This window comes from Ignatzschineria larvae DSM 13226 (assembly GCF_038500265.1).
GTDB classification, from domain to species: Bacteria; Pseudomonadota; Gammaproteobacteria; order Cardiobacteriales; family Wohlfahrtiimonadaceae; genus Ignatzschineria; species Ignatzschineria larvae.
In genome coordinates this window covers 1,525,001-1,857,500 of record NZ_CP150637.1, presented here as the reverse complement: position 1 = coordinate 1,857,500, position 332,500 = coordinate 1,525,001, and the positions used below count along the sequence as shown (strand labels likewise).

Sequence of the window (332,500 nt, the reverse complement as noted above, 5' to 3'; positions counted from 1 at the left end):
TATAATGGGTCAACGACTTACATTCTGTGGCAAGCTTAACCGAATAGGGTAGGCGTAGGGAAACCGAGTCTTAATAGGGCGAATAGTCGCAGGGTGTAGACCCGAAACCAGGCGATCTACCCATGGCCAGGCTGAAAGTTAGGTAACACTGACTGGAGGGCCGAACCCACATCTGTTGCAATAGATGGGGATGAGCTGTGGGTCGGAGTGAAAGGCTAATCAAGCTTGGAGATAGCTGGTTCTCCCCGAAAGCTATTTAGGTAGCGCCTCATGTAATTTACTTCCGGGGGTAGAGCACTGTTTCGGCTAGGGGGTCATCCCGACTTACCAACCCGATGCAAACTCCGAATACCGGAAAGTATTATCATGGGAGACACACAGTGGGTGCTAACATCCATTGTGGAGAGGGAAACAACCCAGACCGCCAGCTAAGGTCCCCAAATTATCGCTCAGTGGTAAACGATGTGGGAAGGCATAGACAGCTAGGATGTTGGCTTAGAAGCAGCCATCATTTAAAGAAAGCGTAATAGCTCACTAGTCGAGTCGGCCTGCGCGGAAGATTTAGCGGGGCTCAAGCGATATACCGAAGCTGCGGATGTGTATTTTAAAATATATGTGGTAGGGGAGCGTTCTGTAAGCCTGTGAAGATGGACTCGTAAGAGCCGTTGGAGGTATCAGAAGTGCGAATGTTGACATAAGTAACGTTAATGCGAGTGAAAGACTCGCACGCCGAAAGACCAAGGTTTCCTGTTCAACGTTAATCGGAGCAGGGTGAGTCGGCCCCTAAGACGAGGCAGAGATGCGTAGTCGATGGGAATCAGGTTAATATTCCTGAACTCTCGTATCATGCGATGGAGGGACGGAGAAAGCTAGACCAGCTGGTGATTGGTATGCCAGTGTAAGCAGGTAGGTAGAGATCTTAGGCAAATCCGGGATCTTAATACTGAGACGTGAATGCGAGGAGCTTACGAGCTCCGGAGTGGTTGATGCTATGCTTCCAAGAAAAGCTTCTAAGCAATAGTGATATGAGAACCGTACCCCAAACCGACACTGGTGGTTGGGATGAGAATTCTAAGGCGCTTGAGAGAACTCGGGTGAAGGAACTCGGCAAAATCGTACCGTAACTTCGGGAGAAGGTACACCTTCCTAGGTGAATGCTTTACGCAGTAAGCTCTGGAAGGTCGCAGTGAAAAGCTGGCTGCAACTGTTTATCAAAAACACAGGACTCTGCAAACACGAAAGTGGACGTATAGGGTCTGACGCCTGCCCGGTGCTGGAAGGTTAATTGATGGGGTTAGCGTAAGCGAAGCTCTTGATCGAAGCCCCAGTAAACGGCGGCCGTAACTATAACGGTCCTAAGGTAGCGAAATTCCTTGTCGGGTAAGTTCCGACCTGCACGAATGGCGCAATGACGGCCAGGCTGTCTCCACCCGAGACTCAGTGAAATTGAAATCGCCGTGAAGATGCGGTGTACCCGCGGCAAGACGGAAAGACCCCGTGAACCTTTACTATAGCTTTACAGTGGATTTTGAATCTTTTTGTGCAGGATAGGTGGGAGGCTTTGAAGCAGCGACGCTAGTTGTTGTGGAGCCATCCTTGAAATACCACCCTGAAAGATTTGGACTTCTAACTTAGGCCCATGATCTGGGCTAAGGACATTGTATGGTGGGTAGTTTGACTGGGGCGGTCTCCTCCGAAAGAGTAACGGAGGAGTACGAAGGTACCCTCAGCCCGGTCGGAAATCGGGCTTATGAGTGCAAAAGCAAAAGGGTGCTTGACTGCGAGACAGACACGTCGAGCAGGTACGAAAGTAGGTTTTAGTGATCCGGTGGTTCTGTATGGAAAGGCCATCGCTCAACGGATAAAAGGTACTCCGGGGATAACAGGCTGATTCCGCCCAAGAGTTCATATCGACGGCGGAGTTTGGCACCTCGATGTCGACTCATCACATCCTGGGGCTGTAGTCGGTCCCAAGGGTATGGCTGTTCGCCATTTAAAGTGGTACGCGAGTTGGGTTCAGAACGTCGTGAGACAGTTCGGTCCCTATCTGCCGTGGGCGTTGGAAATTTGAGAGGAGCTGCTTCTAGTACGAGAGGACCGAAGTGGACGTATCTCTGGTGTTCCGGTTGTCATGCCAATGGCATAGCCGGGTAGCTACATACGGACGGGATAACCGCTGAAAGCATCTAAGCGGGAAGCCTTCCTCAAGATAAGATTTCCCTAGGGGTTTAACCCCTCTGAAGGTCCGTCGAAGACTACGACGTTGATAGGTTGGGTGTGTAAGTGCAGTAATGCATTGAGCTTACCAATACTAATTGACCGTGAGGCTTGACCATATAATAGGTCTTAGACAATTTGTCTTACAATGAGACATGAACGTTTCCAAAGTTAAAACGAAGAATACAGTCTACTTGCTGTTACTAACCAACTAATCAAATTTATTCGTGAGTGGAGTATTTAATACTTCAAACACAAACCAGTTTTCCTGGAGACAATAGCGCTATGGAACCACCTGATCCCGTCCCGAACTCAGAAGTGAAACGTAGCAGCGCCGATGGTAGTGTGGGAGTTCCCATGTGAGAGTAGGTCATTTCCAGGGCTTAATACAGAAACCCCTAGTTCAGTGAACTGGGGGTTTTTCTTTTGGGATAATTCATGCTCTATTTGTATCTAGGGTTTTCTAAATCAAGATGACAATAATCGGTGTTGTGATTGCCGAAAGAATGGTAGTTAAGATAATACTTGAGGCAACAGCATCCTCAATCACTTGAAATTTTAAAGCCATTAGATAGACATTCATCCCTGTGGCAATTGAACCTAATATGACAACGGCTTTTGTCTCAAAGGCTGGAAGCCCCAATAGTACAGCACCGCCCCAAATAAAGAGAGGGTGTAGAATTAACTTGAAGATTGTAATATTAATACTGACCTTAAGATTCGTTCCAAGTTTATATCTTGCAAGTCCCATTCCTAAGACTAAAAGTGAAAGTGGAGCCACCATATTAGAGAACATTGTAATTGTTTTATCGATAAAGCTTGGAATGGGAATATGGAGAAAGCTTGTTAGTAAGCCTAACATAATCCCGATAATGATAGGGTTTTTGAGAACGCCTTGTAAGGTGTGAATGATACCCTTAACAGAGAATGAACCATGCTCTGCCCATTCAATGGCAAATGAGACCAAGCTCCAAAGTAGTAATGCATTAAAGCTAATAATTAAGGCAGAGACAGCAATTGCACTATCCCCCATAAAGAGCATAATAATGGGGATTCCGATCATCACATTGTTAGAAAAGATACCACCAATCCCAAAAACAGAGGCTTCTTGTGCCGAGAGTTTTAGAATCTTTCGGCTATAGATTTGTGCCACAAAAAAGAGAACAAAAGAGGCACCAAAATAGGCGATAATTAACCTCGGATCCATTGCTTTCTGTTGATGAAATTGACTCATTACCCCAAAGAGCATTACGGGAATGGCAAGGTTGAAGAGAAAACGAGTGAGCCCTTCAGTCAATGTGTGAGACCATTTAAATCCTCGAATGAGTAGATAGCCTGTACCAATTAAGATGAAAAAGGGAAGTAGTGCATAGATTTGTTGAATAAAGGCTTGGAGGAACGAGAGCATTTGAATGAGACCTCAGAAGGGGAAGATGATAGCAATAGGGGATTATCTACGATTTATGATTCTATATCACTCTAACAATTTTCGGCATAAAGTACAAAAGTTCCCAATCAGCTGTTAGTTAGGTAAAATATTGATCTCTATTTGAAATATCTCATTTCTAGAGAGGTAATTATCTTGTTTCGTTATAAGAATCTGCATTACAATCCTGATAAAGCCCATCATCGTCCCTATGGTTTTGAAAATAATCCCCCGACAAGATTAAATCAATGGGCGGTATTGCAATGGCTATGGCAACGCCGGAAGGCGAATTTACCAAAAGCGCCCAAAGATGGCTATGCGCAATTTTATAATAAGTGGTGTTTGCCTTTAACGCTACCGAGTGTGGATCATAATTACGTTACTTGGCTTGGGCATGCTTCTATCTATCTGCATACGCCCGATTATGGTTTGCTAATAGATCCGGTTTTTTCAGAGCGAGCATCACCATTTTCTTTTCTCGATCCTAAACGGAAAGTAGTCATCAACTGGTCTATTTCTGAATTACCTAATTTAGATTATGTGTTAATTTCCCATAATCATTACGATCATCTCGATTTATCAACGATCCGAGAAATATTGCTTCATTTCCCCTTGGTCACTTTCATTGTGCCATTAGGGTTAGAGCGTTGGTTTTATAAAAGAGGAATCACTCGCATTATTGCGTTAGATTGGTTTACCCAATATGAGGCATCATCCCATCATATTGTGGATTTAACGGATAATCAAAATAGTGATAATCCAGAACAGGAAGAACACAATAGGGTAGATCAAGATAAGAGAGAGAATAATGATCATTTGGTTGATGATAGTACCTCCTTAAAAATAACGGCGGTTCCGGCACAACATTGGAGTAAGCGTGGATTTGGGGATCGTAATCGTTCTCTTTGGTGTGGATATATATTGCAGTTTGCAGGAAAGACCATCTATTTTAGTGGAGATAGTGGTTATGGCTCACAATTATTAGAGATTAAGGATTATTTCCCCGATATCGACCTTGGCTTTTTACCTATTGGTGCTTATTTACCTCGGGATTTAATGGCACCACAACATATGAATCCACAGGAATCTGTACGATTACATCAAGCGTTAAAGATTCGTTATTCCGTGGGAATTCATTGGGGGGTTTTTGAGTTAACGGATGAATCGCTCGATGATCCTATTGAAGTATTAAAACGGAGTTTAGAAGAGGCTGAATTACCGCTCAATGTATTTGAGACACTCAAAATTAATCAGACGATTTTATTAGAATGAAATTACATAAGCTGTAATGAAAAGTCGGCTCTCTAATCGCCGGCATTATTGAAGAATAGAGAATGCCGGCGATTATTTTATTGGCTAGCATATAATGGAATAATATCGCTAAATAGCTGTAGATATAAGATCTTTAAATTAACCGCGAGGTATCGTAATCAAAGGCAAAGAAGGAGTCTGAGCCGTCTGTATCTAACATTGCCCGGAGTGCTTTACCGACTTTCACATGCTCAGGGTGAATCAGATAAGCATCGCGCTCTTCTACCGTATCAAATTCCATATAAAAGGCATAATCAAAGCCTTTATAGCGCTCATTTGAACCATTATATCGGCCATAATCGTAAGATTTCATGGCCGGTAAAATTGATTGCAGATTTCCTATTTTTGTAAAAATAGCCTCGATATCGGAGAGTGCTGTATTAGGTTTGAAGCGAACAAAAACAATATGTTTAATCATAAAAACCTCTATATTAATAGTAAAAAATCGTGATTGAATCGTTGTATTGGTGATTGAAAAATATACCGCAAAAATAGCCTCACTGAAAACAATAAAAGTAAAGTAACTGCTGCTGGTAAGGTGAAATAGAGAATATCAATAGTTCATATGTAGATATTGGTTAATAACAAGAATAATGTTTCCGATTGAGTAGGGCTATTTTATTTTAAATTCAATCTGTTAAGTTTTGCTTAAGCTTCACGTTTTATATTATGCTGAATCAGTAAAAACAGTACCAATGATATTCTAGTGAGATCGGAATATTTTAAAATATGAGGGATCTAACAAGTAGATCTTGTTTTAATTCTGCTTTTACTGACCGTTAAAATGAATTTAGGATAACGACAAGGAGTCTATCATGCGTAAAGTTCTATTATTTTCAGTGTTAATTTTGACTACATCAGTTGCATCTGCACAATTTGTCGGTCCTGCTGCAAGTGGCAGTGTTGTACCTCAAGGTGTTGTTACGGCAAAAGCAGCGCAAGAATTGAGAGATGATACCAAAGTCACTTTAGAGGGTTCGATCGTTGAAGCTTTAGGTAATGAGCATTACCTTTTTAGAGATGCATCGGGAGAAATAAATATAGAGATCGATGATGACGATTGGTATGGCCTACGAGTGACTCCAGAGGATACAATTATTATAAAAGGTGAAGTCGATCGGCATCATTTTAAACCAACAAGCATTGATGTAGATTATATTATTCTTAAAAAATAGTAATTGAGTATATGAATAATTTTTAGGAGAAGCGGCAAGTAACTTACCTGCTGCCTCTCTTTTTATTTTAATAAATAGAAAGAGTATTTTTAATAGTTAATTGTTGTTATATATTGTTAAAATACAGCGTTGCATAGTATATTATGTTGAGTTAATTTGACTAACATAACAGTGGAAACGTATATGAAAAAACTATTTATTACTTTATTATTACCTGTTGTTGTTGCATCCTGTGCTTCACAACAAAAAGTTGTACCTATGCCATTAGAAAACTACACAGATGCAGCTCTATTAGAAGCTGCTTTCAGGGAGTGCTATAGTAAGGGCTATCTATCTGATTCTATAGTTCAAAGTAATTTATCAGATCTGTACGCACATTTAAATTTATGGAGTTTTGATAAAGCCGAGATGCGTAAGGCATATACAAAAGTAGGGGATTCTTTTGTCAATAGGATTAATACCGGTGACTGTCAATCTCTTGCTGCTTATTCACCGCAAATCATTTCACAAATTGGAAATGTTAATATGGGGAATCAGCAAATGCCGCTATTCTCAAAACCATATGTTTCTGATAGAAATCCAAATGATATGAGCTTACAAATGACTTGTTATAATATGGAGGGTGAAATAGTGAGCTGTTATTAATCGTATCTCACTCTATTATATTAATTTGAATGGGTAATAGAAAAGAGTGATTATGAAATGTAGTGGCTATTTGTGTAATGGCGAGGGCAATAATGCCCTCTTTTTGTATAAAAATATAATACTAGATAGTTTTTATCAGATTAATAATTATTGACTCTCCAAGTGGAGACAAGGCCATTTTCTAAAGTTACTTTCACTTCATAACTACGACCATTGAGCGGATTGAAATAGAGATTTTCAATTGTTTTGGTCGCTTTCACGGTCGTATTCTCTTTATCGGGTTCCCCTAGAGATGCAATCAATTGAGCTTTAGTTTCGCCAATCCAGAGATGCTTAAATAATATTTTAGCCACTGTATCTACAGAAGGATATTGTGCATATAGTGCCTCTAATTCATCATTGATATCAGCATGACACTGTAGGGCATCGGTTTTAATTCTTTCCGTCACTTTTTTCAGATGCTGTGGTTTTGCCCATAGCTGATGATAGAGGGTAAGAAGTATGATCGCCCCAATTAAGGCCATCCCCGGAGTGATAATATTATTTGTGGATGCAAGCACCGAGAGAAATAGCGCAATAATGATGTAAATCGTTATGCGTAAACCGGAGAGTTTTAAAGGTGGAATATCACCATGATAATGATTCTGCATCAGATAACTCGCAATCTCCTCAAGAGAATTGAAATCGATGGGGAGTGTATTAATATTTAAGCGATAGGAATTGCTTGATTTTCCATTTGTCGCTGCTCTTATTTGACGGGTTGATTTAGATGCATGAGATAACAGGTTTGTTTGATAATAGAGCCCCGTGCCGGGCAGTGAGAGGCGAGTATGCCCTTTGGTATTAATGGTTGCACCAGGAATGCCGGCAGAGATACTCGAGATCCCTTTTGAACCAATATTAATATAGAGCCCTTTGGCTAGTTTAATTCTTTTTCTAAAACGTAAACCCATTTGCTAACCCCTATGGATGCTTTAATACAAAAATATTGTCCTATTTGAAATAGTATTCTCATTTTGTAAGGAAATGAGCCGATATTATTTCCATTGCATTTGTATTTCGTATTAAAGGTTAGTTAAATAAAATTCACATCCTTGTGATTAGAAAGATTAAAAATAGATAAATTTTTGATAAAAATTACCAATAAATGTCAGTAATCATTGAGTGTATAATAGCAAATTAGAGATTAAGTACGATAGTTTTTGTGCTTTTTAAAAGTAGCGTTCGAGCTAATTAATATCTATTGTGGACGTTAATCGGCGCTATCTTCATTAATAGATAGGAGTATCTTATGAAAAAATTAACCTCTTTGGCGCTGTTATTACTCATTGCGGGCTGCTCAACAAATCATTTTCAATACATTCCTGAAACTGATGTAACCCCTATTACACAAGCAGAGCGTATTCCACTTCATCTAGGAGAAGTCGATGTTGAAATTGCTAAAGCTGAGCCTGTAGACCACTTCTTTTTCAATGTGGAGGGAAAAGGGAACTATGAGCCTGTTTTTAAAAAAGCCTTTGCCGAAGCACTGCAAGAGAGCTTAGATGAATCCACATTGTTTGGTGGCACAAAAGAGAGTGCGATCTTAAAAGCAACTGTGCTTCAATTTAGCCAGTTAAGTGTGGGTTTACAATTTCCGACAACTTTGGTGGTTCGTTATCAATTAGTGGATGAGAAGAGTGGTAAGGTTCTATTTGATCAAGAGATCACTTCAACTGAGAAAGTGCCGGTCACAACTGCTTATTTAGGAACGACTCGCGCAGTGGATGCACGAAATTTAGCTGTTCAACAAAATATTACTCAATTACTCAATGCGTTGAAAGTTGCACGTATCCATTAGATTTGTTATTCAAGTTAATGAATTAAGTTGATTAGTCAGGTTATTGGTTTAAGAAAAAGGGTTTTTAAATAGCTATTGCGGAATATTTAAAAAAATATAAAACCGTACTAAACAATAGTGGCATGATGCCGGATAGAACGATTTTCTGACTTATTACAACCGATGTGCCGGCATTTCAATAAGCTTATTTTGAACCGATCTCATTATAAAAGTGATGATAGTTAGAATCTAAAAATCAAGGCCACGCTATGTGGCCTTTGTATTGTTCATAGAACTCATAGTATGAGTTTATTTAATGGAATTTATCGATTCTATCTCTTTTATTGCGTAATCAGTTTGGGAGCTAAGCCTTCTTGAGCCATAAAAGGGGTCAATGATTGCGCAAAGCCTAAATGATTTACCCAGAGAATATCGCCAGTTTTGATTGATTGGAGTAGCCAACATTGTGTGCGTTCCCATTGTGGCAGTTCTGCTTCTTGTAGCAGTTTTTTTAAGGTTTGACTTTTATGGCGGCCAATAGGATGAAAACGCTCACCGCCAGCTCTTGGAATTAGACGACAAGGGTTTTGTTGCCAAAATTCAGCTGCCGGTGCATTAGGTGCAGGGATCAGTGCAAAGTCTTTGACGATAGGAGATTTTAGCAGGCGTAAATAGAGCTTCTCTTGATAGTAGTAAATACCATATTCCCCAAGTTTAAAGAGGCTTTGATGTGTGGGGGATTGTTCGATAAAAGTGCGGAAAAATTCCTGTAATTGCTTGGCTGAAAATGAGATATTCCAAGTGCGAATCCAAATTTGTAACAGATTCTTCTGCCGGCGAGGAGAGAGTTTCAGAAGTGCCGGTAATGACAATTGTGATAAATCCTGATGATCCCCCACCATTTTTAAATCTTCTTCAGCGATTTCCACTAAGAGATCATCCGCTTCTTGCATAAACTGTGAGACTTGATAAAAGGCGCTCTCATATTGAGGGAATCGTCCGTCAATAGAAGGGAAGATCTCATTACGAATAATATTACGTTCCATCTCTTCAGTCTCATGATTGCTATAATCCTCCATCCAAGGAATGCGTAGATCAATGGCAGTGCGATAGAGCGTCATTTTGGAGATAGAGAGGAAAGGGCGAAATAGTTTGATCTCATATTCGCCAAATTGAACGGTGTTAAAATCCCGCATAGCGCCTAATCCACGAACGCCGGCGCTACGTAAGAGCCGTTGCATTACGGTTTCTGCTTGATCTGAGCGATGATGACCAACGCAAAGTAGGGAATTTTCCTGCATAGTTTCGCCAAATTTACGGTAGCGCATCTCTCTTCCGGCTGCTTCTAATCCTCGAGGATCATGGTCAGGGAAATGGGCTTCATAATGGACATGGGTAAAGCCATATTGCTCAGAACGCCTGCGAGCAAAGAGCGCCCATAGGTGAGAGTAATTATCATGCCAATTATGATTCACATGAATAGTATAGATAGGTGGAAGCTCGGCTTTAAAGCTGTAGAGCCAATGGAGTAAGGTGTTAGAATCAACACCGGCACTTAAAGCAACATAGAGTGCTGATTTTGTTTGTAAAATAGAAGCATAACGTTGAAATATCTCATGATACCAACGGGGAAGAGTAGGGTTATTGGTCATATTTATTTGAAATTTATACAATGCATGAATAGATACTTAATGCGTAATAGAGCCGATCATACAGTATAGTAAGATCGGTTCAAAATAAGCTTATTGAAATGCCGGCGCATCGGTTGTAATAAGTCAGAAAATCGTTCTATCCGGCATCTTGCAAGTGTTGTTTAGCACGGTTTGATGTTTTTTTAAAATCCCACAATAGCTGTTTAAAGAAATATTTTTCTTAAACCAAATTTACTATAAAATCTGATTTTAAGGTTTTAGGGGGGAAGTAGCCTAATTTTCTGATCATTATAGTTCGCTATTGATATTAAGATGCAGTCGAATGGTATCGCCATACTCTTTATCAAAGCCATGCGCTAGATCGAGTTTTACGGTTCCAATTGGGGAGTACCAACGAACACCGGCACCAGCACCATATTTGAGCTCTAGTTTACTATTATAAGCATCACCGGCATCTACAAAGGCCACCACAGAGAGACTTGGGATAATTTTATGCTCATATTCAATACTACCTACGATTAATTTCTTTCCGCCGTAAATATCGCCGTTATAGCCCTTATCACCGATTCCATCATATTTATAACCGCGTACGGAGTTATCCCCACCGGCATAGAAGCGAAGGCTAGGGGGCAGGCGTGGCATATCGCGATCTCGGATTTTGGTATAGCCTGTCGCACCGCGAAGAATAAAGCGATTATTCTCCCCCAAAGGAACAAAGGCGGTAGCGCCTAATTTAGCTTGGAGGAAAGTGGTTGTTGAGAGTACTTTACCGGAGGCTCCCCGTAATTGGCCATCGATAATCAGGCCAAATTGATCGAAAGGAATAACCGGCGCTGTCTTCCATTCACCATAAATGGTTGGGACAAGATAGCGACTGTTTTGTTTACTACCATCAAAATCTCGGAATTTATCATATTGATAGTGTAGAGAATAACCATACTTATACTGTTCACGAATACGCTCTTTAGAGACCCCGACCATATAAGTGGTGTAATCCTTAGTTGAGGTATCTTCATAGTCATACTTAGCGAAGATATTATATTGATCTTTGAGCGGGTCAGTACCGGGAATTTGGTAGTTGATGAGCGCATCTCGCTTTTTCTGTGCCAATAGGAAGCTGGTGACTAAACGATGACCATAGGGATTAACATAGTGCCAGGTCATACCGCCCATAGTTTTAAGGCCGATATCAGAAGAGTAACCAAGACCGAGCGTTAAGGTGCGCTGTTTTCTAAGACGAAGATAGATATCGAGCGGGACATCTTTATCTTGAGCATTGATTTTAGGAACAATCACCGCATCCTCAAAGTAGTTGGACTCATTGAAGCTTGATTGTAATTTCACCAGTTTTTGATCGCTATAATCATTGCTTTCTTTCATCCCGATGAGAAATCGTTCAAGAAAAGCATTATCAAAATACTCTTGATGAAAGGTGGTATTACCGAATACGTAGCGCTCACCTAAAGTCATCTCAAGATCGATATACGCTTTATAATCATCGAGATTGACTAAAATTTGATGCTCAGGATAATAGGCATCAAAGTAACCCAATTCAGAGGCTTTTTGTGAGAGTTTGCTTTTGGTTGATTCATACTGGGTATGATTGAGCGGTGCGCCGACTTTCATCTTAGTTGATGTTAAGATAGAGTCAAAAGCCTGATATTCACTCATTGCCTCTTTCGTAGGACGCGTTTTGATCGCATCTAAGTCCGTAATGCCGAGATTAAGTTCACCAATGGGAATGCGTTCATTCGGCGTGACTTGATAGACTACTTTGACCGTATTGCCTTCATACAGTAAGTTGCCTTTCACATCTGCGCGATAGTAACCATAAGGTTGCAGCGCATCGATAATCTCTTTTGCCCCCTCCTCATAGAGCCATTGAATCCGCAGATCGGAAGGCGCCTCTTTCCCATTGAGCTGATAGAGCTCAGTGGCATTTTGAGCATTTTCTAAAGCCTTTTTATTGGTAATTCCTTCTATAGCAACGGAAAGCTGACGTTCTGCGAAGCTAAATTGCGCAGGAATTAACAGAAACAAGGTCGTTAGAAAATAGCTAATCTTTCTCATAAAATGGCACCGTCCTAGGTATAGTAACGGAGAAGATCCTCTGTTATTGGTTAGATAGTTCTCTATTTTAATGCATTCCCCTATAAGTGCAAAGATTCCCGTTGAATTAGAATGGAAATATTATAATCAGCGAATGGTCATAACTGGCAAAAAAATACCTAAATAGTCTCTTTTCAATCGTAGAGAAATCTATTTAGGTATTGTTATATTATTCTATTGTTAGATTCAATCTAGCATTATTGACCAATAATGCTGTTGAATTTTATTGTTGAATTTTATTCTGCAAGTTTAAATGCTTCATGCAGTGTACGTACGGCAAGCTCATGATATTTGCTTTCGATAACCACTGAAACTTTGATTTCAGAGGTCGAGATCATTTTGATATTGATTTTTTCATCCGCCAGGGCTTTAAACATTAAGCTTGCAACGCCGGCATGAGAGCGCATTCCTAAACCGACAAGTGATACTTTCACAATATCTTTATCGCCGAGTACTTTACGAGCACCCATTTCATTTGCAGATGCTTCAGTGATTTCTAAGGCTTTATCAAAGTCGATCTCATTTACGGTAAAGGTAAAATCAGTGGTGCCATCTTGAGAGATATTTTGCACAATCATATCTACTTCGATATTCGCATTACTAATTTGTTCTAAAATATTAAAGGCAATCCCTGGTTGATCAGGAACACCTAATACCGTAATTTTAGCTTCATTCTTACTTGTGGCAACACCAGAGATAATGGCTGCTTCCATATCAATATCCTTTTCTGTAGTTATAAGCGTTCCCTCATTATTATCGATGAGTGAAGAGAGAACACGAATGGGAACACGATTTTTTGCGGCAAGCTCAACTGAGCGAATTTGTAATACTTTAGAACCTAAACTTGAGAGTTCTAACATCTCTTCAAAGGCAATTTTATCCAATTTACGCGCTTTAGGCTCTATGCGAGGATCTGTAGTATAAACACCATCTACATCGGTAAAGATTTGGCATTCTGAAGCATTTAAGCGTGCGGCAAGGGCTACTGCTGTCGTATCAGACCCACCTCGACCTAGAGTCGTAACTGAGCCATCTTCCGTTACGCCTTGGAAGCCTGCGACAACGACCACATAACCTGCCGCAAGATCATCTTCCATATCAGTAGTATCGATATTTTTAATTCTCGCTTTAGTATGCGCGTGATCGGTAATAATGCGTGCTTGATCGCCGTTATAAGATTTTGCTTTAATGCCCATCGCTTCTAAAGCGATACAGAGAAGAGAGATACTGACTTGCTCCCCCGTTGATACAAGCGCATCCATCTCCCGAGGGTTAGGGCGTTTAGTAATGGCATTGGCAAGACCAATGAGACGATCGGTTTCTCCAGACATTGCCGAGAGAACGACGACCATTTGGTGTCCTTCATTATGATATTTTTGAATACGGCGCGCGACATTCTGAATACGTTCAATGGTCGCAACAGAACTTCCTCCATATTTTTGTACTAACAGCGTCATTATTTTATCCTGCCTTATTTGATGATAAGTACGATTTTTCTTAGATTCGATCGCGATTGAATTTTTCACGACCGTCTTATAAATATTACAAGAAAGCACTAGAAAATCTAGTGCTTTTTTCACTTTTACTCACATCTTTCTGTGATGCTTTTGATGCAATATTATGCGGTTTTTACATTACAGGAAAATGAGATTTAATAGGATGTACACCGGTACAAGAACAATGATCGCAATGAACATATAGCCGAAGAAAGAGGGCATTTTTATGCCTTCTTGTTCTGCCATCGATTTAACCATAAAGTTTGGTGCGTTACCGATGTAGGTTAATGGTCCTGTAAAGACAGTACCCATTGAGATCGCTAGTAATGTTGCTTTCATTCCATCACTCATTAAGTATTGTGCTCCGGTCATACCTTCAGGGGCTTGTGCACCTGCCATTTTGAAGAAGACAAGATAGGTCGGTGCATTATCTAAGAAGGCAGAGAGTGCAGCCGTCACCCAGAAGTAGACGACGTTAATGGGTTGACCATCGGCGGTATGGGTAATATCTAAAACTGCGCCGAATGCCCCCTTACTACCCGCTTCTAAGATCGTAATCACCGGCACAATGGTGAGGAAGATACCGGCAAAGAGTTTCGCTACTTCAATAATCGGCTCCCAATTGAAGTTATTCGCTTCACGAATCTCTTTAGAGGTAATGAGCAGAGAGATAATTGTTAAGACAATAAAGAAGAGATCTCGAAGTACATTTTCAATATGAACATCTACCCCAAAAACATCCCAGGAGATGCCGGGAATCCAAACACCGGAGAGAATAATGCCAAATAGAACGCCGAGAATAATAAAGAAGTTCTGTTTGCCTAAGATCACAATCGTGGTGCTTTCTGTCGGTTTTGCAATCTGCTCTTTTCTGAAGAAATAGAGATCAATAAAGTAAAACACTGTCAGCAGAATCACTGAGAAGATAAGCACAGGCAGGAACATATGCTCAAGCGTCCAGAAGAAATCAACACCATTTAAGAAACCTAAGAAAAGTGGTGGATCGCCAAGGGGGGTTAAACCGCCACCGATATTGGCCACTAAGAAGATAAAGAAGATCGGAATATGCATCCGATGTTTACGGTTACGATTAGCCATTAAGATAGGGCGAATCAGTAACATCGCCGCACCAGTGGTTCCCATGACAGAAGCAAGCAGTGTACCGACAGCGAGAATGGAGACATTAAATTTAGGGCTTGCGACTAGATTGCCGGAAATATGAATACCGCCGGAAGCTGCAAAGAGCACCAATAGTAGGAGAATAAATGGAATATACTCTTCAATCAGTGCATGTGCGAAGATATTCACAGAGACACCGGTTCCATAGATGATAATCAGGGGAATAAAGAAGAGGAGCGTCCAGCCTGCCGTAATTTTACCGAAATGATGCTCCCATGTTATGGGTGCAAATAGGGGGAAAACAGCAATCGAGAGGATAATACCGATAAACGGAATAGACCATAGTGGGGAGAGAGTTGCACCATCGAAGAGAGAGACTTCGCTAGCAAGTGCTCCGCTAGGCAAGAGACCTAGGCTAAGCAACAAAAGAAGGGTATAACGCATGATACCTCCAACATTTATTCTGCGCATTGAGAGGGATGATATTGTAACGATGACCATTTATGACTGATTTGAAATAATCATATAGAGAGATTAACTGACTGAAAGTATCGTTCATTGATCTATATCTTGTGACAGACAATTAAATACATTAATCGCTAACAATATCGCTTTTTTCTAAAAAATTTTCTAAAAAACCCAATATCCTATTGCCGTTGACTTCTGATTAATCATTGGGAAATCGCTCGATTTTGTCGGGGATTTCAGCTGATTAATCGAGGAATAAAATACTGTGGGTAACAGATTGATTCCCGCAATAGATCAGAATTGCTCGATTTATATTGATAATATTTTGGACAACTCGATTATGTTAAAAATCTCATTTGTGAGAAATTTGCCAAGTAGACAAATAGGCATTGGCTATTTAGATTATGTCAATAAAACAGCGAATAGGGACTTTAATGGATAAAGTATCGTGCTATCCTATGTGACACATAATTAAATAATTTACGATACCATAAAACATGAAAAAAATTCAAAAAATCGCCTTAATACTTGGTAATAGAGAGAGTCAAGAGATTCAGGAAGCAGTCACTTACACCAAAGAGATTATTGCTTCTCATCAACTTGAATGTTTTGAAGTCGATAATTTTGGTTATCGTGGTAATTTGGTCTACCCTGAACCGATTATGCGGGCGATTTCAGAAACGGATCTCATTATCGTGTTTGGTGGGGATGGGACGTTTTTAGGTATTGCTCGTAAAGTTCATCAATTTAATATTCCAATTCTAGGGGTGAACTTAGGTCGATTAGGGTTTTTAACGGATCTAGACCAACAGAGTTTAAGCGAACATCTATCTGAGATATTAGTCGGTGATGTGCAATTTGAAGAACGTTTTTTACTCAAAGCGTCGATTGATGGCGATTTCCGCTCTTTTGCAATGAATGATGTGGTCATTCATAAGACAGAGTTATCGCGCCTTATCGAGATCGATGTCTATGTAGATCAGCAATATCTCTCTACTTATCGCTCTGATGGTTTAATTCTAGCAACACCGACGGGCTCAACTGCTTATTCACTCTCAACGGGTGGTCCGATTATCTATCCGACATTACCGGCGATTGTACTCTCGCCGATCTGCCCTCATACCTTTAGTCATCGACCGCTAGTGATTCCATCGAATAGTCGAATTGATGTGGTGATTAGTGATCGAGAGCAGAATCCTGTGAATATTACGTGTGATGGACAGGAGCTCTTCACACTCTCTTCTGGTGAGACCTTGACGATTGAGCCTTCAGATCATCTTTTGACCTTATTACATTCGAAAGATTATCATTACTTCTCAATTTTAAAAGAGAAGCTGAATTGGGGAAATCAACCAAATGTTCGGCGTTAAGTTGAAATTGAGTCTACAAATAAGATTTACCTAAAAGCATTGTCTAAAAAGCATTGTCTAAAAATGTTATTTAAAAAAGATTTTTTAATGGAATCTATCGTTATTGCCCTATTTTCACAGGGTAGATATGATATTTGAAAGTATATTAAAAGCTGTTAAAGAGAAAAAAAGATTGCAAATATTTTTTTGATCACTAGAATGTACTCGTTTGTTTAGATGACAGTGATCAGAAAGACTGATCTCAGAAATTTATCAGGAGAGACAATGGTACGAGTAACACAATTTATAATGCGAACTTCAGCGATGACTGAAATGATTCGCAATTGTAATTCTGTGACTGCTATTACTACTGTTTTCCCATTAACTGCATTAAAAACCTCCGTTATTTAGGAGGTTTTTTTTTGCGCGAATGATTTTGCAGTAAGGATAAAAAACCTTCGCTGAAGATCGATATTACCGAATAGTATTCATAATAAGGAGAACCGCATGAGCACATTAGTAGAGAAAGAACACCGTATTTACACCGATACCCGCAGTTTAAAAGCGTATTTATTGAAAAGTATCCGTGAAAATGGGGGGTGGGTGAATGCGCACATGCATGGTGACCGGGCTTTTACCATTGATTATGAAGGATTTGAAGTCTATCAAACGCAAACTTTAATTGAGAAATGGGATACGTTAGATCGCATCAAAAAGAATATGACGGAAGAAGATTATTATCGTCAATTTTCAATGGGAATTGAGCGAATGATCGAACAGGGCGTCTCTGCTGTGGGAAGCTTTATCGATGTTGACCCCATCTGTGAAGAGCGGGCTATTAATGCGGCACTCAAAGCGCGCGAGATCTACAAGAAAGATATTACGATCAAATTTGTGAATCAGACATTAAAAGGGGTGATTGATAAAGAAGCGCGTTATTGGTTTGATAAGGGCGCTGAAAAAGTAGATATTATTGGTGGACTTCCACGTCGTGATCTACGGGATCATGGTGAAGGTATGGATGCTGTTCATATGGATGTTTTACTTCAAACAGCGAAATCACAAGGCAAAATGGTACATGTTCATGTGGATCAATTTAATTCAAAAGATGAGAAAGAGACAGAGCTTGTTGCCGATAAAACCATTGAACATGGGATGGAAGGGCGCGTTGTCGCGATTCATAGTATTTCAATTACAGCGCATGATGAAGCTTATCGCCAAATGCTCTATAACAAAATGCGCCAAGCACAAATGATGGTAATTGCCTGCCCATTTGCTTGGATTGATAGCCCACGCCGAGAAGATCATGGACCTACTCGTAATGCCATTACGCCGGCGGATGAACTCACTAAAGCTGGTATTCCTGTGGCTGTAGGAACCGATAATATTGCCGATTATATGTTGCCATTTAGTGATGGCGATATGTGGGAAGAGCTTAAGTTATTGATCACGGGTTGCCGTTATACCGACTTAGAAGCGGCCATCAATATCGCAACGAAAAATGGTCGAATGGTATTAGGCTTAGAGCCTTATGTCCCTGTGAAATAAAACAGTAGCGAGCAGATTGAAGATCTCAATATGTTTATATATCTATTCATAGTATTGAGATCTAAAGAACAATAAGGAGGAAGGGACGGAGATCCTAACAAAGCGACTCGAAAGAGTCGCTTTATTTTTTTAGGTTAATTAATTTTAGACTGATGGATAGCCAGATACTTTTTGATTCGTGCTTATTTTAAACTACTACTAATCCGCTGAATAAAAGCGATTGTTTCAGCTTCGATGAGTGGTGCATCATTATCTAAGGTGGCTACGTGATAGCTTTCTGTAAGGGATAATAGGGTTTTATCTTCGCTTGAAATAGTATTGAAAATCTCTTGAGAGTTTTCAATAGGTACAACATGGTCGATGGTTGAAGAGCAGATTAAAGCAGGTACTGTAATTTTGGAAAGATTGCTCCTAACTTCCTGCATTAATATCAGGATATCCCCCATAGATTTGACGGGTGTCTTAGGATAGGCTAATTCAGAGATGCCTGTTTTTTTGATATCAGAGCCAATCCCCTCAATAAACGCCGTATCGCTATGTTGTAGTTGCGAGAAAGTCTCTGTTAATGCCGGCATATCAATCGCTGCATTAATAGGGACAATACCTGCAATGGATGGATGATTTTCTGCTAAATAGAGTGTTAAAGTGCCACCCATAGAGAGGCCTACTACAAATTGATGAACTGTTTTTGTTTTGAGTTCTGTGAGTGCTTCTGTGACATCTCGAATCCAATCTTGATAAGAAGCGGTTGCCATATCTTCAGGTGAAGTGCCATGCCCGGTTAATCGTGGCCCTAAAACGGTAAAACCAGTTTTCGCCAGAGCTTCGCCAAGTGGCCGCATACTTTGAGTTGAACCGGTAAATCCATGAATGACTAATACACCAATATCGTTGCCGGAGAAGAAGAAGGGTTCAGCACCAGGTAAAATTTGAGTCATGATAATCTCCTTATGAATGATTGAAGAGTAATATCTTTCTGCTAGATATTACTAGTATGGATTGATTACATATAGATCAATTGAAAGAGTGGAGCTTCCACTATAGCGCATTATTTGAGATCTATAAAAATAGCATACGAATCATTGATAAAAACCAATGTTCAGTATGCTATATGTGTAATGATTTGATTTGATCTGATTTAATTTGAAGCTGATATTTGAAATTAGTATGTAAAACTAATTTTTAAGTTTATTTTACAACTTATTCGGATCTAGAATCTGATGTTGCTGGCACATTGCGGTAAGCGTATTTCGAAGCAAGCAAGCAATAGTCATAGGACCCACACCGCCGGGAACTGGGGTGATAAACTCGGCGTTTTCTTTAGCAGTTGCAAATTCTACATCGCCGACAAGTTTGGTTTTACCATCGACTTCAATGCGGTTAATACCTACATCAATCACCGTTGCTCCCTTTTTAATCCAATCGCCTTTGACGAGCTCAGGTACGCCGACTGCGGCCACGACAATATCCGCTTCTCGGCAGAGGCTTGCGACATCTTTAGTACGGGAATGAGCTACGGTTACAGTACAATTTTGACTGAGCAAAAGCTGCATCATTGGTTTACCTACAATATTAGAGCGTCCTACAATCACAGCGTGTTTGCCGGAGAGGTCTTTGCCTAATTTATCTTGTAACAAGAGGAGCGAGCCTAATGGTGTACAAGGAATGAGTGAGGGTTTACCGATTGAGAGAAGTCCGATATTAATGGGATGAAAGCCATCGACATCTTTTTGTGGATCGATTGCATAAAGTACCTCTTCTTCATTGAGGCCTTTAGGGAGCGGTAATTGCACCAAGATTCCGTGAATGGTTGCATCATTATTAAGCGTCTGAATGAGCTCAAGTAACTCAGCTTGTGAAGTCGTTGCCGGTAAACGGAAAGTCTCTGACTTAAAGCCGCATTCAATAGCAAATTTCTCTTTGTTACGGACATAGACTTGACTTGCAGGATCTTCGCCGACAAGCACAACCGCAAGACCAGGGCGAATATGGTGCTCTTTTTCAATATCGACAACTTGTGATGCGATAGTTTTACGTAGATTTTCGGCAAAAGCTTTGCCATCAATTAATTGACTCATTACAAATTTCCTTACTCAATGGTAGATTGTACTATGTAGTTCAAGAGTGATGCTGAGACCAATAGTGACTACTGCGAATCAAGATTCGAATAATCAGATCGGTTCTCGATGATGTTAGGGGAATGGATACACAATAATGATTTAAATACATAACAATGATTTAATTTTAAGAGCGATTATGATTTTTCTCTCTCATTTTTGACTCTTATTTTTGATATCTATTCTCTATTCTCGGTTTAACGCTATGTTATGCGGTAATTTCGCGATGTTTGACGATCACATTCTCTTCTTTTTCGAGGGCATCGAATAATTTTTGAGAAAGATAAACGGAGCGATGCTTACCGCCGGTACAACCAATGGCCACCGTCAGATAGGAGCGGGTTCCTTCTTTAAAAGAGGGGAGCCATTTGGTAATAAAGTTGAGAATATCTTGATAGAAATCTTGGATATCTTGCATCTCGGCAAAATACTCGATTACCGGCGCTTCAAGGCCTGTATACTCCCTCAGTTCCGGCACCCAATGAGGATTTGTAAGCATTCTAGCATCAAAGACAAAATCGGCATCTAAGGGAATTCCATTTCGAAAGCCAAATGAGACGATCTGAATCGCAAGAGTGGATTTATGACTTTCCAGTAAGCGCGCCTTTAGAAGGGCTCTTAATTCGTGAACATTGAGAAAAGTGGTATCAATGGTCACATCCGCACGAGATCGAAGCGGGGAGAGGAGTTCCCGTTCTTTATTAATCGCTTCAAGCAAGGAGACTTTTGAGGAGGTTAAAGGATGACGCCGGCGAGTATGGCTATAACGCTTAATCAATGTATCATCATTGGTTTCAAGGAAGAGAATTTGCGGACTTAATGCGGTAAATGCTTCGATTTCATCGAAAATGGATTCTGATTCAGCGAGATCTTCGGGGAAGCTTCGGGCATCTACGCCAATAGCGAGTTTTTGATGCCGATCTTTATGTTGAAATTCTTGTAAAAATTGAGGAATAAAGGTGAGTGGAAGATTATCAATACAGAAGAAACCCTCATCTTCTAATGTTTGTAGTGCGATCGATTTACCTGAACCTGATAGGCCACTAATAATGATCATTTTTTGCATCATAGCGCAAGACTCCTGCTAGTAGGATTGTGTAAATAGACAAATGAAAGGGATCTTGGAATTGAGCTTCACATTATGCCATTCTCTAAGCCTTTCTGATACATTTATCCTATAACAGGTTGAAAAATATCCTTAATGATTACAATTTTATGTTGTATTTATTTTTGCAGACAAGTTTTTACAGTAAAGCTTTTACGGTGAAGGTGTCGTGTATTTATTGACTAGCTGATTTTGTTTTGATCTGTTTTTTTGGGGCTCACTTGATAGGGTTTATATTTACTGAGAAGTGCCGGGGCGATAAAAAAGAGTGTGATGACAATGTCGATAGGAAAGGTTAAAAATTCTAACAGGGTAGCTCGAAAGGGCTGCTTTTTTTATTACTCTAATGATATCAATTAATTATTTTTCATTAGTAACGATGAAAAAATATAAGTATTAGATATAAATTTATTAGATGTAAATTACTTATGAAAATAAATTTATTAAACGTAAATTAAAACTTATGTTTTTTTGTAAGTTTATTGAAAGAAAACAACAGAAAAAGTAAAATATGTAAAATATTTGTTTTTTATTGAGGGTAAGTGCCTTATGAATAGAATTTATAGTGTGGTATGGAATTATTTTAAAGAGGATTATGTTGTCGCATCTGAATTAGCTTCCCGAAAACGCGTTAAATCTAAGATTAGTAAAATGGCTATTATGGCATTTACATTCATTTCTCTTTTAGGATTTCCTGTGCTTTCTCAGGAAGTCGTAACGGATCATGAAAACATTCTCGATAAGGATCAATTGCTAGATCCTATTCCCATGTTACCGAAAAACTCTATTGATCAAGTTGTAAGTGATAACTCTGAAGAAAAGCAAGATTGGGAAGAGGAAGAAATGCTTAAAAAAGCGAGGCTGGTAGATAATCAGCCTAGTATTTTGTTGCGTAATGATATGAGAGCAAATCTATTGCCTGATGATGAGCAAATTAGGATAGGAAAAGATGCGAACACAGTAGGAGCATACGCTATAGCTATTGGTGCCAGTGCGCAAGTTAAGGCTCAGGGGGGGAATAGCTATTGGGAAAGGTGCGAATGCTTCAGTGGGTGCTCTCGCTCAGGGATGGGAGGCTTATGCGAATAATTATTCTGTAGCTATAGGAGATAATACGAAGGTAGAGAGTACACATGCTACAGCTTTAGGTGATCATTCAAAAATTGCAGAAACTGCCGAAAATGCAATTATTCTAGGTTCTTATTCAACAATTAATAAAGGCGCCCAACATGCAGTTATTGTAGGTGATCATTCGGAAATTGCAGAAACGGCATCAGGGGCAATAGCTCTAGGATATAACGCAAAGATAATCAATGGTGATAAAGATCAGACTATAAAATCAACAGATAGTATAGCGATCGGGAGAAATACAACAGTGACTCACCGGAATTCTGTTGCTATAGGAACTACTGCGAAAGTCAGTGGTAGAACGGCTGTTGCAATAGGTTATGAGGCAAAAGCTTTGACTGATGATACTCTTGCATTGGGCTGGGAGGCAGAGGCGGGTAGCGGTGATGATAGAACAAAAAATAGTGGATCGATTGCGCTGGGTAGTCAATCTAAGTCTTTAGCGTTAGGATCTGTTGCATTGGGTAATAAATCTAAGTCTACAGCGTCAGGATCTGTTGCGATAGGTGCTAACGCCATAGCAGATGTAGAGAACACCGTATCATTTGGTAATGATACGCTCCAACGTAAATTAGTGAATGTCGCAGATGGTTCGGTCAAAAAGGATTCTAAAGAAGCAGTCACAGGTGGTCAATTATATGTGCTTGGTACAGGTGTTGCTACAGTTTTAGGTGGCGGTGCTAAGTTTGAAAATGGTCAGTTAACAGGCGTTGATTTCTCAGGTGCTTTCGGTAAGGATAAAGGCACTATTAAAGATGTTAATGCTGGCTTTGCACACGTTAAAGGTGAATTTGATAGCACTAATAAAAATGTGACAGATATTGCAAAGGCTTTGGGTGGTTTAGAAGCCGATGGAGCTTGGAAGTTAGAGCTTGGTAAAGACGGAAGTAAAACAACAGTCTCTAATGTTAAAGAGGCCTTTGATAATATTGATGGTCGAGTAGATAAAAATACGACAGATATTGCCGGAATACAAAAACAAGTGGGTGAAGGAACTTTAGGTTTAGTGCAATTATCAACAGATAAGCAATCCTTAGTAATTGCCCCAGAAGCGGATAGTGCTGAAATTTTCAATATTGCTAAAGCAGATGAAGGTCGCAAACTTACAGGTTTAGCGAATGGAACTATTGGGAAAGGCTCTAAAGATGCAATAACGGGCGATCAACTTTACAATGCAAATAGTAATGTAGCTACCGCTTTAGGTGGCGATGCTAAGCTTGATGGAAATGGCCAATTAAGTGGCGTTGATTTCTCTGGTGCTTTGGGCGCTGAAAAAGGCACTATTAAAGATGTTAATGCTGGCTTTGCACACGTTAAAGGTGAATTTGATAGCACTAATAAAAATGTGACAGATATTGCAAAGGCTTTGGGTGGTTTAGAAGCCGATGGAGCTTGGAAGTTAGAGCTTGGTAAAGACGGAAGTAAAACAACAGTCTCTAATGTTAAAGAGGCCTTTGATAATATTGATGGTCGAGTAGATAAAAATACGACAGATATTGCCGGAATACAAAAACAAGTGGGTGAAGGAACTTTAGGTTTAGTGCAATTATCAACAGATAAGCAATCCTTAGTAATTGCCCCAGAAGCGGATAGTGCTGAAATTTTCAATATTGCTAAAGCAGATGAAGGTCGCAAACTTACAGGTTTAGCGAATGGAACTATTGGGAAAGGCTCTAAAGATGCAATAACGGGCGATCAACTTTACAATGCAAATAGTAATGTAGCTACCGCTTTAGGTGGCGATGCTAAGCTTGATGGAAATGGCCAATTAAGTGGCGTTGATTTCTCTGGTGCTTTGGGCGCTGAAAAAGGCACTATTAAAGATGTTAATGCTGGCTTTGCACACGTTAAAGGTGAATTTGATAGCACTAATAAAAATGTGACAGATATTGCAAAGGCTTTGGGTGGTTTAGAAGCCGATGGAGCTTGGAAGTTAGAGCTTGGTAAAGACGGAAGTAAAACAACAGTCTCTAATGTTAAAGAGGCCTTTGATAATATTGATGGTCGAGTAGATAAAAATACGACAGATATTGCCGGAATACAAAAACAAGTGGGTGAAGGAACTTTAGGTTTAGTGCAATTATCAACAGATAAGCAATCCTTAGTAATTGCCCCAGAAGCGGATAGTGCTGAAATTTTCAATATTGCTAAAGCAGATGAAGGTCGCAAACTTACAGGTTTAGCGAATGGAACTATTGGGAAAGGCTCTAAAGATGCAATAACGGGCGATCAACTTTACAATGCAAATAGTAATGTAGCTACCGTTTTAGGTGGCGATGCTAAGCTTGATGGAAATGGCCAATTAAGTGGCGTTGATTTCTCTGGTGCTTTGGGCGCTGAAAAAGGCACTATTAAAGATGTTAATGCTGGCTTTGCACACGTTAAAGGTGAATTTGATAGCACTAATAAAAATGTGACAGATATTGCAAAGGCTTTGGGTGGTTTAGAAGCCGATGGAGCTTGGAAGTTAGAGCTTGGTAAAGACGGAAGTAAAACAACAGTCTCTAATGTTAAAGAGGCCTTTGATAATATTGATGGTCGAGTAGATAAAAATACGACAGATATTGCCGGAATACAAAAACAAGTGGGTGAAGGAACTTTAGGTTTAGTGCAATTATCAACAGATAAGCAATCCTTAGTAATTGCCCCAGAAGCGGATAGTGCTGAAATTTTCAATATTGCTAAAGCAGATGAAGGTCGCAAACTTACAGGTTTAGCGAATGGAACTATTGGGAAAGGCTCTAAAGATGCAATAACGGGCGATCAACTTTACAATGCAAATAGTAATGTAGCTACCGTTTTAGGTGGCGATGCTAAGCTTGATGGAAATGGCCAATTAAGTGGCGTTGATTTCTCTGGTGCTTTGGGCGCTGAAAAAGGCACTATTAAAGATGTTAATGCTGGCTTTGCACACGTTAAAGGTGAATTTGATAGCACTAATAAAAATGTGACAGATATTGCAAAGGCTTTGGGCGGTTTAGAAACCAATGGAACTTGGGAGTTAAAGCTTGGTAAAGAAGGAAGTAAAGCAACAGTCACTGATGTTAAAGCAGCTTTTGAAAATATAGATGGTCGAGTGGTTTCAAATAGTGAAAGTATCGAGAATATCGAGAATAAAGTATCTGCGGGCACCTTAGGATTGGTACAGCTTGCGAAGAGTAAAGTAGAGACAGAAGATGGCGAATCGCAAGAAGTTACTACCTTAGTCATTGATAATATGGCAGCTAAAGAAGCTGACGTATTTAATATTGCAAATGGTAAAGAAGGTCGTACACTCACCGGTTTAGCGAATGGAAAGATTTCAGAACAATCTTTAGATGCTATTAATGGTTCACAGCTTTACAGTGCAAACCAAAATGTGGCAAAAATGCTTGGAGGAAAAGCAACCTTCAAAGAGGGTCAATTAATCGGCGTTGACTTCTCGGGAGCGTTTACATATACGAATGCGCAACAAAGAAGTGCTAATAAAATCACGACCGTTTATGATGGATTGGCGCATTTAGATGAAAGTATTGGAAAATTAAATAGCGATGTTAACACTAAACTTGGTGATCTAGATGGAAGAGTATCTTCATTAGAAAAAGGTCAATCTGGTATTATTTTAGCACCTGGCGCTACGGGTAAGGGAGATGAAGTATCTCAGAATATGGTCTCTAATACCCCTCCTATCACAGAAGTAGTTGAGCCGAATGCACCGATTGAATCAACTCCGCCTACTTTAGGTAACACTCAAAATAGAGGTCAAATTACGATTAATGGTGGAATTGCTGGTAAGGCTGATTTAAATATCGCACAAGATAATGGGCAAGGGGATGGCCGTAAATTGACCGGTGTTGCTGAGGGTAAGATAGAAACAGGTTCTAGTGATGCTATCAATGGTAATCAGCTTTATGATGCCAATACTTCGATTGCAAACATGATTGGTGGTGGAGCGATATTTGATCCTAATACAGGCCAGTTCACTTACAGAGACAATCAATTCCAGGTTAATGGGAGTCGTTATGATGATATTGCTTCGGCAATAGAAGCAATTGACCAAAGCCAGCTTTTTAAGATGGAGGGAGAAAAAATCGTTGTAAATGGTGCAACGGGAGCAACAACAGTTGATTTTACAAATGGTAAAACCGCTAGGAATGTAACGGGGATTGCTGATGGTGAAATTAGTGCGACCTCCAAAGATGCAATTAATGGTAGTCAATTATATGTTGTGAAAGAAGATATTAAAAATATCAATTACACACTCAATCATTACAATACCCGTATGAATACGATTGAGAAGAAAGTACAGGAGAACCGCAAGGTAGCTAGTGCTGGTATTGCGGGTGCGATGGCTATGAGTTCGATCCCCTATATTGAATATTCAAAGTATTCATTTGGAATGGGGATTGGATATTATGATGGGGAAAGTGCGATATCTATGGGTATTCAAGGTAAGATTAATAATCATGCACGTTATAGATTGCAAATGTCCTATGATACGCAAAATAAAGTTGGCTTAGGTGCGGGTGTAGCTTTCGAGTTATAATAATTATAGTGAAAAAAAGGATTTAAATTAATAGTTACTTTTAATATATAACTTAATACTTCACAAGAGAAGATTAAGGATGATCATTAAAAAAGCCTAGTAAGTATTGAATCTTGCTAGGCTCTATTTTTGCTATTAACAAACCTACCGAAAGAATTTTATCTATGATCTTATTTTACAACTTATTCGGATCTGTAATCTGATATTGTTGACACGTTGCGATAAGCATATTACGTAATAGACAGGCAATGGTCATAGTATAATCCTCCCATTTTTAATTCAATCACCGTTGACAAGTTCTAGTACGATGATTGCGACAACGACAATATTCGCTTTTTGGTAGATGTCACATCTTATTTTCGTGTTGCTGGTTTTTTTGATGCTTAGAACTCACTTGATAGAATTTAAGTTTACTGAGAAGTGCCGAGGCGATAAAAAAGAGTGCGATAGCAATGCCGATAGGGACTTGGTAATCGGTAAAAAGATATTTGAGTGGCCCCCGAAAGTGAATCGAGGGTAGCAAAAAGATTAAGACTGCTAGGGTAATTGCACCAAAGCCAAGATGGAAAACAGGCGGAATTGCGAGCCAAGTGCCGGCAATACCATCGTAATCATAATTAGATGAAGGATAGAGATGATCGGGTGCTTTGCTTTTTGAGGATTGAGGCATTTTGTTTTCTCTAACGTTATATAGTAGATGACATATAGTAGAAGATTCTGCATTAATGTACGGCAGAATCCTCTATGATTCAAGGAGATAAATCTTTACAAAATAGATGAGTTTTATCCGATGTATCTTTTCTTACCTTTTTTGTTATTCTTTCTTTTTTTCACCCATATTGGTCATACTGGCGATCAGCTCTACTTGCTGTAACAGTGGATCTGCATATTGCATCGTAAAGAGCAGAGCAATAATAAATACTTGAATGCCGGCATTAGGGAAGAGGCGTTTAAAGGCTTCTGATTGTCCGGCGATTTCAAAGAACGTTTTAAAGCTCTCTTGGGCTTCTTCCGTAAAATCTTCTAACCATTGATTCTGACTCATTAGGGTGATGAACTGTTCGGGATTCCACTGTTCAATAGGTTGTAGTGAGTCGAGATTGAGGGGGTAAGGGTAATTGAGATCTTGGGAGAGGATCTTTGTGATCACCTCGTGCATCTCTTTTTGTGAGAAGAATGGATCACGACTCTCTAATTGGTAGAGGAAAGGGATCGGTGCTTTCATTCCAATCTGGTAACCTCGAATCAGGTGATTGAGTTTTTCCTGTGCTTCTTCCTTGCTAAGAGAAACGCCTTTCAGTGCCGCTAATTGCCCTTTATGTTTACTATAGAGCCATAAGGTGCCTGGGGAATCCTCTGCTTTGGTGGCGTGGAGGAAGAGATTCAAAATGGCGGTTTTAATAGAGCGCTTATAATTGAGCGATGCCACATCCCACATAATGAGATCCCCACAGGGTGCTGCAAGGGGGAGTTTCGCAGTGAGTAACAGGTTTTGGTAACGATACCGCTTTTGGCTAAATTGCCCATAAGGGTAGCCCTTTTCGCGTAAGTGAATGGCAAGATGGCTAGCAAATTGGCTCTGCATCTGCCAAGTGAGTTTACCAAAGGCAAATTTCGGTAATTCCCCCTTGAGGCGAAATTGTTGATAGAGTCCCTCAATCGCTTGATGATCAGCAAGGGAGAGTTTGACCTCATTCTCTTTTGACGCGCCGATCTTATCTGACGCTGTAATTGATACTGAATTTTTCGTCTCTTCTTTTATCTCTTCTTCAAGATCCTCTTCCTGATTCTGCTCAATATGGATTAATCCTTGCGCTAAGAGTTGATCAAAAATAGGATCATCTGCTGAAGTCAGTAGTTTCTCTAAGATATTATCCGTTAAAGTCTGCTGTAATTGATACTCATCTAATCCTTTCACAATGGTAAAAAGCTCATCATCTTCAATCAGCATCTCTTGAGAGCGATAAGGATTCATATTGAGATGCATTCGGGCAAAATATTGCGTAGGATCTTGATAGAACTGTATTAAGTGAGTAAGTGAGAGCTGTTGCAATGGCTCATCTTGTTGCGGTTCAGTACTATAATGTTCAACAAGTGTTTCATACGTGTAAGGTGCGTAGAAATGCTCCGTTGGATTATGCAATATCCACTCATTTTGGAAGCTTTGAATCGGGCTACTAGGATTAAAGAGCGATGCATTATAAGAGGCCATTGGGTGATGATAGGTAATAACCTCGGAAGGCTTTCCCCCTGATTCTGTTTGAGCCATTTGATCGATATAGCGAAGCAGTTCATCGATTAAGAGAGAAGGACGCAAGATACTATTATCCCGAATAGAGCGACCCACAAAGCTCAAGTAGAGATAACGCTGTGCCGAGAGAAGTGCTTCTAAGAAGAGATAGCGGTCGTCAGTATTGCGGGTGCGATCGCCACGCATCGGTAAATATTGCATCAGATCGAAGTTATGATAGATCGTAGATTGCGGGAAATCACTCTGATTCATCCCAATCATTCCAATCATCTTAAAAGGAATGGTTCGCATCGGAATAAAGGAGCAGAAGGTGATTTTCCCCTGAATAAAGTTTTGTTCCGGCTTCTCTTCAAGGAGTTTTTGCTCTAGCAATGCTGTTAAGGCGCGAAGTGGCAATATCGCATTAAAATCAATCGCTAACGCACCATCGATCAATTCTTGCCAAATTTGTTGAGTGTAATGGAGTTTATCGCGATTTTCACTGCTATCTTCAAAGAATCGTTGCCAAATGATCGGTAATATGGTGAGCCACTCTGTGAGAGGGCGCTCGGTAGCGAGTTCTTCTTTGGTCTGAATCAGTAAATCGACAAAATAGCAGAGTCGACCTAAGATTTGAGCATTGCTTCCCTCAATATAGGGATAAGGTAGTAAACAAGGGATAGATTGCTCTCCCGATTCATAATCGAGGGTAAGGCGATCGGTACTATAGCCTAATAGCATCCGCTCTAATCCCCAGCGCCAGGTATTGATATCCCAATCAATTTGGGCATTATAGGCTGTTTGTAATTCATCTGTGAGATGAGCGCCATCAATCGCCTGTTTAATATTGCTATCATTGACCCAATAATGAATGAGTGAAAGATCCTGCTCTTCAAAATGGAATTTCGCCATCATTTCAGGCATTTGTAACAGTAATAAAAGATCGCTTGCTTTAAAGGCGCTGTCAGGCAGAGAGAGAAGTGAGAGCAGTGTTGTGAAGATCGTATCACTCTCTTTAAGACTAATATCGGAGATGGCATAAGGGAGTGATCGCTCAGCAGGGGCGCTACCGAATATTGCCTCGATAAAAGGCGCGTATTGTTCAATATCCGGTGTCATAATCACAATATCTTCCGGCGCTAGATCAGGATCATTTTCTAATAGATGAAGAATCTGATTATAGAGCGCTTCCACTTCACGCATCGGGCTATAAGTAACGTGTAGGGAGAGTGAATGATCATCATTTGCAATAGGATATTTCTCACTTTCGCGGGCAGGCCGTAGATGAAATATCTCCGCTTGAATATGTGATAAGAGAGAGGTCACTTCAGGCTCAGAAAAAGCTTCCATTGTCGTAAGATTGAGCTTCCCCTCATATTGTTGCAAAAGATGAAGGTGATCTCGCCCCACTTTTCCAAGGGATGCTAAGAGAGGATTGCCGTAGCTACTTTGCCAATATTCATTGATTTCAGCTTGAATCTCTTCAAGGCGCATCTCTCGATCAAAAGATGCGCGTAAAGAGGGGGAAATCGGATCGATCTGACTTTTACGATTTTCGTAGAAGTTTATATAATCAACTTGCGGTAACCCCATCTGTTTCGTGAGATCTCCCCAATAATATTGGGAAGGATTGTTAAAGAAGAGATGAATGTCCATCACTTGAGAGAATTGGGCGATTAAATCTAAAAAGAGGGGTGGCAGTGAATTAAGTCCGATAATAAAGATTCGCTTAGGGAGTTTGGCAATAATCTTGGGATCTTGTAGTTTTTCCTCAATTAGCGGCGCAATTAATCCAAAATGGAGCGGTCGACCAAGGGCATTATAGAGTTTTTGAAATAGTGCCGATTGCCAACGCTCTAATGTTTCCGGGAGCTGTTGCTCAAAATAGGTGGGCGCTGGTTGCCCATCCGCCCACGCATTGATCCATTGACTACGATAGACAATATATTTATCAAAAATCGTCGCTAAAGTCTCCGCTAAATGCATTACGGCAAGTAGGGGATTGGGCGATTGATGGCTATTTTCTAGCTGATGGCTCTTTTGATACTTTTCAAGATAGGTATAGAGCGGTGCAAAGAGTTCTCTCTCGTTATCACTATCAGATTGTCGCAGTTCATCAATAATTTTCACTAATGGCCAAAAGAGCTGATCTTTGGAGAGTCTTTCAATCGGAGTCTTTTGCCGCTCTTCAGTTTCAAAGATCATCTCTATGAGATTCATCAACATCTTTGAGGGAAGTAGAAATTCCGCTTGGGTTAAAATGCCGAGTTGTTCTGAGAGTCTAATCTGCATCCAACGTGCCATCCCAAAGTTTTGTACAAGAAAATACTCTTTGTCAAAAGGGGTAGGTTGAGGATCAATTTGTGTAAGATAACCGGCAATATGTTGCAGTGTATCAAGGTGATTTGCGTAGTAGAGATTAAAACTCATAGAGACAATATTCCTCAAATTTGGCTATCAATATCCCATCCATTGGAGATTGCAGGCTGTTAGATCAATGCTAGAAATACTTTTAATATTGAAAGAGATGAAGATATTTATCTTTTAGATCAAGTGGATCTTTATGAAAAATAGTCATTCAAAACTGAATATTATTTGCTACATTAGTATAACAAAGTTCAATCAATCAGGTTTCCTCTTGATATATTATGAGTTGCGCGTCATAGAATCCGTATGAGAGCGCAAAGCGTTGCGCCATCCTTTACCCAAGGCTTTTGGAAAACGTTACATTGGAAAATGTCACACAGAAAGAATGTCACATTGAAGAACATCACAATACAATAACAGTATAAAGTGCAAAACGAATGGGCAACACGGCTCATAAACGACTAGATAAAGATCAGTGATAAAAGTCGTGTCATCGTTTTGACCCATAAAATAGTTTAATAGGAGTAGTAAGGGATTATGGCAGATTTAGAGAGTTTATTTGCAAAACGCGTTCAAGGTTCACAGAGCTCGATTGTGCGGGATCTGTTGCAGTATAGCAAAATGCCTAATATTGTCTCATTAGCAGGCGGTATTCCTGCGGCGGATATGTTTGATATGGAAGGGATTAATGCAGCGCTTAATGAGGTAATTGCTTCAGGCTCTGTCAATGCCTATCAATATAGCACCACAGATGGTGAAGAAGTTCTACGGGAAGAGATCGTGCGGATGATTGCCGATCGTAATATCGTGGCAACGCCGGATGAAGTTGTGGTCACAAGTGGCTCACAACAAGGGTTAGATCTGATTGCGCGCACCTTTTTAGAAGAAGGTGATACGATTTTAGTAGAACGTCCTACCTATTTAGCGGCGATTCAAGGTTTTAAAATGACCGGCGCGACAGTGGAAGATATTGCCGGAGGCGCTGATGGTATCGATGTTGATGCATTAGAAGCCCGTTTAAAAAAAGGCCCTGTTAAAGCGCTCTATATTGTCCCCACATTTGCGAATCCTACCGGTTCAACACTCTCTACCGAGAAGCGTCAGCGTATTTTAGCCTTAGCGGTTAAATATCATTTTGTGATTTTTGAAGATGATCCTTATGGCGAGATTCGTTTTACAGACTCAAAAGTCAAACCGATCTACTCACTTGCGAAGAGCGATGAGGAGAAAGCCCATATTATCTATCTCTCTTCATTCTCTAAAGTCTTAGTGCCGGGATTACGTTTAGGGTTTATTGTGACGAATAAAGCCATTCGTAATAAGATCGTACTCTGTAAGCAAGCGGTTGATCTTCATACGCCGGTATTATCACAACTGATTGTCGCTAATTACCTAAAAAGTGGCCGCTTACAACCCCGTATTAAAGCCATTTCTAAAGCGTATCAAGCGCGCTGTCAGATGCTCATTGATTCATTGCGTAAGCACTTAGGCGATCGAATTACGTTTGCAGAGCCTACCGGCGGAATGTTCCTGTGGGCACGTCTTCCAAAGGGCGTTGATGCGACAAAACTTCTTCAATATGCGATTGAGGAAGAGGTCGTCTTTGTACCCGGCGCTGCATTCTATGTAGGAGCGCCTGAAGTTGAGACATTGCGTCTCTCCTTTGCGACAATTACGGATCAAATTGCCGATGAAGCAGGGCGACGTTTAGCGGCGGCATTAGATCGTTATCAGGTAGAAGAAGCTTCATAATCGTGAGAAGAGGATGATAATACTCAATTTTTAGCATCGATCCAATCAAATATTAGAGCGACCTTTGAGTGATTTTGAAGGTCGCTTTTTAATTGCTATTATCTACTTAATACTTAATTTTATGTATAATAGTGCGTTATGAATAGTGATCAATATAAAACCATTACTGCCTTAAGCGAAGATGAATTTGTTATTTCTCGTAGTCGCTTCATTACCTTTGCTGTGCCGGTTACTACGGAAGCAGAGATCGATACTATTTTGACTGATTATCGTAAGCGTTATAATGATTCTCGGCATCTCTGCTATGCCTATGTGCTCGGTGATCGCTACGAGTTATACCGGGCTAATGATGATGGAGAACCCTCCGGCAGTGCCGGAAGACCTATTTTAGGGCAGATCCGTTCCTTTGAGTTGACGAATGTTTTGGTAATGGTTGTCCGCTATTTTGGTGGGATTAAGCTCGGTACCGGCGGTTTAGTGTCGGCTTATCAAGAAGGTGCGCGCAATGCGCTCTCTAAGGCGAAGATCGTGACTCGTACAATTGGTTTACCTGTCTCCTTTACCTTTGATTATCCGGCGACGAATGATGTGAATCACGTGATTAATGACTTAAATGCCAAAAAAATTGCCGAGGAGTATGGTGTCAATTGCCAAATGACCTTACAGGTGCGGGCCAATGATTACCCTGAGTTATTAGCGCGTCTTGCTAAAGTCGACACGCTCTTTATTACCGAGCAGGTAGAACTATAGACTGATATAGCATATTGAAAGAGATCGTTGATGTAGATTTAAGATAACGCTTTCAAACTCATTTGCGAAAGGCATTTTAAAAGTACACCAAACCGTACTCAATAATACTTGCAAGATGCCAGATAGAACCGCGCCCTTACTTCTGACAGTTGATGCGCCGGCATATCAATACGCTTATTCTGAACTGATCTGACTATACACATTATCTTAAGTTGTGCATCAATCATTAACTTACACGGAAATCCACTAAAATCGGATTATGATCTGAGGCATCAGTTTTAATCACTTCGCTTTTTTGTAAATGTAATCCACGATAGAAGAGAAAATCGAGGGGTGAATTGAAGACAGATTTTCGATGATCTTCGTGAAAGTTTACAGAACGAAGCCCCATTCTACGCGTGAAGAGATAGAGTAGGTGTAAGCGCTTACGGCTCCAGGTATTGAAGTCCCCGGCAAAGATCACAGGCCCATTATGATTGATGACGTGATCTGCAATTGATTGAATCTGCGCGCGATAGATTTTAACGCCGAGGCTAAAGTTTACCGAATGAACATTGACGACCATTAATAGGCGCTTATCGTGTAGCGGATAGATGGTAATCAGTGCCGATTTTGCAAGGCGAAGAAAAGGCTCCGTGGTTCTAAAGGGGCGAGAGTAGACAGGGTAGCTAGCGGCTAAGGTCATCACACCATAAGACTCTTTACTAAAACTAATCGCCGGAACCTGATCGCCGACTAGAAAATGCGCTCGAGAGAACTGAATGAGTTCATCAGAAGCTTTGGCTTCCTGCAGTAGAATGAGATCACGATTGCGGCCATATTCCTGCAAAATGGTATGCCAATTAAGCTTTTGCTGTTTGTAGATATTCCATACCATAACGCTGAGTCGATTATCCCGAGCAAGCGGATAGAATCGATCAAGGCGCGTTTCGCCATGCAGTGTTTCGCGCTCTTTTTGGCCTTTGATAAAACGAAATAGATGATCTTTTTTCATAATAGTTGTCAATGGTTGTGGATGGATCAATCAAGCTACCATTTTACCTTAATTGAATGAAAATTTTAGGTTATTTCAGTCTATTTTGCCTTTTTAAACAGATTATTTCTTATTATTAAATAATAATATTATTGGGGTTTAATCGTAGGGGCGCCACTTATCATCTTGTAGGAGTGTCTCCATATCAGGGAGTGCTAAGAAGGCATCGGGGAAGAGGTAATCTCCTTGATAACCCGGAATAGAGAGGAATTGCCATTCGAGTTCTGGCAGAGGATAGAGTGTTTGAAGTGCTTGTTCGAGAAACGTTGTACAGTAGAGATTTGATTCTTCTCGATTTTTAAGGATATAGGGTTGGCCTAGTTGTGCTTTGAGAAGCTTTGCAAATTGTAATTTGGCCTCATCGCTCAAAAAATTGGGGCGTATAATTTGGTATTGTTTCGTAATTGATGGGGAGAGAAATCGAGTAATCGGGGTAGATTGCACTTGATTGGGATAATAGGGATCTTCGTTGGTGGTTGCGTGAGTGATGATAATGTCAGGTGTGATATCGGTAATCACCGCAATATGGCTATAATTCCCACCACTGACCCATTCTATCAGGCGGCTCTCCTTGCCATAGGCGGAGCGAAGAATAATATCTCCTACTTGAAGCTCACTCATTTGAGGATGATCCCAAAGATCACGGCTTTTAGATTGTCGCCAAAAATGAAACTCTAATAGATAGCTTAAGATCAAAAAGAGTGTCAGAAGCAGAAGTAGACTCAAGATAGTGATACGAAGCGGGGTAGGTTTCATTGCTATGACTAAAGGTGAGGGGCTAGAAAAAAAGTATAGTAAATTTGGTTTAAGAAAAATGGATTTTAAACAGCTATTGTAGGGTTTTAAAAGAAGATAAAAACTGACTCACCAACATTTGCAGGATGCCGGATAGAACAGCTTCCTTGTCTCGATCAGCCGATGCGCCAGAATTTTAACAAGCTTTTTTTGAACCGATCTTACTATAAAGATAAAAGCAAAGATAAAATAGAAAATATAAAAGGGAAAGTTGGAAGCATAAAAAATGCTGTGATCGGAATCACAGCATCTCTTTCTATTTCAATGAATATCGTTCAGTCATTATTCAGAATGATATAGTACTGATTGATTATTTAAGGTTCACTTTCCATTTACCATCTTGTTTGATGAGATCTAAAGCATTCCCTTCACCATCATTTGTTTCACCATTACCATAAACAACGGTCATAGTAACAGCAGCTTGAGTTTTATCTTCATTGTAAGTAACGTTATCAATTTTAACCTCTTTCACGCCACCTTTAGCATCGGTATCTTCTTTGGCCATTTGTGTAAACATAGCTAATTTACCCATTACCATTGATTTTTCTTGAGGATCCATTTTGTCGCTATCAGGGACATAGATAATATCGAGTAATTTATCGCTATCGCCTTTCCCTTCGAAGAAGACTTTCACAAATTCTTTAGTCGCTGCTTCAGGAGAATCAGAGCTGTTAGAACACGCTACAGCAACAAAAGCAAAAATACAGAGGGTAAAAAAGAGTTTTAATTGTTTCATGGTATATAGAACCTTATCATTTTGGGGTTAAGAGATAATGCGATTATTGCATAAACTTTTTTAACTTACAAATGTATAATTTTGGTTTTTTATTTTAATATTAGGGGGTTAAATTGATGATTCTTTTGCTTAGGAAATAATTATTATCGGCTATTAAAGTCACATATTAAAGAACGTCAGATATTAAAGTTAGATATTATAAAGTCAGTGATTAAATGGGTAATGAATAATCGGCAATAGAAAAGCCTAGTCTTGAAGCACTTTCAGTATTGTACTTTCAAAAACTAGGCTTTTAATCTTAATCTCTCTCGATCTTAAGAGAAGTTCATTGAATAAGTGATAGGCAATTTAAAACTATTTGGAGATGATCATTTTAATGTTGCCTAGGTAAACTGCATCAGTTATACGTTATTTATGGGTGCATTATTGGCTGATACATTACTTATCCGTTGATGACTTACTCATTATTTGTCGTAATGTTTACCTTTTACAGGATAACCATAGATCGAACCATCTTTGATCTTGATATCTTTATCCCAAGGTAATTTATATTTACCATTAGCAAGATCGTGGATATAAGTTAGTTCTGTTTCGTGGTCGCCACCTGGGTCACCCACATAGGCACGGTTACCAAGGTTATAGATATTGTTCTCTAAGCCCCACGTTCTGCGAGCACCATCTGCAAGCACAGGGTAGATTTCACCGGTTACAATCTCACCGGGTGAACGGGTTCCTTGTTGTAATACGGTTCCATCAAAGTTACAGATTTGGCCTTCACCGAAGTAGTAGAAAGTACCATCATAACCAGCACAGTTGACAGATACGGTGTACATAAGGTTATGCCACGCATTTGAACGGTTGGTTAAGATCCATTGATCTTGTACTTGCGTGCTATAGCCAGAGATACGGATAAAGACGTTTGCACCTTTGTAAGCCGCTTCACGAGCTACTTCAGGAATCATTCCGTCATGACAGATACAAACTGCTAATTTACTACCGCCAGGGCCTTCACATACCGGCATACCTAGATCTCCTGGTGACCAAGGCTCGATCGGAGTCCATGGGAAGAGTTTACGGTATTTAAGGATAATTTCCCCTTCAGGATTAATGATAATCGCAGTATCAAAAGGGTTTTTGGTAGGATCAGGATTACGCTCAATAATAGAGAATACTCCATAAACCCCAGCCTCTTTACAAGCTTGTGCGTAGATATCAGTCTCTTTGCCAGGGACATCGATTAAGAATTCTTCAGTGAGCCATTTTTCAGTATTCAACCCTTGCGTACTATATTCAGGGAAGATAATGAGCTCTAAGCCAGGATATCCTGCTTTTGTATGGTGGATAATACGTACGATATTGTCGATCTGTTTGTCGATATCTGCACGGCTATTCACAACAGGTACAGGATATTGTACTGCTGCAACGAGGAAACCTAATTCTGGTTTAGTCATACTTCCGATTGAACCCATAACATCACTCCTTACTAAAAAGTTTTTTGATATTAAATTCCGCGACTAAAATATTTAAATCGCATTATTAATATAATACAGATAATAAATAATTAAAAGAAATATTTTTAAATAAATTGATAAGTATTTAAGTTTTTGTAAATTGCGCTGTGTTAAATTCTAGAATTTCGATCTATGGAATAACAGATCAAAAATAACAGATAGAAGTAGGGTATTGGAGAGGCATTGATCAATGATTGAGAGACGATCGGCTCAGTTCCGCTCGGTTCAGCTCTTTGATGCTTCTTTTATCCTATTTTTCCTTTGTAGGTCTCTTATTTCTTCATTAATATTTTTAATGAGATATTTGAGAAGGAGAAAAGATAGAGAAGAGAAGATCATAAGGTCGTGCTATCTGAGTTATGACTCATTGATATATAAGAATAAAATAGATAAAGCTATAACTTATAAATTAATATAAGTCTTAAATAGCTATGAGTTAACTTTATTTAAATTATTTGATAATAAATTATCATAATCTAGGTCAAATTTTTTAAACCTTATCTGTGCTATATTCATCAACGTAGTAAGACGAACCTCAATAAAGAGATCGGATATGAAAATAGATAGCGGTTGTAATTTATTGTTACCAAAAGAGATGGCTCAAGTCGCTGATGATATTTATTGTTATAAAGCGGGTAAATCTTTTAAGGAAACATTGTTATCGGCTTTTATGGCGGGAATATTTATCTCTATTGCCGTAGTCTTTTACATTACAGTTACGACCGGCACGAGCTTAGTGCCCATCGGTTGGGCGAAGTTAATTGGGGGAATCTGTTTCTCATTAGGATTAATGTTGGTGGTTGTTTGTGGTGCGGATCTCTTTACTTCAGCAGTATTAACAATTATCCCGAAAGCTACAGGAAGAATTAGTTGGCAGCGGATGCTCCGGTATTGGGGGTATGTTTATCTGGGTAATTTTATCGGTGCACTCTTTTTTGTCGGATTGATCTGGTATTCAGGGCAATATAAGGTTGCCGAGGGCGCGTGGGGGCTTAATTTATTACAGTTTGCCGAGCATAAAGTAGAACACAGTTTTGTAGAAGCAATCTGTTTAGGGATTTTAGCAAACTTGATGGTCTGTTTAGCTGTATGGATGAGTTATGCCGGCAAAACGTTAATGGATAAATTATTTGCGCTCATTCTACCGATAGCGATGTTTGTAGCGAGTGGTTTTGAACATAGTATCGCGAATATGTTTTTAATCCCGCTCGGTATCATTATTAAAAAATGGGCGCCACCATCATTTTGGGCACAAGTGGGCTCATCGCCGGAGGCATTCCCGCATTTAAATAGTACGGAATTTTTGTTCAATAATTTATTACCGGTCACGATAGGTAACATTATCGGTGGCGCGGTGTTAGTGGGGCTTATCTATTGGCTGATCTATCTTAAACAACGTTAGATTCCAATATAAGAATCGGCATTAACGGGGAGGTTTCTATTATGATTCAAGGATATCCAGTTAGATATCGCTATTGTCATAATCACAATAGAGAGAGTCGAGAGCTATGTGAAAGCGTAGTATGTGCGTTGATCACTTTTAATAATGCTTATAAATTAGAAGGAATTCATCCACCCTCTATAGCTGTTATGCAATAAGTGTCGCCTATTCACACTAACATAGGCGCTTAAGAGTCCTACTAAACTGATTGCTCATTAGATTATACCGATTACTATTAGGTAGTGTTAGATTCTCTGTTTAGGGAATGGTAATGAGAGTGTAATCCTAAAAAGGCCTTCCAAAGTGGAATCGCACTTTAAAGCAATCAGCTCTCACAAATAACGCTCTTGGTTAATTTTAACTCAAAACTTTTAAATTCAACTATTTTTGATACAGCTAGGTTGAATTGTATCTTTGTTGCCGTTATTTAAGTGAACAGTGTCGAAAACGCTTGGTTAGTAGGGACTTTGAATCTTATTTTTATCGCATTAATTTTTGGAGATACCATTATGTGTGCCAATCAAGTTAGCTCTATTGCTATAAGCCCCACTGATACCTCAATTGAAACTCGAACGGAACAATCTACCACGAAAGCAAAGTCAAAATTAGCTTGGCGCCGCTCAGATACTGTCTGGATGCTCGGCCTATATGGTACGGCTATTGGTGCCGGTGTTCTCTTCTTACCGATTAATGCCGGTATTAGTGGCTTGATTCCACTCTTAATTATGTTAGTTTTAGCTTTTCCAATGACTTTCTATGCCCATCGAGGTCTTTGCCGCTTTGTCTTATCTGGCAAAAATCCCGGCGAAGATATTACAGAAGTGGTGGAAGAGCATTTCGGTAAGCGAGCCGGCAAATTGATAACGCTTCTCTATTTCTTCGCGATCTATCCCATTCTGCTCGTATATAGCGTTGCGATTACTAATACTGTGGAGAGCTTTATTGTCAATCAGCTACACATGTCTGCGCCACCGCGTATCATTCTATCTTTGGTATTAATTGTTGGTATTATGGGAATTGTACGATTTGGTGAGCAAGCGATTGTGAAAGCGATGAGTGTATTAGTCTTCCCATTTGTGGCTGTTTTGATGCTATTAGCGCTCTATCTGATTCCACAGTGGAATGGTGCTATTTTAGAGACGCTCTCATTTAGTAAGGCTAATGCTGTTAGTTATGCCAATTTAGGACAAGGATTATGGGTGACCTTATGGTTAGCGATTCCCGTGATGGTCTTCTCTTTTAACCATTCTCCGATTATCTCAGCCTTTGCGGTTGCCAAACGGGAAGAGTATGGTGAAAATGCCGAGCAGAAATGTTCTAAAATATTAGCCTTTGCCCATATTATGATGGTGATTACAGTGATGTTCTTCGTCTTTAGCTGTGTCTTTAGCCTTTCACCTGAAAATTTAGCAGAAGCAAAAGAACAAAATATCAGTATCTTATCTTACTTAGCAAACCATTTTGAAGCACCCGTCATTGCGTATATTGCACCCTTTATTGCCTTTGTTGCGATTACCAAATCATTCTTAGGCCATTATTTAGGGGCAAGAGAGGGCTTCAATGGACTTGTGATTAAGCGCTTACGGGATAAAGGTAAAACGATTGATAAAAATCGTTTGAACAAAATTACAGCAGCCTTTATGTTGATTACCACTTGGATTGTCGCCACATTAAATCCTAGTATTTTGGGGATGATTGAAACATTAGGTGGCCCTATTATTGCAATGCTTCTTTTCTTGATGCCGATGTATGCAATTCGTAAAGTACCTGCAATGAAGAAATATCAAGGGGCTATGAGTAATGTCTTTGTTGTCATCATGGGATTAATTGCAATTTCAGCGGTATTCTACGGTATTATTAACTCCCTCATTAGTTGATAGCGCTCACTGTTGAGGAAAGCAATTTTAATGACAATAGTATGGTTACTTTGTCAAAGTAGAGTAGCCATACTTTAAAGGTAAAAGATAAAAGATTAATCTACAATCTAGTACAGCACTAGCTTATAATCCTCTCCTTGATTTGTAGAAATACCTATTGGTAATAACCAAAACTAACGAATAATGAGTATTTTAACCATTAAAATATATTAATAGATAGTATTTATTAATAGATAGTATCTATTGATAGATAATATCCCTTAAATAATCAACAAGATAAATATGTTTGAGCTTAATATAGGCGTGATTGAGTGGTAAACAATTCCAGTAAAGAGATGCTACTCTTGATTTAATACTTATAATGAAGCGTTATATATGAAGGATTTCTCTCACGGGACTTAGTGATTAGCTTGTTGCACTTTTAAATTAGGAAAGTGAATTATGATTAGTGTATTTGAAATTTTCAAAATTGGTATTGGCCCCTCAAGTTCTCATACTGTCGGTCCTATGAAAGCCGGTAAATCCTTTGTGGATCAGTTGCAGTCTGAGGGGCTGATTGACTCTGTTTCTCGGATTGTAGTGGATGTATATGGTTCACTCTCTTTAACTGGAAAAGGGCATGCGACCGATAGCGCCATTATTATGGGATTAGCAGGAAATCTTCCGGATACTGTTGATATTGATAATATCGCGCCTTTTGTGGAAAAAGTTGCGCAAACAGGGCATTTAATGATCGCCGATGGCATCAAAGAGGTGGATTTCCCTCTAGAGAGTAGTATGAATTTCCATCGACACAATCTCCCACTACATGAAAATGGCATGACGATTACTGCCTTAAATGGTGATCAGATCCTGTTGAGAAAGACTTACTACTCTATTGGTGGTGGTTTTATTGTGGATGAAGAACACTTTGGTGAAGAGGAAACATCGACTATTCAAGTACCTTATCCTTATCAATATGCCGCAGATCTCTGTCGTTACTGTGATGAAACAGGATTATCGCTCTCATCTCTTGTGATGAGAAATGAGCTAGCGCTTCGAAGCCGGGAAGAGATTATGGCGCATTTTGCTGATGTTTGGCAGGTGATGAAAGATGGGATTGCTCGAGGTTCGACGACTGAGGGCTTATTACCTGGGCCTCTTCGCGTACCCCGCCGAGCGCCGGCACTTCGGAATATGTTACTTGCAGAGGGTAAACACAATACCGACCCGATGGCAGTTGTTGATTGGGTGAATATGTTTGCCTTAGCAGTGAATGAGGAGAATGCCGCCGGTGGACGGGTGGTCACAGCGCCGACTAATGGTGCTTGTGGAATTATTCCTGCGGTTCTCTCTTATTATGATCGCTTTATTCATCCTGTGGATGAGAATGCTTATAGCCGTTTCTTTTTAGTGGCCGGCGTGATTGGAACACTCTATAAGATGAATGCTTCAATTTCAGGGGCTGAAGTAGGTTGCCAAGGGGAAGTCGGTGTGGCCTGTTCGATGGCAGCCGGTGCTTTAACTGAATTGCTCGGGGGGACACCGAAACAGGTCTGTAATGCCGCTGAGATTGCAATGGAGCATAATCTAGGATTGACTTGTGACCCTGTTGCTGGGCAAGTACAAGTGCCTTGTATTGAGCGCAATGCGATTGCAGCGGTAAAAGCAATTAATGCTTCTCGGATGTCAATGCGCCGTTCAAGTGATCCTAGGGTCTGCTTAGATAAAGTGATCGAGACAATGTATGAAACAGGGAAAGATATTAATGCGAAATACCGGGAAACCTCTCAAGGAGGATTAGCGATTAAACTCGCGCCTTGTGATTAATAAGACTACTAATATTGAAAAAGCTTTAAGGATAATATAGTAAGATCGGTTTAAAATAAGCTTATTGAAATGCCGGCGCATCAGTTGTAACAAGTAAGAAAGCTGTTCTATCCGGCATCTTGCAAGTGTTGTTTAGTACGGTTTTATGTTTTCTTAAACCAAATTTACTATATTGAGATTAGTAGTCAATAATTAGAGATATTATAAAATCAAAGAACCCCATTCTAAGGACTATGAAAGTCTCAGAATGGGATTTTTATTGGTTTGATCATTTCGCTGTTATACGGAGTGGCTGTATGATAACCCTATTAGCCATTAATCCATCATACTAATATTTTTAGTCTCTTTGACAAAGTAGACGGCTAAGAAACTGATGACCGCAACAATTGCAACGTAGAAACCCACATAGTAGATGCCGCGATCAAATCCCATCAGATAGGTGATGATGAAAGGCGGTAATGATCCACCTAAGATACCGCCTAAGTTGTAGGTCATCGAAGCGCCGGTATAGCGGATATTGGTTGGGAAAATTTCAGGTAGAAACGCGCCCATTGGTGCAAAGTTCAGCCCCATGGCAAAAAGACCAAAAGAGAGATAGAGCAAGGTTAAGCCTGTATGATCACTTAAAATTGCGCTTCCAAAGAGTGTTCCGGCAATGATAATAATTAAATAGCTAATTAACAGGATTGGTTTACGGCCATATCTATCCGATAACATTGCCGAAATCGGTGAAGCTAGAGCCATAAAGAGAATGGCAACAGAGAGCATTAATAGATACTCGGTTCTTGAATAGAGCCCGTGAGTCGTTGCATATTGCAGTGAGAAGACGGTAATCATGAAGAAAAGCGTATAACAGGCAACCATGCTGATAGAGCCGAGTGCTAACATTTTAAGATGTTTGGTACACATTTCTACAAAAGGAACACGCACAGTATTTTGTTGTTTTTCAATTTTTTGGAAAGCCGGGCTTTCAATAATGCTGATTCGAACATATAAACCGATAATGACAAGCACTGAACTTAAAATAAAGGGAATACGCCAGCCCCAAGCATTCACGCTATCAGGACTTAAGGTTTGTTCAATGACAATGAAGATTGCACAAGAAGCGATAAAGCCAATCGGTGGACCTAATTGTGGGAACATGCCAAAGAGTGCGCGTTTACCTTTCGGTGCATTCTCGGTCGCTAACAGTGCAGCACCGCCCCATTCACCACCAAGGCCTAATCCTTGGCCAAAACGTAAGAGACAGAGTAGAACGGGCGCCATAAAGCCTATAGAGTGATAGGTTGGAAGAAAGCCTATTAAAGTGGTACTAATTCCCATAATGAGTAGTGAGGAGACAAGTGTCGCTTTACGTCCAATTCTATCTCCGAAATGACCAAAAAGTGCTGAACCTACAGGACGTGCAACAAAGGCTACGCCAAAGGTAAGAAACGCAAGGAGCGATTGCGCTTCAGGACTAGAAGATGGGAAGAATAAGGGACCGATAAAGAGCGCTGTCGCTAAGCCAAAGATATAGAAATCATAGAACTCAACAGCAGTACCAATAAAGCTCGCAAAAGCAACACGGGTATAGGAATTCTTTTCCTGCACATTTTGCGCAGGCGTAGCTTGCGAGTCAGATGCAGATGATGCACCTGCAGACTTTGTTTGCATTTGTGATGACATGGGAAACACCTTTTGTGTAAGTCATTAGTATTATAATTATTAATTGATTCAATGACCTATTGGTGTTTAAAGGCGGGGTGGTGCTTTAGACGATCGAACCTTGTGGGTTATAAACCAATAGTGTATTAGATATATCACATCTCTTTTTATAAAAAAAGGACTAACGATTCACAAAACTTATGATGCTTATTCATAAAGGTGAATTTAAAGAGAAAATGCATTTTGAGCAGATGTCGATAGCTACGAGAGAAGCGTTAAAATATTTTCTAAGTAGAGAGCTTTCGTATATTGTAGTAAAGTATGTAAATATTAGTATATGATTAGTCTGTAATTAGTATATGTAAATTGATGGTGTAAATATTGAAATCAATATCGCAACATTAAGGTTAAGTAGAATGGCGTTAGAAATTAATGAAACATTGCAATATAGAGAGGGTAATATGATGAAATATCCATTGAAAAAAACAGGTTTAAAAGCAGCGATATTATTACTAGCTGTGGGTATTGTAGCGGCTTGTGCAGTAACGCCAGCAGAGAAATCGGCCGAAGCAAAAGCACGCGCTGAACAGATGCTTCAAACGCAGGTGAGCCTTGCTTCGCAATGTAGCCCGCAAGCTGCAAGCCTAATGCAAGAGATGCCTCAGGCGAATAGCCTATCTCCTGCAGAGAAGAAAGTTTTTGAAGCGAAATATCTCAGTGCAGTGAATAATCCTGTATTCCAAGCCTGTTATAAGATGGCGTGGGAAGATTATCGAGAAGAGAATGCAATGCAAGCTGAACAGATGGCTGCTTGGGAAGAGGCAGATAATGCTGCCTGGGATAATGGATTCTTCTTTAGTGGCCCATTTGGTTGGTACTATTAATTCGTTTATAGATGAATTTTACCTATATGAAAATAGGGTAATACGCAAAGTCATATAGGGATAAAAAAGAAGCGCAAGTTTATTAGAGCTTGCGCTTTTTCATTTGTCTTCTCTACTTGCAGTTCGAGCTTTTACTAGAAATTGTACTCAGACATTTTATTGCGAAAATTGGGCGCTTTGAAGTAGTAAAAGCGGATCAATCGAAGGATTCTCACTTTCAGAAGTAATAGCAATAATGACCACTTTTCCATCAGAATAGCGCTTTAGACGTTGCCAAGTATGAAGCTCTGCATTATTTAAGCGATAAAAGAGCTCATCTTTATCGGGATTAACCGCTGTAATCTCCATCTTAACTGTATCCGGCGTTTGCGATAATAGTTGCTTTGCATACGCTTCGAGTGAAAGTGTTTGTTCGGTTTCAGTGAGATGACCGCCGGTTACCATTGCTGTAATCCCATATCTTTGCGAATATTGCGCTAGAAGAGTACCCTCAGGGGCAAGCGTTGAGTCGATATTTTTATAACTATTATCAAGATTGAGTGTCACGAGTCCTTGTTTAGAGATGACCTCTTCTTCAGATAATGGTTTAAAACGATCATATATTAAGAATATGACGATTACAGCGATAATAGCGATTAGGGAGGCTTTCTTATTACTCACAGTTTGAACTCTCTCTTTATGGTGTCTGTTATAAATAATGAATCATCGTAGATTATAAATGGCGATTGTAACACTTTATTTTGGTAATAGATGATGGATGAAATAGAATCTATTTAAGGTTGCTGTAGTATCGCTTGGCATTCGATTGGTAAAACTTTAGGTGCTTTAGGGCTTGCCGGAGCTTTGGGCTTAGGAGGTGCAGTTGTCCACTTTATCTGATCATTGACCCAATTGGTAAGAGAGCTATCACAACCAGAGCCTTTAGGAATAGGCGCTTGGGCGATACATCCGGCGGAATCTTTCGGGCATTTTAAACGAATATGAAAATGGGAATCATGGCCATACCAAGGGCGAAGTTTACCAAGCCAACTTTGATCTTTTTCTGTAGCACAGAGATGGGCCTTGATAACAGGGTTCACAAAGATACGCTCTGTTTCAGGATATTGACTTGCGGTAAATAGAATTTCTCGATAGAAAGGGCGCCAATGTTGATTGATTTTTCCTGTTGCCGGATTGACAACTGACGGTGTTTGTAAAGATTCTTGGAGATTTTTAGGTAGATGATCTGTACGTTCCTCAAACCAAATATCCATATCAAGCCCTGTTTGATGACTCGCATGACCAAAGTTCGCAGGGCCACCACGAGGTTGAGAGATATCCCCAAAGATGAGAACCTTCCCCCGTTGGCTTGCCCAGAGATCAAGATGATTGATGAAGGTGGCCATTGCCGGCATCCCATAATGACGATTGCGGCTTGGGCGAACTTGCTCATAGCCACTGCTTTTAGTCGGAATATCAATACCACCTGAAAAACAGCCATTGGCATAGCTACCATAAATTTCACTAGGACCAATGGTTGGATGTTTTACGGTATGCCAATCTGCTGCTAATATGAGTGGTGAGATCGATAGTGTTAAAAGTGTAAAGAGAGAGGTTGCAAAGAATCGTTTCATAGATAGTTCTCATCAAATCGTCAGGAAAAATAGCAATAAAAAAGCCTAGATCATTGATCTAGGCTATCTTATTAATGGCGGAATGGACGGGATTCGAACCCGCGACCCCCTGCGTGACAGGCAGGTATTCTAACCAGCTGAACTACCACTCCGAGATTAGAATTACTACTCTAAATAGCTTTACCTGATAAAATTGAATTTAATTTCATCTATCAGATAACTGATAAAAATGGCGGAATGGACGGGATTCGAACCCGCGACCCCCTGCGTGACAGGCAGGTATTCTAACCAGCTGAACTACCACTCCGAGATTTCTTTTCGTTGTTGCCAACTAAGGAATGCTATTATACGAAAAATTTAGAGCTTGTCATCTTTATTTTTCAATTTGTGTAATAAACAATCAAAATTTGATTTTGACTCAGAATGCTATTTTCAGTACCTATTGATTTGTAGGAACTATTTCAGTAATCATCAATTGTAAAACATGTTACACTGAATATCAGTCATGAATTTACATTTAAGAGGCAATTTATGAATTTACACAGAATTATTTTGGCGGGTATCGGGTTATTTTCGACAACAGTGGTATTGGCCGCTCCTTCTACCACGATTCCTAACCTAGAGATTGCGCCTCTATCTGAATCACAATCTATACAGGTGGTGTTAGATCTAGAGGATAACCGCTTTTCAGTTACGGGTGGTTGTAATACGATGGTTGGGCAAGTCTATGTCACGGATCACGGTACTTTCCTTGTGAAGCAGGAGCATAATGGTGCAGGTCTTGCTTCAACAATGATGGCTTGCCCCTCAGATCTACAGAAATTAGATGATCGCATCTCTAAATTTATTGTGGGTAACCCTAAAGTCGTGCGTAACGGCGAGGATCTTTATCTTGTAGGGACTATTGATGGTGATAAATCATCCGCTTATCTTCCGATTGAGTTAGATAAAGGTGCTTATCAAGATATTGTTGCTAAACCCTATGAACAAGTGTTCTATTACGTTTCAAGCGAACAGGTTCCTTGCGAGGATAATAGCCAAGAGCAGTGTTTACAAATTCGTCAGGATAAGGTCTCTGAATGGCAGCCTTATGAAGGAAAAATTGAGGGATTTGTTCCAATTGATGGTTATGAATATCGTCTTCGATTGAAAGAGTATCAGAATGAAGATGGTTCCGTAAAACATCAACTCGATATGGTCGTTGAACAAGAAAAAGTTGGGCATAATCAATAGTTCAATCTATAGTTCAAATTATACTAGACCATAAAAAAGCAGTTCAATTGAACTGCTTTTTTGATGCTGTTTTGTCAATAGTCTCATTCAAATAGCCTTGTTTCTATTTGATTCTGCTTGACGAGAGGACTAGAGCCAACCCTTACGCTTGAATAGTAAGTAAGGTGCAATTCCCGAGAGAATCATTGCAGCGATAGAGATAGGGTAACTGATTGTATAGTTGAGTTCAGGCATTGGAAAGTTCATTCCGTAGATACTCGCGATTAATGTCGGCGGTAAGAAGACAACAGAAGCAATGGAGAAGATTTTAATAATTCGGCTCTGCTCAAGAGAGATTTTACCAGTTGCGGCATCAAGTAAGAAGTTCACTTTATCAAATAGGAACGTAGTATGGCCTGTAAGGGACTCTAAGTCCTGAAGAATTTCTCGGACATCATTTTTCTGCTCTTCTGTTAGGACTTGTGTGCGCATCAAAAATGAGAATGAACGACGCGTATCCATCAGTGAAAGTCTTGCTTTACCATTCATATCTTCTTGCATTGCGATATTTTGAAGCACTTCTTCCATTGTTGGCTTTTTATCAGAGTCATCATCTTGTGATTCTAGTCGTTGTCGTTTTTTCCCCTTTTTAGTCTGTGCTTCTTCGGTTTCTTCTTCCATAGCAAGTACATAAGGACTGGTATTTTCTAGTTCGGCATAGATACGCTCTAAAACATCGGCGACATGTTCAATCGCGGTTTCATGTAATCCTATAAGAATATTCATCACATCAACTTTGCCATCTGTAAGCTCTAATTGTACTTGGCGCGCCCGCAAACGATAGAGACGAAATGCCGAGAGATCCTCGTCGTGAATAGTGAATAGGCGATTGTTATAGATTGAGAATGCGACTGTGATATTCTTTGCACTAGATTCAAAGTCGTTCAGAAAAAAACTATGAATATGTAGGCCATCTTCATCTTCATAAAAGCGAGCAGAGGCTTCTAAATCATTAATTTCTGCTTTTTCAGGGAGATCTAATTTGAAATGGTTTTCCACTAAAAGACGCTCATTTTCAGTGGGATCTACAAGATCAATCCAGATCATTTCATCTGTAAAGTCTTCTGCGCATTGAACGGAAATCTGTTTGAGACGATTATCTTTGAGTGTAAATCCTGAAATCATTTTAAATAGTTCCTCACTTGTTGAAATTGAAATGAATAAAATGGAGTGCCTTAAAGATAAGCTATTGTAATGAAAAATCCTAATTTATCTCATTTTAATGAGAGGTTTAGATTTCCTCTTGTGTTTATTTTTTAATCAGAAACTTGTATTCAATTAGGATGAACTCCATATATCAGGCAAGTTATTCAGCGGCAGTATGAAGCTGATTTGAATTTTATGCTTGCAATTTTTTGAAAATATTATATAAGGCATGCAAAGATTTTAATTATTTGCACCTGCAATAAGGAGACAAATCATATGTCGAATGATTATGATGATGATTTATTAGATGATGAAGATATCATTGAAGAAGATGTGCCTGATGTAACTGATGTCAAGGGCAGCAAATCTCAGGCATGGAGAAGTATTGAGGCAATTAGAGAGGAACGCGCATTACAGAAAAAACTTGCCAAAGAGTTTGATCTAGATAGTTTTGATGATCTTATTCTTGATGATGAGCTTGATGGGGATTTGTAATAAAATCCTATTAACATTGTTTATGGAACTGTTTTTCAAGAAGATAATTATTTAATTATGCTCCAACAATGTTATATGAGGCTATTTATTCTAATTAGAATCTTGTTGGGTTCATTTGAATAATAAGTGCTTGAGTAAGAATATAACTATAGAAACACATGGAGTATACGCATAATGTAGCTATTGAGTTAGCGAGCAGTTGTGGCAGAGAAGCTAACGATCTATCAGAAATAAAAAACATTCGAATATAATTTAACAATTCATTTAAATCGATAAGCTTGTTTAATAATAAAGCTATTGAGAGAAAAATCATAAATAACATTGATTAGATTTATTGAGTTACAGATAGGACATTGCTTGAGCTTTTTCCTATTTAAAACCGGTTAGATGGACAATTTCATTGTATAATAACGAAAAATTATTCAATAGAGAGGGGTAGAAGATGAGTAAAGAACAGATGGTGGATACAGAAGCACAAAATGTTGCAGATGAAATGCTTGAAGCTGAAGTTGAACTAGCAGAAGAGACAATTGAAGAGACTGTGTCTGAGCTTGAAGCTATTAAAGCAGAGAAAGAGAAACTTTATGATCAATATGTAAGAGCTGTTGCTAAGTCTCAGAATATTGCCCGTCGTGCGGAGATCGATGTCGCTAATGCACATAAATATGCGCTTGATAAATTTGTAAAAGATCTATTACCGATCATTGATGCAATGGAGCTTGAAATGAAAGCTGTCGATGAAAATTCATCTGAAGAGCTAAAACGTTTTAGAGAAGGCTCTCAATTGATGTATAAGATGCTACTTGGCGCATGTGAGAAGTATGGTGTGAAACAGCTTAATCCTGAAGGAGAAAAATTAAACCCTGAATTACATCAAGCGATTTCGATCATTCCCCACGAAGGCTTTGAAACAAATCAAATCATTACTGTAGCGCAGCATGGTTATCTGTTAAATGACCGCCTCATTAGACCTGCACAAGTCATTGTCGCAAAATAAAATCCGTTTCTTTGATTTGGTACACTAGCAAAAGATAACGAGTTGATTTATCATTGTCGGGTATTAGATCATATTAAATAATAAAATTGACTTGTATTTTCTAGGAGCAGATCGTGCAAAAACAGTCAGATAAATTCTCATTTTCGTTGCTAACCATTCTCGCAACACTTGCTTTACTAGTAATCTTAATTGTACTAGTGACCTCATTTGTCAAATTGATCGATCGGAGTATTGGTGGAACACCATATGAGAATAAAGATCTAGTGGCTGAAAGATTAAAACCTTATGGTCGTGTGAATACAGGAAATTTAGTGGCCGATGGCCCTAAGGTAAAAGCACCTCAAGAGATCTATGTATCACTTTGCGCTAGTTGTCATGATACAGGATTAAATGATGCGCCTCATATGGGTGATAATGCTGCATGGTCTGTTCGTTTTCAAGAGCGAGGTTTAGACGGTTTACACAATAGCGCGCTTCATGGGCGTAACTTGATGCCGGCTAAAGGTGGGGATCCACGATTGTCAGATGAAGAAGTGATCCATACTGTTGATTTCATTCTTGCAAATAGCGGTATTGAAGTTGCGGCAAGTGACCCAGCGGAAGATATTGTGGCAGAAGAAGCGCCGGCAACAGCAGAAGTTGGTGAAACAGAAGCCGCTACTGAAGAGAAAGTCGATGCTGCGATTGTCGAGCAAGCGGCGGTTGAACAAGAAGCCATTGAGAAAGCGGTAACAGATGAAACAAAAGTAGATGCTACTCAAGTTGAAGCTCCTAAATCAGAGGCGGTAGAAGCAGTTAAAACAGTAGCAAATGATGCTCAACCAGCCGGTGAGAGTGCTACTGAAGAAGTAAAATCAGTGATTGAAAAGGTCACAAAACCAGTAGCAGATCATAATGATGCTACCGAGAAAACAGAGTAAACTTCTATAGGTAAATATGGTGGGAGTTTAGCTCATCCCCATAATGCACTTATTAGAACTTAAGCGTATAAGAGAAAACGGGTATGAGATAGTAGATCACATACCCGTTATTATTTTTTGTCGTAGTCTTACAGAGGAGAGAAGAGATGCGTTTTTTACATACAATGGTTCGCGTAACGGATTTAGAGAAATCATTAAAGTTTTTCACAGAAGTCTTAGGGCTTAAAGAGACTCGCCGTAAAGAGTATCCACAGTGGGAATGCACTTTAGTCTACTTAGCGGCTGAAGGACAAGATGTTGAAGTTGAGTTAACTTATAATTGGGATTCTGACGAAAAATATGGCATTGGCCGAGCATTCGGGCATCTAGCTTTTGAAGTGGACGATATCTACGAAGTTTGCCAACGCGCGGTGGATGCGGGTATTGAGATCAACGTTCCTCCAAGAGATGGCTGGATGGCTTTCTTTAGATCCCCTGATGATATCTCTATTGAGTTATTACAAAAAGGGGAGCCTAAAGCACCACAAGCACCTTGGAAAGACATGGAGAATGTCGGTTGGTGGTAATGTAATCCTAAGATAGTTCATAGTTCACGTTGCAACTGTGAACTATGGTGGGCTATGAACTGTAATAAGAATAATAAGTAAAGGATAAATTAGATGAAAAAATTCCCCATGACAAAAGTGGGTGCAGAAGCACTACGTCGTGAATTAGACGATTTGAAACAAGTACAAAGACCTCGTGTGATCGAAGCTATTGCAACAGCTCGCGAACACGGGGATTTGAAAGAAAATGCAGAATATCATGCAGCAAGAGAAGAGCAGAGTTTTATCGAAGGTCGTATTGCCGATTATGAGGCGCGCTTAGCAAATGCTCAGGTGATTGATATTTCTGAAATTCCGAATACGGGAAAGGTGATTTTTGGCGTAACAGTCACACTTTTTGATGTGAATGAAGATAAAGAAGTAACTTATCAGATTGTTGGCGAGCATGAAGCGGATGTGAAACAGAATAAGTTATCGGTTGTTTCCCCTATTGCACGGGCGCTCATTGGTAAATCTGTCGATGATGAAGTCACTATTCAAACACCCGGTGGTGATCGTCTATATGAAATCATTAGTGTCGAGCACATCTAATATCTAATATCTAATATATTTTATTCCTAATAAAGGCTGATAACAGAGGAAAACTTATGCAAGCATTAACAGCAAATCCGGTGGCAAAGTGGATTATTATTCTAATTTTACTATTAGGGGCTGTTTTCTTTCATGAGTTCCTCGTTCCAGCATTAGGGGCGATGATTATTACGTTTGTGACTTGGCGTCCCTATACCGATTTAGTCCGCTTTTGCCGAGGAAGCACCTTACTTGCGGCTTCTATTGCAACGACTTTAACGGTTTTAGTAATTATTATTCCATTTTTATTTTTATTACATTATCTCTATGGTGAGATGATGCTTTTTCGGACTTGGTTGATCGAAGCCAATACTTATGGCGTTGCGACACCGGTTTGGTTACTCAATTTGCCCTATGGCGATGAACTTGGAAAATATTGGGTAGAGTATTTAGGGACACCTAATGGGGTAAATCTTTTTTTCACCGAGATTGGCCTTGCGAATTTAAGCTATGTTGCAGCTGTTACGAAATCAGTGACAAAAAGTTTTAGTGCTTTAGGGTTTACGTTGCTCTTTATGATGATTATTCTCTTTTTCTGTTATAAAGATGGTCGAAGAATCAGTAGGCAATTAGATAAAGTGGGAGAACGTGTATTCCCGGGGCGTTGGAAACGGATTTCTCGTATTGTCCCTACACTTGTGAGTTCTACGGTTTCAGGAATGGTGATTATTGCCATCGGTGAAGGGATTGTATTTGGTTTCGTCTACTACTTTGTCGGGGCACCAATGCCAATAACCCTCGGTATCATTACCGGTATTTTTGCTTTGATTCCAGGCGGCGCACCGATGTCTATGTCCTTAGTGTCGCTCTATTTAGTGGGAAATCACCAATTAACTCAAGGGATTATTCTATTTTGTTGGGGGACGGTTCAGCTCTTTGTCGTTGATAAAACGATTCGTCCTCGTTTAGTGGGCGGTGCTGTTAAACTGCCTTTTTTACCAACCATTTTAGGGTTAGTCGGTGGCGTTAAAACGATGGGGATTATCGGGCTCTTTATCGGGCCTGTGATTATGGCGCTTTTAGTCGCTATTTGGCGTGAATGGGTTCATGAAGATAATCCACGACAGCTTGATGCAGAGCTAAAAGCTGAAATGTCAAAAAATAAACATAATTGAAGTTCTTGTAATTAGTCGACAATCATATATTAATCATTTGGGAATCCCTCAAGTTGAGGGATTTTTCTTAGAATTGAATATATAGTGGCGATGTTCAGTGCATTTTGATTAAATTCAGTTTCATCACTACAGAGGTGGGCTTATTTTCAATTTAAAATAATTAAGATAACCTTAAGATTCAATTGGTCTACTATCCTATTGATAAAAATAATATTTATTAAGATGGAAATATGAATTGAATCGGCTTGATACTTCAGAAGGAATAGAATGAATAGAAATTTTACAAAAAGATGGGGGCTATTGTGTCTTATAATATTGCTATCGCCGTTAACAGTATTTGCCAAAGTGACGGATGTCGAGCTTGCTGAGGTGGTGCTGCAGGATAAATTTGAAGAGATCTATGCTGTGGGAATTCTCTATCCTTATCAAGAAGTGATTGTCCGACCTGAAGCGTCCGGATGTATCGTAGAGATTGCCTTTAAAGAGGGCGAAGAGGTGAAAGCGGGGGATCTTCTCATTGCCTTAGACTCCAGTATCGAAGCCGCAGAGTTACAAGAGAGCAGTGCAAAGCGGGTGTTAGCTAAGCAAAATCTCGATCGAATGCTTGCCGCAAAAGGTGGGTCAACTGCTCAGGCGCGTGATGTTGCGCAGGCTGAATATGCCCAAGCAGTGGCAAATGAAGCGATTGCTAAGGCTAAATATGAGCGCCGTTTTATTCATGCTCCTTTTGCCGGAACAATGGGATTGAAGAAAGTAGAACTAGGTGATTATGTACAATCAGGGGCTGACCTTGTTCGGCTACTGAATATCGATCAATTACGACTAGAGTTTAATATCCCCGAGCGTGTTGCTCACGTCGCCGAGCGGGGGCAAAATGTCACTTTTACGGTGGATAATTTTCCCAATAAGCTCTTTACCGCAGAAGTCTATGCTGTAAGCCCTGAAATTGAGCAGAAAGGCCGATCCCTATCTGTATTAGCGAAATTTCATAATGAAGATCAGACGCTGATTGCCGGTTCATTTGCGCGTTTAAATCTCTTAATTCCCCTCAATTATCAAGTGATTATTATCCCGGAAGAATCAATTTTTGCTTCGGAAGGGGCACAATTTGTCTATCGAGCAGTCAAAAATGAGAATGGCGATGGCTTTATAGCTGAGTTAACGCCGGTGGAGATAGGGCAGAGAAGTACCTTTAATGTGGAAATATTATCGGGATTAAATCCGGATGATATCGTTGTGAAAGCAGGACAAGTACGTATTAAAGATCAGAGTGAAATTCAAGACGCAACGGGTACCCTTCTTCCTGAAAAACTACGTAGTAAAACGAATCAAGATAATACACAAGATCAAGCGCCCGAGATTCAAAATAATAACAGAGTAGAAAATAACGTAGGAAATAGAGTCGGCGATACGGCAGATCAGGAGTCATAATGAAATTATCTGAAGTCTCGATTAAACGACCGGTCTTTGCGATCGTCATTAATATTATTTTGATTCTCTTGGGGCTGATCGGTTTAGATCGGATGTCGATACGGGAATATCCTGATATTGATGTACCGATTATTAGTATTCGTACAAGTTATCAAGGGGCAAGTCCTGAGATTATTGAGACGCAAGTGACTAAAGTGATTGAAGATGCGGTGACGAGTATTGATGGCATCGATTATATCGCGTCCGATTCTCGGCGCGGTTCCTCTTCGATCAACATTACTTTTAATCCTAATAAAAATATAGAAGAAGCGGCCAATGATGTACGTGATCGGGTTGCGCGGGCGAAGCGTTCGCTGCCTGATGAGGTGGATGATCCGATTATTCAAAAGAGTGATTCTGATGCCGACCCTGTGGTGATTCTAGCGCTATCAAGTGATCAATATAGTGCCATTGAGCTCACTAAGATGATCGAGACCATTGTCCAACCTCAAATCGAATTACTCGATGGCGTGGCGAATGTGACGCTTTGGGGCGGACGAGAACCGGTGATGCGAATCTGGATTGATCCACAGAAAATGGCGATCTTAGATGTGACAGTGAATGATGTGGAATCGGCGCTTCGAGCGCAAAATGTGGAGATTCCCGCGGGAACTATTAAGAGTTCAACGCAAGAGTTCTCCATTGTGGCGAGAACTGATCTCAATCAAGTGGAAGAGTTTCGCAATATTATCATCAAAGTGGCAGATAATGATGTCACTGAAAATCGTCCAATCGTCCGTCTAAGTGATGTTGCCTTGGTGGAATTAGGGGGCGTAGAGGAGAGTTCTCGTCCTCGATTAAATGGTAAGCCCGGCGTAGGGGTTGCCGTCATTAAGCAATCGGTTGCCAATCCGTTAACGCTCTCTGCTGATATTCGCGCACTATTGCCGGCATTACAAGAATCGTTGCCTGATGATGTTCAGATCGCGGTAACTTCTGATTCCTCGGTCTTTATCAATAAATCTTTAGGGTCAGTGTATAGCACTATTATCGAGGCGCTCATTTTTGTGGGCGTCATTATCTTTATTTTCCTAAGAAATTGGCGCGCAACTTTAATTCCAATGGTCACGGTGCCCATTTCCCTCGTGGGAACGCTCTTTGTGATGTATCTCTTAGGCTACTCGATCAATACACTGACGCTTTTAGCTTTCGTTTTGGCAATTGGGCTTGTGGTGGATGATGCGATCGTGATGTTAGAGAATATTCATCGACATATTGAAGAGGGATTAAGCCCGATTAAAGCGGCATTTATTGGTTCTAAGGAGATCGGTTTTGCCATCATTGCGATGACTATTACGCTAGCAGCTGTTTTCTTGCCTTTGACCTTTACCCAAGGGCGAATCGGGAAGCTCTTTGTGGAGTTTGCCGTCACCTTGTCGGTTACTGTACTTATTTCAGGCTTTACTGCCTTAACGCTCTCGCCGATGATGTGTTCTCGATTACTCTTGAGTCATCGAGCAGAAAAGGATTCTGAGACAAAGCCACGAAAATGGAGCATTACCCGTTTATTTCATCGGATATCTGACGGTATCGAGTGGTGTTTGAATAAATTGACAGAAGGATATGGCCGATTACTACATTGGCTAGTGAAAGCCCGTTACTTTGTATTGCTCTTTATGGTGGTTATTTTTGCCGGCGCAGGTTGGTTTTATACGAAATTACCGCAAGAACTATCGCCGACAGAGGATCGAGGAATGATTCGAGTGATGGCGATTACACCGGAAGGGGCAACGGTTGACTTTACCGATCGTTATTTTACTGAGGTGGAGGATCATCTATTAGATAATTTAGATGAAGGCACAACTGTTTATGCGATTTCGGGAATCTCAATGGGGGCTATCGGTTTTGTGACACTTCCTGATTGGGATGATCGTGATGAATCGCAAATGGAGATTACTTCTCGTTTAAATAAAGGGTTACAGGATATCGCTTTAGGGCTGCGGGTATTTGCAAGTAATCCACAATCACTCGGACAGCGAGGAGATTCCAAAGATGTACAGATTGTGATTCGTTCCAATGATTCCTTTGAGAAGCTCGATGGTCAGGTTACCGAAATTATGGAAAAAATGCGGGAGAATCCGCTCTTAATTTCGCCAGATAATGATTTACGAATGAATACACCACAGTTGGAGGTTTCTGTCGATCGGGAGAAATTAGCGCTCTTAGGTATTGATGTTTCTGTGGTCGGGCGTACTTTAGAAACTGCGCTCGGTGGGCGAAATGTCACTCGTTATAAAGAGGGTGCAGAGCAATATGATGTAATGGTGCAAGTGGATCCACAAAAACGAAGTCAACCGAAAGATCTCGAAGGGATCTATGTACGATCGCAGTATGGGGAAATGGTGCCACTTTCAAACTTTGTGACGGTGGAAGAGACGATTGCGCCGCAGAATTTACGGCATTTTAATAAGCTCCGTTCGGCCACTATTTCAGCCAACTTAGAGTCAGGCGTTTCCCAAGGGGAAGGGATTGCCATTGTTGAGAATATTATTCGGGAGGTGATTCCGGAGGCGATGCTCGATTATCAAGGTTCATCCCGGGAATTTATCGCCTCAGGTGCTTCAATGGTCTTGATCTTTATGATGGCGCTACTCTTTATCTATCTAGTATTAGCGGTTCAATTTGAATCTTGGATTGATCCTTTTATTATTCTCTTTAGTGTACCATTAGCTGGTTTTGGGGCGTTAGGTGCTCTTTATTTAGTCGGCGGGACAATCAATATCTATAGTCAGATCGGTTTGGTGACACTGGTAGGATTGATTACTAAACACGGGATATTAATTGTTGAATTTGCGAATCAGATTCGGGAAGAGGGCGTGTCTAAAGTGGAAGCGGTGATTCGCTCGGCGACTTTACGGTTACGACCCATTCTGATGACAACCGGTGCAATGGTACTGGATTCTATTCCGCTTGCGCTTGCAATTGGTGCAGGTGCAGAATCTCGACAAGCGATTGGTTGGGTAATTGTCGGTGGAATGAGTGTCGGAACATTCTTCACTTTACTTGTGGTGCCAATTGTCTATCTCTTTATCGGCGGACGTAAGCGTCGATCAAATCCTGAGTTACAAAATTCAGCAACTGATCATAATGAGGTAGCAGTGTAATTATTATGCTTTTGTTCTCTGATTCTCTGATTCTCTGATTCTCTGATTCTCTGATTCTCTGAGTTTCTGCCACGATTTTCAGTAGGATATTGGTCGGGGGAGTCGGTAATGATCCGGAATAATTAAAAATATTGGGAAATACTCGGAAATAATGAGAAAGAATAGGGAAGCATTGCTCGGATGCTTCCCTTTTTGTATGAAGATTTCTGGTCGATAAAATCGGGCAGGATCAGGTACAATACGTTACTACTGAGTATAGGTATGAGAAAAGATAATGAAGATAGTATCGTTGGGTGAGCAACCTTATTTATCGGTATATGAAGCAATGAAACAATTTACCGAAACAAGAGATGAGAAGAGTGAAGATCAATTATGGGTGGTCACTCATCCGCCGGTTTATACTCAAGGGCAAAATGGGAAACCGGAACATATCCTCAATCCCGGCAATATTCCGATTGTTCAAGTCGATCGTGGTGGGCAGGTGACCTATCATGGGCCAGGGCAGATTGTGATCTATACTTTGATTAATTTCAAAGCAAGACAATGTGGCGTGCGCTCGTTGGTGCGTGCTTTAGAGCAGGCGGTCATCGCTACTTTGGCCGATTACGGAGTTAAGGGAAATGGGGATGTGAATGCGCCGGGCGTCTATGTTGCCGGGAAAAAGATTGCGGCACTTGGGCTTCGGATTCGTAAAGGCTCGGTCTATCATGGCTTGAGTTTGAATGTCGATATGGATTTAACCCCCTTTTCCGGCATTAACCCTTGTGGTTATCAAGGATTAGAAGTGACTCAATTGGCTGATTGGGTTGATCATCCATTAGAGATAAAAGCAGTGACGGAAACATTATTACAACATTTAACCTACTCTCTTGCATCGGCGCAGTTAAGTGTTGCTTTTAAAAGTGCCTAATGAAGCAGGTGAGATTTATGACTATTATTGATCGATAGATCTGACAAGCTATTGATTAAAAAAGAGTGCGTGATAGGCTAGAGAATTAGTCATAGTTAGGATGACATTCAGGCTGAATAGATTAAGGGTGAATAGTGATGCAAGCAAGAATGTTTGAGATGCAGGCTCATACGATAGGGGAAGAGATGAGGGCAAAACAATGGGGGTAGCACAACAGGAGAAACGCTCGGCAGTTCAGGCTGAAGGTTGGCAGCGAGCAGTACAAATCACCTTGCCGGTCGCAATGGGGTATGCACCCGCAGGAATGGCCTTTGGTGTTTTAGCGAGTGCTGCAGGGATTCCTTGGTGGATTTCAGTTGTAATCTCGATCGTGGTCTTTTCAGGGGCGGCACAATATGCGGCAATTCCCTTAGTGGCAAGTGGTGCCGGGATCTTTAATCTTAATCTCAATACCTTTGTGATTAATTTACGCCATATTTTCTATGCACTTCCCTTAGTGGATATTTTGCCGGCGAATCGATGGAAGCGAGCTTATTGCTTATTTTGTTTAACAGATGAATGTTTCTCGGTGATGAGTGGTTTATCAAAAGCAGAACAGCAACGATATTTTCTACAAGTAGCTTTTCTCGTACACGCCTATTGGGTGGTTGCGACCATTGTCGGTATTATTGCTGGGGAGCAGTTGGCGAATCTCATCCCTCATTTAGAATTTGCATTACCGGTGCTCTTTGTCATTCTCTGGTATGAGCAGATGCGCGTTAAAAATATTTGGTGGCCAACACTGATTGCATTAGGTTGCTATCTCTTGAGTTTATGGCTCTTTCCACAATATGTCTTAATTTTGGCACTACTCTTATCTGTGGGGGTTATTATGATTCGGGGGGCACTTTTACGTCATTTAAGCAAGGAGCAGATCAATGGGTAATATGAGCTTAATAGCGCTGCTGATTGCGATTCTATTGATGGGGCTGATAACCTTTTTACTTCGTGCATTCCCGACCTTTGTCCCTAAAAAGGTGTTAGATTCTTATCTGTTACGATATCTCAATTATGCGCTGCCACTGAGTGTGATGGCGATTTTGATTATTCATAGTATGGAGATTGATTTTGCGGCGATTAATGGGGCACTATTGTTGGCAAAAGTGGGGGCTTTAGCATTTGTTCTAGGGAGTTATATTCGTTGGCGAAATGTCTTTTTAAGCGTGATTATCGGAGTTGTGGCCTTAAATGGTTTGATTTATCTTATTGAATGGCTTGTACAATAGCCTAAAAGATCGTTAAAATAGCAGACCGTTTTGTGTCAGGATGGATCTACTTTATCGATTATTTTTCATTTAATTCAAAATCAATAATTTAGGGTAATTAGAACGAGAGCACTATTCAGACACAATTTTAATCTTAATGGACAGCGCAAATGTGCAGTACACATAGACTATAAGAACAGAAAGATGACAATTGCAACTAGGTGGCTATGGGTCACAATTTTTTGGTTTGTTTTAATGACATTAATGCTTTTTCTGCCGGATGCGACAGAAAATCTACCAACACCGCTGCTTTTCCCGCAAAGTGATAAAGTTGTTCACTTTGCTATTTTTGCAATTCTAGCAGGGTTACAGTACCACACGCTTAATCAATATCGACAAAAGCTGCAAACGCGACAATTGATCGTGATATTTCTAGCCTTTTTTAATATTCTCTTTGCCGCATCGAGTGAAATTATTCAAGAACACTGGGTCGATGGCCGTAGTGGTGATGTTTGGGATGTGGTTGCTGATGTGATAGGACTAATTGCCGGAATGGGGATCGCTAAATTAATCGCCCTTTCAAGTCGTCGAGGCACTATGGAATGATAGCCATTCTTTCGATTGATCAAAAATGGGCAACACCCTTACAAGTAGGTGCACAATATCAAATTCATTCCTGTTTTACGCATGCACTGAATCTGATCGATCAAGAGGGGCAATTTGCTACATTTTTATCTGCCGGTTTCCCGGATGGCCCTCATACACTGCGAGTAAATAGACTTCCAAAGGCAACCTTAGAAGCATTACAAAAAGCAGAAATCCCTCTGCAATATCAAGAGATCGATGGCAAAGGGGCATTTATAGCGCCGGGATTATCTTTTAGCTTTAACGATGCCACAACTTATTGGGAGAGTGAGCTTCCGGTCTTAGATTGGAAATCACAATCGCAAAGGGATATTAAACAATCTTTAGATGCGAGTTTGCAATTGGCACAATCCCTATTACCGGCTAGAGCGTTTGATGATCGGGTGATGCAATATATTTACGAGACACTCAATTTGCAAAGTCGTGCGCTTATTGAAGCCATTGCGCATAATAATGCGCCGGAAGTTGCGCAGTTAGCTACGAAGCAGATTGGGCTTGGAATGGGACTAACACCTTCAGGGGATGATTTCTTAGTGGGGATGATGCTCATTCTATGGCTCAATCCTACACGTTATCAATCTCTTTTAGCACAGCTTCAAGTAACAATTGAGGATAGCCGTACGCATACCAATGAAATTAGTTGGTGGATGCTCAATTATGCTGTTTCAGGACGATTTAATGGTTGGTTACAAGAATATGCTAAGGCATTAGTGAGTTCAGATTTAAGCGCACAACGTACTGTATTAACCCAAATTCTGACGATCGGTTCAAGCTCGGGGTCGGATATGGTAATGGGAATTGTGGCGGGGCTACAAGTATTATTGAAAGATAATGCAATCCAAGATAGAAAATAACGCAAAAATAGTACAATCACGATCATTAAGAATGAGTAACGAGCAAAAATAAGGGAGCGTTACGGCTATTTTGGAGGATGTATTCTAAAAAGGCTCTATTTATTAAATCAAAAATTAATGCAATCAATCGGGTTATTTAAAAATATTTTACTGATTGATTTTATTATTGATTTTCATCATAAAGCTGACTTTTTCGATCACAAAAAAATAATTCTTAGGGTACACTGTGGTAGTCTTTATTGAATAATTAAACGACTAAATGAGGAATCAGTTATGGAAAAAAATACGATGAAAGAGAAGCCAGTGATGGTATTAGCAATTGGTGGGAATGCATTAATTCCGGATAATAATCATCTTGATATGCAATCACAGCGGGATATTGCGGCAAAGTTAGCGAAGAATATCGTAGATTTAAGCGAAGAGGGCTGGCGCGTTGTACTCACTCATGGCAATGGGCCTCATGTAGGCATTCATCAGAGCCAAGGGGAAGCAGCCAAAGATAAATTGCCCCAATATCCTCTAGATCATTATGTATCAGCAACACAAGGTGAGATCGGTTATCTCTTGCAGTCTGCAATTTATAACGAATTAATGCAGCGTAAGATCAATCAACAAGTAGCGACGCTGATTACTCAAGTGGTAGTCGATCCGAAAGACCAGGCATTTACTCATCCCGATAAACCGGTCGGTGTTTTCTTGAGTGAAGCGGAAGCAAAACAGTATGAGAAAGAGCTTGGTTGGAGCGTGGTAGAAGATTCAGGTCGTGGTTGGCGCCGAGTGGTTGCTTCTCCAAAGCCTAAGCAAATTTTAGAGCTTAAAATGATTGAGGAACTTATCGGTAATGATGTATTGGTTATCTCTTGCGGAGGTGGCGGGATCCCTGTCATGATCGATGATAAAGGGCAGTTACAAGGGGTTGAAGCAGTGATTGATAAAGATCGTGCCTCATCGCTTTTAGCTTCAGCATTAAAAGCAGATGTCTATCTTATTCCTACAGGCGTTGAAAAAGTCGCGATTAACTTTGGTAAACCTAACCAAGAGTGGTTATCAGAGATGACGGTAGCAGAAGCGAAAGCTTATATGGAAGAGGGTCAATTCCCGGCAGGTAGTATGTTGCCGAAAGTGGAATCACTATTAGATTACCTTAAAGAGAACCCTAAGGGTGCCGGTATTGTGACGACCCTTGATGCAATGGCTGATGCCCTTCGTGGCAAAACAGGGACTCGTATTGTGGTGTAAGTTGTCTAAAGTATTGACATCATAACTCTTCAAAAGTGAAAGAAAAAATCAGAATAATCAGAAAAATAAAAAAAAGAGAGATGGATATGAACTGCACCCCAAAAGTTGGACACGACTTTTGGGGTGTTTTTATATGGCTAAGTATTCTTTAGATTTCAAATTAAAAGTAATATCATTTTATTTAAACGGCTATGGTTATAGATCAACTGCAAACCATTTTGGCATACTTCATTCAGCAGTTAGAAAATGGGTTAAACTCTATCAATATCATGGCATTAAAGGGATTGAACCTCGGCATTCAAAGTTAAAATACACCGCAGAATTCAAATATCATGTTTTAATTTACATGAAGACTCACAATCTCTCTCAGCAAGAGGTCGCTGCATATTTTAATATTCCTACGCAAAGTTCTATATTAGAATGGCAAACTCTCTTCAAACAAGGTGGTTTTGAAGCGCTTAAGCCCCGTAAGAAAGGTCGACCTAATAAAATGAAACGCCCCCAAAAGCCTGACAATAGAACCGAACAAGAAAAATTGATTGATCAGCTTCAAGAAGAGCTTATTTATCTTCGTGCGGAGAATGATATCTTAAAAAAGTTTCAAGAGATGGACGAGAAGGAAGAACGGCAAAGGCAAAAGTCAAAATAATTGAAGAGCTTAAAGACAAGTATCCTTTGGTTTTATTACTAAATTTGATCGATATTCCAAGAAGTAGTTACTACTATCATCGCCTATTACTTCAAAAAACAGATCCAGAGAGCGAGCTTAAATCTCGGATTCTAGCCGTATTTCATGAAAATAAAGGTTGTTATGGATACCGTCGTATTACGGCAGTTTTGCGCAGAGAATTTGTCATTAACCACAAAAAAGTTCAAAGAATAATGCAACAGTTGAATCTTAAGTCATTGGTTCGACCCAAAAAATATCGCTCTTACAAAGGCCAAGTAGGACGAATTGCTAAAAATCTATTAAAGCGCCAATTTACAGCATCTCAACCTAATCAAAAGTGGGTAACTGATGTTACCGAGTTTAAAGTTAATGGGGAGAAACTTTATTTATCACCGATTTTAGACCTCTTGAGTTCCAATTTCTAACGCAACAGTTAATGTTTCGTCATCTGAGTAGCTTCATATTCCTTGTGAAATAGTTCTGTAATAACTTCGATAGGCGATCTAAAATTAAAGCGTTTTCGAGGTCGACTATTGAGTGATAGCGCTATTTCATCAAGCTCTTCCTGACTATGAATAGAAAGATCTGTCCCTTTGGGCAAGTATTGTCGTATCAAACCATTGATATTCTCATTACTCCCTCTTTGCCAGGGGCTATGGGGATCACAAAAGTAGATAGCAACTCCCGTATTTTGCGTGATCTGAGCATGATAAGCCATTTCTTTCCCTCGATCATAGGTCATTGTTCGTGCAAATGTTAAAGGTACTCGATTGAGTGCTGCGCTAAACCCTATAACGGCAGAGGTTGCGGTTGCATCTTCCATTTTGATTAACATAACATAACCACTAGTGCGCTCAACTAATGTGCCGACAGCTGAAGCGTTGCCTTTTCCTTTGATCAAATCACCTTCCCAATGTCCAGGTGTTAAACGATCTTCAACTTCTGGAGGACGTAAGTGAATACTTACTAAATCAGGAATTTGCCCTCTTCTATCCACAGTTCCTTTTCGGGGTTTTCGTGTGGTACGTCCTTGCCTTAAACATTGGAGTAATTCTTTTTTTAATTGGCCAACGGGTAAAGCATACAAGGCATTGTAGATTGTTTCTTGGCAAACATAGTAACTAGAATTAGCCATCTTTTTAAGTACCCCGGATATTTGTTCAGGAGATAATTTAGCACGTAAACACTGTTCCACAAAACCAAATAAGACCGTTCCTGGCGTTAGTTTTTCATCAGGGGCGCATCTCTTTCTAGCTTGTAAATAGGCGTACTGTGCCTTTGTTGCAGCATAGTGATCTTTATCCTCAACTCTTTTTAACTCTCTGGAAATTGTCGAAGGCGATCGGTTTAGCTCTTTAGCAATGGTTCGAATACTTTTATTAAGTTGTATACCAACTTCAATATTGATCCGTTCATTAAGTGATAATCTTGAATAGTTCATGGCAACATTTTACTCCTTAAGTAAGTGTTGCGCTAGGAATTGGATTCCGCCCCTGTATAATCAAGAGATTATTAGTTACGAAATATCTAAAAGACCAAAGTACGATCTTGTTAAATTGATGTTAGAAAAAGCTTTAAAACGCTTCGTCACCAGCAAGAAAGGTAGGAAAAAATTAATCCTTCACTCAGATCAAGGCTGGCAATATCAAATGAGTCATTACCAACAAAATCTGAAAGATCATAATATCAAGCAAAGCATGTCTCGTAAGGGAAATTGCTACGATAACGCAGTTATGGAAAATTTTTTCGGAATACTAAAATCAGAATGCTTTTATACTCAACAATTTAAATCAGTTGATCAACTTGAAGATGAACTTCATAAATATATTGATTATTACAATCACAAACGCATTAAACTTAAACTAAAAGGACTAAGCCCGATTGAATATCGAACTCAGTCCTTATCATTATAATTTTAAAACCGTCTAACTTTATGGGGTCACTTCAGATAAATCTCTCTTTTTTATGGTCGATTGTTTTAGTCGCTTATCGGTTAATAGGTAAGGTAAAGGATTCAATAACTTTGATGACTTCGGAAACTTCTGGGTTTTGTCCTTTTCCTCCTAAATTGCGAGCATAGGGATTTTGCTGCGTGGGAATCACGCCGGCATAGTGGGAGTCACTACCGAGGAACAGACCGATAATGGGCCGATCTTGAGTATTAGCAAGGTGGGCAAAGCCGGTATCGACTGCAATAATAAGAGATGCTTTTGAGAGAATGAATCCCGCTTCTTGAAGGGAGACTCTTGGCATAACAATCGCTTCAGGTACTTGCTCGGCAATACGTTCGGCGCGGGCTTTTTCCCGCTCATTCCCCCAAAAGAGAATGGAGATTAACCCTCGACGTATTAAGTATTGACCTACTTCGATCCATTTTGTTTCTGGCCACTCTTTATTCTCGGCGCTAGTCCCATGAATCAGCGCGACAAAAGGGCGGTCAGGTGTTAAAGGGGAGCGTTCATTCCAATGATCAATCCCAAAATCTGCTAACGGTTCTGGTGTATAATTAAATATTTGCGCTAGGAGCTGTCGATTACGTTCAATTGCAGTGAGGCCTTTTTGTACTGAAAAGCCATGTTGGTAAAATCGTGCGGCAAATGGATCTCGGATCGATTCTTTTGTGTAGCTATAAGTGGGAATGGTGCCTTTTTGTGCCGCCATTTTTGTGATCATTGCACTTTTAAAAAGCCCTTGGCAATCAACGATTAAATCCCATTTTTCAGCTTGAAGCGCTGTTTTGAATCGGCCAAAATCTTGCCAGGTTTCCCGTTTGAATAGATTTTTCTTCCAGCGGCGACTGCCAAAGATAATTAGATCTCGTGTCATCGGGTGCATACGCGCGATATCGGCAAATGATTCCTCAACCACCCAAGTGAGATGATATTCATTAGGACGATGGCGAGATAGATCGGTTAATGCAGGAAAGGTATGTATTAGATCCCCCATAGAGGAGGTTTTAATGAGCAATAATTTTTTCATGTAGTAAGGATCTATCGACTATTGATTGAAGTGGTCATGAGGCAGATATTTGTTATTCTTATGCCTGTTAATCAGGTTCTATAAGCGATAAATATCTGTATAAAATAAAATACGTTATAGGATAGCAAGATAATGATCAGAAATCTTCTTCGTTATCAAACTGAATGAGGGGTAATGGGAAGATCGATGTTTTTTAGTAGCTTTTGTGCAATTGGGTCGTTTTGTTCAAAGAGATCGATAATCTCTTGCACAATTTTCCCTTTAAGTTCTGTATTCCAAGCGAGCATCATTTTAGAGGGCACTCGATGATTAGGAATTTTAATCTCAACTAGTTCCCCTGAATCTAAGTAGGGTTGGCAAATTGTACGAGGGAGAAAACCGATACCTAAACCTTGGAGATGGCATGCTAACTTTGTGCGCATATTGGGTACTTTGATCTCTTTTTGCCCTTTCAATAACCACGCGGTACGCTTTTGTAAATTACGAGCTGTATCTTCGGTATTAATTGCAGGATACTGTCGTAATAGAGCTTCTGTTGCAGTTTTATCCCCTATCTCTTCTAAGATTGGATGATCTTTGGCGACAATAAAAGCCCATGAGATCGCCCCTAAATCCATCATTTCGTAGTGACTAGTCAAGGCTTCTTCGCCGGGAGCCCCGATGGCAAGATGATAATTATCATAAATCAGACTATCCCAAACACCCATAAAGATCTGCCGAGAGATCGTGATTTTAGTCTGGGGAAATCGCTGATTAAGATGAACTAGGAGCTCTGTGACCGCTTCTACATTATAAAGAAGATTATTGATCGTGATATTCACGCTAGGCTCAATCCCATCATTAATCTGTTGTAGTTCTTTAGTAATCCCATCGAGCCAGATCAGCCACTGTTTACATTGTTCTAATAGATGCTCGCCGGCAGCAGTTAATTCAACGGTTCTTGTGGTTCGGTGAAAGAGCTGTGCGCCTACATTCTCTTCGAGCATTTTGATACGATAGCTAATCGTTGCTGAGGTTTTATGTAAATTGTGAGCGGCTTTAGAGAAACTCTTCATTTCAGCGACTTGTACAAAAGAACGCATTGTTTCTAAATCAAGCATAAAAGAATCCTTTCAGGTGATATTCCCATTATTATTCATCTTAAACAATGTTATTAAGATATCACAATAGCGTGCAAAAAGGCGTTAGAAAATAGAAGGAAGCCAATAAGTATCACGCTTATTGGCTTCTGTATTATTGGATAGTCTCTTAAATATGTGTTATCCAATATGCCCACTATTTGGGGATTGATATTTTAGTCTATAGTCATGGATTATTCATGATACATTTTATCAAATGCAATCAATGCTTTCTCAAAGCATTCAAGCGGTGCGCGTACAGTCCCTGCACCGACTTGACCCACGCCGGGATCTTTATGAGCAATACCGGTATTGATCACAGGTGTGATTCCTGTCTCTACGACTAAGCGCATATCTAGCCCAATTAAGGCGCCTTGGAAATCCCAAGTAGGAATCTGTAGACCCATATTGTGATCTACATAGATTTCACTCATCTCTTCAGAAGTTTCAACGGCTGCATCAAAACCACCTGCACCGACAAATCGAGTTACACCAGGTGCGGCAATCATTGCACAACCACCTACACCGTAGGTCTCAGTAATCGCACTATCACCGATATCAGGGTTTGCATCATCTTGGGTATAGCCGGTAAAGAAGAGACCTTGTGGCATATTTACAGGTGCTTCAAACCATTGATCCCCTAGACCGCTGACACGAATTCCGAAATTACGACCATTACGGGTCATAGCGGTAACAATTGTCCCTGCTTTAATTTGTGCGCCGGCATCCATTGCCGCTTTACAGTAAGCCATACAGACATTTAAGAAGAATTGGTCAGTGATACTTAAGAAGTTAATCGCTTTCGTCAACTCTTCTTTTGGACGATCAAGACCTGCGATAACAGGTGCAAGCGTTCTGACTAAAAGGGCAGAGGTTGCAATATTACGTTGATGGAACTCATCGCCCATCGTAATTCCTTGCGCCATATGTGCGGTGATATCAAGACCTTCATCCATAGATTCTAAGGCTTCATTGAGAATAGGGCCAAAGGAATCACGCATCCAGCGATGACGGGCTTGCACTTCTTCCCCAAAGGCACCAAAGCGCATCACTTTACCGATCCCTTCATTGATGTTGCAATAGGCATAGTTACCGTGAATTTTATTGAATACTTTAAGCATTGGCATATTCGCAGAAGTAATACCCCCCATAGGGCCGACTGCATCAACCGTATGGCAAGGAATAAATTCCACCTCTCCTGCATCAAGAATCTTACGGGCACTTGCTTCATCTGTTGCCCAGCCTTCAAAGATCGCCGCTCCAATACAAGCTCCTTGTGCCGGTCCTGTCATCTCTTCCCATTTGATAGGAGGACCTGCATGGAGGAGTTTTTTGCCGGTTGCTAAAGTAGGTACTGCTTCTTTTGCAGGAATAACCCCAACCCAACGAGGGCGAGCTTCACGAATGCGTTCAACAACAGCTTTGTTCGCTTCATCAATGGTTGCAAAATTTGTCATAATATAGTCCTCTTATTTCAAACGTTTAAGAATGTTTTCTAATTGCTGATTGCCACCTGCAATCGGAGCCCACTGAAACTGTACAACAGGAATGCCGGCCGATTGAAGATCTTCTGAGAAGCTTCGTAATCCCGCATTAATAACCTTAACGCCTTCTAACAGTGGATAAGGTTTGAGATCAGTTTTAGCTTGACGTGGCGTGATAAGCGCAAAGGCAAGGGAGGCTGCTTCAGGAAGATTATTCACAACAGCGATCCCTGCTTCTTTCAGAAGTTCGATCTCTTTATCGCGACCTTGAGGATCTTGATTCGTTCCTGTGACTGTTGCGATAAAGTTAATCGGTGCTTGTCGTTTTTCCCGTAATTTTTTAATTGCGCTGGTGACGGATTCAGCTGGCGCAGGGCCTGCACCATAACCGATCACCACATCAAGGAGTACAACGCCTACTTCTGGGCGGTTCGCTAATTTAAGAATCTCTTCTTGTCGAGAAGTGGGGTCAATCATAGGATGTGGGCGACCTACTGTGTAGAAGTCATCCCCAAGGTCAATAATTTTATGCCCATTAGCATCTAACATTGTACCTTTCTCATGTTTAGAATCGATCTCGGCATTCATCCCTTCAGCTAAAATAAGGGCAATCTCTGCAGCGAGTGTTCCCCCCGTATAAAGACCTAAGATTTTACTCTCTGGAACCGGTGTCATGATTTCATAATCTTTCTCTACTTCTGATAACTCTGCCGCTAAACGGGCTGCTTTATCAATGGTATTAATGAGGTGAACATTACCATCGCGAGGTTGATCAATTTTACTACCTAAGAAGAGTGCCACGACCGGTTTCGCGATTGATTTCATACGTTGGATGATCTTTTGACGTACTTCTTCAGCGGGCGGTTTAGAGACAAAGGCAATGACCTTGGTATTTTCATCATTCTCTAACATATCAAGTGCAGTCATCGCACTCACACCGCCGACATCTACCGATAAGTCTCGTCCCCCAAGACCAATTGCATGGGTAATACCTTGTCCCGCTAAAGCGATCTGTGAGCAGAGCTCTTGAATCCCCGTTCCCGATGCACCCACCACGCCGATATTTCCTTCAGGAATCACATTGGCAAAAGCAAGGGGAGCGCCGGCAATCATCGAGGTACCGCAATCTGGTCCCATAACAATAAGCCCTTTATCTGCCGCTTGTTTTTTAAGACGAATCTCATCTTGCAGTGACATATTATCGGAGAAGATCATCACATTAAGATCTTTTTCGATCGCTGATTCTGTTAAATCTGCAGCATATTCACCGGCGATAGAAACTAGCATTGTGTTACTATCAGGCATTCTTTCAAGTGCTGAAGCAAGTCGGCGCGCTTTCGGAATGCGCTTACCACTCCCCCCTTGATTTTTGGCAAGATTAGCAAGTTCTTCCTCTAATGCTTCAATCACCATTTCAACAATTGAGTGATCTGTTGTTTCTGCTTTAATCGCGATACAGATATCGTTAGGCGTCGCTTCTTCAAATTCTGGGCTCCAAAAGCCTGTGGCTTTTAAGAGATCTTTGTTGGCAGGCGTTCCCATCATGACGGAAATTTCTTCCACTTCAGGATGTTCACTCAGCTTGCGAGAGATAATCATCAAGCTAACTGAATCCTGAAAGCTGCCTTTCTTGATATAAGAGTGGATCATAGTTTCGTACCTCATTTAAATGTACTGAGATTTGTGTGTGCTTGTATGTCACATTTCAAAAAGTAACACCATTATCCTTTAAAAATGATGATATATGTCATAAAAAAATGGCTGTTTAAAATTTTCAGGGAATAGGGATAGATTGCGATAGTTTTTTTGATGAGTTGGCTCAAATATACGATATTTAGAATATTTTGGGTAATCAGAACTGATTTACAAGACTTTTCTTTTAATGTAGAAAATAGGTGTGTAAGTCAAATTTTCACAAACTTTTATGGGATAGGATAAGATCAGTTACAACTCAATCGCTTTGTAGGAGCCTACTATGAACAGCAATTCACAAAAAACACCGGCAAATAGTCGCTATTGGATCACCACAATTATCATCTTCTTTTTAGGATGGGTTTTTATTTATGCAGGCCGTGCAGTTTTTAGCCCTGTGATGCAAGAGGTTGGTCGATCTTTTAGTATTGACCAAGCGGCCATCGGCGGTATTATGAGTCTCTTCTATTTTGCATATACGGCACTACAGATTCCTTCAGGTATGATGGGCGATAAAGTTGGCCGTAAGCGTATCCTCGTCACAGGTTTCTTCTTATATTCGGTATTTATGGCGGCGGTGAGTTTTGCACCTAATTATTCTGTTTTTATCATCTTCTGGATGTTAGCAGGGGCGGCACAAGGGACTTTCTATGGTCCACAATATGCGCTCTCATCAGAAGCAATTCCGAAAAAATGGGTAGCGGTAGGTAGTGCGATTATCGGCAGTGGGATGTCTTTTGGTATCGCATTAGGTTATAACTTATCCAGTATTATGACGACTCGTTTTGAAACTACTTGGCAGCAACCTTTCTTAGTGATGGCTGTACCGGTATTTGTATTGGCCATTGCGATGTTAATTTTCATCAGAGAGCGCGCACCAGGTCTTGATGAGCAAGAACAAGAAGCAAAAGCACAAGCGGCGGCAAGTGGGGATACAGGAAATTCAGGTTTCTCTGCACTCTTTAAAAATCGCAACCTTGTTATGGCCTATATTGCGATCTTCTGTTCAATTTATGGCTTCTTCGTCATTATCACGTGGTTACCGACTTACCTTGTACAGCAACGTGATATGGATCCTGTGTATGCAGCAAATATTGCCTCTATCGTGCCTTGGATTTCGATTATCGGAACAATCTTCTTTAGCTTCCTATCTGATAAATTAGGTAAACGTAAACCGATTGTGCTCTTTATGTTGCCATTATCACTGATCTCAATCTTCGGTATCGTGGCTTCAGAATCAACCGCTGTTCTAATTATCGTATTAGTACTCTATGGTTTTATCGGTAAAATTAGCTTGAACCCAGTATTATTGGCGCTTTGTGCGGATAATGCACCACGTGCATCTTTAAGTACCGCTTTTGGTCTCTATAACTTCTTCGGTATGAGTGCTTCGATTGCTGCACCTTGGTTAACAGGTTTTATCGCAGACCAAACAGGTAACTTAAATATGAGTTTCTACTTCGCAGCAGCGATCACCATTATCGGGATTATTGCAATGCTCTTTGTAGACGAAAGCAAAAGCCCAAATCGGGTTGCTAAATAATTAGTATAGAAGCATCTATCAATAATATTGAATCATTAAATAATTTGATAATTTAATGGATGAAATCTAGATCAAACCTAGATAGACATAGAGTGAGCCCTAGTATGAAAAATCATGCTAGGGTTTTTTCATTGTCACTATTATCAACACTATTATTGGGCTGGAAACAATATTTTGCATATTGAAAATGATCATTTAGGCCGGGGAGACGTTATAAAAAGTCGTTATAAAAAGTTATTAAATGATCATGCTCATTTAAATGAAAAATTTAAGTAGTGTGATAAAGCTAATTTAAATCAAGCCAGTGGAGGATGTTAATCCCTTATATTGCAAGTAGGATTAGATGAAAGGATCAGGTGAAAGGCGCAATCATTTTCGTTAGCATCCACTATTGCCAAGATTGATCCGATTTAATCAGGTGTTGCATTCCAATATAGAGGGTAAGCGTATGAAACTGACAAAAACAGCATTACATCAGTTAATGAGTCAAAAACTTCACCGAGCAGGATTATCTCAGGAACACGCAGATATCGTTGCGGATATCTTAGTACATGCGGATGCACGAGGTATCCATTCCCATGGGGCAGTACGCGTAGAGTATTATTCAGAACGTATTAGCAAAGGGGGAACGAATTGCACCCCTCACTTTCGTTTTGAAGCTACGGGGCCTTGTAGTGGGATTTTTCATGCAGACAATGGTGCAGGGCATGTTGCCGCAAAATTGGCAATGGAGGAGGCTATTCAATTAGCGAAAGAAAATGGTGTTGCAGTTGTTGGCATTCGGCAGATGGGACATAGCGGTGCGCTCTCTTATTTTGTGGAGATGGCGGCCAATGCCGGTATGATAGGGCTTTCTGTATGTCAATCCGACCCGATGGCAGTGCCATTTAATGGTGCCGAAGTCTATTATGGGACCAATCCATTAGCATTCGCAGCACCGGGAGAAGCCGGTAAAAATATAATCTTTGATATGGCGACCACAGTACAAGCCTGGGGGAAAGTATTAGATGCGCGTTCTCGTAATGCTGCGATTCCAGATAATTGGGCAGTGGATAGCACTGGTAATCCCACAACTGATCCACACGCAGTACATGGGTTATTACCGATTGCGGGGCCTAAAGGCTATGGTTTAATGATGATGATTGATGTGTTATCGGGTATTTTATTGGGTTTACCTTTTGGTAAACATGTCTCTTCTATGTACCATGATCTCTCTGAGGGTCGTAATTTAGGGCAATTACATATTGTGATTAATCCTGACTTCTTTGCTGGTGGCGAAGCTGTTCGCCGAGGTATTACCCAGATGATGCAAGAGTTGAACCAAATTAAACCTGCAGCGGGCGCTGAGCGAGTTTTCTACCCCGGTGAAAATACAGAGATTGCCCAGCGTGAAAGTGAGGAGAATGGGATCGAAGTGGTGGATGAAATCTATCAATATCTTATTTCAGACCAACTTTATATCAACTCTTATGATCATAAAGATCCTTTTGCAAGCTAATGTGAATGGGCAGGCTATGGGGGAAGAGATATAGATGAGGATCTAAAGAGGCTAGATACAGAATTGACATAGCCGCGTCATAGATCTTCAATGAGAAGCGGTTAAAAAGATGGTATTAAAAAGAAGAATGTCTATTAAATCTATTGGGCGATATTTTTCTGAAATATCATCTTTAAAAACCCTAAAACACCTGCTACATTGAGTGATGATCCTAAAATTGATGATGAGATAGCTGATCAAGCATAGATCATAGTGAAATCATCAGAATATCCGCTCTTTGAATGGAGTGGATATTTCTGTAACTGCTACTATTGGTTGATATAATTGATTGAAATTGAAGATAATAGTAACGAACACAATAGAGTGATCTATAGATCCCTCTATATATGGAGCGATGAGATGATTAAGGTAGGAATTATTGGGGTAACCGGTTATGCCGGGCAGCAACTATTATGGTTATTAGAGCAACATCCAGAGGTAGAGATTCGCTTACTCTCTTCTCGCTCTTATGCTGATATGCAGATTCAAACTGTCTATCCCAATTTTGAAGGTCGATTAGATCATACCTTAATTAAAGATGAAGACTTTATTGCACGATTAGAAGAGATTGACCTACTCTTTATGGCATTGCCCCATGGCTTATCGCAAGGCTTTGCCCACAGCGCTTATGAAAAAGGGGTGAAAGTCATCGATCTTGGCGCAGATTTTCGATTTGAAGATTTAGATACCTATGAAAAATGGTACAAAGTGCCCCATAAAGCACCGAATCTGATGCCCTATACCGCATATGGGATGCCGGAGTTGCACCGGGAATTAATCGCCCAGAGCCATATTGTCGCTTCGCCGGGCTGCTTTCCCACAACGGCGATCTTAGGGGTTGCACCGCTTATCGCCGGTCAATGGGTAGAAACAGATCTGATTGTCGATTCTAAATCAGGGACAACTGGCGCAGGTCGGGATGCAAAGACATCCTCACTCTTTTGTGAAGTGAATGAGAATTTTAAAGCGTATGGTGTGATGAGTCATCGGCATACACCGGAGATGGAAAAAGAGCTCGAAAAGCTGACCGATGAGAATGTGGATGTTCTTTTTACACCGCATCTTTTACCGGTTAATCGAGGTATTCTCTCGACGATCTACGCTGCCGTAAAAGCAGATATGGCATTGACAGAAGCGAAAGCGTATGAGATCTATCGGGCATTTTACCGAGATGAACCCTTTATTCGTATCCGGAAATCATTGCCGGAACTCAATGCGGTCAGAGGTACTAATTTTTGTGATATTGCCATTCGCGTAGATGAAACTCGGCGGAAAGTGATCGTGGTTTCGGCGATCGATAATTTGATTAAAGGCGCGGCAGGTCAAGCTGTGCAGAGTATGAATATTCTCTTTAAATTCCCGGAAACATTGGGATTAAATATGCTTTCGATGTATATTTAAAACACAATTTGAAAGAAAGGCGATAGCAGTAAGGATCGCCTTTTTGCTGTGCGTGTTATAGTACAATTAATATTAAGAATTGGGCGAATGGCCAAATTTTATTGACTCTCAATTAGGAGAAGAAACACAATGATTACAGTTTTGAAAGACGGGACGATTACATCAACACCGGGATTTCAAGCGGCAGGGATGACGGCCGGTATTAAAGAGAGTGGCAAGAAAGATCTTGCTTTTATCTGGAGTGAGGAGCCGGCGGTAGCTTCTGTAGCGCTCACACAAAATCAATTTCGTGCCGCACCGGTTGAGTTATGTGCTGGCTTTGCAAAGAAGACGCATCATCGCGGGCTCATTATCAATAGTGGTAATGCCAATGCTTGTACGGGTGAAGTGGGTGCCGCGAATGCTCTTGAGATGTGCGAAATAATTGCCCGAGAGATGAATGTGGAAACAGAGGAGATCTTTGTTGCTTCAACGGGCGTGATCGGACAACAACTACCGATGGATATTATTCGCAAAGGGCTTCGTGAGATCCCTAAGCATCTTAGTCGTGAAGGCGGGAATGAGGCTGCCGAGGCGATTATGACAACCGATCTGACTTCAAAACAATTTGCTGTCTATTTTGAGTTAGGCGGTGAAATTGTCACTATTGCTGGGATGGCAAAAGGTTCAGGGATGATTCATCCGAATATGGCGACTATGATCGGCGTATTAACAACAGATGCGAATATTACTAAAGAGATGTTAGATAAAGCTTTTTTAGCGAGCGTCAATACCTCTTACAATATGATCTCTGTAGATGGCGATACGAGTACGAATGATTCTGCTTTTATTTTTGCAAATGGTAAAGCCAATAATCCCTTAATCGAAACCAATGATGAAGCGTATATCAAGTTTAAACGCGCGCTTGATATGGTCAATCAAACACTTGCGAAAATGATTGCAAGAGATGGTGAGGGGGCGACAAAGCTCATTGAAGTACGAGTAGAACATGCGCGTTCTTTGGCGGATGCACAACGAGTTGCAAAATCTGTAGTCACTTCTAGCTTAGTCAAAACAGCAATTTTCGGCGAAGATGCGAACTGGGGTCGGATTATTTGTGCTATTGGTAATGCAGAAGCGGAGTTTGAGCCAGAAAAGGTACAAATTTATATTGCCTATAATGATCAAAATGTACAGATCGTTGAAAATGGTTCTGGGACCGCATTTGATGAAGTAAAACTCAATGAGATCTTAAAGCAAGATACCATTACAATACTCATTGATTTGATGAATGGTGGCAGTGTCGCGACCGCTTGGGGCTGTGATCTATCGTATGATTATGTGAAGATTAATGCCGATTATCGAACCTAATCATCATAAGATTTATTCATAAAACTTCATAAAAGAGATGGGCAAAGGGATTTGTCGGTCTCTTCTTTTTAAAATTCCATACTAGCTGCTTAAAAGCTATGTTTCTTAAACCAAATTTACTAAAAAACAATAATAAAGATCAATAGGATCAAATCACTAAAAGGATGGATAGACATGATTACTAATCACGAGAAGGCGCATATTCTAGTAGAAGCGCTCCCTTTTATTCGTAAATATGCTGATAAAACCGTTGTCATTAAATATGGCGGTGCAGCGATGGTCGATCGAGCGATTCGCGATGAGTTTATGAAAGATATTGCTTTGATGAAATATGTGGGGATTCATCCGATCATTATTCATGGGGGGGGGCCTGAAATTAATGAGATGCTGAAGAGAGTCCAGAAAGAGACGGAATTTATTGAAGGCAATCGTGTGAGTGATGCTGAAACCGTCGAGATTGCCGAAATGGTTCTCTCTGCCAAAATTAATAAGAGCATTGTTGCTGATCTGAATAAACTCGGTGCAAAGGCAGTGGGGTTAAGCGGAAAAGATGGCGGCTTAATTGCGGCACAAAAGAAATATATTGAAAAAGATGGTGAGAAGATCGATATCGGTTTTGTTGGAGAGATTACCAAAATTAATCGAGAGCTGATCGACCTTTTAGCGAAAGAGCACTATATCCCAGTAATTTCTTCCATTGGTATTGGGGAAGCGGGTGAAACTTATAATATCAATGCTGATTATGTTGCCGGGGAAGTTGCCGCTGCCGTCGGTGCGCACCGTTTGATTTTTTTAACGGATGTAGATGGTGTTTATCAAGATTTCAATGATAAGAACTCTTTGATTGCCGAGATGAGTGTTGCAACAGCGCAATCGTATATCGATAGTGGCATTATTAATGGGGGGATGATTCCAAAAGTGAATACTTGTCTTGAAGCGATTGATCGAGGTGTTGATCACGTTATTATTCTCAATGGTCAAATTCGTCATTCGATTCTACTTGAGTTATTTACAGAAGAGGGCTGCGGTACAATGATCTATCGTGATCAGCCTCAATAGTCGCACTCATTATTGAAATTGATTATTTATAGTAATATCGGTTCAAAAGAAACTTATTAAAATGCCGGTGTATCGGCTGATCGAGGCAAGGAAGCTGTTCTATCTGGCATCTTGCAAGTGTTGGTGAACCAGGTTTTAGCTTTTTTAAAACCCCACAATAGCTGTTTAAAAGCCATTTCTTAAACCAAATTTACTATAAATCAATTATTTAAGTTGATTGTTTAAAAATTTTATTGAAGTATTTTATTGAAGTATTTTATTTAAAAAACTGATCATTAGATACCACTATCAAAACTAGAGGAAGGAGAGGCGCGATGTTGCTCAATGTTTATAACCGATTTCCGGTGAATTTTGTGAAAGGAAAAGGCTTGATCTTAACGGATGATCAAGGGAAAGAGTATTTAGATTTTGTGTCCGGAATTGCAGTCAATGCACTAGGGCATGCGCATCCTAAAATGGTAGAAACCATTCAAAAACAAGCAGAAACATTGCTACACATTTCAAATCTCTACTATAACGAAGCACAAAATAAGGCTGCCGAAAAGCTCTTATCGGCAACGGGTTATGAGCGTGTCTTTTTCTGCAACAGCGGGGCAGAAGCGAATGAATTAGCCCTGAAAATTGCCCGTAAATATGGCAAGCAGATCAGTGCAACTAAAAACAGTATTGTCTATATGAAAGATTCGTTTCATGGACGAACAACCGGTACTTTAGCGGTTACAGGGCAAGAGAAGTATCAGAAAGATTATCGGCCTTTGATTCCCAATACTGTAGAGATTCCATTTAATGATGTTAAAGCACTGACCGAGGTTATGAATGAGAATGTCTGCGCCATTATTCTTGAGCCGATTCAAGGGGAAGGGGGATTGACCAGTGTAACGCCGGCATTTATCAGCGCCATTCAGACGCTTTCGCAAAAATATCAATCCTTGGTGATTTTTGATGAGATTCAATGTGGCTTAGGTCGTACGGGAAGTGTACTCTATTCTGATCAATTGCCTTTAAAAGCGGATATTGTAACATTAGCAAAAGCGCTTGGAGGCGGTGTTCCCATTGGGGCTTGTATCACAAAAGGGCTTGCCAATGATGTATTAGTACCTGGTGATCATGGCTCAACTTATGGCGGGAATCCTTTTGTTTGTAGTGTCGCTAATACGGTTTTAACGGAGATCACAACACCGGAATTTTTAGCGAATGTTCAAGCGATGGGAGAATATGCCCGTGAGCAGCTCTCAGCTTTACAGCAAGAATTTCCACTCATTGAAGAACTTCGCGGAGAAGGATTATTATTAGGTTTTAAATTAGAAGATTCAGTCACTGCCGGCGATTTTGTGAAAGCCGCTTTAGCGAAGCAGTTGTTACTCGTTTCTGCTGGTAGCAATGTAGTGCGTTATTTCCCGGCTCTGATTGTTACAAAAGCAGAAATTGATCAATCGATAGCGATTCTAAAAAAGGTACTCGCTGAATTATCGTCATAGTGAAAGAGTTATATTCTCGGGGATTCCCCGATATTAAGAATGATTAAGACCATTTACCTCTTCACCGAGGAAAATGGTCTTGTTTTTTATAACCGTGAATTGGTAATTATAGTAAGGTCGAATGATGGTTGTTTGTTAATTGCTTGTCATATTTGTCCCTTATACTCACAAAAGATCGATAAGATCCACCTTACAACAGATTAATGACAACATTAATAGCCGTCTTGATACGCATTTGATAGCGTTATTTGCTCGGCTGTCAAAAGGGATTTGAGTATATGAAGATAAAAAAATGGGTTGCAGCGACTGTTATGGGGGCTTCACTTCTCTCAACAAACGCATTGGCACAGACAGAGATTCAGTGGTGGCATTCAATGGATGGCGCATTAACTGAATGGGTGAATGATCTTGCGAAAGGCTTTAATGAGTCACAATCAGATTATAAAGTGGTTCCCGTTTACAAAGGTGGGTATGAGCAATCAATGACTGCCGGCGTTGCCGCTTTTAGAGCTGGGGAAGCGCCCGATATTTTGCAAGTCTATGAAGTGGGAACCGCTTCGATGATCTATGCAAAAGGGGTGACTAAATCTGTCACAGAGATTATGCGCGATAATAATATCCACTTTGATCTCAATGATTATATTCCTGCGGTTGCAAGTTACTATACTGCGCCTAATGGCGAGCTTTTATCACTTCCTTTTAATAGCTCAACAACAGTAATGTATTACAACAAAGATGCTTTCAAAAAAGCGGGATTAGATGCAGATCATCCTCCGAAAACGTGGACAGAAGTTCGCTCTGCAGCGGAACAGTTAAAAGCCGCGGGCTATAGTTGCCCAATGACTACAGAATGGATGGGTTGGACACAGTTAGAGAGCTTCTCAGCGTGGCATAATGAACCTTATGCCTCTAAGAATAATGGCTTTGATGGGTTAGATGCTGAGTTACTGATTAACAAACCTTTGCAATTACGCCATTTTAATAATCTTGCAGATATGGCTAAAGAGGGTTTATTTGTCTATAAAGGCCGCGCTAGTGAAGCGGGACCGGCGTTTAGATCTGGCGAATGTGCGATGACTTTCGGTTCATCTGCGAGTTATGGCGGATTAAAACGGGATGCGCAATTTGAATTTGGGGAAACAACGTTGCCTTACTATGAAGATGTTGCCGGCGCCCCGCAAAATACTGTGATTGGTGGCGCAAGTCTTTGGGTGATGAGCGGGAAACCGGACGATCATTATAAAGGGGTGGCGAAATTCTTTGAATATATCTCGCAGCCTGATGTACAAGCGGCAAGCCATATGCGTACCGGTTATCTGCCTGTCACGAAAGCCGCTTTTGAGATCACAGAGAAGAGTGGTTTTTATGAGCAAAATCCCGGTGCAGAAGTCCCGGTTGAGCAGATGATTCGTAAAGCAACCAATAATACGCGTGGTATTCGTTTAGGGAATATGTTACAGATTCGGGCGATTGTCGATGAAGAGACAGAGCAGATCTGGACAGGTAAAAAAACACCTGAACAGGCACTTAATACCATTGTAGAACGTGGTAATGAATTATTACGCCGCTTTGAGCGCGTCAATAATCGTTAAGACAACAGAAAAGGGCGGGGCGGTTTTGGAAGGGGCTGCTTCGCTTTTTTATTGTCTTGCATTTATGCCGCAAGATTCGCCGAAAGATTCGATGCCGACAATATGAAGAGCATTATTCAGCGCATTATTAAGAGAATGTTAATACTATTATGAAACTCTATTTTAAACATTACCGCTGGTTGCCTTGGTTTTTGATGCTGCCGCAATTAGCGATTATTTTAATCTTCTTCTATTGGCCGGCCGTTCAAGCAATGGTGCAGAGCTTTCAGTTAGAGGATATGTTTGGCCTCTCTAAAGAGTGGGTCGGTTTTGAAAACTTTGCAGTGCTCTTTGGCAATCCGATCTATTTAGAAGCAATCTATACGACGCTCTATTTCTCATTTTGGGTGACGCTATTAGGTTTGATGATTGCACTCTTTTTAGCATTTTTTATGCAGAAGATCGCGCGTTTTATTACCTTTTATCGTACAGCTTTGATCCTACCTTACGCCGTATCGCCGATTGTGGTGGGCGTATTATGGACCTTTATGTTTGCGCCCTCTTTCGGATTAGTGAGTTATGCTCTGGCAAAAGTGGGTATTACTTGGAATCATCAGCTCAATGCCGATCAAGCAATGTGGCTTGTGATTATCGCCTCTATTTGGAAACAGATCTCTTATAATTTCCTCTTCTTTTATGCTGGATTACAAGCGATTCCTAAATCGTTAACGGAAGCTGCTGCCATAGATGGTGCCGGTCCTTGGCGCCGATTCTTTACCATTGAATTTCCTCTCTTATGGCCGACGACCTTTTTCCTTTGTGTGATTAATATCGTCTATGTTTTTTTCGATACGTTCGCGATTATCGATGGTTTAACGCAGGGAGGCCCTGGGAATGCCACTTCAACTTTAGTCTATCGAATCTATTTCGATGGCTTTAAGAGTATGAATTACGGCAGTTCTGCGGCGCAATCGGTGGTATTGATGGGCTTTGTTCTAATATTAACGATTATTCAATTTCGATATATCGATCGTAAGGGGAATGGCAAATGATTGAGAATCGTTTAGGATTACGCATTTTTGCGCATATGATGATTATTCTTGCAGTGTTGTTAGTCTGCTTTCCGATCTATCTTGCAATTATCGCGTCCACTCAGAGCGCTTCAGAAGTGGTGAATGTCCCGCTTTCGCTATTGCCGGGCGATCAGATGCTTGAAAATTATAAAATTGCCCTTTTTGGCAAAGATGAAACGGTGGCTTATTCCGCTGCGAGAATGTTGTGGGTTTCCCTAGTGATGACACTCATTATTGCGGTGGGGAAAATTGCGATCTCATTAACCTCAGCCTTTGCCATTGTCTATTTTCGCTTTCCTTGTCGAATGCTCATTTTTTGGATTATCTTTATTACCTTAATGCTTCCGGTTGAGGTTCGAATTATCCCGACATTTGATGTGGTCGCCAATCTGCATATGCTCAACAGCTACGCCGGATTAACAATTCCGCTCATTGCTTCGGCTACCGCGACATTTCTCTTCCGGCAATTTTTTAGTACGGTGCCGGATGAGTTATTGGAAGCTGCGCGCGTAGATGGTGCCGGTGCAATGCGCTTCTTTAAAGATGTTTTATTGCCGCTCTCTATTCCCACCGTTGCAGCCCTCTTTGTGATCCAATTTATCTATGGTTGGAATCAATATCTCTGGCCTCTTTTGATGATCACAAGGGAAGAGATGTTCCCGATCTCTGTGGGGTTACGGCAGATGATGGGAAGCGGCGATAGTTTAGTGGATTGGAATATTGTGATGGCAACGGTGGTACTGATGTTAATCCCGCCGATGATCGTTATTCTTGCGATGCAACGGTGGCTTGTGAAAGGGCTCATTGATAGTGAAAAGTAGGTTTACGATTAATGATAAGTCGTTAAGCCGTTGACCATTGGCAATAAGATGGAAGCGATCAACTGACAGCATCGAGAATAACAAATCTGAGAATAACGAATCTGAGAAGAATGAATCTGCAGATTGAATAAAAGGATAAAAAGAGTATGGCAAATGTAGTATTAAAGGGCATTACCAAACATTATGGAACACAGCGTAAACCGGGAAATTTGATTCTAAAAGGGATCGATATTGCAATTGAAGAGGGGGAGTTTATCGTTGTAGTCGGCCCCTCAGGTTGCGGTAAATCAACATTATTGCGGGTCATTGCCGGCTTAGAGGCGTCTTCTAGTGGACAGATTATGATTGGCGACCGAGATGTCACGATGTTAGAGCCAGCACAGCGGGATATTGCGATGGTTTTTCAAAACTATGCGCTCTATCCTCATATGACCGTCCGCGAGAATATGGCGTATGGGGTAAAACTTGCGAAAATGCCCAAAGATGAGATTGATCGGCGTATTCGAGAAACTGCTAAAATGCTCGATATTGAGATGCATCTTGATAAGAAACCGAATGCGCTCTCCGGCGGACAACGGCAACGGGTTGCGATGGGGCGAGCCATTGTCCGTAAGCCAAAGCTCTTCCTCTTTGATGAGCCACTCTCAAATCTCGATGCTAAACTACGCACTTCCACTCGATTAGAGATTCGCCGGCGACATAATGAGATTGGTATTACTTCACTCTATGTCACTCACGATCAAACAGAAGCGATGACCTTAGCGGATCGAATGATTATTTTGAATGGTGGGAATATTGAGCAATTTGGGACTCCCCAAGAGATTTTCCACGAACCGGCTTCCACTTTTGTCGCCAATTTTATGGGATCGCCGGCGATGAATCTGCTTCCGGTGGAGATTACGGATGCCGGGCTCTATTTTCAAGGGCAGTTATTACCCGGCATTATCGTGCCGGAAGCGCTACGAGCTACAGGAAAAAGATCGTGGATTGTCGGGATTCGACCTGAGCATATTATCTTGCGCTCACAAGAGGCGACGGATACAAGCCATAGAATGCCAACGATTCCCACAACATTAACCCTAGCAGAAACATTAGGCTCAGAAATTCTACTCTATTGCGATCTCTTAGGAACAATGCTAACGGTGAAGCAATCGCATAATATTGAGAATATCGGTCGTTTTCAGTTAGGAGAGCGACTTGAATTAGAGTTCCCACAACAATCGCTCTATTGGTTTGATGCAGATACACAAAAGCGGGTTGTATTATAAGATCAGGCTATAAAGGTGAATTATAAAGATAGATTATAAGGGCGGATAATGGCAATGGTAAATGCTAGTGATCGCTCTTTTGAGCTTAGATTTTCAAGTTCTCAAAATTCTCAAAGTCCTTAAAGTTTTTTTTAAGCTCTTGTGATGCTGAAAATAATATTTAAATCAAAATATTAATAATATATTCACAAGTATTTTGGTGTTATCAAATATTATTTGATAATAAATAATCTGCAATATATTATCATTTAGATATTATTGAGAGTAGCAGTTCAACTTATGTGAATACCACTAAGAGTGACAGAAAAAGTCACTGATAATGTGGCTATGAACCTAGGATTATAAAAAAGATCTGTAAATTGAGTGATCAGGTAATAACGACATTAATAACAACATTAATAACGATATTCAAAATAACGATATAAAGGCTAATTATGAGAGCAGAAACAGGGATTGTTATGAGTAATGAGATAATAGAGAGCTATCCGACAGTAATTGCACATCGTGGTGCTGGCAAGGAAGCACCGGAGAATACATTAGCGGCTTTTCGTTTAGGCGCTTCTTATGGTTTTACGATGTTTGAATGTGATGCGAAATTATCGCAAGATGATATCCTCTTTTTACTGCACGATTCAACGCTAGAGCGCACGACTAATGGCCAAGGGGAAGCGAAAAAACTGACTTGGAATGCACTCTCACAGCTTGATGCCGGCAGTTGGCATTCCCCTGAATATACAGGCGAACCGGTACCTCGTTTGGGCGCATTAGTGGATTATATTGTCGCTAATCAATATCGGTTAAATATTGAGATTAAGCCGAATCCTGGCGAAGCTTATGAGACAGGTAAAGCGGTTGCCACATTGTTGCAAGATCTGATCTTATCTCGCCTGGATAGCTGTTTAGATCTACTCTTTGATGAGCCTTTAGAAGCGCTATTTGATCGGCTCTACGATGATCTTGTGGAGAATCCAACGACTTCTTGTGTGAAACGACAATTTTTGCTCTCTTCTTTTGAACCTGATGCGCTCAAAGGTGCTAAAGAGATTGCACCGACTCTGCCGAGAGCGTTACTGCTTGATGAAGATCAGACCGATATCGAGACAGTGATCGCGCAGTTACAAGCCTTAGAATGCCAAGGCGTGGTGGCTTACTATCCGCTTGTGACCGAAGCATTTATGCAACGTTGTCGGGAGATTGATTGTTTTGTAATGGTCTATACGGTGAATGATCCCAATGAAGCGAAGCGCTTATTAGAACTCGGTGTAACTAGTGTGATTACCGATAATATGAGTTTTGTCGATCTCTTTTAGCGTATTGCCGGTGATTGAACAGTAGAAAATATAGAAAGGCTTGCGAATCACAAGCCTTTTTGTCGTGATGGTCATCAGAGAGATGACATCAGGTTTGAATCTATTTCCCTGAATCTTTCTCTGCACATTTCTTACAAGTATTGATCCCTAATACCGGATAGAGTGGGCAGTAACGGAAGATCCCTGTTAATAGTGGGACAAGTCCGATTAATCCCCAAAGTGATTTAGGGCCGATAAACACTAAACTTAAGAGAATGAGGCCGATAATAATACGGATGATTGAATCAGTAGAACCGATATTCTTTTGCATAATAAAATCCTTATAGAAAGTGATTGTAATAACGATCATCAGATAAATAATGTCTATTAGTCAATTGATTTGAAAGTTATTTTAAGTGTTATTTTGAATGCCGTTTTAAATCTTGTTTTAAAGTTTGTTTTAAAGCTAGGTTAAGGGGGATTAAACTTATATATTTTATAATATATAAAATTATATAGTTTAATGCCATAGTATGAGGAGTTGATAAAAGTGTCAAGTAGTACTATTGAGCGTGGCGGGAATTATTTGGAAATAACAATATATTATGTGAAAGAGTGGTAAAATTAGGGCGTTATTACAATTTGATTCTGAATTTTGAATTTTGAATTTTGAATCTCACGAGAAATTATCTGCAAAGATTTTCCTATTGTGATTAGATCATCAAAAATCTGTAACATAGTATGAATTGATATGAATGATAGGACGAGGGATTATGTATCCATTTTTTGATTATTGGCTTAAACAGGAAGCTCTACTACAGCATTTGATGGGCGAAACTATTGCGCTTCTTCTAGGTGCCTTTTTTGTCAGTCTTATTGCCGGCTCTCTACTGGGGTTATTACTTGCAGGATTGCGTCGTGGGCAGGGCCCGATTATGCGTCTTATTGCCGGTGTTTTACGCTTTGCAGTAACGTTATTGGGGGATTATCCCTTTATTATTCTCTTCTTATTGATGATTACTCTCAGTTATTACGGCAATATATTACCTTTTGAGCAGATGTTGCAACTTTTACTGATGGGATGGGGCGCGTTGCGTTTTGCGTATTTTATGCTACAAAATCTCATTGACCGAGCAGAAGAGGAAGGCTTTGCCATACAATTTATTCGCAGTGCTCGGCAGTTAGCTATTTCCCTTATTAGCGCAGTGGCTATCGCCGGTTTTATCGGAAGAGTAGGGATTGGTCAATTACTTTATGAGGGCTTTTATCAAGAAGATTTTATGAACTTCAGTACAGGCGCGTTGCTCTTTGCGATACTCATTGTCGCAGTGGAGTTGATCTTCGGTATTGTGCTCTTTAAAGCTCGGCAAAGCTTGCGCCGTCAACGACAAGAAATAAGACAACATCTAAAACAACAATTTGCGAAAGCGAATACTTTGGAAACTTCAGATTATGCGCAAGCGTTTGATGATGAATTACGTGAAGAAGCAGAAGCGGTATTAGCGCAAGCACCTGAACCGATTGCCGAAAAAGCGAATCATCATATCGCACCCCAGACATCAACAAGTGCTGCCAATCGTAAAGGCACCCAATCGCCACAATCAGCCAAAGATGATCCATTTTCCGGCCTGATTCAGTAGTATTTGTCTTATTTATAGATTTGCAAAAAAGACGAGGAAAATCGGCGCTAATAGATTGGTAATAAACCCAAAGCTAATGGCAATGGGCACCACTTGTGGCCCGCCGGCGCGCTGAATAACCGGTAGTACAAAATCTAAAGATGTTGCACCCCCAGAACCCACGGCGGTCAGTGGGAAACGCGCCATTAGTAGCGGAATTATCATAAAGGCAAAAAATTCTCGAAAAAGATCATTAAAGAAGGCGATAGAGCCCATAATAGGGCCATGTGCATCTTGGAGAATAATGGTCGAAAGTGAGTACCAGCCAAAGCCGGAACTAATAGCGAGTCCTTGGACTACCGGCATCTTTAGAATGAGAGCGGCAATGATTCCCCCTAAAAAGGAGGAGATAATGAAAAAGAAGCTCAAGATTAACCCATAGCGATTAAAGAGCACCGCTTTGAGTTTGATACCACTTGCGCGGAGTTGTAGACCGACACAAGCAAGGAGAATCACAATGGCGATTTCCGCAATATGTTCCGGTACTTTGACATATTGATTAGCGAGCAATCCTACAATTAATCCTAGAATAATGGTGCCGATTAATTTAAAAGAGCCCCAAAGTGAGTGCCAAGTAGAACCTTGCGGTGGACGATCCTCTTTGATTTTAAAAGGAAGCAGCTTATCGAGATAGAGAAGCGTTACCATATTTAGGCCTAAAATGGCGATGATAAAAACCGCAGTTTTACCAAATATCGATTGCAATTGATTCCAAAGATCAGGAATCAGAGAGAGATTCAGCCCCATAATAAAGAGTACAAGATAGATCAACGCAATCAGTGCTTGATCGACAAATCGAATCAAACGTCTATTTTTAAGTGGAATGGCAAAGCCAAGAAAGAGCGGGAGCAGAACCCAAAGGAGCGTTTGTAACATATCTTTTGCTATATCCATTCAAAATCAGAGAGCCGAATAGAGAGGATAGCAGTGATGAGCTTAAAGTAAAATAGTTAAGTGAAATATTGCAGCGGAAAATAATGGAAATCTCTATTGAGCCATAATTGAGGAAATAGAACGAATAGAACGAGTAGAACAATTTGTATATTAATCAACAAATGATCGGGATTATCATAGTAATGATAGTTATTGTGCGCCTTTTTATGATAAAATGCCCTCTTTTCTTCTCTTGTCAAAATAAGGGTGATTAAATATGGCAGGTCATAGTAAATGGGCAAATATCCAGCATCGTAAAGGTGCGCAGGATAAAAAACGTGGGAAAATATTCACCAAATTAATTCGTGAGATTACGATTGCTGTGCGAGCAACCGGCAACGGCGATCCTGACGCAAACCCTCGCTTACGCTTAGCGGTTGATAAAGCGTATGGCGCTAATATGCCAAAAGATACTATTGAGAGAGCGATTAATCGTGGTCTTGGTATCTCAGATGGCCCCCCTGATGAAGAGATTCGTTATGAAGGTTATGGTGCCGGTGGTGTTGCCGTAATGGTAGATTGCCTTTCGAATAACCGTAACCGGACTGCCGGCGAAGTGCGTCACGCATTTACTAAATATGGCGGTAATTTAGGGACAGATGGTTCTGTGGCATTCCAATTTAGAGAATTAGGCGTTTTATCATATCCTGCGGGTTCTGATGAAGATGGTATTACAGAAGCGGCGATTATGGCCGGTGCTGAAGATGTCGTCGTAGATGACGATGGTTCTATCGAAGTATTAACCACGCCACAAAGCTATGCAGAAGTGCATAATGCAATGGTTGAAGCAGGTTTTGAGCCTGAAGATTCTGAAGTGACACAATATGCGGATAACAATGTCGCAATTGATGCTGAAGCCGCTGAGAAAGTGATGGCGATGGTAGAAGCATTAGAGAATCTTGATGATGTACAGAAAGTCTACTCTAACGCTGATATCTCAGATGAGATCTTAGCGGAAATCTTCAAGTAATCCTGTAATTGAGAATTATCGATGATTATTTTAGGGATTGACCCAGGCTCACGTATTACGGGCTATGGTGTCATCGATATTAGCGGCCGGAAGCCACGTTATGTGGACTCCGGCTGTATTCGTATGGATACGAAAGCCCCTATGTCGGTGCGTTTATTAACGATTTTTCAAGGTGTTGATCAACTCATTGCGCTCTATCGGCCTCAAGTACTCTCGATTGAAGAAGTTTTTATGCATAAAAACCCCCAATCAGCCCTGAAGCTAGGACAAGCACGTGGTGTTGCCATCTGTGCGGCTGCGATGGCCGAGCTTGAAGTAGTAGAATATGCGGCCACGCGGATTAAGCAGACGATTGTAGGGCAAGGGCATGCTGAGAAAGCACAAGTGCAACATATGGTGCAGAGTCTATTGAAACTCAATCGTAAACCCCAAGCAGATGCGGCTGATGCGTTAGCCGCTGCACTCACACACGCATTTCACCGAAGAATGGAAGGATTATTATGATTGGACGATTAACAGGTATCTTGGCAGAGAAGCGCTTACCCAACCAAGCTTTAGTGGATGTTAATGGTGTTGGCTATGAAGTAGAATTGCCGATGAGTAGCTTTGCGCAATTGCCACAAGAGGGCGAGAAGGTACAGCTCACGATTCACCACGTAGTTCGGGAAGATGCAAGTTTATTATATGGCTTTTCAAGCCCTAAAGAACGAGAAGCTTTTCGGCTTCTGATTAAAGTTTCCGGCATTGGTCCTAAAAGCGCGATATTGATCCTCTCCGGTCTATCGGCTGAAGAGCTCTACCGAGTCATTAATCGTGATGATTTAGCAAGTTTAACGAAAGTGCCTGGTGTGGGTAAGAAAACAGCAGAGCGTCTCATTATCGAGTTACGAGATAAAGTGAAAAATCTCGCCCCTGCAGCAGGATTTGATGATCTTCTAGGGGGCACTGAGCCTATTACGGCTGATCCTCAAGTGATTACGGATGATGCGATTGAAGCCTTAGTGAGCTTAGGCTATAACCAAACTGAAGCGAAAAAACGCGTGATGAAAGTCGCTAAACCTGGATTAACACTGGAGATGATTATTCCATTGGCACTCAAATTATAAATAACATTGCATCAATGCTTGATGAGATATTATTTCTTCTTGTGGTAGTTTAGAAATCTATAGATGAATCATGCTGTAGTGCTTCACAAAGGAAATCGATGAATACTCTCATACGTTTAGGGAGATAGCCTTGATGGTGGTAAACAGCGTGGATCTCCTGATTTTTATTGATAAGGCCTTGAGGTTGAATTTCTAGTAATCGACCTTGCTGTATATCATCTATGACTAAAAATGAAGAAAGATAGGCAATTCCTGCGCCTGCTATGGCAAAGGATCTTACTGTTTCTCCACTTGAAGCTCTTATTTTAGGCATACTTAAAAAATGACATTCTAATTGTTGGTCGAGATAGGGCCAACAATTTAACTGTTCAAATTCGGAAAAGCCAATAGTCTGGTGTCGGGTGAGATCTTCTATTTTTTGAGGTATCCCTTGCCTAGCTAAATAGTCAGGGCTTGCAACAAGTAGGGAGCGTGTAGTTGTGAGATATTTAGCATGTAAACTTGAATCTTTTAGCGATCCAATGCGGATAGCAATGTCTATATTATGACTCAACAGATCAATAATATGTTCATTATTGGTAAGTTCAATTTCAATATTGGGATGTTTTTCTAAAAACTGTATAACGATAGGCGTTAAGACATGCAAGACAAATGGAGTTGCAGAGTCAATTCTAATGACGCCATTAATATCTTGATCGATCTTCGATAAACTATCTTCCGCTTCTTGTAATTTGTTAATAATTTCTCTTGCATAACGGAGAAATACATTACCATTATGCGTTAATTTTAGTTTTCGCGTGGTTCTTTCAATAAGCGTTAGGTTGAGTTTTTTTTCTAACCTTTTAAGTGCTCGGCTAATAGAAGATGGGGTCTGTTGCAATTGTTCGGCAGCTTGATAGATTGTCCCTTGTTGCGCAATTGTACTAAAAATAATTAATTCTTCGATAGTAGTTTTCATAATATTTAATTTCATTACTCTAGATTTTTCCTAATCTAGATATTATTGCATTCTTTACAATAATCTATTGCTCAATTGTGACTTTATCTGACATAAAAAAGTCTATAAAATTGCTCTGTTATTACATGTATCAAAAAACAACAAAAAATAACAATCATTTCAAGTTCCTAATATTTATAGGAACTACTTATTTTTCATGTCGAATACCTCCTTTAGTTTCTTAAGGATCACATTTTATAGAAGGGGGATGGAGTCTTTATGCAAGTCGAATCAATTCATTCAAAATCATCATCTGCTGAATCAGTTCCTTTAGCTTCTAATGGTAGACAAATTAACAGCTACCTTATTTTATTAACGCTTGCGATAGGCGCATTTGCAATCGGAGTAACGGAATTCTCTCCAATGGGATTTTTACCTCAGATTGCGGAGGGTATCTCTGTTTCTATACCTAAGGCTGGGTTATTGATTTCAGGGTATGCATTAGGGGTGATGGTCGGTGCGCCTATCATGACATTGTGGCTTGGCCGGTTTTCTAGGCGTTTATCATTGATTTTATTGATGATTATTTTTACGGGAGGGAATGTTTTAGCTTCAATTGCACCTAATTATACTGTTTTAATGATTGCACGAGTAATTACAAGTTTTAATCATGGCGCTTTTTTTGGAATAGGTTCAGTAGTGGCTGCAAGTGTGGTACCGAAGCATAAACAAGCAAGCGCAATTGCTATGATGTTTATGGGACTGACCATTGCCAATATTTTCGGTGTGCCATTTGCCACTTGGCTTGGTCAGAATATTGGTTGGGAGCGTTCCTTTATGGCTATTTCAATCTTAGGTATTGTGACGATCGTGGCACTTTTTAGCTTTATTCCAAAAGGAATGCAAGGCAATAGAGTAGATGTTAAATCTGAAGTGCGGGAGATGACCCAATTATCAGTTATTTTAGCGTTACTCACAACCGTGATGAGTGCTGGTGCAATGTTTACTCTCTATACCTATATAGCCCCTGTATTACAGGAAATGATCGATGCTCAAACAAATAGTATCACACTTGCTTTAGTGATTATCGGTATTGGTTTTTCACTTGGGAACTGGTTAGCAGGGAAGATTGCCGATCTTGCTTTGATTAGAGGATTATTTCTATTCTTAGTTGTTCTTACGATTTTAATGCTATTGATTCCTACTATTGGGCATCATTCAATAATAATATTTATACTTCTTTTTCTTTGGGGAATAGCGAGTTTCGGTGTTGTTCCTTTTTTACAAGTTATCGTGATGAATGCAGCGCAAAAGGCACCAGCATTAGCTTCCTCTATTAATATTGGGGCATTTAATTTAGGAAATGCCTTAGGCGCTGCTTTAGGAGGTCTAGTGATTGAGTTAGAGTTTTCGTATCAAGATGTCTCTTTTGCTGGTGCAGGGTTAGCAGTTATTTCTATTTTTCTTCTGCTAACGCAATTTGGTAGAAAATTGATCTTAAAATAGGGGATGTGAAGTATTTACAATATACTCAACCATTTTCTGATTGGCTTCAGGAAAGGTGAGCGATGAGAGCGCTTCTTTTGAGAACCAGGTTACTTGTTGGGACTCTGCTCCGATAGGTTCGCCGGTAAATCGGGTAATATCGTAGATCATGAAATCAATAGATTTATGTGGATAATTATAACGAAATTGAAGGGCAAGGGAGAGCTCTGTGACTTCAATTGCAAGCTCTTCCTTTAATTCTCGAATAATTGCTGTTTGATCAGCCTCATCTTGCTCGACTTTCCCGCCGGGGAATTCCCAAAGGCCGGCAAATTCCTGAGTGGATTTTCGGCGACTGAGAAGAATTTGACTGCGATCTTGATTCCAGATGATACCGGCGACCACACGAATATCAGCAGGCTTTTGAGAGATTGTATTAGATTGATTCATAATTGATTGGCTGTTGATTCAATATCTTTTGGTGAATAAGAATAATGGCATGACTAATCTAATGCGCCTAAAAGAGAGAGGCGAATCATATTCAGTAAGTTAATGACTGAGAAACTGACGGTATCATGTTCATTAAAATGCGGAATAACCATTGTTTTCTCTAATAGCGTTTCCCCTTGTTGGCAGAGTAGCGTTAATGTCATATTGTTATGACTATGTGCTTCACCATGCACTGTAGCGACAATATCAGCCTTACTAAGTGATTGGATATAGGCTAATTTCTCTTTATAGCGTTCAATAGAGAGTGCTTGATGCCGACTCTCGATCCAAGCACCTCGGAAATAATGTTCTGTTGCACTCTTCTCATTTAAGCGCATCGAGATCATCCCCTCACTAAAGGATTCAAAGAGCGCAAGTGTTAAACTTTTAGATTCAAGTAACTCTGCAACGGCTTCTTCCATGCTCGCTTTTCCCTCGCCAAAGCAGAGGTTCCCTAAGATTTTCTGTGCGCGTTGTGCAAAGGGTTTAATGAGAGCCATTGCATTCTCTTCTGAATCTGCTTTTGCAGAAAAACGTACCTGGATACCCTCAATACCGGAAGCTAAGAAAGAGAGTTTAGGGTTAGGCAGATGATCAAGCTCATCATTAATATCGGCTAACAGCGCCGAGATATCGGATTCCCCTTTCCCCCAACAGCGAAGCGTACGAGTATAGACTCGTTCAATTTTAGGCAGTAATTGGGAGAGATAGGGAAGAATTGAGTCGCGCATCATCACTTTCATTTCTGACGGAACACCCGGCATTAAGAAGATATGCTTTTCGCCGATTTGTAGATGAACGCCAGGTGCTGTGCCAGGAAAGGCTGCTAAAATATGCGCACCCTCCGGATAGTATGCTTGACGTAGATTATTATCAGACATCTCTCGATTACGCTTGCGGAATTTATCGCGAATCATCTCGGCGAGTGCTTCATCATAGATTAAAGGGCGCTGAACCGCTTCGGCAAGGGCTTCTTTCGTAATATCATCTTGTGTCGGTCCAAGGCCACCTGTACAGAGAATGACATCAGCACGTTCTAATGCACGGCTAAAAGTGCTCGCCATATTATGAAGATTGTCGCCTACAGTGGTTTTAAAATGACAATCAATACCGATTTCACTCAGTCGACGTGCAATCCAAGGGCCATTGGTATCAATGGATTGTCCTAAGAGCATCTCTGAACCACTGACAATAATCTCTGCTTTCATTTACGATCCCCTAATCAGAATATTGTTAATTAAGGTATTATTCTACCGCAACTCACTGGGCAATGTTGACAATTCATCTAAGGAGTATTCTGAATAGGGGAAGCCATCTTAATCTACTGTCTTCTTTACACGACTGTTTTTGATTGATGGGCTTTAATGTAGGCGATCTTTTGGGCTCTTGTGAGCCTTTTGAAAGCATACTCTTGTTGCATTGCTGCCTGTTTCGTTGCAAAAATTTCGTAGTAATAGAGGCGCACCGGCCGGCGGGCAGGGACCTTGGTATATTTTGCCCCTTTGCCGGCATTATGGGTCGCAATACGTTGCTCTAATTGAGGAGTATAACCGGTATAGAGACTCTGATCATTGCACTCTAATACATAGAAATAGTGCCGCTGCGGATAGGTGGTTTTCATCTTAACATGATGCTACTCTAAAGCGCTTGATGGCGATACTCATTACTTTGACGCAGAATTTCTACTATTTGTGCCCGGAGATTATTCTCATCATAGCGTTGACGCAATGGAACATGGAGAATCGGTATCTGTGCTTGGTACATCGCTTCATCGACAAAAGCATCCCGTACTTTACGGTGGTGAGCCTCGTGAGTACTATCATCAAGTTCAATAATGAGTAGCGGGGCTGTTGTCAGTGGATTGACCAGCACAAAGTCCACATGTTTGGCAGAGATCTTACTAAAAGCCCCTTGATAGTCGCTTTTAGCAAGTCCTGGGCGTACTTTTAAAATATCGGCGATGCGCACTTTTCCAAAGATTTTAACAGGTACACCATGAAGCGCTGTCTCTAAACTTGAGAGAAAGAGCTGTTCTGCCGGGGTAAAAAGTGCCGGTGCCGCCTTATACCAAGAGATTGGTGTTGGGCGATCAATAATAGTAGGCTCTTTCGGTGCCCATTTGCGTTTAAAGTAGATAATAATACCAGTAACAATAATAGCTATAAAGAGTAACTTAAGGAACATTGCTCGTCACCTCAGTGGATGTTGTTGTGCAGTTAAGATAATCCATTAAACGATATGGCTCTTCCTTAAGTGTATGATAGATAATGGCATTGCTTAAGACATTTTTTACATAGCCTCGTGTCTCATAAAAGGGAATCGTCTCAATCCAGAGTGCCATATCGATCTCTTGATCGTTATCGGGAAGCCATTTCTTAACATTGTGAGGCCCGGCATTATAGCTTGCGAGCATATAAGGGATACATTGACCGACACTATTTTGTAAGGTTTTAAGGTAGGTAATGCCATAACGGATATTGGCATCTGGATCATAAAGTGAACTACGTTCCTCTTCATTGAGAGTCGAAGACATCTTTTCTGCTGTAGGAATCAGTAGTTGCATTAAACCATAAGCACTCGCTGGCGATTTAGCCTTTTCATGAAAGAGACTCTCTTGACGAATTAATCCTAAAACGATGGGTTCTGTAATAAAGTTATCGTTATATTTTTCGATAATTTCAGTATAAGCCACCGGATAGCGGTAAGGTAATCCTCCCTCAACTCGAGCTCTTGCCGCAGCTTGTAGCCCTAAATTGTAAAATCCGGCATCAAAGGCAGCAACACTTCCTGCCGCTTGTTCTGTTTTATTGCTATTACGAAGTGCTTCTTGCCATTTTACACGACTAAAATACTCTTCATTGACTTTCGCAAGTAGTAAGGCCATTGAGAAACGATTATTCAATGGAATCACTTGCGGTTTCATCTTCTCAGCGGCGATTGCTTGAATGGTTTCATATTTATGATGAAGCTCATCAGCTGCTAGAAAACCGTAGAATGAGGGTTCATTTTGGATCTGTTCATAATGGTATTTTGCTTGTTCATGATCGCCAACAGCATCATAGCTACGGGCTAACCAATATTGCCAAACATCCTCTTTTTGAGCCTCAGGTGAGAGGTTTGAGAGAAGGGCAAGCGCAATAGGATAATTTCCCTCTTTCGCCGCTAAGCGAAATCCCCATTGTAGTACTTGATCATCTCGTTCATCACTTGGAATTTCAAGGATCTTATCGAGCGGTGCTACCACATCGCTTCGTCCTGCTTGGAATACGGCGATACGATTACGAAGGGTAATATAATCTTCTTTTGAAAGGAGATTATGTGCATGGGCAAATTCTAGCCCTTTTTCTGCTTGCAGCGAATTTTGATTTGACCATTTTTGTAGTACTTTTGCATAGAGATTCTTTGCATCAGGATAGAATATATCGGTTGTTATAAGTAGACTAGGAGACTCCATTAGATTGCTGAAATACTCAAAATAAGCTTGTTTTTCCGTAGGAAGAGAGTCGAGGAGTTCCCTTGCTTTAGTAATTCGGCCAGCTTGTAGTAGATTGATGATTTTGGTCTCAATAAGGCTTTGATCCTGATTTTTCTCGAGCCAAAACTTCTCGACAACAGCACATCCTGAAGGGAGTTGTAATTGTGCAACCCACTCTTGTTCAAACTCATTAAGATCTAAAATCGATTGTTGTAATTGCGCATTATAGAGATAGCAACGAAGCGCTAAGGTATTGGCAAATTGGGCATTATCGAGGATAAATTGCGAGTGTTTTTTGCGCTCTTGATCTTTGAAAAGTACTAGTTTAAGCGTGTTGGCAAAGGGCTCATCGGCATAACGATCGGCAAAATCTAATACTTCCTGTGGGTCGCTATCATCGATCCGCTCTTGGTAGTAGTAAAACTCAAGATAGGGGAGGAGCGTTGATTCGCTTAGCTTGTCCCGATAGAGTTGGTATTGATCCCAATCTTTTTTGATAATGGCTTTTTTACCGGCAATAAACCATTGATCTTCACTCTCTTCAAGAGCAAAGCTCATCGTCGGTGTGCTTAACAGTAGCAGAAGCATCACTGATTTGGTAAATAAAGGGATTTTTCTAAACAGAGGAATCATATATATCTCGTCTCTTTACAAATGGTGTAAAAGGGAATGAAGGTTCTATTATCCTTTAAATGGGCCGAATTTTAAACAAATAATCGTAACTAGCTGATTATATTATAGTACAAGAGATCGTTAAAATGGGGATTTTCAGAGAAATTGAGTCAGATCGGTAACGTGAAAAAATGAAAAAACCAAGAAATGTCAAAAAATTTATAGAAGTTATAAAGGCGTTTTTTCTATGGCTTGGTCTTCATAAGCTGATAGGGTTAACTTACTAAGGGCGATGAATTGTTAATCTCAGTAGTAATGCTATTAGCGCACATAAGGCTATCGATTAGTATAAGCTTGAATCAATCAACGTTTCATGAGATTCAGCGGATTGATTCAAGCGAGGGATAAGACGCTTAGATCTACTCTACAGTGCCGAAAATCTTATCGCCGGCATCGCCAAGACCAGGAAGAATATAAGCATCTTCATTGAGCCCTTGATCGACAGAAGCAGTATAGATATCCACATCAGGGTGCTTCTCATGGAGTTTCGCAATCCCCTCAGGTGCGGCGACTAAAAAGAGGGCTTTGATATGTTTACAACCCGCCTTTTTAAGTAGATCGATGGTTGCAATGGCTGTGCCGCCGGTGGCAAGCATAGGGTCAATAATAAGCGCTGTTCGATCTTCCATATGAGTTGTGAGCTTCTGATAGTAAGCACGAGGCTCTAATGTCTCATGATCACGCTCAAATCCGACAACGGAAACACGAGCACCAGGAATAAGCTCTAAAACACCTTGCTGCATGCCGATACCCGCACGAAGAATAGGAACGATCGTAATCTTTTTCCCTTTAATCTGTTCAACTTCAACATCACCGGCCCAGCCTTGAATGGTGCGTTTTTCAGTTTCTAAATCTTTAGTTGCTTCATACGCCAATAATTGCGCTATTTCAGACGCAAGCTCTCTAAAATCTTTAGTAGAGATCTCTGCTTTACGCATCTTGCCGATCTTATGGACGACAAGAGGATGTTTAATTTCAAATACTTGTTTCATGGTTGACTCCTTACCACTAATGACTGACCGATATCTTTATAATAGATGTTTGAGGCTATTATAGCGAGGTATTGATGTGATGTGTTATCGATTCTCATGCAATTTGTTGCGCAAATTATCGTAGCACTTTGAAATATGATCGCTATTTGCTCAGGGATATAACAAAAGACCCATTTTGCAATGGGTCTTTTGAGGATCTTTTAAAATGTGATATTTGTGATATTCAATGAAACAATTACGAATATCGACTATCACAAGTTCTTATTACAGATTCTTATTGTTGATTTTCAATCGCTTCGTTCATCATCTGCTTGAGCTCATTGCGCTCTGCTAATTCTAAAACGATATCGCATCCGCCGACTAATTCGCCACCGATGTAGATTTGTGGGAATGTAGGCCATTCTGCATATTTAGGTAAACATTCAAAAATAGCAGGATCATCCATCACATTTACGAATGAGAAAGGAAGACCTGTGTCTGCTAATGCTTGTGCTGCACGGCTTGAAAAACCACACATCGGGAATTGTGGACTACCTTTCATATAGATCACCACAGGATTTTCTGTAACTTGGCGATGGATTTTGTCAAGTGTTGCTTGTTCTGTCATTGTTATGTACTCCTAGTTAAAATACGAAGTTATTTTAGCAGTTATTGATAAAAGGTGCAGATTATCGCCGAAGTTTGATCGAGATCGTGATACCGCGTAATCTTTTGTGACACAGAACTTAATAGGGGCGATTCTGACAATATTCAAGTCATCCAGAAATATGAATTGATTAAGGTACGAATTGATTAAGGTACGAATTGATTAAGTACGAATTTCGCCATGCCCTAAGACGATATATTTTTGAGAGGTTAATCCCTCTAATCCCACAGGACCTCGCACATGAATCTTATCGGTTGAGATTCCAATCTCGGCACCAAGACCAAATTCAAAACCATCACAGAAGCGGGAAGATGCATTGATCATGACACAAGCAGAATCTACGGCTCTCAGGAAATAGGTGGCTTTGCTGTAATTTTCTGTCAAAATCACATCGGTATGATGAGAGCCATAATGATTAATATGAGCGATCGCCTCTTCCATCGATTTCACAACTTTAATGGAGATAATCGGCGCTAAATATTCTGTATGCCAATCCTCTTCTGTGGCGATAATCGCCGGAATATTATGCTCTTTGAGGAGTGTTAGGGCTCGATCACAAGCGCGTACTTCAACGCCTTTCTCGACCAGAATGGTCGCCATCTCCGGCAGAAAAGGCTTGAGGATCTTCTCATGAATCAGAAGTGTCTCTAGAGTGTTACAAGGTGCATATCGCTGTGTTTTAGCATTATCGACTACACGCCAAGCTTTCTCTAAATCAGCTTCATTATCGACATAAGTATGGCAAATGCCATCAAGATGTTTGATCACCGGCACAGTGGCTTTGGCATTAATTCGCTCAACAAGGGATTTTCCGCCTCGAGGAATGATCACATCGATATATTGATTAGAGGTAATCATAAGATCTACGATTGCCCGATCAGTAGTATTGATGACTTGTACTGCCTCTGCCGGCAATCCCACTTTTTCAAGCGCTTTAGCGAGTAGAGTCGCTAAATATTGATTAGTATGAAAGGCTTCAGAACCACCGCGTAAAATCGCCGCATTACCAGATTTCAAGCAAAGGGCCGCTGCATCGATCGTGACATTAGGGCGAGACTCATAAATAATGCCAATGACACCTAATGGTACTCGCATTTTCCCTACTTGAATGCCGGAAGGGCGCACTTTAATATCGGTCATTTCACCGACAGGATCGGGGAGCGCAATCATCTCTTTGACACCCTCCGCCATCGCTTCAATGCGGTTAGTCGTCAATTGCAGTCGATCGATAAATGCCGCATCAAGTTGGGCTACTTTGGCAGCTGCAATATCTTGCAGATTCGCCGCTTCAATTTCAGCACTATGGCTGATAATCTCATCATAGAGTGCTTGGAGCAGGGCATTTTTCTGCCCAGAATTAGCAAGGAGTAGTTTTTCAGCAGCACTGCGCGCCTTTTGACCGAGTTTGTTCCAGTAATCTATCATCGACATAAGTACTTCCTTTATTAAGATGTAATAGAATTGTAGTATGATATAAAATTGCTAAATAACAAATAGTTACACAAGCGTCTTATCGCCGGCATGATAGCTTGAGCGTACCATAGGGCCGATATGGGCAAGCTTAAAGCCTAGCTTATACGCCGTATCTTCATACATCTTAAATGTCTCAGGTGTCACGTAACGCTCGACGGCAAGATGCCCTCCGGACGGTTGGAGGTATTGTCCGATGGTGATCATCTCAATATCGTGTGCTCGCATCATCTCCATCACTTCGATCATCTCTTCATCACTTTCACCAACACCAACCATGAGCCCAGATTTTGTGGGGACTTCCGGGTTACGAGCTTTGAATTTTTTGAGCAGTTCAAGCGAATGCATATAATCTGCACCGGGGCGAACTTGCTTATAGAGTCTTGGTACCGTTTCCATGTTGTGATTAAGAACATCTGGCGGTGTTTCCGTTAAGATATCGATCGCGATATCCATACGTCCGCGGAAATCGGGTACTAGAATCTCAATTTTGGTCTTTGGCGAAACTGTCCGAATCTCCCGAATACAATCGGCAAAGTGCCCGGCGCCACCATCACGCAGATCATCCCGATCCACAGAGGTAATGACAACATAATCTAAATTGACGAGTTTCACTGATTGCGCGAGGCGTTTCGGCTCTTCGCTATCAAGTGGATTAGGACGACCATGAGCCACATCACAAAATGGGCAGCGGCGAGTACAGATATCGCCCATAATCATAAAGGTGGCAGTACCTTGATTGAAACACTCACCAATATTCGGGCAAGCCGCTTCTTCGCAAACCGAGTGCAGTTTATGCTCCCGTAATATAGAGGTAATTTCATCAAAGCGCTTTCCTGATGGTATCTTCGCCCGAATCCATTTAGGTTTCGGTATCCGCTCCTCTTTCGGTACAGAGATTACTTTAATAGGGATTCGCGCAGTTTTATCTGCACCACGAAGTTTTTCCCCTTGTGCTAATCGGCCTTGTTTTTGTTCAGTTGTCGTTGTTGTCATTTTACTTAAGTCCTACCTATTATCAATTGTCAAACAGTATAACAGGGAACGATTGATTGTTAAGCCACTAACCTCTCTAATCAATTTGAATTTTTGTAACATAATGAGTTTACGATATAATTTCTCTATAATCCTTGCCTTAATCTCTATCCCTTGTCATCATGATCATCATGAGAAAGGATAAAATTTTTGTGTTATACAATATTTTTATTTAGGTGTTTTTATCCAAGAGATTTTATTCAAGATATTTAGTTTAATATCTCTATTTATCTGCAATGTATTACTAAAGGAGCGACGATGCAAAATCCTCGGAAAAAGCAGCGAATCCCTAAAAATCCTAAGCGCCCTGAACGGATCTGTTGGGGCTGTGATCGCTTGTGCGCCGCCGATAAGATGATGTGTGGTAATGGAAGCGAACGTTCACAGCATCCCTGTGAGCTCTTCGGCGAAGATTGGTATGAATCTTTAACGCCAGAAGAGCTTGAGTATATTGAGCTGGTGTAATAATAGGTAATAATCGAAACTCTAAGATCTTTAACATTCTCCCTAGAATTTCTGCTTAGTGAACTGACGAATAATGTGGAAAATGATATAGTGAATATTGTTTGTAATTTAGTAGTTAGCTCATATAGCGAGTATTTGATTTACAACATGGATTTGCAATATGATCTACCCAATAGGATATTGCATTTATTGAATATCATTCGTTATAGTAGGCATTCACTATGATTTCTCATCAATTTTTAATTTTATTCGATTAGGACACTTTTGTATGGACATCAAACAATATATCGCTCGCATTCAAGACTTTCCAGCTGAAGGCGTTGATTTTAAGGATGTAACCCCACTTTTGAATAATGTGGAGGCCTTTAAATATGTGATTGAAAAAATGAGTGAATTTGTACAATCATGCGATGCCGATGTGATTGTCGCCCCTGAGGCTCGCGGGTTTATCTTCGCCGCACCTGTTGCTTTTAATACCAGTAAACGCCTTGTCTTAGTCCGTAAACCTGGCAAGCTCCCACGAGAAGCGCACAAAGTCGCTTACTCTTTAGAATATGGTAATAATTATCAAGAGATGCATAAAGGTGATGTTCACGAAGGGGATAAAGTCGTTATTCTCGATGATGTACTTGCAACCGGTGGCACGATTCAAGCCATTATCGAAATGGTGGGTAAGGAGAATGCCACTATTACTGGCATCTGTTTCTTAGCAGATCTTCTCTATCTTCATGGCCCGAATGTACTAGAAGGGCACAATGTCTACTCATTATTGAGTTATGAGAGTTAATTAGGGAATGTAGAGATTCTTAAGAGGAAAGAGCGTTTAAGTAAAGCGCTCTTTTTTATATTACTCTTCGAATCTATCATTCCACAATCACCGGTATTTCATCAGTAATTACAATCTCTTCAGAGCTCATCTGTGTGCGATAGGCGCGTACTTCAACGCCTTTTTCTATCGCAAGGCGTAATGCTTTGCCGTAGGCGGAATCGATTTCATCGGCGGGGCGAACGGCTTCAATATCGCTTAAATTAACGCAGAAGATCAATACGGTGCGTGTTCCCGCTTCGGCGAGGGCTATGAGTTCCCGGAGATGTTTAGTGCCACGTGTTGTGACGGCATCAGGGAATGCGGCGATCTTGTTCTCTTCAAATCCGAGTGTAACACTCTTGACCTCGATATAGGTTTGCGTTGCATCTTCGTGGGTTAAACAGAGATCAATTCGAGAGTTTTCAGCACCATATTTCACTTCTCGTTGGAGTTTCACATAGGGTTTACCAAGATCAATAATGCCGGCTTCAAGGGCTTCTTCTACCAGCGTATTCGCATAATGGGTATTGACATTCGCAATACGATTAAAAGGCGTCGTGGCAATGACCCAAGTTCCTTTGGTCTTACGATCGGGATCGCTGGAAGGTAAGTACCAAGCAGGGCTATTAGGGAGTAGACAATTCATCATCGAGCCGGTATTAGGGCAATGAATCGTGATTATCTCTCCATTGTCTGTCTCTATATCCACCAAAAATCGGCGATAACGTTTGAGAAAAGTCGCTTTCACTAAAGGGGGATTAAATTTCATCTTGGGCGCTCCATCTTCTATTTCTCATGCTCTATCTTACCTAGGTTTTCTTTTTCCCAAGTTCTTTCTCTATCAATTATTGACCATAACCGATGGTAAATCGTAAGTTATGATAAAAGTTGCGTTTTAATTCTGTAAGTATCGTCTCTTGCGGTAAAATGCGGAACTCTTCTAGTTGCAAAATACCGGCACTATCCGGGCTGTGATATTTGAAGATAAGCTGTAATCCATTATCATCCCGATACGGAGTGAGCTGCGCAAATAGTTGGGCTAAATCCTGCGGTGAAATAGGCTTATGATTTTCGATCATCAGATATTTTGCATGACGTTGACGCATCGATTCTAGAGAGTGAAGCGCCGTTGCCCGTAGCGTCATGGCATTGTTGAAGGAATCCCAATTGTAACCTCCTTGAATAAAGAGGATCGTATCATTCTCAATAGGCGCTTCGAAACTTTGAATCATCTCTTCAAAGAGACGAATTTCAGCCCGCGAACGTCCATCATCGAGCACAACAAAATAGAGCTTATTGCCAGCTTTACTGATGCGCGTATAGAAAGCTGTCACTAAACCACCAATCATGACACTATCATCGACAGCCCTTGAGTGATATTGCGGTTCCGGCATCTCCTTGAGTTTCGTCAAAGAGGTTGTAGTCATCGCTTCAATCTCTTGGCGATATTGATCTACAGGATGTGCGGTAAAGAAGAAACCTAATACCGATTTTTCATCATGGAGCAGCTCATTATCGCTCATCGGAATTGCAGGTTGTAAGCTGTATTGGGGCTCCTCCGCCGGCATATCATCAAATAGCCCGAAGATATCCCCTTGACCTGAAGATTCATTTTTACGATGTTGATCGGCAAGACGAATCGCTTCCGGCATGGTTGCTAATAACTGCGCACGATAAGCCGCCCGATCACTCACAGTTTTTAGATTAGGCTCTAAACAATCTAATGCGCCGGCGCGTATGAGAATTTCGATAGCGCGTTTGGATGTTTTAGAGAGATCCACTCGGCGACAGAAATCAAATAGATCACGATATGGACCATTCTCTTCCCGTTCTTCGATTAGTTGTAGCGCGGCTGCTTTCCCATATCCTTTGAGCGCGCCTAAACCATAGATAATTGCACCGGCTTGATTGACGGTAAATTGATAGCTCGATTCATTCACACTTGGGCGAATAATCGGAATCTTCATCTCTTTCACTTCATCAATAATGATGATGATCTTTTCAGTATGATCGAGATCCGCCGAGAGTACTGCCGCCATAAATTCAGCAGGATAATGTTCTTTGAGATAAGCCGTTTGATAAGAGAGTAGGGCATAAGCCGCCGAGTGCGATTTGTTAAAGCCGTAACCTGCGAATTTTTCCATCAGATCAAAGAGACGACCGGCTTTTTCTGCATCAAACCCTAAAGTCTCTGCACCGGCCATAAAGAGTGAGCGCTGTTTCTCCATCTCTTCCGGGAGCTTTTTCCCCATCGCTCGGCGCAGTAAGTCCGCACCGCCTAAGCTATAATTCCCGATAATTTGGGAGATCTGCATCACCTGCTCTTGGTAGACAATAACCCCATAAGTGGGTTTGAGTACCGGCTCAAGCTCAGGAAATGGGTAGATCACCTCTTCTCGACCATGTTTACGATTGATAAAGTCCTCCACCATCCCTGATTCTAGTGGCCCTGGGCGAAAGAGGGCTACTAAGGCGATGATATCTTCAAAGTTATCCGGCTGTAACCGGCGAAGAAGATCCTTCATCCCCCTTGATTCTAGCTGGAAAACCGATGTGGTTTGGCAAGCTTTGAGGAGTTGAAAAGTGGCTTTATCATCAAGAGGCATTGTGTGAAGATCCACTTTAATACCCCGATTATACTCAATATTTTTGAGTGCCCAATCGATAATGGTGAGCGTACGTAAGCCTAAGAAGTCAAATTTCACAAGGCCGGCCGCTTCAATATCATCTTTATCATATTGTGTGACGAGCGCCGCTGATCCTTCCTCACAATAGAGTGGGGAAAAGTCGGTTAATTTAGTCGGTGCAATCACAACGCCGCCGGCGTGGCGACCCACTGATTTGGATAATCCCTCGAGCTGTTTAGCGAAATCGATCAGGATTTTAACCTCTTCATCCTCTTTATAGAGATCAAAGAGTTCCGGCTCTTGCATCAATGCTTTTTCGAGGGTAATGCCGAGATCCATCGGGATCAGTTTGGCGATACGATCGACAAAACCATAAGGATGCCCCAACGCGCGCCCTACATCTCGAATCACCGCTTTAGCCGCCATTGTCCCATGGGTTGCAATCTGTGAGACCGCTTCCCGTCCATATTTATGGGCAACATACTCAATCACACGATCTCGGCCTTCCATACAGAAGTCAACGTCGAAGTCCGGCATTGAGACCCGTTCAGGATTCAAAAAGCGTTCAAAGAGAAGATCATAAGGTAGCGGATCAAGATCGGTGATTTTAAGTGCCCAAGCCACAAGGGAACCTGCCCCTGATCCACGTCCTGGACCTACAGGAATCGCATTATCTTTTGCCCATTGAATAAAGTCGGCAACGATCAGGAAGTAACCCGGGAAGCCCATATTATTGATGACATTTAACTCTGTATCGAGTCGCTCCCAATAGTGCTGATTCTCCTCTGTTTTCGCACCGATACGCTCTTCTAATCCTTGGTAAGATTCCGCGCGAAAAAACTCTTCAATAGTCATCCCCTCAGGAATGGGGAATGCCGGGAGTTGCGGTTTATTAAGAATGAGCTCAACCGTACAACGTTTCGCCAGTTCCGCACTATTGATCATCGCTTCGGGAATATCATGAAATAATGCTTCCATCTCGGCAATGGAGCGCAGATATTGTTGCGGTGAGTAGTTTTTCGGGCGATTCGGATCGAGCATGGTATGCCCTGATTGAATACAAGTGCGGATCTCATGCGCATCAAAATCGCTCTCCTGCATAAAGCGCACATCATTAATGGCAATCACCGGCAGTTGCAGTGATTCTGCAATCGGTAATACTTCTGTAATAAAGCGCTCATCATTCTCTTGCCCGAGACGTTTAAGCCCAATATAGAGGCGATCAGGAAGAAAAGCGGAGAAATGTTGTTTCAGTAGCGCAGTAGCACTTTCGGTACCTTGATTGAGTAGCGCTCTGCCTACCGGACTCTCTTTGGCGACAATGACAATCAGCCCGTCAGCGTATTCCTGCAGTTTCTCATAAGTAATATGCGGTACACCGCGAATCTGATGACTACGATAACCATAGCTTAAAAGCTCCGCAAGATTGAGATAGCCCGTATAATTTTGCGCAATAATGGTGATTTTACCGAGATCATCATTCCCCTCTGCTAAGAGACAATCGGAGCCAAAGATCGGTTTAATCCCCGATTGCATCGCTGTTTTATAGAACTTAATAGCCCCAAACTCATTGCCAAGATCGGTGAGTGCCACCGCGGTCATTCCCATCTCTTTAAGTGCACTAAAGAGCGGTTTGATGCGGATAATACCATCCACAAGGGAGAATTCAGTATGAAGATTAAAGTGTGTAAATGTCATAAGTTATACAGTTTCTTAGTGCAGATATTCTCTAAAAGATGACTCAAAGATAACTCAAAGACCATGTTGCTCTATGATCTAGATGATCTGTTTAATATAGATCTATTTTGGTCTATCTCATTGGTCTATCTCAGTTTAATCGATTTAAAGTTTGTGCTGTTTAAGTTTGTTGATATTGAGTAGGTAGAGGCTCATAAAAAATGTAGATGATCGTACTGATACATTTTGAATGCTATTTCTAATATTCGCTAATCTGACATTCATCAAGTTCCTTCAATCGAAGTTAGTCAAAACCTTTGACCTACGGATAGTATCTCTCGTAATCCTATGTCGTATAGAAAACAATAGGAAGCAATAATACCATAAACAGCAATTGAATAAATTGCAGCCTGTTCATTGTAGAATGATTTTGATCTGGAGATTCTAAAACTAGATATTTTGTGATTTAATGTTGCATTCAAAGAAAAAGATGATTAAATTATGTTGCTATTTGTTTGGAGCCCCCGATAGATAGCTTCAGATAAGTTAATAAATGAAATAGATAGTTAAATGATAGGGATATATAGATACTCTAGCATTTCATAAGAGATTTAATCGGATTCACCATCTTTGTTTTTGAACGTGATAGGAAATTACTTTAGTGCAGAATTTTTATAGCTACTGGCAAGAGTTTACAGATAACTCACAGAAGATTCTTCTGCTACAGGGGCCTGTGGGTCCTTTTTTCCTTAATCTCAAACACTATTTGACCGTAAAATGTGGGAAAAGGGTCTTCAAAATTAATTTTAATGGCGGAGATGATTATTACTATCCTGTAGCCGAAGATGCGCTTAATTATCGAGGGACTGTAGCACAATTTGAACATTTTCTATCGGAGTTTATTGAAAAGGAGCAGATTGATGCAGTCGTCTGTTTCGGTGATAACCGTATCTATCATAGGATCGCACGGGATTATTGCATGACGGTAGGTTGTAGTTTTTGGGCTTTCGAAGAGGGCTATTTACGACCTCATTATATTACTTTTGAGAAATGGGGCGTTAATTATAGTAGTCAAATTGCGCGGGATGCAACTATGTATGATGCGACCTCTTCAGACTTTGTTTTAGCCGGAAAATTGAATTTTAAGCGCTATCAACCCCGCCCTGTTGCTTCTGGATTTTGGAAGCGAGCTGGTTTTGCAAGTCGTTACTATTTTGAGCTTTGGAGACAAGAAAAAGCCTTTCCTGCTTATCAGCATCATCGAGAAAAGCGATTATATATTTATGCAAGTGCTTGGTTAAAAGCGGGATTCTCTAGTTTTATACATGGTTTTAAAGATCGAAAAATAGAGCGGCAAATAGTCAATAAAACGCTCGCACCATTTTTTATCTTCCCCTTACAAGTACATAATGACAGTCAAATACGGCAACATGGACGAGGGAAGTCAGTATCACAGCATCTACGCTCCGTGATCAATTCTTTTGCCGAGTTTGCACCACAAAACACCCATTTAGTGATCAAGCACCATCCTATGGATAAGGGGTTTAGCGATTATAGCTGTTTTATTAAAAAGCTAGCGAAAAAAAGAGGTGTTTATGAACGGGTGCATTATGTCTTTGATGTGCCGATGCCGATATTTTTGCGCAAAGCGAAAGGGATGGTTGTGGTGAATAGTACAACGGGAATCTCCGCATTGATTCATAGCCTACCGGTCAAGGTCATTGGAGATGCACACTACGATATCCCCGGGCTTACAAGCCGGCAATCGCTCGCCCAATTTTGGCAGAATCCAGAATCACCCAATCATGAGAAGGTCGAATATTATTTACACTATCTCCGAGCAATGACTCAATTGAATGGCAGTTTCTACCATAGAACACTCACGATTGCAGAATTTAACACAATATAAAATGTTATATCGTGTTTTTAGCTCGTGTCACATGTGTTATCTAAAATTATTTAACATTAAGGTTACTTTTTTTACAAAAAAAGCGGTAGAATGCTCAATTTAAAATTGTATTTATAGCTGTTTTTTCTTGTTGAGTTATTGTTGGCTATTAAATGTATATGATATTAAATGGGTTTTACCTTGATTAATTATTTTTAACTTTTTAAGTTTTTTGTGAAAATATTTTATTTGAACGAGAATTTTACAGGTCTAGATGTTTTATATTGGTTGAATAAGTTGTTGAATGAATTAAAAGAGAGATATGAAACGATTTTTGATAAAAATTTTTCAAAAGAAGTTATTGGTCGGCATGGTCATTATCCCATTTGCTATCGTCTTGCTGTATCTTCTCTTTTTTGCGACAAATCGTTATGTCAGTAGTGCTCAAGTCGTTGTTCGGCAGCAAGATAGCGGGCAGCAAGGGGCTATTCCTGGTTTAGCTCTGTTAATGGGAGCTGTAGATCCTGTCTCTCGAGAAGATACGCTGTATTTGAAAGAGTATATCGTTTCCCATTCAATGTTGGCGATCTTAGAAGAGAAGTTAGATTGGACCTCTCACTATTCTGGAAAGTGGTATGACCCGCTATTTGACCTTTCAAAAAATTCAGCGCAAGAGGATAGAGTCAAGTTTTATCAAAAAATGGTGCGCACCAATTACAATGAGACAACAGGACTGTTGACAATTGAGGTTGAGGCATTTGAGCCTTCCTATGCCGAGTCCATATTGCAGGAGATATTAGTAGAGAGCGAAATATTTGTGAATAATATTACACGCTCTATGGCAGATGAAAAACTCGCCTTTTCTCAAAGAGAGCTTATTACTGCAACTGAACGCTATGAAGAGATGCGCGCTAAAATGGTCTCATTTCAAAACCAACATCAAATCTTAAGCGCTGAAGTTGCTGTTGAATCTGTCAGTCAAATTATTGCTACTTTAGAGGCCTCTATTGCTACAGAACAAGCTAAATTAAATGGATTAAAGAGTCGCTTAGCAACGAATGCGCCACAAATTAAATCTCAAGAAAATAAAATCAATGCGTTAATTGCACAATTAGAAGCAGAACAACGCCGGGCCACTGCAGGTGAGTTCGATACTGCTGAGGTGCTTAATACCGTTACATCGGAATATCGACGATTACAGGTCGATGTTTTAGTTGCGGAAGAGCTCTATAAAGCAAGTTTGGCGGTAGTAGAAAATGCAAAATTAGAGACGATTCGTAATATTAGAAGCTTAATTGCAGTCGTTACCCCGAATCTACCGGAAGAAGCAGCTTATCCGCGCAGAATATATAACCTAATTACAACCTTGATCGTACTCCTCCTACTATATGGTGTGAGTTGTTTTGTGATCGCATCTATTAAAGATCATCGTGAATAGTGAAGACAACCACTAAGCACATTTATAATGAGGAAAATTAACAATGATTCGACCTTTAACTTTCGAATATCACGCTCAGATCAAAAAAGTATTGCAAATCTCATTATTGCTAATACCTTTTGTTGTAGTGGGGTGCTCTGGTACATTTTCTGCCGCAGGGCCTAGAGCAGGTGCGATTATTAACCATTCGAATAAATCTGTAGAGGGGGCACCTATCCTTGAAGGTGGGTATCAATTTGTAGAGTTGAAACCGACAACGGTTACCGCATTTATGCGCCCTAAAACAACACAACTTAAAAGTACTGTAAGTAAGCCTGTTATTCCAGAATTAAGATTAACGGCAGGCGATGTCATTCGAGTCATGATTTCAGATAGTGCCGAAGATGGTGCATTATTTGCACCGCTTGCAACAGGAGGAACCGTCTTTGAAAAGGTCCGCCTCAATAGCCAAGGAATAATCTCTCTTCCTTATGTGGGAATGGTGAACCTCAAAGGTCTAACCGTGATGCAAGCGGAGGCGAAAGTACGAGATCAATTAAAACGTTATGTATCTGATCCTCAAGTATTTATCAATATCACTGGTGATCTCGGGGGTTCTATTTTGGTGGCGGGCGATGTCAATAAGCCAGGACGTTACTCTACTTTAGAAGGACCTTTAACGTTACTAGATGCGGTTAATCTCGCGGGTGGTCCTAAGTTAGAACCATATCTAGTTGATGTGGTTGTAAGAAATGGCCAACAAGTCCATCGTTACAATTATGAGGATCTTTTAAATGGAATGAATCATCCGATCGCTGCGAATACCGAGGTCGTTGTTGAACGAGCGAGAAAACGTTTTACCGCGATGGGAGCCGTACAGAATCCCGGCTTGCATGACCTTCCTTCAAAAAGCCCAACATTACTCGATGTACTAGGGACTATTGGTGGGCTTAATGAGCAGAAAGCCAATGCAACCGGCATCTTTATCTTTAGACTATCAGATGGCATGACCTTTGATCCTAAGACCAATGTGATTACCGCTAAAGAGAAGCCAATAGTCTTCCAATTAAACATGAAAGACCCAACTGCACTATTTGTTGCGCAGCAATTTCTGGTTCAACCAGAGGATGCGATCTATGTGACGAATGCAGCAACATATGAATTTCAAAAGCTTATTTCACCTATTATCCAAGTGTTAGTCTTGGGTAATGCGGTGAGTAAGTAGCGCTATTGCACTAAGTGACAGAATATGAGCACGGTCAATAAACGATCCCCTTTCCATATAATGCAAGATGTTATTTTTGCATTGGTATTGCGTGAGTATTTAACCCGCTTTGGTAGTCGAAGAATGGGTGCTTTTTGGATGCTCTTTGAACCGATCGCACATATTGGCGTTATGATGTTTATCTTTACAATGATTAGAGCGCGCTCTGTGCCTGGAATGGATTACCCCATGTTCTTTTTGACAGGGTTAATCCCTTTCTTTCTGATGCGCGATATCATCTTTAAGTTGATGGACGCCATCGGAGCTAATCAGGCGCTTTTTGCTTATCCTAACATCAAAATTTTTGATACATATGTCGCTCGAGTGTTAGTAGAGATCTCTATCTCTTGCGTTATTTATGGGATTTTTATCTTTATCTTCGGGTTTTGGATTGGGTATAACGTGCTAGTTGCTTACCCATTATCATGGCTCTACTCACTTTTAGTCGCGATTTTATTCTCTTTCGGCTTAGGCATAATTCTCTCCGTAGTAACCGTTGTAATGCCTAACCTGAAGAGCTTTATTCGGCTCTTATTCCTGCCGATCTATCTAATATCTGGCGTGATATTTCCATTGTGGATTATCCCCGAACGCTATCTTTCTTGGGTACTGTGGAATCCTTTCGCTCATTTTATTAGTAACATTCGGGAGTCAGTCTTTGAAAACTATCCCATGATTCCAGGTGTTAGTCAGATCTATCCATTGATTTGTACCATTTTTGTACTCTTTATCGGCCTAGGGCTCTACCGTATCCGTCGGCAGAGATTATTAATAAAATGATCAAAATTGAGAATATTACTAAATCTTACCTGCATCATAAAGCCGGGCGGAAGTATATCTTCAAAGAGCTCTCTTTTACGATTCCTGATGGGAAAAATGTGGCCATTATTGGAAAAAATGGGGCAGGTAAATCCACGTTAATGAATCTATTAGCAAAGGTAGATTCACCAGATAGTGGAAGAATTATCAGCGATAAAACGATCTCCTGGCCCGTTGGATTAAGTGGTGGCTTTCAAGGTTCGCTGTCAGGGCGAGAGAATACCAAGTTTATTGCGCGTACTCAAGGGTTTAGAGGGGAGGAATTGCAAGAAAAAGTTCGTTACGTCGAGGAGTTTGCCGAGATTGGTGACTATTTTGATCTCCCCACTAAGACCTACTCCTCCGGAATGCGCGGGCGCGTCGCCTTTGGTTTGAGTTTAGCCTTTGAGTTTGATTACTACATCATCGATGAGGCAATGTCTGTCGGTGATGCCCACTTTAAGAAGAAGGCGAGCCAAGCCTTTAAAGACAAAATCGGTAAGGCAAATATCATCTTAGTCACCCATGGAATGACACAAGTAAGAACTATGTGTGACCTTGTCATTATCTTAGATGATGGCAAAGCCGAGATATATGAGGATGTAGAGGAAGGGATTAAGGTTTATCAAAGTTTGTAATATTTCAATTTTATAACAGGTGGCTTAAGTGCCGCTTTTGCAGAGGTTTTTTTTAGTCTTATGGTAAATAGCTTACAAATTGTAATGGATGCGGTTACAGATCAAATCGGTATTTTAAAAAAATGGCAAGAGAAGCTAGTGGATAACCACAATATTGATCAGGCTATTGATCTGATTCTTGCATGTGAAGGACGGACTATTATCTCTGGCGTTGGTAAGTCTGGCTTAATTGGTAAAAAAATTGTTGCAACTTTTGCTTCTACTGGTACACCGAGTTTTTTTCTGCATCCTACCGAAGCCTTCCATGGTGATTTAGGGATGATTAAACCTTCCGATCTTCTTATTTTGATCTCTTATAGCGGTGAAACGGATGAGGTCAATAAGCTTATTCCTAGCCTTAAAAGTTTTGGCAATAAAATTATCGGTATCACCGGAAAAGCAGACTCTACATTAGCAGAGTATAGCGATGTCTTTTTAGATATCGGTGTTGAGCGGGAGATCTGTCCTAATAATTTAGCACCAACATCTTCAACATTGATTACCCTTGCATTAGGTGATGCGCTTGCAGTTGCGTTGATGGAGCAACGTGATTTTAGAGCGGAAGATTTTGCCCGCTTTCATCCCGGCGGTAGCTTGGGGCGTAAGCTTTTAAGTCGTGTTGCTGATTATATGGTTACAGATAATCTCCCTTTTGTCGCAGAAGATGCCAAACTTTCTGAATGTCTTTTAACCATGACAGATTCAAAAAGCGGTATCGCCTTTGTTGGAACTCCCAATAATTTAGTGGGAGTTATAACAGATGGCGATATTCGCCGTGCTTTGGTGAGTAATGATATGAGCATGAGTGTTACTGCGAAAGAGATTATGACAACAACCCCTCAGACAACAGTGGCAGAGACCTACCTGGTTGAAGCTGAAGAGCAGCTAAAACAGAATAAAATCCGTTCTCTTGTCGTTATGGATGGTGAGAGCGTTATCGGTCTATTTGAACAACCCACATCTTAGGAGTAGGTAATGACAGTAGTAAAAGTCGGTGAGATAGAAGTGAGTAATGATGCCCCCTTTACCCTTTTTGGTGGGATTAATGTTTTAGAAGATCTCGATAGCACACTTCGTGCTTGTGAACATTATGTAAAAGTGACAGATGAGCTAAATATTCCTTACGTCTTTAAAGCCTCTTTTGATAAAGCGAATAGATCCTCCATTCATTCCTATCGCGGCGTGGGACTAGATGAAGGAATGAAAATTTTTAAAAAGCTTAAAGAAGAGTTTAATGTACCGATTATTACAGATGTTCATGAACCTTATCAGGCAGAGATAGTGGCAGAGTATGTTGATGTATTACAACTCCCTGCTTTTTTAGCAAGACAGACAGACCTTGTTGTTGCGATGGCTAAAACAGGGCGAGCAATCAATGTAAAAAAACCACAATTCTTAAGCCCATCACAAATGGTCAATATTGTCGACAAGTTTAATGAGGCAGGGAATAATCAGGTAATTCTCTGTGAGCGTGGTAGTTGCTTTGGTTACGATAACTTGATCGTTGATATGTTAGGCTTTGGTGTTATGAAAAAGGTGAGTAATAATGCTCCTATCATTTTTGATGTCACCCATTCACTCCAACAGCGCAACCCCGGCGATAAAGCCTCCGGCGGTAGAAGAGAACAGATTGTAGATTTAGCTTTAGCAGGAATAGCGACAAGAATTGCAGGCCTGTTTTTAGAGGCGCATGAAGATCCAGATAGAGCAAAATGTGATGGGCCTAGCGCTTTACCTTTAAGTTTATTGAAAGATTTTTTAGTGCAATTATCTTTGGTTGATACTACTGTAAAAAGTTTTACGGCTATCAAAATAGAGTCATAGAAAGAAAAGGATAGAGAAGATGAATATTTTATTTTATTTGGAACCAGGTATTGAACATGGAAATCCATTTTTTAGATATGCGACTCTAAGAAACTCACTAGTCCCTCAAGCTAAAAGTTTAAAAGATCATACTATAACTTTATTGACAAGTGAGCATTTGGCCGAAAAAGCAGTTATTGATCGATATGCTGAGCATTTTGATAGGGTTGTTGGAGTGAATTCTTTAGATTTAAATTTTGGGGAGTGCACTTATAGTCGATTGATGAAATATCAAAACAACGATATGTCTGTAGAAGACAAACAAGGCTTAAAAAAGTTATTTGAAGAAGCTTTGGGGGAAGACTATCAACCCGATTTAATAATAATATGGGAGAGTCCCTCATATTTTTTTAAAGAATTATATCCTAATAGTAAAGTTTTACATCAAACTCCAGGTTTTTTTTCACGAGCCCCATATCCTGGAATGATATTGTTTAATAGTAAGTTATTAAACGATGATAAGAGTTTCTATTTAGAAAAGATAGGCACTATTAAAAATGAAGAACTTAATGGATTAGATGATTATCGCAATGATATGAAAGAGTTTTTAAAGGAAATATCACCTTTAACTCACCAAATATCGGTATTACGTAATAAATTTGAACGTATTGTACTCTTCCCCTTACAGATTGATAACTATTTTATGATTAATAGCTGTTTAGAAAAGGGAATTACTCAGTTTGATTTATTAATTGAAGTCTTGAAAAATACGCCAGAGAATATTTGTATATTGGTTACAAATTATGTCTCAAAAGATATTCAAAGTAGTGTCCTCAGTAAAGAAAGCATCGCCCTTTTAAGAAAAAACTATCCTAATTTTATTTATTTGGAGGAATGTGATTCTATTCCCTCAGTGTCACAATTTATAGTTCCATTTATTGATGGTGTTATAACAATCTCATCATCTGTTGGGTATCAAGCGGCTTTTTATCAAAAGAATTTATACTTGCTAGGTGGAAGAAATCAACTAACGATTTTTTCATCTAATAATACCTTATTGGGTTTTTTTAATGATATCAGTAAAGATAAAATTAATAATAAAGATAAGGAGATTTTGGTTAACTTAAAAAATAAAAATTTACCTACAGCTTTAATAGATAAGGATTTTTATTCTGATTGGTTAACAGCATATGTTAAAGATGAGAGTATTTCACCTTGGTTAGAAAATAACATATTTGAGGTATTATCCTTTTATAATAGAAAAGATGCTTTGTTAAAAGATTTGAGTTTGTACAAAAATGCGACTAAAAATGTCACAAATGATTTTTGCAATGAATTAAACGAGATAATCAAAAGGTATGATGTTATCTCTTTTGATATATTTGACACCCTTTTATATCGACCTTTTAAGTCACCCTCAGACTTATTTAAGTTTATTGAGCCGGAAGTACATGAAATACTTTCTGATAATACAATTGATTTTTATCATTTGAGAAGAAGTTCAGAATCTATTGCTTTTACAAAAGCAGTAGAAGGGGGGAGAGGCGAAATAACTATCGATGAAATATATAATCAACTAGCTTCTCGATTAGACATCAGTGATGAATTGAAAAAGAAGTTATTAAATTTAGAGTTAGAAACTGAGTTTAGGTTTTTATATCCTAGAAAAAGTGCATTAGCAGCATTTAAAGAGTCTGTTGCTAGTGGAAAGACTGTTATCTTAATATCAGACATGTATTTGTCAAAAACCTTCTTAGAAAAGGTTTTGAATAAAAATGGATATAAAGGATATAAAAAATTATATGTTTCGTCAGAGTGTGGAGTCAAAAAGCATAGTGGTAAGCTGTTTGATTATGTTCTACAAGATTTAAAAGTACCAGCTAAAGATATTCTTCATATAGGCGATAATCCAATTGGTGATATTAAGCAAGCGAAAGCAAGAGGACTAGCTACTTTTCATTTAGAAAAAGCTATTGATTTGTTTGGGCATAATAGTGCTTATATCCGTCCTTGGAAAAGAGATGAAACTAACCATTCATTAGACTGGCGTATTATTTTATCAATTTGGGCTCAAAAAGTTCATGATAACCCTAAAAAGATTTATCGTAGAGGGACTGTGTTTAACGGTAGCACTTGGGAGTTAGGTTATATGGGGCTTGGGATCTTACTGCTAGGATATTCCAAATGGCTAATTGAGAATTCAATAAGAGATGGGATAGATGTACTCTATTTTTTAGCCAGAGATGGCAAAATAATGAAGCAAGCTTATGACTTATTAACACCATTATATCCGGATGCCCCTAAGTCTGTTTATATGCTTTGTTCGCGTAGATCAATTAATTTGTCTAAAGTAAAGAATTATTCAGATATTCTAGACCTTCTATATGTTGATTTTGCCCATAATGTTACTTTAGGTCATCTTCTAGAGAATAGATTTGGATTGAATTATGAAGATATCGATGAAGAATACTTGCGAGAGCAAGGTTTAAGTTGGCGTACTAAATTAACTAAAGAAGATCTGCCTCGGTTGAGAAATTTAATGGGGCATTTAGAGCATAAAGTTTTAGATGTAGCGAGAGTGGAAAGAGAAGCTTATTTAGAATATCTCGCTAATATAGGGTTACTAGACTCAGATAAAAATATAGCTGTGGTAGATATTGGATATGCAGGAACGATGCAACAGTCATTGTACCAATTAACTAATATTAAAATCTCAGGATATTACTTAATTACTTTTAGAAAAGCACTGGAGAGATTAAAGAATAATGGATTGAAATCTTCAGCATATTTAGCAGAATTCATTGATAGGCATGATACTTACCATCCTTTTTGTCGGTTTGTTCCGCTATATGAAACACTATTTAGTAGCACAGATAGTAGTTTTATTAAAATGGTTAAAAATTGGGATGGTGAGTTGGTGCCAGTTTATATACCTCCCACTTCTTTAGAAGATAAACGTAAAAAGTTTGTATCTGAAGTGCATGAGGGAGCCTTAGAGTTTTTGACAGATGTTGTTTCAATTATGAATCACGAATTATTAAAAATGGATGTTGAGCAAAATAAAACTTTGCGATTGCTAGATCAATTGTTTCATGATCCACATCCTAGAGATGCGAAACTGTTTCTAGGGATTACTTTTGAAGACGCATATGGCGGAAATATGGAAAGAAGTATCTTATCTGAAAAAGTAACTATAGATGGCACAGGAGTGTGGAGAAAGGGTGTTCAGGTATTGACCGAGCATAATAAAAATAGTAGAGAAACAATAAAATTTGAAGATAAAACTTCAAAAAGCTACGCAGGTTTAATACATCCAATGCATCTGAATAGAAAAGTTACTCAAAAATGGATTTATTACTTAATTACAAATTTTGTTACTGAAAATAAAAAGCGAAAATTCCTCAAAAATCCACAACTGTTCTTCCATGACTCGAAATCTACGTTTATAAGAATTTTGGGAAAAAAATATTTAAAAGATTAAGTAGTAAGAGGGAAATACTATGAAGGTAACAGAAGAGGGGAGTAATAATACTATTACTGATTTATCTAATACAGATCATTCAGTTAGAGTTATTATCAGAGGATCTAATAATAATATAACTATTTATGAAAGTTGCAATATTAGAAATATGTTAATAGATATATCAGGGGATAATAATACACTTGTTATTAATCGCAGATGTTCTTTAAGAGGTAGTATTTATATTAGGCACGGAAGTAAAGTCACTATAGGAAAATGTACTTCTTTTGTTCAGGCACTGTTATTCGCACTTGAGAAGTGTCATTTATCTATCGGAGAGTACTGCATGTTTTCTTCTCGAGTATACATACGTACAAGTGATGAACATCCTATTTTTGACTTGAAAAATGATGAGAGAATAAATCCGGCTAAAGATGTAATTATCGGAAATAAGGTCTGGATTGGGGACAACGTTACTATCAATAAAGGTGTTAAAGTTAATGATGGTAATATTATAGGTGCTTGTAGTGTTGTTCTTAAGTCTTTAAAAGAAGTTAATAGTATATATGCAGGTACTCCAGCAAGACTAATTAGAACGAATGTATCATGGGATAGGTACTTATAAAGTGTAGCTTAAAAGGAGTTGTTGATATGCTTGATCAAAATGAAATACAAGATTTAATAGAGTGCAGTCATGGACATTTAAAATTAATCACTACAACTGAAGGCAGTAAGAAACTAATTGTTGTTTTTGGACCTAAGGGACATTTTAATAATTTATTTTTCTTAGAGAAACAGCTTGTTGAGTTAGATGAAAATGTTTTATTTTTTAATTCTGAAAAAGATAATTGGTTTGTTGAATCACAAAGTTTTTTGGATGATGAGAGTGTAATAAGATCGGCCCAAAAGCTAGAAGAATTAATTAGAAGCTTGAGTTCCAATTTCTAACGCAACAGTTAATGTTTCGTCATCTGAGTAGCTTCATATTCCTTGTGAAATAGTTCTGTAATAACTTCGATAGGCGATCTAAAATTAAAGCGTTTTCGAGGTCGACTATTGAGTGATAGCGCTATTTCATCAAGCTCTTCCTGACTATGAATAGAAAGATCTGTCCCTTTGGGCAAGTATTGTCGTATCAAACCATTGATATTCTCATTACTCCCTCTTTGCCAGGGGCTATGGGGATCACAAAAGTAGATAGCAACTCCCGTATTTTGCGTGATCTGAGCATGATAAGCCATTTCTTTCCCTCGATCATAGGTCATTGTTCGTGCAAATGTTAAAGGTACTCGATTGAGTGCTGCGCTAAACCCTATAACGGCAGAGGTTGCGGTTGCATCTTCCATTTTGATTAACATAACATAACCACTAGTGCGCTCAACTAATGTGCCGACAGCTGAAGCGTTGCCTTTTCCTTTGATCAAATCACCTTCCCAATGTCCAGGTGTTAAACGATCTTCAACTTCTGGAGGACGTAAGTGAATACTTACTAAATCAGGAATTTGCCCTCTTCTATCCACAGTTCCTTTTCGGGGTTTTCGTGTGGTACGTCCTTGCCTTAAACATTGGAGTAATTCTTTTTTTAATTGGCCAACGGGTAAAGCATACAAGGCATTGTAGATTGTTTCTTGGCAAACATAGTAACTAGAATTAGCCATCTTTTTAAGTACCCCGGATATTTGTTCAGGAGATAATTTAGCACGTAAACACTGTTCCACAAAACCAAATAAGACCGTTCCTGGCGTTAGTTTTTCATCAGGGGCGCATCTCTTTCTAGCTTGTAAATAGGCGTACTGTGCCTTTGTTGCAGCATAGTGATCTTTATCCTCAACTCTTTTTAACTCTCTGGAAATTGTCGAAGGCGATCGGTTTAGCTCTTTAGCAATGGTTCGAATACTTTTATTAAGTTGTATACCAACTTCAATATTGATCCGTTCATTAAGTGATAATCTTGAATAGTTCATGGCAACATTTTACTCCTTAAGTAAGTGTTGCGCTAGGAATTGGATTCCGCCAAGTATATGCACATTATATGGTTTAAAGGAAATAGTTATTTTAGGTTATTCTATGGGGGCTTATGGAGCTATTATTTATAGTTCAATTATGACCTTTGATATCCCTCAAAGGATACTTCTTTTCGGACCTAAAGTTAACTTATATTCTAGAAGAGTTAAGAAGGTATACGAAGTTCTTAGTAATAATAAATACAAAGAGTTGTATGATATAGCAGATTGTATATCTGAGTTACCAGACCTTAAATATAAATCATTTATATTTGTTTATGGGGAACAGGATTTGCTAGATGCTGAAAGCATTATGTTTTATCAAAACTTATTTCAGAAAAAAGGTAATATTAATTATAAAATATTTTCTGTTTTGAATTCGGGTCACGAATTGTTCCGATCGTTTAAATTAGTGGGGTTACCGAAAGTTTTACGTCTTATCTTTAATGGGTCTTTTCCTGATGAAATAAAGCAAGGAAGTATGCACAAAAAGCTTGTATTGAGTGACTTGGCTAAACTTAGAAAACTACAAGGAAAAGATAGGATAAATAGGGGCTGTTGAACATTCATAACTTCAGCCAAATATAGGCACAAGCTAAAGCAACGTTGTTTTCATAATGTTGTTTTAGCTTGTCATATCTTGTTGCTATACTTCTAAAATGTTTCAGCCTTGCAAATGCATTCTCCACTAAATGCCGAGTTTTATAAATATGCCAGTCCATATGATTATTATTCGTAAGAGTATTCCTCTTTTTAGGAATAATAGCTTTAGCTCCTTGATTTATAATATCTTCTCTAAAACTCTCAGAATCATAACCTTTATCTGCACTAACGTAATCTGTCGTATTTAAATGAACCCTGCTAAGTAGCTCTGGAGCGACCTTGATATCGTGGGTCGTTCCATCTGTTACGATAAATTCACAGGGATTACCGCAAGCATCTACGATCATATGAATTTTTGAACTATTTCCACCAACACTTTTAGATATTGCTTGAGGATTATCTGCGGTTGCTCCTGTGCTATGCTGGTGAGCTCTAATGTGAGTTGCATCTATAAACAGCCATTCATAGTCAACATCTTGTGATAGTTTTTTAAATAATTTCAAGAGCTTGTTATTTTTAGACCAACGACTAAAAGTTTTAAAAATAGTATTAGGTCGCCCAAATTGCTCAGGAATATCCCTCCAAGGAACACCTGTTCTCATTCTAAATAGAATACCCTCAACGATATTTCTTAAATTTGGTTTGTCATAGATATTCAAATCTAGGAGAATAGGCTTCAGTTTCAGCCATAGTTTATCTGTAAGCATGGTTCGAGACATAGCGAGAGGTAGGTTTTTTTTGACGATAATATTCTACCGCTCGCTTTTTTTATTTTGAACTGCAATGTTCAACAGCCCCTAATCTTTCTCTATTAGTAGAGAAATATCCAGATTTCTTTCAAGCTTATTATGAAATTGGTCACTATTATTACTTAAAAGAAAATACAGAAAAATCCCTAAAATACTTATTGCTAGCATTTAATATTTTTGATATTGATTATAAGGTTAATGATTTATTATTTAAAATATATATGAGGATCGATAAATATGCAGATGCTATTGTCCACGCTGGATATCGTTTGAAAAGTAAAGAGTTACTAGCAAATAGAGGAAATAAAAAAGCAGATATCTTTTTAAAGAGTATACTTGAAGATATAGATCGCCCTGTGTTAAATTGTAATCCTCCCCTTTTTAGGGCTATTTAAAAGTAGAAGGTTTCTCTTTTATTTCGTAAGCCGTAAGCTTACGAAATAAAAGAGAGCCAGGACGTACATTAAGTATAATGCAGAGGTACCCGGGTGTATTGTTGAATATATTAGCTGCAACTACTTGTTTTAGCAATAGTTATAAGTTGATAGAGCTATATTTTAAGATGAGTTTAGGGATGTTTGTATGAGCTTATAATGGGTTCGTTTTTAGAACTATCGCCGGCACGCTCATCCTCTATCCTACCTATCTCAATATTAATACCGGCAAAATTACAAATGCCACCATCACATTACAAGCGCTAGTGACCGAACGCAATCGACAGAAAACAACCAAACTCAAAACTACCTATTGGGGCAGAAGGTGGCAACAGTTGAAAGGCTTGGTAGGGGGGATGATTAGTAGATGAAAGGGCGATAGAGCAAGCTGCAATATAGATCTTAACAATTCGCAATTTTTTGACTTTTACCACAAATAACAATATGTCTTTTTAAATTTATATATAATTAAACTTATTTTATTAAGCTTATATTTTTAGCTTATTATAAAAACCATTTCCTAGGTACATTCAATCTTTGATAGATATGTTGTCTAGCAGTTGAGATTAGGGTCTATAGATGCAACGAATTATTATGGATTTAGATGATACAATCAGTATGACGGAAGCAGGTAGTTATCGAGAAGCAGAGCCTATTATGCCGGTGATTGAGAAGCTACGAGCCTTAAACCAGCAGGGCTTTGAGATTGTGATTAATACCAGCCGCAATATGCGAACCTTTGAGGGCAATGTCGGGAAGATTAATGCCAATACCTTACCGATTATTATCGAATGGCTCAATCAACATGAAGTGCCTTATGATGAGATCTATACCGGCAAGCCTTGGTGCGGTTTGGAAGGATTTTATGTAGATGATAAGGCGATTCGTCCAGCGGAGTTTGTATCGTTATCATTAGAAGAGATCTATGCTCGGCTTAAGCGAGATAAGCTCGTTGAATCAAAGGAGTCATAAATGATTGTTATTCCGATGGCGGGCTTGAGTTCCCGTTTTTTTCGTGCAGGTTATACATTACCGAAATATCAATTGCCCCTTGGGAATGAAACGGTTTTTACTTGGGCGGTGCGCTCATTTGCGCGTTATTTTACTGCCGATTGTTTTGTCTTTATCTATCGAGATATTTACGATACCAAGGCTTTTATTGAAGCAGAAGTACTCCGATTAGGGATTCAAGATTATCGGTTAGTAGCATTATCTGAAGAGACATTAGGGCAGGCAGATACGGTCTATCGAGGGATTCAAGGTTTAGCGGATGAACCCTTATTTATCTTTAATATTGATTCAAAGCTTGAGAATTTTGAGAAGCCAAGCTGGTATCTTGAGTGTGATGGCTATCTTGAAGTCTTTAAAGGGGAGGGAGATCATTGGTCCTTTGCAGTGCCGGGAGAGAGCAACCGCGTGATTCGAACCACAGAGAAAGAGCGCGTGTCGGAGCTCTGTAGCAATGGCCTCTACTATTTTCGATCGTCACAGCAGTTTAACGAGTTGGTGGAATCGGCGATTCAAGATCAAGATTTAGTCAATAATGAGCTCTATATTGCGCCGCTTTATAATCGTATGATTGCAAATGGGACGGATATTCGTTATCAATTAGTGGGGTTAGATCAGATCAATTTTTGTGGCGTGCCGGCAGAATATGAAGCGATGTGCGCGTCCGTTTCCGAGAAGCAACCATCGGGAGAAATATCATGATTATTATCACTTCATCAGCCTATCTCTCGGCAGAATTCCAGGTGGAGCTAGGGGCGATTCCCCCGACATTTCTGCCCTTAGGCAATAAGAAGTTATTAGAGCATCAAGTGATGACATTAAGGCAATATTACGATGATCAGATTACTCTGACATTGCCGGAATCTTTTGAAATAACTGAGATTTTACAAAAGCAGATTGATCGGTTAGAGATTGAAGTGATTCAAGTGCCGGATCAGTTCTCTCTGAGTGAAGCGATTCTCTATACGCTCAACGTCTCAGCAACAGAGGATGACAAGCCGGTTCGTATTCTCTACGGCGATACCTATATTGCTGATTTCTCCTTTGCAGAAGTAAGCGATGATCTGATTGCCATTGCGAAGGTGAAGAACTCTTATAATTGGGAATATGTTGATACGATTTTGCATCAGGATAATTTGGTTTGGTGTGGTTATTTTAGCTTTAGTCATAAATCACTGCTGCTCAAAAGTTTGGCTCTAGTGCGGGATCACTTTAATGAGGCAGTGAAGTATTATACTAAGAATCAGATTGTCTCTTTCGGTTTTACGGAAACATGGCAAGATTTGGGGCATATTAATACTTATTTCGCCGCTAGGGCAAATCTGACCACGCAACGGGCATTTAATACATTATTAATTAACAGCGGTATTGTGACAAAGTCCGGGGAGCCAGCCCGCAAAATTGAAGCAGAAGCACGATGGTTCGAGGAGCTTCCTAATCATCTGCGGATTTTTACACCGCTATATCTTGGGGAATGTACTCTTAAGGGGCGATTGGGTTATTCCTTAGAATATCTCTCCTCAATGCCGTTGAATGAGCTCTTTGTACATGGACAAAATCAGGTGCAAGATTGGCAGGTTATTTTTGATGAAACCAGAAGATGGTTTGCGCTATCGAGTACGGAAAGTAAGGCGGTGTCGGCTGAGATTGTGAAGGATTATCAACGGTTAATCATCGATAAAACGGATGAGCGGATTGCGCAATTTGCCAAAGAGAGCGGTATTTCCTTAGATCTTCCTACCTATTATGCCGGCAAGAAACTGCCCTCTATACGGGAGATTTGCCGGGAGATGATCGAGGCGACTTTGAAGTTACCTAGTCGATTGGGTATTTTGCATGGGGATCTCTGCTTTAGCAATATGCTCTTTGATTCAAGAGGGCTACGTTTAAAACTGATTGATCCACGAGGATTAGATAGCGCCGGGAATTTTACGATCTATGGAGATCTTAAATATGATTATGCCAAGCTGACACACTCGGTAATTGGGCTCTATGATTTTATTATCTCCGGAGATTTTCTAATTGAGAATGCCGGGACATCAGAGGTTGTATTGCACTTTGACATCAATGAACGCATTATCGATATTCAGGCGCTCTTCGCGAAGACCGCTTTCCTCGAGGGCGTAACATTACAAGATATCTTGCCGGGTGTCATACTTCTCTTCTTCTCAATGCTCCCTCTTCATAATGATCGACCAGATCGGCAGGAAGCGATGTTGTTGAATGGGCTTAGATTGTATGTTGTTTATTTGATGTAAGAAAGGAAACTAACTTTATGAGTATAATATGTGAGGAAGGTAGTAATGTTACAATCTCTGTAACAAATGATCTGATTGATTTTTTTGAAGAGAATCGTATTTATTGCCATGAGCAAAAAAATAATGCGCCTAGAAGATGGAAAGTTGGAGATAGATTATTTACATTAAAAAACATAGAGCTAGAACCATATATCTGTTACCGATCTGGTCATCATCTATTTTCATTGGGTGCATTTTCTTATAGTAGTTCTGTATTCCCTCTAAATGTTCAAATTGGTCGTTACTGTTCAATAGCTTATAATGTTCGGGTGATGGGATGGCAACATCCTGTTTCTGCTGTAACAACGAATGTTTTGACCTGTGTACCATCGATAAGGTGGGTTAAAATAGCGCATGAGGATTTTGGGGTTGATAATTTCGCTTATGTACCAACTCCGCAGAAAGGTTCCATTAATATTGGGCATGATGTGTGGATTGGACAAGATGTTTTATTATCTCAAGGTATCAATATAGGAACGGGCGCTATTATTGCTGCTGGCGCTGTAGTGACTAAAGATGTTGAACCATATTCAATAGTCGGGGGAAATAAGGCTCAATTAATTAGGTATAGATTTCCTGAAGAGATACGATTGCAACTATTGGCTAGTAAGTGGTGGGAATATAGTTTCAAAGATTTACAACGACTTGATTTTTCAAATCCAATTGCATTTATCCAAAAATTTGAAAGGATACAAAAGGATTTAGAAGTATGGGATCCAAGTTTGATAAATGTTTATAGGTATTTAAAGAATAATTCATAATGTTATTCGTTGGTGAGTCGTAATGATCGGAAACATGATCTTAAGCGAAGAAATGCTATACTCTCAATATTTAATATTATTTTATAATTGATAATTATTTCACTTACAATAAAGATTAGATATAGGTAAAGGATAGATAGGAAACCTCATGATCAAAAAAGCAATATTGCCTGTTGCAGGCTTAGGTACCCGATTTTTACCGGCGAGTAAGGCGATCCCAAAAGAGATGGTCACAGTGGTGGATCGGCCTGTGATTGAATATGTGGTGAAAGAGGCGGTGAGTGCCGGGATTGAGGAGATTATCCTTGTGACGCATAGTTCTAAGGCGAGTATTGAGAACTATTTTGATCACAATTTTGAATTAGAGACGATTCTCAAAGAGAAGGGGAAATACGATATCCTTGCGGAGATTGAGGCGATTATTCCTGAACATGTGCGGATTGTTAGTGTTCGCCAAGGGCAACCCTTAGGGCTTGGTCATGCGGTACTCTGTGCGAAATCCTTGATTCAAGAAGATGAGGCGTTTGCGGTATTACTGCCGGATGTTTTAGTCTATAACGAAGTAGGGCAACATGACCTGAAAGCGATGATCGATCAATATGGGAAGACTAATGCTGCACAGATTATGGTAGAAGCGGTGCCGAATCACTTGGTGGATCAATATGGGATTGTCGCGGTGGCAACAGATCCTGAAAGCGGGCAATCAGTGCCGATGCAAGGGATTGTGGAGAAACCGGCAGTAGATCAAGCGCCATCAAATCTCTCGGTGATTGGGCGCTATATTCTGCCCGGAGAGATTATGTCGCTCCTGGAAAAAACACCAAAAGGGGCGGGAAATGAGATTCAGCTCACTGATGCGATTGCGATGTTACAGCAAAATCAGCCGATTGAGGCTTACCGAATGCATGGGCAAACATTTGATTGTGGGAGTAAATTAGGTTATCTCGAAGCCGTTTTGCATTATGGATCGATTCACCCGACATTAGGGGAATCTTTCCGGGCGATGATCAAGGCGATGCAGTAGAGTAGTTATTCCATACAGAGTTCGATAATGTGGTAGATTAACGAGATTAATTACATAATAATCGCACAATAGGAACAGAGTTTAAATATGAAGATTGCAGTGGTGGGTGCAACACTCCAAGCAGGTGTTTTAACCGCATTATTATCCAAATATGGGAATCGTTTAACGCTCTTTTTTGATCAAGAGACCGCACATTTTTTCTCGGATCTACAGGACCTCCATCTACGTTTAGCGTTAGAGGAGTTAGCGATTCAAGAGACCTTTCAAGTGGTGGATTCTTTTCGGGATCTGCCTGAGGATATTGAGTGTTATCTGCTCTGCTATGACACCTTAGAGATGGAGAAAGCGGAAGCTTTTTTACTCAATTTAGCGAACGCGCGAGAGATGACAAACGCCTCAGCTCAGCTCCTACTGATTAACGGTTCAACCTTTGGCCTCTATGGGACTAAGCGATTACAACAGCTCTTGCCACAAGCGCAGTGGGCATATCTACCGGATATTATTCAAGAGGGAAATGCGATTCAGAGTTTTACAGGGCAGGAGCGACTGATTATCGGCGTTGAAACGCCAGAAGCATTGCGACTTCTCAAAGAGCTTTTTCGCCCCTTTTTCCCACACGAGAGTCAATGGCTTGTGATGCCGATTTTAGATGCCGAGTTAACCAAGCTCAGCATATCGGGGATGTTAGCGACTCGAATTAGCTATATGAATGATCTTGCGAATGTGGCAGAGACGATCGGCGTGGATATTAGTAATATCAAACAAGGATTAGCGGCGGATCGGCGGATTGGCGGTGCCTATCTATCGCCGGGAGCGGGATTTGGGGGTGAAAACTTCTCAAGTGATATCTTAATGCTCTCTAAAGAGGTGGAGCAACGGGGTGTGAAGAGTCGGCTCTTAGAGCAGGTATGGGAGATTAATGAGGATCAGAAAGAGGTCCTCTTCCGGAAGTTCTGGCGCTATTATGGAACGCAACTCCACGCTAAAACGGTGGCCATTTGGGGCGCCTCATTTAAGGAAGAAACTGCAAGTACTTACAATTCCCCCATTCATAAGATGCTTAAAGCGCTTAATGCCGAAGGGGTGAAAATCCGTCTCTTTGACCCTATGGCGATGGCTGAGGTGAAGGCTCTATATCCTGATATAGCGATCTATTATGCGAAGGATCAATATGATGCGCTGCAAGGTGCGGATGCGCTCTTTATATTGACCGCGTGGAAATCATTCTATGCGCCTGATTATCAAAAAATGAAACAACGGATGCAACATCCTTATATTTTAGATGGACGTAATATCTATGATCCCGAGTTTATGCGTGCAGAAGGCTTTATCTATGAAGGAGTAGGGCGATGAAAGAGTCTGTAGCAAAATCTTTGGCAGCAAAACCATTGACAATGAAAGGTTGCCCTCTAACACAAAATAGCTATTTTGAGTCTCTGCAACAATCCGCAGCGCGATTTGAGACGACTCATCTAACGCAGCTCTTTTTGAAATATCCGAATCGTTTTCATCAATTGAGTTTTCGTTTAGAAGAGCTCTTGGTGGACTTTAGTAAGCAGCGATTAGACTCCTCGATTGTGGCGCAATTACAGGATTTAGCCATTGCCGCCGGGTTGCCTGAAGCGATTCAAACACTCTTTTCTGAAACGAAGATCAATCAGAGCGAGGGACGGGTGGCGATGCATTGGGCGCTGAGAACGCCGGAGCAAAAACTGCTGACAATGGGGATTGATCAAAGTATTGCTCGGGGGATTCATCAAGAGTTAGAGAAGATGTATGCGCTGGTGGAGAAGATTCACCAAGGGCAATATCGGGGGGCTACCGGAGAAGTGATCACTGATGTGGTGAATATCGGCGTTGGGGGATCAGATCTTGGGCCCTTGATGGCAAGCTATGCACTCTCTGATTTTAAAGTGGCCACAGAGAAACCGCTTCGCATCCACTTTGTATCGACGATGGATGGCAGTCAATTATCCGAATTACTGCATCGACTTCGCCCGGAAACCACGCTCTTTATTATCTCTTCTAAATCCTTTGGAACCATTGATACGCTTAAAAATGCCGAGACAGTGAGGCACTGGTTAGATCGTCATTTAGGGTTATCGGAAGCGGTATTGCATAATCATTTTATCGGCGTTTCGACTAATGTGCCGGCAATGACACAATGGGGCATTGCACCGGATCGACAGCTTTTACTCTGGGATTGGGTTGGCGGACGCTATTCCCTCTGGTCTTGTATTGGTTTACCGATTGCCTTGACCATTGGGGTAACGGAGTTTAAAAACTTCTTAGCTGGTGCGCATCTGATAGATGAACATTTTCAACAAGCGGCATTAGCGGAAAACCTACCGGCATTATTGGCACTTATTGGGATTTGGAATAGTAATTTTCTTGATATTCAGACTCATGCGGTATTGCCTTATGATGGCCGCTTGAAATATTTCGCCAGTTACTTGCAACAGCTGGAGATGGAATCGAACGGGAAAGATATCACCCGAGAATCCACCCGAGTAGACTATACCACTTGTCCGATTATCTGGGGCGAAGTGGGGCCAAATGCACAGCACGCATTTTATCAATTACTCCATCAAGGTACTCAGGCGGTGAGCGCCGATTTTATTGCACCGATTCATCGATATAGTGATGCCCAGTTTACCTATAGTGAGAGTGCTGAAGCACTGCTTGAGCAGCACGATTTGGCGCTTGCCAACTGCTTTGCGCAATCTCGATTATTAGCTTTTGGTAATGATGCCCTACAAGAGGATGCGACAGAATTACCGCTCTATAAACAGTACCAAGGTAATCAGCCGAGTACCACGTTACTCATAGAGCGATTAACGCCGAAGACGCTTGGGATGTTGATCGCTCTTTATGAACATAAGGTCTTTGTGCAGTCGGTGATTTGGGAGATTAACCCCTTTGATCAATGGGGGGTTGAGAAAGGAAAAGAGATTGCAAATCAATTGATTCCGATGATAAAGGGTAATCAAGAATCTCTCAATATGGTAGACTCATCCACAAGAGGTTTGATTCAAAGCTTAACAATAGCGAGGAATAATCAATGAAAATTTTAGTAACGGGCGGTGCGGGATATATCGGTTCTCATACCTGTATTGAGCTCTTAAATGCAGGGTTTGAGGTGGTGGTTTTTGATAATCTCTCAAATAGTTCATTAGAATCGCTTCGTAGAGTGGAAGCATTAACCCATAAAACCTTGACCTTTATCGAAGGGGATATTCGAGATGGGGTGGCATTAGATGCGGTGTTTAACGCGCATGAGATTCGTGCGGTGATTCACTTTGCCGGGCTTAAGGCGGTGGGAGAGAGTCAAGAGAAGCCGCTTATCTACTTTGATAATAATATCGCCGGCTCAGTCTCCTTAATGGAGGCGATGGCACGGGCAGAGTGCTTTACTATGATCTTTAGTTCCTCGGCGACGGTTTATGATGAGGCCAATATATCGCCCTTGACAGAAGAGATGCCCACTGGAATGCCGTCAAATAATTATGGCTATACTAAGTTGATCGTAGAGCAGTTACTGCAAAAAGCTTCAAAAGCAGATCCACGCTGGTCGATTGCGCTTTTGCGTTATTTTAATCCTGTGGGTGCGCACCCAAGTGGGCAAATAGGGGAAGATCCGCAAGGTATTCCGAATAACCTGATGCCTTTTATGACACAAGTCGCGGTGGGAATGCGAGAGAAACTCTATATCTTCGGGGATGATTATCCTACAGAAGATGGAACCGGCGTTCGGGATTATATCCATGTGGTCGATCTTGCGAGGGCCCATCTATCTGCTTTACAGAATCGTTTAGAAGAGACAGGATGCCGAGCTTGGAATATCGGGACGGGGAATGGGACTTCTGTGTTAGAGATGAAAAATACCTTTGAAGCGGTCAATCAGGTGACGATCCCCTTTGAGATCACCGATCGCAGAAGTGGTGATGTGGCAATCTCCTATGCTGACAACCGCCGCGCCATTGTAGAGCTTGGTTGGAAGCCACAATTTGCCTTAAAAGAGATGCTAGAAGATAGCTGGCGCTGGCAGAAGTTGAACCCGAAAGGGTATCGGGAAGAATAATCCTACTGAATCGAGCTAGCTTATAATGAATTTGATATAGGTTATTAGCTAAATTAAATGTAACCCACTTTTTTGATCAGAAAATTTTGATTAAAAATAGTGGGTTATTTATTACAATGAGAATTAATTAAAGTGGTATAAAAAGTTAATGAATATCATTAGACTATTGACCGATATAGGCTCATGATGAGCTGGCCTGAAATTTAAATAGAGGATTTTCATGATTATAGCTTTCTCGAAAGGCTTAAAGCGTAAGCAGTTACTGCTAGAAACAGTCATAGGCGATTCTGATCAAGATATTGTCGTTGGCTGGGGGAATAAACCAAATACAGCGAGGGCAAGGGCTTATGCGAGCAAACATCATCTTCCTTTTATCACTTTAGAAGATGGTTTCTTGCGTTCTATGGGGCTAGGTGTCTCCGGCGATGAACCCCTCTCTTTGGTAGTAGATGATCTCGGAATCTATTATGATGCAAGTAAGACTTCAAGACTTGAACAGCTCATCATAGATCATCAAGCGCTACAACCTTATTTAGAAGAAGGGGCTCGGGCATTAGCGCTGATTCGAGAACACCATTTAACGAAATATAATTACTTACCTGTAGGTTGGCCAGAGGCGCTGTCACTTGATACAAGTAAGTCTCAGCTATTGATTATTGATCAAACCTTTGGGGATATGTCATTGCAATATGGGGGAGTGACACCGAATACTTTTATTGAGATGTTAGCGCAGGCTAAAAAGGAACACCCCGAGAGCCATATTTGGATTAAAATCCATCCTGATGTATTAGCAGGGAAACGGGCAGGGCATTTCACTGATTTGATGCCTCAGTTGCAGCAAGATCCTCAAATTACACTTTTAACCGAGGATATCCATCCTCATTCATTGCTTGAAAAGATGGATCAGATCTATGTTGCAACTTCGCAAATGGGATTTGAGGCATTGATGCTCGGCAAAAAGGTGACGACTTTCGGGGTGCCTTGGTATGCCGGATGGGGGTTAACGGAAGATCGACATCCTAATGTTTTAGAGGAAGACTTTCAATCTCGGAGGTCAGAGCGGTCATTATTAGCGCTTTTTACAGCGAGTTATTTACAATATTGTCGTTATCTGAATCCTTATACCGGCAAGCGTGGGACGATTTTTGATGTGATTGACTATTTAGTGATGATGAAACGGCGAGAAGCGCTTATTGCCGGGGAAATTTGGTGTGTGGGGCTCTCATTGTGGAAACGGCAAATTATCCGTCCTTTTATTCAAGGGTATAATAATCAATTACGTTTTTTTCGGACGCCGAAACAGCTACAAAAGGCTTATCAATCTTTGCCCATAGAGGCAAGAAAGCCAAATGTTCGTCTTTTACTATGGGGGAAAAAATTCCCTGAATTAGCGGAGTGGGCAAATAGAGTACAATTATCCATTCTTCGTATGGAAGATGGTTTCATTCGCTCGGTCGGATTGGGATCTAATCTTGTACCGCCTCGCTCCTTGGTATTAGATGATCTTGGAATCTATTTTGATGCAAGTACCCCCTCTCGTTTAGAGCAAATTTTAGCAGAATCTCTATTTGACCCATCACTATTACAGGAAGCTGAGCAGTTACAGGCAGCACTAATTGCCAATAAGATGGGGAAATATAATGTAGGTCGGCAGGATTGTAGGCTTCCAAATGTGGTAGGTAAACCGATTCTTTTAGTGCCAGGGCAAGTAGAAGATGATGCTTCAATACAGACAGGCACTCGGGATATCAAGACGAACTTAGGATTATTAACGGAGGTTCGCCGGCAAAATCCACACGCTTATATTGTCTATAAACCGCATCCTGATGTCGTGAGTGGTAATAGAGTAGGGACCATTGCCGAGGATGAAGCGCTGCGTTATGCTGATACTATTATGGATGAAGTTGATATTATTTCTCTGATAGAACAGAGTGATGAGCTTCATACTATGACATCGCTTTCAGGATTTGAGGCGCTACTCAGAGGTAAAGAAGTCAGTTGCTACGGCGTACCATTTTATGCAGGATGGGGATTGACAGAAGATCGGTACACTTTAGAGAATCGTCGGGGGCGGGCTTTAACATTATCCGAGTTAATAGCAGGGACATTGATTCTCTATCCAACCTACCTTGATCTTAAAACAGGAAAGATTACCAATGCATTGAGTGCATTACAAGCATTAACGGTGGAGAGAGAGGCAGTGAAACAAGGCAATACGATTCACTCTAATTGGCCTAAACGTAAGTGGCAACAGCTCAAAGGATTGATTCAAACTCTAAGATGGTAGAGGGGTTATTGTATTAATGTACAAGTTCATTAATCTTTTATTATATTTCACTATAAATTATTGATGATTGTTATTCCGATAATAAAAGGTGATCAAAAATCACTCAATATGGTAGACTCATCCACAAGGGGGTTGATTCAAAGCTTAACAACAGTGAGGGATAATCAATGAAAATTTTAGTAACGGTGCTGGCAGAAGTTGAATCCAAAAGGGTATCGCAATGTAGTCAATTGAAAGACTATTTAAATGACGATAGAGAACTACAGATAGCTATTGATAATAAGATAAGTAAGTTTAAATAAATATGATAAGCACTCAACAGCAGATACAGCAACAATATAAGTCCGATATTCAGGAGATGAAATCTTGGTTATCTATTTTAACTACACCTGAAAAATATCGTAAAGGGGTGCAATATTATAAAGATGGGCGAGTGCTTGAGTTTGAGATGACTAAGCAGCCCCGGAAAGTCTCTGTTGTTATCGCTGGAAGTGGGAAGCATTACTATCAAGTTAAAATTGATCTAGAGCGTTTAACGGGGCGGTGCGATTGCCCTAGCGATCACCCTCAACAAAAGTGTAAGCATGTTATTGCTACGATCTATGCTTTAGCAGATGATGATTATCAACCGAATAAGAAATTATTGCTGGCTTATAAACATGCAACAGAAGAAGATGCTCTATTTGAGGATATGCAGTTAAAGAGCATGGGGAGACAAAATAGATCTGCATCTGCTAAAAATCATGCATTGAAACGGCAATTAGCAGAGCTAGTGAGATCAAAAGAATCCACTAAGTTGAAGTATCCAAAGTATTTGGAAAAGTTCTTCAAAGAAGCAACAGATGCAGAGAAGTTAGCACTCTTAACGTATTTATTAGATACCGAAAAAGTGACACATAGTGCAACCAAATTGTGGCTAGAATCGCAAACATGGGATATGAAATCAGTGATTGCATTTGTGAATAAACAGAAAAAAGGATTTGCCCGCGATTTCTATGGAGAGAAAAGTGAACAGTTGACCCAGGAGATTGACACTTTTTTTGCGAACGTCATTCATCATATAGAGAGGAATGTGAATGGTATTGTAGAAAAGTGCAAATTATGGTTACAGATATTACAGCTGATCTATGATGAGTTGATTTATGAAGGACATAATTCTGTAGAAATTGAAGATCTTTATGAGGTCTTTGCGCTTTCTATGGTTACGGCGCTAGAAACTGATCCACTTGAGATTAAGCCTATCATTGAAATGGCACTCAATCGAGATGCTAATCAAGCAATTTGGCGGGCTTTAGTGAGTTGGGGACAAGAACAAGCGCGTCTGTTAGTTCTAGAGCGGATAGAGTTCAGTAATACTCGGATAATAGAGGGGGTTGAGGATAATACATATCTTCAGCTATCCACTTTAGCGCTTATTGTTATGAGACCAGATCTCACGATGGATGATCCATTTTTTTATCCGGTGATTGCAGAATGTGACTTAATATCAGAGAAGAAGCGGACGTATTATTATAAGCTCTATTACAATCGTACGGGGCAAATGGAGAAGTATTTACAATATTGCGATTCTATTTCGGGAGATCGTATAGATCGGTATGAGTTTCTTTATCTGCTAGAGAGTAAGCAGTGGGAGAAAGTACAATTAATATTAGATCGAGTTTTGTCAGATAGAGATTATGCGATTAATAGTCGATCGGTATTGACACTTCAAGAGGCGGCATCTTTACAACAAGATTTGATTGAAGATTATCATCCTGTCAAAACTGCAAAAGATAGAGAACTTAAAAAGCAATCATTACTCACACTTTATGAGCTTGTAACACAACACCAAAATATGAGTGAAGCTGATAAAGCTGCGTTTTTTTGGGAATCAGGACAATATTTACAATTGTTAGGTTATTTTAAGTGGTTTAGAACGCAAAGTTTATTGCAGAATAACTACACTTTTAAAAGTGGACAGCACAAAGAGCCCCTCGTTTTTTATCTTCGCGCCTTATCAGCAACACGTCAAACGCCTGAGATACAGTTATTATTTAAATCCCTATTAATGATAGAACAAGATTATTTAAGAGAGTGTCGTAGTAATAATTATGAGTTTACATTCGAAGTGGTGGTGGCCTGTCACAAGGTAGGATTGATTCAAGAAGTACAAGATTTTGTTCACTATTGTACAGAGCATTACACACGACGTAAAAAACTCATTGAAGAGTTACAAAAGTTTATTAAATAGATTTTTCCTTAGAGTTGATATGTAGAGCATACTTATAGGCGTTAATTCATTTATAAAGATGCAGGAATTGGCAAAATTAGTGCATCAAATACGGGGTACAGAGAGTTTTGATTGGTCTTAATTATCATCTATCTCTATTTTGTATAGTAACATCGGTTCAAAATAAGCATTATTGAAATGCTGGCGCATCAGCTGATCGAGGCAAGGACGATGTTCTATCCGGCATCCTGCAAATGTTGTTTAGTACGGTTTTACCTTCTTTTAAACCCCCATAGTAGCTGTTTAAAAAACATCTTTCTTAAACCAAATTTACTATAAAACCATTTTTCTTAAACCAAATTTGAGACATCAAAAAGGACACTCAAAATCCAATGAGTGTCCTTTTTTAGAGCTTAAAATAACCTTTGTAATCTGAGTGGCAGATAAGCGAGAGATGAGCTTTAGATTACCCTGTAATCAGTTGACTCACTTCTGCGATATACTCTGCCATTGGTTTAGGGTTTTTCCGTTGATCGGTTTCGATATTGAGGCGCAGTAGAGGTTCTGTATTTGAGCTTCTGACATTGACGCGCCAATCGCCGAAATCAAGGCTGATACCATCGGTAGTATCAAGCTTAGGGTTTTGTGGCCGATAATGTTGTAGGATTTTTTCAATGGTCGCCTTGCTATCTTTAACTGTGAAGTTGATCTCACCACTACAAGGGAATTGAGCGATCATCGCTTCCACGAGCTCTGAGAGCGGTTGGCCTGTTTTTGAAAGCAATTCAACAAGTAAGAGCCAAGGAATCATACCACTATCGCAATAAGCAAAATCGCGGAAATAGTGATGAGCACTCATCTCCCCACCATAAATGGCATTTTCTTGACGCATTACTTCTTTGATATAGGCATGCCCTGATTTTGACTGTACAGGTGTGCCACCCATATTTTCCACAATATCAATGGTATTCCAGACAAGACGTGGTTCGTAAACAATCTTTTCATTCGGGCTTTGTGAGAGAAAAGCTTGGGCTAAAAGACCGATAATATAGTAGCCATCGATAAATTGCCCTTTCTCATCAAAGAGAAAACAGCGGTCAAAATCGCCATCCCAAGCGATCCCTATGTCGGCTTGATGAGCAAGAACTGCATCTCGTGTTACGGCCCGATTCTCTACAAGTAGAGGGTTAGGAATCCCATTAGGGAAGGTGCCATCGGGTTCGTGATGGATTTTAATCAGCTCTAACGGAATATTGAGGGCTTTAAATTGCGCTTCTAAAGCATCGATTACATGACCTGCTGCACCATTACCGGCATTAACGACTAATTTCAGTGGGCGAATGACTTTCGGATCGATATAGGTAAGAAGATGCGCAACATATTCAGGGAGAATATCGTATTGTTTAACAGCACCTTTGTGTGTGCTCTCGGTGAATTGATCGGCAACCACTAAATCATGAATGGCCTGTAAGCCACTAGCCATACCAATGGGGCGGGCATTTTCATGAACCAGTTTCATACCGTTATAATCAATCGGATTATGACTTGCAGTAATTTCAATGCCGCCACCAACATCTAAATTAGCCGCTGCAAAGTAGATCTCTTCAGTGCCGGTTAGCCCAAGGTCTAGTACATCAACGCCGGCATCAGTTAATCCCTTAATGAGTGCTTGTTTTAATGTTTCGCTTGAAAGCCGAATATCAGCGCCTACAGCAATCGTTTTCGGTTGATAGATCTCTGCATAAGCACGTCCTACTTTATAGGCGAGTTCTTCGGTGATCTCTTCTCCGAGTTTTCCTCGAATATCATAGGCTTTAAATGCGGTAAGTTGAGTCATATTGTTTTCCTTGAGTTGTTCTATTGTGAATCTATAAGGCATCTTTATGTCGAATGTTACGAATTTTATCAAATTGAAGCGCATAAGTCCTTTAGGCAATATCTCTTTTTTCCTAATTATTTATGATAGTGATTTTATAGTCGCTTTATAACGATATTTAAGGGTTAAGATCATCGAAAATTTCGAAAATAAATGTGAAAAAATCAGCTTTTTATTTTGTTCAAAAAGAACGATTCTCATTTATGGTATGAGTTTAATGGTATGAAACTTCTATTGTTTTTATAAAAATAATTTGTTTAAAAAAAGGTTTATATTTTCTTGCTCTATTAATTTGACTAAAGTCATCTTTTGATTGATAAAGGCAGTGTACTATGTGTCGACATATTCGATATATTTGAATAAAACCTATAGGGAATGTAGTGATGCCACGTTTCAATAATGGTATTGCAAGAGGTTAGGGTATGTTTCATAACTCATTGAGCCATAATTATGATTTTATTGCTAACTAGAAATATTGAAAATTATGGGTTTTAAAAGCTAATTATTAATATCAAAAATAAAAACTAAGATAAAAAACAAGATAAAAATTAAAAGAAGAGGTTACAAAAAGCTTGCAAGCAAGAGATTTAAAAATCCAAAGCAAATTTAAAGCAAGTTTAAAGTGAGAGTTTGACGGGAATTGAATAAGTTATTGTGTACTTTTAGAAGGAAAAATTATGAAGAAAATCATTAGCTGGCTAATCGCTATCTGCGTGATAGGATTTATCGCCGTCTATGCGGGCGCTGCATTAGTAGTGAAATCCCGTAAAGCCCCGGAACCTGATAATGCGACCGCCATTACATACAATGATGAACTGATCGCGCGTGGTGAATATATTGCCCGCCTTTCAGATTGTGCAGCTTGCCATACAGTGCCGGGTGAAGCTGAATATAGCGGTGGTCTTGCGATGCAAACACCTTTCGGGGCAATCTACTCAACGAATATTACGCCGGATGCGGAAACAGGGATCGGTAACTATTCGCTCACAGAATTTATTAATGCGGTAAAACATGGGGTTCGTAAAGATGATTCGCCACTCTATCCGGCGATGCCTTATACCTCGTACACCATTATGCCGGATGAAGATATGGAAGCGCTCTATGCCTACTTTATGGAAGCAGTGCCGGCAGTGAAGAAAGCAAATGCACCGACCACATTCCCATGGATTGTGAGTATGCGTTGGCCGGTGGCTTATTGGCAATTACTCTTCTCTCCGATTCGGGATTTTGAACCTAATCCTGCATTGAGTGATATTGAAAATCATGGGGCTTATATTGTCGAAGGACCTGGGCATTGTGGTGCTTGCCATACGCCGCGTGGTCTTGCTTATGAAGAGAAAGCATTATCGAACAATTCAAATCTCTATCTCTCAGGAGCTGTGATTGATGGTTGGCGTGCAAAAAGCTTACGTGGCGAAGTGCAAGGCTTGAAATTATGGGATGAAGCTGAGATTGTGGAGTTCTTAAAAACAGGTCGTACGGATAAAGTGATTGCCTTTGGTGCAATGGCCGATGTAGTACAACATAGCTCGCAATATTGGAGTGATCAGGATCTTAATGCAACGGCGGCTTACTTAAAGCAACTCTCGCCGGCACCTAATAAGATGTTAGAGTTACCAAAGAAAGAGGATACAACAACCGATCTACTGCTCTCAGGTGAATATAGTGATCCTGGTGCCATTCTCTATGTTGAACATTGCTATGCATGCCATCGAGCCGATGGTGATGGTGTTCCTCGGATATTTCCAGCCCTGAATCTCAATAGTGCGGTATTAGCCAATAACGCTCATTCAGTGATTCAAGTCACCTTAGAAGGGGGCAAAATGCCAGATACACCGGCAGATCGTATGGCATTTACGATGCCGGCATTTAATCATCTAAGTGATGATGAGGTGGCTACGATTATCAACTTTATTCGTAATAGCTGGAATAACACAGCGCCGGAAGTTAAGCCAGAAGAGGTGGCTGAGATTCGTGAATTCTTACGCAATAAAGCGCCAAATATCACTTTAAACTAGGGAGATTATCAATATGCGTAAAAATGTGATGAAAAACGGCACCACTTTAACGAAGCGTGCAAAAGCAACATTCACTCGGGTGAAGGGTTTTAAACGTTCATTATTATTATCGCTTTTAACAGGGGTGATGATGATAGGCGCTCAAGCGATGGCAGTGAACTTAGCAGAAGCTGATCCTGAGCGCTTTGCAATGGTGGATCAAGAGGGTCATGATCTTGGTTGGTATACAGTACCCTCTGATCTTGAGATCTTAAAAGAACCGAATGCGAAAGAGATTATGTATGGGAAATTACTGCTAAATGAAACTAAGCGAATGTTACCTGAAAATACTGGCGCAACGATGAACTGTAATAGTTGTCATATTGCTGAAGGAAAGGCGAATTATGGTGCGCCATACCTTACAACTTCCCATCAATATCCGAAGGTGATGCCACGTTCTGGCAAAATGGTAGATTTAGTCGGTCGTATCAATGGCTGCTTCCAACGTTCGATGAATGGTAAGCCGCTGAATCCTGAGTCAAGAGAGATGCAAGCGATGATCGCTTATATGGATTGGCTCAGTCAATCGCAACCTAAAGGTGCGAAAGTGGATGTCGTGAATGCCGGACCTATCGAAGAGTTAACGCCAAATCCTGAAAATGGCCGCCTTGTTTATGAGCAACATTGTGCAACCTGTCATGGTGATCAAGGGGAAGGGCTTAAGGATAAACGAGGAAATTTGATCTTCCCACCACTTTGGGGGCCTGAATCTTTCAATATCGGTGCCGGTATGGCGAGAACTTATAAAGCAGCTAGCTTTGTGAAATACAATATGCCAATGGCGGTACAGAAAGAGGGCGCTTGGGGACAAGGTCATGTATTAACCGACCAAGAAGCGGTAGATGTCTCTGAGTATTTTACCCACTTACCAAGACCTGATTTCCCAGGTAAAGTCAACGACTGGCCGAATGGTAAAAAGCCAAAAGATGCGCGCTATTAATTGTGAAGTTTAATTATATAACTCTATGATATAGTGAAATTATATAGTTCAATCATAAAACTTCATTCATAAAAGTTCATGAATGAATAATCGATCTAAGATCCTCAATACACTACCTTGAGGATCTTTTTTATAAGTAGCATAAAATATAGTAATATCGGTTCAAAATAAGCTTATCCAAATGCCGGCGCATCAGCTGATCTAGGCGAGGAGGCTGTTCTATCCGGCATCTTGAAGTGTTGTTGAGTACGGTTTGATCTTCTTTTAAAACCCCACACTAGCTACTTAAAAACTACTTTTCTTAAACCAAATTCACTATATAAGTAGGATAAAAAATCCTCGGTGATCATCATGGGTTGTTTATCATGAAAATCACGGAGGATTGAACTCTTATGATAAGGGGGCAGGCCTTAATTGTTTGGATGGATCGGGGATCTTCCCAAAATAAGGGCTTCTGCAAGATCTAACTCATAGAGTAGATTCGCATAGAGTTCGGCACTCAAACGATTTTTAGATTTTAACTCAAAGAGTTTCCTGCGCTCGGCACGAACAGCAGCAAGGCGCATATGTACCTCAATAGCATCAGTCTCTTTGGTTTTTTCGATCATATGATTGACTTGCTCAATTTCACTGATTACGTGATTCATAATTTGAGAGATAAAGAGTGTGGCCTCTTCATTGAGCTCTTCTTCACTCTTTTCAGTATTTTCCGATACGATATCGGTCTCTTGCTTCTGATCTTCTTTGGCTTTAGCCGCGATTTGTTGCTCTTTCATCGCTTTATTAAGTAAGGTTTCGGCAGTAGATTTCACTGCATCAATTGCCGCTGTTGCGATTTCAGAACGAATCTCTTGTTCCTCTTTATTATTTTCAACTTCTACATGGACATCATTGGCTGATTTTTTCTTCCGTAATAAAATAGGAAGCACTAAAGCCGCAGTGACAAGAGAGAGGATAATAATCCCTGCTGATAAGAAGATCACTTGATAACGAGCGGGGAAAGGTACGTCGGGATTGGTAGAGATTAGTAGCGGAATAGAGAGTGCCGCTGATAAGGTGACAGTTCCTCGAACACCCGAGAAGGTCAGAATGAGTAGCTCTTTAAAAGTCATTGAAGCAAATGACATTGGCTTTTTGAAAGGCGTATAAGGACTTAATAGACGCAGTAATGCGACCCATAAAAAGCGTAGTAACAGAAGTGCAAGATAGATAAGAACAATATCGCCTAAGAGCGTGGTAAAGGTGGTTGAAGGGTCAACAAGGGCATCGGAATAAGCATTTTCAAAGATCCCGGGGATCTGTAAGCCAAGCATCAAGAAAACCGCACCATTCAGTAGATACTCAAGTAATCCCCAGACATTATTGGCACGAATACGCGTTTGAACAGGCGTATTTTGCATGAGTTTAGAATAACCTAAGGTCATACCGGCTGCAACCGCTGAGAGAATCCCTGAGAACTCTAATAATTCGGCAATAGCATAAGAACCGAAAGGGAGAAGCATGATGAGAATCATTTGCGATCCCATCTCATCATTTTGTAATCGGCTTAAGAAGAGAATAAATTGCACATAGAGCCAGGTAAAAGCGATCCCGATTAAAATACCGCCTACTGCCATTTTAAGGAAAGTGAGGCTGAGCATTGCATAATCATGCGCCGTTGAGAGCGCAGTAATACCAAGCGCTACGGCGATGGCAAATTTGAGTGACACCAGAGCAGAGGCATCATTCATCAGCGCTTCCCCTTCAAGCACCTGCATTAACCGATGAGAAAGACGACCTTTACCGACGATACTTGAGAGTGCAACGGCATCCGTTGGCGAAAGAATTGCAGCTAAGGCAAACGCTACAGGCAGCGACATCTCCGGCATAAAGAAGTAGATTACATAACCTAAACCCACAACGGTTACAAAGACTAAGACGAGTGCTAAGCTAACGATCTCCCGACCTGAATGAAAAAATTCCCGTAGCGGCATCTTCCGTCCATCTTCAAAGAGTAATGGCGGAATAAAGAGGAGCATAAAGAGCTCAGGGTCAAAGGTGACATGAAAGCCGTTATTTGGCCATGAAACTACCGCCCCTAAGATGATCTGAATGAAAGGGAGAGGGAGATTAAATGGGAGAATTTTATAGATAGAGCTCGAGAGCGCTATTAATAAGATAATCACAAAGATCGTAATGAAAATACTCATAGTCGATTAATTATATTTCTTCTTTAAGTGGTAAGAATGTATGAATTTCCATAGTGATGTTACGCACCGAGGATTACAAGTTTTTGCACAATATAATTTTAATAGATAAAAATGCCGTATTGACTCATGATTCTTATGTCATTGTTGTATTATCAAAATGATAACGTGCATAAAGGCGCTGTTAGTATATCACGTTTATTTTCAACGATTGTGTTAGTCACGATTCACTATTAAAAATAGAGGGCAAGAGACGTACAATCAGCTGCTCTATTTAGTGATATTTGTTATGGTGTTACGATAGTGCGCTGATACTTTCAAGATTCTTCTTAGAGGATTAATGGCTTATTGAACTGAGGATAATCATTTCATAGGTCAGTGATTAAACTGGCTTTGGGATATTGTTGTAGAAGATCGCTATAAGCACCTAGATTAACGGCATGCGTGTAACCATGTTGCGCTAACATAAAGGCGGCGATACCTGAGCGTGCGCCGGCCGCGCAATAGAGTCCGATCGGTGTCTCTTTATCATCGACATAATCTCTGATCTCATCAATAATATTTTGATATTCAATTAAAATGGCGCCATCAAGATGGCCTTGGGCATATTCATGTGGTGTACGAACATCGATTATGAGCATGTATTCTCCTTTCGCATATTTATGCGTTATAAAAATAGAAATTAAAAGCAAAGTATAACGGATATTGTAGGGATTGTTTTATGATTCTACGGATGAACCCTCATAATATAGTATATGTTTTATTTTCAAATAGTTGTTGCGTTACTTTTTGAAAATTAACAAAAAATATAAATTGAAAGGACGCTGATAGAGTGTTTTATTGTTATTTAAAATATTGTAAAGTCTACCGAAGGCATGAGTATATCGTGCTATTACATAGAAACTCAGATAAACCAGTGATCTATTGATCAATGACTATCAGAAATAGCTTAAAATTTAATAAGGGGAAAACGGTATGACGCATAAAAAAGATGATTTAAAAAAACGTTTAACAGAGATGCAATATTATGTCACTCAGGAAAATGGGACAGAGCCACCTTTCAAGAATGAATATGATCAACATTTTGAAGAGGGGATTTATGTGGATATCGTTTCAGGGGAAGCACTATTCTCTTCTAAAGACAAATTTGATGCCGGCTGTGGTTGGCCTGCTTTTGCGAAACCCCTCAAAGAAGAAGAGATTATTGAGAACGAGGATTTCTCTTATGGTTATCATCGAACCGAGGTTCGGAGTCAAACCGCAGACTCCCACTTAGGGCATGTTTTTGAAGATGGTCCTCAGGAACTCGGTGGGTTGCGCTATTGTATTAACTCGGCAGCATTACGCTTTATTCCAAAAGATCAATTGGCAGAAGAAGGATATGAGGCTTATATCGCATTATTTGAGCCGTTAGAATCTTAAATAGTACAGGATTAGAGAGTCAAAATGTATAGAATGTGACTTAGTGAAGACGCATTTATGGTATGTGACTATTTATATAGTATTAATGTGATATCTATTGTAGATATTATTAGAAACAGAGCTTGGTTCATAAGAAGTGGTTGATTGTTACAAATTACTTTTAAATAGATTATTTTTATATATAATGATGGATGGATTTATATTGAGCAATATGAGGGTTCATCTTTAGGGAAGAGAAATGAAAAAGTTGGATATCGAAGAGATGCAAAAGGGTGCATGGGAGGCAACGCAATTTTTAAAGCGTTTTGGTAATGAAGATCGGCTACTGCTACTTTGTCATTTAAGCAAAGGGGAGTATACCGTATCGATGCTAGAAGAGATTACCGGCATTCAACAACCGACACTTTCTCAGCAATTAGGCGTCTTACGAGCAGATAATCTTGTTAAAACCCGTCGAGATGGTAAGTGGATCTACTATTCAGTGGAAGATCCTAAAGTACTCATATTACTTGAGGTTATTTATCGATTATTTTGTCCTAGGGAGTAGTATTTATTTATGTCACTGTTTTCATAACCCGCTCTGATTGGCGGGCTTTTTATTGGGTTCGCTGCGGCGCTCTTTCTGCTTGGCCTTGGGCGTATTATGGGGGTGAGCGGTATTGCGACTAACCTATTAAGTCGCCGAGGAATAACAGACTGGCGCGTGCTCTTTATGATTGGTTTACTACTGTCACCTTCAATCTATTATCTGATTTTTGGCGCATTACCTGAAGTTGAAGTGACCTCCTCATTACCACTTTTAATCGGCGGTGGGCTTCTAGTCGGCGTAGGATCAGCAATGGGTTCAGGCTGCACGAGTGGCCATAGTGTTTGCGGTATTGCGCGTTTAGCACCAGGGTCATTAGTGATTACAGTGATCTTTATGGTTGCCGGCGGTGTCTCTGTGTTTGTCTTAAAACATTTGATGGGGGGTTAAGATGCGTCTATTAATCGCTTTTGTATCAGGGCTTCTCTTTGGTCTAGGATTACTCTATTCAGGAATGGCGAACCCCGCGGTAGTACAAGGTTTCTTAGATCCTTTCGGGGATTGGAATCCTGCGCTTTTATGGGTAATGGTGGGTGCTTTAGCGGTATCTACTATAGGTGTAGTCATTGCCCGTCGCCTAAAGCGAACATTGACCGGTGATCCTCTAAATTTCCCGATGAATAGTAAAATCAACCGAGATCTGATTGTTGGCGGCTTAATCTTCGGTGTCGGTTGGGGATTAGTGGGAATTTGCCCAGGCCCCGCCTTTGTTCTGTTAGGTCGCGGATTATGGGAAGGTGTGATCTTTGTGATTGCGATGCTAGTGGGAATGAAGTTGGTCAATTTTTTTAAGCGTTAGTACTTTGTTTAATTCATTTCTTGATAAACTGTCGTGTAAGTATATTCTTCCTAGGGCTGACATAGATAAGCTAGTTTAAATTACCTTTAACCCTTGATTTGAACTGGCTTAGTTGCTCTTTATAATTAGGAATATTAAATTTTCACCAAAATTCCTTTAAAAATAGCTCAAAATTCTCTTTAGGAATACCGTTAAATTTTCTCATATATCGTTTGGCTTGATTTCAGAAATTCTCAATACCATTAATATGATTATGTGATTTTGCAAACCGTTTATTATGATTAATTCGATAATGTTTAAACTCACTCACATCGAGCACATTATAACTTTTAAAAGAATCCGAATACACGATATGATCAGGAATTACCTTTCCCTCAATAATCGGAATAAGTGTCTCTGATTTAGCATTAGGAATAACTTTTGTGTAAACCTTTTCCCTATTCTCTAACAGTCCAAATACGGGGATTTTACCTGTTGATCCTTGCCCTCTTTTTCCTTTGCGAATCCCACCAAAATAAGATTTATCAACTTCAATTTTTCCATCAAATAACTTCGCTTCAAATTGTTTGTGATAAGCAAATATTAAGAGGTGTAAACGATGATAATAATAAATCGCTATATTACGATTAACACCGACAATTTCAGCAACACATCGAGCAGTAGTTCCTGCGATGAAATGCTCCATTAATTTAGTCTGTTTTTGTTGGCTTAGTCTACTTTTTCTCATAACATAAATAATACCTTAAAAGGTGTTATCTATGTCAGTCCCTAGTTCTATTTATACTATAGTCATTCCGGTTTAAGAAAAGTCCCAATCATTATAGGATGAAGGTTCTTACAAGCTAGCAAATATTTTCACTTAATAATTTAAAACCAATTTCACTATAATTTAATCCGTTTTTATTCTAGATAATAGCTTAGACAGCATTATCTAGGGCAGTTATGATTTTTATTATCAAAATACAATATATTCTCAAAAGCTCCCTCGAGAAAGCATCTAGAGGATTTTAAATCACTATCTGTTTATTATCTCATCAGTATGAATTTTCTAATAGCTTATTCAGAAATTACATGGATGTATTCTCCTTATATGGGCTATAGAGCATCAATATTATGTATATGTTGTAGTTAAAGGCTGAATCGATGATTCTGTTTAGTGAAATATTTTATATATTTATGGAAGTATTTTTTCTGGAAATGCTAGATAATGGCAGAAGGTTTATAAAAAATGTTTATTTACGTTAATTTACGTGATTGTAAAACCGTCATGCATAATAATTTGATATTATTTTTAGTAATTAAACAATGTAGTGCCTTTTTGTGTTGAAAACACTCTGTTGTGTCATTTGGTTTGAACTGAATTTCATTAAGCTTGTAACCCGATGAATGTAGTTCCTTTAAGAAAATGGATTTTGAGAAAATATATGAAAATTAATTCGTCTAGTTTTAATACTGTCTTGAAAAATGGTCTGTGTCGAAGAACATCATTTTTTAGTCTGTCTAGGGCTAAGAGTATATTCTATGTGTTATTAATGTTATTTTTTGTATTGTTTGCATCAGTTTCCTATGCTCAGGTTACTCCAATTCAGCCGCATAACAATCTCTATTCGTGTGAAAAGCTCTATGGTGGGGCAGAAAATAATGGTTTATATGAGATACATATAGACCCATTGACGAAGAAAATAACGGGTTATACTCGGCTAGCTACATCGAATCCAGCTCGAATGATGAGCACGATCGCTTTAGGGGCAGAAGGAGGCCGAAGTTCAGGTAAGCCTTTGTCTATGTGGGGATGGAATTGGGATAATAATAGAAATCCCCAAACATTCTATCAACAAGTGTCTGGAGAATCTAATATAACCGAACATATAGTTAGCTGGGCCTCAAATCGTTATCGAGATGGTGGTGAAATGAATCAGCTTACTGGAGAAATATACTTTACAGGAGCTACATCTAGTCGAATCGGTTACGAAGGTCAAACTGGCTTTGATTATAGCCAGGTTATTAGTATTTGGAATCCTGTTACGGGTGCTACAGCTTGGAATACAGGTTGGAAAATGTTAAACGAAGATCTTCGAGGTTGGTATACAGGAACCGATAACGCGATTGATGCTGAGGGTAATATGTATATTATTGCTCGGAACGGAAATAATGCCAAGTTAGTGAAAGTTGAAATCCCAAGAGACGCTAGTGGTTCACCACTCACTCAGGATTATTTTTATTCTGTTATCACGGATTTTGGAAATGTCGGTTATGCTAATAATATTTTTGGAATGGGCTTTTTTAATGGTCTTCTCTATGTGACTTATGATGGTAATCGGCTATATACTTTTAATACGTTAACAGGGGAGGTTATTTATCAGGGGAGCGCGCCAATTAATTTTTTTGATCTTGCGAGTTGCCAAGTCGCACCCGTCATTAGGGGGCGGGTATATAAGGATGAAGAAGGCTTAGGGAATATAACAGATTCAATGCAAGGCTTATCTGATATTGCTGTTGAGATTTGGCGAGGGGATGAATATGTTGGTGAAACACGCACTGACTCTAATGGCCAATACTCCTTTCTTGTTGACTCTACAAAAGGTTCTGAATTTAATATCGTAATTTCAAAGCCTGAAATAGATGGGGTCCCTGCGGTTCAAACTTGGGCAGGAAGTAATAATCCCGTGAAGAACCCTGTTGATCCTTTTTGTATGAATGCGGAAGGTGTTTCTTCGGCGCGAATGGGGGATGGGTTCTGTAGAGGGAATAATTTGAATTATAGTGAGGCTCTCAAAATAGGTGTAGAAAAGGCTTATATTCGAACTCGTGTTATAATGAATAGTGATGAAGAGGTTGCTTATGCTAATTTTGCATTAACGGCTGTTAAAAATAATTCTACAAGTGGAACATCACCTGTTTATCATATCGCACCTGGTGTTAACGGTAGCGGAGAACTCGATGATAATCTGAATTTCTTACGATTGGGCGACAAGGTATTTCTCAATGGGCAAAACCCAGATGGGGTTGAATATAAAAACATTGATGGTGATTACGTTCCTTTAGCCAATGATGAGGAAGCTTCTGTATTTCTAGTGGGAAATACTTATGACTTGAGAGTGAAAGTGTCTGGTGCTCAGAAAGCATTAGGGCATCTTGGCGGTTGGATCAATTGGGGAAACTCAGGTTCTTTAACAGGATACCCAACTGCATTTGATATTGGTCAAAATATATCAAGCGATGGCTATTATAACTTTAAGTACACCGTGCCAGCAGGCAGCGTCAATATTTTAAATAAAACATCGGCTCGATTTAGGGTTAGTACGCGTGATGGTTTAACTGCAACTTCTCAAGCAGCAGCGCTCGATGGTCAAGCTTGGGCGATTGATGGGGAAGTCGAAGATTATAATGAATTATATTTAGCAAGTGGTGCGATCTATCTACGCACCAAATCTTTGGGAGGTACAGATACTTTCCATTACAAATTATCGAACATTTCAACTATTACGCCTTCTGTATCTGAGTCGAGTATCACTACGATACAAGAAGATCAAGCTGTACGAGATAAAGCGATTCATGTGTATGAAAGGGTTGGGCAAGATATTGTTATCACACAAACGAGCGAATCAAACCCAAGTTGGAATTTAATAGAGGCGGAATGTACGATAGATAATCGTCCTATTGATGTTACTCTAACTAATGGCTCATTAACGGTGAGCGGTACATCGGTTATAGAAGGGAAAGCGATCATTTGTACATTGACAAATTCGCTTGGTCCTCGTTTGGGGTTCACCAAAGAAGTAGGCAATCGTTATAAAGCGGAAGATCAGTTTACGATTCAAATTAAAGATGGAGAGACTGTCGCTCATTCAGCAACTACGGTGGGCACAGAAACTTCGGCAGAAATTAAACCATTGACTTTAGAGAGTGGTAAAACTTACATATTAACAGAAGTAATGGCGGGCAATGATCAAGTTCGTTTAAATCGTTATGATGCTACGATCAGCTGTACGAATAGTGCTAAATCAAGTAAAACAGTACTTCCATCAGGGGGTGGGAAGTCGTTTTCGATCACGCCTACAAATGGCGACAATATCAGTTGTAGTATTACTAATACAACCGTTGTTCCTGCGCCAGATAAATCAACAATAGTAGCGGAGCCACCAAGTATTGAAGCCAATGGTTCAAGCACATCAACCATTACAGTACAAGTTGTGGATTCAAATGGTAAGCCAATTTTAGCAGGCGGCGATACGGTAGAAATTTACTTTACAAATGAATCTGATCATAAAGGATTTTTCGTTGGTCAAGAGCCAACAGTGTCGAGAGTTGTGGCGACAGATAATAATGATGGGACTCATTCCATCGAAGTTGCATCAAATCAGACATGGAGTGAAGAATCATTTAGTTATACTGTAAATGGTGAAGCTGGTAATGGTAATGCATTAGTAAGTTATACGGCAGGAGCTGTATCAATAGAAAGTAGTGTTATTGAAGTTGCACCAGAACAAATTACGGCAAATGGCGAAGATTTTGCAACAATAACCGTTACACTACGCGATGCAAATAATAACCAATTGGCGAATTCTATTAAAGGAGATAGCACTCAATATGATGTTTCTATCCACTTTGTAGATGATGCTAATAAAATTGGTTCTATTACAGAATTTAAAGATAATGAAGATGGTACTTTCACTGCTAAAGTGAGCTCAACAGTGATTGGTAGCGAAGCTATTACATTTACGGTAGATGCAGCAACCTCTTCTCAATCAAAGCCGATTACATATGTAGCTGCTGAAGCTTCATTAACTAATTCGAAAATTGAAGCGAATCCAGAGAAAATTACAGCAGATGGCAAAGAGAAAGCGATATTAAAAGTAACGCTATACGATGCCGAAAATAATATTATTACCAATGGTCTTAATCCGACAACAGAGGAACCCTATGTTGTTGAAATTCATTTTGTAAAAACAGATGGTACTATTGGTACATTGACAGCTACAAACAAAAATGATGATGGTAGCTATACTGCTGAAGTAAGTTCAGAAAAAGCAGGTTCAGATGAGTTTGACTTTACATTAGATGGCGAGCAACACGCAGGTCCTGTATCTGTAACTTATATTGCGGGTACTGCAAATAAAGATGCATCAACAATTGCTATTGAGCCGAAATCAATTACCGCGGATGGTGCTGATACAGCAACGATTACTGTAACGTTGTTTGATGCAAATAATAATCAATTAACAACTGGTTCTGATCTTGAAGGGAATCCTTATACTGTAGAAATTTTCTCAACAGAGGCTGCAGGTAGTACGAAAGGGGATTTAGCAGAGTCAGTTACAAATAATAATGATGGAACATTTACGATTACATTAACTTCTAAAGTGAAAGGGAATGAGACCTTTGGCTTTAGCTTGAATAGTGAACGTTCTAGTAAAACTGATAATATTACTTATACGCCAGGTAGCGTTGATTTGAGTCAATCGACTATTGTTGCAGTGCCAAATGAAGTTGTAGCTGATGGGGATGATTTCTCAATTATTACGGTACAACTGAAAGATGCGCAAGGTAATAACTTGAATTCTAATATTGGAACCGTTTCAATCACAGGTTTAGTATTGCCAGTTCAAGCCGGTGAGAAAGTGGCTGCGACTTATATTGATGAAGGTCGTTATGAGCTTAAAGTAACTTCTGTAAGAGCAGGCTTGAATAACGACATTAACTTTGAAGTGACTGTTGATGGTTCAGCACAAGCAGGTCAAGGAGAGAAAGCGAGTATCGACTTTATCCCAGGCCCTGTGGATCTTAATCAATCAACCATCACCGCAAATCCAACAGCGATTGTTGCGAATGGTGAAGAAATTTCAACAATTACTGTACAGTTAAAAGATTCACAAGGTAACAACCTTCGTGCAAGTAATGGTACAGTCACATTGATCTTCAATGATGGTGCGGGTACTCAAGGTACTGTAACAGATGTTGTCGATAATCAAGATGGTACTTATACAGCGACAATTAAATCAACAGTTGCGAATGTAACGGATAAAGTGAATTTTGCACTTGACGGGGCAGCTGCGTCTGCAACGCCTGCGCATATTCAATATAATCCAGGTGAAGTGAGCCTTGAAACCTCTACAATCACAGCAAATCCAAAAACAATTGAAGCCAATGGTACAGCTGAATCAACAGTAACAGTCCAATTAAAAGATAGTCATGGTAATGACATTAAAACACCGTTGAGTAATGGCGTGATTACATTGACAACCAATGGTGCTGTTGTGGGTACAGTTGCAAATAATGGGCAATTAAGCTACAGCGGTGATGGTAAGTATATTGTAACGGTTACATCTGATACTACAGGTAGTGATACCTTTGGATATAACATTAGTAACGTAGGGGATGGTGTTAACACTGAGACGATTACTTATCGTACAGGTGGAATTAGCTTAACAGAATCAACACTTGATGTAGCGCCTATTCAAATTGTAGCGGATGGTACAGATGCAGCGATTGTTTCAGTTCAGTTACTTGATGCAAATAAAAATAAACCAGAAGAGATGCCAGGTGTTGTATACCTTACAGGATTAGAGAAAGGTAAGACGGCAGATGGTTCACTTCAAATGACCCATGTTGGGAATGGTTTATATCAGATTACAGTGACCTCAATAGTCGCCGGAGTTGATCATTTAGGCTATGAGTTTGGTGAAACAGAAGATTCACGTGCAGCAGGTAGTGCGAAGAAAGATTTAACTTATGTTGCAGGTGAGGTGAGTCTTGTTGAGTCTACGATTGTCATCAATCCAAGCTCAATTACAGCAAATGGACAAGCGAGAGCAAATGTTACAGTTCAATTGCGCGATGCAAATCAAAATCTTATTACAGACAATAAAGGGTCTGTGACGTTAGTGGGTCTTGAAATCGGTAATCTCTTAAATGCGGAGAATAATGCATTAACGTTCCAAGGCGGAAGTTATACCGGTATCATTACTTCAACGAAGACGGGAACTGAAAATGTGGGCTTTACCCTTGAGGGTGTTGCAGGTAATAGTGAAAAAACGGCACCCATTACTTATGTGCCGGGTAATGTGAGTAACTCATTATCAGAAATCTCAGCAGATCCATTATCGATTGTTGCAGATGATGAAGAATTCACAACTATTACTATTCAGTTAAAAGATGGTCAAGGTAATAACCTTGATAGTGAGATCGCTGGAACTATTGCGCTTACAGGTGTAGTTAGTGGGCATATAGCAGAAGCGATTCATTATGTTGGTGAAGGCGCTTATCAAGCGACAGTGAAATCACAAAAAGCGGGTGTTGATAATATTGGATTTACAATTAACAACAACCCAGGTCAAAACGGAACAACAATTGCCGTGACTTATACTGCAGGCGATGCTGATCTGTCGAAATCAACATTAACAGCAAATCCTGTAGAGATTGTGGCGAATGGTACAACGACTTCTACGTTGACTGTTCAGCTTTATGATGCCTTTGGTAATAAGATTACTGAAGCGCGGGATAATGTGGTAGTTATCTCTATAAAAGAAGGATCAACTACAGAAGCGACATTAACAGAGACAGTAAAAGGAACGAATGGTACTTATACTGCACGTGTAAGCTCAAATAAATCTGGCGTAGATCATTTTGACTTCTCTTTAGATGGTGTTCAAGCGAACATTACAGATGTAGCCGTGACCTATACAGCTGGCTCAGCAGTAGCTGCAAACTCTGTGATTACGGCAGATCCGAAAGAGATTTTAGCAGATGGAACAGTCACATCTACCTTAACGGTACAGTTACGAGATGCAAATAATAATGATTTAACAGCAAGTGCCGGGGATATTGTTCGTATTGTCAGTGAGAGCAATCCAGTATTAGGTGTTATTTCTGCAATTACAGATAACAATGATGGAACCTATAGCGCGACAGTAACTTCGATAAAAGCTGGAGTTGAGAGTTTTGGGTTTACAGTATCAGGAGCGAAATCGACTTCAACGGATTCAGTGACCTATCTGCCTGGTGCAGCTTCTGCGACAACATCAGAAATAGCAGTACAACCAGCCGTTATCACAGCAGATGGAGAAACGCCTTCGACTGTGACAGTAACGTTACGTGATATTAATGGTAATAAATTAATTAGTAATGGTAATGGTGCAGCGGTTGTCTTAAAAGGTGTGCTTATAGCAACAGAAGGAAACATTACTTTAACCTATGATGGCGGAGAGACTGGGACTTTCTCAGGAACGCTTACGTCTACAACAGAAGGTGCTGATACAATTGGTTTCACCTTAAATGGAACAGAAGCAACAGGTTCGAAAGCGACAGCGGTATTAACTTATCGTTCAGGTGGGTATGATTTAAATACCTCGACAATTACCTTGAGTAAGCCTGAAATTACAGCAGATATGAACGATTCTTCGGTAGTAACAATTACTATTGTGGATAAGAATGGTAATGCGGTAAGCGATGATCTTACTATCGCATTAACAGGCTTAGATAATGGACAGTTAGTCTCAGCATTAGTAAAAGAAGGGAATGTTTATACTGGTACGATTATCTCAAATAAAACAGGTGAAGATAATATCGGATTTACGATTGATGGTTCTGCTGCAACGGGCAAAGAGACCCTCAAATATGTTGCGGGAGATTATGATTTCTCAAAATCAACGATTAGCGTAAACCCAACATCTATTGTAGCGAATGATGTACAAACAGCGCTTGTCACAGTGCAATTGCGAGATAAATATGATAATAATTTAGATCGTGCGCTTGAGGAGACTGTATCTCTTGTAGCAGACTCATTAGTTTTTGGTAAATCAGCAGAAGCGAGTGAAAGTTTAAACTTCGCTTATATGGGTAATGGTCGTTATGAGTTACGAGTGAAGTCAATTAATAGTGGAACAGACCAGTTAAATTATCAGGTAGGTACAAGTATAAATAGTGGTGCTAAAGCAGCCTTAACTTATACTGCAGGGCCTATTAGTCTAGACAAAACTACGATTGTAGCTGATCCTGATTCGATTGTTGCAGATGGTACAGAGCAAAGTACAATTACCGTGCAATTTAAAGATGCATTTGATAATGACATCACTACTAATGTGGGAACCGTGAGTCTAAATGGCTTCAGAGCGGGTGCTGGCTTAGTGGGTTCTATGCAGTATGCAGGTGCTGGTAAATATATTGGTAAAGTGGCATCGACTAAAACGGGAACAGATCATATAGGCTTTACTATCGATGGTGTTGGTTCTGGTGATCAAACTGCAGAATTGACATATACAGCAGGTGAAGTGGATATAGATCAGTCTACAATTAGTGCTCAACCTAATACAATTGATGCAGATGGTGTGGCGACTTCTTTAATTGTCGTGCAGCTTCGAGATGCAAAGGGAAATATTGTTCCAACAGATAATGGCTTAGTTGTTCTCGTTGGTTTAGATCTAGGTGAAGTTGCTGCAGATATGACGTTTATTGGGAATGGGCGTTATGAGGGTCGAGTGAAATCGACGACGTCAGGGACTGATACTTTGAGCTTTACTTTAGCGGGAGGCGATCGATCTAAATCTCAAACGACAGTAACTTATAAGCCAGGTAAATATGATTTAAGTACGTCCGAGATTAGTGTTAACCCTGCTTCAATTGAAGCGAATGGTAATGCAATATCAACCGTTACAGTTCAGTTGAAAGATAAATTTGGTAATGACACTGAAGATGGTGCTGCTGTTAATGTGGTTTTAACTGGGTTAAATATCGGTAAGATCGATAATCCACAATTAACTTTCAAAGGTAATGGTCTTTATACAGGGGTTATTACTTCAATAGTTGCGGGAAGTGAGACATTAAGTTTCACAGTTGATAATGACGCTCCATCTGCCGATAATCCGAAAGGTAAAGCGACAATTACTTATACAGCTGGCTCAGCGGATCCGTCTATTTCAACGATTACAGCAACTCCTCGTCGTATTTTGGCGGATGGAACGGCTATTTCAACCATTACGGTACAGTTGAAAGATTCAAACGGCAATAATCTTGCGGACAATATTGATCCGACAACTAAACAGCCTTATACCGTGGATCTCTCATTTGTAGGTGAGCATGTAGGGGTTATGAATCCTGTATCGGGAGAGATGACTCATATAGGCAATGGTGCATTCACTTTGACGGTGAGTTCAAAAGTGGCGGGTACGGATAAATTCACTTTTGCTGTGAATAGTGTGACGCCGGACAATAAATTGACTAATGTAACTTACTATTCAGGGGAACCTGATGCGGGTAAATCTACAATTGTCGCTTCAAAGCCAACTATTACAGCGGATGGTGTTGAAGAATCGATCTTAACAGTGACCTTAATGGATGCGGAAGGCAATATTGTAGATCCAAGTAAATACCCTGAGGCTATTAAAGCTACAGTTGTAATCTCTCCGCAAGAAGTGACGGAAGGTGTAAGTGTAAGTGCTGTTACTCCTGTAGGTGATGGTACATATACAGCGACTGTGAGATCTACTGTTGCGAAAACAGATACATTTGAGTTTACGTTTGATGGAGCGAAAGGTACTGATACTGCATCGGTTGAATATGTAGCAGGTGCGGTAGATGGTAGTCATTCATCGATTACTATTACTCCAGATAAAATCTTAGCAAATGGTGTGGAAACCGCTGAAGTTACAATTATTCTCCGTGATGCAAATGAGAATATTATTACTAGTAACGTGGGGTCTGTGAATTTAACAGGTCTTGTGATAGGAAGTGCAGCGCAATCTCAAAATCTTGTAATGGGAGAGGATGGAAGTTATAAAACGACTATTAGTTCTATTCTTCCTGGAAAAGAGGATGTTGGTTTTGAAGTTGTAGGGTCAACAGGAACAACTCCTTCAGTAACACCGGCACCAATTGAATATACACTCGAGAATGCGGTTTTTGATGATGGTAAATCTACAATTGTAACCAATCCAAAATCAATTACAGCTGACGGTAGTGATAAATCAATTGTGACAGTAACATTGAAGCATGAAGGGACAGATACGCCACTTTCAGGTTTAGGTATCAATGAATTAACTCTTGTTAGTAAGAAAGAGGGGCAAGCTGATCTTATTGGTGATGTGACTCCGAAGGGTGAAACAGGTGAAGGTACAGGTATCTATACATTCGAAGTAACTTCATTGTTATTAGGTGATGATCTCTTTGCATTTGCTTTAAATGGTACGACTTCAACGAAGACAGATGTAGTTGAATATACTACTGGTGGGGATATCTTTGATCCTGAGCAATCAAGTATTGCGATCGATAAAACAGAGATCGTTGCAGATGGTGAAGAGTTTGCGACAATTACTGTAACGCTTAAATATGAATCAGGTGCTCCAGTTATTGGTGCGACAACGCTTACATTGATTCCATTTAACGATGGTGAGACTTTAATCGGTCAAATCGATAATAATAACCAGGCTAAAGATAATGGTGATGGCACATATACATTTACCGTTCGATCTGAAAGTGTTGTTGGTAAGGATACGTTTGGTTATAGAACATCTAGTACGACGGGAACTAATAGCGTTGATTTAACGTACACCACAGGTGGCGATGCGTTTGATCCAACAAGATCAACGATTGTGATTCGTTCAGAAATGACACCTGAGAATGGTGAAACAGCGGATATTCTTGCAGATGGTATCGATGCAGCGACCGTGACAGTAACACTTAAATATAAGTCAGGTGTTCCTATGACGGGTGCAGAAAGCCTTGTATTAAATGGTGTTGATAACGGTACAGTGTCGCCAGTGAAAGATAATCAAGATGGTACGTATACTTTCACGGTGGTATCAGCGAATAATAAAGTAGCGACCGACACGATTGGCTTTGAAACAACAAGTACGAAAGGCTCAGATACTGTTACGTTGAACTATACAACTGGTGGCGATATCTTTGATCCAACAAGATCAACGATTGTGATTCGTTCAGAAATGACACCTGAGAATGGTGATACAGCGGATATTCTTGCAGATGGTATCGATGCAGCGACCGTGACAGTAACACTTAAATATGAGTCAGGTGCACCAGTGATTGGTGCGGAAAGCCTCGTATTAAATGGTGTTGATAACGGCACAGTCTCGCCAGTGAAAGATAATCAAGATGGTACGTATACTTTCACGGTGGTATCAGCGAATAATAAAGTAGCGACCGACACGATTGGCTTTGAAACAACAAGTACGAAAGGCTCAGATACTGTTACGTTGAACTATACAACTGGTGGCGATATCTTTGATCCAACAAGATCAACGATTGTGATTCGTTCAGAAATGACACCTGAGAATGGTGATACAGCGGATATTCTTGCAGATGGTATCGATGCAGCGACCGTGACAGTAACACTTAAATATGAGTCAGGTGCACCAGTGATTGGTGCGGAAAGCCTCGTATTAAATGGTGTTGATAACGGCACAGTCTCGCCTGTGAAAGATAATCAAGATGGTACGTATACTTTCACGGTGGTATCAGCGAATAATAAAGTAGCGACCGATACGATTGGCTTTGAAACAACAAGTACGAAAGGCTCAGATACTGTTACGTTGAACTATACAACGGGTGGCGATATCTTTGATCCAACAAGATCAACGATTGTGATTCGTTCAGAAATGACACCTGAGAATGGTGAAACAGCGGATATTCTTGCAGATGGTATCGATGCAGCGACCGTGACAGTAACACTTAAATATGAGTCAGGTGCGCCAGTGATTGGTGCGGAAAGTCTTGTATTAAATGGTGTTGATAACGGTACAGTCTCGCCTATGAAAGATAATCAAGATGGTACGTATACTTTCACGGTGGTATCAGCGAATAATAAAGTAGCGACCGACACGATTGGCTTTGAAACAACAAGTACGAAAGGCTCAGATACTGTTACGTTGAACTATACAACGGGTGGCGATATCTTTGATCCAACAAGATCAACGATTGTGATTCGTTCAGAAATGACACCTGAGAATGGTGAAACAGCGGATATTCTTGCAGATGGTATCGATGCAGCGACCGTGACAGTAACACTTAAATATGAGTCAGGTGCGCCAGTGATTGGTGCGGAAAGTCTTGTATTAAATGGTGTTGATAACGGTACAGTCTCGCCTATGAAAGATAATCAAGATGGTACGTATACTTTCACGGTGGTATCAGCGAATAATAAAGTAGCGACCGATACGATTGGCTTTGAAACAACAAGTACGAAAGGTTCAGATACTGTTACGTTGAACTATACAACGGGTGGCGATATCTTTGATCCAACAAGATCAACGATTGTGATTCGTTCAGAAATGACACCTGAGAATGGTGAAACAGCGGATATTCTTGCAGATGGTACGGATGCAGCGACCGTGACAGTAACGTTGAAATATGAGTCAGGTGCACCAGTGATTGGGGCGGAAAGTCTCGTATTAAATGGTGTTGATAACGGTACAGTCTCGCCTGTGAAAGATAATCAAGATGGTACGTATACTTTCACAGTGGTATCAGCGAATAATAAAGTAGCGACCGATACGATTGGCTTTGAAACAACAAGTACGAAAGGCTCAGATACTGTTACGTTGAACTATACAACGGGTGGCGATATCTTTGATCCAACAAGATCAACGATTGTGATTCGTTCAGAAATGACACCTGAGAATGGTGAAACAGCGGATATTCTTGCAGATGGTATCGATGTAGCGACCGTGACAGTAACACTTAAATATGAGTCAGGTGCGCCAGTGATTGGTGCGGAAAGTCTCGTATTAAATGGTGTTGATAACGGTACAGTCTCGCCTGTGAAAGATAATCAAGATGGTACTTATACGTTCACAGTAGTCTCAAAAGAGAACAAAGTTGCGACTGATACCATTGGCTTTAGAACTGATGGAACAGTGGGTGCCGATACTGTTACATTGAACTATACAACGGGTGGCGATATCTTTGATCCAACAAGATCAACGATTGTGATTCGTTCAGAAATGACACCTGAGAATGGTGAAACAGCGGATATTCTTGCAGATGGTATCGATGCAGCGACCGTGACAGTAACACTTAAATATGAGTCAGGTGCGCCAGTGATTGGTGCGGAAAGTCTTGTATTAAATGGTGTTGATAACGGTACAGTCTCGCCTATGAAAGATAATCAAGATGGTACGTATACTTTCACGGTGGTATCAGCGAATAATAAAGTAGCGACCGACACGATTGGCTTTGAAACAACAAGTACGAAAGGCTCAGATACTGTTACGTTGAACTATACAACGGGTGGCGATATCTTTGATCCAACAAGATCAACGATTGTGATTCGTTCAGAAATGACACCTGAGAATGGTGAAACAGCGGATATTCTTGCAGATGGTATCGATGCAGCGACCGTGACAGTAACACTTAAATATGAGTCAGGTGCGCCAGTGATTGGTGCGGAAAGTCTTGTATTAAATGGTGTTGATAACGGTACAGTCTCGCCTATGAAAGATAATCAAGATGGTACGTATACTTTCACGGTGGTATCAGCGAATAATAAAGTAGCGACCGACACGATTGGCTTTGAAACAACAAGTACGAAAGGCTCAGATACTGTTACGTTGAACTATACAACGGGTGGCGATATCTTTGATCCAACAAGATCAACGATTGTGATTCGTTCAGAAATGACACCTGAGAATGGTGAAACAGCGGATATTCTTGCAGATGGTATCGATGCAGCGACCGTGACAGTAACACTTAAATATGAGTCAGGTGCGCCAGTGATTGGTGCGGAAAGTCTTGTATTAAATGGTGTTGATAACGGTACAGTCTCGCCTATGAAAGATAATCAAGATGGTACGTATACTTTCACGGTGGTATCAGCGAATAATAAAGTAGCGACCGATACGATTGGCTTTGAAACAACAAGTACGAAAGGTTCAGATACTGTTACGTTGAACTATACAACGGGTGGCGATATCTTTGATCCAACAAGATCAACGATTGTGATTCGTTCAGAAATGACACCTGAGAATGGTGAAACAGCGGATATTCTTGCAGATGGTACGGATGCAGCGACCGTGACAGTAACGTTGAAATATGAGTCAGGTGCGCCAGTGATTGGTGCGGAAAGTCTTGTATTAAATGGTGTTGATAACGGTACAGTCTCGCCTATGAAAGATAATCAAGATGGTACGTATACTTTCACGGTGGTATCAGCAAATAATAAAGTAGCGACCGATACGATTGGCTTTGAAACAACAAGTACGAAAGGCTCAGATACTGTTACGTTGAACTATACAACGGGTGGCGATATCTTTGATCCAACAAGATCAACGATTGTGATTCGTTCAGAAATGACACCTGAGAATGGTGAAACAGCGGATATTCTTGCAGATGGTATCGATGCAGCGACCGTGACAGTAACACTTAAATATGAGTCAGGTGCGCCAGTGATTGGTGCGGAAAGTCTTGTATTAAATGGTGTTGATAACGGTACAGTCTCGCCTATGAAAGATAATCAAGATGGTACGTATACTTTCACGGTGGTATCAGCGAATAATAAAGTAGCGACCGATACGATTGGCTTTGAAACAACAAGTACGAAAGGCTCAGATACTGTTACGTTGAACTATACAACCGGTGGCGATATCTTTGATCCGACACAATCAACGATTGTGATCCGTTCAGAAATGACACCTGAGAATGGTGAAACAGCGGATATTCTTGCAGATGGTACGGATGCAGCGACTATCACAGTAATGCTTAAATATGAGTCAGGCAAACCAGTAATTGGTGTAACAAGTCTTGTATTAAATGGCGTTGATAACGGTACGGCATCGACCGCAACTGGTAATGGTGATGGAAGTTATACCTTCACAGTAGTTGCGAAAGGTAGTGCCGTAGCAAATCTTAAAGATACAATCGGCTTTGAGACAACAAGCACGAAAGGTACCGATACTGTGACGTTGAACTATACGGCAGGTAACGGTAACTTTGACCCTAATAGATCATCGATTGTTGTAAGCCCAACAGAGATTAATGCAGATGGAACATCAACAGCAGATGTAACAGTCGTGTTACGCTATGCAAATGGTGCGCCATTAGTGGGTTACAACGGATTAGAGCTTGTCTCTAAATCAGGTGGCTACTTAGTGGGTGATGCAAATGTTGTAGGCCCAGCGTCTATTGATAATGAAGATGGTACCTATGTATTCACAGTCACTTCGAAAGAGGGCGTGGTTGGTACCGATATCTTTGGTTACAAAACAGAAGCACGTGAAAGCACCAATACAGCGAGCTTAACATATGTGGCAGGATCGGCATCAGCAGAGCATAGTGAATTAACTATTAATGGTGATGTTAAACCAGTCACAATTAAAGCCGACGGTGAAGAGCGTGCAACAGTTGTTGTGACATTGAAAGATGAAGCAGGCAATCCGATCACTACAGGTGTAGATGCAAATGGTAATGATTATGTTGTGACCTTAACGGGTGTGACAACAGGTAATTCAACGCCTGCAGCACGCATGACTAATAACGGTGACGGTACATTCACAGCCTATATTAACTCAACAAAAGCATCTGAAACTGCGGATACGATTGGTTTTGAGATTAATAGTGCAGTGGGTGGTAATACAGTTGACTTAAGCTATGTAGCAGGCGATGTCGAGCTTACTAATACCTTGATTGTTGCAAATCCTGCGGCGATTAGTGTTAGTGATGGTGGTGTTCAGTCAACGATCACAGCGACGTTACGAGATAAGTTTAATAATGTCATAGTGGCCACTGAAGATTTAGGAGCTACGATTGTAGTTTCTCAAGATGGTGCCGGTGATGCAAGAAGCTTAAGTGCTAGCGCGATTGATGAAAGTGGCAATATTGTTGCAACGGTTTCATCGACCAAAGCGGCAACTGATAGCTTTACTGTTGAAATTGCAGGTAAAAAAGCGACTGTGGAAGCACAAGTACGTTATACCCCAGGCGCAGCAAGTGCAGCACATTCAACGATTGAAGCGCAGCCGATTGAAATCTTAGCGGATGGTACAAGTAAATCGCGTGTTACTGTTCAGTTAAAAGATCAATTTGGTAATAACTTAACAACGCAAGGCGGTAGCGCAACCACTGTTCAATTAACGAATGTGTTAGTGGCAGATGGAGTGTTAGCGACAAGTGGTAAAGTGACAGCAAGCTATATTGCGAACGGTCAGTTTGTAGTTGATATTACGTCAACAAAAGCAGGCTCAGACACAATTGGTTTTGAAGTAAATGGTGAAGTAGGTGGTTTAGAATCAGATAAACCTACGGCGACTATTACTTATACAACCGGTAATGTTGACCTTAACCAATCAAGCTTCGTAGCGGCACCAGCGACAATCGTTGTGAGTGAAGGTGATAATCAATCGACATTAACAATTACATTGAAAGATGTGAATGGTAATGTGATTCCTGCAAGCGATGCTTACGCAGTAACAGTAGGTACCGTGGATGCAGCGATTGCAGATAAGATCAGTGCGGTATCGATTGATGAATCAACAGGCACTTATAAAGTAACAGTAAGCTCAACGAAAGTAGGCACAGATACGTTCTACTACGCCGTTGATGGTTCAGCGAGTCCAAACCTTGTAACAGTCACTTATACTGCCGGTGCGATTGATTTAACACAATCAACCATTACAGCGGTTCCAAGTGAAATTGCGATCAATAAAGCCGAAGCGATTGCTGAGCAAGAAGCATCAATCGTGACTGTTGAGTTGAAAGATCAATTTGGTAATACGGTGACAGGACGTGCTGAAGTTGCGTTAGAAGGATTAACGCACGGTACAATCCGTAGCCAACGTTTCAATACAGTAACAGGCCTCTATACTTTTGATGTAATCAGCAAAGATTACACAGAAGGAACCGATACAGTGACATTTACTGTAAATGGTGAAGCTGCGACTGGTAAAGAAGCGACAATTACCTATAAAGATTTTGCAAAAGGAGTGGTGAATCTTGCTAAATCGACAATTGTAGCTGATCCAGAAGTTATTACAGCAGATGGTACAACCACTTCAACCTTGACGGTAACGTTGAGAGACTATGAAGGTACAGCTGTTGAGAATGCGGAAGGTACTGTTGTAATCACAGTTGAAGGTCAAGCAATCGGTACATTAGTAGCGGGTGATACAGGCTATACAGCAACAGTGAGCTCAACGAAAGTGGGTACAGATAGATTTGGCTTCACTTATGAGGGTGCGAAAGCAGCGGATACAGCAGTTGTAGAATATACAATGGGTGAGTTTGATCCTTCGCAATCAACATTAGTCGTTGCGCCAAGTTCAATTACAGCGAATGGTCGTGAAGTAGCCACAGCGATTGTGACGTTGAAAGATGCAAACGGTAATGTGTTAACAAGTGACATGTCACCAGTTGAGATGACGTTTGTAGGCGATCAAATCGGTACAGTGAATAGTGGCAATAGCACAACATTCACATACTTAGGAGAAGGTCGTTATACTGCATCGTTAACTTCAACGGTAACAGGTACTGATACAATTGGTTACACAGTAGGTGCTGATGCAGTCGCCGGCGAGGCAACAAGCGATGTGCGTTATGTTGCAGGTCCAGTAAGCTATGAGAAATCAGAGATTACTGTAAACCCAGCGGCAATTGCAGCAGATGGTACAACTGAAGCCACTGTCACTGTTCAATTGAAAGATGCCTTTGGTAATAACATTACAGCAGATCGTGGAACTGTGACCTTAACGGGTATTACATTAGGTGCTGCGAGTGGTGTAACGTTTGATAACGGTGTTTATACAGCGACAGTAACCTCAACGAAAGTAGGTCAAGATAGTATTGGCTTTGCATTGAATGGTGTAACAGCTAATGATACGGCGGTGCTTGAATATACAGCGGGTGATGTTGACTTAACGAAATCAACGTTAGAAGCAACACCACAAACAGATATTCCAGCTAATGGTTCAGCAAGCTCATTCGTGACCGTGACATTGAGAGATGCGCAAGGTAACGTTGTAGCAGGTAACCAAGGTGTTGTAGTCTTGACCGGTATTAGTGATAAAGATGGTAAAGCGATTACATTAACTTATAACGATACAAATTCACGTTATGAAGGTACGGTATCGTCAATCATCGCAGACACTTATACTGTGGGCTTTACGTTAGATGGAGAAGCAGGTACTGATACGAAAGACATTACGTTTATCGCATCAGGTGCAAGTCTCTTGACATCATCAATTACTGCGGATCCAAAAGAGATTAATGTTAGCCGTGGCGATATTACCTCGACTATTACGGTTCACTTAGTGGATGCGTCGGGTAATGTCATCGAGGAGAGTATTGGTGATGTCGTTGTGATTCGTGCGCAAGGAGCACATGTTGGAACATTAAGTACAACCACCGATAATGGTAATGGTACTTATAGTGCAACTGTTTCTTCAACGAAATCAGGTACAGATACCTTTACCTTCACAATCTTAGGTGAAAGCAGCGCGAAGAGCACGACAGTCACTTATCATGCGCTTGATGTGGCAGATCCAAAACAATCGACTATTGGTACGATCAATGTATCGCCTGCCATCATTAAAGCAGATGGTACAGCGAAAGCGGATGTTGTGATTACCTTAAGAGATGAGTTTGGTAATAATCTTGAGAAATCACCAAGCAACGTAGGCGATATCGTATTAGCAGGTCTTGAGCATGGTACAGTTGCAGATGGTGGTCTAGTCGATAATGGTAACGGTACGTTAAGTACGTCGATCACTTCAACTGTTGAAGGGGATGATACAGTTTCATTCACGATTGCAGGTGAACCATCAGCGTCGAATGCATCAGTCTCTTATCGCAACGCAGGTCTTGATCTTGCAGGTTCAAGCTTTATAGTAGAACCAAATGCAATTGATGCAGATGGTGAAGCAGCAGCAACGGTAACGGTGACGCTTGTTGATATGGAAGGTAATCCATATACAGCCGATACAGTGGTGACTTTAACAGGCCTTAACTTAGGTACACTTCATATTAATGGTGGTGTTTCTAATACAGGTATCTTAGAAGGTAGTAATCCATTGATTCGTGCGGTAGGTGGTATCTATACAGGTACAATCACCTCAACGAAAGCCGGTACGGATACTTTAAGCTTCACTGTGGATAGTTTACAAAGTGGTCAAACACAAACGATTACCTATAACAAAGTGAAAAACCTTGATTTAGGTAACTCTGATGTGACCTTGAACCCTGAGAAACCAACGGCAGGAGATCAAGTTGTTGTTACAGTAAATCCGAAAGATGAGGATGGTAACCCAATTGAGCTAGAAGATGGCGAAACCATTTGGGTGACAGATCCAGTCACAGGTAATCCTGTTGAAGCAACCGGTCCAAATGCAGATGGTAGCTATACTGCAGTGGTGAATGTTCCAGAAACAGCAGGGACAGATAATCCAGCTCTTGAGATCACATCGAAAGATCCGGAAGGAAACCCAAGTGGTTCTACGAACAAGCCATATGAAGTTGTCCCAGGTCCATTAGATCTTGCAAAATCAACGATTGATGCAACAAGTCCTGTGAAAGCAGATGGTACAGAAACATCCGTTGTCACAATTCAGTTGAAAGATCAATTTGGAAATGCCTTAACAAGCCCAATTGCGAATGCGATTAACCTCACAGGTTTAGGCAATGCAACGGTTGTGAAGTCTCCTGTCTATGCTGGAAATGGTCGTTACACAGCTGAAATTAGTTCACAAGTTGCAAAAGTAGAGACTATTAGTTTTGCAGTGAGTAACGTCGGTCAAGCAGAAGCTACAGCAACGGTTGAGTTCACCTTAGGTGCAGTGAGTGTTACTGAAAGTACGATCGAAGTATTAACAAACCCAGTGGTTGCAGATGGTGTTGCGACAACAGAGGTGAAAGTGACACTTCGTGATAATGAGGGCAATATCATTAGTACGAACACAGAAGAAGTTGTGATCGTCATTAATGGTACAGCGCTTGGTGCAATTGGTGATACAACGCCTAATGGAGATGGTACTTATAGTGCAACGGTTACTTCACCGGCGAATATTACTGTGGAAAATCGTGCTGATGAGGTGAGCTTCACATTTGCGGGTGAGTTAAGTGCAAATATTGCAACCGTGAACTATATTGCAGGCCCAATCGTACTTGAAAACAGTGAGTACGTGGTGAGCGTTGACAATAGTAGCTGGAGCAATGAAGCGACTATTAAGGCTAACGGCAGTGATGTTATCTACGTCAAAGTGGTTCTTAAGGATCAAAATGGCAACGTTGTCATGGCGAATAATGGTCAAGTGATGTTACCGGGCTTAAGTTTTGGTAAAGCAAGTTCACAATTACTCGCGTTCAATGCAACCACAGGTGAGTACAGTACAACTGTGAGCTCAACGAAAGTTGGATCTGATGCGAATGTCGGCATCCTCTACAATGGTTCATTAATTCCGAATAAAGCGGTGACAATGAACTATACGGCAGGTGAAATCAGCCAAGATAACTCAACAATTGAGGTTGATAAGCCACGTATTACCGCAGATGGTGAAGATACAGCGACTATTACGGTGACATTACGTGATGCGCAAAATAACCTTGTGGTAAGTAGTAGTGATGTTGTGACCTTGTTACAAACAGGTGCAGAGCTAGGAGCGGTGAATCCTGAAAGTTTAGAAATTACAGGCACGACTGATGGGAAATATGTCTTTACTGTGACTTCTGGCAAACCAGGAACAGATCACTTCAACTTTGCATTCAATGGCACAAACAGCACGCAAAGTGGTGTGGACGTAACTTACTCAAATGACGGTGGTAACTTTGACCCTAATAGATCATCGATTGTTGTAAGCCCAACGCAAATCAATGCAGATGGAACATCAACAGCAGATGTAACAGTCGTGTTACGCTATGCAAATGGTGCGCCATTAGTGGGTTACAACGGATTAGAGCTTGTCTCTAAATCAGGTGGCTACTTAGTGGGTGATGAGAATGTTGTAGGTCCTAAATCGATTGATAATGAAGATGGTACCTATGTATTCACAGTCACTTCGAAAGAGGGCGTAGTTGGTACCGATATCTTTGGTTACAAAACAGAAGCACGTGAAAGCACCAATACAGCGAGCTTAACATATGTGGCAGGATCGGCATCAGCAGAGCATAGTGAATTAACTATTAATGGTGATGTTAAACCAGTCACAATTAAAGCCGACGGTGAAGAGCGTGCAACAGTTGTTGTGACATTGAAAGATGAAGCAGGCAATCCGATCACTACAGGTGTAGATGCAAATGGTAATGATTATGTTGTGACCTTAACGGGTGTGACAACAGGTAATTCAACGCCTGCAGCACGCATGACTAATAACGGTGACGGTACATTCACAGCCTATATTAACTCAACAAAAGCATCTGAAACTGCGGATACGATTGGTTTTGAGATTAATAGTGCAGTGGGTGGTAATACAGTTGACTTAAGCTATGTAGCAGGCGATGTCGAGCTTACTAATACCTTGATTGTTGCAAATCCTGCGGCGATTAGTGTTAGTGATGGTGGTGTTCAGTCAACGATCACAGCGACGTTACGAGATAAGTTTAATAATGTCATAGTGGCCACTGAAGATTTAGGAGCTACGATTGTAGTTTCTCAAGATGGTGCCGGTGATGCAAGAAGCTTAAGTGCTAGCGCGATTGATGAAAGTGGCAATATTGTTGCAACGGTTTCATCGACCAAAGCGGCAACTGATAGCTTTACTGTTGAAATTGCAGGTAAAAAAGCGACTGTGGAAGCACAAGTACGTTATACCCCAGGCGCAGCAAGTGCAGCACATTCAACGATTGAAGCGCAGCCGATTGAAATCTTAGCGGATGGTACAAGTAAATCGCGTGTTACTGTTCAGTTAAAAGATCAATTTGGTAATAACTTAACAACGCAAGGCGGTAGCGCAACCACTGTTCAATTAACGAATGTGTTAGTGGCAGATGGAGTGTTAGCGACAAGTGGTAAAGTGACAGCAAGCTATATTGCGAACGGTCAGTTTGTAGTTGATATTACGTCAACAAAAGCAGGCTCAGACACAATTGGTTTTGAAGTAAATGGTGAAGTAGGTGGTTTAGAATCAGATAAACCTACGGCGACTATTACTTATACAACCGGTAATGTTGACCTTAACCAATCAAGCTTCGTAGCGGCACCAGCGACAATCGTTGTGAGTGAAGGTGATAATCAATCGACATTAACAATTACATTGAAAGATGTGAATGGTAATGTGATTCCTGCAAGCGATGCTTACGCAGTAACAGTAGGTACCGTGGATGCAGCGATTGCAGATAAGATCAGTGCGGTATCGATTGATGAATCAACAGGCACTTATAAAGTAACAGTAAGCTCAACGAAAGTAGGCACAGATACGTTCTACTACGCCGTTGATGGTTCAGCGAGTCCAAACCTTGTAACAGTCACTTATACTGCCGGTGCGATTGATTTAACACAATCAACCATTACAGCGGTTCCAAGTGAAATTGCGATCAATAAAGCCGAAGCGATTGCTGAGCAAGAAGCATCAATCGTGACTGTTGAGTTGAAAGATCAATTTGGTAATACGGTGACAGGACGTGCTGAAGTTGCGTTAGAAGGATTAACGCACGGTACAATCCGTAGCCAACGTTTCAATACAGTAACAGGCCTCTATACTTTTGATGTAATCAGCAAAGATTACACAGAAGGAACCGATACAGTGACATTTACTGTAAATGGTGAAGCTGCGACTGGTAAAGAAGCGACAATTACCTATAAAGATTTTGCAAAAGGAGTGGTGAATCTTGCTAAATCGACAATTGTAGCTGATCCAGAAGTTATTACAGCAGATGGTACAACCACTTCAACCTTGACGGTAACGTTGAGAGACTATGAAGGTACAGCTGTTGAGAATGCGGAAGGTACTGTTGTAATCACAGTTGAAGGTCAAGCAATCGGTACATTAGTAGCGGGTGATACAGGCTATACAGCAACAGTGAGCTCAACGAAAGTGGGTACAGATAGATTTGGCTTCACTTATGAGGGTGCGAAAGCAGCGGATACAGCAGTTGTAGAATATACAATGGGTGAGTTTGATCCTTCGCAATCAACATTAGTCGTTGCGCCAAGTTCAATTACAGCGAATGGTCGTGAAGTAGCCACAGCGATTGTGACGTTGAAAGATGCAAACGGTAATGTGTTAACAAGTGACATGTCACCAGTTGAGATGACGTTTGTAGGCGATCAAATCGGTACAGTGAATAGTGGCAATAGCACAACATTCACATACTTAGGAGAAGGTCGTTATACTGCATCGTTAACTTCAACGGTAACAGGTACTGATACAATTGGTTACACAGTAGGTGCTGATGCAGTCGCCGGCGAGGCAACAAGCGATGTGCGTTATGTTGCAGGTCCAGTAAGCTATGAGAAATCAGAGATTACTGTAAACCCAGCGGCAATTGCAGCAGATGGTACAACTGAAGCCACTGTCACTGTTCAATTGAAAGATGCCTTTGGTAATAACATTACAGCAGATCGTGGAACTGTGACCTTAACGGGTATTACATTAGGTGCTGCGAGTGGTGTAACGTTTGATAACGGTGTTTATACAGCGACAGTAACCTCAACGAAAGTAGGTCAAGATAGTATTGGCTTTGCATTGAATGGTGTAACAGCTAATGATACGGCGGTGCTTGAATATACAGCGGGTGATGTTGACTTAACGAAATCAACGTTAGAAGCAACACCACAAACAGATATTCCAGCTAATGGTTCAGCAAGCTCATTCGTGACCGTGACATTGAGAGATGCGCAAGGTAACGTTGTAGCAGGTAACCAAGGTGTTGTAGTCTTGACCGGTATTAGTGATAAAGATGGTAAAGCGATTACATTAACTTATAACGATACAAATTCACGTTATGAAGGTACGGTATCGTCAATCATCGCAGACACTTATACTGTGGGCTTTACGTTAGATGGAGAAGCAGGTACTGATACGAAAGACATTACGTTTATCGCATCAGGTGCAAGTCTCTTGACATCATCAATTACTGCGGATCCAAAAGAGATTAATGTTAGCCGTGGAGATATTACCTCGACTATTACGGTTCACTTAGTGGATGCGTCGGGTAATGTCATCGAGGAGAGTATTGGTGATGTCGTTGTGATTCGTGCGCAAGGAGCACATGTTGGAACATTAAGTACAACCACCGATAATGGTAATGGTACTTATAGTGCAACCGTTTCTTCAACGAAATCAGGTACAGATACCTTTACCTTCACAATCTTAGGTGAAAGCAGCGCGAAGAGCACGACAGTCACTTATCATGCGCTTGATGTTGCAGATCCAAAACAATCGACTATTGGTACGATCAATGTATCGCCTGCCATCATTAAAGCAGATGGTACAGCGAAAGCGGATGTTGTGATTACCTTAAGAGATGAGTTTGGTAATAATCTTGAGAAATCACCAAGCAACGTAGGTGATATCGTATTAGCAGGTCTTGAGCATGGTACAGTTGCAGATGGTGGTCTAGTCGATAATGGTAACGGTACGTTAAGTACGTCGATCACTTCAACTGTTGAAGGGGATGATACAGTTTCATTCACGATTGCAGGTGAACCATCAGCGTCGAATGCATCAGTCTCTTATCGCAACGCAGGCCTTGATCTTGCAGGTTCAAGCTTTGAAATCAAACCAAATGCAATTGATGCAGATGGTGAAGCAGCAGCAACGGTAACGGTGACGCTTGTTGATATGGAAGGTAATCCATATACAGCCGATACAGTGGTGACTTTAACAGGCCTTAACTTAGGTACACTTCATATTAATGGTGGTGTTTCTAATACAGGTATCTTAGAAGGTAGTAATCCATTGATTCGTGCGGCAGGTGGTATCTATACAGGTACAATCACCTCAACGAAAGCCGGTACGGATACTTTAAGCTTCACTGTGGATAGTTTACAAAGTGGTCAAACACAAACGATTACCTATAACAAAGTGAAAAACCTTGATTTAGGTAACTCTGATGTGACCTTGAACCCTGAGAAACCAACGGCAGGAGATCAAGTTGTTGTTACAGTAAATCCGAGAGATGAGGATGGTAACCCAATTGAGCTAGAAGATGGCGAAACCATTTGGGTGACAGATCCAGTCACAGGTAATCCTGTTGAAGCAACCGGTCCAAATGCAGATGGTAGCTATACTGCAGTGGTGAATGTTCCAGAAACAGCAGGGACAGATAATCCAGCTCTTGAGATCACATCGAAAGATCCGGAAGGAAACCCAAGTGGTTCTACGAACAAGCCATATGAAGTTGTCCCAGGTCCATTAGATCTTGCAAAATCAACGATTGATGCAACAAGTCCTGTGAAAGCAGATGGTACAGAAACATCCGTTGTCACAATTCAGTTGAAAGATCAATTTGGAAATGCCTTAACAAGCCCAATTGCGAATGCGATTAACCTCACAGGTTTAGGCAATGCAACGGTTGTGAAGTCTCCTGTCTATGCTGGAAATGGTCGTTACACAGCTGAAATTAGTTCACAAGTTGCAAAAGTAGAAACTATTAGTTTTGCAGTGAGTAACGTCGGTCAAGCAGCGGCTACAGCAACGGTTGAGTTCACATTAGGTGATGTTAGTATTACCGAAAGTACGATCGAAGTATTAACAAACCCAGTGGTTGCAGATGGTGTTGCGACAACAGAGGTGAAAGTGACACTTCGTGATAATGAGGGCAATATCATTAGTACGAACACAGAAGAAGTTGTGATCGTCATTAATGGTACAGCGCTTGGTGCAATTGGTGATACAACGCCTAATGGAGATGGTACTTATAGTGCAACGGTTACTTCACCAGCGAATATTACTGTGGAAAATCGTGCTGATGAGGTGAGCTTCACATTTGCGGGTGAGTTAAGTGCAAATATTGCAACCGTGAACTATATTGCAGGCCCAATCGTACTTGAAAACAGTGAGTACGTAGTGAGCGTTGACAATAGTAGCTGGAGCAATGAAGCGACTATTAAGGCTAACGGCAGTGATGTTATCTACGTCAAAGTGGTTCTTAAGGATCAAAATGGCAACGTTGTCATGGCGAATAATGGTCAAGTGATGTTACCGGGCTTAAGTTTTGGTAAAGCAAGTTCACAATTACTCGCGTTCAATGCAACTACAGGTGAGTACAGTACAACTGTGAGCTCAACGAAAGTTGGATCTGATGCGAATGTCGGCATCCTCTACAATGGTTCATTAATCCCGAATAAAGCGGTGACAATGAACTATACGGCAGGTGAAATCAGCCAAGATAACTCAACAATTGAGGTTGATAAGCCACGTATTACCGCAGATGGTGAAGATACAGCGACTATTACGGTGACATTACGTGATGCGCAAAATAACCCTGTGGTAAATAGTAGTGATGTTGTGACCTTGTTACAAACAGGTTCAAAACTAGGAGCGGTGAATCCTGAAAGTTTAGAAATTACAGGCACGACTGATGGAAAATATGTCTTTACTGTGACTTCTACTACAACGGGAACAGATTACTTCAACTTTGCATTCAATGGTACAAACAGCACGCAAAGTAATGTAAGTATCACTTATATTCCTGGTGCATTAGACCTTGGTAACTCAGATGTCACAATTGAGCCAAATCCACCAGTAGCAGGCGGTGATGTAGTAATCAGTGTTGTACCAAAAGATGAGAATGGAAACGTTGCAAATCCAGGTCCAGGAACTGAAATCACGGTCACAATGCCAGATGGTAAGGAGACGACAATTGTTGACAATGGTGATGGTACGTACACGTTGCCAAATGGAGAAACTAAGCCTAAGAACCCAGATGGCGGCTATGACATTCCCACGAAAGCGCCAACAGAATCAGGTAAAGGTGAGATTACTATTAATGGTAAAAAACCAGATGGTTCTGATGCAGGTGAGAAAGTTGTAGAAGTTGAAACGGTTCCGGGCGGTGTAGATCTTGGTAACTCAGATGTCACAATTAAGCCAAATCCACCAGTAGCAGGCGGTGATGTAGTAGTCAGTGTTGTACCAAAAGATGAGAACGGAAACGTTACAAATCCAGGCGCAGGAACTGAAATTACAGTCACAATGCCAGATGGTAAGGAGACGACAGTTACTGATAATGGTGATGGTACTTATACAGTAAAAGATCCAGAAGGTAATGTGACAGGGCCATTCAATAAGAACCCAGATGGCGGCTATGACGTTCCCACTAAAGCACCAACAGAATCAGGTAAAGGTGAGATTACTATTAATGGTAAAAACCCAGATGGTTCTGATGCAGGTGAGAAAGTTGTAGAAGTTGAAACGGTTCCAGGCGGTGTAGATCTAGGTAACTCAGATGTCACAATTAAGCCAAATCCACCAGTAGCAGGCGGTGATGTAGTAATCAGTGTTGTACCAAAAGATGAGAACGGAAACGTTGCAAATCCAGGTGCAGGAACTGAAATTACAGTCACAATGCCAGATGGTAAGGAGACGACAGTTACTGATAATGGTGATGGTACTTATACAGTAAAAGATCCAGACGGTAATGTGACAGGGCCATTCAATAAGAACCCAGATGGCGGTTATGACGTCCCAACTAAAGCTCCAACAGAATCAGGAAAAGGCCAAATTACTGTAACAGGTAAAAACCCAGATGGTTCTGATGCAGGTGAGAAAGTTGTAGAAGTTGAAACTGTCCCTGGAGGCTTAGATCTTGGTAACTCTGATGTCACGATTAACCCTGAAAATCCTGTAGAGGGTGAAGAGGTAATAGTGAGCGTAGTACCAAAAGATGAGAATGGTAACTTAGTGAACCCTGAAGCAGGTACAACTATTACGGTAGTGATGCCGGGAGGTGAGGAAACAGTTGTCACAGATAATGGAGATGGTACCTTCACTGTGAAATCACCTGATGGCACTGTAACAGGACCGTTGAATAAGAATCCTGATGGTGGATATGACATTCCAACAAAAGCGCCATATCAAGCAGGTAAAGGTGAAGTTGTTGTGAAAGGTAAAAATCCAGACGGAACAGCGGCGGGTGAGAAAGTTGTCACTATTGAGATTCAACCGGGCAATGTGTGGTTAAAAGTAAGCTTAACTTCTTCCGTGAGTACGGTGAAAGTAGGTGATGTTGTGATGATCCAAGCGAGAATCGCAAATGTTGAAGATACAAATGTAACAAACTTCAATCTTTTGAATACATTGCCAGTAGGATTTAGTTATGTGGCTGATTCAGCGAAAGTCTCTAATGGTAGTCCAATGGGTGTGTCGGGTAATTCTCCGATTGATCTTACGAACCTATCGATTAGTACGGCTAATACCGATAGTGATCCATTAGTGATTAACTTTGTGATTCGTGCAGGGGCTGGAATTAAATCAGGCACAAATACGATCTATAGTGAAGCCTTTATGACGGAAAATACGAAGTTGAGTCGAGCAGCCTTGACAACTGCAGCTACAGTCACAGCAATCTCTAACAAAGCATCGTTAGTGTTGACTGTTGAAGATAGCGACCCACTCTTTGATGATAGCTTAATCATCGGTACTGTTTACCATGACCGTAATGGTAATGGAATGCAAGATCCTGGTGAGCCAGGTATCCCTGGAGCGCGGATTGCAAGTGCTGAAGGATTGATTATTACAACTGACCAATTCGGACGTTATCACTTGACAGACATCAAAGGTGGAAAATGGGAGCGCGGACGTAACTTCATCCTGAAAGTAGATGTTTCATCTCTACCTGAGGGCGTAACGTTTGTAACACCGAATCCGCTTGTAAGACGAATAACTCCAGGATTGCCAACACGATTTGACTTCGCGTTGCAGTTACCAGAGGAGTCAATCTTAGAGGTCAGTGAAGCGATGTTTGTGAAAGGAAAAGCTCAGATTAAAGCTGAATATGAGCGGTATATCCCGCAAATGGTTCAGTTGATTGAAGAGAATGAGATTCGCGAAGTCACGATTACTGCCGAGGCACTTGGAGCGTTGTCAGAAAAACGTGAAGAGTATTTACAGAAACTATTAAATGACAGGCTAACCAATGAGAATCAGATTATTGTTGGAAGTGAGTCTCAAGAAGTGGAGGGCAAATAAATGAAAACGCGTATGAAACTTCTTGACTTAAGACTCCTTATGATCCTAGCGGGCTTTGCAACTCCAGTAGTTGCAACGTCCCAAATCAGAGCAGAGGGAACTGCGTATCCTGACAGTGTATTAGGATGTGAGGGATCAGTTGTTTGTGCAGCTGATGGTGGTGAAATGCTCTTTAATGTGAAACGTCAACCGACAAAGGCAATAGGAGATAAAATTATCTCCTTGCCAAATAACGGGATGATTTGGCTGACGGAGAATCCGAATATGGGGAGCGCTGAGCTCTCTGTATCGGCACCGAGTTATGTACCATTTTATAATGGTCAAATTACAAAGCCGGTGGAATTCCATGTTCGCTCTAACTATTCTGCTTTTGTCTCTAAATACGAGATCTTGTTATTTAGAGGTAATGATGTAGATTTAGTAGCACCAATAGCGGTTATACCGGTAGATGTGAAAGCGATTACCTCTGTCAATTGGAATGGGGAATTACCATCAAATTATCAGTTTAGGTTGAATGACAATATCCGTTATATTGTACGTGCTTATGATAATGAAGGGCATTTTGATGAAACTTATTCAAAAGAGATTCGTCTTGTAACGCCGGAAGAGGATGAGCGTGGCAATGTAGAGATTCGTGATTCTATCTCTCGCCTTGAGGGGCAGTTTTTATCTCAAGATGAGGCTCTGACGGAGTCATTGATTGATGATGTTGTGGGCTCCAATGATCTTTACCGACAAAACATCCCTTTTGTTGGGGCACGGGTGAGAATCCAAGGAAGTAATGTGCCTGAAGGGAGTGTTTATATTAATGGAGAATCGTATCCTGTAGACCGTGATCGAAAATTTGAAGCAGATTTCCTTGTGCCTCTAGGTCAGCAACAGTTTGATGTTGAGGTTGCAAATACGAATGGCCGTAAAATCAATCGCACTTTAGAGACTGATATCACAGGAGATTCCTTCTTCATGGTGGGGATTGCGGATGTGACGCTTTATCAACGCAATGTGAGTGGTCCAGGTCAGGATGCCATAAAAGTTGATGCTGATGGTAATCCACAGAGCTCTGATATTTTGGCAGATGGCCGTTTAGCTTTCTATCTGAAGAGTCGATTGAAGGGTCGTTATACCATTACGGCTCATGCAGATACGAAGGAAAAGGAGATTAAGCACCTTTTTAGTGGCTTTGGTCGAGCTTATCCGGAAGATGTCTTTAGGGCATTAGATCCTGATCTTTATTATCCTACTTATGGTGATGACTCAAGTGTTTATCGTGATGTGGATACTATGGGGCGCTTCTATGCACGGGTAGATTGGGATAAAAACCAAGCACTTTGGGGAAATTACAACACGGGAATTACGGGCACAGAGTTTGGGACTTACTCTCGTTCACTTTACGGTGGGGCGGTTGATCTTCGGACAAATGCCAATACAATTTATGGTGATACAAAGGGAACGTTGCGTGTTTTTGGTTCTCAAGCACAATCGATGCCTGGACATAGTGAATTTTTAGGTACAGGGGGAAGCCTCTACTATTTACGCCATACTCGCGTATTACCGGGATCAGATAAAGTACAAGTCAAAGTGATTGACCCTACAACGGGATTAACGCAAGCTCTAATCTCGCTTGAACGAGGTGTTGATTATGAGTTTGATGCAACGCAAGGGCGTCTAATTTTATCACGTCCGTTATTACAAATTGTGGGGCAATATAATCCAAGTATTATTTCGGAAGGTCCTCTTCGAGGTTATGAACAATATCTTTTAGTTGATTATGAGTACGTTCCTACGGGGTTTGATCCGAAGGATATAACGAGAGGTGGTCGAGGCCAATATTGGTTAAATGACCATTTAGCCGTTGGTGTGACTTATGTGGATGAGCGTCAAGGAGGGCAGAGTTCTTACGAATTACAGGGCTTTGATACAATTTTAAAAGCAGGTAACGGAACCTATTTGCGAGCCGAATACACCCATACTAGAAATCAAGGTGTCCCAAGCTATCTTTCGAATGATGGTGGTTTATCCTTCAATCAGGTAGGAGAGCTATCTGCAGATGGGCCTAATAAAGGAGAAGCTTATGCTGTGGAGGGTCGTGTTAATCTTCGTGAACAAGGTGTTACGGAGCGAGATGTACAGACTGGAGCATGGTATAAGAAGACGAAAAAAGGCTTCTCAAATGGTTATAGTAGTAATTTAGGTGGCGTAGAGGAGTATGGTGCCGAAGTTTCAGCAGAAATTACAGATAATCTGATCGCTTATATACGTCATAGTGTTGCTAAAAGAGAGAGCACAGGATCAGCTAGTGATAATGAATATACCCAATCTCAAATCTCACTAGAGCAACGTTTTGAAAATAACTCGACGTTAACTGGAGAAGTGAAGCAAGTAACGACAAAAGTGGGAGAAGAGAAAGCCACAGGTCGTTTAGCTGCGGTACGTTACAGTTGGTTTGCAACACCTAACTTAGAGTTGTATACAACAGGGCAGTTGACAATAGATGATGACAATAAGAAATATGAGAAGAATAACTCTGTAACAGCAGGCTTCCGTTATTTTTATGGTGATAATTCATCGGTGAATTTAGAAGGTACAACAGGTACTCGTGGGCATAGTATCTTAGCTGGTGTTGAGCATAAATTGAGTAGCGATCATACAGTTTATGCCAATTACACCTTTGCGAATTCAAAATCTGACTATGATTCAGTATTTGATAATAATCAAAATGGTTTGACCGTAGGTCAGCGCTGGCGTTTAACAGATCGTTTAAATATTTTCAATGAAGTGCAGAGCCTTAAATCAGGTAATGAACGAGGGATTGCAAATACAATAGGGGCTGATTATACCTTAGGTGATGGTTGGAGTACGAATGTGACTTTCCAGCAATCGAGATTAAAGCGGCAGATGATTGAAGACGCCGATGACATCACAAAACGAAATGCCGTTAGTGCGAGTATCTCTAAGACAAATGAAATTATAGAGCTGAGTTCAAAATTAGAATATCGTCGAGATAAAGGTTCTGAGACAACAAGAAAACAGTGGTTAACGACGAATCGAATCTCTTATAAATTTGATGATAGTCTGAGATTTCAAGGGAAATTCAATTACTCTAAATCATATGATACTTTAGATAGTAGCAAAGATACACGTTTTATCGATAGTGCGATAGGATTTGCATATCGTCCATGGGATAATAATAAGTGGGCAGTTTTTGGTCGTTATAATTATTTTGTGAATGATGCGAATGTTGCACAAGTTGGCTCAGGCAGTGGTTATGATACGAATTATTATGGGATGGATTATGACCAAAAATCTCATATCTTCTCGTTAGAAGGGGTATATAAACATAATGCAGAGTGGGAGTTTGGTGCAAAAGTTGCTTATCGTAAAGGTGAAACCCGCTATCATTATCTGAATAATACATGGTTTGATAGTTCAGCACTTTTTGCCGCAGCACAAGTACGTTATGATTTAGTGAAGAAGTGGCACGTATTAGCAGAATATCGTATGTTAAAAGTGAAGGATGGGGGAACGAAGAGCGGTTTCTTGATCGGAATAGATAAGGATATTACTGAAAATTTCCGTATCGGTTTTGGTTATAACTTTACTGACTTCAGTGATGACTTAACACGACAAGATTATCGCTTTAAAGGATTCTATCTTAACTTTGTAGGTTACTACTAATTAGACTGAGTACTTAGTCGCAATATAGTAAAAATAGTCACTGTTGAAATAGTGGCTATTTTTTTATGCCATGAATAAATATAGAATAGTAAGATCGATTCAAAATAAGTTTATTCAAATGCCGGCGCCTCGGTGGATAGAGGCGAGGACGCTGTTCTATCCGGCATCTTGCAAGTGTTATTTAGTACGGTTTTATCTTCTTTTAAAATCCCACATGGGTACTTAAAAACCATTTTTCTGATATCAAATTTACTCTACAAAAAAGAGAAGGGGATGCAGCCATAAACTGTATCCCCCTTTTTCAATCATTCATGTTGTATACCGATATTAATTAATCGGACTAATCGGATTAATCCTATCGACAGTTATTGACTTCTAGCCAATTCAATAATTAACTATTCTTTTTATTAAACAACTCAAGTGAGTTTAAGATCTCTTGCTCAGCTGCTTTTTTATCGCCGTAACCTGCAAGTTTAACCCATTTGCCTTTCTCTAAACCTTTGTAGTTTTGGAAGAAGAATTCGATTTGTTGTACGAGTAATTTAGGAAGATCATCGAGTTCCTGAATATCTTCATACATTGGGCAGAGTTTGTTCACAGGCACTGCGATTAATTTAGCATCACCGCCGGATTCATCCGTCATATTGAGTACGCCTAAAGGACGGCAACGAACCACAGAACCATGGATTAATGGGAATGGCGTAACGACTAAGACATCTAATGGATCACCATCATCACAAAGTGTGTGAGGAATAAAACCATAGTTTGCAGGGTAACGCATATTCGTACCGACAAAGCGGTCAACCCAGATCACATCTGTATCGTGATCAACTTCATATTTAACAGGATCAGATTCAGCTGGAATCTCGATTACACAGTTAAAATCTTCGGTGATTTTTGCTAAATCATTAGCCGCAGGAACTTTCTCAAAACTCATATTGATACCTCAATGATTTGTTATGGTTAAATTTGTTATGGTTAATTATTTATGTCGCTTGTGAAATGATATTCACGAAATTCACACATATGGACTAATTATACAGATTTTCAACGTAAATCGTATTTAAACTGCAAAAAGTAGGCAATTTTGGTAGGATTAAAGGATTATTATCAAGGGGGATAGAGATGGAATTGACGTGGATAAAAGGGGAAGAAGCGCCCACTTTTCAAGATGCGCTTTCAGTTCGTGATGCAGTATTTACACAAGAGCAAGGTTTTGCAGCAGAGATTGATCATGATGCGCTCGATAAAGAATCTTGGCAATTAGTGCTCTATCAGCCCTCAACAGTGACGGACTGTAGTGAAACTGTGTCGATTGAGCCTGGTAAATCGGTTCCTGTTGGTACATTACGTTTTTTCCTCAATGAAGAGGGGGATTATCAGATCGGAAGAGTTGCGATCCTCAAAGCGTTTCGCGGGCAAAACCTTGGAGCATTGATGCTTAGGGAAGCACTCAAAAAATGCGCCGCTTTAGCACTCAGTCATCGAGTCATTTTACATTCTCAAACACATGCAAAGGGCTTTTATGAGCGATATGGCTTTGTGGCAGAGGGGGAAGAATTTTTAGAAGATGGTGAGCCTCATATTACGATGACGCGTAGCTTACTGTTAGGCAAAATTCCGGCAGAGACGCTCGCTCAAGCGGATAAAGTACTCTTCATTGCGCATTTAGCGATTGGTGATTTTACCTATTTACAAAATGGTTTTCGGGCATTTAAAGCAGCTTATCCTCATATTGCGATTGATCTCTTTGTCGAAGATGTCCGCTGTACAAGAGATAGCGCTAAATGGCCAGCGCTCAAACAATACTCACTCTACGATTGGTTAGAAGCCTCGCCTCTTTTCCGCAAGATTTATCGGGACAATTATTCTCCGGATCTTCGTTTAGAATCAATCTTAGAAGCAAAGCGGGAAGAATATCCGATTGTGATCTCTATTGAGACCTTAACCTCATTAGGCGGTGCAGCGCTTGCGCGAGATATTGCCGGACAATCAGGGTTTTCAATGGCGATGGCACTGCATTATAAATGGTATCAGTGGGGGAAAAAGTCGTCTGAAAAAGCGGTAGATGCAACGATTGAAGTGGTTAAGCCTTATCAAGGAGTGCGTCATCATATTAGTGAAGATTACGCATATTGGTTTGCACAAATGGCCGGCATTATTCTCTTTGATGATGAACGTTATCCCTATGTCGAGATTCCTGCGCAATGGCAAGATTATGCAAAAGAGAGATTACAATCGTGGGGGCATCAAACAGGGCAGAAGATTGTTTTTATCAATCATATTGCTAAAAATCCCCGCCGCTCTTGGCTGCTGACCCAAGTTTCTGAACTCATTGTCATGATGCAACAACTGCCGAAGTGGCAAGACGCGCTCTTTATTATTAATGGTGTGCCGGAGATTTTTGCTGAGATTGAAACCATGATTCAAGCAGCGAATCTGCAAAATGTGGTTCCTTTTAGTGCTCGAGATAATTTCTTTGAATTGCCGGCGATGCTTGCTGAGAGTGATCTGATTATTTCAGTAGAGACTGCGGTGATGCATTTAGCAAATGCCGTGCATGTACCGGTAATTGCTTTGATGCGACTTAAAACACCGGAGTGGGCACCGCTCAATCCTGACTTAACGACAATTATCTTCAATGAGAAACGCTCGGATGTGATCAGTGATATTCCCCCAAGTCGGGTTATTGAGGCATTATCTAAAGCGTAGGCATCAGTATAGGTTGATATGAGTGAAGAACAATTGAGTGAAGAACAATTTCATCAAATGGCGCTTGATAAGCTAGAAACAGGGACGATAGCACCTAATCGATCTCAAACGCATTATACACGGGCAATATTATTGTTACCGGGAGCTGTGGATTTTGAGGCTATTGAGCGAGATTTTCCGCAATTTTTTAGAGATAAAGGTGACATTCTACAGATCGCAGTGGATAAAGGGATTGATAAAGCGGATCAGTTAAAAGGCGTTGATTATTGGCTTGGTGATTTTGATTCGAGTATTCACTTACAAATTGATTCTTCAAAATATTCGGCGAAGATTCCTTATCCTGCTGATAAAAATGAGACAGATACGGAGCTAGCGCTGTCACTCGCAATAGCGTGCGGTGTATCGGAAGTGCTCTTGATTGGTGGTATTGGTGGACGAATTGATCATCAGATGGCGCTCCTTTTCTATCCATTTCAATATCCATCGCTACAGTTTTACCATAGCGATGGTCGGCAATCATTCTACTATCTACAACCTAACAAGTGTTATCACATTCCGGCAAAAGCGGGGAGTCTTGTGAGTGTGATCGCTTTGACCGATCTAAGCGGATTGACGCTGACCAATGTTCAGTGGCCTTTAACAGATTATGATCTACCGCTAGGAAGAGGATTGACCTACTCAAATCGTGCAATAACATCAACGATTGAACCGGCTATAACCGCCGAAATTAGTGACGGTAATGCTTGGCTCTATCTCTCTATTCCCGAACAAGATGATTCACTATAGAGTATGAGTGATATTATAGTCAGATCGGTTCAAAATAAGCTGATTTAAATGCCGGCGCATCGACTGTAAAAAAACAAGGAAGCAGTTCTATCCGGCATATTGCAAGTGTTGTTTAGTGCGGTTTTGTGTTCTTTTAAAATCCCGCAATAGTTGTTTAAAAACCATTTTTCTTAAACCCAATTTACTATACGTGATAATGGGTGAGAATGGCTATTAATAGAATAGATGCAATAAAAATAAGCAGTTTAAGGTGGGAGATCAGCTACTCAAAATAGGCCAAAACTGCTAGGCTATGAATAATTTGAAAATTACAAAATTTGGATAAAAAGAGGGAAGAAGAATCTATGTGGCAGATCTATTATAACGGTGATTGTTCTAAGGCAAGAGCAGCGAAAGCTTTGTTAGACGAGAAAGGTATTGAGTATCAGCTGATCAACTATCTTGAAATACCTTTAACTGCAGAGATGATTCAGCAAGTCCTTGCGCAATTAGGTGTCGGAATTGATGGCATTATCCGCACCAAAGAGGAAGCCTTTAAGAAAATAGCGCTTGAGTGGTTCACTTGGTCTGAAGCGGAGAAGATGGCTTATCTTCTAGCAAACCCTATTATTATCGAGCGCCCAATCGTCATCTATCAAGATCGAGCAGTGATTGCGCGCCCTGATGTGACACCTATTGAATCATTACTCACTGATGCCAAAATTGCTTCAGCTTAAAGCGAATGATAGAAGTAATCACAAAGCGTAATCATCAAGGGAATGATAATAGGGACACAGAAAATTAAGTGGTTAGAATAATTGAGAGTGATTTACAATAAAGTCTCTGTTGAAAGTTGTTTTCGAAAGTTGTTTTCTTCTGATCTTCTTTTTATTGTAAGATAGATTTTGATAGGAAATGAAGAGAGAAATTGAGAGTAGTCGCTGATTTCTTTCAGAAAAATGGAATCATTAAAATGAGTTAATAAGAAGTTCGAGTGTCATTTTATATTGAGTATTAGGCAGCTTTGATCAATAAGGAGTAGAGCAATGTCATTACAGTTGGAGAAAGGACGCACCATTGGACGATTTTTAATTGCAGTTGGCGCATTATTTGCGGGGCTTGCAGTTGTTTTAGGCGCATTTGGCGCACACGGATTAGCGAATAGCCTAAGTGCAAGAGAATTAGCCGTTTGGCAAACAGGGGTACAGTATCAGATGTTTCATTCTGTAGCGCTTATAGGCGTTGGGATTTTACTTTGGATTTGGCAAACACGCCGGACGCTCTTTTATGCAGGCTATGCGTTTTTAGTGGGGATATTACTCTTTTCAGGTAGTCTCTACGCTATTGCATTCTTTAAATTAACAAATGTTGGTATTATCACGCCCATAGGTGGGTTATTTTTTATTGTAGGTTGGATCTTGCTGTTGTGGTCGGCAGTGACAACCCCTATTTGTACTGAGTAAAGGACAGCATTTTATGAGTATTCATTCTGTTTTATCCATTTCCCCATTAGATGGTCGTTATGCAAGTCGTGTTAAGGCATTAAGTGGTGAAGTCAGTGAGTATGGCTTAATTCACTATCGGGTGATGGTTGAAATCAAGTGGTTAATCAAGTTAGCAGAAGAGCCTCATTTTAAAGAGATTCCCTCTTTTGATGAGAAAGCGAAGCAATTCCTCATTTCGCTCTATGAAAATTTCTCTCCTGAAGATGCGATGGCAGTGAAAGAGATCGAGAAATCGACCAATCACGATGTGAAAGCAGTGGAATATTGGATCAAAAATCAGGTAAAAAATCATGAAGCGTTAGCGGCTTCTTCTGAATTTACGCACTTTACTTGCACCTCTGAAGATATCAATAATCTCTCTTATGGCTTAATGTTCAAGAGTAGCATTAATGATGTGGTTATCCCGCAGTTAGAAGATGTTATTGGCTCAATGCGCGAAATGGCACATGAGTTCGCTTCAATTCCAATGCTCTCTAGAACGCACGGTCAACCAGCAACGCCTACAACGCTCGGTAAAGAGATTGCTAATGTGATTTACCGTTTAGAGCGTCAAGTAAGACAGCTCAAAAACCAAGAGTATTTAGGAAAAATCAATGGCGCAGTGGGGAACTACAATGCCCATTTAGTGGTTTATCCCGAGTTCAATTGGCCGGTATTTGCAGAAGATTTTATTGAAAATGATTTAGGATTAACCTTTACACCATACTCAACACAGATTGAATGCCACGATTATATTGCAGAATTTGCCCATACCATGAGTCGCATTAATACGATTTTAATCGATTGGTCGCGTGATGTATGGAACTATATTAGTCATAACTTCTTTAGACAGAGAACGATTGCCGGCGAAGTAGGCTCTTCTACAATGCCTCATAAAGTCAATCCTATCGATTTTGAGAATGCCGAGGGTAACTTTGGGATTGCAAATGCGCTCTTTAGCCATTTTGCAGAGAAACTACCCATCTCAAGAATGCAGCGGGATTTGAGTGATTCTACAGTACTTCGCAGTATTGGTTCTGCCTTTGGTTATACGCTTATTGGATTTAGCAGCCTCTTAAAAGGTCATGGTAAATTAGAAGTGAATGCTGAGAATCTATTAGCGGATTTAAATGCCAATGTGGAAGTATTAGGGGAAGCCGTACAAACCTTAATGCGCCGAGATGGCATTGCAAATCCTTATGAGAAGCTCAAAGAATTTACGCGCGGTAAACGGATTAATCTCGATGAAATGCGTGCCTTTATCGATACATTAGAGCTCGCGGAATCTGAAAAAGCGGCATTAAAAGCCTTAGAACCGGCGAGCTATGTCGGATTAGCCGAACAATTAGCAAAAGCGATCTAACTATTAGATCTAGCTGATAGATTGATTAGAGCATAATCTCCAAGAGCTAACGTTGAATGTTACGAGGCAACTCTTGGAGATTTTCTTATATTCCTAATCAGAAGTAGAAGAGTTAGAAGAAGTGAATATAAGAGATCATTTAAACAGACGTATTTTGATCCAACATTACTATAATAGATGTAGATAGCGATAGCCGTCGGAGAACGGACTAAAGGAGAAAGAGATGTGGGGGATTTTTGCAGAAGGGATACTGCTATCTGCAGGGTTAATTATCGCCATTGGTGCGCAAAATGCCTATGTATTGCGGCAAGGTGTAGAAGGGAATCATCCTTTCTGGGTAGCAACAGTCTGTTTTCTATGTGACTTTGTCCTAATGTCTTTAGGTGTATTAGGTGTTGGGACTTTTCTGGCAGAGAATATCTGGATTCAACAAATTTTGGCAGGCATCGGCGCACTCTATATCCTCTTTTTCGCCTATCAAGCATTTCGGTCTGCACTTAATCCTGAAGGATTACGAGCAATCCCGTATATAGGAAGACCCTCTCGAATGAAAGTTATTGCCGGTGCGTTGGCAATTACATTACTCAATCCTCACGTCTATCTAGATACAATTGTGATTTTGGGAGGATTTGCTTCAACACTACAGTATGAGGAGAAATTGATTTTTCTGATTGGTGCCTTGATTGCTTCATTTGTCTGGTTTTATAGTTTGAGTTTTGGCGCGAGCCGGTTAGCGCCGGTATTGAGTAAGCCTTTGACGTGGCGAATTTTGAATTGCTTGATTGCCTTGATGATGCTCTATATTGCTTATCAATTAGGCCTGTTTATCTGGAATGCGTCTTCTTAATATCGCGGAATAACGACTATTAGGAGATATAAAAATCCCGTTGTATGAGTTTTATCTCATTGCAACGGGATTGATTGTGATCGATTTTGGTTTAAAACGGATCTTTGGGGATGTATAGTAATATCGGTTCTAAATAAGCTTATTTAAATGCCGGCGCATCAGCTGTAAAAAGCGAGGGAGCCATTCTATCCGGCATCTTGCAAGTGTTGTTTAGCACGGTTTTATGTTCTTTTAAAACCTCACAATAGCTGTTTAAAAACCATTTTTCTTAACCCATTTTTTCTTAAACTAAATTTATTATATAAGAATCTTAATGGCTAGAGACATATTTCAAGCCCACAACGCCGATAATAATCGCCACTAAACTTAAAATACGTTTAATATTTTTCGACTCATTAAAGAGTACAATATTCAGAATTACAGCGCCGGCCGTACCAATGCCGGTAAATACCGTATAAGCGATGCTCATCGGCAGATAGTGAAATGAGTAGTAGAGTAGGGCGAAAGAGGCGAAAATCCCGCCGTAATAGAAGAGCCCATTGATGAGGCTACGTCTTTGACTATAGACGCTTAATCCAAATACACCGAACATCTCGGCAACGGCCGCTAGTGCAACAAATGACCAACCAATAAAAGCAACTGAAAGTCCCATATTAAATTCTCCTCTCGTTATGTTGTTGCTGATCTTCTTGTTTTGTTAAATGATCGTTATCTTCTTCTAACTTGGTATTGACATCAAAGATATTGAGCCCAATCACACCGATCAGGATAATCCCCATAAAGAAGAGCATCTCCCCGGTAATTGCTTCCTCAAAGAGGAAATAATCCATTAATACGGTGCCGACTGTTCCGCTCGCGGCGAAGATGGCATAGACCGTTCCAGTCGGCAGCCCTTCACACGCTTTAGCTAAGAAGTTGAGATCAAGAAGAATGAAGATCCCGATAATAATCCAATGCCACCAACTACTTGCAACATTGAAACCATAGAGCCAAATCAGCTCAAAAATAGACGTTAGAGCAACATAGATCCACGCTTTGTTCATAATAAAACCTATTATTCAAATTTAACTTGAATGAAATTAACGTTAATGTTCACGTTTAAATAATGTATGTAATACCAAGGTTGTCTCGATACATACTGTTCCGTGATATTCATGATATCTAATGGAGCATTATTGAACGTGGTATTAAAGTTTGATGTATTACTACCAACATTGTTCTAATTTGATAGTAATTGGGATTGGAAAATGCCCTATCCCAGAAGAACACTCATTTTTAATCAGTTGAATTGAATAGTAGATACCATTGAAGGGACATTGAGTTTTGTATCAATATCAATACGATTTATTTACTGATTAAGAGAGTGTTGATGAGGTCAGTGATCTTGATCACTGATAAAAACTAGTCGAAGATTGTAGCACCGCACCGGTAGCACAAGAGGCAGAATCGGGCGATAAAGAGGGAGGAGTGGTTGTACTTCTGTTGGCTACAAAGAGACATAGATAAAATCAGGTTGTTAATAATAGATAATATTTTATTGAGTACGCTTTTTTTGTCAACTCTTTTATCGTTGAAATATCAGAAAGAGGGCTGTTTTAAAAAATATTTGTGGGAGAGTATGAGTTTTTAAAGTTCAAAATAGATTAAAAAAGCGTAGTAAAAAACATCGGAACCGCATTTAGAAAACGGTTTAAAAACGGTTTGATAATCATTTAAAAATAGCTTTAATTAATCGTATGATTACAGTGTAATCTCCTCAATATTATCCGGAATTTCCCCTGATTCGATTAACTGCGAGACCCCTTTTTTAACCACATAATTCATCATCAAAAGGAGTAGAAAAATCAGTACAATCGCCCCGATGACCTTGAGTAATCGCCGGAGGATTGAAGGTGACTTTGCCTGCGATGTTGTATCTTGTTGGTTTTGGTCAAAATTAGGCATTTGGCTTATTCCTATGCGCTATCTATGATTACTATGATTAATCTAAAGTTTTCACTGTTTCAATGGGTTTAGAAGAGAGCGAAGCACCAAGGGATGCGAGAATAATCGCAATAATGCCGATAATCTGAACGACAGAGAGCACCTCGCTTAAGATAATAAAGCCAAAGATAGCGGCGAGTGCGGGTTCTAAGCTCGTTAAAGTCCCAAAGGTTTTCGCCGGCATTCGTGTGAGCGCCATCATCTCAAGGGCATAAGGCAGTGCCGAGGTCAGTACGGCCACGGTAATGGCTAAGGGAAGATGTTCTGGGGCGAATATTCCGATGCCGCCGGCCGCAATTCCAACAGGGACATAGATCAGTGCGGCAATTGTCGCTCCAATACCGACAGTAGCAGTTCCGTAATAATTGCCGGCTTTCTGCCCAAAGATAATATAGAGCGCCCAACAAGCACCGGCACTTAAAGCATAGATGACCCCTTTAAGATTAATATCCTCATTGCTGCCATCAAGGGGAATGAGTGCTAAAAGCCCTAGAACCACAAGCCCAATCCAAAGAAAGTCAATTTTCCGGCGAGAGCCAAAGAGTGCAACGGCTAAAGGGCCTGTAAACTCAAGCCCGACAGCAATTCCGAGCGGAATCGTTTTAATCGCTTGATAGAAGAGAAAATTCATCGTACCGAGGGCAATCCCATAAAATAGTAGATAGCGCCGGTAACCCACTTGAAGTTTGCGTTTCCAAGGTTTAAAGATAATCAATAGGATAATAGCACTAAAACCTAAACGATAAGCAGTAACAGCCTCAACGCCGACGATCGGGAAGAGTTGCTTTGCAATTGTTGCACCCCCTTGAATAGAGATCATCGCCGCGAAGAGATAGATCAAAGGAAGTAACATACCTCGTTGAGAGTGTACCATCATATTATTATATCCATATATATTGTAATGCTATAGCTTGCTATTGTGTAGTAGTGCTAAATGAACTTTAATGCCCGTACTCTAATGTAGGCGATTGAATCTACCATAAATGTGACTGATTATAACATAATGTTATATATTTTTTTAGGCACGATCCGTTGTAGAACCGGTTTCAATTCGGATGATTTTCTTTGATTTATGAGGAATGAGCGTCAAAGCCATTGCGGCAAAGATCAGAATAATTCCAATCCACTGTTCAAGTGACGGCATAAAACCGGTAATAAAAATATCCATCATAATAGCGACTAAGGGGTCTAAAAATACTAATAGTGCAATGAGTTGTGTTGATAATGTGCGGATTGAATCAAAGAAGAGATAGAAGACAATGCCGGTATGGACAAAGCCTGTAATAAAAATAAAGAGCCAATTTTGCCAAGTGAGATTTTCAAAGTAGGTAAGATTGGCAAAAGGGAGGAGTAACAGTGTACCAATAGCCACTTGAATAGTGGTGATCGCATAGGAACTGGTATATTTAAATCCTTTCCCTGTAAGTGTTAAGAGTGCATAAAAGAGCGCCGATAAGAGCCCATAGATCAGACCTTTAGAGAGTAATTCGGCAAATGCGTGAATTTGATTAATTTCAGCAATCGCTAAAGTTCCTACAAAACAGCCGATAATGGCCATAAAGGCAATGAGGGTTAAGCGTTCGCGATAGATGAAAGCGCCGAGAATCATCACAATGACAGGGGCAAGATGATAGATTGAGATCGCAATTGTGACACCGGATTCCTCAATCGCTTTAAAGAAATAGAGCCAATTGAGCACTAGAAAAATAGCACAGATCGCAATCCGAATCATTTCGGGGCGATACCAAGTTTCCCGGCGCAGTTGCCCTGATTGCCACCAGAAAAATCCAAGGAAAAGCGTCGCACAAAGGCAGCGGATAAAGACCAGTTCTAATGCCGGCACACTACTTCGTTGAGAGAAGAAGCCGACAGAGCCAAAGAGAATCATCGCCAAAGAAAATTTAATCACCGCCGGGCGATTATTGAGCGGAAGAGTGGAGGTTAAGGTTGTCATAGGGGGTATTAAGCTCGGTAGGTATGTTATTATTGCTGATTATTCGTTGATGATGGGAACTGGACGATGATTAAGTGTAAATTGTTTAATTTGAAAATTGCTTCATTGATAAAAGTAAACCTCTTAACTTAACGGCTTTTCTTTTAAAATAGAAGTAGTAATACCATAAAATTATCGCGTAGAATTTGTGACGACGGTTTCTGCATTATTTTTTAGAAGTAGCTTATTCTATGTAGCCTTTATTTACCCAATATAAAATACTCTATATATAGTAAATTTGGTTTAAGAAAAATGGTTTTTAGCTGTGTCAGTATCGGATTTTCAAAAGAATATAAAACCTTATTAAACAACACTTGCAAGATGCCGGATAGAACAGCTTCCTTATTTCTTACGACCGATGCGCCGGCATTTGAATAAGCTTATTTTGAACCGATCTTACTATAAAATAATTTTATTATAGTGCTATTTTGGAGATGAATACTTCTTTTGAAAGAGGTCAATCATCCTTATTTTTGTTCTTGTTTAGATGTTCGTTTAGAGATATTCGTTTAGATTTTTAGAAGAGAGGTTTTTCTATGACTCCGATCCCATTGCTTGATGATGATACGTTATGCGCACGATTGATTGCTACTTTAGCGGATGCTTTTCCGGATTTAATGATTCAAGGCGGTGCAGATGAGCCATTTTATGAGGCGGCCAAAGAGGAGCAAAAAGCGATTCTCTACTTTAGAAGTAATTATCCTCGAAGCTTGTTACACGAGCTTTCGCATTATTGTTTAGCCGGGAATCGCCGTAGAATGCTTGATGATTTTGGCTATTGGTATTTCCCTTGTGGTCGTACAGAAGAGGAGCAGATCCTCTTTGAAAAGGTCGAAGCGCGTCCGCAAGGTTTAGAGAAAGCTTTTTGTGAGGCCATAGGACTCAAGTTCTCCCCAAGCTTAGATGATTTTTCGGGCCGTCCTGCTTCCGAGCGTTTTTTAAGTAATCTTGAGTCAGCATATCAAGAGATGATGACGAATCCACCACCGACAGCAAAAAGGGCGTTAATCGCACTGAGATCTTTGTTTCGCTCTAAATTAGAAAAACATTGAGGAGAAAACGAATGAAACAAAGAGATCAAGAGATGATGAAAATACTTGTTCTATCCGATTCTCACGGAGATGGGGATTCGGTACTGAAAATTGTTAAAAAGCATTACAATGAGATTGAGGGGCTTATTTTTCTCGGCGATGGTGCTGAAGAGATTGTTGAGTTAAGCTATATCTATCCTGATTTACCGATCTATGCGGTAACCGGGAATAATGATCGGATTCAACGAGGTGGACGAGTTTCATTTCCGTTAGAACAAGTGATCGAAATTGCCGGTAGACGAATCTATCTTACTCATGGGCATATTGCGGATTATCGGAATGTCGCCGAAGCGGTTATAAATCGTGCTAGGTCTGAAGGCGCTTCGATTGCGCTACATGGTCATCTGCATATACCAAATCAAATCGATGCCGATGATGTAACGCTGTTAAGTCCCGGCAGTATTCGTTATCCTCGCGGGGGTAGTGAACCTAGTTATATGTTGATCTCTTTTGCAAATATGCAATTGAATGTTCAAAAATGTGAGGTTGCATTGCACTCTTGATAATCCATTACGTGGTTAGATAATTTGATTAGATAACTCGATTCCTTACAACCTTGATCTTTCGTTGTTACCTAGTAAAAACATAAATTACAAGTAATTTATTTTAGAAAATTTTCATAGAAACAAAAGTTGTCGAAAGCGGTTATAGTTGCTATCTTTTCCGATTTTCAAGTTCTGAATCGAATATTCCTTGCGCTTACTTTGGTGGGGGAAGAGTGGTATAGTAAACAGACCTAAATAAGGTTGAGATTCTCTCATCACTTTTTAATAAAATTGTAGAATGAACGCACAATTTCCATTTCTTGTTCTAAACGGGGGCGGGAATTTTTTGTTTTTTTAGTGATTAGAAAATCTTAATAAGTGATTAGGGTTAATATTTTCATATTGTTAATAAATAATAGGTGCGGGTGTTGAAATGATTAATTACGTAGTAAAGAGCAATGGCGAGCGAGAAAAGTTTGATGCCGAAAAATTGAATAAATGGGCAGAGTTTGCTGCTCATTATGAGGTTGATTGGAGTCCTATTACTCTTGAAGCTTATCGGAAATGTTACGATGGCTGCACTACGTTAGAATTACATAAAGCGATGATCGATGCCTGCGTGGAACGGGAAGATCATCAACACCTTAAAATGGCAGGCCGTCTTTTAATTGGGACAATCTATAAAGAAGCTTTTGGCGGTTTTAGACAAATTCCAAGTTTACCTGAATTTTATGATCGTATGGTCGCTCTAAAACATTGGGAAGCGATGGATTATAATCGCGAAGAGCTTGAAGAGCTTGAAGCAATTATCGATCATAATATTGATATTAACTACAATTACACGACATTACGTCAGATGAAAGATCGCTATCTTATTAGCAATCGTGTAACGGGCCTTTGTCTTGAATCACCACAATTTATGTTTATGGGCATGGCGATGCAAAATATGCAAAACCAACCTCGTGAACGCCGGATGGAAGATATTGCTAAGCTCTATCGCTATCTTAATGAATTGAAGATCAATACGCCGACACCAATGCTGATTAATATGCGTACCCCCCATAAAGGCTATGCTTCGTGTTGCGTTTATACAACCGATGATAATGTGAAAAGTCTCTCAGTGGGTGACCATATTGCGTATATGATGACTTGTGCATCAGCGGGTATTGGTTCACATCTTTTAACACGCTCAAAAGGGGATCCGGTTAAAGAAGGACGTGTTGTGCATCAAGGTAAATTACCTTATTACCGGATGATTCAATCAGCGGTACATGCTAATATGCAGGCATCTCGCGGCGGTTCTGCAACGGTCTATTTTAATGTATTAGATCCAGAAATCTTTGATCTACTAGTATTGAAAAATCCGACGACAATCACCCAAAAACGAATTCGTGATATCGATTATGCCATGATCGTGAATCGTTATTTTGTCGAAAAAGTAGCGCGAAACGAAGATTGGATGCTGGTGAGTTTACTCTATGCGCCAAAGCTATATGAATTATTCTACAGTGAAGATTATGAAGCCTTTAAAGCAGAATATGAGCGCGTATTAGCAGATGATTCTGTGAAGAAAACACTTGTAAAAGCGCGTGATATTGCGATTAAATCGCTTACTGAAGCCGCTGAAACAGGTCGTATTTATCTCACCTATATTGATGAGATGAATCGTCATACGCCATTTAAAGATACGATCTATTCATCAAACCTCTGTTTAGAGATTGCACTTCCTACCAAACCTTATACCGGCATGATGGATCTCTATTCTGATGATCCTGTTGGGGAAATTGGTCTCTGTTCATTAGCCTCGATTGTGGTTGGGCGCGTATCAGAAGAAGAGTATGAAGATGTTGCTTACTATTGCGCCTTGATGATCGATAATGTAATTGAGATTATGGAGTATCCATTTGCATCATTAGCGACCACAGCACAAGCGCGTCGTTCAATTGGTGTCGGGATTACAAACCTTGCGCATGAAATGGCTTTGAAGAAATTAAGTTATGCTTCAAGAGAAGGTAAAAATTATATCCATCAGATCGCAGAGCGTCACTCTTATTTCTTGCATAAAGCGAGTTTGCGTTTAGCACAAGAGAAGGGCAATGCGAAATGGATGGATCGTACTAAGTATCCTGAAGGATGGTTACCGATTGATACGTATAATAAAAATGTCGATACAGTCCATAATCAAGAATTGCTCTATGATTGGGAAGCATTGCGTCAAGCGATTATTGCTCAAGGCGGTATTCGTCATTCTGTATTAGAAGCGATGATGCCGGTAGAATCGAGCTCACAGCTTACTAATACAACGAATGGTCTCTATCCTATTCGGAACTTGAAAGTGATGAAGACATCAGGAACCGGTAAAAACTTACTACTTGCCCCTGATATGGATACTTTAGCGCCGTACTATGATATAGCTTGGAACTTAGATTCTAAAGATCTTATCGAGATGTATGCTATTATTCAGAAGTTCACCGGGCAGGCGATTAGTGCCGATCTCTACTTAAATATGCAAAGCCAGCAGACAATTTCAAGCAGACAATTACTCTCTGACTTTATCTATATGATGAAATTAGGATGTAAAACAAGATATTACCTCAATAGTGCTTCCGGAATTGTGCATGAAGGCTATGAGAAAGTAGAAGATCAGAGCTGCGCCGGTGGTGCTTGCACCCTATAGTCAGAAGCGTTAACCTAAAGTAACTTGCTCTAATTTAGTGATTGCAGGGTTAGAAAAGGTTAGCGCTATCGATCTATACTGCTGAAAATCAGCCTTAATAGTTACAGAATAGATAGAGATTTAATTCGGTGAAGCCTTAGCAACTTTACCGTTTTAGAGGAGAATGAGTAATGGAAGAAGTATCAATTTTTAATCAGAAGAATGATAATTGGCAAACAGGTCAATATCCACTCTTCTTAGGCGAGCCTCTTGCGCTCTATGATTCAATTAACACACCTTATCCGCGGTTATTTGATCTATATAAATTACAAAAGTCGATGGACTGGACGGAAGATGAGGTGAATTTGGAGCAATCGAGAATGGATCTTCTCAACTGTTCTAAAAATAACTATGACATTATGGTCAAAACATTGGCATTCCAATGGGAACTGGATTCAGTCGCTTCCCGTACGGTTGCGCCATTGTTTGCTCCTTTTGTTACAAACTCAGAATTGTGGGTGATGCTCTCAAAGCAATCAGAGATTGAAAATCTGCACGCATTGACTTACTCAGAGATTATTCGTCAATGTATCTCTGATCCTCAAGAAGTTTTTAAAGAAGTGATGCGCAACGATGAAGTCTTAAATCGTTCAACAACAGTTGTTGATTGTTTTAATGAGTTAGATCGTTATGGTTCACTCTATAAGCTCGGTAAAATTGATCGAGAATCAAGAGAGCTGAAATCAGTGGTATTAAAAGGATTTGTTGCGCTCTATTGTCTTGAGAAAATCGAGTTTATGAGTTCATTTGCTTGTACTTTTGCCCTCGCTGAGCAAAATATTTTCCAAGGCATTGCCAAGTTAGTACAAAAAATTGCCCAAGATGAGCAAGTTCACGTGATGATGGACGAAGCAGTTTTAGAGATCCTTTTCAAAGATCCATTCTGGGTAGAATTATTGCAAGAGAATAAGGAAGAGATTTACGCCATTATCAAAAGTGTGATTGATCAAGAATTTGATTGGAACCGCTATCTCTTTAGCGAAGGGCGTTCGATCGTCGGTCTGAATGAGATGCTACTCAATGAATGGGTTCTCTGGAATGCGCAAGATCTTTACCAATTTTTAGGTTTAGAGAATCCTTATAAACGCATTGCAAAAAATCCGCTCTCTTGGATGGATAACTGGTTTGATCTTAATAAAACACAAAATGCAAACCAAGAGATGGATAATACCAATTATCGTCTCAACAGCGTCACAGATGATGCAGAAGATGAGATTTTTGATATTTAAGGTCTAAATTTTAAGATATTTAGAGTTCGGTATTAAAGAGTGTAGATTATTAGCAGTCATTCAGATAAGAGTGACTGCTTTTTTACGGGTATATGAATATTGGAAGAATGAGATCATTCTTTCCTGCCTCGGGGTAACCATATTTTTGAATATATAGTAAGATCGGTTCAAAAGAAGCTTGTTAAAATGCCGGCGCATCGGCTGATCGAGGTGAGGCAAATGTTCTATCCGGCATCTTGCAAGCGCTATTTAGTACGGTTTGATGTTCTTTTGAAGTTCCACTCTAGCTACATAAAAAACATTTTTCTTAAACCAAATTTACTATAGTAAGACCGGTTCAAAATAAGCATTATTGATCAATATCACGCAGAGAAAGAATAAATGACTATTGATTCCTAATTAGATTTCTACTATGTTATCTTAAACTATCGTGTGATAAATAAGATGATTCAATATTGATTGTTGATTCTTATAGATTATTTTATCCTGGGCGATTTCCTGATTGCGGCCCTCTTCAGCTAAAAAGGATTCAAAAAATGACAATTTCAACGACTTTCCCTTTAACTTCTTCTCACTATATTCTTTCATTCCAAACTGTTCCGGGTTCTGATGTCTTAGCGCTTTGGCTGGAATCTCGAAAGCAAGAGAAGGTCTGTTTAGGGCATTACACTATTGCAACACAATTAACGTTACAACCTACGGCAACCACAATCCTCTCTGACATGGCACTGTTAGAAGTTTTAGCATTAGCAAGAGGATATGCACTCTATCGCCGGAAATGTTTCGCTGAAAAGCCGGTGCTATCAAAAGCAAATTTGCAACGTGCATAAGGGCAGTGTGTCAGTGGCATTATTTAATTTCCACTCTTTTTCCACTATTTGCCCAAAATAAATTCACACAAAAAATCTATTTCCCCTATGATAGATCAGTACGTTTTATTTTAAAAAAGCGCCAACTAAGCGCTAGATAGAGGAATAGACATAATGGAATATTATACCAATGAGTGGTCAATCGGTCGTGCATTAGCGCTCTTTGAAAAGCCACTTTTTGAGCTACTGTATGAAGCGCAAACTGTACATCGTCAAAATTTTGATCCAACGAAAGTACAAGTGAGCACCTTGTTATCCATTAAAACCGGAAAGTGTTCGGAAGATTGTAAATATTGTGCGCAAAGTGTACGTTACGATACTGGTTTAGAACCAGAGCAGTTACTGGCGGTAGAAAAGGTTATTGAAGAAGCTCAAGCGGCTAAAGAGACCGGCGCAAGTCGTTTCTGTATGGGCGCTGCCTGGCGTAACCCAAAAGCTCGCGATATGCCGATGATTAAAATGATGATCGGAGGTGTAAAAGGGCTTGGACTAGAAACTTGTATGACGTTAGGGCATCTTAATGCTGAGCAAGCGGGTGAACTTGCGGAAGCAGGGCTTGATTACTACAACCATAATTTAGATACTTCTCCAGAGTTCTACGCGAGTGTTGTAACTACTCATAATTACCAACATCGTCTCGATACGCTTGATTATGTGCGAGAAGCTGGCATTAAAGTCTGCTCAGGGGGCATTATCGGGTTAGGTGAATCAGTGAGAGATCGTGCTTCACTGTTGGTGCAATTAGCGAATATGGGAACACCGCCGGAGAGCGTACCGATTAATCGTCTAATTCCCATTCAAGGAACGCCATTTGAAGGCAATACGCCGGTAGATGATTTTGATTTCTTACGTACTATTGCGGTAGCAAGAATAATGATGCCAAAATCGATGGTGCGGTTATCTGCAGGCCGGGAAACCATGAGTGAAGAGTTGCAAGCACTCTGTTTTATGGCCGGCGCGAACTCTATTTTCTATGGTGATAAGCTTTTAACAACACCTAATGCTGATCAAATTACGGATAAAGAGCTTTTTGAAAAACTCGACCTCACTGCAACACATGATCCTTATAAACCAGGGCATAATCCACATACAGCGCAAAATGAAGCAGTAGATGATGAGGGCAAGAAAGCCTCTATTGCATAGTGAAATATTACACAGAAAGTTGAAGTAGGGAATCAATAGATATAGTAATATCGGTTCAAAATAAGCTTATTCAAATGCCGGCGCATCAGTTGTAAGAAGTAAGGAAGCTGTTATATCCGGCATCTTGCAAGTACGGTTTTATCTTCTTTTAAAACCCCACAATAGCTGTTTAAAAACCATTTCTCTTAAACCAAATTTACTATACTTATAGATTCTTTCTTATGAGATTATAAAAAACTCTACATTGTATAGATAATGTAGAGTTTTTTAATGACTTTGGTTTTGATTGTAGCTTTTATAGTCAGATCGGTTCAAAATAAGCTGATTTAAATGCCGGCGCATCGGTTGTAAGAAGCAAGGAAGCTGTTCTATCCGGCATCTTGCAAGCGTTGTTTAGTAAGTTTCTAAGTTCTTTTTAAAATCCCATGTAAGCTACTAAAAAAACCTTTTTCTTAAACCAAATTGACTATAACTTCTCAAAAATTAGCGAATGATCGCTTTATTTACTCAACAGTTAACGACTTCGCTAAGTTTCTTGGCTTATCAATATCTTCACCACGGACTAATGCCGCATAATAAGCCACTAATTGTACAGGAATCGTCAATAGAATAGGGCTTAAGCTATCGCTCACTTCTGGTACATGCATAATATGGGCACCTTTCAGATCATCAAGCGGCTCTTTGCTATCTGTGATGATAAAGAGCTGACCCTTACGAGCTAGGACTTCATGCAGATTTGCTCGAACCTTTTCAAAAAGTGCATCGTGTGGTAATAGCGCAATAATCGGCATATATTCATCTACTAGCGCAAGCGGACCATGTTTTAACTCACCCGCAGGATAAGATTCTGCATGAATATAACTGATCTCTTTGAGTTTTAAAGCCCCTTCAGCCGCGATCGGGAAATGGATTCCTCGGCCGAGGTAGAGAGCGCTTTTCGCTTCAATAAGGAGCGTTCCCCATTGACTTGCATCTTCTTGACAATTAAAGCTCTGAATGATCATTGCAGGAAGTTCATGCAACTTTTGTAAGTGGCTCAATAAGGTAGGTTGATCCAGTGTATTCCGATGTTTTGCTAAGCTATTAGCAAGAATATAGAGAGCTACTAGTTGTGTTGTGAATGCTTTAGTAGAGGCTACGCCGACTTCAATACCGGCTTCCGTATAGAAACGACAATCACTTGTACGAGGTAAAACGCTCTCTTTAACATTACAGATTGAGAGAGTTGCCATTGCGCCATTTTCCTTGGCATGATTCATCGCTTCAATGGTATCGAGTGTCTCACCAGATTGCGAGATAGTCACGACAAGCGTATCTTCTTCCATAATAATATCGCGATAACGATATTCACTAGAGATTTCAACACTTGTGGGGATTTTTGCAAAGCCCTCTAACCAAGATTTAGCGACTAAACCTGCAAAATAAGAGGTGCCACATGCTAAAATTTGAATACGCTTAATTTTAGAGAAGATCTCCGCGGCTCGGTCGCCGAAGATGTCAGGCGCAAATTGCGTTTTAAATGCAGATTGTGCTGTTGCTTCAATCACAGCAGGTTGTTCAAAAATCTCTTTGAGCATAAAGTGCTCGTAAGTACCAATATCGAGTTTTTCAATAGTGAGATCAGTAATATGAATTTTAGCTTCGATCTCTTTCGCGCTTAACTCAACTCCTTCAGGTGTACGGAAGTAAGGGATATTTCCTGCTCCCATAATAAGAAGATCGCCGGCATTAAGATAGATAAGGCGATTGGTTTCACTTACAATAGCTGCAATATCAGAAGCAATATAGGTCGCATTTTCACCCACGCCGAGAATAAGTGGGCAACCTTGTGCTGTGGCAATAATTTGTGAAGGATTATTTTCATCAATCACTAAAAAGGCGTAGTTGCCAGAGATGGTGGCAATGACCGATTTTACGGCAGAAAGTAGGTCTTTCTCTTGTTGTTGTGCTTCATGGAGAAGATGAGCAAGTACTTCAGTATCTGTTTCAGAATCGAATCGATATCCCTTTTCAATTAAACGACGTTTATGTGCTTCATAATCATCAATAATACCATTATGAACAATCATCAAATTATGTGATTGATGAGGATGCGCATTTTCAACGCTGACACCGCCATGAGTTGCCCAGCGAGTATGGCCAATACCGATCGAGCTTTGATAATTAGCAGCTTCTGTCAGGAGGTTTTGAGTTCTTCCTACAGCGCGAATGCGTTTAAGTTTGTTATCAGACAAAAAGGCAATACCGACAGAATCATAACCACGATATTCTAATTGTTCCAAACCTTTCAATAATGTAGGAAGGATGTTGTTTTCTTGACTTACGATACCAAAAATACCACACATTCTATAACTGCTCCTTTAAGTATAACTGGCAGTAATTATACTAGAAAAGCGCTATAAAACCTATTAATCTCTACTTCATGGTCATAGAATAACCTATCTTTAGCTATGAATCTCTGTTTATTCACAAAACTGATCTTTATTGTCCTCTTCGAGGATGCCATAATCCATTGTTTTGGCATTTTTATTTTGATATTTATTGAAGAATCTTTGCAAAATTGTAGGAGAGTTTTTATGATGTGTAGCAATAAACTTAATAATGAGAGGCTGTAGCGAAATAATTATTATTAAGATGATGATTAAGATGAATATTGAAATTAATGGCATAACTATTTGGGGAAGTATGAGTAGTAACAATAGAATCGAGAATATATTTACAATATAGAACAAGACAGAGGATACAATTAATTATGGAACTCATCCGTTATAACACATTAGAAGAAAAGCCTTGGAAAAATGGGCTAGGTACCACTAGAGAGATCGTGATTTGGCCATTAGATGCAGATTTGTCAAACTTTGAGTGGCGCGTGAGTGCAGCTTCGATTATCTTCCCTGGGCATTTTTCCCATTATCCAGAAGTAAGCCGAAGCTTAGGCGTATTATCAGGGAAAAGTGCCGAGCTTAAACTCGGTGAGACTACAAAAACATTGTCTTACAAAGGCGAAATTCTACGCTTTGATGGCGGAGAGCATGCAGAAGTATTAAGTGCTAATGGTCCTGTGCTTGACTATAACGTAATGAGCCGAGATAAAGCTGTGACTCATGAGCTGAATTATGTTTCGCTCTCTAAAAAGGCGCTTTATACACGTCGTGGTGATTTTACGTTAGTGACTGTTTTCAATGCTTGTGAATTAATCGTTGCCGGTAATGTTGTGCCGATGGCGGAATTTGATTCGGTGCTCTTTAAAGAGCGGGATGCCGGAGAGTTCTCTTTTGAGAATGACCAAGATAAAGTAGATATGTTGGTTACAGAAATTTGGAATGAAGTGTAATCATTACTGCTTCAGTACCTACTATGAGTAAACTGTAAAAGTAAAACATAGACGCCATAATTAGCTGATTGTGGTGTTTTTATATCCTTTTATCAATTTATTGGCGATTTTATCCATCATTCGGTCTATCACTTCATTTTCGGAGCTCTTTAATTCTTCTTTGTTTGGTAAGTGTCTGCAGAATGTTAAAAAAGTCGACCACGATCAGGATTTTGAATATTTCGAATCATCTCATCAAGACGATTACGATCGATGAGAATCACATCGAGTTTTAAGGCCGCATTAATCGCCGCACGAGTAAATCCACTATTAGTAATGACAATTGCTCGATCAATTTGATAGAGTTCTTTTGCGGTATAAATCTCCTGAATGGCTGATAGTGGGATATTTTTACCCCAGCGTTTACATTGAAAGCCATATTTAATGTCTTGATGTTCGGCATAGACATCTAATCCTTGATCTTGGCTATAGGGAGAGACTTTAATATTTTTAAATTCATATAAGGCTAAGAGATTAGCGACATAATGTTCAAATTTTTCTCCATCCATTTCATCAATCTCGGCGAGAGTATAATTTTTGGTATTCCGATCCTTATGATAATGATTCTGTAGTATTGATATATTATGAAAAATATTGCGAAAAAGTGGTCTATTAGTGAGATATAGTCCAAGTTGCAATATCTCATCCCCTAACATTTTAAATGCAGGAATATAAGTGATGATTAATCCTAGAAGTAGAAATACAGGATTAGTATGATGCAGAAAGGTGATATAGAGTAGAAATAGATTGATTACCAAAATCCCAAGGGTTGTTTCAGCCGGAGATATCTTAAGAAGCTTCGCAAATGCCAATCCCGGGATAAGTATTAAGAGCAGAATATTAATAATTCCGAAACTAGATAGAAACGTATTTTCAGCGCGCAAAAAGTTAAATCCTAAAAATGCTAAAGCGCATAGGATAGTAAAAGGCATTAAAAAATAACTAAATAGATATTTTGAAATAGTAAATGCGCAATTCATTTCAGGCTTAATTATCAATTAGTAAAGGGGTTGCGCAAAAGCTAGGTAAATAGAGGAGTTACATATTAACACATCATTTACCCTGTTATTAGGGAAATGTTGCAAAATGGTTCAAAATAGCGATATTTGATGAGAGCAGTATTTAAGCAGTGATGCATTGAATGGATGAATGAATTTAATTTGATTGAGGATGTCTTTAATTGGATTTAACTTATTGAGATTGTTGATGATTGTTTATATAAAGCGATGTGGCTGCTTATCCTTCCCATGGTAAATATTGTGAATAAATAGAAGCTTTATCTGAAAAATAGAAAAGCATTGTTATAATGATCAATTGCCTTCAAGGATGTGGGCTCTATCTAAAGTGGATAGATAGAGTATGAAAAAAGTAGAGTTATTCATGATTTTTTCGTCTTGCGGGCGAATAGAGCTATTCAAGGAAGAATGTATGACGCGTTATGAGAATATTGCTAATGAAATTAGCCAGTTAATTCAATCAGGAATATTACAACCAGCGGAGAAAATTCCCTCTATTCGTAAAGCTAGTAAAATGTTTGATGCGAGTCCGGCAACGATTCAGCAAGCTTATTATTTATTAGAAACACAAGGCATTATCTACGCTAAAGAGCGTTCAGGTTTCTATGTCACGCCGATTTTTAATGAAATGAAGGCGATGGTAGAACCCATTTCTGTAGATCCTTTAACGGGGAAAGAGATTGAGATGAGTGAATTTATCTACTCAGTCTTAAATGCGCATAAAGATCAGACAAATGTCCCTTTTGGCTCTGCATTTCCAAGCCCTGAGCTATTTCCTATTAATCATCTTGCGGTGAGTATGAGCAAGGGATTGAATCATTTAGCTTCAACGCCCTATGAGTTAGTGACCGATATGAATGGGGGCTGTAATGAACTTAAGCGTCAGATTGAGTTTCGCTACTTTTTAAATGGATTGAAGATTAATGCTTCAGAAATTGTGATCACAAGTGGCGCAATGGAAGCTTTGAGCTTATCGTTACAGGCGATTACAAAGCCTGGAGATATTGTGGCTATTGAATCCCCCTGTTTTTATGCCATTTTGCAGATATTAGAACTATTACAGTTGCGAGCCGTAGAGATTTCAGTCGACCCCGAATGGGGAATGCGGATCGAAGAGTTAGAGCAAGCAATTGATCAATTTGATCTCAAGGCAGTTGTACTGATGACAAAGTTTCAAAATCCTGTTGGAAGTACAATGCCAAAGAGTCGGTTAAAAGCGTTATATCAGATGATTAATAGACACCAAATACCGATTATCGTGGATGATGTCTATTCTGAAATCTATTATGGCACAGCGTTACCTGATTATTTAAAGAGCCTCGATGAGGATGGATTGATTCTGCATTGTGATTCATTTTGTAAATCTTTAGCGCCGGGATTTCGAGTAGGATGGGTTGCGGCAGGGCGTTATGCCACTAAAATAGAGCGTTTAAAATTGATGACAACGATTTCTCCCTCGGTACCTTCACAACTAGCGATTACCCATTATTTAAAACATCGACATTATGATCGGCACTTAGCAAAGCTTAGAGTTGAGTTTCAAAAGTCACAGCAGAAAATGGTAGATGCGATTCATCGTTATTTTCCAAAAACGGTTGAAATTGTCATGATTCCAAAAGGAGGATACTTTCTGTGGATTAAGCTTCCGAGTCATATTTATGCCCTAAAATTATACGATAAAGCTTTGACGCATCATATTAGCATTGCACCAGGTCCCATATTTTCGGCATCACAACAATATCAGCACTATATTCGTCTTAATTATGGAATGAAATGGAATGAGTTATTAGATCGTGCTATGAAAACATTAGGGGGGTTAATAAAGGAATTAGATGAAGCAATAGAAGTTTAATGAGCGACTTGAACAGATTATCATCGAGGCTTGTTATTTAATGTTGTCTATAATTCATTCAATTCCAAGGTAATTTTACAACTGTACTGCTTTTTTGATGAAAACTGTACCTGTTAGTTGATGTAGGTCATTGTTAGAGTAGGCTCCTTGAATAGTTTTGTCTCATTAGGAGCTCTAAATGTTTGGAATTGAAGCGCTTGATCTTGCGCGTATACAGTTTGCTTTTACTGTCTCTTTTCATATCATCTTTCCCGCAATTACGATTGGACTCGCTGCATATCTCGCGACCATTCATCTTTGTTGGTATGTGACAGGAAAAGAGAAGTACAGAAATATTTATTATTTCTGGAGTAAAATTTTTGCAGTGAACTTTGGGATGGGAGTTGTCTCTGGCGTTGTAATGGCGTTCCAGTTTGGAACTCATTGGAGCGAATTTTCTCGCTTTGCCGGTGGAATCACAGGCCCTTTATTAACTTATGAAGTAATTACTGCCTTCTTCTTAGAAGCAGGTTTTTTAGGCGTGATGTTATTTGGTGAGAAGCGCGTTAGCCGAAGAGTTCACTTAATGTCAAGTTGGCTTGTAGCATTAGGAACGTTCCTCTCAATGTTCTGGATTCTTTCATCAAATAGTTGGATGCAAACCCCAGCAGGTTATGAAATTGTTGATAATCGCGTAGTACCCGTAGATTGGCTAGCGGTTGTCTTTAACCCTTCATTTATCTACCGTTTATTGCACATGGGCTTTGCCGTATTTGTCACCACAGCTTTAATGGTTGGAGCTGTCGCTGCTTGGCATCTACGTAAAGGCGATCATTCACCTGAGTTCAAAAAAATGTTCTCAATGTCGATTTGGTTCTTGGTGTTAACGATTCCTGTACAGATCTTCCTTGGAGATTTACACGGTCTAAATACGCTTAAATATCAACCAACTAAAATAGCTGCTATTGAAGCACATTGGCGTAATGAAGGCGATGAGCCTACACCGCTTGTTCTTGTTGCTTGGCCTGATATGGAAGCAGAAGAGAATAAATATGCGATCGAAATTCCTGTATTAGGCAGTATCATTTTAACGCATACCCTCACTGAACAAGTACCGGCATTAACAGATGTACCTAAAGCGGATCGTCCGAATGTACCGCTTGTATTCTGGTCATTTAGAATCATGGTCGGTTTAGGTGGCTTAATGTTATTAGCTGCTGTTGTAAGCCTTTATCAACGTGCGCGAGGCACTTTCTACACTAGTAAACCTTGGCTCACCTTTATGGTGTATATGGGGCCTGCGGGATTACTCGCGATTTTAGCAGGTTGGTTTGTTACGGAAGCCGGCCGTCAGCCTTGGGTGATTGAAGGATTACTTAGAACGGCTGATGCTGTCTCGCCGCATACCAATTTACATATGAGCATTAGCTTAGTGAGCTTTGTGGTTGTGTACTGTTTAATCTTTGTGACAGGTTATTACTACATGATTCGCTTGATGCGCAAAGGCATTGATCCGAATGGTGGTCATCACAGCACAAAATCAGTTACAGAAGGAGATAAATAATGACTTTTGATCTTTCATTTATTTGGGCAGTGATTATCCTTGTCGGTGTGACTGTCTATATTATTGCCGATGGCTTCGATTTAGGGGTTGGGATTTTACTCCCCTTTGTCAAAGATGAAGCCTCTAGAGATGAGTTTATTGATACTATTTCGCCTGTATGGGATGGTAATGAAACTTGGTTGGTATTGGGCGGTGCGGCATTAATGGGCGCATTCCCGGTTGCTTACTCGGTTATTTTAGATGCCTTTATGTTGCCGATTATCATTATGCTTTTTGCTTTAATTTTACGGGGCGTTGCATTTGAGTTTCGTGTTCATTCCCCAAGTGGTCATAAAGGGCTTTGGACCGTCGCATTTGTGGTAGGCTCTTATGTGACAACCTTTATGCAAGGTATGATGGCTGGCGCCTTCTTAGAGGGCTTTAGTGTGAGCAATGTCGATTCTGTCATTCGTTTTGTCGGTAAGGGGACAGATTGGATTTCACCATTCTCGATTTTAACGGGTGTAAGCTTAGTCGTGATGTTTGCCTTGTTAGCGAGCTTTTGGGGCGCAATGAAAGGGCATGATACGCTCAGATTACAGTTAGAGAGCAAATATAAAGGGGTTATTTATCTCTTCTTATTGGTATTAGTGGCAATCTTTGTCGCGATGAGCTTATCAGGTCGCTTAGCACCGGTATTAACAGGCACAAGGCTTTATCTTGTAGCGGGTAGTATGATTGTCATTGCATTAATTGTGATTCTATTACTCTTTAAATCGATGAGAAATGGGGCGCGTTTTGGCTTAACAATGCTCTCTGTTGTTTGCGGGATGATCGGTTATGTATCACTATTCTTCCCCTATATCATTCCACCAAGCATCACACTCGGGATGGCTGCATCTGCCGGATCTAGTCAGATGTTCGGTTTAGTAGGAACGGTGATTTTATTACCCATTATCATTGCTTACCTTCTATGGACTTACTATATATTCCGTGGAAAAGTATCAGAAGGTGATGGCTATTAATCCATAATGATCGTTGAATGATAGATATCAAAGGGGAAGTATTCATAATTGTGAATATTTCCCTTCATCTCATTCGCTAAGGCTTATTCAATTAGGGCGATAGCGCTATAATCACACGATTCACTATGTCACTATTAATAGGTGAATGAATAAAGAATATAAGGAGAACAAATATGCAAATAGACAATATCCCCGATAACACAACGCATTCAACCTCTAAATTAAAACAATTTGGCTGGTTGATTCTACTTTGGGGTGGGAGTGTTGTATCATTATTGATCGTTGTAATGATTATTCGTTTCTTTATGACGATGGCAGGGCTTAAAAGCTAAGAGATTGCTCACAATCCACTTCTCTAATTCCTTGAAATAATGACCGTTCTAAAGTGACAAAATCAGGTCTAGCGCAAATAGTGCGCAAGTAAAAATATAGTGTTGACAGAAAGTATGATAACCTATAAAATTCTCATCAGTTCTTAGGACATATAGCTCAGTTGGTTAGAGCACAACACTCATAATGTTGGGGTCGCTAGTTCGAATCTAGCTATGTCCACCATATACAAGAATGAAAGCCCGCTTAATAGCGGGCTTTTTGTTTGCCTAAAACCTGTTTGACGGGATTTTTGGCGAGATTCATTTATTCTCTCAATTTATTCTCTTAATCCCTTTTCATAATCCCCACTTTTAATTTCCACATACTATCTTTCTTCTGTGATTGAGAGGAATGTAGCTATGTATTTCAAAATTGAAGAGATCCCGCAAAAAGTAACCGTGAGTAAACGTGCCGAGATAAAGGCTGTTTTAAAGTCTTTTGGGGCAAAATTATGGCCTAAAACGGCTCGGCAAGAACGATGGTTTATGGTCTGTTTAGTGCTTGTCATTCTGATGATGATTTTTGGGTATGATTGGGTAAAAATAGGGATTAATCAACGAATCATCACGCAATCAAAAGAACGGCTTTCTGAACTGCAACAACAGCAGAATGATCTCGATGGAAGCCTTGTCCCTTTCCAGACGGTATTAACTCGAGATTTTATTCAGTCTCATTGGGCGAATATGTTGGCCTTTGATCGGCTATTACAAATGTGGGTAGAGAATCAGATTTCCCTGCAAATTTTAACGATCAATAAAACCGAGGATGATGTGTCGTGGCGGATAGAGGGGAGAATAGTGCAATATCAAGATTTGATGAAGCTTGAAACGATTGCCGGTGAGTTAGGTTTTCAGAGTGAAGTGATATGGCAAAATCCTCGTACAACAAAAAGGGATGAAGAGGCTCCTAATGGGCAAGATATTACGGTGTGGATTACGCCGATTGGTTCACCAATTAATCTACACATTCTCTCCAATGACACTTTTAACATTACGGCGGGATAGTGATGCGTGCTAATTGGCAAGCTTTACGGGCTTTTTTACAGCAAGATTTACGAGATTATCGGCTCAAAGATTACGATGCGCTACCGGCAAAAGCTCGTTGGTTGTTGCTAGGTTGTATTTCTATTCTTTTTTTATTTGTAGTGATTATGGGCTGGCGAATGATATGGTTTCATGATTGGCAGAGTGCTCAATATGCGGAAAAAGTCGATCTATCTCGACAAATTGAATTATTGAACCTAAAAAATGGGCAGTATCAAACGTTTTTAACAGAAGCGCGAATGCAAGAGGTGAATCTTGTGATGGAGCAGATGGCACTAGATGGAGAGGTTACTCGTGATATCCTCAATGAAATTATGGGGAAGATGACATCCTTTACCGGCGAAGTTCGACAGTTTTCCCCTAAGTTAGAATCTTTAACGAATCGAACAAAGCCTAGTAAAATTGGCGGTTATCGGGCAGGTATTCAACGGAAATCTCAAGCTAGGCAAACCGTTACTTCTTTGACATCTTATAACCTCCCATTGTTGTGGGATAATTTAGTGGCCAACTCACAAGCAGAACGAAATTTATTAGACAGCGCATTTGAGCGGTTAAATCTGACATTTGATCTTTGTGGTAATCAGGAGGATCTGTATCGTTTACTGTATCAACTGAGCCATATACCCCATTACCTAATGTACGTGGAATCTCTGCAATGGCAGGGTAATGATTATTCTCAGAAAACCTGTAGTAGTGACTATAACGGACATTTGCAAGCAACCCTGCATTTCTATGCATTATTACAACTATCGGATTATGTGCCGATATTATTGCAAAATTCTCCTATTGATTTACCTCGCGATATTGCTCAGGTTTCATTAAGTTGGGCAAATAGGGAAGAGATGAACGAGAAGATAAACGAGAAGATGAAAGAGAGTTCTCAGTGGTTAGAGCAATCCCAAAGTGCTCAGCAGGATTCTTTGATTGCAGGTTCTCATATTCACTCCTTATTTCTTACCTCGGCAATGGCGCTAGGAGCAACTCAGATGGATGGCAGCGATACTTTTATTTGGAAGGTCGGCGACAATTACCAGGGGTATCGTTTGATGGGGCTCTTTGTTCGAGGTGGAAAGCGTTACGCTATTATTGCATCGGAGCGAAATATACAAGAGTCACAGGTTATTACAGAAGGAATGTTTGGACTTGTGATGATTGATCTTCCTGCAAGGCAAGTCATTCTTGATCCTATCAATAGGGAGGAAAACTGATTGTAACGAATTGTTGGTAGATGAATAGAGAAACAGAAAAATAGAGAAATAGAGAGATTCTGCTTGTGTGCATAGTAGATGATATTCCTAAGAAGCGTATCGATACCGTATTGATGATGTGCTGTTGACACATTGATAACAAAAAAACATATTACATATCAAAGAGAGAGATAAGAGATGGTGCATTTTATCTTACCCTTATGGGGCATTTTACTTGTATTGGGTTTATCAATGCAGACTGTACGATTAAAGCAGAAGCAGTTTATAACAAGATTATTGTCTATCTCCCTCTTAATATTGCCGGTTGTGGTTTTTGCTCAATCTGGGAATCTTCCGGCATTGCAATTAGAGAGTCGTTCGCAGAATGAGTCGATAGTAAACCCAGAGCTTAAAATTTCTCAAAATCAATTGCAGACGGATGATGCCGGCAGGATGAGTCTAACATTTCATAATGTCAGTCTTTCCTATCTTCTCAACCTGTTAGCGCAAGAGAGTGGGCGAAATATTATGGTGCATCCATCTGCAGAGCAGAATGTTACTTTAAGTCTTGAACAGATGACGCTCGATGAGATCTTAGAAGCTATTTTACTCTATGCAAATTTGCGCAAATATCAGAAAGGGGATCTGCTTTTTATTATGAATGAGCCTGAATATGAGCGTCTTGCACAAGGAGGGTTGCGAACAGAAGTGATTACTTTACATTATGCAGAAGCAGAAGAGCTATTGCCGGTATTGGAGAGTCATCTCTTTGATGGCGGCGTGCCTAAAAGTTATCAAGGATCTATTGGGGCAGATCATCGTTTAAATCAGCTAGTGATTACAGATCAAGCCGGTAAATTAGAGAAGATGAAGCGGGTCATTCAAGCACTTGATCGGCCAGCGAAGCAGGTAGAGATTTCTGCTTATATTGTCGCTGCTTTTGATGATTTTGCCAAAGAGCTTGGGGTCAATTGGGGTTTAAATTATGCCAAAGGAGATTATTCTATAGGCGGTAATATTACAGATCGACCCGGCTCGGGTAATTTTGGGGGAAATGTAGGTTCATTAACCTCATTAGGGGTCAAAGATCCTAATTTCTCAATGGCCTATATGATTTTAGGGAAAGGGCTGAATTTAGGCTTAGAATTATCGGCGATGCAATCGGAAGGGCGTGGTGAGATTATCTCAAATCCCATTGTGCTAACGACAAGTCGAAAGCCCGCGTATATTAAGCAAGGCGCAGAAGTTGCTTATTCCACAAGCTCTAATGATGGGACGAATACTGAGTTTAAAGAAGCGGTAATGGAGCTCAACGTTAAACCACATATTACGCCGACAGGGAAAATCTTAATCGATATTTTTATCTCAAAAGATGAAATTATTGGTTATGAGAGTAAAGGAGAACCGATTATTGGTAAGAAAGAGCTGAAAACACAGGCAACTGTTGGGCATGGAGAAACTGTGGTGTTAGGCGGAATTTATGAATATGAAAATGTGACCGGCGTTGAGTCTGTGCCTTTTCTAAGCGGATTACCATTTATTGGTAATATGTTTAAAAAAGAGACGAGCCGGCGGCGAAAAGCAGAGCTCTTAATATTTATTAGTCCGAAAATTGTTGATACACTGATGCATTAAAATAGGGTTGCATTAGATATTTAAGTCTAAGTAAATATATCAGATACATTCACCCATAAATATACATATATATATTGATGATGTAGAGTCTGCGAGATCAAACTTAATGGTGTATATTGTGTAATAATAAGAACGTATGAGAGCAAATTATAATAATAATGATATTGTGGGGATGACTAAAACAATATGTGTCAGTGTAATATCTACTTAATAGGACCGATGGGGTCAGGGAAGTCTACTGTTGGGAGATTGTTAGCGCAAACAATAGGGTATGAGTTTGCAGATAGCGATCACCATGTTGAGGCCAGTACAGGGGTCAATATTCCTTATATTTTTGAGATGGAAGGGGAGGCAGGCTTCCGAGATCGAGAAAGCAGGGCGATTGAAGAACTCTGTTGTAAAGAGAAAATCGTATTAGCAACTGGAGGCGGGGCAGTACTTCGCTTTGAAAATCGTCAGAAATTGAGAGAAAATAGCCTTATTTTTTATCTCAATGTTTCACCTGAAACTCAGTTTGATCGGGTGCGTTTTGATCAACAGCGGCCATTATTAAAGCATGATGACCCTAAATCTGTATTGCAGCAGTTGTACAATGTACGAGATCCTCTTTATAGAGAGATTGCTGATTATATAATTTATTCAGATAATATCCCCCCGAAGATAGTCGTCAGTGGTATCATAGAGAGCATTCTTGAAAAAAAAGCAATGCTCCCAGAATGGTTGATAGGAAATAGTAAATGAAGAGTTTAACCGTTGATTTAGCAGATCGTTCATATAACATTGATATCGATTGTAATCTTTTGGCATCAATGCGTTTTGCAGAAGCGTTTCCTTATGAACAACGATTAGTATTAACCAATACAACCATTTATGCGCTTCATTCAGATCGTATTCTCTCTTTAGTAGATGGAAATCGTAATCAAGTTGTGATTATTGAAGATGGTGAGCGCTATAAAAACTTACAGTCATTTGCCGAAGTGCATACGCGTTTATTGGAATTAGAATTTAATCGCAAATCCCTTTTAATTGCTTTTGGTGGTGGTGTTATTGGAGATTTAGCTGGTTTTGTTGCAAGTACATATCAACGTGGGATTGATTTTGTACAGATTCCTACAACACTATTAGCGCAAGTAGATAGCTCAGTAGGTGGAAAAACCGCAGTGAATCATCCTCTTGGTAAAAATATGATTGGAACTTTTTATCAGCCAAAACGAGTGTTGATTGATCTTTCACTACTTAAAACGCTGCCTCAGCGGGAATATATTAGTGGATTAGCTGAAGTGCTGAAGTATGGTTTTATTCAGGATGCAGAGTTTCTAGAATGGATGAGGGTACATTATGAAGAAATTCTCGGGAAAGAGAGTGATACAGTTGCGGAGATGATCTATCGATCATGTTCATATAAGAAAGGGATTGTCGATCAAGATGAACGGGAATCCGGGATTCGGGCAACCTTAAATCTTGGACATACTTTTGGACATGCGATTGAAAAATTGATGAAGTATCAAGGGATATTACATGGAGAAGCAGTTGCAATCGGAATTAATATGGCGGGCTACCTCTCTTGTCGTATGGGATTGATTGACAAGAAAGATCAGCTCTACATTACTTCGTTACTACATCTCTTTGGCCTACCTTGTGAGGCGCCTGTAGCCTTTGATATTCATGCATTTTTAAATGCGATGCGTTTAGATAAGAAAAATACCACGAATAAGATCCGGTTTGTTTTATTTGAATCGGTTGGCAAGGCCATGATTACAGATGATATTCCGGAAGCATATATTATTGAAGCAATAGAGTTTGGTACACCATAGATGCGAAAATTAGAGCTTTTGCATAATCTTCCTTGGCTTCCCTTAGGGCCTACCGAAGAGGTTTTGCAGAAAATTGAATATCATATTAGTGCTAATAGGGGGGATTTTTACTCTGTCTTCGGTCCTTCAGGTTGTGGTAAAACACGATTCATGCTGGAATTAGCTGAACGTTTGCAACAACATGAACATATTGTTGCGCGTAGTATTACTGCATGTGGTAAAGGCTTTTATCGACAAATATCAGATATTTTAGGTTGCGAAGAGAATGAGCAGGAGATTATTGCGCGGTTAGAAGAAGTCCCGCCTACCGGATTAAAAATGGTGCTTTTAGTCGATGGTGCAGATTGCCTTTCAAATGAAGAGCTGGCTTTTCTCTATCGCACTAAAGAGCGTATTAATCGTATTAATCGACATCCTGATCTTGTGCTAGTGCTCTTTATGGATCTTAATAATCAAGATATCTTCTCTAAGGAAATCTTACGTCACTCTAATAGTTATACCTTAGGACCTGTGAATTTAATGCAGGTACGGGATCTATTGACGCACGTTTATCAGTATTATGGTAAAACTCATGATTACTCTATGGCCAAATTACGGCAGTTACACGCATTTTCGTATGGTTATCCTGGACGCGTTGTCCGATTGATTGCCCATGATTTTGAACCTTATTTTAAAATTAAAGGTTGGCACATTGCGGCGATTCTTTCATTGATCCTATTAATAATTGTAACAATATTTAGCATTCATTATCGCGATGAACTATTAGAGGCTCTTGGCTTTGATGACCTATTACCGCCCCCTATTACCCTAGCAGAAACAGGACGATCAGCTCTGACACCTTTTCATGAACAGATAGCAATCGAAGCCTTTGAAAGAGCAGAGAAACGCGATGATGATCGTTATGCTGGCATTATCATTATTCAGAGTGGGTCGATGGAAAATCCTGATATACCTAATAATGATGCAACTAATGGTGATATATTGAACGGTGCTTCCTATAATGAGATCCCTAAATCTCCTTAATAAGATAGCGCTTCAATCAATATCTGTAGATGAAAGTAAGGTAAGATAATCACGTTTATTGCAGAATATTAGCGCTATTTTTGCCGAAGTGATATATTTTAACCCTTATTCTTAGTAATATTACCCTATTGTTATTATCGTGTTACGCAACATGATTGAAAAGTATTGAGAAATATTGGCGTTTTAATGTGTTCAATGCGTTTAACTTATAAACAGCCTGTTATCTCACAATTTATTGAGGATTAGTATGGTTTTACTTCGTTTACAAGATATCTCCCTCTCTTATGGCGCAAGACCTCTACTGAAAGAGGTTAATTTTGCCATTTCTAAAGGGGAGCGAGTCTGTTTAGTCGGACGTAATGGGGAGGGAAAATCATCGCTTCTTCGGGTTGTTGCTAAAGAAGTTATCCCCGATGATGGGGAGATTATCCATAATAATGATCTTAAAATTGCAAAATTAAATCAAGAAATCCCTGAGGATTTAACTGAAACTGTTTACGAAGTTGTGACGAGTGGCTTGAGTAACATCGGTGAGAAATTACAACAATATCATCAGCTAATTGAAGCGGGTGAAAATGTCGATTTAGATGCTTTAGGGCGTTTACAACAAGAGTTAGATCGTCTGAATGCTTGGACGATTGATCAGCGGATTTCAGAAATTTTGACTCGTTTAGAGCTAGATGGTGACAAACAGATGTCAGCATTGTCGGGCGGATGGATTCGCAGAGTGCTACTTGCGAAAGTATTGGTGAGTGATCCTGATCTTATTTTGCTTGATGAGCCGACAAATCACCTTGATATTGAGATGATTGAATGGCTTGAGAAGATGTTGACCGAGCTCTATCAAGGCGCGCTTCTTTTTGTATCTCATGATCGTCACTTCTTAGATAAAATTGCCACGAAGATTATTGAATTAGATCGTGGTCATCTAACAGAATACCCCGGTTCATATAGCGATTATCAGAAATTTAAAGCGATTGAGCTACATAATGAAGAGATGGAGCGGGCGCTTTTTGATAAAAAATTAGCTGAGGAAGAAGTCTGGATCCGTCAAGGAATCAAAGCACGCCGAACACGTAATGAAGGTCGAGTGCGGGCTTTAAAATCGATGCGAGAAGAGCGAAAAGAACGTTTAGATCGTCAAGGAAAAGCAACATTGCACCATGAGGAAGCGAAAAAATCAGGTAAACGGGTCATATTAGCGGAGGATGTTTATCTGACATTGGGTGAAAAACCACTTATTAAAAACTTTAATTTCACCTTAATGCGTGGCGATAAAGTCGGGATTATCGGTCCAAATGGCGCCGGTAAATCTACATTAGTGAAGCTTCTATTAGGCGATATTATTCCTGATAGCGGGCTTGTTGAGCAAGGGACGCAATTAGAGATTGCTTACTTTGATCAATTACGTGCGAAACTTGATCTTGATGCCACAGTCGTTGATAACGTGGGTGAAGGAAGTGACTTTATTGAAATTAATGGTAAAAAGCGACACGTTATTAGTTGGTTACAAGACTTTATGTTTACGCCGGAGCGGGCGCGCAGTCCTGTAAACTCTCTATCAGGTGGAGAGCGTAATCGTCTACTATTAGCGAAGCTTTTTGCAAAACCATTTAACTTCCTTGTGATGGATGAGCCGACGAATGATCTTGATATTGAGACATTAGAATTACTCGAAGAGTTAGTCGCTAATTATGATGGTACTCTATTACTCATTTCTCATGATCGTGCATTTTTAGATAGCGTTGTGACTTCGGTGCTGGTGTTTGAAGGCGAAGGGCGCATTGAGGAGTATATTGGCGGTTATAGTGACTGGCAAGCACGTGTTATCGCACAAGAAAAAGAGAGGCAAGCAAAAGAGAAGCAAGCTAAAAGTAAAGGGAGTGATGGAAAGCGCATAGAGGAGCATAAAAATGCTTCTCAATCATCAAAATCCAATAACGCTGATATAGATAATGCAACGAATAGCACGAATAATATAAAATCATCAGAAGTGAAAGCGAAGCGTAAATTGAGTTATAAAGAGACACGAGAGCTTGAAGCTTTACCCAATGAGATTGCCAAGATAGAACAAACTATTGAAGAATTAGAAAAATTAGTGCAAGCTAATTCTTTTTATCAAGAAAATCATCAATTTCAGACTGAAAAGCTCACAGAACTTGCGGAGCAAAATCAACTTCTTGAGCAAAAATATGAGCGATGGTTGGAACTTGAAAATAATGAATAGAATTTTTCACGAAAAAGGGTATCATTGACCTCTATTCTTCTAGGAGAAAGATTAAAATGAAAAAAATGAAATATTTCCTGCTGTTAACAATAGTTTCGCTCTTAGCAGTAGGTTGTTCGAAGTTGTCATTACATCGTGTAGATGTTTATCAAGGTAACTATATTGAAGTACAACGTCTTGAAAATCTGAAGCCTGGAATGAGCAAGGCAGATGTTCAGCTCTTATTAGGTACACCTTTAGTGCGAGATGTGTATGATCCTTCAACTTGGTACTATACCTTCTACCATTCAAATTCAGAAGGTGATATTAAGGAGTTACAAAGACTTCGTTTACATTTTGATCAAAATGGCAAATATCTCTATTATGATGGTGATATTACCCCTGAACAATCTTCAGCAGTAGACGTTGGTTCTGTTCAAGAAGGTTAATTTGATCCTACATTAGCAATATGATTTATCTAGTAAAGTAAGATGATAGTGTCACTTTACTAGGTAGATCATTTTTTTATCAATAGTGATTGCCGAATATGAATGATATTCAAAATAGCTAGATAACGGAGCATCTCAATAATTCATGCAAAATTTAAAGATATTATTAGCTTCTCGTTCACCACGAAGAAGAGAGTTATTGACCCAATTAGGGCTTAATTATCAAGTGATTGATGTTGAAGTCGACGAATCGATTGTGCAACCGATATTACCAGAAGTCTATGCAAAAGAGATCTCAGAGAAGAAAGCATTGATGGCGCTCGCTAATGGTGAGATCTGTGTCAGTGAGCGGGATATTCTACTCACCGCAGATACAACATTAAGTGTTGATGGTGACATAATTGGGAAGCCTAAAGATCTTCAAGATTATTTGCATATGATGAAAAAGCTCTCTAATAGGACGCATCAAGTATTTACTGCTTTAACACTAGTCGGAATGATTGATGGAGAAGAGAAATTTGTAACCATGTTGAGCGAAACAACGGTACAATTCTCCCTATTGCCCGAGCAATTTGTATTGGAATATTGGCAAAGTGGTGAGCCTGCAGATAAGGCTGGTGGCTATGCAATTCAAGGAAAGATGGCGGGTTATATTCAATCTATTAAAGGCAGTTATTCTGGAGTAATGGGGTTACCACTTTTTGAATTACGGGAAGCTTTGGAAGCATTTGATCATTATATTTAGATCTACAAATATATGAATCGGGTAGTGTGCAAGTATTGAATCCCATATTGAACGATGAATAAATAAAAATGGATAATATGAAGTCAGATAGTAAGGCAATACCTTCGAATAAGCAGGATGCTAATGATAAAACTCTAGTGACGGGCGCTCCTTCTTCCAATGAAGCGCGTTCTATTGCTGATGAATCAATGGAGATACAAAATTCAGTACAAGAGCAGTTACAAGATGAATCTGTAACAATCGGATCCTTGCATGAGAATGATGATAGCGATGAGAATGATTTAACGCTCTCATCTATCAATGATGGGAATACTCGTCATCTTTATAATGATGTAACTTTTGAGCCTGAACATTTGGAAGAGAAAGGTACTTTAGAGTTTTCGATTCACAATACCGCGCAAGAATCACTACTTGCAGAAAATACGCCGGAACAATTTAGCGTAGCGGACGATCAGGAATTATTACAAAAGGCCATTGATACCATTCCGGCAATGCATGCAGAACCTAAGTTAATCACTGAACAAGATGATATTCGTAGAGAACCTCAGTTACGGGAGACTCAAGGTTTTTCAGAGGAACATTTTTCAGCGGTTGCAGATCAGAGCGCAATGCCGGCGGAACCTTTGGCAATGCTGGGAGGTTCTGTAGAAAATCCTACTCAAGCTGCTGAAGAAGAGAATGAAGCGACCGCACAGGATAAACCACCGGTTAAAAAACAGAGAGGGAGTAAATTAGGTATGGGCTGGTTTCAAGGATTTAGTCTATTTATAGCTTTTTTAGTATTTAGTGCTTTAGCAGTATTTGCTTACTTTATGTTAGGCGATAAACCGCTTTATGATGGTGATGTGCCGAAATATGTTGTGATTGGAAATGAAGACTCCGGTGCGATGGCGGCATTAAATCCGGCTATTCCTGAAGAGGTTCGTCAGCAATATATTTATGTACCTAAAGTGACTAGAACAGAAGATTTGGAGATTTTACAAGAGCGTCCGGTATTAGATGCAACTCAAGATGCGAAAGTCACTAAAGTCGAGTTAGCCAATAATATGGATGGTTCTGAAGAGGTCGTGGTGAGCGAAGAGAATACAGAGACAAATCATGGTAGTTTAGGTTTAGAGCTTTTATCTGTAGATCATAATGCAACAGGCCTTTCAGCAGAAGATTTAGCACTTATCGATGGTTTTCTGTTGCAAGGGGATATTGCCTACGAGCAGGGTATTTATGTAGGCGTAAATCAGGATGATGCTTATCACTATTACCAATCGGCTTTAGCGATTGATCCGAATAATGCGCAAGCACAGCAAGGTATTGCGAACATTGCCAATGTTTACTACGCAAGTGCAAGAGATGCTTATAATTATGGTACTTATGATGTGGCGGCGCAGTATGTTGCATTGGGATTAGCGGTACAACCAAATCACTCATCCTTATTGCAATTACAACAATTAGTTGAGCAGATGCAATCTACGCAATCCTCTAATGTAGGAGCACAACCTAATTATGATAGTTTCAACTTTGATTTCTAGCTGATGAGCTCTAATCTCAAGATATTCTGATTAGATAGTGGGAATGAGCGATATATTGTTAGCTAGAAAAGTCTAAGCAGAAAGATTAAATAGAAGAGTTATAGTAAGATCGGCTTAAAATAAACTCATTTAAATGCCGGCGCATAAGCTGATCGAGGCGAGGATGCTGTTCTATCCGGCATCTTGCAAGTGTTGTTTAGTACGGTTTGATGTTCTTTTAAAGTTCCACACTAGCTACATAAAAAACATTTTTCTTAAACCAAGTTTACTATAAATAGAAAAGTTAAACAGAAAAGGGATCGGATATGACAATCGATCCCTTTTTATTTGATTGCTTGTTAGTTAGTTAAGCGTCGGGTTCACCAATAAGTGCATCGACAAATTCTTCGGCATTAAATGGGCGAAGATCATCAATCGTTTCCCCAACACCGATAAAGCGGATAGGAATCTTCAATTCTTCGGCAATAGCGAAAATAATACCGCCTTTTGCTGTCCCATCTAATTTTGTAAAGGTGATGCCAGAAAGAGGAATTGTTGCATTAAATTGTCTTGCTTGGTTGAGTGCATTTTGCCCTGTGGATGCATCGACAACAAGCATCACTTCATGGGGCGCACTCTCATCATGGCGTTTAATAACACGATTAATTTTCGCTAATTCTTGCATCAACCCTGAATCTGTATGTAGTCGACCGGCAGTATCAGCAATCAGGATATCTACTTTTTTCGCTTTAGCTGATTCCATCGCATCAAAGATCACAGAAGCAGGATCAGCTCCCTCTTTTTGCGAAACAACTGGAATATGATTCCGCTCACCCCAGATCTCTAATTGTTCCACGGCGGCGGCTCTAAAGGTATCACCAGCGGCCAACATGACAGATTTCCCCTTATTTTGAAATTTCTTAGCGAGTTTACCGATAGTCGTGGTTTTTCCTACGCCATTCACACCGATCATCAGTAATACATAGGGTTTATGAGAGGTATCAATTACAAGCGGCTTAGAAACCGGTGCAAGAATCTCTTTCATCTGTACTTTCAGTGCCGCAAAAAGCTCATCCACATTTGACAGGGATTTACGGGATACAGAATCTCTAATTTGATCTAATAATTGCGTGGTGACATTGATTCCCACATCCGCCATCAAAAGTCGAGTTTCAAGCTCTTCGAGAATCTCTTCATTGATCTCTTTTTTACCTAAGAAGAGATCAGCAAGTCCTTCTGTGAGGCTACTGCGTGTTTTGCTCAGTTTTTCACTGAGCCGGGCAAAAAATCCCGGCTTCTTCGCAGGACGTTCCGCAGTTTGATGGGATTCAGGAATGGAGGATGCTTCAACCCCGGTTGTCTCTATCTCTATAGCAGCAGGTTCTACCAATGCTTCAACTTCTTTAATTTCTTCAACTTCTACTGGTACTTCATTGACCGGTGTTGAAATAGCTTCATCGGCAGCCTTTTGGGTATCAAGTTCAGCATTGTCATTATCTTGCAGATCTATATTTACAGGTGAAGATATTTCAGAAGTCTTTAGGAACTCTTCATTGATTGTTGTTTTAGCTATCTCATCATTGACCGCTGTATCACTTATGATGCCTTCAGGTTCAGCCCCCTTAATACGATTGTTTATTTCGGCCTCTTCATGAGCATCAATTACATCCGCTTGTGTCTCAACAGCTTCATTAATATCATGGATTTTTATCTCGGTCTTGGTAGCTTCTGCAATCTCTTCGATAAACCCATGTTGAGCTTTGATTGGTGTATCATCAGAATCGCTTGTTGCATCTTCCTCTGTATGACTATGGGGTTCAAGATTTTCTCTTACTTCTGTGATAATCCCTTCAGCAATGGTATTAATTACTTTAACAGTCGTTGATGCTTCTGAATCAATAGTTTCTGTTTCAAGAACATTTTTTTTATCCTGTTTTTCTAAATCTCTTTCTGTTACTTCTTCAATGATGGGATTATCGGAAGGTTGTGTGACTGGAGCGATCTCTTTTTCTACTTCTTTCTGCTTTTTGCCACCAAATAAGCGACTAAAAAAGCCTGGTTTTTTTTCTGCCATATTATTTAAGTCTCTGTTCAAAAGGGGGGAGTTAAGATAATTCATTGTTATCGGTAATTAATGGCCTCTATTTTAGCAGTTTATTACTGAAATTGCCTTGTTGACACTATTTAGATCGCCATTTTTCAGTAATTAGGTGGGGATATGTCTAATTGCTAAACAAAATAAAAAAAGTACTTGTCAAAATATTAATAATCGGGCAATATATTGTTTCTTAATTAGAGGCATATAGCTCAGTTGGTTAGAGCGCCACCTTGACATGGTGGAGGTCGTTGGTTCGAATCCAATTATGCCTACCAAATTTAGGGCCTTTAGCTCAGTTGGTTAGAGCTCTCGACTCATAATCGAGCGGTCGCTGGTTCGAGACCAGCAAGGCCCACCAACTAAAGGCCAAAACCCCGCATTATTGTGGGGTTTTTTGTTGCCGAAAATAAAAATGGCGGGAAATTTGACGGGGTTTACCAAATGCTCATTGAGTAACATATATAGCTTTATATGTTTTACAATAAAAATGATTCAAACAATAGTAAATTCCAATATAAATTTGCTTTAAATTAAAAAAGATTACAATATTAACCATATCAGGCTTTAAGTATAATAAGATCATATTTAATTAACTTTGACCAATTAACTTTGATATAAATTATTATAAGGAATGTAATTATGCGAATGGTTGATATTATCTCTAAGAAAAGAGATGGACATGCTTTGACAAAAGAAGAGATTGATTTTGTGATTCAGGGCTATACCCATGGGGAGATTCCCGATTATCAGATGAGTGCGCTGGCGATGGCGATCTATTTTCAGGATATGAATGATCAAGAGCGTGCCGATTTGACGATGGCAATGGTGAATTCTGGGGATGTACTCGATTTATCCGCTATTGAAGGAATCAAAGTAGATAAGCATTCTACTGGTGGTGTTGGTGATACGACGACTTTAGTATTAGCGCCTCTAGTTGCCGCATTAGATGTGCCGGTTGCGAAGATGTCGGGGCGTGGGCTTGGGCATACAGGTGGTACAACGGATAAACTTGATGCAATTGCAGGATTTCAAACTGAGATTGAAAAGGCAGATTTTATTCGCTTAGTGAATGATGATAAAGTTGCGGTAATCGGGCAAACGGGGAATTTAACGCCGGCAGATAAGAAGATTTATGCGCTTCGTGATGTGACGGGAACCGTCAATTCTATTCCACTCATTGCAAGCTCCATTATGAGTAAAAAAATTGCCGCCGGAAGTGATGCGATTGTGCTTGATGTCAAAACAGGCGCTGGCGCATTTATGAAGAGCCTAGAAGATGCAGAGGCACTTGCCCATGCAATGGTACAAATTGGCAATAAAGTGAATCGGCAAACGATGGCGATTATTTCAGATATGTCACAACCTCTTGGATATGCTATTGGTAATGCCCTCGAAGTGAAAGAGGCGATTGATACGCTCAAAGGAGTAGGACCAAAAGATCTGCATGAGTTGGTACTGGTATTAGGTAGCCAAATGGTTGTGCTTGCCGGTAAAGCTGAGAGCTTAGAAGAAGCACGTGGAATGCTTGAAGAAGTGATGCGTAATGGTAAGGCAATTGAGAAATTTAGAGTCATGCTTCGTAATCAAGGTGGGGATGATTCTGTCGTCGATCATCCTGAGAAGTTACCAACAGCGAAATATCAGATTGAATTACCGGCGAAAATATCAGGTTATGTCTCTAATATTGTGGCTGATGAAGTCGGTATTGCAGCGATGATGTTAGGAGCGGGTCGTGCGAAGAAAGAGGATAATGTTGATCCCGCAGTAGGTTTGGTGTTACATAAAAAAGTTGGAGATCGTGTTGAGGCAGGGGAATCATTGCTGACGATTCATGCAAATCAATCAGATGTAGAAGCGATTAAAGAGCGACTTTATAACAATATTACTATTAGCGACCAAGCAACTGAGCCGCAGTTAATCTATACCGTTATTACCGAGTAATCGATTCATCATTGTCGGGGTTGATTATATTAATTGTATTGATTAATAATCAGCCCTCTATTTTTCAAATCCCTCTCATTATGGTCATTGTCCTTGTTTCAATTGCCAAAAATAGAGGCACCCATTAACACCATTAAATTTATAAGTAGGAGTCTATGATGGCAACCCCACATATTAATGCCCCTGATAATGCTTTTGCCGAAACGGTTTTAATGCCGGGAGATCCTCTACGAGCAAAATATATTGCTGAGAATTTCCTAGATGATGCAATTGAAGTTACTAACGTTCGAGGAATGTTAGGATACACAGGTTTTTATAAAGGAATGAAGATTTCGGTAATGGGGCATGGAATGGGGATACCTTCTTGTTCAATCTATGCAACTGAATTAATTAAGTTCTATGGCGTAAAAAATATTATTCGAGTGGGCTCTTGTGGGGCTGTGAGCGCTGATATCAATGTTCGAGATATTGTTATTGGTATGGGGGCATGCACAGATTCAAAGGTGAATCGAATTCGCTTTAAGGATCATGATTTTGCCGCGATTGCAGATTATGATTTGGTGCATCATGCGGTGACGGCAGCTAAGCAGAATAATGTACCGGTAAAAGTAGGTAATCTTTTTTCCGCTGATCTCTTCTATTCACCTGATGCCGAGATGTTTGACGTGATGGAAAAATACAATATTTTAGGTGTTGAGATGGAGGCGGCGGGTATTTATGGCGTTGCAGCTGAATTTGGGGCGAAAGCATTGACTATTTGCACTGTTTCAGATCATATCCGCAAAGGGATTGCATTAAGCTCAGAAGAGCGACAAACAAGTTTTAATGAGATGATTACAGTAGCGTTAGATTCTGTTTTATTAGGGGCAGGGGAGTAGGAATATGAGTTTAAGCTTAAAATTAAAAATATTACAATTCTTGCAATTCTTTATCTGGGGTTCGTGGCTGATTACCGCGGGCTCTTATATGGGCGCAACATTAGGGTTTAATGGGGTGCAAATTGGGAGTATCTATGCGGCGATGGGGATTGCTTCCATTTTTGCACCGAGTATCATGGGGATTATCTCCGATAAATGGATTCCGGCGAATTATCTCTTTATTTTATGTCATTTAGTGGGGGGGGTGACGCTCTTCGCTGCGGCTCAAACAGATAGTTATCTATTGTTCTACATCATCATGTTGATCAATCTCTTTGTTTATATGCCGACCATTGCACTCTCTTACTCAATCTGTTATGCCTGTTTTGAGCAAGAAAAGCTCGATCCTATTACCGCATTCCCGCCGATTCGGATTTGGGGAACGATTGGCTTTATTGCAGCGATGTGGGTGATTTCATTATCTAATTTAAGTGTAAGTGTAGGTCAATTTTATATTGCTTCAGCTGCGGCTTTCTTTTTAGCTGTCGTCGTCTTTTTTATTATTCCCAAAATTGCAATTACAAAGAGCGAGAATCAAAACCCTTCATTAGTGGAGCGCCTTGGATTAAATGCATTTGTATTATTCAAAAATTATCGTTTAGCGACCTTTTTTATCTTTACGATGTTATTAGGCGCCGTATTGCAGATTAGTAACACTTGGGCCGACCCGTTCTTGAAGTCATTTGCTGAGTTGGAGCTTTATCAAAATAGCTTTATGGTGACGCAGTCGATACTCATTGTATCCTTATCTCAAATCTCTGAAGTCTTTTTCATTCTATCAGTACCATTTTTCTTAAAACGTTTTGGCATCAAATACATTATGTTGATTAGCATGATGGCTTGGTTTTTCCGCTTCCTTTTCTTAGGATTAGGGGATCCTTCGATGGTGGGGACCATGTTTATTATTCTATCGATGATTGTTTATGGTTGTGCTTTTGACTTCTTCAATATTTCGGGTTCTATCTACATTGAAAAGGCGACCAGTCCCCATATTCGAAATAGTGCGCAGGGGTTATTTATGACCTTAACGAATGGCGTAGGGGGTTTTATCGGTTCATATGCTGCAGGCTTTGTGGTCGATAAATATAGTGTGTATGCACAAGTGATGAATGACCATGGTGAGCTTGTTGATAAATTAGTGAGTCGCGATTGGACTACGATCTGGTTTGTCTTTGCAGCTTATGCGTTACTATTAGCGATTGTCTTCTTCTTTATGTTCAAGAACAAAAAAGATGAACTATCAATGTTACAAAAGGTGGGTGAATAATGGATCAGAAAATGGATCAAAAAGAGATGAAAGATTTAGCTATGAAAGCGATGGAAAATGCCTACGTCCCTTACTCAAAATTCAAAGTGGGTGCAGTTTTACTCACAGAACAAGATGAAGTTATTCTAGGCTGTAATGTTGAAAATGCTTCTTATGGGTTGACGAACTGTGCCGAAAGAACTGCGATCTTTAAAGCTGTTTCAGAGGGGCATACGCGATTTAAGCATCTTGTGGTGATAGGTGATACAGAAGGTCCTATTTCTCCATGTGGTGCCTGCCGGCAAGTGATTAGTGAGTTTTGTAGTAAAGAGATGCCGGTAACGCTCCTCAATCTAAAAGGCGATAGTTTAGAGACAACAGTCGGTGAATTGCTACCTTGGTCTTTTTCACCTCAAGATTTAGATTAGCACTTGATAAATCGTTAGATCTGTAAGCTGCCCCTAAAAATTCAAAAACCACTAGAAACATTCAAAATTTCTAGTGGTTTTGTATTGTGAAGATTATCCGTTATCTGTATTAGATATATTGATCCAGTATATTGATTAGCATATTGGAGTATTAATAACGTCGTACTTTAGGTACAGTAAATCCTGAAATATTATCAGCCCAGAGTTTCTGATTATTTTGACCTACGCTACCGATGCTATCGAGTTCAAACTCGAGATAGACTTTCCACTGTTTTTCTGTATCTGTCACATTATTGCGAAAATAGCGAGCCCCAACTCGGGTGGCAACACAGCAATCTTTGTATTCAACCCCAATTAAACTTTCAATCATTTTGGACTCAGTGATTGAGTAGTTATAACGTCCGGCAACCGCCCATTTTTGATCTAATTGCCAGAAGCCTGAGGTATCGATATAGTCAGATTTATTATTTTCCCCCCAGCGATTGTAACGATAGTTAATATTAAATATTTTCCGACTTTCAGGATTGTATTTCAGATTCAATGTTGCATTAGAAATGCGTTTATCTGTCGGTGACCATTGCATATTACTATCGACTTTTAATCCAGGAATGATGGTGACTTCAACCCTAGCATTAAGTGCTGATTTCTTGAGATCGCTGTGTTCAAGATCACTGCCAATTTGGATTCTAGGTGGATCAAAGTAACGCGTTTGCCCTAATGAGAAGACAAAGCGCTCGGCACCTGTTTTAGAATGGAAGAGGCGTGTTGTCAATGCCATTGTGACTTGGTTCGCATTTGATTGTCGGTCTGCACCATAAAAGGCGTTATAGCTGAAGAGATTAAAAAAGTTCAGCGAGGTTGGCGAAGTATCGAAAATAGGAATATTGCTCTGTTTACGATAGGGCGCATAGAGATAGAAAAGTTCGGGTTCTATGGTTTGAATAAAATCACCACCCCCAAAGAGATGTGTGAGTGCTAGTTCCTTTTCTAATACTAAACCTGTGCGAGCACTTAAAATAGGGAGTGCACGAGTAATGGATGTCTCTTTACCTTCGCCTTCATTATCGCGATAGTTTAAATTATAGTGGGTATATCTAAAGCGTGCGGTTGTCTCAAAAAAACTCCAAGGATTCCCTAAACGATAGCTGATGTAGGGCATAATATCGATACGATTTGCGCTTTTAATCGGCTTTTGCTTAAGATTGTCATTATCTTTGGAAAAAAAGTGCGAAAATTCTGCATCAAGCCCAACATCAAAGCCTTTTAGATCCCAACTACCATGGAAGAGTAGTTGTGGCGCGCGCCCATAGGGGGAATATTGAATAATTTTAGGGTCTGTAACCACAAACTCTTGGAAACGAATTTTAGCGACCCAATTGGGAGTCCGGTAGTTGAGCACTGCTTCTCGATCTAACGTGAGCTCACGTAGTAATCCACTTTGGTCATTGACATCTTCTTGGAAGCTATCGTCAGAAATATCTTGGTAGAGAAGATTCCCAGTCAAATTTTTATTGAAATTGAATTTTTGATCAAATTTATAAAACCAGCGATTCTTATTATCGTAGAGTTTATCATTGAATAAGAGCAATCCAGATAGCTCTAACTCTTGCCATTTATTGAGATAGCGGAAATTCCCCTTTACAGCAGCTCCTCGTTTTTCAATAAAGCCAGGAGCTAATATTGCATCCATATTAGGTGCTAGATTGAAGTAGTAAGGGAGAAATAGCTCAAATCCATCTGATTTCGAGATGGAAATTTCCGGTGTTAAAAGACCGCTATGGCGCTTATTATCAATGGGAAAGGAGATATATGGCGTATAAAGGATCGGTAAGCCAATAATATCTAAAGTTGCATTTTTGGCAATTGCGCGTCCTGCGGTATGATCAATTTCAAGATCCCGAGATTTTACTTTCCAAATCTCATTATCAACGGCACAAGTAGAGTAAGTTGCATCTTGTAATAAAGTATTTTGTTGTAATTCTTTATGGTCTATTCGTGTCGCGCGACCTTGAATTGGGGAAAGTCCTTTAATGTAGTAACTTGCTTGTTTGAAAATTGTTTCACTTTGATCAATATAGTGAACACCCTCTTTCCCTTCTAATACAGCTGTCGGTGTTGCATAAATGACATTTTTACCGGTAGATGTGACAACATTATTAATTCGATCTAAATGAAATCCTTCACTCATTAGCTCATCATCACCCAAAAATACTTGGGCATTACCGATAATTTCTCCTTCAGTGGGCGTTAAGTAACCATCATCGGAAGAAGCATAGAGCTCGGCTTTGTTTTTTTGCTGATCCTGCGTAATATATTGCGCAAGTGGAGATATTTGACAAGCGATAGGAGATGCTAGACTGAGTGATGGCAGTCCAAAAAGTAGTGCAATGGTAATTTTTGAATAGAGGTAGTTTTTCTGTGGCACAGTCGTCATGCTCATTGCGATTAATGAAGGGGATCTACAATCATTGTATAATAATGGAGTAGAATCGCACTTTTTCACAATAATTTCAATTGTAAGGCGCATTAATTTTCAAGCAAAGATGTTATAATTGTGTGCGATACAAAACTTAAGCTCTGTTTTTATTCAACTTGAAATTTCTCACGTTAACCTACATTAAGTAGGAAGCTATGTTTGATTATAGAGAAATGCTATAGTTGAACGGATATTTGAATAACCCTTAGGAGTAGTCAATGAATAATTATTATCAAACAAATACCTATAATGGTGTTGAGCGTCAAGGGATGCATAAAGTACTGCGTCAGGCATATACTTTAGTTGCGCTTTCGCTGATTCCGACCATTATTGGTGCGTATATTTCTGTACAAACGAATGTTATTTTGAATTTAATGGTCACAAGCCCAATCCTATTTTTTGTAGGCTTTATGGTGGCTTTTTATGGCTTATCATTTGCGATCGAAGCGAATAAGCGCTCAACAATGGGTTTAGTCCTGATGTTTGTATTCACCTTTTTAATGGGAATGATGTTAGGACCACTTCTATCGCTTGCATTTACTAAGAGCAACGCATGGCAATATATCGGCATTGCCGCCGGTGGGACAGGTGGTCTCTTCCTCGTATTAGCAGCGATTGGTGGCGATAAAACCAAAGATTTTTCACCGATTGGCAAATATGTCGGCGCATTAGGTTTAGTGATGATTGTCACGATTGCGTTGAACTTCCTGTTTCTTAAAATGCCGATGATTAACTTGATTCTTTCAATGTTAATCATTCCATTCTCAGGTGCGATTATCTTATGGCGTATTAATAGTGTCGTGCGTGGTGGGGAAGATAACTATATTAGTGTTGCGCTTGATATTTACATTGCGCTCTATAATATCTTCTCAAGCTTACTTCGTTTAATCTTAGCGAGTAATGATTAATGATACCTAGGAGACGATGAACTTTAATATCGTTTTGAGGAATTGATTGAATAAGAGCGCTCTTGTAGCGCTCTTTCTGTTTCTGTCTGTTTCTATTCAAGCTTTGAAAATATAGTAAGATCGGTTCAAAATAAGCATTATTTAAATGCCGGCGCATCGACTGTAAGAAGCGGGGAATCGGTTCTATCCGGCATCTTGCAAGTATTGCCTAGTAAGGTTTTATGTTCTTTTAAAATCTCATGCTAGCTGCTTAAAAACCATTTTTCTTAAACCCAATTTACTATAGTATGATTATAAAAATGAATGGGCATAAGCTTAATAGGTAAGCTTAACGGATAAATCTAACAGATAAACTGTATAGTACGCGATATTTAAAAATCAACATTAAGGATCAATATTGGGAAATTCTATGATCAATCAGAATGCCAAAAAGCAGCTATTGGATCGATTAGAGCAACACTATATCTCACCACTTACTGAGTTCTATGTGGAGAGTGAGGTGTTAAAACGTAAGCTAGAGGGGCGACCACCTCGCCGTAGTGTTTCGATGCCGGATAGTTGGCGCGGATTGCATTATCAAAAAACGATTGGGAATATGAGTGCTGAAGACGCTTATCTTCGTTTAGAGCAGTTTTTGAACTATTTAGATCAGGGGATTGGATTAGTTTTTGCTCGAGATACGCAATTAGAGCCCCATCGATCGATTCCTTATTTTGAATGGCGCCAGGAAGATCGTCTAGAAGGGGTCAATCATCTTATCGGAAAGTCTCATCTTCTCTATTTTTATAAAGGAAATGAAGAGGGTTTACAACAATTGATTGAGAACGTTACTAGCTATAATTTATCTCAATCTTTTTCTGTGATCGGGACTATACCCGCACCATTGCAAATAATTTTGAAAAATCATCAAATTCGTATCATTGATAATATCGAGGTTCCTTTTATTGAGCAGTTGTTACGAACACGAAGCTTGACAGGATTTTTTAATCAAGGGATTGATCTGATTCTGTTAGATGCGAATGGAATTTATCGCAAAGGTTTTTCGAGAACAGAGTGGCTCAAAAATAGTGATCAGCTCTATCAAGATTACTTCAATGTAAATACTAACGAATCTGCTGATAAAAGCCTTGAGCGCTCTGAATAAGCCCCTCAATTTCAAGCATCATTAAGCCTGTTGTGATCTCAGAAGCGGGTTGCTTCAATGTTTCTACGAGTTGATTAATGGATTGTGGTTGAATTAAGAGATCAAAAATCGCTTTATAAGGATGATCAGCCTCAACTTGGGGGAGAGCTTTCGGCGAAATTGGTTGCGTCGAGTGATTAGGGGAAGTACCAGGCGCCGTTTGGGGCGCAATAGATTTTTGTGAGTTTTGTGAATGTGGAGTGCTTACGGTGCGGTTCCGACTAGTCAAATGGTGTGATAATGGAGGTTCTTCTATATCATCAAGTATTAATGATTGTTGCCCCTGTGGCCTATCAATCCAGCCTGAGAGTGCTTGCCGGATATCTGCGGTTGATTCAACTAAAGCCGCACCTTCACGAATCAGTTGATGACAACCTCGTGATTGTGGGGAGTGAATAGAGCCTGGGATAGCAAAGACATCTCGATTCTCTTCCATACTCATCCGCGCTGTAATGAGAGACCCTGATTGCGTGGTAGCCTCGATAATGAGTGTTGCCAAGGAGAGGCCGGAAATGATCCGATTTCGCCTGGGGAAATTCTGTGCAACCGGTGCTGTATTGAGAGGATACTCACTGATAATAGCACCCCCTTTTTCAATAATCTCGTGGCTTAATCCACGATGAGATTTGGGATAGATATTATTTAAACCTGTTCCTAAGACCGCTATGGTCGGCTTCTCTTTTTGAATGGTGGCTCGATGAGCAGCCTGATCAACGCCGAGTGCAAGCCCACTTGTAATAATGAGTCCAAGATCGGCGAGCTCTGCCGCGAAAAGCTGACTATTATAGAGCCCTTCTTGAGTGGGTTTTCGCGCGCCGACAATGGCGATTTGAGGATCAGAGAGAATCTTTACCGAGCCTCGAACAAAAAGGAGCATCGGCGGATTATACGTTTCCCGCAAAAGCGGGGGATAATCATTATGATCAATCGGGAGAATGGCATTCCCCTCCATTTGCGAAAAATGGAGTGATTCCTCGATGATGCTCTGATTAATACGTTCCCGATGGCTAATCACATTTTCCGGCATGCCGGCTTCTCGCCACGCGTGATCATTCGCGGCGATAATCTCTTCAATAGACGGGAAGAATTGTAAGAGCTGTTGTAAGCGTTTAGTGCCGAGATAGGGGGTCGCATAGAGGGTTAACCATGCCGGTAACATTTAAAATCCTTTGATTGAACTATGTTATAGTAAAAGACAATCGAGAGATACGGATCGGCCGTATCCATTAACGCATTGCATAATCTGAGAGCATCAGCGAATTGAATGAATGATATGGGATAAAAGATTGCTGTAATATCGAGGAGATATTGAGAAAATATCGAATCATCTTCAAGTCGTGGTCAATCTCTCAATAATATCAATCATAACTATAGGCTAAGGAGTTCAAAGATGGCACAAGTCGAGCAAACAATTTGGAATCAAGCATTCGCAACACAAAATGGTGAATTAGCATTGTCTTCATTAGATTCTGATTTTATTGTTCTCTATTTCTATCCAAAAGATAATACACCGGGCTGTAGTAATGAGGCGCAAGACTTTAATCAGTTATTGTCACAATTTACCGCAAAAGGGGCTTCAGTCGTGGGTGCTTCTCGGGATAGCGTGGCTTCACATCAGCGCTTTGTAGAGAAATTTGATCTACAATTTCCGCTTATTTCTGATCCAGATGAAACGCTTTGCCGAGCACTTGATGTGATTAAAGAGAAGAATATGTTTGGCAAAAAAGGCTTTGGTATTGAGCGCAGTACCTTTATTCTTGATCGTAAGGGTAATATCCTCAAAGAGTGGCGTAAGGTAAAAGTAGCAGGGCACGCAACTGAAGTTTTAGAAGCATTATCAACGCTTAAATAACTAAATAAGGAAATCAGTTAATTAGGCGATTAGATGATTAAACGCTTAAACGATTGAAAAAGCCATCGACAAATCGTTGATGGCTTTCAGCTAGGTAGATATTATTTGAAAGATGTTACTTTGCAATCGTGAGGGTTGTTTGTATCACTGATTCTAAAGTCATCTCTAATTGATCGCCGGGCGCAAGTGGACCGACACCTTCCGGAGTACCGGTATAGATGAGATCCCCTTCTGTCAGTCCATAAGTCTCTACAAGATACACGATGATATCTGCGATGGAGTAGAGCATCAGCTGACTTTCCCCTTGTTGCTTGAGTACCCCATTTTGCTTAAAACTGAAGTGAATATTATCAAAGTTCGTAATGGCTGAAGGAGCAACAAAATCCGAGACAATCGCGGCATTTCTAAATCCTTTACACTTCGTCCAAGGCTCGCCTTTTGCTTTAATCTGGCTCTGAATATCTCGCGCAGTAAGATCTAAACCGATGCCGTAACCGCCAATAATGGAGAGCGCTTTCTCTTTGGAAATGTGATCACAATTCTCTTTAATATAGAGCACTATTTCAGTTTCATAGTGAATGTCATCAGAAAAAGTCGGAAGTTGAATCGGCAGATCGCAGTGGGCGAGTGATGATGTCGGCTTTAAGAATACAAGCGGCTCACTCGGCGTGGCATTATTGAGTTCAGCAATATGTTTGGCATAATTACGACCAATACAGAAGATATTTTGTACCGGTTTAATTGCTTGATTGAGTAGAATATGGGGCATTGTCATAGAAAACCTCTGGGAATCTGTGATAGAAATTTGGGCAATAACGGCATTAATGAATGAAGGTAAATGATAAATAAGTGATAAAAATAGGAACGCTTAATAATAATGATTGCTCTCATTGTAGAGCAACCTTCGCTTTTCGCAAAGTTTCAATGAGCCTCGCTCATAAGCCTTATTAAACTCAGAAAGTAACTGAGAATCATTCTCTATTTTTATAATATATTTCCACTAGTTAAGATAATTATTATGTTATTATAACGACCGTTAATTTACTATTTTTCCATCAATGTTCAGGGAACAGTTGGGATCGAATAAAGTCAATACGGAGATATTACAATGGCACAAGAGAATGACAAAGTTCAACATACAGTAGAGAAAACCCAAAAGAAGAGTGGCGATATTGAGAACCGCCTCAATGTCTTACGTGCCGGTGTTTTAGGGGCGAATGATGGGATTATTTCTACCGCTGGACTGGTGATTGGTGTTGCGAGTGCGACTACGAATATGATGACTGTTTTGATTGCCGGTCTTGCCGGGTTACTAGCAGGCGCACTCTCTATGGCAGGTGGTGAATACTCTTCAGTCAGCACCCAAAAAGATGTGGAGAAATCTGAAGTAGAGAAAGAGAAGAAACGTTTAAAAGAAGATTTTGCTGGCGCGAAGGCAGAATTGGCAGAATATTATCAAAATGGGGGGCTTTCGCCGGAGTTGTCGCAACAAGTAGCAACAGAGTTGATGAAAGAAGATGCCCTTGCAGCGAGAGTCAAAGCGAAGCTCAATATCACACTAGGGGAATATGTTAATCCTTGGAATGCGGCATTCTCATCCATTATTTCTTTCTCTTGTGGTGCTATTATCCCATTACTTTTTATCCTCTTTTTACCTGAACTCTATAAAATCTGGGGCACTTTCGCCGCGGTCTCATTGGCGCTAGCATTAACGGGCTTTATCAGCGCGGCATTAGGCGGCGCACCACGATTAAAAGCCGTGATCCGAAATGTGATTGTCGGGATGTTAACAATGGCTGTGACTTATGGCTTAGGACAGTTTGTGCATATATAAGGTGGTAATAGCAATAGGAAAAGGAATAGTCATTAGTAATGAATGGTAATCGATAGGCAATGGAATTTGATTGAATGATTGTCTTGCCGATAAAAGATAAAGACTGAAAGATCGCTCTAATAATGGAAATTAGGGCGTTTTTTGTAAAGATTCCCTATACTGACAATTGATGTAATTGGAAATTTTATGGGGAAAAATGATCTTAATCGGGTAATTATGTGCCACTGTAGTATAGTGCTATGAAAGATGTGGCATAATAGTTTCTGATAATAGAACGAGGTCATTATGATTAAAAGTAAGCTGTTAAATAGTGATATTCATCGCGTACTTGCCCAATTAGGACACACGGATCGTATTGTGATTGGTGATGCTGGGCTTCCCATTCCTAATCAAACAGAGCGGATCGATTTGGCGTTAGTTGCAGGTGTCCCAAGCTTTATGGAGACGCTAGAAGCCGTAGGGTCATTGATGCAAATTGAGACGATATTGCTAGCAGATGAGATTAAAGTTAAAAATCCTGATCTGCATAGTGCGATTTTAGCGTGGGTGGAAACACAAAGTAGTGAAGCGAAGCCTATTATGGTGGATTATATTACTCACGAGGCACTCAAAGCGCAAAGTGGCGAGCCTGCTTGTAAAACGATTATTCGTACCGGCGAATGTTCCCCTTATGCCAATATTATTTTAGAAGCCGGTGTGGTGTTCTAATGAGCAATGTTTTAATGAATAAGGTCACTAAGGGCGATCGGATTGAAGTCGGGACGACACTATTGAGTATTGATGGTGTGAGTAAGGCATTCCCCGGCGTTAAAGCGTTAGATGGTGTGAGTCTTAATGTCTATGCCGGTAAGGTGATGGCACTGTTAGGGGAGAATGGCGCAGGTAAATCCACTTTAATGAAAGTATTAACCGGGATCTATAGTAAAGATGCCGGTGAAATTCGTTATTTGGGTCAACCGGTTGCCTTTAAAAATCCTCGCGATTCTCAAATTGCCGGCATTGGTATTATTCATCAAGAGTTAAATCTCATTCCGGAACTCTCTATCGCCGAGAATATCTTCTTAGGCCGGGAGTTCACCAATGCTTTAGGGTGTATCAATTGGAAAAAGATGCACAAAGAGGCCGATAAATTGCTTAAACGCCTCAGTATCCCCTATAGCACTGATACTTTAGTGGGTGAATTATCAATTGGCGGACAGCAAATGGTGGAGATCGCTAAAGTCCTTAGTTTTGAGACGCGCGTGATCATTATGGATGAGCCTACAGATGCCTTGACGGATACAGAAACTGAAGCCCTTTTTCGGGTTATTCGAGAGCTGAAAGCCACTGGTTGTGGGATTGTCTATATCTCGCATCGTCTTAAAGAAATTTTTGAAATTTGTGATGATGTAACGGTGATTCGAGATGGTCAATTTGTTGCGGAAAAACCGGTGGCAGAACTCAATGAAGATCGATTGATAGAGCTAATGGTGGGCCGTAAATTAGAAGATCAATATCCCCGTATTAAAACGCCGATTGGAGAGACTGTTTTATCGGTTTCTCATCTAAAAGCGGCCGGCATTAATGATGTGAGCTTTACGCTTAAACGAGGGGAAATCCTCGGCGTATCGGGATTAATGGGTTCAGGGAGAACTGAGCTAATGCGGGCAATTTATGGCGCGCATTCAAAAAGTACCGGTATTGTTGCCTTAGAAGGAAAAGCGGTGCGTATTCGTTCAGCCGCGGATGCCTTAAAAGCGGGAATCGTCTATATCTCTGAAGATCGTAAACGAGATGGTTTAGTGCTCTCGATGAGTGTTAAAGAGAATATGACCTTAAGTTCCCTGAATCTCTTTCAAGGGAAAGCGAATAATTTACGACTCAAAGAAGAGCTGTTAGCGGTCAAAACCTATATTGATACCTTTAATATTAAAACACCCCATATAGAGCAAAATATTGGGCTTCTATCGGGGGGGAATCAACAGAAGATTGCCATTGCCAAAGGTTTGATGACCAATCCGAAAGTCTTAATTCTTGATGAACCGACACGCGGCGTAGACGTGGGCGCTAAAAAAGAGATCTATCAGCTGATTAATGAGTTCAAAAGCCGCGGTTTAAGCGTGATTTTAGTCTCATCAGAGATGCCGGAAGTGTTAGGAATGAGTGATCGGATTATGGTCATGCATGAAGGACGTATGACGGCCGAATTTGCAAGAAGTGAAGCAACTCAAGAGAAAATTATGGCTGCAGCAGTAGGCAAAGTAGAAGGAATTGCATAATGCAAGGAAATAGTATGCAAACAAATCGTATTAAGAAGTTTTTAATTGATCAGAAATCATTGGTGGCACTGATTGTTCTGATTCTCGGCGTCTCAATGTTAAATGAAAATTTTTTCACATTGAATAATATCTTTAATATCCTACAACAGACTTCGATTAATGCCATTATCGCAGTGGGAATGACGTTAGTGATTCTCACAAGTGGCATTGATCTTTCGGTAGGTTCAGTCTTTGCACTGACCGGCGCTGTGGCAGCTTCTATCATTGGGCAAGATATTAACCCTTTCTTTGCGATTATTGCGGCACTCTTATTAGGTTCTGCATTAGGGCTTGTCTCCGGCGTGATTATCGCAAAAGGGAAGTTACAAGCCTTTATCGCTACACTTGTGATGATGCTCATTATTCGCGGTGCAACGCAAGTCTATACACAAGGAAGTCCAATTGGTCTTGGTATGAGCGATTATGCTTATATGTTTGAATGGATTGGTTTTGGTCGTGTATTAGGGATTCCTGTACCCATTATCATTATGGCGGTAGTCTTTATGATTGCCGGTTATATCTTAAAATTTACTAAACTAGGCCGCCATATCTATGCCGTTGGTGGTAATGAGGCGGCAACCCGACTGTCGGGCATTAATGTCGATCGTGTCAAAATCATTGTTTATATGATGAGTGGTTTTCTCTGTGCGGTCGCGGCAATGATCGAAGTTTCACGACTCTCATCGGCACAACCTACTGCCGGGATGGGGTATGAGATGGATGCCATTGCGGCAGTTGTGCTCGGTGGTACGAGTATGGCCGGCGGTCGCGGTAAGATTATCGGCACATTAATTGGGGCATTGATTTTAGGATTCCTCAATAATGGCCTAAATCTATTAGGTGTCGATGCGTACTATCAGATGATTGTGAAAGGTGCCGTTATTTTATTGGCGGTCTTAGTAGATAATAAGACTGTTCGTTCTTAAGTAGAAGGAGTTGTGCGATGAAAAAGAGAGTATTAAAAACAGCAATGGTAGCCGCATTAGGCTTAGGATTAATGGGTAGTGTGTGGGCGCAAGAGAAAATTGCATTGGTAGTATCAACCCTCAATAATCCATTTTTTGTCACATTGAAAGATGGTGCCGCGGAGAAAGCGAAAGAGCTTGGATATGAGTTGGTGATTTTAGATTCACAAAATAACCCGGCTAAAGAACTTGCGAATGTGGAAGATATCCTTGTAAAAGGGACGCGCGTTCTACTCATCAATCCTACAGATTCAGATGCTGTGGGTAATGCGGTATTAGCGGCTAATAAAGCGGGTATTCCAGTCATTACGCTTGATAGAGCGAGTGCAAAAGGGGACGTTGTAACGCATATTGCCTCTGATAACGTTGCCGGTGGTAAAGCTGCCGGAGACTTTATCGTTGAAAAATTGGGTAAAGATGCCAAAGTGATTCAATTACAAGGGATTGTAGGAACATCTGCTTCAAGGGAGCGAGGTGAAGGATTTAAACAATCACAAGAAGCCAATGGTTTTGAGATTATTGCAGCTCAACCGGCAGATTTTGATCGCGCTAAAGGGATGAATGTCATGCAAAATCTCTTAACGGCAAATCCCAATGTAGAAGCGGTATTTGCGGAAAATGATGAAATGGCATTAGGGGCATTAAGAGCAATTCGTTCAGCGGGGCAAAATAATATCGTCATTGTCGGTTTTGATGGTACAGATGATGCAATTAAAGCGGTAGAACGTGGTCAAATGGCGGCAACCATTGCCCAACAACCAGAACTCATTGGTGCAAAAGGCGTTGAAGCGGCAGATCTGATTATCAAAGGTGAAACACCAGATAGCCATATTCCTGTTGAGCTAAAAGTGATTACAGAATAGAGGAATAGGAATATTGTTGCAGTAAGCGGATTACTTTAGATATCAAATAACAATATTCAGTAGTTTAATAGAAGTAGAGGAGAGAGAGTCAAAGTGATTTTTTTGAATCTACTTCTTCTATAATGAGTTGAATGAAATCATCAGATCAGCTGATCCGAGATATTTGATCAGAGAAATCCCAATGAATGTTTAATAAGGACTCAATAATAGTGAATAAATGTTCATTATGTTGTTTATTATAATTATTTATGTGATAAAAATTTAAAATATGATTAATTTTTTTAATTGGATCCGCTAACACATTCATATTAGAATTAATCCACGTAGCAAGGATGCTGCATCTCAAGGATGAAATAGGAGTTTCCCTCAATCTCAGGAGAGCGTTCAACATTGATGGATTATTTGGTCAATTCTCAGGATGAGGTGTGCAGGATGCACAGAATTGAGAGGTTGTTATGAAGGATCGTGGCAATCAAGGATGAGATTAGCATCAAGATGATGTGCAAAACCCGTAACCATAAAGGATTACGGGTTTTTTATTGAGCATTTTTAAAGAGGATTAGATTAGAGAGGATTAGGTGAATGACTCTCTTTTAGATTCGCGTCAATTATCAGCCTTATAACTATTCACAGAAGATATTGTATTGTCTAATTATGCTTCGATGATGGGGAAGAAGATCCCAAGTGCATTACGATCTTCAGCTGCTAAAATCGCAAATGTCCGGCAGAGAGATTCTGTTGCCATCGTTTCAATGCCGATACCATTTTGGTAAAGTAGTGCGCGCCATTGTGGAGCGAGAAATTCCATTTTATTACCGGTACCGATTAGAATGAGTGTTGGTTTCCGGGCAATCCAAGCTTGGATATGTGCCTCGGTAATCTCATCAAATGTGGCGGGGAGTAATGGGGTATCTGTGAATACTTCTTTGTTTTGTAATAGTATTGGCGTATTGTGCCATTCACTCTCATCGTTCAAACGGAAGAAGTTCGGAGCATAACTTTTAATATGAAGATTATCGGTTACCTCTTTTTTGATGGTAGCGCCTGTTTGATTATCCATAAATAGCTTCCTTAATCAGTTCAAAAAATTGGGTTTCATCAGCAACGTGATAGAGTTTTTCTGCATCAATCGTAACACCATATCGTTCTGCAAGCATTTCATAGAGCGCTAACCGGTGTTCGATCAATTGGGGGAAAATCCAGCGGGTAAAATCAGCAGGATCAATCTCTTCAGGGCCATTTAATTGGTTATTTGCAAGGTATTCGGTGATTTTAGGGAGTAGGAAATCCCGCTGATAATAGAGCGGTTTAGGATGGGTAACTGCCCGCTCAATGAGATAGTTTTTCGCTTTCTCTGAGGCCTTGATATAGACCAAGAGCGATTGCTGGCCAATGAGATCCCAGCTCTCTTCATCTTGCAATTCACAAAAGCTACCACTTAAATCAATCATAAAATGGGGAAACTTGAGAAGCTTAGAGGCTTTTTGTTCAAAATAGGGTATATCTTTGACTGCTGCAATCTCTGCTAAACGGTGTTTTTCTAGTCGCTCTAAAAAGAGCTCAAGTGGACGGCCGCCGAGCGCTTCATTGCCGACCATTCCAAGATAAGCGGAGAGTGGTGCTAAATTACTAATAGTGAGCTGCGATTGTACTGAGATCGCCCCTTGCCGAATCAAATTGGCTAACAGAGGTTGCTCAAGCGCTGCTGCTAATAGGAAATCATGAATCGCTTCTTTGAGATGAAAGCTACCAATGCGGTAATCAATAGAGTAGTGAAACCATTGAGATGCCGGCATCTTTTTGGAGAGATGCGTTTTTCCAACACCACTCATTCCCATAAGGGCAATGCGTTTTTGAGGCTGATTGACAAGTTGTAATAGGCGATCTTGTTTAGTCATGGTCGTCGTGCTCTACAAAGGCAGTGAAATGGGTAATTAGATAATTAGAATATGTGATTGCGATTAGATAGCATTCATACTCACTATATTTACGAAATTGTTTTCATCTTAGCAAAGAACTTTTGATCGGCGCAAAGTATCTTTTATCAGTGCTATTTTTGAGGAGAAGAATTGAAGAGAAATTTGCCATAAATTCTCCATTAAAGGGAGAAGAGTATAGGAAGATGATAGAGATATCATAGGGTTATTGGTTTGATATTACTCTGATAGCGATTGGATGTAGAAAATTTTGGAAAAGGTTCAGCAGAAAAGTAAAAAATACCGTAGAATAGGCAGGTTTAAAAATAATAATATGAGTTAAAAAGAAGTGCGATACTCAAAATAGGGTGATAGAGATGTAGCAGGGGATAATCCTATTGTTACAAACCCAGTATCGGATGAGTATAAATCGCAAGTATCATATTAAATGTAATAGTTGGAAATGAGGGTTATTCAATCGGTGTCGGCATTATTCTAGAGATCAAATTAAGATTATAGAGAAATGCTTTAATTGCCTAAGTTGAATGACAGAGTTTTCACTAACTTTAATGATAGATGCACTAAGTAGAGAGACAGGATGAAATGATTGAGCTGAAAGACTTAAACTACTTTTATGGGGAAACACAAGTACTATTTGATGTTTCGCTACAAGCCAAAAAAGGTGAGATTGTTGTGTTGTTAGGCCCAAGTGGTGCGGGTAAAAGCTCTCTGCTTCGAATTTTAAATATTCTTGAGCGCCCTAAAGCGGGGCAATTAGAGATTGCCGGTTTTGAATTTGATTTCTCTCAGAGTATTTCTGAGAAGACGATTCGCGATCTTCGGCAGAAAGTGGGAATGATCTTCCAACAATATCATCTCTGGCCGCATCGCACTGTTTTACAAAATCTCACTTATGCGCCGGTTAAATTAGGCAAAATGTCTTTAGACGAGGCGAAAAAACGGGGGGTTGAAGCGCTTCACTCTTTAAAGCTTGAAGGATTAGAAGATCGCTATCCACTCAAACTCTCGGGTGGTCAACAGCAACGAGTGGCGATTGCAAGAGCTTTAATGATGGATCCTGATGTGCTGCTATTTGATGAACCTACGGCGGCGCTCGACCCTGAAATTACTTCACAAGTGGCAACAATTATTGAAGAGTTAGCTCAAACGGGTATTACGCAAATTGTTGTCACGCATGATGTCGATTTTGCAAAACGAATTGCAACGTATGTGGTCTATATGGAGCAAGGTAAAGTCGTGGAAGAGGGCGATGCATCAATCTTTGTTTCACCCAAAACAGAAGAATTTAAACAGTATCTTTCCCATTAAATAATCTTCGCGCTATACTGCAAAAGATGAGGATTCATTTCAAAGGGATTTTGGGAAATAAAGAATCTGATTCAGTCAAACTGAATGATTCTTGCTGTAAGAAGCAATTAAGACAATGACTGAATGATCAATTCAAAAATCATTGAATGTCAAGAATCATTGAATTGATCAAAATAGAGTGATCATCAATAAAAAATAATAGATGGAGTTGAGTTATGAAAAAATTAGGACTTTTACTACTTGCTGCAGGCTTAATGAGCACAACAGCAATGGCACAAGATAAATTAAATATCGGTACAAACCCGGCATATCCTCCTTTTGAGTATAAAGGTGAGAATAATGAATTACTCGGTTTTGATATCGATCTTATGAATGCCGTATGTGAAGCGATGCAAAAAGAGTGTGTTTTTTCTGAAGCAGAATTTGATGCATTGATCCCTAATCTTCGACTCCGCCGTTACGATGCAGTCATTTCCGGAATGGATATTACTGAAGAGCGTGCAAAACAGTTAGCATTCAGCGATCCTTATTATCAAAACTACTCAATCTATATCACGACTAAAGATAAAGCAGATAAAATCGATGATGTTGCCGATGCTAAAATTGGGGTACTTTCAGGTTCAACGCATCAGCAATATATCAAAGATACCTACAAAGGTAGCGATATCTCTGTATACCCACAATATCCGTCAGCGATGAATGATTTAGCGCTAGGTCGTGTGGATGTCGTCTTCGGCGATGGCGAAGTAGTCAATGAATATATTCAAGGCAACGATAATTTTGTGATGGTTGGCGAAAAAGTCACTGATCCTAAATATTTCGGTCAAGGTTTAGGCATTGGTACAGGTTTAAGAAATAAAGCGCTTGTCGAAGAGATCAATGAAGCATTAAAAACCGTTAAAGAGAACGGTCAATATGATGAGATCTACAGCAAGTGGTTTGAACAGCAGTAATTGTGTAATGAAATAGCAGTAGAGCAGAAAGCGATGAACTACATCGCTTTTTGTTTGCAAATAGAGGAGATACAGTGAGTGGCATAATTAGTTTTTTTGAGCTCTTTACGACACGTTATTTTGAGTCAATGTTAATCGCTGCGAAGACAACGATTTTATTGGCATTAGTGGCGTTGGTGCTTGGATTTTTATGGGCGAATATTTTAGCGGTTTTAGAATTAAGTCGATGGCGAATTATCCGCTGGCCTGTGACATTTTTTGTTTCTGTGGTTCGCTCATTGCCGGAATTGATCGTGATCTTCCTGATTGGTTTAGGATTGCCCTATCTTTTTTTAGAATATGAGATGGTATTGCCTGAGTGGGTAATGGATGCCTATTTCTCGCTACTCGATAGTTACGGTGAATACCTTTTCTTTGGGTTAGGGGCTTTTGCACTCTCACTGATCTACGCTTCTTATGCTTCACAAACGATTCGAGGAGCGCTATTAGCCGTTCCCAAAGAGCAATGGAGTTCAGGGGCTGTATTAGGACTCTCTAAACCGGCCACTTTCCTCTATATTGTTATGCCGCAGATGTGGCGCCATGCGTTCCCGGGGTTAAGTAACCAATGGCTTGTGCTACTCAAAGATACGGCGCTTGTCTCTCTAATCGGTGTGCATGAGTTGATGAAGGAAACGGACTATATCTATAGTGCCACGAATGATTTTATCTGGTACGCAATCGCAGCACTGATCTATCTTGTGATTTCACTCGTGAGTCAAAAGATCCAGGATCTTCTCTATAATCGTATTACTGCATACGACCTTGAGCCGGCGAAATAGGAGCGTACTATGTTAGATCAATTTTTATTTATATTAGAAGGCGCACCCCTTAGCTTAGCTCTGACGGTTGCTTCACTCTTTTGTGGCTTTATTATTGCCTTATTATTAACCGGCATTTTGACCTTATGGGAAAAGCGCTGGCCAGCCAAAATTGCCCGCGGTTTTATTATCTTCTTTACCGGCACTCCGCTACTCGTACAGATTCTACTCTTCTATACAGGGCCAGGGCAGATTGGTTTTATCCGAAATTCATTTTTATGGGATATCTTCTCGCAAGCTTGGTTTTGTGCAATTTTGGCATTATCACTTAATTCAGCCGCTTACACAGCGCAGCTCTTTTATGGTGCAGTGAAAAACATCTCTAAGAATCAGTGGGAAGCCTGTTTAGCGTTAGGAATGAGTCGATTTGAAGCAATGAAGATTCTTATCCCCTTAGCACTTCGCAGAGCGTTACCGAGTTACTCGAATGAGATCGTCCTTATCTTTAAAAGTACCTCCCTTGTACAAGGTATTACACTATTAGATATTATGGGGCGGGCTCGAGAACTTGCCGGTCAAACCTATGATTCGGTCACTTACTACGCAATGGCTGGATTAATCTACCTTGTGATTAACGCAATTCTCATTATTTTTGCCAAACTCATGGAGCGTAGAGCATTGGCATTTGAGAAGTAGCCGCTCATAATTGCATTAATTTTGCGCTTTAGAGAAAATAAGTAGGATTGCAAACATTTTAGACTTTACATCTGCAAAAGAATTATTATAATAGACGTCTACTTACAGCAAGTAGCACAATTTGGAAAAGTGGCCGAGTGGCTGAAGGCGCACCCCTGCTAAGGGTGTATACGTTAATAGCGTATCGAGGGTTCGAATCCCTCCTTTTCCGCCATACGAAACACAAAAAGCCCCTTAAATAGGGGCTTTTTGTTAACTAGAATTTTTTTTTACCCTCTAATTTACCCTGTAAGATTTTTGTGACTCTAGCCATTGATCAATTTCTGATCGATACCATCGAGATGCAGTGTTGATTTTTATGGGGGCAGGGAATAATCCTAATCTAATGTTTCTATAAACCCAGTCGTGTTTAAATTTAATAATCTCACACACGTCTTTTATTTCTAGCAGTTCATCAGGTTGCTTTATCTTCTTTATCTCGATAGATATTGCTGACAATGTGCTTAGTATCTTCTCCATACTTTCATTGTTTGCCTGCTCCTTTTGTTGTTCTGATTTAATTAAATCTTGTATAGCATTTAATCCGCTCATAAAACCTCCTCTAAAACGGAATATCATCAGACACATCAAACTGCGAGCTATCTACTTGCCGATTTTGCTGTGTCACTGAGCTTGGTTGTGCCGGTGTTTGATTGTTTATTCGTTCATTTCCGCTTAACATCTGCATTTCAGTTGCAATGATATCTGTTGAATAACGATCAATACCCTGTTTATCTGTATATTTGCTCGTGTGAAGTGAGCCTTCAATATATACTTGGGAGCCTTTTTTCAGGTATTGCCCGGCAATCTCTGCTAATTTTCCGAAAAATATGGTTTTATGCCATTCAGTGCGCTCTTGCTGTTCCCCGGTTTTGTTTTCCAACGTTCAGATGTTGCAATCGAAATTGTTGTAACAGCCTTACCATTTTGTGTGTAACGTATATCCGGATCACTTCCTAAGCGCCCAATTAAAATAACCTTATTAATTCCTTTTGACATTTTTTTACCTCTAAAATAGGCTCATTTGCCCATTACTTTCTAAAATCATTTTCGGCGTTGCTTCAATCTTGCCGTAGCGTCTTTCTGGTCTTGGTTCGCCGAATTTTCTACGGCGATACTCAAAAAACAGATCTTCCTTGATCATTGATGTTCTTCTGTGGACTTCAGCCGGATCTAGTAGCAGTCTTGGCCACTGATTCCTGCTGAAACCGCGCCTGCTTTGTCCCGCCTCCTCGTCGTGAGCGTCAAGCATCATTTTTTCTAGTTGCTCATCGTTTAACTGCGACATATTTCGATAGACAAAATCAACGTCTATTAGCTCTGATTCAAGCGCACCTGATAAGCTATATATGTTTTCAAAGATATAGACTAGATCATTACGTTCTACAGCTTCCAGCGCTTCAATGCCGTATTTTGTTTTGTTGAGCTGATATCGATCTTTAAAAGCTGAATATGCCATTACGCCACCTTTTTAAGCTCAACTGATTCTGCTGGCCGATAACTTGGTCGGCTTGCTAATACTTCTGCTTCTTCTAGCATTTTGCTATGTTGCTGATCTTCTCTGTTGCGAGCCCATTCACGATATAAGCGCGCTTCCTTGCGCTCATTGAAGAAGATTAGGATTACTTCAATTATCTTTTTCATCTCAAGCTACCTTCTTTTCCAAGTCCTTAATCACTTGGTCGACTTCTTTATTGAATTTGACCACTTTCTCTGTGATCTCTTCTTCCATTTCTGTTGTTAATTCAAAGTCATACAAGAACATTTGAAGATCAGCAGGGAAGCGGGGATCAAAGCTCATAAAGACGCACTCTTTCATACCTAAACACATCAGTTGAGAAGCCATTTGATAAATGTACTGCGGATTGACTTTACCGCTTGTGAGTGTTTCTAAATGAGTCTTAGAGGTAGGGCATTTGATTTCAATTGCTTTATTTAAAGGCTTGCCGAACATATCAAGAAGCAGTCCATCTGGACTTGCGCCAAAATTCTCAATTTCAGGATGATCGATAAATCCGACATCTTGAACCTCATTCATCGTTTGCAGTGTGTAGGCTTCTTTGGCTTTAGGTTCTGTATCAATTCCCCATTGCATTGCGTTACTTGTGAATGATTCTGTTGGCTTACCAGTTAAGCGCTCTAAAGCAAGTTCCATTTTGTAGTCGTGATACTTAGAGTAAGGCTGTCCATTTTTGCCACGAGCGCATACGTCATACACTCGTGAAGCAGTGCTTCTACGCCTTTCTTGGCTTCTTCTTCAGCTCTTTTGACTAGTTCAATTCTTACCGCTTCATCGACTTCGGGCGCATTTACTTGACTGTCATTCATTGCTTGCGCTTCGTCATCCAACATAATTCCCGACAAACCAAACGCTGAACGTATCGCTTGCGCTGTCGCTCTATGTTTTAACATACGACTTGGATATTGCTTCCAAGGCGTTGTATTACGTCTGTTTTCAACCATTAGCTCGGTGGCTTCCATAGGTCTGCTACGATCTTTGCGGTACACTCGACAAGTAATTGCAAGCAGTTCTCCGGCTTCATTGAATTTGTAATCGTATTCAAGTCCATCAAATTCCTTGTTGTTGTTCGCCAACTTTAACCAGCCGTCAATACCAATGATCGGCTGAATCCCGCCGTTTTGTGGGAAAGCGTAAATCTCATTAGTCCAAGGATTGAGTTTGTGCTCATTTGCTACGATAAGAAGAGCAGTCATTTGACTGTCATTGATTTGCTGACCGCGAAAAGCCGTTGCTTTAAGTGTTGCAATTAACTCTTGCTCATTGCCGCCAAGTGACAATGTTTTAGCTAAAGACTTCACTTGGGTTGATAATGCGTTACTCATTTTGCTATACTCCTATGTGTTGTTAGTACTGAATCGCCCTAAGTTCACCGCTTAGGGCTTTTCTTTAATTAAATCTTTCATTTCTGCGTTTAGTGATCTGATCAAGTAGCTTTAACTTGCTTTCTAACCGCTCAGTGCAAACCTCTATATTCATCTGGTTATTACTTTTAATCGCTTTTAACAGCATTTCAGCAGTTACTGCCAATTCAATAAAATCACTTTCTGTTTTGAGTAGAGCAGAGAAGTTTTGTGCTTGCTGACTGTCTAGCCAATCGTTCATTTCTCTCATGTTTATTCCTCCTAAATCCAGTATCTATCTAGTTCTTTATCGATTGAGCGCTGTTGACGTTCTTCTTGGATATCTGCAATGACTCTTGCTCTGATCTCTTTAAAATCGATCTCATCTAAGTCTTCAAACTTGATACCTTCAGCCTCTAATTCTTCGATCTCACGTTCCATACGATCATCAATCTCTTCACTTAAGTCTTGAATTGCTAGCTCATCTGCTAGAAGTCCATTTAAGTAACGATCTTCTGCGTTGTGGTCATATCTCATATCTCTTTCCTTGGTATTTTTTAAAACTTTTGTTTGTTTTGTGGTTTAAATATAACAATTGTTTTTAGTTTGATCAAGAACTTTTGTTGTTTTTTTGTTTTTTAATTTCTTACAGGCGTAAAAAAACCGCCGATTGGCGGTGCTTTGGTAAAGTTAAAGTGCAGTTATGAGTTATGAGTTATGAGTTATTAGTTAGTAGCTCGTGTAGTCTTTTCACTATCATTAAAATTGTTAGGAAGAGGTTTAAGCTGAAGGATAATATTATAGGGAAGAATAAGAATTTTTGCAGGGGAGGGTAGGCTATTATGCTGTATAGAAAGCAGGTAATTACTAGCGAAAGCGATACTATTACTGAATAAGATATGTTGAAAAATAATTCTTGAATTAATATGTTTTTCGCTTTAGAAAAACTCTCATCAGGCGTTTTGTTTAATCGGTTCTGCCTATCATAAATTAGAACTAATACTGATAATAGCAATGCGGTTAATATGGACCCAAAGTTCACAAAAAGACTAACAGTCGCCTCTGTTGGTGGGGTTAAGAGTATAGAAGAGGCGCCTAAGATTAGCGGGAACACGTAGAAAAACACTATGTCCTTCTTGAGGATTCTGTTCTTGCTGTTAGATAGAGTTTTTATATGCCCTTTTATGATGGAGCAGACATTTATCTTTTTGCTCATACTGTTTATTTATTCCATTGAATACATTGAATCGATAAAATCAGTATATATGCGGTGAATCCATTTTTCTAGACTTTCTTTAGTTGGATTATTGCCATCATCAAAATCAAGATCATCCTCATCAGGCTCTACCTGGTAATTCGTATTTGAAGACCTACGACCAACGGATATTGTCTTAGGTTTTCCATCAAGCTCAACAACAACTTTCATTCTGTCAGATCTAGTGATGATGTCATCCATTAATTCAATAACTTCAGATTCTTGATCAAGAATATCTTTGAGTTTAAATAGTTTTAAAAATCCAGCTCTGCTTCTTTTGGGTTTAACTACATATTCAGTTTGTACCTCATTATGTCCGAAGCTTTCTTTGAAATCTGCCTTGTCTTCAAATGGCTGGAAATTGATGAATCTATACTCTTTAACATCCCCCTCTAACCATTTTTCCATAGCTTTTTTGTATGTAATTGGATTAATTTGAATCACTAACCCCGTCTTTGCTCTATAAAATTGCTTGAATAAATCACCAAACTTGGTGAGAATGCCAACGCCTCTAATGCATTGCATAAATAGGAATGATTCATCCTTACTCTTAGGAAAATACATCACGAATATGTATTCATTAATCTCTGCTTCATTAGGTTTTTTTTCATGAGATACCGTCTTAGTATCTACATCAATAATGTTGGATTTACTTCCATATTCACCGACCGAAAATGTAAGGGATGCCTTTCTCTCAGCTTTGTCGATTTGATAGTGAGTTAGCTCAAAATATACTTTTGCATCATCATCTTTTTGATTGATATTGATGTTTTTCTGGCAAAATTCATTTACCAAGTCAAAAAGATCAAATTTTCCTAAAATATTATCTATTTGTTCGTAAGACTTATTATCTTTATTGTACGAGCGCAGAGAGTATGGGCTTATAGTAATCATGCTTATCCCCTAAATATCCGTCCATTTCCCAATAACTACACCATTAATAGTTGCATTTCCATTGATTTTGATAATTTTTTCATGCCAATTGGGATTGAGTGGCTGAATGTATTTACCATCTAGTTCAATAATTAACTGTTTAAATGTTGCGGAAGCACTTCCATCTAAGGTTACAACAACAAGAGATTTATTTTCAGGTTCACGTTCGGGATCTACATAGATAATATCACCATCTTCAAACGAGGGCTTTCCATTTGGATTTTCCATGCTAGATCCTACAACTTTTAGGGCAAAGGTATTTTTACCATGGGGAACTGGGCAAGGAACCCATTTTATAAGTTCATCTACAGGGACGGTTTCTATATTGTTAAAATTACCTGCCGCAACCCAAGAGATAACAGGAACAAAAATATTTTCATTTGCGCTGTCTAAAGTAATTGTGTTAGGTGATGGGGTAATTTCAGATGTCGTTGGAATTGTGCCCTCATCGCCATATAAAAGCCATTCAGAAGTAACACCGAGCGCTCTAGCTATATCAAAAATTTTGGTAGAGCTTTGATTTCTCCCATTCTCAATATATTGAATTGCTGTTTGAGATACACCAACTAGCTCACCAAGTTTTGCTTGAGAATATCCCTTCCTAGTACGAGCTTCTTTTAATCTATCTTTTAATTCCATCGGTAAAGTCTTCATTTAATTAATCGTGCAATTAAAACAAATGTATAACAATTGTTGTAGCCAATCAAATAACAAAAGTTTGATATATTGAAAACATTTGTTATTATTAGGCTGTCGAATGAGGAGTTTTTATGGAAAAAGAATATTTACTTAAAGCTATTGATGTAGCTGGTGGGCAAAGTCAATTAGCATCTGCATTAAGTATTAAACAGGGGCATGTAGCCATGTGGGTGCACCGAGATAAAAAAGCCCCGCCAGCTGAGTATGTTTTAAAGATTGAAGAATTGACTGGTATTAGTAGGCATAAACTTCGTCCTGATGTTTTTGGGGAAGAAGAAAGGGGGCTTAATGATAGACACGATTAATCATCGCAGTGTAAGTCAGTTACAACTGCTTAAGGCACATCTTGAGAGTGGTAAAGAGATTACAGCCAAAGAAGCGCTTTTAAAGCTAGGAATTGGCAGATTAGCTGCAAGGATTCACGAATTAAGAGTAGATCATAATCTACAAATAGATTCTCGATTCGAAAGAGAAGGGAATCGCAAGTGGGCTGTTTATAGCCTGAAAGGAGATGAAATATGAGTATGATGCTGATGGTAAAAGCGATGCGGATTAAGGTTGGTAATCCGCTTCGCAAGTTAGTGCTGATTAAGCTTGCTGACAATGCCAATGACTTGGGAGAGTGTTGGCCGTCACATCAGCATATTGCAGATCAATGTGAAATAAGTCGTAGATCTGTAATAAACCACATAAACGCACTAGAAGAAATGGGATTTCTTCGTAAGGAGTATAGAGCAAAAAATAATGAAAAACAATCAAATCTCTATTACCTCACATTGAGCGAAAAAGCGCAGGTCAAAGAAGCAGATAAAGGTGGTGCAGGAGATTCACTACCTAGTGCAGGAGATTCACTAGGGGGTGGTGCAGGAGATGCACATAGAACCAGTCACTCTTCTGAACCTATCATTGAACCTATCAAAGAACCTAAAGCGCCAACGGCATTTGATGAATTGATTGCACGTGGAGTTGATGAACAAGTCGCAAAAGATTTTCTGCATATTCGAAAAGCCAAAAAAGCCCCTTTAACGTTTACGGCAATTCAGGGGATTGAGCGAGAAGCACTTAAAGCGAATTTGGAATTTTCGGAAGTTGTGCGTATCTGTGCAGAGCGAGGGTGGCAAGGTTTCAATGCCAATTGGTCGTTAGGTGGAAGTTCTACGGCAGTCAACGACTTCAATACTCAAGATTATGGTTCGGCAGTAATTCCAGCAAAATTCAGAAAGTAGGTGTTTTATGATGTCAATTCAAGAAATAGTTACAAAAAAAGGTGGCAATATCTACGCCCCAATTCAGCAAGAATATCGCTGTATTGAACAGAAAGAGTGTGAAAAACATGGATTGTACGATTATCACTTCTCGAACGGTGATTATCTCAAAGATGTCTTCAAAGAGTGTCAGCAGTGCAAGCGTGAATTGGAAATGAAAGCCAAGCTTGGTGGTGTGGACGGAATTGCAAAGCGCTTTAAGCGTTGCGCGTTCGATAACTACGAAGTCAATAACGAGAGTCAATCAGAGATCAAACAAGCATTAGCAGAATTTGCGCGTGATTTTGACGTACACGTTGAAGAGGGCACGCCGGTACTGTTACTCGGCGGCGTAGGTACGGGTAAAACACATCTTGCGTGTGCTATTGCGAATGAGATCGCAAGTCGTGGATACGATTCAATTTTCAGATCAGTATCGGCGTTGATTCGTTCTATTCGTGATTGTTGGGGGAGAAACGGCGAAGAGGCGAAACTCATTGAGCTTTATAGGTCGGTAGATCTGTTAATCGTTGATGAGGTTGGTGTTCAGGCAGGTAGTGATAATGAGCGCAATATTCTATTCGACATCATTAACGGTCGTTACGAAGAGATGAAGCCAACGATTATGATCTCGAACTTGAAAATTGAAGACTTCACAAGAGCAGTTGGGCAACGTATCGCAAGCAGAATACAACACGATGGGCTTTTCTTGCCGTTCGCTTGGTCGGATTATCGGAAAGGGGTGTAGGGATGAATAAAGTGATAATTAAGTTCTGGAATATAAAGTTGAAGCGTTATGTGGATATGCCTTCTTGGTATTACTTCGTAGATAAAAATAGCGCTGTTTATTGCGAAAGCTCGGATGGGATGGAGGAGCAATTGCATATTAAGGCTCACTTCTACAAAGACGGGGAGCGTATAGCATGAAAAATTATCCGCTTTTAAAGATATTTAAACCTGAAAATAGACCGCCGGCACAACCCAAGATCGGCTGGAATGAAGAGGGTGTTGAGTGGCTGATCAAGAACTATCAGTCAATGACCAAAGAAGAGCTTGCTCAAAAGTTCAATAAGAGCGTAAACACAATAACAACAAAACTGTCAGAGCTTAGGTCAGAGGGAATTATTAACGGTTCTCCAATTGCTCGTAAGACGAAAGCGCATAATGGGAGCAACTTCTAATGATATTCCAGGTCAAAAACTATGAAGTGCTCGGCAATCTAGTGGCGCAGATTAACAAAATGTGGACTGAAGATAAAAGCCCACTCATTGAGATCAAAGATAAAACAGAAGACCGCTCAAAAGCACAAAATCGCTTAATGCATATGTGGTTCAGAGATATCGCCAAAAGTACCGGGCATGGTGTTATCTACGAAGCAGGACGCTGTAAGTATCAGTATTTCTTACCACTACTTATTCTATCTCAAAAAGAAGAAGCAGTCATAGCTAGCTTTGTAGCGCAAGAAACAGAGAAGAGAGTGGGGTATGAGCGGTTTTTAAAAGTTCTAGGTACAGGCGTTATTGGTACTACTCGCTTTCTAACTACACAAGAATTTGCTGAAGCTCTCACTAATATGCAAATAGGGGAAGTAGAGCATAACCTAAGTGATCCGGTGAAGTTTGGCTTTGAAGTTTGGGGGAACAGATGAACCTTAGAAAACTAGCTAAAGGGCAACGGTGTCAAGTTCGTATTGCTGGCATTTGTAACTTCAATTCTGAAACAACTGTACTTGCTCATCTCAGAATGGCAGGTATTACAGGTGCAGGAATGAAAGCAAATGACTTGTTAGGCGCTTGGTGCTGTTCAGCTTGTCATAGCGCTACAGAGAGTAATCCAAAGTTCAGAAAAGAGTTTTTAGAAGGTGTTGCAAGAACACAGAATGAGCTAGTAAAAATGGGGGTAGTGAAATGGTAGTACTTCCATTCCCAGATCCCAAGTTGATGCCGAATAGAAAAAATGGTCAACATTGGGCAGTAACGAACAAAATTAAAAATAAAGCGATTAATGATGCTTACTACATAACAAAGAGCAGTGACTTGATAAGTGTCGAAAATGGGCTTCAAATTACTTTCTATGCACCAACGAATCATAGACGAGATAACGATAATCTTTTAGCTGCGATGAAGCCATATCTTGACGGATTCGCAAAGGCGTTAGGTATTGATGATACAAATTTTAATCCGCTCGTAATTAAGAGAGTTGATGGTGTAGGGAAGAAGAATGCAAGAGTGGAGATTGAGGGATTATGAGTAGAAGAGATTACAATTACGCAAATTACTGCTTAGAACAATGGGTTATTTGGAATACAGAGCACAATGGCTTTCCTCATAGATCGCCTTTATGTAAATTGGGTGAAATGGCAGCTCATATAGCAGAGTCAAGCATTCCAAGCGGAGTTGAGCCTTTTAATCGAGATGTGGAGCGCGCGAATTTAGTGTTGGCAATGATGAATGATTCTTGCAATAAAGGTGCAGAAAGAAGTCATTTGCTTAAAGTTATTACTAAAAATAGATCGGATAATGAAAGCATAGATGATGTGATTAAAAAGGTTGGGATTAAAAATAAAAGAGATTATTATGAGGCATTGGATGAGTTCACTGTAAGGCTCGAAACAATTATTTATAATAAAAAACAAGGATAGGGTCTTGCGAAGTCCGAACTATTTTGATATATTTTTTATATGATGTGCTATTTGTATCTAAACAATTTTTCAAAGCTCGCTACGGCGGGCTTTTTTGTTGCGTTAATTACTTGGTATAACTAGGTAATTTGACTGTTTTTTATTACGTGAGTACACTGCAATCTACTATTAAGCAAAGTCAGCAGGTAACGTAAAATGTCGTTTGAGTTAAAATGTTTCTCCTTTCATTCTATTTCTGTTAAGAGTAATCTTGTTGAGGAGCGTGCTTTTGATGGGGCAACCAAGGATGATGTTGAGAACTATATTAAACATGTTTTGACGGAAGTAACTACGCCCCCAAAAAATCAAACTAGGATTAGAGGACAGTTTTATAATTTTAGGTCTATGAATGAGCGAGTCGCTGCGAATTTAAAGGCTATGACTGAAGACTTGGGGGCGGATAGCTGGGCGTTAAGAGCAGTGGATAATGCGAAGAAGTTGTTAGACGTTGAAATTGATGTGCAAAGAAGTATAGATCACTTAAAGCATGAAGTTAGGAAGGGGTGCTTATTGCAGGTGGTTTATAGAAACGACAATGAGTTATCAATAGCTGTATTAAAGATTGATGATAATACATTCTTAGATTCTGATGTAATGGCGTTAAAAACAGGATTGCCTTTAAATACAAGAATGCAAAAAGTAGCTCTTGTAACATTTAAAGATGATGGAGAAGTAGCTAGTCTGTTGCTGTCAGATACTAATACAAAAATTTCAGCGTATTGGCGCAATGATTTCTTAGAGGCTGTTGAAATAAGGGAGGCATCAATTAATACTCGTTTAGCTTTTGATGCTATTGATAAGTTGCTGAAAAGAGAGATTAAGAAGGCGTCTATTCAGGATTATTATTTTTTAAGGAATCAGTTAGTCTTAGATTTTAGAAAAGACAGTTTTGATTTTACGGAGCTGGTTGATAAATTTAAAGATTATTCTCCTGTTAATCCTGATTTAGATGATGCTGCTATGAGTACGTTTATTAATAAACTACAAAATTTGCCAAAAACGCCTAATAAAGAATTTGATACGCAGTTTGATATTGCAGAAAATATAATAAAGGCTAGGGTAGTAAATAGTATTATGATTGATGATATATTTGAGCTTAAAGTGAAACAGCCTATCGAGGATTTAGAAAATAAGCTTGATGTAGGTAAAGATGGTGATGGGCGAAAGTATGTGAAACTATATTCAGACCAAGGATATGAAACCTTTAAGAAAAAATAGGTTGATACTATGACGTTTACAAGTAGGTTAATAGAATCTATTGGAAAGCCCGAAGCTATAACGATACAGCAGAGCTTTTCTTATTACAAAGCTGTTGGTTGCTTTCAAGATCTTTCCTTAAATGAAGGGTCGTTTGCGTATTTGAAAGATGTTTTTTCATGTCTGAAGATAATTGACGAATCCTTTACTGTTGAAATAAAAAATGGTGATAATGATACTGTATTATTTAGTAGCAATAACGATGCGGATGCCATTACAGAAAAGTGTAGGAGACTTATAGAGTCATTCGAAGCTGATGAATCGACAAGCTTCAAAGTGGAATGGTCAAAAAAAGAAAGTGAAAACAATAGGATACTTATATTTGACGTAGTCAGTTTTATTGATTTTTTAAGTAGCAAGCCATTGGCATACACTTTAGAAGAAGTGTCCCGCAGATTTAATTATCAAAATATACAATTTTATTGCTTTGAAGATTTAAATGATTTTTCTAATGGTTACTTTAATTTTATTAATGTTGGATCAGATGCTCAGGATCTAAGTAAGTTTAACAATCGCTTGGATCAGCCCAATTTTCAGGTAGATCTTTATAATGAAAAGGTTGAGCTTCGTAATAAAGCCGGACATTTTTTTAATGCTGAGACTCTACGATTTATTCCTGAACATTTCATTTTTGATGCGAAAATTAATGATATTCGTTGGAGAAATATCTTTGAAAGATGGGAGACGATCTTTTATTTGGTGTATTTAAGTGATTACTCCTCTATCAAGGATGATATTGTCAGTTTCAAAATTAAAGGGTACAAAACGTTAAATTGTACTTCTGATGGGAAAGTCCCCAATAATGTCATTGAGGAGTTGAGGCAAATATATCAGTGGGCTTATAGTGAAGGTCCTTTTATTGATAAAATAGGAATAGCCAGAAATGTACTATCTATACATATAGTAAATGATGATATTAGAACCCTAGAGATAGGGACATGCGCTTCAGCTCAATCGGGTTATGATCTTTATTTGAAAGATAATGTTAAACAGTATATAGAGGTTAAAAATAAGATAGCAGATATGTTGCACTCTCAATCTGAAAAATCATCTGCAATTGTAAAAGACATGTTTAATATGTTTAAAACCAGCATGTGGACATTTGTTACTTTTTTTATAACGGTCTTTTTATTTAGATCAAGCTTAAATAGTTCAGGAGATAAAGGGAGTGCTGTATTTGGTATTGGAATAGCACTTATAATATTTTCATTTTTATATATCTTATTTGCCCGCAAAGAAGTTGAGGATGAGCTGCAACGCTTAATTTCTAAGTATAATGAAATATCAAATAGGTATAAAGACTTATTAAATGAAGCCGATTTAGAAAAAATATTGAGGCCATCTAATGGTAGCTCTTCAGAGCAAATAGAGATTGACTATATTAATAAGAAGAAAAAACAATATACTAGATATTGGTCTAGTATTAATGCGTTAATAACTATGGTGTGGTTATGTATATTTTCCTCTGAAATGATAAAAATCACGAATAAGCTATATGATTTTTTCTCACCAATATTTTTTGGTATAAAAAGTTACTTTTTCTGAGTTTAGTATGAATTTTAAGCTCCCCGGTAATACGGGTTTTTTTTGTTGGAGAAAAGAAAATGAATGCAACTATTAAAAACGGTGATTTAATTCTTTCGAAAGTGATCTCAATAGAGGAAGCGCTTATACGTTTAGAAAAACTTAAAATTATTTACCCGAATGCTCGAATCGTTGAGACAGACGAAGAGATCGTGGAGCGAAGAAAGATCAATGTTACACCAGAAGAGATAGAAGATGTCGGTTGTGCCGGCGGAGCTTGTACCCTTTAAATGAAATACGCCCATGCTCCTCTGCGATTAGTCGTACGACATGGCTTTCAAAAGTGGCGTTAATGCGTTAATAATTTCTCGCTTATCTTAGCTTCTCTTAGTATTAAGAGAATCTAAGATAGATTAGTTGAGTAAACACTACGGATAGACGTAGGGCGGAATAACAGCCGTTTATAATGCAATTCACGACAAGCTAACTATTATGATTCGTGCGACTTGCTAGCGTAGCTAGCCCAAAATTCTAATAGTGCCCTCTTAATTGAGGGCTTTTTTATGCGAGAAAGAAAATGAGAGAAATAAACAAAATCATTGTGCATTGTTCAGCAACAAAGCCAGACCAAGATTTCAGTGTTCACGACATTCGATCTTGGCATAAAAATCAAGGCTGGTCAGATGTAGGCTATCACTACATTGTGAGATTAGATGGTTCAATTGAAAAAGGTCGACCGCTTGAGAAAACAGGGGCGCATGTAAAAGGTCATAATGCTGACTCTATTGGCGTTTGCTATATCGGTGGCGTTGACGAAGCAGGAAAACCGAAAGACACACGAACAGAAGCGCAAAAAGAGTCGTTAGATCAATTATTGACGTTTCTTGCTTATCGCTTTAATGCGCCAATTTCAGGTCATAACGATTACACGAATATGAAAGCTTGTCCGAGCTTTAAAGCGAAAGAGCAATACGAATATATCAATTATCGTTTAGTGCATTTAGATGAGTTAATGAAATGAAGAACTAGACAGATTTAAAGGTATTTTATGATTAAAGGGTTATTAAGAGCTACTTACGAAACAGCAAAGTTGCCGGTCGATGTAGTAAAAGATGTTGTTACTTTGGGTGGTATAGCTACAGATGAAGAGTCGAGTGTAAAAAAGAGACTTGAAAAAATTGATAATGAGATACAGGAAACATTAAAGGATTGATTTTATGATTAAACAGCTATTGATGAGTAACGAAAAGTACTCAACCAACAAATTCATATTAGTAAGTGCGTTCATCGTGTCATCAATAGTTGTTCTTTATACGATGGTCGCTAATCCCGATCATCTTACGGGGGTATTGGGGTTCTACCTTTCGATTGCTGGGACATTGACGGTTACTAAAGGCGTGAAAGATCACTCAAAAGAGAAGTTAGATCATGAGTCTTAGCGCAATATAATTTGTTTAAATTTAATATGTTATCCTATCTTTCTGGGTTTTATATAAGGCTAATATTGTGAATAAATTTGGAATAATTATGTTGGTAGTAGTGGTTGCCGTAGTATTGATTATAGCTCTTTTTGGCGGCGCTATAGGTTACGGTTTGTTTTTCTCAGCTTCAGGGTACAAAGGGATGTGATGGAGTTGCATGGATAAACTGAAAAATATTATTTTAACGATAGGCGGGTTAATCCTCGCCTTTTTTTATGCCTTATTGAAATCAAAAGATCGAAAGATTGAGAAACATAAAGATGAAGCAGAACGATATAAATCTAAAGCAGAAACTCAAGAGCGAATCATTGAATCAGAAAAAAACGCTCGGCATGTTAGAGATCGCATCAATAGCGCTTCTGAGTCTGATATTGACCGCATGCTCGATGAGCGCAAAGCATTTCGAGATTGATTATCAGGCGATTAAATGCACAGGGCTAGAAAGAGGCTCTATCAGTAGAGATGATGTTTTAACGTCAGAGACTAAGAAGTGGGTGCTCAGACATATTATTTATTACGATGAAAATTGCAGTCAGTTATCAAGTAAAAATTGACAACTGCTTTGTGTATCGAGAATTGCAAAATACAGTACGCAAAGTAATTAGTGTCTAGCGTACTGTATACAAATCCAACTGCGAGGAAAAACCGCGTAGTTCAACTATTCGGAAATCCAGAACAGTTCAAAATGCCAGCGGCATAAACAAAAAGGAGTGCCGCAATGGCAGATGAAAGAACAACAAGCGAGGAGAGCTATGCTTAAAATCGCAGGAATTATAGAGAAGTTCCCAAAAACATGGAAAGGAGCGGTAATCACAACATGGATTGTGGCACTGCTATCCTTAGCAACATTAATCACAACAAGTCAGCCTGTGCAAAATTCAATAGCACGCTTAATTGATATGAGGGATCTACAATCAAGATTTTGTCCTCAGAAGTTTCTAATTGAGTCACAGAAGCTTGTAGACAGCTTAGAGGCTAAAAGCGTTGTTGTATGGGCAACTGATATAAGCGGTAATCAAGCATCTAAAACAGTCATGTTTGCTTATGATTCAGACGGTGGCGAGCACGTTACAGAATCATGGGTAGGAAAGTCCGCACCACTTTATGCAAGCGAACGAAATAGATTGGATATGACTTATCTGCTAGAGGGAAGTGTTGTTTGTAGTCCGTTCGAATCGCATTCAGAAGTAGAGAGAAGAATCAGAGAATCAGACGATATCTCTTATGTCTGCTCAGTTCCTGTGCCACCAACAAGTAGCAATATGATCGGTGTTATCAGTGTTTACTTCGACAAGGAGCAGACAGCAACAAGTGCCGTTCGTCTAGATATGCGACAAGCTTCAAGGAATATCATCTGTGATGATTGATATAAAAGAATTAAAAGGATAAGTAATGACTAAAGAAATGGGCAGACCCTCTCTTTTTAGCCAAGAGATGGTTAAAAAGGCTCGGGAATATGTTTGGCTCTTTCAACAGTCAAAAACACCGGAAGAAATTGAAAATAATGTTGAGGTGATTCCAAGTGTTGCTGGGCTTGCTTTATATCTCGGAGTAGCTCGTTCAACCTTATATGAATGGGGAAAGCAAAATAAAGACTTTTCGGACACGTTAGCAAGTCTTCAAGATGTACAGGAGGTTTCTTTGCTAAACGGCGGTCTAAGAGGACGATTTAACCCTACAATCTCAAAACTCGCTTTGGCAAATCATGGTTACTCAGATAAGCAAGAGATCGACACTAAATCTAGCGATGGTTCTATGACACCAAAGTCACCAATAACAAATGACCAGATTAAAGAGATTGTGAGAGATTTAAAAGAGGAAATCTAAATGCGATTTACAGACTTGAGCGAAGAAAGGAAAGAAGTCGCTCGAGTTATGGCGCAAGAAGATTTCTATTTTTTTGCTCGGTATATGTTTCTTGCTCGGCGTAATTTCAATTGGCTTCAAAATTGGCATCATAAAGCGATTACGGATGCGTTAGATCGAGTTTATAAGGGTGAGATTAAGCGATTAATCATCAATATACCGCCTCGTTACTCTAAGACTGAATTAGCAGTTATCAATTGGATGGCGTGGTGCTTAGGTAAAAATCCTCAAGCTAAATTCATCCATACAAGCTACTCGGCAATGCTTGCTCATAAAAACTCAGGTGAAACACGAGAGCTAGTAAAGCACGAAGAGTATCGCAATATATTCCCTGATTTTGAATTAAGTCAATCAAGTGACGCTAAAAACGAGTGGGCGACAGCTCAAGGTGGCGGTGTTTACGCTACTGGGTCAGGCGGATCTATTACGGGATTTGGTGCGGGTGGATTTGGCGAGGGCTTTAATGGTGCAATCATCATAGATGACCCGCATAAGCCCGATGAAGTATTCAGTGATGTGATCCGTCAAGGCGTTATCGACTGGTTTCAGAATACATTAGAGAGCCGTACAAATAGCCCTGATACGCCGATTATTTTAATCATGCAGAGGCTTCATGAGGAAGACTTGGCGGGTTGGCTAGAAGAAGGTGGAAACGGCGAAGAGTGGGAATTATTAAGTATTCCCGTTCTCGATGAAAACGAGAATCCGCTGTGGCCAGAGAAACATACTAAAGAGAAATTGCTACAAATGAGAGCCTCAAATAGCTATGTTTTCAGCTCTCAATATATGCAAAGACCGTCACCCAAAGGCGGTGACATTATCAAAAGCGAGTGGTTCAGAAACTACGATGTTTTACCGCGACTTAAACGATTAGCAATCTTCTCTGATACAGCTTCAAAAACAAAAGAGCATAACGACTATTCAGTGTTGTTAGTCGCAGGGCTATCGCATGAAGGCGGGCTTTATGTTCTTGATGTGATTCGTGGCAAATGGGAAGCGCCTGATCTTGAGCAGAAGATGATTGATGTTTGGGGTAAATACAAAGCGATGAATGCGCAAGCGATATTCGTTGAAGATAAAGCAAGTGGAACATCACTCATACAAAACATTCAGCGAAAAAACTCATTTCCAATCAAAGCAGTGCAAGTCGATAAAGACAAGTACACGAGAGTGATGGGTGTGACGGGTTATTTAGAATCGGGCTATGTTTACTTACCCAAAGAAGCAAGCTGGCGATTTGATTTTCTTGATGAGTGTGAAAAATTTACAGCAAATAATGCGCATAAGCACGATGACCAAGTCGACAGCTTAGTGATGGCAATTAACGAATTATTAGGCGGAGAAATCAATTTATGGGACGTATGGGATTAATAGACAGCGTTCAAAGTCTTTATACAGATCTAGGTATAAAGTCTGAGGCAGTGACGTATACAGGTATAACAGTATCAGATCGGCAGTTGATGAATGCTTACGTCAATTCGTGGATTGTTGCAAAGTACGTTGATAAAACCGCTAGAGATATGCTTAAAAAAGAGCGTGAATTTGCGGGTTCTTTTAACCAGTCGGTATTAGAGCGGGTCTTTAAACAAGAGAAAGCGCTCAAGATCAATGATGTATTGAACGATGCTTTAACATGGTCAATTCTGCTTGGCGATTGTCTTGTTGTTGCGATTAATGATGATGAAGATTTGTCGACCAAGATCACTGATTATTCAAACATCAATAAGTTTATCGTTCTAAAGAAAAACGATTACAAGATCGATAAAGATCTTGATGAAGATATTAAGTCTAAAACGTTTGGAATGCCTGAAAGCTACACGATCAAAATGGGCAATATCAAGGTTCATGCTTCACGTTGCCACAGAATACGATTAGGTAAATTCTCGATTAAAGACGGTAAGAAGAATGGCATTTCACCACTTCAAGCGCCGTTCAGGGCAATTAAGCTGTTCGACACTATCGTAACGTGTATCGCTGATATCGTAGAAGAGAGTAATGTTGATGTGCTTTATGTGCCTGATCTTCTGCAAAGGATCGCAGCAGGTCAAGAAGAGAAGATTAAAGAGTATGTAAAGCTCATGAAGCTTGTGAAATCTTCTTCAAACATGATTGTTCTCGATGCCGGCACAAGTGAAGTACAAGGCAGATGGGAACAGAAGCAGGCAAGTTACGGCGGTCTGTCTGACATTCTTGTCAAGATGATGAGCGTATTGGCAGGTGCTTTAGATCGTCCAATCACTGTTCTATTTGGTCAATCAGCAAGCGGTTTTGCAAGCGGTGAAGAAGATAACAGAGCTTATTACGAAACGATCAATAATCTACAAGAGTCGATTTTAAGACCGCTTCAAGAGTTTATTGATCAATTTATTTTGAATCAGATGATTAGTGATGTTGAGTTCACTTATCCAACAATTGATTCATCCAATGAAATAGAAGAATCAACAATCTTTTCAAATATTGCAACGGCAATGACAGGGCTTGTGACAGCACAAGTGATATCAGATGAAGTTGCACAGAAAGAGCTTATCGCTCGCAAATGTCTAATCAACACGAAAGTAGAGGATTTCAATGAGTTCAATGAAACGAAAGAAACCGAAAGTTCGTGGGAAGCGGTTTATTGAGGCAGTAGCGCCGAGCAAAAGGGCAGAAGTCTATTATCGAGAGCAGATCAATAATCTCATTAAGTCGATGCTCGATGAAGTATTGAGTGCGGTTAGAAAGCCAAAACTCAATGACAGCGATGAGATCGGCGATGATGACAGTATTAATCGCTTATTGATAGCTCTTACAAGCATCGCAGATAAAGACATCACTCAGAGTGCTACACGTGTTGCGCTAGGTTTTGTTGGTAGAAGCAACACACAGAACAAAAAGCGCTTTGTTTGGTCAATTGAGAGAGCAAGAGGAATTGATGTAACTAGCATTATCGACAAGATGGATATTGGCGATGTTGTGGCGCAAGCGATCAAAGACAATGTCGATCTGATTAAGTCAATCAAGACGGATTTTATTAAAGATATCGGCTCACAAGTCTTTGAAGACTTTAAGAAAGGTAAGCGTCAATCAGATCTCATCAAGAGCATCTACGAGCGGGGCGAAGTTACAAAAAGTAGAGCGAAGTTTATCGCAAGAGATCAGACAGCAAAGATCAATTCAGCATTTAACGAAGCAAGAGAGCGCAAGCTAGGTGTCGACATCTATCGATGGAGCGGTACAGGCGATGAGCGCGAGCGTCATTCTCATTTTGTGCTGAATGGAATGCTTTGTAAGTATTCAGATCCAACCGTTTATTCAGATGATGAGGGCAAAACGTGGAAGAAAAGATCAAGTATTGGTGCCTATGAGGGTAATCCCGGCACTGATTATCAATGTCGCTGTCTTGGCTTGCCACAGATTAATTTTTAGGAGCTTATATGGCTTGGGAAATAACACCACAGGGATATCTAAAAACTAAAGCCTCGATCACAAAAGGCGCAGTCTTAGAGTATCTCGGTAAAGAGATCGGCTTAACCGGCAGTGATGCAGTTAAAAGAGTCGAAGTTCACAGATCAATAGAAGAGCTTGCAAAGCCTGAAACTTTAAGATCGTTTGAGGGTATGCCATTAACGATGACGCATCCTGAAGATAAAGAGGTTAGAGCTAATGATTGGAAAGAAAAATCAATCGGTCATATTCAAAACGTAAGGCGTGAAGGCAATTACCTCGTTTGTGATGCTTACGTCAAAGACAAGAATGCTATTGAGCTATTAAAAGAGAATAAAAAGATTCGAGAATTATCAGTTGGCTATGAACCGGCAGATATTCAAGAGAGGGGTGGTAAGTTTTATCACGTAAATATCAGAGCTAACCACGTTGCGATCGTTGCAGAGGGTCGTGCTGGTTCTGATTGTCGTTTACAAGACTCAAAGGGAGTTAAAACAATGGGAATCAAAGGTTTACTAGCCTTTTTGAAAGGCAAAAAATTAAACGATGAGGGCGGTGCTGAATTAACCGCTGAAGAGATTCAAGAGTTAATCGCATCTTTGGAATTAGCGCTCGCAGAGAGTGAAGATGAAGAAGCAAAAGAAGATCTTAGAGATCAGATCGAAGCGCTCAAAAAACAGCTAGAAGAAGCGAAAGCGCCTATCAATGATGAAGAGCCTGCAACAGAAGATGTTGGCGCTTTAAAGGCTGAAATCGCAGAGCTTAAAGCGGAAAATGAGGGTTTAAAAGCAGAGAATGAAACGCTTAAAACTGAATTAGAAGCGCTCAAAAACTCACTTGAAACAGATCAAGCTTTAAATGACGCAAAAGCGAAGTTCCCGCGAGTGAAATTGAATGATGCTAAAACAGCGAAAGACGTTCATGTAGCGGTGTTAGTGGATAATGGAATCTACACGAAAGAAGAAGCACAAAAACTTACAGACGCTGAAATTCGTGCGGCTTATGCAGGGCTTAAAGCTTCAACACGAGCGAACAAAATCGGCAAGCGCTTACTGAACGATAGCGCAAAACCAACCAAAACAGCGACCCAGCGCTTAGGAGGTAAATAATGGCTTTTACACAATGGGATAACGATAAAACAATGCGAGCGGGTACGATTCGCCGAGCTTCATCTTCAGATAACAAGGTGTGGGGTGAGCAATCAGATGTTGATCTAGCGTATGGCGTATTTTGCGCAGTATCAGAAAAAGGCGTAACAGCGATTAAGTCTGCAAAAGATGTGATTCATGGGATCGTTGTTCGTGATGTTTATGAAACAGCTCGCAAAGATCGCACAGTTAATGTAGGTCACTTTTCACATGGCGATAGCGTAGTAGCGCAAGGCGTTGAGGGCGTTGAGTTTAAACGTGGTGATAAAGCGTTTGTAATCTGTTCTGGTGCAGATGCGGGTAAAGTAACGAATGAAGCGAGTGCGACAACAGTCGATCTAGGTTATTGGATCGAAACAGTGAGCGGTGATTGTGTAGCGATTACACTCGGCTATCAAGTAACAGCACCAAAGGCAGGAGAATAAGGGAATGATGGAAAATCAAGAGTTTGAATTAGTATTAGAAGAAGCGCTTAATGAGCGTGACGTACAGCTTCAAGAGAAGGTATTACCGGAGATCAATATTGCTGAAGCTTTGCCGGTTGTTGAAGGTTTAGAGTTCGGTGTTGAGACTGAAGATTACGGCGTAACAAGCGTGATCGGTTCTGTTAAAGACGGAATCATTGGCAACAAGACTAACTCACTTGTAACAATCGATTCAGAGATCGAGTGGCGTAAAGCAAATGTCGGCTCTTGGGGTAAAGCAGCAGTATGGACTTTACAAGAGCTTGAGAAGATCGCAAAACTCGGCATTACGCTTGATTCTAAGAAGCAAGATGACTTGTATGCCAACGCACTAGCCACCATTCAGTACGCAGGGTATATCGGTCATCAGGGCGTTGTTGGTCAAGTTGGGCTTTTAAATAGCGATGATGTTGAAGTCGTGAAAGACGCCTCAGGTAAAGCATTGAAAGATATGACTTCTACTGAAGCTGTTGAGATGATCTTGGATGTTTACAATCGTGCATGGGCTAAGTCTGATTATCGTATCCAGCCAACGCATATCGCAATTGACGCGATCGACTTTATGACGCTTGTTCAGAAGTTCGAAGTTGCTTCAACTGTGGTTGGTACTGATATGCTTCCAATCGGTGCAATGGATCGAATCATGGCAGCGCTTCGTAAAGCGACAAACGATAGTACATTCACAGTTAACTTCGTGAAAGTGCCTTCACGTTATGCGCAGGGAATCAATAAAGGCTTCAATCGCTTAGTTTGCTACGTCTACGATGAGCAATATGTTGCGATGAAAGTCCACATGCCTGAATTGTTGCCAACCCGTCAACGTGATTTGTTAACGTTCGAGTGCGGTTATCGTGCATCATTCACCGGCGCACTGTGGAAAGAACCTGATTCAGCGACTTACTTAGACTATAAAGCTTAAAAAGGATGGGTGTTATGAACTTTTTAACATATCACCCTGAATTTTCTAAGGTTGATCCTGTAGTAATCGATAACTTCATTAAGATCAGCAAGCAAGTTGTGAAAGAAAAGCCTTTTGGTGAGTTGTATGAGCAGGCGCTTTATGCGTATACAGCTCATAAACTAGCGCTGAAAGGTTTTCTCAATACTGATTTGAACGGCAATCCAATCTTCAGTAATGGCGAGGGCTTTAAGTCTGTAGCGAGTAAGACCGCAGGCGGTTTGTCGATCTCTTATAGTCAGCAGGGAAGTTCAGGAAGTGGTAGAGCAAGTGATGGTGATTTAGATTCAACAAGCTACGGTCGTGAATACTTGAGCTTGCGCAATCTCGCAAGTCCGTTTGGGGTAGTTGTATGAGTAAATTAAAAGTAGTTGAACGATTGAAGATGATTCAAAAGCGCATTGAAGAGCTGTCAAATAAGCAGGTAGTTGTCGGTGCAATCGATGGCGGTGTTCGTGAAAATGGAATGACCAATGCTGAGCTTTTGGCAATTCATGAATTTGGTGCTGTTATTAGTCATCCTGGCGGAACAAGTTATGGGTATCGAACAGAAAGGCAAGCCAAGCAAGGTAAAGTTAGATTTCTAGGAAAAGGGCAGGGGTATATGGAGCTTGGTAAAACAGGTGCTCATACAATTGTCATTCCGGAGCGACCACTGATGCGGACATCACTCAAAAAAGCAAAAAAAGGCGCTCAAAAGCTATTAAGTAAGAGTGTTGCTGAGTGCTTAAATGGTGATATCTCAGCAGATCAGGCTTATGAAGAGGTGGGTAGGTTCTTAAAGACTACGGTCGTTAATACGTTCATAGAAAATGACTTTGCACCTCTAAGCTCGGCCACAATCAAGCGCAAGAAATCAAGCGGAACGCTGATCGACGAAGGAAAATTGCGGAATTCAATCAACTACGAGGTGCGAGATCGTGAATAGAGAGTTTATCAGTGAGTTTTTAAGTGATCCTTTCTTTGCAACTAAAGTCGATTTTGAAAAACAGGGCGAGATCGTTTGCGTGATTCAACCCGCTTCTAGTGATGATTTGCAGATATTACCGGAGGGTAACAGGTTCAATCCAACGGTAAGCATCTTCTCAAAAGAAGCAATTGAAAACACTGATCTATTTAATCACAACGGAATGAGATACCGCGTTATCTCTAATGCAATATGGAGCGATTATGGCTATTACCACTGTCTTGCGACTAGATATGAAGGAAGTCAGACAAATGATAGCGACGGTTTTGTCGTTACCTAGTGATCGAGTGATTGACGGTAATGAAGAAGTTGATGTTTCAAAGCTTGGTTTCTTCATTACAGTATTACCGATAATGCAAGATGATCTCGGCACAGAAGTGATCTTTAACGGCGTAGAAGAAGTCGAGAAATTAAGCAATCTTAGCGAGATGACAGTATCAGTCAATGCTTATGGCAAAAACGCTTATGAGGTTATCAATAAGCTAGTAATGTCTATGCGCTTAGATTTTGCTTATAGAGAGCTTAAACGGATTGGTATAGGGTTTCTTAGGGCTTCACAAATAAGAAGCTTACCAACGGCTATTTCAGGTGGCAAAGAGCAACGAGCGCAAGTAGATCTAATCTTCTCAATCAATAACAGACTAATCGCTGATGTGAATCGTGGCGATAGCGTAGAAATCTCAATAGAGGGAAATTAATATGAGTTTATCAATGAATGATGTTGTAAATGTTCGGATTTTACAGCAGGGGCAAGGTGCTAAAAAACGTGATTTTAGCATTGCAGCGATTTTCACAAGTGATATGTGTGAAGAGTTCGCGAATCCTAATTCACGTTATGTAACGGTATCAAGCGCCGATGATGTTGCAAATCTTTTTGGCAGTAATTCAGAGGCCTATAAGGCTTCAAGATCGCTCTTTTCGGCGAATCCCAAGCCAAGACAAGCGCTAATCGCAAAATACGTTAAAGACGGCTTTAAAACAGAAGCGACAGCCTCAAAAATTGTCGGGGCAACTGCTAGTACGCCGTATATTAAATTTAAAGAGATCGAGAACGGTTATTTCTCTTTCGTGCTAGATGGCAAACCTATCACCACTGAAGATCTTGATTTTACGTTAGTTTCATCACTCGATGATGTTGCGACAATTATCAATACAGCGATTAATGAAGAGCTTGGCATTGAGATGATTTTCGATGAGGTCGGTAATCGCTTTATCCTCACTCGAAAAGAAGCAGGTGCAGGCGCTAACTTTGGTTATGTGTTTGATGATGGCTTAGATGGCGCATATATCGGTACAGCTTTGAATCTTACAGATGGGTATGCAACGATCATTAATGGCCAAGATTCTCAAGAGTTTAAGAAAGAGAGTCCGTCAGAAGCATTAACTGCTTTAAACAATGCAAACACAGGCTTTTACGGTGTTTACTTTGCTGATCGTTTAACAGATGGTGAATTAGAAGAGGCTCATGATTGGGTTGCTTCTGCTGATAAAAAGGTAATGGCTGTTACAGCAGTCCGACCGGCAGATATTGAATACACTGATTCAAATATCTATAAGCGACTAGCGAAAAAGAACAGTAAACGCTTGATGGTGCAATACAACAATACAGGCGATGTTCATGCAGGTGCAGAGCTTCTCGGTATTGCAATAACGACTATTTGGAATGGCGTAAACACTGCTAAAACAGTGAAATTCAAAGAGCAAACAAGCGTTCAATCAGATGATCGTATTACGCTTAATGAAGCAACAAAATGTCGCAAGTTAGGTATTAACTTCTACACCGATTATGCAAGTGTGAACATGTTGGCAGAGGGTACGATGTTGGGCGGTCAATTCATTGATGAAACAACCGGCACAGATGCTTTTGCAGATGCGCTTCAAGTTCAAGCATTCAATCGACTCAAGAAAGCAGAGAAGATCCCGCAAACAGATCGCGGACAACAAATTCTCATTGATTCTCTTAAAGTTGTGGGCGAGCAGTTCAAGACTAACGGTTTCTTAGGTGAAGGTCGTTGGATGAACGGCGATATTGGCGAATTAAAAGACGGCGATACGTTAGATGGCTACTACTTCTATTCAGAATCTTTTGATATGCAAGATCAATCAGATCGTGAATCAAGAAAGATGATGCCAATAATGGTGTGCGCAAAGCTTGCAGGCGCTGGTCACTTTGCAGATATCGTATTAATGATGGATAGATAGGGGGAATTATGAGTCATGCTTTTTCTTTAGATGATTGCGTTTTGACAATTAATGGAATCGAATTACGAGGTTTTGAGAATGCTCAAGATGCAGTAGTCATTACGCCGGTGGGTGATGATGGCGACATTACTTACGGTATCAATGGCGATGGCGTATTTGTAAGCTCTTGTAACAAGGGAGCAACAATCGCAATTAAAGGACTTCAACACTCTGAAATGAATCGCATTTTAAACGATTTACGTTCACGTCAAATCAACAATATGCGCACAGCTTCGGGCAATATTATCTCATTCAAAGACTTACGAAATGGCGATGAGTTTACATTGACAGGTTGCTGGTTCACAACACCACCAACACACGGTCGAGGCACTGCGCATAACGGCAACACATGGACGCTTAAAGCGGTGAAAGCAGAGATTAAACTTACAGAGGGCTATATTTAATGGAAATCAGAATTGACGATATTACTTACGAGTTTCAGCAATCAAGTTTCTTTGAAGCGAACAGACAACTCAAAACATTAACAGCCCTCATGAAGGGCTGTTTTACTATGCAAGACGGCAAAACAGGCTTTGATGTAGGTGAGTTGATCTCAAACATCGGCTCTGAATCGTTTGCAAATGTTGAGAAGTTTATTCTTCATCACTTAACAGCTACAGATGAAAACGGTGAAAAGGTGCTATTTAACAAGCCTGAAGAGATCAATAAATTCTTCAATAAGCACCGCTCTCATTATTATCAAGTGATTTTCGAGGGCTTGAAATTCCATTTTTTGGGTTTTTTACCGAGTGGCCTCGAATCCAAGATAAGTACTTTGAACTTGGAGGAAGTGGCGGGCAAAGTGATGTAGATTGGTTTGTTTGGTCGCCGATTTCTAGAGGGTTAACGAGTCTTAATGAATTAAAAACTGTCTACTCGCTTGATGATGTGATTGGTATGCACGAGATGATAGCAGAGCAGTTATTAGCAGAAAAACGAGATAGAGAGAAATGATTACATTAGATGAATTACTAATAAAAATCGGCGTAGATGGTGCGCAAGCGCAGAAAATCAGCGGTTATGTTGACTTGCTTCAAACTGGTGCTGATAAGATCGGCGAGAGCGCAAGTGCTATCAATGAGAAGCTTGATGGATTGTTAAATGAAGTCAGTGGCTCACTTGATGGCGCTTCTAAAACCGCAGATAAAGCCTCTAAAGACATCACGAAAACAGGCGATTCAGCAGAAAAAGCAGGCGGTAAGTTTAGTAAATTAAAGCTTGCTGTCGTGGCTTCTGTAGGTGCTTTAATGCTCTTTGGTAACAAGATCGCTTCTGCTTTTAATAATGCTATTGATAATGCAAAATCGCTCTTTCAGTCTAAAAATGCACTTTATCAGATATCAGAAGATGAGATATCGCAAGTAGATCGCTACAAGCAGTCGTTAGAGCGCACATCGCTTTCAATTGATAGCGTCAAAACAAAGATTGCAATCAACCTTATACCTACATTAACTGCTGTTAGTGAGAAGTTTAATGGTTGGCTAATGGTCAATAAAGACTTCATCACCAACGGCATTACAAAAACTGTAGAATGGATCGGCAAAGGCATTCAAGTCGTTACAAACTTCATTAAATTCATTGATAAAGTTATAAGTTCGACAATCGGGTGGAAAAACGCATTTATTGCGCTTGGTGTGGCTTGGGCAGTACTGAATCGTGCTTTTCTGTTTAGCCCGGTGGGCATGATAATCACAGCTTTCGGCGTTCTATTGCTTCTCATTGATGATCTAATGGTTTACATGAGAGGCGGTAAGAGCCTTTTCGGAACATACTGGGACTCATTGATTAAAGGCGGTAAAGCAGTTATTAAGTTCTTTCAAGAGGGCGAGGCGATATGGAAACCGATCTTAGTAGGGTTAGTGACTTACTTTACATTGCTTGGCAGTAAAGGCTTATTCTCAGCGATAGTCAAAAATATCAAATCAATCGGCACGGCATTTAAAGCGCTAAGAGCGATAATGATGGCGAACCCTATTATTGCGATATTGACAGCAATTGCCGTTGTTGCTTATCTAATCTATGACAACTGGGATTGGCTGTGCGAGCAGTTCAAGAACATTTGGGGTAATATCTCAAAGTGGGCTGAGGAAGCATGGAATGCGGTTACAGGCTACGTTAGAGATGCTATCAAAGATGTGCTTATGTGGTTCGGCATGTCTGAAGAGGGAGCTGAAGATACTGTTAATGCAATAGCAGGATTCTTTTCGCTTATCACAGACTTTATCTTTGCGCCATTTAAAGCTGCATTTGACCTCGTAAAGGATCTATTTGAGATCTGGGGCGATGATAGCAAGACTGTACCAGAGAAGATTAAAGAGAGCTTTGTTGCGGTGTTTGATTATCTGATTAGTCCATTCAAAAAGGCAATGAAGTGGATTAAAGAGACGTTCGGTGGCTTTATTGACACTATAGTTGGTAATGCAATAAAAGCATTGAATTACATACCCGGCGTAAATATTGAATACACACCAATTAATGGGGCAGATGAAAACGATATGCCGGCAAGCCCTAGTTTAGCTATGTCGACAATGAATGCGATTGCTGATTCTAAGGGTGAAGGAGTTAGTCCTATTTATGATTACGACAATAGTTCAAACGATAACGGTAGTTACGATTACAGTAATAATGTAACCAACAATTATCAAAGCAAAAATGATGATTTTCTTGCGATGTATGGTTCAATTGCTTCAATTGCAAACGGCATTAATGTACCAAGCCCGGTGACTAACCAAAACACAACGGTTAGAAACGATGTTAAAGTCGATTCTAAAATCGAGATTCACGCCACAGATTCGCTAGACGGCGCTAAACGAGCGGGAAACTACTTAGCAGATCAAATAGGCAAGGCTAGTGACTTCAACAAATCAGCAGTGAGGGGATAATGTTCGAGAGTATTTTAAATTTAAATAACAGTTTCGGCATGATTTCAGGCGATAGCGGTTCTTTCAGTTTTGATGTTGTGACAATGGAAAGTCACACTTCATCATTGAGAGTGACAGAAAATCCAATCGAGACCGGTTCTAATATTTCAGATCATGCAGTATTAGAGCCTAAAGAGATCACGATAAATGGCGTAATGGTGGCTTATAACAAGCCTCCTAGCTTCTCTAGCGGGTCACTTGGGTTAAGCTTCCCTGAATTTTCCTTGCCGTTCGATGTGTCACCGGTATTTGATAAGGCTTTAGATGTCGCTAATGATTTTACCGGTAGTTTGATGAGTGGTGCGAGCGGTCAAGCGATTAATATTGCAGCAGAGTTTTTACCAAACTTTCAAACACCATTAGCGGACTTTTCAGGCGGTGATCGGGTAAAGAATGCTTTTGATAATCTCTTATCACTGCAAAGAAGCGGTACGCCGGTAACCCTAACGACTTACTCAAAACAATATGAAAATATGATGATTACATCAATCTCATTCGATCAAGATAAAGAGTTTTCAGGTGAATTTTCTATCACATTGAGAGAGATTTTTATTGTTGAGAGTAAGATCGGATCTGGCTTAATTGTTCCTGATACGGATATGCCAAGTCAGGTATCGAAAGTTAATTTGGGGAATACTACGCTAAAGCCTGTACAGGAAGAGAGCGTACTAAAAGTATTAAGGGGTTAGGCTTTGCAGGGTTAAGTTTTATTTATAGATTAATTCAGTTATTATATTAAAATTAAATTAACTGAATAGGAATCAATATGAAGCGATTATTTTTAATTATATTAACATCTATTCCCTTTGCTTTTGCGTGCGAAGCGTCTTATGAAGAAATACAGGGGATCAAAATTGGTTGTGAGTTTACAGGTGGTGACGGGGTTGTAAAAAAAGACATCAAGTCTTTAGGTGAAAACTATTATGTGCTGTCTGAAAACGTAAAATTTTTTGACAAGATGGAGGTTGAGACAGATAAGGACAATAAGGTTATTGGTATAGCTTTCTTGAAAAACTATCCAATAACGCTATCCAATATGAAACTACAGGAAGATAAGGTTATTGCTGATTACAAACAGTTTGTCGATAGTTTAGAGAAGAGATGGGGATCATTTGATAAATCTAAAGCAAAAGGTATCTATTCAAGTCTTGGACTAACAGGAACTCTATTTATGAGAGATATTAAAGAGGTTTCTGCTAATAATAGCCCAAAATCAGATGCTGTTGGTCAAATAAAGGTTTTTCTAAATTTTAATGTTAATGATGAAGGGATGATGTTAGGCGAACCACAAGATGCAACTTTTGCGATAGCTTACTTTGGAAAATCCACAGCAGAAGAAATTCAAAAAGAGAAAGAATCTATTACTGATGGGTTTTAAGAATTATGTAATATAATATTTAAATGCAACTTACTAACAACAAAGGTTATTATAATGGCTAAATACACATACAAAATGGTTCAAATTGCCCCAATGTTATCTATTAATGAAAAAGATCGTAAAGGGAATGAATTGGCTCAGTATCTTGAAAGGGTTGTCAATGAACACGCCGTTGAAGGATGGGAGTTTGATCGAGTAGATACCTTTACAGAAGAAATAATAGCTAAGCCGGGGTGTTTTGGTGGGAAAAGTGAGGATCTAAAAAAACAACGATCTAGCTATGTTGCCTCATTTCGGAAAGAAATTGAATGATTAAGAGAATATTAATCAGCTTGATATATTTTTACCGTAAACACAAGAAGAGAGTTAATGTATGTAGATTTACACCAAGCTGTTCAGAATATGCCATATTAGCTATTGAAAAATATGGAACCGTAAAGGGGGCGACGCTCGCCGTTAAACGTATTTGTCGATGCAAGTATCCAAATGGTGGAGAGGATTATCCTTAGTGCAAAAAAAATCTATTATAAGACTACCTGAGCATGAAGAATAATTTGCAATCAAGCATTTCATTAGCTTGGTGGAATACAAGCATGTCGTATAGAGATCAAACCAATCTAGAAGAAGAGGGTAGGGAGCTTGTTTTTCAAGTCATTAATCGGCTAATTAATAACCAAATTGTAGATATTATCGCTCTATGTGAGGTATCCGAGGGTGATATTTCTGAAATAAAGAAAAGGTGTAATTTATTTGGTTACGAAATATTATCAGCATGTAGAGAAGTAGGAAGAACTCAGTTTGATTTTTGTATTATCTATAAAAGAGACAGTATACACATTGCCAACGAACAATATTTATCAACTACTCGTAACAAGAAAACCTACAAAATCGGATTTAGATTAGATTTTGTTTTTAAAGTCACAGGGTGTATATTTCATTTATTTTTATCACACTGGCCATCTAGACTTCAGTCTGAAGCATCAGAAAAAAGGGAGTATCTTGCAGATAGGCTTAGAGAATATATTTGTGATATTGAAGATGGTTATCAAGATGTCGGCAATCACCCCAATATCATTTTAATGGGGGATTATAATGACGAGCCATTTGATGTTAGCTTATCTAAAAAGATCATGGCAACTAGAGATAGAAATATAGTTTTAACAAGAGAAGAGTTATTTTTTAACCCATTTTGGGGAGAGATGTCAGAAAGCGATAACTCTGAACATATAGGAACTTATTTCCATCGTGCCGGCGATACTACAAAGTGGAGGACATTTGATCAAATCATGTATTCTCATTCATTTGTTGTGGCCGATAGCTGGAAAATAAAGAATATAAAAAATAGAGTTTTGGCTGATTCGGATATATTAGAATTAGTAACTAGTAATAAATCAAAATTGGATCATCTGCCGATCATGGGCGTGATTGAAAAGGGAGATTAATATGTCGTTATTTACAGAATCTTTTCAAAAAGGTATTGAAAATGCGAATAAGGTAGAAAAGCAAAAGAGAGAAATTGAAGAAGTTTTTAAAGAGCTTGACAGAGAAATCTTAAATGCAACGGAAGGAATTATTAGTATTGAGATAAAAGAAAATACTAGGGTTAATATCTGGGGTACCCAAAAGCGCGATGAAAATTTTTTGAAACAATATACTGCGCTAATCGCAATTGTTTTAAAACAAGACTCTAAACAAAAAAGCTACGAATTAGCAGAGATTAAAACGGCAGATAACGGTGGTTATCCTTGTAGGGTTATTTTTGATAACCAATCTAATGAAGCTTTAGATAAACAGTCTTTAAGGTTAATTATTAGCGATATGTTAAGTTCACCTAAAATAGGGATGATTTTTAATGAGTTATTAAAGCATTACCAAAAAGTTCGTAATGAGGAAGAGGAATTAGAGAAATTACTCGAATATTAATTTAATTCAACCTATTATCTTTTAATAGCCACCTTCGGGTGGTTTTTTAATGTCTGAATTTCCAACTTGCAAAGAATCCTTGCAGGCTCAAAACACAGATAGCGCAATGCTTTAGACGCTATCAAATGCTTTTTGTGAGATAGCTACTCGCAAAAAATAACCCCTTTCCAGATGGGCTGGTCAGGGGTTTTTTATTAACTACACAAAGGTAATTATAAATGAATTTTAAATATTTAGCTAGAGAAGTTAATTCAATCGCAATAGATCAGCGTATTAGTGACGGTTATATCAATGCGAAGATGCGAATCTTATTTAGAGGCGATCTATATGAGATCCAGGGCGTAACTCCCGACAATAAAAGTGGATTACAGTGGCTGACAATTTTTGTTGCACAAGGTATGACGACTTATTAACCCAGCTAAGTACCGAGATAGGATTATGGTGCGTACTAATATAGTGTGGTATTAATTTTATATTATCAATAATATATTGTAATATCTAATGCGGTATAAATTATTAGAGGATATTGGAGAAAATGAGTGTAACAAAAATAAAATTTGAATTATTTAGATATCAACTATTAACTTCTGATCAGAAAATGGTTCAATTTTTTTCAGATATGAAGCCGGCTGAAGATGTAAGAGAAAAAAAGAACGAGTATTTTTTTGAGGCTCTGAGGAGTATTAATGAGTGGAAGGACCCTGCAAAAAAACTAGAGATAATATCAGAAACGATATACAGTGATGACGATTTTTATGTTTGTAAGATTGGGGCAAGAAAAACATTAAAATATACTGATGAAAACTTTCAGGAAAATACTACCGACGATTGGCCACATGTAACAGTTGTAGTGAACAACAAGCCAAATGTACAAATAATAGCTGTATCTCCCAATACTAAAGCATTTTCTTCATCAAATAGGGTGGTGGGTGTAATGATAGAGACTCTTCAGGATATTTTGAAAAGTTATGGGTTAGTTGTATATGCGGACCCGCTTTTTGATAAAAAAAGGTTCTGGGAGATAGTTGAAAAGCATAAAGGAAAAATTTACTCAGTTAAGTTTGAGATGATTTCCCCGAATATTAGCAATATAAGAAAAACCCTTGATAAGCAAGTTCTCTTGGCTAGAGATGAATGCAATGCTAAAAAAACACTGGTAGAGCTAGAGGCCGATAAAGGAGCTGCTTTGACGTTAAATGAAGATAATGAGTATATTTCTGGTATGGTGGATTACTCATCTGAAGGTGGTGGAGAAATTAAAATTAGAGCCAGAGGGGAAAGGGTGATTACCACAAAGAAGCAACCAAGATCAGTAACTGTTTCAGTGAGGGACGAGGATACCCAAGGCGATTTTTTTAAAGAAACTGCTACAAAGTTGTTTGATAAACTTAAAAAGATTATAAAATAAGCGAAACTGTGAGGCTAAGAGATTATATGCGAATAAAAGAGCGCCGGCTTAAGCTAAAGAAGTTAATGTATGCTTTTCTGAAGGAGAGTGCTTTTTTGCATAAGATTAAAAGTTATGGACAACAGCATACAAAATCCATCTCTATCTTAATAGCATTAAGTTTTTTATATGCTGTTATTTCTTTACAGATACAAAATAATTATTTATCTATATTTTTAAGAGAAGATTTGCTTATCGCTTTAATCACTTTATTAGCTATATGTATTCCAACTATAATCTTAATGGTTAATCGATTAAAGGAATTAAAAAAAGAATTCGATGGAGAGTTCGACCCCAATCCTGTGATACTAGAGGTTAAATTTATTGCAACCTTATTGTTCATTAATATAACTGTGACAGTGATGATGCTTATCTTTATTTCAAAAGACGTAGGGAGTATATTCAATTTTTTAGCTGACATGGTTTTATTCTATATTCTTTTTTCTAGCCTATACGGTATGTATGATTTATGCATTAGTTTAGTAGACACATATAATATAAGTGTTGATGAATAGCATTGTATTTATTATGAGGCCCTTAACTGGGCTTTTTTATTACCCAAAATTTGCAACTTCGCAGTAATTTGAGTATTCTATTAGTACAGGCGTAAGAACCTAACAACAAGCGGACAACCGCTATCCCGTTAAAAGCGGTATTTTTGTGCATATCTTATATCTCTTTCCTTGATATGTGTACAAACGATTACCTTTGCGATCGGGAGGGCGACTAATAAAAGACCCTTCGGGGAAATACGTCCGACAGACTTGTTGCTGTTTCTTAACCTCCTGATCACCCTAATGGGTTTTATTAATTTAAACAGAGGTAACAGCACATGAATATTCAAACAGTACAATTCCATAACCAAGAAATCCAAGTTTTAAACTACGAAGGTAAGCCTTATGTAGCGATGCGCTCTATCTGTGAAAATATCGGCTTAGATTGGGCTTCTCAATACAGAAGAATCAAGAATAACAAAGTGTTAAGCAGTTCCGTTGTCATCATGACAACGGAGAATAAAGCTAATTTTGAGCGCGAAGTTATCTGTTTACCGCTTGGTTATTTGAACGGATGGCTATTAGGTGTTGATATTAAGAGAGTTAAACCGGAAATCAAAGAAACTCTATATTTGTATCAATTGGAATGCTATGACGCACTTTATAAACACTTCTTACCGACAGTTGCTAATGAACACCCTAATACAATTAATGTTGAACAACAGCAAGAAGTTAAAGCATTGGTAAACGAAGTAAGTAGAAAGACCGGAAAACATTACCAATACATTTACACCAAAATGTATCAAACTTTCAAAGTTCCACGCTATCAAGAATTGAAAGCAAGCGATTACAAGAATGTGATTAATTTCTTAATCAAGATGGCAGGCGGTAAAGCTGAAATCACTGATAAAGAGAAGCATCAAATATTTGCAGTAAGTCTAATGAAATTAGCATTAAAAAAACATTTAGATAATGATGTGATATATGAGTCACTTCAAAATGAAGTATTTGAGATAGCTGAGAGACTAAAAGGAATCGGCAGGGCAATCAATGAAGTTCGTAGAAATGATGGAATCATCTATGATGGGCTTGCTGAATCTCAAATATACTTAATGCTAGATAAAAACATCTACGCAGAAGCTACTAAACAGGCTAAAGAGCTATCAGAGAAGCTACTTAAGTAACAGTATAACCAATATAACGTAAATAAAAATAGCCCCTTAATTGGGGTTATTTTCGTGGGGAAAATAAAAGTGGAATCAAAACCAATCGGTGAGGCATCGCAAGCAGATGCAGGAAAGGCGTTAATACGGTTTTACACATTGCTTGGTCTGGCTATTTTGCTATTTCTCGGCAGTGTTGGTGTTGGTTTAATGTTTTGGCTTATGAAATAACGATCTCAAAAAGACAAGGAAAGTGAAATGTATGAAATTCTAGTTTTAAATCAAGACATTCAAGAGCAGACTTTTACGCTTTTAGGTATGCGATTAAAGCTCACATTGCGCTATAACAGAGTGTTAAAGGGGTTTCAGTTTGATCTTTTTGATGTATCGAAAAGCGAATATATCGTAAGAAATAAAGGTATAGCAATCGGCGGTAAATCACTGATAGAGCAAGGATTACCGTTCTATTTCACGTTAGTTGATCGTTCAGGTAACAAGCTCAATTCAGTCAGTAAAGATGATTTTCGTAATCGTATCAGATTGTTAGCGGTGGCAGTATGAAGCAGTTCGGACGTGTTATTAGTCTTAAAGTTGGCAATGAAGAAGAAAGTATCGAGATTAATGGTTTAAGAATCGCTTTTGATGTTGAGAAGACAAAGAAAGCAGAGCCTAATAGCACAACAATCTCAATCTATAACTTAAACGATTCTAATCGGGATCTATTGACCTCGAAAGAATACGATCAAGTTGAGTTATCTGTGGGTTACGTTGCTGATTCACCAAAACTGATATTTAAGGGCGATATTATCAAGGTTATTAATGAGAAAGATGATCTCGATATCATCACGACTTTAAAGTGCGCAGATGGCTACAAAGCTTACACAGAAGCGAAAACAGTTAGAACAATGAGCGCAGGGCAGACAGATAATGACTTTGTCAATGAAGCGATTAAAGACTTTGAAGCTGTAAGGGGTTATGTTGAATTGCCTAATGATAGAGCTTTACCAAGAGGCAAGGTCTTCATCTGTAACACTCGTGAATTGATGAATGATGTTGCGCAGAACAACAATGCTGATTGGTCAATTCAAGACGGTGAATTGATCGTTTTGCCAAAAGATAAAGCATTAGATGAGGGTTACATCATCTCAAGTGACACAGGCATGATCGCTAGCCCTCGCAAGACAGATAAAGGCATTGAAGTTACAACACTATGTAATCCCGAATACAAAATCGGTGGTTTGGTGCGTATTCAATCACGATTCAAGGAATACAGCGGTGACTTCAAGATCGAATCAATCAAGCATTCCGGCGATACTCTCGCTGATGATTGGTTTAGTCATTTAGTTTGCATTAATGGAGATTTCAAAAATGAATGATTCTCTATACGACTTATTAATAAACACGATCAGATCAGAACAAGCTGATTTTTACACTGCTTTGCCGGCGAAAGTGATCTCATTTAATGGTCATACGGTTACTTGTGAAGTAATGATTAATCGCATTGATGAAAACGGTAAAGACTTGGTTATTCCACCTCTTGTCGATGTGCCGGTGCAATTTCCGCGAGCTGGTGGTTTTTGCATGACAGTACCAATTTCTAGTGGTGATGAGGGACTTGTTATCTTTGCAAGTCGTTGCATTGACGGATGGTATCAATCAGGTGGTAAGGGTAAACCGCTGGATAATCGAGTTAATGATTTAAGTGATGGATTCTTTATTCCCGGTGTTAATAGTGTACCCAACAAGATCCCGGAATTCTTTAGTGGTGGCGCTTCAATTCAAACAGACGATGGCAGTACTTATTTGCGAGTCACAAATGGCAAGATTCTCATTAAGGGCGATATTGAGCACGAAGGTAACAGTAAGCAAGAGGGTAATAGCGAACAGATCGGCAATCAGGATGTACTTGGCAGTTTCACTCAAAGCGGTGGTGACGGCGCAACATTCGGCGGATCGGTGAGCGCTCAAAAAGTTACAGCGAACGGCGTAGACCTTGAAACACACATTCACACAGACAGCATCGGTGGCGACACTACACCGCCAAAGTAGGTACTTATGAGAGTTAGAGAATTAGATAAAAACCATGATTGGACGTTCGGCAGAGGTAAATCGAACTATCTTGAGAAGTCAGAAGCAATAGCGCAATCAGTCAAAACAAAGCTCTTATCACTCAAGAATGATTGGTTTTTGAATAGAGATGACGGCATTGCTTGGTTCGACTATTTAGAGAAAAACCCAAATACGCAAGCACTTGAGGTCGATTGCAAGAGAGCGATTTTGAGTGTTGATGGTGTTGAAGAGATTACTTTTTTTGATATCAAGCTTAATCGAGAAACAAGAGAGCTACTGATACAAGTCGAGTACAACGATAAATACAACAAAGAGAGAGGTATAAATTTCAATGTTGAGAATGACAGATAAAGGCATTGCGATTGATGACTTTGACACGATCTATAAGCGACTTGTTGAGAAGTTTAGAGCGATTTACGGTCAAGACGTAAACCTAGACAGCGATACGCCTGATGGTCAATTGCTTGGTTTATTTACGCAAGAATTAAGCGATATTCATCAAGCAGTCACATTTATTGTTCAAATGCTCGATCCATATCAAGCGCAAGGCACATGGTTAGAACAGCGAGCAATGTACGCAGGGCTATTGCGAAGACGATCATCATATTCATACGTTGATGACGTGATTTTAACAGGAACACCAAAGACCAATATTCCCGTAGATTCCATTTTCATCGATCAAAACAAGAATAAATGGGTCACGCTTGATCGAGTTGAATTGAATGATCTAGGTAGCGCAAGAGTCAAGATCAGATCAGAGCAGGCAGGCGCATTTAATCTCAAAAAATCAGATGAATTACAGCAGAGCACAGTAATCATTGGATTAGAAAAGATTACTGCAAACTCAAATAGCTATGGCGGTGCAGATGAAGAGAGTGATGCTGATTTTGTTGCTCGTTTTATGAAATCTCATGCAATTAATAATTCAGAAGATCAGGCGGGCATTCAAGCGAAATTATCGAACCTTAAAGGCGTTGAAAAGTGCATTATTTACGAGAATTACACAAGCGAAACAGATGATAAGGGTATTCCGCCACACTCAATGAATGCAGTTGTGTTAGGTGGCGATCATCAAGAGATTATCGAAACACTCACAAAAGCAAAACGAGGTGGCTGTGGTTTCTTTGGTCAAATCGAAGGCGAAATCTACTACAGAGAAGCACTAAGAAAAGCGAAATATGATCGACCTGAAAAACGAAATGTCACTGTGTCACTCACAATCACACGTTATAAAACGTTTGAAGATATTGATATTGAATCAATTAAAGAGAACCTTAAAGCGCTTGATTTTGAGATCGGTGAGAACGTTTACGCAACAAGAATCATCTCATCAATCAATCTAACGAATGGCTTTTACATAACAAATCTTACTGTAAATAACGGTGCAATCGTTGAAACGGGTGATCGTGAATATGCAGTAATTAACAAGGTCGAGGTGCTTTTCAGTGATGAATAAAGAAGATTTTTTGATATGGCAATATCGCAAGAAGCCTAAAGCAACAGCGACAATTCGAGAGATAACTGATGAGACAAAAAACACATTTCAATCAGTTATTGACCTAGCGAAAGTCTTAAATATTGACGAAGCAGAGGGTTATGCACTTGATCTGATCGGTCGTCATGTCGGCATTAGTCGAGTGATGAATCAAGCAATCGCAAAGGAATACTTTGGCTTTGTCGATTCATTAGGTTCGCTTGGCTTTAACCAAGGTGAGTTCTACCGATTCGGCGATTCATTGACCGGCACTGTTCGATTAACTGATTCAGATTACAGGTTTTTCATTAAAGCGAAAATCCTGAAGAATTATCAAGACGGAACAATTGCAAACATTGTCGATTCGGTGCGGTTTTTGTTCGGTGAGAGCAGTAATGTTGTCGATTTACAGAATATGACAATGAATATTTTGATCAATAAAAAGAAACTGAACTCATTGATTTTATATGCAGTATCTAAGCTTGATATTTGCGTGAGGCCGATCGGCGTTATGTACAACTACATAGTTTTAACAACCGATAAACCGTTCGGTTTTAGCGGAGATCCGGCATCTTACGGGTTTGGAATTGGTTCATTTGTGAGATTACAAGAGGTAAAAATTAATGGAAATAGTAAAACAGCCTGATTTTCAGGTATTTGCAAGCGAAGCAAAAACGGGTGAAGTGCTCAAATTTCCCGATATTTTGCGGGGGTGGGGTGTAACGTTAGAGCAAACACAAGGTAAACCACCGCTTGAATGGATGAATGATGCATTTAAGCGTATTGATGTAAACAATCTCTATCATCTACAACAAGGAATTCCTGAATGGCATAAATCTGTTAGATATCCTGAAAGTGCTGTTGTTAAAAATAACGGTAAAATCTATATCTGTCTTGCTGAAAATGAGAATAATGAACCTCATTTAAACTCTGAAAAATGGTCTTTATTGATCACAAAAGCTACAACATCGCAACAAGGCATCGTGCAACTTACAAGTGCTTTGACTGATAGAGAAGATTTGGCTGTAACACCAAAAATGGTGAACGATATCAGTAAACTAGCAAACAATAACGCAAATACTCGACTTGAAAAGTCCAAGAATTTGAGTGATCTCACGAACGTAACAGTAGCTAGAAATAATCTCGGTCTTGGCACATCAGCAACATTAAACTCAACAAGTTCATTGAGCGATCGAACAGATCAAGCCGCAACGATAAAAGTTGTGAATGATGTGAATCGAACTGCAAACAATGCTCAAACGAGTGCAAACACAGCGAATGATAAAGCGAATGCAGCTCAAACTACTGCAAATCAAGCAAAAAGTGCGGCAGCAACAGCAGATTCAAAAGCAGTGAAGGCGCAATCAACAGCAGATACTGCGAATACAAATGCAACAAATGCAAAAAAAAGAGCAGATTCTGCATACACACTTGCAGAACAAGCTTTACCACAAAAAGGGAATCTAAGCACAACAAATTTAGACACATTAAATAACAGTGTACATGTCGGTGTCTATTTTCAAACAGCAAACGCAAATGCAACAATAGCGCGAAATTATCCGACTACCCGTGCAGGAACACTTTTTGTTTTGGATTCAGCGGGCGTAACGCAGATCTATATCGCATACAACGGTATTAATGAAATATATACCCGTAACAATTACGGCAACAAATGGTCAGCTTGGGCGAGTTCTTTAAAAGATGCACACATAACAAATGTTCTGGGAAATTCTAAGTCGCTTGTTGCGAGTCAAGCGCTGGTGAAGAGTGTGGACTCAAAAACCAAGCCGATTACAGAGGGTGGAACTGGAGCCACTACTGCCGCAAATGCGAGAAAGAATTTGGGGATAGATGATCTTGCAGGAACAATGCGGTATGCATTGTTAGACTTTGGTGAAATGAAAGGAGGGCAGACAAAAACTATTTCAAGCCCATATGGAACAGCTCCTATCTTAACTGTTACTGAAATCTATACTGAAAATAAGTGGATGTTAGCTGGCTGGACAGTTATCAGTAATAACTATGGAGGTTACGCTTACGGCGCAGATGCATATTTAGATGGGAATATGGTGAGGGTGGTAACGGGTACAAATGGTTTAAGTTGGACAAAAAATTACTCTCCCAATCAAGCGGCCGGTTTTGTTTCTTCTGCAAAAGTTCGAGTCAAAATTTGGTCTGTGAGGTAAAAAAGTGAAAAAAATTTATTTAAATAAAGAAGATATGCGTTCATATGCTTTATCTTCGGACGTTGCATGGGAAACTATTGAATTAGAAGTGCCTGCTGATTTTGAAGGGGGAGATAAATATTATGATTTAGTTTTACAAAAATGGGTTGATGACGATGTTCAAAAAATTTCTCAAGATGAAAAAATAGCTTTTGAAAAAAAGCTAAGAGTCTTAAATAAACAGAGAAAACTTGAATTTATTGAACTTCAAATTACACGTCTTGAACGTATAAAACAACGTACAGAATTAGAAGAGCAAGAGCTTGATCAGTTGATTGATGAATCAACCCATCTGTACAGAGCAATCAAAAATCTTGAGGAGGTGAACATGGTTGATGAAGGAGTCGAAAACTAGGGAATTCAGATGTCTCAAATGTAGTAAAAAATTGGCAGTTGGGTCTATTATTCGTCTAGAGATCAAATGCCCGCGCTGTAAGACAATGTGCGCATATAATTAATAAAAATATTATTTGAAAGCCATGCGAGCTTCTTAACGAGAGCACCAAGGGTGCCATATAAGGAACTTGCATGGCACTTTTATTTAAAAAAGCACCGCTACCTTTTCAAGGTCAAAAGCGTAATTGGATTAAAGAAATCATCTCTAGATCTGAGACATTTAATGGGCAAACAGTGGTTGATTTATTCGGAGGAAGTGGTCTACTGTCACATACAGTTAAATGCTGTAGTACTGCAAAAGAAGTCATCTGGAATGATTTCGATAATTATGAAGCTAGGCTAAAGATAATCTCTGAAACCGAAGCTTTGCGTATAAATCTAAGTAAATATCAACGCTCTATGAAAAGAGCTGATAGCGATATTAAGATACAAATTATTAAAGAGATCGATCTTCATTTAGCAAAATACAATCAGGCTGACTGGATAACAATTAGTAGTTGGTTATTGTTTAGTGGGAACTATGCTCATAGCTATGAAGACCTCATTTCAAGAACGTTTTATGTCCGAGTCACCCAAAATTCATTAGATGCAACTGATTATCTATCAGGAGTAACAAGGGTTCAAAAAGACTTCAGGGAGTTACTTGAACAATGTCAAACGAGAGAGGACACTGTTTACTTATGTGATCCTCCTTACATCATGACAGATCAACAAGGTTATTCTCGAAAGAATGAGCCTTTTAAACTAAAGGAGATGTTGCAACTGTTATCCTCTTTGGAGGGTAAAAAAGCATTGTTATTTTCAAGTACTAAGTCAGAAACTGATGACTTGATAAATCTCTACTTTGACTATAAGAATGTGAAGCGAATTGAGTATGAGACAAGTAGTGGAGCCGGAAGAAAGTACACTGAACTTTTATACTTGCTTAACATCTAAAAAGAACCGCTATTGGATTAAATTTCAACAGCGTTGTTGTAATTGTAACGTTAAATTAGTCTAATTATCATGAACCGATTCGGCGACTTGTCGCGTCCAGTATCGAATATAGTTCATGAAGAAACTTAAACATAGAGGATTAAAAATAAAGGGATAACATTAAAAATCTATTGAATACTATTTTAGTAGCCTTGATAATTAAGGGAGGGTAATTTTATTAAAATTAATAGGTTTAAACCATCGTTGAAATAGTCTTTGAAGTTTGCAATCTAGAGGGTTATACACATTGGTTTGAGTAAAAAAATCTGATCCAGTTAGGATAGGTTTATACTGTATATTTAATACATCTGTGAAAAAACCAGCATATCCTACTGGGAAATAAATATCCTGAGGGTATTGAAATCTCGCCCAAAGTCTTTCGGGGAGAGCAAAGTCTATAATAATATCGCCATTTAACCCGACCCATGCATGAAGATCTTGTTCACCTTCTTTTTTTTGGGCTTTGTACTCTTGGCTTAAGTATTCCTTTGAGGTATTCCATTCATCTGTAATCCTCCCTAAAAATAATACCGACTATAAGTAGAATTTTCTCGTATTATTTACTTAGGAGAAATTAACTATGAAAAAATCAAAATTCACAGACACACAAATCATGTCAATCTTAAAGCAGAATGAATCAGGCGTGAAAGTGACCGATTTATGTCGAGAGCATGGGATTAGTTCGGCGACATTTTATAAGTGGCGTTCAAAATATGGTGGTATGGATGCCTCGATGATTACTCGCTTAAAAGAGCTAGAAGCTGAGAATGCAAGGCTCAAAAAAATGTATGCTGAAGAATGTTTAAAGTCCCGTATCCGCCAAGAAGCTTTAGAGGGAAAGTGGTAAAGCCATCTCAACGAAAAGAGATGGCTAAAGCTGTTTTAAAGACTCAAGATATCTCCATTCGTTTGGTTTGTGAGATATTTGGGATTAGCAAAACGGCTTTTCACTATCAGGCCAAAGCCTCTTCCGAAAACAGACTCATTGAAACTTGGTTACTGAAGTTAACTAAAGCTCATAAGCGTTGGGGTTTTGGTTTATGTTTTGATTATTTGAGAAATATTCAAAAGTTCCGATGGAATCATAAACGAGTTTTAAGAGTTTATCGGGAATTAGAGCTTAATCTCAGAATTAAACCTAAAAAACGAATCATCAGAAATTGCCCCGAAGCATTGGGATTAGCGACAGATATTAATCAAATATGGTCGATGGATTTTATGTCTGACAGCTTGCAAAATGGACGTTATTTCCGAACTTTTAATGTGATTGATGATTATAATCGAGAAGGTCTTTGCGTGGATATTGATTTTAGTTTACCGACAGAAAAAGTGATTCGCTCCTTAGAGAGAATTATTGAATGGAGAGGAAAGCCTGCAGCGATTCGATGTGATAATGGCCCTGAATATATTAGCCAGAAATTAATTGATTGGGCTAATTCAAAGAAGATCACTCTGATCTATACTCAACCGGGGAAACCCACACAAAATGCTTATATTGAGCGATTTAACCGCACCGTAAGAGAGGAGTTACTATCGAATTATCTGTTTGGAACAATCAATGAAGCACAAATTTACTCCACTAAATGGCTATGGAGTTATAATAATGAAAGACCCCATTCAGCCATTGGATCTGTGCCACCGTGTCAACTTTAATAAACCAAGAGAAACCTTCTACTTTTAAATAGCCCTAAAAAGGGGAGGATTACATGTGATTTTCCGATTTGGGTCGCTTAAATGCATCACGAGTCACCATCATGACTGGATTTAGTTCACAGATACCCCTCGCTAAAGCAAAAGAGAACATTTGGTTGAGTGCAGATCTAGTTCTATGTAGGTATTCTAAAACACCCCTATCTTCAAAGGGTTGTAGGGCAGAAGCTATATGCGATGGCTTTATCTCAGTCATTTCAAGCTTGCCTAATATCGGCATACAGTTTTTTTCAATAGCATTCTTGACTTGTACAGAGTATCGTTTTGTTTTTGTTTCAGACCACCGAAGCCACCAAATTTCAAATACATGTTTAAACGTTGTTTCACTAGATCTTTGTTTGGGGTTTATACCATTTTCAATTTGCACTCTTAAATCTTGATGCATCTCTCTAGCTTGAGATAATGATATGTATGGATACTCTCCTATTATTATAGTATCATCCTTAAGTGTTTCAGGATTTTTAAAACGAAATTCCCAGTGCTTTGATCCTGTTTTCATGATTCTAAGACATAAACCCTTACCATCATAAAGACGATATGTTTTTTCTTTTGGTTTTGCGTTTTTGATCTCAGTATCACTAAGCGGTTTTATTCGAGAAGCTCTTGGCATATTATTTACCCTTAAACGAGTTGTAATTTTAGCGTTACCCTCTAATTTACCCTCAAAGATAGATGATGTAATATTACGGACAAATATTTAATGCTATTTAAATCAGTAAAATAGAAGTGTTTGAGAGATAAATAATACACATAAATATAAGCTGTGACAAAGCTTGACGGACTCCTTTTCCGCCATATTTATCAAAAACCCTTGTTTAATTCATTGAATTACAAGGATTTTTTGTTATCTGCAAAAAGACGTACCCTCTACGGTACCCTGTACCTCAATTAGTCAATGAATAAAAGATAAGTAGAGGTAATAATAAATAAACCTTAATTTCTGGTATATGGTGATGCGACAAATGAAAGAATAATTAATAAAGAAAATTAGAAAAGGTTTTAGGGAATTTTTTAAAAACTTCAATTGAATTAATTGCTTTTTACTTAGACATATTAAATCGCTACAGCTATTCCTTTAAAATTAAAAAACTGCTAAAAGAGAGCAATTCCTTTGACGCAATGCATTGATCTTTGTAATTAATATCAATATATGTAAAATATGCTCTATATTTATAAATTAATAATATGAAATATAGGATGAAATGATTTTGCTAACACAACAAAAGCGTATTACATATATAACGGTTTTTCTACTTGGGACACTGTTATCTCTACTCTCTCCTGGGTTTTCTCAGGAGATGAAGGCGGGGAATAGTGCTGCTGCTAATAATGTTGCTATTGAGGAGACGACCTTATCTTTGAATCAGATTCGAGGGAATCTCGATGGTGTCAATCAGAAGCGGGCAGAGGTAATTGAAGAGCTTAAAGTAGTGGATGATCCTGAGCAGAAAGAGAGCCTTGAATTTACGTTATCGCAACTCGATCAGCAGAAGCGTAATTTTGAGCGGATGTTTGAAAAAACAGCTTTAGGTGGGCTCGAGGTTGAACTCTATGATGTCTCTGATAATGAAGAGGAGGAGATTCTTCATTATGATTGGCAAAAAGAGTTGATTAAGATTGTTCAACCGGTATTCAGTTCTCTACAAAATTTGACAGAATCACAACGAAAGCGGGATTTTATCCGTACAACTCGTTCAGAGTTACAGCAAAATCTTGTGGCCATTGATGATGCGCTTGAACATCTGAACGAGATTGATGAATCCCAACTCTCAGAAGCGTCTATCAAACAGCTTGATAAGATTAAAAATAGTTGGGAGTTAAAACGTACCTATTATGCTAATCAGCTAGATTTGATTAATTTACAATATCGGGAGCTTGAGAAAGAGGGAACCTTTGCGGAACGTGTATCCCAAGGCGCGTGGAATTTTATTAGTAATCAAGGGAAGACCTTACTCTTTAGCTTGGGGGCTTTCTTCGGCTTACTCTATATCTTCTCTTGGATCTTGCGTAAGTTAGTACAGCGTCACGAGAAGAAACTACAAGCACACAGACAACATCGTAAAACAAGCCTGGCGTGGCGTTTGATGTTGCTACTTTATGAGATCTTTTCATTTATTATTGCCTTTACGGCGATGCTCGTAATTTTGCATTCATCGGGCGATATGGTGCTTTTCGGCTTTGCCATTTTGATTATCTTAGCGATGATTATCAGCTTTAGAAACTCTGTACCGGCCTATTTTAAACGGCTGAGAACGTTTCTCAATATGGGGCTTGCACGAGAAGGGGAGCGGGTGATTTATCAAGGGATTCCTTGGGAAATTGAGCATATTAATCTCTATTCCGTCTATTTAATCAATCCTCTTTTAGATAATGGTCGTATCCGTCTAACGATCGATTGTTTAGAAAATATGATTTCTCGGGAAGTGGCGCATAGTGAAGCCTTTTATCCGACAATGGCCGGCGATACCGTCATTATTGATGGCGTCTATGCCAAAATTGTACGGCAAACGCCAGAAACGATTTATTTAGATAATTATGGTTCTGCGATTGAGTATGATACTGCTGATTTTGTGAATCGAAAGCCTAAGAATATCTCTGTGGGATATCTTGCGAGCACTAAATTTATTCTTGATTATAGCCACTATGGAGATGATATTGATCAGATTATCGAGATTTTGAAATCGGCAGCAGAAGCGGAAGTGACTAAAGATTCAGAGCTTGCAGATAAAGTCACTTCTATTGGCGCTAATTATCAAGGTTTTAATATCTATGGAGATTTGGTCTTTGGGATGAGTATGGGAATGAGTGCTGGCGCTGAGGGTTCTTATTATGCTGTTCCTCGATTATTACAGAGAGCGGCTCTAACCGTAGCACGAGAAAAAGGCTGGCGTTTACCTCGAAAAAATGTGGCGCTAGAGAATGATTAAAGAGTAAAAAGTAGAGAATGGGTCCAATGAGCTGATCTTACTATCTATTTCCTGAAGATCTACTCTTTAATGATGATCTAGGTATGAGTGCATAAGATAGTCAAAACATTTGAAACCTTGAAAGGAATCTTACGAGATTCCTTTTTTATTAAATTTCTGAGTGAATAGCTGTGAATTGATAGATTATTTTTTATAATTAAAATTATAAAATTAAAACAATTGAAAAAAATATTTAATTATTATAAATTTAATTATGTTTTAAATAGTCTTAATTTTAGTTATTAGATATTTAAGTATAACTTATTAATATTTTTGATATTTAGTTGCTAATTAAAGGGATTCAATGGCCAATCAAAATCATAACAATTTTAATAAACAGAGCATTGATAGTGAAATGCAGAGATCGGAGCCGATTAAAGTTGCTGCGGTTGATTTTATTCCCGCTTGGGGAGATTTATCGGGAAATATTACGCGTTTAGTGACTGCGGTGGAGCAAGTTGCGAAAGAGGATGTTGATTATGCCGTCTTTCCTGAAACAGCCCTTTGTGGTTATCTCTTTTCAGATTATGAAGAGATTTATCCTTATCTAGATACGATTCCAGGTAAGACAACTGAGGCGATCTTACCCTTATTAAAGACTTATAATCTCTATATCAGTATTGGAATTGCCGAGTTAGATGTTGCCACAGGTGTTGCTTATAACAGTGCTGTTTTAATGGGGCCTGAAGGGATTATTGGGAAATATCGTAAGATTGGGCTGAATTCTCAAGATCAAAAATTATTTGCACCGGGTAATTGCGATGTTGAAGTCTTTGATACGCCGATTGGCCGCATTGGGCTTCTGATCTGCTATGACGATACTTATTGGCAATATCCCCGCATTGCGATGTTGAAAGGGGCGCAGATTATTGGTTGGCACTCTGTGTCCGATCGTGTAATGCCAACAGCGAGTCCAATCGAGAAATTGGGGGATCATTCAACTGTTGCGCATGTACAGCATTTGAGTGCGATGAATGGTGTCTGGGCAGTTTGTGCAACCCGTAGTGGCATTGAACGTAATCCTCTAACCAAAGAGGCACTCTATTACAATGGTGGTTCAAGTATTTGGTCGCCGGAAGGGCATAAAGTGACACAAGCGCCGGTTATCCCGCCTGTTGAGATTACGCCCGGTTTGAATGGGATCTATACTGCGATTATTGATTTAAAAGATGCTGATAATGCCCGTATGGCGATTTTACAAAGACGTCGCCCTGAGCTCTATCGACCCTTATTAGCTTTGCACCGAGCGCCAACGGATAGCAATCGCTCGGCAGTGTGGGAGACTCCTGCTCAAATTACGATGATCAGCGCTCAGTGGCAACCACAAGATAAGCTACAAGATCTAGTTGATCGGGGTGAAATTAGTGTTGGGAAGGATCAGTTATTAGTATTGCCGGAGTTTTCCGCAATAGCGCTGTCAGAGAGTCAAGGGGATATTTTAGAAGCGAGTGATCATCCTAATGGCCTATTTGAACAGCAACTCATGGCGATTGCAGGTAAAGGACAAGGTTATGTGGTGGGGAGTTATCCTGAAATCGAGGAGGATCATCTCTATCATACTGTAGTATTAGTAGGTCCTGAGGGAACTGTTCTTGCAAGACATCGTGTCACGCATCTTAATGAGCGGGATCAAGGATGGGCAAAAGCCGGTCATCAACCAACGGTTGTTGAGACGGCGATTGGTAGAATTGCCTTAGCCGCCTCTTATGAGCTAGAAATTGTGGATTTTTCTGGGCTATATAGCGCTTTAAGAGCGGATATTGTAGCTGTTCCATCAGGCGCACCTAATACCCTAAAAGTAGAGGCGGATGCAAGGCTTTATGCAGTATCGCCCGCACCGACAGGGGTTGCGGAATATTATCCTTATGCAACAGCAACATTACAACAGCTTTGGGTTGTTTGTGGTGGTCGTGAAGTAGGAGCTTTTACTTCAAGTGGCATTTATGGGCCAGAGCCGATTGTATTGAACCCGACTCTACTAGCTGCACCGGGTGATAAGCGCGTTTCATTAGAGAGTCGTGTGCCGGCCCCTTTTACTTGGATTAATCAGGAACGACTGATTCATGGGCAAGAAGCGATTTGGTTTCCTCCACTTGTGAGTGATCAGTTTAATCAACATTGATAATGATGAAGGAGAGATGATGAAGGAGAAAAAGTCTGTAAGTGCTTTAGTAGGCGCATTGCCATTAATGGAGCGCCCTTATATCGCCTTTATTTTGGCGATTATTGCCGGCATGATGAATGGTTATACCTACCATGTTTCACATGTATTTAGTACCGTTCAGTCAGGTAATATTATTCTGCTAGGGGAAACGATAGCTACGCAAGATTGGGAGCGATTGCGAACCATTGCGATGACAGTTTTGGCTTTCGGTTTAGGTTCGATGTTTACGATGTTAGTGGAGATTTTAATCAATATTAAGAGTCGTCATACTTGGACTTATATCATTCTATTAATTGAAGCTGCGATTTTAGGAGTGATTGCATTAGGTTTATTAAATGAGGCTCTAACAATTGTTCAGATCTGTATGGTGATCTCATTTATCGCAGGAATGCAGGGGAATGGTTTCCATAAGATTAAAGGAATGCTTTACGGCAATGTGGCTGTTACTTTAGTGGTGCAACTAGCGTTCAATTATCTTATGCAATTTATCGGAGGACAGCGAGCAGCTCTAAAAACGGCAGCCCTCTTTTTCTTAGTATTATTGGGGTTTGCAGCGGGTGGATTAATTGGGACATTAACAACACTCAAATATAATGAGTTATCGCTATTATTGCCGGCAGGGATGTTAGTGTTATTGGCCATTTATACTTTCTTTATGAAAGTAGAGAAAGCAGAAGCTGTAGATCCCACTTAATGATTGAATATTGGTGCGTTAATTATATAGCCATTGTAGCGTCGTAGTGTCACTGAAAAATGATAAGCAGGGAAGCGGTTATTTTTCACTCAATTTCACATAGATTCAAACGGATATTTTCTGTGTATTTTAATTGATAAGGAGAAATAAATATGTCGAAAGATACAAATATTCCACAGCCCTTTAGAGAATCTGATGGTAAAGGTTGGATTGATCATGGTCCTCGTAACTTAACGCGTGATCGAGAGAATCCAGATCTTATGGTGCCACCCAAAACGGATCATGGCACAATTCCAAATCTTCGTTTTAGTTTTTCAGATGCACATATGCGGCTTGAAGAGGGCGGTTGGACTCGGGAAGTGACGAATCGTGAATTGCCGGCATCCTTAGATGTAGCCGGTGTGAATATGTCACTTGAGCCCGGTGCGTATCGGGAGTTACATTGGCACAAAGAAGCTGAATGGGGGTATATGCTCTATGGGAGTGCGCGTGTGACAGCGATTGATGAAGATGGTCGTATCTTTATTGATGATGTAAAAGCCGGGGATATTTGGAACTTTGAAGCAGGGATTCCCCATTCAATTCAAGGGTTAGAAGAGGGTTGTGAGTTTTTATTAGTCTTTAGTGAAGCCGATTTCTCTGAAAATAATACTTTCCTTTTAACAGAGCTTGTCGCACATATTCCCCAAGATGTTTTAGCTGCAAACTTTAAGAGCGATTTAGAGACAATCAAAAAGTTACCACAAGTTGAGAAGTATATCTTTAAAGGGGAAGTGCCGGGACCGATTAATGTGGTGCGTAAGCATAATCAACATGGCGATGTACCTTCGCCCTTTACTTTCCATAGAGATAGTGTCACTCCTTATAAGAGCGAAGCAGGTAGCGTCTATTTTGTCGATGAGCGTAATTTCCCGGCGGCGAAAACTATTTCAGCTGCTTTTGTTGAGATTGAACCAGGGGGAATGCGTGAGATCCATTGGCACCCAAGAGCTTCTGAATGGCTCTATTTCTTAGAGGGTAAGGCACGTATGACTGTTTTTAACTCTCAAGGAACCGCAAGAACCTTTAACTATCAAGCAGGGGATGTCGGTGTTGTACCGATTGTAGCGGGTCACTATATCCAAAATATTGGGGATGAACCTGTACGCTTCATTGAAGTATTTAAACGCCCGGATGCTTATCCTATCTCACGTTATTCAGATATCTCTTTGAATGCTTGGCTTGCAAGTACGCCGACACAAATTGTGGCAGATCATCTGAACTTAACTTTAGAAGAAGCTGAAGCACTTCCCCATACAGATCGTTCTGAACCTGTGATTTGGTATCAAAAACCAGAAAAATAATTCGTACCATAATTGTAAATATTGTTTAGATAAAATTTTATATTTATAAATATATATTTATAAAATCTGATGATTACGGTAAAATATCAGCTATTCGGCGAAGTAGCTGATATTTTTATATTTATAAAATCAATTAATTGGTTAACGATTCTCACACTATTGAGAAGAGGGGATATAGATGAGCTTACAGATATCACGTCGGGGCTTTATTAAATTGGGTGTATTTGCCGGGATTACCGTTATGGTAGGGAAGTTACCTATGACTTATGCAACAGAAATGAATTCTGGCGCAACCTCTACTAATTGGATTGGCCGGGATGGAAAGGTGAAGTATCGATGGGATGCGATTCGCAAAGTCACAGGGCAGAAGAACTTTGCTAGAGATTATCGTGCTAAAGATATCCCCGGTTGGCCACAGGAACAAGCGTATGCTTTTATGTTAAAAAGTACTCAAGCTGATCGGACTTTTGAGGGAATTAATCTCTCTCTTTTAGGGGATGAGTTACAACCAGATCGATTAGTTTTACAGGAAGATCTTATTCAAGATGGTCTTAATATTCCACGAGATACCGGAATGGGATCTGAGTTCTACGGGGAGAATATTTTAGTGCCTAAAGGGGAAACGCCCCCTATTTATGGTCATCCTGTTGCAATTTTAATCTATAAAGATTTTGATCGTTATAGTGCTGCTTATCGTCGGTTACAATTTCGAGATGATGTCGTGCTGTATGGCGAAGAAACAGGGATTAAACCTCCTAAAAATTATGGTGCTGCACGATATGTCCGTGTTGGTGGTGAAACACCAACCTCACCTTCTGTTTTCTCACCTTATCAAGATTCGGCGATTAAAGGGGTATTTGATGGGAATAGTGTAGTTTGGCCTCCTGAAGCTATTGCGGCTCCAATGTTAGTACCGAGTTTATTGCATAAAGAGCGTAGCGGTGGGTTTATTCGTGCCCTCAAAAAAGCAGATGAAAAACCTGAGATTCAACGTGTTGCGATGGAGCATGCCGAGGCGATTAGTCAGGAGTTAGAAGCAGCGACTCATAATCCTGATAAATTTGTATTACAGCGCCAAGGTTTTTCGCAATCAATTGACCCATCGGCGATGGAACCAGATAACTGTAATAGTTGGTATGATGCTTCAACTCAAACGCTTCATATTTTAACCGCCACTCAATCACCGGCGGGTGTTGCTACTATGGCCGCTGATCTAGTTAAGAATAGTCATTTTCATTCAGATGTAAAAAATATCGTGCTATTAACTGGCTCGACGGTGGGCTATGGTTCTAAAGATTACTCTGTCTATCCGATTTACGCGATGGCCGCGAGTTTCTATAGCGATGGATTGCCTGTCAGAATGGCCAATAATCGTTATGAACAGTTCCAAATGGGAATGAAGCGTCATGCTGTTGAGATGGATGTAGCGATGAGTGTCGATCGTAAAAGCGGGCAATTTGAGATCTTAAAAGGAACCTACAGTTGTAATGGGGGTGGTCGAGAGAATTTGTCTGTTGCTGTCTCTCATGTAGCGGTTCGTGGTGCGCAATCCATCTACTATTTCCCAAAATCCGATCTTACCGCACTAGCAATGGCAACGCCGGCAGTTGAAGCGGGCTCAATGCGAGGTTTTGGTTCCTTGCAATCGATGGCCATTACAGAGTTGATGGTAGATGAAATTGCTCATGAGTTAAAAATAGATCCCATTGAGCTTCGACGTCGAAATGCGGTAAAAACTGGGTATGTGAATACGCAAGGCGGTGTTTTTGCCGGCGATCCTCGTAATATTGAAATGCTTGATATGGCGGCTCAATATCCCTTATGGCAGAATCGAGAATCTGATAAAAGGGCTTATGAAGCAAAATATCCGGGTCATCTATATGGCGTTGGTTTTGCCCATGTTCAGCAGGTTTATGGTTCAAGTGGGGTACCGACTATTCTCTCTTTAGAGTTTGATGCTAATGGACACCTCGCTATGCGTCATTGTGTGCAAGAGATAGGAACGGGGGGAACGACTTCGCAACAAGTGATGGTATGGCAAGCATTAGGAAAAGCACCAGATTATGTGGAGTTTGGTGTTACAGAATTTGAGGAATTGCCGCTTCATACAAGTTGGGCAGATCAGCAACAACAAGATAAGCTTGCAAAAACAGATCCTTATTGGACTCCAGGCCTAATTCCGGATATGAGCTCTTCGAGTGGTGTTTACTATATTGGATTTGGTACACGACAAGCGGGTAAGTTTTTGCTTGAAAATAGCCTCTGGCCTGCGGCAAAAGCTATTTGGAGTGAGGGGTATGGTGGCGGTGTGATGAATAGTCTACATGTCACACTTGAAGATCTACGAGTCACAGAAGAGGGGCTAACGGGAGGGGGAATGCCTCCGATTCCATTTGAAATTTTAGCGAAAAAAGCACACGAGATGGGACTTATTACCGGCGTTGCTGTACATGCTTATTCAAGCTGGCAATGGGCTGAGGCGGAATTTGAGATTCCAACAGTCGGTAATAGACGATTACCCTTAGATGCGCTTGCTGTTAAATATGGAGATGGTGCACCACAAAAATTGAAAGATCGAATGACAACGGGTGGCTATGATTTTATTAAGCGTACAGAAGCATTCTTCCCGCCGACAGATCGTTCAGGTGCTGATCCTACGACAGTAACCCCGGCATCTTGTATCGTAGCGTTAGATGTAGATCGTGCCTCAGGAGAGGTGAAAATTTTACACCACCATATGATGATGAATCCTGGGAAAATGATTGTGCCAGAGTTGGTGTCAGGACAGGTACAAGGAGGAACAGCGATGGGTATTGGACATGCGCTTTACGAAGAACTTCCTCTATATGCAGATGGACCTGGTGATGGGACTTGGAATTTTAACCGTTATCATTTACCACGAGCAAGTGAAGTCGCCGTTTGGAGCCAAAGTGCAGATTATCTCCCGCCTTTATCAGAAACCTCTCCGCCCAAAGGAATGGCTGAATTAGGGATGATTCCTATTTTACCGGCAGTAGGAAATGCGTTGACGCATGCAACAGGTAAACGGTTCTACCAGTTCCCTGTGACAGCAGAGAAGGTTTTAGCGGCTTTAGCAGAAGAGGATAACGCATAATGAAAGAGATAACATCAACATCTGTGTCACAAATTACGGATTTAACAGCGAAAGATCGTGAGCAGGTCAATCAAGAGATCTCGGCATTATTAGTGAAAAAGCCCTTAAGCTTAACGATTAATGGTAAATTGCCCTTAAGCTTAACGATTAATGGTAAATTGATCGGGCCGATGGATGTTCCTGAAAATATGTTAATGATCGATTTTCTACATGAGTATCTAGATTTAACGGGAACCCACTTTGGTTGCGGGCAGGGGGTTTGTCATGCTTGTACCGTTGTCGAGATTCTACCTGATGGCAGTAAAGAAGAGTTACGAACTTGCATTTATGGTGCTCATTTTTTTGCGGGTAAAAATATTGTGACAATTGAAGGGCAAGCAATAGAGGATAAGAATGGTGAGTTGCAATTAACGCCTATTCAGCAAGCCTTTATTGATAATTTTGCTTTCCAATGTGGTTATTGTGCGCCGGGGTTTGTGGCTGGTGCGACAGTATTTTTAGATAAATTGAATAGAGAGCCTATTAAGCGAGCTCATTTAGAGCAGGCTATTGAGGAGGCATTAGATCCTCATATCTGCCGTTGTACGGGATATGTCCGATATTATGAAGCAATTCGGGATGTTGCTTTAGCAACGCCTGGCTGCGTAATCGAAGAGTAATATAACTATACTAATGATCGCTATTCTAGAAGCGATAGTATAGCGATATCAATATGTGCAATTATTTTTTGATTCATAGCACAATGATAAACTGATAGTTATTATTGTTTATATGAGAGGGTTATATAATTAACTTAACTTAACTTAACTTGTTGAAATATCAATAAGATAGCCTCTTAAATTTTATATGTATAGTTGAAAATTTATCTAGGAGATAAAAAAGATGGCCAATAGTGTATTTTTTTATAAAAATGTAGAACCATTATCAAAAGAAATTCATGTTGATTTAAAATTACAACCTACCAAACAATATAATTTTGCACTCAAAAATCATTGTGTGCCATTAGCAGGAATTGAGTTTTTTAGCGCATCGACTAAATATCCGGTCATCTTTTTAAAAGAAGGCGAGAGCTATATTCCTGTTGCATTAACAGGCTTAGAAGAAGATAAAAACCTCTTTATTGATGCAACAGGTAAATGGGAAGAAGATGCATATATTCCTGCATTTATCCGTCGTTATCCATTCATTTTAGCTGAAACGGGTGATGATGAGAATCAGCTAACAGTTTGTATCGATGTTGACTATGAAGGTTGGGATAAGAAAAAAGGGGAAGCACTTTTCACAAAAGAGGGTGAGAATACCCCGTTTTTAGAAAATGCTTTAGCATTACTCTCTAGCTATAATATTGACATGAAACGTACACAAGAATTTGTGAAAATATTAGCCGAGAAAAATTTGTTCGAGAGTAAAAATGTGACTATTCAAAGTCCAGATGGTGAAACATTCGCAGTACAGAATGTGTATATCGTTGATGAAGCTAAATTTATGGAATTAGATGGTGAGACACTTCACACATTGAATAAACAAGGTATGTTGGGGTGGATATTTGCCCATTTAGTGTCTTTAAATAATTTCCCGGCACTTTTTGAACGTTTCCGTAATGCGCGTGAGAAAAAGAGTAAAGCGAATTAATATAAGTGAAGTTTGAATAGTTGCTCTTATAGAGCACAGAGATAGAGGTCATTCTAATCAAATAGAGTGGCCTTTTATTATGGTTAACTGTAGGTATTAGATTTAAAGATCTAGACAGTTAGAGAATAAACTCCTCGATAATAAAAAACCACTGAGCGTATCAGTGGTTTTTGTTGATTCATTGTCTTAGGATGAATTTTTATTAATTTTTAAGTTTGAATGATTGTACCTTACCGTATGAAGAGTAGGGCACAATTTCAATAATTTATTCTGCGATAACGTTTACAGTGATCTCTACATTCACATCTGCATGGAGGTGAAGTGTAACGATATGCTCACCTAAATGACGGATAGCACCATCATTGATACGCACTTCTTTACGGTCAACAGGAACGCCTGCTTCAGTGATATGAGTTGCAATATCTTGTGCAGTTACTGAACCGAATAAACGGCCTTCAGAACCCGCATTTGCAGCAACAGTCATCACTAAACCAGATAATTTCTCGCCACGAGCAGTTGCTGATGCAAGAAGATCTGATTGTCTCATTTCAAGCTCAGCACGACGAGCTTCAAAGCGCTCAATATTTGCAGGTGTTGCTTCAGTTGCTTTGCCTTGTGGTAAAAGATAGTTACGCGCATATCCTGGTTTTACATCGACAGTATCACCAAGAGAACCTAAATTTTCAATTTTTTCTAAAAGAATAACTTTCATTGATATCTCCCTTTGGACGATTAGTGTTGATCAGTATATGGGAGCAATGCAATGTAGCGTGCGCGTTTGATTGCAGTTGCAAGTTGACGCTGATAACGTGCGCTTGTACCAGTTACGCGGCTTGGTACAATTTTACCAGTTTCTGTGATGTAGTTTTTTAAGAGGTTAACATCTTTGTAATCAATCTCTTTAACGCCTTCAGCGGTAAAACGACAATATTTTCTACGACGAACAAAACGTGACATAATTTATTTACCTTTTGTAATAGATTTAAGAAATAGTGAAGAAATATTAAGCTTCAGTGCTGTCATCAGCATCTTTTGCTTCTTCACTACCTTCTTCAACTTCGATCTCTTCGCGAACTTCAGTAGTACGCTCAGGTTTTGCTGAGATTGCAGAAACTTCAGTGATCGCTTCTTCTTTGTTGATGATTAAGTCACGGATGACCGCATCATTGAAACGGAACGCGCTTTGAAGTTCAGCCAAAGCTTCTTTGCCACACTCAATGTTCATTAGAATATAATGAGCTTTATGAATTTTTTGGATAGGGTAAGCAAGTTGACGACGACCCCAATCTTCTAAACGATGGATAGCACCACCATTGTCAGTCACAATGGCTTTGTAACGCTCAACCATTGCAGGAACTTGTTCACTTTGATCTGGATGAACCAGGAAAACTACTTCGTAATGACGCATTATTCATGCTCCTTATGGATTTAAAAATATTTAAAGTCTTTTGCACCAAACAAAAGACAAGGAGACCAAGCCCTTTTATAGAACGAACATGATTTAATCATGTTTATGCGTATCTATAAAAGGTCAAAATCAAGCTCGGCATTATATCGCTTCTTTCCTTGAAAGGGAAGTGTGATTAGTGAAATGAGTAAGGATTGTTTATTTCTATTCAGGTGTTATTACGTTATTTGAATTCATTGCAGAATCTAACAACCCTTCACCTAATCGAATGACGGCACCTTCTTGGATATTTGTAAGGAGAGATAACCCTTCTTTCTCGGTTATTACAATAGCAGTAGAACCCATATTAAAGCGGCCCATCTCTTGTCCTTTTTCGATGATGATATTTTCATGTTGGTAATCGCTATATTGCAGTACTTTACCGTAAGGTGGCGTGATTGTACCGGCCCAAATAGTTTCAATGCTTGAAACATTAATCGCGCCCACTAGAATGACCATCACTTTGCCATATTCTGTCTCAAAAAGGGATACAAGACGTTCATTTTCAGCAAAAAGTGTCGGGATTTTATCCGCCATCTTCATGGAAACACTGTAGAGCTTTCCGGGAATATGGATTGTTTTTAATAGCTTGCCAGTGACAGGCATATGAATGCGATGGTAATCACGAGGTGAGAGATAAACGGTGGCAAAATGACCATCCCGAAAGCGTTCTGCAAGAGATGGATCCGCAATGAGCGCTTCTAATGTAAAATCATGACCTTTGGCTCTGACAAAACGCGTGTTAGAGAGAGATCCTGCTGCCGCAATTCGGCCATCTGCTGGAGAAACAATGGCATTGTCAGCAATAGGGCGGGCGCCTTTTTTAAGCTCTCTTGTAAAAAAGTCATTGAAACTGAGATACTCTTGTGGCTTTTGCCTTACACAATCTTGCCAATCGATTTTATAGAGTTTGGCGAATTGGGTAATGAATAGATTTTTCAACCAGGCCGTTTTAATGCGGGTGAGTTTTCGAAATAGCCATGAAGAGGCACGCTGAATTGAATTATTTTTGAACATAACTGGATCTATCCTATTTCTGTTTTAATGGCTGCGCTTGATGTTCTAACAGCCAATTTATGGCTTTCTCTAGATCCTCTTCAGTATCAATACCGGGCGGAGGAGATTCTAAAGAGATGGCTACTGCGATTTTATAATTATTAGCAAGCGCTCTTAACTGCTCTAATTTTTCCAGTGATTCTAGTGGCGAAGGGATCAAATGAGGATATTGACAGAGAAAATCAGCGCGATAAGCATAGAGGCCAAGGTGGCGAAGATAAGGTGTTTCACCGATAATTCTTCCTTCTATTTTCATTTCACCACGTTGATAAGGAATCGGCGCACGAGAGAAGTAAAGCGCTTCATCGACCTCATTTAGTACGACTTTCACCGCATTAGGATCTTGAATTTCAGCCCAGTCGTAAATCGGCGTTGCAAGCGTGCTCATTGCGACTGATGGATTATTGGCTAACGATTCTGCAACAAGGTCAATAAAGTGCGTGGGGAGAAAAGGTTCATCTCCTTGCCAATTAACGATTACCTCATTGGGATTAAACGATAACTTTTGTGCAACCTCACTCAGCCGATCAGTGCCAGATTCATGATGATCAGCTGTCATGACCACTGTTGCACCAAGGGTTGTAAGATGATCGTAAATAGCTTGATTATCAGTGGCAACGATCACTTGTTTGGCGCTGCTTTTTAAGGCTGCTCGCCAAGTCCACTCTATAAGCGGTTTACCATTTAAAGAACGTAGCATTTTTTGTGGGAGGCGGGAAGACTTAAGTCTTGCTGGAATAACAACAATATAATCCATTGAGAGAACCTTTTATTGAGGATCAAAAGAGCAATTATAGCAAATTAATATTATAGAATAGAATTATAGAATAGGTTGATTTCTAGATTCCTTGATAGATGAATGGGTAGATTGTCTTGAAGGAAAAAATCCTCCTTTTTGGGAGAGATAAAAAAATTGATCTTTATCGTAAAAATTGAGCAATTTTGATAAGAAGCCAGAGAGGAAAAATTTAGGTTCAATTTTCCATTTTTAGGGCTTGACTTATTCACAATGTTTGAAAGTTTAGATAACTAGTGACCTTCCCTCATATTACAAGAAAGTGATTTTACAATTCTTGAAACCCACTGCTATTAGAGGGTTACAGAGATGCCTAAATTTTAGACAATGATTCAAAGTAAGCATTTGTATTACCCTTTTGATCTTTTTAAGTTATTTATCCCCAATGTTATCCACAAGATCTGTGGGTATCTTTTAATAGATCGATAAAACTATAAAAGTCAAGTAATCAGCTTTTTGTTATCTGTCCAGATTTTTTTATATTTTTTTTGTTATGATGGCTAACGATTGTAGAAGAATAGATAAGAATTAAGAATAGATAAGATTAAGGATAGTTGATGGAAAAGAGAGAACAATTGAATAAGCTCTTGAAAGTAATTGTACAATTACGATCAAAAGAAGGAGGATGCCCGTGGGATCGGGCTCAGACTCATCAAACTTTGATTCCTTTTCTACAAGAAGAGAGTGCTGAGGTGATTGATGCCATTGAGGAGTACCATCCAGAATCACTTAAAGAGGAGCTCGCTGATCTGCTATTTCAAGTTCTGCTACATAGCCAGATTGAGGCTGAGCTAGGTCATTTTGATTTTCAAGATGTCATGCATTTGTTAGAGCAGAAACTCATCCGGCGCCATCCGCATGTATTTGCCGATAAAAAGTATCAATCTATTGAAGAGCAGAAAACTGATTGGCAGCGAATTAAAGCCGAAGAACGTGCTGAGAAAGGATTACCTGCTTTAGCGGATCAGTCGCTATTATCGGGTATTCCGAATGCATTAGCCGCCTTAGATCAAGCAACAAAATTACAAGCTCGGGCTGCTAAAGTAGGATTTGATTGGGATAATATTGAAGATGTGATTGCAAAAGTGGATGAAGAGAAGCTCGAATTGATGGAAGCGATCGCCTTGAAGGACAAGAATGAAATTGAGGCAGAATTAGGGGATTTACTCTTTTCAATTGTGAATCTCTCTCGGTTTTTAGAGATAGATGCTTCAACAGCACTCAATAGAACTAATCAGAAATTTAAACGCCGATTTAACTATATTGAGCGACATGCTAATCGGCCTTTAACGACACTTACATTAGCCGAATTAGATCGATATTGGGAAGAAGCAAAAGCGGATGAGAAGCGTTAATATTGACTCACTAGAATTTGTCAAAATGACTATAATTACTCTAATTCACTTAGATATTTTTCACTTAGATATTTAGATTTGATCAGCTGAAGGATTGTATAAATGGTAGGAAAACGCCCAGATCTATGGGATCAGAGAACAAGTCAATCAATAGTTGATAGAGATGACGCTATTGATAATTCATTAGGTCCCTCTTCTGTGATGAGTGTCTCAAAATTAAATGCCACTATTCGGGAGCTATTAGAAGGGAATCTTTTCTACTGCCAAGTCGAAGGGGAGATTTCTAATGCCGCTTTTCCGCAATCTGGGCATATCTATTTTAATTTAAAAGATGATCAAGCCGTTGTCAAAGGCGTTATCTGGCGTTCCCAAGCTATGCTTTATCGTGCGCTTATTCAAAATGGACAAAAAGTGAAAGTCACAGGCAAAATCACTGTCTATGCTCCGAGAGGAGAATATCAATTAGTGATTTCTCGTGTGGAAGAAGCGGGCAAAGGAGATCTACATCTACAATTTGAAGCGCTGAAACTAAAGTTAGCACAAGAAGGTCTATTCGCACTTGAACACAAGAAAGCCGTTCCTAAACACCCAAAGAGAATTGGGATCATTACATCTCCGACGGCGGCAGCTCTACAAGATGTATTGAATGTATTTCGGCAACACCGACCGGATATTCCTTTAACGTTTTATGAAACAAGAGTGCAGGGTAACGGTGCGGAAATGGAGATCGCAAGTGCCATTGAAAGAGCTAATCGTGAGAATAGTTGCGATCTACTGTTAGTGATCCGTGGGGGCGGTAGTATTGAAGATTTATGGTGTTTCAATGAAGAGGTCGTTGCTCGTGCGATTTTTGCATCTCATATTCCGATTATTACCGGCGTGGGTCATGAAACGGATACTACAATTGCTGATTTTGTCGCTGATCTTAGAGCGCCAACACCCTCGATTGCGGCTAAATATTCTTCACAATCAAAGGATGAGTTATATCAGATATTAGCCGAATATCAGGAGCAGTTAATTGCAAGAATAGTCACTAAAATCGAGGCTCAACGTTCGAAGGTCCAATATTATTATCATCGCTTACAGCTCAAAGAGCCAAAACTACAGTTACAACACTTTCGTCAGCAATTGATTTATCATCAACACCGACTTAATCATCAATTGCAATCTCGCCTTTCTAAAGACAAGCAGAAGTTATCGACGTTAGAACAGCGCTTAACGTTACAGCTATTACAACGGAAATATCAGCTACTAGCCAGTACAAAAGAGGAGCTAGCATTACACTTAACGAGATCAATGCAAATGAAACTAGAACAATACCGGCAAGCGTTCCAATTTAGTGTTGAAAAATTGACGTTGCTGAGTCCATTGAATGTATTATTGCGAGGGTATTCCGTAACAACTTCAGAAGAGACGACCAAGATTGTGAAGAGTATTACCCAGGTACAAAGCGGCGATCAATTATCGATTAAAGTTGCAGATGGTATTATTAATGCGAAGGTTCTAGGGGTAGAGTAGATATTGCTTGCGATGGAGTCTTGTTAAGGTTTTAGGTTACGATCCAATTATATTGGGTATGGAATATATTGGATATGAATTAGAAATTGATCAGATAGAAGTATTCTAGTACTTAAAGGAATTGTAACGAAGAAAGTGATCGCATAATAGGGGAGTGCGGTTATCGAAAAGCGTCATCGTGTGAGAGCGATTGATAGTGGTAAAGTCAGTCATCCCTTCAATTTGAGTCTCTTTGAGATAGACAGTTCCATCACTCAGCTCATCATGACTATGGCTTTTAACAATTTGTTCTAATAATAGATAGGAAGGGCCAATATTTTGTGTGCCGGCAATGACTCCTAGAGGGGTTGTTGATAATTCCCATTTTAGTTTGTTATCCCGTTTTAATAATGCTGTTTTAGCTTTTCCTAGAAGGTAATCTGCATGATGATCTACTAAATATTGAGCAATATCTGATCCTTGAAAAGGCGGTGTAATTGCGATTACTTTTTGCAATAGCGATGGCTGATATTGATGTGCAACCTGGTAGGTGATCAGTCCCCCTAAACTATGAGCAATAATCGCATAAGGTTTGGTGAATGTTTGTAGATATTGATGAAATAGTTCGACATTGTGATTTATATCTGCGCGTAGTGTAGGATAATTGAAATAATGGATTCTATAGCCTAACTGATTAAGGCGTTTTCCTAAAATACGCATTACCCAGCTATTTTGATAGAGCCCATGAATGAGAATGAGATCTTGTAGTGCAGCATGATCTTTGGGCTCAAGCTGATTGGACTTTGAACGCTCATTCATGGTAGTACCTCAGCTTATTTGACAATTTTCAAGCCACCTTTAGGACCTGGGCCTTTGTCATTAGGAGACGGTGTATTATCATCTTCACTTTTTTTATGCTCTTCATCTTGTTTCGAGGAGATAATCCCTAATTTAGGCCCTTTCTGCTTTGCTTTCTCTTTTTTGCTTATGGAGAGAGATTGATTTTCTTTGATAATGTCAAGATTCTCTTCGTTAAGTGCTTCTGTCTGGAATCCCATTCCTTCGCCATTTTCCTGTGCATAGATGGCTGCAACTGCACCAATAGGAATGTTGATATTCTGAGGTACTCCAGAAAAACGGGCAGAGAAAGTAATCCAGTCATCGCCTAAATTCAAGTTATGCGTTGCAGAGGGGAGAATATTTAAGATAATTTTGCCATCATGAACAAATTGCCGGGGAACATCGACAAAGGGTAGCGTTGCATCGACAACAATGTAGGGAGTGCAATCATTATCTAAAATCCATTCATATAATGCGCGTATAAAATAGGGCTTATTGGAAGTCATCATATCAGTTATCTTATTAAAGCTTTTGAAAAATGGGTGAATGCTAAATTTCATCAATGAATTAAAATAGATCTACTCCAATATTGTGGAGTAGATTTATGTCTATATTTATTATATTACTACTATTTATATGATGAGTACTCTTGAGTCTCTACTATTAGGTAGAAGAGGTGTGGGATTAGACAGTCTTCTCTTTTTTATCAAAAGCTAATTTGACACTCTCTTTTTCTTGCAAGCGATCGTAATAGTCTAGTACTGGCTGTGCTTTTTTAGGAAGTGGAATATCTAGATATTTTACCCACCAGAGAAAAGGTGCAATTGTGGCATCAATCAGTGAGAAATCGTCACTTTGAAAATAGTTCGTCTGACTAAAAAGGGGGGCATAAGCAACTAAAAGATCAGCAATGGCTTTGTTAGTCTTATTATCTGCTGTTTTCCGGCCAATGAGCTTCTCGATGAGAGGATACCAATCATTTACAATGGTTTTAAGGGTTAAACGGAATTTAGCTCTCAAAATTGGATCATTGGGTAAAAGTGGTGGATGAGGGAAGCGTTCATCTAAAAATTCTAAAATTGTGTCTGTATGATAAATCGCAATTTCTCGAGTAATAAGGGTTGGAAGAATAACTTGAGGGTTAACTTCTAACAAATCTCCCGGCGGATTATTAGGATCGACAACCACTGTTTCACAAGTAATATTTTTTTCTAGCAAGGTTACCTTAACTCGATCACCATCTAAAGAATTCTTTTCTGTAAATAGTGTAAAACCTGTTCGTCTTGTTGACATAATTTATGATCTCCTTAATCACAAGTAAGGAGCAACTAAAAATAATTGCTCCTTACTGATTTATAGTTCCTGTTGTAACATGAAAAAATGTAAATTACTTAACATCTTTCCAATATTCACGGTTAAGTGCGTAAGCAAGAATAGTAAAGATCACTAAGAAGCCAAGAACCCATGGGCCATATTTTTGGCGCTCTAATTGCGCTGGCTCTGAAACATAGGTTAAGAAGTTAGTGACATCATTTACAGCTTTACGGAATTCAAGTTCAGTCATCGCGCCATCTGAAACCTTTTCAACGCCGATAACTACATCTTCAAATTGACACTCATCAGGATTATTCATATCACATTCACCAATCGCAACTTTCTCAATGACAGGTTGATGAATCCCTTGTAATTCAGCTAATACGTTTGGCATCCCGGCATTTGGGAAGGCAATATTATTCATACCCGTAGGGCGACTAGGATCTTCATAGAAAGAGAGAAGATACTTAAATACATAGTCAGGACCTTTAGCGCGAGCAATGGTCGAAAGATCAGGAGGAGAAACACCTAACCAGACTTTTGCATCGCGACGATCCATAGCTGTATGAATTAAATCACCATCTTTTGTTTTAATAAACTCAGCTTCACGAGGATCATAGCTACCTGTATTGACTAACTTCTGAATATCTTCTTCTTGTAAGCCAATATCTCTAGCTGTAATGTTATAGCGTTGAAACTCTAATGAGTGACAAGCTAAGCAGTAGTCAACGTAAAGACGAGCACCAGATTGTAATGACTCATAGTTTTTGATATTGATTTGTGGTTCACCTAAAGCATCAAGTGCTTGAGCTGTCAGTGCTTCAGATGTCTGTGCATTGGCCGTAGCTGCGGCCAAAACCATCAGAAGGCTACTAGTAAGTAATGTTATGATTTTTCTCATTTCATTGTCACCCTTGTTGGAACTGGTTTAACTTTACCCCATCTTGACCACCATGGCATACCAAGGAAGAAGACAAAATAGTAGACAGTACAGATACGAGCAACGAGTGTACGAGTATCGTTAGCAGGTACAACACCTAAGTAACCAAGTACGATAAAGCAGATTACAAAGAGTGCGATCATGATTTTAATAAATGCACCTTTATAGCGAATCGAACGTACTGGGCTTCTATCTAACCAAGGAAGGGCAAATAGAACTGCAATTGAAGCGCCCATTGCTATAACACCCCAAATTTGTGTACCGAACCATGATGGAACCGCACGTAAAATTGTATAGTAAGGCGTAAAGTACCAAACAGGTGCAATATGTGCCGGGGTTGCCAATGGGTTAGCTGGCTCAAAGTTTGGAGATTCGAGGAATAATCCATACATATCTGGCATATAGAAGATGATTAATGCGAAGAAGATGAGGAAAATACCTACTGCAAAAGTATCATGTACTGTGTAGTAAGGATGGAACGGAATACCATCAAGCGGTTTGCCATTTTCATCGAGATTATCTTTAATTTCGATACCATCTGGATTATTAGAACCTACTTGGTGAAGTGCAAGGATATGTGCCACAACTAAGCCTACTAAGACAAGTGGCAGTGCAATCACATGAAGCGCAAAGAAACGGCTTAAGGTTGCTTCAGAGATCACGAAGTCACCACGGATACCCGTTACTAATGTATCTCCAATGTAAGGGATTGCACCAAAGAGAGATATAATAACCTGTGCACCCCAGAATGACATCTGACCATAGGGCAGAACGTATCCCATAAAGGCCTCAGCCATCAGTACGAGGTAGATTAACATACCGAAGATCCATACAAGTTCGCGAGGTTTACGATGTGAACCGTAAATTAAACCGCGGAACATATGCATATAGATGACGATAAAGAACATCGATGCACCGACTGCATGCATATAGCGTATGAGCCAAGTCCAGTTTGCATCTCGCATCACAGCCGTTTCAAGCGAAGCATAGGCAATAGGAATCCCAGTAGGACCTAAAGCGCCATCGGGCTTATAATACATTACTAACCAGATACCTGTTAGGATTTGATTTACTAGTACAACACCCGCTAAAACACCGAAGACATAGAGCCAGTTAAAGTTCTTAGGCGCATAATATTCAGTGACGTGTGTTTTTAGAGCACGTTTATACGGGATACGATAATCAATCCAATCCCCTAAACGCTCTAATCTTGATTTTCCATTTGTTTTAGTCGTAGCCATTACGCAACTCCCTCCCCGCTAGTACCGACAACAATTAAGTTATCTGTTTTGTAGTAGTGATCAGGAACAAGAAGGTTAATTGGGGCAGGGAGGTTTTTGAAAACGCGCCCCGCTAAATCAAATCTTGAGCCATGACATGCACAGAAGAATCCACCACGCCAGTTAGGACCCAAATCTGCAGGTGCAACTTCAGGTCTAAAGGTGGGTGAACATCCTAAATGCGTACAAATACCTACTAAGATGAGGTATTCAGGTTTAATAGAACGAAACTCATTTTGTGCATACGGAGGTTGTTGATCACTTTTAGAAGTAGGATCTACTAATGCATCAGCAGGCGCGGTTGATAAGCGTTCGAGCATAGCTTCAGTACGGTTTAAAACCCAAACAGGCTTTCCTTGCCACTCAACACGGAGTAATTCTCCGGGAGAGAGTTTAGAAAGATCTACTTCAACGGGGGCACCTGCACTTTTAGCACGTTGGCTAGGCATCCACGATTTTACAAAAGGAACCCCCAAGAATCCTGCACCAAAGGCGGCTACAGCAACAGTTGCGTAGCTTAGGACTCGTCTCCTTTTATGATTCACATTCTCCGAACTCATGTTCTTCGTCTCCATTTAAAATTTTACTTTTATTTATTTTACACGTGACACATACTCGCCCGTGCGGGTATCGACTTTAATTACTTCACCAATTTGTACAAAAAGCGGTACTCGTACAACAGCGCCTGACTCTAACGTTGCTGGCTTACCACCTGTTCCAGCAGTATCCCCTTTTAAACCAGGATCCGTTTCAATAATGGCCATTTCAATAAAATTAGGAGGTGTTACAGAGAGCGGTGTGCCGTTATAGAGCGTTACGGTACACATATCTTGCTCTTTGAGCCACTTTTTAGTATCAGTAACTGCGCTTTCATTCGCTGCAACTTGATCAAATGTTGCAGGATTCATGAAGTGCCAAAACTCGCCATCATTGTAGAGATATTGTAATTCCACGTCGATCACATCTGCGCCCTCCACAGATTCGCCCGAACGGAAAGTTTTTTCGATGACGCGACCTGTTTTGAGGTTACGAATTTTAACGCGGTTAAAAGCTTGACCTTTGCCAGGTTTAACCATCTCATTTTCGATGATAGAGCAAGGATCTCCATCAAGCATGATTTTTAACCCACTTTTAAATTGATTTGTTGTATATGTTGCCATTTTATAATCACTATATTTTGATAAAAAAAATTCTATGCAGATTATACCTGAACTCTAATTTAAATTCAGCTTACATCTTATCTATTTTGCTTACGAATTTGCGAGGCCATGAAACTTTGGAAGATATTTTCATTGATTCTAAACCATTGGTATTCTTGGTTTAGAAAAGCTCTCCAATGGTCATAGACCATTTTGAAGTCAGGATTCTTGTTACATTCTTCTTCATAGATTTTTTGGGCAACATTGTAAGATGCCTCCAAAATCTCTTTAGAAAAGGAACGTAGTTTAGCACCATTTTGTGTTAGGGTGGCAAGTGCCGGAGGATTTTTTGCATCATATTGGGCAATCATCCATTGATTAATTTCAGCACATACTGTCGTAAAGAGTTCTTGGTAGAGTGGGGGCAACTCTTGCCATTTGTCTTGATTGACATAAAAGGAGGTTGTAGCAGAGCCTTCCCAAAATCCTGGCGTGTAGTAATAGGGGGCAACAGATTGTAATCCTAGTTTTTCATCATCATAAGGCCCGACAAATTCTGCTGCATCAATGGTGCCTTTTTCTAAGGATGAGTAGACATCACTCGCAGGAATACTTTGGGGAATAACGCCGAGTCGAGAAAGAATCTCCCCACCAAAACCAGGGATGCGGAATTTTAAACCTTTGAGATCTTCAAGTGTTTTAACTTCTTTACGGAACCAGCCTCCCATTTGTGCGGTTGTATTACCGCCGGGAAAGTTAATAATATTGTATTGTGCAAAGACTTTGCGGAGGATCTCTAATCCACCACCGGCATAAAACCAAGCATTTTGCATTCTTGCGCTCATTCCAAAGGGGAGCACGGTGTCAATAGAAAGAGCAGAATTTTTGCCGTGATAGTAATAAGAGGCAGTATGCCCAATTTCTACGGTACCTTGTGATACTGCATCAAATACTTGATTAGCAGGAACGAGTTCTCCAGGGGCAAAGACTTGAATTTCGAATTGACCATTGGTTAATCGCGCAAGTTTATCCGCAAGCATAGTGGAAGCTGCGAATAAAATATCAAGGTTTTTAGGAAATCCAGCGGTTAAACGCCAACGAATTTTAGGCAAGGAATCTGCACGGCTGATACTGCTTGCGGCGATCACTCCGGAGAGTGCTGCGGTTGTCCCTGCTGTCTTGATAAAAGATCGACGTTTCATGTTATTGCTCCAGATTTATTGTTAGTTTTTATTGTAATAGCGATTGTGAGTCTATTTATTCCCGCATTATCTATTCTATGCAATAAGAATCCAAATAATATGATATAGATCAGCTTTATTGGGGATCAATAATCATTTTTATTTATACTGTGGTCTATTTTAACCACTGTATCTTAATAGATACTCTAAATAAATGTACGGGAAGAATAGCTGTTACCACTCTAATAAATAGAGATAACAGTATATAGGTGTCATATTAAGCTCTCTGTTTTCTCAGTTGTGAAAACATAAATTGTTGGAAAATGTTTTCATTGACCCTAAACCATTGATACTCTTTGTTGAGAAAATCTTTCCAATGGCTATATATTTTGCGGAAATCCTCATTTACTTCAGACTCTTCAGCATAGATCTCCTGTGCAACATCATAAGCGGCTTGGAGAATCTCTTTGGAGAACGAGCGAAGTTTGGCGCCATTTTGGATGACTGTTGCTAAGGCTTCAGGGCTTTTTGCATCATATTGAGCGGACATCCACATATTCGCTTCCGCTGCGGCCCTTTCAAAGATGATCTTATACTGCTCCGGCAGTGCCCCCCATGCATCTTGATTGACATAGAAAGTGAGCATCGCTGATCCTTCCCAGAATCCCGGCGTATAGTAGTACGGAGCCACTGATTGCAGACCTAATTTTTCATCATCATAAGGACCTACAAACTCGGTTGCATCAATGGTGCCTTTCTCTAACGATGAGTAGATATCGCCGACTGCGATATTTTGGGGAATTGCTCCTAAGCGAGAAAAGATCTCTCCACCAAATCCTGGGATGCGGAATTTAAGGCCTTTAAGATCGGCAACTGTCTTCACCTCTTTACGAAACCAACCTCCCATTTGAGTATTAGAGTTACCGCCAGGGAAGTTGACAATATTATATTTTGCAAAGAGTTCCCGAAGAATTTCTGTACCGCCTCCAGCATAATACCAGGCATTTTGCATACGAGTAGTTAGTCCAAAGGGTAAGCAAGTATCAATAGAGAGGGCTTTATTTTTACCATGGTAGTAATTAGAGGTAGAGTGACCCATTTCAACAGTACCATTTTGTACCGCATCAAATACTTGTGTTGAGGGGACAATCTCTCCTGGTGCAAAGACTTGAATTTCAAACTCTCCATTAGTCATAGCATAGACAGAATCAGCGAGCCGCTGAGATGTTCCATAGAGTAGATCTAAGTTTCTCGGGAAGCTCGTGGTCATACGCCATTTAATTTTGGGGGTATTGGTTTGTGCAATCGCGCTTGAAGCCATTGTAGCGCCTGCGATTACTCCTGCTTTTGCTATAAATTGCCGGCGTTTCATCTCAATTCTCCATTGTTATTTTAAGTGTTATTTTATTATGTAGTTATAATGCAAGCGTGATTCATTATAAATCAAGCATGTTGTTATAATTGTTGCTTGTAGCATCTGTACTATCGGTGACATTTATTGCAAATAGTATTATTGATTAACTATAGTGATAACATAACTTGAGTTGAATTATCAATGTAGATTCTGTTGCGTAACGATATATTCATGATGCTAGTTGCAGGCAGAGAATGGTTAATAGCTTAAGCGGAAGAATCAATGCCTCTATTCGGGGCACTGATTCTTCCAAAATAGGATATTTAAAAATCGACACCAAAATCATCAAAATCATCAAATCCATCGATATCTAAATTAAACTCGATATCAGACCCTGAACCCTCAAATTTTTCTACCTTTTCTGATTTAATGATATCGGGGAATGAGATCAAGATAATAACCATCAAGATTTGAAGAAGTAGAAATGGCATTGCGCCATAATAGATATCTTTAGTGGATACTTCTTTCGGCGCTACTGAACGTAAGTAGAATAAAGAGAAGCCAAATGGTGGGTGCATAAATGAAGTTTGCATATTCATCGCAAGAATAATCCCAAACCAAGTGAGATCGATGCCAAGTGCTGTAGCAATCGGAACTAATAGCGGGACAAGAATCAGCGCAATTTCAAAGAAGTCTAAGAAGAAAGCCACAAAGAAGATTAAAACATTAACGGCAATGATAAAGCCTAATGTACCTCCAGGGAGGCTGCCTAAAATATTTTCAATCCAGATACCTCCATTAAGGCTAGTGAATGCTAGAGAGAAAAACATCGAGCCAATCATGATAAAGACTACGAAAGTGGTAATCTTTACACTCTGATCAAGTGCTTGGAAGAGAAGTTCTTTCGATAGCGCTTTACGAATAAGCGCAAGAATCATAGCTCCGCCAGCACCAATTGCTCCGGCCTCTGTCGGTGTTGCCATTCCCATAAATACTGTTCCAAGTACTAAGAAAATTAGGGTGACCGGTGGAATAACGCTAGTGATTACTTTCTTGAAGAGTTGAAAACCAAATAACGTGCGCTCATGATCAGGAATTGCCGGCATAGATTGAGGTTTGACAATAGTCATTACCAAGATAAAGAGGATATAGACACCTATCAGCAACATGCTTGGGATAAGGGCTGCTTTATACATTGAGCCAATAGAAACCCCTAATTGATCTCCTAGCACAATAAGCACTAAACTTGGTGGTACGATCTGCGCTAGCGTACCGGAGGCTGCGATGACGCCTGAAGCAATTCGCTTAGAATAACCATAACGGAGCATTATAGGGAGAGAGATTAACCCCATAGCAATCACTGATGCGGAGACAATGCCGGTTGTTGCGGCTAGCATTGTGCCTACAAAAATAACAGAGTAGGCAAGACCCCCTCGAAGTTTCCCAAATAGTTGTCCCATAGTATTGAGAAGATCTTCGGCCATACCAGTACGTTCTAAAATTAATCCCATCAAGGTAAAGAAAGGGATCGCAAGCAGTGTTTCGTTACTGATAATACCAAAGAAACGGTCACTTAGAGCCCCTAAGAGGGCAAAATCAAGGTGTCCCATCGAGATGCCGATGAGTGAAAAAAGTAGGCCGGTCGCCGCAAGGGAGAAGGCAATTGGATAACCCTTTAATAAAAAAAGGATTAGCGTAATAAACATTAATGGTGGTAAAAATTCTAACATTGTTGCTGTTGCTCCGGCTGAGTCACGTTATTATTTGAAGATGTACGCAGCGTAATAATCGCTTTGCAAAGTTCAGATACCCCTTGTAGAAGTAGGAAGAAGATTCCAATAGGGATTAACGCTTTAATAGGCGCTCGAGGGAGTCCACCTGGATTAGGGGAAATTTCCCAAATTTGCCAAGAGCTGATAGCAGGGCTAATTGTGAGGTAAAAAAGCATTGAGAACGCCGGGAAGAGAAAAAAGACAATACCAATAATCTCCATAATCGCTCTTGTTTTTGGCGAGAAACGAGAAGAGATAATATCTATCCGAATGTGTTGGTCTTTTAGATAGGTATAGCCCGACGCAAGTAAAAATACTACGGCAAATAGATACCACTGGCTTTCAAGCATTCCATTGGAGCTTAAGTGAAAAATGTATCTAAACAGTGCATTTCCAGCAGAAATTAAGGTCGCTAAAAAAATAGCGACGATCGCTATTTTGCCTAAAAAAATATTGATCGAATCAATTGTATGCGAAATTTTATGTAGTATGTTCATGATTAAAGAGTATTGTAATTCACATAGGTATATTTAATTTATATTTAATATCTATTCAATATTTATTCAATATTTAGTGATTTTGGTTAGTAGTTTTAGGTTTATTTATGATAAGTATCTACAGTAATGTTATAACCTACAAAAAGAGGTATGCAATTTGCTTGCATACCTTTTGTTAATGTACTTCATATTATCAAAATTGCCAATACTTTATTTTAACAATATAGTTGGTTGATTTTTATTGAATAATTACTAAATAAAATAGAAGAAAAACGAAGTTTTCTAACCTGTTTTTAATTTTAGCATTACATGTGGTTTTAGGCGTAATGTCGAAACTTGTGGTATTCGCATGGGGATCTCCGTATTTATGATATAGATCCCAGGGTAATGAGATGATCTATATCAGTGGTACGAATCGTCTCATTTATTGATACTGTGGGCATTGGTGTTTAAATGCTTTACCGGTCTCTTTTGCGTAAGCTTTATGGTTATTCAATAGGATGGCCATATCTTCTTTTGACCCCATAATGACGGGTACACGCTGATGTAATTTTTGAGGAGCTAAGTTTAAAATTCGCTCATACCCTGTTGTTGCAATGCCGCCAGCTTGCTCTACTAGGAATGCCATAGGATTGGCTTCATACATTAGGCGTAAACGGCCACCTTTTTGAGTAAGGCTTGAGTCCATGGGATAGGCAAATATACCACCTCTTTGAATAAGACGATGAATATCCATTACCATAGCACCGACCCAGCGCATCGTATATTTCTTCTTACGGGGGCCATCTACACCTAGATCACAGTCATCTACATATTGACGTACCGGTGGTTCCCAAAGGTTACGATTTGCTTGGTTAATTGCATATTCTGCGGTAGTTTCTGGAATTTTCATGTCAGGATGAGTGAGGATAAACTCTCCGATTGATGGATCAAGCGTAAATCCATGAGTTCCGTGGCCAATGGTTAATACCATCATGGTCGCAGAGCCATAAAGGCAGTAGCCAGCGCAAACTTGCTTAGCTCCCTCTTGAAGAAAGTCAGCTTCAGTCGGATGTTTTTTGTCCGTTTTAAGAATAGAGAAAATAGTACCAATAGGACCATTAATCTCAATATTACTAGATCCATCTAGTGGATCAAAAATTAATAGATAGTTACCACGGGGTTGCCCATCAGGAATAGGATAAACATCATCCATCTCTTCACTAGCCATAGCGGCTACATGACCCCGTTTTGCATTGTTTTTGATAAAGAGGTCATTTGCGATAACATCTAAAATTTGCTGAGTCTCACCTTGACAGTTTTCGTTTTCTGTTGCACCTAGCACATTTGCGAGTTGTCCTTTTTGGACTGCAGCTGCAATCATTTTGCAGGAGACGGCAATATCATTGAGTAGAAGGGTGAAGTTGCCTGTAGCATCGGGGTATCGACGTTGCTCTTCCATGATATATTGTGAGAGCGTAACACCAAAATGAGTCATTGAAATCTCCAGATTTTGAGTAAATTCTGATTTAAGATAATAAAAAATTGAGCTTATGATATACTTTTTACGTTATGAGTGAAAGTGTTTTTGTAGTAGGTGTGTAGTTTTTGTGTTTCTTTAATCTGCCAAAAAATAGTCAACAGCTTTTATTGGAATTGAGGCTGTTTGCCGTTATACTCATCAAATTAAGGTATTATCAACATCTCACTAACCGGATTTTTCAGGTGTAGCGATAGGGTCTAATGGGGGAATCAAATAAGATTATGAGTTCAACAGAATTAAAAAATGCAGGTCTAAAAGTTACTTTACCTCGCCTTAAAATTTTAGATATTTTAGCTAAGGCATCCGCAACACCTGTTTGCCATTTAACAGCAGAAGAGATCTACATGCAGTTAAGTAGTTCGGGAGAAGAGGTCGGGCTTGCGACGGTATATCGTGTATTGACACAGTTCGAGCAAGCAGGGTTGGTTCGTCGTCACTTTTTTGACGGTGGGCAATCAATGTTCGAAATTGATGATGGTGATCAACATGATCATATAATCTGCATTAACTGCGGGCATATTGGTGAGTTTTCCCATGCAAAAATACATGAAAAACAAGCGCAGATTGCTGCTGAATTAGGTTATGAATTGACCGATGCTCGCACTATTCTGCACGGTATTTGTGCAAAATGCAGAGAAAAATAGTCTTTTTACGGCAAGAGTTTACAACTCGACGTTATGCTTTTATTTGGGTTAGTATTTGGCTAATCCTTATCTTTTCTACGTGGTTTTCAAGACCTCTCATTCCTTTTCAAGAAACACTTTTCTCAGGTATTGTTTGGGAGTTATATCAAAGTGGTGAATGGCTCTATCCTCAAATTAATGGGGTTTACCAACATGCGAGTTATCCCCTGAATTATTGGTTAGGGCTTGTTATTTGGAAGTTATTTGGTGTCTCTGAGTTCTCGCTTCGAGCGTTAGCGAGCTTTTTTAGTCTAGGAACACTATTTTTAACAGCTTGGGCTGCTTATCAATTATGGCCTGATAGACGAGATGTAAGAGCTAATGCGCCATTTGTGTTGATTGGTAGCCTGATGTGGACTATTTTTGCCACAGCTAACCTTGATTATCTCTATTTTACTTTCTATCTAATGCTAGCAATGAACTTTTTGATTCGTGCGTGGCGTTTTAAACAGGATGTATGGTGGATAGGTTATGCGTTCAGTTTGACTCTAGGACTCTATTCTGCAGGTCTTATTTTCTTGTTAGTGGCGATACCTATTATTTATTTAGCACCTTATTGGGCGAAAAACCGATGGAAGCGAATCTATCTCTGGGGGTCACTATCTATTATTGTTGCATTAATCCTATTTGCAATATGGGCGATCATTGCCTCATCAACATTAGGCTTTTCATTAATTGATGCGCTCGGATTAAGCTATCTTTTAAAGGCTCTTAATAATACTACGCCATTTTACCTCTACTTTTTTAATCTTATTGTTATTCTTTTTCCATGGCTATTTTGGCTTAGAATTTATCGTCTCTATCGGGAAGTCGAATGGGATGATTCATTTCGTTTTGTGGTAATTTGGTTTTTATGTCTAATAGTAATATTGGGAATATTGAGTCTCACTTTTTTAGATGCACTATTGCCTTTATATCCTGCATTGGGGCTTATTATCGCACGGATATACCGTAATGGTTTGAGTACCAAACAAGATATTGCGCTTATTATTGTGATTATGGTAGGTGCGGGCTTACTGTTAATCTTAATTCCACATTATTACCAGCTTCTTAGCTTGCCTCAGTGGGTTGGAGCCGTTTCACCTTTTTGGGGAGCCGGGCTTATTCTTTTTAGTATTACATTACTATTTAATGCAGCACATACTAGAATTATGACCTTAGCATTAATGAGTGTTGCTTTAACTTTAGCACTTAATTTTGGTGTTGTAAGAGTTGCTCTGGATTTTTATGATTTAAAGCCTGTAGGAGAGCGTATTTCTTGGTATCAAAGTAAAGGTTTTACGATTGGTAATGCTTCAATATATCGAGGGCATTTGCATTTTGAAGGACGATTAACTACTCCTATTATAGAGGTTAATTCTTCCCAAGCGCTCAGAGAATTAGTGGAGCGCGATGCATATGCAAGAATGATTATTTATGTGGAGGACAAGGCGCTTTTTGAAGATGATATTATTGAATATTGGCAACCTTTTAGGGGCCGCTACTTAGTGATTATGCGTGCAGATCAACTTCTCAAAACTTTAGAGGAAATTCAAACAGAAGGTAAGGCTTTATACCCTAAAGATTTAGTAGAGTTGAGGTTATACTAAAGGAGAAAGTGAAAAAGAGGTTGTTATTGAAAGTATTTGATAGGCTTGGGTTGCGCTTGCTAATAATGAACAGCTTACTTAGCTTGCTGCTAGAAATAATAAGTGGTAGTAAGTAGTAGCAAGTAGCAGTAAGTAGATCAATATGAATGTAATATAATGTGCAAGCAGTTTATTTATTATGAGAAAATAGTATATACTTCTTGTCAATTATCAAAATTTGATGGCTTTGATACAAGAAATCAGCCTATCACAAACTTCAATTGTATAAAAGTAGTGAGAATTGAATTTAATAATAGGCTCAATAGATTAAATAGACGAAAGGATAACTCTGAATTATGATGCAATTCATCCGGGATCATGCCAATAGTGTGTGGGCAAAAATTTTATTAATCGGAGTCGGTGTTTCTCTTGCAGGCATCGGTGGAACACAGATTTTTAGTGGCCCTAGTGCAGATGCGGTTGCAAGCGTTGATGGTAGTAAAATCACGTTGCAAGAAGTCGAGGCGCAATACCAATTATTGCTTAACAATAATGCACAAGATGTCGAGTTGACTGAGCAGATGCAACGTCAATATAAATTGATTGCGCGAGAAGATTTAATTCAACGTAGAGCCCTAAATAAGCAAGCTGAAGATTGGAAGATTCGTGCATCAGATCGAGCGGTTGCTGAAAAAATTATAGAGGTTCCTGCTTTTCAAAAGAATGGTGTTTTTGATCAAGAGACTTATAAGCAAGCATTATTCTATTCCGGTTACAATATTGAATCATTTGAAGACAATGTTCGCCGGGATGTGGAGGATCAAATTATTCGGGAAGCCTTTACGTTGAGCGCTTTTACTTCTGAGAAGGCAGTGATTGAGGAGCTAGAATATATGGGGCAAACTCGTGATCTTGCTATTGCAACTTATAATTACAAAGATAAGCTCAATGATGTTGCAGTATCAAATGATGAGGTTACTACTTATTATGAAAAGCATAAAGATCAATTTGTAACGCCGGATAGAGTTAAAGTTCAATATATTGAGCTCTTTCCAGCGCTCTTTGAGGAAAAGACAGCAGTTGAGCCTAGTGAGGATGAGATTGCTGGTGAGATGGCTAAGCTCAAAAAAGAGAATGAGCAACGTGCCTCTGAGCAATTTACGATTGAGTATAGCAATGATGCAGAAAAAGCAGCGGCACTTCAATTATTAGCCGATTTGAGAGCTGCACTTGTGTCGGGTGTAATGACCTTTGATGAAGCTAAAGCACAAATGCAAGATGTGAATAATGCTTATTATAATAAAAATGGTAACTTCAAATATGGAGCTGCCGGCATTCCTCAATTTGATGATGCGCTTTTTGCATTAACTGAAGCAGATCCTTATTCTGAGCCTTTTGCAACAGACGGTGAAGTTCATCTCGTTCATTTATTGGGTATTACAACACCTTTTGCAAACGAGAGTGATCTCAAAACAGCAGCAGTTAATAACTTGAAGCAGAAGCAGCAGACAGATCAATATTTACAAGCTGAAGCAAGAATGCAGCAACTAGCAGAAACATATACTGAATCACTTGATGAGATTGCACAGGATTTAGGCGTGCCACTCAAAGAGACTGATTGGCTTAATGTAGATCAGCCTGAAGGGTTTATTGCAAACCCTACGGTTTGGGATGCTCTAAATACGGTTGATGTGCGTGAAAATCATCGTAATTCATTACCATTTGCATTTAATAATCAAGATAACCATGCGATGATTGTGCGAATTGCAGATCAAGAAGAGCGCAGACAAAAATCACTCGATGAAAGCTATGGTGAGATCAAAGCTGAACTTGCGATGGAAAAAGCTAAATCATCTATTACTGCCCGAGTAAATGCGATGTTAGAGGCGGGAGATGTTGAAAGTTTTCAAAATGATATTGAACAGTTAGGCTTTGCTTATAACCAATATAATGATTTAGCGATTACTTCTATCGGTAACTTACAAACAAAGCCGGTTGAACAAGTCGCAATTTCGAATGGTTTTGAAAAAGTAAAACAGCTAAAAGATAATAAACCTGAGTATCTGGTAGAAGACATCGATGGTCATATTGTTGTGGTTGCTGTGAATAATATCAAGAAAGGAAAAAGCGCTGATTTTTCTGATGAAATGAAAGCACAGCTACGTGAATATCTTGATGCACGTTCTGGTAGTTATGAATATCAAGCATTGTTGCTCTATATTAAAAATCATAGCAACATCAAACTCTATAATAGTAGTTTCTTCAATTAAGAATATTCTCTGGAGATAACTTTTGGAGAACATTTCTAGAATGGTACTGATAGAATTGCAAAACCACAGTTAAAGGGAAATATAATGAGGAAAGGTTGGTATGATTGCCAACCTTTCTTGTTATGAGAATGGCCAAATTTGGTAATTTAAAATAATTGAGAATGTAATGCGATGAAAATCACACAAAAACAAAATTTAAAGGCTTTTAATACTTTAGGGGTTGATGTGTCGGCGGATTATTTTGCAACAATAGATCATCTAGCTGATTTATCTAAATTACGATCGTTAATATCCCCAATACTCTTTCTAGGTGGGGGCAGTAATATCCTGTTTACCCAAGAATATTCGGGAACTATTGTCTACAATCAACTCAAAGGAGTAGAGTTCCTTCATCAAGAGCAAGGTTTTGTATTTGTGCGTGCTATGGGTGGGGAGGTGTGGCATGATTTTGTTGTACAGATGCACCAGCAGGGATTCTATGGTCTTGAGTATCTTGCGCTCATTCCCGGGACAGTCGGTGCTTCTCCTGTACAAAATATTGGCGCTTATGGATTTGAAGTGAAAGACTTTATCGAGTCTGTAGAGGCTTTTGATTGTCATAAAGATAGCTGCGTTACATTTACTAAAGAGGAATGTAATTTTGGGTATCGAGATAGTTTTTTTAAACAAAATCCTGGGCGATTTTTTATTACTGCAGTGACATTTAAGTTATCAAAGTTACCGGTCATTAACCTCTCTTATCAAGTTTTACAGCGTTACCTTAATGAGCAGGGCATTGAAAATGATAAGATTGAGGCTGCAGATATCTTGTCGGCGGTAATGGCAATTAGGCGTAGTAAATTGCCAGATCCTGTCATATTAAGTAATGCCGGAAGTTTCTTTAAAAACCCTGTTATCTCTTTAGAAAAATGGCAATCTTTGCAACAAGATTACCCGCAATTAGTGCATTATTCGCAAGAAGATCCCTATAAAATAAAATTAGCAGCAGGGCAGTTAATTGATATTGCCGGCTTTAAAGGAAAGCGGGAAGGGGATGTCGGTATGCATAAAGATCAAGCGTTGATACTTGTGAATTACGGCAATGCTACGGGAAATGAATTATGGCAATTCTCTGAAAAAGTACAGAAGAAGATTTGGTCACAATTTGGTATAATGTTGGAAGCTGAACCTTTAATATTATAAATAGAACTCATTATAAGCGAGCTAATAATGAGATAGATAGGTTACTATTTATGAAAATATTATGGATCGTATCTGATAAATCTTGACTGGCAAGGGATATTTTATAATTCGAATCTTATTTGTCAGTGATCACTTAGGAAATAATAGGGAATTAGTATGAAATATAATTTTAGAAAGTTCATGATGTTTAGTTTTTTTATTGCTGTGATGTCTCTTTTTCAAACAGTGAGTGCACAGGAAGATCCTGTCAGCGTGATTAAAAATACATCTGATCAGCTGTTTAAAACGCTTAAAGAGCAGAAAACTGTTTTGACGAAGAATCCGAATAAGGTCTATGGAATTGTAGAAAATATCCTAGTTCCTCGATTCGATTTTGGTACCATTTCTCAATGGGTTATGGGGCGCTCTTGGCGCACAGCAACACCGGCACAGCGGGATGAATTTACAGCAGAGTTTAAACGACTTCTCATCAATACTTATGCAGGCGTATTGCTTGATTATAGTGATGAAAAACTCAATGTTTTACCGCTTCCACCCAATGCAGCAAAAGGGGATGAGGTGACAGTTCGTTCAGAGATTATCTCTAAAGATCGTCCGCCTATTGCTATTAATTACTCTATGATTAAAGCAAATAATCGTTGGATGGTTTATGATGTATCGGTAGAAGGTGTCAGTATTGTTGCAAATTACCGCTCTGAAATTAGAGAGTTAGTATCTCGTAATGGTATTGATGGAATGATTAAAGTTCTTAAAAGTAAGAATAAGTAGGATCATCTAGCCTATATAGATCTGAAATTACATTTATCTAATAGATCACAGATTAAAAGCGGAGACTGAGAGCTTTTCTGTGATCTATTTTTTAGTAGCTTGTTAATATATTGATTTAGATCTAAAGTGTATAAGATTTAAAGTGCATCATCAAAAGCAACATTCTGTTGCATCAATCTATTAGGGGAGTTTATGAAACAATCATTAGATGCCCATTTTAAAATATCGGATAAAGTATGTTATTTTCAAGGATGTTTTGATAAGTTTACGATTCCAAATCTTTGGAAAAAACTGCAACCCGCATTGCAAGCGACACCGGCTAATGTAGTAAATTTATCAGAAGTAGAGGAATGTGATAGTGCTTTGATTGCGCTACTTGTTGAGATCAAGAAGCAACAATATGATCTGAATATTACAGCTATTCCGGAAAATTTAGAGCAATTGCTTGATTTATACCAAGTAAAAACACTGCTATCTTAATTGAGTACTAAGGAAGTTGTGGTTATACAACGAATATGCATAAGTTTTTTCAGAGAGTTATCCATCAGACTATTGGTAATGTAATAGTTTTATCTGTATAAATAGTAATCGATATGTTGACTAAAGAGGATATCTCGCTATAATACATATCTTCACTTCGCGGGAATAGCTCAGTTGGTAGAGCACGACCTTGCCAAGGTCGGGGTCGCGAGTTCGAGTCTCGTTTCCCGCTCCAATTATATAGGCTGGATAGCAAAATGGTTATGCAGCGGATTGCAAATCCGTAGACGCCAGTTCGATTCTGGCTCCAGCCTCCAAATTTATAGCTTGTTCTATGGTGGTCTGTATTGGTTTCCTAACAATGAACTATTGTAAACCGTGTCAGGTCCGGAAGGAAGCAGCACTAGCAAGAAATTCATGTGTTATGGGTCGGCTGGTACGGGCTATCTCCACATTTGTTTATAAGTGAAGGCCCAATGACTCAACAAGTTCTCGCATTAAAATGGCGCCCTCGAACCTTTAGTGAAGTCATCGGTCAGCCTCATGTTGTACAAGCACTCTCTAATGGTTTAGATAATAATAGATTGCATCATGCCTTTCTATTTACCGGCACCCGTGGTGTTGGGAAGACTACTCTCGCAAGAATCTTTGCAAAATCCCTCAATTGTGAAAAAGGTGTATCATCAACGCCTTGTGGTGTCTGCTCGATCTGTAAAGAGGTTGATGAAGGACGTTTTGTAGATCTTATTGAGATTGATGCTGCGTCAAGAACCCGAGTAGAAGATACCCGTGAGATCTTAGACAATGTACAGTATGCGCCTACAAGAGGGCGTTATAAAATCTATTTAATCGATGAAGTTCATATGCTCTCTAATAGTAGCTTCAATGCGCTTCTCAAAACATTAGAAGAGCCACCTGCGCATGTGAAATTTCTTCTAGCAACGACAGATCCACAAAAACTTCCGGTAACAGTTTTATCTCGTTGTTTGCGTTTTCAATTAAAACGGATTCAAGATCAAGAGATTGCAGGGCAGCTTTCACATATTTTAACTGCGGAAAATATTCCTTTTGAAGAGAATGCATTAAAACTCATTGCTAAAGCCGGCGATGGAAGTATGCGTGACGCCTTGTCTCTGCTTGATCAAGCTATTGCTTATGGTGGACAGAAAGTTGAGTATCAACGTACTCACGAGATGCTTGGATTAATTGATACTCATTATCTCATCAATGTATTAGAAGCCTTGGCAACTAAGAATACGGATAATATCATCACTGTTTTAGGGCAGTTAAAAGCGAATGGTATTGATTATCATCGTTTCTTAGAAGATCTGATTGATGCATTTCATCTCTTAACCATGATGCAACTCTCTGATACCTTAAAAGAGAATGAATCTATCGAGATGCAACAATTGTCGCAGAGATTGAGTGCAGAAGATCTACAACTTTTCTATCAAATCGCTTTGACAGGGCGCAAGGATTTACAGAATCATCCCAATAGTAGTGTTGGCTTTGAAATGACTCTGTTACGAATGGTACTGTTTTCTCCAACGGCACCAATCTTGCCAGAGGATACAGAAAAAAAAAGTAAAGTTTCTACTGAATCAGTAGTGGCTTCTGTAGAGCGGCAAGTATCATCAGATCCTGGCGATGTTGCAATAGTAACGATAGAAAATAAGACGCATGCTTTATCGGTACCTGAATCTCATGCAGTAGCAGAAGAGATATCTGCTCCAAAAAAAGAGATATTGCCACCGGTTGATCTGCCATGGGAACCAATGGTCGATTCTTCAAAAGCCAAGGTGTTAGACTCTCCTCTAGAATTGAGTATTTCAGCGCAAAATGGAGAATCTGCGAGTACTGTAATGGCAGCGGCGTCGGATTCTGTACAGTCGGAGTTAACACAAGAGAATGCACATGATCCAGGTCGTTTTAATGCGGATGAAAATTTTACTGAAGATCAAAATGTCGAAAGAGAAAATACTCACAATTTCGATCTAGGATCTCATGAAGAGATTATTCAAAATACTGTCCAAAATGATATCCACGCTAGTACGTTACAAAATCATGTGCCAGAAGTTGATACTCAAAATTTTGTTCAAAAAAATGGTATTGATCATATAAAGAATCAAGATCAATCATCAGAGTTAGTGATTGAATCAGCAGGTGATATTGCACCAGTGGAGAATGATCTAGTAGTTACTGCGGCTACATTGACTAATAATGAAGTATGGTTGCAGCTGGTATCACAACTTAAATTGGAAAGTGTTTTATCTGGTATCGCCCATAGCTTGGTATTTAAACAATTTGATGGCAAGCATTTGTCATTAGAGCGCCCTTTGTCGGTGAAAGATTTTCGTGTAGATGAAACCGAAACACGTTTAGCGATGGCGATTTCAGATTATTTAGAACAGTCAATCACTTGTCAGATTGAGTATGTTGAAACATTACATGGTGAAAACCTCCATGAAAGAACTGAACGTTTAGATGAAGAGCAGTATCAGAAGATGCTCGCTGACTTTAAATCTGATCAAGTGGTACAATATCTTACGAACGAGTGGAATGCGCAATTATTAGAAAAAACTCTGAAAGCAAAGCACTAATATTGTAAGCTTAGGGTTTAGTTTATTCTTTTACATATACACGATTATAGAGATAGAAATATCAATTAGGAAGGAGAAAAGATTTATGTTTAAAGGTGGTATTGCAGGCATGATGCAAAAAGCGCAAAAGATGCAAAAAGAGATGGAAAAAGCGCAAGAAGCATTAGGTGATGTGAATGTGGTAGGTGAGTCTGGAGCGGGCTTAGTGAAAATTGAGATGAGCTGCCGTCATGTAGTTCGTTCAATCCGTATCGATGATTCACTGATGTCAGATGATAAAGAGATGTTAGAAGATCTACTTGGTGCCGCTTTTAATGATGCATTATCAAAAGTAGAGAAAACCTCTGCTGAAAAAATGGCAGAAGTGACTGGTGGTTTAGGACTTCCTGCCGGCATGAAAATTCCTGGGTTCTAAGGATTGATCTCTATGTATCCTAAAGCATTACAAGATTTAATAGATGCCTTGCGTCTTTTACCAGGAATTGGTCAGAAAAGCGCCTTAAGGATGGCACTCTATCTATTAGATCGTAATCGTAAAGGAGCAGAGAAGATGGCTCGGTCATTGAGTGATGCATTGGAACATATTCATAAATGCCGAGTATGTCGTAATTTAACGGATGAAGATGTTTGTGTGGATTGTGCGAATCCTAAAAAAGATGATAGTTTATTATGTATTGTCGAAAATCCAGCGGATGTCTTTGCTTTAAGACAAAATGTTGAATATAAAGGACGCTATTTTGTGCTTTATGGTCGGTTGTCGCCTTTAGATGGTATTGGCCCTTCTGAGCTTGGGCTTGATCTACTTGAGCAACGTTTCAAAGATGAGAGCATTCGTGAGATTATATTAGCAATGAATTCCACAGTCGAGGGTGAAGCAACGGCGCACTATATTTCAGAGATAGCAAAACAGTATGGTATTGCCGTTAGTCGTATTGCTCAGGGTATTCCACTTGGTGGAGAATTAGAATACCTAGATGGTGGTACTTTATCTCATGCATTTGCGGCGCGCAAAAGCTACTAAGGAGTATATATGAGTACAATTTTTAGTAAAATTATCCGCAAAGAGATTCCCGCTAAAATTGTCTATGAAGATAATGATGTATTGGCATTTGAGGATATTGAACCTCAAGCACCAATCCATATTTTAGTAATTCCCAAAAAAGAGATCCCAACATTAAATGATCTCACTGAAGCAGATGCCGAATTGATGGGGAAACTATTTTTAGCGGCGCAAAAAATTGCAAAAGAGCAAGGTTTTGCGGAGAATGGTTATCGAACAGTTTTTAATTGCAATGAGGATGGGGGGCAGACAGTCAACCATATTCATCTTCATTTATTAGCAGGTCGCTCATTAACTTGGCCTCCAGGTTAGGAGTATTTTGCATACATAATTAAGTAGAAAAACTCATATAAGCCTTCAATACTCAATATTGAGGGCTTTTTATTGATCATACCAATTCCATATTTATTAGGGCTTAGATATTAATATATAGTATAACAAAATCAGCACCAACGACAGATAAGCTAACATGATAAGTTATTGTAATAATGTCTGATTTTTGATAGAAAAACTTAAATATAGCAACTCTAGTCAATCAAATTTTGACCTAAGTGAATGTTAAGTGAATTATTCATTTTTGTAATGTTCAAAATCATAGGGTTCTTTTATGATATTGCTGTAGTGCATAAAATATAACTCACTAATTGATAAAGGAGATTATCAATGACTAGGCAGAAAAGAAAGGGACTTTTTTCAATTACACTTATCACTGCTGCATTTTTATCAAGCTTATCATTTGCACAGGTTGATAATAATGGTTCTGTACGTCAAGAACCCATCATTCCTCTCAAGCAAGAGGTCAAAGTTGATACACAAAAAGCAGATTTAGGGCGTAAGTTATGGTTTGATCCAAGACTTTCTAAGTCAGGTTTTATCTCTTGTAATTCTTGTCATAACCTTAGTATGGGAGGATCAGATAATCTTCCTACATCAATTGGACATCAATGGCAAGAAGGATCTATTAACTCACCAACGGTGCTGAATTCTAGTTTGAACTTTGTTCAATTTTGGGATGGTCGCGCTAAAGATTTGAAAGAGCAAGCCGCTGGTCCTATTGCAAACCCCAAAGAGATGGCTTCTGATCATGATTTAGTGGTGAATGTAATAGCTTCTATCCCGGGGTATGTAGAAGAGTTTGATAAAGTATATGGTGATGGTGGTGTCAATATTGATCGTATTACAGATGCGATTGCTGTATTTGAGGAGACTTTGATTACACCAAATTCACGATTTGACCAATGGTTACGGGGTGATGATAATGCGATTACCGCTGAAGAGAAAGAGGGTTATGAACTCTTTAGAAATAGTGGTTGCGTTGCTTGTCACTACGGGGAAGGTATTGGTGGATCAAGCTTCCAAAAAATGGGATTACTTGAAGAGTATAAAACAGAGAATCTTGCTAAAGGTTTAGCTGACTTTACCGGTAAAGATTCAGATGCGATGTTTTTTAAAGTACCAACGCTTCGTAATATCGTTTTAACCTATCCGTACTTCCATGATGGTCAGGTAAATACGTTAGAAGAAGCAACTAAAATCATGGGGCGTTTACAATTAGGTCGTGATTTTAGTGATGAAGAAGTACAAAAAATTGTTGCTTTTTACGGCACATTAACAGGTGAACAACCCCAAATGATGATGCCAATATTGCCCCCATCGACAAATGAAACCCCTCTTCCAAAGCCATTTAGCGCTGAATGAGAGGGAGGAATTATCATCTAGTGGATTTAATAGTAGTTAAATTTTATGGATGTATTGGAAAAAATCTAAAAATAAAGCGCTTCAGACCTGAAGCGCTTTTCTATGTTGGATGCTTTTAAAGTAAATATGAGATGCAAATATGAATATTTCTTGAAGACTCGATCTATAGTGGGCTCTTTTGTTCCACTAGATCTTTGATATTGTGACGATGATCTTCTGCCACTAATGCTGCCGTCCATGTGATTTTATCAATATATTTGAATTGTCTATGGGCGCAAGATTCAATAGGACAAATTTCACAAGAAGTGGGGCGACAATCATCTGTATGAATGTACATCTCATGTTTACTGCCAAATTTTTGTTTAAGAATGTGTGTCATCTTATCGAGTTCCACATGTGCTTCTCGTAAATTGAAATACCAAGGAAGTGTCAAATGCGCATCGAGATGAACGTGATTGCCATATTTAATGAAACGGACTTTATGAATATCAATCCATTTATCTGATCGATTTTCATTAGCGACAGTGACAAATTCCTCAATCAAATTTTCGTCAGCTTCATCCATAATACCGGCGATAGATTCCCGAATAATTTTAATTCCTGAATTGATAATAATACCACCAAATAGAAGCGCAATTGCCGCATCAAGCCATTGCCAGCCGGTAATCCACACGAGCACTAATCCTACAATGATGCCGACAGTAGAGTAGGTATCTGAATGGAGGTGTTTACCACCGGCAATTAGCGGTAATACATTATATTTTTTACCTCGTTGAATAGCGACATAGCCCACCCCATAATTCACAATAGCTGTAAACAGAATTAATATTAATCCTGAACCTAAACTAGAGAGCGAACTATCATCCATTAAAAGTCGTTTTACACCCTCGTAGATAATAATAATCCCGGCAAAGAGAATCAGCATTCCCTCGACACTTGCTGAGACAAACTCAATTTTACCATGGCCATGTGGGTGATTATGATCTTTAGGTTTAGCTGATAAATATAAACTAAAAAGTGTAAAAGCGCCGGCAAGCATGTTGGTAATACTCTCTAGCGCATCTGTTAAGATTGCGACAGAAGAGGTGATATACCAAGCGGCAAATTTAATTAGAAAGAGAAGAATAGCGACTAGGAGAATAATTTTTTGAAAATTATAATTCGCGCGATCATCTTGATTCATCATAAGAGAACCTCAGGTTGATGGGAAATTGCATTCATTAATATGGTAATAATTATGCGTTAAAATAAGAAATTAAAGAATAAATAGTTGATAAAATAAGTAGTTGTTATCTACAAAGATAGCTCCATATAGATCTCCACATTAATATTTTTAGATTACTCTGCTGTAGACAACTTGATCAACAAAGTCTCCGCAAAGGTTTTTCGTGTGACGCAGAACTCCTTCTTTTTCCATACCAATTTTTTCCATTACACGTCCTGAAGCCCCATTTTCCGCTGCATATTTAGCCCAAAGACGCTCAACTTTTAAGGTATTAAAAGCAAAATCTAACAGTTTTTGAGCGGCTTCAGGTGCATAGCCTTTACCCCAATATTTTTTATTAATGGCATAAGCAAGCTCAGCTGATTTTTCGCCTTCATTCACACGAAGATCACAGGTACCAATCATTTTGCCATTCTCTTTGAGTTCTATTGCAAAGTTTCCTAGAGGACTACTCATAAATAGATTGGCAATAATCCACTCAGTCTCTTCAATCGTTTTATGTGTAGGAAAGGTATGTTTTGTATTCTCAGAATCGCTAGCATACTCAAAAAGATCAGCTGCATCATCGAGAGTAATCGGGCGAAGGATAAGGCGCTCCGTTTCTAGGACGCGATGTTTAGCAAGTTGATAGAACATAAAAACCTCTGTCAATAGATGAAATAAAATATGGCAAGCCACAATTGAAAATTGATATTCTTTTTTAAAAATAGGATGTTACTTTTAAAGTTAATTATTTGATTATAAATAGGTATCAAGAGTTAGATTATTTTAATCATTTCTTAGAATGATAATTACGGAGCTTATTCTAGCACTTTTCAGTCTTATTGATCTATCTCATTGAGATCTTCTATTGATATTGAAAAAAGGAGATCACGCTAATCGTAACCTCCCTTTTGTTATGATGTTTTTAAATTAGATAAGAGTAAACTATAATATACTAATTAATTGTTATTACTAGCTACTAATTTTTCAATGAAGCAATAAGTGGTTCAATCTGGATCCCCATCGCTTCGGCAACACCGCGACCATAATCAGGGTGAGCTTGATAACAATGTTTAATATGACGCTCTTTAATGTGTGTTTCGCAACCATTCATATTACGAGCCGTATTTGCAAATAAACGGGCTTTTTCATCATCATTCATTAGCATAAAAAGCTTACCAGGCTGTTCAAAATAATTGTTATCATCTTCATGGAAATTCCAACGACTTGCAGGTCCCATTAAGCTTAATTCTGGCTCTTGTAGATGCCGCGCTTCAGTCCATTCATTATAGCTATTAGGCTCATAAGCAAT

At 39.7% G+C, this 332,500-nt stretch carries 281 protein-coding genes, 8 tRNA genes, 2 rRNA genes, 1 other RNA gene and 4 pseudogenes (2 of these 296 cut by a window edge); 204 read left to right on the top strand and 92 right to left on the bottom strand.

Annotated elements, in window-relative coordinates; all coding sequences use genetic code 11:
* Together WMO13_RS07675 and rrf are read left to right on the top strand one after the other, a co-directional pair.
* Positions 1 to 2,336, top strand: a 23S ribosomal RNA gene (locus tag WMO13_RS07675) (it extends 576 nt beyond the left edge of the window).
* Positions 2,337 to 2,484: 148 nt separating this feature from the next.
* Positions 2,485 to 2,599: ribosomal RNA gene (gene rrf / locus WMO13_RS07670) — 5S ribosomal RNA — on the top strand.
* 81 nt (positions 2,600 to 2,680) lie between these two features.
* On the opposite strand, the gene WMO13_RS07665 is transcribed toward rrf, so the two are convergent.
* Positions 2,681 to 3,625 carry an AEC family transporter gene (locus tag WMO13_RS07665; protein ID WP_026879336.1) on the bottom strand — a complete coding sequence of 315 codons (945 nt, stop codon included), beginning with the start codon at positions 3,623 to 3,625 and terminating at the stop codon, positions 2,681 to 2,683.
* Positions 3,626 to 3,799: 174 nt separating this feature from the next.
* Here WMO13_RS07665 and WMO13_RS07660 point away from each other — a divergent pair, with 174 nt between their 5' ends.
* On the top strand, positions 3,800 to 4,915 hold the full coding sequence (locus WMO13_RS07660) for an MBL fold metallo-hydrolase (RefSeq protein WP_034856009.1): 1,116 nt from the start codon (positions 3,800 to 3,802) through the stop codon (positions 4,913 to 4,915).
* Positions 4,916 to 5,048: 133 nt separating this feature from the next.
* Here WMO13_RS07660 and WMO13_RS07655 read toward each other — a convergent pair whose 3' ends face one another.
* A complete protein-coding gene (locus WMO13_RS07655; RefSeq protein WP_026879338.1) occupies positions 5,049 to 5,372 on the bottom strand; it encodes a Dabb family protein in 324 nt (107 codons plus the stop codon).
* A gap of 397 nt (positions 5,373 to 5,769) precedes the next feature.
* On the opposite strand from WMO13_RS07655, the gene WMO13_RS07650 reads away from it, so the two are divergent.
* Together WMO13_RS07650 and WMO13_RS07645 are read left to right on the top strand one after the other, a co-directional pair.
* Positions 5,770 to 6,129 (top strand): NirD/YgiW/YdeI family stress tolerance protein, encoded by a 360-nt coding sequence (locus tag WMO13_RS07650; protein ID WP_026879339.1) that lies wholly within the window; start codon positions 5,770 to 5,772, stop codon positions 6,127 to 6,129.
* Between the two features lie 183 nt (positions 6,130 to 6,312).
* Entirely contained in the window at positions 6,313 to 6,774 is a 462-nt protein-coding gene (locus WMO13_RS07645) for a hypothetical protein (RefSeq protein WP_026879340.1), read from the top strand.
* A gap of 140 nt (positions 6,775 to 6,914) precedes the next feature.
* Here the strand turns inward: WMO13_RS07645 and WMO13_RS07640 are convergent, their stop codons facing one another.
* Positions 6,915 to 7,727 carry a DUF4236 domain-containing protein gene (locus WMO13_RS07640; RefSeq protein WP_051396292.1) on the bottom strand — a complete coding sequence of 271 codons (813 nt, stop codon included), beginning with the start codon at positions 7,725 to 7,727 and terminating at the stop codon, positions 6,915 to 6,917.
* Between the two features lie 338 nt (positions 7,728 to 8,065).
* Here WMO13_RS07640 and WMO13_RS07635 point away from each other — a divergent pair, with 338 nt between their 5' ends.
* A complete protein-coding gene (locus WMO13_RS07635) occupies positions 8,066 to 8,614 on the top strand; it encodes a hypothetical protein (RefSeq protein WP_026879341.1) in 549 nt (182 codons plus the stop codon).
* Positions 8,615 to 8,934: 320 nt separating this feature from the next.
* On the opposite strand, the gene tilS is transcribed toward WMO13_RS07635, so the two are convergent.
* The 4 genes from tilS to WMO13_RS07615 all read right to left on the bottom strand — a co-directional run bounded on the left by tilS (position 8,935) and on the right by WMO13_RS07615 (position 15,413).
* Complete coding sequence (gene tilS / locus WMO13_RS07630; RefSeq protein ID WP_051396293.1) at positions 8,935 to 10,245, bottom strand: tRNA lysidine(34) synthetase TilS; 1,311 nt, start codon at positions 10,243 to 10,245, stop codon at positions 8,935 to 8,937.
* Positions 10,246 to 10,533: 288 nt separating this feature from the next.
* Positions 10,534 to 12,315, bottom strand: a complete 1,782-nt coding sequence (locus WMO13_RS07625) for an autotransporter assembly complex protein TamA (protein ID WP_051396294.1) — start codon at positions 12,313 to 12,315, stop codon at positions 10,534 to 10,536.
* A gap of 275 nt (positions 12,316 to 12,590) precedes the next feature.
* Complete coding sequence (locus WMO13_RS07620; RefSeq protein WP_026879343.1) at positions 12,591 to 13,811, bottom strand: aspartate kinase; 1,221 nt, start codon at positions 13,809 to 13,811, stop codon at positions 12,591 to 12,593.
* A 177-nt stretch (positions 13,812 to 13,988) separates the two neighbouring features.
* Positions 13,989 to 15,413, bottom strand: a complete 1,425-nt coding sequence (locus tag WMO13_RS07615) for a sodium:proton antiporter (protein ID WP_026879344.1) — start codon at positions 15,411 to 15,413, stop codon at positions 13,989 to 13,991.
* 521 nt (positions 15,414 to 15,934) lie between these two features.
* On the opposite strand from WMO13_RS07615, the gene WMO13_RS07610 reads away from it, so the two are divergent.
* From WMO13_RS07610 to WMO13_RS07600, 3 genes are all read left to right on the top strand, one after another.
* Positions 15,935 to 16,807 carry an NAD(+)/NADH kinase gene (locus WMO13_RS07610; protein WP_026879345.1) on the top strand — a complete coding sequence of 291 codons (873 nt, stop codon included), beginning with the start codon at positions 15,935 to 15,937 and terminating at the stop codon, positions 16,805 to 16,807.
* Positions 16,808 to 17,071: 264 nt separating this feature from the next.
* Positions 17,072 to 17,197 carry a hypothetical protein gene (locus tag WMO13_RS07605; RefSeq protein ID WP_270049125.1) on the top strand — a complete coding sequence of 42 codons (126 nt, stop codon included), beginning with the start codon at positions 17,072 to 17,074 and terminating at the stop codon, positions 17,195 to 17,197.
* Positions 17,198 to 17,293: 96 nt separating this feature from the next.
* On the top strand, positions 17,294 to 18,334 hold the full coding sequence (locus WMO13_RS07600) for an amidohydrolase family protein (protein WP_051396295.1): 1,041 nt from the start codon (positions 17,294 to 17,296) through the stop codon (positions 18,332 to 18,334).
* A gap of 182 nt (positions 18,335 to 18,516) precedes the next feature.
* On the opposite strand, the gene WMO13_RS07595 is transcribed toward WMO13_RS07600, so the two are convergent.
* The 3 genes from WMO13_RS07595 to rapZ form a co-directional block, all read right to left on the bottom strand.
* Positions 18,517 to 19,272 carry an alpha/beta hydrolase gene (locus tag WMO13_RS07595; protein WP_026879347.1) on the bottom strand — a complete coding sequence of 252 codons (756 nt, stop codon included), beginning with the start codon at positions 19,270 to 19,272 and terminating at the stop codon, positions 18,517 to 18,519.
* A gap of 255 nt (positions 19,273 to 19,527) precedes the next feature.
* Entirely contained in the window at positions 19,528 to 20,412 is an 885-nt protein-coding gene (gene folD / locus WMO13_RS07590; protein ID WP_026879348.1) for a bifunctional methylenetetrahydrofolate dehydrogenase/methenyltetrahydrofolate cyclohydrolase FolD, read from the bottom strand.
* Between the two features lie 247 nt (positions 20,413 to 20,659).
* Positions 20,660 to 21,520, bottom strand: coding sequence for an RNase adapter RapZ (rapZ, locus tag WMO13_RS07585; RefSeq protein ID WP_026879349.1), 861 nt, complete (start codon positions 21,518 to 21,520; stop codon positions 20,660 to 20,662).
* 585 nt (positions 21,521 to 22,105) lie between these two features.
* Here rapZ and WMO13_RS07580 point away from each other — a divergent pair.
* On the top strand, positions 22,106 to 22,645 hold the full coding sequence (locus WMO13_RS07580) for an ESPR-type extended signal peptide-containing protein (RefSeq protein ID WP_026879350.1): 540 nt from the start codon (positions 22,106 to 22,108) through the stop codon (positions 22,643 to 22,645).
* Complete coding sequence (locus WMO13_RS07575) at positions 22,605 to 27,209, top strand: YadA-like family protein (RefSeq protein ID WP_342386830.1); 4,605 nt, start codon at positions 22,605 to 22,607, stop codon at positions 27,207 to 27,209. The genes WMO13_RS07580 and WMO13_RS07575 overlap by 41 nt, the downstream gene beginning before the upstream one ends.
* A gap of 346 nt (positions 27,210 to 27,555) precedes the next feature.
* Here WMO13_RS07575 and WMO13_RS07570 read toward each other — a convergent pair whose 3' ends face one another.
* Positions 27,556 to 27,879 (bottom strand): hypothetical protein, encoded by a 324-nt coding sequence (locus WMO13_RS07570; protein WP_026879175.1) that lies wholly within the window; start codon positions 27,877 to 27,879, stop codon positions 27,556 to 27,558.
* A gap of 144 nt (positions 27,880 to 28,023) precedes the next feature.
* Positions 28,024 to 31,869, bottom strand: a complete 3,846-nt coding sequence (gene recC / locus WMO13_RS07565; protein ID WP_026879176.1) for an exodeoxyribonuclease V subunit gamma — start codon at positions 31,867 to 31,869, stop codon at positions 28,024 to 28,026.
* 474 nt (positions 31,870 to 32,343) lie between these two features.
* Between recC and WMO13_RS07560 the strand changes: the two genes are divergently transcribed.
* Both WMO13_RS07560 and WMO13_RS07555 read left to right on the top strand, forming a co-directional pair.
* The gene (locus WMO13_RS07560) at positions 32,344 to 33,558 is read left to right on the top strand and encodes a PLP-dependent aminotransferase family protein (RefSeq protein WP_026879177.1); all 1,215 of its coding nucleotides are present in this window, start codon (positions 32,344 to 32,346) and stop codon (positions 33,556 to 33,558) included.
* 138 nt (positions 33,559 to 33,696) lie between these two features.
* Entirely contained in the window at positions 33,697 to 34,308 is a 612-nt protein-coding gene (locus tag WMO13_RS07555) for an IMPACT family protein (RefSeq protein ID WP_026879178.1), read from the top strand.
* Positions 34,309 to 34,534: 226 nt separating this feature from the next.
* Here the strand turns inward: WMO13_RS07555 and WMO13_RS07550 are convergent, their stop codons facing one another.
* The 4 genes from WMO13_RS07550 to WMO13_RS07535 all read right to left on the bottom strand — a co-directional run bounded on the left by WMO13_RS07550 (position 34,535) and on the right by WMO13_RS07535 (position 38,341).
* Complete coding sequence (locus WMO13_RS07550) at positions 34,535 to 35,305, bottom strand: endonuclease/exonuclease/phosphatase family protein (RefSeq protein ID WP_026879179.1); 771 nt, start codon at positions 35,303 to 35,305, stop codon at positions 34,535 to 34,537.
* Positions 35,306 to 35,440: 135 nt separating this feature from the next.
* The gene (locus WMO13_RS07545) at positions 35,441 to 36,097 is read right to left on the bottom strand and encodes a YiiX/YebB-like N1pC/P60 family cysteine hydrolase (RefSeq protein WP_051396268.1); all 657 of its coding nucleotides are present in this window, start codon (positions 36,095 to 36,097) and stop codon (positions 35,441 to 35,443) included.
* A 349-nt stretch (positions 36,098 to 36,446) separates the two neighbouring features.
* Positions 36,447 to 36,872: a DUF4878 domain-containing protein gene (locus WMO13_RS07540; RefSeq protein WP_026879180.1), complete on the bottom strand. Its 426-nt coding sequence runs from the start codon at positions 36,870 to 36,872 to the stop codon at positions 36,447 to 36,449.
* A 464-nt stretch (positions 36,873 to 37,336) separates the two neighbouring features.
* Positions 37,337 to 38,341, bottom strand: coding sequence for a formamidase (locus WMO13_RS07535; RefSeq protein ID WP_026879181.1), 1,005 nt, complete (start codon positions 38,339 to 38,341; stop codon positions 37,337 to 37,339).
* Between the two features lie 595 nt (positions 38,342 to 38,936).
* Here WMO13_RS07535 and focA point away from each other — a divergent pair.
* From focA to WMO13_RS07520, 3 genes are all read left to right on the top strand, one after another.
* Complete coding sequence (focA, locus tag WMO13_RS07530; protein ID WP_026879182.1) at positions 38,937 to 39,785, top strand: formate transporter FocA; 849 nt, start codon at positions 38,937 to 38,939, stop codon at positions 39,783 to 39,785.
* A gap of 548 nt (positions 39,786 to 40,333) precedes the next feature.
* Positions 40,334 to 41,701, top strand: a complete 1,368-nt coding sequence (locus tag WMO13_RS07525; protein WP_084331509.1) for an HAAAP family serine/threonine permease — start codon at positions 40,334 to 40,336, stop codon at positions 41,699 to 41,701.
* Between the two features lie 441 nt (positions 41,702 to 42,142).
* Positions 42,143 to 43,510: an L-serine ammonia-lyase gene (locus tag WMO13_RS07520; RefSeq protein WP_026879184.1), complete on the top strand. Its 1,368-nt coding sequence runs from the start codon at positions 42,143 to 42,145 to the stop codon at positions 43,508 to 43,510.
* Between the two features lie 315 nt (positions 43,511 to 43,825).
* Here the strand turns inward: WMO13_RS07520 and WMO13_RS07515 are convergent, their stop codons facing one another.
* Positions 43,826 to 45,178 (bottom strand): MFS transporter, encoded by a 1,353-nt coding sequence (locus tag WMO13_RS07515; RefSeq protein WP_169727774.1) that lies wholly within the window; start codon positions 45,176 to 45,178, stop codon positions 43,826 to 43,828.
* Positions 45,179 to 45,573: 395 nt separating this feature from the next.
* On the opposite strand from WMO13_RS07515, the gene WMO13_RS07510 reads away from it, so the two are divergent.
* Positions 45,574 to 46,041 carry a hypothetical protein gene (locus WMO13_RS07510; protein WP_245601167.1) on the top strand — a complete coding sequence of 156 codons (468 nt, stop codon included), beginning with the start codon at positions 45,574 to 45,576 and terminating at the stop codon, positions 46,039 to 46,041.
* A 156-nt stretch (positions 46,042 to 46,197) separates the two neighbouring features.
* Here the strand turns inward: WMO13_RS07510 and WMO13_RS07505 are convergent, their stop codons facing one another.
* The 4 genes from WMO13_RS07505 to WMO13_RS07490 form a co-directional block, all read right to left on the bottom strand.
* Positions 46,198 to 46,701 carry a hypothetical protein gene (locus WMO13_RS07505; protein WP_026879187.1) on the bottom strand — a complete coding sequence of 168 codons (504 nt, stop codon included), beginning with the start codon at positions 46,699 to 46,701 and terminating at the stop codon, positions 46,198 to 46,200.
* A gap of 113 nt (positions 46,702 to 46,814) precedes the next feature.
* Positions 46,815 to 47,654, bottom strand: coding sequence for a penicillin-insensitive murein endopeptidase (gene mepA, locus WMO13_RS07500; protein WP_034855910.1), 840 nt, complete (start codon positions 47,652 to 47,654; stop codon positions 46,815 to 46,817).
* A gap of 75 nt (positions 47,655 to 47,729) precedes the next feature.
* Positions 47,730 to 47,806 (bottom strand) — tRNA-Asp (locus WMO13_RS07495).
* A gap of 78 nt (positions 47,807 to 47,884) precedes the next feature.
* A tRNA-Asp gene (locus WMO13_RS07490) sits at positions 47,885 to 47,961 on the bottom strand.
* Between the two features lie 224 nt (positions 47,962 to 48,185).
* On the opposite strand from WMO13_RS07490, the gene WMO13_RS07485 reads away from it, so the two are divergent.
* Entirely contained in the window at positions 48,186 to 48,887 is a 702-nt protein-coding gene (locus WMO13_RS07485) for a DUF4377 domain-containing protein (protein ID WP_026879188.1), read from the top strand.
* 129 nt (positions 48,888 to 49,016) lie between these two features.
* On the opposite strand, the gene corA is transcribed toward WMO13_RS07485, so the two are convergent.
* Complete coding sequence (gene corA / locus WMO13_RS07480) at positions 49,017 to 50,051, bottom strand: magnesium/cobalt transporter CorA (RefSeq protein ID WP_026879189.1); 1,035 nt, start codon at positions 50,049 to 50,051, stop codon at positions 49,017 to 49,019.
* 297 nt (positions 50,052 to 50,348) lie between these two features.
* Between corA and WMO13_RS07475 the strand changes: the two genes are divergently transcribed.
* The 16 genes and pseudogenes from WMO13_RS07475 to WMO13_RS07400 all read left to right on the top strand — a co-directional run.
* Complete coding sequence (locus tag WMO13_RS07475) at positions 50,349 to 50,567, top strand: PA3496 family putative envelope integrity protein (RefSeq protein ID WP_026879190.1); 219 nt, start codon at positions 50,349 to 50,351, stop codon at positions 50,565 to 50,567.
* A 442-nt stretch (positions 50,568 to 51,009) separates the two neighbouring features.
* Positions 51,010 to 51,564 carry a nucleotide exchange factor GrpE gene (gene grpE, locus WMO13_RS07470; RefSeq protein ID WP_026879191.1) on the top strand — a complete coding sequence of 185 codons (555 nt, stop codon included), beginning with the start codon at positions 51,010 to 51,012 and terminating at the stop codon, positions 51,562 to 51,564.
* Between the two features lie 113 nt (positions 51,565 to 51,677).
* Complete coding sequence (locus tag WMO13_RS07465) at positions 51,678 to 52,484, top strand: c-type cytochrome (protein WP_051396269.1); 807 nt, start codon at positions 51,678 to 51,680, stop codon at positions 52,482 to 52,484.
* Positions 52,485 to 52,630: 146 nt separating this feature from the next.
* Positions 52,631 to 53,050 (top strand): VOC family protein, encoded by a 420-nt coding sequence (locus WMO13_RS07460; protein ID WP_026879192.1) that lies wholly within the window; start codon positions 52,631 to 52,633, stop codon positions 53,048 to 53,050.
* Between the two features lie 93 nt (positions 53,051 to 53,143).
* Complete coding sequence (greA, locus tag WMO13_RS07455; RefSeq protein ID WP_026879193.1) at positions 53,144 to 53,620, top strand: transcription elongation factor GreA; 477 nt, start codon at positions 53,144 to 53,146, stop codon at positions 53,618 to 53,620.
* Between the two features lie 56 nt (positions 53,621 to 53,676).
* Positions 53,677 to 54,774 carry an AI-2E family transporter gene (locus tag WMO13_RS07450; protein WP_034855914.1) on the top strand — a complete coding sequence of 366 codons (1,098 nt, stop codon included), beginning with the start codon at positions 53,677 to 53,679 and terminating at the stop codon, positions 54,772 to 54,774.
* A 267-nt stretch (positions 54,775 to 55,041) separates the two neighbouring features.
* Positions 55,042 to 56,205 (top strand): efflux RND transporter periplasmic adaptor subunit, encoded by a 1,164-nt coding sequence (locus WMO13_RS07445; protein WP_051396270.1) that lies wholly within the window; start codon positions 55,042 to 55,044, stop codon positions 56,203 to 56,205.
* Positions 56,205 to 59,348: an efflux RND transporter permease subunit gene (locus WMO13_RS07440; RefSeq protein ID WP_051396271.1), complete on the top strand. Its 3,144-nt coding sequence runs from the start codon at positions 56,205 to 56,207 to the stop codon at positions 59,346 to 59,348. The genes WMO13_RS07445 and WMO13_RS07440 overlap by 1 nt, the downstream gene beginning before the upstream one ends.
* A 274-nt stretch (positions 59,349 to 59,622) precedes the next feature.
* Entirely contained in the window at positions 59,623 to 60,258 is a 636-nt protein-coding gene (lipB, locus tag WMO13_RS07435; RefSeq protein ID WP_026879194.1) for a lipoyl(octanoyl) transferase LipB, read from the top strand.
* A 199-nt stretch (positions 60,259 to 60,457) separates the two neighbouring features.
* A complete protein-coding gene (locus WMO13_RS07430) occupies positions 60,458 to 61,183 on the top strand; it encodes an AzlC family ABC transporter permease (RefSeq protein ID WP_026879195.1) in 726 nt (241 codons plus the stop codon).
* Positions 61,176 to 61,523: an AzlD domain-containing protein gene (locus WMO13_RS07425; protein ID WP_051396272.1), complete on the top strand. Its 348-nt coding sequence runs from the start codon at positions 61,176 to 61,178 to the stop codon at positions 61,521 to 61,523. The genes WMO13_RS07430 and WMO13_RS07425 overlap by 8 nt, the downstream gene beginning before the upstream one ends.
* Positions 61,524 to 61,706: 183 nt before the next feature.
* The gene (locus WMO13_RS07420; protein WP_026879197.1) at positions 61,707 to 62,108 is read left to right on the top strand and encodes a VanZ family protein; all 402 of its coding nucleotides are present in this window, start codon (positions 61,707 to 61,709) and stop codon (positions 62,106 to 62,108) included.
* The gene (locus WMO13_RS07415) at positions 62,105 to 63,001 is read left to right on the top strand and encodes a DUF2877 domain-containing protein (protein ID WP_026879198.1); all 897 of its coding nucleotides are present in this window, start codon (positions 62,105 to 62,107) and stop codon (positions 62,999 to 63,001) included. The genes WMO13_RS07420 and WMO13_RS07415 overlap by 4 nt, the downstream gene beginning before the upstream one ends.
* A gap of 273 nt (positions 63,002 to 63,274) precedes the next feature.
* Entirely contained in the window at positions 63,275 to 64,240 is a 966-nt protein-coding gene (gene arcC, locus WMO13_RS07410) for a carbamate kinase (RefSeq protein ID WP_245601168.1), read from the top strand.
* 133 nt (positions 64,241 to 64,373) lie between these two features.
* Positions 64,374 to 64,889 (top strand): helix-turn-helix domain-containing protein, encoded by a 516-nt coding sequence (locus WMO13_RS07405; RefSeq protein WP_026879200.1) that lies wholly within the window; start codon positions 64,374 to 64,376, stop codon positions 64,887 to 64,889.
* Positions 64,886 to 65,317: pseudogene (locus tag WMO13_RS07400) on the top strand (IS3 family transposase); the annotation flags it as partial. The gene WMO13_RS07405 and the pseudogene WMO13_RS07400, both read left to right, overlap by 4 nt.
* Positions 65,318 to 65,343: 26 nt before the next feature.
* On the opposite strand, the gene WMO13_RS07395 reads toward WMO13_RS07400, so the two are convergent.
* Positions 65,344 to 66,351, bottom strand: coding sequence for an IS30 family transposase (locus WMO13_RS07395; RefSeq protein WP_342386827.1), 1,008 nt, complete (start codon positions 66,349 to 66,351; stop codon positions 65,344 to 65,346).
* A 52-nt stretch (positions 66,352 to 66,403) separates the two neighbouring features.
* Between WMO13_RS07395 and WMO13_RS07390 the strand changes: the two are divergent.
* Positions 66,404 to 66,823: pseudogene (locus WMO13_RS07390) on the top strand (IS3 family transposase); the annotation flags it as partial.
* Between the two features lie 73 nt (positions 66,824 to 66,896).
* On the opposite strand, the gene waaC reads toward WMO13_RS07390, so the two are convergent.
* The 4 genes from waaC to fdrA form a co-directional block, all read right to left on the bottom strand.
* Complete coding sequence (waaC, locus tag WMO13_RS07385) at positions 66,897 to 67,889, bottom strand: lipopolysaccharide heptosyltransferase I (protein WP_026879050.1); 993 nt, start codon at positions 67,887 to 67,889, stop codon at positions 66,897 to 66,899.
* A 155-nt stretch (positions 67,890 to 68,044) separates the two neighbouring features.
* Positions 68,045 to 68,989 carry an HTH-type transcriptional activator AllS gene (allS, locus tag WMO13_RS07380; protein ID WP_026879049.1) on the bottom strand — a complete coding sequence of 315 codons (945 nt, stop codon included), beginning with the start codon at positions 68,987 to 68,989 and terminating at the stop codon, positions 68,045 to 68,047.
* 212 nt (positions 68,990 to 69,201) lie between these two features.
* Positions 69,202 to 70,464 (bottom strand): DUF1116 domain-containing protein, encoded by a 1,263-nt coding sequence (locus WMO13_RS07375; RefSeq protein ID WP_034855784.1) that lies wholly within the window; start codon positions 70,462 to 70,464, stop codon positions 69,202 to 69,204.
* 12 nt (positions 70,465 to 70,476) lie between these two features.
* Entirely contained in the window at positions 70,477 to 72,141 is a 1,665-nt protein-coding gene (gene fdrA / locus WMO13_RS07370) for an acyl-CoA synthetase FdrA (RefSeq protein ID WP_026879047.1), read from the bottom strand.
* 325 nt (positions 72,142 to 72,466) lie between these two features.
* Between fdrA and WMO13_RS07365 the strand changes: the two genes are divergently transcribed.
* The 11 genes from WMO13_RS07365 (at position 72,467) to WMO13_RS07315 (ending at position 86,594) form a co-directional block, all read left to right on the top strand.
* Positions 72,467 to 73,726, top strand: a complete 1,260-nt coding sequence (locus WMO13_RS07365) for an MFS transporter (RefSeq protein ID WP_034855782.1) — start codon at positions 72,467 to 72,469, stop codon at positions 73,724 to 73,726.
* Positions 73,727 to 74,174: 448 nt separating this feature from the next.
* Entirely contained in the window at positions 74,175 to 75,224 is a 1,050-nt protein-coding gene (allD, locus tag WMO13_RS07360) for an ureidoglycolate dehydrogenase (RefSeq protein WP_026879046.1), read from the top strand.
* Between the two features lie 399 nt (positions 75,225 to 75,623).
* Positions 75,624 to 76,664 carry an N-acetyl-gamma-glutamyl-phosphate reductase gene (gene argC / locus WMO13_RS07355; protein ID WP_026879045.1) on the top strand — a complete coding sequence of 347 codons (1,041 nt, stop codon included), beginning with the start codon at positions 75,624 to 75,626 and terminating at the stop codon, positions 76,662 to 76,664.
* Positions 76,665 to 76,793: 129 nt separating this feature from the next.
* On the top strand, positions 76,794 to 78,014 hold the full coding sequence (gene argJ, locus WMO13_RS07350; RefSeq protein WP_270049116.1) for a bifunctional glutamate N-acetyltransferase/amino-acid acetyltransferase ArgJ: 1,221 nt from the start codon (positions 76,794 to 76,796) through the stop codon (positions 78,012 to 78,014).
* A 174-nt stretch (positions 78,015 to 78,188) separates the two neighbouring features.
* Positions 78,189 to 79,073 carry an acetylglutamate kinase gene (gene argB / locus WMO13_RS07345; protein ID WP_026879043.1) on the top strand — a complete coding sequence of 295 codons (885 nt, stop codon included), beginning with the start codon at positions 78,189 to 78,191 and terminating at the stop codon, positions 79,071 to 79,073.
* Between the two features lie 314 nt (positions 79,074 to 79,387).
* Positions 79,388 to 80,551, top strand: coding sequence for an aspartate aminotransferase family protein (locus WMO13_RS07340; protein WP_026879042.1), 1,164 nt, complete (start codon positions 79,388 to 79,390; stop codon positions 80,549 to 80,551).
* Between the two features lie 278 nt (positions 80,552 to 80,829).
* A complete protein-coding gene (ugpB, locus tag WMO13_RS07335) occupies positions 80,830 to 82,143 on the top strand; it encodes a sn-glycerol-3-phosphate ABC transporter substrate-binding protein UgpB (RefSeq protein ID WP_026879041.1) in 1,314 nt (437 codons plus the stop codon).
* Positions 82,144 to 82,292: 149 nt separating this feature from the next.
* Positions 82,293 to 83,174 carry a sn-glycerol-3-phosphate ABC transporter permease UgpA gene (gene ugpA, locus WMO13_RS07330; protein WP_034855780.1) on the top strand — a complete coding sequence of 294 codons (882 nt, stop codon included), beginning with the start codon at positions 82,293 to 82,295 and terminating at the stop codon, positions 83,172 to 83,174.
* Positions 83,171 to 84,016, top strand: a complete 846-nt coding sequence (gene ugpE / locus WMO13_RS07325; RefSeq protein WP_026879039.1) for a sn-glycerol-3-phosphate ABC transporter permease UgpE — start codon at positions 83,171 to 83,173, stop codon at positions 84,014 to 84,016. Before ugpA ends, ugpE begins: the two co-directional genes overlap by 4 nt.
* Positions 84,017 to 84,162: 146 nt before the next feature.
* Positions 84,163 to 85,284 carry an ABC transporter ATP-binding protein gene (locus WMO13_RS07320; protein WP_026879038.1) on the top strand — a complete coding sequence of 374 codons (1,122 nt, stop codon included), beginning with the start codon at positions 84,163 to 84,165 and terminating at the stop codon, positions 85,282 to 85,284.
* 458 nt (positions 85,285 to 85,742) lie between these two features.
* Positions 85,743 to 86,594 (top strand): glycerophosphodiester phosphodiesterase family protein, encoded by an 852-nt coding sequence (locus WMO13_RS07315; RefSeq protein ID WP_026879037.1) that lies wholly within the window; start codon positions 85,743 to 85,745, stop codon positions 86,592 to 86,594.
* 100 nt (positions 86,595 to 86,694) lie between these two features.
* Here the strand turns inward: WMO13_RS07315 and WMO13_RS07310 are convergent, their stop codons facing one another.
* The gene (locus WMO13_RS07310; protein WP_026879036.1) at positions 86,695 to 86,904 is read right to left on the bottom strand and encodes a YgaP family membrane protein; all 210 of its coding nucleotides are present in this window, start codon (positions 86,902 to 86,904) and stop codon (positions 86,695 to 86,697) included.
* A gap of 442 nt (positions 86,905 to 87,346) precedes the next feature.
* On the opposite strand from WMO13_RS07310, the gene WMO13_RS07305 reads away from it, so the two are divergent.
* A complete protein-coding gene (locus tag WMO13_RS07305) occupies positions 87,347 to 88,213 on the top strand; it encodes a hypothetical protein (RefSeq protein WP_026879035.1) in 867 nt (288 codons plus the stop codon).
* 12 nt (positions 88,214 to 88,225) lie between these two features.
* On the opposite strand, the gene WMO13_RS07300 is transcribed toward WMO13_RS07305, so the two are convergent.
* A complete protein-coding gene (locus WMO13_RS07300; protein ID WP_026879034.1) occupies positions 88,226 to 89,128 on the bottom strand; it encodes a lysine exporter LysO family protein in 903 nt (300 codons plus the stop codon).
* 274 nt (positions 89,129 to 89,402) lie between these two features.
* Between WMO13_RS07300 and WMO13_RS07295 the strand changes: the two genes are divergently transcribed.
* From WMO13_RS07295 to ruvA, 3 genes are read left to right on the top strand one after another with little or no spacing between them, the layout of a single operon-like run.
* On the top strand, positions 89,403 to 90,155 hold the full coding sequence (locus tag WMO13_RS07295; RefSeq protein WP_026879033.1) for a YebC/PmpR family DNA-binding transcriptional regulator: 753 nt from the start codon (positions 89,403 to 89,405) through the stop codon (positions 90,153 to 90,155).
* Between the two features lie 21 nt (positions 90,156 to 90,176).
* Positions 90,177 to 90,659 carry a crossover junction endodeoxyribonuclease RuvC gene (gene ruvC, locus WMO13_RS07290; protein WP_026879032.1) on the top strand — a complete coding sequence of 161 codons (483 nt, stop codon included), beginning with the start codon at positions 90,177 to 90,179 and terminating at the stop codon, positions 90,657 to 90,659.
* Complete coding sequence (ruvA, locus tag WMO13_RS07285; protein ID WP_026879031.1) at positions 90,656 to 91,261, top strand: Holliday junction branch migration protein RuvA; 606 nt, start codon at positions 90,656 to 90,658, stop codon at positions 91,259 to 91,261. Before ruvC ends, ruvA begins: the two co-directional genes overlap by 4 nt.
* Positions 91,262 to 91,310: 49 nt before the next feature.
* On the opposite strand, the gene WMO13_RS07280 is transcribed toward ruvA, so the two are convergent.
* Positions 91,311 to 92,219 (bottom strand): LysR substrate-binding domain-containing protein, encoded by a 909-nt coding sequence (locus tag WMO13_RS07280; protein ID WP_026879030.1) that lies wholly within the window; start codon positions 92,217 to 92,219, stop codon positions 91,311 to 91,313.
* Positions 92,220 to 92,549: 330 nt separating this feature from the next.
* On the opposite strand from WMO13_RS07280, the gene WMO13_RS07275 reads away from it, so the two are divergent.
* Positions 92,550 to 93,704: an MFS transporter gene (locus tag WMO13_RS07275; protein WP_026879029.1), complete on the top strand. Its 1,155-nt coding sequence runs from the start codon at positions 92,550 to 92,552 to the stop codon at positions 93,702 to 93,704.
* On the opposite strand, the gene mutT is transcribed toward WMO13_RS07275, so the two are convergent.
* The 9 genes from mutT to lipA all read right to left on the bottom strand — a co-directional run bounded on the left by mutT (position 93,696) and on the right by lipA (position 102,423).
* A complete protein-coding gene (mutT, locus tag WMO13_RS07270; RefSeq protein ID WP_051396242.1) occupies positions 93,696 to 94,133 on the bottom strand; it encodes an 8-oxo-dGTP diphosphatase MutT in 438 nt (145 codons plus the stop codon). The two genes, WMO13_RS07275 and mutT, sit on opposite strands and share 9 nt — an antisense overlap.
* A gap of 53 nt (positions 94,134 to 94,186) precedes the next feature.
* Positions 94,187 to 95,380, bottom strand: coding sequence for a CinA family nicotinamide mononucleotide deamidase-related protein (locus WMO13_RS07265; protein ID WP_051396241.1), 1,194 nt, complete (start codon positions 95,378 to 95,380; stop codon positions 94,187 to 94,189).
* 125 nt (positions 95,381 to 95,505) lie between these two features.
* The gene (locus WMO13_RS07260) at positions 95,506 to 95,793 is read right to left on the bottom strand and encodes a GIY-YIG nuclease family protein (RefSeq protein ID WP_026879027.1); all 288 of its coding nucleotides are present in this window, start codon (positions 95,791 to 95,793) and stop codon (positions 95,506 to 95,508) included.
* A gap of 17 nt (positions 95,794 to 95,810) precedes the next feature.
* Positions 95,811 to 96,356, bottom strand: a complete 546-nt coding sequence (locus tag WMO13_RS07255) for a DUF2726 domain-containing protein (protein WP_051396240.1) — start codon at positions 96,354 to 96,356, stop codon at positions 95,811 to 95,813.
* Positions 96,346 to 98,280 (bottom strand): lytic transglycosylase domain-containing protein, encoded by a 1,935-nt coding sequence (locus WMO13_RS07250; RefSeq protein WP_026879026.1) that lies wholly within the window; start codon positions 98,278 to 98,280, stop codon positions 96,346 to 96,348. The genes WMO13_RS07255 and WMO13_RS07250 overlap by 11 nt, the downstream gene beginning before the upstream one ends.
* 398 nt (positions 98,281 to 98,678) lie before the next feature.
* On the bottom strand, positions 98,679 to 99,311 hold the full coding sequence (gene upp, locus WMO13_RS07245) for a uracil phosphoribosyltransferase (protein ID WP_026879025.1): 633 nt from the start codon (positions 99,309 to 99,311) through the stop codon (positions 98,679 to 98,681).
* A 274-nt stretch (positions 99,312 to 99,585) separates the two neighbouring features.
* Positions 99,586 to 99,918: a Grx4 family monothiol glutaredoxin gene (gene grxD / locus WMO13_RS07240; RefSeq protein WP_026879024.1), complete on the bottom strand. Its 333-nt coding sequence runs from the start codon at positions 99,916 to 99,918 to the stop codon at positions 99,586 to 99,588.
* 201 nt (positions 99,919 to 100,119) lie between these two features.
* Complete coding sequence (locus tag WMO13_RS07235; protein ID WP_026879023.1) at positions 100,120 to 101,388, bottom strand: glutamate-5-semialdehyde dehydrogenase; 1,269 nt, start codon at positions 101,386 to 101,388, stop codon at positions 100,120 to 100,122.
* Between the two features lie 66 nt (positions 101,389 to 101,454).
* Positions 101,455 to 102,423, bottom strand: a complete 969-nt coding sequence (gene lipA, locus WMO13_RS07230; RefSeq protein ID WP_026879022.1) for a lipoyl synthase — start codon at positions 102,421 to 102,423, stop codon at positions 101,455 to 101,457.
* Between the two features lie 297 nt (positions 102,424 to 102,720).
* Here lipA and WMO13_RS07225 point away from each other — a divergent pair, with 297 nt between their 5' ends.
* Both WMO13_RS07225 and WMO13_RS07220 read left to right on the top strand, forming a co-directional pair.
* Positions 102,721 to 102,927 (top strand): DUF3079 domain-containing protein, encoded by a 207-nt coding sequence (locus WMO13_RS07225; protein ID WP_026879021.1) that lies wholly within the window; start codon positions 102,721 to 102,723, stop codon positions 102,925 to 102,927.
* Between the two features lie 268 nt (positions 102,928 to 103,195).
* On the top strand, positions 103,196 to 103,714 hold the full coding sequence (locus tag WMO13_RS07220) for an adenine phosphoribosyltransferase (protein WP_026879020.1): 519 nt from the start codon (positions 103,196 to 103,198) through the stop codon (positions 103,712 to 103,714).
* Between the two features lie 76 nt (positions 103,715 to 103,790).
* Here the strand turns inward: WMO13_RS07220 and sfsA are convergent, their stop codons facing one another.
* The gene (gene sfsA / locus WMO13_RS07215; protein ID WP_026879019.1) at positions 103,791 to 104,504 is read right to left on the bottom strand and encodes a DNA/RNA nuclease SfsA; all 714 of its coding nucleotides are present in this window, start codon (positions 104,502 to 104,504) and stop codon (positions 103,791 to 103,793) included.
* A 76-nt stretch (positions 104,505 to 104,580) separates the two neighbouring features.
* The gene (dnaE, locus tag WMO13_RS07210; protein WP_026879018.1) at positions 104,581 to 108,060 is read right to left on the bottom strand and encodes a DNA polymerase III subunit alpha; all 3,480 of its coding nucleotides are present in this window, start codon (positions 108,058 to 108,060) and stop codon (positions 104,581 to 104,583) included.
* Between the two features lie 640 nt (positions 108,061 to 108,700).
* On the opposite strand from dnaE, the gene WMO13_RS07205 reads away from it, so the two are divergent.
* The 10 genes from WMO13_RS07205 (at position 108,701) to WMO13_RS07160 (ending at position 120,294) form a co-directional block, all read left to right on the top strand.
* Positions 108,701 to 109,948 (top strand): capsule biosynthesis protein, encoded by a 1,248-nt coding sequence (locus WMO13_RS07205; RefSeq protein WP_051396239.1) that lies wholly within the window; start codon positions 108,701 to 108,703, stop codon positions 109,946 to 109,948.
* 301 nt (positions 109,949 to 110,249) lie between these two features.
* Positions 110,250 to 111,365 carry a hypothetical protein gene (locus WMO13_RS07200; RefSeq protein WP_026879017.1) on the top strand — a complete coding sequence of 372 codons (1,116 nt, stop codon included), beginning with the start codon at positions 110,250 to 110,252 and terminating at the stop codon, positions 111,363 to 111,365.
* Between the two features lie 43 nt (positions 111,366 to 111,408).
* Positions 111,409 to 112,569: a polysaccharide biosynthesis/export family protein gene (locus tag WMO13_RS07195; RefSeq protein ID WP_026879016.1), complete on the top strand. Its 1,161-nt coding sequence runs from the start codon at positions 111,409 to 111,411 to the stop codon at positions 112,567 to 112,569.
* A gap of 24 nt (positions 112,570 to 112,593) precedes the next feature.
* Complete coding sequence (locus WMO13_RS07190) at positions 112,594 to 113,388, top strand: ABC transporter permease (RefSeq protein WP_034855776.1); 795 nt, start codon at positions 112,594 to 112,596, stop codon at positions 113,386 to 113,388.
* Entirely contained in the window at positions 113,385 to 114,044 is a 660-nt protein-coding gene (locus WMO13_RS07185; protein WP_026879014.1) for an ABC transporter ATP-binding protein, read from the top strand. The genes WMO13_RS07190 and WMO13_RS07185 overlap by 4 nt, the downstream gene beginning before the upstream one ends.
* Positions 114,045 to 114,104: 60 nt before the next feature.
* Entirely contained in the window at positions 114,105 to 115,049 is a 945-nt protein-coding gene (locus WMO13_RS07180) for a KpsF/GutQ family sugar-phosphate isomerase (protein ID WP_026879013.1), read from the top strand.
* 9 nt (positions 115,050 to 115,058) lie between these two features.
* Positions 115,059 to 115,907: a 3-deoxy-8-phosphooctulonate synthase gene (kdsA, locus tag WMO13_RS07175; protein ID WP_026879012.1), complete on the top strand. Its 849-nt coding sequence runs from the start codon at positions 115,059 to 115,061 to the stop codon at positions 115,905 to 115,907.
* A gap of 19 nt (positions 115,908 to 115,926) precedes the next feature.
* Positions 115,927 to 119,367, top strand: coding sequence for an HAD family hydrolase (locus WMO13_RS07170; protein ID WP_026879011.1), 3,441 nt, complete (start codon positions 115,927 to 115,929; stop codon positions 119,365 to 119,367).
* 19 nt (positions 119,368 to 119,386) lie between these two features.
* Positions 119,387 to 119,971, top strand: a complete 585-nt coding sequence (locus tag WMO13_RS07165; protein ID WP_026879010.1) for an acyltransferase — start codon at positions 119,387 to 119,389, stop codon at positions 119,969 to 119,971.
* A gap of 26 nt (positions 119,972 to 119,997) precedes the next feature.
* A complete protein-coding gene (locus tag WMO13_RS07160) occupies positions 119,998 to 120,294 on the top strand; it encodes a hypothetical protein (protein WP_026879009.1) in 297 nt (98 codons plus the stop codon).
* Positions 120,295 to 120,302: 8 nt separating this feature from the next.
* Here WMO13_RS07160 and WMO13_RS07155 read toward each other — a convergent pair whose 3' ends face one another.
* Positions 120,303 to 121,310, bottom strand: coding sequence for an IS30 family transposase (locus tag WMO13_RS07155; RefSeq protein WP_342386827.1), 1,008 nt, complete (start codon positions 121,308 to 121,310; stop codon positions 120,303 to 120,305).
* Here WMO13_RS07155 and WMO13_RS07150 point away from each other — a divergent pair.
* Complete coding sequence (locus WMO13_RS07150; protein ID WP_342386826.1) at positions 121,309 to 121,911, top strand: hypothetical protein; 603 nt, start codon at positions 121,309 to 121,311, stop codon at positions 121,909 to 121,911. The two genes, WMO13_RS07155 and WMO13_RS07150, sit on opposite strands and share 2 nt — an antisense overlap.
* A 4-nt stretch (positions 121,912 to 121,915) precedes the next feature.
* Here the strand turns inward: WMO13_RS07150 and WMO13_RS07145 are convergent, their stop codons facing one another.
* Positions 121,916 to 122,671 (bottom strand): IS5 family transposase, encoded by a 756-nt coding sequence (locus WMO13_RS07145; RefSeq protein ID WP_342386815.1) that lies wholly within the window; start codon positions 122,669 to 122,671, stop codon positions 121,916 to 121,918.
* Between the two features lie 1,043 nt (positions 122,672 to 123,714).
* On the opposite strand from WMO13_RS07145, the gene WMO13_RS07140 reads away from it, so the two are divergent.
* The 10 genes from WMO13_RS07140 (at position 123,715) to WMO13_RS07095 (ending at position 136,823) form a co-directional block, all read left to right on the top strand.
* The gene (locus WMO13_RS07140) at positions 123,715 to 124,107 is read left to right on the top strand and encodes a capsular biosynthesis protein (RefSeq protein ID WP_026879236.1); all 393 of its coding nucleotides are present in this window, start codon (positions 123,715 to 123,717) and stop codon (positions 124,105 to 124,107) included.
* Positions 124,108 to 124,845, top strand: a complete 738-nt coding sequence (locus tag WMO13_RS07135; RefSeq protein WP_026879237.1) for a glycosyltransferase family 2 protein — start codon at positions 124,108 to 124,110, stop codon at positions 124,843 to 124,845.
* Complete coding sequence (locus WMO13_RS07130; RefSeq protein ID WP_026879238.1) at positions 124,842 to 126,401, top strand: hypothetical protein; 1,560 nt, start codon at positions 124,842 to 124,844, stop codon at positions 126,399 to 126,401. Before WMO13_RS07135 ends, WMO13_RS07130 begins: the two co-directional genes overlap by 4 nt.
* 17 nt (positions 126,402 to 126,418) lie before the next feature.
* On the top strand, positions 126,419 to 127,201 hold the full coding sequence (locus tag WMO13_RS07125) for a CatB-related O-acetyltransferase (RefSeq protein ID WP_051396276.1): 783 nt from the start codon (positions 126,419 to 126,421) through the stop codon (positions 127,199 to 127,201).
* Between the two features lie 148 nt (positions 127,202 to 127,349).
* Positions 127,350 to 128,225: a UTP--glucose-1-phosphate uridylyltransferase GalU gene (gene galU, locus WMO13_RS07120; RefSeq protein WP_026879239.1), complete on the top strand. Its 876-nt coding sequence runs from the start codon at positions 127,350 to 127,352 to the stop codon at positions 128,223 to 128,225.
* Positions 128,226 to 128,312: 87 nt separating this feature from the next.
* The gene (locus WMO13_RS07115; RefSeq protein ID WP_026879240.1) at positions 128,313 to 129,578 is read left to right on the top strand and encodes a nucleotide sugar dehydrogenase; all 1,266 of its coding nucleotides are present in this window, start codon (positions 128,313 to 128,315) and stop codon (positions 129,576 to 129,578) included.
* Between the two features lie 41 nt (positions 129,579 to 129,619).
* A complete protein-coding gene (gene pgi / locus WMO13_RS07110) occupies positions 129,620 to 131,290 on the top strand; it encodes a glucose-6-phosphate isomerase (protein WP_026879241.1) in 1,671 nt (556 codons plus the stop codon).
* Positions 131,287 to 132,306: a UDP-glucose 4-epimerase GalE gene (galE, locus tag WMO13_RS07105; protein WP_026879242.1), complete on the top strand. Its 1,020-nt coding sequence runs from the start codon at positions 131,287 to 131,289 to the stop codon at positions 132,304 to 132,306. Before pgi ends, galE begins: the two co-directional genes overlap by 4 nt.
* A gap of 220 nt (positions 132,307 to 132,526) precedes the next feature.
* Positions 132,527 to 134,593, top strand: coding sequence for a capsular polysaccharide biosynthesis protein (locus tag WMO13_RS07100; RefSeq protein WP_026879243.1), 2,067 nt, complete (start codon positions 132,527 to 132,529; stop codon positions 134,591 to 134,593).
* A 304-nt stretch (positions 134,594 to 134,897) separates the two neighbouring features.
* Positions 134,898 to 136,823, top strand: a complete 1,926-nt coding sequence (locus WMO13_RS07095; RefSeq protein ID WP_169727775.1) for an SWIM zinc finger family protein — start codon at positions 134,898 to 134,900, stop codon at positions 136,821 to 136,823.
* 445 nt (positions 136,824 to 137,268) lie between these two features.
* On the opposite strand, the gene WMO13_RS07090 is transcribed toward WMO13_RS07095, so the two are convergent.
* Positions 137,269 to 138,639 (bottom strand): phosphomannomutase/phosphoglucomutase, encoded by a 1,371-nt coding sequence (locus WMO13_RS07090; RefSeq protein ID WP_026879245.1) that lies wholly within the window; start codon positions 138,637 to 138,639, stop codon positions 137,269 to 137,271.
* Positions 138,640 to 139,355: 716 nt separating this feature from the next.
* Between WMO13_RS07090 and WMO13_RS07085 the strand changes: the two genes are divergently transcribed.
* Entirely contained in the window at positions 139,356 to 140,696 is a 1,341-nt protein-coding gene (locus WMO13_RS07085) for a c-type cytochrome (protein ID WP_026879246.1), read from the top strand.
* A 127-nt stretch (positions 140,697 to 140,823) separates the two neighbouring features.
* The gene (locus tag WMO13_RS07080; protein ID WP_051396278.1) at positions 140,824 to 141,675 is read left to right on the top strand and encodes a c-type cytochrome; all 852 of its coding nucleotides are present in this window, start codon (positions 140,824 to 140,826) and stop codon (positions 141,673 to 141,675) included.
* 410 nt (positions 141,676 to 142,085) lie between these two features.
* Here WMO13_RS07080 and WMO13_RS07075 read toward each other — a convergent pair whose 3' ends face one another.
* The gene (locus WMO13_RS07075; protein ID WP_026879248.1) at positions 142,086 to 143,864 is read right to left on the bottom strand and encodes a Na+/H+ antiporter; all 1,779 of its coding nucleotides are present in this window, start codon (positions 143,862 to 143,864) and stop codon (positions 142,086 to 142,088) included.
* Positions 143,865 to 144,229: 365 nt separating this feature from the next.
* The gene (locus WMO13_RS07070; RefSeq protein WP_051396277.1) at positions 144,230 to 144,502 is read right to left on the bottom strand and encodes a rhodanese-like domain-containing protein; all 273 of its coding nucleotides are present in this window, start codon (positions 144,500 to 144,502) and stop codon (positions 144,230 to 144,232) included.
* Between the two features lie 334 nt (positions 144,503 to 144,836).
* On the opposite strand from WMO13_RS07070, the gene msrB reads away from it, so the two are divergent.
* The 4 genes from msrB (at position 144,837) to WMO13_RS07050 (ending at position 146,668) form a co-directional block, all read left to right on the top strand.
* Complete coding sequence (gene msrB, locus WMO13_RS07065) at positions 144,837 to 145,283, top strand: peptide-methionine (R)-S-oxide reductase MsrB (protein ID WP_026879249.1); 447 nt, start codon at positions 144,837 to 144,839, stop codon at positions 145,281 to 145,283.
* Between the two features lie 262 nt (positions 145,284 to 145,545).
* A complete protein-coding gene (locus WMO13_RS07060) occupies positions 145,546 to 145,830 on the top strand; it encodes an ArsR/SmtB family transcription factor (protein ID WP_245601171.1) in 285 nt (94 codons plus the stop codon).
* A 96-nt stretch (positions 145,831 to 145,926) separates the two neighbouring features.
* Complete coding sequence (locus tag WMO13_RS07055) at positions 145,927 to 146,259, top strand: YeeE/YedE family protein (RefSeq protein ID WP_156923281.1); 333 nt, start codon at positions 145,927 to 145,929, stop codon at positions 146,257 to 146,259.
* A gap of 1 nt (position 146,260) precedes the next feature.
* The gene (locus WMO13_RS07050) at positions 146,261 to 146,668 is read left to right on the top strand and encodes a YeeE/YedE family protein (RefSeq protein ID WP_026879251.1); all 408 of its coding nucleotides are present in this window, start codon (positions 146,261 to 146,263) and stop codon (positions 146,666 to 146,668) included.
* 70 nt (positions 146,669 to 146,738) lie between these two features.
* Here WMO13_RS07050 and WMO13_RS07045 read toward each other — a convergent pair.
* A pseudogene (locus tag WMO13_RS07045) lies at positions 146,739 to 147,395 on the bottom strand (IS1595 family transposase).
* A 997-nt stretch (positions 147,396 to 148,392) separates the two neighbouring features.
* Here WMO13_RS07045 and WMO13_RS07040 point away from each other — a divergent pair.
* Positions 148,393 to 176,727 carry an Ig-like domain-containing protein gene (locus tag WMO13_RS07040; protein ID WP_342386825.1) on the top strand — a complete coding sequence of 9,445 codons (28,335 nt, stop codon included), beginning with the start codon at positions 148,393 to 148,395 and terminating at the stop codon, positions 176,725 to 176,727.
* The gene (locus WMO13_RS07035) at positions 176,728 to 180,402 is read left to right on the top strand and encodes a hypothetical protein (RefSeq protein ID WP_026878446.1); all 3,675 of its coding nucleotides are present in this window, start codon (positions 176,728 to 176,730) and stop codon (positions 180,400 to 180,402) included.
* A 391-nt stretch (positions 180,403 to 180,793) separates the two neighbouring features.
* On the opposite strand, the gene ppa is transcribed toward WMO13_RS07035, so the two are convergent.
* On the bottom strand, positions 180,794 to 181,339 hold the full coding sequence (gene ppa, locus WMO13_RS07030) for an inorganic diphosphatase (RefSeq protein ID WP_026878447.1): 546 nt from the start codon (positions 181,337 to 181,339) through the stop codon (positions 180,794 to 180,796).
* Positions 181,340 to 181,527: 188 nt separating this feature from the next.
* Between ppa and WMO13_RS07025 the strand changes: the two genes are divergently transcribed.
* The 6 genes from WMO13_RS07025 to WMO13_RS07000 all read left to right on the top strand — a co-directional run bounded on the left by WMO13_RS07025 (position 181,528) and on the right by WMO13_RS07000 (position 187,573).
* On the top strand, positions 181,528 to 183,114 hold the full coding sequence (locus WMO13_RS07025; RefSeq protein WP_051396110.1) for a GNAT family N-acetyltransferase: 1,587 nt from the start codon (positions 181,528 to 181,530) through the stop codon (positions 183,112 to 183,114).
* A gap of 18 nt (positions 183,115 to 183,132) precedes the next feature.
* Complete coding sequence (locus WMO13_RS07020) at positions 183,133 to 183,900, top strand: thiamine diphosphokinase (RefSeq protein WP_051396111.1); 768 nt, start codon at positions 183,133 to 183,135, stop codon at positions 183,898 to 183,900.
* A gap of 344 nt (positions 183,901 to 184,244) precedes the next feature.
* Positions 184,245 to 184,616, top strand: a complete 372-nt coding sequence (locus WMO13_RS07015) for an ArsC/Spx/MgsR family protein (protein ID WP_026878449.1) — start codon at positions 184,245 to 184,247, stop codon at positions 184,614 to 184,616.
* A gap of 309 nt (positions 184,617 to 184,925) precedes the next feature.
* Positions 184,926 to 185,342, top strand: a complete 417-nt coding sequence (locus tag WMO13_RS07010) for a DUF423 domain-containing protein (protein ID WP_034855328.1) — start codon at positions 184,926 to 184,928, stop codon at positions 185,340 to 185,342.
* A gap of 13 nt (positions 185,343 to 185,355) precedes the next feature.
* Positions 185,356 to 186,726: an adenylosuccinate lyase gene (gene purB / locus WMO13_RS07005; RefSeq protein WP_026878451.1), complete on the top strand. Its 1,371-nt coding sequence runs from the start codon at positions 185,356 to 185,358 to the stop codon at positions 186,724 to 186,726.
* A gap of 223 nt (positions 186,727 to 186,949) precedes the next feature.
* A complete protein-coding gene (locus WMO13_RS07000; RefSeq protein ID WP_026878452.1) occupies positions 186,950 to 187,573 on the top strand; it encodes a LysE/ArgO family amino acid transporter in 624 nt (207 codons plus the stop codon).
* A 310-nt stretch (positions 187,574 to 187,883) separates the two neighbouring features.
* On the opposite strand, the gene WMO13_RS06995 is transcribed toward WMO13_RS07000, so the two are convergent.
* The 5 genes from WMO13_RS06995 to WMO13_RS06975 form a co-directional block, all read right to left on the bottom strand.
* On the bottom strand, positions 187,884 to 188,225 hold the full coding sequence (locus WMO13_RS06995; RefSeq protein ID WP_034855330.1) for a DMT family transporter: 342 nt from the start codon (positions 188,223 to 188,225) through the stop codon (positions 187,884 to 187,886).
* 1 nt (position 188,226) lies between these two features.
* The gene (locus tag WMO13_RS06990; RefSeq protein ID WP_211240387.1) at positions 188,227 to 188,616 is read right to left on the bottom strand and encodes a DMT family transporter; all 390 of its coding nucleotides are present in this window, start codon (positions 188,614 to 188,616) and stop codon (positions 188,227 to 188,229) included.
* Between the two features lie 697 nt (positions 188,617 to 189,313).
* The gene (locus WMO13_RS06985) at positions 189,314 to 189,517 is read right to left on the bottom strand and encodes a hypothetical protein (protein ID WP_026878454.1); all 204 of its coding nucleotides are present in this window, start codon (positions 189,515 to 189,517) and stop codon (positions 189,314 to 189,316) included.
* 37 nt (positions 189,518 to 189,554) lie between these two features.
* The gene (rhtA, locus tag WMO13_RS06980) at positions 189,555 to 190,433 is read right to left on the bottom strand and encodes a threonine/homoserine exporter RhtA (RefSeq protein ID WP_026878455.1); all 879 of its coding nucleotides are present in this window, start codon (positions 190,431 to 190,433) and stop codon (positions 189,555 to 189,557) included.
* Between the two features lie 141 nt (positions 190,434 to 190,574).
* Complete coding sequence (locus WMO13_RS06975) at positions 190,575 to 191,510, bottom strand: DMT family transporter (RefSeq protein ID WP_051396113.1); 936 nt, start codon at positions 191,508 to 191,510, stop codon at positions 190,575 to 190,577.
* A 575-nt stretch (positions 191,511 to 192,085) separates the two neighbouring features.
* On the opposite strand from WMO13_RS06975, the gene WMO13_RS06970 reads away from it, so the two are divergent.
* The 6 genes from WMO13_RS06970 to bioB all read left to right on the top strand — a co-directional run bounded on the left by WMO13_RS06970 (position 192,086) and on the right by bioB (position 199,082).
* Positions 192,086 to 192,601: an elongation factor P hydroxylase gene (locus tag WMO13_RS06970; RefSeq protein WP_051396114.1), complete on the top strand. Its 516-nt coding sequence runs from the start codon at positions 192,086 to 192,088 to the stop codon at positions 192,599 to 192,601.
* A gap of 11 nt (positions 192,602 to 192,612) precedes the next feature.
* Positions 192,613 to 193,143, top strand: a complete 531-nt coding sequence (locus WMO13_RS06965) for a YfcE family phosphodiesterase (protein WP_026878457.1) — start codon at positions 192,613 to 192,615, stop codon at positions 193,141 to 193,143.
* A 415-nt stretch (positions 193,144 to 193,558) separates the two neighbouring features.
* Positions 193,559 to 195,802, top strand: a complete 2,244-nt coding sequence (locus tag WMO13_RS06960; RefSeq protein ID WP_026878458.1) for a ribonucleoside-diphosphate reductase subunit alpha — start codon at positions 193,559 to 193,561, stop codon at positions 195,800 to 195,802.
* A 170-nt stretch (positions 195,803 to 195,972) separates the two neighbouring features.
* Positions 195,973 to 197,070: a ribonucleotide-diphosphate reductase subunit beta gene (locus tag WMO13_RS06955; RefSeq protein WP_026878459.1), complete on the top strand. Its 1,098-nt coding sequence runs from the start codon at positions 195,973 to 195,975 to the stop codon at positions 197,068 to 197,070.
* A 536-nt stretch (positions 197,071 to 197,606) separates the two neighbouring features.
* Entirely contained in the window at positions 197,607 to 197,900 is a 294-nt protein-coding gene (locus tag WMO13_RS06950; protein ID WP_026878460.1) for a hypothetical protein, read from the top strand.
* Positions 197,901 to 198,053: 153 nt separating this feature from the next.
* On the top strand, positions 198,054 to 199,082 hold the full coding sequence (gene bioB, locus WMO13_RS06945) for a biotin synthase BioB (RefSeq protein WP_084331424.1): 1,029 nt from the start codon (positions 198,054 to 198,056) through the stop codon (positions 199,080 to 199,082).
* 503 nt (positions 199,083 to 199,585) lie between these two features.
* Here bioB and glmS read toward each other — a convergent pair.
* Positions 199,586 to 201,427: a glutamine--fructose-6-phosphate transaminase (isomerizing) gene (glmS, locus tag WMO13_RS06940; protein WP_026878461.1), complete on the bottom strand. Its 1,842-nt coding sequence runs from the start codon at positions 201,425 to 201,427 to the stop codon at positions 199,586 to 199,588.
* A gap of 407 nt (positions 201,428 to 201,834) precedes the next feature.
* Here glmS and WMO13_RS06935 point away from each other — a divergent pair, with 407 nt between their 5' ends.
* Positions 201,835 to 202,416, top strand: a complete 582-nt coding sequence (locus WMO13_RS06935; RefSeq protein WP_051396115.1) for a HutD/Ves family protein — start codon at positions 201,835 to 201,837, stop codon at positions 202,414 to 202,416.
* Between the two features lie 185 nt (positions 202,417 to 202,601).
* Here WMO13_RS06935 and WMO13_RS06930 read toward each other — a convergent pair whose 3' ends face one another.
* The gene (locus WMO13_RS06930) at positions 202,602 to 203,339 is read right to left on the bottom strand and encodes a restriction endonuclease (RefSeq protein WP_051396116.1); all 738 of its coding nucleotides are present in this window, start codon (positions 203,337 to 203,339) and stop codon (positions 202,602 to 202,604) included.
* Between the two features lie 544 nt (positions 203,340 to 203,883).
* Here WMO13_RS06930 and WMO13_RS06925 point away from each other — a divergent pair.
* The 15 genes from WMO13_RS06925 to WMO13_RS06855 all read left to right on the top strand — a co-directional run bounded on the left by WMO13_RS06925 (position 203,884) and on the right by WMO13_RS06855 (position 219,870).
* Positions 203,884 to 205,323 carry a PLP-dependent aminotransferase family protein gene (locus WMO13_RS06925; protein WP_026878462.1) on the top strand — a complete coding sequence of 480 codons (1,440 nt, stop codon included), beginning with the start codon at positions 203,884 to 203,886 and terminating at the stop codon, positions 205,321 to 205,323.
* A gap of 178 nt (positions 205,324 to 205,501) precedes the next feature.
* Positions 205,502 to 206,866 (top strand): cytochrome ubiquinol oxidase subunit I, encoded by a 1,365-nt coding sequence (locus tag WMO13_RS06920; RefSeq protein WP_051396117.1) that lies wholly within the window; start codon positions 205,502 to 205,504, stop codon positions 206,864 to 206,866.
* Positions 206,866 to 207,870, top strand: coding sequence for a cytochrome d ubiquinol oxidase subunit II (gene cydB, locus WMO13_RS06915; RefSeq protein ID WP_026878463.1), 1,005 nt, complete (start codon positions 206,866 to 206,868; stop codon positions 207,868 to 207,870). Before WMO13_RS06920 ends, cydB begins: the two co-directional genes overlap by 1 nt.
* A 173-nt stretch (positions 207,871 to 208,043) precedes the next feature.
* Entirely contained in the window at positions 208,044 to 208,202 is a 159-nt protein-coding gene (locus tag WMO13_RS06910; RefSeq protein WP_084331426.1) for a DUF2474 domain-containing protein, read from the top strand.
* A 146-nt stretch (positions 208,203 to 208,348) separates the two neighbouring features.
* Positions 208,349 to 208,425: transfer RNA gene (locus WMO13_RS06905), tRNA-Met, on the top strand.
* A 176-nt stretch (positions 208,426 to 208,601) separates the two neighbouring features.
* Entirely contained in the window at positions 208,602 to 209,246 is a 645-nt protein-coding gene (locus WMO13_RS06900; RefSeq protein WP_026878464.1) for a hypothetical protein, read from the top strand.
* A gap of 2 nt (positions 209,247 to 209,248) precedes the next feature.
* Complete coding sequence (locus WMO13_RS06895; RefSeq protein WP_026878465.1) at positions 209,249 to 210,493, top strand: hypothetical protein; 1,245 nt, start codon at positions 209,249 to 209,251, stop codon at positions 210,491 to 210,493.
* 177 nt (positions 210,494 to 210,670) lie between these two features.
* Positions 210,671 to 212,107, top strand: coding sequence for a type IV pilus secretin PilQ (gene pilQ / locus WMO13_RS06890; RefSeq protein ID WP_026878466.1), 1,437 nt, complete (start codon positions 210,671 to 210,673; stop codon positions 212,105 to 212,107).
* 186 nt (positions 212,108 to 212,293) lie between these two features.
* Entirely contained in the window at positions 212,294 to 212,848 is a 555-nt protein-coding gene (locus WMO13_RS06885) for a shikimate kinase (RefSeq protein WP_034855333.1), read from the top strand.
* Positions 212,845 to 213,921 carry a 3-dehydroquinate synthase gene (gene aroB / locus WMO13_RS06880; protein ID WP_026878468.1) on the top strand — a complete coding sequence of 359 codons (1,077 nt, stop codon included), beginning with the start codon at positions 212,845 to 212,847 and terminating at the stop codon, positions 213,919 to 213,921. Before WMO13_RS06885 ends, aroB begins: the two co-directional genes overlap by 4 nt.
* Positions 213,922 to 214,944 (top strand): ATP-binding protein, encoded by a 1,023-nt coding sequence (locus WMO13_RS06875; protein WP_026878469.1) that lies wholly within the window; start codon positions 213,922 to 213,924, stop codon positions 214,942 to 214,944.
* Between the two features lie 247 nt (positions 214,945 to 215,191).
* Positions 215,192 to 217,171 (top strand): ATP-binding cassette domain-containing protein, encoded by a 1,980-nt coding sequence (locus WMO13_RS06870; RefSeq protein WP_026878470.1) that lies wholly within the window; start codon positions 215,192 to 215,194, stop codon positions 217,169 to 217,171.
* Between the two features lie 56 nt (positions 217,172 to 217,227).
* Positions 217,228 to 217,599 (top strand): outer membrane protein assembly factor BamE, encoded by a 372-nt coding sequence (locus WMO13_RS06865; RefSeq protein WP_051396118.1) that lies wholly within the window; start codon positions 217,228 to 217,230, stop codon positions 217,597 to 217,599.
* A 145-nt stretch (positions 217,600 to 217,744) separates the two neighbouring features.
* Positions 217,745 to 218,344 carry a Maf family protein gene (locus tag WMO13_RS06860; protein WP_026878471.1) on the top strand — a complete coding sequence of 200 codons (600 nt, stop codon included), beginning with the start codon at positions 217,745 to 217,747 and terminating at the stop codon, positions 218,342 to 218,344.
* A gap of 77 nt (positions 218,345 to 218,421) precedes the next feature.
* Positions 218,422 to 219,870 (top strand): hypothetical protein, encoded by a 1,449-nt coding sequence (locus tag WMO13_RS06855; protein ID WP_156923247.1) that lies wholly within the window; start codon positions 218,422 to 218,424, stop codon positions 219,868 to 219,870.
* Positions 219,871 to 220,216: 346 nt separating this feature from the next.
* Here WMO13_RS06855 and ftsY read toward each other — a convergent pair whose 3' ends face one another.
* Positions 220,217 to 221,923, bottom strand: a complete 1,707-nt coding sequence (gene ftsY, locus WMO13_RS06850; RefSeq protein WP_026878473.1) for a signal recognition particle-docking protein FtsY — start codon at positions 221,921 to 221,923, stop codon at positions 220,217 to 220,219.
* A gap of 222 nt (positions 221,924 to 222,145) precedes the next feature.
* On the opposite strand from ftsY, the gene WMO13_RS06845 reads away from it, so the two are divergent.
* The 6 genes from WMO13_RS06845 to WMO13_RS06820 all read left to right on the top strand — a co-directional run bounded on the left by WMO13_RS06845 (position 222,146) and on the right by WMO13_RS06820 (position 226,479).
* Positions 222,146 to 222,222: transfer RNA gene (locus WMO13_RS06845), tRNA-Val, on the top strand.
* 6 nt (positions 222,223 to 222,228) lie between these two features.
* Positions 222,229 to 222,305, top strand: a tRNA-Ile gene (locus WMO13_RS06840).
* A gap of 281 nt (positions 222,306 to 222,586) precedes the next feature.
* A complete protein-coding gene (locus WMO13_RS06835) occupies positions 222,587 to 223,888 on the top strand; it encodes a pyrimidine-nucleoside phosphorylase (protein WP_026878474.1) in 1,302 nt (433 codons plus the stop codon).
* 158 nt (positions 223,889 to 224,046) lie between these two features.
* Positions 224,047 to 224,766, top strand: coding sequence for a purine-nucleoside phosphorylase (gene deoD, locus WMO13_RS06830; RefSeq protein WP_026878475.1), 720 nt, complete (start codon positions 224,047 to 224,049; stop codon positions 224,764 to 224,766).
* Positions 224,767 to 224,770: 4 nt separating this feature from the next.
* On the top strand, positions 224,771 to 226,072 hold the full coding sequence (locus WMO13_RS06825) for a nucleoside permease (protein ID WP_026878476.1): 1,302 nt from the start codon (positions 224,771 to 224,773) through the stop codon (positions 226,070 to 226,072).
* An 11-nt stretch (positions 226,073 to 226,083) separates the two neighbouring features.
* Positions 226,084 to 226,479 (top strand): cytidine deaminase, encoded by a 396-nt coding sequence (locus WMO13_RS06820; RefSeq protein WP_026878477.1) that lies wholly within the window; start codon positions 226,084 to 226,086, stop codon positions 226,477 to 226,479.
* 151 nt (positions 226,480 to 226,630) lie between these two features.
* Here WMO13_RS06820 and WMO13_RS06815 read toward each other — a convergent pair whose 3' ends face one another.
* Positions 226,631 to 228,904, bottom strand: coding sequence for an LPS-assembly protein LptD (locus tag WMO13_RS06815; protein WP_169727761.1), 2,274 nt, complete (start codon positions 228,902 to 228,904; stop codon positions 226,631 to 226,633).
* Positions 228,905 to 229,173: 269 nt separating this feature from the next.
* Between WMO13_RS06815 and WMO13_RS06810 the strand changes: the two genes are divergently transcribed.
* Together WMO13_RS06810 and WMO13_RS06805 are read left to right on the top strand one after the other, a co-directional pair.
* A complete protein-coding gene (locus WMO13_RS06810) occupies positions 229,174 to 229,863 on the top strand; it encodes a Bax inhibitor-1 family protein (RefSeq protein WP_026878479.1) in 690 nt (229 codons plus the stop codon).
* Positions 229,864 to 230,272: 409 nt separating this feature from the next.
* Positions 230,273 to 231,007 carry a hypothetical protein gene (locus WMO13_RS06805; RefSeq protein ID WP_026878480.1) on the top strand — a complete coding sequence of 245 codons (735 nt, stop codon included), beginning with the start codon at positions 230,273 to 230,275 and terminating at the stop codon, positions 231,005 to 231,007.
* Here WMO13_RS06805 and dprA read toward each other — a convergent pair.
* The gene (dprA, locus tag WMO13_RS06800; RefSeq protein ID WP_026878481.1) at positions 230,967 to 232,205 is read right to left on the bottom strand and encodes a DNA-processing protein DprA; all 1,239 of its coding nucleotides are present in this window, start codon (positions 232,203 to 232,205) and stop codon (positions 230,967 to 230,969) included. The two genes, WMO13_RS06805 and dprA, sit on opposite strands and share 41 nt — an antisense overlap.
* A gap of 231 nt (positions 232,206 to 232,436) precedes the next feature.
* Between dprA and WMO13_RS06795 the strand changes: the two genes are divergently transcribed.
* On the top strand, positions 232,437 to 232,898 hold the full coding sequence (locus WMO13_RS06795; RefSeq protein ID WP_026878482.1) for a peroxiredoxin: 462 nt from the start codon (positions 232,437 to 232,439) through the stop codon (positions 232,896 to 232,898).
* 115 nt (positions 232,899 to 233,013) lie between these two features.
* Here WMO13_RS06795 and WMO13_RS06790 read toward each other — a convergent pair whose 3' ends face one another.
* Positions 233,014 to 233,673, bottom strand: a complete 660-nt coding sequence (locus WMO13_RS06790) for a fumarylacetoacetate hydrolase family protein (RefSeq protein ID WP_270049100.1) — start codon at positions 233,671 to 233,673, stop codon at positions 233,014 to 233,016.
* Between the two features lie 333 nt (positions 233,674 to 234,006).
* Here WMO13_RS06790 and WMO13_RS06785 point away from each other — a divergent pair, with 333 nt between their 5' ends.
* From WMO13_RS06785 to rbsB, 5 genes are all read left to right on the top strand, one after another.
* A complete protein-coding gene (locus WMO13_RS06785; protein ID WP_026878484.1) occupies positions 234,007 to 234,732 on the top strand; it encodes a VIT1/CCC1 transporter family protein in 726 nt (241 codons plus the stop codon).
* A gap of 285 nt (positions 234,733 to 235,017) precedes the next feature.
* Positions 235,018 to 235,440 carry a D-ribose pyranase gene (rbsD, locus tag WMO13_RS06780; protein ID WP_026878485.1) on the top strand — a complete coding sequence of 141 codons (423 nt, stop codon included), beginning with the start codon at positions 235,018 to 235,020 and terminating at the stop codon, positions 235,438 to 235,440.
* Positions 235,440 to 236,990 (top strand): ribose ABC transporter ATP-binding protein RbsA, encoded by a 1,551-nt coding sequence (gene rbsA / locus WMO13_RS06775; protein ID WP_245601143.1) that lies wholly within the window; start codon positions 235,440 to 235,442, stop codon positions 236,988 to 236,990. Before rbsD ends, rbsA begins: the two co-directional genes overlap by 1 nt.
* Complete coding sequence (rbsC, locus tag WMO13_RS06770; RefSeq protein WP_026878487.1) at positions 236,990 to 237,955, top strand: ribose ABC transporter permease; 966 nt, start codon at positions 236,990 to 236,992, stop codon at positions 237,953 to 237,955. The genes rbsA and rbsC overlap by 1 nt, the downstream gene beginning before the upstream one ends.
* Positions 237,956 to 237,972: 17 nt before the next feature.
* Positions 237,973 to 238,857, top strand: a complete 885-nt coding sequence (gene rbsB, locus WMO13_RS06765; RefSeq protein ID WP_026878488.1) for a ribose ABC transporter substrate-binding protein RbsB — start codon at positions 237,973 to 237,975, stop codon at positions 238,855 to 238,857.
* A gap of 652 nt (positions 238,858 to 239,509) precedes the next feature.
* Here the strand turns inward: rbsB and WMO13_RS06760 are convergent.
* Together WMO13_RS06760 and WMO13_RS06755 are read right to left on the bottom strand one after the other, a co-directional pair.
* Positions 239,510 to 239,917: an Mth938-like domain-containing protein gene (locus WMO13_RS06760; protein WP_026878489.1), complete on the bottom strand. Its 408-nt coding sequence runs from the start codon at positions 239,915 to 239,917 to the stop codon at positions 239,510 to 239,512.
* Entirely contained in the window at positions 239,910 to 240,755 is an 846-nt protein-coding gene (locus WMO13_RS06755) for a hypothetical protein (protein ID WP_026878490.1), read from the bottom strand. The genes WMO13_RS06760 and WMO13_RS06755 overlap by 8 nt, the downstream gene beginning before the upstream one ends.
* Before the next feature lie 621 nt (positions 240,756 to 241,376).
* Between WMO13_RS06755 and artP the strand changes: the two genes are divergently transcribed.
* The 5 genes from artP (at position 241,377) to WMO13_RS06730 (ending at position 244,765) form a co-directional block, all read left to right on the top strand.
* Positions 241,377 to 242,102 (top strand): arginine ABC transporter ATP-binding protein ArtP, encoded by a 726-nt coding sequence (gene artP / locus WMO13_RS06750; protein WP_026878491.1) that lies wholly within the window; start codon positions 241,377 to 241,379, stop codon positions 242,100 to 242,102.
* Between the two features lie 215 nt (positions 242,103 to 242,317).
* On the top strand, positions 242,318 to 243,055 hold the full coding sequence (locus tag WMO13_RS06745; protein ID WP_026878492.1) for a transporter substrate-binding domain-containing protein: 738 nt from the start codon (positions 242,318 to 242,320) through the stop codon (positions 243,053 to 243,055).
* 128 nt (positions 243,056 to 243,183) lie between these two features.
* Positions 243,184 to 243,876: an ABC transporter permease subunit gene (locus WMO13_RS06740; RefSeq protein WP_026878493.1), complete on the top strand. Its 693-nt coding sequence runs from the start codon at positions 243,184 to 243,186 to the stop codon at positions 243,874 to 243,876.
* A 9-nt stretch (positions 243,877 to 243,885) separates the two neighbouring features.
* Complete coding sequence (gene artM, locus WMO13_RS06735; RefSeq protein ID WP_026878494.1) at positions 243,886 to 244,551, top strand: arginine ABC transporter permease ArtM; 666 nt, start codon at positions 243,886 to 243,888, stop codon at positions 244,549 to 244,551.
* A gap of 123 nt (positions 244,552 to 244,674) precedes the next feature.
* A tRNA-Ser gene (locus WMO13_RS06730) sits at positions 244,675 to 244,765 on the top strand.
* A 62-nt stretch (positions 244,766 to 244,827) separates the two neighbouring features.
* Here the strand turns inward: WMO13_RS06730 and WMO13_RS06725 are convergent.
* From WMO13_RS06725 to WMO13_RS06680, 10 genes and pseudogenes are all read right to left on the bottom strand, one after another.
* Complete coding sequence (locus tag WMO13_RS06725) at positions 244,828 to 245,142, bottom strand: helix-turn-helix transcriptional regulator (protein ID WP_051396120.1); 315 nt, start codon at positions 245,140 to 245,142, stop codon at positions 244,828 to 244,830.
* Positions 245,143 to 245,152: 10 nt separating this feature from the next.
* Positions 245,153 to 245,589: pseudogene (locus tag WMO13_RS06720) on the bottom strand (single-stranded DNA-binding protein).
* A 10-nt stretch (positions 245,590 to 245,599) separates the two neighbouring features.
* The gene (locus tag WMO13_RS06715) at positions 245,600 to 246,049 is read right to left on the bottom strand and encodes a hypothetical protein (protein ID WP_026878496.1); all 450 of its coding nucleotides are present in this window, start codon (positions 246,047 to 246,049) and stop codon (positions 245,600 to 245,602) included.
* Positions 246,049 to 246,234, bottom strand: coding sequence for a hypothetical protein (locus WMO13_RS06710; RefSeq protein ID WP_026878497.1), 186 nt, complete (start codon positions 246,232 to 246,234; stop codon positions 246,049 to 246,051). Before WMO13_RS06710 ends, WMO13_RS06715 begins: the two co-directional genes overlap by 1 nt.
* 1 nt (position 246,235) lies before the next feature.
* Positions 246,236 to 246,808 (bottom strand): lambda exonuclease family protein, encoded by a 573-nt coding sequence (locus WMO13_RS06705; protein ID WP_084331429.1) that lies wholly within the window; start codon positions 246,806 to 246,808, stop codon positions 246,236 to 246,238.
* Positions 246,730 to 247,434, bottom strand: a complete 705-nt coding sequence (gene bet / locus WMO13_RS06700) for a phage recombination protein Bet (RefSeq protein ID WP_051396122.1) — start codon at positions 247,432 to 247,434, stop codon at positions 246,730 to 246,732. Before bet ends, WMO13_RS06705 begins: the two co-directional genes overlap by 79 nt.
* A gap of 64 nt (positions 247,435 to 247,498) precedes the next feature.
* Positions 247,499 to 247,723, bottom strand: a complete 225-nt coding sequence (locus tag WMO13_RS06695) for a hypothetical protein (RefSeq protein WP_026878498.1) — start codon at positions 247,721 to 247,723, stop codon at positions 247,499 to 247,501.
* An 11-nt stretch (positions 247,724 to 247,734) separates the two neighbouring features.
* Positions 247,735 to 247,989 carry a hypothetical protein gene (locus tag WMO13_RS06690; RefSeq protein WP_026878499.1) on the bottom strand — a complete coding sequence of 85 codons (255 nt, stop codon included), beginning with the start codon at positions 247,987 to 247,989 and terminating at the stop codon, positions 247,735 to 247,737.
* A gap of 688 nt (positions 247,990 to 248,677) precedes the next feature.
* On the bottom strand, positions 248,678 to 249,601 hold the full coding sequence (locus WMO13_RS06685; protein ID WP_026878500.1) for a hypothetical protein: 924 nt from the start codon (positions 249,599 to 249,601) through the stop codon (positions 248,678 to 248,680).
* Positions 249,602 to 249,610: 9 nt separating this feature from the next.
* A complete protein-coding gene (locus tag WMO13_RS06680) occupies positions 249,611 to 250,279 on the bottom strand; it encodes a LexA family protein (RefSeq protein ID WP_034855337.1) in 669 nt (222 codons plus the stop codon).
* Positions 250,280 to 250,410: 131 nt separating this feature from the next.
* Between WMO13_RS06680 and WMO13_RS06675 the strand changes: the two genes are divergently transcribed.
* The 52 genes from WMO13_RS06675 (at position 250,411) to WMO13_RS06425 (ending at position 287,711) form a co-directional block, all read left to right on the top strand.
* On the top strand, positions 250,411 to 250,644 hold the full coding sequence (locus WMO13_RS06675) for a transcriptional regulator (RefSeq protein ID WP_026878501.1): 234 nt from the start codon (positions 250,411 to 250,413) through the stop codon (positions 250,642 to 250,644).
* Positions 250,628 to 250,861, top strand: a complete 234-nt coding sequence (locus WMO13_RS06670) for a helix-turn-helix domain-containing protein (RefSeq protein WP_026878502.1) — start codon at positions 250,628 to 250,630, stop codon at positions 250,859 to 250,861. Before WMO13_RS06675 ends, WMO13_RS06670 begins: the two co-directional genes overlap by 17 nt.
* Complete coding sequence (locus WMO13_RS06665; protein ID WP_051396123.1) at positions 250,858 to 251,565, top strand: helix-turn-helix domain-containing protein; 708 nt, start codon at positions 250,858 to 250,860, stop codon at positions 251,563 to 251,565. The genes WMO13_RS06670 and WMO13_RS06665 overlap by 4 nt, the downstream gene beginning before the upstream one ends.
* A gap of 7 nt (positions 251,566 to 251,572) precedes the next feature.
* Positions 251,573 to 252,331 (top strand): ATP-binding protein, encoded by a 759-nt coding sequence (locus WMO13_RS06660; RefSeq protein ID WP_084331432.1) that lies wholly within the window; start codon positions 251,573 to 251,575, stop codon positions 252,329 to 252,331.
* 175 nt (positions 252,332 to 252,506) lie between these two features.
* Positions 252,507 to 252,764: a hypothetical protein gene (locus WMO13_RS06655; protein ID WP_026878503.1), complete on the top strand. Its 258-nt coding sequence runs from the start codon at positions 252,507 to 252,509 to the stop codon at positions 252,762 to 252,764.
* Entirely contained in the window at positions 252,764 to 253,231 is a 468-nt protein-coding gene (locus WMO13_RS06650) for a hypothetical protein (protein ID WP_026878504.1), read from the top strand. Before WMO13_RS06655 ends, WMO13_RS06650 begins: the two co-directional genes overlap by 1 nt.
* Positions 253,228 to 253,497 carry a nuclease domain-containing protein gene (locus WMO13_RS06645; RefSeq protein WP_034855339.1) on the top strand — a complete coding sequence of 90 codons (270 nt, stop codon included), beginning with the start codon at positions 253,228 to 253,230 and terminating at the stop codon, positions 253,495 to 253,497. The genes WMO13_RS06650 and WMO13_RS06645 overlap by 4 nt, the downstream gene beginning before the upstream one ends.
* Entirely contained in the window at positions 253,491 to 253,832 is a 342-nt protein-coding gene (locus WMO13_RS06640) for a hypothetical protein (protein WP_034855341.1), read from the top strand. Before WMO13_RS06645 ends, WMO13_RS06640 begins: the two co-directional genes overlap by 7 nt.
* Positions 253,829 to 254,224, top strand: a complete 396-nt coding sequence (locus WMO13_RS06635) for a hypothetical protein (protein ID WP_026878506.1) — start codon at positions 253,829 to 253,831, stop codon at positions 254,222 to 254,224. The genes WMO13_RS06640 and WMO13_RS06635 overlap by 4 nt, the downstream gene beginning before the upstream one ends.
* A 195-nt stretch (positions 254,225 to 254,419) precedes the next feature.
* Positions 254,420 to 255,481 (top strand): hypothetical protein, encoded by a 1,062-nt coding sequence (locus WMO13_RS06630; RefSeq protein ID WP_026878507.1) that lies wholly within the window; start codon positions 254,420 to 254,422, stop codon positions 255,479 to 255,481.
* Between the two features lie 9 nt (positions 255,482 to 255,490).
* A complete protein-coding gene (locus tag WMO13_RS06625; RefSeq protein WP_026878508.1) occupies positions 255,491 to 257,065 on the top strand; it encodes a hypothetical protein in 1,575 nt (524 codons plus the stop codon).
* Positions 257,066 to 257,124: 59 nt separating this feature from the next.
* Entirely contained in the window at positions 257,125 to 257,334 is a 210-nt protein-coding gene (locus WMO13_RS06620; RefSeq protein ID WP_026878509.1) for a hypothetical protein, read from the top strand.
* A gap of 287 nt (positions 257,335 to 257,621) precedes the next feature.
* Positions 257,622 to 258,065, top strand: a complete 444-nt coding sequence (locus WMO13_RS06615) for an N-acetylmuramoyl-L-alanine amidase (protein WP_051396125.1) — start codon at positions 257,622 to 257,624, stop codon at positions 258,063 to 258,065.
* 27 nt (positions 258,066 to 258,092) lie between these two features.
* Positions 258,093 to 258,257 (top strand): hypothetical protein, encoded by a 165-nt coding sequence (locus WMO13_RS06610; RefSeq protein ID WP_156923248.1) that lies wholly within the window; start codon positions 258,093 to 258,095, stop codon positions 258,255 to 258,257.
* Positions 258,258 to 258,261: 4 nt separating this feature from the next.
* A complete protein-coding gene (locus tag WMO13_RS06605; protein WP_026878510.1) occupies positions 258,262 to 258,483 on the top strand; it encodes a hypothetical protein in 222 nt (73 codons plus the stop codon).
* A gap of 199 nt (positions 258,484 to 258,682) precedes the next feature.
* Positions 258,683 to 258,937, top strand: coding sequence for a DUF2681 domain-containing protein (locus WMO13_RS06600; protein ID WP_026878511.1), 255 nt, complete (start codon positions 258,683 to 258,685; stop codon positions 258,935 to 258,937).
* A gap of 340 nt (positions 258,938 to 259,277) precedes the next feature.
* Entirely contained in the window at positions 259,278 to 259,892 is a 615-nt protein-coding gene (locus WMO13_RS06595; protein WP_342386824.1) for a hypothetical protein, read from the top strand.
* Between the two features lie 25 nt (positions 259,893 to 259,917).
* Positions 259,918 to 260,352: a DNA-packaging protein gene (locus tag WMO13_RS06590; RefSeq protein ID WP_034855344.1), complete on the top strand. Its 435-nt coding sequence runs from the start codon at positions 259,918 to 259,920 to the stop codon at positions 260,350 to 260,352.
* Entirely contained in the window at positions 260,353 to 261,762 is a 1,410-nt protein-coding gene (gene terL, locus WMO13_RS06585; RefSeq protein ID WP_026878513.1) for a phage terminase large subunit, read from the top strand. It begins immediately after the preceding gene.
* The gene (locus WMO13_RS06580; RefSeq protein WP_051396126.1) at positions 261,744 to 263,012 is read left to right on the top strand and encodes a DUF1073 domain-containing protein; all 1,269 of its coding nucleotides are present in this window, start codon (positions 261,744 to 261,746) and stop codon (positions 263,010 to 263,012) included. Before terL ends, WMO13_RS06580 begins: the two co-directional genes overlap by 19 nt.
* A complete protein-coding gene (locus tag WMO13_RS06575; RefSeq protein ID WP_051396127.1) occupies positions 262,969 to 263,796 on the top strand; it encodes a phage head morphogenesis protein in 828 nt (275 codons plus the stop codon). The genes WMO13_RS06580 and WMO13_RS06575 overlap by 44 nt, the downstream gene beginning before the upstream one ends.
* Positions 263,797 to 263,804: 8 nt before the next feature.
* The gene (locus WMO13_RS06570) at positions 263,805 to 264,923 is read left to right on the top strand and encodes a DUF2213 domain-containing protein (protein ID WP_026878515.1); all 1,119 of its coding nucleotides are present in this window, start codon (positions 263,805 to 263,807) and stop codon (positions 264,921 to 264,923) included.
* Complete coding sequence (locus tag WMO13_RS06565) at positions 264,923 to 265,387, top strand: structural cement protein Gp24 (RefSeq protein ID WP_026878516.1); 465 nt, start codon at positions 264,923 to 264,925, stop codon at positions 265,385 to 265,387. Before WMO13_RS06570 ends, WMO13_RS06565 begins: the two co-directional genes overlap by 1 nt.
* A gap of 4 nt (positions 265,388 to 265,391) precedes the next feature.
* Positions 265,392 to 266,345: a major capsid family protein gene (locus WMO13_RS06560; RefSeq protein WP_026878517.1), complete on the top strand. Its 954-nt coding sequence runs from the start codon at positions 265,392 to 265,394 to the stop codon at positions 266,343 to 266,345.
* Between the two features lie 14 nt (positions 266,346 to 266,359).
* Positions 266,360 to 266,740 carry a DUF4054 domain-containing protein gene (locus WMO13_RS06555; RefSeq protein WP_026878518.1) on the top strand — a complete coding sequence of 127 codons (381 nt, stop codon included), beginning with the start codon at positions 266,360 to 266,362 and terminating at the stop codon, positions 266,738 to 266,740.
* Between the two features lie 29 nt (positions 266,741 to 266,769).
* Complete coding sequence (locus WMO13_RS06550; protein ID WP_342386823.1) at positions 266,770 to 267,312, top strand: hypothetical protein; 543 nt, start codon at positions 266,770 to 266,772, stop codon at positions 267,310 to 267,312.
* Positions 267,305 to 267,631, top strand: coding sequence for a hypothetical protein (locus tag WMO13_RS06545; protein WP_245601144.1), 327 nt, complete (start codon positions 267,305 to 267,307; stop codon positions 267,629 to 267,631). The genes WMO13_RS06550 and WMO13_RS06545 overlap by 8 nt, the downstream gene beginning before the upstream one ends.
* Positions 267,603 to 268,049, top strand: coding sequence for a phage neck terminator protein (locus WMO13_RS06540; RefSeq protein ID WP_051396129.1), 447 nt, complete (start codon positions 267,603 to 267,605; stop codon positions 268,047 to 268,049). The genes WMO13_RS06545 and WMO13_RS06540 overlap by 29 nt, the downstream gene beginning before the upstream one ends.
* Before the next feature lies 1 nt (position 268,050).
* Entirely contained in the window at positions 268,051 to 269,553 is a 1,503-nt protein-coding gene (locus WMO13_RS06535) for a DUF3383 domain-containing protein (RefSeq protein WP_026878521.1), read from the top strand.
* A gap of 8 nt (positions 269,554 to 269,561) precedes the next feature.
* The gene (locus WMO13_RS06530) at positions 269,562 to 269,996 is read left to right on the top strand and encodes a phage protein (protein ID WP_034855350.1); all 435 of its coding nucleotides are present in this window, start codon (positions 269,562 to 269,564) and stop codon (positions 269,994 to 269,996) included.
* On the top strand, positions 269,996 to 270,403 hold the full coding sequence (locus WMO13_RS06525; protein WP_051396130.1) for a phage tail assembly chaperone: 408 nt from the start codon (positions 269,996 to 269,998) through the stop codon (positions 270,401 to 270,403). The genes WMO13_RS06530 and WMO13_RS06525 overlap by 1 nt, the downstream gene beginning before the upstream one ends.
* Before the next feature lie 139 nt (positions 270,404 to 270,542).
* On the top strand, positions 270,543 to 272,474 hold the full coding sequence (locus tag WMO13_RS06520; protein WP_051396131.1) for a hypothetical protein: 1,932 nt from the start codon (positions 270,543 to 270,545) through the stop codon (positions 272,472 to 272,474).
* On the top strand, positions 272,474 to 273,202 hold the full coding sequence (locus tag WMO13_RS06515; protein WP_051396132.1) for a phage baseplate protein: 729 nt from the start codon (positions 272,474 to 272,476) through the stop codon (positions 273,200 to 273,202). Before WMO13_RS06520 ends, WMO13_RS06515 begins: the two co-directional genes overlap by 1 nt.
* Positions 273,203 to 273,279: 77 nt before the next feature.
* The gene (locus WMO13_RS06510; protein WP_026878524.1) at positions 273,280 to 273,891 is read left to right on the top strand and encodes a hypothetical protein; all 612 of its coding nucleotides are present in this window, start codon (positions 273,280 to 273,282) and stop codon (positions 273,889 to 273,891) included.
* A 54-nt stretch (positions 273,892 to 273,945) separates the two neighbouring features.
* Positions 273,946 to 274,203, top strand: coding sequence for a DUF4177 domain-containing protein (locus tag WMO13_RS06505; protein WP_245601145.1), 258 nt, complete (start codon positions 273,946 to 273,948; stop codon positions 274,201 to 274,203).
* On the top strand, positions 274,200 to 274,400 hold the full coding sequence (yidD, locus tag WMO13_RS06500) for a membrane protein insertion efficiency factor YidD (protein ID WP_084331434.1): 201 nt from the start codon (positions 274,200 to 274,202) through the stop codon (positions 274,398 to 274,400). Before WMO13_RS06505 ends, yidD begins: the two co-directional genes overlap by 4 nt.
* 33 nt (positions 274,401 to 274,433) lie before the next feature.
* Positions 274,434 to 275,333 (top strand): endonuclease/exonuclease/phosphatase family protein, encoded by a 900-nt coding sequence (locus WMO13_RS06495; RefSeq protein ID WP_156923249.1) that lies wholly within the window; start codon positions 274,434 to 274,436, stop codon positions 275,331 to 275,333.
* Position 275,334: 1 nt separating this feature from the next.
* On the top strand, positions 275,335 to 275,814 hold the full coding sequence (locus WMO13_RS06490) for a hypothetical protein (RefSeq protein ID WP_026878527.1): 480 nt from the start codon (positions 275,335 to 275,337) through the stop codon (positions 275,812 to 275,814).
* A 535-nt stretch (positions 275,815 to 276,349) separates the two neighbouring features.
* Positions 276,350 to 277,222 carry a hypothetical protein gene (locus tag WMO13_RS06485; RefSeq protein ID WP_026878529.1) on the top strand — a complete coding sequence of 291 codons (873 nt, stop codon included), beginning with the start codon at positions 276,350 to 276,352 and terminating at the stop codon, positions 277,220 to 277,222.
* A 26-nt stretch (positions 277,223 to 277,248) separates the two neighbouring features.
* Positions 277,249 to 277,776 (top strand): hypothetical protein, encoded by a 528-nt coding sequence (locus WMO13_RS06480; RefSeq protein WP_026878530.1) that lies wholly within the window; start codon positions 277,249 to 277,251, stop codon positions 277,774 to 277,776.
* A 317-nt stretch (positions 277,777 to 278,093) separates the two neighbouring features.
* Complete coding sequence (locus WMO13_RS06475; RefSeq protein ID WP_051396133.1) at positions 278,094 to 278,939, top strand: phage antirepressor N-terminal domain-containing protein; 846 nt, start codon at positions 278,094 to 278,096, stop codon at positions 278,937 to 278,939.
* A gap of 237 nt (positions 278,940 to 279,176) precedes the next feature.
* Positions 279,177 to 279,479 (top strand): phage baseplate plug family protein, encoded by a 303-nt coding sequence (locus WMO13_RS06470; RefSeq protein WP_026878531.1) that lies wholly within the window; start codon positions 279,177 to 279,179, stop codon positions 279,477 to 279,479.
* A complete protein-coding gene (locus tag WMO13_RS06465; RefSeq protein ID WP_026878532.1) occupies positions 279,476 to 280,294 on the top strand; it encodes a phage protein in 819 nt (272 codons plus the stop codon). The genes WMO13_RS06470 and WMO13_RS06465 overlap by 4 nt, the downstream gene beginning before the upstream one ends.
* A complete protein-coding gene (locus WMO13_RS06460) occupies positions 280,272 to 280,967 on the top strand; it encodes a Gp138 family membrane-puncturing spike protein (RefSeq protein WP_026878533.1) in 696 nt (231 codons plus the stop codon). The genes WMO13_RS06465 and WMO13_RS06460 overlap by 23 nt, the downstream gene beginning before the upstream one ends.
* 6 nt (positions 280,968 to 280,973) lie before the next feature.
* Positions 280,974 to 281,339, top strand: coding sequence for a hypothetical protein (locus WMO13_RS06455; RefSeq protein ID WP_026878534.1), 366 nt, complete (start codon positions 280,974 to 280,976; stop codon positions 281,337 to 281,339).
* On the top strand, positions 281,320 to 282,444 hold the full coding sequence (locus WMO13_RS06450) for a baseplate J/gp47 family protein (protein ID WP_026878535.1): 1,125 nt from the start codon (positions 281,320 to 281,322) through the stop codon (positions 282,442 to 282,444). The genes WMO13_RS06455 and WMO13_RS06450 overlap by 20 nt, the downstream gene beginning before the upstream one ends.
* Positions 282,437 to 283,108, top strand: coding sequence for a DUF2612 domain-containing protein (locus tag WMO13_RS06445; RefSeq protein ID WP_034855353.1), 672 nt, complete (start codon positions 282,437 to 282,439; stop codon positions 283,106 to 283,108). Before WMO13_RS06450 ends, WMO13_RS06445 begins: the two co-directional genes overlap by 8 nt.
* Positions 283,086 to 284,648: a tail fiber protein gene (locus tag WMO13_RS06440; RefSeq protein ID WP_026878537.1), complete on the top strand. Its 1,563-nt coding sequence runs from the start codon at positions 283,086 to 283,088 to the stop codon at positions 284,646 to 284,648. Before WMO13_RS06445 ends, WMO13_RS06440 begins: the two co-directional genes overlap by 23 nt.
* Positions 284,649 to 284,652: 4 nt before the next feature.
* Positions 284,653 to 285,042, top strand: coding sequence for a hypothetical protein (locus tag WMO13_RS06435; RefSeq protein WP_026878538.1), 390 nt, complete (start codon positions 284,653 to 284,655; stop codon positions 285,040 to 285,042).
* Complete coding sequence (locus WMO13_RS10675) at positions 285,023 to 285,145, top strand: Com family DNA-binding transcriptional regulator (RefSeq protein WP_156923251.1); 123 nt, start codon at positions 285,023 to 285,025, stop codon at positions 285,143 to 285,145. Before WMO13_RS06435 ends, WMO13_RS10675 begins: the two co-directional genes overlap by 20 nt.
* 70 nt (positions 285,146 to 285,215) lie before the next feature.
* Positions 285,216 to 286,019 carry a DNA adenine methylase gene (locus tag WMO13_RS06430; protein ID WP_051396135.1) on the top strand — a complete coding sequence of 268 codons (804 nt, stop codon included), beginning with the start codon at positions 285,216 to 285,218 and terminating at the stop codon, positions 286,017 to 286,019.
* A gap of 619 nt (positions 286,020 to 286,638) precedes the next feature.
* Positions 286,639 to 287,711, top strand: a protein-coding gene (locus WMO13_RS06425) for an IS3 family transposase (protein WP_342386822.1) whose coding sequence is annotated in 2 segments (ribosomal slippage) — positions 286,639 to 286,900 and positions 286,900 to 287,711 — 1,074 coding nt in all. Because the reading frame shifts where the segments join, the coding sequence is not laid out codon by codon here.
* A 49-nt stretch (positions 287,712 to 287,760) separates the two neighbouring features.
* On the opposite strand, the gene WMO13_RS06420 is transcribed toward WMO13_RS06425, so the two are convergent.
* Positions 287,761 to 288,378 (bottom strand): integrase arm-type DNA-binding domain-containing protein, encoded by a 618-nt coding sequence (locus tag WMO13_RS06420; protein ID WP_026879088.1) that lies wholly within the window; start codon positions 288,376 to 288,378, stop codon positions 287,761 to 287,763.
* A gap of 592 nt (positions 288,379 to 288,970) precedes the next feature.
* On the opposite strand from WMO13_RS06420, the gene WMO13_RS06415 reads away from it, so the two are divergent.
* The 7 genes from WMO13_RS06415 to WMO13_RS06385 all read left to right on the top strand — a co-directional run bounded on the left by WMO13_RS06415 (position 288,971) and on the right by WMO13_RS06385 (position 299,682).
* Entirely contained in the window at positions 288,971 to 290,695 is a 1,725-nt protein-coding gene (locus WMO13_RS06415) for a hypothetical protein (protein ID WP_034855804.1), read from the top strand.
* 343 nt (positions 290,696 to 291,038) lie between these two features.
* Positions 291,039 to 292,856: a carbon-nitrogen hydrolase family protein gene (locus WMO13_RS06410; RefSeq protein WP_084331494.1), complete on the top strand. Its 1,818-nt coding sequence runs from the start codon at positions 291,039 to 291,041 to the stop codon at positions 292,854 to 292,856.
* A gap of 19 nt (positions 292,857 to 292,875) precedes the next feature.
* Positions 292,876 to 293,592 carry a YoaK family protein gene (locus WMO13_RS06405; protein ID WP_051396249.1) on the top strand — a complete coding sequence of 239 codons (717 nt, stop codon included), beginning with the start codon at positions 292,876 to 292,878 and terminating at the stop codon, positions 293,590 to 293,592.
* A gap of 152 nt (positions 293,593 to 293,744) precedes the next feature.
* Positions 293,745 to 294,935, top strand: coding sequence for a cupin domain-containing protein (locus tag WMO13_RS06400; protein WP_026879084.1), 1,191 nt, complete (start codon positions 293,745 to 293,747; stop codon positions 294,933 to 294,935).
* Positions 294,936 to 295,113: 178 nt separating this feature from the next.
* Complete coding sequence (locus WMO13_RS06395; protein ID WP_026879083.1) at positions 295,114 to 298,050, top strand: xanthine dehydrogenase family protein molybdopterin-binding subunit; 2,937 nt, start codon at positions 295,114 to 295,116, stop codon at positions 298,048 to 298,050.
* 170 nt (positions 298,051 to 298,220) lie between these two features.
* Positions 298,221 to 298,709 (top strand): (2Fe-2S)-binding protein, encoded by a 489-nt coding sequence (locus WMO13_RS06390; RefSeq protein WP_051396250.1) that lies wholly within the window; start codon positions 298,221 to 298,223, stop codon positions 298,707 to 298,709.
* A 223-nt stretch (positions 298,710 to 298,932) separates the two neighbouring features.
* Positions 298,933 to 299,682 carry a SapC family protein gene (locus tag WMO13_RS06385; RefSeq protein ID WP_026879081.1) on the top strand — a complete coding sequence of 250 codons (750 nt, stop codon included), beginning with the start codon at positions 298,933 to 298,935 and terminating at the stop codon, positions 299,680 to 299,682.
* 265 nt (positions 299,683 to 299,947) lie between these two features.
* Here WMO13_RS06385 and rplI read toward each other — a convergent pair whose 3' ends face one another.
* The 5 genes from rplI to kdsB all read right to left on the bottom strand — a co-directional run bounded on the left by rplI (position 299,948) and on the right by kdsB (position 302,942).
* Positions 299,948 to 300,394 (bottom strand): 50S ribosomal protein L9, encoded by a 447-nt coding sequence (gene rplI, locus WMO13_RS06380; protein ID WP_026879080.1) that lies wholly within the window; start codon positions 300,392 to 300,394, stop codon positions 299,948 to 299,950.
* A gap of 20 nt (positions 300,395 to 300,414) precedes the next feature.
* Positions 300,415 to 300,639 (bottom strand): 30S ribosomal protein S18, encoded by a 225-nt coding sequence (gene rpsR, locus WMO13_RS06375; protein ID WP_026879079.1) that lies wholly within the window; start codon positions 300,637 to 300,639, stop codon positions 300,415 to 300,417.
* 46 nt (positions 300,640 to 300,685) lie between these two features.
* Positions 300,686 to 301,090, bottom strand: coding sequence for a 30S ribosomal protein S6 (gene rpsF, locus WMO13_RS06370; protein ID WP_026879078.1), 405 nt, complete (start codon positions 301,088 to 301,090; stop codon positions 300,686 to 300,688).
* A 204-nt stretch (positions 301,091 to 301,294) separates the two neighbouring features.
* Complete coding sequence (gene asd, locus WMO13_RS06365; RefSeq protein WP_051396248.1) at positions 301,295 to 302,146, bottom strand: archaetidylserine decarboxylase; 852 nt, start codon at positions 302,144 to 302,146, stop codon at positions 301,295 to 301,297.
* 13 nt (positions 302,147 to 302,159) lie between these two features.
* The gene (gene kdsB / locus WMO13_RS06360; RefSeq protein ID WP_026879077.1) at positions 302,160 to 302,942 is read right to left on the bottom strand and encodes a 3-deoxy-manno-octulosonate cytidylyltransferase; all 783 of its coding nucleotides are present in this window, start codon (positions 302,940 to 302,942) and stop codon (positions 302,160 to 302,162) included.
* A 596-nt stretch (positions 302,943 to 303,538) separates the two neighbouring features.
* Between kdsB and mazG the strand changes: the two genes are divergently transcribed.
* Positions 303,539 to 304,336 (top strand): nucleoside triphosphate pyrophosphohydrolase, encoded by a 798-nt coding sequence (mazG, locus tag WMO13_RS06355; RefSeq protein ID WP_026879076.1) that lies wholly within the window; start codon positions 303,539 to 303,541, stop codon positions 304,334 to 304,336.
* A 102-nt stretch (positions 304,337 to 304,438) separates the two neighbouring features.
* Positions 304,439 to 305,854, top strand: a complete 1,416-nt coding sequence (gene xseA / locus WMO13_RS06350) for an exodeoxyribonuclease VII large subunit (RefSeq protein ID WP_084331492.1) — start codon at positions 304,439 to 304,441, stop codon at positions 305,852 to 305,854.
* 105 nt (positions 305,855 to 305,959) lie between these two features.
* Here the strand turns inward: xseA and WMO13_RS06345 are convergent, their stop codons facing one another.
* From WMO13_RS06345 to WMO13_RS06290, 12 genes are all read right to left on the bottom strand, one after another.
* Positions 305,960 to 306,652 (bottom strand): esterase/lipase family protein, encoded by a 693-nt coding sequence (locus tag WMO13_RS06345; protein ID WP_026879074.1) that lies wholly within the window; start codon positions 306,650 to 306,652, stop codon positions 305,960 to 305,962.
* 14 nt (positions 306,653 to 306,666) lie between these two features.
* Positions 306,667 to 307,182 carry a ClpXP protease specificity-enhancing factor gene (locus WMO13_RS06340; protein ID WP_026879073.1) on the bottom strand — a complete coding sequence of 172 codons (516 nt, stop codon included), beginning with the start codon at positions 307,180 to 307,182 and terminating at the stop codon, positions 306,667 to 306,669.
* Between the two features lie 175 nt (positions 307,183 to 307,357).
* The gene (locus tag WMO13_RS06335) at positions 307,358 to 307,966 is read right to left on the bottom strand and encodes a glutathione S-transferase N-terminal domain-containing protein (RefSeq protein ID WP_034855800.1); all 609 of its coding nucleotides are present in this window, start codon (positions 307,964 to 307,966) and stop codon (positions 307,358 to 307,360) included.
* Between the two features lie 94 nt (positions 307,967 to 308,060).
* Entirely contained in the window at positions 308,061 to 308,888 is an 828-nt protein-coding gene (locus WMO13_RS06330) for a cytochrome c1 (protein WP_026879072.1), read from the bottom strand.
* Entirely contained in the window at positions 308,885 to 310,168 is a 1,284-nt protein-coding gene (locus WMO13_RS06325) for a cytochrome b (RefSeq protein WP_026879071.1), read from the bottom strand. The genes WMO13_RS06330 and WMO13_RS06325 overlap by 4 nt, the downstream gene beginning before the upstream one ends.
* Positions 310,168 to 310,767: a ubiquinol-cytochrome c reductase iron-sulfur subunit gene (gene petA / locus WMO13_RS06320; protein WP_026879070.1), complete on the bottom strand. Its 600-nt coding sequence runs from the start codon at positions 310,765 to 310,767 to the stop codon at positions 310,168 to 310,170. The genes WMO13_RS06325 and petA overlap by 1 nt, the downstream gene beginning before the upstream one ends.
* 33 nt (positions 310,768 to 310,800) lie before the next feature.
* The gene (gene efp, locus WMO13_RS06315) at positions 310,801 to 311,367 is read right to left on the bottom strand and encodes an elongation factor P (RefSeq protein WP_026879069.1); all 567 of its coding nucleotides are present in this window, start codon (positions 311,365 to 311,367) and stop codon (positions 310,801 to 310,803) included.
* Between the two features lie 77 nt (positions 311,368 to 311,444).
* Positions 311,445 to 312,548 (bottom strand): TRAP transporter substrate-binding protein, encoded by a 1,104-nt coding sequence (locus tag WMO13_RS06310; protein WP_026879068.1) that lies wholly within the window; start codon positions 312,546 to 312,548, stop codon positions 311,445 to 311,447.
* 256 nt (positions 312,549 to 312,804) lie between these two features.
* Positions 312,805 to 313,899 carry a TRAP transporter substrate-binding protein gene (locus WMO13_RS06305; RefSeq protein ID WP_026879067.1) on the bottom strand — a complete coding sequence of 365 codons (1,095 nt, stop codon included), beginning with the start codon at positions 313,897 to 313,899 and terminating at the stop codon, positions 312,805 to 312,807.
* A gap of 305 nt (positions 313,900 to 314,204) precedes the next feature.
* Positions 314,205 to 315,611, bottom strand: a complete 1,407-nt coding sequence (locus WMO13_RS06300) for a TRAP transporter large permease (protein WP_034855799.1) — start codon at positions 315,609 to 315,611, stop codon at positions 314,205 to 314,207.
* Positions 315,605 to 316,150: a TRAP transporter small permease subunit gene (locus tag WMO13_RS06295; RefSeq protein ID WP_026879066.1), complete on the bottom strand. Its 546-nt coding sequence runs from the start codon at positions 316,148 to 316,150 to the stop codon at positions 315,605 to 315,607. The genes WMO13_RS06300 and WMO13_RS06295 overlap by 7 nt, the downstream gene beginning before the upstream one ends.
* Before the next feature lie 424 nt (positions 316,151 to 316,574).
* Entirely contained in the window at positions 316,575 to 317,627 is a 1,053-nt protein-coding gene (locus WMO13_RS06290) for a class 1 fructose-bisphosphatase (RefSeq protein ID WP_026879065.1), read from the bottom strand.
* Positions 317,628 to 317,893: 266 nt separating this feature from the next.
* Between WMO13_RS06290 and fur the strand changes: the two genes are divergently transcribed.
* The 14 genes from fur to WMO13_RS06220 all read left to right on the top strand — a co-directional run bounded on the left by fur (position 317,894) and on the right by WMO13_RS06220 (position 329,981).
* On the top strand, positions 317,894 to 318,316 hold the full coding sequence (gene fur / locus WMO13_RS06285) for a ferric iron uptake transcriptional regulator (protein WP_026879064.1): 423 nt from the start codon (positions 317,894 to 317,896) through the stop codon (positions 318,314 to 318,316).
* A complete protein-coding gene (locus tag WMO13_RS06280) occupies positions 318,301 to 319,944 on the top strand; it encodes an ArnT family glycosyltransferase (RefSeq protein ID WP_051396246.1) in 1,644 nt (547 codons plus the stop codon). The genes fur and WMO13_RS06280 overlap by 16 nt, the downstream gene beginning before the upstream one ends.
* 335 nt (positions 319,945 to 320,279) lie before the next feature.
* Entirely contained in the window at positions 320,280 to 322,193 is a 1,914-nt protein-coding gene (locus tag WMO13_RS06275; RefSeq protein ID WP_026879063.1) for a peptidylprolyl isomerase, read from the top strand.
* Positions 322,194 to 322,364: 171 nt separating this feature from the next.
* Positions 322,365 to 323,375, top strand: coding sequence for a UDP-N-acetylmuramate dehydrogenase (gene murB, locus WMO13_RS06270; protein ID WP_026879062.1), 1,011 nt, complete (start codon positions 322,365 to 322,367; stop codon positions 323,373 to 323,375).
* A gap of 156 nt (positions 323,376 to 323,531) precedes the next feature.
* Positions 323,532 to 324,143: an ABC transporter substrate-binding protein gene (locus tag WMO13_RS06265; RefSeq protein WP_342386820.1), complete on the top strand. Its 612-nt coding sequence runs from the start codon at positions 323,532 to 323,534 to the stop codon at positions 324,141 to 324,143.
* Between the two features lie 192 nt (positions 324,144 to 324,335).
* Positions 324,336 to 324,623, top strand: a complete 288-nt coding sequence (locus tag WMO13_RS06260; RefSeq protein ID WP_051396245.1) for an STAS domain-containing protein — start codon at positions 324,336 to 324,338, stop codon at positions 324,621 to 324,623.
* A gap of 159 nt (positions 324,624 to 324,782) precedes the next feature.
* Positions 324,783 to 324,858, top strand: a tRNA-Gly gene (locus WMO13_RS06255).
* An 8-nt stretch (positions 324,859 to 324,866) separates the two neighbouring features.
* Positions 324,867 to 324,940: transfer RNA gene (locus tag WMO13_RS06250), tRNA-Cys, on the top strand.
* Between the two features lie 28 nt (positions 324,941 to 324,968).
* Positions 324,969 to 325,065, top strand: an RNA gene (gene ffs / locus WMO13_RS06245) — signal recognition particle sRNA small type.
* Positions 325,066 to 325,099: 34 nt separating this feature from the next.
* The gene (dnaX, locus tag WMO13_RS06240) at positions 325,100 to 327,223 is read left to right on the top strand and encodes a DNA polymerase III subunit gamma/tau (protein WP_026879059.1); all 2,124 of its coding nucleotides are present in this window, start codon (positions 325,100 to 325,102) and stop codon (positions 327,221 to 327,223) included.
* A gap of 85 nt (positions 327,224 to 327,308) precedes the next feature.
* A complete protein-coding gene (locus WMO13_RS06235; protein WP_026879058.1) occupies positions 327,309 to 327,638 on the top strand; it encodes a YbaB/EbfC family nucleoid-associated protein in 330 nt (109 codons plus the stop codon).
* 12 nt (positions 327,639 to 327,650) lie between these two features.
* On the top strand, positions 327,651 to 328,244 hold the full coding sequence (recR, locus tag WMO13_RS06230; protein ID WP_034855798.1) for a recombination mediator RecR: 594 nt from the start codon (positions 327,651 to 327,653) through the stop codon (positions 328,242 to 328,244).
* A gap of 9 nt (positions 328,245 to 328,253) precedes the next feature.
* Positions 328,254 to 328,595, top strand: a complete 342-nt coding sequence (locus WMO13_RS06225; RefSeq protein ID WP_026879056.1) for a histidine triad nucleotide-binding protein — start codon at positions 328,254 to 328,256, stop codon at positions 328,593 to 328,595.
* Positions 328,596 to 328,946: 351 nt separating this feature from the next.
* Complete coding sequence (locus WMO13_RS06220; protein ID WP_051396244.1) at positions 328,947 to 329,981, top strand: cytochrome-c peroxidase; 1,035 nt, start codon at positions 328,947 to 328,949, stop codon at positions 329,979 to 329,981.
* 163 nt (positions 329,982 to 330,144) lie between these two features.
* Here the strand turns inward: WMO13_RS06220 and WMO13_RS06215 are convergent, their stop codons facing one another.
* From WMO13_RS06215 to WMO13_RS06205, 3 genes are all read right to left on the bottom strand, one after another.
* A complete protein-coding gene (locus tag WMO13_RS06215) occupies positions 330,145 to 331,167 on the bottom strand; it encodes a cation diffusion facilitator family transporter (protein WP_270049117.1) in 1,023 nt (340 codons plus the stop codon).
* A 147-nt stretch (positions 331,168 to 331,314) separates the two neighbouring features.
* Entirely contained in the window at positions 331,315 to 331,842 is a 528-nt protein-coding gene (locus tag WMO13_RS06210; protein WP_034855796.1) for a GNAT family N-acetyltransferase, read from the bottom strand.
* Between the two features lie 325 nt (positions 331,843 to 332,167).
* On the bottom strand, positions 332,168 to 332,500 hold the 3' portion of the coding sequence (locus WMO13_RS06205) for a catalase (protein ID WP_026879052.1). Its footprint extends 1,143 nt past the window's final position; the window shows 333 of its 1,476 coding nt (coding positions 1,144–1,476); its start codon lies beyond the right edge, outside the window — the gene reads right to left on this strand; the stop codon is at positions 332,168 to 332,170.

What these genes read in the sequence shown, in the direction of transcription:
- WMO13_RS07665 (WP_026879336.1), bottom strand. Translation starts at nt 3,625, where the DNA reads ATGCTCTCGTTCCTCCAAGCCTTTATTCAACAAATCTATGCACTACTT.
- WMO13_RS07655 (WP_026879338.1), bottom strand. Translation starts at nt 5,372, where the DNA reads ATGATTAAACATATTGTTTTTGTTCGCTTCAAACCTAATACAGCACTC.
- WMO13_RS07650 (WP_026879339.1), top strand. Translation starts at nt 5,770, where the DNA reads ATGCGTAAAGTTCTATTATTTTCAGTGTTAATTTTGACTACATCAGTT.
- WMO13_RS07645 (WP_026879340.1), top strand. Translation starts at nt 6,313, where the DNA reads ATGAAAAAACTATTTATTACTTTATTATTACCTGTTGTTGTTGCATCC.
- WMO13_RS07640 (WP_051396292.1), bottom strand. Translation starts at nt 7,727, where the DNA reads ATGGGTTTACGTTTTAGAAAAAGAATTAAACTAGCCAAAGGGCTCTAT.
- WMO13_RS07635 (WP_026879341.1), top strand. Translation starts at nt 8,066, where the DNA reads ATGAAAAAATTAACCTCTTTGGCGCTGTTATTACTCATTGCGGGCTGC.
- tilS (WP_051396293.1), bottom strand. Translation starts at nt 10,245, where the DNA reads ATGACCAATAACCCTACTCTTCCCCGTTGGTATCATGAGATATTTCAA.
- WMO13_RS07625 (WP_051396294.1), bottom strand. Translation starts at nt 12,315, where the DNA reads ATGAGAAAGATTAGCTATTTTCTAACGACCTTGTTTCTGTTAATTCCT.
- WMO13_RS07620 (WP_026879343.1), bottom strand. Translation starts at nt 13,811, where the DNA reads ATGACGCTGTTAGTACAAAAATATGGAGGAAGTTCTGTTGCGACCATT.
- WMO13_RS07615 (WP_026879344.1), bottom strand. Translation starts at nt 15,413, where the DNA reads ATGCGTTATACCCTTCTTTTGTTGCTTAGCCTAGGTCTCTTGCCTAGC.
- WMO13_RS07610 (WP_026879345.1), top strand. Translation starts at nt 15,935, where the DNA reads ATGAAAAAAATTCAAAAAATCGCCTTAATACTTGGTAATAGAGAGAGT.
- WMO13_RS07605 (WP_270049125.1), top strand. Translation starts at nt 17,072, where the DNA reads ATGGTACGAGTAACACAATTTATAATGCGAACTTCAGCGATGACTGAA.
- WMO13_RS07600 (WP_051396295.1), top strand. Translation starts at nt 17,294, where the DNA reads ATGAGCACATTAGTAGAGAAAGAACACCGTATTTACACCGATACCCGC.
- WMO13_RS07595 (WP_026879347.1), bottom strand. Translation starts at nt 19,272, where the DNA reads ATGACTCAAATTTTACCTGGTGCTGAACCCTTCTTCTTCTCCGGCAAC.
- folD (WP_026879348.1), bottom strand. Translation starts at nt 20,412, where the DNA reads ATGAGTCAATTAATTGATGGCAAAGCTTTTGCCGAAAATCTACGTAAA.
- rapZ (WP_026879349.1), bottom strand. Translation starts at nt 21,520, where the DNA reads ATGATGCAAAAAATGATCATTATTAGTGGCCTATCAGGTTCAGGTAAA.
- WMO13_RS07580 (WP_026879350.1), top strand. Translation starts at nt 22,106, where the DNA reads ATGAATAGAATTTATAGTGTGGTATGGAATTATTTTAAAGAGGATTAT.
- WMO13_RS07570 (WP_026879175.1), bottom strand. Translation starts at nt 27,879, where the DNA reads ATGCCTCAATCCTCAAAAAGCAAAGCACCCGATCATCTCTATCCTTCA.
- recC (WP_026879176.1), bottom strand. Translation starts at nt 31,869, where the DNA reads ATGAGTTTTAATCTCTACTACGCAAATCACCTTGATACACTGCAACAT.
- WMO13_RS07560 (WP_026879177.1), top strand. Translation starts at nt 32,344, where the DNA reads ATGGCAGATTTAGAGAGTTTATTTGCAAAACGCGTTCAAGGTTCACAG.
- WMO13_RS07555 (WP_026879178.1), top strand. Translation starts at nt 33,697, where the DNA reads ATGAATAGTGATCAATATAAAACCATTACTGCCTTAAGCGAAGATGAA.
- WMO13_RS07545 (WP_051396268.1), bottom strand. Translation starts at nt 36,097, where the DNA reads ATGAAACCTACCCCGCTTCGTATCACTATCTTGAGTCTACTTCTGCTT.
- WMO13_RS07540 (WP_026879180.1), bottom strand. Translation starts at nt 36,872, where the DNA reads ATGAAACAATTAAAACTCTTTTTTACCCTCTGTATTTTTGCTTTTGTT.
- WMO13_RS07535 (WP_026879181.1), bottom strand. Translation starts at nt 38,341, where the DNA reads ATGGGTTCAATCGGAAGTATGACTAAACCAGAATTAGGTTTCCTCGTT.
- focA (WP_026879182.1), top strand. Translation starts at nt 38,937, where the DNA reads ATGAAAATAGATAGCGGTTGTAATTTATTGTTACCAAAAGAGATGGCT.
- WMO13_RS07525 (WP_084331509.1), top strand. Translation starts at nt 40,334, where the DNA reads ATGTGTGCCAATCAAGTTAGCTCTATTGCTATAAGCCCCACTGATACC.
- WMO13_RS07520 (WP_026879184.1), top strand. Translation starts at nt 42,143, where the DNA reads ATGATTAGTGTATTTGAAATTTTCAAAATTGGTATTGGCCCCTCAAGT.
- WMO13_RS07515 (WP_169727774.1), bottom strand. Translation starts at nt 45,178, where the DNA reads ATGTCATCACAAATGCAAACAAAGTCTGCAGGTGCATCATCTGCATCT.
- WMO13_RS07510 (WP_245601167.1), top strand. Translation starts at nt 45,574, where the DNA reads ATGGCGTTAGAAATTAATGAAACATTGCAATATAGAGAGGGTAATATG.
- mepA (WP_034855910.1), bottom strand. Translation starts at nt 47,654, where the DNA reads ATGAAACGATTCTTTGCAACCTCTCTCTTTACACTTTTAACACTATCG.
- WMO13_RS07485 (WP_026879188.1), top strand. Translation starts at nt 48,186, where the DNA reads ATGAATTTACACAGAATTATTTTGGCGGGTATCGGGTTATTTTCGACA.
- corA (WP_026879189.1), bottom strand. Translation starts at nt 50,051, where the DNA reads ATGATTTCAGGATTTACACTCAAAGATAATCGTCTCAAACAGATTTCC.
- WMO13_RS07475 (WP_026879190.1), top strand. Translation starts at nt 50,349, where the DNA reads ATGTCGAATGATTATGATGATGATTTATTAGATGATGAAGATATCATT.
- grpE (WP_026879191.1), top strand. Translation starts at nt 51,010, where the DNA reads ATGAGTAAAGAACAGATGGTGGATACAGAAGCACAAAATGTTGCAGAT.
- WMO13_RS07460 (WP_026879192.1), top strand. Translation starts at nt 52,631, where the DNA reads ATGCGTTTTTTACATACAATGGTTCGCGTAACGGATTTAGAGAAATCA.
- greA (WP_026879193.1), top strand. Translation starts at nt 53,144, where the DNA reads ATGAAAAAATTCCCCATGACAAAAGTGGGTGCAGAAGCACTACGTCGT.
- WMO13_RS07450 (WP_034855914.1), top strand. Translation starts at nt 53,677, where the DNA reads ATGCAAGCATTAACAGCAAATCCGGTGGCAAAGTGGATTATTATTCTA.
- WMO13_RS07445 (WP_051396270.1), top strand. Translation starts at nt 55,042, where the DNA reads ATGAATAGAAATTTTACAAAAAGATGGGGGCTATTGTGTCTTATAATA.
- WMO13_RS07440 (WP_051396271.1), top strand. Translation starts at nt 56,205, where the DNA reads ATGAAATTATCTGAAGTCTCGATTAAACGACCGGTCTTTGCGATCGTC.
- lipB (WP_026879194.1), top strand. Translation starts at nt 59,623, where the DNA reads ATGAAGATAGTATCGTTGGGTGAGCAACCTTATTTATCGGTATATGAA.
- WMO13_RS07430 (WP_026879195.1), top strand. Translation starts at nt 60,458, where the DNA reads ATGGGGGTAGCACAACAGGAGAAACGCTCGGCAGTTCAGGCTGAAGGT.
- WMO13_RS07425 (WP_051396272.1), top strand. Translation starts at nt 61,176, where the DNA reads ATGGGTAATATGAGCTTAATAGCGCTGCTGATTGCGATTCTATTGATG.
- WMO13_RS07420 (WP_026879197.1), top strand. Translation starts at nt 61,707, where the DNA reads ATGACAATTGCAACTAGGTGGCTATGGGTCACAATTTTTTGGTTTGTT.
- WMO13_RS07415 (WP_026879198.1), top strand. Translation starts at nt 62,105, where the DNA reads ATGATAGCCATTCTTTCGATTGATCAAAAATGGGCAACACCCTTACAA.
- arcC (WP_245601168.1), top strand. Translation starts at nt 63,275, where the DNA reads ATGGAAAAAAATACGATGAAAGAGAAGCCAGTGATGGTATTAGCAATT.
- WMO13_RS07405 (WP_026879200.1), top strand. Translation starts at nt 64,374, where the DNA reads ATGGCTAAGTATTCTTTAGATTTCAAATTAAAAGTAATATCATTTTAT.
- WMO13_RS07395 (WP_342386827.1), bottom strand. Translation starts at nt 66,351, where the DNA reads ATGAACTATTCAAGATTATCACTTAATGAACGGATCAATATTGAAGTT.
- waaC (WP_026879050.1), bottom strand. Translation starts at nt 67,889, where the DNA reads ATGAAAAAATTATTGCTCATTAAAACCTCCTCTATGGGGGATCTAATA.
- allS (WP_026879049.1), bottom strand. Translation starts at nt 68,989, where the DNA reads ATGCTTGATTTAGAAACAATGCGTTCTTTTGTACAAGTCGCTGAAATG.
- WMO13_RS07375 (WP_034855784.1), bottom strand. Translation starts at nt 70,464, where the DNA reads ATGACAAATTTTGCAACCATTGATGAAGCGAACAAAGCTGTTGTTGAA.
- fdrA (WP_026879047.1), bottom strand. Translation starts at nt 72,141, where the DNA reads ATGATCCACTCTTATATCAAGAAAGGCAGCTTTCAGGATTCAGTTAGC.
- WMO13_RS07365 (WP_034855782.1), top strand. Translation starts at nt 72,467, where the DNA reads ATGAACAGCAATTCACAAAAAACACCGGCAAATAGTCGCTATTGGATC.
- allD (WP_026879046.1), top strand. Translation starts at nt 74,175, where the DNA reads ATGAAACTGACAAAAACAGCATTACATCAGTTAATGAGTCAAAAACTT.
- argC (WP_026879045.1), top strand. Translation starts at nt 75,624, where the DNA reads ATGATTAAGGTAGGAATTATTGGGGTAACCGGTTATGCCGGGCAGCAA.
- argJ (WP_270049116.1), top strand. Translation starts at nt 76,794, where the DNA reads ATGATTACAGTTTTGAAAGACGGGACGATTACATCAACACCGGGATTT.
- argB (WP_026879043.1), top strand. Translation starts at nt 78,189, where the DNA reads ATGATTACTAATCACGAGAAGGCGCATATTCTAGTAGAAGCGCTCCCT.
- WMO13_RS07340 (WP_026879042.1), top strand. Translation starts at nt 79,388, where the DNA reads ATGTTGCTCAATGTTTATAACCGATTTCCGGTGAATTTTGTGAAAGGA.
- ugpB (WP_026879041.1), top strand. Translation starts at nt 80,830, where the DNA reads ATGAAGATAAAAAAATGGGTTGCAGCGACTGTTATGGGGGCTTCACTT.
- ugpA (WP_034855780.1), top strand. Translation starts at nt 82,293, where the DNA reads ATGAAACTCTATTTTAAACATTACCGCTGGTTGCCTTGGTTTTTGATG.
- ugpE (WP_026879039.1), top strand. Translation starts at nt 83,171, where the DNA reads ATGATTGAGAATCGTTTAGGATTACGCATTTTTGCGCATATGATGATT.
- WMO13_RS07320 (WP_026879038.1), top strand. Translation starts at nt 84,163, where the DNA reads ATGGCAAATGTAGTATTAAAGGGCATTACCAAACATTATGGAACACAG.
- WMO13_RS07315 (WP_026879037.1), top strand. Translation starts at nt 85,743, where the DNA reads ATGAGTAATGAGATAATAGAGAGCTATCCGACAGTAATTGCACATCGT.
- WMO13_RS07310 (WP_026879036.1), bottom strand. Translation starts at nt 86,904, where the DNA reads ATGCAAAAGAATATCGGTTCTACTGATTCAATCATCCGTATTATTATC.
- WMO13_RS07305 (WP_026879035.1), top strand. Translation starts at nt 87,347, where the DNA reads ATGTATCCATTTTTTGATTATTGGCTTAAACAGGAAGCTCTACTACAG.
- WMO13_RS07300 (WP_026879034.1), bottom strand. Translation starts at nt 89,128, where the DNA reads ATGTTACAAACGCTCCTTTGGGTTCTGCTCCCGCTCTTTCTTGGCTTT.
- WMO13_RS07295 (WP_026879033.1), top strand. Translation starts at nt 89,403, where the DNA reads ATGGCAGGTCATAGTAAATGGGCAAATATCCAGCATCGTAAAGGTGCG.
- ruvC (WP_026879032.1), top strand. Translation starts at nt 90,177, where the DNA reads ATGATTATTTTAGGGATTGACCCAGGCTCACGTATTACGGGCTATGGT.
- ruvA (WP_026879031.1), top strand. Translation starts at nt 90,656, where the DNA reads ATGATTGGACGATTAACAGGTATCTTGGCAGAGAAGCGCTTACCCAAC.
- WMO13_RS07280 (WP_026879030.1), bottom strand. Translation starts at nt 92,219, where the DNA reads ATGAAAACTACTATCGAAGAATTAATTATTTTTAGTACAATTGCGCAA.
- mutT (WP_051396242.1), bottom strand. Translation starts at nt 94,133, where the DNA reads ATGAATCAATCTAATACAATCTCTCAAAAGCCTGCTGATATTCGTGTG.
- WMO13_RS07265 (WP_051396241.1), bottom strand. Translation starts at nt 95,380, where the DNA reads ATGAAAGCAGAGATTATTGTCAGTGGTTCAGAGATGCTCTTAGGACAA.
- WMO13_RS07260 (WP_026879027.1), bottom strand. Translation starts at nt 95,793, where the DNA reads ATGAAAACCACCTATCCGCAGCGGCACTATTTCTATGTATTAGAGTGC.
- WMO13_RS07255 (WP_051396240.1), bottom strand. Translation starts at nt 96,356, where the DNA reads ATGTTCCTTAAGTTACTCTTTATAGCTATTATTGTTACTGGTATTATT.
- WMO13_RS07250 (WP_026879026.1), bottom strand. Translation starts at nt 98,280, where the DNA reads ATGATTCCTCTGTTTAGAAAAATCCCTTTATTTACCAAATCAGTGATG.
- upp (WP_026879025.1), bottom strand. Translation starts at nt 99,311, where the DNA reads ATGAAACAAGTATTTGAAATTAAACATCCTCTTGTCGTCCATAAGATC.
- grxD (WP_026879024.1), bottom strand. Translation starts at nt 99,918, where the DNA reads ATGACAGAACAAGCAACACTTGACAAAATCCATCGCCAAGTTACAGAA.
- WMO13_RS07235 (WP_026879023.1), bottom strand. Translation starts at nt 101,388, where the DNA reads ATGTCGATGATAGATTACTGGAACAAACTCGGTCAAAAGGCGCGCAGT.
- lipA (WP_026879022.1), bottom strand. Translation starts at nt 102,423, where the DNA reads ATGACAACAACGACAACTGAACAAAAACAAGGCCGATTAGCACAAGGG.
- WMO13_RS07225 (WP_026879021.1), top strand. Translation starts at nt 102,721, where the DNA reads ATGCAAAATCCTCGGAAAAAGCAGCGAATCCCTAAAAATCCTAAGCGC.
- WMO13_RS07220 (WP_026879020.1), top strand. Translation starts at nt 103,196, where the DNA reads ATGGACATCAAACAATATATCGCTCGCATTCAAGACTTTCCAGCTGAA.
- sfsA (WP_026879019.1), bottom strand. Translation starts at nt 104,504, where the DNA reads ATGAAATTTAATCCCCCTTTAGTGAAAGCGACTTTTCTCAAACGTTAT.
- dnaE (WP_026879018.1), bottom strand. Translation starts at nt 108,060, where the DNA reads ATGACATTTACACACTTTAATCTTCATACTGAATTCTCCCTTGTGGAT.
- WMO13_RS07200 (WP_026879017.1), top strand. Translation starts at nt 110,250, where the DNA reads ATGAAACGATTTTTGATAAAAATTTTTCAAAAGAAGTTATTGGTCGGC.
- WMO13_RS07195 (WP_026879016.1), top strand. Translation starts at nt 111,409, where the DNA reads ATGATTCGACCTTTAACTTTCGAATATCACGCTCAGATCAAAAAAGTA.
- WMO13_RS07190 (WP_034855776.1), top strand. Translation starts at nt 112,594, where the DNA reads ATGAGCACGGTCAATAAACGATCCCCTTTCCATATAATGCAAGATGTT.
- WMO13_RS07185 (WP_026879014.1), top strand. Translation starts at nt 113,385, where the DNA reads ATGATCAAAATTGAGAATATTACTAAATCTTACCTGCATCATAAAGCC.
- WMO13_RS07180 (WP_026879013.1), top strand. Translation starts at nt 114,105, where the DNA reads ATGGTAAATAGCTTACAAATTGTAATGGATGCGGTTACAGATCAAATC.
- kdsA (WP_026879012.1), top strand. Translation starts at nt 115,059, where the DNA reads ATGACAGTAGTAAAAGTCGGTGAGATAGAAGTGAGTAATGATGCCCCC.
- WMO13_RS07170 (WP_026879011.1), top strand. Translation starts at nt 115,927, where the DNA reads ATGAATATTTTATTTTATTTGGAACCAGGTATTGAACATGGAAATCCA.
- WMO13_RS07165 (WP_026879010.1), top strand. Translation starts at nt 119,387, where the DNA reads ATGAAGGTAACAGAAGAGGGGAGTAATAATACTATTACTGATTTATCT.
- WMO13_RS07160 (WP_026879009.1), top strand. Translation starts at nt 119,998, where the DNA reads ATGCTTGATCAAAATGAAATACAAGATTTAATAGAGTGCAGTCATGGA.
- WMO13_RS07150 (WP_342386826.1), top strand. Translation starts at nt 121,309, where the DNA reads ATGGCAACATTTTACTCCTTAAGTAAGTGTTGCGCTAGGAATTGGATT.
- WMO13_RS07155 (WP_342386827.1), bottom strand. Translation starts at nt 121,310, where the DNA reads ATGAACTATTCAAGATTATCACTTAATGAACGGATCAATATTGAAGTT.
- WMO13_RS07145 (WP_342386815.1), bottom strand. Translation starts at nt 122,671, where the DNA reads ATGTCTCGAACCATGCTTACAGATAAACTATGGCTGAAACTGAAGCCT.
- WMO13_RS07140 (WP_026879236.1), top strand. Translation starts at nt 123,715, where the DNA reads ATGCAACGAATTATTATGGATTTAGATGATACAATCAGTATGACGGAA.
- WMO13_RS07135 (WP_026879237.1), top strand. Translation starts at nt 124,108, where the DNA reads ATGATTGTTATTCCGATGGCGGGCTTGAGTTCCCGTTTTTTTCGTGCA.
- WMO13_RS07130 (WP_026879238.1), top strand. Translation starts at nt 124,842, where the DNA reads ATGATTATTATCACTTCATCAGCCTATCTCTCGGCAGAATTCCAGGTG.
- WMO13_RS07125 (WP_051396276.1), top strand. Translation starts at nt 126,419, where the DNA reads ATGAGTATAATATGTGAGGAAGGTAGTAATGTTACAATCTCTGTAACA.
- galU (WP_026879239.1), top strand. Translation starts at nt 127,350, where the DNA reads ATGATCAAAAAAGCAATATTGCCTGTTGCAGGCTTAGGTACCCGATTT.
- WMO13_RS07115 (WP_026879240.1), top strand. Translation starts at nt 128,313, where the DNA reads ATGAAGATTGCAGTGGTGGGTGCAACACTCCAAGCAGGTGTTTTAACC.
- pgi (WP_026879241.1), top strand. Translation starts at nt 129,620, where the DNA reads ATGAAAGGTTGCCCTCTAACACAAAATAGCTATTTTGAGTCTCTGCAA.
- galE (WP_026879242.1), top strand. Translation starts at nt 131,287, where the DNA reads ATGAAAATTTTAGTAACGGGCGGTGCGGGATATATCGGTTCTCATACC.
- WMO13_RS07100 (WP_026879243.1), top strand. Translation starts at nt 132,527, where the DNA reads ATGATTATAGCTTTCTCGAAAGGCTTAAAGCGTAAGCAGTTACTGCTA.
- WMO13_RS07095 (WP_169727775.1), top strand. Translation starts at nt 134,898, where the DNA reads ATGATAAGCACTCAACAGCAGATACAGCAACAATATAAGTCCGATATT.
- WMO13_RS07090 (WP_026879245.1), bottom strand. Translation starts at nt 138,639, where the DNA reads ATGACTCAACTTACCGCATTTAAAGCCTATGATATTCGAGGAAAACTC.
- WMO13_RS07085 (WP_026879246.1), top strand. Translation starts at nt 139,356, where the DNA reads ATGAAGAAAATCATTAGCTGGCTAATCGCTATCTGCGTGATAGGATTT.
- WMO13_RS07080 (WP_051396278.1), top strand. Translation starts at nt 140,824, where the DNA reads ATGATGATAGGCGCTCAAGCGATGGCAGTGAACTTAGCAGAAGCTGAT.
- WMO13_RS07075 (WP_026879248.1), bottom strand. Translation starts at nt 143,864, where the DNA reads ATGAGTATTTTCATTACGATCTTTGTGATTATCTTATTAATAGCGCTC.
- WMO13_RS07070 (WP_051396277.1), bottom strand. Translation starts at nt 144,502, where the DNA reads ATGCTCATAATCGATGTTCGTACACCACATGAATATGCCCAAGGCCAT.
- msrB (WP_026879249.1), top strand. Translation starts at nt 144,837, where the DNA reads ATGACGCATAAAAAAGATGATTTAAAAAAACGTTTAACAGAGATGCAA.
- WMO13_RS07060 (WP_245601171.1), top strand. Translation starts at nt 145,546, where the DNA reads ATGCAAAAGGGTGCATGGGAGGCAACGCAATTTTTAAAGCGTTTTGGT.
- WMO13_RS07055 (WP_156923281.1), top strand. Translation starts at nt 145,927, where the DNA reads ATGGGGGTGAGCGGTATTGCGACTAACCTATTAAGTCGCCGAGGAATA.
- WMO13_RS07050 (WP_026879251.1), top strand. Translation starts at nt 146,261, where the DNA reads ATGCGTCTATTAATCGCTTTTGTATCAGGGCTTCTCTTTGGTCTAGGA.
- WMO13_RS07040 (WP_342386825.1), top strand. Translation starts at nt 148,393, where the DNA reads ATGATGAGCACGATCGCTTTAGGGGCAGAAGGAGGCCGAAGTTCAGGT.
- WMO13_RS07035 (WP_026878446.1), top strand. Translation starts at nt 176,728, where the DNA reads ATGAAAACGCGTATGAAACTTCTTGACTTAAGACTCCTTATGATCCTA.
- ppa (WP_026878447.1), bottom strand. Translation starts at nt 181,339, where the DNA reads ATGAGTTTTGAGAAAGTTCCTGCGGCTAATGATTTAGCAAAAATCACC.
- WMO13_RS07025 (WP_051396110.1), top strand. Translation starts at nt 181,528, where the DNA reads ATGGAATTGACGTGGATAAAAGGGGAAGAAGCGCCCACTTTTCAAGAT.
- WMO13_RS07020 (WP_051396111.1), top strand. Translation starts at nt 183,133, where the DNA reads ATGAGTGAAGAACAATTGAGTGAAGAACAATTTCATCAAATGGCGCTT.
- WMO13_RS07015 (WP_026878449.1), top strand. Translation starts at nt 184,245, where the DNA reads ATGTGGCAGATCTATTATAACGGTGATTGTTCTAAGGCAAGAGCAGCG.
- WMO13_RS07010 (WP_034855328.1), top strand. Translation starts at nt 184,926, where the DNA reads ATGTCATTACAGTTGGAGAAAGGACGCACCATTGGACGATTTTTAATT.
- purB (WP_026878451.1), top strand. Translation starts at nt 185,356, where the DNA reads ATGAGTATTCATTCTGTTTTATCCATTTCCCCATTAGATGGTCGTTAT.
- WMO13_RS07000 (WP_026878452.1), top strand. Translation starts at nt 186,950, where the DNA reads ATGTGGGGGATTTTTGCAGAAGGGATACTGCTATCTGCAGGGTTAATT.
- WMO13_RS06995 (WP_034855330.1), bottom strand. Translation starts at nt 188,225, where the DNA reads ATGGGACTTTCAGTTGCTTTTATTGGTTGGTCATTTGTTGCACTAGCG.
- WMO13_RS06990 (WP_211240387.1), bottom strand. Translation starts at nt 188,616, where the DNA reads ATGAACAAAGCGTGGATCTATGTTGCTCTAACGTCTATTTTTGAGCTG.
- WMO13_RS06985 (WP_026878454.1), bottom strand. Translation starts at nt 189,517, where the DNA reads ATGCCTAATTTTGACCAAAACCAACAAGATACAACATCGCAGGCAAAG.
- rhtA (WP_026878455.1), bottom strand. Translation starts at nt 190,433, where the DNA reads ATGATGGTACACTCTCAACGAGGTATGTTACTTCCTTTGATCTATCTC.
- WMO13_RS06975 (WP_051396113.1), bottom strand. Translation starts at nt 191,510, where the DNA reads ATGACAACCTTAACCTCCACTCTTCCGCTCAATAATCGCCCGGCGGTG.
- WMO13_RS06970 (WP_051396114.1), top strand. Translation starts at nt 192,086, where the DNA reads ATGACTCCGATCCCATTGCTTGATGATGATACGTTATGCGCACGATTG.
- WMO13_RS06965 (WP_026878457.1), top strand. Translation starts at nt 192,613, where the DNA reads ATGAAACAAAGAGATCAAGAGATGATGAAAATACTTGTTCTATCCGAT.
- WMO13_RS06960 (WP_026878458.1), top strand. Translation starts at nt 193,559, where the DNA reads ATGATTAATTACGTAGTAAAGAGCAATGGCGAGCGAGAAAAGTTTGAT.
- WMO13_RS06955 (WP_026878459.1), top strand. Translation starts at nt 195,973, where the DNA reads ATGGAAGAAGTATCAATTTTTAATCAGAAGAATGATAATTGGCAAACA.
- WMO13_RS06950 (WP_026878460.1), top strand. Translation starts at nt 197,607, where the DNA reads ATGACAATTTCAACGACTTTCCCTTTAACTTCTTCTCACTATATTCTT.
- bioB (WP_084331424.1), top strand. Translation starts at nt 198,054, where the DNA reads ATGGAATATTATACCAATGAGTGGTCAATCGGTCGTGCATTAGCGCTC.
- glmS (WP_026878461.1), bottom strand. Translation starts at nt 201,427, where the DNA reads ATGTGTGGTATTTTTGGTATCGTAAGTCAAGAAAACAACATCCTTCCT.
- WMO13_RS06935 (WP_051396115.1), top strand. Translation starts at nt 201,835, where the DNA reads ATGGAACTCATCCGTTATAACACATTAGAAGAAAAGCCTTGGAAAAAT.
- WMO13_RS06925 (WP_026878462.1), top strand. Translation starts at nt 203,884, where the DNA reads ATGACGCGTTATGAGAATATTGCTAATGAAATTAGCCAGTTAATTCAA.
- WMO13_RS06920 (WP_051396117.1), top strand. Translation starts at nt 205,502, where the DNA reads ATGTTTGGAATTGAAGCGCTTGATCTTGCGCGTATACAGTTTGCTTTT.
- cydB (WP_026878463.1), top strand. Translation starts at nt 206,866, where the DNA reads ATGACTTTTGATCTTTCATTTATTTGGGCAGTGATTATCCTTGTCGGT.
- WMO13_RS06910 (WP_084331426.1), top strand. Translation starts at nt 208,044, where the DNA reads ATGCAAATAGACAATATCCCCGATAACACAACGCATTCAACCTCTAAA.
- WMO13_RS06900 (WP_026878464.1), top strand. Translation starts at nt 208,602, where the DNA reads ATGTATTTCAAAATTGAAGAGATCCCGCAAAAAGTAACCGTGAGTAAA.
- WMO13_RS06895 (WP_026878465.1), top strand. Translation starts at nt 209,249, where the DNA reads ATGCGTGCTAATTGGCAAGCTTTACGGGCTTTTTTACAGCAAGATTTA.
- pilQ (WP_026878466.1), top strand. Translation starts at nt 210,671, where the DNA reads ATGGTGCATTTTATCTTACCCTTATGGGGCATTTTACTTGTATTGGGT.
- WMO13_RS06885 (WP_034855333.1), top strand. Translation starts at nt 212,294, where the DNA reads ATGTGTCAGTGTAATATCTACTTAATAGGACCGATGGGGTCAGGGAAG.
- aroB (WP_026878468.1), top strand. Translation starts at nt 212,845, where the DNA reads ATGAAGAGTTTAACCGTTGATTTAGCAGATCGTTCATATAACATTGAT.
- WMO13_RS06875 (WP_026878469.1), top strand. Translation starts at nt 213,922, where the DNA reads ATGCGAAAATTAGAGCTTTTGCATAATCTTCCTTGGCTTCCCTTAGGG.
- WMO13_RS06870 (WP_026878470.1), top strand. Translation starts at nt 215,192, where the DNA reads ATGGTTTTACTTCGTTTACAAGATATCTCCCTCTCTTATGGCGCAAGA.
- WMO13_RS06865 (WP_051396118.1), top strand. Translation starts at nt 217,228, where the DNA reads ATGAAAAAAATGAAATATTTCCTGCTGTTAACAATAGTTTCGCTCTTA.
- WMO13_RS06860 (WP_026878471.1), top strand. Translation starts at nt 217,745, where the DNA reads ATGCAAAATTTAAAGATATTATTAGCTTCTCGTTCACCACGAAGAAGA.
- WMO13_RS06855 (WP_156923247.1), top strand. Translation starts at nt 218,422, where the DNA reads ATGAAGTCAGATAGTAAGGCAATACCTTCGAATAAGCAGGATGCTAAT.
- ftsY (WP_026878473.1), bottom strand. Translation starts at nt 221,923, where the DNA reads ATGGCAGAAAAAAAACCAGGCTTTTTTAGTCGCTTATTTGGTGGCAAA.
- WMO13_RS06835 (WP_026878474.1), top strand. Translation starts at nt 222,587, where the DNA reads ATGCGAATGGTTGATATTATCTCTAAGAAAAGAGATGGACATGCTTTG.
- deoD (WP_026878475.1), top strand. Translation starts at nt 224,047, where the DNA reads ATGGCAACCCCACATATTAATGCCCCTGATAATGCTTTTGCCGAAACG.
- WMO13_RS06825 (WP_026878476.1), top strand. Translation starts at nt 224,771, where the DNA reads ATGAGTTTAAGCTTAAAATTAAAAATATTACAATTCTTGCAATTCTTT.
- WMO13_RS06820 (WP_026878477.1), top strand. Translation starts at nt 226,084, where the DNA reads ATGGATCAAAAAGAGATGAAAGATTTAGCTATGAAAGCGATGGAAAAT.
- WMO13_RS06810 (WP_026878479.1), top strand. Translation starts at nt 229,174, where the DNA reads ATGAATAATTATTATCAAACAAATACCTATAATGGTGTTGAGCGTCAA.
- WMO13_RS06805 (WP_026878480.1), top strand. Translation starts at nt 230,273, where the DNA reads ATGATCAATCAGAATGCCAAAAAGCAGCTATTGGATCGATTAGAGCAA.
- dprA (WP_026878481.1), bottom strand. Translation starts at nt 232,205, where the DNA reads ATGTTACCGGCATGGTTAACCCTCTATGCGACCCCCTATCTCGGCACT.
- WMO13_RS06795 (WP_026878482.1), top strand. Translation starts at nt 232,437, where the DNA reads ATGGCACAAGTCGAGCAAACAATTTGGAATCAAGCATTCGCAACACAA.
- WMO13_RS06790 (WP_270049100.1), bottom strand. Translation starts at nt 233,673, where the DNA reads ATGACAATGCCCCATATTCTACTCAATCAAGCAATTAAACCGGTACAA.
- WMO13_RS06785 (WP_026878484.1), top strand. Translation starts at nt 234,007, where the DNA reads ATGGCACAAGAGAATGACAAAGTTCAACATACAGTAGAGAAAACCCAA.
- rbsD (WP_026878485.1), top strand. Translation starts at nt 235,018, where the DNA reads ATGATTAAAAGTAAGCTGTTAAATAGTGATATTCATCGCGTACTTGCC.
- rbsA (WP_245601143.1), top strand. Translation starts at nt 235,440, where the DNA reads ATGAGCAATGTTTTAATGAATAAGGTCACTAAGGGCGATCGGATTGAA.
- rbsC (WP_026878487.1), top strand. Translation starts at nt 236,990, where the DNA reads ATGCAAGGAAATAGTATGCAAACAAATCGTATTAAGAAGTTTTTAATT.
- rbsB (WP_026878488.1), top strand. Translation starts at nt 237,973, where the DNA reads ATGAAAAAGAGAGTATTAAAAACAGCAATGGTAGCCGCATTAGGCTTA.
- WMO13_RS06760 (WP_026878489.1), bottom strand. Translation starts at nt 239,917, where the DNA reads ATGGATAATCAAACAGGCGCTACCATCAAAAAAGAGGTAACCGATAAT.
- WMO13_RS06755 (WP_026878490.1), bottom strand. Translation starts at nt 240,755, where the DNA reads ATGACTAAACAAGATCGCCTATTACAACTTGTCAATCAGCCTCAAAAA.
- artP (WP_026878491.1), top strand. Translation starts at nt 241,377, where the DNA reads ATGATTGAGCTGAAAGACTTAAACTACTTTTATGGGGAAACACAAGTA.
- WMO13_RS06745 (WP_026878492.1), top strand. Translation starts at nt 242,318, where the DNA reads ATGAAAAAATTAGGACTTTTACTACTTGCTGCAGGCTTAATGAGCACA.
- WMO13_RS06740 (WP_026878493.1), top strand. Translation starts at nt 243,184, where the DNA reads ATGTTAATCGCTGCGAAGACAACGATTTTATTGGCATTAGTGGCGTTG.
- artM (WP_026878494.1), top strand. Translation starts at nt 243,886, where the DNA reads ATGTTAGATCAATTTTTATTTATATTAGAAGGCGCACCCCTTAGCTTA.
- WMO13_RS06725 (WP_051396120.1), bottom strand. Translation starts at nt 245,142, where the DNA reads ATGAGCGGATTAAATGCTATACAAGATTTAATTAAATCAGAACAACAA.
- WMO13_RS06715 (WP_026878496.1), bottom strand. Translation starts at nt 246,049, where the DNA reads ATGGCATATTCAGCTTTTAAAGATCGATATCAGCTCAACAAAACAAAA.
- WMO13_RS06710 (WP_026878497.1), bottom strand. Translation starts at nt 246,234, where the DNA reads ATGAAAAAGATAATTGAAGTAATCCTAATCTTCTTCAATGAGCGCAAG.
- bet (WP_051396122.1), bottom strand. Translation starts at nt 247,434, where the DNA reads ATGAGTAACGCATTATCAACCCAAGTGAAGTCTTTAGCTAAAACATTG.
- WMO13_RS06695 (WP_026878498.1), bottom strand. Translation starts at nt 247,723, where the DNA reads ATGAGAGAAATGAACGATTGGCTAGACAGTCAGCAAGCACAAAACTTC.
- WMO13_RS06690 (WP_026878499.1), bottom strand. Translation starts at nt 247,989, where the DNA reads ATGAGATATGACCACAACGCAGAAGATCGTTACTTAAATGGACTTCTA.
- WMO13_RS06685 (WP_026878500.1), bottom strand. Translation starts at nt 249,601, where the DNA reads ATGATTACTATAAGCCCATACTCTCTGCGCTCGTACAATAAAGATAAT.
- WMO13_RS06680 (WP_034855337.1), bottom strand. Translation starts at nt 250,279, where the DNA reads ATGGAATTAAAAGATAGATTAAAAGAAGCTCGTACTAGGAAGGGATAT.
- WMO13_RS06675 (WP_026878501.1), top strand. Translation starts at nt 250,411, where the DNA reads ATGGAAAAAGAATATTTACTTAAAGCTATTGATGTAGCTGGTGGGCAA.
- WMO13_RS06670 (WP_026878502.1), top strand. Translation starts at nt 250,628, where the DNA reads ATGATAGACACGATTAATCATCGCAGTGTAAGTCAGTTACAACTGCTT.
- WMO13_RS06665 (WP_051396123.1), top strand. Translation starts at nt 250,858, where the DNA reads ATGAGTATGATGCTGATGGTAAAAGCGATGCGGATTAAGGTTGGTAAT.
- WMO13_RS06660 (WP_084331432.1), top strand. Translation starts at nt 251,573, where the DNA reads ATGATGTCAATTCAAGAAATAGTTACAAAAAAAGGTGGCAATATCTAC.
- WMO13_RS06655 (WP_026878503.1), top strand. Translation starts at nt 252,507, where the DNA reads ATGAAAAATTATCCGCTTTTAAAGATATTTAAACCTGAAAATAGACCG.
- WMO13_RS06650 (WP_026878504.1), top strand. Translation starts at nt 252,764, where the DNA reads ATGATATTCCAGGTCAAAAACTATGAAGTGCTCGGCAATCTAGTGGCG.
- WMO13_RS06645 (WP_034855339.1), top strand. Translation starts at nt 253,228, where the DNA reads ATGAACCTTAGAAAACTAGCTAAAGGGCAACGGTGTCAAGTTCGTATT.
- WMO13_RS06640 (WP_034855341.1), top strand. Translation starts at nt 253,491, where the DNA reads ATGGTAGTACTTCCATTCCCAGATCCCAAGTTGATGCCGAATAGAAAA.
- WMO13_RS06635 (WP_026878506.1), top strand. Translation starts at nt 253,829, where the DNA reads ATGAGTAGAAGAGATTACAATTACGCAAATTACTGCTTAGAACAATGG.
- WMO13_RS06630 (WP_026878507.1), top strand. Translation starts at nt 254,420, where the DNA reads ATGTCGTTTGAGTTAAAATGTTTCTCCTTTCATTCTATTTCTGTTAAG.
- WMO13_RS06625 (WP_026878508.1), top strand. Translation starts at nt 255,491, where the DNA reads ATGACGTTTACAAGTAGGTTAATAGAATCTATTGGAAAGCCCGAAGCT.
- WMO13_RS06620 (WP_026878509.1), top strand. Translation starts at nt 257,125, where the DNA reads ATGAATGCAACTATTAAAAACGGTGATTTAATTCTTTCGAAAGTGATC.
- WMO13_RS06615 (WP_051396125.1), top strand. Translation starts at nt 257,622, where the DNA reads ATGAGAGAAATAAACAAAATCATTGTGCATTGTTCAGCAACAAAGCCA.
- WMO13_RS06610 (WP_156923248.1), top strand. Translation starts at nt 258,093, where the DNA reads ATGATTAAAGGGTTATTAAGAGCTACTTACGAAACAGCAAAGTTGCCG.
- WMO13_RS06605 (WP_026878510.1), top strand. Translation starts at nt 258,262, where the DNA reads ATGATTAAACAGCTATTGATGAGTAACGAAAAGTACTCAACCAACAAA.
- WMO13_RS06600 (WP_026878511.1), top strand. Translation starts at nt 258,683, where the DNA reads ATGGATAAACTGAAAAATATTATTTTAACGATAGGCGGGTTAATCCTC.
- WMO13_RS06595 (WP_342386824.1), top strand. Translation starts at nt 259,278, where the DNA reads ATGCTTAAAATCGCAGGAATTATAGAGAAGTTCCCAAAAACATGGAAA.
- WMO13_RS06590 (WP_034855344.1), top strand. Translation starts at nt 259,918, where the DNA reads ATGACTAAAGAAATGGGCAGACCCTCTCTTTTTAGCCAAGAGATGGTT.
- terL (WP_026878513.1), top strand. Translation starts at nt 260,353, where the DNA reads ATGCGATTTACAGACTTGAGCGAAGAAAGGAAAGAAGTCGCTCGAGTT.
- WMO13_RS06580 (WP_051396126.1), top strand. Translation starts at nt 261,744, where the DNA reads ATGGGACGTATGGGATTAATAGACAGCGTTCAAAGTCTTTATACAGAT.
- WMO13_RS06575 (WP_051396127.1), top strand. Translation starts at nt 262,969, where the DNA reads ATGAAACGAAAGAAACCGAAAGTTCGTGGGAAGCGGTTTATTGAGGCA.
- WMO13_RS06570 (WP_026878515.1), top strand. Translation starts at nt 263,805, where the DNA reads ATGGCTTGGGAAATAACACCACAGGGATATCTAAAAACTAAAGCCTCG.
- WMO13_RS06565 (WP_026878516.1), top strand. Translation starts at nt 264,923, where the DNA reads ATGGCTTTTACACAATGGGATAACGATAAAACAATGCGAGCGGGTACG.
- WMO13_RS06560 (WP_026878517.1), top strand. Translation starts at nt 265,392, where the DNA reads ATGATGGAAAATCAAGAGTTTGAATTAGTATTAGAAGAAGCGCTTAAT.
- WMO13_RS06555 (WP_026878518.1), top strand. Translation starts at nt 266,360, where the DNA reads ATGAACTTTTTAACATATCACCCTGAATTTTCTAAGGTTGATCCTGTA.
- WMO13_RS06550 (WP_342386823.1), top strand. Translation starts at nt 266,770, where the DNA reads ATGATTCAAAAGCGCATTGAAGAGCTGTCAAATAAGCAGGTAGTTGTC.
- WMO13_RS06540 (WP_051396129.1), top strand. Translation starts at nt 267,603, where the DNA reads ATGATAGCGACGGTTTTGTCGTTACCTAGTGATCGAGTGATTGACGGT.
- WMO13_RS06535 (WP_026878521.1), top strand. Translation starts at nt 268,051, where the DNA reads ATGAGTTTATCAATGAATGATGTTGTAAATGTTCGGATTTTACAGCAG.
- WMO13_RS06530 (WP_034855350.1), top strand. Translation starts at nt 269,562, where the DNA reads ATGAGTCATGCTTTTTCTTTAGATGATTGCGTTTTGACAATTAATGGA.
- WMO13_RS06525 (WP_051396130.1), top strand. Translation starts at nt 269,996, where the DNA reads ATGGAAATCAGAATTGACGATATTACTTACGAGTTTCAGCAATCAAGT.
- WMO13_RS06520 (WP_051396131.1), top strand. Translation starts at nt 270,543, where the DNA reads ATGATTACATTAGATGAATTACTAATAAAAATCGGCGTAGATGGTGCG.
- WMO13_RS06515 (WP_051396132.1), top strand. Translation starts at nt 272,474, where the DNA reads ATGTTCGAGAGTATTTTAAATTTAAATAACAGTTTCGGCATGATTTCA.
- WMO13_RS06510 (WP_026878524.1), top strand. Translation starts at nt 273,280, where the DNA reads ATGAAGCGATTATTTTTAATTATATTAACATCTATTCCCTTTGCTTTT.
- WMO13_RS06505 (WP_245601145.1), top strand. Translation starts at nt 273,946, where the DNA reads ATGGCTAAATACACATACAAAATGGTTCAAATTGCCCCAATGTTATCT.
- yidD (WP_084331434.1), top strand. Translation starts at nt 274,200, where the DNA reads ATGATTAAGAGAATATTAATCAGCTTGATATATTTTTACCGTAAACAC.
- WMO13_RS06495 (WP_156923249.1), top strand. Translation starts at nt 274,434, where the DNA reads ATGAAGAATAATTTGCAATCAAGCATTTCATTAGCTTGGTGGAATACA.
- WMO13_RS06490 (WP_026878527.1), top strand. Translation starts at nt 275,335, where the DNA reads ATGTCGTTATTTACAGAATCTTTTCAAAAAGGTATTGAAAATGCGAAT.
- WMO13_RS06485 (WP_026878529.1), top strand. Translation starts at nt 276,350, where the DNA reads ATGAGTGTAACAAAAATAAAATTTGAATTATTTAGATATCAACTATTA.
- WMO13_RS06480 (WP_026878530.1), top strand. Translation starts at nt 277,249, where the DNA reads ATGCGAATAAAAGAGCGCCGGCTTAAGCTAAAGAAGTTAATGTATGCT.
- WMO13_RS06475 (WP_051396133.1), top strand. Translation starts at nt 278,094, where the DNA reads ATGAATATTCAAACAGTACAATTCCATAACCAAGAAATCCAAGTTTTA.
- WMO13_RS06470 (WP_026878531.1), top strand. Translation starts at nt 279,177, where the DNA reads ATGTATGAAATTCTAGTTTTAAATCAAGACATTCAAGAGCAGACTTTT.
- WMO13_RS06465 (WP_026878532.1), top strand. Translation starts at nt 279,476, where the DNA reads ATGAAGCAGTTCGGACGTGTTATTAGTCTTAAAGTTGGCAATGAAGAA.
- WMO13_RS06460 (WP_026878533.1), top strand. Translation starts at nt 280,272, where the DNA reads ATGGAGATTTCAAAAATGAATGATTCTCTATACGACTTATTAATAAAC.
- WMO13_RS06455 (WP_026878534.1), top strand. Translation starts at nt 280,974, where the DNA reads ATGAGAGTTAGAGAATTAGATAAAAACCATGATTGGACGTTCGGCAGA.
- WMO13_RS06450 (WP_026878535.1), top strand. Translation starts at nt 281,320, where the DNA reads ATGTTGAGAATGACAGATAAAGGCATTGCGATTGATGACTTTGACACG.
- WMO13_RS06445 (WP_034855353.1), top strand. Translation starts at nt 282,437, where the DNA reads ATGAATAAAGAAGATTTTTTGATATGGCAATATCGCAAGAAGCCTAAA.
- WMO13_RS06440 (WP_026878537.1), top strand. Translation starts at nt 283,086, where the DNA reads ATGGAAATAGTAAAACAGCCTGATTTTCAGGTATTTGCAAGCGAAGCA.
- WMO13_RS10675 (WP_156923251.1), top strand. Translation starts at nt 285,023, where the DNA reads ATGAAGGAGTCGAAAACTAGGGAATTCAGATGTCTCAAATGTAGTAAA.
- WMO13_RS06430 (WP_051396135.1), top strand. Translation starts at nt 285,216, where the DNA reads ATGGCACTTTTATTTAAAAAAGCACCGCTACCTTTTCAAGGTCAAAAG.
- WMO13_RS06420 (WP_026879088.1), bottom strand. Translation starts at nt 288,378, where the DNA reads ATGCCAAGAGCTTCTCGAATAAAACCGCTTAGTGATACTGAGATCAAA.
- WMO13_RS06415 (WP_034855804.1), top strand. Translation starts at nt 288,971, where the DNA reads ATGATTTTGCTAACACAACAAAAGCGTATTACATATATAACGGTTTTT.
- WMO13_RS06410 (WP_084331494.1), top strand. Translation starts at nt 291,039, where the DNA reads ATGGCCAATCAAAATCATAACAATTTTAATAAACAGAGCATTGATAGT.
- WMO13_RS06405 (WP_051396249.1), top strand. Translation starts at nt 292,876, where the DNA reads ATGAAGGAGAAAAAGTCTGTAAGTGCTTTAGTAGGCGCATTGCCATTA.
- WMO13_RS06400 (WP_026879084.1), top strand. Translation starts at nt 293,745, where the DNA reads ATGTCGAAAGATACAAATATTCCACAGCCCTTTAGAGAATCTGATGGT.
- WMO13_RS06395 (WP_026879083.1), top strand. Translation starts at nt 295,114, where the DNA reads ATGAGCTTACAGATATCACGTCGGGGCTTTATTAAATTGGGTGTATTT.
- WMO13_RS06390 (WP_051396250.1), top strand. Translation starts at nt 298,221, where the DNA reads ATGGATGTTCCTGAAAATATGTTAATGATCGATTTTCTACATGAGTAT.
- WMO13_RS06385 (WP_026879081.1), top strand. Translation starts at nt 298,933, where the DNA reads ATGGCCAATAGTGTATTTTTTTATAAAAATGTAGAACCATTATCAAAA.
- rplI (WP_026879080.1), bottom strand. Translation starts at nt 300,394, where the DNA reads ATGAAAGTTATTCTTTTAGAAAAAATTGAAAATTTAGGTTCTCTTGGT.
- rpsR (WP_026879079.1), bottom strand. Translation starts at nt 300,639, where the DNA reads ATGTCACGTTTTGTTCGTCGTAGAAAATATTGTCGTTTTACCGCTGAA.
- rpsF (WP_026879078.1), bottom strand. Translation starts at nt 301,090, where the DNA reads ATGCGTCATTACGAAGTAGTTTTCCTGGTTCATCCAGATCAAAGTGAA.
- asd (WP_051396248.1), bottom strand. Translation starts at nt 302,146, where the DNA reads ATGTTCAAAAATAATTCAATTCAGCGTGCCTCTTCATGGCTATTTCGA.
- kdsB (WP_026879077.1), bottom strand. Translation starts at nt 302,942, where the DNA reads ATGGATTATATTGTTGTTATTCCAGCAAGACTTAAGTCTTCCCGCCTC.
- mazG (WP_026879076.1), top strand. Translation starts at nt 303,539, where the DNA reads ATGGAAAAGAGAGAACAATTGAATAAGCTCTTGAAAGTAATTGTACAA.
- xseA (WP_084331492.1), top strand. Translation starts at nt 304,439, where the DNA reads ATGGTAGGAAAACGCCCAGATCTATGGGATCAGAGAACAAGTCAATCA.
- WMO13_RS06345 (WP_026879074.1), bottom strand. Translation starts at nt 306,652, where the DNA reads ATGAATGAGCGTTCAAAGTCCAATCAGCTTGAGCCCAAAGATCATGCT.
- WMO13_RS06340 (WP_026879073.1), bottom strand. Translation starts at nt 307,182, where the DNA reads ATGATGACTTCCAATAAGCCCTATTTTATACGCGCATTATATGAATGG.
- WMO13_RS06335 (WP_034855800.1), bottom strand. Translation starts at nt 307,966, where the DNA reads ATGTCAACAAGACGAACAGGTTTTACACTATTTACAGAAAAGAATTCT.
- WMO13_RS06330 (WP_026879072.1), bottom strand. Translation starts at nt 308,888, where the DNA reads ATGAGAAAAATCATAACATTACTTACTAGTAGCCTTCTGATGGTTTTG.
- WMO13_RS06325 (WP_026879071.1), bottom strand. Translation starts at nt 310,168, where the DNA reads ATGGCTACGACTAAAACAAATGGAAAATCAAGATTAGAGCGTTTAGGG.
- petA (WP_026879070.1), bottom strand. Translation starts at nt 310,767, where the DNA reads ATGAGTTCGGAGAATGTGAATCATAAAAGGAGACGAGTCCTAAGCTAC.
- efp (WP_026879069.1), bottom strand. Translation starts at nt 311,367, where the DNA reads ATGGCAACATATACAACAAATCAATTTAAAAGTGGGTTAAAAATCATG.
- WMO13_RS06310 (WP_026879068.1), bottom strand. Translation starts at nt 312,548, where the DNA reads ATGAAACGTCGATCTTTTATCAAGACAGCAGGGACAACCGCAGCACTC.
- WMO13_RS06305 (WP_026879067.1), bottom strand. Translation starts at nt 313,899, where the DNA reads ATGAAACGCCGGCAATTTATAGCAAAAGCAGGAGTAATCGCAGGCGCT.
- WMO13_RS06300 (WP_034855799.1), bottom strand. Translation starts at nt 315,611, where the DNA reads ATGTTAGAATTTTTACCACCATTAATGTTTATTACGCTAATCCTTTTT.
- WMO13_RS06295 (WP_026879066.1), bottom strand. Translation starts at nt 316,150, where the DNA reads ATGAACATACTACATAAAATTTCGCATACAATTGATTCGATCAATATT.
- WMO13_RS06290 (WP_026879065.1), bottom strand. Translation starts at nt 317,627, where the DNA reads ATGACTCATTTTGGTGTTACGCTCTCACAATATATCATGGAAGAGCAA.
- fur (WP_026879064.1), top strand. Translation starts at nt 317,894, where the DNA reads ATGAGTTCAACAGAATTAAAAAATGCAGGTCTAAAAGTTACTTTACCT.
- WMO13_RS06280 (WP_051396246.1), top strand. Translation starts at nt 318,301, where the DNA reads ATGCAGAGAAAAATAGTCTTTTTACGGCAAGAGTTTACAACTCGACGT.
- WMO13_RS06275 (WP_026879063.1), top strand. Translation starts at nt 320,280, where the DNA reads ATGATGCAATTCATCCGGGATCATGCCAATAGTGTGTGGGCAAAAATT.
- murB (WP_026879062.1), top strand. Translation starts at nt 322,365, where the DNA reads ATGAAAATCACACAAAAACAAAATTTAAAGGCTTTTAATACTTTAGGG.
- WMO13_RS06265 (WP_342386820.1), top strand. Translation starts at nt 323,532, where the DNA reads ATGAAATATAATTTTAGAAAGTTCATGATGTTTAGTTTTTTTATTGCT.
- WMO13_RS06260 (WP_051396245.1), top strand. Translation starts at nt 324,336, where the DNA reads ATGAAACAATCATTAGATGCCCATTTTAAAATATCGGATAAAGTATGT.
- dnaX (WP_026879059.1), top strand. Translation starts at nt 325,100, where the DNA reads ATGACTCAACAAGTTCTCGCATTAAAATGGCGCCCTCGAACCTTTAGT.
- WMO13_RS06235 (WP_026879058.1), top strand. Translation starts at nt 327,309, where the DNA reads ATGTTTAAAGGTGGTATTGCAGGCATGATGCAAAAAGCGCAAAAGATG.
- recR (WP_034855798.1), top strand. Translation starts at nt 327,651, where the DNA reads ATGTATCCTAAAGCATTACAAGATTTAATAGATGCCTTGCGTCTTTTA.
- WMO13_RS06225 (WP_026879056.1), top strand. Translation starts at nt 328,254, where the DNA reads ATGAGTACAATTTTTAGTAAAATTATCCGCAAAGAGATTCCCGCTAAA.
- WMO13_RS06220 (WP_051396244.1), top strand. Translation starts at nt 328,947, where the DNA reads ATGACTAGGCAGAAAAGAAAGGGACTTTTTTCAATTACACTTATCACT.
- WMO13_RS06215 (WP_270049117.1), bottom strand. Translation starts at nt 331,167, where the DNA reads ATGATGAATCAAGATGATCGCGCGAATTATAATTTTCAAAAAATTATT.
- WMO13_RS06210 (WP_034855796.1), bottom strand. Translation starts at nt 331,842, where the DNA reads ATGTTCTATCAACTTGCTAAACATCGCGTCCTAGAAACGGAGCGCCTT.